Origin of the sequence: Rubellimicrobium arenae (assembly GCF_017916275.1) — a bacterium.
Classification (GTDB): domain Bacteria; phylum Pseudomonadota; class Alphaproteobacteria; order Rhodobacterales; family Rhodobacteraceae; genus Rubellimicrobium; species Rubellimicrobium arenae.
Genome location: NZ_JAFMST010000004.1, coordinates 56,306 through 433,281, shown reverse-complemented (window position 1 = coordinate 433,281; position 376,976 = coordinate 56,306). Strand labels below are relative to the sequence as shown.

Genomic DNA, 376,976 nt, shown 5'->3' with positions numbered 1-376,976 from the left:
ATGATCACCCACACCATGCCGCTCGAAGAGATCAACCACGGCTTCGACCTCATGCGCCGCGGCGAAAGCGTCCGCGGCGTCGTGGTGTACTAGGCGGCGGGACGTGGGGAGGAGGGGGACATGACGATCATGGAGATCCGGATCCCGTACCTCGTCCGGCCAAAGCGGCGCCGGTTCCAAACCGCAGGGACCGGGGCATCATGCACGGACGTGACCACCGGCTTCGCCGTGGCGGCGTCCAGGAAGAAGGAGGGCTGAGCCAGGAGCGACAACCGGATGGCACCCGCGGGACCTGACCTGAGCCCGCATGAGGTTGCAGCCGCGACGAGGAGGCGTCGCCCGTCCAAGCCGGCCGTCCATGGCGGCCGTTTCGCACCCAGGGAGGTATGAAGTGAGAAGTTCACTGCTGATGTCCGCCGCGATCCTCGCGAGCGGAGCTGCCCCTGCATTCGCCAATGACGAACTGCGGGGCATGATGGACGATCCCAAGCAATGGGTCATCCAGACTGGTGACTACGCGAATACCCGTTTCTCCGAGCTCGAGCAGATCAACCGGGAGAACGTCGGCGATCTTCAGGTGGCCTGGACATTCTCGACCGGCGTGTTGCGCGGCCACGAGGGCGGGCCGCTGGTCGTCGGGAACATGATGTACGTGACGACCCCGTTCCCCAACATCGTCTATGCGCTCGACCTCAATGAAGAGGGACGGATCGCCTGGAAGTACGTTCCCGAACAGGATCCCAACGTCATCGCGGTCATGTGCTGCGATACGGTGAACCGGGGCGTCGCCTACGCCAACAACACGATCTTCCTGCATCAGGCCGACACCACGGTCGTTGCGCTGGACGCCATGACCGGCGAGGTCAAGTGGACCGTCAAGAACGGCGACGCGGCCAACGGCCAGACCAACACCGCGACGGTGCTGCCGGTCAAGGACATGATCCTCGTCGGCATCTCGGGCGGGGAATACGGCGTCCGCGGCCATATCACCGCCTATGACATGGAAACCGGCGAACAGCGCTGGCGCGCCTACTCGACGGGGCCGGACTCCGAGATGCTCGTGGACCCGCAGGCCACGACGGTCCTGGGCAAGCCCATTGGCGAGAACTCCTCGATCGACAGCTGGGAAGGCGACCAGTGGCAGATCGGGGGCGGGACGACCTGGGGCTGGTACAGCTACGACCCCGAGCTCGACCTGATCTACTACGGGACCGGGAACCCCTCGACCTGGAACCCGTCGCAGCGGCCGGGCGACAACAAGTGGTCCATGACCATCATGGCCCGCGACCCCGACACCGGCATGGCCAAGTGGTTCTACCAGAAGACCCCGCATGACGAGTGGGACTACGACGGGGTGAACGAGAACATCCTCGTCGACCAGGAGATCGACGGGCAGATGCGGCACCTGCTCGTGAACTTCGATCGCAACGGCTTTGCCTACACCATGGACCGGGAGACCGGGGAGCTGCTCGTCGCCAAGAAGTATGACCCTGCGGTCAACTGGGCGACGGAAGTCAACATGGACCCGAGCTCCGAGCAGTACGGGCGTCCGCAGGTGGTGGCCGACTTCTCGACCCGGCAGCAGGGCGAGGACACGAACACCGAGGGCATCTGCCCGGCGGCGCTCGGCTCCAAGGACCAGCAGCCGGCGGCCTTCTCGCCGGAAACGGGGCTGTTCTACGTGCCGACGAACCACGTCTGCATGGATTACGAGCCGTTCCGCGTCAGCTACACCGCGGGCCAGCCCTATGTGGGGGCGACGCTTTCGATGTATCCGGCGCCGGAAAGCCATGGCGGCATGGGCAACTTCATTGCCTGGGACGCCCGGACCGGCGAGATGAAGTGGTCGCTGCCCGAGCAGTTCTCGGTCTGGTCGGGCGCCCTGGCCACCGCGGGCGACATCGTCTTCTACGGCACCCTCGAGGGCTACCTGAAGGCGGTGGACGCCAACACGGGCGAGGAGCTCTACCGCTTCAAGACGCCCTCGGGCATCATCGGCAACGTGACCACCTACGAGCATGACGGCAAGCAGTACATCGCCGTCCTGTCGGGCATCGGCGGCTGGGCCGGGATCGGCCTCGCGGCCGGGCTGACCAACCCGACCGAGGGCCTGGGCGCGGTGGGCGGCTATGCCGCGCTCAGCGACTACACGGCGCTGGGAGGTCAGCTCACCGTGTTCGCGCTGCCGGACTGATCGGGGGAGGTTCCATCGATCCGTCGGCCGGCGGGGGCTGTCCTCCGCCGGCTTCTTCCCGGGACAACAGGAGTCCACAATGACGCGTAACCCGCATTCGCCGGGCGCTGTCCTCGCTCTTCTCGTACTGACGGCCTCGGCGGGCTGGTCGCAGGAAACGGCCCCGTCCGGAGATCCGAACCTCGCGGTCGCCCGCGAGGAGGACGGGCGCTACTACACCGCCGACGACATTCCCACCTTCCACATCGCCGAGGATGGCACGGTCGACTGGCCGACCTATTCGGGATTCCGCCGCTACCACGCCGAATGCCATGTCTGCCATGGACCGGACGGCGAGGGGTCGAGCTATGCCCCTGCGCTCAAGGATTCGGCGATCCGGCTCGATTACTATGACTTCTACGGCATCGTCGCAGGCGGGCGGCAGAACGTCGACGCCGGGCACACCAACGTCATGCCGGCCTTCGGCACCAACCCCAACGTGATGTGCTACCTCGACGACATCTACGTCTACCTCAAGGCGCGCGGCTCGGGCGAGCTGCCGCGTGGGCGGCCCGCCAAGCGCGAGGACAAGTCCGACGTCATCGGAGAGGCCGAGAATGCCTGCCTGGGCACGTAACGGGACCCGGGTCGCGGCGCTGATCCTTTCGGTCCTGGGGGGCGCGGCCGCGGCGCAGACGTCGGACCTCGTGTCCACGACCGCGTTCCGCGTCTGCTCCGATCCGGCGGCCTATCCGGTCTCGATGCAGGACGGCTCGGGCTACGAGAACAAGATCGCCGAACTGCTGGCCGCCGAGCTGGGGCGGCCGGTGGAATACACATGGTATCCCATGTCCACCGGCTTCATCCGGAACACCCTGGCCTCGGCCGAATGCGACGTGGTGATCGGCTACGCCCAGGGGGACGAGCTTGTCCTCAACACCAACCATTACCTGACCTCGGCCTATGTCCTCGTGGTGCCGGCCGGGGGCAGCCTGGCCGACGTCGCGGAGCTGTCGGACCCGAAGCTCCGTGAGGCGCGACTCGGCATCGTGGCGGGCAGCCCGCCCGTGACGCATCTGGCCCGGCTGGGCCTTCTCACCCGGATCCACTCCTATGACCTGTTCGCCGACCGGAGGTACAACTCGCCGCCCGACCGGATGATCGCGGACCTGGAGGCCGGGGAGATCGACGCCGCGATCATGTGGGGGCCGATCGCCGGGCCGATGGTGAAGGACGCGCATCCCGACCTGAAGGTGACCCCGCTGCTGCGCGAGCCGGGGATGCCGCATCTGTTCTACCGGATCACCATGGGGGTGCGGCAGGGCGAGGACACCTGGAAGCGGGAGCTGAACTCGCTCATCCGGCGCAACCAGGATCGGATCGATGCCATCCTCCGCGAGGCCGGGGTGCCGCTGCTCAACGACATGGGCACCGAACTCAAGCCCGAAGGCTAGGGCGGTGCTGCGCGCCCTGATCCTCCTGGCCCTCCTGCCCCAGGCGGCGATCGGCCAGGCCGTCGCCGAGCCCGACGGATACCGGGACGCGCCTTACCGGGGCCAGGTGCCCGCCGGGCTGGCCGGGGCGACGACCGTGGACCCCGAGGAGGCCCACCGGCTGTGGGAGGAGGGCAGGGTGGTGTTCATCGACGCCCTGCCCCGGGACAGGCGGCCCGCCAACCTGCCCGAGGGCACGATCTGGCGCGACCGGCCCCGCGACAGCATCCCCGGCGCGCTCTGGCTGCCCAATGTGGGCTATGCCGAACTGCCGCCCGAGGATCAGGCCTATCTGGAGGACGGCCTCGCCACGGCGACCGGCGGGGACCCGTCGCGGCCGATCCTGTTCTTCTGCATGGAGAACTGCTGGATGTCCTGGAACGCCGCCAAGCGGGCGCTGGGCCTGGGCTACCGGGAGGTCTACTGGTTTCCGGGCGGCACGGACGGGTGGGCCGCCGCGGGATTTCCGCTGGAGCGGGTCGAGCCGCTGGACCCGTCATGACCGGGGCTGTCACCTTCCTCATCCGCGAAGAAGTGGTGCTCGAGGATGTAGCGCCCGCCGCGCAGCCAGGAGTCGTCGGTGTTCGACCGGATGTCGACCGCCAGCATCCGCACCAGCCGGTCCGTCTCGACCTCGCGCAGGGCCAGGTTCATCGACAGGATCAGGTTCGACACCTTCTGCACCTCGCCCACGAGCGAGTAGTCCGCGCCAAGGCGGGCGGCCATGCGGACATCGCAGCCGTTGCAGTCGGCGGGGCTCCAGGTCCGGTCGAGTTCCTCGGCCACGGGGGCGAGGTCGACCATCTCGAAGCCTTCGGCGACGAAGCGGTCGCGGATCGCATCCTCCAGAAGGGCGAGCCGGGCCACCTCGTCCTCCCGCACGCCGTTGTAGGCGCCCTCGGCCGAGGTATCGAGGAACTTGATCCCGAAGAAGGCGACCGAGGCGCCGCGCTCCAGCGGCTCGAGCGCGAGGGCCGCGCCGGGAAGGGCCAGCAGGACGGCAGCAAGGAACGGAAAGGGGGATCTCATTGCGGCACTCTCCAGGGGGATCGCGGACAGGTAGGACAGAACGGCGCCACCGCCAGGAGGGGCGGCCGATGCTGAGGCCGCTCGTGGCGCTGGGCCTCCTCGGGATGCTGGCCGCGCTGCCTGCGGCGGCGCAGCAGGTGGCGACGGCGGTCCTTCGCGTGGATTATCCCGCCCTGCTGCCGATCTCGCGGCTTGATCTGCCGACCGACGACCTGGGCTTTGCCGGCGCCGAGCTGGCGACCGAGGACAACCGCACGACCGGCAGCTTCATGGGGCAGACCTACGAAACCCGCAGCCTCGCCACCACGCCGGAGGAGGCGCAGGCCGCGTTCGACCAGCTGACCGCCGACGGTTATCGCATCATCGTGGTGCTGGCGCGCCACGACGAGCTCCTGGGCTTCGCGGACTCGGCCCCGGCTGGCACGCTGATCTTCAACGCCCGTGCCACCGACGGGAGCCTGCGCGGCGAGGACTGCCGCGCCGACGTGCTCCATGTCGCGCCAAGCGACCAGATGCTGACCGACGCGCTCGCCCAGTTCCTGGTCTGGAAGCGATGGGACAGGTGGTTCCTCATCCATGGCTCCCACCCCGAGGATCAGGCGCTGGCGGCGGCCTATGAGGCTTCGGCAGCCAAGTTCGGCGCCCGGATCGTCGACACGCGCGAGTTCGTGGACACCGGAGGGGCGCGTGCGACGGATTCGGGCCATGTGCTGGTGCAGCAGCAGATCCCCGTCTTCACGCAGGATGCGGCGGACCACGACGTGGTGATCGCAGCGGACGCAAGCGATGTCTTCGCGCCCTACCTGCCGTACCAGACCTGGGACGCGGCGCCGGTGGCGGGATCGTCCGGCCTTCGCCCGGTGACCTGGCACGCCGCCCACGAGGCCTGGGGCGCCACCCAGATGCAGCGCAGGTTCGAGGATCTGGCCGGGCGCCCGATGCGGGAGGAGGACTACCAGGCCTGGCTTGCGCTCCGCGTCGTCGGCGAGGCGGTGACCCGCACCGGCTCGGCGGACCCGGCCGCGATCCGCGACTATGTCCTGAGCCCCGACTTCGAGCTGGCCGCCTTCAAGGGTCAGAAAGTCACGTTCCGCGACTGGGACGGCCAGCTTCGTCAGCCGATCCTGCTGACCGAAGGACGGGTCACGGTCAGCGTCTCGCCGCAGGAGGGCTTCCTGCACCAGGTCTCGCCGCTCGACACCTTGGGGACCGACCGGCCCGAATCGACATGCACCGCCTTCGGGGGAGGACAGGAATGATCAGGACCACAGTGGCTGCGGGGCTTTTCCTCGGCATGGCCCTTCCGGCGCAGGCCTACAAGGTCTTCATCAGCAACGAACGTGGCAACACGGTCACCGTGCTGGACAGCGAGACCTGGGAGGTGCTGGCCGAGTTTCCGGCCGGAAACCGTCCGCGCGGCATCGCCATCGCGCCCGACGGGTCGGAGCTGTATGTCTGCTCCTCGGACGACGACACCGTGCGCGTCTTCGATCCCGAAACCTACGAGGAGCTCCATACCTTGCCATCCGGCCCCGATCCGGAGCTCTTCGTCCTGCACCCGTCCGGCAACCCGCTCTACATCGCCAACGAGGACGACAACCTCGTCACCGTGACGGACGTCAAGACCAGGCAGGTCGTGGCCGAGATCCCGGTGGGCGTCGAGCCCGAGGGCATGGGCATCTCGCCTGACGGCTCGATCGTCGTGAACACCTCCGAGACGACGAACATGGCGCATTTCATCGACACACGGACCTACGAGATCACGCAGAACACGCTCGTGGACCAGCGCCCGCGCTTTGCCCAGTTCAGCGACGACGGATCGCGCCTTTACGTCAGCGCCGAGATCGGCGGCACCGTCAGCGTCATCGACCCCTCGAACGGAGAGGTCATCCACAAGATCACCTTCGAGGTGCCGGGTATCCTGCCCGAGCTGCTCCAGCCGGTCGGGGTCCGGATCAGCCGCGACGGCAGCCGCATCTATGTCGCCCTGGGTCCGTCCAACCGGGTCGCCGTCGTCGACGGCCAGAGCTGGGAGGTTCTGGACTACCTCCTGGTCGGCCAGCGGGTCTGGCAACTCGCCTTCACGCCGGACGAGCGGTTCCTGATCGCCACGAACGGCAACTCGAACGACGTGTCGATCATCGACGTGGCGGCGGGCGAGGTGATCCGCTCCGTTCCGGTCGGCCAGCAGCCCTGGGGCGTCGTCGTCTCGCCCGAATGAGTGACCGTGACCCCGCCGGGGCCCGATCCCGGCCGGGGCACGGCGGCGCCGCGCATGTCCTGCGGCCGCAGGGGACCCGTTCGGTCCCTGACAGGCCGGCCGCGCGGGCGCAGCCGCGGCGAGCGGGCTGCGGCCCTGGAGTCGGGCTGCGCGGGACGGCTTTCCAACCGATGGTCGGTTCGGGCATCATCCGGGTGCCCTCCTGGCCGGCCGGCCTTGCGACGGCGGGCAGCCCGAAGGAACGGCGCAGGCTTGGACGCGACAGGGGATGTGATCGGATGAACCTGAGGCGCCTGGCCCTCGGCGGGAGATGGACGGCAGGGGGCTCCCGGCCAAAGGCGGGCGGGATGCGACCCGGGTTCCGCCCCGCCTGCCGTCCTGGCTCGGCTGTCCATCCATGACCTCCCTTGCCGACCCGGGTCGTTTTCTCCGCAGGCTCTTTGATCGCGCCGTCGAGGTGGCCGACCCGATGCGGTCGCTTGCGGGCCACCTGCCGCCCCGGCCCGCCGGGCGGGTGATCGTGGTCGGGGCCGGCAAGGCCTCCGCGCGGATGGCTGAGGCGGTGGAAGCGGTCTGGGGCCCCTGCGAGGGACTGGTGATCACCCGTTACGGCCATGGCCGTCCCCTGGCCGGCATCGGAGTGGTCGAGGCGGCCCACCCCGTGCCCGATGCGGCCGGAGAGGCGGGCACGGCCCGGATGCTGTCGCTCCTCCGTGGGCTCGGTGAGGGGGACACGGTGCTGGCCCTCATCTCGGGTGGGGCTTCGGCGCTCCTGGTGGCCCCGGCCCGAGGGCTGAGCCTGGCGGACAAGCAGGGCGTCAACGCGGCTCTGCTGGCCTCCGGGGCGCCGATCTCGGCCATGAACGTCGTCCGCAAGCACCTGAGCCGGGTCAAGGGCGGACAGCTCGCGGCGGCGGCCCATCCCGCGCGTATGCTGGCCCTGATGATCTCGGACGTGCCCGGCGACGATCCGGCCACGATCGGATCGGGCCCGACGGTGGGCGAGCCGTCCACGCCTGCCGAGGCACGGGCGATCCTCGCGCGCTGGCGGGTGACCGTGCCGGCCAGCGTCATGGCGGTTCTGGAGGGCCGGACGGGCGTGGTCCCGCCTGGCGACCCGCGCCTGTCCCGGACCGAGAACCGGGTGATTGCCGCCCCCGCGCAGTCCCTTGCCGCGGCGGCCGATCTCGCGAGGGCGGAGGGCTGCGAGGTGCACATCCTGGGCGACGCCCTGGAGGGCGAGGCCCGCGAGGTGGCCGCCCGTCTGGGGGCAGAGGCCCTGGCGCGGCAGGCCCAGATGCGGGCCGGGGATCGGCCCGTCCTTCTCCTGTCGGGCGGTGAGCTGACGGTGACCCGCCGGGGCGACGGCGTCGGCGGTCCCAACGCCGAGTTCATTCTGTCTCTCGCCCTGGCGCTGGAGGGCGCACCCCGCATCCACGGCTTGGCCTGCGACACCGATGGGGTGGACGGCGCGGCCGAAGTGGCAGGGGCCGTGATCGGCCCGGACACGCTGGACCGCGCCCGAAGGCTGGGCCTGGATGCGCGGTCGGCGCTTGACCGGAACGACGCACACAGCTTCTTCGGGGCCTTGGGCGATCAGGTGCTGACCGGACCCACGCTGACCAACGTGAACGACTTCCGGGCCATTCTGATCCAGGCCGCCTGACCCGGATTGCATCTCCGCGTCGGCCAGGCGACCCTCCTGGATGGGATGAGCTGCCTCGCAACATGCGCAGCCGGGGACAGGCCGCGACCCCCCGAACCGTGTCCAATCTTGTGGAGCGCGATCGGCGGCCCCCTGGCGACGGCCGAGTGTGGTGCTTTGGCCCGTCATGGACCGAAGCCAGATCCAGCGGCTCGCCTCGATTAGGGATCAGCTTTGGTCGGGGGGGGCGCCGATTTGCCCTGCCACCTGGTTGGCCGCCCATCGCGCGCAGGAACGGGTCCAGCTCGCTCCCGCTCCGGACGGGCCTCCTGCCCGAGGTCGAGATGATCCGCATGATCAGATCATTGGTGCCTTCGAGCGCATGGAGCGGTCGGACGCGCGCTACCCTTAGGTCATCGACATGGCTACGGTTGGCGCAGACGCCGCGGCCCGACAGGTCGGCCACATCCCCCGCATGATCCGCCGCCGCTTTGAAGCGGTGGCGCTGTCCCAAGGAGAAACCCAATGAAGATCCAGCGCGCAGGCTCCCTCCCTTCCGGCCAGGGCCCGTCCGAGTGGTTCACGGGCCGCGTCCGCATCGATCCGCTGTTCCCGGCCGAGCCGCCCTCCCGCATGGCAGGCAACCTTGTCACCTTCGAGCCGGGCGCTCGGACGGCCTGGCATACCCACCCGCTCGGGCAGACCCTCATCGTCACGCAAGGGCTGGGCTGGGTGCAGCGCGAGGGCGGCCCCCGCGAGGAGGTCCGCCCCGGCGACGTGGTGCGCTTTGAGCCCGGCGAGAAGCACTGGCACGGCGCCAGCGCGACCACGGCCATGAGCCATATCGCGATCCAGGAGGCCGAGAACGGGTCTCCCGTGACCTGGATGGAACAGGTCGGCGAGGGAGATTACGGGGCCTGAGCCCGCGATGGTTCCCCGCCTTCGCTGAGCGGAGCGAGCGCCTGTCTGGGTATCCGCGGCATCACCGGCAGGGCGATCATGGGGGAGGAGTTGCCGCAGCCTGAGCAAAGGCGGGGATGTTGAACCGGGTGAACACGCCGAAGTCGAGCAGCACGCTGTCACGCCCTCGTCCTTCCGGCTCCGCGACCGCTCGCTGAAGGGCGTCGGACAGAAGAGCCGCCGGATTCTGCGCGATGGCGAAGTCCATGTGCCCCTCGCGCAGCAGGGGCAGGGTGATCGAGTTGGTCTCGTGACCCACCAGCAGCAGATCGTGGGCCCGACCGGCGCTCATCAGAGCTTCCACGAGGCCCTGATTGCCCCCGCCGACGTTGTAGATCGCGCCCAATGCGGGCTGCTCCTTCAGCAGGCGGGTCACCGCATCCCGCGTCAGGCCTGGATTGTCCTCGCCCAAGGCTTCGCCGGACAGAACCACCTTGGGGAAATGGGCCCGCAACGCTGTGCGGAAGCCGATCTCGCGATCCTCGTGACACCGGAAGGCCGGGTCGCCCAGAACGACTCCCACCGGGGTCGGGCGATCCCCGAGAGCACGTCCGATGAGAAATGCCGCCGTCTGGCCGGCCGCCCTGTTGTCGATGCCCACGAAGACATCCCGAGCCTCCGGCGCCAGATCCGAGATGAAGGCCACCACCCGCTTGCCTCTGGCGCGGGCCTCGCGGAGGCGCGCCACCAGCCGGTCGGTGTTCTTGACCGCCATGATGAGCGGCCGGTCGGGATTCTGGCAGAGCTCCTGGATGACGGGCAGAAGGTCGGCTTCCTGAGCCTGGTACATATCGCGGAACTGGCCCACGGCACCGATCCGGTCCCAGGTGGTGCGGAGTTGCTCGGTCATGCCGCGTCCCAGCCGCAGGACCATGTCGACCGCAGGCGCCTTCTCGTCCGGTGAGGAGGCGAGCTCTGGCGTCGAGAGGCGGCGGATCGTCTCCTCGACGACGGTCCGCGTCCGAGGATGCACATTGCCGCGGTTGTTCAGCACGCGATCGACGGTCGCCCGCGACAGGCCCGATTCGCGCATGATCTCGGCGATGCTGACACGGCGCAATGCGGCACTCCCCCTTAAAGGCCGATGGTCCCGGAACAGGGCGCACCTTGGGGCTGGAAGCGGCAGCTCCACCCGCGGATGCATATGCGGACGCCCATTGATGCGATATGGGCAAGATATGGCAGGTCCTGAGGCATAGGGACACATCCCTCCTGGAGTTGGATGCCATCTTTCAGCGATCCAGTCACCAAGGCGCCTCTTGCGGGGCGCCTGCGAGGATCACGGGAGGCCGGGTGTTTCCACTGCTCAGTGCCGGGTTCAATCTGTTCCGATCGGACAAGGAGACTGGTCGGCCGACCCGGACATGAAGGCCGTCCGTTTGGCATCAGGGCCACACGAGCCGATCCGTCGGCAGGGCTCAGAGACTGCCGGACCGACCGGTGGCCTCATCCAGGGCCAGCGCAGCAGGTGCACACTCTGCCTCGAAGGATGCGCCGGCGCCCCTGCTGGTTCTCGTGCCTCGCCGCTTGGCGGTCAGGCGCCCAGCTTCATCCTCAGCTTGCCCTCGCATTCAAGACCTGGATGAAAGCAGCGTAGGAAGACATCCCCCAGGCAGGTCACTCGGGTGCAGTTCCGGGAACTTGCGGCTCCCTCTCAGTCCGATCGAACGAAGCAAGAGAGCGAACTGCCGGAGTTCCTGCGAAACCCTTGGAGGCGAGTACCGGAATCGAACCGGTCTACACGGATTTGCAATCCGCTGCGTAACCTCTCCGCCAACTCGCCGGGATCCATGAGGAACGGGGTGGGGATACATGACCTGGACGCCACGCGCAAGCCGCCGCGACGCGAGGAGACGCGCAGGCCCAATTGTGCCCGGGGCGGGCCTGTGCCAAGACTCCCTCGAGCCGAGACACCGGAGCGTCCAACCCTTGTCCGATTTCCAGACCCGCCGCACGATGATGGTGGACACCCAGGTCCGTCCGTCCGAGGTGACCCGATTCCCGATCATCGAAGCCATGTTGCACGTCCCCCGCGAGGCGTTCGTTCCCGAAGCCCGCCGTGAAACCGCTTACCTGGGCGAGAACCTCTTCCTTGCTCCGGGCCGGGTGATCCTCGAGCCGCGGACGCTGGGCAAGTTCCTGGAAGGCCTCGACATCAAGCCCGGCGATCGTGTGCTCGACCTGGCTACGGGGCTGGGCTACGGCGCGGCGGTGATGGAACGGATGGGCGCGCAGGTGACCGCCGTCGAGGAGGACCCCACGCTGGCGTCGGCCGCCGCCTCGATCCTGGCTGCCCAAGGTGCCGCGAATGCGCGCGTTCACCAGGGTTCCTTGGCAGAAGGTGCGCCGGCCGCCGGGCCGTTCGATGTCATCGTGATCGAAGGCGCGGTGGAGGTCATCCCTGACGCCATCCTCGCCCAACTGGCCGAGGATGGCCGCATCGCCGCGCTCTTTGTCGAGGAAACGGTGGGGATCGCCCGGATCGGCCGCAAGGAAGGTGGCGTGCTGAACTGGAAGTACGCCTTCAACGCCGGGGCGCCCGTGCTCCCCGGCTTCGGACGCGCCACAGCTTTCGTCCTCTGACGGCGCGCAGGATAAATGGGGACGAGCGGAGGCAGCGACATGCGACAGATCATCCGCGGGACCCTGACCGCGCTTTTCGTCTGGACGGGCGCGGCCCAGGCTGAAACCTTGGCCGACGCCTTGGCCACGGGCTATGAGTCGTCCGGCCTGATCGAACAGAACCGGGCTGCACTTCGTGCGGCGGACGAAGACGTGGCCCAGGCCGTCGCCACGTTGCGTCCCGTAATCAACTGGCAGACCGAGATCCAGCGACAGTTCTTCTACGGCAAGACCCAGAGCCTGTTCGGCGGCAACTCGGGCCCGGACCTCAGCGTGACCGACTCGCTCACGCTCGGTCTTGTGTCGAGCCTCACCCTGTTCGACGCCGGGGCGCGGCAGTTCCGGCTCGAGGCTCAGAAAGAGACGGTCCTCGCCACGCGCGAGAGCCTCCGCGACGTCGAGCGTCAGGTTCTTCTCCGGATCGTGAGCGCCTATCAGGAGGTCCAGCGGTCCCGCTCGTTCGTGGAACTGCGTCAGAACAACGTCCGCGTCATCGGCGAAGAGCTTCGGGCCGCACAGGACCGTTTCGAGGTGGGCGAGGTCACGCGCACCGACGTCGCGCTGGCCGAAGCCCAGCTCGCCTCCGCGCGAAGCGAGTTGGTGGCCGAGCAGGGAAACCTCGCCACCGCCATCGAGGAGTTCCGCGCCGCCGTCGGCCGTGCGCCCGGCACGCTCTCGCCGGCCCCGGCGGCCACGATCCCGGGCTCGGTGGACGAAGCGCGGGCCATCGCCCAGCGGACGCATCCCGCGTTGCTCCAGGCGCAGCATCAGGTCGCCGCCTTCGAGATCGCGATCTCCGCGACCCGGGCCGCGACCCGTCCGACCGTCTCGCTCAGCGCCGGCGCGCAGGTCAGCAGCGACCTCGACAGTCCCGACGCGGATCTGGGCGCCAATGTCGGCATCTCGGCCTCCGGGCCGATCTATCAGGGCGGCGCCCTCGCGTCGCAGGTCCGCCAATCGCGGGCTCAGCGCGACTCGGCACGGGGCCAACTGATCGAGACCGCACGGACCATCTCGCAGAACGTGGGCAGCGCCTATGCCACGCTTGATGTCGCCCGGGCCAGCCTGACCGCCTTCCGGGAGCAGGTGCGCGCCGCCGAGATCGCCTTCGAAGGCGTTCGCGAGGAGGCGACCCTGGGCGCGCGCACGACTCTCGACGTGCTCGACGCCGAGCAGGACCTGCTCGACGCCCGCGCCAACCTGGTCAACGCCCAGATCAACGAAACGCTGGCCACCTACCAGATCCTGTCGGCGATCGGGCTCCTGAACGTCCAGAACCTCGGCCTCAACGTTCAGACCTACGACCCGAGCGCCTATTACAACCTCGTGGACGATGCGCCCTCGGCCAGCTCCGAGCAGGGGCGGGCGCTGGACCGCGTGCTCGAGGCCATCGGCGCTGGTAACTAGCCAACAAGGGGTGTCCCAGGCAGGCGCGGCGCCGTGCCCGCCGGGGACACCGGCGATCCTGACCGTAGGGCCAGCGTCAAGAGAACAGTGATGTCCAACATATCCAACGACGCCTCGGGCCAGACCCTCACGCCGATCCAGCGCCTCATGGAGCAGCGTCGCTCGACCCCGAGCACCGCGCCTTCTCCGCTGGAGCGGCTGGTCCTGACCTCGGCCCAGCGCATCGGAGAGCCGGTTGCGCAGCCTGAGGCCCCGGCTCCGCTGGAACTGCTGGTCCTGAGCCCTGCCATGTCGGTGCAGGGCGGCGGCCCTGTCGGGGAGCCTGCGCCCGCCGCCATTGGCTCGCCCGCGGCGTTGCAGGTCGACGACGCGACCTTGCGCAAACTGGTCGACCAGGCTCTCCGGGCCGAGCTGCAAGGCGAACTCGGGGAGCGCATCACCCGGAACCTGCGCAAGATCGTCCGGCGCGAGGTGCGTCTCGCCCTGGCCCTCCGGGACGACGCCTGACGATCAGGTCGCCGCGGCCAGGGCAAGGACCCGGTCGAGGTCCAGATGCCGCTCCAGATGGGCGGCCAGCCGGTCCAGCGTGACCTCCACGGCGCTGTCCCAGTCGAACGAGGCGGCGGGTGCGCCCATCTCGTCCAACATGGCCGCCCGGAACGCATCGGCCGCGAACAACCCATGCAGGTACGTCCCGCGAACCCGGCCATCGGCGCTGGTCGCGCCTTCGGGCCGCCCCTCGATCTCCAGCCAGGGTCGGGCAAGGTCCGGCCCTTCGGTGCGGCCGAGGTGGATCTCGTAGCCTGTGACGGGCGTGCCGGTCGCGAGATGACGCCCGGCGACCCGGGCCAGCCGCTTGTCCTGCCCCATTACGGTGATGACATCCAGAAGGCCCAGTCCGTCGACTCCGCCGGGCGGGCCTTCCAGCCCCTCCGGATCCTCGATCCGCCGCCCCAGCATCTGGAAGCCGCCGCACAGCCCCAGCACCTGCCCGCCCCGACGCCGATGCGCCAGGAGGTCCACGTCCCAACCCTGCGCCCGGAAGTCGGCAAGGTCCGCGATGGTCGTCTTGGACCCGGGCAGGAGCACGAGGTCGGCGTTCCCGGGCAGGGGGCGCCCCGGCGGCACAATCTCGACCGACACGCCCGGCGTGGCGGAAAGCGGGTCCAGATCATCGAAGTTCGCGATCCGGCGCAGACGCGGCACGGCAATCCTCAGATCTCCGCCATTCACGCGCCCGCCCAGGTCCAGAACGTCCTCGGCCGGAAGGCGCCAGGCCTCCTCGAACCAGGGTACGACGCCCAGGCCGTCCCAGCCGGTGCGCTGGGCGATCAGATGGAAGCCATCGGTGAACAGCGACGGGTCGCCACGGAACTTGTTGACGGCAAAGGCGCGGATCATGGCGCGGTCCTCTGGGTCCAGCACGGCATGTGTCCCGACCAGCTGGGCGATGACCCCGCCCCGGTCGATGTCGCCCACCAGCACGACCGGAACTCCGGCCGCCTGGGCAAAGCCCATGTTGGCGATGTCGCCCGCTCTCAGGTTCACCTCGGCCGGGCTGCCCGCGCCTTCCACAAGGACAAGGTCGCGCCCGGTCCCCAACCGGCGGAAGCTGTCCAGCACAGGGGCCATGAGGCTCGGCTTCAGGGCGGCGTAGTCCCGCGCCCGCACGCTCGCGAGACGGCGGCCCTGCACGACCACCTGCGCGCCGGTATCGGTCTCGGGCTTGAGCAGCACCGGGTTCATATCCACCAGCGGCTCCAGCCCCGCGGCACGGGCCTGCAGGGCCTGAGCCCGCCCGATCTCGCCGCCGTCCGCCGTCACCGCGGCGTTGTTCGACATATTCTGCGGCTTGAAAGGGGCCACCGACAGGCCGCGCGCCCGAAAGGCGCGGGCCATCCCGGCCACGAGCATCGACTTGCCCACGTTCGATCCCGCGCCCTGGATCATCACCGCCTTGGGCATTGTGTCCTCGCAGTCCGGCCGTCCGTCACGCCGGCCTTTCCTCCCGGACCGGGCAACAAAAAACGCGGACCCGAAGGTCCGCGCCAGATCAGTTATCCCGTTCGCGTCAGGCGGCCCTGGCCTCTTCCTCGGCGGCGTGGCGGCGCTCGCTCTCCTCGCGGGAAAGGGCGACCGAGGTGCGGACACCCTTGGCCACGAAATCCATGAGGCCCTGCACGACGCGTTCGTTCGGGTCGATCCCAGCGCAGGTGAGGACTTCGCGACCATCCTTCGACCGCGCCCAGCGAGCAATCTGCTCGGGCCCGTTGCCGAACTTCTTGTCGTCCGCGATCGCGTCGTCCAGCGCCGCCAACACCACAGCGGCAAAGAGCTTGCGTGCCCGGTTGCCCTGTTCGTTGTTGTAGGCGGTGCCGTCGATGAAATCCTTCATTTCGCTTCCTTTTTTCTTTTTTGCTCGTGGGGTCCCGAAGCCCGGCGGAAACTACCTAGATCGGTCAAGCTGAGGGGTGCTCTTTCGACATGGCAGCCATGCTAAACCGGCATGGCTTAATGTTGCGTTAACCCGCGGTCGGTCAGCTTGTGTTACGGGCACACGGGCGATATGGGAGCGGTGGGCCTTTTATCAACGGTCTTCGCGTATTTTTCTCCGGAGCGGGCATGCCCAAGATCAACGGCAACGAGATCAAGCCCGGCTTGATTCTGGACCATGAGGGCGGCCTATGGGCGGCGGTCAAGGTCGACCACGTCAAGCCCGGCAAGGGGGGCGCCTTCGCGCAGGTGGAGCTCAAGAACCTTCGCGACGGCCGCAAGCTCAACGAACGCTTCCGCTCCGCCGACAAGGTCGAGACCGTCGAACTGGAGAAGAAGGACCAGCAGTTCCTCTATGAGACGGACGGAATGCTGACCTTCATGGACGCCCTGACCTTCGAGCAGATCGAGCTGCCCTCCGACCTCCTGGGCGACCGGCGCCCCTTCCTTCAGGATGGCATGACCGTCCGCGTCGAGTATGTCGGGGACGAGGCGCTGAACGTGGCGCTGCCGCCCAAGGTGACCTGCACGATCGCCTCGACCGACCCCGTGCAGCGGGGCCAGACCGCCGCCAACAGCTTCAAGCCCGCGATGCTCGACAACGGCCTGCGCATCCTGGTCCCGCCCTTCATCGGCGAGGGCGAGAGGGTCATCGTCAACACCGAGTCGATGGAATATTCCGAGCGTGCCTGATCCGATCCTGCCCGCGCAGCGCGACCTCCTCCTTGCCGCCGTGCGGGAGGCCGCGCGCGACAGGATCATGCCCCGCTTCCGGGCGCTCGAAGCCGCCGACATCTCCACCAAGTCCGGTCCCGCCGACCTCGTGACCCTCGCCGACACCGAGGCCGAGGCCCAGATCTCCGCCGCCGTCCGGGCCGCCTGGTCCGACGCCGTCGTCCTCGGCGAAGAGAGCGTGAGCGCCGACCCGTCCCTGCGCGACCGCATGGGCGCGGCCGAGACCTGCGTGGTGATCGATCCCGTGGATGGCACCTGGAACTTCGCCAAGGGGCTCGCTGTGTTCGGGGTGCTGGTTGCGGTCCTGCGCCGGGGCGAGCCGGTCTGGGGCCTGCTCTACGACCCGGTCATGGACGACTGGATCGAGGCCGCCCCCGGTCAGGGCACGCGCTTCGAGACCGCCGCAGGCCGGGTGAGCCCCCTGGCCACCTCGCGGGAGGCCAATGCCGAACGGCTGACCGGCTACATGCCCCTCGGGCTTTTCGACCGCGTATCGCGCGAGCGGATCGTGCGGGAATTCCCCGACTTCCTCCGCATCACGGGCCTGCGCTGCGCGGCGCACGAATATCGGATGGTGGCTCAGGGCCATGCGGAGTTCTGCCTGTCCGGGCCGATCCCGCATCCCTGGGATCACGCCGCAGGCGTCCTTGCGGTCGAATCGGCCGGCGGCGTGGCGCGTTTCCTCGACGGGGAGCCCTATCAGGCCCGCCGCACACAGGGCGTCATCCTCAGCGCCGGCTCCGAGGCCGCATGGGATGAACTGGCCCGGCGCTTCGCGTTCCTGGCCTAGTCCGACCCGCCAGGCCTTCCCAAGGTCGCGGAAGGCTTACTGCCCCGGTTCCGCCAGCCGCAGCCGCGCCTGTCCCGCCGTCATGACCCCGTTCGCCCGGTCGAGCCGCAGATGCGCGATGCCACGGCCGCCCGACTGGGTGAAGATCGTCCCGGCCTCGCGCCCGTCCTCGGTCAGGATGGGGGTGCCCACGGGGGCCACCCCGTCCACCTCCACGCCCACAAGCCCCTTTCGCAGGTCCGTCTTGTGCTTCATCCGGGCCGTCACCTCCTGGCCGACATAGCAGCCCTTGCGGAAGTCCACGCCGTGCAGCCTCTCGAACCCGGCCTCGAGGATGTAGGTCTCCGGCGTCAGCTCGATCCCGGTCTCGGGCACGAGGTGGGCGACCCGGATCGCATCCCAGTCGGTCCCGTCGTCGGTCCCGGCCTCGCCGTAGAGCCGCCAGCCCAGCGCCGGATCGCGCGGATCGGGCAGGGCGCCCTCGGGCGCGGGTCCCGTCCCGCGCGACACCTTCAGGTCCGTCACGGCCAACCGCACGTCGGCCCGGAGCCTGTACATCGACAGACGCTGGAGGAGCCCGGGCGCAAGCCGTTCGTCCACGTCGATCAGGATGCGTCCGTCATCGCCCTTCATGATGAAGTCCGCGAGGTACTTGCCTTGAGGCGTGAGAAGGGCCGCATAGACGAGCCCGTCCTTCAGCCGCCGCAGGTCGTTGGTCACGAGCCCCTGGAGAAAGCTCTCCCGGTCCTCACCCGTCACCTCGATGACCGCCCGACCGTTCATCCCTCTTCCCCTTCGTTGACCATGGCCATGCCCGGCGGAACCCCGGCCGCTGGATGGGCCGCCGTTCCGTCCGCGCCCTCGGAGTCCTTGAACTGGAGCCGATGAAGCTCGGCGTAAAGGCCGCCCCGGGCCAGAAGCTCGGCATGGGTGCCCTGGTCCACGACTCGCCCGCGATCCAGGACGACGATCTTGTCGGCGGCGCGCACGGTCGAAAGCCGGTGTGCGATCACCAGCGTCGTCCGCCCGGCCGAAAGCCGGTCCAGCGCGTCTTGGACGATCGCCTCGGACCTCGTGTCGAGCGCCGAGGTCGCCTCGTCCAGCAGCAGGACCGGCGTGTCGCGCAGGAGAGCCCGTGCGATCGCCACCCGCTGGCGCTGTCCGCCCGACAGGGCAGACCCCCTCGGGCCGGCGGCGCTGTCGAGCCCCTGCGGCAGCGACCCGACGAAGTCCGCGACATGCGCGGCCTCCACGGCCCGGGCGAGCCGCTCCTCGCTGACGTCGCTGCGACCCAGCAGGATGTTCTCCCTTACGGTCTCATCGAACAGCAGGGCGTCCTGCGACACCACGCTGAACAGTTGCCGCAGCCCGGCCAGGTCCATGGCCCGCACCGGGACGCCGCCGACCAGGACATCGCCCTCCTGCGGGTCCACCAGCCGGGTGAGAAGGTTGAACACGGTGCTCTTGCCGGCCCCCGAGGCGCCGACCAGCGCGGTGGTCCGGCCCGCCTCGGCGACGAAGCTCAGGCCGCGCAGCACGGGCTGATGCCCATAGGCCAGATGCACGTCCCGCAACTCCACCGCCGGGGCGCCCTGGGGTGGAGCCACGGGTCGCGCGGGCGAGACCAGCGCAGGCCGTGCGTCGAGGATCGCCCGCATCCGCTCCACGCTGGCGCCGGCCTGGCTCCAGGTCCCGGACAGGCCGGCCAGCCGGCGGAGGGGCTCGAAGGCGAGCGACATGGCGGTGAAGAAGGCCATGAACTCGCCCACCGTCTTGTCGCCGGCGATGATCTGCGATCCGCCCAGCGCCAGCACCGCGAGGAAGCCCAGCCCCGACATCACGTCCACCAGCGCCGGGATCGCCGCGCGGCCGGCCGCGCCCCGCACCTCGGCCCGGACCCGCTGGCGCAGCAGCGCATCGTAGCGGTCGCCCTGGTACCGCTCCAGGCCGTTGAGCTTGATCGCGTTGAGCCCGTGGAACACCTCGTCGAGCCGCGTCGCCATGCGTCCGGCGACCTCGCGCGCGGCCCGGGCGCGGCGGCGTACGAACCCCTGCACGAGAAATGCGGGCAGCACGAGCAGCGGCACGCCCACCAGCGCCACGAGCGTCCAGCGCCAGTCCACCGCCAGCGCCACGCCCAGGAGCGACAGGAGCCCCACCGCGTCCCGTCCCAGGCCCGTCACGAGCGAGCTCCAGATCGAATTGATCGCCTGAACGTCGCCTTGCACCCGTTCGATCAGGGTGCCGGGCGGGTGGCTCTGGTGAAAGGCGCCGTCCAGGGTCATCAGATGCCGCAACAGGTCGCTCCGCAGCGCGGCCGCGGCCTTTTCGTTCACGCGGGTCAGGATGACCTTCTGCCCCGCCGAGGCGCCGGCCCGCAGCGTGAAGATGGCGGCGATGGCAAGGCCCACGGTCCAGACGGCTCCGGGCTCGCGCGCCACGAAGACCCGGTCGAACATCGGCTGCACGCCCCTGGCGAAAAGGCCCAGCGTCCCGCCCTCGACCGCCATGAGGATCACGGCAAGCAGCAGCCAGGGCCAGTGCGGCCGCAGGTAGCTCCGCCATAGCCACCCGAAATCGCCGCGGGCGGACCGGTCCTTCACCGCCTGTAGCTCGCCCGGACGGCGGACGGGTCGTACTCGGTCGCGAACCAGTCCTCGATGCCGATGGGACCCTTGGCCAGCCGCGCCTCGTAGAGGTCCAGCACATGCCCCAGCACCCCCGCGCGCGAGGCGCTGACGTGAAGGTAGCGGAAGGACAGGTGCCGACGCGCCTGCGCGACCGTTGCGCCCTGCGCCAGCAGGTAAAGCGCACTGGCAAAGCCGGCGCGGTCCGCGCCCGACTTGCAGTGCATGAGGAACGGCCGCTCCAGCGTGCGGAAGGCCTCGAAGAGCTTGAGCACCTGGTCCTTTGCCGGCGGCTTGCGGGCATGGAGCATGACGCTCACCAGCGTCAGGCCCAGCGCCTCGCAGCTTTCCTTCTCGAACAGGAACCGCGGCTGCTCGGCCGTGCCGCGCAGGTTCAGGACCGACCGGATGCCCATGGCCTTGATCTCGATGAACCGTGCATGCGTGGGCTGGTTCGAACGCCAGACGCCGGGGGCGATCTCGTCCATGTTGGTCCAGTGGTGCCGCAGGATGGCGTGGTCGAGAAGGTTGTAGTGCAGCATCGCCCGTCGCCGCGCGGCGGGATCGCTGATGTCCAGCGCGCTCTTTTCGGGCGTCCCCCGCAGCAGTCGTGCAAGAAGGCTCACGGCATCCTCGGTCCATTGGTCACTGGGGCGCATCTATGCCCCCACGTCCCGCGCAGCAAGCGGCGCTGGCGCCCGCGCCGAAGCCGCCCTAGGTTCCCCCGGCCGATCCTACGGAGATCCCATGCTCGCCCACGGTCGTTCCTATCTCGCCATTCCCGGTCCTTCGGTGGTCCCCGACCGCGTCCTGCGCGCCATGCATCGCGCCTCGCCCGACATCTACGAAGGCGAGATCGTGGACCTGACCGAGACGCTGATCCCGTCGCTCCGCGCGCTGGCGGGGACGCGCCACCAGGCCGCGATCTACATCGGCAACGGCCACGCCTCCTGGGAGGCGTCGCTCGTCAACGTGCTCTCGCGCGGGGACAAGGTGCTGGTGCCGATCTGCGGCCATTTCGGGCGCGGCTGGGCGGGCGTCGCCAGTGATCTCGGGGCCGAGGTGGAGGTGATCGACTTCGGTCCCACCAGCCCCATCGATCCCGCCCGCGTCGAGGACGCCCTGCGCGCCGACCGCGACCACCGGATCAAGGCGGTGCTGGCCGTCCATGTGGACACCTCCACCTCGGTCCGCAGCGACATCGCGGCGCTGCGGCGGGCGCTCGACGCCGTGGGGCATCCCGCGCTGCTGATGGCCGACTGCGTAGCCTCGCTGGGCTGCGACCGCTTCGAGATGGACGCCTGGGGCGCCGACGTGATGATCGCCGCCTCGCAGAAGGGGCTGATGTGCCCTCCAGGCCTGTGCTTCGTCTGGTTCAACGACCGCGCCGCGCAGGCGCGCAAGGCGGCGGGCCTCGTCACGCCCTACTGGGACTGGACGGGCCGCGCGAACCCGGACGCCTTCTGGCGGTACTGGTTCGGCACCGCCCCGGCCCAGGCGCTCTACGGCCTGCGCGAGGCGCTCGACATGATCGAGGAGGAGGGCCCCGAACGGGTCTGGGCGCGCCATGCGACGCTGGCCCGAGCTGTCTGGGCCGCCTGCGAGGCCTGGGGGCAGGGCGGCCCCCTCCGCTTCAACGTCCCCGACCCGCAGGCCCGCTCCCATGCGATCACCGCGCTGTCGCTCGACCCCGGTCAGGCGGACGCGTTGCGCCGCTGGACCAAGGACAACACCGGCGTCACGCTCGGCATCGGGCTGGGGCGCGAGCCGGCGGACGCCTTCTTCCGCATCGGACACATGGGCCATGTCAACGCCCATATGGTGCTGGGCGTCCTGGCCACCATCGAGGCCGGGCTCCAGGCGCTGAAGATTCCGCACGGCACCGGCGCGCTGGCCGCCGCCGCCGGCGTGGTGGCCGCGGCCTGACCGATTGCCATGCGGGCGAGGGGCTCTACTGGGCCGGAGCCCCGTGCCCCATCCGCTCCAGCATCTCCTGCATCTGGGCGATCTCGGCCTCCTGGGCGTCGATGACCTTCTGCGCCATCGCGCGGGTTTCCTCGTCGTCGCCCTGTTCCAACTCCATGCGGGCCATGTCGATGGCGCTCTGGTGATGGGGGATCATCATGAGGAGGAAGTCGGCATCCATGTCGCCGGTCGATTCCATCGGCATCGACGACATCATCCGGTTCATCGGCCCCATGAGGCCGCTCATCGAATCATCGGGCATCACCATCATGTCCCCGTGATCCATGTGCCCCATGGCATCCCCGGTCCCTTCGGACTCGGATTGGGCCAAGGCGATCCCGCCCGTCAGGGCGATCAGGGCGGCCAGCGGCGTGGCAAAGCGGATCATCGACTCCTCCTTGGGTCAGCTTCCGGGAGAAGGATATTCCCTTGGGCCCCGAAGACCAATCACGCCTGCGCCTCCGCCAGCGCGTCGGGCAGCGCCTCGGCAAGGGCGGCGAGCGCCTCGCCGGGCCCGACCGTCACCCGGATGCAGCGGTCGAGCGGCGCGACCCCCGGCATCCGGACGAAGACCCCGCGTCGCAGCAGCCCTTCCAGCACCGACTTCGCAAAGGCTCCGTCCCGCCCGCAGTCGATGGCCACGAAGTTCGTGCAGGAGGGCAGGGGCCGCAGCCCCGCCGCCCGCGCGATGCGCGCCACCTCGTCCCGCGCCGCCGCGACCCGGCCGGCGACCTCGCGCGGCCATTCCTCGTCCCGGATCGCCGCCAGGGCCCCCGCCTGCGCCACCCGCCCCAGGCCGAAGTGGTTCCGCACCCGGTCGAAGGCCGAGATCAGGTCGCGGGGTCCGATTCCGTAGCCGACCCGCAGCCCGGCCAGTCCATGCGCCTTGGAGAAGGTCCGGAACCGGATCACCCGTGGATCGGCCGGGTCGACGCGGGGCAGGGACCCCTCGGGCGCGAGCTCCGCATAGGCCTCGTCCAGCACGAGGAGCGCCCCTTCCGGGACCGCCTCGATCATCTGCCCGATCACGTCGGGCCCATGCATCCCGCCCATGGGGTTGTCGGGGTTGGACAGGTAGATCAGCCGCGCCCCGACCTCCCGCGCCAACCCTGTCAGCGCCTCCGGATCCTGCCGGTCCTCGCGATAGGGCACCGTTCGCAGCCGTCCCCCGAACCCCGCGACATGGAAGTTGAACGTCGGATAGGCCCCAAGCGAGGTCACGACCTCCGTCCCGCCCGTCACGACCAGACGCACCAGCAGCCCAAGGAGCCCGTCGATCCCTTCGCCCACGATCACATGGGCCGGGTCGCAGCCGTGATGCGCGGCAATGGCATGGCGCAGCTCGTGCACCTCCGGGTCGCCGTACATCCAGGCGTCGCGCGCCGCTCGCGCCATGGCCTCCACCGCGCGGGGCGACGGGCCAAAGCCGCTCTCGTTGGCCCCGAGCCGTGCCCGGAACGCCACGCCCAGGCGCCGCTCGAGCGTCTCGGGGCCGGTGAAGGGGACGGTCGCGGGGAGCGACGCGGCAAGCGGGGTAAGGCGCGGATCGGTCATGCCCCCCAACGTGACCGCCTCGGTGGTTGGCTGCAAGCGCCTCGACCCTTTCCCCCGCGCCCCGCTTTCGCTAATCCCCTGGCCCGAGCGGATGATGGGGGATGCGATGGACAAGAACTTCGGAGCGGCCGAGGCCGAGGCGCGCATCGCCCGGCTCTGGGAGGAGTCCGGCGCCTTCAAGGCCGGCGCGAACGCCAAACCCGGCGGCCAGCCCTTCTCCATCGTGATCCCGCCGCCCAACGTGACGGGTTCGCTCCACATGGGGCACGCCTTCAACAACACGCTCCAGGACATCCTGACGCGCTGGCACCGCATGAGGGGCGACGACGTCCTCTGGCAGCCGGGCCTCGACCACGCCGGCATCGCCACGCAGATGGTGGTGGAACGCGAGCTCGCGAAGGCCGGCAACGAAGGCCGCCGCGAGATGGGGCGCGAGGCGTTCCTCGAAAAGGTCTGGGAGTGGAAGGCCAAGTCCGGCGGCACCATCATCGGCCAGCTCAAGCGGCTCGGCGCCTCCGCCGACTTCTCGCGCGAGGCGTTCACGATGGACCCGCACTTCCAGCGCGCGGTCCTGCAGGTCTTCGTCCGCATGTACGAGGACGGCCTGATCTACCGCGGCAAGCGCCTCGTGAACTGGGACCCCCACTTCGAGACCGCGATCTCCGACCTCGAGGTCGAGAACCGCGAGGTGCAGGGCCACATGTGGCACTTCAGGTACCCGCTCGCGAACGGCGCCACCTACGAATACCTGGAGCGTGACGCCGACGGCCAGATCACCCGGCGCGAGGTCCGCGACTACATCTCCATCGCCACGACGCGCCCCGAAACCATGCTGGGCGACGGCGCGGTGGCGGTCCACCCGTCGGACCTCCGCTACGCCCCCCTCATCAGCCAGCTTTGCGAGATCCCGGTCGGCCCCAAGGCGCACCGCCGCCTGATCCCGATCATCGCCGACGAATACCCCGATCCCGCCTTCGGCTCGGGCGCGGTCAAGATCACCGGCGCGCACGACTTCAACGACTACGCCGTGGCGATGCGCAACGGCATCCCGCTCTATGCGCTGATGGACACCAAGGCGCGGATGCGCTCGGACGGCCTGTCCTACGAGGAATCGGCCACCCTCGCCGGACAGATCGCGCGCGGCGAACGCGAGGCGAGCGACGTCTCGCAGATCAACCTCGTGCCTGAGGACATGCGCGGCCTCGACCGCCTGGAGGCGCGCCGCCTCGTCATCTCGCAGATCGAGTCCGAAGGCCTGTCGGTCATGGTCGACAGCGCCGACGGCCCGGTGCCCTTCGTCGAGAACAAGGTCATCATGCAGCCCTTCGGCGACCGCTCGGGCGTGGTCATCGAACCCATGCTGACCGACCAGTGGTTCGTGGACACCGCCCGCATCGTCGGCCCCGCCATCGAGGCCGTCCGCACCGGCCGCACCCAGATCCTCCCCGAGCGGGACGCCAAGGTCTACTTCCACTGGCTCGAGAACATCGAGCCCTGGTGCATCTCCCGCCAGCTCTGGTGGGGCCACCAGATCCCGGTCTGGTACGGGCTCGACCTCCATCGCGGCCTGTTCGCCGACGAACAGGGCGACGACGCCCTCGACGAGCTGGAGATCATGGACCTCCTCCTCAGCCGCGACTTCGTCGGAGAGGAGCCGCGCCACCACTGCGCCATCGACTACGCGGGCGTCCGCGACGCCTTCGCGAATGACCTGGCCGAGCTTCCGGCCCCCCTCAACCACGCCCGCGTCATCGAGGTGGAGGACGCCCGCGCCGCCGCCCACGCCTTCGCGGCGGGCCTCGCCGATTACAACGTGACGCAGGACCCGACGCGGCTCGTCTATCCGGTCTGGCGCGACCCGGACGTGCTCGACACCTGGTTCTCCTCCGGCCTCTGGCCGCTGGGCACGCTCGGCTGGCCCGAGGACACGCCGGAACTCGCCCGGTACTTCCCGACCTCGGTCCTCGTGACCGGCTTCGACATCATCTTCTTCTGGGTCGCCCGGATGATGATGATGCAGCTCGCCCTCGTGAACGAGGTGCCGTTCAAGACGGTCTACGTCCACGCCCTCGTCCGCGACGAGAAGGGCAAGAAGATGTCCAAGTCCCTGGGCAACGTCCTCGACCCCCTCGACCTCATCGACGAGTTCGGGGCCGACGCCGTGCGCTTCACGCTGGCCGCGATGGCCGCCATGGGCCGCGACCTCAAGCTCTCCACCAGCCGCATCGCGGGCTACCGCAACTTCGGCACCAAGCTCTGGAACGCCCACCGCTTCGCGGAGATGAACGGCGTGTTCCAGGCCCCGCGCGCGCCCGGCCTCCCCGCCGCCACTGCCCCAGTGAACCGCTGGATCATCGGCGAGACCGCCCGCATCCGCGAGGAGGTGGACACAGCCCTCGACGCCTTCCGCTTCGACGGGGCGGCGCAGGCGCTCCACGCCTTCGTCTGGGGCGTGGTCTGCGACTGGTACGTGGAGTTCTCCAAGCCCCTCCTCCAGGGCGATGACCCCGCGCTCAAGGCGGAAACCCAGGCGGTCATGGCCTGGGTCCTCGACCAGTGCCTGATCCTCATGCACCCCTTCATGCCCTTCATCACCGAGGATCTCTGGGGCTCCACCGCCCAGCGGGCCAAGCTGCTCGTCCACGCCGACTGGCCGACCTACGCGGCCCGCGACCTCGTGGACCCCGCCGCCGAGGCCGAGATGCGCTGGACCATCGCCCTGATCGAGGGGATCCGCTCCGCCCGCGCCCAGCTCAACGTCCCCGCGGGCCTCACCGTCCCCGTCGTGATGACCGAGGCCGAGCCCGCCGCCCACGTGGCGCTCGCCCGCAACGAGACGCTGATCCGCCGCCTCGCCCGGATCGAGCCGCCGACCGAAGGCCCGGCGCCGCGCGGCTCCATCACGGTGGCGACCCCCGGAGCCACCTTCGCCCTGCCGCTCGAAGGCCTGATCGACATCCAGGCCGAGATCGCGCGCATGACCAAGGGCGCCGACAAGGCCGCCAAGGAGGCCGCCTCCCTGCGCGGCCGCCTGTCCAACCCGCGCTTCGTCCAGTCCGCCGCCGAGGAGGTGGTGGAGGAAGCCCGCGAGAACCTCGCCGCCCGCGAAGCCGAAGAGGCGCAGCTCCGCGCCGCCCTGGCCCGCCTGAGCGAGCTGGCCTGACGATCTCCGCCGCCGTTGGGCGGCGGACCTGGTCTCCTTCCGATCGGCGGGTTCTGGCCGAGATCACTACGGTTCGCCCGAACAAAGGGCGGACTGACGTGTTCGAGGTGCAGTGCCGCGCAGTGCGGCATCATGGGAGGAGAACCATGAGACTTCTGATCGGATGTGTCGCGACGGCCATGACCGTCGCGCTGCCGGCTCTTGCTCAGGATGCAGGAACCGACACCAGCACGATGACCTGTGCCGACTTTACCGCCCTGGATACGGCGGGCCAGCAAAGCGCGATCCAGTCGCTCCAGTCCGCAGGCGGAGCCGGCGGCATGGGGGCCACGACCGGAACGGACGCGGCTGGCACCGCCGCGACCGGAACCGACACGGCCAGCGGCGCCGATGCCTCGGCGGGGACGACCGGAGCCACCGGGACGGACACGGCAACTGCGGGCAGCGCAGGGGGGGCGGGTGATATGACGTCGGCCCTTCTCGCGGCATGCGCCAGCGATCCGACCATGCTGGTCAGCGATGCCATGACTCAGGCGGGCGGCATGGGTGGCAGCACGGGTGGCGCTGCGACCGGCGGGGCCGCCGGCGACATGGGAAGCACGACCGGCGGCGACGCCAGCGGCGCGGGTGGGGCCACGGGCAGCGATGCCGGTGGCGCGAGCAGCACCACCGGCGGGGATGCGGGCGCCACGGGCGGGGCCAGCGGCGAAGGCGGTAGCGCCAGCGGTTCCGGGGGCAGCGGCAGCGGAGGCTGACGCCAACCCTGCGGGGGCGTCCTCCAGCGCCCTCGTACCCTTCTGGGCCGGGCGGCAGGTTCCGCCCGGCTGAGGCCCCGGGCGATCTTCGGTCATTTGGCCTGATCCATCGCCTGGCCAGCCGATCGACGTCAGCCCGTCCTCAAGGAGGCCCGGCCGACCTTTGCCGTATCAGGCCACGGCCTGGAGCCGCGCCTTGGGCGTGATCCCCAGCGCCAGGCAGACGTCCCGCGTCAGCGCGGGCTTATTGAGCGTGTAGAAGTGCAGGTGCTCCACGCCGCCCTGGATCAGCCGGTCGCACAGCGAGGTCGCCGTCGCCACGGCCAGCAGCTCGGTCGTGCCGTCGCGCTGGGCGTTCTCGAAGGCGTGGGCGGTCGTCTCCGGGATATGCGTCCCGCAGCGCGCCGAAAGACGCTGCACGCCCGCCCAGCTTTCGACCGGAAGGATGCCCGGCAGGATCGGCGCGGTGATCCCCGCCTTCACGCAGGCGTCGCGGAACCGGAAGAACGTCTCGGGCTGAAAGAAGAACTGCGTGATGGCCGAGGACGCGCCCGCATCGATCTTGCGCTTGAGGAACTCGATGTCCGCCCGGGCGTCCGCCGCCTCGGGGTGCTTCTCGGGATAGGCGCCCACGCGGATCGTGAACTTGCCGGTCCGCGCCAGCGCCTCGACCAGCTCCACCGAGGAGGCAAAGCCGTTGTCATGCGCCCGGAAGCCGTCGGAGCCCTTGGGCGGGTCGCCCCGCAGCGCCACGATCTCGGTCACGCCCACGTCGGCATAGCTGTCGGCGATGGCGAGGGTCTCCTCCCGCGTGGCCTCCACGCAGGTCAGGTGCGCCGCCACCGTCAGGCCGTAATGCTTGTGGATGGTGGCCACCGCGTCATGCGTCAGCGTCCGCGTGGTGCCGCCTGCCCCATAGGTCACCGACACGAACTCCGGCGCCAGCGGCCCCAGCACGTTGCAGCAATCCCAGAGCCGGAACGACCCTTCGAGGTTCTTGGGCGGGAAGAATTCGAAGCTGACGGCGGTCATGGCGGCTCCCTGGTCTGACAGGACTCGTTGTAGGTTGCCCCACAGTGTGAGACAAATTCATAATCTTCACGATCAACATGAGTTCCGTTTGCACATAGAGTTCCGCCACCTCCGCACGATCCAGGCGATCCACGAGACGGGCAGCCTCGCCAGCGCGGCAGAGCTCCTCGGCCTCACGCAGTCGGCCCTGAGCCACCAGATCCGCGGGATCGAGGAGCAGGCGGGCGTGGAGCTGTTCGTGCGCGCGACCCGTCCCCTCCGGCTCTCGCCCGCGGGCCAGCGCCTCCTTGCCGCCGCGCAGGCGATCCTGCCGCAGGTCGCGGCCCTTGAGGCCGAGTTCGCCAACCTCGAAGCGGGCCGCGCGGGCCGGATGCACGTCGCCATCGAATGCCACGCCTGCTTCGAATGGCTGCTGCCGGTGATGAACCAGTTCCGCAAGGCCTGGCCCGAGGTGGACATCGACATTCGCCCCGGCCTCGCCTTCGACGCCCTGCCGGCGCTCCGGCGCGAGGAGGTGGACCTCGTCGTGTCCTCCGACCCGGAGGAGCTGCCCGGCGTGACCTTCACCCCGCTCTTCGACTACGAGCCCGTCCTTGTCGTCGCGGCCGGCCACCCGCTGGCTGGCAAGCCGGTGATCGAGGCCGGGGACTTCGCCGGCCAGACACTCATCACCTATCCGGTGGAGCGTGCGCGTCTCGACGTCTTCACCGAACTCCTGACACCCGAGGGCGTGGAGCCCGCCGCCCAGCGGCAGGTGGAGCTGACCGCCATGATCCTCCTGCTGGTGGCCTCGGGGCGCGGCATCGCGGTGCTGCCCGACTGGGTGGTCCGGTCCACGGCGCGGGCCGACATGGACATCGTGACCCGAAGCCTGGCGCGGCGTGGCACGCCCATCCTCAAGCGGCTTTATGCGGCGACGCGCGCGGCCGAGGCGACCCGCCCCTTCGTCGCCCACCTCATCCGCCTGGCACGGCAGGAGGCCGTGAAGCTCCAGAGAGGGTGACATGCCCTTGTGACCGGCGCGATCCCCGGTCTATATGCGCGGCTTGACCTGTCAGGGAGCACGGAATGGCCAGCAGCGCGAACATGAACGTCATGATCAAGGCCGCGCGCAAGGCAGGTCGCGGGCTGCTCAAGGACTTCGCGGAGGTCGAGCAGCTCCAGGTCTCGATGAAGGGCCCGGGCGACTTCGTGTCCCGCGCCGACCGCACGGCCGAACAGACCGTCCGCGAGATGCTGATGGAAGCCCGCCCGACCTACGGCTTCCTGGGCGAGGAAGGCGGCGCCGTCGCCGGCGAGGACCCGACCCGGCGCTGGATCGTCGACCCGCTCGATGGGACGACCAACTACCTCCACGGCCTGCCGCACTGGGCCGTGTCGATCGCGCTGGAGCACAAGGGCCAGATCGTCGCCGGCGTCGTCCACGACCCGGTGAAGGACGAAACCTTCTGGGCCGAGCGGGGCGAGGGCGCATGGCTCAACGACACGCGGCTGCGTGTGTCGGGCCGTTCGCGGCTCATCGACTGCATCTTCGCGACCGGCGTTCCCTTCGGGGCCAAGAAGACCCTTCCCGCGACGCTGGCCGACCTTGCGCGGCTGATGCCCGAATGCGCGGGCGTCCGGCGCTTCGGGTCGGCGGCGCTCGACCTCGCCTATGTGGCGGCGGGGCGCTACGACGGCTACTGGGAGCGTGAGATCCACGCCTGGGATCTCGCCGCCGGGATGCTGATCGTGACCGAGGCCGGGGGTTTCGTGGGTCCGATCCGGGAGGGCCACAAGCCCCTGGAGCACGGCGATATCGTCGCCGCGAACGCCAGTATCTTCGAGAAGTTCGCCGAGATCGTCCGCGCCCGGCCCTGAGGGCGCGGACGCCGACCGGCATGACCTCTACTTGCGCCGGCGCACGGCGGGCACGCGCGACGGCGTGAGCGGGCCCCAGCTCCCATCCGGATGGGGTGGCCTGCCGTCCGTGCGGTTCCACCATCCGGCGCCGCCCCGACGGACCCAGGTGGGGACCATCATCACGAAGCCGATGAGGAAGCCGCCCGCGTGGGCCCAGTAGGCGACGCCTCCGGTCAGGGGGTCGGCCCCGAACCCGCCGAAGACCTGCAGTCCCAGCCACAGGAGCAGCATGATCCAGGCCGGGACCGGGATCACGCGGATGATGATGACGATGAAGATCAGGACGTCGACCTTGGCCTTGGGGAAGAGCAGAAGGTAGCCCCCCATCACCGCTGCGATGGCGCCCGACGCCCCGACCGTCGGGATCGGCGACATCGGCGCCGAGGCCCACTGGCAGAGGCCGGCGCCCACGCCGCCCAGCAGGTAGAAGACCAGGAACCCGAAGTGCCCCAGGGCGTCCTCGAGGTTGTCGCCGAAGATGTAGAGGAACAGCATGTTGCCGATCAGGTGCAGCCATCCGCCGTGCAGGAAGGTCGATGTCACCAGGGTCAGCAGGTCCTGTCCGGAACTGATCTCGGCCGGGATGAGCGCGTAGGCATCGTACAGGTAGTAGAGCTGCACGTCGGTCTGGACGGTCGCCACCTGCCATAGGTGGACCGCCACGTTGACCAGGATGAGGAGCCAGGTCACGACCGGAGTGGTGTTCGAGGGGTTGTGGTCGCGGATCGGAAACATGCCCGGAGGATGGCTTGCCCCCGGCGGCGGTCAAGCCGTCCCGAGCCGGCGGCCAGGATTCCGTTTCAACGGCTGGTGGTTCATGCCATCCTCGATCCCGGCGCAGGGCGCCAGCGACCTGGAGGATGTGATCGTGCCGAAGTTCGTGACCATCGGCTATGGCGACGAGGAGGGCTATGCACGGACCGAGGCCGCCGTCCGGGAGGCGGCCCATGCCCATGATGCGGAGCTGCAGGGGCAGGGCGTTGTGATGGGGCGCGCGGGCAGGCCCGTGCAGGTCCGCAATCCGGATGCGGCCCGGGTCGGGACGGCCGAGGGGTCCTTCATGACCTCTGCCCTGCCGCTCATGGGCTTTGCGATCATCGAGGCGGCCAGCCTGTCCGACGCCATCGCGTTGGTGGCCCAAAGCCCCTGCGCGGTGGCCCATGGCGTGGTCGAGGTCTGGCCCCTGGACGACGCGGCCGGCGGCGCTCCGTCCGGAGCCTGAAGGCCGTCCCCGGCCCAGGTTGGGCCGGGCCGTCGTCAAGCCGTTCCGGGCGCACGCCCCCCCCCCCCGTTTCCCAGCGCCGAACCGGCAGGCAGGAAGGAATGTCCGAGCCGATCGACCTGTATTGCGAAAGGCTGTGCCCTGGCTTCTGGGCCGAGCCCGTCAATGCCCTGACCAACCTCGCGTTCCTGGGCGCCGCCCTGATCCTGTGGCGGCGCTGGCCATCGGACCCGCTGTGCCGGACCCTGTCCGCCGTGGTTGCGGGGATCGGGGTGGGCAGCTTCCTGTTCCATACCTTTGCGACCTCCTGGGCCGCGGCGGCCGATATGTTGCCGATCCTCGCCTTCATCCTGCTCTATGTCTGGGCCGTGCATCGCCGCGTCTGGGGGCAGGGCCGATGGACGGCGCTGGCCTTGTCCACCGCCACGCTGCCCTGGATCACCGTTCTGACGCCGGTGTTCCGCGCGCTCCCCGGCTTCGCCGTCTCGGCCGTCTACTGGCCCGTCCCCATGTTGATCCTGCTCCACGCCGTCCTGCTCCGGACGCGGGCGCCGAAGGTCTCGTTCGGGCTCCTGATCGGGGCCTGCGTCCTGATCCTGTCCCTGATCCTCCGTTCGCTGGACGGGGCGGCCTGCACCGCCGTCCCGGTCGGAACGCATCCCCTGTGGCATATCCTCAACGCCGTCATGCTGGGTTGGATGATCGAGGTGCTGGGCCGGCACGGTCGCGCCCTTGCGACGGCGACGCTCCGGCGCTAACACCCCGCAAACCCGAGGGGACCCTCATGGCCATCGATACCGAAACCGCCCGGAAAGTGGCACGCCTCGCCCGCATCCGCGTCGAGGAGGAGCGCCTGCCCGCGCTCGCGCGCGAGTTCGACGCGATCCTGGGCTTCATCGAGCAGCTCAACGAAGTCGACGTGGAGGGCGTGGAGCCCATGACCTCCGTCACCCCGATGCGCCTCAAGCGCCGCCAGGATGTCGTGACCGACGGCAACCGGCAGGCCGAGGTGCTTCTCAATGCCCCCGACGCGCGCGAGGGCTTCTTTGCCGTTCCCAAGGTGGTCGAATGACGGACCTGACCAAGCTGACCCTGGCCCAGGCCCGCGATGGCCTGCGCGCCAAGGACTTTACCGCGCCCGAGCTGACCGAGGCCTACCTTGCGGCCATCGACGCGGCCGATGCGCTGAACGCCTATGTCCACAAGACGCCCGAGATCGCGCGGCAGCAGGCCGAGTTCGCGCAAACCCGCATCCGCGCGGGCATGTCGCCGGATCTCTGCGGCGTGCCCCTCGGCATCAAGGACCTGTTCTGCACCAACGGCGTGCCCTCGCAGGCCGCCTCGCGCATCCTCGACGGCTTCAAGCCGCCCTACGACTCCACCGTGACCGAGCAGCTTCACAAGCAGGGCGCGGTCATGCTGGGCAAGCTCAACATGGACGAGTTCGCGATGGGCTCCTCCAACGAGACGTCCTGCTACGGCAACGCCGTGAATCCCTGGCGGCGCGGCAACGAAGCGACCGCGCTCACGCCCGGCGGCTCCTCGGGCGGCTCGGCGGCGGCTGTGGCGGCGGACCTTTGCGCGGCGGCGACCGGCACGGACACCGGCGGGTCGATCCGCCAGCCGGCGGCCTTCACCGGCATCGTCGGCATCAAGCCGACCTACGGGCGCGTGTCCCGCTGGGGCATCATCGCCTTCGCCTCCTCGCTCGATCAGGCCGGTCCGATGACCAAGGACGTGCGCGACGCGGCGATCATGCTGCGCGCCATGTCGGGCCACGATCCCAAGGATTCGACCTCGGCCGACCTGCCCGTGCCCGACTTCGAGGCGATGCTGACCGGCGACATCCGCGGGAAGGTCATCGGCCTCCCGCGCGAATACCGCATGGACGGCATGCCCGGGGAGATCGAGGCGCTCTGGCACCGCGGGGCCGAGATGCTGCGCGACGCAGGGGCCGAGATCCGCGACATCTCGCTGCCGCACACCAAATACGCCCTGCCTGCCTATTACGTGATCGCACCGGCCGAGGCGTCCTCGAACCTCGCCCGCTATGACGGCGTCCGCTTCGGGCGCCGGGCCAAGCTCTCGCAGGGCGACGGCATCACCGACATGTACGAGAAGACCCGCGCCGAAGGGTTCGGCCCCGAGGTGCAGCGCCGCGTGATGGTCGGGACCTACGTGCTGTCGGCCGGCTTCTACGACGCCTACTACAACCGCGCCCGCAAGGTCCGCGCCCTGATCAAGCGCGACTTCGATCTGGCGTTCGCCGACGGGATCGACGCGATCCTCACGCCCGCTACGCCGTCCTCGGCCTTCGGCCTGGGCGAGATGGCCAACGCCGACCCGGTGCAGATGTACCTGAACGACGTCTTCACGGTGACGGTGAACCTCGCTGGGCTTCCGGGCGTCTCGGTTCCGGCCGGGCTCGACACCAAGGGGCTGCCGCTGGGGTTGCAGCTCATCGGGCGGCCATGGGACGAGGGCGACCTCCTCAATGTGGCCTATTCACTGGAACGTGCGGCCGGGTTCATGGCGAAACCGGCCAAGTGGTGGTAAGGCCGCCCGCGGCCTTGGAGGGATTTATGCGCGCATTGATGGCACTCGGACCAGTGGCCCTGCTCTTGGCGGCCTGCGCATCACCGAGCCCCTACGCCGACCCGCAACGCGAGGCCGCCCTGACCGGGCAGCCGACGGGCGGGTTTTCGGCGTCCAACGGCATCAACACCTCGCCCTATGGCCTCGCGGCTCCTGCCGCGACACCGGCGGGCGGGATCGCGACTTCGGAACTGGCGGCGGCGGGGATCGGCGGGGCTCCTGCCACGACCCCCGGCGGCCTAGTGAGCGTGACGTCGGGCGGCGCGGTGGGCGAAGTCAACATGCTGCGCTCCTCCGGCATCGAGGCCTCGCCCAGCAACGCCGCGCCGACCCTGGTCGGGGCCGTTCCGGTCGGGAACCCCTCGGTTCCGGCGTCGACCGGCGGCATCTCGGACGAGCAGGACTTCAACGCCGTCTCCTCGCGGGAAAGCATCCAGTCCGACGCGGCCCGCCGGGCGCAGCAGGCGGCCCAGTATCAGGTGGTGCAGCCCCAGGCCCTGCCGCCGCCGCCTGCCACGACCGGCCCGAACCTCGTCGAGTATGCGCTGAACGCCCCGAACGAGAAGGGGCAGCCCTGGTATTCGCGCTTCGTCCTGTTCGCCCGGGAGAATCGCATGCTGCGCAATTGCGCCGACTATCGCACGCCGGACGAAGCGCAGCGCGATTTCCTCGCCCGTGGCGGGCCGGAGCGGGACGCGCGCGGGCTTGATCCCGATGGGGACGGCTTTGCCTGCGCCTGGGACCCCGCGCCGTTCCGCGCCGCGGTCGGGCGGAACTGAGGGAATCACCGAACCACGGTGAACGTCGGGGCGGCGCACGCCCCGACCTCGTGGTGATCCACTACACCGCGATGCGGACCACCCAGGAGGCACTGGAGCGGCTCTGTGACCCCGCCTACGAGGTCTCGGCGCACTACCTTCTTGCCGAGGATGGGACGGTTCTGCCGCTCGTGCCCGAGGAGCGGCGCGCCTGGCATGCCGGCGCTGGCCGCTGGGGCGAGGTGTCCGACATCAATTCCCGCTCCATCGGGATCGAGCTGGCCAACCGGGGCACGCATCCCTTCGCGCATCGGCAGATCGCCGCGCTGGAACGCCTCCTGGACGAGATCCTGGCCCGCTGGACCATCCCGCCCGAACGTGTCCTGGGCCATTCCGACATGGCGCCCGCCCGCAAGGTCGATCCCGGGCCGCGCTTCGACTGGCGGCGGCTGGCGCGGAGCGGACTGTCGGTCTGGCCCGAAGACGCGGAGGCCGAGAAAGCCACCTTCCTGACCTCGCTGGCCGCCTTCGGCTATGACCCGGCGCTCCCGCCGGACCTGCTCCTCCAGGCCTTCCGATTGCGCTTCAGGCCTTGGGCCAGCGGACCCTTGTCCAGGTGCGACGCCGGCGCGGCAGCGGATCTGGCTGCCCGGTTTCCCGTTGACCGCCGGGCAGGGGCAGCCTAAGGCAACCGCGCGCGGATGGCCGGATGACCGCGGGGGCCGCAAGGTCCACGAGGAAAGTCCGGACTCCGGAAAGCACGGTGCCGGGTAACGCCCGGCCGGGGTAACCCGAGGGAAAGCGCCACAGAGAACGAGACCGCCCGTCGGACCGGAGGTTCGCCGAAGGATCAATCCGCCGGGCAAGGGTGAAACGGTGGGGTAAGAGCCCACCGCGGGACGGGCAACCGGACCGGCACGGCAAGCCCCACCGGGAGCAATGCCAAATAGGGGCCCCGCGTCCGCGAGGACAGGGATGCTTCAACCCGAGGGGCCCGGGTTGGCAGCTTGAGGCCCGTCGGTAACGGCGGGTCCAGAGGAATGGTCATCCGACGGGGGCAACCCCTGGACAGAATCCGGCTTACAGGCCATCCGCGCACCGATCTGCCTGTTTCGGGTTGACACACCCCGCCCCGTAGCTAAAAGGCGGGCTTCATCCGACATTCACGCGGGCCCACCTCCCGCGACGGGAGAGACGACATGGCCAAGCCGACGACCATCAAGATCCGCCTGAACTCTTCGGCGGGCACGGGGCACTTCTACGTCACGAAGAAGAACGCCCGTACCATGACCGAGAAGATGACCGTGCGGAAGTACGACCCTGTCGTGCGCAAGCACGTCGAATACAAGGAAGGCAAGATCAAGTAATCTGCCCTCCGGCGTTTGACTTGACGGGGCCGCGTGGGACACACGCGGCCCTTTTCCGTTGCGAGGTTCCGTGTTCACGATACGCCGCGCCACCCTTGCGGACATCGGGGCCGTGGACGCGCTGCTGGGCCGGTCCTACGGGCCGCTGCTGCGGAGCCACTACCCTCCGTCCACCCTCGTGCTCGCCCTGCCACGCATGGCCCGCGCGCAGCCCGGGCTGCTGGCCTCGGGGCGCTACTACCTGGCCGAGGAGGAGGGTGTGCTGCTGGGGGCAGGGGGCTGGTCGCAGGACGCCCCCGGGGGCGGTGTGACGCCCGGTATGGGCCATGTCCGCCATGTGGCGACGGACGCTCGTGCGGTGCGGCGCGGGATCGGTCGGGCGATCCTGGATCGCGTGGCCATGGACGCACGATCGGCGGGCCTGGTCCGCCTGTCGTGCCTGTCGACGCTCACGGCCGTGCCATTCTATGCGGCGCTGGGCTTCCAGGAGGTCGGGCCCAGGACGCTTCAGTTCGGGGGCGTCCCTTTCGCCGTGGTCGAGATGGAGCGACGGCTCTGACGCCACGAAAAAGGGCCGGCGTTGCGGCCGGCCCCCTGCGATTCCGTGTCGATCCGCGCGTCAGTCGCGCTGGTTGCCCATGAACTGGAGCAGGAACATGAAGATGTTGATGAAGTTCATGTACAGGTTGAGCGCGCCCAGGATCGCCGACTTGCCAAGCCATTCGGCGTCGCCGTAGTTGGCGTGCTGGACGTAGTCGACCTTGATCCGCTGGGTGTCATAGGCCGTCAGCGCCGCGAAGATCAGCAGGCCGATGATCGACACCGCGAAGGCGATCGCGGGCGAGCCGAGGAAGATGTTGATGACCGAGGCCGCGATGAGGCCGATCAGGCCCATCATCAGGAAGGAGCCCCACCCGGTGATGTCACGCTTGGTCGTGTAGCCGTACAGCGACAGGCCCGCGAAGGCGATCGCCGTCACGAGGAAGGTCTGGGCGATGGACACGCCCGTGAACACGGCGAAGATCCAGGCCAGCGAAAGGCCCATCAGCGCCGAGAACACATAGAACATCGTCTGCAGCGCAGCGGCCGACACGCGGTTGACCGCGCCACCGATGACGAAGACGAAGATCAGCGGCGCGAACATCGCGATCCAGCCCAGGATGTTCGGCTGCATCGTCACCGGGTCACGGAAGGCGGACAGCAGCGCCGGCGAGGAGCCGACAGCCCAGGCCACGGCGCCCGTGACCAGCATGCCCACGGACATCGTGCCGTAGACCTTGTTCATATGGGCGCGAAGCCCTTCATCGATCCGCGCGGCCCGGGCGCCGGCCGTCGTCGCGCGGATCGTGGAATAGTCAGCCATGGTACCCCCTCTGCATGTCTCTAAGGGCGCCGCCAGTAAGCGACGCCTTCGAAGGAGCATATTGGAAAGGGGCGTTTGCTTTTCAAGACGCCCCCATTGTCGCATCCGTCAGCGCAGCCAGTGGCCGGGGGCATCCCAGACCGGCTTCTCCGCCTCATGCCGCGCCTCGGTGCGGGTCAGCCCGACATCCCTGAGAAGATGATCTTCCAGATCAGCAAGTTGCCGGCGCGACCGCGCCAGCGCGGCCAGCCGGAGAAGGTGCGACAAGGACAGGGTCGAGCGGCGGCTGAAATGGCCGGCGAGGGATGAAAGTCGTTCCATGACAGGGCTCCTGATCGAAATGCGTTATGCCATAAATCGTGATGCGTGATCGCTCATGCATTCCGATGCTTGATAATTGCCCCGGAATCGCCTATGCGGAAAACGAATATTTGAAACAGTTGACATCAGGGAATGTGATATGCCGCGGAACCTCGACCTGACCGCCCTTCGTTCCCTGGTAGCGGTGGCCGACACGGGTGGGGTGACCCGCGCGGCGGCCTTGCTGAACCTGACCCAATCGGCCGTATCCATGCAGCTCAAGCGCCTGGAGGAATCGACCGGCCTCGACCTGATCGACCGATCCGGGCGCGGAGTCGGCCTGACCGCCACGGGGGAGCAACTGCTCAGCTACGCCCGTCGGATGCTGGCCCTCAACGATGAAGCCTGGGGACGCCTCACGCGTTGCGACCTGGAAGGGGAGATCGTGCTGGGGGTTCCGCACGACATCGTCTACCCGTCCATCCCCAACGTGCTTCATCGCTTTTCCAAGGATTACCCGCGGATCAAGGTCAACCTGGTTTCCTCCTTCACGTTGAAGCTGAAGGAGGATTTTGCCCGGGGCGAGATGGACGTGATCCTGACGACGGAGGACACGCCCGACCCCGGGGCCGAGACCCTGGCCGAACGGTCATTGGCCTGGATCGGTGCGCCGGGCGGGCAGGCCTGGCGCGCCAAGCCTCTGCGTCTCGCCTTCGAAACCCACTGCATCTTCCGCAAGGGCGTTCAGCGCCGCCTGGATCGCGCCGGCATCCCCTGGGAGATGGCGGTGGAAAGCTCCTCCACCCGCACGAACGAAGCCATCGTGAGCGCCGACCTTGCGGTCTATGTCCAGATCGACGGGGCGGAGCCGCCGCACCTCGAGCGGGTCGTCCATGTCGGCCATCTGCCGGAGCTATGGTCGGTTCACATCAACATGTACGCCCGTGATCCCGCCCGGGCGCCTGCGCAGGAGGACCTGCTTGAACTTCTGCGGCGGGAGTACAGGTCAGCGGCAACCCAGAGGCCCAGAATCCTGGCTGACGTCGGGCAACATACCGCTGCCTGAGAGCGGATTGCCGCCCGCACCCCACCTGTCCAAAAAGCCAAGGTGACTATTTCAACCTATCCGTGTTTGTTTCAGGCTACGGCGAAATCGGAACGCGAAGCAACCGCTTCTGCTTGGGACGACCTGCTCCCCCTTTGAGCGGGGCGTTTTCCCGATGCGAAACGAAACGACACAAGGAAGCACGACATGAAGCATCCCGTCGATGTGCATGTGGGCAAGCGCATCCGCCACCGCAGGTGGACGCTTGGGACCACGCAGCAACAACTTGCCGACCGGGTGGGAATCAAGTTTCAACAAATCCAGAAGTACGAGACCGGTGCGAACCGCGTCAGCGCGTCCCGCCTGTGGGACATCGCCGCTGCGCTAAGCGTGCCCGTGTCGTTCTTCTTCGAGGGTATGGACAGCCAGGTGCAACCGGACCTTGCCGTGGGACCGGACATGCCGAACGACATCCTCTCGGACCGCGAGGCGCTGGAGCTGCTCCGCTCCTACTACGCCATTCCCGAGGCGCAGCGGCGTCGTTTGTTCGATCTGGCCCGCGTGCTCAGCGACGCAGCCTGACTTGACCGTGCCGACAGGGCCGCGCTACCGCCTTTCCGACCCCGGAAGCGGAGCGGCCCTATGCACGACCCCCTGACATCCGACCTCCAGGCCGAGCTGATCCGCACGGCGCATGCCTTGGCCGACGCAGCCCGGCCCGAGACCCTGAAGCATTTCCGGACCGGCATCCTTTCGGATGACAAGGGTCCGGGGCCGGGGGGACGCTTCGATCCCGTGACCGAGGCCGACCGGGCGGCCGAACGGGCGATGCGCGACCTGCTGGCCCAGCTGCGGCCCGACGACGCCATCCTGGGCGAGGAATACGGCCGCAAGGCCGGGACGACTGGGCTGACCTGGGTTCTCGATCCCATCGACGGCACCCGGGGCTACATCAGCGGAACGCCGACCTGGGGGGTCCTCATCTCGGTGGCGGACGATGCGGGACCGATCTTCGGCATCATCGACCAGCCTTACATCGGAGAGCGATTCGAGGGCGGGTTCGGCCGGGCCCTCGTGACTGGTCCGCGGGGCGCCGCTCCGCTCCGGGTGGGCCGCGATCGTCCCCTGTCCGAAGCCACGATCCTGACCACCTTTCCCGAGATCGGGACGGCGGCGGAATATTCGGCCTTCCGGCGCGTCGCCGATCGGGCCCGGCTCGTCCGGTATGGCATGGATTGCTACGGCTACGCGCTGGTGGCCGCCGGCCAGGTCGATCTCGTGATCGAGGCTGGCCTGCAGCCCTACGATGTCCAGGCCCCGATCGCGGTGGTCACTGCCGCCGGCGGCATCGCCACCGACTGGGAAGGTCGTCCGGCACATGAGGGTGGACGGCTTCTGGCCGCAGTCAGCCCGGCCATCCACGCCGCCGCCATGGAGCTGCTGGCTGGCATTTCCTGAGAGACCGGCCATGCGGGGCTGGGTCCGGTTCCTGCGCTCATCACGGCCCCGCGGCGTGGCGCCCGCCTTCCACGGGAAGGTTCGCGCCGGAGCAGGGACGAACCGTCACGAAAGGACCTGACGATGCCCGACCTCCTGATCCGCAACGCCGACCTCTGCCTGACCATGGACGATGCCGGACGGGAGATCGCGAACTGCGATGTGCTGGTGCGGGATGGCGTCGTGGCCGCGGTGGGGCAGGGGCTCGTGGCTCAGGGGGTCGTGGCGCCGGGGGCCGAGGTGGTCGACGCCTCGGGGGCGCTTCTCACCCCCGGCCTCGTGAACACGCACCACCATCTCTACCAGACGCTGACGCGCGCCGTCCCGGGGGCGCAGGATGCGCTTCTGTTCGGGTGGCTCAAGACGCTCTATCCGATCTGGTCCCGCTTCGGGCCCGAGGAGATGTTCGTGTCCGCCCTGGTGGGCTTGGCCGAGTTGGCCCTCTCGGGCTGCACGCTCAGCTCGGACCACCTGTACCTGTTCCCCAACGGGGCGCGGCTCGACGACACCATCGCCGCGGCCCGGGAAATCGGGCTCCGCTTCCATCCGACCCGCGGCGCGATGAGCATTGGCGAAAGCCAGGGCGGTCTGCCGCCCGACGCTCTGGTCGAGAGCGAGGCCGCAATCCTCGAGGACTGCATTCGCGTGATCGACGCGTTCCACGACCCGTCCGATGGGGCGATGGTGCGGGTCGGCGTGGCGCCATGCTCGCCGTTCTCGGTCAGTCGCGACCTCATGCGCGAGGCCGCGCTGCTTGCGCGCGACAAGAAGGTCATGCTCCACACCCACCTCGCCGAGAACGACGAGGACGTGGCCTACTCGCTCGAACGGTTCGGATGCCGCCCCGGCCAGTATGCGGAGGACCTGGGCTGGACCGGGCCGGATGTCTGGCACGCGCACTGCGTGAAGCTCGACCCGCAGGAGATCGGCCTCTTTGCCCGGACCGGAACCGGCGTGGCGCATTGCCCATGCTCGAACTGCCGCCTGGGGTCCGGGATCGCGCCGCTGCGGGCCATGCGGGGCGCTGGCGTCAAGGTGGGCCTGGGCGTCGATGGTTCCGCCAGCAACGACACCGGAAACCTCGTTGCCGAAGCGCGGCAGGCGATGCTGCTTCAGCGGGTGTCGCTCGGGGCCGACGCCATGAGCGCGCGCGAGGCGCTCTGGATCGCGACGCGGGGTGGGGCCGAGGTGCTGGGCCGACCCGATTGCGGGCGCATCGCCGTCGGTGCGCGGGGGGATCTTGCCCTATGGGACATGCGTGGAGTGGAGGCTGCCGGAAGCTGGGACCGGGCCGCGCTGCTCTTGGCCGGTCCGACCCGGGTGCGCGATCTTTGGGTGGAAGGCCGCCGAGTGGTGGCGGATAGCCGCCTGACCACCATCGATCTCCCGGCTGTCGTGGCCCGACAGGCCGCTTTGGCGCGGAATCTCGCTTAGACGGACGGACTGTTTAGGCCAAAGGGCGCTCCTGCCCAACATCGCCCCGCTTGCGCCAATAGATCGCCAGAATCCCTCTTAGTAATCGTCTCAGGCGTCCTTTGCTGCGAGACGACGAATGCGATCGAAACTGCTATCCCTGCTGGTGGCGCCGCTGCTTCTGTCCGGCGGCCTCGTTTTGGCTTCGGCCACGTCCTCCTCCGCCCAGACCGCCGCCAGCCTGGATGCATCCCACTCCCGCGTCTCGACCTCGACCGCGTCGGAAGTGTCCTTCGAGACGGCGCTGAACCAGATGCGCTCGCAGAGCGGCTTGGGCGGGCTGCGGGCGGATCGGCACCTCATGTTGGCCGCTCAGGCCTATGCCGAGGATATGGCGCGCCACGGCTATCATTCGCATTACGGGCGCGACGGGTCGACCGTGGTGGATCGCGCTCGGGCGGCCGGATGCGCCGGGCGCGGCTACTTCGCCGAGAACATCGCCTGGGGCCAGAAGACGGCGCAGGCGACCTTTGCAGGCTGGTCGGCCTCCCCGGGCCACAGGGCCAACATGCTGGGCCGGAACTACGGGGTCTATGGCCTCGGGTGGTCCGGGGGCATGTGGGTGCTCATCTTCGCCGACGCCTGCTGAGACGAGATCAGCCGGGTCGCGCGACGGGCTGGCCGCCGACCCATGTCGCGCGAACCGCCCGGTCGTCCCCCATCATCAGGGTGGGGAACACCAACTCCCACAGGTCGCGCGCCCGCTCTGCGCGTTGCGCGATCACCGGCGTCGAGGCGAGGTCGAGGACCACCATGTCCGCCTCGGCTCCGGCTTCGAGACGGCCCACCGTCCCGTCCAGATGCAGGGCCCTGGCCGAACCCTCGGTGGCGAGCCAGAGGAGCTGGGACGGGTGGACCGCATGCCCCCGGATCTGCGCGATCTCGTAGGCGGTGGCCATCGTCCGCAGCATGGAGAAGGATGAGCCGCCTCCGGTGTCCGTCGCCAGGCCCGTCACCACGCCGCGTCCCTTCAGGCCCACGAGGTCGAACAGGCCCGAGCCGATGAAGGTATTCGACGTGGGGCAATGGATCGCCGCCGCCCCGACCTCGGCCAGCCGGTCCACCTCGCGTGGTTCCAGATGGATGACATGGCCGTAGACCCCGCGCGGGCCAAGCAGGCCATGCGCCTCATAGGTATCGAGATAGTCCCGCGCCCCTGGATAGATCCCGCGCACCCACTCCACCTCGTCCGTCTGCTCGCTAAGGTGGGTCTGCATGAGGCAGGTCGGGTTCGCGGCCCAGAGCGCGCCCAGGGCCTCCAGCTGCTCGGCCGTGGAGGTCGGCGAGAAGCGCGGGGTGATCGCATAGCCCGCCCGGCCACGTCCATGCCAGCGGGCGATCAGGCGGGCGCTCTCGTCGTGGGCGGATTGCGCGGTGTCCCTCAGGCCCTCGGGCGCGGTGTCCCGGTCCATGCAGGTCCGCCCCGCCACGACCCGCATCCCCCGCGCCGCGGCGGCCTCGAAGAAGGCGTCCACCGAGCCTTCGTGGATCGTGCAGTAGGAGCAGAGCGTGGTCGTCCCATGGGCGAGCGCGAGGTCCAGGGTCCGGTCCGCCACCTCCCGCGCATAGGCCGGGTCGGCGAATCGCATCTCTTCCGGGAAGGTGTAGGTGTTCAGCCAGTCGATGAGCCGTTTGCCCCAGGAGGCGATGATGCCCGTCTGCGGGTAGTGCATATGGGCGTCCACGAAGCCCGGCAGGATCAGGTCGCGGCCGTAGTCCCGGACCTGGGCCTGCGGATGCGCCGACCTCAGGGCCTGGCCGTCGCCCACGGCCCGGATATGCCCGCCTTCGACCAGCACCCCGCCATGCGCATGATGGAGGACGCACTCCTCCCAGGGCTGGAGAAAGGGATCTCCGGTGAAGGACAGGGTCTGGCCCAGGAGGAGCGTGGTCATCATGCCGCCACCCTAGGTGCGAGCCGGGCCGACTGCAAACCGCCCGCGCCCCGTTGCCCCCGCCGCGCAAATCTGTAGGGTCCGCCGCGTCGGCAGCAGGGGACAGGGGGACACGGATGGACGATCGATCCGCCACCACCCGCGCCCCGGACAACGACGAGGACGACGAGTTCGGCCTTCCGTCCCGCCTGGTGGACGAGGTTCTGGACGCCGTCGAGGCCGGGGATGTGGCCCGGCTCGGGGGGCTGTTGGAGCCGCTCCACGCGGCCGACATCGCCGACCTTCTCGAACAGATCGGACCGAACCAGCGCCGCGACCTGCTCTCCCTGTGGAAGGGGGGCGTGGATGGGGACATCCTGTCCGAGCTGGACGAGTCGCTCCGCGAGGAGGTGATCGAGGGGCTCGAACCCGGCGAGCTGGCCGAGGCTGTCCGCGATCTCGAGACCGACGACGTCGTGGACCTCGTCGAGGATCTCGATCCCGCCGCGCAGGAAGCGGTCCTGGACGCCCTCCCGGCCGCCGACCGGATCGCGGTCGAGAAGGCCCTGACCTACCCCGAATATTCCGCTGGACGCCTGATGCAGTCCGAGGTGGTGCGCGCGCCGCATCACTGGACCGTGGGCGAGGCCATCGACTTCCTCCGGAGCGGGGTGATCCTGCCCGACCAGTTCTATCACGTCGTCCTGATCGACCCTCGGCTGAAGCCGGTCGGCTATGTGACCCTGGGCCGGATCCTCAGCTCGCGCCGCGACATGAAGCTCCGCGACATCACCGAGGACAGCTTCCGCACCTTCCACGTCGAGGACGAGCAGGGGGACGTGGCCCAGGCCTTCAACAAGTACCACCTGATCTCGGCCCCTGTGGTGGACGACGATGACCGGCTCGTGGGCGTCATCACCATCGACGACGCGATGAACGTCCTGGACGAGGAGCATGAGGAGGACATCCTCCGCCTCGCCGGGGTGGGGGACGGGGCGCTCTCGGACAGCGTGATCGACACGATCCGCGGCCGGTTGCCCTGGCTTCTCGTGAATCTCGGGACAGCGGGGCTGGCGGCTTTGGTCATCTCCCGGTTCGAGGGCACGATCCAGGCGCTCGTGGCCCTGGCGACGCTGATGCCCATCGTCGCTTCCATGGGCGGGAACGCGGGCACGCAGTCCCTGACGGTCGCCGTGCGGGCGCTGGCCACGCGGGACCTCACCCGGTCGAACGCCTGGCGCGTGATCCGCCGCGAGGCGGCGGTGGGACTTCTCAACGGCCTGGTCCTGGCGCTGGTGCTGGGCGGCATGACCGTGCTGCTGTTCGGATCGCCCGCCCTGGGTGCGGTCATCGCGTCGGCGCTGATCGTGAACCTGATCGCAGCCGCCCTGGCCGGGGTATTCGTGCCCCTCCTGCTCGAAAGGATCGGCGTGGACCCCGCGCTGGCCTCGGGGACGTTCGTGACGACGGTCACGGACGTGGTGGGCTTCTTCTCCTTCCTGGGGCTTGCGACGATGGTGCTGCTGTGAATGACCTTTCCCACATCAAGGCCGAGGCGCGGGCCCGCGCCTTCGCCCGCCGTCAGGTCGCCTGGGAGCAGGGGCATCCCCACCCGTCGGCGCTGCTGTCCCAGGTGCTGGCGGCGCATCGCGGGCGGCCTCTCGCAGGCTATCTCCCGATGCGGAGCGAGATCGATCCCCTCCCGGCCATGGCCGAGATGGCCGCCCACGGTCCCGTCGGGGTGCCCGTGACGCCGCGGCGAGGGTTCCCGCTCACCTTCCGGATCTGGACGCCGGGATGCGCCATGGTCGATGGCGGGTTCGGCACCCAGGTTCCCGCCTCCGGGGCGGACGTGACGCCCGAGGTGCTGATCGTGCCGCTTGTCGCCTTCGACCGAAAGGGCGGGCGGCTGGGATATGGCGGCGGCTTCTATGACCGGACGCTGGCCGCCCTGCGCGCGCTGGGTCCTGTCACCGCCATCGGCTTTGCCTGGGCCGCGCAGGAGGACGATCTGCTTCCGCTGGAGGAGACGGACGCGCCGCTCGACCTGGTGGTCACGGAATCCGAGATCATCACGCCCTGACGGCGCGACCTTCCTTGCCCTGGCGGCCGGCGGCACCTACACCCAGCACATGAAACTCTTGTTCCTCGGCGATGTGATGGGGCGGGCCGGCCGGGCGGCCGTGTCCGAGCGGCTTCCCAAGATCCGGAGCGAGTGGAAGCTCGACTTCGTCGTGGTCAACGGCGAGAACGCCTCGGGCGGCATGGGCCTCACACCCGAGCATGCGCGCGTCCTTCTGGCGGCAGGCGCCGATGTCGTGACGCTGGGCGACCATGCCTTCGACCAGAAGGACATGGCCTCCTTCATCGAATCCGAGCCGCGGATCATCCGGCCGCTGAACTTCGCCAAGAGCGCGCCGGGCCGGGGCCATCGCGTCTATGACGCGCCAGGCGGACGCAAGATCCTCGTGGCCCAGGTGCTGGGCCAGGTGTTCATGAAGCGGCCCTTCGACGACCCGTTCTCGGCGGTCGATGCGGTCCTGCGCGCCCATCCGCGCGGCGGCCTCGTGCAGGCGAGCCTTATCGACATGCACGCCGAGGCCACCTCCGAGAAGATGGCCATGGGTCACTACTGCGACGGCCGGGCCAGCGTCGTCGTGGGCACCCACACCCATGTTCCCACGGCGGATGTGGTCATCCATTCGAACGGAACCGCCTATCAGTCCGATGCCGGAATGTGCGGGGACTACGATTCGATCATCGGGATGCAGAAGGAAGAGCCCATGCGACGGTTCATCACCGGCATGGGACGCGACCGCTTCACCCCGGCCCTGGGCGAGGCGACGCTGTCCGGCCTTTACGTCGAGACGGAGGATCGCACCGGGCGCGCGACGAGAGCCGTTCCGGTGCGCCTAGGCGGGCGGCTGGCTGAGTCACGACCCTGATCGGGTGCGACGCAGCGGTCGATCCGCAGTTCAGACACCATGATAGCAGGAACTGTCGCCATTCCTGAAACGGTGGCGAACCTGTTGCGCGTTGCCGGTCCTACGGAACGGGCTCGCTCAATCCGCCAATTTCCGGAGAGCCTTGCAGGAAATCAAACTACTCGCGCTATTGGAGTGTGCGTAGAAAAATCGTCCTAATTTGTGCTGCTTTCGAACAAACTGTTTCTCTTCTATCCTCAATTCTGTTCTATATCGTAAGATGATAGAGCGGAGTCGATTGCATCGGTTCCGGCGCGGCAACAAGTTGAACGGAAACGGCCAGCCCATGCGTCTCTTTTATAACGCAACGACGACCAACTTCGGCGATCACATTAATTCGTGGCTCTGGCCGCGCCTGATCCCCGAGCTGATTGATCGGGAGGAGGGGGATGTCCTTGTCGGCATCGGGTCGCTCCTCAAGGCCGACCTCGATCGCATGCCGGGCCGCAAGGTGATCTTCGGGACCGGCTCGGGTTACGGCAATCCGCCACCGCCCAGAGCCGCGCAGAAATGGCAGGTGTACGGCGTCCGCGGGCCGCTGACGGCGCGGATGTTCGGCCTGCCGGATTCGGCGGCCATCACCGACGGGGCGTGGCTGGTCGACCACCTGCCGGAGTTCAACACGCCCAAGGCCAAGGGACAGGACGTCGTCTTCGTGCCGCACTGGACCTCGGCGGCCTATGGCAACTGGAAGCCCGCCGTCGAGATGGCGGGGATGAAATACATCGATCCGCTCGATGACGGCCCCTCGGTCCTGTCGCGCATCGCCACGGCTCGGCTGGCCGTCGTGGAGTCGCTGCATGGCGCGATCTTCGCCGACTACTTCCGCACGCCCTGGATCGCGGTGTCGTCGCCCGGCCGCGTCCTGCACTTCAAATGGCTCGATTGGGCCATGTCGCTGGGTCTGGATTATCGAAGCTACCAGCTGCCCGCCTCGGACATGATCGACTTCCTGACACAGGGCCAGACGCCCAGCCACGAGATGCCCCGCATCGCCGCCCGCAGCTTCACGCCCGACCAGTTCCGCTACGAGGTGGTCGCCCAGCGCCACAATGCGAGCCTGGCCTACCGCAGCAAGATCAAGGCCAAGGGCGTGCTTCGCGCGGGCCGGGCCCGGGTGCTGGCCGAACTCAGGAAGCATCGGGACGGAATCGGAATGGGCCGGTGGAACGAGGCGCATCGCGATGCGCTGGCTGAGTATCTGACCCGCCTCGCCATGGTCGAGGGCACGCTGAGCCACGACGCCGTCCGCGCGAACCGGCTGGCCCGCCTGGCCGAGGCTCTGCACAACCTGCGCCGGGACCAGGGAGTGGCAACCACGCCGGTGCCGGACCGGCCTCATCTCCAACTGGTCAGATCGATGTCGACCCCGCTTGCAGCCGCAGAGGCCGCTCGCCTATAGAGGCGCGCATCTTTTCGGCAAGAAGGTTAGACCTATGGCCGGCCATTCCAAATGGGCCAACATCCAGCACCGCAAAGGCAAGCAGGATGCGATCCGCTCCAAGCTCTTCTCCAAGCTCGCCAAGGAGATCACCGTCGCGGCAAAGATGGGGGACCCGGACCCCGAGAAGAACCCGCGCCTGCGCCTCGCGGTCAAGGAAGCCCGCTCCAATTCCATGCCGCGCGACGTCATCGACCGCGCCATCAAGAAGTCGCAGGGCGGCGACGCCGACACCTATGAGAACATCCGCTACGAAGGCTACGGCCCGGGCGGCATCGCCGTCATCGTCGAGGCGCTGACGGACAACCGCAACCGCACGGCGTCGAACGTCCGCTCCACCTTCTCGAAGAACGGCGGCAACCTGGGCGAGACCAACTCGGTGGCCTTCCAGTTCGAGCGCAAGGGCGAGATCTTCTACAAGCCCGAGGTCGGTGACGCCGACAGCGTGATGATGGCGGCCCTCGAGGCCGGCGCGGAGGACGTGGAGTCCGACGAGGAGGGCCACTGGATCACCACGGGCGAGGATGACCTCGGCACCGTGTCCTCGGCCCTTGAAGCCTCCCTCGGCGAGAGCGAGACGGCCAAGTTCGTCTGGCGTCCCAAGGTGACCACGCCGGCGGACGGCGACACCTTCGAGAAGCTCATGAGGCTCGTCGAGGTGCTCGAGGATGACGATGACGTGCAGAACGTCACGACCAACGTCGAGGCGTCCGAGGACGTGATGGCGGCCTACGCGGCCTCCTGACGATGGCGCAGTCCCGGCCCGTTGTCGGCATCCTGTGGATGCTGGTGACGGGCCTTCTCTTCGTCGGCATGACCGCCGTCGTGAAGCATGTCGGGAGCGACGTACCCGCGGCCCAGTCGGCGTTCCTCCGCTTTGCCCTGGGACTGCCCTTCGCGCTGCCCATGCTCTGGCCGCTCGTCCGCTCCGGGCTCACGCGACGGCAGGCGGGCCTGTTCGCCGCACGCGGCGCGGTGCATACCGTCGGTGTCATCTGCTGGTTCTTCGCCATGACCCGCATCCCTCTCGCGGAGGTGACGGCGATGAACTACCTCAATCCGATCTACGTGACGTTGGGGGCCTCGCTCTTCCTGGGGGAGCGGTTCGAGGCGCGGCGCCTGATCGCGGTGGCGGCGGCGCTGGTCGGCGCCCTGGTCATCCTGCGGCCTGGCCTTCGGGTGGTGGAGGCCGGCCATTTGGCGATGCTCGTGACCGCGCTGTTCTTCGCCGTGGGTTACCTGATCGCCAAGCGTCTGTCGGGACAGGTCAGCGCCAGCGCCGTCGTCGGCATGTTGTCGGTGACGGTCACGCTGGGGCTCCTGCCCTTTGCGGTGGCGGTCTGGACCCCGGTCGGCCTTGCGGAGGTCGGATGGTTCCTGCTGACGGCGATCCTCGCCACCCTGGCGCATTATGCCATGACACGGGCCTTTGCGGCGGCACCCGTGAGCGCCACGCAGCCCGCGACATTCCTCCAGCTGGTCTGGTCGGTCCTGATGGGCGCCACGTTCTTCGCAGAACCGGTCGACGGCTGGGTGATCCTGGGCGGGGCCATCATCATGGCCGCCGTCACCTTCATCACCTGGCGCGAGGCGCTGGCCCGCCGCGTGACGGCCGATGCCTCGGGCTAGGATCTCGGGTCGAGGAGCCGCGCCAGCACGCCGTCCGCCGTGACATGGCCCACCAGGCTCCCGTTCTCGCGTACGGCGAGTGGCCCGTTCCGAAGCTGCTGCATGACGCTGCGGATGTCGGCATCGGGACCGATCTCGGCCTGGGGCGGCTGGCCGTCGGGCCGGCCCATCACGTCACGCGCGCGCAGCACGCCCAGCGGGTTCATATGCGCCACGAAATCGGCGACATAGGGGGTGGCCGGCTCGCGGAAGATGTCGCGCGGCGTCCCGCATTGCACGATCCGCCCGCCTTCCATGATGGCGATCCGGTTGCCCAGCTTGAACGCTTCGTCGAGATCGTGGCTCACGAAGATGATCGTGCGGTTCCTGCGGGCCTGAAGCTCCAGCAGCTCGTCCTGGAGCCGCGTCCGGATCAGCGGGTCGAGCGCGGAGAACGGCTCGTCCATCAGCAGGACGGGCGCGTCGGTCGCAAAGGCGCGGGCCAAGCCCACCCGCTGCTGCATCCCGCCCGAAAGCTGCCCCACCAGGGCGTCGGCGCGGTCGTGGAGGTTGACGAGCCGCAGCTCCTCCTCGACCCGGGCGGCGCGCGTGGCGCGGGACTGGCCCCGCAGTTCCAGCCCGAGGCCCACGTTGTCGCGCACGGTGCGCCAGGGCAGCAGGCCGAACTGCTGGAACACCATCGCGACCGTGCGTTGGCGGATGCCCCGCAGCGTGACGGCGTCCGACTTGGTCACGGACACCATGTCGCCGTCGGTGCGGACCCGCACCTCGCCCCGGCAGACCGGGTTGAGACCGTTCACGGCCCGCAGCAGGGTCGACTTGCCCGATCCCGACAGGCCCATCAGCACGAGGATCTCGCCCTCGGCCACCTCCAGCGAGCAGTCGTGGACACCGAGGACCTGCCCGGTCCGGCTGTGGATCTCGGGCCGGCTGAGACCCTGGTCCATGAGGGGCAGGGCCTGTTCGGGCCGGTCGCCGAAGACGATGTTCACGTGATCGAAGACAACGGCGGTCATTGCGGGCGCCCCACGCGCAGCATGCGATCCAGGATGATGGCCACGACCACGATGATGAACCCCGATTCGAAGCCCAGCGCCGTGTTGACGGAGTTGAGGGCCCGGACCACGGGCACCCCCAGGCCGTTCGCCCCCACGAGCGCGGCGATCACGACCATGGACAGGGACAGCATGATGGACTGGTTCAGCCCAGCCATGATCTGCGGCAGGGCATAGGGAAGCTCCACCTTCCAGAGCTTCTGGCGCGGGGTGGCGCCGAAGGCCTCGGCCGCCTCGAGCAGGGCCTGGGGCGTGGAGGAGATCCCCAGATGCGCCAGCCGGATCGGAGCCGGGAGCACGAAGATCACCGTCGCGATGAGGCCGGGCACCATGCCTAGCCCAAAGAAGACGATGGCCGGGATCAGATACACGAAGGTCGGCAGGGTCTGCATCAGGTCGAGCACCGGGGCCATGACGGCATAGGTTCGGGGCCGGTGCGCCGCCGCGATTCCAATGGGGACGCCGATGCCCATGCACACTGCGCAGGCCGTGAGCACAAGGGTGAGGCTTTCGGTTGTTTCCTCCCAGTAGCCCTGGTTCAGGATGAACAGGAAGCCCAAGAGCACGAGGAGGCAGGTCTTCCAGGACCGCTGCAGCACCCAGGTCAGCGCGACGAAGATCGCGATGATGACGAGGGGGTGGGGCGCCTGGAGCACCCAAAGGAGGCCGTCGATGATCGCGCCGATGACGCTGGCCAAACCATCGAAGAAGGCCTGCCCATGGCTCTGAAGCCAGTCGAACACGTCGGCGGCGGTGCGCCCTACCGGAATCTTGTGTGTCAGCCAGTCCATGGGCCCCTCGCGTTTGCAGGTGCTGGCCGGTGCTCTAGAATCATTCGTCGAGGAAGGCCAAGATGCGGGAGCCCACGTCTTCGGGCATCTCCCAAAACATGTTATGCCCGTGCCCTGCGTAGATCACGTACTGCGCGTCGGGCAGGGTCTGGTGAAGGCGGTCCTGGGTTCCCGCGTCGAACAGCCCATCCTGGTCGCCCCAGAGCACCAGCGTGGGCGCCTTGATGCGCCCGGCGTACCAGGACCAGTCGGTCAGGGTCAGCGCCCGCAGCACCCCGGTCCAGACATGAAGCGGGACGGCCGCGCTCTCGGCCCGTTCGCGGGACAGGAAATCCTCGTCCACGGGCGTCGGGTTCGCGTACCAGTCCAGCATGAACTGGCTGTCGGGATCGATCGGCGCGCTCAGCCCCGGCACGTTGTCCCAGAGCCAGTCCGTCGCCCCCTGGGGCGGTGCGAGAGCCGTGCTGATGAGAACGAGGTCGTCGACGCGCTCCGGATGCTCGGCCGCGAAGACCCCCGCGGTCATGGAGCCCAGCGAATGGCCGACGATGTCCGCCCGTTCGATCTGCAGGGCATCCATGAACCCGAGCAGGTCGCCGGACAGGGCGTCGATGCCATAGCAGCAGGCCGGCGCGTCCGAGCCGCCATGCCCCCTGAGGTCCACCGCGTAGATGTGGCGGCCGCCCAGATGGGGCGCCAGCAGCGACCAGCTCCGGCTGTTGTCGGTGTAGCCGTGCAGCAGGATGAGCGGATCGCCCCCGGCCTCTGCCGTTCCGTCGATCTCCACATAGGCGAGCGTCTGGCCGGAGGCCGTGGTGACCGTCTGCCGGGCTCCGGCCCAGTCGGCCTGCGACGGCAGGGGACCGGCCAGGGCGGGGCCTGCCGACACGATCAGCGTCGCGAGGAGGACCCGCCCCACCACGGTCAGAGACCCATCGCCGACTTGACCGCCGCCAAGCCGTCGCTGCCGTCCACCGTCGTCACGCCAGCGAGCCAGCCGTCGAAGGTGTCGGGATGCTCGGTCAGCCACTGCTTGACGGCTTCGTCCGGGTCCATGCCGTCATCGAGGATGAGGCCCATCATCTCGTTCTCCATGGGCAGGGAGAACTGCATGTTCTGGAGGAGCTTGGCCACGTTCGGGCACTCGGCCGCAAAGCCCTTGCGCGTCACGGTGTAGACGTTGCCTTGGCCGCCGAAGAAGTCCTCGCCGCCTTCGACATACTTGAGGTCGAAGTTCGAGTTCATCGGATGCGGCTCCCAGCCCAGGAAGACGACCGGCTCCTCGGCGTCGACGGCGCGGCGCACCTGGGCGAGCATCCCCTGCTCGGAGGACTCGACCACCTCGAAGCCTTCGAGCGTCTTGCCCGCCTCGGTCAGGCCGATCAGGTAGGTGTTGGCCTCATTGCCCGGCTCGATGCCGTAGATCTTGCCGTCGAGCGCGTCCTTGAACTTGGCCAGGTCTTCGTAGGTGTGCAGGCCCTGGTCGTAGAGGTAGGTCGGCACCGCGAGGTTGTACTTGGTACCCTCGAGGTTGATGCCGAGCGTCTCGATCGAGGCATCGTCGAGATAGGGCTGGATGGCGCTTTGCTGCGACGGCATCCAGTTGCCCAGGAACACGTCGATGTCGCCCTTGGACAGCGCCTCGAAGGTCACGGGCACGGACAGCACCTGCACGTCCACGTCATAGCCCAGCGCATCGAGCACCTGCTTGGCCGCCGAGGTGGTGGACGTGATGTCGGTCCAGCCGACATCCGACAGGCTGACCGACGTGCAGGCATCCTGCGCGAAGGCCGGAGCGGCCGCCGCAAGGAGCGTGATCGCGCCCAGGGTGGTGCGCAGGGTCATGGAAGGTCTCCCTCTTGGATGGCGGTGTTGCCCCGCCGTTTCTTGATTGACTAGTCAATCAACCACTCGATATTGCGGATGCGCAAGCATTTTTTGAGACGACCATGCCGCGCAATTCAGCCGAGCCTATCCGACGGGCCGCGATCGTCAAGGCAACGATTCAGGAGGTCGCCCGGGCGGGGACCCTGGAGGTGACGGTGGCGCAGATCGCGGGCCGGGCCGGCGTGTCCTCGGCGCTGGCGCACCACTACTTCGGCTCCAAGGAGGCGATCTTCGTGGCGGCCATGCGCCATGTCCTGACCGTCTTCGGCGCGGAGGTGCGCGGCGCGCTCGCGACCGCCGACACCCCGCGCGAGCGGCTCGAGGCCATCGTGCGTGCGAACTTCTCGTCCGGGTCCTTCCGCAAGGAGGTGATCTCGGCCTGGCTCAACTTCTATGTACTGGCTCAGACCATGCCCGAAGCCCGACGGCTCCTGTCGCTGTATCGCCGGCGACTCCACTCCAATCTCGTCCATGCGCTGCGGCCGCTGGTCGGGGCGCGCGCGGGGGAGGTGGCCGAAGGATTGGGCGCTCTGATCGACGGCGTCTACCTGCGGCAGGCGCTGGCGGGGACGTCGCCGGACCGGCAGGCGGCCGCGGCGCTGGTGCTGAACCATCTCGCCCGCGAGGTGGCGGCATGAGCCGGCCCAACATCCTGATCCTCATGGTGGACCAGCTGACCGGAACGCTCTGGCGCGATGGGCCTGCCCCGTTCCTGCACGCGCCCAACCTGCGGAAGCTGGCCGAACGGTCGGTTCGGTTCTCGAACGCCTACACCGGATCGCCGCTCTGCGCGCCGGCCCGCGCCTCGTTCATGTCGGGGCAACTGCCGCGGCGGACGCGGGTCTACGACAACGCCGCGGAGTTCACGTCGTCGGTGCCGACCTTTGCCCACCATCTGCGGCGCGCGGGCTACCAGACGGCGCTGTCGGGCAAGATGCATTTCGTCGGGCCGGACCAGATGCATGGTCTGGAGCAGCGGCTGACCACGGACATCTACCCCGCCGACTTCGGCTGGACGCCCGACTACCGCAAGCCCGGCGAGCGGATCGACTGGTGGTACCACAACCTCGGCTCGGTCAGCGGGGCGGGCGTGGCCGAGATCACCAACCAGTACGAGTACGACGACGAGGTCGCGCATTTCGCCGTCCAGAAGCTCTATGATCTCGGGCGCGGGCACGACGCTCGGCCCTGGTGCCTGACCGTCAGCTTCACGCACCCGCACGACCCTTATGTCGCGCGTCGGAAGTACTGGGACCTCTACGAGGGCTGCGAGCAGCTCGAACCCGAGGTGGCTCCCATCCCCTACGAGGACATGGACCCGCATTCCCGGCGGATCATGGACTCCTGCGATTGGCGCGCGTCCGAGATCACGCCCGAGATGGTGCGCCGCGCGCGGCAGGGCTACTTCGCCAACATCACCTATGTGGACGACAAGATCGGCGAGATCCTGGCCGTGCTGGAGGCCACGCGGCAGGAGGCGATCGTCGTCTTCCTGTCGGATCACGGCGACATGCTGGGCGAGCGTGGCCTGTGGTTCAAGATGAACTTCTTCGAGGGCGCGGCCGCCGTGCCCCTCATGATCGCGGCTCCGGGGCTCGAGCCCGGACGCATCGACACGCCGGTCTCGACCATCGACCTTTGCCCGACGCTCTGCGACCTGGCCGGGGTGTCGATGGACGAGGTGATGCCCTGGACCGACGGCGTGTCGCTTGTGCCCGTGGCCCAGGGCGCGGCGCGGGGACCCGTGCCCATGGAGTATGCGGCCGAGGCGTCCGAGGCCCCCATCGTCGCGATCCGCGACGGGCGGTGGAAGTATGTCCGTTGCGCCCTCGACCCCGAGATGCTGTTCGACCTGGATGCCGACCCGCAGGAGCTGACCAATCTCGCGGCCGATCCGATGCAGGCCGACGTCCTCGCGCGGCTGCGGTCCATGACCGAGGCACGCTGGGACCTCGGGGCCTTCGACGCCGAGGTGCGCGAAAGCCAGGCCCGGCGCTGGGTCGTCTATGAGGCGCTGCGGAACGGCGCGTATTTCCCCTGGGATTTCCAGCCGCTCCAGAAGGCGTCCGAGCGGTACATGCGCAACCACATGGACCTTAACGTGCTGGAAGAGAACCAGCGTTTCCCGCGGGGTGAGTGAGATGACCCAGGTTCAGCCCCAAGCCAGCCACTTCGTGAACGGCGCCTACCGCGAGGACGTGGCGGGCGAGGCGATCCCCGTCATCTACCCCGCGACCGGCGAGGTCATCGCCACCGTCCACGCCGCCACTCCGGCAGTGATCGAGGAGGCGCTGGCCTCGGCCGCCCGCGCCCAGAAGGAGTGGGCCGCCCTGCGCGGCGTGCAGCGGGGGCGCGTCCTGCGCCGGGCCGCCGACCTCATCCGCGAGCGCAACCGCGACCTGTCGGTGCTGGAAACCTACGACACCGGCAAGCCGCTGTCGGAAACGCTGGTCGCAGACGCCTGGTCGGCGGCGGATGCGCTCGAGTATTTCGGCGGCCTCGCGGCGACGCTCTCGGGCGAACATATCCAGCTGGGCTCCGACTTCGTCTACACCCGGCGCGAGCCGCTGGGGGTCTGCGTCGGCATCGGGGCCTGGAACTACCCGACCCAGATCGCCGCCTGGAAGGGCGCCCCGGCGCTGGCCTGCGGCAACGCCATGGTCTTCAAGCCGAGCGAGACGACGCCACTGGGCGCGCTGAAACTCGCCGAGATCCTGATGGAGGCGGGGGCTCCGGCCGGGCTATACAACGTCGTGCAGGGGATGGGGGCCGTGGGTGCGCAGCTCATCGCCGACCCGCGCGTGGCCAAGGTGTCGATCACCGGCTCGGTGCCGACCGGAACCAAGGTCTACGAGGCCGCCGCGCGCGCCATGAAGCACGTGACGCTGGAGCTTGGCGGCAAGTCGCCCCTGATCGTGTTCGAGGACGCCGACCTGGAAAGCGCGGTGTCGGGCGCGATCCTCGGCAACTTCTATTCCACCGGGCAGGTCTGCTCCAACGGCACGCGGGTCTTCGTGCAGCGCGGCCTCAAGGACGCCTTCCTGTCCCGCGTGGCGGAGCGTCTGCAGGGCGTCGTCATGGGCGACCCGCAGGACGAGAGCACGAACTTCGGCCCCATGGTCAGCCAGCGGCAGCGCGACATCGTCGAGGGCTTCATCCAGAAGGGGATCGAGGAGGGCGCGCGTCTGGTCGCAGGCGGGCGGCGGCTGAACCGGCCCGGCTTCTGGATCGAGCCCACGGTCTTTGCCGACGTGACCGACGACATGACCATCGCCCGGGACGAGATCTTCGGGCCCGTCATGTCCGTCCTCGACTTCGACACCGAGGAGGAGGTGCTGGCCCGCGCCAACGCCACCGAGTTCGGCTTGGCCGCCGGGGTCTTCACCCGCGACCTTGCCCGCGGGCACCGGGTCGCGGCGGGCTTCGAGGCGGGCACCTGCTTCATCAACGCCTACAACCTGACCCCGGTCGAGGCCCCCTTCGGCGGCATGAAGCGGTCGGGGATCGGCCGCGAGAATGGCCAGGCCGCCATCGAGCACTATTCGCAACTCAAGTCCGTCTATGTCGGCATGAACCGCGTGGAGGCGCCCTTCTGATGATGGAAGCGGATTACGTCGTCGTCGGCGCCGGAAGCGCCGGTTGCGCCATCGCCTACCGGCTGTCCGAAGCCGGGCGATCGGTGCTGGTCATCGAGGCGGGCGGCTCGGACTGGGGGCCGTTCATCCGGATGCCCGCGGCCTTGTCCTATCCCATGAACATGGCGCGCTACGACTGGGGCTTCCGCACCGAGCCCGAACCCTACCTGGGCGGGCGCGTCCTGGCGACGCCGCGCGGCAAGGTCATCGGCGGATCGTCCTCGATCAACGGAATGGTCTATGTGCGCGGCCATGCCAAGGATTACGACCATTGGGCCGAAGCCGGGGCCAAGGGCTGGTCCTATGCCGACGTGCTCCCGTATTTCCGGCGGATGGAGCATTGGCACGGGCGGACCGGCGACGCCTCGTGGCGGGGCCATGACGGACCGCTTCACGTGACGCGCGGGCCGGCGGACAACCCGCTGGCGCAGGCCTTCATGAAGGCGGGGCACGAGGCGGGCTATCCGCTGACCGACGACCCGAACGGCTTTCAGCAGGAAGGGTTCGGGCCGATGGAGGCGACGATCTGGGCCGGGCGCCGGTGGTCGGCCGCCTTTGCCTATCTGCGCCCGGCGCTGCGGCGGGTGAACTGCGATCTCGTGAACGGCATCGCGCGCCGCATCGTCATCGAGAACGGCCGGGCGACCGGCGTCGAGATCGACAGCTTCAACGGCATCCAGGTCATCAAGGCGCGGCGGGAGGTGATCGTCTCCTCCTCCTCGATCAACTCGCCCAAGCTGCTGCTGCTGTCCGGGATCGGCCCGGGCGAGGAGCTGCGGCAGCTGGGCCTCCCGGTCGTGGCCGACCGGCCCGGCGTGGGGCGCAACCTCCAGGACCACCTGGAGATCTACGTCCAGCAGCAGGCGATCAAACCGGTGTCGCTGTTCCGCTACTGGAACCTGCAGGGCAAGGCCTGGGTCGGCGCGCGCTGGCTGTTCACGGGGCGGGGGCTCGGCGCTTCGAACCAGTTCGAGATGGGGGCCTTCATCCGGTCGCGGGCCGGCGTCGATTACCCGGACATCCAGTTCCACTTCCTGCCGATCGCCGTGCGCTACGACGGGCAGGCGGCGGCCGGCGGTCACGGCTTCCAGGCCCATGTGGGCCCGATGAGGTCGCCGTCCCGGGGGGCCGTCACCCTGCGGTCGCCGGACCCGGTGGACACGCCCCGGATCCTCTTCAACTACATGTCCCGCGAGGAGGACTGGCGCGACTTCCGGGCCTGCATCCGCCTGACGCGCGAGATATTCGGCCAGGAGGCGTTCCGGCCCTACGCCGGCAAGGAGATCAGCCCCGGCCCCGAGGTGCAGACGGACGAGCAGCTCGACGAGGCCATCCGGCAGCACGTCGAGAGCGCCTATCACCCCTGCGGCACCTGCAGGATGGGCGACCGCGCCGACCCCTTGGCGGTGGTGGATCCGGAATGCCGGGTCATCGGCGTGGAGGGCCTGCGCGTGGCCGACAGCTCCATCTTCCCGCGCGTCACGAACGGCAACCTGAACGCGCCCTCGATCATGACGGGCGAAAAGGCGGCGGACCACATCCTGGGCCGCCAGGCGCTGCCGCGCGACGATCGGGGTCCCTGGATCGATCCCGACTGGCCGGTTGCGCAGCGTCCGATCCCGCGCCTGCGCGCGGCTGCCGAGTAGGGGCCGCAGTCAGGCCGTCAGGAGGGTGGCCAGACGGCGCAGGGCCAGCTGGTAGCCCTGCGTGCCGCAGCCCACGATGATCCCGTCCGCGCGCAGCGACACGTAGCTGTGGTGGCGGAAGCTTTCGCGCTTGTGGACGTTGGAGATGTGGACCTCGATCACCGGACCCTCGAAGGCGTGGAGCGCGTCGAGGATCGCGACCGAGGTGTGGGTCAGGGCGCCGGGGTTGATGACGATGCCCTGCGCCGTTTCGCGCGCCTCGTGGATCCAGTCGACGATCTGCCCTTCGTGGTTCGACTGAAGGAGCCGGGTCTGGAGGCCCAGGTCCTGGCCCAGCGCGGCGCAGTCCCGCTCCACGTCGGCGAGGGTCTCGCGTCCGTAGATCTCGGGCTGGCGCTTGCCGAGGAGGTTCAGGTTCGGGCCGTTCAGGATCAGGACGAGGGGCATCGCGGGCCTTCCGTTGCGAGTCGGGCTGTTGTGCCCCGCGCCGCGGAGGACGGGAAGGGGGCCCTGTCGACGGGGGCCGCGATGAGCGCCGGGGATCGATGCCGTTGAAGGGCGCCGTCGACGGGTGCCGGCGATGGATGCCGTTGAAGGGCGCCTACGATGGCTGCCGTCGATGGGTACTGACGATAGGTATCGACGATGCAGGGAGCGTTTCCCGGGCGCGTCGGGACAGGCCCGCGCAGGGGGACGAACTCCCAGGCCGCCGAGCCGGACGCCACTCCGGTCGGCGGGGGGCGTGTGCGCGACACGCGGCGGCAGGGAAAAGGTCCCGCCGACGCCAAGGGCGGCCGGCGGAACGGTCCCGGTCGGGGATGAGGGCCCTTTTCCATCCCCAGCAAAAAGCAGACGGGGGAGCCCTCCGAACGCGCGAGAGTTATGGTCGCGCAAGCGGCCCCGGGTCTTGGGGCCCGTTGTCGCGCATTCCGGTTAATCAAAGGTTGGCGCACCGGACGGGGCACGGCCCGGCGCGCAACAGGGCGGGCGGAGACAGGCCACGGGATCGGTCCCAGGCCGCCGGTCAGGACCTCGGCCCACGCCGCGGGAGGCCGCCCCCAACAGGCGGGAGCGGCCCGGATCAGGCGTGGATCGCGCCGTCGCCGCAGGCCAGGGCCGCCTCGCGCACGGCCTCGCTGAAGGTGGGGTGCGCGTGGCAGGTCCGGGCAAGATCCTCGGCCGCGGCGCCGAACTCCATGGCGACGGCAACCTCGTGGATCAGGTCGCCGGCCATCGGGCCGATGATATGCGCGCCCAGGATGCGGTCCGTGGCCTTGTCGGACAGGATCTTGACGAAGCCGTCGCCCTGGAAGACCGCCTTGGCGCGGCCGTTGCCCAGGAAGGGGAACTTGCCGACCTTGTAGGCGGTGCCCGCGGCCTTGAGCTGTTCCTCGGTAAGGCCGACAGAGGCCACCTCGGGCGTGGTGTAGATGACCGAGGGGATGACGCCGTAGTTCACATGCCCGTGCTGCCCGGCCAGGATCTCGGCCACGGCGGTGCCCTCATCCTCGGCCTTGTGGGCGAGCATGGGACCTTCGCGGACATCGCCGATGGCGTAGACACCGGGGACGCTGGTGGCAAAGCGGTCGTCGGTGGCGATCTGGCCGCGGGGCGTCATCTGCACGCCGAGCGCGTCGAGGCCCAGCCCATCGACATAGGGCTTGCGGCCGGTGGCCACGAGGACGACGTCCGCCTCGATCCGGGCTTCTTCCTCGGTCTTGCGGGACCTGTGGACCACGGTCGCGCCGGTGGCCGTGCGCTCCACCCCCTGGACGGCGGTGCCAAGGACGAAGGTCAGGCCCTGCTTTTGCAGGAGGCGCTGGAACTGCTTGGACACTTCGCCGTCCATGCCGGGGGTGATGGCGTCGAGGTATTCGACCACCGTCACCTTGGTCCCGAGGCGCGAATAGACCGACCCCATCTCGAGCCCGATGACGCCCGCACCGATCACCACCATGGATCCGGGGATGGACTTGAGCGCGAGGGCGCCGGTGGAGGTGACGACCACCTCCTCATCGACGGTGACGCCGGGCAGGGTGGAGGACTGGGAGCCGGAGGCGATGACGATGGCCTTGGCCTCGTGGGTGTCGTCGCCGACCTTGACCTGGCCGGGAGCCGGGATGCTGGCGAAGCCCTTGATCCAGTCGATCTTGTTCTTCTTGAACAGGAACTCGATCCCGCCGGTGTTCTGGCCGATCACGTCGTCCTTGTAGGACAGCATCCGCGACCAGTCGACCTGCGGCTCGCCCACCATCAGGCCCATCCTGGCGAAGTTGGTGTGCGCCTCGTGCAGCTCATGGGTGGCGTGGAGCAGCGCCTTGGACGGGATGCAGCCGACGTTGAGGCAGGTGCCCCCCAGCGTCGCGCGCCCCTCGGCCACGCCGACCTTGAGCCCGAGCTGCGCCGCGCGGATCGCGCAGACGTAGCCGCCGGGGCCCGCGCCGATCACGATGAGGTCGTAGGTGGCCATCTTGGTCTCCAGTCAGTCAGAACAGGGCGGCCAGGAGCAGGAGCGCCGTCGCCGCAAAGCCTACCATCCAGATGATCGACCGGAGCGGCGACCAGCCCTGGACATAGGCGGGAATGTAGAGGAGCCGCGCCGCGATGTAGATCCAGGCCAGCGTCGCGGTCCAGCCGGTGAACTGGTTCGTGACGGCCAGGGTCAGGATCGCGGTCGCGAACAGCAGGAGCGCGGTCTGGTGGTTGTCGGCCGCGCGCAGGGCCCGGCCGCCCTTGATGCCGGGGTCGCGGGGCGTGTCGCGCGGGGACATGTTCCAGGCCTTCCCCTCGGGCGTCCGGTTCATGAAGTAGCCGGACACGCCGATGTGGAGGACCTGAATGAAGGCCGCGATGACGAGGGCGGTGAGTTCGGAGGTCATGCCGTCTCCAGGAATGTCGCGGTCATCGGTCCGCCGAAACCCTGCTCCTTGCGGAGCCATTGTTCCGCCTGCGGGCGGTGGCCGACCTGGAACAGGAGGAAGACCCGCGACCGCGAGTCGGCGTCGCGCCACATCTGGAGCAGGGTGAGCCCCGCCTCCATCCGTTCGCCGGATTCGGTGTCGAAGTCGCGCTTCCAGCCGGGGAAGTCGTTGGTGTCGAGCTGGCAGAGGAGCTGCATCATGGCCTTGGGTCCTTGGACGGGAGGGGTCGCGCAAGGTAAGTAGCCCGCGCGGCCCCAGGCTCCATCAGAGGTCCATGAGCAGGCGGCGCGGATCCTCGAGCGCCTCCTTGACGCGGACGAGGAAGGTCACCGCGCCCTTGCCGTCGACTATGCGGTGGTCGTAGCTGAGCGCGAGATACATCATCGGGCGGATGACGATCTGGCCGCCGACCACCACGGGCCGGTCCTGGATCTTGTGCATGCCCAGGATGCCCGACTGCGGCGGGTTCAGGATGGGCGAGGACATCAGCGACCCGTAGACGCCGCCGTTCGAGATGGTGAAGCTGCCGCCCTGCATGTCGGCCATCGACAGCTTGCCGTCGCGGGCGCGCAGGCCGAGCTCGGCGATCTCCTTCTCGATCTGGGCGAAGGACTTCTGGTCGGCGTCGCGGACGACAGGGACCACGAGGCCGGTGGGCGTGCCCACGGCGACGCCCATGTGGACGTAGCGCTTGTACACCACCTCGTCGCCGTCGATCTCGGCGTTGACCTCGGGCACCTCCTGGAGCGCGTGGACGCAGGCCTTCACGAAGAAGGACATGAAGCCGAGCTTGGTCTTGTGCTTCTTCTCGAAGGCGTTCTTGTACTCGTTCCGGAGGCCCATGATGGCCGACATGTCGGCCTCGTTGTAGGTCGTCAGCATCGCCGCGGTGTTCTGCGCCTCCTTGAGGCGGCGGGCGATGGTCTGGCGCAGGCGGGTCATCTTGACCCGCTCCTCGCGCGAGACGTCCTGGGCGGCGGTGGGCGCGCGGGGGGCGGAGGGGGCCGCAGTGGGCGCCGGGGCGGCGGCGGGCCGGGGCTCGGCCAGGGCGCGGAGGACGTCCTCCTTCATGACGCGGCCGTCGCGGCCCGTGCCGGACACGGCGTCCCGCGACAGGTCGTTGTCGGCCATGAGCTTCTTGGCCGAGGGCGCATCCTCGGGCGCGCGGGGGCTGCCGGAGCTGGCCGGGGTCGTGGGCTCGGGTCCGTAGTTGGCCGGGCCGGAGGGCGCGCCGACCGGAGCCGCGTGCGTCGCGGGCGAGTCCTGGGGCGCGGTGGCCACGCCGGCCGGGGCCGCAGCCTTGGCGGGGGCGGCGGCCGCCCCCTCGGAGATCGTCGCGAGCAGCGCGTTGGGGCCGACGGTCGACCCTTCGGCGGCGACGATGTCGCCCAGCGTGCCGGCGGCGGGCGCCGGAACCTCGACCGTCACCTTGTCGGTCTCGAGCTCGCAGAGCATCTCGTCGGCGGCGACCGTGTCGCCCGGCTTCTTGAACCAGGTGGCGACGGTCGCCTCGGTGACGCTTTCACCCAGCGCGGGCACGCGGACTTCGATGGCCATGGTTCCTTACTTTCCTTCGATGGTCAGCGCTTCGTCCACGAGCGCCTGTTGCTGGGCCTTGTGGCTGGAGGCGAGGCCGGTGGCCGGGCTCGCCGAGGCGGGACGGCCGACATAGACGGGCCGCGTGCGCTTGGCTTCGATGCGCTGGAGAACCCATTCGATGTTGGGCTCGATGAAGGTCCAGGCGCCCTGGTTCTTGGGCTCCTCCTGGCACCAGATCATCTCGGCGTTCTTGAAGCGCGACAGCTCCTTGACGAGGGAATGGGCCGGGAAGGGGTAGAACTGCTCGACCCGCAGGAGGTAGACGTCGTCGAGGCCGCGGGCGTCCCGTTCCTCGAGAAGGTCGTAGTAGACCTTGCCCGAGCAGAGCACGACGCGCCGGATCTGGTCGTCGGCCTTGAGCGTGATCGACGAGTTCCCCTTTTCCGCGTCGTCCCACAGGATCCGGTGGAAGGAGGAGCCGGTCGTGAAATCCTCGGACCGGGACACCGCCAGCTTGTGGCGCAGCAGCGACTTGGGCGTCATAAGGACCAGCGGCTTGCGGAAGCCGCGATGCACCTGCCGCCGCAGGATGTGGAAGTAGTTCGCCGGCGTCGTGCAGTTGGCCACGATCCAGTTGTCCTGGCCGCACATCTGCAGGAACCGTTCGAGCCGGGCCGAGGAGTGCTCGGGTCCCTGGCCCTCGAAGCCGTGGGGCAGGAGCATCACGAGCCCCGACATCCGCAGCCACTTGGATTCGCCGCTGCTGATGAACTGGTCGAACATGATCTGCGCGCCGTTGGCGAAGTCGCCGAACTGCGCCTCCCAGAGCGCGAGCGCGTTGGGCTCGGACAGGGAATAGCCGTATTCGAAGCCCAGAACCGCGTATTCCGAGAGCATCGAGTCGATGACCTCGTAGCGGGCCTGGCCTTCGCGGATGCCGTTGAGCGGGTAGTAACGCTCCTCGGTCTCCTGGTTGATGAAGGCCGAGTGGCGCTGCGAGAAGGTGCCGCGCGTGGAATCCTGGCCCGACAGGCGGACCGGGAAGCCTTCGGTCAGGAGCGAGCCGAAGGCCAGCGCCTCGCCGGTGGCCCAGTCGAAGCCCTCGCCCGAGGCGAACATCTGGCGCTTGCCCTCGAGCTGGCGCTCCACGGTCTTGTGGATCGCGAACCCCTCGGGCACGCGGGTCAGGGCCGCGCCGACCTGGGCCAGAGTTTCGGGCGTGACCGCGGTGTCGCCCCGCTCGTATTCCTTGTCGTTCTGGCGCTCGATGTGCGACCAGCGGCCATCGAGCCAGTCCGCCTTGTTCGGGCGGAACTGCTTGCCGGCCTCGAACTCCTCGTTGAGGCGGGCCTGGAACTGGGCCTTCATCTCCTCGACCTCGCCCTCGGGGATGAGGCCGTCCTTGACCAGCCGCTCGGTGTAGAGCGTGAGGGTCGTCTTCTGCTTCTTGATCCGGTTGTACATCGCCGGATTGGTGAACATGGGCTCATCGCCCTCGTTGTGGCCGAAGCGCCGGTAGCAGAACATGTCGATGACGACGTCCTTGTGGAACTTCTGCCGGAACTCGACCGCCACCTTGGCGGCGTGGACCACGGCCTCGGGGTCGTCGCCGTTGACGTGGAAGATCGGCGCCTCGACCATCAGGGCGATGTCGGTCGGGTAGGGGGACGACCGCGAGAAGTGCGGCGCGGTGGTGAAGCCGATCTGGTTGTTCACCACGATATGGATGGTGCCGCCGGTGCGATGGCCGCGCAGGCCCGACAGGCCGAAGCATTCCGCCACGACGCCCTGGCCGGCGAAGGCCGCGTCGCCGTGCAGCAGGATCGGCAGCACCTTGATGCGGTCGGCGTCGTGGAGCTGGTCCTGCTTGGCGCGGACCTTGCCCAGGACGACGGGGTTCACCGCCTCGAGGTGGGACGGGTTGGCCGTCAGCGACAGGTGGACCTTGTTGCCGTCGAACTCCCGGTCGCTGGACGCGCCGAGATGGTACTTCACGTCGCCCGAGCCATCCACGTCGTCGGGCTTGTAGGAGCCGCCCTGGAATTCGTGGAAGATGGCGCGGAAGGGCTTGCTCATCACGTTGGCGAGGATGTTCAGGCGGCCCCGGTGGGGCATCCCGATGACGATTTCCTGGACGCCCAGGGCGCCGCCGCGCTTGATGATCTGCTCCATGGCGGGGATCAGCGCCTCGGCGCCGTCGAGGCCGAAGCGCTTGGTGCCCGTGTACTTGACGTGGAGGAACTTCTCGAAGCCCTCGGACTCCACGAGCTTGTTCAGGATCGCCTTGCGCCCGTTCTGGGTGAAGGTGATCTCCTTGCCGTAGCCCTCGATCCGCTCCTTGAGCCAGGCGGCCTCGGCGGGGTTCGAGATATGCATGTACTGCATGGCGAAGGTGCCGCAGTAGGTCCGCCGCACGATGTCGAGGATCTGCGACATGGTCGCGATCTCGAGCCCCAGCACGTTGTCGATGAAGATCGGCCGGTTCATGTCCGCGCCCGTGAACCCGTAGGAGGCGGGGTCCAGCTCCGGATGGGGGGTGCCGTCGCGCATCCCGAGCGGGTCGAGGTCGGCGATCAGGTGGCCCCGGATCCGGTAGGCGCGGATCAGCATGAGCGCGCGGATCGAATCCAGCACGGCCTGGCGCACCTGCGCGTCGGACAGGGTCACGCCCTTTTCGGCGGCCTTGGCCTTGACCTTGTCGCCGGCGGCCTTGGACTCGGGCGCGGCGGGCCACTGGCCGGTCAGGGCGGCGGTCAGGTCGTCCGTGGGCATCGGCGGCCAGTCCGACCGCGCCCAGGACGGGGCGGCGGCGGCCGGCTCGGCCAGGGCGGCGAAGAAGTCGCGCCAGCTCTGGTCCACCGAACCGGGGTCGCGCTGGTAGGATTCGTGCAGCCCCTCGATGTAGGCGGCGTTTCCGCCCTGCAGGAACGAGGAGGCGCGGAACTGGTCGTTGGACGGCTGGTCGGTCATGGGGTCACCTCGAAGGGCTTCCGGGAAAGGGGCGGCAGGGGTCGAAACTCCTGCCGGGAGATAAAGGTTGCAGGTCCGTCGAACGACCCGGGGCCGCTCACGTTCGCGCGCGTCAGCCGATCGCCTTGAGGACGGCCTCGCCCAGGCCGGCGGGGCTGTCGGCCACGACGATCCCGGCCGACTTCATGGCCTCGATCTTGGATTCCGCGTCGCCCTTGCCGCCCGAGACGATGGCGCCGGCATGGCCCATCCGGCGGCCCTTGGGCGCGGTGCGGCCCGCGATGAAGCCCGCGGTCGGCTTCCAGCGGCCGCGCTTCTTCTCGTCGGCGAGGAATTGGGCCGCCTCCTCCTCGGCCGAGCCGCCGATCTCGCCGATCATGATGATCGACTGGGTCTCGGGGTCGGCGAGGAACATCTCGAGGACGTCGATATGCTCGGTCCCCTTGATGGGGTCGCCGCCGATGCCCACGGCGGTGGACTGGCCCAGGCCCACGTCGGAGGTCTGCTTGACCGCCTCGTAGGTGAGGGTGCCCGAGCGGGACACGACGCCCACGGAGCCGCGCCGGAAGATGGAGCCCGGCATGATGCCGATCTTGCAGGCGTCGGGGGTCATGACGCCCGGGCAGTTCGGCCCGATGAGCCGCGTGCGCGAGCCGAGGAGGGCGCGCTTGACCTTCATCATGTCGAGGACGGGGATGCCCTCGGTGATGCAGACGACGAGCGGGATCTCGGCATCGATGGCCTCGAGGATCGAGTCGGCGGCAAAGGGCGGCGGGACGTAGATCACGCTCGCGTCGGCGCCGGTCCGGTCCACCGCCTCGCGGACGGTGTCGAAGACGGGGAGGTCCAGGTGCGTGGAGCCGCCCTTGCCGGGCGTGACGCCGCCGACCATCCTGGTGCCGTAGGCGATGGCCTGTTCGGAGTGGAAGGTCCCCTGCGAGCCGGTGAAGCCCTGGCAGATGACCTTGGTGTTTTCGTTGACGAGGATGGACATCCGCTTAGCCCCTGACTGCCTTGACGACCTTCTCGGCCGCATCCGATAGATCGTCCGCCGGGATCACGTTGAGCCCCGAGTCCCGGATGATCTGCTTGCCCAGGTCGACGTTGGTCCCTTCGAGACGGACCACGAGCGGCACCTGGAGGCCGACCTCCTTGACCGCGGCGATGATGCCTTCCGCGATGATGTCGCAGCGCATGATGCCGCCGAAGATGTTGACCAGGATCCCCTTCACGTTGGGGTCCGAGGTGATGATCTTGAAGGCCTCGGTCACCTTTTCCTTGGTGGCGCCGCCGCCCACGTCGAGGAAGTTCGCCGGTTCCGCGCCGTAAAGCTTGATGATGTCCATGGTCGCCATGGCGAGACCGGCGCCGTTCACCATGCAGCCGATGTCGCCGTCGAGCGCGATGTAGTTCAGGTCGAACTTCTGCGCGGCCAGTTCCTTGGGGTCGACCTCGGTGTCGTCGGCCAGCGCCGCGATGTCGGCGTGGCGGAAGAGCGCGTTGTTGTCGAAGCCCACCTTGGCGTCGAGGCAGTGAAGGTTGCCCGCCTGCGTCACGATCAGGGGGTTGATCTCGAGCATCTCCATGTCCTTGGACACGAAGAGGTCGTACAGCTTGCCCATCAGGGCGACGCATTGCTTGACCTGGCCGCCGGTGAGGCCCAGCGCGTAGGCGATGCGGCGGCCGTGATAGGCCTGGTAGCCGGTCGCCGGATCGACGGTGAGGGTCAGGATGCGGTCGGGCGTGGAGGCCGCGACCTCCTCGATGTCCATGCCGCCTTCCTGGGAGCAGACGAAGGCGATCCGCGACGTGGCGCGATCCACGAGCAGCGCGAGATACAGCTCGCGGGCGATGTCGGCCCCATCCTCGATGTAGACGCGGTTGACCTGCTTGCCGGCCTCGCCCGTCTGCTTGGTGACGAGCGTCCGGCCCAGCATCCGCTGCGCCTCCATCTCGGCTTCCTCGGTGGACTTGGCGATGCGGACGCCGCCCTTCTCGCCGGCGTCGGCTTCCTTGAACTTGCCCTTGCCGCGGCCGCCCGCGTGGATCTGCGCCTTCACGACCCAGATGGGGCCGTCGATCTGGCCGGCGGCGGTCTTGGCCTCTTCGGCGCGCAGCACGACGCGGCCGTCGCCCACAGGGGCCCCCGCAGCGCGGAGCAGCTCCTTGGCCTGATACTCGTGGATGTTCATGGCAGGGTCCCGTGTTGGTCGTCGCGGGGTCCTTCAACCACAAGACTCTGAACGCCGACATAACGAAATGCAGCCATCCGTGGAAAAACCGCCCGTTGTGATCACACCCTTTTTGGCTGTGATCGCGGAAGTTGCCAGCCGCTAGTTCAACATCACGGCGTAGAGCGGCGAATCACCTTGGAACAGCGCGTCGAAGAGCTGGAGACTCCGGCCGTCCACGACAGGTCCCTCGCGCAGGTAGGGCACCAGGGACGCCCCCTGCACGACGCCCGCCACGTCGATCTCGGGCGGGTTCTCCAGCAGGGCGGCGAGGTCGAGCCCCGCCCGCGGCCCGACGCGCCAGTAGGGCAGGAGGCGCTCGCCCCGGAGGACGCGGTCCGCGTCGGCCAGAACGGCCAGCCAGCGCGCGCCCGTGCCGGGCGGGAAGAGGAGCCCGGTGGCCGAGGTCTGGTTCTTGTTGGGGATCCATTCGCGGTCGTTGTCCGGTTCGCGCGGGACGAGGTTCCAGAAGCGGCGGTTCTGCTCGACCACGGCAAGGAGGTGCTGGCGGGCCGCGCGGGTGCGCGCGGCGTCGGGCGGCCCCTCGATTGCCATGACGAACATCGCGGCGAGGTCGACGAACTGGCCGGACTGGCTTTCGAAGGAAAAGGCGTCGGTGTCCTTGGGACGTCCCAGCCGGTCGAAGGCGGCGCGGGAGTCCAGGACGCGGGCGATGCCGTCGCTGGGACCGACCGCCAGGATCAGGTTGCCGAGCCCCGACAGGAGATGCGCGTAGGCCGACAGCCACGCGGCGTCGGCGGTGTCGAAGCGGATCGTGGTGGACGGCATCTCGGTCCCGAAGCCGCCGGACAACGCCCAGCCCGCGATCTCGAGCACGCCTTCCCCTGGGCTGCGGGCGCCGTTCGCGTCGATGTCGAACCACAGGTCGGCGGTGTCGATCTCGACCCCGACCTCGTCGCCGTCCGCGATGGGCGCCAAGGCGTCGATGGCCCCGGCCATGTCCTGCTCGATCCCCTCGAACAGCGCGTCGATCATGCGCGGCTCGAACGGCTCGGGCCGGGGATTCTCGTCGAGGGGGAGCCGCAGCACGGGAAGGCCGGACGCGACGCTCATGCCCTCGGAGAGGCCCACGCGGTAACGAAGCTGGAGCGCGCGTTCGAGGCCCGCGAGGAAGCGGACGCCGCCCAGGGCGAAACGGTCCGAGGGCGTCGGGGCGGGCAGGGCGGCCAGCGCGGCCTCGGTGGCGCGGAGGCCCTGCGTGGCGATCTGGTCGGAGATGCCGTCCGCCCGCGCCAGGCTGGCGGTCGCGGCGAGGAGGGCGGACAGGAGGGCGCGGCGCATGACAAAGGCTCCGGAACTGATGTCCCGGAGCCTAGCCGCGCCGCTGGGACGCGGGGTAGTCAGGAAAACCGTTCCGTCAGGCGGCGAGCGAGGTTTCGATGCCCTTGCAGGCCTCGACCAGGCCCTTCACGGCGTCCACGGACTTCTGGAACATCGCCTGTTCCGCGTCGTCCATGGAAATCTCGATCACGCGTTCCACGCCGCCGGCGCCGATCACGGTCGGGACGCCCACATACATCCCGTCGAGGCCGTAGGCCCCCGAGACATGCGCGGCGCAGGGCAGGACGCGCTTCTGGTCCTTGAGGAAAGCCTCGGCCATCTCGATCGCCGACTGGGCGGGGGCGTAGAAGGCGGAGCCGGTCTTGAGAAGGCCCACGATCTCGGCGCCGCCGTCGCGGGTGCGCTGAACGATGCCGTCGAGCTTGTCCTGCGAGGTCCAGCCCATCTTGACGAGGTCGGGGAGCGGGATGCCGGCGACGGTCGAGTAGCGCACGAGCGGGACCATGGTGTCGCCGTGGCCGCCCAGCACGAAGGCGGTCACGTCCTTCATGGACACGCCGAACTCGACCGACAGGAAGTGCCGGAAGCGCGCGGAGTCGAGGACGCCCGCCATGCCGCAGACCATGTTGTGCGGCAGGCCCGAGAATTCGCGCAGCGCCCAGACCATCGCGTCGAGCGGGTTGGTGATGCAGATGACGAAGGCGTTGGGGGCATGAGCCTTGATGCCTTCGCCTACCGACTTCATGACCTTGAGGTTGATGCCCAGGAGGTCGTCGCGGCTCATGCCCGGCTTGCGGGGGACGCCGGCGGTGACGATGCAGACATCGGCGCCCGCGATCTCCTCGTAGGAGTTGGCGCCCTTGAGCGACGCGTCGAAGCCCGCCGAGGGGCCGGACTGGGCGATGTCGAGCGCCTTGCCCTGGGGCGTGCCCTCGGCGATGTCGAAGAGGATGACGTCGCCCAGCTCCTTGAGCGCGACGAGATGCGCGAGGGTGCCGCCGATCTGTCCGGCACCGATAAGGGCGATCTTGGGTCTGGCCATGTCAGGAAGTTCCTTCGCGCGAATGGGTCGGGCGAAGGCGTAGCCAAGCCGTCCCGGCCGCGCAAGGGCGCGGAGGCCCGCCGAACGGCCACCGCGGGATGATTGCGCTAACCTGCGCGGGAGGGGGTCAGCTTTCGATGCCGTCGAGGGCGGGCTCGGCGCCGCGCGCGCTCAGGTCCACGACCAGACGGGTTTCCCCGCCCTGCGCCCGCACGAGGTGGATGCGGTTCATGCCCAGCTCCACGTCCTGCGCGCCGAAGCCCCAGATGCCGCCGACCGAGACCACGAGCCCCTGCGGCTCGCCCGTCGGGCCGGTGACGACGTCCGCGACCTGCCCCAGGTCCTCGAGCGCGAGGTCCTCGGCCCGGATGGGCGCGCCCCAGCGGGCGATCGGGTCCTCGGTGGCGTAAAGATGCTCACCCACGAGCGCCGCCGCGCCTTCGGCCTTGCTCTGGAGCTTGGCCCGGTCCATACCGTCGGCCATCGTGAAAACCGCGAGCCCGATCGTCGCCGCCGTGATGATGGGAAGATCCATCCTGTTCCCCTGCCTCAGGGCGGCCCGCCAGCCGCCTCACCGTCCCTGGTCCTGATTCGGCCAAGGCGCTTCGTGAGAGGAACACCGGAAGGCCCGGTCCGGTTCCCTGGCCACTGTCAAGCCGTCTCAGGCTCCTTCGTCGAGAACCGGAAGCTCGTCGGGCGTCATCTCGAAGGCGTGGCCCGAGGCGATCATGCAGGTGGGCCCGCCGGGGCTGGTCACCGTCAGCGTCCAGGTCCCCGTCTCCTCGGAGGCATAAAGCTCGACCACGGAGTCGGCGGCGTCCAGCGCGATGGACTTGCGGCTTTCGCCCCAGTTTTCCGCGAGATGGCGGGCCATCACCTCGTGGTCCGAGCATTGCGCGTCCTGGGCTTGGGCCGCCCCCGCCACGAGGGCGAGCGCCAGCACGGGGATCGTCGTTCGAAGCATCATCGTCACCTCTTGTCTGGGGCGGTCCGGCAGGACCGGCGTGGGCTGCGTCGCGGTGGGGGCGCCACGGGATCGGAAAAAAGAGTTGACGCGCCATGCCGTGCTGTTCTCGCAACGCGGAGCCGCGCGAATCGTTGCAAGGCGCCGTGTTCCACGCGAGGTTTTCCGCAGATTTCGAGGACGCCGCCGTGATCCAGCTTTCCCTGGGCCTTCTGGCCTTCAGCCTGCCGCATCTGTGGAAACGGCTCTGGCCGGAGACGCGCCTGCGGCTGGGCGACCCGGGCAAGGGGATCGTCGCGATCCTGTCCGTGGCGGGGATCTGGCTGATCGCGCGGGGCTACGGCGCCTGGGACGACGCGCCGCAGGTCTGGAATCCGGCCCCCGTCACGCGGCACATCAACAACCTGCTGGTGGTGGTGGGCTTCTACTTTTTCGTCGCCTCGGGGATGGGGGTCTGGGGCGCGCGCGTGAACCGGCACCCGCAGCTGACCGGGGTGATCCTGTGGGCGGTGGCGCATCTGCTGGTGAACGGCGACCTGGCCTCGATCCTGCTGTTCGGCGGGCTGCTTGTCTGGGCGGTGCTGGAGATCGTGCTGATCAACCGCGCGGTTCCCGGATGGACGCCGCCCCCGCGCCCGCCCCTGGGCAAGGAGGCGACGGCGGTGGTCCTCGCGCTGGTCCTCGTCGCCGTGGTCGGCTACATCCACGGCTGGATCGGCCCCTGGCCCTTTGGATGATGCGATGCGCCTTTACCGCTTCCTGTCGGAGGACGACACCTCCGCCTTCTGCCACAAGGTGTCCGAAGCCCTGTCGAAGGGCTGGGACCTTTACGGCGAGCCCAGCTACGCCTTCGACGCCCATCGGGGCGTGATGCGGTGCGGCCAGGCCGTCACCAAGGAGGTCGAGGGGACCTACTCCTCGGACCTCAAGCTCGGCCAGCTTTGATCATTCCTCCGCCTCGCCGGCGAGGGCGAGGGTCCCGGGCGCCTGCTGCCTGAGGTCGTCGGTGCCCAGCGGCTCCTTGGGCCGCGCGAGGCGGTTGGCCACGACCCAGCGCAGCTCCTGGCTCGCGCGGGTGATCGCCACATAGGCGAGGCGCTTCCAGAGCTGCTGCCCGGCCTCGACCCGGCCCATGCGGGCGGCCACGAAGATGTCGGGGGCGAAGACCTGCACGACGTCCCATTGCGACCCCTGCGCCTTGTGGATCGTCACCGCCGCGCCGTGCAGGAAGGTCGCGCCCATCTGCGCGGCGTAGGGGATGAAGGGCTCCTCCTCGCCTTCCTTCTCGATCTTGACGATGGAGGCGGCGGACACCTGGGGCTCCTCGGCGCCGATGACGTGGAGGCGGGAAAAGCCGGGCTTGCGGCCCGGTCCCAGGTAGATGACCTGCGCCCCCTTGATGAGGCCCCGCGCCTCGAGGTCGAGCCGCTTCTTGCGATGCTTCATCGGCAGCTCGATCCCGTCGCAGATCAGCGGCTCGCCGGGCAGCAGTTCCGTCTCGGGGGCGCCGTGGGCGCTGCGGAAGGCGTGGATCAGCTTGATCCGGGTGGCGTTGCGCCAGACGAGGACGGGGGAGCGGGCCATGAGGTCGCTGTCCACCCGGCCCGTCACATGGACGCGCGGGTCGCGGCGGGCCGCCTCCTGCACCATGTCCTCGAAGGTCTCGAATTCGAGGTTGGGGTCGGCCAGCGCATGGGCGAGGTCGAGGATGGGGGAGTCGGCCTCCTGCCGGTGGATGCGGGTCAGCGACTTGACCTTGTCCTGGGGCAGGCGGTCGAAGACCATGCCGCCGCCCTGGCCCTGCACGGGGGGCAGCTGCGCCGGGTCGCCGAACAGGACCAGGGTCGGGAAGATCTCCTTGAGATCCTCGAACTGGCGTTCGTCGAGCATGGAGGATTCGTCGATGAAGCCCACGTCCAGCGGCTCCTCGCGGCGCTTCCAGCCGGTGATGAAGTCCGAGCCGCGCAGCCCCGCCGCGGCCAGCGCGGCGGGCACGGAGCCGTGGAGGCCATAGGCCTCCTTGGCGCGGTCGAGCTGGGCGTCGGTGAGCTGGCCCGTGGTCGGACGGTCGCCCTGGCCCGCCAGCCATTCGGCGACCTTCTCGAACTCCGGGTCGTAGACGGGGGTGTAAAGGATGCGGTGGATCGTGGTCGCCGGCACGCCCTTGGTCCGCAGCACCGAGGCCGCCTTGTTGGTGGGCGCGAGGATGGCGAGGGTGCGGCGATCCTTCTTGCGCTTGGATTCCCAGTCCGGGGACACGATCTCGACCCCCGCCCGGCGAAGCGCCTGGGTCAGGGAGGCGAGGAGCATGGTCTTGCCGGACCCCGCCTTGCCGGTGATGGCCAGGACGGAGGGCGCGCGGTCGGGGTTCGCGGGGGCGAGGTCGCCGTCGTCGAGCCCGACCCCGGCCTGGGCCAGGACGGTCGAAACGGCCGACCACGCAGCGGACTGGTCGGAGGACAGGGCGGGAAGGTCGGCCATGGCCGCCTACCTAGCCGCCCGGACCCGCCGCGGCCAGAGGGGAGCGGTCCCCCGCGCCCCCGGGGCACCCGGCCGTCAGCCCCGAAGCGCCCGGAAGCCGGCCGAGGCGCCCCAGCCGGCGGCGATGGCGATGGCAAGGGCCATGAGGCCGTACAGGAAGGGCTGCTCCTGGGCGAGGGCGAAGAGCCACCGTTCGAGCCCGACCTTGCGGACGTAGATGCTGGCTTCGTAGCTGTCGACGATCCGGCCGTCGCGGGTCAGGAAGATGCGGGTGACGTAGTCGCCTTCGGTCAGGTTGGCGGGCAGGCCGATCTCGGTGCGGAAAAGGGTCTCCTGCTCGAAGTCGACGCCGCCTTCGAGGATCTGGTAGCTGCCCTCCTGCTCGCGGATGCGGATCAGGGCGTCGAGGAAATCCTCTCGGTTGCCGACGTCGTTGCCGATGGCCCGGATGGCGCGCGGGATCGAGATGGAATGGCGCAGATCCTCGGTGTCGCGAAGGATCCGGTCCAGGGGGCCGGTGGTCGCGACGGCGTAGAAGGTCGGCGCGGCGTCCACCCGGACGGCGCGGCTGTTGACCCAGATGCCGAGCCGGCGCTCGGCCTCGCGCACGGTGAGGGGCTCCTGGGGGCCGGAGACCGTGATGATCACTTGGAGCGGCGCGGGCTGGGGCGCGGGCGCGGCCCGCTTCACCGCCCCGAAGATCAGGATGTCCGAGCCGTCGAAGGTGGCGGTGATGGCGACCTCGTCGCTGGACAGGCCGAGGACGATCTCCTCGGCCCGGGCGGGGGCCACCACCGCCAGCAGGAGGGCGAGGAGGGCGGCCCAGGTCCGGATCATTCGACCGGCTCGACGGAAAAGATCTCCTCCGGCTGGAGGAGGAGGGTCAGGGCGAGCTGGAGGCAGACCGCGAGGACGAGGATGGCCAGCATGATGCGCAGATGCTCGGGCTTGAGGCGGGTCCCGATCTGCGCGCCGACCTGCGCGCCGATGACGCCGCCCAGGATCAGCAGGACCGCCAGGACCACGTCCACCGTCTGGTTGGTCGTGGCGTGGAGCAGGGTGGTGAAGGCGGTCAGGAAGATGATCTGGAAGGTGGACGTCCCGATCACGACCTTGGTCGGCATCCCGAGCAGGTAGATCATCGCGGGGACGAGGATAAAGCCGCCGCCCACGCCCATGATCGCCGACAGCAGGCCCACGAAGAGCCCCACCAGGATCGGCGGGATGACCGAGATGTAGAGGCCCGAGACGCGGAACCGCGTCTTGAAGGGCAGCGCATGGACCCAGTTGTGGCGCCGCCGCTGCGGGGCCACGCCCGACCGGGTCCGCAGGATCGCGCGGAGCGATTCCCAGAACATGAGGCCGCCCACGGTCCCGAGGAAGGCGACGTAGCAAAGGCGAACCAGCAGGTCGACCTGGCCCAGGGCCTTGAGGAGGTTGAACACCATCACGCCCAGCGCCGAGCCGAGGAGCCCGCCGATCAGCAGGACGGTGCCCATCCACATGTCCACCGTGCGCCGCTGGAGATGCGTGAGCAGCGCCGAGAAGGACGAGGCGACGATCTGGTTGGCCGAGGTGGCTACGGCCACCGCCGGCGGGATGCCGACCAGGAACAGGAGCGGCGTGATCAGGAAGCCCCCGCCCACCCCGAACATGCCGGACAGCAGCCCCACCAGCCCCCCGAGGCCCAGGAGGAGGAAGGCGTTGACCGAAACCTCGGCGATGGGAAGGTAGAGCTGCATGGCGTTCCCGCGACCGTGCCGCCAGTCAATAGCGGAAAGGGTTGATATCCAATGACCCCCGACCGCGTGGGGCCGAAAATCCTTCGGCGAAGGATATGGGGCACAGTATGGCGCACGGGCCGGCGCGGTCAGGCCGAATCGCGGAGCATCCGCCGCAGCACCCGTTCCAGCTTGGCCGCGCCGAGGGGGGCCATGGCCTTCGTATGCTCGTGGCTGATCGATTCGGCGGACAGGCCCGCCGCCATGTTGGTCAGGACCGACACCGCCGCGACCCGAAGGCCCAGGAAGCGGGCCAGGATCACCTCGGGCACCGTGGACATGCCGACCGCGTCGGCGCCCAGGGTGCGGATGGCCCGGATCTCGGCGGGGGTCTCGAAGGACGGGCCGGAGTACCAGGCGTAGACGCCTTCGTGCAGGTGGACGCCCTCGGCCGCGGCGGCGTCGCGCAGCCCCATGCGCAGGCCCGGATCGTGGGCGTCGGTCATGGGCACGAAGCGGGCGTCCGTGGGCTCTCCGATCAGGGGATTGAGGCCGGAGAAGTTGATGTGGTCCGACAGGAGCATGACCGATCCGGTCGGCATGTCGGCGCGCAGCGATCCCGCGGCGTTGGTGAGGACCAGCGCCTCGGCGCCGAGGGCCTTCAGCACCTCGAGCGGGAGCCGCATCGCCGCCGGGTCGCCGGATTCGTAATAATGGGCGCGGCCGCCGAAGACGGCGACGCGGACCCCCTCGAGGGTGCCGATCACGAGGTTCGGGGTGTGGCCGGACACCCCGGCATGGGGAAAGCCCGAAAGGTCCGCGTAGGGGATGGCCACCCCGTCCACCTGCCCGGCGATATGGCCGAGCCCCGATCCCAGCACGAGGCCCAGGCGGACGGGGTCGTGCCCCGCCCGGTCCTTGATGATGGCGGCGAGGTCGGCGGCGCGGGTCATGGGCGGTCCATCAGGGCAGGGGCGCGAGGGGATCGGGCCGGTGGGAACGGGCGCGGCCAAACGGGGCCGGCCGGGGGCGGCAGGGTGCGGGGAGCGGGCCTACCGCTCCTTGACATAGGGCTCTCCGCCGGCGCGGGGCGGGATCGCGCGGCCGACGAAGCCCGCGAGGATGATGACCGTCAGGATGTAGGGCATCGCGTCGAGAAGCTGGCCTTGGATGCTGAAGCCGAAGCTTTGCTGGAAAAGCGCGGGCCGGAGGGCCAGGGCCTGGAGGAAGCCGAAGAGCAGGCAGGCCCCGAGCGCCGGGAAGGGGCGCCACTTGGCGAAGATCAGCGCGGCCAGCGCGATGTAGCCCCGGCCCGCCGTCATGTCCCGCACGAAGCCTGCGGCGGGTTCGGCCGTCGAGAGCTGGGCGCCGGCCAGCGCGCAAAGGACCCCCGCGATGGCCACCGCGGCAAAGCGCAGCCGCGTGACCGAGATCCCCGCGGTGTCCACGGCGGCCGGGTTTTCGCCCACGGCGCGCAGGCGCAGGCCGAAGCGGGTCCGGTACAGCACCCACCACGACAGCGGCACGGCCAGGAGCCCGGCATAGACCAGGATCGTATGCCCCGAGAGCACCTCGGAGTAGAGGGAGCCCAGGATGGGCAGGTCGCGGATCTCGGTCGCGCCGGGGAAGGTCAGCTCCTCGAAGCGCTGGCCGTCGCCCAGCTGGGGCGTGCGCCCGCCCTCGGCGAACCAGCTCTGGCCGACGACGACGGTCAGGCCCGAGGCCAGGAAGTTGATCGCCACGCCCGAGATGAGCTGGTTGCCGCGGAAGGTGATCGAGGCGAGCCCGTGAACCGCCGACAGCGCCAGCGACCCGGCGATGCCGACGAGCAGGCCGAGCCAGACCGAACCCGTCGTGGCGGCGAAGCCCGCGGCGAGAAAGGCCGCGACGAGCATCTTGCCCTCGAGGCCGATGTCGAAGATGCCCGCGCGCTCGGAGAAGAGGCCCGCGAGGCAGGCCAGGAGCAGGGGCGAGGCGAGCCGGAGCGTCGCGTCGAGAATCTGGAGAAGGGTGGCCCAGTCCATCGCTTACTCCGTCGCTGCGGTGCCGGGGGTGGACGAGGGGGCGACCCGGCCCGGCGGATGCAGGGTGGGGCCGGGCGGCGACAGCGGCGTCCGGGCCCGGCGGCGGGCGAAGATGCGCTCGATCGGCATCCGCACCATGTTGTCCAGCGCGCCCGTGAACATGATCACCAGCGCCTGGATGACCACGATCATCTCGCGCGGGATGGCGAGGGTGAGGCCCAGTTCGCTTCCGCCCTGGTAGAGGATGCCGAACAGGATCGCGGCGAGGAACACGCCCAGCGGATGCGACCGGCCCATCAGCGCCACGGCGATGCCGATGAAGCCCGCCCCCTCGACGGCGTTGAGGATCAGGCGCTCGGCCTCGCCCAGGGTGTTGTTGATCGCCATCATCCCGGCCAGCGCGCCCGAGATCAGCATGGTCACCATGATGATCTTGGTCGAGCCGATGCCAGCGTAGCGCGCCGCCCCTTCGGAGAAGCCGAAGGCGCGGATCTCGTAGCCGAGCCGCGTCTTCCAGATCAGCAGCCAGACGGCCAGGCAGGCCAGGATCGCGATGAAGAAGGTGATGTTCGCGGGCGTGCCGCGGAACAGGATCGTTTCCCCGAAGGAGAACATGTCCCGGAAGGACGGGATGTGCGTCGCCTCGGGAAAGGAGGCGGTCGCGGTTTCCATGGTCCCGGCGGGCTTCAGCGGCCCCACGAGAAGGTAGTTGAGCAGGGCGGCGGCGATGAAGTTGAACATGATCGTCGTGATGACGATGTGGCTGCCCCGCCGGGCCTGCAGGACGGCCGGGATCGCCGCCCAGGCCGCCCCGAAGGCCGCCGAGGCCACCATCGCGGCCAGCAGCGCCAGCGACCAGTGCGGCCAGGGGATGTAGAGCGCGATCAGCGCCACCCCGAGCCCGCCGATCACCGCCTGCCCCTCGCCGCCGATGTTGAACAGGCGCGCGTGGTTGGCGACGGCCACGGCCAGGCCCGTGAACATGAAGTTCGTCGCGTAATACAGGGTGTAGCCCCAGCCGTAGGTCGAGCCGACCGAGCCCGACACCATGATCTTGAGCGCCTCCCACGGGTTCTGCCCGATGGCGAGGATGACGAGGGCCGAGATGACGGCCGCCAGCAGCAGCGAGATCAGCGGGACGAGGAGGACGTCGGCCCAGCGTGGCATGCGGTCCATCAGGCGGTCCCTTCGGTGATGCCGGCCATCAGGAGGCCGAGTTCGTTGGCGTCGGTGTCGGCGGCGATCTTCTCGCCCATGATGCGGCCGTCGAACATGACGGCGATGCGGTCCGACAGGGACAGGATCTCGTCCAGCTCGACGCTGACGAGGAGGATGGCCTTGCCCTGGTCGCGCAGCGCGACGATCTGCTTGTGGATGAACTCGATGGCGCCGATGTCGACGCCCCGCGTGGGCTGGCCGATGAGCAGCAGGTCCGGGCCGGACTCGATCTCGCGGGCGACGACGATCTTCTGCTGGTTCCCGCCCGAGAAGTTCTTGGCGGCCAGCATGGGGTTCGGGGGCCGGACGTCGAAGCGCTGCATCTTGTCGGCGGTGTCGGCCTTCATGGCCGCCTGGTCCATCATCGCGCCGCGGCCGTAGGCGTCCCGGTGATGGTAGCCCAGGGCGATGTTCTCCCAGGCGGCGAAGTCCAGAATGAGCCCCGCCTGCTGGCGATCCTCGGGGACGTGGCCGATGCCCGCGTCCCGGCGGTCCCGCGCGTCCTCGTGGCCCGCGATGTCGATGGGACGGCCCTTCACCCGGACGGTCCCGGTGCCCTTCATGTAGCCGCCCAGCACCTCGAGCAGCTCGCTCTGGCCGTTGCCGGCGACCCCGGCGATGCCCAGGATCTCGCCCGCGCGGACGGCGAGGGAGACGCCCTTGAGCCGCTCGACGCCCTTGGCGTCGACCACGCGGAGGTTGTCGATCTCCAGCACCGGCGCGCCGGGCTCTGCGGGCGTCTTGTCCACGCGGAGCAGCACCTTGCGCCCCACCATCAACTCGGCGAGCTGGGCGGGGTTGGTGTCGCGCGTGGCCACGGTGGCCGTCATCTCGCCGCGGCGCATGACCGACACGGTGTCGGTGATGTCCATGATCTCGCGCAGCTTGTGGGTGATGAGGACGATGGTCTTTCCCTGCGCCTTGAGGTTGCGCAGGATGCGGAACAGGTGGTCGGCCTCGGGCGGGGTGAGCACGCCCGTGGGCTCGTCGAGGATGAGGATGTCGGCGCGGCGGTAGAGGGCCTTGAGGATCTCGACCCGCTGCTGGAAACCCACGCCGATCTCTTCGATCCGGGCGTCGGGATCGACGTCGAGCTCGTACTCCTCGGCCAGCTGCCGGAGCTGGGCGCGCGCCTTGGCCAGCGACGGCCGCAGCAGGGCGCCATCCTCGGCCCCCAGGACGACGTTCTCGAGGACGGTGAAGTTCTCGACCAGCTTGAAGTGCTGGAACACCATGCCGATCCCGGCGCGGATCGCGGCCTGGGAGTCGGGGATCAGCGTCCTGCGGCCGTTGATGAAGATCTCGCCGGAGTCGGCGTGGTAGAAGCCGTAAAGGATCGACATGAGCGTCGATTTCCCGGCCCCGTTCTCGCCGATGATGCCATGGATGGTGCCGGGCATCACCCGGATGGAGATGTCCTTGTTGGCCTGCACGGGGCCGAAGGCCTTGGAGATGCCGCGCAGCTCGATGGCGGGGGTGCCCTGCGACCCGCTCTGCGTCTGGACCTGGGGGGCGAGGCTCATGCGGCACCCTTTCTTAGTGCGGAAGGGGCCGCGGCCGGTCCCGGCCACGGCCCCCGGGGTCTGTCAGATGCCCGATGTCAGAAGTTGACCGCCGGGCAGGTCTCGTCGCTCATGTAGTCGTGAACCTCGAGTTCGCCGCTGCCGATCTTGGCGGCGGCCTCGTCGACGGCGGCCTTCATCTCGGGCGTGATGAGCGACTGGTTGTTCTCGTCCACGGCATAGCCCACGCCTTCGTTGGCGATGCCCATGACCTGCACGCCGGTCTCGACCGCCTCGCCCGCCGACATGGCCTCGAAGACGGCGTTGTCCACGCGCTTGACCATCGAGGTCAGCACCTGGCCCGGGTGGAGGTAGTTCTGGTTCGAGTCCACGCCGATGGACAGGATGTTCTCGTCCGCGGCGGTCTGGAGCACGCCGACGCCGGTCGCGCCGGCCGCGGCGAAGACCACGTCCGCGCCCTGGGAGATCTGGGCGAGCGTGAGCTCCGAGCCCTTGGCCGGGTCGTTCCAGGCGGCGGGGGTGGTGCCGGTGAAGTTGGCGAGGATGGTCGCGTCGGGCTTCACGGCCTTGACGCCCTGGGCGTAGCCGCAGCCGAACTTGCGGATGAGCGGGATGTCCATGCCGCCCACGAAGCCCACGGTGTCGGACTTGGAGGCCAGGCCCGCCAGCATCCCGACGAGGTAGGAGCCCTCATGTTCGTTGAAGACGACCGAACGGACGTTGGGCTGTTCCACCACGGCGTCGACGATCACGAACTTGGTGTCCGGGTAGTCGGGCGCGATCTCGTTGAGGGGGGTGGCGCTCATGAAGCCGACCATGATGATCGGGCTGTAGCCCTGCTCGGCGAAGCGGCGGATCGCCTGCTCCCGCTGGGGTTCGGCCGTGAGCTCGAACTCGGCGTAGGAGCCGCCGGTCTCTTCCTTCCAGCGCTCGGCGCCCTGGAACGCGCTTTCGTTGAAGGATTTGTCGAACTTGCCGCCCAGGTCGAAGATCACCGCCGGATCGGCCAGCGCGGCCCCGGCCGAGATCGCCAGGGCAGCCGCCGCGCCGAGGAAGGTGGAAAGTTTGGTCATGCGTCTCCCAGTCCTTTTGTGGGGGCCGCCCAAGGCCCCAGTGCTGGCGCGATCAAGCCGTGCCCCGAGGGGAGGGTCAACTGGAATTTCCGTGCGTTGCGCGCGACGGCACGTCAGCCGAGCGGGCGGGCGAGGACCAGGGCCGCGACGGCCGGACCCGTCCTGCGCGCATAATAGGCGGGCCGCCGTCCGATGCGGCCATAGCCCCGCCCGTCATAGAGCGCGCGGGCCGGGAGGTTGTCCTCGGCCACCTCGAGAAAGGCCTGCCGGGCCCCCCGGGCGGCCGCGTCCGATTCGAAGGTGGCCAGGATCGCCGAGGCCAGACCCTGGCGGCGATGGGCCGGGTCGGTCGCGATGGTCAGGACCTCGGCCTCGTCCAGGACCACGCGGCCCAGGAGGAAGGCCCGCCCGTCGCCCAGCAGCAGCGTGCCGGGCAGGTCCAGGAGGGCGGCGAACTCGGCCTCGGTCCAGGGCCGGTCCTCGCTGAAGGCGGCGGCATGGAGGCGGGCCAGCGCGGCGGGGGTCATCCGGGCAGGATCACGGGCGCGGGGTCGCGCGGCGGCGCGGCGTCGGCGGCCCGAAGATAGAGGGGGGCGGGGCGGGGGTTGTCCCCTTGGCGACGCCGGAGGGCGATGCGCGCGGTCGCCACCGCGAGGGGGACCAAAGGCTCGGCGGCCATCCCGCCTGTACGGGCGGCCAGATCGTCCGCGGCATGGCCCACGCAGGGCGTGCCGGGCGGCAGGACCGGGAGGGGATCCTCGGGGCCGACCGTGAGGGGGCCGAAGGCGACCGGTCCGAACGCCTGGACATGCACCTGTCCAAGGCGGGCGTCCCGCGCGGCCAGCACGGCGTCGCGGCCCCAGGCCAGGGCTTCGAAGGCCGTGACGCCGATGGCCGGGATGCGCAGGCCAAGCGCCAGCCCCCGGGCCGCCGCCACCGCGATGCGGACGCCTGTGAAGTTGCCCGGACCCGTGCCGACGCCCAGCGCGGCCAGGTCGGCCCAAGTGGCGCCTTCTTCGCGCAGGATCCCCTCGAGCAGGGGGAGGAGGCGTTCGGCCTGGCCGGTGGCCATGGCCTCCTCGCGCGCGGCCAGGACGCGGTCACCCGACAGCAAAGCGGCCGCGCAATGCGCGGCCGATGTGTCGAAGGCGAGGATCAGGGGCTCAGGCCGCAACCGGCCGAACCTCGGTCACTTCGGGGATGTAATGCCGCAGCAGGTTCTCGATCCCCATCTTGAGCGTCAGGGTCGAGGAGGGGCAGCCCGCGCAGGCCCCCTGCATGTGCAGGTAGACCACGCCGCGTTCGAAGCCGTGGAAGGTGATGTCGCCACCGTCCTGCGCCACCGCCGGACGGACGCGGGTGTCGAGCAGTTCCTTGATCTGCTCCACGATGGCGGAGTCCTCGCCGTCATGGACGGCATGGCCGGAGGCGGCGGAGGCGTTGCCCTCCATCACCGGCTGGCCGGACTGGTAATGGTCCATGATCGCGCCGAGCAGCGCCGGCTTGATGTGGTTCCAGTCCACCTCGGGCGCCTTGGTCACGGTCACGAAATCGCTGCCGAGGAACACGCCAGTCACGCCGTCGACGCCGAACAGGCGCCGGCCCAGGGGCGAGGTCTGCGCCGACGGCGCATCGGGGAAGTCGGCCGTGCCCTGGCCCAGCACGGATTCCCCGGGCAGGAACTTGAGCGTGGCGGGGTTGGGCGTGGATTCGGTCTGGATGAACATCGGGAGCCCCCTGGATCAGGGCCCCGATATGCGCCCTCGGGGCGGCTACGTCAAGGATTTGGAACCATTCTAAATCGAAGGGGCGCCGGTCGACGGCGCCCCTGGAGCATGTCGGCCGGGACGGTGTCCCGCGACGTCAGCCGCCGTTGTCGTTGTCGCTGCCGCTCGAGCTTTCGCCGCTCGGGGTGTCGCCGGAGCCGCCGCCGGCCTCGGCAGAGCCGATCTCGACCTCCTGCGCGGCGACATCCTGGCCGCCGACCACCAGCACCGCCTGCACGGCGCCGGCGTTGGGGCGCTGCAACAGCGTGATGCGGACGTTCTCATTGGCGCCGGCGGTGATCGGAGCGCTGCCCAGGACCTCGCCTTCGTTCTCGCCGGTGATGCGGCGGATCTGAACCTCGCCATCCGCGGTGGACGTCACCAGGGGCAGGACGATCAGCGCGTTGTCGGCCTGGGCCGGGATGATGCCGAAAGCGTCCGAGGTCGCCAGGGTGTCCTGGGCCGTCGCCAGGCCAGCCGTGCCGATCAGGGCGGCAGCAGCCAGAATGACAAGCTTGTTCATGTTGACTTTCCTCGTGTCGTGGTCCGCATCTCATGCGGTCGGGCAGGCAACGCAGCGCCCGGGGAATTGGTTTCCTGCCCCGCCGGCCGCGAGGGCGAATTTTTGAGATGCGGCCCGGTCGGCTGTCAGGACGGCGCTAGGCTGCGCGCGATCGTCCCGGCGAACAGGAACAGCGCCAGGCCCGCATGGGCCATGATCGCCGCGCCCAGCGTGCCGCTGGACAGGCGGGAGGCCGTCCAGACCCCTCCGAGCGCGAGGGGGCCGAAGACGGCGAGGGTGGGGGACAGGCCGGTCTCGACGTCGCGCATCCCGGTCCAGGCCAGGTGGAACGCCCAATAAAGCCCGAGGGCGAGCGCCGCCGCGCGCGGGCCGGGCCGTGGGATCAGGGCGCCGCGCCAGAACAGCTCCTCCAGGGTCGCGTGCAGCAGGGCCGCGAGGGCGGCGGCGACAAGGAGATGCGGCGGCAGCGGCGCATCCCCCAGGAGCCGCAGCGTCACCGCACCCCAGGCCAGGACGGGGAGGGCAAGCATGACCGCGATGAGCCGTCCGGGCGGTTCGGCCGGGAGCAGGGCGCGGAGCCTGTGGGGATCGGCGCGCAGCGCCAGCGCCGCCCCGAGCCCGCCCCAGTAGACCATGAGCCCGAGCCCGGCCGCCACCAGGGGCGGCGTCACGGTCCCGAGCCAGGCCAGAACGGCGTAAAGGGCAGGGCCGCCCAGGAGCACCCCAAGGGCGAGCCGGGCGTCCATGGCTCAGGTGATCGCCTCGAGCCGCTCCTTCGAGAGGTCGCCGGGCACGATGGTGATGGGCACGGGCAGCGTTCCGGCCTGCTTGGTCAGCGCGGTCACGAGCGGGCCGGGACCCTTGTTGTCGGTGCCCGCGCCCAGGACGAGGACGCCGATCTCCTCGTCGTCGCGGATCTGGGCCATGATCTCGGGCACGGCCTCGCCCTCGCGGATCACGAGCTCGGGGTCGATGCCCTGGCGGTCGCGCATCCATTTGGCGAAGACCTCGAAATGGACCTCGATCCGCTCGCGGGCTTCTTCGCGCATGATGTCGCCCACGCCGATCCAGGCCCCGAAGTCGGCGGGCGAGATGATCGACAGGACCTGCACCGCGCCGCCGGTCTTGGCGGCGCGCATGGCGGCGAAGCGCATCGCGTTGAGGCATTCGCGCGTTTCATCAAGCACGACCAGGAATTTCCGCACGCCCTGTCCCCCTTTGGCCGCGTGCGCGGACTGTGGCGGAAGGCCCGCCGGCTTGCAACGGTTGCCACCGGGCCAGCCGGATCAGCGCGCCGCGCGGGTCGGTGGAGGTCAGCCCCGGACCATCCCCACGATCTCGAGCGTCCGGTCCAGGATCGGAGCCGCGATGCCGCGCGCCCGTTCGGCCCCGCGGGCGAGGATGCGGTCGATCTCGGCGGGGTCGTTCATCATCCGCGCCATCTCGCCGGAGATGGGCGACAGCTTCTCGACGGCCAGTTCGGCGAGGGCGGGCTTGAACTGCCCCCAGCCTGCGCCGGGATGCCGGGCCAGCACCTCGGCCGGCGTGATCCCGGCCAGGGCGGCGTAGATCTCCACGAGGTTGCGCGCCTCGGGGCGGCCGTCCAGCTCCTCGACGGTCTCGGGCAGGGGGGCGGCGTCGGTGCGGGCCTTCTGGAACTTTCGGGCGATGGTGTGGGCGTCATCGGTCATGTTGATGCGCTCCATGTCCGATTCCCCGGACTTGGACATCTTCTTGGTGCCGTCGCGAAGGTTCATGACCCGCATGGCCGGCCCCTCGATGACCGGCAGGGTCATGGGGAAGAAGTCCACCTTGTAGTCGTGGTTGAACTTGGCCGCGATGTCGCGCGTCAGCTCGACGTGCTGCTTCTGGTCCTCGCCCACGGGGACGTGGGTGGCGTGGTAGAGCAGGATGTCGGCCGCCATCAGCGACGGATAGGCGTAAAGCCCGAGGCTCTGCGCCTCGGCGTTCTTGCCGGCCTTTTCCTTGAACTGGGTCATGCGGTTCATCCAGCCCAGGCGCGCCACGCAGTTGAGGATCCACGCGAGCTCCGCGTGCTGGGAGACCTGCGACTGGTTGAACAGGATCGACCTTTCCGGGTCGATGCCGGAGGCCAGGAAGCCGGCCGCGACTTCGCGGGTCGCGGCGCGCAGTTCGGCCGGGTCCTGCCAGACGGTGATCGCGTGGAGGTCCACGACGCAGTAGATCGTCTCGAACTCCTGGCCCTGCATCTCCACGAAGCGCTTGATCGCGCCGAGGTAGTTGCCGAGCGTGAGCCCGCCCGAGGGCTTGATGCCCGAGAAGACACGGGGCGTGAAACGGGCGTCTTGCATGGGAATGTCCGCTGGCCTTGAGGATCGGGCTCGATTAACGGGGGCTCCGCCAACCGTCAAGGAGACGCCCATGGCCCGATCCTTTCTCAAGCCGCTGCCGGATCCCAGCCCGGGCGAACGGCCCGTGAATCCGGTGCCCCCGGTCGTGGTGGCGCTCTTCCTCGTGATCATGGGGATCGAGGCGGCCCTGAGCCTGGGCGGCACCGGCATGGTCGGGGGACCGGCGGCGGTGGGATGGCGCGTGGCGCTGATCGACCGGTTCGCCTTTTCGCCCGCCGTGTTCGACTACGTCGTGGAGGGCGGCCGGCGCGAGGCCGGCTTCCTCATCCGCTTCGTGAGCTACGCCTTCGTGCATGGAAGCGTCACCCACGCCCTGTTCGCCGGCGCCCTGCTGCTCGCCCTGGGCAAGTTCGTGGGCGAGGGGATGGGGCAGCTCGCGGCGCTGGCCGTGTTCCTCCTGTCGACGGTCGGGGGGGCCGTGGCGTTCGGGGCGCTGCTGGACGGGCTGGTGCCGCTCTTCGGCTGCTACCCGGGGGTCTACGGGCTGATCGGGGCCTTCACCTACCTGCTCTGGCTGCGGCTCGGGCTCGCGGGGGAGAACCGGCTCCGGGCGTTCCGGCTGATCGGCACGCTGCTCGCCTTCCAGCTCCTGTTCGGGATGCTGTTCGGGGCCAACCCGATCTGGGTGGCCGATGTCGGCGGCTTTGTCGTGGGCCTGGCGGTGGCCACGATCCTGGCGCCGGGGGGATGGGCGGCGCTCCGGGCGCGGCTGCGGGCCCGCTAGCGGCGCAGCGCCCCGCGCAGGTCCGATCCCCGGATCGCGCCCAGTGCGACGGCCGCGCCGAAGTAGGTGACGATGCCCAGCCCGCAGACCAGCGCGAGCGCGAGGTAGCGCACCCCCGGCGCGTGAAGCGGCCCGTCGAGCAGGTGCGCCGCCCCCCAAAGCACGACGCCCATCAGCGCCGAGGCCGCGAGGATGCGGGGCAGTCGCCCGCGAAGCCGGTCGTCGATCCGGGCGGCGTCCCCCATGCCCCGCGCCCCGCGCCAGAGCTGCCAGACCATGGTCCAGCCCGCCACCGTCGTGCCCAGCGCCGCGGCAAGGAACCCCATCACCGGGGCAAGGCCCACCGCGACGGCGGCGTTCACCACCATGGCCCAGACGGCGTAGTTGAAGGGCCGCCGCGAATCCTCGCGGGCGTAGAACAGCGGCTGGAGCACCTTGTGGAGCGTGAAGGCGGGCAGGCCCGCGCCATAGATGGCCAGCGTCCAGGCGGTGGCGATCGTGTCCTCGCGGCCGAAGGCGCCCCGCTCGAACAGCACCGAGATCAGCGGATAGGCGATCACCACCAGCGCCACGGCGGCCGGGATGGTGAGCGCCAGGCTGATCTCGGTGGCGCGGTTGAAGGCGTTGCGGCCGCCGTCCTCGTCCCCCGCGCGCAGGCGGCGCGACAGGTCCGGCAGGAGCACCGTCCCGATCGCGATCCCGACGACGCCCAGCGGCAGCTGGTAAAGCCGGTCCGCGTAGGACAGCCAGGCCACCGCGCCCTCGAAGAAGCTCGCCACCTGGCGCCCGACCAGGAGGTTGATCTGCACCACCCCGCCGGCGAGCATGGCCGGACCCGCGATGCGCGCCAGGCGGCGGAGGTCGGGCGTCAGGCGCGGCCAGGCCAGCCTGGGCGCATAGCCCACGCGCCGCGCGGCGTCCCAGGTGAAGGCGAGCTGCGCGATCCCGGTGATCGGCACCGTCCAGGTGAGCGTGAGGCCCATGTCCCAGCCCAGCCAGTCCCCCAGCAGCATGGCGGCGATGAACATCAGGTTCATCAGCACGGGGACGAGGCTTGCCTCGGTGAAGTGGCCGAAGGCGTTCAGCACCCCCGACAGCATCGCCACGAGCGAGATGAACAGGATGTAGCAGAAGGAGATCCGCCCATAGAGCACGGCAAGGGCGAAGCGTTCGTCGCCGGCAAAGCCCGCCGCCATGGCCCAGACCAGCCAGGGCATCAGGATCGAGCCGACCAGCGAGAACACGATGAGCACCGAGGCCAGGCCGTTGAACGCGTCCCGCGCGAAGCCCCGGGGATCCTCGCCCCCCTCGAGCTTCTTGGCGAAGATCGGCACGAAGGCCATGTTGAAGGCGCCCTCGGCGAAGAACCTCCGGAACATGTTGGGGAGCGAGAAGGCCACCAGGAAGGCCTCGGCCGCCGGGCCGGTGCCCAGGTAGGCCGCCATCATCACGTCCCGCGCGAACCCGGCCACGCGGGACAGAAGCGTCCAGGCCCCAACGGTCAGAAAGCCCCTCGCGAGGCGGATCGGTGCGGCCATGTCGTCGAAAACCCCTTAGCCCCGCGCGCGCGCCGCGCCCTGCTCGATCGCCTCGCGCAGCTTCCTCTCAAGGGCGCGTTGCCGGCCCTCGGCGTGGAACTTCAGTCCGAACATGTCCTTGACATAGAAGGTGTCCACCGCCTGCTCCCCATAGGTCGCGATGACGGCGGAGGCAATGTAGACGTTGTTGGCCGCCAACGTCCTCGTGAGGTCGTAAAGGAGCCCGGGCCGGTCGCGGGTGTCCACCTCGATGATGGTGTAGATGTCGGACCCGCTGTTGTCGAAGGAGATGCGCGTCGGCACCTCGAAGGCGGCCTCGCGCTTCTTGAGCCTGTCGCGATCCTTGAGCGCCTCGCGCGCGACGACCTCGCCGCGTAGGGTGCGGCTGATCATCTGGCGCAGCCGGGGCAGGCGGGACTCCTCGAAGGGCTTCCCTTCGCCGTCCTGGATCCAGAAGATCGCCGTGGCGTAGCCGTCCTTGGACGTGTAGGTCCGGGCGTCGCGGATGTTCGCGCCCACCAGGGCCAGCGCCCCCGTCATGCGCGAGAACAGCCCCGGGTGGTCCACCATGGCAAAGGCGGCGCGGGTGGCGTCGCGGCCTTCGTCCGGCTTGATGTCGATCCGCAGCTCGTCGTCCTGGATCCCGCGGAGGAGGTGGGCGAAGACGGCGTGGAGGTCCGTGGATAGGCCCAGCCAGTAGGGTCCGTAATGCCGCTGCGCCTCGGCCTCGATCTCGGCGGGCGACCAGCCGGGCAGCGCGCGGGCGAGGGCGCGCCGCGCCTCCTCCTCGCGCGGGGAGCGGGCCGGAACGGGAACCTCGGCCGCGCGGGCCAGAAGCTCGGTCTCGGCCGCGGTGTAGAGCGCCCGCAGCAGCATGGCCTTCCAGTTGTTCCAGGTCCCGGGCCCGACGCCCCGGATGTCGCAGACCGTCAGCACCGTCAGGAGGTCGAGCCGCTCCTTGGAGACGACCCGCGTGATGAAGTCGCGCACCGTGCGCGGTTCCGCGATGTCGCGCTTCTGGGCCACGTCCGACATGAGCAGGTGGTTCCGCACGAGCCAGACGACCGTCTCGGATTCCCGCGGGGTGAGCCCGAGGCGGGGCGCCACATGGGCCGCGATCTCGGCGCCGATGATCGAATGGTCCCCGGCCCGGCCCTTGCCGATGTCGTGGAGCAGCAGCGCCACGTAGAGCACCCGCCGATTCACCCCGGTCTTGAGGATCCCCGAGGCCACGGGGAGCTCTTCGACCAGCTCGCCCCGCTCGATCCGGGCGAGGTGGCTGATGCACTGGATGATGTGCTCGTCCACCGTGAAGTGATGGTACATGTTGAACTGCATCATCGCCACGATGGGCTCGAACTCGGGGATGAAGGCGGCCAGCACGCCCAGCTCGTTCATCCGGCGCAGCGCCCGTTCGGGATTCCCGTGCTTGAGAAGCAGGTCGAGGACGATGGCGTTGGCCCGCGGGTCGGCCCGAAGGCGGTCGTCGATGAGGTGGAGGTTCGCCGACAGCAGCCGCATGGCGTCGGGGTGCAGAAGGGTCCCGGTCCGCAGCGCTTCCTCGAAGATCCGCAGGAGGTTGAGCGGGTCCGTCAGGAAGGTGCGGTCGTCCGCGACGGTCAGGCGGTTCTGCTTGATGGCATAGGGCGGCCGCGCCCGCGGCTTGCGGGTGAAGAGCCGCATCAGCCGCGGCTCGGCCTTGAGATGGCTGGCCTCTAGCGCCACGAGGAAGATCCGCGTGAGCTCGCCCACGCGGGTGGCGTGGCGGAAGTAGTCCTGCATGAACCGCTCGACGGCGCGGCGGCCGTCACCCCCCTCGTAGCCCATGCGGCCCGCCACCTCGACCTGCAGGTCGAAGGTGAGTTGGTCCACCGGCCGCCCGGTGATGAGGTGGAGATGGCAGCGCACGGCCCAGAGGAACTCCTCGGCGCGGCGGAAGGTCGCGAACTCCTCGGAGGTGAAGACGCCGCGGGCCACCAGCTCGTCGGTGGTCTCGACCCCGTTGACGTACTTGCCGATCCAGAAGAGCGAATGGAGGTCCCTGAGGCCCCCCTTGCCTTCCTTGACGTTGGGTTCGACCACGTAGCGCTGGCCGCCCTGCTTGGCGTGGCGCGCGGCCCGCTCGGCGAGCTTGCCTTCGAGGAACTCCGCCGCCGTGCCGCGCACGAGGTCGCGCCAGAACTTCTCCCGGAGGGCAGCGGTCAGGCTCTCGTCGCCGAACAGGTGCCGCGTTTCCAGCAGGGTGGTCCGGATCGTCAGGTCCTCCTTGGCGAGGGCCAGGGCTTCCTTGATCGAGCGCGTCGCGTGGCCGACCTTCAGCTTGAGGTCCCAGAGGAGATACAGGAGCCCTTCGACCAGCGCCTTCTGCCGTTCGGTGAGGGCCCCCGGCAGGAGGACCAGCAGGTCCACGTCCGACTGGGGGGCCATCTCGCCCCGCCCGTAGCCGCCCACCGCCAGCAGGGCGATCCGGCTTTCGCCTGGAGGAAGCGGATGCAGCGCGCGCGCGGTCCGGCAGGCCGAGGTCACGAGGCGATCCGTCAGCCAGGCGATGGCGTGCGTCGTCTCGCGCCCGGCGACCGGGTGGGCCGCGAAGGCGGCTCCGATCGCCTCCATCCCGTGCCGGCGCGCGTCGCCCAGGAGCCGGACGACCTCCTTCCGGGCGGCCTTGGGGTCGTCGGCAACCATCGCGAGGGCCTGGCCGAGTTCGGCGTCCATCCGGGCGGCGTCCCAAATGGACGACGCCGGACAGATCAGACTGTCCGGCGCCGGGGCCGCAAGGGAGCCTGTGTCAGGAGCCTGCGCCGGTGAAGCTGCGGGGAGCGGGGTCAAGGATCACCACTTGATTGTTGCGCACGGTGGCGACCGCGAGGCCGCGCTGGTTGGTGCCGTCGGGCAGAAGGCGGAAGATCCCGGCCGTGCCCTGGAAGCCCTGGCCCTGCGTCAGCGAGGTGCGCGACAGCGCCTGCGGGCCGCCCTGCCGCACCAGCGCGCCGATGGCGGCAATGCCGTCGTAGGCGAGCGCCGCGAGCGGGTGGGGCGCCGATCCGTAGGCGGCCTGGTAGCGCGATTCGAAGCCGGCGGTGAGCGTTTCGTCCGGGATGGCGAAGATGCCGCCCTGGAGGCCGGGCAGCGCCAAAAGCTGTGGCGCGACGTCCCAGCGGGTCAGGCCGATCATCCGGACCGCATCCGGGGACAGCCCGGCCTCGGGCAGGGCGGTGGCCAGCAGGGGCAGGTCGGCGTTGGCGCCCGCGGTGGTGAAGACGGCCTGCGCACCGCTGGCCTGGGCGGCGGCGGCGATGCGCGGCGCGGCGTCGAGGATGCCCTGCTGCGACAGGGAATAGGCCTCGGTCCCGGTCACGGTCGCCCGGTTCGCCCGCGCGGCGGTGGTGATGGCGTCCCGTCCGATGCTGCCGCCCAGGTCATCGCCATGCGCGATCAGGTAGCGGTTGATCCCGACGGTGTTGCCGTAGCGGATCAGCCGGTCGGCGGTGTTCTGGAAGGTCGGCCCGAGGATGAACACGTTCCCGCCCGCGATGGTCGGCGTGTTCGAGAAGGCGAGGACGTTGACCCCGCTCGGCGCGGCGGCGACCCCGACGGCGTTGGCCTCCTCGGCGTAGACCGGCCCCAGGATGATGGCCGCGCCCTCGGCGACGGCGGTCTGGGCGACGGCGGCGGCCTGCTGGGGATCGCCGCCGGTGGCGTAGACCCGAAGGTCCACCTGCACCCCGTTCAGGTCCGCGATGGCGAGCCGGGCGGCGTTCTCTAGGTTCTGGGCCACGAAGTTGTCGGACTCGGTCGGGGACCCCGCCGGAACGAGGAGCGCGACCGGCACCGGAGCCCCCGCCTGAAGGGCCGGCGCCTCGATCGCGCCGCCGGGCGACGTCACCGCCACCGGGGCGCAGGCGGCTGCGAGAGCGAGGCCCCCCAGCGCGGCAATCCGTCCAAGCACCTTGCGGCGGCTGAGAACCCTTGCGAACATGCGGAACACTCCCCTGGGTCGATGGCCTTGCGGGACGCGGCCCGCGCTTTTGGGCCGCATCATAGGCGAGGGGGCAGGGGGGTCCAGCCTTGAACGATGCTCGGACGCCACTTTCCGCTGGCCTTTATCTGGCCGCGACGCCGATCGGCGCGGCGCGGGACATCACGCTCCGGACGCTCGACCTGCTGGGATCGGCCGACATCATCGCCGCCGAGGACACGCGCTCCGCGCGCAAGCTCATGGACATCCACGGGGTCGCGCTGAACGGCCGCCGCCTTGTCGCCTGCCACGATCATTCGGGCGAAGGGGTGGTCGACGGCCTCGTGGACGCGATCGCCGGCGGGGCGTCCGTGGTCTACGTGTCCGAGGCAGGGACCCCTCTCGTGTCCGATCCGGGCTTTACCCTGGCGCGGGCAGCGATCGCGCGCGGCCTGCCGGTGACGGCCGCTCCGGGACCATCGGCGCTCCTGGCCGCGCTGGCCGTGGCGGGCCTTCCGGCCGACCGCTTCCTGTTCGTGGGGTTCCTGCCGAACGCCGAAACCGCCCGCCGCGCCGCGATCGCCGAACTGGCCGCCGTGCCCGCGACCCTCGTCCTCTACGAATCGCCCAAGCGTCTTCATGGATTGTTAACCGACTTGGCGGATATCCTGGGGGAGCGCGACGCCGCGGTCTGCCGGGAACTGACCAAGCGCTTCGAAGAGGTGCGGCGCGGTTCGCTGCGGGACCTGGCAACGGCCTTCGAGGGAGAGGTGAAGGGTGAGATCGTGGTGGTCATCGGCCGGGGCGGGCCGCGCGAAGTGACCGAATCCGACATCCGGGCGCGTCTGGCCGAGGCCATGGAAACCATGCGGCTCAAGGATGCCGCCACGGCAGTCGCAGGGGCCCTGGGCCTCCCGCGTCAGCAGGTCTACCGGCTGGCGCTGGGACTGAAGGACGAATGACCCGGCCCACCGAGGGGGTCGCCGATCCCAGGGAGGTCCGGCGTCTCAGAGGCATGGCCGCGAGCCTGAGCGGGGCCGCCGCCGAGGAAAGCGTCGTCCGCCATTTCGAGGGCCTGGGCTGTCGCGTGGCCGCCCGTCGCTGGCGGAGCCCTTGGGGAGAGGTCGACCTGATCCTCCGCGACGGGACCCGGCTGATCTTTGTCGAGGTCAAGAAGGCCCGCAGCTTCGACCGGGCGGCGCACCGTCTCGCCCGCCGTCAGATGGACCGCCTCTGCGCCGCCGCCCAGGACTTCGCCGACCGCGAGCCGAAGGGGTCCTTGACCGAACTGCGCTTCGACCTCGCGCTCGTGGACGGGATGGGGCGCGTCCGCGTGATCGAGAACGCCTGGGGCGAGGATTTCTGACGGCGCCGGCCCGAATCTGCCGGGGTGCGCGCGCGGCCAGCCGCCGGGGCGCGGCAGATGGGCCAACGCCGTGCGGTCAGGCGTCGGGACGGGACCTGCAACCGGGGGGCACGATGGCGCGGGCCCGGCCCCGGGGCTCGGATCGCCATCGCGGACCCGACGGCGCACCTTGCCTTGACCCTCGGGCCTGCGTCATGAAGCGGGAGCCATAGCAGGAGGGGATCGTATGGGTCTCAAGGTCGCGTTCCAGATGGACCCGATCGGAGCGGTGAACATCAACGCCGACTCCACCTTCCGGATCGCGCTCGAAGCGCAGGGGCGGGGGCACGAGCTGTTCTATTACACGCCCGACCGGCTGTCCTATCAGGAGGGCCGTGTCATGGCGCGCGGCTGGCCGTTGACGGTGCAGCGCGTGCAGGGGGACCACTTCGCCCTGGGGGCCGAGCAGGAGGTCGACCTTGCCACCTTCGACGTGGTCTGGCTCCGGCAGGACCCGCCCTTCGACATGCACTACATCACCACGACCCACCTTCTGGACATGATCCATCCGCGGACGCTGGTGGTGAACGACCCGACCTGGGTGCGGAACTCACCCGAGAAGCTGCTGGTGCTGCGGTTCCCGGACCTGACCCCGCCGACGGCCATCGCCCGCGACCTCCAGACCCTGCGCGACTTCCGCGCCCGGCATGGCGACATCATCCTCAAGCCGCTTTATGGGAACGGCGGGGCGGGGGTGTTCAAGCTCGGCATGGACGACGGCAACCTCGCCTCGCTCTTCGAGCTGTTCACCGGCTTCTCGCGCGAGCCGCTGATCGTGCAGAAGTACCTGCCCGACGTGGTCAAGGGCGACAAGCGCGTGATCCTCGTGGATGGGGAGTGCGTGGGCGCGATCAACCGTGTGCCCGCCCAGGGGGAGACGCGGTCGAACATGCATGTGGGGGGACGCCCCGAAAAGGTGGCCGTCACCGACCGCGACCGCGAGATCTGCGCCCGCATCGGGCCGACGCTGCGCGACAAGGGCCTGATCTTTGTCGGCATCGACGTGATCGGCGACTGGCTGACCGAGATCAACGTGACCTCGCCCACCGGCCTCCAGGAGCTGGAACGCTTCGACGGCACCAACGCGGCCGGGCTGATCTGGGACGCCGTGGAGCGCCGCCGCGCCGCCTAGACCTCCTTGGCGAAGGCCAGGCGGTAGCTCACCGCCTCGGCCACATGGGGGCGGCGCAGGCGGTCCGACCCGTCGAGGTCCGCGATGGTGCGGGCGACCCGCAGCACCCGATGGTAGCCCCGGGCCGACAGCCCGAACCGCGCCGCCACCTTGCCCAGGAGATCCCGGCCTTCGGCGCAGGGCTCGGCGATCTCCTCCAGCAGGCGGCCCTCGGCGTCGGCATTGAGCTGGACGGTGTCATGGCCGGCAAAGCGGCGGGCCTGGGTGGCGCGGGCGCCTGCGACGCGCGCGGCGACGTCGCGGGACGATTCGCCCGAAGGGGGCAGGTCGAGGTCCTGGAACGACACGGGCGGCACCTCGACCCGCAGGTCGAAGCGGTCCATCAAGGGGCCGGAGATGCGGCCCAGGTAATCCTCGCCGCAGGCCGGAGCCTTGGCGCAGGCGCGCCCCGCATCCGTGAGGTGGCCGCACCGGCACGGGTTCGCCGCCGCCACCAGCATGAAACGGCAGGGATACCGGACATGGGCGTTGGCGCGGGAGACCGTGACCGCGCCCGTCTCGATGGGCTGGCGCAGCGTTTCGAGCACGGTCCTGGGAAACTCCGGAAACTCGTCCATGAACAGGACGCCGTTATGGGCCAAGCTGATCTCGCCCGGCTTGGCGCCCCGCCCGCCCCCCACGATGGCCGCCATGGAAGCGGTGTGATGCGGCTCCCGGAACGGACGGCTGCGACGGATGCCACCCTCGGTCAGGAGACCCGCGAGGGAGTGGATCATCGAGGTTTCCAGCGCCTCGACCGGGGACAGCGGAGGCAGGATCCCAGGCAGGCGGGCCGCCAGCATGGACTTGCCCGACCCGGGCGAGCCCACGAGGATCAGGTGGTGCCGTCCCGCGGCCGCGATCTCCAGGGCGCGCTTGGCCCGTTCCTGCCCTTTGACGTCGCGCAGGTCGCGCGAGGCGGGCGGATCCACGACCTCGCCGGGCCGGGCGGGGGACAGGGGGGCGGCCCCGGTGTAGTGGCGGATGACCTCGGCCAGCGTCCCGGCCCCGATTACCTCCGCCGCGCCGACCCAGGCCGCCTCGGCGCCCGAGGCACGGGGGCAGAGAAGCGTCCGCCCCTCTTCGGCGGCCGTCATCGCGGCGGGCAGGGCCCCCAGGACCGGAACGAGCGCGCCGCCGAGCGACAGTTCGCCCAGGGCGACCGTCCTGGCCACCTCGTCGCGCGGGAGGATGTCGAGCGCGGCCAGAAGGGCGAGCGCGATGGGAAGGTCGAAATGCGATCCCTCCTTGGGCAGGTCCGCCGGCGACAGGTTCACGGTGATGCGCTTGGAGGGGAGCGCGATCGACATCTCGTTCAGGGCGGCGCGCACGCGTTCCCGCGCTTCGGAGACGGCCTTGTCGGGCAGGCCGACGATGGCGAACGCCGGCAGGCCCGGGGATACGGTGCATTGCACCTCCACGAGGCGGGCGTCCACGCCTTCGAAGGCCACCGTATAGGCCAGCGCGACCATAATACCCGCTCCCTGCTCCGCGGGGCAGGATGCGGGAAAATGGTTAACGGAAGGTTATTGATGCCCCCAGGCCGTGGCGAAGGCGGGCCAGGCCAGCGGATCGGCCACGGTCTTGTCGCGGCAGAAGGCATTGCAGAACCCGAAGATGCGGCCACCCGCCTCCAGGAGGTGCGTGACAGGCCGACCCGAGTAAAGGCAGGCCGCGTTCTCGGGCGTGCCCTCGTCCACGGCATGGGCGGGCAAGGGGGCCGGGCCGGGCCAGGGCCGCAGGGGCCAGCCGCGCCGGTAGACCTCCTGGTCCGGGCCGTCCACGGCCGCCATGGCCTTCCACCGCCGGAAGGATGGATGGGCCAGTTGGGCGGCGACATAGGAGCGTGCCGCATCGGACACCGGGAGGTTGTAGGTCGCAATGCGCGCGGCCACTGGCGCAAAGAAGGCGTCGGCGGCGGAATAGTCGCCCAGGAGCCAGGGCCCGTCGCCGACCGCCGCGTCGCGGGCCCAGGCCCAGATCGTCTCGAGGCGGTCCAGATCGGCGCGGAGCGCGTCGTCCACGGGCGTGTCGGCATAGCTGGCCCGCAGGTTCATGGGGCACTGTCCCCGCAGGGACTGGAAGCCGGCATGCATCTCGGCGCTGATCGACCGGGCCACGGATCGGGCGCGGGCCTCGGCGGGCCAGAGCCCGGCGTCCGGGTGGCGCGTCGCCAGCTCCTCCGCGATCGCGAGGCTTTCGAGGACCACGGTCCCATCCGCCAGCCTGGCAGCCGGGACCGTGCGGGCCGGGGCGAAGTCGCGCAGGATCCGGGGCAGATCGTCGCTGTAAAGCCGGGCCAGATGCGTGCGGACCGAAAGGCCGAAGGCGTCGAACAGCAGCCAGCCCCGCAGGCTCCAGCTCGAATAGGCGCGGTCGCCGATGGCGAGGTCATGGATCATGGACGTTCCCCTTTGGTCGCCCGGAAGCTAGTCAGCCCGGATCGTTCAGGATAACGATGTTTGTTGCGGCCCGGGATCACGGACGGTGATCGACCGCCTCCACGGTCCAGGCGCCGTTCTCCCGCGATAGGACCGTCAGCGACAGGGGCTCGATCCGCTGACCGAGCACCTCCAGCGCCGTGATCCCCCGTGCCCTCTGGAGCGCGGCAAGGATCGGGCCGAAGTGGCAGACCACGATCAGTTCGGGGTGCTCTGCCGCAAGCCGGTCGAGGGCGCCTTCGACCCGGGTCCGCAGCCCGTTCCAGCTTTCCCCGCCGGGCGGTGCGGGATCCCCGGGTTCCGCCCAGAGCGCACGGGACAGGACAGGGGCCTCCACCTCCACCTCGGCATGGGTCCGCATCTCCCAGTCCCCGAAATGCATCTCCCGCAGGGCGGGCTCGTGCGGCAACCGGGGACGATCCTCGGCCAGCGCGTCGGCCGTGGTGACGGCACGCCGGAGGTCCGAGGACACGACCGGAACCCAGGGCAGCGCCAGCGACAGGCGGTTGAGCGCGGCGATGTCCGACAGGTCGGCGGGAAGGTCGGTCCAGCCGCACATCCCCTTGGCCCCGGTCGGCCCATGCCGCACGAGCCAGAGCCGCGTCATGGCAGGGTTCCCTTGAGCACGAGCGGCAGCCCCGCCGCCACGAACACCACGAGATCCGCCTGCGCCGCGAGACGCTGGTTCAGCGCGCCCTGGGCGTTCCGGAAGCGCCGGCCCAGCGGCGTGTCGGGGACGAGCCCCAGCCCCACCTCGTTGGACACCACGACGACCGGAGCGGGGCAGCTGGCCAGCGCCTCGGCCAGTTCCGCCTCGGCGGCCCCGAGGTCCGCGTCGGCCAGCATCTGGTTGGTCAGCCACAAAGTTGCACAATCCAGCAGCACCGCCTCGGTCGGCGATATTTCGCCCAAGGCCCCGGCCGTGGCCCGCGGCTCTTCGACCGTGCGCCACGACGGCCCGCGCATGTCGCGGTGCCGCGCGATTTTCTCCTGCATTTCCAAGTCCCAAGCTTCGGCTGTGGCCAGATAGACCTTGGGGCGGCCGCTTGCGACCACCAGCCGTTCGGCGAAGGCAGACTTCCCCGAGCTGGCGCCTCCTAGAACCAGGGACAGTTTTTGCAAGGGCAAGGCGGGAACTTCCTCGTTCCGGGTTCGTTTTGGCTCCGTATCGGCAATGGGCGACGGGGAGAAGCCCCGAGGGCCAGGAATAGGGGACCCGAGGCACAATGGCATTGGACGGCTACGCGGATCAGCACCTTTCCCGCACGGCGATGAAGGCTGAACTTCTGGATGCGGAAACGGAGCTGAAGCTCGCCTATGCGTGGCGGGATCATCGGGACGAGCGGGCGCTGCACCGGTTGATCACGGCGTACATGCGGCTGGCGATCTCCATGGCGGGCAAGTTCCGCCGCTATGGTGCGCCGATGAACGACCTCATCCAGGAGGCATCGCTCGGCCTGATGAAGGCCGCCGACAAGTTCGACCCCGACCGGGGCGTGCGCTTCTCGACCTATGCGGTCTGGTGGATCAAGGCGTCGATCCAGGACTACGTGATGCGCAACTGGTCGATGGTGCGCACGGGCTCGACCTCGTCGCAGAAGTCGCTCTTCTTCAACATGCGCCGGGTCCAGGCCCGGATCGAGCGAGAGGCCCAGGCCCAGGGGATCATCCTGGCCCCGCATCAGGTCCGCGCCATGATCGCCAAGGAGGTGGGCGTGCCGCTCTCCGACGTGGAGATGATGGAAGGCCGCCTGTCCGGCTCGGACTATTCGCTCAACGCGACGCAGTCCGCCGAGGAGGAAGGGCGCGAGTGGATCGAGGCGCTCGAGGACGACGGCGTGCAGGCGGCCGAGCGGGTGGAGATCACCCACGACACCGACACGCTCCGCCAGTGGCTGCTGACCGCGCTCTCGGCGCTCAACGACCGGGAGCGGTTCATCGTGCGGGAGCGCAAGCTGCGCGACGAGCCCCGCACGCTCGAATCGCTGGGGGACGAACTCGGCCTGTCCAAGGAGCGGGTGCGGCAGCTCGAGGCGGCGGCCTTCGGCAAGATGCGCCGGAGCCTCGAGACGCAGTCGCGCGAGGTGATGCACTTCTTCAACTGATCGGGCGACGGCGGCCGCGCGCCGTCCGGTCCGCCGCCGACAGGATCGAGGGGCCGCGCCATCATGGTGCGGCCCCTCCGTTGACACCACCCGACAACCCGCCAAATGTCCGCGCATGCTTGCGGGTCGTCACATCCTTCTCGTCATCGGCGGCGGCATCGCCGCCTACAAGGCCCTGGACCTCATCCGGCGGCTCAAGGAACGGGGCGTCAAGGTCACGCCGGTCCTGACCACCTCGGGGGCGGAGTTCGTGACGCCGCTGTCCGTCTCGGCGCTGGCGGGGGAGGAGGTGCACCGCACGCTCTTCGACCTGACCTCCGAGGCCAAGATGGGCCATATCGAGCTGTCCCGCGCCGCCGACCTGATCGTGGTCGCGCCGGCAACCGCCGATCTCATGGCCCGCGCAGCGAACGGCTTTGCGCCGGACCTCGCCTCGACGCTCCTGCTCGCGACCGACAAGCGGGTCCTGATGGCGCCGGCGATGAACGTCCGCATGTGGGAGCATCCGGCCACCCGGCGCAACCTGGAGCAGCTCAGGCGCGACGGCATCCTTTTCGTCGGGCCCAACCAGGGGCCGATGGCCTGCGGGGAATTCGGCTACGGCCGGATGGCCGAGCCGCTGGAGATCGTGGCCGCCGTGGAGGCCGCTCTCGCCCCAGCGTCACGGCCCCTGGCCGGGCGACATGCCATTGTCACCTCGGGGCCGACCCACGAGCCCATCGATCCGGTGCGCTACATCGCCAACCGATCCTCCGGCGCCCAGGGCGCGGCGATCGGCGCGGCGCTGGCTGCCCTGGGCGCGCGCGTGACGTTCGTCACCGGTCCCGCCTCGGTCCCGCCCCCTGACGGTGTGGACGTCGTCCGGGTCGAGACCGCCGCCCAGATGCTGGCGGCGGTGGAAGAGGCCTTGCCCGCCGACGTCGCGGTCATGGCGGCGGCCGTGGCGGACTGGCGGGTGGTGGCGGCTTCGGACCAGAAGCTCAAGAAGGGCGAAGGCGGCCCTCCCACCCTGACGCTGGCGCAGAACCCGGACATCCTGGCGACCATCGCAACCCTGTCAAAAGGGCGGCCACGGCTCGTCGTGGGCTTCGCGGCCGAAACCGAGCATGTCCTGGAGCACGCGCGGGCGAAACGGCTCCGGAAAGGTTGCGACTGGATCGTCGCGAACGACGTCTCGCCCGAGACCGGCATCATGGGCGGGGCCGAGAATGCCGTGACGCTCATCACCGCGCAGGCAGAAGAGTTCTGGGAGCGTATGGGCAAGGACGCCGTGGCCCAAAGGCTGGCCGGACGCATCGCGGAGGCGCTGGCATGAGCCTCCCGCGCGTCCGCCTTGCCTGGGCCGAGGGCGCGGATCGCTCGCTCCCCTTGCCCGCCTACCAGACGGCCGGAGCGGCCGGGGCCGACCTGCGGGCAAACCTCCCCCCCGAGATGCGGGAGCAGGGTATCAGCCTGCCGCCGGGCGGACGCGCGGCCGTGCCCACGGGGCTGCGCCTCGCCATCCCGGACGGCTACGAGGGGCAGGTGCGCGCGCGATCGAGCCTCGCCCGGCGTGGCCTCCTCCTCCCGAATGCGCCCGGCACCATCGACGCGGATTACCGGGGCGAGGTGCTGGTCCTGCTCCTGAACGCGGGCGACGAGGCGATCACCCTCTCTCATGGGGAGCGGATCGCGCAGATCGTGATCGCGCCGGTCGTCCAGGCCGCCTTCGACCTGGCGGACGACCTCGACCCGACGCCCCGGGGCGCAGGCGGCTTCGGCTCGACGGGGCGCGGCGCATGATCCTCGTCGGGGCCATGGCTGCCGCGATCTGGATCGCCGGCGTGGTCATGGGGGTGCCACGGCAGGCGCGGCTCATGATGGTGGGGCTCCTGCTCACGGGCGTGCTGGCGCTCCATGTCGTGCTTCCCGATGGCCATCCCCTGCGGGAGGCCACCGGGCGCGAACCGGGGTTCTGGCTCCTGCTCGTGGCGGCGGTCGCGGTGGCCTGGGGCTATTCGCAGGTGCTAGGGCGCGTCCGGGCCGAGGCAAAGCGCCGGCAGGCTCCGGCCGCCGTTCCAGCCGCGTCGCCGGGTCAGGCCCGAGGGCCGTTCTCCGAGGCCGAGTTGGGGCGCTATGCCCGGCATATCACGCTCCGCGAGATCGGGGGCATGGGGCAACGGGCGCTTGGCGACGCTAGGGTCCTCGTGGTCGGGGCCGGGGGACTGGGAAGCCCGGCCCTCCTTTACCTTGGCGCAGCCGGGGTGGGGACCCTTGGCATCATCGACGGCGATGCGGTCGAGGCGTCGAACCTCCAGCGGCAGGTGATCCATGGCGAGGCGGACCTGGGCCGCCCCAAGGCGCAGTCGGCGGCGGATGCGGTCGCATCGCTGAACCCCCATGTGTCGGTCCGCACCTACTCCCGCCGGCTGACCCCCGAGATCGCGGGCGAGCTGTTGGGTGGCTACGACCTGATCCTTGATGGATCCGACACCTTCGAGACCCGCAGCCTGGTCAACCGGGAGGCGGTGCGCGCCGGCAAGCCTCTCATCGCCGCCGCCCTGACGCAGTGGGAAGGGCAGATCAGCCTTTACGATCCGGCGCGTGGCGGCCCCTGCTATGCCTGCCTGTTCCCCGAGGCCCCGGCGCCCGGGCTCGCGCCCTCCTGCGCGGAGGCGGGCGTGGCCGGTCCCCTTCCGGGCATCATGGGCGCCATGATGGCGCTCGAGGCCGTCAAGCACCTGGCCGGGGCGGGGGAGACGCTGCGCGGGCGCATGTTCCTGTTCGATGGGCTCCATGCCGAGGCGCGGGTCGTGACGCTCGAGGCGCGGCCCGGCTGTCCCGTCTGCGGCGGGCGTGGCGGGCCGCGGCGCACTTGAAGGGGGATGGCGGGCCGCTATCTGGGCCGCCATGGCTGATACATCCTCCCCCCGCTCCTCCCTCGGCGACAGCCTGACGCAGTCGGGCGCCGAGGCGCGCCACCGCGAGCTTGCCACCGAGCACATGCTGTTCCAGACCCTGGTGTACATCGAACGGCAGTTCCCCGGGCTGTTCGACCACCTGGAGCAGAGCATCGACCGGCTGGGCGACCACGCCAGCGACGAGACCAAGGACGACGACGCCGTCAAGGAGATCGCGCGGCTGTTCGTCCAAAGCCTGAGGCGCACCGCGGGCTGACCGGCCCGCCTTGTCACCGCGCTCCCGCGGGGCCAAAGTGCCCCGCAACCGACCGAACAGGGAGCCTTCCGATGACCGCCCGCCTTCTTGCCTCCGCCGCGCTCGCGCTTGTGGCGACCTCGGCCCTGGCCCAGGACCTGCCCGACATGGGCGGGCGCGAGATCACGGTGGTCACCGAGAACGCCTATCCGCCGCTCCAGTTCGTGGACGCGGACGGCAACGCGGTGGGCTGGGAATACGACGCCGTGGCCGAGATCGCGCAGCGGCTGAACCTGTCCGTCGCCTACGAGAACACCTCCTGGGACGCCATGATCCCCGCCGTGTCCGAAGGCCAGTACGACATGGGCATGACCGGCATCACCATCCGCGACGACCGCAGGGAGGTCGTGGACTTCTCCGAGCCCTACCTGCGGTCCGAGATGATGATGATGGTCCGCGGCGACGAGGACCGCTTTGCCGACGCCGCGGGCTTTGCCGCGAACCCGGACCTGCTCATGGCCGCGCAGCCGGGCACCACGCCCTTCTATGTCGGCGTCTACGAGGTGCTCGACGGCGACGAGGCGAACCCCCGCATCATCAAGTTCGAAACCTTCGGGGCCGGGCTCGAGGCGCTCAGGAGCGGGGACGTGGACATGGTCCTGTCGGATTCGACCGGGGCGAACGGCTATGTCGCGGCGTCGGACGGGGCTCTCAAGATCGTGGGCGAGCCCCTGGGGGCCGAGGACTTCGGCTTCATCTTCCCCAAGGGCTCGGACCTCGTGGCGCCGATCAACGCCGCTATCGCGGCGATGAAGGCCGACGGGACCATGGACGCGCTGAACCAGAAGTGGTTCGTCGACTACGCCATGGGCCAGTAAGCCCGGCCCTTGACCCATCCGCCCGAGAAGGACTTTCCCTGGTGGCTCGTCGTGGTCGTCGCGGCGGGCCTGCTGCTGTTCTGGCAGGTGCTGTCCAGCCCGGTCTACCTCGAGGTGCTCCGCAAGCTGTCGGCGGGGATCGGCATCACGATCCTGGTCGCGGTGGTGGCCTATGGCTCGGCCTGCCTGCTGGGGCTGGGGCTCGCTCTCATGGGGCTGTCGCGGAGCGCGGTGCTGCGGCAGGTCGCGCGGACCTATGTCGAGGTCATGCGCGGCGTGCCGATCATCGTGCTGCTGCTGTACGTGGCCTTCGTCCTGGCGCCGGCCCTGGTCGAGGGATGGAACGCCGTGACGGGGCTCCTGGGGCTCGATCCGGTGCGGCCGCGTGACTTTTCCCTGCTGTGGCGGGCGGTGATCGCGCTGACGCTCGCCTATTCGGCGTTCCTGGCGGAGATCTTCCGGGCGGGCCTCCTGTCCGTCGAGCGCGGGCAGGTCGAGGCGGCGATGGCGCTGGGCATGTCGGGCTGGCAGCGGTTCCGGCTCGTGACCTTTCCGCAGGCCTTCCGGGTGATCTTTCCGGCGCTGGGCAACGACTTCGTGGCCATGGTCAAGGATTCCTCGCTGGTGTCCGTCCTGGGGGTCACGGACGTCACGCAGCTGGGCAAGGTCACGGCGGCCGGGAACTTCCGCTACTTCGAGACCTACAACGTCGTGGCGCTGATCTACCTGACCATGACCATCGGGCTGTCGCTCGTGCTTCGTCGCCTGGAAGTGAGCCTGCGCCAGCGGGCCTGAGGCTGGCGGTCGGCCCCCCGGCGGTCTAGCCTGATCCCGAACCATCGGGAGAGCGCCATGAACCCCCTTCTGAGCGACTGGACCACGCCCTTCGGCCTGCCGCCCTTCGACCTGATCCGCGACGCGGACTACGGGCCCGCCGTGGACGAGGCGCTGGCCGAGGCGCGGGCCGGCATCCAGGCCATCGCCGCGAACCCGGACGCGCCCAGCTTTGCCAACACCGTCGCCGCGCTCGAGACCGCCGACAAGCGGCTGAGCCAGGTGCTGTCGGCCTTCTGGGCGGTGGCCGGGGCGGACAGCAACGACGCCCGGCAGGCGCTCGAGCGGGAGTTCGCGCCCAAGCTGTCGGCCTACGGGTCCGAGATCACGGCCAACACGGCGCTGTTCGCGCGCATCGACGACCTCTGGGAGCGGCGCGACAGCCTGGGGCTGAGCCCCGAGGAGATGCGGGTGCTGTCCCTCACCCACCGGGGCTTTGTCCGGTCGGGGGCGCGGCTCGGGGGCGAGGCGGCCGAGCGGATGAAGCAGGTCAAGGCGCGGCTCGCGGTGCTGGGGACGCAGTTCACCCAGAACGTCCTGGCCGACGAGAAGGACTGGTTCATGCCCCTGGCCGAGGGCGACCTGGAGGGGCTGCCCGGCTTCGTGGTGGCGGCCGCGCGGGCGGCGGGCGAGGCCAAGGGGCAGGGCGGGCCGGTGGTGACGCTGTCGCGCTCGCTCATCGTGCCGTTCCTCCAGTTCTCGCCCAGGCGCGACCTGCGCCGGAAGGCCTACGAGGCCTGGACGGCGCGGGGCGCGAACGGCGGGGCCACCGACAACCGGGCCATCGCCGCCGAGATGCTGGCCCTGCGCGAGGAGCGGGCGCGGCTCCTGGGGTTCCCGTCCTTCGCGGACTGGAAGCTCGAGACCGAGATGGCGCGGACGCCCGCCCATGTGAAGGACCTTCTGATGGAGGTCTGGACCCCCGCCCGCGCCGCGGCGGAGCGCGACGCCGTGGTGCTGGAGCTGATGCTGCACGCCGACGGCTTTGCCGGCCCGCTGGAGGCCTGGGACTGGCGCTACTACGCGGAAAAGCGGCGGGCGGCGGAGCACGACCTCGACGAGGCGGCGATCAAGCCGTACCTGTCGCTGGACCGGATGATCGAGGCGGCCTTTGCCGTGTCCTCGCGGCTGTTCGGGCTGGAGTTCCGGGAGATCCCGGACGCGCCCCGCTACCACCCGGACGTCCGCATCTGGGAGGTGACGCGCGGCGGCGCGCATGTGGCGGTGTTCCTGGGCGACTACTTCGCCCGCGACGGCAAGCGGTCGGGGGCCTGGTGCAGCGCCATGCGGCCGCAGTCGCGGCTGGACGGCGAGGTGCGGCCGCTGGTCGTGAACGTCTGCAACTTCGCCAAGGCGGAGGAGGGGCCCACGCTGCTGTCCTGGGACGACGCGCGGACGCTGTTCCACGAATTCGGGCACGCGCTGCACCAGATGCTGTCGGACGTGACCTTCGAGAGCATCTCGGGGACCAGCGTGGCGCGGGACTTCGTCGAGCTGCCGTCGCAGCTTTATGAGCACTGGCTGGAGGTCCCGGAGGTCCTTGAGGACTTTGCCCGCCATGCCGCGACCGGCGCGCCGATGCCCGCCGACCTGCGGGACCGGCTGCTGGGCGCCTCGACCTTCGACATGGGGTTCCAGACGGTCGAGTACATCGCGAGCGCGCTGGTGGACATGGCCTTCCACGACGGCCCGGCCCCGGCGGACCCGATGCAGCGGCAGGCCGAGGTGCTGGAATCGATCGGGATGCCGCGCGCCATCCGGATGCGGCACGCCACGCCGCATTTCCAGCACGTCTTTGCCGGGGACGGCTACAGCGCCGGCTACTACAGCTACATGTGGTCCGAGGTCATGGACGCCGACGCCTTTGCCGCCTTCGAGGAGCGGGGCGACCCCTTCGACCCGGAGTTGGCGCGGAAGCTGGAGGAGAACATCCTGTCGGCCGGGGGATCGGAGGAGGCGGACGTCCTTTACACCCGGTTCCGGGGCCGGATGCCCGGCGTCGAGGCGCTGCTGCGCGGGCGCGGGCTGCTGCCCGAGGCCGCCTGAGGGGGCATCCCAGTCGAGAGACAGCCAGCCGTCGAGGAAGCGGCGCATGATCTGCGAGGCGCCGCTGTCCACGGCGGCGTCCCGGGCGGGGGAGGCGACGATCTCGCTCAGGTCGCGGAGGGCGGCGCGGGCCAGGGCCTGCGCCTCGGGCCGTCCGCGCGTGAAGGTCGCGAGGCGGTCGCGGAAGGCCTGGAGCCGCGCCAGCCGGGGCGAGGTCCCGGGCGGGAGGGTCAGGCAGAGGGCAGGGTCCATGGGCGCGGGCTCCGGGGTTCGGGACGGAGCCAGGGTCGCAGGAACGGGTTAACGGCGGGCTGGGGCACCGTGCGCCGGTGCGGGCGGTCGCGCAACGGGCGCGCGGGGGCCTGGCGCCGGGAACGCCGGAGCGGGGCGCGGGCCCGGGCGCGATGGCCCGGCCCCGCGCCGGGGGATCATTCGGCGACGGCGCGCCGGGTCGCGGCCTCGGGGGTGCCGAAGCCCTGGCGACCCACCGAGTCGTAGCCCGCGAAGCCGGCGGCGCGCGCCTCTTCGGGGCCGTAGACGTTGCGGAGGTCCGCCATGCGCGGATCCGCCATGGCGCCCGCCAGCCGTTTCAGGTCGAGGGCGCGGAACTGGTTCCATTCGGTCAGGATGGCGACGAGATGCGCCCCCTCGGCGGCGGCGTAGGGATCGTCCACCCAGTCCACCCCCGGAAGGAGATGCTCGCCTTCGCGGCGGCCCTGCGGGTCCACGGCGCGGACGGTGGCCCCGGCCTTCTGGAGGGCGGGGATGATGGTCAGGGAGGGCGCCTCGCGCATGTCGTCGGTGTTGGGCTTGAAGGTCACGCCCAGCACGGTGACGGTCTTGCCCTGGAGGTCGCCCCCCGCGAGCGCGGCGATCTTGTCCACCATGCGCTCCTTGACGGCCTCGTTGACGTCGATGGTCGATTCCACGAGGCGGAGGTTGACGCCGAAGTCCTGCCCGGTCTGGGCGAAGGCGTTGGTGTCCTTGGGGAAGCAGGAGCCGCCGTAGCCGGGGCCGGCGTGCAGGAACTTGGAGCCGATGCGGCCGTCGAGGCCCATGCCCTTGGAGACGGCCTTGATGTCGGCGCCCACGCGTTCGCAAAGGGCCGCGACCTCGTTGATGAAGGTGATCTTGACGGCCAGGAAGGCGTTGGCCGCGTATTTGATCATCTCGGCGGATTCGAGGTCGGTGTAGACGATCGGGAATTCGCGCAGGAACAGCGGCTTGTAGATGTCCGCCATCACGGTGCGGGCGAGGTCCGAGGAGCCGTCGAGGCCCACGACCACGCGGTCGGGCTTCATGAAGTCCTCGATCGCGGCGCCTTCGCGCAGGAATTCGGGGTTGGAGGCGACGCCGAAGGCGATCTCGGGCCGGGTCTCGCGCAGGATGCGGGCGACCTCGCGGTTGGTGCCGACGGGGACGGTGGACTTGGTGACGACCACGGTCGGCGCGGTCGCGGCCTCGGCGATCTCCTTGGCGGCGGCGTAGACGTAGCTCAGGTCGGCGTGGCCGTCGCCCCGGCGGGACGGCGTGCCCACGGCGATGAACACCGCCTCGGCGCCGACGACGGCCTCGCGCAGGTCGGTGGTGAAGCTGAGCCGGCCTTCGGCCACGTTGCGCGCCAGAAGGGCGTCGAGCCCGGGTTCGTAGATCGGGATCTCGCCGCGCTGGAGCGCCGCGATCTTGCCCTCGTGCTTGTCGACGCAGACGACCTCGTGGCCGAAGTCGGAAAAGCACACCCCCGAAACCAGGCCTACATAGCCCGTGCCGATCATCGCGATCTTCATGTCCAGCCCCTTCCGTTGCCCAGGTTTCCCCTGACCCATAGGACGACTCGGGTCAAGTCACGCTTGCAGTCGCAGCATCGGCCCTGTCTCATGCGGGCCATGTCCTTTACCCTTCGCCAGCTGCGGGCCTTTGTCGCGGTCGCCGAGAACGGCTCGGTCAGCCAGGCGGCCCAGGTCCTCGCCATCTCGCAGTCGGCCGTGTCGGAGTCGGTCAAGGACCTGGAGGCGGACCTGGGCGTGCGGCTGTTCGACCGGCACGCGCGCGGGCTGTCCGTGACCCAGCGCGGCCACCTGTTCCTGCGGCACGCGCGCACGATCCTGGCGCAGGTGTCGGCGTCGCGGCGGGCGCTGACGGCCGAGCGGGCGGCCCTGACGGGGACGCTGCAACTGGGCGTCACCTCGCTGATGGCGGGCTACGTGATGTCGGACCTGCTCGCGCGGTTCCGGCGGGCGAACCCGGAGGTCACGGTCACCGCCATCGAGGATTCGGGCGACTACCTGGAGCACCTGCTGATCGGGGGCGAGCTGGACGCCGCCGTCATGGTCACGGGTGCCCTGAAAAACCGCGCCGCGCTGATGGTCGAGATCCTGGAGGTGTCGCCGTTCCGGCTGTGGCTGCCCTCGGGGCACCGGCTGGCGGGGCAGGACGCCATCGCGCTGTCGGACCTCGCCCCCGAAGCGCTGATCATGCTGATGGTGGACGAGATGGAGGAAGAGACCGGGAACCTCCTGTCGGCGCTGAACCCGCGGCCGCGCGTGGCCTTCCGCACGCGGAGCGTGGAGGCGGTGCGGAGCCTCGTGGCCACGGGGGCGGGGGTCGCGCTGCTGCCGGACCTGATCTACCGGCCCTGGTCGCTGGAAGGCGACCGCATCGAGAGCCGCGACGTGTCGGGCGCGCTGCCGGTGGTGCAGGTGGGCATCGTCTGGCGGCGGGGCGCGCCGCTGTCCCCGGCCGCGCATGACTTCATCGCGCTGAGCCAGGCCGCCGGGCCGGCGGGGCGCGGGCGCTGAGCTTTCGGAAAAACTGAATGCCCCATTCTGCCAATTGCATTTGCGAAACGTGACGGGCCGGGCCAGTCTTCCGCAAAACCGGGGCCGGGCCTGTCCGGGGCGGCCCCCATAACAGGGAGACCAAGATGACCGTCCTTTCACGAGGCGCTTCCGCCTTTGCCATCCTGTCCCTGCTGGCCGCCACGGCGGCGCAGGCCCAGATGACCGAGGTGGGGGACGGCGAGGGCGCGCTCTCGATCGTCGCCTGGGCCGGCTACATCGAGCGGGGCGAGACCGACCCGGCCTACGACTGGGTCACCAAGTTCGAGGAATCCACCGGCTGCATGGTGGACGTGAAGACGGCCAACACCTCGGACGAGATGGTCGCCCTGATGAACGAGGGCGGGTTCGACCTGGTGACCGCCTCGGGCGATGCGTCGCTGCGGCTGATCGCGGGCGGCAAGGTGCAGCCGGTCAACACGGACCTGATCCCGTCCTGGAGCAAGGTGGACGACCGGCTGAAGGACGCGCCCTGGTTCACCGTGGACGGCCAGCATTACGGCGTGCCCTACCAGTGGGGCCCGAACGTGCTGATGTACAACACCGAGGTCTTCAAGGAGCCGCCGACCTCGTGGAACGTCGTCTTCGAGGCGCAGGACCTGCCCGACGGCCAGGCCAACGCGGGCCGCGTGCAGGCCTATGACGGGCCGATCTACATCGCGGACGCGGCGCTCTACCTCATGAAGCACAAGCCCGAGCTGGGCATCACCTCGCCCTATGAACTGAACGAGGAGCAATACGCCGCCGCGCTGGACCTGCTGCGCGGCCAGCGCGAGCTGGTGAGCCGCTACTGGCACGACGCCTACATCCAGATGGACGACTTCAAGAACGAGGGCATGGTCGCCTCGGGCTCCTGGCCGTTCATGGTGAACCTCCTCCAGAGCGAGGGCGCGCCGGTCGCCTCGACCATCCCCGAGGAGGGGGCCACGGGCTGGGCCGACACCCTGATGCTGCATGTCGACGCCGAGCATCCGAACTGCGCCTACAAGTGGATGGAGCATTCGCTGAGCTCGAACCTCCAGTCGGACCTGTCGGTCTGGTTCGGGTCGGTGCCCGCGGTGCCCGCCGCCTGCACGGACGGGTCGGGGATGCAGACGCAGGAAGGCTGCCACGCCAACGGCTTCGACGACTTCGACCGCATCCAGTTCTGGCGGACGCCGGTGGCCGACTGCTCGCAGGGGGACGACGCCTGCGTGCCCTACTACCGCTGGGTCAGCGACTACATCGGCGTGATCGGCGGACGCTGACCGAGCCCGGCGGGGCGCGCGCAGGCCGCGCGTGCCCCGTCCCTTCCAGACGAACGCGGCGCGCGGCCCGCGCCGCCGAGAGGATCCGATGACTGCTGCCGTCTCATTCCGGGGCGTGTCCCGCCATTTCGGCCCCGTCCGTGCCGTGGATGGCGTGGACCTCGACATCGCCGAGGGCGAGTTCTTCGCCATGCTGGGGCCGTCGGGGTCCGGCAAGACCACCTGCCTCCGGCTGATCGCGGGCTTTGAGCGGCCCACGGCGGGCGACATCCGCCTGTTCGGCCAAAGCGTCGCGGGCCTGCCGCCCTACAAGCGGGCGGTGAACACGGTCTTTCAGGACTACGCGCTGTTCCCGCACCTGAACGTGCTCGACAACGTGGCCTATGGGCTGATGATCGCGGGGGTGGGAAAGGCCGAGCGGCACCGGCGGGCCGAGGAGGCGCTCGGGCTCATGGCGCTGCCGGGCTATGGCGCGCGCAAGCCGTCCGAGCTGTCGGGCGGGCAGCGGCAGCGGGTGGCGCTGGCGCGGGCGCTGGTGAACCGGCCGCGGGTGCTGCTGCTGGATGAGCCGCTGGGGGCGCTGGACCTCAAGCTGCGCGAGCAGATGCAGGACGAGCTGAAGACGCTCCAGCGCCGGGTGGGGATCACCTTCGTCTTCGTGACCCACGACCAGGGCGAGGCGCTGTCGATGGCCGACCGGGTGGCGGTGTTCAGCGACGGGCGCATCCAGCAGGTGGGCAACCCCGACGAGGTGTACCGGAGGCCCCGGACGCGGTTCGTGGCGGATTTCGTGGGGTCGAGCAACGTCCTGCCGCCCGAGGTCACGCGCGGGCTGGGCGGGCCGGCGGCCTGGGCGTCGCTGCGGCCCGAGTCGGTGGTCCTCACGCCGGTCAAGGACGTCGTGCCGGTCGGGGTCGTCACCTCGGCCCGCTACCTGGGGTCGGCGACGCGGCTGGTGGTCCGCATGGAGGGCGGGGGCGCCCATGGCGTCCCGCCCGGCACCGAGATCGCCGTCCTGGTCGGGGCCGAGCGCGCCCTGCCGGAGGTCGGCGGGCGCGTGGGCCTGGCCTGGAACCCCGAGGCCCTGCACGTCCTGGAGGCGGCATGACGGCCGTCGCCGAGGGCGCGCCCGTCCGCGAGGCGGGCGGGGGGCTGTCGGACACGCTCTGGCGGCGGCCGAGGCTTCTGCTGCTGCTGCTGCTGGCGCCGCCTCTCCTGTGGCTGGGCATCATTTACCTGGGGTCGCTGTTCGCGCTTCTGGCGCAGAGCTTCTTCTCGATCGACGAGTTCTCGGGCGTGATCGACCGGACGCCCACGCTCAAGACCTATGGGGAGCTGCTGCGGCCCGCGAACCTGGACATCATCTGGCGGACGCTGGCGATGTCAGCGGCGGTGACGGTGGCGAGCGTGGGCGTCGCGTTCCCCATCGCCTATTACGCGGCCCGCTACGCCCGGGGGCGGTGGAAGGCGCTGTTCTACCTGGGCGTCATGCTGCCCCTGTGGTCGAGCTACCTGGTCAAGGTCTATGCCTGGAAGCTGATCCTGGCCAAGGAGGGCATCCTGGGCTGGGCCTTCGAGGGGGTCGGGCTGGGCTGGCTGCTGGACGCCTTTCTGTCCGTGCCGGGGATCGGGGGCAACTCCCTGTCGGTCTCGCCCACGGGGACCTTCATCGTCTTCGTCTATGTCTGGCTGCCCTACATGATCCTGCCGATCCAGGCGGCGCTGGAGCGGGTGCCGGGGTCGCTGGTCGAGGCCTCGGGCGACCTGGGGGCGAGCCCGGCGCAGACCTTCCGGCACGTGCTGTGGCCGCTGGCGTTGCCGGGGGTGGTGGCGGGGTCGATCTTCACCTTCAGCCTGACGCTGGGCGACTACATCATCCCGCAGATCGTCGGCACCTCGGCGCGGTTCATCGGGCTGGCGGTCTACCAGTACCAGGGGACGGCGGGGAACGTGCCGCTGGCGGCGGCCTTTGCGGTGGTGCCGATCGTCGTCATGGGGATCTACCTGTGGATCGCCAAGCGGATGGGGGCCTTCGATGCGCTCTGAGCGGGCCCCGCTGTGGCTGAAGGTGCTGGCGGGCGGGGGCCTTTTGTTCCTGCACGGGCCGATCCTGATCGTGTTCCTGTACGCCTTCTCGACCGAGTCCAAGAGCTTCGTCTGGCCGCCGCCGGGGCTGACGCTGCACTGGTTCGCGCGGGCCTGGGCGCGGCCCGACATCTGGGAGGCTCTGGGCCTGTCGCTGCGCGTGGCGCTGATGGCGACGGCGGTGGCGCTGGTGCTGGGGACGCTGTGCGCGGCGGCGGTGGCGCGGACGCGGTTCTTCGGCCGGGAGGCGGTGTCGCTGCTGGTGGTGCTGCCCATCGCGCTGCCGGGGATCATCACCGGGATCGCGCTGCGTTCGGCCTTCAGCCTGGGCGACATCCCCTACAGCTTCTGGACCATCGTGCTGGGGCACGCGACCTTTTGCATCGTGGTCGTCTACAACAACGCGGTGGCGCGGTTCCGGCGGGTGTCGGGGAACCTCATCGAGGCCTCGATGGACCTGGGGGCGACCTACTGGCAGACGCTGCGGTTCGTGATCCTGCCCAACATCGCCACGGCGCTGCTGGCGGGCGGGATGCTGGCCTTCGCGCTGTCGTTCGACGAGGTGATCGTCACCACCTTCACGGCCGGGCAGCAGGCGACGCTGCCGATCTGGATGCTGGAGGAGCTGGTGCGCCCGCGCGAACGGCCCGTGACCAACGTGGTCGCCCTGGTCGTCGTGCTGGTGACGCTGCTGCCCATCCTGGGCGCCTATCGATTGACCCGCGGGACGGACACCGTCGCGGGGAGCGGGAAGTAAGGGAGATTCCCCCATGACTGTTCAATTCGACACGCAGATGCTGATCGGCCATGCCTTCGAGGCGGGCACGGAAGGGGAGGAGACGATCCTCAACCCCCGGACGGGCGAGACCATCCTGAAGCTGCCCGAGGCGGGGGCCGCGCAGATCGACCGGGCGGTGCAGGCGGCGCGCACGGCCTTTGGCACCTGGTCGCGCACCACGCCGGGGCAGCGGTCGAACCTGCTCCTCAAGATCGCGGACCGGATCGAGGCCGAGGCCGAGGAGTTCGCGCGGCTCGAGGCGATGAACACCGGCAAGCCGATCAACGCGATGCTGAACGACGAGATCCCGGCCATCGTGGACTGCTACCGGTTCTTTGCAGGGGCGGCGCGCAACATGCACGGGGCGCTGGCGGGCGAATACCTGCCCGGCCACACCAGCATGATCCGGCGCGACCCGATCGGGGTCGTGGCCTCGATCGCGCCCTGGAACTACCCGCTGATGATGATGGCCTGGAAGCTGGCCCCGGCGCTGGCGGGCGGCAACTGCGTGGTGATGAAGCCCAGCGAGCAGACGCCGCTGACCGCGCTGAAGCTGGCGAGGATCCTGGCCGAGATCCTGCCCGAGGGGGTGGTGAACATCGTCGTGGGGCAGGGCGGGTCGGTGGGCAACACGCTCATCAACCATCCGGGCATCGACATGGTGTCGATCACCGGCGACGTGGCCACGGGCAAGAAGGTGCTCCAGGCGGCCAGCAAGGGCGTGAAGCGCACGCATCTGGAGCTGGGCGGCAAGGCCCCGGTCATCGTCTTCGACGACGCCGACCTGGAGCGGGTGGTGAACGGGCTCAGGGCCTTCAGCTTCTACAACGCCGGGCAGGACTGCACGGCCGCCTGCCGGGTCTATGCGGGCCACGGCATCCACGACAGGCTGGTGGCCGAGCTGGCGGCGGCCGCGGCCTCGATCACCTTCGCCGAGCCGGACGACAGCGTGAACGAGATGCCGCCGCTGATCTCGCTGCGGCAGCGCGACCGGGTGGCGAGCTTCGTGAGCCGCGCCAGCGAGCAGAAGCACATGGAGGTGGTCACGGGGGGCGGGATGCCCGAAGGGCCGGGCTTCTACTACAAGCCCACCGTGATCGCGGGCGCCCGGCAGGAGGACGAGATCGTCCAGCGCGAGGTCTTTGGCCCCGTCGTGTCGGTCACGCGCTTCGACGACGCGGAGCAGGCGATCCAATGGGCGAACGACAGCCAGTACGGGCTCGCCTCCTCGGTCTGGACGCAGGACGTGGGCAAGGCCATGCAGGTGGCGAGCCGCCTGCAATACGGCTGCACCTGGGTGAACACCCACTTCGTGCTGGTCAACGAGATGCCCCATGGCGGCCTCAAGCAGTCCGGCTACGGCAAGGACATGTCGGTCTACGCCCTGGAGGACTACACCGCCGTCCGCCACGTGATGATCGCCCACTGAGCCTGTGTTGACACTCGGTCCGCCCAGGCGAACAGTCGGGCGGACCACAGGGAATGGAAGACCGACAATGCCCGCCAATCTGACGCTCGACTCCCTCCGCGCGGCCGTGGAGGCCGGGGAGATCGACACCGTCCTTTGCTGCGTCTGCGACATGCAGGGGCGCCTGATGGGAAAGCGATTCCATGCGCGCCATTTCCTGGACGGCGGGTACGAGGAAACGCACGGCTGCAACTACCTCCTCGCGCTTGACGTGGAGATGGCGACGGTGCCGGGCTACAAGTCGGCCTCCTGGGAGAAGGGCTACGGCGACTTCGTCCACAAGCCGGACCTGGCCACGCTGCGCCGCGCCCCCTGGCTGCCGGGCACGGCGATGGTGATGGCGGACTTCCTCGACCACCACGGGGAGCCGGTCGCCCACGCGCCGCGCAACGTCCTGAAGCGCCAGGTCGAGCGGGCGCGCGCCCTGGGCCTGGAGCCGATGATGGCGACGGAGCTGGAGTTCTTCCTGTTCGAGGAAAGCTTCGAGCAGCTCTGGGACACGGGCTACCGGACGATGACGCCGGTCGTGCGCTACAACAACGATTACGGGATCTTCGCCTCCTCGCGCGAGGAGGCGGTGATGCGGCCGCTGCGGAACACGCTGTTCGCGGCGGGCATCCCCGTCGAGAACAGCAAGGGCGAGGCCGAGGCCGGGCAGGAGGAGATCAACATCCGGTATTCGGATGCTCTCGATACCGCCGACATGCATTCCATCGTCAAGACCGCGACCAAGGAGATCGCGCACAGCCAGGGGCGGTCGGTGACCTTCATGGCCAAGTACGCGACCGACCGGGCGGGGTCGTCCTCGCACATCCACCAGTCGCTGTGGCGGAACGGGGAGAACGCCTTCCGCGACCCGGAGGCGGAGCACGGGATGTCGGCGCTGATGCGGAGCTACCTGGCCGGCCTTCTGGCCCATGCGGGGGAGTGCACGTATTTCCTGGCCCCCAACGTCAACAGCTACAAGCGGTTCACCGTGGGGATGTTCGCGCCGACCAAGGCGGTCTGGTCCACCGACAACCGCACGGCGGGCTACCGCGTCTGCGGCGAGGGCACCAAGGGCGTCCGGGTCGAGTGCCGGGTCGGCGGGGCGGACCTGAACCCCTACCTCGCGCTGGCGGCGCAGCTCGCGGCCGGGCTGTCGGGCATCGAGCAGGGGCTGGAGCTGGAGCCCGAGCTGTCGGGCGACATGTACCACGCCGAAGCCGCGCGGGAGATCCCCCGGACCCTGCGCGACGCCGCCGTGGCGCTGAACGCGTCCGAGATGCTGCGGACGGCGATGGGCGACGACGTGGTGGACCATTACGTCCACGCCGCCCGCTGGGAGATCGCCGAGTCCGACCGGCTCGTCACCGACATCGAGCTCAGGCGCGGGTTCGAGCGGCTGTGACATGATCCGGGGCCTCGACCACGTGGTCCTGACGGTGCGCGACCCCGAGCGCGCGGCGGCCTTCTACGCCCGGGTCCTTGGCCTGGATCATGTGCGGTTCGGCGACGGGCGGCACGCGCTGCGGTTCGGCGCGCAGAAGATCAACCTGCACCGGCTGGGGCAGGAAACGCGCAACCACGCCTGCATCGGCTCGGGCGACCTGTGCCTGGTCACCGACTGGCCGGTCGATGCGACTTTAGACCATCTGGCCCGTCACGGCGTGGACGTCGTAGAGGGGCCGGCAACGAAGGACGGGGCTCTCGGTCCGGTCACCTCGGTCTATTTCCGGGACGAGGACGGCAACCTGATCGAGATCGCCCGCTACGACGAGGGACTGGAATGACCGTGATCCGATGCGTCTCGCCCGTGAACGGCGAGGTTTACGCGGAACGTGAGGCGCTGACGCCCGAGCAGGCGACGGCTGGCGTGGAGCGGGCGCGCGCGGCGCAGGGGGCCTGGGCGGCCCGGCCCCTGGAGGAGCGCATCGCCCTGGTGCAGGAGGGCGTGAAGCGCCTGAACGGCCTCAAGGACCGCGTGGTCGAGGAGCTGGCCTGGCAGATGGGCCGCCCGGTCCGCTACGGCGGCGAGTTCGGCGGCCTGAACGAGCGGGCGGCCTACATGGGCGGCATCGCCGCCGAGGCGCTGGCCCCGATGGTGGCCGAGGACTCCGACCGCTTCGAGCGGCGGATCGAGCGGGCGCCGGTGGGCGTGGTCTTCGTCATCGCGCCCTGGAACTACCCCTACCTGACCTCGTGCAACACCATCATCCCGGCGCTGATCGCGGGGAACAGCGTGATCCACAAGTCGGCGTCCCAGACCCTGCTGGTGGGCGAGCGCTGGGCCGAGGCCTTTGACGGGCTGCTGCCCCCGGGCGTGTTCCAGAACGTCGTGCTGGACCACGAGGGGACCGAAGGGCTGATCCGGGCCCGGAGCTTCGGCTTCGTCAACTTCACCGGCAGCGTGGCGGGCGGCGCGGCCATCGAGCGGGCGGCGGCGGGGACCTTCACGCCGCTGGGGCTGGAGCTGGGCGGCAAGGACCCGGGCTACGTCATGGAGGACGCCGACCTCGACTGGGCGGTGGACGTGCTGATGGACGGCGCGATGTTCAACGCCGGCCAGTGCTGCTGCGGCATCGAGCGGATCTACGTGCACCGCAGCCTGTACGACGGCTTCCTCGACCGGGCGGTGGCCTGGACCAAGCAGCTGAAGCTGGGCAATCCGCTGGAGGTGTCGACCTCCATCGGGCCGATGGCGAACCGGCGCTTTGCCGACACCGTGCGGGCGCAGACCGCCGAGGCGGTGGCCGCGGGCGCGACCCCGCTGATCGGCCGGGAGGTGTTCCCGGAGGACGACGGCGGCACCTACCTTTCGCCGCAGATCCTGGTGAACGTGGACCATTCCATGCGCGTGATGCGCGAGGAAAGCTTTGGCCCCGTGGTCGGCGTCATGCCGGTCGACGGCGACGAGCAGGCGCTGCAGCTGATGAACGATTCGCCCTATGGGCTCACGGCCTCGCTCTGGACGCAGGACGCCGAACGCGCGGCGCGGCTGGGGCGGCGGATCGACACCGGGTCGGTCTACATGAACCGGGCCGACTACCTGGACCCCGCGCTCTGCTGGACGGGCACCAAGGACACGGGCCGCGGGGCGGCGCTGTCGGTGCTGGGCTATCACAGCGTGACGCGGCCCCGGTCCTATCATTTCCGCAAGGCGAAGGGCTGAGATGGCCCGCGCAGACTTCAAGGTGACGGCATGACCCTGACGGCCAACTGGTCCTATCCCACCCGCGTCCTGTTCGGCGCGGGCCGCATCTCCGAGCTGGGGGCGGCCTGCGCCGAAGCCGGCATCACGCGGCCCCTGCTGGTCACCGACCGGGGGCTGCGGGACATGGACATCACGCGCCGCGCGCTGGACCTGCTGGACCAGGCGGGGCTGGGGCGGGCGATCTTCGCCGAGGTGGACCCCAACCCGACCGACCGCAACCTGGCGGACGGGCTGCGCGCCTACCGCGAGGGCGGGCACGACGGCGTGGTCGCCTTTGGTGGCGGCTCGGGGCTCGACCTCGGCAAGATGGTGGCCTTCATGTCCGGGCAGACGCGGCCCGTCTGGGACTTCGAGGACATCGGCGACTGGTGGACGCGGGCCGACGCCAATGGCATCGCGCCCATCGTGGCGGTGCCGACGACCGCCGGGACGGGGTCCGAGGTGGGCCGGGCGAGCGTCATCACCAATTCGCAGACCCATGTGAAGAAGATCATCTTCCACCCCAAGGTGCTGCCGCGCGTCACCATCTGCGACCCCGAGCTGACGCTGGGCCTGCCGCCCGCCGTCACCGCCGGGACGGGCATGGACGCCTTCGCGCATTGCCTGGAGGCCTACTGCTCGCCGTTCTTCCACCCCATGAGCGCGGGCATCGCGCTGGAAGGGATGCGGCTCGTGAACGAATACCTGCCGCGCGCCTTCCGGGACGGCAGCGACCTCGAGGCGCGGGCGAACATGATGGCGGCGGGGTCGATGGGCGCGGTGGCGTTCCAGAAGGGCCTGGGCGCCGTGCACGCCCTGAGCCATCCGGTCGGCGCGAACTACAACACCCACCACGGCACCACGAACGCGGTGGTCATGCCCGCCGTGCTGCGCTTCAACCGCGCGGCAGTCGAGGACAAGCTGGCGCGTGCGGCGGCCTACCTGGGCATCGCGGGCGGGTTCGACGGGTTCCTGGCGCGCGTCGAGGAGCTGAACGGACTTCTGGGCATCCCCAAGGGGCTGGAGGCCCTGGGCGTCGAGGCGGCGCGCATCCCGGAGCTGGCCGCGCAGGCGATCCAGGACCCCAGCGCCGGCGGCAACCCCGTCGCGCTCACCCAGGAGAACACCGAGGCGCTGTTCGCCGACGCCATGTGAGCCGAGGCCGGGCCTGAGGTCCGAGCTCTGGGGGGCCTGCCGGGACACCGCGGCAGGCCCCTTCACGCCCGGGGCGCGCGACCTAGCGGACGATGTAGACGATCTGCCGGTTCGACGGGTCCACCACGACCGGCAGCCCGTTGACGTAAAGATAGCCGTAATTCGTGCCGGGGATGGGAACGACCTCGACCTCGGCGGGGATGCCGGCGCCCAGGACGACCTCGCCGTTCAGGTAGACGGGGTCGAGGGGGTTGTCGCGGACATAGGTCACGGCCGCGTCGTCGGCGGCGATGGCCGAGCCCGTCGCCGCCCCGAGGATCGCCCCCGCCGCCAGCGCCGCCGGCCCCCCGACCAGCGCCGCGCCGAGCGCCGCGCCCCCCACGGCGCCCGCGCCCGTGGCCTCGCCCTCGGCGCTCAGGGATTCGATCTGGAGCTGCTCCCGGTAGTCGTAGAGCACGACGGGCTGCGCCTCGAGCGTGGCGGTGAGATATTCCCCGGCGGCCCAGCCCAGCGTGCCGCCGTAGTCCACCCGGCACCAGGTCGCGTCATCCAGGCAGCCGATGACCGCCACCTCACCGTTGGCGGGGATCAGGCCAACGATCTGCTGTTCGGGCCCGGGGCCGGAGCGGAGGTTCAGGTCGGTGGCGGCGACGGCGGGGATGTCCGCGAGGGCAGGGGTGGCGGCCACGAGGGCGGCCGCCAGCGCGAGCAGGGGGCGCGAGGTCATTCGGTCTCTCCTTGGAGGCGACGGGCGCGGGGGCCCGCCAGACCGGGGACAACGTCCACCTTACGGTTCGGTTCAGGGCGGCCGGGTCGAAGACCGGTCGGTCAGGAGGCGTCGGCGGCGCGGGCCGGGCGGGTCGGGGCGCCGGAGAGGCGGGCCGCGTCGCGCCGTTCCTTGAAGGCCAGCACGTCGGCCTGCATCACCCGGCGCTGCCGCCCCACCGACACCCAGGGGATGTCCCCGTCGTCCAGAAGGCGGGTCGCCTGCATCCGCGAGATGCCGAGGATGTCCGCCGCCTGCTGGACCGACAGGAGCGCCCCCGTCGGGATCAGCGTCACGCGGTTGCCGTCCGCCACCTGGGCCAGGAGTTCGACCACGAGTTCGGCAATGGCCGGTTCCAGTCGGACCAGCGTCCCGTTCGAGGTGCGCAGCAGCACGGAGCCGTTTTCGGTCCGGGACGCGGCGAGGGTCGTCGCCACGCCGGTCGCATTGGCCATCTCCGCCTGCGTGGGGAGACGGCGAGACAGTTCCAGCACCTTACCCCTCAGGGTCATTCCGACCTCCGGCCATCAGGACCATGGACGGAAGGTAGACAGGGGGGACGATCCGATAAAGCGAGGGGCCGGAAACAGTCCAGAACCATCCACGAACAAATCACGCCAGGAAGGCCCCTGCGTGACCGCGGGAGCCTTCTGGCGCCTCAGGGCTTGGGAGCCTTGGGTGCCGGCACCCCCCTTGGGACGAGGGTGCGGCGGGATCTGCTTCGGCCCGGCGAGGCCGAACGGCGCAGGTCCATTGGGGCGGGAAGAGGCGCCACGGGTCAAGCCGGGCCGGGATGCGGGCCGCTGGCTGCGCTGAATGGCGCTGACCGGGCCGCAGGGGCGGCGGCTTCTTGCCCAGGGCGCCCGCCGCGCCGCGCCGGATCAGAGCAGGACGTTGCCGGCGCCGATCTCGTCCGCGCCCTGGATGAAGACCTCGAAGTCGGCCCTGGCGTCGCCCGTCACGTCGGCCCGGACCAGGACGCCGTTCGCCGTGGCCTTCCACCAGACCGCGTGATCCCCGGGCGTGGTGTCGCCCCAGTGGAACCGGTCGTTGGCCGAGGTTTCGGGGCGGGCGTCGATGTCCCTCAGGTCGATGTCGTCCGTGGCCCGGGTGAAGTTGAGGATCACGTCATGGCGCGCGCCCACGGCGCTCTCGCTGGTGGCATGAAAGATGAAATCGTCGCCCTTGCCGTCCGTTCCGCCGATCAGCCGGTCCCGGCCCGCGCCGCCGTCCAAGATGTCGTGCCCGGTGCCCGCGATCAGGCGGTCCGACCCGTCCCCGCCCAGCAGCCGGTCGTTCCCGGCGTTCCCCCGGAGCGTGTCGTTCCCCTTGTAGCCCTTGATGACCTCGCTGAAGTGGTTCCCGATCACCGTGTCGTCCTTGGACAGGATGCCCTTCAGGCCGCGGTCGAGCTGGTCCAGGGTCGTGCGCGCGCCCGAAAGCTGCAGGACCATGGTGCCGCCCTCGAAGAAGTCGACCCGTTCGGTGATCATCTGGCCGCCGGCGTCGTCGGCGAAGACCGTGAAGGTGAAGTCGTCGTCCGGCGATGCGAACATGATCTTGTAGCGATCGTTCCCGAGGTAGACCTGGTCGACGACCTCGGGATCGGCGTCGTCATCGTCCGGGAGCGGCGAATCGCTGATCATGTTCATGCCGTAGCCGGCGGTGTCGAAGATCTTCAGTAGCGCCATGGGGGCGGGTGTCCTTGATGCCGTGCGTCAGTCCAGCGGCCCGAAGCCGGTCCGCCGCCCGCATCTTGGCGCAGGATTTCGGGCGATTCTAAGGCGATGCGAGCCGGAGGGGGCAGGATCGCCCGGGCGGCGCCATGGTCCCTCGGGTGGGGGGCTCAGGACATGGGGATGGGGTAAAGGGCGATGACGCCGTCCGCGTCCTCGTTCACCTCGATCTCGGCGGGCTCGGCGTAGAAGCCGGGCGGGGCGGTGACGGCCACGCGTTCGGGCGACGCGCCGGTGCCGTCGGTGATGGTCACCCCGACCGACAGGCCGTCGAGGTCCAGGGTGAACTGCCGGGTCCAGGCGTCGCCGCGCAGGAAGCGGTTCACGTAGGTGACCTGGGCGAAGCAGCCCGCGGCGCAATGGGCGAGGTGAAGCTCGCTCGCGTCGTGGCGTCCGTCGAGGGCGACGCCGTAGCTGAGATCGGGACCGGCCAGGGCGAGGCTGGGCCAGAGCGCGAGGGCGGCGATGAGGCGGCGGGGCATGAGGTCTCTCCGGAGCGGGCAGGACGTCCGGAGCCGGAGAGAGGAGGCCGCCCCCCGGCGCGTGACGCGGGGGCCGGTTAGACGCGCAAAGGGGCGGAAGTTCGGTGCGAAGGCGGCAGGTCGCGGGCGGCGGCGGCTGGCGGGCCTACGCCTGCCGGGACCGGGGCGACCTGCACAGGGGCGATGCTGCGGAAGGGGAAGCCTGGCAGCCCGTAGGGGAGTCGAACCCCTCTTCCCAGGTTGAAAACCTGGTGTCCTAACCGATAGACGAACGGGCCGCGGCAGGTGGGCGCTGATTAGACAATGCCGCGGGGGAGGGCAAGGGGCCTTGCGAGCCGCCGTCGCCCGTCCGGACGGGCCATGTGGCATGGGCGCAGCAGGCCAGGGTCTGGCAATCTGCACGGCGCGACGCTGGGGTCTGGTGGGGAAGCCTGGCAGCCCGTAGGGGAGTCGAACCCCTCTTCCCAGGTTGAAAACCTGGTGTCCTAACCGATAGACGAACGGGCCGCGGCAGGTGGGCGCTGATTAGACAATGCCGCGGGGGAGGGCAAGGGGCCTTGCGCGGTTTCCCGAAGGAAACTCAGCGTCGCAGGGCCGGGGCCGCATCCTCGAGCTGGAGCTGCACCGTGCGGCGGCCCTGCCAAGTGTTGATCTCGAGCCGCCCGGCGATGTGGAACCGCCCGCTGCCCGGCAGGAGACGGGCCAGGGGACCCTCGGCCGCGCCGAAGGCGATGGCGTCGAGCCGCCCGCCCATGCCGTCGTTAAAGGCGATCTTGAGATGCCCGTTCCCGACGATCCGCTGCATCGCCACGGTAAGGTCGCTGAACGCGAATCGCGGCGAGGGGGCGGCAGCGCCGAACGGCCCCGCCTTTTCGATGGATTCCACGAGGTCGGTGCGCGCGGCCTTGGGCATCAGCAGCCCGTCGAGCGGCAGGTCCCGGGGCCCGGTCGCCCCCGCGCCCTGGCGGGCCAGCAGATCGGACAGGCGCTCCATGGCGGCGGGGAGCCGGTCCCGTTCCACCGTGAGGCCCGCGGCCATCCTGTGGCCGCCGCCGCGCAGCAGCAGCCCTTCGCCCGCGAGCCGGTGGATGGCCGCGCCGATGTCCACGCCCGGGACCGAACGGGCCGAACCCTTGCCGATGTCGCCGTCCAGCGCGATCACCACGGCGGGGCGCTGGGTGGCTTCCTTGAGGCGGGCGGCGACGATGCCGACCACGCCGGGGTGCCAGCCGTCCCCCGCCGCCCAGGCCAGAGGGCCGTCGCCGCGCCCTTCGGCCTGGGCCATGGCGGCGGCCTGGACGCCGGCCTCGATCTCGCGGCGCTCGATGTTGTGGGCGTTCAGGCGTTCGGCCAGGGCCTGCGCCTCGTGCGGGTCGTCGGTGGCCAGGAGTCGCGCGCCCAGGTCGGCCTGCCCGACCCGCCCCCCGGCGTTGACGCGCGGCCCGAGGACATAGCCCAGGTGGTAGGCGCTGGGCGCGGTGTTGAGCGCGGCGATGTCGGCCAGCGCGGCAAGGCCCGGACGCTGCCGCTTGGCCATGATGACGAGCCCCTGCCGCACCAGCGCGCGGTTGACCCCCGTCAGCGGGGCCACGTCGGCCACGGTGGCCAGCGCCACGAGGTCGAGCATGGCCATGAGGTCGGGGCCGGCTTGGCCCTGGGCCTTGAGCCGCCGGTTCGCCTCCACGAGCAGGAGGAAGACCACGCCCGCCGCGCAGAGATGGCCGAGGTCGCCCGATTCGTCCTGGCGGTTGGGGTTCACCACGGCCACGCAGTCGGGGAGGGTCTCGCCGCCCATGTGGTGGTCGAGGACGATCACGTCCGCCCCGGCCGCCGCCGCGATGGGCCCGTGGGACAGGGTGCCGCAGTCCACGCAGACGATCAGGTCATGCGCGGCGGCGAGGCGGGCCATCGCGGGTTCGTTGGGGCCGTAGCCTTCCTCGATGCGGTCGGGGATATAAAGCGTGGCGTTCCGCCCCATGCGGCGCAGCCAGGTCAGCAGCAGCGCGGCCGAGGCCCCGCCGTCCACGTCGTAGTCGGCGAAGACGGCGATCCGTTCCCCCCGCTGCACCGCCTGGAGGAAGCGGTCGGCGGCAGGCCCCATGTCGCGGAGCGTCAGCGGGTCGGGAAGGAGGTCGCGCAGGCGCGGATCGAGGAAGCCCGGCGCCTGGTCGATGCCGATCCCGCGCCGCACCAGGGTCAGGGCCAGCGCCCGATCGAGCCGGGCGTCGCGGGCCATCGCCTCGGCCAGGCGATCCTCTTCGAGGCTGGGGCCGATCCAGCGCCGGCCGGTGAGCGATTCGGAGACGTCGAGGAAGGCACCCATGGCCCGAGGTGTCGCCCGGAGGCGCCATTGATGGCAAGCCCCCGGGTCCGGCCATTCCGGCTACGTCAACGGATGGGGTTCGTGTAGCTCATCCGGCGGACCGAGCCGGTCTTGGAGCGCATGAGCACCGTTTCCACGGTGATCGAGTCGGGCGTCCGCTTGATGCCGGTGAGGAGGCTGCCGTCCGTCACGCCGGTCGCGGCGAAGATCACGTCGCCGGTCACCATGTCGTCGCGGGTGTAGACGCGGTCGAAGTTGGTGATGCCGGCCTTCTGGGCGCGGCCGCGTTCGTCGTCGTTGCGGAACAGGAGCTTGCCGTAGATCTGCCCGCCCATGCACTTGAGCGCGGCGGCCGCCAGCACCCCCTCGGGCGCGCCGCCCGAGCCCATGTACATGTCGATGCCGGTCTTGGGCTCGGCGCAGTGCATGACGCCCGCGACGTCGCCGTCGGTGATGAGCCGCACCTTGGCGCCCGTCGAGCGGACCTCGGCGATCATCTCGGCGTGGCGGTCGCGGTCGAGGATGCAGACGGTGATGTCGCGGGTGGACACGCCCTTGGAGGAGGCGAGCGCCGAGACACGCTCGGAGGGGGTCATCGACAGCGTGACCACGCCGCGCTTGTAGCCCGGGCCCACGGCCAGCTTCTCCATATAGACGTCGGGGGCGTGCAGCAGCGTGCCGCGCGGCGCCATGGCGACCACGGCCAGCGCGTTGGGCATGTCGCGGGCGGTGAGCGTGGTGCCTTCGAGCGGGTCGAGCGCGATGTCCACGGCGGGGCCCTGGCCGGTGCCGACCTCCTCGCCGATGTAGAGCATCGGGGCCTCGTCGCGCTCGCCTTCGCCGATCACCACGACGCCCTTGATGTCGAGCATGTTGAGCTGGCGGCGCATCCCGTCCACGGCGGCCTGGTCGGCGGCCTTCTCGTTGCCGCGGCCGATATGGTCCGCGCAGGCGATGGCGGCGGCCTCCGACACCCGGGCGAGGCCCAGGGAAAGCATGCGGTCGTGGAATTCGGGCTGGTCGGCCATGGGGCGGTCCTTTTGGCTGCGTCGCAGCAAGGGTTAGCCCGGGCTCGCGGGAGCGTGAAGGGCTGGGAGCGCTAACGGCCGGCCTGAAATCGCCGCCGGCCCCGGGCGACGCCCCGTCAGGTGCGCCGGAGCCCGGGGACAGAAGGGGCCGGGACGACCGGGGTCCGGCCCCAGGGGCGGGGGATCAGACCGCCTCGATGCGGATCGCCACGGGGCTGCCCGCGACGACGCCGGTGTCGGGGAAGGCGGCCATGGCCTCGTCGAGGGCGATGCGCGTCGTCCGGTGCGTGACGATGAGGACGGGAGCGGTGCCCTCCTCGTGGCCGTATTGGCGCATCCGGTCGATCGAGATGCCCGAATCGCCCAGGACCCGCGCGACCTTGGCCAGCGCGCCGGGTTTGTCGACGAGCTGGAGCCGCAGGTAGTAGGGGGCGGGCACCGCCGCCTTGGCGGGACGGGCCTTGGCCAGCGTCGCGGCGGGCTGGCCGAAGGTCGGCAGGCGGTTGCCGCGCGCGATGTCCACGAGATCCGACAGCACGGCGCTGGCCGTGGGGCCCGCCCCCGCGCCGGGGCCGCGCAGGACGATCTGGCCCACGGCGTCGCCTTCCAGCACCACCATGTTGGTGCCGCCCTGGAGCTGCCCCAGCGGCGAGGTCGCGGGCACGAGGCAGGGCTGCATCCGCTGTTCGAGCCCGCGCCCGGTCATCTGCGCCACGCCCAGGAGCTTGATCCTGAAGCCCATGTCATCGGCGCGGCGGATGTCCTCGATGGTGACGGAGCCGATGCCCTCGAGCTCCACGTGGTCGAAGTCGACCTGCGTGCCGAAGGCGATGGCCGACAGCAGCGACAGCTTGTGGCCCGCGTCGATGCCGTCCACGTCGAGCCGGGGATCGGCCTCGAGGTAGCCGAGCTGGCGGGCTTCCTCGAAGACCTCGGCGTAGGGGAGGCCCGCGCTTTCCATCCGGGTCAGGATGTAGTTGCAGGTGCCGTTCATGACGCCCATGACGCGGGTCATCTGGTTCCCCGCGAGTCCCTCGGTCAGGGCCTTGATGACGGGGATGCCGCCCGCCACGGCGGCCTCGAAGCGGATCAAGCGGCCGGCGGATTCGGCCAGGAGGGCCAGCGCCTGCCCATGATGGGCGAGCATCGCCTTGTTGGCGGTCACCACGTCATGGCCCGCGGCGATGGCGGCCTCGGTCGCCTCCTTGGCGGCGCCCTCGTGGCCGCCCATCAGCTCGACGAAGACGTCGATGTCGGAGCGGCGGGCGAGGGCGACCGGATCGTCCTCCCAGGCGTAGCCGGACAGCGGCACGCCCCGGTCGCGCGACCGGTCCCGCGCCGAGACGGCGACGATCTCGATGGGGCGGCCGGCGCGCGCGGCGACGAGCGGGCCATGGGTCTGGAGGATGCGCAGGACACCCGCCCCCACGGTGCCGAGTCCGGCGATGCCGATGCGGAGCGGTGCGGTCATGATGGCGAAACCCTCGGTCTGATTGAAGCGCGGGGGACCGTTACCCCGTCCGCCCGGTCATGGCAACGAAGCGCCCGACGGGTCGGCCCCCGGCGTCCCGCTGGCCGGATCGCGGGTCCGCAACGCTTCGGCCCGGGCCTGGAGCGCGGCGAGGCGGGCCGGGTCGGGAGGAGGCCCCGCGGCGGTCAGGGCGCCTGCGCGCGCGGCCAGCGCGTCGGCCCGGTCCGGCCGGCCCGGCCCGGGACCGGGCGGCAGGGCCCGGGCCTCGGCCACGAGCCCGGCGAGGGGGATCAGCGCGGGCGGCCGCGCCGTCCGCTCGGCCGGGTCGAGGCGGGCGTCGAGGGCCGGAAACTCCGCGCAGGCGGCGAGCGGCAGGAGAAGGGCGAGCAGGGTCGGGCGGCGCATGGCGCGATCCTAGCCCGTCCCGATGCCGCGCGGAACCCGGGCGGAGGGTCAGCAGGTCTGGCCGTCCGAGGCCCAGGGCCCGTCGTTGCCGAAGCTCCAGCAGAGGCGGGGCGCGAATCGCGGCTGGAACACCATCATGTCCGTGATTTCGAAGGCGGGGAGGCCCACCCGGAAGGCGGGGGTGTAGCGGCTCTGGGTTTCCACGAGGAGGCCGACCTCGCCGTTGAACATGGCGGGCAGGGACTGGTCGCGGATGGCGGCGAGGGTGGCGTCGGTGCGGGCGGCGCCGCTGCCCCGCACCTGCGACCAGATCACGTGGTAGCGGTTGTCGCTGCTGGTGAAGCGGAAGACCGTGACGCGCAGCATGGCCGGGCGGGCGTGGGGGGTCAGCAGGCGGTAGAGCACGTAAAGGCTGTCGAGGTATTCGGGGGTGATCGGGGCGTTCACCTCGCGGCTGAGGGCGTCGCCGATGGTGTAGGCGGCCTTTACGTCCAGGGATTCGGCGCGGAAGGCGTCGAAGAACACGAAGACCGCCATCTGGCACCAGAACAGCAGCGGCAGGATGAGCAGCATCTCGATGCTGATGCTGCCCGACTCCTCGCGCAGGAAGCGGGACAGCAGGCGGCGGGGCGTCGGGAGGCGGGACAGCGGGGGGCAGGGCGTCATGGGCGGGCTCAGCTCGGCTCGACCACGAAGGCCGCGGTGGACACGAGGGCGAAGCCGCCCCCGCCTTGCCGCAGGAGCGCGGCGCCGAGGCCGGTCGTGGGGAAGTAAGGGTCCACCAGGACGCAGGCCCGCAGCAGCATCAGGCTGTTGGACGCCCCCGGGGTGAAGGTGCGGACCGGGGCCGCCGCGTTGCCGCGGTCCAGGCAGTCCGCCGTGTCGGGCAGCATGGGCCAGGCGCGCGGGTCGATCGGGCGCATCTCCAGCCGGATCTGGCCGGCGCAATCCGGGATGATCGCGGCGCCCCGGCAGATCCGCGCCTTGAGGGCGTCGTGGGTGACGGGGCCGAGCCGTCCGAGCCGCACCTCGCGCACCGCCATGTCGAGCGCGCGGTCCAGCATCACCTGTTGCGTCAGGACCGTCCCGAGCTCGAAGGTGGACAGGAACAGCCCGAAGACGAAAGGGAAAAGGATCACGAACTCGATGGCGAGGGCGCCCTCCTCCTCGGCGAGGAAGCGTCGGAGCCAGCCGGTCATCGCATCAGCCTGAGCGCGTTGATCTGGGCGGCGATGGTGCGGAACACGGTGTCGATCTGGAGCCCGCTGGCGTCGAAGTAGTTGCTGGAGGCCAGCTGCCCGTCGTCCGAGACGCAGCGGCGGATGGCGGCCTGCCCGTTCTGGGGCGCCTCGAAGGCGATGCCGTAGACGACGATGCCCAGCCCGACGGCGCGATGGCACATCGCCTGGAGCTGGGCGTCCATGGTGGCCACCGGGACCAGGCTCCGGAAGGCGTCCATCTGCGCCTTGTAGGCCGACAGGCGCGATGCGGCGTCCCCGCCCAGCGCGCGGGCGTAGAGCTGCCAGGCGACCCACGAGGCGCGGACGCCCGGCCAGGCCGAGGTGTTGTTGCCGCCCCAAAGCTCGGCCCAGGTGAGCTGGCTGACCCCGCCGCCGGCGTTCCAGGGGCCGGTGCGCCATTCCCCCGCCCCGTAGGAGCGATGCGGCACCCAGTAGTCGTAGTTGGTCGACGGGCGGTCGATGCGGATGGACAGCGCCCCGTCCAGCGCCGAGCGGTAGACCGGCGACTGGCCGGCGCGATAGCCGGTGTTCATCTGCTCGGCCTCGAAATGCTCGCCGTCGGTCATCAGGACGACGACCTTGAGGGTGCCGGTCCCGAAGGCCAGCGGCCGACCCGCCACCGCGGCCGAGCCGAAGGCGTTGCGGAACACCGGTTCGGAGGTCGGGTCGAGGAAGGTCAGGCCCCAGCGCATCCCCGCGTTGATGGAGGTCGCGCCCACCCCCACGAGACCGTTGATCCGGCTGTGGAGGGTCGCGGCGGCGCGCGTGGGCGGCAGGACGACGTTGCCGGGCTCGTCGGGGCACCAGCGGTTGGTGGCGCGGGGGGCGTTGTCGACCGGCGCCACGTAGCCGTTGGGCATGCTGTCGGGGACGCGGTCGCCGTTGGCGTCGCCCAGACCCTCGGCGAAGGAGAAGGTGTCCACCCAGGCCGTGGCCGGCATGGACAGGTTGCGGTCGATGCTCTGCTGGCCGTAGACCGACGCCGGCAGGTCCACGCAGTTCGAGCCGGTCACGAAGCCGGGCACGCCGGCGGTGTCGGTCACGGCGTACCTGGCCCGCAGCGCCGCGCCGAGATTGACCTGCCCGTTGAACGGGACGATGGCGATGGAGATCCGGTTCTCGCTGTCGCTGGCCAGGACGGTGTCGACGAAGTTGTTCGCGGCGGTCTTGAGGTTGGCCAGCTTCTGGACGGGGTTGCCCTGGCCGTCCCGCGCCATGGAGCCCGACACGTCGAGCACCAGGACGATCTCGATGTCCTGCACGCTTTCGATCGCGGCGGCCGAGGCCGCGATGTCCAGGGTCCGCACGCCCACGAGCCGCATGAAGTCGGTGCGCAGGCTGGCCGTGGCGCTGGCCCCCACCTGCCGGCTGTTGGTGGCGATCGCCGTGGTGACGGTCCCGAGCTGCCCGCCGATGCCCGCCTTGCGGAAGTAGTCCTGGACGATGGTCCGCGTCGCCGCGGCGTCCGCCGTCTGGTCGAGCGACGAGGCGGCGAGAACGGCGCGGTCCAGGGTCGTCTGGAGCAGGGCCCGGCTGCGTTCGTGCCGCGCGATGTCCACGGCCATGCCGCCGACGATCAGCATGGCCACGAACAGGAACAGCCCCAGCACGAGCATCGACCCGTCCTCCTCGGCGGCGAAGCGGGCCAGGGCGCGGAGCGGGCGCGTGCGAGGCTGGCGCAAGGGGTCACCCTTCGGCGTGAGGGTCCGGGGCCGGGGGCCTTCGCCGGATCGAAGCGCCGCGTCAGCCATCCGGGGGACTGGTTTCGCGCCAGGATCAGCCGATAATCTCTAGGGATCCGTTAATGCCGGGCGCCGGGGCGGGAAAACCCCGGCGGTTCCCCTGGGGACGCCACCCGATCCCGGCCGGACAGGACAGGAGACGACCATGAAGGATGCCGCGATGCCCCCGCAGGAGCCGTCGTTCCGCGAATCGGTGGACCTGATGTTCACCCGCGCGGTGCGCTTCATGGACCTGCCGCCGGGGCTCGAGGAGAAGATCCGGGTCTGCAACGCCACCTACACCGTGCGGTTCGGCGTGCGGCTGCGGGGGGCGATCCACACCTTCACCGGCTACCGCAGCGTCCATTCCGAGCACCTGGAGCCGGTCAAGGGCGGCATCCGCTACGCCATGGCGGTGGACCAGGACGAGGTCGAGGCGCTGGCCGCGCTGATGACCTACAAATGCGCCCTGGTCGAGGTGCCCTTCGGCGGCTCCAAGGGGGGCCTGCGGATCGACCCGCGCGCCTGGGACGAGCACGAGCTGGAGCGGATCACCCGCCGCTTCACCTACGAGCTGGCCAAGCGCGACCTGATCCATCCCGCGCAGAACGTCCCCGCGCCCGACATGGGCACGGGCGAGCGCGAGATGGCCTGGATCGCCGACGCCTACCGCCGGATGAACACCACCGACATCAACGCCAACGCCTGCGTCACCGGCAAGCCGCTGAGCGCCGGGGGCATCCACGGGCGGGTCGAGGCGACGGGGCGGGGGCTCCAGTACGCGCTGCGCGAGTTCTTCCGCCATCCCGAGGACGTGGAGCGGGCGCGGCTCGCGGGGGGGCTCGAAGGCAAGCGGATCGTAGTGCAGGGCCTGGGCAACGTCGGCTACCACGCCGCCAAGTTCCTGAGCGAGGAGGACGGCGCCCTCATCGTCGGCATCGTCGAGCGGGACGGCGCGATCTGGTCCGACGAGGGGATCCGGGTCGAGGAGGCCAAGCAGTGGCTGATGCGCACCGGGAGCCTGCGCGACTGCCCCGGCACCAAGTTCCACGAGGAGGGCGCGGCGGTGCTGGAGGCCGAGTGCGACATCCTCCTGCCTGCCGCCCTGGAGGGCGTGGTCCACCGGGACAACGCCGCCCGCATCCGCGCGCCCCTGATCATCGAAGGGGCGAACGGCCCCGTCACCGCCGGCGCGGACGAGATCCTGCGCGACAAGGGCACCGTGGTCATCCCCGACATGTACGCCAACGCGGGCGGCGTGACGGTCAGCTACTTCGAATGGGTCAAGAACCTGAGCCATATCCGCTTCGGCCGGATGCAGCGGCGGGCCGAGGAGGCCGAGCACCTCCTGCTCGTGCGCGAGCTGGAGCGGTTGTCCGAGGACCGGGGCCTGGGCTGGACCCTGTCGCCGGGCTTCAAGGACCAGTACCTGCGCGGCGCGGGGGAGCTGGAGCTCGTGCGGTCGGGGCTCGATGACACGATGCGGACCGCCTACCAGTCCATGCGCGAGGTCTGGCACGACAAGCCCGAGGTCGGGGACCTGCGCACCGCGGCCTACCTGGTCGCGATCGGGCGGGTGGCCGAAAGCTACCGGGCCAAGGGGCTCTAGCCGGGCGGGCGCGACCCTGGGGCGATGCGGCCGGGTGACTCCCGGGGGGCCTTGGTCCCGCCGCGTCGCGCGATCTCTGGCGGGCGGCGGCGGTCTGTGGAACAAGCCCGGGCGATTCCTTTGCCTGGCTTCGAGGTTCCCGGATGAACGCGGCGCTCGCTTCCTTGTTCAAGACCCTGTTCCCCGTGCTGATCGGGGCCATCGCCATCGGCGTGCTGGCGCTGGCCGGGGCGGTGACGGTGCAGGGCGGCGGCCCGGTGCTGGGCGGCGCGGTGGCGCTGGCGGGCTTCCTCGCCATCGTGGCGGCCTTCGGGATCGTCGCGCTGCAGATCGAGAACAACCTGCTGCTCCACCGCATCGCCGAGGCCGTCGAAGGGGCCGAGCCCGCCGCCCGCCGCGGCTCCGACGCCGCCCGGCCCGCCCCCGCCCTCAAGGCGGCGCGGCCCAGTGGCCGGGTCGAGCCCGTGCTGCGGTCCGTGCGCACCCCGCCGCCCGTCACCGCCCCCGTCACCGCTCCAGTCACCGCCCCGCGCGCCGCGGACGAGAGCAGCGCCGCCTGACCCCGGCTCCCGGGGCGGTCCCCGGGCCACCCCGCGGCGCGGGACCCCCAGGGCTGCCCGCGCGTCAGGGCACGCTTGCCTTTGCGGCAGGGCCGGGGCAAACGAGCCGGAAAGGGGGCAGGGACCATGCGCTATTCGGGCTTTCGCCTGATCCGGGAAGGGTTCAGGGGCAACACGGGCTGGACACGGGCCTGGCGGGACCCGAGCCCCCGTCCCGACTATGACGCCATCATCATCGGCGGGGGCGGGCACGGCCTGTCCACGGCCTACTACCTGGCCCGGAACCACGGGATCACGAATGTCGCCGTGCTCGAGAAAGGGTATCTCGGCGGCGGCAACGTCGGGCGCAACACCACCATCGTCCGCGCCAACTACTTCCTGCCCGGCAACAGCGAGTTCTATTCGCATTCCCTCAAGCTCTGGGAAGGGCTGGAGCGGGAGCTGAACTACAACGTCATGCACTCGCAGCGCGGCCACATGATCCTGTTCCATTCGGACGGGCAGCGCGACGCGGCGGCGCGGCGCGGCAACGCCATGGCGGCGCAGGGCGACGACGCCATCCTGTACGACCGCGAGGGGGTGCGCGCCATGCTGCCCTTCCTCGACTACGAGCAGGCGCGGTTCCCGATCCATGGCGGGCTGTTCCATCCGCGCGGCGGCACGGCGCGGCACGACGCGGTCGCCTGGGGCTATGCGCGCGGCGCCGACCGGAGGGGCGTGGACCTGATCCAGAACTGCGAGGTCACGGGCATCGACATCGAGAACGGCGTGGTCCGCGGCGTCCAGACCACGCGGGGTCCGATCCGGGCCCGCAAGGTGGGGATCGTCGTCGCCGGCCGGTCGAGCCAGGTCGCCGCCATGGCCGGGATGCGCCTGCCCATCGAAAGCCACGTCCTTCAGGCCTTCGTCACCGAAGGGCTGAAGCCGGTGATCGACCACGTCATCAGCTTTGGCATGGGGCATTTCTACATCTCGCAGTCCGACAAGGGCGGGCTGGTGTTCGGCGGCGACCTCGACTTCTACGCGAGCTACGCCCAGCGGGGGAACCTGCCCATGGTCGAGCATGTGATGGAGGCCGGCATGACGCTGATGCCGATGATCGGGCGGGCGCGGGTGCTGCGGTCCTGGGGCGGCATCATGGACATGAGCCCCGACGGGTCGCCCATCATCGACCGGACCCATGTCGAGGGGCTCTTCCTCAACTGCGGCTGGAACTACGGGGGCTTCAAGGCGGTCCCGGCCTCGGGCTGGTGCATGGCGCACCTGATGGCGACGGGCCAGCCGCACGAGGTCGCGGCGCGGTACCGGCTGGACCGGTTCGCGACGGGCCGGGGATTGATGGACGAGGAAGGGACCGGGGCGCAGCATTCGCTGCACTGACCGGAGCAGGGGACAAGAATGCGCGTGACCTGTCCATACTGCGGCGAACGGGACCGCCGCGAGTTCACCATCCAGGGGGACGACACCAGCCTGCGCCGGCCCGGCCGCGACGCGGGGGCGGAGGCCTGGCACGCCCATGTCCACCTGCGCGACAACCCGGCGGGGCGCCTGCGCGAGATGTGGTACCACGACCCCTGCGGCGCCTGGATCGTGGTCGAGCGGGACACCGTGACCCATGCCGTCCACGGCTCGGTCCCCGCGCGGGAGGCGGCGCGATGAGGGTCGCGAACAAGGGGCTGACGCAGGGCGCGCGGGTGATCCCCTTCACCTTCGACGGGCGCGGCTATTCCGGGCTGGAGGGGGACACGCTGGCCTCGGCCCTGCTGGGCGAGGGGGTGCGGCTGGTCGGGCGCTCCTTCAAGTACCACCGCCCCCGCGGCGTCCTGAGCGCGGGAAGCGAGGAGCCCAACGCGCTGGTCACGGTGGAGGGCGTGCCCAACACCCGCGCCACCGTGCAGGAGATCTGGGACGGGATGGCGGCGCGCAGCCAGAACGCCTGGCCCCGGCTGGAGCTGGACGCGCTGGGCGTGAACGACCTCCTGGCCCCGTTCCTGGGCGCGGGGTTCTATTACAAGACCTTCATGTGGCCGCGCCCCTTCTGGGAGCGGGTCTACGAGCCGTTCATCCGCCGGGCCGCTGGCCTGGGCCACCTGTCGGGCAAGGCCGACGGCGCCCCGTTCGAAAAGGCCTGGGCCTTCTGCGATCTCCTCGTGATCGGGGCCGGGCCGGCGGGGCTGATGGCGGCGCTGGCGGCGGGCCGGGCCGGGGCGGACGTGATCCTGGCCGACGAGGGGTCGCGCATGGGCGGGCGGCTCCTGGCCGAGACGGACCCGGTGGACGGGCGCGCCCCGCATCTCTGGGCCGAATCCGTGCTGGCGGAGCTGGCGGCGATGCCGAACGTCCGGCTCATGCCCCGGACGGCCGTGACGGGGGTCTATGACGGCGGCACCTACGGCGCTCTTGAGCGGGTGGGGCTGCATGGCCGCGCGCGGGCGGACCTGCCGCAGGAGTGCTTCTGGCGCATCGTGGCGCGGCGGGCGGTGCTGGCGGCGGGCGCCATCGAGCGTCCCCTGGCCTTTCCGGACAATGACCGGCCCGGGATCATGCTGGCGGGCGCGGTGCGGGCCTATCTCAACCGCTGGGGCGTGGTCGCGGGGCCGCGCGTGGCGGTCTACGGCAACAACGACGACGCGCACCGGACGGCGCGGGACCTCGCGCAGGCGGGGCTCAAGGTCGCGGCGCTGATCGACATGCGGGGCGAGGCCCGGGTCGAGGGCGCCGCTTATCCGGTGCTGACCGGCGCGCGCGTGACCGGGACCTCCGGCCGGCTCGGGCTCCGGTCGATCCGGGTGGACGGCCTGGGCGGCCCGCGCGAGCTCGAGGTGGACTGCCTGGCCGTCTCGGGCGGGTGGACGCCTTCGGTGCACCTGACCTGCCACCTGGGCGCGAAGCCCGTCTGGGACGACCGGCTCCAGGCCTTCCGGCCCCGCGACGGGGCGGTGCCCGGGATGGTGGTCGCGGGCAGCGCGGCCGGCCGCCTGACCACCGCCGCCTGCCTGGCGGACGGGCTTCGGGCCGCGGCCGAGGTCCTGGGCGACCTGGGGCGGACGGTCCCGCCGATGGAGCTGCCCGCGGCCGAGGACGCCCCCCACGCCGTCGCGCCCTTCACGGTCGGCGAGGGCAGCCGCCAGTTCGTGGACTTCCAGAACGACGTCACCGTCAAGGACATCCGCCTGTCGGCCCAGGAAGGCTTCCAGAGCGTCGAGCACATGAAGCGCTACACGACGCTGGGCATGGCGACGGACCAGGGCAAGACCGCGAACCTTCCCGCCATGGCGGTGCTGGCGGAGGCGCTGGGCAGCCCCGTCGCGGCGACCGGGACGACCACCTTCCGGCCGCCCTTCGTGCCCGTGCCCATCGCGGCGCTGGGGGCCGGCGGGCAGGGCGCGGGCTTTGCGCCGCAGCGCTTCACCACCTCCCACGAGGCGAGCGTCCAGCGCGGCGCGGCGATGACCGAGGCGGGGCTGTGGTATCGTCCCTCGTATTTCCCCCGCCCGGGCGAGGCCACCTGGCGGCAGGCCTGCGACCGCGAGGTGGACATGGTGCGCCATGCGGTGGGCGTCTGCGACGTGTCCACGCTGGGCAAGATCGACATCCAGGGGCCGGACGCGGCGGCGTTCCTGGACTTCGTTTACGCCAACACCTTCTCCACGCTGCCCCGGGGCAAGGTGCGCTACGGGCTGATGCTGCGCGAGGACGGCTTCGTCATGGACGACGGCACCACCGCGCGGCTGGGCGACCGGCATTACCTGATGACCACCACCACGGCCGCGGCGGCGCAGGTCATGCGGCATCTCGACTTCGTGGCCCAGGTGCTGCGGCCCGACCTGGACGTGCAGGTCCTGTCGGTGACCGAGCAATGGGCCCAGTTCTCGGTCGCCGGCCCCTGGTCGCGCGAGCTGCTCCAGAGCGTCGTGGACGCCGACCTGTCGGACGCCGCGCTGCCCTACATGGGCTGCGCCGAGGTCGAGGTCATGGGGGTGAGGGGGCGGGTGTTCCGCATCTCCTTCTCGGGCGAGCGGGCCTTCGAGGTCGCGGTGCCGGCGCGGCACGGCGCGGCGCTCTGGCGGCTGCTGGTGGCGCAGGCCGAGTCGCTGGGCGGCGGCCCCTATGGCCTCGAGGCGCTGAACGTCCTGCGGATCGAGAAGGGCTTCATCACCCACGCCGAGATCCACGGCCGCACCACCGCCTTCGACATCGGGATGGAACGCATGGTCTCCAAGGCCAAGGACTGCGTGGGCTGGGCGGCGTCGCGCCGTCCGGGGCTGCTGGAGGAGGACCGCGAGCAGCTCGTGGGGCTGCGGCCGGTCGCGCGGAGCGGGCAGCTCACCGCCGGGGCGCACCTGTACGGGCGGGACGCGGCGGCGACGCGCGTGAACGGGCAGGGCTACGTCACCTCGGTCTGCTGGTCGCCGTCCTTCGACACCTCGCTGGGGCTGGGCTTCCTGAAGGGAGGCCGGGCGCGGCACGGCGAGGTCGTGCGGCTCGTGGACGCGATGCGGTCGGTCGAGACGCTGTGCGAGGTCACCGATCCGGTGTTCCTCGACCCCGAGGGAGGGCGGATGCGTGGTTAAGCTTCTGGCGATATCGCCCGCGCAGGGCCTGGGCCTGCCGCTGGCCATCGGCGCGGCCCATCTGTCCGAGGTCGATCCCGGTCCCGTCACCTCGATCGCGCCGTTCCGGGGGCAGGAGGCGGCGTTGTCCCGCGCGCTGGGCGGCGCGGCGCTGCCATCGCCCGGACGGGTGCAGCGGATGAACGAGGGGCGGCTGGTCTGGTCCGGGCCGGGACGGGCGATCCTTGTCGGAGTGCCCGTGCCGGAGGGCCTGTCGGAGCTGGCGGCGGTGGTGGAGCAGGGCGACGGCCTGGCCTGCCTGCGGCTCGAGGGCCTGGCCGCCCGCGAGGTGCTGGCCCGGCTCGTGCCCATCGACCTGCGCGACGGGGCCTTTCCCGAGGGCGCGACGGCGCGGACGCTCCTCAACCATCTGGCGGTGACGCTGATCCGCATCGAACCCCGGGCCTACGAGATCTTCGCGATGCGGAGCATGGCGCGCACGCTGGTCCATGAGCTGGACGAGGCGATGCGGCGCGTCGCGGCCCGCCAGGGGGCCGTCTAGGCCTGACGCCAGGCAGGGGTCGGACGGCGGGGGCCGGAGCCCCCGCCCGAAGGGTCAGACCCCCGATCCGGTCGCGGTCCCGGCCAGCAGGCTCGCGTTCCCGCCGGCGGCGGTCGTGTCGATGCAGACATGCCGCTCGGCCAGGACCTGGCCCGCCTCGGGCTGCCCGGTGACCAGCGGCAGGATCGCGCCGTCGCGGGCGGCGAGGGCCTGCTCGTAGGCGCGGGCGGTGTCCGCGTCGCCCCACCAGACTGCCCCGCCCAGCCGGACGAGCGAGGTCAGCGTGTCCGGCGTGACCCGGCCCTGCGCGGCGACGGCGCGGCCGCCCAGCGCACGGATGGCGTCGGCCTGCGTTCCGGCGGCGACCGGACCCGGCCCGAGGCAAAGGAAGGGGGCGCGCGGCCGCAGGGACAGGCGGTTCGATTCGCCGGTCGGGCCCGGCATGTTCCGGGGCGGCAGAGGCTGGATCGCTTCGCCGTCGGCCTCGCGGAGGCGGGCGACGAGGGTGATCTCATCCTCGGGACCGGTCCAGGACCCGGCCTCCCCGGCGGCGGGCGGCGTGCCGAAGCGGGGCAGGTAGTTCGGCCCGCCCGCCTTGGGTCCCGTGCCCGACAGGCCTTCGCCGCCGAAGGGCTGGGAGCCCACAACCGCGCCGATCTGGTTGCGGTTGATGTACAGGTTCCCGGCATGGACCCGGTCCACGATCCGCTGCACGCGGTCGTCGATCCGCGAATGGAAGCCGAAGGTCAGCCCCATGCCGGTGCCGTTCACCGCGTCGAGCACCCGGTCGAGATCCGCCGCCCGGTAGGTCGCCACATGGAGGACGGGGCCGAAGACCTCGCGCTCGATGTCGCCGATGCCGGCCACGCGGATCACCGTGGGGGCGATGAAGGTGCCGCTCGTGGGCACCGTGCGCTCGGCGATGACGCGGTTCTCGGACCGGGCCTTGGCGATGTGGGCTAGGATGCCGTCGCGGGCCTGCGCGTCGATGACGGGGCCCAGGTCGGTCGACAGGTCCCAGGGATCGCCGGGCCGCAGCTCCTCCATCGCGCCCCGGAGCATGTGGAGCACGGGCTCGGCCACCTCCTCCTGCACGTAAAGGCAGCGGAGCGCCGAGCAGCGCTGCCCGGCCGAGCGGAAGGCCGAGGCCACGATGTCGCGCACCGCCTGTTCGGGCAGCGCCGTGGAATCCACCACCATGGCGTTGATGCCGCCGGTTTCCGCGATCAGCGGACGGCCCGCCGGGCCCTGGGCCATCGCTTGCCGGATGCGCAGGGCCGTCGCGGTCGAGCCGGTGAAGGCCGCGCCCGAAAGCCGCGGGTCGGCGGTCAGCGCGCCCCCCGTTTCCGCCCCGCCGGGGAGGAGTTGCAGCGCCTCGGGCGGGACGCCGGCCTCGTGGAGCCACTGGACGGCGCGGAAGGCGATCAGCGGCGTCTGCGGCGCGGGCTTGGCCAGCACGGCGTTGCCCATGACCAGGGCAGCGGCGATCTGCCCTGTGAAGATGGCGAGCGGGAAGTTCCAGGGGCTGATGCAGGCCCAGATGCCCTGGCCCTCGGCGCCGTCGGCCTGGGCGGCGTAGTAGCGGAGGAAGTCCACGGCCTCGCGCAGTTCGCCCACGCAGTCCGGGACGGTCTTGCCGGCCTCGCGGGCCAGAAGGGCCAGGACCTCGCCCTCGTTCGCCTCGTACAGGTCGGCGGCGCGGTTCAGGATCGCGGCGCGTTCGGCCAGGGGCGCGGTCCAGGGACGCGCGGCCCCGATCGCGGCCGAGACGGTGGCGGCGTCGGCCTCCTGCACGCGGCCGACAGGACGGCCGGTCGCGGGCTCGCGCAGATCGCGCATGGCACCGGTCGGCTGACCGGCGGCGAGGATCGGCGCGGCGTCCCAGGCCGTGTCGCGGAAGCGGCCGCGGTCGGCCTCCATCCCCGCCAGCGTCGGACGGTCGGACAGGTCCCGCCCGCGCGAATTGCGGCGCTGCGGCTGGAACAGCTCGGCCCCGGTCGGGATCGTGCGGGTTGGGCGGGCCTCAAAGGGGTCCGGCACGACCTCCTCGGGCGGGATCGATTCATCCACGATGCGGTTCACGAAGGACGAGTTGGCCCCGTTCTCCAGCAGCCGCCGGACGAGGTAGGCGAGCAGATCGCGGTGCGCGCCCACCGGGGCATAGATCCGCAGGCCCGTGCCCTCGGTGGCGCGGTTGATCTCGTGCAGCGCCTCGCCCATGCCGTGCAGGCGCTGGAACTCGAAGGCGGTCGCGGGCACGCCCATCTCGCGCGCCATGTGCAGGATGGCGGCCACGGTGTGGGCGTTGTGGGTCGCGAACTGCGGATAGATCCGGTCGGTCAGCGACAGCAGCTTGCGGGCATTGGCGACGTAGCTCACGTCCGTAGAGGTCTTGGAGGTGAAGACCGGAAAATCCTCCAGCCCCTCGATCTGTGCCCGTTTGATTTCCGAATCCCAGTAGGCGCCCTTGACCAGTCGCAGCATGATGCGGCGGTCCAGGCGTTCGGCCAGGGCATGCAGCCAGTCGATCATCGCGCCCGCGCGGCGGCCATAGGCCTGCACCACCACGCCAAAGCCGTCCCAGCCCCGAAGGCCGGGATCGCGCAGCACCGCCTCGATCACGTCGGCGGAGAGCGACAGGCGCTCGGCCTCCTCGGCGTCGATGTTGAGACCCATGCCCGCCGCCTTGGCGAGGTGGCAGAGCGAGCCCAGGCGCGGCACCAGCTCGGCCATGACGCGGTCGCGCTGCGCCTCCTCGTAGCGGGGGTGCAGGGCGGACAGCTTGACCGAGATGCCGGGGTTGGCCGCGACCGACCCGCGCGTGCAGTCCTGCGCGATGGCGCTGATCGCGCGGGAATAGGACAGGTGATAGGCGCGGGCGTCGGCCTCGGTGCGCGCGGCCTCGCCCAGCATGTCGTAGCTGTAGGTGACGCCCTTGTTCTCCTGCGTCTTGGCGCGGGCGCGGGCGGCGTCGATGGTCTCGCCCAAAACGAACTGGCGGCCCATCTCCTTCATGGCCCGGCCCACGGCGGCGCGGATCACCGGCTCGCCCAGGCGGCGGATCGCGCCGCGCAGGCGGCCCGCCACGCCCGGAGGCGCGTCGTCCAGCACCTTGCCCGTCAGCATCAGCGCCCAGGTCGAGGCGTTCACCAGCGAGGAGGCCGACTGCCCCAGATGCCGGCCCCAGTCCGACGGCGTGATCTTGTCCTCGATCAGGGCGTCGATGGTATCGGCGTCGGGCACGCGCAGCAGCGCCTCGGCCAGGCACATGAGCGCCACGCCTTCGTCGGTGGACAGGCCGTACTCGGCCAGGAACACCTCCATGAGGCCAGGGCGCGTGGCCTCGCGGATCCGGCGCACGAGGTCGGCGGCGTGGCGGCCCACGGCGGCGCGCGCCTCGGGCGAAAGGGCGGCCTGACGGACCAGACGGTCAAGGAGCGGACCCTCGGGGGCGAGGGTGCCGTCATCCACGACGGCGCGGAGCGCGGCGAGATCGGAGGTGGTGGCGAGCGGGGCGTGATGGGTCATCGGGGTCGAATCCGGCAAGGGAGATGACCTCTATATAGGAGATCCTGAACGGGCCTTGCGCCTTGTCTGGGGCGGGTTATCAGGCGATCGGACCGCAAGAGGAGCCCGACGATGTCCGAACGTCCTGCGCTGGACGGCTTTGACCGGAAGATACTGGAGATCGTCGCCGCCGAGGGGCGGATCAGCATCGCCGACCTGGCGGGCCGCGTCGGCCTGTCCAAGTCGCCGGTGCAGGCGCGGCTGCGCCGGCTCGAGGCGCGGGGCGCGATCCGGGGCTACCGCGCCCTGGTCGATCCCGGGGTCCTGGGGCGGGACCATGTGGCCTTCGTGGAGGTGCGCCTGTCGGACACCCGCGAAAGCGCCCTGGCCGCCTTCAACGCCGCCGTGCTCCGCATCCCCGAGATCGAGGCCTGCCACATGATCGCGGGAAGCTTCGACTACCTGCTCAAGGTCCGCACGGGCGGGATGGCCACCTACCGCGCTGCCCTGGCCGAGCACATCTCGACGCTGCCGCATGTGGCCTCGACCTCGACCTACGTGGCGATGCAGACGGTCAAGGAGGAAGGGTTTCCCTCCGGCTGACCCTTTCGCCCGGAGGTCGCGGCGGATAGGGTGCCCGGGCCGGCCCGCGTGGTGGAATGGTAGACATCAGCGACTTAAAATCGCTTGGCCTCTGGCCGTGCGGGTTCGAGTCCCGCCGCGGGCACCACCAGCCTTGTCCGTGATGCCGCCCTCCGGCGGCGATGGACCCTTCACACGCCTGTCACACGGGACGGGCAGGCTCGCGGGACCGTTCTGACTTCGGAGTCTCCCGTGCCCATCAAGCTGACCTGCCTCACCTCCCTTCTCGCGCTCATGGCGGCCGGAGCCGGGGCCGAGACCGCCTTCAACCGCGTGGCCAGCTTTGCCACGCCGGACAACATGGCGGATGGCGAGGACCGCAGCCGCGAGACGTCGGCCGAGATCATCGCGGCAAGCGGGGATGGCCGGACTCTGATCTACACCGACAGCCCGCTGGGCGTGGTGGGGATGGTGGACATCGCCGACCCCGCCCATCCCCGGCCCCGGGGCAACGTCGCCATGGACGGGGAGCCGACCTCGGTCGCGGTGCTGGACGCCACCGCCTATGTCGCGGTGAACACCTCGGACAGCTACGTGCAGCCGTCGGGCGTCCTGGCCAGCCTGGACATGGCCACGGGCGAGGTCCGGGCGCGCTGCGACCTGGGCGGCCAGCCCGACAGCGTGGCCCTGGCGCGGGACGGCAGCTTCCTGGCCGTGGCCATCGAGAACGAGCGCGACGAGGATGCGGGCGACGGGCGCGTCCCGCAGATGCCGGCGGGCTTCGTGGCGATCCTGCCGCTGGAGGCGGGCGAGGTGGACTGCGCCGGGCTGGTCCGCGCCGACCTGACCGGCCTGGCCGAGATCGCCCCCGAGGACCCCGAGCCCGAGTACCTGGACATCAACGCGGCGGGTGAGATCGTCGTCACCCTCCAGGAGAACAACCACATCGTCGTGCTGGACCGCGACGGCCAGGTCCTGTCGGACATCCCGGCCGGGCTCGTGGATCTGGAGGGCATCGACACGGCCGAGGATGGCGCGATCCGCTTCGACGGCACGGCGCAAGGCATCCCGCGCGAGCCCGATGGCGTCAAGTGGATCGACGACACCCATTTCGCCACCGCGAACGAAGGCGACATGGACGGCGGCAGCCGCGGCTGGACGATCTGGACGCGCGACGGCCAGGTCGTCTGGGACAGCGGCGCGAGCTTCGACCAGGCCGTCGCCCGCATCGGCCACTACCCCGAGGGCCGCTCGGACGCCAAGGGGGCCGAGCCCGAATCCATCGGCTTCGCCACCTTCGACGGCACGCCGCTCGTGTTCGTGGAATCCGAGCGCGCCTCGGTGGTGGCGGTCTACGACGTGTCCGACCCGGCCCGCCCCGTGCTGCTCCAGATGCTGCCGTCGGGCATCGGGCCCGAGGGCCTGGTGGCCCTCCCCGAGCGCGGCCTCATCGCCACCGCCAACGAGACGGACCTGGGCGGCGACGGCCTGGGCCGGGCGCATGTCATGATCTTCGCGCGCGAAGAGGGGGCGCCCGCCTACCCGACGATCACCTCGGAGGGCGCGTCCGAGGTGGCCGGCTGGGGGGCCCTGTCGGGGCTGGCGGCGGACCCGGACGCGCCCGGCCGCCTGTTCGCGGTCAGCGACAGCGCCTATGCCATGCAGCCGCGCATCTACACGATCGACGCGACCCAGGTTCCCGCCCGCATCACCGGCGCGGTCACCGTCACCCGGAACGGCGCCCCGGCGCAGAAGCTCGACCTCGAGGGCATCGCGCCCGACGGCGAAGGCGGCTTCTGGCTGGCCAGCGAGGGCCGCAGCGACAGGCTCGTGCCGCACGCTCTCCTCCATGTGGACGCGGAGGGCGAGATCCAGGAGGAGGTGGCCTTCCCGCCCGAGCTCCTCGCCCACGAGACCCGCTTCGGCGCCGAAGGCATCGCCGTGATCGACGGCACGCTCTGGCTCGCCATGCAGCGCGAATGGGCCGACGACCCGGAGAATACGGTGAAGCTGGTCGCCTACGATCCCGAGCGCGAGGACTGGGGCGCGGTCCACTACCGGAAGGCCGAGCCCACGGGCGAGGGCTGGGTCGGCCTGTCCGAGATCGCGGTGCATGGCGACTGGGCCTATCTCATCGAGCGCGACAACCACATGGGCCCCGAGGCCGTGACCAAGCTCGTGACCCGGGTGCCGCTGGCCGACCTGGCGCCCGCCCCGCTGGGCGGCGACCTGCCCGAGGTCCGGCGCGAGGTCGTGCGCGACCTGCTGCCCGACCTCGGGCAGGGCGGCGGCCCGGTGCCGGAGAAGGTCGAGGGCCTGACCATCGGCCCGGACGGAACGATCTGGCTCGTGACCGACAACGACGGCGTCGACGACAGCCCGGGCGAGACGATGTTCTGGTCCGCGGGCCGCGCGGACTGACCTGGGCCCAGGGGCGTCCGGGCCGGAATCGTCACCCGGCCCGGATCGTCATCGAAACGTCAGCGTCCCGTGATGTTCCCGAAACCTGGGCCCTGCATCCTGCGGGCGTCCGGCAGGACGACCAACGTCCAGGAGGGTGCGCCCATGTCCCCGACCACGTTCCGAGTTCCCGACGACCCGAGCCCCGACGCGGCTCCCGACGCCCCCGTCGTGGACGGGGGTCCCGACCGGGCGCCCGTCTCCCGTCTGCGGCGATGGACCGACCGGATGACCCGGGGGCGCGCGCGGCGGGTCGCCACCGAGGTGCCCTCCTACCTGCTCGACGACATCGGGCTGATCCCCTCGGTGCGCCTGGGGTCCCGCCGCGCCTGACGCCCTGACGCCCTGTCGCCGGGCGTCCAAAGGACCGCACCCCCCACGGCGCGGCGCCCCACGGGCCGTCCTGCCGTGGATCGTTTCTGTAAACGCAACAATCCCGTCTTTGGGCCGTGACCTTCGCGTGACTGTCACAAAGCCCCGCCAAGCTGCGGCCCATCCCAGTCGATCGGAGTCATCATGAGAACGTCCGCCCTCGCCATCGCCGCGGCCACGCTGGCCTCGGCCGCCGCCGCCCAGGACATCGCGCAGACCCGGAACCAGTGGTTCGTCGCGGGGCAGGGCGCCATCGAGCAGATGCTCGCGCTGCAGCCCAACACCGGCACGGCGCGCAACGTCATCCTTTTCGTCGCGGACGGCAACGGCGTCGGCACCAACTACGCCACCCGCGTCTTCATGGGCCAGGAGGCCGGCGGCATGGGCGAGGACTTCGTCCTGCCCTACGAGACCTTCCCGAACGTGGCGCTGATCAAGACCTATTCGACCAACGGCCAGACGCCGGACTCCGCCCCGACGGCCAGCGCGATGAACACGGGGATCAAGACCCGCAACGACGTCATCAACGTGCCCTCCGAGGTGGCCGTGGACGACTGCGCGGCGGGGCTCGCCTCCTCGGTGACGACGCTGGCGGACATCGCCTCGGGCATGGGCAAGTCGGTCGGGATCATCTCGACGGCGCGGATCACCCACGCCACCCCCGCCGCCGTCTACGCCCGCACCGTGAACCGGGACTGGGAGGACGACACCGCCATCCCCGAGGGCTGCGACCAGCCCGACATCGCGGCGCAGCTCGTCACCGCCATGGAATCCGGCGTGGTCGACCTTGCCCTGGGCGGCGGGCGCCAGCATTTCCTGCCGGCCGAGGCCACGGACGAGGAGGGCAACCCCGGCGCCCGCGCCGACGGCCGCAACCTCGTGGAGGAGATCACCGGCGAGGGCGGCCAGTACGCCTGGAACACCGAGACCTTCAACGCCCTGGCGGCCCCGGGCAACGGCCCCGTGCTGGGCCTCTTCGAGTCGAGCCACATGCAGTACGAGCACGACCGCACCGACGAACCCTCGCTGGCCGAGATGACCCGGATGGCCATCGGTGCGCTCGACGGGAACGAGGCGGGCTACTACCTCGAGGTCGAGGGCGGGCGCGTGGACCACGCCAACCATGCGGGCAACCTGTACCGCGCGGTGACCGACGGGGTCGCCTTCGCCCAGGCCGTGCAGGCCGCCATGGACCTGACCGACCCCGCCGAGACTCTGATCATCGTCACCGCCGACCACGAGCACGCCATCGCCTTCAACGGCTACTGCGGCCGGGGCACGCCCATCGTCGGGCTGTGCCTGGACGTCGACCCGGCGGGCGAGATGCACCTCGATACCCCCGTGCTGGGCGACGACGGCAAGCCCTACACGGTCGCGGGTTACCTGAACGGCGCGGGCTCGGTCCTGATCGAGCAGATCCCCGAAGGCGAAACGACCACCACCGGCGCGGGCTCGGCGGCCACCGCCGCCGGCGGCGCAGCGGCCGAGGAGACGGTCCACGTCTATTCGGGCAGCCGCCCCGACCTCACGCAGGAGCAGGTGACCGACCCCGACTACCTCCAGCAGGCGCTGATCCCGCTGTCCTCCGAGACGCATTCGGGCGAGGACGTCGCCGCCTATGCGCGCGGCCCCTGGGCGCACCTGCTCCGCGGATCGATGGAGCAGAACGTGCTGTTCCACGTCATGCTGACCGCGATGAACGGGGGGCAGGTCCTGCCCGCCGCGGCCCAGCCCGGCGCGGCCCAGCCCGCCGCGACGGGGGCCGCCGCCACCGGCGAGGGCACCTCGGGCGACGACACGCAGGGCAACGCCCAGGATGCCGCCCCCTCGGGGAACTGAGCCCGCTGGCCCATCATCCCACGGACCCTGCCCGCGCAGGGTCCGTTCCCGTTTCCGGACGCGCCACGCGCGCGCCCCTTCGACGTCGGAGATCCCATGGAGCGCCGCAGCGTCCTGGCCCTTGCCCCCGCCATCCTCCTTCTCCGCCCCGGTCGGGCCCGCGCGCAGGACGCCGGCCCGATCCGGCTCCGCGACCTTTACAACCGGGACCTGACCTTCTCGGACCTCGCGCTCGCCAACGAGGGGCGGCGCATCGAGGTGGACGGCTACATGGCCCCGCCGCTCAGGGCGGAGTCGACCTTCTTCGTCCTGACCAAGATGCCGATGGCCGTCTGCCCCTTCTGCGAGCCCGGCCAGACCTGGCCCGACGACATCCTGGCCGTCTACGCCCGCCGCGTGGTCGAGGTCGTGCCGTTCAACGTCCCGCTGCGCGCGTCGGGCGTCCTTGAACTCGGCGACCATGTCGACCCCGAGCTCGGATTCTATTCCAAGGTCCGGCTGGCGGATGCGACCTATGACCGGACCTGAGCCGCCGGACCTGCTGGTCGAGGACCTCGTGCTGACGGGCGCGGGCGGGCGGCGGCTTCTCGAGATCCCGCGCCTGGCCGTTCCGGCGGGCGGGACCCTGGCGCTGCAGGGGCCGTCCGGGGCGGGCAAGTCCTCGCTGCTCCATGTGCTCGCGGGGCTGATCCGTCCGGACCGGGGGCGCGTGGCCTGGGGCGGCACCGACCTCGCCGCGCTGTCGGACGAACGGCGGACCCGGTTCCGGGGCGACCGCATCGGCCTCGTGTTCCAGGACTTCCTGCTCTTCGAGGAGCTGGGCTCGCTCGACAACGCCGCCCTGGCCGAAAGCTTCGCCCCCCGGGCGGCCCGGGCCACGATCCGCGCGGGCGCGAAGGGCTGGCTCGGGCGCCTGGGCCTGGGGGCCGATCCCGAGAGGCCCGTCGCCAGCCGGTCCGGGGGGGAACGCCAGCGCGTCGCCGTGGCCCGCGCCCTCGCGCGGGGGGCGCCGGTCCTCCTGGCCGACGAGCCCACGGCGAGCCTCGACCGCGCTAACGCCGACCGCCTGGCCGAGGATCTCGTGCGGCTCGGGGCCGGGGGAGGGCGCACGCTGGTCGTGGCCACGCACGACCCCGCGCTCGCCCGTCGCATGGGGCGGGTGCTGACCCTCGCCGGTGGCCGGGTCGTGGAGGATACCGATGCCTGACCTCTGGGCCGGACTGCCGCCGGTGGCGCAGGACGTGGCGGTGGCCGCGCTCCTGGCGCTGCCGGGTCTTCTCGTGGGGTTCGCGGTCCTGCGCGGCTTCGCCCCATGGCGGCTGGTGCGCGCGATGCTGTGGCGCTTTCGCTGGGCGAACCTCGTCTTCGTGCTCCTGATCGCCGTCTCGGTGGCGGTGGGCGTGGGGCTCACCGCCCAGGAGCGCGGCCTCCGGCAAGGGAGCGCGCGGGCCGCCGAACGGTTCGACCTCGTGCTCGGGGCGCCGGGGAGCGAGCTCACCCTGACGCTGGCGGCGGTGTTCCTCCAGCCGACCGACGTGCCGCTCCTGACCGGGGCGCAATACGCCGAGGTGGCCGCGGACCCGGACGTGGCGCTCGCCACGCCCATCGCCTTCGGGGACAGCTTCGAGGGCGCGCCGGTGATCGGCACGACCGCCCCGTTCGTCGAGCATCTCGCCGGACGGCTCGCCGAGGGGCGGCTCTTCGCGACCCCGTCCGAGGCCGTGGCCGGCGCCTTTGCCCCCGTCGGCCCCGGCGACCGCTTCAGCCCGGCGCATGGCCAGGGCGAGGGCGCCGGGGAGCACGCCCATCACGGATCGGACTACGCGGTCGTGGGCCGGATGCGCCCGACCGGCAGCCCTTGGGACCGGGCCATCCTGGTTCCGGTCGAGGGGGTCTGGCGCGTCCATGGCCTGGCCGACGGTCACGCCCCCGAGGCCCACGACGACCAGGACCACGCGCACGACGACGAATCCACCCGGATCGGCCCGCCGTTCGATCCCGCCCACTTCCCCGGCACGCCCGCGATCCTGGTCCGGGCCGACGAGGTCTGGGCGAACTACGCGCTCCGGTCGCGCTACACGCGGGCCGACATGATGGCCGTCTTTCCCGGCACCGTGCTGGCGCAGCTTCACGGCCTCCTGCGCGACGTGCGCGAGGCGATGTCGCTCCTCGCCGTCGTGACGCAGGGCCTCGTGGCGGTGGCCGTCCTGGCGGGGCTCGTGCTCCTCGCGCGGCTCCTGGCGCGCAGCCTCGCCCTGCTCCGGGCCATCGGAGCGCCGCGCCGCTTCGTTCTGGCCGTGGTCTGGAGCTATTCCGCCGCCCTGATCCTGACCGGCGCGGCGCTGGGTCTTCTCCTGGGCTGGTTCGCGGCCGCGGCGCTGTCGCGGATCATCACCCAGCGCACCGAGGTCCTGGTCACCGCCGGCCTCGGCTGGGGCGAGATCCAGCAGGTCTGCGTCTTCGCCAGCCTCGCCCTCGCGCTGGCGCTGGTCCCCGCCGCCCTGGCGGGCCTGCGTTCCCCCCTGCGGGACCTGCGGAGCTGAGGCGGGCCGCCTCCGGGTCCGTCAGGACACGGGCTTGGCGGTTCCGCTTTCCATCGGCACCTGCTCGCCGCTGTAGACCACGAGGAAGGCGTGCAGTTCCAGCCGCATGAGGCCCTCGGAGACCGCCGGATCGCTGGTCGCGATCCGGTTCGCATGGGCCTGGTCGTCGGCCTCGATCAGGACGAAGCCGTAGTCGCCGTTCTCGGCCCGCCCGACGAACCGGACCGCGCCTTCCTCCTTGAGGCGGCGCAGGTGTTCGAGGTGGCGCACCATGAGCGCCACCTCGCCGGGTTCGATGGTGGCCCAGAAGGCGGCCCGGGGGGGCAGCAGGCGATAGGCGAAGGTGGGCATCTCTTGGATCCTGACGCTGCGGCATCGCGCTTCGCCCGGCGAACTGGCCCGGCGGGGCCCGGATTCCACCCCGTCCGGCAGCCCGAGGGCTTTGGGCCGTAACGACCGGAGCCCCGACAAGGTTCTAAGTCACCGCCGCGATCCCGGCAGACCCGCGACAAACCCGGCCAGCCCCCGTCGGCCACGCCCCGACCCGGCGCCCCCGGCAAGGCTGCCCCTACGGAAAGAGGCGTCCGAGCCCGGCCGTAACCTCACATTAAGCTGTTTCTGCCAATGCTGCAGCCGGACGGTTTACCAGCAAGGGTTCTGAGAATTGGCTGACGGCATCGAAACTCCGATCGAAAACACCAACGAGTCGACTCAGGCCGATTCCGGGGCCTCGACCACCCAGCCGGGTGGGGAGACGGCGGGCAACGACGGCGGCGCGGGCGAGGGGGCACCCTCCAGCGACGGTGCCACCGGGGGCGAGACGCCGTCCAGCGACGGTGCCACCGGGGGCGAGACGCCGTCCAACCAGGTCGATTCCGGTAACGAACCCTCCTCCAGCGAAGGCGGCGCGGGCAGCGAGACCCCGTCCAACGAAGGCGGCGAGACCCCCTCCAGCGAAGGTGGCGCGGGCAGCGAGTCCTCCAGCAACGACACCGGCACAGGCGGCGAGACGCCCAGCAGCGAAGGCGGCGAGACCCTGCCCGATCAGGACGGCGGCAGCGAGGCGCCCGCGAGCGACACCACCGGCGAGACCCCGTCGAACGACACCACCACCGGCGAGGCGCCCACGAACGACACCACCACCGGCGAGACCCCGTCGAACGACGGCGGCTCCGGCGGCGAAGCGCCCGCGGGCGAGAACAACTCCGGAGGTGAGGCGCCATCTGGCGAAATCGATGCGGGTGACGTGACGCAGTCCAACGAGACCCCCTCCAGCGAAGGTGGCGCGGGCAGCGAGTCCTCCAGCAACGACACCGGCGCGGACAGCGAGACGCCCAGCAGCGAAGGCGGCGAGACCCTGCCCGATCAGGACGGCGGCAGCGAGGCGCCCGCGAGCGACACCACCGGCGAGGCACCCACGAACGACACCACCACCGGCGAGACCCCGTCGAACGACGCCGGCTCCGGCGGCGAAGCGCCTGCGGGCGAGAACAACTCCGGGGGTGAGGCGCCCACGAACGAAGGTGGCGAGACTCCGTCCGACGAAGGTGGAGCGGACACCGATCAGACGACCGAAACCGGAAGCTCGGACGACGCTCCAGCCGGCAGCGACGAAGGCAGTGACGGCGGCTCCGACGACGTTTCCGGCCAGGATGACAGCGCGACGGGCGACGACTCCTCCGGCGATAACGGCGCGACGGCCGACGATGACACCGGCTTGGACGACAGTGCCATCCAGGACGACGACTCGGCTCAGGATGACGGCTCCGCTCAGGATGGCGGTGCGCCCGCCGATGATGGTGAGGGCAATGCGCCCAGCGACGACAATGCTGGCTCGGACGACGCTGCCGGCCATGCGGACGACGGCGGCGATGCCGGCAGCAACGACTCGAGCAACGACGGCTCCGTTCAGGACGGCGGCGTGATCGACACGGGGGGCACCGAAGGCGAGGGCTCCGGGTCCAATGAAGAAGCTTCGGACCCCGGCGCGACCGACGGCGATCAGGGCGAGGGCGGCGCCTCGGGCAGCGACGACGCGGGCAGCGGCGACTCCGCTCAGGACGATGCGACCAACGGCGACAGCAGTGGCGGCGACGGCGCGACCACGGACGACGACGTGGATGCCGACGACGGTGCCACCACGGATGATGACGTGGATGCTGGCGACGGTGCGATCGGTGACGATGGCGCCGACGGGGACAGCCACGATGGCGACACGACGACGGATGGCGGCTCTGACGACGATGCCACGACGGACAGTGGCGACGGATCGGACGACTCCGGCCAGAACGACGTGACCGAGGACGACAACTCCAGTTCGGACGATGCGACGGGTGACGGCGAGGCTGGCGGCGACGCCGGGCCGGGCGACGACTCCGACCAGGATGGCGCTGTCGACGGCGATGACGCCTCATCCGGCGATGACGCCGGCTCCGACGCCCCTGCGACGGACGACGGCGACGCCGGTCAGGACGACGACGCAACCGACGAGGACAACTCCGGATCCGACCAGGGCTCCGGCTCGAACGACGATCAGGCCGGGGATGACGGCACGGTTGGCGGCGGCGACCCCATCGACGGCAATGATCCTACCGATGGCGACGATTCCATGGGTGGCGAAGATCCCGTCGATGGCGACGACCCCGCCGATGGCGAGAACTCGGGCCAGGATGGGGATGGCGTCGAGGATGGCAACTCGGACGGCAACTCTGGCCCGGACGACGGATCGACCGATGAAGCTCCAGGTCAGGACGACAGCTCCGGTGGCGATGATGCTACCGACGGCGGCGATGGCACGGACGACTCTTCAGGTGGGAACTCCGGCGCGGATGATGGGGCCAGCGACGGGAACGACTCCGGTCAGGATGGCAACGGCATCGGCGGCGAAGACTCGGGCGAAGGAACGACCGAGGAGGGGGGTTCGGGTCAGGACGATGGGGCGACCGGCGGTTCCGAAAACGACGGTTCTGGCACCGACGATGGCTCGGATGATGCCGATCAGGGCGGTGGCTCCGATGGGGATGACGCGACCGGCGGGGACGACTCCACCGATGAGGGTGGTTCGGACGAGGGCGGCAACCCCGACGAGCCTCCACACGCTGTCACGCTGAACGGCACCTCCGGCAACGATAGCCTGGTCGGGGGGATTCTTGCAGACCAGCTGTTCGGTGGGGCCGGGAACGACCATCTCTTCGGAGATGCCGGCGACGACGTTCTGAAAGGCGGCGCAGGGGACGATGATCTGTCCGGCGGCGCTGGTGCGGACCAGCTCCAAGGCAACGATGGGCACGACAGCCTCTTCGGCGATGCCGGAGCCGACCTCCTTCGGGGAGGCCAGGGACGCGATCTACTCGACGGCGGAACCGGCGACGACAGCCTCTTCGGCGAGGATGGGAACGACATCCTGAATGGCGGCGATGGAGAGGACGCCCTCTCCGGCGGTGCCGGGGCCGACAAGCTTCAGGGTGGCCAGGGCGGCGACGTGCTCGATGGGGGGGCAGGGCGCGACCAGCTCTTCGGTGAGGACGGGAACGACGTGCTGAAGGGCGGTGCTGGCGACGACGATCTGTCCGGCGGCATCGGCGCCGACACTCTGCAGGGCGGCCAAGGGCACGACGAACTGGATGGTGGTGCCGGGAACGACCAGCTGTTCGGCGATGAAGGCAACGACATACTGAGCGGGGGCGACGGAGCGGATCGACTCTTCGGCGGTGATGGGGCCGACACCCTGTCCGGGGATGACGGAGCCGATGACCTGTCAGGCGGCAAAGGCGCTGACCTGATCCATGGTGGCCAGCAGGGCGATGTCCTGGACGGCGGGGCCGGCAAGGATCACCTCTTCGGTGACGAAGGCAACGACGTCCTGAAGGGCGGCGACGGGAACGACGAACTGTCTGGCGGGACCGGGTCCGATTCGCTCCGCGGTGGGGAGAGGAACGACCTCCTCAAAGGCGGCGCAGGTGCGGATGATCTTTACGGCGGTCGTGGAAAGGACGTACTGATCGGCGGCGAAGGAGCGGACCATTTCATCTTCGCCAGCCCGGCCGAGATCGGTCGTGGGGCAAACCATGACGTGATCCAGGACTTCGACCGTGGTGTGGACAGGATCGACCTTTCCGATATCGATGCCAACCTCGGCAGGGGCGGCGATCAGGACTTCCACTTCATCGGATCGGTCGGGTTCTCCAAGGTTGCGGGCGAACTCAGGTTCGACCACGGGACCCTGTCGGGCGACGTGAATGGAGATGGGAAGGCGGACTTCGCTCTGGAGTTGCAGCATATCGACACCATGGCGAAGTCTGATTTGCTGCTCTGAGACCCAACTCGGACGGTCAGGCCCGGCGGTTCTTCCGTCGGGCCTGGCACCTTGAGGCCAGGCGTCCGGGCTTGCGAGCCGCATGCCCAGCGACCGGTTCTAGCGCCTCGTCAGTCCGACCCTCCCGGTGGCCAGGCCGGGCGAGTTGAGGTCGAGGAAGGTGCGGCCGTGGTGTGGTTCAGCCAAGTGTGATCAGGCCCGGGCGACCTGCGGCCCATGTTAGGACAGTTGGGTCGATGCGCTGGGACCATCACTAAAGACGACGGATGTCGGGTCGGTCTACGGTCCGGAGTTCAGTCGCAGTGCCTTGATGCACGAGAAGGGCATCCGGTGAAGGCATGAAAGCCGGCTTGATCACCAGTGGTCCTGGCGTCCTGAGCCAGCCTCGGTCCACGCAAGGCGACCAAGCTAGCAGCGCAAGGGACAACCGACGGAGGTCCGCCGCAAGAGCCACCAGAGTCGAACTTCGCTGCCATTTCGGAGCCTCGCCGGGGTTGGCAGCTCCGGTGAAGCGATCCCAAGTCGTCCACGCATGTGCTCGGTGGGAGGACGGTCCCCGATCAGGACCTTGTGGGGTCGCGGTCCAATCTGGTGGAGAACCTGCGCCCCGTGCAACAGGCGCGTGACCGGGCGAACCTTGGCGCCAAGAGGACGATGGCTCCGGCGGGCGGAGCCTGCGACTCCGATTCGAATTGCCCTTTGGGTTCATGGACGACATGGCCCGGAGGACAGCGTTAGTTCCGAGCAGTCCGGCCAGAAGCGGGAGGTCCGGCCATCGTCGCGCCGGGCCGCCGTGGCGCAAGGATCGGCCGGCTCGCGGCTGGCCGATCCCGGGTCGCGGTCGATCAGGTTGGGCCGCGGCCCAGATCACCGGTCGGGGCGTTTCCCGTCGAGCCGCCGCCTGTTCCAAGGCTGCCCACCGTCGCCCCCGGCCCACCCCCGGGGACGATGCCGCCGGGTTGCAGTCCTGATGCAAGACCCCCGCCCCCCGGGGCGATGGAGGTCTCTGCAGATCCCGAGGACCCCGTGTGCTGGCCGACGTCCTCGGACGCCTGCCTCCAGTGTTCGTCGTGGCGTCCGTCCGGCCGCCCTTCGCGCTCCCATATGGCGTGGGCCCGTTCGCGGATCCGCCGTTCGAGATCGTCGTCCATGATTCCCCTCCTTTGACCCGGACGAAACCTGTCCGGTTGCTGCGGAACACCCTTGGGGGGCACTTGTTCCGGATGGGCGCAGCACCGGACTTCGGTCACCCGACGGCCCGCAGGACGCGGCGGGAGCCGGCTGGTCCGGCCCCGCGATCGCGATGGATTCGCGTCGGGGTCGTACAATGGTCGGCCCCGGGCCGCAGTTTGGCCGCGGTTGTCCGCATGATGCCGCCGGAGCCCACCTTGGGGACGAGCGCGCCTCGCCCCTCGGCGGGTCTCCCCCCAAGCGGCACGGCGGGCGCAGAGCGCCCAGGACGTAATCGAGGTATCATGGCTTCCATCCAGGGAACTCCCGGCAACGACACCCTTCTTCGGATGGGCGGTCAGAACACCTTCTTCGGGGACGCTGGAAACGACCTCATGTACCAGGTCGCCGGCTCGGCCGAGTTTCACGGCGGCGCCGGAGACGACATCTATCACGCGGTCAACGGCACGGATCCGTCGCAATACGGCTGGTTTTTCAGCAGCCCCGGCGACGATACCGCGTATGGGGGAACCGGCGATGACGTGTTCACCTACGATGACACCCTGGGCGCCGACCGGGAGGTGTTCTTCGGAGGCAGCGGCACGGACCGGCTCGAGGTGAGCGTGGCCAACCTGTCGGGGATCCAGATCGACGCGCGGCCCGACAAGGAAGGGTTCGGGTCGAGCAGCTTCGGGCTGTGGTTCAAAAGCGTCGAGGTGTTCCTCATCCGTGGCACGGCGGGCCAGGATGTCATTTACACGCTGGACGGGGACGACCTGCTTGAGCTCGACCAAGGGGCAGGGTTGGGCGCCACGGACGGGGATGTCGTGGACGCGGGCGGCGGGCGGGACCTGATCCGGCTGGGGGCCGGGCCGGACACCGCCTATGGCGGCGCCGGGGACGACACGATCCACGGCAACGCGGGGGCGGATCTCCTGTACGGGGACGATCCCGCAGGGGGCCTCGGCGGGTCCGACATCCTGTATGGCGGCGCGGACGAGGATGCGCTTTACGGGGGCGATGGCGCCGACTTCCTGTATGGGGGCGATGGCGCGGACTCCCTGTACGGCGGCGAGGGGGCGGATGTCCTTGGGGGAGCGCTGCAAGGTGCGGCGATGCCCCGCGTGGCGGGCGATCTTCTCGACGGCGGCGCGGGCGACGACGTCTATTTCGTCGAGAACCCGGATGACGTCGTGGTCGAGCGTCCCGGTGGCGGTGCGGACGAGGTTCGGGCCGCGGTGGACTTCACGCTCCCGGAGCATGTGGAACGTCTGGTGCTGGTCGGCGGCGGGCCGATGCTTCGGGGCGGCGTGGGCCTGCGGGGCACCGGCAATGCCGACGGCAATCTCATCCTGGGCGGTCTGGCGGGGGACACCCTGCTGGGGCTGGACGGGAACGACACCCTCGATGGGGGAGCAGGGGCCGACACCCTCGAGGGCGGAGCGGGCGACGACGTGCTGATCGTCGACAACCTGGGCGATGTCGTGGTCGAGGCCGCGGGCGGCGGCCTGGACCGGGTGGAGGCCTCCGTCGATGCCACGCTCGCCGCGGGGGTGGAGAACCTGACTCTCGTCGGCACGGCCGATCTGTCCGGAACGGGCAACCTGCTGGGCAACCGCCTGATCGGCAATGACGGGGACAACCGGCTGTTCGGGCAGAAGGGCAACGACCGGCTGCATGGCGGCGGAGGCGACGACTGGCTGGACGGCGGGGCCGGCAGCGATTTCCTCAGTGGCGGAGCCGGCGATGACGTCTACGTCCTGTCCTCTCCCGACGAGGTGGTCCGGGAGGAGCAGAACTCGGGCGAGGACGTGGTCCGCGCCGGTTTCAGCCTGACGCTGGCCCGGAACGTCGAAGGACTGGTCCTGACCGGATCGGGGGCGGTGAACGGCACCGGGAACGAACTGGACAACCGGATCACGGGCACCAAGCGCGCCAACATCCTGTCGGGCGGTTCGGGCGAGGACGTGCTCGACGGGCGTGGCGGGCACGACACGCTCAGCGGCGGCGCAGGGGTGGACCACCTGACCGGCGGGGCCGGCAACGACTCCTTCGTCTTCGCCGCGCGATCGGAGTGCGGCGACCACCTGTCCGATTTCCACGCGCTGCCCGGAGATTACGACCGGATCGTCATCGACGCGGAGGGCTTTGGGGGCGGGCTTGCCGGAGGGATGCTGCGGGCGTCGGAGTTCCAGTGCCGGGCCGATAATCTGGCGCAGGACGCCGGCGACCGGTTCATCTTCCGCACGACGGACCGGACGCTCTGGTTCGACGGCAACGGCAGCGCTCGGGGCGGCCTGACGCTGGTGGCGGACCTGCAGGACGGGGCCATGCTGACCCATGCAGACATCCTTCTGGTCTAGGCCATCCGCCGGATCGGCTGCCCCCGGTCCGGACCGCCTGGGCCGGCAAAGTTGGTGAACAGGTAGTACATCTTAAGTTGCGCATTTATTGCAGGGGCCGCGTTAAGGCCCCTGAAATGGCCTGACCCCTCCGATGGGCTCGCCCGGGCATCCGGGCCTGTCTGCAAGGCATGGGGGGCCAAGCATGACCAACAGAACGATAACCGTCGGCACCGCCAAGGAACTTCAGGCGGCGCTGGCCGCCTCGACCGGGGGCGAGACCATCCTGCTCAGGGCTGGCGACTATGGAACGCTGAATATCGGCGAACGGACTCCGATCACGCGGAACTACGCATCCACGGTGACCATCAGGTCCGCCGATCCGGCCCACAAGGCCAGCTTTTCCGGCCTGGCGCTGAGCAACGTGCAGAAACTGGCCTTCGACGGCGTGGTGTTCGACTACCATTTCAAGTCCGGCGACCACGTCTTTGCGCGGCCCTTCAGCCTGTTCGGCTCAAGGGACGTGGCGATCCGGAACTCGATCTTCGACGGCGACGTCGCGACCGGCGTGTCCGCCGGAGCGGAGGGGCATGCGACCGGCATCGGCCTGAGCGTCCGTGGCAGCACCGGGATCACGATCGAGACCAGCGAATTCTCCGGATTTCACCGGGCCGTGGTGGTCAGCCGCAGCGGCGGCGTGCTCGTCCGCGGCAACGACGTCCACGACATCCGCAGCGATGGGATGGACTTCGCTGAGGTCCATGATGTCACCATCGAGGGAAACCGCCTCCACGACTTTCGCGCGGCGCCGGGGGTCGGCGATCACCGCGACATGATCCAGTTCTGGACCAGCGGCACCACGTCGGGCAGCAGGGACGTCGTGATCCGGGACAACCTGCTGGATGTCGGGGACGGCGCGCCCACGCAGTCGATCTTCATGCGCAACGAGAGGGTGGATCGTGGCCAGGCCGGGGAGGAGATGTTCTACCGGAACATCCTGATCGAGAACAACACGATCACCAACGGTCACGCGCACGGCATCCTGGTCGGGGAGGCGGCGAACCTGACGATCCGGAACAACTCGGTCCTGCACGCGGACGGGGGCGCCGCGGATGGCCCGGACCCCCTGGTCGAGATCCCGCGCATCGTCGTGGCCGAGCGGTCGACCGGCGTCCTGATCGAGGGGAATCTCACGGGCAGCCTCCCGGCCGGGACCGGCCATGCCGACTGGATCCTGCGGAACAACCTGATCGTGCAGGACCAGGACGCGAAGGGCGCAGGATACTACGGACAGCTTTTCGTGGCCTCGACCCTGGAGAATGACGCAAGCCATCACTTCGTCGCCCTGCCCGAAGGGTTGATCCCTCTGCTCCATGTGGGTTCGTCGGCGACCGCGGCGCCCGCCGGCGGCCTGAACGCCATGTTCCACATCACGGCCCCGGAGATGGCCACGAGGGTCTTTGACGCATCCTATGCCCTGGCCTCGGGCGGGGCGATGCCGGCCGGGACCCATTACGTCTGGAGCTTCGGGGATGGCACGGTCGCCGAGGGCCGGAAGGTCAGCCATTCCTTCGCCCAGAGCGGCGATCACCAGGTCACGCTGATGACCATTCTGCCGGACGGGAGCGTCGCGACTGCGGAAGCCGGCGTCACGATCCATGATCCCCAGGTGCTTCGCCTGGGTTCCTCCGGCTTTGTCGCCCTGGACGGCGGGCATGACCTGGACCTGGGTCCCCTGGCAGCGATGACGCCCGACGGACTTCAGCTTGGCGGACCCGGAGTCGCTGCGCGGGTGGGGCGTGCCCATGTGGTCGATGTGGTGGGGGCCGACGCGATGAGCGTCGGTTTTTCGCTGGATGCCGACAGGGTGGGGGCGTCAGGCGAGCTGTTCCGTCTCCATGGCAGCCTGATCGCCTCGGTGACCGGCGCGGGAGAGCTCAGCCTTCAGGTCTTCCGCGAGGGCTTGCCGTCCGTCGTTCTCGTGACGGCCGGGGCGGGGCTCAACTCGGTCGTCGATCAGGACCACGACGTCGCCATCCGTCTGGAGGCCGGTCAGCTGCGCGTCTGGGTCGATGATGCCCTTCGGGCTCAGGCCAGCCTTCCCGGCGTGCTGGGAGGGGCGTCCGGGTTCAATTCGCAGGATCTGCTGTTCGGCAACCCTTGGGGACGGGCGAACTTCCAGGGCGACCTGGATGCGTTCCTCCTTGGGGTGGATGACGGCAGCTTCCACGCGAGCCCGACGACCGAGGTGCTGGACCTCGGCTTTCCCGAAGCCGCGCGGGAGCATGGCCTGCACCAAGGAGCGCTGCAAGACCTGGGCAGTGCCTGTGCGGACCTTGTTGCGGACCTCTGGGCGCATCCGAATGGCCCGGCCGGGCTTCTGTCCGTCCCGGGGCCGGATTACGCGTTCCTTTAGGCCCGTGGCAGGAGGGGATGTTCGGACTGCTGCATCCGTTCCGTTCGGCCGCTGGGAGGGCGCTGGCCTTTCCCGGTCGCAAGGGCGAGAAGGGTCGCCTGGCCCCGTCGGGCCGTCGGCGCCCAGGGAGGGATCTGTCATGCTCGCGCAATATGCCATTCCCCTGACCCTTCTGATGGTTGCGCCGTTCCTGCTGCGGGTGGCGCTTGCGGCCCTGTTTCCGTGGCGCCGGCTCCTGCGGCTTTATCTCGCCACCGGTGGGATTGCCGCGTTCGCACATTGGATCGGGCCGTATCTGACCTGAGTTCCTCCACCGTCGGCCCGGTCGACGGCCTTGTTCTCGGAGCCGCGCAGCAAAGAGAAAACCTTTCTCTTGAAAATCACGACAAGGGCGCTCGTATTTCCTTGCGGCCGCTTGGGCTGGCAGCCTGCAGGGAAGCGCGGGCTGGGCCGGTGCGGCCGGCAGGAGGCGGACGGACAGGAAACCGGAAAGGGATATGCCGATGGTCATGATTGCCTGGGATTCCGACACGGAGTGGAGCCCCAATGCCGTCAGGGTCGCCGAGACCCGCGAAGGCCGGCGGCGCAGCGTTCTCGCCCCGGCGCTTCGCCATCTTTACCGGATACGCCGCCTCCGCCGCCTGTGCCGCCGCCTGTGCGAACGGCTCGAAGGCGGACCCATGTATTCCGCGACCTGGCGCGACATCCTGAAGGAACGTCACGGCGTCGTGGTGGGGCGCTACAGCTATGGGGCGATCCTGTCGCCGGGCGTGCTGCCGCGCGGCACGGTCGTCGGGGATTACTGCTCGGTCGGGGACCAGCTGATCGTTCGCCGGCGGGATCATCCGACCGATCGCCCGGTGCTGCATCCGTTCTTCTACAACAGCGCCCTCGGCCTGCTGGCGCGCGATACGATTCCGCAGAACGAACACAACCCGCTCCGGATCGGGCATGACGTGTGGATCGGGGATCGGGTCACGGTCCTGAGCGGATGCCGGACGATCGGGAACGGCGCCGTCATCGCCGCCGGAGCGGTCGTGACCAAGGACGTGCCGCCCTACACGATCGTGGCCGGCGTTCCGGCCCGGCCTATCCGGAAGCGGCTGGACGACGGCACGATCCGTTCGCTCGAGGCCAGCAGGTGGTGGGAGCAGGACATCGCCGCCCTGATCGAGGCTCCGCCGGTCGAGGGGCTTCTGGGCTAGGGATGCGGGTGGACCGCCCAAGCATTCGAGGCCAGGCCGACGGCCCATGTGCGGCAGGGCAGGCCTCAATTTGCGTCAGCGCAACGGTCTGTAAGGACTGTCGCTGATCTGAGAACGGTCCTGTAATGGATTCGTTAATCAACTTTCATTATGACCCGGGGGACCAACGCCCTGCGCCGTATTTGATGCGGGCGGGGCCGGTCCCTTTCCGCTGTGCAGGGTCGAAGCGTGCAATTTCTCGGCTACGCCTTGGTGGGCGTACTCAATACGGCCCTCCATTGGTCGGTCTTCCTGGCACTTGTTAGCCTGGGCGGGGCAGGGCAGGGCCTGGCGAACCTGCTCGCCTTCGTCTGCGCCGCGACCTTCAGCTTCTTCGTGAATGCGAAGTTCACCTTCCAGAGCGAACCCGACCTGATCCGGTACCTGGGCTATGTCGGCGTCTTGGGCGCATTGGCCTACCTGCTGGGCACGGCGGCGCAGAAGGTGGTCCTGCCGCCGCTCGTCACGCTCGCGGCCTTCTCGGCCATGAGCCTCGTGATCGGCTTCCTTTACTCCCGCTTCATCATCTTCCGGGAAGCTCGGCGATGACGATGATTTCCCTGGTGGTTCCGGTCTTCGACGAAGAGGACGCGATCCCGATCTTCCACAACGTGGTGCGACGCACGGAGGGCCTGCGCGCCTTCGACGTCGAGATCGTCTTCGTCAACGACGGGAGCCGTGACGGCACCGCCGAGGCGATCCGGCGCATCGGGCTGGCCGATCCGTTGGTGCGGCTGGTGGATCTCACCCGCAACTTCGGCAAGGAAGCCGCTCTCCTCGCCGGGCTCGAACGGGCGCGGGGCGAAGCCGTCATCCCGATCGACGTCGATCTGCAGGACCCCATCGATGTGATCCCCTCGATGATCGACAAATGGCGCGCGGGGGCCGACGTGGTCCTGGCCAAGCGGATCGATCGCAGTTCGGATTCCCGGCTGAAACGGGACACGGCCGCGCTCTTCTACCGCCTTCACAACCGGATCAGCACCATCCGCATCGAGGAGAACGTCGGCGACTTCCGCCTGATTGCGCGCGCGGCCCTCAACGACATCCTGCGCCTGCCCGAGCGGAACCTTTTCATGAAGGGAATGCTGGCCTGGGTCGGCGGCCGCACGGAGGTCGTGGAATATGTGCGCCCGCCCCGCGTGGCGGGACAGTCCAAGTTCAACGGCTGGAAGCTCTGGAACTTCGCCATCGAGGGGATCACGAGCTTCTCGACGGTTCCGTTGCGGATCTGGACCTATCTGGGCCTGGTCATCTCGTCCCTGGCCTTTCTGCATGGCCTGTGGATGATGGTTCAGAAGCTGGTCTTCGGCAATCCCGTGCCCGGCTATCCGTCGCTGATCATCGCGATCATGTTCCTAGGAGGCGTGCAGATCGTCGGCATCGGCGTCATCGGAGAGTATATCGGCCGCATCTACATCGAGACCAAGCAGCGCCCGCGCTATCTCGTGCGCGAGGAGTGGCCGCCCACCCCGGTGGCGCGGCTGAAGCCGGCCAGCCCCGAGAAGCGGCAGGCCTGACGTTCCCGTCCGGCCCGATCGGGCGCAGAACCCGGTGCGGCTCGTCCGAGGGGTCGTGATGGCCGTGCCAGCCCGATCGCATTGTCGGAGCATAATTCCCTGCTGCCCAGGCGCGCGCCCTTTGGCGTGAGCAGACCTTGGCCGAGGGGACGATCCCGACCGGGCGGGCAGGGCGCCCCTTGGCTGCCGTGGTCCCCAGGGTTCCCGGCCCCCCTAATCGCCCCTGACCACCTGCCATCACCCCAAGTCTGCGGGGAACGCGTCGGCGCGCCGTGCAGGAGGGCCGTTCCAAGAGCCTCGCGCAGATGGGGGCAGGCGTTCTGACCGCCGCGTCGCCGGTCATGGTTTGCCATCCCGACGAAGGAGAAAACTCTTCTCTTGAAAATCACGACAAAAGAACTCGTATTTCCAGCATGACCCTAATCAGGTGCGATGCCATGATTCCGCAGCCCTCCTTCTCCTCCGCCAGCCCCGCTCAGGCGGGCTTCGGTGCCACTGGCCGGAGGCTCCGCATGGACCGGATCGACCGGAAGATCATCGTCGAACTTCAGCGCGACGCGACCCTGTCGCTGGCGCGTCTTGCCGACCGGGTGGGGCTGTCGCAGACGCCGTGCTGGAAACGTGTCCAGAAGCTCGAGCAGACGGGCGTGATCACGCGCCGCGTCGCGCTCGTCGATCCGCAGATGGTGAGCCTGGGGCTGACGGCCTTCGTTGCCATCTCGGCCAACGACCACAGCCCGAGCTGGCGCGAGGCCTTTGCCCGGGGGATCGCCGGCATGGCCGAGATCACCGAGGTCTGGCGCATGGCGGGCGAGGCCGACTACCTGCTCAAGGTCGTGACCCGCGACATGGCCTCCTTCGATGCCTTCTATCGCCGCCTGACTGAAACGCTCGAACTGAAATCCGTGACCTCCAGCTTTGCGATGGAACGCGTGGCCTACACGACCGCCCTCCCCATCGCGATCGACGAGCCCTGAGTCCCCGAAGGGAGGATCCCTCATGTTTTCGATGCACGATCCCCACCTCGCGAGCCTGCTCGCGGGGACCGGTGCGGCCTTGCCCGCGGAGGAGGACCGCCTGATGTGGGCGGGCCTGATCGCCATGCAGGCCGGCCTGCTCGCCCTTTGGCTGCTGTTGCCATGGGCATGATGCGGACAGGGCTGCCCCGCCCGGGGTCAGGGAGCCGCCGCATCCTGGTCGTCGGCGGCGGGGCCAGCGGCGTGCTGCTGGCGGCCCAGCTCCTGCGGCGGGACGAAGATCGGGTGGCGGTGACCATCGTGGAGAAGGGGGCGATGCTGGGCTGCGGGGTGGCCTATTCCACGACCGACCCCACGCATCTCCTGAACACGCGCGTGGCCAACATGTCCGCCTACCCGAGCGAGCCGCACCATTTCCTCGACTGGCTCAAGCGGCAGGGCGATGCCGATGCCGACCCGGATGGCTTCGTTTCGCGCCCCACCTACGGGCGCTACATGGGGGCGCTTCTCGATCCATGGTCCGGGGGCGAGCGCCTGGACTGCCGTCGGGCCGAATGTGTCGGCCTGGACATCCGGTCGGACGGGGTGACCGCCCACCTGTCGGACGGCGGACGGATCGAGGCCGATCTGGCGGTTCTGGCGACCGGTCACGCCCTGCCGGACCGGCGAAAGGACCCGGAGCTGAGCCAGCCCTGGGCCGGGGCCGAGGGCCCGTGCCACGGCCCCGTCCTGATCGTGGGCTCAGGCCTGACCATGGTGGACCAGGTGCTGTCGCTGCTGGCCGCCGGGCACCGGGGTCCGATCACGGTCATGTCGCGCCATGGTCTTCTGCCGCAGGTTCACCGCCAGGTGGCACCCGGCGGCTGGACGCCGGAAGGTCCGCCGCCCGTGGGCCGGGTTTCGGATCTCATGAGGTGGCTGCGGGCCGAGGTGCGGCGCCGCGAGGATCAGGGCGGCGATTGGCGGGAGGTGGTGGACGGCCTGCGTCCTCAGATCCAGGCGATCTGGCGCGACATGCCCCTTGCGGCGCGGCGCAGCTTCCTGCGCCATGCCAGCCCGTGGTGGGAGGTGCATCGTCACAGGATGCCGCCCTCATCCCATGAAAAGCTGGACCTGGCCCGCGCGTCGGGTCAGTTGCGGCTGGTCCGGGGGCGGTTCGAACGGGCGTCGCAGGACACCGGCGGGGGGCTTGTGGCGCATGTTCGTGGCCCGGACCACCGACCCGCCGACATCCGGGTGGCCCGGATCATCGACTGTCGCGGCATCCGGCGCGACCCCGAGGCGCATGCATCGCCCCTCATCGCCAGCCTTCTGGCCTCGGGCGAGGCCTTCATCGATCCCCTGCGACTCGGCCTGGACGTAGGGCCGGACTGCGACGTGCTGCGGCCGGATGGGAGCCGCAGCGAACGACTGTTCGCGATGGGACCGGTGTCCCGTGCGGCCTTCTGGGAGATCACGGCGATCCCGGACATTCGGCTCCAGGCCGAACGGCTGGCCCGGCGGCTGCTCGATGCCGTCCTGACCTAGTCCGACCGCCCGGCCACCTCGCGTCCGGTCCCGGGAGCGAGCCGCAGGAAGCCCAGGGCCGAGGCCAGCCCGATGACGCCCATGCCGGCGAAGGCGATGCGGATCTGGGGCAGGCTGGCGTCGGAGCCGCCATGCCAGGCCTGCCCGGTCCGGATCAGCGCGACGGCCAACGCGACGCCCAGCACTTGCGCGACCTGCTGCGTCATCGCCGACAGCGTCGTGGAGGCGGCCCGCTGGTCGGGGCCGATCTCGGCGAATGCTAGGGTGTTGAGGGCGGTGAACTGGAGCGATCTGGCCGCTCCGGCCACGAAGAGCAGGGTCCAGAGCCCCAGGAGCGGAATGTCCGCCGGCACCGCGGCGAAGACTCCGACGCCCAGAGCCGCCAGGAGCCCGTTGACCACGACCACCGGGCGGAAGCCGAAGCGGCGCAGGACGGGCGTGGTGAGGCTCTTCATCAGGAGGTTTCCCAGGAAGTAGACGAGCAGCGCCTGGCCGGCCTCGAGGGCCGAAAGGCCGAAGCCGACCTGGAACAGCAAGGGCAGCAGGAACGGGGCCGAGTTGATCGCGGTGCGCCCCAGCGTGCCCGCCGTCATGGTGGCCAGGCGGAAGGACGGCACCGCCAGCACCGAAAGGTCGAGAAGCGGCGTCCGCGCGCGACGGAGATGCCGTGCGGCCAGGATCAGAAGCATGAGACCCGCCAGGAGTCCCCCCGCCGCAAGCCCGCGTCGTGACCCGTTCACGAACAGTTCGAGCCCGCCCAGAAGACCCAGGAGACCCAGCGAGCAGAAGGCGAAGCCCCGTCCATCGAACGGGGCAGGCGTCCCTGTGGGCTGGTCCGGCACCAGGCGGAGCACGAGCGCCATGGCGCCCAGGCCCAGAGGAAGGTTCACGAGGAAGTTCCACTCCCAGCCCGCGTGCTCCGTGATCACGGCCCCGACGACCGGTCCTGCGACCGGAGCCAGGAGGGCGGGCCAGGTGATCGTGGCGATGGCACCCATCAGCTCGGATCGGGGCACATGGGCCAGCACGAGCAGCCGCCCGACAGGCGCCATCAGGGCCGCCGCGGCGCCCTGGAGAACCCGCGCGGCGACGAAGGCGCCAAGGTTCGGCGCCAGGGCGCAGGCCAGGGAGGACAGGGTGAAGATCGCGATCGACCCCACCAGGATCGTCCGGGCGCCCCATCGGCCGCCCAGCCATCCCGCCGCCGGCACCACCGCCGCCAGGGCGAGCAGATAGGCGGTGACCCCCACGCCCATGCCGACCGGATCCGTCCCGAAGTCCCTCGCGATGGCCGGAAGGGAGGTCGCGATGATCGTCCCGTCCAGGAACTGCATGAACAGCACCAGCGCGACGAGCCTGGGCACGAGGTGGTGACCCCGCAGGGTCGGGGAGGGCGCGGGGCGGGCGGTCAAGGGCAGCTCCCGGAACGATCATGGGGAAGGCCGGGCGACCGGCCTTCCCCTGAGGGGCGACGGCGTTGGCTCAGTTGGTGCGGGCCTGGAGGAGCGCCAGGGCCGCCTCGTAGTAGCTCCGGTCGATCCAGCTGTCGTAGTTCACCTCCCCTTCGAGCAGGCCGTTCCCGGCCATGAAGGCCTCCTCCTCGCGCAGGGATGCGATGGCGGCCTCCGTGATCTCGGGGGACTGGTGGAACCGGTTCTCGGGGTAGGTCTCCTGCACGGCCTCGATGGGCCGCCCCGTCTCCTCGGCAAAGATGCGGATCGTTTCCTCGGGATGCGCGTCGGCCCAGGCGGCGGTCTGGATGTCCACGGCCAGGATGCGCGCCAGCACCTCGGGGTAGGTGCGGGCGAACTCGCCGTTGGCGGTGATCGGGTAGGGGCTGACCCATTCAGGATGCGCCGAGGCGTCGAAGATCACCTTGGCCAGGCCCTGGTCGATCAGGGTCTGGACGGTGGACTTGCTGTCCACCACGGCGTCCACGTCGCCGCGGGACAGCGCCGGTCCGGCGGTCTCGATGGGGAAGTTGAAGCTTTCCACGTCGTCGGTGGTCAGGCCAACCGTCTCGAGCGCCTTGGCGAAGTTGGAATGGCGGACGGTGCCCGCCAGGTAGGCCACGTTCCGCCCCTTGAGGTCGTCGATCGAGTCGATGTCCGAATCCGCCCGGGCGATCACCACCGTGTCGTTCTGCGGGTTCCAGGAGGACAGCCCCACCGCGACCACGTCGGCGCCCGAGGCGGCCAGCCGCAGCGCTGGGTTGTTGCCGGTGTACATGAGGTCGAGTTCGCCCGAGCCCAAGGCGACCGAAGCCGCCGAGCCGCCGTCGAAGGTCACCAGCTCCACCGGGATGCCGTCGGCCTCGAACTCCTTCTCGAGAAGCTGGAGGTTGCGGAACAGGATGAACTTGAGATGCCCGGGCGCGGTCGATCCGATCCGGATCGCCTCCGGGAGGCTGGCCTCCTGGGCGGTGGCGGGAAGGGCCGTCGTTCCCAGGAGGGCGGCGAGGGCAAGGCCCAGGTGGCGGCGCGTGATGGTCATGATCGTCTCCGTTGGCATGAGAGGGCCGGGCCGCGGCGGGAAGGGCCGCGGATCCTCGGCGGACTGGGGAAGGGGAAGGGTCAGTGGGGCTGGTCGCCGTCGCCCTGGCGCCAGTGGGTCGCGCGACGCTCGATCCAGACCAGGGCGTAGTTGAGCAGGAGCCCGACGACGGTCAGGACGATGATCCCGGCGTACATGTCGGCGGCCTTGAGCATGAGCTGCGAGTTCTGGATCAGGAACCCGAGCCCCGACCGCGCGGCCAGCATCTCGGCGGCGATGACGGAAAACAGGGAAGCCTTCACCCCAAGCCGCATCCCGGCCACGATGGCGGGAATGGCCGACGGGAAGATCACCTTGCGGAACAGGTCCCAGTCCGAGGTGCCCATCGACCGCGCCGCCTTGAGCAGCAGGGGATCCACCGACTTCACCCCGACGATGGTGTTCACCAGAAGGAAGAACACGGCGGCGTAGAAGGTGATGGCGATCTTCGACGCCTCGCCGATGCCCAGCAGCAGGACGAACACCGGCAGCAGCGCGAACTGCGACGTGTTCCTGAGCGTCTGCACCAGAAGGTCGGTCGCCTTCTCGAACAGGGGGTAGCGACCCATCAGGAAGCCCAGCGGTATGGCGACGACGACGGCGAGGGCAAAGCCCAAGCCCGCCCGCTGGAAGCTGATGCCGACGTGCCGGCCCATCTCGCCCGAGGCCAGCAGGTCCCCGAGCGCCGCCAGCACCGCCGACAGCGGGGGGAAGAAGATGGCGTTGATCCAGCCCAGCCGGGGCGCGATCTCCCACAGGAGGCAGAGCGCGAGGAGGAGCGGCAGGCCCGCGACCACCGAGTTGGTGGCGCGCAGCCGCGCGAGCGCGCTGAGCGCGGGCCGGTGGAAGTCGGTCTTGCCCGCGACCGGCGCGGATCGTCCCAGGACGTAGGTCATGATCGCCTCCTCAGTGGCTCGCGGTGGACAGCGCCCAGTCCTTCTGGGCGGCGCGGACCTCGTCGCGGAGGACCTCCCAGACATGGCCCTTGAGCCGCCCGAACTCGGGCGTGTTGCGGATGTCGAGGTCGCGGGGGCGCGGCAGGTCCACGTCGATGATCTTCTTCACCCGCCCCGGCCGCGCGGTGATCGCCACCACCCGGTCCGCCAGGTAGACCGCCTCGTCGATGGAGTGGGTGACGAAGACCACGGTGGTTTCCAGCCGTTCCCAGATCCGCAGGAGCTCGGACTGGAGGATGTCGCGCGTCTGCGCGTCCAGCGCGGCGAAGGGCTCGTCCATCAGCAGGACCTCGGGTTCGACCGACAGGGCCCTTGCGATGGCGACGCGCTGCTGCATCCCCCCCGAAAGCTGCGAAGGGTAGCGGTCCTCGAAGCTGCCAAGCCCGAAGAGCGACAGGAAGTGCCGGGCGCGTTGCCGCCGTTCGGCCCGGGCGACGCCGCGCACCTCGAGGGCGTATTCGACGTTCTGCAGCGCGGTGAGCCATGGGAACAGCGCGTATTGCTGGAAGACATAGGCCATGCGCGGATCAGGCCGGGTGATGAGCTCGCCGTCGATGCTGGCCCTGCCGGCGCTGGCCTCGGTCAGGCCGGCGATGATGTCGAGGAGGACGGATTTTCCCGACCCGGACGGACCGACGAGGGTGATGAACTCCCCCTTGCGGATGGTCAGGTCGAGGCCCGAGAGCACGGTGATCGCGTTCGACTCGCGGCCGTCCACGGTCACGAACTGGCCGGGCTTGAGCGTGAACGTCTTGGCGATGTCGGTGACGGTGATGCGGTCCATGGATGGATCCCCTGGTCAGACCTGCGCCACGCGCAGGTGTTGGGTCGTATCGAATTGCGAGCCGCCGGCCCGGCCCTTGGACCAGCCGAGGCCCCGGGCGTAGACGCCGAACAGGTCGCGGGCCTCGACCTCGGACTCGGTGATGCCGATGGGGCCATCGGCGGCCTCGGCGACGTAAAGGGCGTCGGTCGGGCAGTAGATCTCGCACAGGAAGCAGGTCTGGCAGTCGTCCTGATGGGCGATCACCGGCAATCCCGCCGCATCCTTGCGGAAGACGTCGGCGGGGCAGACCCGCACGCAGATGTCGCAGCGGATGCAGCGCGCGGAGGACACGACCTCGATCACGACGCGGCCTCCTGCGAGACGGCCTCGGCGCCCAGCACCTCGACCTCGATGCGGTGCACTCCCAGGAGGCTGTAGCGGCGCACCGGTCCCGGTTGCGGGTCCGGATGGTCCACCCGGCGGTGCATCCCGCGGCTTTCGGTTCGGGCCAGCGCGCCGGCCAGCATCCAGCGCGCCGCCGCAAGGCCGCCCGCCGCCTCACGCGGGCGCAGGCGGCCCCGGCCTTCGCCTCCCAGATGCTGGATCGCGCGGGCCCAGATGCCGTCGAGGCGGGAGATGCTTTCGGCGAGGCCAGCGCCAGAGCGGATGTAGTTGCGGTCCAGCGGGGCCACCTCGGCCCGCACGGCCGCCATCACGTCGCGGGGATCGAGGCTGTGGGAATCGCTGGGCCGCAGTCCGACGGCGCCCAGCGGAGCGACATGGGTGCGGAACCGCCGGGGCGCGCCGCGGCGGCGGGCGTGGCTCGCGGCGCCTTGGCCCGCCCACCAGCCCGATGCGATGGCCCAGGAGGAATTGACCGCCCCCCCGCCTGAAACGGCGCCCGCGACGTCCTCGCGGCTCGCGGCGTCGCCCGCGACATACAGGCCCGGCACGCCGGTTCCGCAGTCATGGGTGGCGATCCGCAGGCCGCCGGTGCCGCGCACGGTGCCCTCCGGTTTCAGCTCCACCCGGAACAGGTCGGCGAAGGGGTCGATGCCCCGCCGTTCGTAGGGCTGCATGACGTTCGGCTGGCCCCGGCGGAGCCAATCCTGCAGGGCCCCCAGCGCGAGGTCGAGCCGGGCATAGACCGGTCCTTCCAGCAGCGCCCGAACGATGTCCTTTTCCGAGGTTCCTCCGATGCCGTTGACCAGCGGCTCGCCCGTGCCGTCCAGGATCGGCGTGCCGTCCTGGCGGTGGAACGAGGCCCATCGGAACGGCAGCCCCTTGTTGAGCGTGGTGCCATGCGGGGCCAGCGTGTACTTGCCGGTGAACTCCATGCCGGACAGGGCGGCACCGGCCTCGGCGGCCATCAGCAGCCCGTCGCCGGTCAGGCCCGAGGCGCCCATGGTCCGCTCGAAGAAGGCGCAGCCGCCGGTGGCGAGGATCACGGCGCCAGCCTCGACGCGCCAATCCGCGCCGGAACGTCGGTCGATCCCGGCCGCGCCGGTGACCGCATCCCCATCCGACAGAAGCTCCAGCGCGGGGTGGTGGTCGAGGACCGTCACCCCGGCCTTGAGCACCCGGCCACGCATGAAGCGCATGTAGTCGGGGCCGCGAAGGTTCGCGATGTAAAGGTTGCCCTGGTCGTCGCGGGGAAAGGGGTAGCCCCATTCCGCCAGCCGCAGGAGCCCGCGATAGGACTGGTCCACCGTCCGCAGCATCCAGGTCCGGTCGGCGACGCCGCCCGTGCGCTGCCAGCGCCGCTCCACGGCGTCCCTGCGGTCCTCGCCCGGGGGCACGCACCAGGTGCCGGTGTTGGACGGGGCGGTCGCGCCCGACGTGCCGAACCAGCCCTTGTCGGCCAGGACCACGCGTGCGCCTGCCTCGGAGGCGGCGATGGCCGCCCAGGCGCCGGCGGGACCGCCGCCGATCACCAGCACGTCGGCCTTCAGGTCGAGCGGCGCCGCCGCCGGAGTCGTGGGACTCGTCGTCATGGAAACTCATCCGATCAGAAGGAGGGGAGTGGCCGGTCAGGCCGTGCTCCTGGGATGGTCCGCGCGCCTATTCCGCCGCAACGGCCTGGCCCTCGGGCCGCCACTTGATGTTGCACCCGATCGAGGGGACCTGAAGGTCGAGCGGTGGCTCGCCCGCCAGGAGCGCATCCAGCGCAGCCTGGAGGCTGTCCCCGGTGGGGCTGATGCCGTTGCCCGGGCGGAAGCCGTCGAACTGCCCATGGTACACGAGCCGCTGGTCGCCATCGAACAGGAACAGGTCCGGCGTGCAGGCGGCCCCATAGGCGCGGGCGACCTCCTGGGCCTCGTCCTTCACATAGGGGAAGCCGTAGCCGAAGGTCGCGGCCTCCTGGCCCACGCGCTCCAGCGTTTCCTCGGGATGCGCCTCGGAGTCGTTCGAATTGACCGCGATCACGCGAAGCCCATGGGCGGCGTTCCGGCGCGCGAACTCCGCAAGGCTTTCGCGGATGCCGACCACGAAGGGGCAACGGTTCGAGATGAAGGCCACGAGGAGGGCCGGAGCGCCGGAAAACTCGGATGGCCCGTGCAGCCCGCCGGCGGCGTCCGGCAGGCGGAAATCGGGGGCTCGGAAGCCAAGGGCGATGTCGTTCGATTCGGTCTTGGGCATCTGATCCTTACTCCTGACCTGGTGCCGGCCATGCGACGCCGGCGTGCGGTTCTAATCACGACCAAGTTGGTAGAGATTATGGAGAAGGAGTTCGCCCTGTAAAGGAAAGGTGTGGGTCGATTTCGACGCCGTCGGGAGAATATCCTTCTAGCTGGCCGCGCTGGTGTCGTCGGCCTGCTCCGACGTCCGGAGTTGGTCCAGCGCCTCCCGGAGGTTCGATTTGGCAACCCGCACGGCATTCTCGGCTTCGGCGCGAAGCGTCGAGTCTCCGACCGAGGCCGCACGCTCGAGCCGGTCATGCGCATGGCACAGCGCCTCGGCGGCGCTGGCCGCCACCAAGGCGGTGCGATGGCGCGCCTTGGCGTCCAGGATGACGTCGCGCGCCTCCTGCCATGCGGCCAGGGCGACGGGCGGCATGTCGGGCCCGTGCAGCTGCTGAAGCGCCACCAGGGCGCGCGTCAGGGATTCCGGCATCTCATGGCCCCCCAGCCAACCATCCGGCGCAGGCTAGCGGTTCAGCCGGTCCGGGTCATGTTCTGCATCGCAGAAAGCGGCGGACGGCGGAAGCTCGCCAATGGCAGGGCCCGGGGCGGTTCGGAGGGGATCCCGCGCGTTACGTCAGGCCAACGTCACGGCGCGCCCGGACGCCTCCAAGCGAAAGGGAACGCGCGGGGCGTGCCTTCCGAGGGGGCAGGGTCCCGGGCGGTTGCCAGCCGAACGCACGGACCAGCGAAATCCGCGCCGCCTGCCGCGCTTGGCGTCAGGCACCCGCGCCCTGGGGCGGGCGTTCCGCGCGGACCGTGCCGTCGGCATCCTCGCCATCCTTGCCGCGACCGAGCATTTCAAGGATGCGATCCGACAGGTCGGCCTCCGTGAACGGCTTGCGCAGGACGACCTCCCCCGCGAGGGCGCGGGTTCCGGCATGGGCGGTCATGAACAGGATCGGGAGATCGGGCCGCTCGGCCCGCAGCCGGACGGCCAAAGCCACTCCGTCCATTCCGGGCATCACCACATCCGTGACGACGAGGTCGGGGGCGGGGCCCCCACGGCCAAGGTCGAGGGCGGCCTGGCCGCCGGGCGCCTCGAGCACATGGTAGCCCAGGTCGCGCAGATGCGCGGCCGTGACGGCACGAAGATCCTCGTCGTCATCCACGAGCATCAGCACCGCATTCCCATGTTGCCCGCCCGAGCGCCGCGCCACGGGACGGCCGGCCGTCGCCGCATGCGCCCGGGGCAACCGGATCGTCACCGTGGTCCCCTGCCCGGGGCGGCTGTCGATCCGCAGGGTCCCGCCGGACTGCTCGGCAAAGCCATGCACCATCGCAAGGCCAAGTCCCGTGCCCTTGCCGGGCTCCTTGGTCGTGAAGAACGGATCCACCGCCCGCGCAAGGACCTCGGGTGGCATGCCGGCCCCGGTGTCCTGGACCGCGAACTCCACGTAGCTGTCGGAGGCGCCTTCCCACCCCGCGGGCCCGGGACGGTTGCGCACCATGAGGCGGAGCCGGCCACCCTCCGGCATCGCGTCGCGGGCATTGGCCGCAAGGTTGACCAGGGCGACCTCGAGCTGGTGCGGGTCCACGCGGATCGGCCCCGTCCCGTCCTCGATCTCCACCTCGACCATGATCCCGGACCCGGTGGCGTGGCCGATCAGCGACTCGATCTGCGGCAACAGGCGGGCGGGCTCCACGAGGGTCGGCGCCAACTGCTCCCGGCGGGCGAAGGCCATGAGCTGCCGCACGAGCGAGCTTCCCCGTTCGGCGGCCGCCTCGCCATGGCGGAGCAGGTCCAGGATGCCTTCGTCCCGGGTGCGCCGCGCAATGAGCCGGTAGGTCCCCAGAACGGCGGCGAGGACGTTGTTGAAGTCGTGCGCGATTCCGCCGGTCAGCTGCCCCAGCGCCTCAAGCTTCTGGGCCTGCAGGAGTTCGGTCTGGACCTTCTCCCGGCGCTTCATCTCGGCGGCGAGTTCCTCGGCCGTGGCGGACAGCGCGCGCGTCCGCTCGGCGATGCGCGCTTCCAGCATCTCGTTGGACCGCGCCAGGGCCGACTCGGCGGCCTTGCGCGCCGACAGGTCCACGATCACCGCGACATGCTCGTCGTCCTGGCCGGCCTGGGTCATGGCGACCAGCACCGGGATCCGCCGCCCATCCTCCAGCAGGTATTCCTTCTCGTAGGGCGCGGCCGAGCCGTTCCGGCGCAACTCGTGCTGCTTGGCGTCGTCGACGTCCCGGTACTCGGGCGGGGTGAGGTCGCGCCAGTTGATCCGCCCGCTCAGGAAGGCCTCGCGGTCCTGGTCCACCAGCCCCAGGAAGGCGTCGTTGACATAGGAGATGCCGCCGTCCGCCGTTCCGATCCCGAAGGGAAGGATGTTGGTGTCGATCACCCGGCGGAACCGCTCCTCGCTCAGGCGGAGCGCGGCCTCGGCCTGCTTCTGCTCGGTGATGTCCTCGACGATGGCGATCTCGAAGGACGGCGCTCCATTCGCCGCGCGGACGAGCGAGACCGCAAGGCGCGCCCAGACGAGGCGCCCGTCCTTGTGGATGTAGCGTTTCTCGACCGTGTAGCGGTCGATCTCGCCCCGGGCCATGCGCTGGAACCGCTGCAGGTCGGGCTCGACGTCGTCCGGATGGGTGATGTCGGGCCAGGGCAGCCCCATCAACTCCTCCCGCGTGTAGCCCAGCATCGTGCAGAGGGCGTCGTTGACATCTAGGCACTGCATCGTGAACAGGTCCACGCAGCCCACCCCCACGCCCGCATTCTCGAACACGGCCCGGAACCGGCTTTCGCTTTCCCGGAGGGCTGCCTCGGCCTGCTTGCGCGCGGTGATGTCGATCGTGCTCCCGATGGCGCGCACCGGGCCGTCTGGTCCGTAGACGACCAGGGTGCGGTCCGAGAGGTGGATCCAGTGCCCGTCATGGTGGCGCAGCCGGTAGTCCGCCTCGATCCGCTCCTGCCTCGCGTCGATGGCGGCGCGGGCTTCCTGCTGGAGCCGGGGCAGGTCGTCGGGATGGAGCCGGGCGTCCCACCAGGCCGGATCGGGCGGAATGTCCGCGATGTCGTAGCCGGTGATCTGCCGGACCTGCCCGCCGCGGGAAACCTGCCCGGTCCTGAGGTCCCAGTCGTAGATGATGCCGTTCACCGCCTCGAGGGCGAGCCGCACCCGCTCCTCGTTCTCGCGCAGGCGCTCCTCGGCCAGCTTGCGTTCGGTGATGTCCGTGTGGGTCCCGAAGAGCCGCAGGGGCCGGCCCTCGGCATCGCGCTCGATCTCGGCCAGCACCGAGATCCACCGAAGCGCGCCGTCGCTGGGGCGGATGATGCGGTAATCGATGGCGTATTCCGTCTGGGCCGTGGCGATGGCCTGGAGGAACGCCTTCTCCGTACGCTCGCGGTCCTCCGGGTGGATGCGGCGCACCCAATCGTCATGCGTTTCGCCGGCGGCCTCGGGCGGAAGGCCGTGGATGGCCAGATATTCCGGCGATCGGCGGTTGGTGAACTCGCCGTCGCGAAGATGCACCACATGGCCCCCCGATCGTCCGAGCCGGTGCGCCCGGGCCAGTTCCGCCTCGCGGCGGCGCAGCCGGTCCTCGCTCTCGCGCAGCGCCGCCAGGGCCTCCTGGCGCGACCGCAGCAGGGCGAAACGGTCCGTGGCCACCCGGATGGAGCGGACCAGCGCCTCCCGGTCGGTGCGGTTCCGGTCGATGTAGTCCTGCGCGCCTTCCTTCATCGCGGCGACGGCCCGAGCCTCGCCGCCGGCCTCGGTCAGCAGGACCACGGGCACCTGCGGATCGCCCGAGGCGTCGTGCAAGGCCCGCAGCACCTCGAGCCCGTCCATATCCGGGAGCGTTTCACCCAGGAGAACGCAGTCCGGGCGCAGCCGCCGCGCCGCAGCGATGCCCTCGGCCCCGGTCGCCGCCTCGTGGACCACAGGGGCGGGGTCGCCGCCGGTTCCGGACAGGCGGATGGCCAGCGCCCGGCGGGTCTCCGGGCTGCCATCGACGATCAGCACCGATAGCGGAGTCATGGCCGTCGGGCGTCCCGCATCCCAAGGCGGCCCCTGGGCGGATCCCTGCGGGCGGCATCCCCGTCCCGCCCGAGAGGGCCAGACCCGGCCATCATCTTGCGCGTCCCCTCGCGTGGTTGGCTTTCGTCAACGATAGGGTAGAGCCGATCCGCGTCGAGAAGTCGACGGCCGGGATGACGCGGGCCAACCCCGGCAGGGGAGCCCGGCCAATCGCCTGGTCCGTAAAGTTCAAGATATCTGCCCGTCCGACGGAAAGATTCCATTCACCTCGATCCCCGAGATTGCCTCCGTAGCCTGTTGCAGCCGGTGGGGACCAGACCGATGGACCTTTGCGTGATCGACGACCACCGCGTGAACCTGGGTGTCCTGAAGGGGGTCATCGGTTCCGTTCCCGGCTGGGAGGCGGAGGCTTTCCAGGACCCCGCCGAAGCCCTGGGCCGCTGCGCGCGCAAGGTGTTCGACCTCGTCATCGTCGATTACCAGATGCCCGGGATGAACGGCATCGACGTGATCCGGCACCTGCGGGCGGACCCCCGCTTCGAGCATGTGCCCATCGTCATGATCACCGCCGACGCCGACCGTGGCCTGCGGATCGAGGCCATTCGCGCGGGCGCCACCGACTTCCTGAACAAGCCCGTCGACCCCGAGGAACTGCGCGTGCGCGCGGCCAACCTCCTGGCGCTCCGCCGCGCGCAGACGGCCCTGGCCGACCGTGCGGTCCATCTCGCCGACGAGGTGGCCGCCGCCACCCGGCGCATCGCCCAGCGCGAGGAGGAGGTGATCCAGCGGCTCGCCCGGGCCATCGAATACCGGGACGACCAGACGGGGGAGCATATCCTCCGCGTGGCCCGGATCTCCGGCATGGTGGCCGGGGAGCTCGGCCTGCCGCAGCAGTTCTGCGCCAACATCTTTTTGGCCGCGCAACTGCATGACACCGGCAAGATCGGTCTGCCCGACTCCATCCTGCTCAAGCCCGGCCGGCTGACCGACGACGAGATCCAGGTCATGCGCCTGCATACGGTCATGGGCGGGGAGGTGCTGCGCGACGGCACGAGCGATCTCATCCGCATGGCGCATGACATCGCGCTCTGCCACCACGAGCGGTGGGACGGGCGCGGTTATCCGCACGGCCGCATGCAGGAGGACATTCCCCTGTCGGCCCGCATCGTCTCGGTGGCCGACGTGCTGGACGCGCTTCGCACGGCGCGACCTTACAAGCCGGCCTGGGATGCCGAGGCCGCCCGTTCCGAGATCGAGAAACTCTCGGGCGCGGCCTTCGACCCGGCCTGCGTGGCGGCCCTGATGCGCATCTGGCCCGCCGTGACGGCCCTCTACCCCGACACTTCGCTTCCCAAACAGGAGAATGCTGCATGACCCTGCCCGTTCAACTTGGCCTCTCGCGACGCCACGTGCTGAGAGGAGCCCTCGCGGCCATGGTGGCCGCCGGCCTCGACGCGCCGCGGAAGGCCATGGCCGCTCTGGCGGCTCCTGCGGGACAGGTCGTCCTGACGCTTTCGGGCCAGGTTGCCGACACGAACTCGGACGGCGTCGCGGAGTTCGACCTCGCGATGCTCGACGCCCTTCCCCAGCGGGAGACGGTGACCGCCACGCCCTGGCACGAGGGGCGGCCCACCTTTAGCGGCCCGACGATCGCCTCGGTCCTGCGGGCCGTCGGCGCCCAGGGCTCCAAGCTGCGGATCGTCGCGCTCAACGACTATTCCGCCGAGATGCCGGTCGAGGATGCCCAGACCATTCCGGTGATCCTGGCCACCCGCATCGACGGAAAGACGATCTCGATCCGCGACAAGGGTCCGCTGTTCGTGATCTATCCCTTCGACGAACAGCCCGAGCTGTTCAACGAGGTCTATTTCGGCCGTTCGGTCTGGCAGGTCGCCAGGATCGAGGTCATCGCGTGAAGCGCTGGCGCCGCCGGTCCGACTGGACGGGGTCCCGCCGCCTGCGGTGGGGCCTCGCGGTGCTGAGCGGCATCAGCCTCGTCCTGCTCCTCAGCGTCGTCTACCTTTTCAGCCTCCTGAGGGAGAGCCGCCAGGCCATGGAGGACAGCGTCCGCGAGGACGCGATGTGGGCGGTCTACCAGACGGACCGCCAGACCAACTCGATGATCGCCGCCATCGACACCACGCTGTTCGACGAGCTGTCCGGAGGACCGGCCCCGGTCTCGGAGGCCTATGACATCCTCTACAGCCGCGCCCAACTGCTCGAGGATGGCTCCTTCGGCGTGAAGTTCGAGGACACGCCCGAACTCTTTGCGCAGGCCAACCGCGTCCGGGACAGGATCCTCGCGCTCGCGCAGTCGATCGATGCCTTGGCCGCCGAACCTTCCATGGCCGCCCTCAGAAGCGTGCGGGACAAGGTCGCGGCCATCCATGACGACACCGCCGAACTGGTCATGCAGACCAACAGCGTCCTCAACGCCACGCGCGTCGCGCAGCGGGCCGAGGTGTGGCGCCTCCAGACCGCGCTGGGCATCAACGTGGCGCTCCTGGTGGTGGGCTTCGTGGGCATCGCCACGCTCATGGCGGCCCAGATGCAGCAGATCGCGACCGCCGGTCGCAAGCTGGCGCTGCTGGGCGAACGGAACCGTGCCATCGCCCAACGGGCGCGAGCCGCGAGCCGCGCAAAATCCACGTTCCTCGCCACCATGAGCCACGAGATCCGGACCCCCCTCAACGGCATCATCGGCACCGCCGAGCTTCTGGCGCATTCGACGCTGTCGCCCGACCAGATGCGCCAGCTGTCGATGATCCGGGAATCCGGCTACCACCTCCTCGAGGTGATCAGCGACGTCCTCGACTTCTCCAAGCTCGAGTCCGGCAAGGTGGAGTTCGAGCATCAGCGCGTTCGCCTGCCCGACGTGGCCGAAACCCTGCTCACGATGCTGGTGCCCCGGGCGGATCTCAAGGGCCTGCGGCTGAACGTGGACCTTCCCAGGATCGAGTTGGGCACCGACCCGGCGCGGCTGAGGCAGGTCATGGTCAACCTGATCGGCAACGCCATCAAGTTCACCGCAGCGGGCTCGATCACGGCGCATGGCCGACTGATCGCGCCCGATCGCCTGCGGGTCGAGATCCTCGACACCGGGATCGGCATTCCCGCCGAGGCGATGCCCCTGCTGTTCCGGGACTTCAGCCAGGTGGACGGTTCGGCCTCCCGCAGCTTTGGGGGCACCGGACTGGGCCTCGCCATCTGCAAGCGGATCGTGGAAGGGCTGGGGGGGCGGATCGGCGTGTCCAGCGCCCCCCGCGCGGGCAGCACCTTCTGGTTCGAGATCCCCGTCCTTGATCCGGCGGTCTGCGACGACGTCCCGGCGCCCGTCGCGGCGCCTGACACCTGCGGCCAGGGGACCTTCCGCGGCCGCGTCCTCGTGGTCGAGGACAATCCGGTGAACCGGGCGGTGGCCAAGGGCCTGCTGGAGTGGCTCGGCCTGACGGTCGAAATGGCCCATGATGGCGCCGAAGCTGTGGAGCGGCTGTCCTCCGAATGCTTCGACCTGGTGCTGATGGACGTCCAGATGCCGGTGATGAGCGGCCTGGAGGCCACTCAGGAACTGCGGCGCAGGGGCAATCGCGTCCGCATCGTCGGCCTGACGGGCAATGCCTTCGTCAGCGACCGGGCCGATTGCCTTCGTGTCGGGATGGACGACTTCGTGCCCAAGCCGGTGACCCAGCAGAAGCTGGTTCAGGCCCTGACGGAGTCCGGCCTGCGACGGCCTGACTGCGACGAAGCGGCCCCCGCCGGGCCGGAGCCCACGTCCCAAGGTGGCCAGGCGGTCGAAACGCCTGCGACCGCCAGTGTCGCCGAAACCGCCAGCCCGGAGGTGGCCCATCTTGATGCCGGACTCGTCGAGGCGTTGACCGCGGCGCTGGGGGCGGACACGGTCGACGTGCTTCTCGGGGACATCCTCGTGGAGGCCGAGGCGCTTCCCGCCGTGTTGGGGGACCCGGGCCTGACGCCCCAGCGCATGGACACGGTGCTTCACAGCTTCAAAGGGGCCGCCGCGACGCTGGGGCTGGTCGATGCCGCGACCCGGGCGCAGGCGCTCCGACAGGCAGCCGACTGGACCGAGGCGGATGTCGAGGCGATCCTGGCCAGCACCCGGATCGGCGTTCGGATGGCCAAGGATCTGGTCGGCGCGTCACCGGGCGCACAGGCCGCCGCCTGACGGCGCCCCTCCCGATCGATCGGGAGCCCGCGATCAGCGTGCGTCGATCCGGAGGGTTTGCCGAAGCCGCCCGGTCAGGCGGTCATAGATCAGGATGCGGTCATCGCCTGTGACGATGGCAAGCCAGTCCCCACCCTGGGTGAACGCGGTGGCCCTGGCCCCTTCGGGAAGCTGCAGGCTGTCGGGCAGGGGCGGGCCATCCGCATTCAGGCGCATGACAAGGGCACCGATCAGGACTAGGAAGCCCACGATCATCACCACGATCAGCGTCACGACCAGGCGCTGGAGAGCCCGCAGCCCGGGCGGAAGAGGGGCCTCGGGGGCCGTATCCATATGTCCGATCGCCTCAGCTTCGATATCGCGGCCAATCCGCCGCGCCGCCTTGATAAGGCGCTCGCGCGTGACGTGCCAGATGAGAGCCTCAGCCGCTCGCGCCTCGCGCGGCTGATCGCGGAGGGTGCGGTCCGCGTCGGGGGCGAGGTGCGGACCGACCCCTCGGGGCCTGTCGCGGAGGGCGACCGCGTCGAGATCGAGATCGGTCCCCCCGAGGAAAGCCATATCGGCCCGGAGCCGATCCCCCTCGACATCGTCTGGGAGGATGCGGACCTGATCGTGGTGAACAAGCCGCCCGGCATGGTCGTCCACCCCGCACCCGGAGCGACCTCCGGCACGCTGGTGAATGCGCTGATCCACCATTGCGGCCCTTCGCTGTCGGGGGTGGGGGGAATGCTCCGCCCGGGGATCGTTCATCGGATCGACAAGGACACCTCGGGGCTCCTGGTGTCGGCCAAGTCCGACCGGGCGCACCAGGGCCTGGCCGCGCAGTTCGAGGCACACGAGGTCGAGCGGCACTACCTCGCGGTCTGCCATGGACGGCCGGAGTCGTCCGATCCGCGTCTGGCGGGTCTTCGCGGTGTCAGTTGGGAGCCAGGAGGCGTGCTGCGGATCGCGACGCGGCTCGACCGTCACCGCACCGATCGGCAACGGCAGGCGGTGACCTGGGAAGGGGGGCGGCACGCCGTCACCCGCGCCCGGGTGGTCGAGCCCTTCGGGAGCCCTCCGTCTGCCGCGCTGATCGACTGCTGGCTGGAAACCGGGCGCACGCACCAGATCCGGGTCCACATGGCCTATGCCGGCCATGGTCTGGTGGGCGATCCGGTCTATGGCGGGCATCGCAAGGCCTCGATCCGCGCCCTGGGACCGGAGGGCGCCGCGGCGATCGAGGGGTTCCCGCGTCAGGCGCTTCATGCGGCGACCCTGGGCTTCGTCCACCCCGTCACGGGGCAGCGGCTCCGCTTCGAAGCCCCATTGCCGGCCGATATGTCGGAACTCCTTCGCGCGCTGGGCGGTTGAGCCCTCGTCACCTGATGTCACGCTGTGGAATAACGCACAGCGATTGTTCATCTTTTCTCAGGAAAAGATGAGATATGACCCGATTTCCCTTGCGTCCAGCGCATGTAAATGTTAAAGGGATGAACTTTTCCGAAAGGGGGCCCTCATGGCGACCTACGCGAACCTTCCAGCACCGTCCCCCGAACAGGGACTGAACCGCTACCTTCAAGAGATCCGCAAGTTCCCGATGCTCGAGCCTGAGCAGGAATACATGCTCGCCAAGCGTTGGGTGGATCATCAGGACGCGTCGGCGGCGCACAAGCTTGTGACCTCGCACCTCCGTCTCGCGGCGAAGATCGCGATGGGCTACCGCGGCTACGGCCTGCCGCAGGCCGAGGTGATCTCGGAGGCGAACGTGGGCCTCATGCAGGCCGTGAAGCGGTTCGACCCCGAGAAGGGCTTCCGCCTCGCGACCTATGCGATGTGGTGGATCCGCGCCTCGATCCAGGAGTATATCCTGCGGTCCTGGAGCCTCGTGAAGCTTGGCACCACCTCGGCGCAGAAGAAGCTGTTCTTCAACCTCCGCAAGGCCAAGGCCCGCATCGGCGCCCTGGAGGAGGGGGACCTGCGGCCCGAGAACGTCAAGAAGATCGCCGAGGACCTCGGGGTGAGCGAGGAGGAGGTGATCTCCATGAACCGCCGGCTGTCCGGTGGAGACGCCTCGCTCAACGCGCAGGTCGGCGCCTCCGAGGACAGCGCCACGCAATGGCAGGACTGGCTCGAGGATGAGGATGCCGACCAGGCGACCGCCTTTGCCGAGCGTGACGAGCTGGAAGCCCGGCGGGAGCTTCTGACCGCCGCGATGAGCAACCTGACCGACCGGGAACGCGACGTGCTCATGCAGCGCCGCCTGCAGGACAACGTCGTCACCCTGGAGGAGCTGTCCGAGCGTTATGGCGTCTCGCGCGAGCGGATCCGCCAGATCGAGGTGCGTGCCTTCGAGAAGCTGCAGAAGCGCATGACCGAGCTCGCCCGCGAGCGGGGGATGCTGGAGACCGCCTGACGGATTGCGCCCGCGCCTCGGCCTGCTAGCGTCGCCGCGCAATCCGAAGGGGGAGTCGATCCATGCAGAAACCGGTCCGGTGGGGCGTCCTGGGGGCGGCCCGCTTCGCGCGCGAGCACATGGCCCGCGCCATCCATGCCGCCGAAGGGGCGGAGTTCTACGCCCTCGCGACCTCGGACGCCGCCAAGGCCGAGCCGTTCCAGGCCTTTGCGCCCGGCCTGAAGGTGCACTCCTCCTACGAGGCGCTCCTGGCTGATCCGGAGGTCGAGGCGGTCTACATCCCGCTGCCCAACAGCCTTCATCTCGAATGGTCGCTCAAGGCCATCGCGGCCGGCAAGCATGTGCTTTGCGAAAAGCCGATGACGATGAAGGCCTCCGAATTCGACCAGCTCATCGAGGCGCGGGACCGGTCCGGCCTGCTGGTCGCCGAAGCCTACATGATCGTCCACCACCCGCAGTGGATCCGGGCCCGCGAGCTGGTGCAGGGCGGCGCCATCGGGCAGCTTCGCCATGTGTCGGCCGAGTTCTCGTTCAACCTCACCGACATGACCAACATCCGCAATCGGCCCGACACCGGCGGCGGCGCGCTGGGCGATATCGGCGTCTACATCTTCGGCTCGGCCCGCTTCGTCTCGGGCGAGGAGCCGACGCGCATCCGCGCGGCCAACGTCCAGCGCGAGAACGGGGTGGACGTCCATGTCCAGCTCATGGCCGACTTTTCGTCCTTCAGCTACTCCGGCATGGTCTCCATGCGCCTCCATAATCGTCAGGAGGTCATCTTCCACGGGACCGAGGGGGTCCTGCGGGTCGCCTATGCGCCCTTCAACTCGAACATCCACGATCTGGCGCAGATCCTGCTCGAGACCGGTCCGAACCTGCGCCAGCAGGAGCGGTTCCCCGGCGTCAACCAGTACGTGCTTCAGGTCCAGAACTTCGGCCGCTCGCTGCGCGAGGGCGTGGCCTATCCGTGCCCTCTCGAATTCAGCAGGGGCACGCAGCACATGATCGACATGGTGCTCGAGGCGGAGACGGCCGGCGGCTGATCGCTCGGAACCCCAGCACGCCCCTGTCGTTCCCCCGCCGTGACAGCGGACAGGGGAACGACGATGGATCAGCGCCACATTCTCGTATTCGGAGCCGAAGGCGTCACGGGCCGGGAGGTGGTGCGCCAGGCGATCGCGCGGGGCCATCAGGTCCGTGCCTCGGATCGATCCTTCAACGCCCCCGAACGCCTGCCCGAGGGTGTCGAGGCCGTCCCCGCCGATATCCTCCATGGCGACCTTCGGCCCCTGATGTCGGGCGTCGATGCCGTGATCTCCTGCCTCGGGGTGGGGAACGACCCCAAGACCCTTCTCGATCCGCCGCCGCTCTACCTGGAAGGCACCACCCGCATGGTGGAGGCCATGAAGGCCGAGGGGGTGCGGCGGATCGTCGTGATCTCGGCGGCCTTCCTTGTCGTGAAGGATCGCGGACCGCTCCTGTTCCGGACGGCGGTCATCCCGTCGCTGACCCGGGTGCTGGACCAGATGCGGGGCATGGAGGCGGTGCTCCGCGTCTCGGGCCTGGACTGGACGGCGGTGCGGCCGGGCTGGCTTCTGGACGGCGAGCCCACGGGCGACGCCTGGATCGGAACCGATCCCTTCCCGGAGGGCCTGATCCGCGCCCGCACCGGCGATGTGGCGACGCTGCTGCTCGACTGTGCGGACCAGGGCGCCTGGGTGGGCCAGGCCCCCTTCATCGCCCGCGACGAGCCCGACGCGATGGAGTCGAACAGCCGGGTCGCCCTCGAGATGCTGGCCTGAGCCGTCCGGCTCGGGCCGTCGCGGGGGCCGTCCAGCGCAGGGCGGGACGGCCCGGAGGCGTCACGCCTCCATCTTCTCCAGCTCCTCGATGAAGCCTTCGATCATGGACAGGCCCTTGTCCCAGAACGTCGGGTCGCTCGCGTCCAGGCCGAAGGGGGCGAGAAGCTCCTTGTGATGCTTGGACCCGCCGGCCTTGAGCATGTCGAAGTACTTGTCCCGGAAGGCGGGATCCCCCTCCTCGTAGACGGCGTAGAGCGCATTCACGAGGCCGTCGCCGAACGCGTAGGCGTAGACGTAGAAGGGCGAGTGGATGAAGTGCGGGATGTAGGCCCAGAAGCTCTCGTATCCCGGCGCGAAGTCGAAGGCGTCGCCCAGCGACTGGGCCTGCACCGACATCCAGAGCGCGTTGATGTCGTCCGGCGTCAGCTCGCCATGGCGGCGCGCCTCGTGGAGCTTCGACTCGAAGTCGTAGAAGGCGATCTGGCGGACGACCGTGTTGATCATGTCCTCGACCTTGCCGGCCAGCAGCGCCTTCCGGGCCCGGGTGTCCGGGGCTTCGGCCAGGAGCTTGCGGAAGGTCAGCATCTCGCCGAACACCGAGGCCGTCTCGGCCAGGGTGAGCGGCGTGGACGACAGGAGCTCCCCCTGGCCCGCGGCGAGGACCTGGTGGACGCCGTGCCCCAGTTCATGGGCAAGGGTCATGACGTCGCGCGGCTTGCCCAGGTAGTTCAGCATCACATAGGGGTGCGCGTCCGTCACCGTGGGGTGCGCGAAGGCGCCGGGGGCCTTGCCGGGCTTCACCGCGGCGTCGATCCAGCCCTGGGAGAAGAACGGCGCGGCAAGCTCGGCCATGCGGGGATCGAAGGCGGCGTAGGCTTCGGTCACGGTGCGCTCGGCCTCGTCCCAGCTCACCAGCCGGTCATCCTCGGTCGGCAGCGGCGCGTTGCGGTCCCAGACCTGAAGCCGGTCGAGGCCCAGCCACTTGGCCTTGAGGCGGTAGTAGCGGTGCGACAGGCGCGGGTAGGCTGCCACGACCGCGTTCCGCAGCGCCTCGACCACCTCGGGCTCGACATGGTTGGCGAGGTGCCGGCCCATCTGCGGCGTGGGCAGCCCGCGCCAGCGGTCCTCGATCTCCTTTTCCTTGGCCAGCGTGTTGTGGATGCGGGCGAAGGTGCGGGTGTTCTGCCCGAACACCTTGGCGAGCGCATGGAACGCGGCCTCGCGCTTGGCGCGGTCCTGTTCGGTCAGGAGGTTGAGCGTGCCCTCGATGTTCAGCGTCTCGCCGTCCACCTCGAACTCCAGGCCGGCGATGGTCTCGTCGAAGAGCTTGTTCCAGGCCGAGGCGCCGACCGACGACTGGTCGTGCAGGAACTTCTCCAGTTCGTCCGAAAGCTGGTAGGGCTTCATGGCCCGCATCCGGTCGAAGACCGGCTTGTAGCGGTGCAGCTCCTGGCTCTGGCCAAGGAGGGAGGTCAGGTGCTCCTCGTCCAGGCGGTTGAACTCCAGCCCCCAGAACACGAGCGGCGTGGTGAAGGCGGTGATCCGGTCCTGGCAGTCGGACATGAACTTGGCCCGCTCGCCGTCCGTGGTGATCTGGTAATAGCGCAGGCCCGCATAGGACATGATGCGTCCCGCCACCTGTTCGATGCGTTCGTAGCGCAGCACCGCGTCCAGCAGCCCGTGGGCGTCGAGCCCCGCCAGCTTGCCTTCGAAGTCGCGGGCAAAGGACGCGCAGGCGTCCTCGACCCAGTCCATGTCGCGCTTGAGCTCGGGCGCGTCCGGCGAGGCATACAGGTCCGACAGGTTCCAGTCGGGAAGCCGCCCGAATTCGTTGTGGCCCGCGAGGCTGCCGCTGTCGGCGTCGTAAACGGGTGTAGGCATGGGCGGTCCCTTCCAATCTGGTCTGGGGCCCTAGATAGTCGCCGCCTCGTCGCGGGGGAAGTGCGGCCCCCTCAGCCGTGAGCGGCGAGGATCTCCCGCAGGGTGTCGAGGGTGTCGATCTCGTTCACCGGCTTGTCGTGCCGCCAGCGGAGCATCCGGGGAAAGCGCAAGGCCACGCCGGACTTGTGGCGCGGCGACGCCTGGATGCCCTCGAAGCCGATCTCGAAGACCTGAACCGGTTCGACCTGCCGGACGGGGCCGAACTTCTGGACGGTGTGCTTGTTCACCCAAGCGGTGATCTGGCGGAACTCGGCGTCGGTCAGGCCGGAATAGGCCTTGGTGAAGGGCACGAGCTCGTTGCCGTTCCGGACGGCGAAGGTGAAGTCGGTGAACAGGTTGGCGCGGCGGCCCGAGCCCGCCTGGGCGTAGACCATCACCGCATCGATGGTCAGCGGATCCACCTTCCATTTCCACCAGTCCCCCTTCTTGCGGCCCGTGCCGTAGGGGGACGACCGCCGCTTGAGCATGAGGCCCTCGGCCCCTTCCTCGCGGGCGCGGAGCCGTTCCTCCCGCAGGTCGTCCACGGTGGCGAAGGGCACGGGAGGCGAAAGGCGGAGCGGCGCCTCGGGCGGGAGGCCGGTGAGAAGCGCCTCGAGGCGCTGGCGCCGGTCCTGGAACGGGACGGGGCGGATGTCGTGGCCGTCCTGCTCCAGGAGGTCGTAGGTCATCAGCACCACGGGGGCGGTCGTCAGGAGCGACTTGGGCACGGTCTTGCGCCCGATCCGGGGCTGGAGCGCGTTGAAGGTCATCGGATGGTCGCCGTCCCAGGCCAGGATCTCGCCATCGAGGACGGTGCCGTGGGGCAGCCAGTCGATGGCGCGGGCGAGCTCGGGGAAGCGGTCGGTGATGAGATCCTCGCCCCGGCTCCAGAGGTGGTGCTTCCCCTCGCGCAGGATCAGCTGGCCCCGGATGCCGTCCCACTTGCGCTCGGCGAACCAGTCGGCGGGGTCGCCGAGGTCGGCCGGGTCCTCGAGCTGGTAGGCGAGGTAGAAGGGGTAGGGGCGGGCGCTGTCGTCCCGCGCCTCGCCCTCGTGGAGGAGCCGCGCCCAGGTCGTCGTCTCGGGCGTCCAGTCCCCCATGAGGCGGTGCGCCACCTCGGTCTCGGGCTGGTCGGTGGCCTGGGCCAGCGCCTTGGTCATCAGGGTCTGGCTGACGCCCACGCGGAAGCTGCCGGTCAGGAGCTTGGTGAACAGGAACCGTTCGGACCCCGGCAGCGAATCCCAGGCGTCGAGGATCCCGGCCTTGCGTTCGGGCTCGGGCAGGGCGGACAGCTCGCGCAGGCGGGCGATCCAGTAGGACAGGGGCTGGTCGCTGTCCTTCGACGGCGGCGGCAGGATGAGGGCGATCGTCTCGCTCAGGTCGCCGACGATCCCGTAGGACTCCTCGAAGAGCCAGAGCGGCAGGCCCGCCCGTTCGGCGGCCCAGTCGCGCAGCGAGGTCGCGGTGATCGTCCGGCGCGGACGGCGGCCGGAAAAGAGCGCCACCGTCCAGAGCTTGTCGGCATCCGGGGCGGTCCGGAAGTAGTCGGCCAGCGCCGCGACCTTGGCGTTGGTGCGGGTCGTCTGGTCGAGCCGGCCGTACAGGGCGGCGAAGTCCTTCATGCGACGGCTCCGCCCGGCGCATCCTCGTCGATGATGTCCTTGGGCGCCTCGTCATGCGCGAGGACCTCCTCGCCCGCGTAGTCGGTGGACACGATGCCGGCGTCGTAGCCCTGCTCCTCGAGCCAGCGGCGGAAGGCGGCGGTGTAGCCGTGGGTCACGAAGACCTTCTCGGCGCCGGTCGCGCGGATGGCCTCGTTCAGGCCGGGCCAGTCGGCGTGGTCGGACATGACGAAGCCCCGGTCGGTGCCGCGCCGGCGACGGATGCCCCGGAGCGCCATCCAGCCCGAGGCGACGGCGGTCGAGGCGTTGCCGAACTTGCGGGCCCAGGTGGAGTTGAGCGCCGAGGGCGTGGCGATGACCATGGCCCCCGCATGCGCCTTGAGGTCGAGGTCGGGGGTCACGCGGGTCGTGGGCGGCAGCGGCATGCCCTGGTCCCGAAGGACCTGCGTCACCGCCTCGACCGCGCCATGCGTCAGGATCGGTCCGATGGACGGGTCGAGGAGGTGCATGACCCGTTGCGCCTTGCCCAGGCTGTAGGCGCCCAGAAGGGAGAAGCGTCCCTCGCTGGCGTTCTGCGCCCACCAGCCGTTGACCTGGTCGCGCAGTTCCTCCTGCGGGGTCCAGCGGAAGACGGGGAGGCCGAAGGTGCATTCGGAGATGAAGGCGTGGCAGCGGACGGGCTCCCAGGGGGTGGACAGGCCGTCGTCCACGACCTTGTAGTCGCCCGACACCACCCAGACCTCGCCCCCGACCTCGACCCGGATCTGCGCGGAGCCGGGCACATGGCCGGCCGGATGGAACGATACCTTGGCCCCGCCGATCTGGCGCGGCTCGCCGTAGCGGATCGTGTCGAGGCGGATGGGCCCCAGGCGGTGCCGGATCACCGGCGCGGCCAGGTCGGTGGACAGGTAGGTGTCCATCCCTCCGCGGGCGTGGTCGGAGTGGCCGTGCGTGAGGAGGGCGCGGGGAACGGGCCGCCAGGGGTCGATGTGGAAATCCCCCGCAGGGCAGTAGATGCCCCTGTCCGTGAAGGTGAGAACGTTCATGCCCCAAGGGTAGCACGGCCGCCAGCGAGGTGTAGGGCGGCGGGCGGGCCAGCCCCCGGACATGATCGAGATCCCGCGGGGCCTCTGGGTTGCCTCATCGAGCCCGCGCGGGGGTCGTGGCCTGTCCAGACCGTCCGGGTTCACGGCGCGGGCTTGAGTCTACAGGGGGTGCGGGACCCCGGGTATGTGGGCGGCTCAACGTTGCGCGCCGAAAGGGCGGGGGCGGTGCAGCCCGGCGCCAAGCCTGGTGAGTGTCTCCGTTCCCGGGGGCCCGGTCAGGGGGGCCTGCGTCACGCGCAGGATCCCGACCCGATTCAGGCCGACCCGTCTCTCTGGTGTCGATGCGGAGGAGAGTGGAGGAACAGGGTTACCAAGCCGTTACCGCACCGGGCGGAGGGGGTGGGCGCGCGCAACGGGCCGGATTTCCAGTGGTCCACGTGACGTGATGCCTGGACCGGACATGACAAGGGCCGCACCCGGCGGGATGCGGCCCTGAATCGGATCGATCGGAGGCGATCAGGCGGCGCGGCCGACCAGAACCTCGTCGATCTCCTTGGCGGCGGCCTTTTCGTCGTTCCCGCTGACGGCCGCGATCTCGCGAGTCAGGCGTTCAAGGGCGGCTTCGTAAAGCTGACGCTCGGAATAGGATTGCTCGCGCTGGTCATCAGCCCGGTGCAGGTCGCGGACCACCTCGGCGATGGCGATGAGATCGCCCGAATTGATCTTCTGTTCGTATTCCTGGGCGCGACGGGACCACATCGCCTTCTTGACCTTGGCCTTGCCCTTGAGCGTCTTGAGCGCATGGGCCACCGTGTCGGCGGAGGACAGGGCGCGCAGGCCCGCCTCGGTCGCCTTGTTGGTGGGCACGCGCAACGTCATCTTGTCCTTCTCGAAGGAGATGACGAACAGCTCGAGCTTGAAGCCGGCGACTTCCTGCTCCTCGATCGAGACGATCTTGCCCACGCCATGAGCGGGGTAGACAACGAAATCGTCGGGGCGGAACTCGCTCTTCTTGGTCTTGGTCATGGGGGTCCTTCCAAACCTGGCGCCTGCGCCGAACCGAACGGGGTCTGCGGCAACAAGAAACCCGACGGAAACGAAGTCCCCGTCAGGTGTGTTGCCGAGTCGGTCGATTCAAGTGCGTTGGGTGATCATTTGGGAGGACCCATAGCACAAATGCGCGAGCCGTGGAAGTGCGGCGCGCGTGCCTGCAGGGCTGGCCGGCGTCCGGCCGCGTGGGGGCGTGTCAGCTGCCTTCGCCCGCCGCCTCGCTGAAGAGGTCCATCTTGCCGGGCTTGCCGTCCATCTCCTCGGCGGTGGGGAGGGGATCCTTCTTGACGGTGATGACGGGCCAGCGTTCGGCGTATTTGCGGTTGAACTCCACCCATTTGGCCATGTCGGGCTCGGTGTCGGGGCGGATGGCGTCGGCGGGGCACTCGGGCTCGCAGACGCCGCAGTCGATGCATTCGTCGGGGTGGATCACCAGAAAGTTCTCGCCCTCGTAGAAGCAGTCGACGGGGCACACCTCCACGCAATCCGTGTATTTGCAGGCGATGCAGTTTTCGGTGACGACGTAGGTCATGGGGATTCAAGTCTCCTGGTCGGGCCGTGACCTAACCCGGCCCCCCGGATCATTCAAGCGGAGCGGATGGCGTGGCGGGGGCGAGATCCTCGTAAAGCCCCTGCGCCTCCGGAGCGGGGCCGCGCCGCTCGCCCAGGTCGAGGATGCGGACGACCCGCACCCGGCCATGGAGCGCGAAGGTCAGGACGTCCCCGGCCCCCACGGCGCGGGCCGGCTTGTCGGTCGGCTGGCCGTTCACGCGGAGCCGTCCTTCGGAGACGAGATCGGCGGCGAGGCTGCGCGATTTCAGGAACCGCGCCTGCCAGAGCCACTTGTCGAGGCGGATGGTCGGCCGAGACCCCCCCGACGCGTCGGTCACTTGGTCTTGAACCCCGCCAGGGCAGCCGCGAAGGGATTGTCCGGATCGATGCGGCGCTTGTCCTCGCGCGGGGGGTGGGCCTCGAAGTTCTGGGCGCGGCTGCGCTCGGGCCGGTCGGGGCGGGGGCCGCGCTCGGGACGGCCCTCGCGGTCCGGACGGTCGCCGCGCGGCTTGCCCTTGGCGAACTCCCGGCGGTCGGGGCGGGACGAATCACGCTCGGGCCGGGCGTCGCGGCGGGCCGGTTCGGCGGGCTGCGGCGCGCCCGCTTCGGCCGGCGCGGCCGTCCGGTCCTGGCGGGGGCGGCGATCCCCCTGCGGACGGTCCTGCCGGTTGCCCGCACCCTGGTCGCGCCGGGGGCCACGACCCTCCTGGCGCGGCCCGCCACGCTCTCCCTGGTTGCGGCGCTGCGCGCGTCCGCCCCAGGTGAAGGTGTAGTAGGCCTCGGTCTCGACGGGCTGGGCCGAGGCGTAGGGGCTGCCCGGCATCTCCATGGGCGAGTCGTAGGGCATCTCCATGGGGATGTCGCTGCCCGGCATCTCGCTGGGCGAGATGTCGGGGATGTCCGAGGGCTCGTCGCCCGGCAGCTCGGTCGGGGGAAGGTCCGGGGCCTCGGTCGGCTCCTCGACGGGAACCTCGCTGGGCGTGTCGGGGGGCGTATCGCCGGGAAGGCCCGGATCGGGAAGATCGGGCTGGGGCACCTCGGCGGGTTCGCCGGGCTGGATGTCGGGCGTGGGCGAGGGATCCTCGGCCGGCGTCTCGGAGGGGGTGGGCGTCACGTCCGGAGTCGGGGTGACGGGCGGCTCCTCGATGGGGGCGGGGGACGGAGTCTCGGCCGGGGTGGGGGCAACGGCCGCCTTGGGCGCGCGCACCTTGGGGCGTTCCGCCCGCTCGGCCCGGTAGCCCAGGCCTTCCATCAGCTTGGCGAAGGTCTCGAGCGACAGGCCGGTGATGGACAGCATCTCGGGCGCGGCCTCGAAGCCCTGCCGCGAGTCCTTGTCACGGAGCATGTCGGCCAGCCGTTCGAGCATGTCGATGCGGATCGCCCGCTCGCCCGCGGCGCGGTAGCCGGCCATCGCCCAGAAGCCCTGCGGCAGCCCCTGCGGGGCCGGCACGGTGACATGGCCCGGAGGCGGCGCGGAGGGAAACTCGTCGAGGCCCTTGGACAGGGACCAGAGAACCAGCCGCAGCCGCGTCGGCGCGGGCTTGAGGAGGGCGGGCAGGAACACGGTGAACTGGCCGAGCCGGACGCCGTGCTTGCGCAGCGCGGTCCGCGCCTCGGGGTCGAGCTGCTTGACCTCGTCGGCCACGTCGCCGCGCGGGATGATGCCCAGGCTTTCCACGAGCCGGTAGGCGAAGCCCTTGGCGAGGCCGGTCAGGGTCTCGTCGCGCTGGAGGTTCAGCAGGGGCTCCATGGCGGCGGCGATCTTGCGGTCCATGAAGTGCTGGAGGCGGCGCTGCACCTTGGCGGCCACGTCGGGGCCCGCTTCCTCGTCCACGAAGGCCACGACCTCGGGCTTGAGCGGGTCCGCGCCCTTGGCGAGGCGGCCCACCGCATGTTCGCCCCACATGAGGCCGCCCTGCTCGGTGAAGTCGATCTCGGTGTCGGGGGCATTGTAGAAGCGGTCGGCGCGCAGATGGAACTGCGGCGCGAGAGCCTGCGCGGCGGCCTGGCGCAGCGTCTTGGCCTCGTCCGGGTTGGCGGCGCGCTCCGCCCGGAAGCGGAACCCTTCGAGCCGTCCGACGGCGTGCCCCTCGACCGTCACGGCGCCCTTGTCATCGACTTCGGCCACGAGGACCTCCTTTTGCCTGAGCCGCCGGGCGAGGGTGCTCGTCCGCCGGTCCACGAAACGTTCCGTCAGAGCCTGGTGCAGCGCGTCCGACAAGCGATCTTCTACCCTGCGCGTCTCTTCGCGCCAATAACCCTCGTCGCCGACCCAGCCCTTGCGTTGGGCCACATAGGTCCAGGTGCGGATATAGGCCAACCGCTTGGACAGCGTGTCGATGTCGCCGTCGGTGCGGTCGATGCGGCGGACGGCCTCGCCCAGCCATTCGGCGGGGACGCGGCCCTTCTCGTGCAGGAAGTTGAAGATCTGGCCCAGGAGCTGCGCATGCTCGCCCTTGGAGATGCCGCGGAAGTCGGGCACGCGGCAGACGTCCCAAAGGAGGCGCACCGAGGGGCCGTCAGTGGCCCGCGCCATGACCTCGGTGTCGCCCGACAGCGCGCGGAGCGCGCCCAGGTCGTCGCTTTCGCGCACGCGGCCCAGCCAGGGGTTGTCCGTCCGCTCCTCCAGGGTCTGGATCAGGCGCTTCACGCTGCCGAACTGGAGGCGGGAGTTGCGCCACATCAGCCGCGTGACGGGGCGGAACTGGTGGTTCTCGATGGCTTCGACCACCTCCGGGTCGAGGTCATGCGCCTCGCCGGTGACGCCGAAGGTGCCGTTCTGCGTGTGCCGCCCGGCGCGCCCGGCGATCTGTGCCAGCTCGTCGGGGGCCAGCTCGCGCATGCGGTGGCCGTCGAACTTGAGGAGCCCCGAGAAGGCGACGTGGTCGATGTCGAGGTTGAGCCCCATGCCGATGGCGTCGGTGGCCACCAGGAAGTCCACGTCGCCGTTCTGGTAGAGCGCCACCTGCGCGTTGCGGGTCCGGGGCGAGAGCGCGCCCATCACGACCGCCGCGCCGCCGCGCGTGCGGCGGATGAACTCGGCGATGGCGTAGACGTTCTCGACCGAGAAGCCGACGATGGCGGCCCGCTCGGGCATCCGGCTGATCTTCTTGGGGCCGGTATAGGTCAGCGTCGAGAAACGGTCGCGGGTCAGGAACTGCACCCCGGGCACGAGGCCCGCGATGGCGTTCCGCATGGTGAGCGAGCCCAGGAACAGCGTCTCGTGCAGGCCGCGCGCGTGGAGCAGGCGGTCGGTGAAGACGTGGCCGCGTTCGGGATCGGCGCAAAGCTGGATCTCGTCGACGGCGAGGAAGTCGGCGCCCATGCCGTCGGGCATCGCCTCGACGGTGCAGACCCAGTACTGGGCGCGGTCGGGGACGATCCGCTCCTCGCCGGTCACGAGGGCCACCACCGACGGGCCGCGCAGCGCGACGATGCGGTCGTAGACCTCGCGGGCCAAGAGGCGGAGCGGCAGGCCGATGACGCCCGTGCGGTGGGCCAGCATCCGCTCGATGGCGTAGTGGGTCTTGCCGGTGTTCGTCGGGCCCAGGACGGCCGTGACGCGGGAACTGGACATGAACGTCGCGCCTTCCGCGCTTGGGGTCAGAGGGCCTCGCCCTCGAGCTGCGTCTGGAGGCGGGTCACCGCGGCGGCGGCCTCGGGGTTCTGCGGGTTCAGATCGTGCACGCGGCGCCACACTTCAAGGGCATCCGCCGGGCGATCCACCTCCTCGAGGATGGTCGCGAAGCCCTGGAGGGCCTCCCAGTCGCTGGGGTTGAGCACGAGCGCCTGCCGCAGGTCGTCGATGGCGGGGCCGGCGTGGCTGGTCAGGTAATAGGCCGAGGCCCGGCCCACATAGGCCGCCGCGAAGTCGGGATCGTGGTCGATGGCGGCGGTGAAATGCTCGATGGCGATGTCGGGCTGGCCCGCGGCAAGGGCGTCCTGCCCGCGCTGGAACAGGAGGTCGATCGCGGCCGAGCCGCTGCGCGACCACAGGCCCTTGAGCTCGCCCTCGATGAGGTGGGCGGCGTCCGGGGTCTCGGCCTCGGACAGCTGCCGGAGGAGGTCGGCCTCCCGCTCCCCGCCGGAGGTCTGGGCGGCCAGGGGTGCCGAAAACCACACGGCCGCCAGCAATGCCGTCACGGTAGATTTGATCAGGAAGGGTCGCGATCCCATAACTGCTTGTGTAGCCCTTCCCCAGGCAATTGCCAGAGGCCGGGCATCACATGGCGGAAAGGGAGCCCAATGAGCGCGATCGTGGACCAGGCGGTGGACGAGCTGAACAGGCGGATGGGCGGGCGGAGCTTCGACGGCACCGCGATGTTCGTCCTGACGGGCGAAGGCAGCATCTTCGTGGACCAGGGCACGGCCCGCAAGGGCGAGGGGCCGGCGGACGTGACGCTGACCGCGACCCCGCAGACCTTCATGGACATCCTCCAGGGCAACCTCGACCCGACCAGCGCCTTCATGACCGGCAAGCTGGCGCTGGACGGGGACATGGGCGCGGCCATGAAGCTCGCCTCCGTCCTTGCTTGACGCGTCGGAGGCCGGGATGGCCCCCCTGCACGCCGTCCTGGCCCAGGGGCCCCGGGACGGCGCGGCGCGCTGGATCCTGACCGGGGACGGCCTGCGCCTGCGCGCCGTCCACTGGAACCGGACGGGCCCGCGGGGGACGGTGCTGCTGTTCTCGGGCCGGACCGAATACGCCGAAAAGTACGGCCGCATCGCCGCCGACCTGGCCCGGCTGGGGTTCGCCTCGCTGGTCGTGGACTGGCGGGGGCAGGGGCTGTCGGACCGGCTCAGGGCCGACCGCGCCCTGGGGCATGTGGAGCACTTCTCGGACTACCAGCGCGACGTGGCCGCCATGGTCGCGCATGGCCGCGAGATCGGCCTCCCCGAGCCGTGGTTCCTCCTGGCGCATTCGATGGGGGGCGCGATCGGCCTGCGGTCCCTCCTCGAGGGGCTGCCGGTGCGCGCGGCGGTGTTCTCGGCCCCGATGTGGGGCATCCAGATGACCGGCGCCCTCAAGCCGGTGGCCTGGTCGGTGTCGGAGGTGGGGCGGCAGCTCGGGCTCGGGCACCTGCTGACGCCCGGGCAGGAGCCCATGTGCTACATCACGCGCTGCGACTTTGCCGGGAACACGCTGACCTCGGACCGCGAGACCTTCGAATGGATCAAGGGGCAGGTCGTCGCCGAGCCGGAGCTGGGCCTGGGCGGGCCGTCGCTCCATTGGCTGAACGAGGCGCTGCGCGAGATGCGCCGCCTGATGTCCGCCCGCGCGCCCGAGACGCCGACCCTGGCCTTCATCGGCACGGACGAGATCATCGTGGACCCCGGGCGCGTCCACCGCCGGATCGCCACCTGGCCGGGCGCGCGGCTGGTCACGATCCCGACCGCCCGGCACGAGGTGCTGATGGAAACCCCGGCGATCCGCGCCCGCGTGCTGCGCGAGATCGACGCGCATTTCCGGGAGAACGGGGCGGGCTGACCCGTCAGCAGTTCGGCACGTTGACGGCCAGGCCGCCGAGCGACGTTTCCTTGTACTTCTCGTGCATGTCGCGGCCGGTCTGGCGCATCGTCTCGATGGCGGCATCAAGCGGCACGAGGTGGGTGCCGTCGCCCCGCAAGCTGAGGGACGCCGCCGAGACGGCCTTGATGGCGCCCAGGCCGTTCCGTTCGATGCAGGGCACCTGCACGAGGCCGCGCACGGGGTCGCAGGTCATGCCGAGGTGATGCTCGAGCGCGATCTCGGCGGCGTTCTCGACCTGCATGGGGGTGCCGCCCAGCACGGCGCAGAGGCCGGCGGCGGCCATGGCGGAGGCGGAGCCCACCTCGGCCTGGCAGCCGCATTCCGCGCCCGAGATCGAGGCGTTGTACTTGATGAGGCCCCCGATGGCGGCGGCGGTGAGGAGGAACTCGGAGACCTGGCGCGCGCTCGCGCCCGGGACATGGTCGAGCCAGTAGCGGATGGTCGCGGGGACGACGCCGGCCGCGCCGTTGGTGGGGGCGGTGACGACCTGCCCGCCGGCGGCGTTCTCCTCGTTCACGGCCATGGCGTAGGCGGACATCCAGTCGTTGATGGTGTGCGGCGCGGTGAGGTTGAGGCCGCGCTCGGCCAGCAGGGACTGGTGGATGCCCATGGCGCGGCGCTTGACCCTGAGGCCGCCGGGAAGGATGCCCTCGGAGGCGAGGCCCCGGTCGATGCAGGCGTTCATCACGTCCCAGATCCGCGCGAGCCCCTGGTCGAGCCGGCCCGCCTCCATGCGGGTCAGTTCGTTGGCCCGCTTCATCCGGGCGATGGACAGGCCCGATTCGGCTGCCATCCGCAGCATCGATTCGGCGGTGTCGAAGGGGTAGGGGACCGGAGGGCCGTCCTCGGTGGCCTTGCCGGCGGCGAGCTCCGCGCCCGTCAGGACGAAGCCGCCGCCGATGGAGTAGTAGGTTTCCTCGACGATCACGTCGCCCTGCGCGTCGGTGCCCCGCAGGATCATCCCGTTCGCATGGCCGGGCAGGGGCGGGCCGTAGTCGAACACGAGGTCGCGGGCCGGGTCGAAGCGGAGCGGCGCCAGCCCTTCGGGATGGACCATGTGCTCGGACTTGATGCGGGCGAGCGCGGCCTCGGCCTTTTCGGCGTCGTAATCCGAGGGGACGAACCCGGCGAGGCCCAGGATCGTGGCGCGGTCGGTCGCGTGGCCCACGCCCGTGAAGGCCAGGGAGCCGTGGAGCGAGGCCCGGAGCCCCGCCACCCGGAAGGGCTGCGCGCGCAGCAGGTCGAGGAACCGCGCCCCCGCCACCATGGGTCCCATGGTGTGCGAGGAGGACGGGCCGATGCCGACCTTGAACATGTCGAAGACGGACAGGAACATCGTGTTGGCCTTGTCAGGTGGCGCTGCCCTCGGGCGGGGCGGGAAGGGTGGGGGCGCTGAACGGCATGGGGCCGAGCCCCTCGGCCCGCACCGCCTCCCACGTTTCGGGGCGGTCGTCCATGCGGCGGGCGACCTCATGGAGCGCGGGCCAGCGGGACAGGTCGAACCAGTCCGTCGCGCCCTGGGGCCCGCCCTGGGGATAGAGCGCCAGCCAGCGCAGCATCGGCGCGAGATAGCAGTCCAGCACCGAGGCGCGGTCCCCGCCCAGCCAGGGGCCGAGGCGCGATTTCCCGTCCTCGAGGATGTCGAGCATGGCGGCGATCCTGTCCCGGGTGCGCGCAAGGAGCGGGCCGGTGTCGCCCGCGACATGCGTCTCGGGGTAGAAAAGGATCCGCAGCGCCGGATGCAAGGTGTTGGACAGCCAGAAGAGCCAGGCCAGCACCGCGCCCCGGTCGGGGTGATCCGGCGCGGGGGCGAGGCCCGTGCCGAATCGGTCGGCGATCCAGAGGAGGATCGCCCCGGTCTCGAAGATGGCGCCGTCCGGGGTTTCGAGCGCCGGGATCTGCCCGTTGGGGTTCAGCGCGAGGTGGGCCGGCGCCTTCTGCCCCCGGCTGCGGCGGTCCACGAGGACCGTTTCGAACGGCACGCCGGCCCGGAGGAGCGCGAGCCGCACGCAGAGCGAGGCGTTGTCGGGGGCGTAGTGGAGGCGGAGGGCGGCCATGGAGCGACCCTGGCCGGATCGGCCGGCGCTGCGCCGTCGAAAGCGACGCTTCCGCGCCCGCCCGCGCCCGCCCGCGCCCGACCCGATCTGTCTGGCCCGGCCCGGCCCGCGCCCGGGGACTCGCCGCTGGCGGCCAGGCGGCCTATGCTTGCGGGGACCAGAAACCCCCGAGGCTCCCATGACCGATGCCCTGTCCCCTTCCGATGCCGCCAAGAGGGCCAGCGCCTGGCGCGCGGCCGAGTTCGTGGCGGACGGGATGCGCGTCGGCCTGGGCACGGGCTCCACGGCGGCCTTCCTCGTGAAGCGGCTGGGCGAACGGGTGCGCGACGAGGGCCTGCGGATCCGCGGGGTGCCCACCTCGGCCCGCACGGCCGAGCTGGCCCGCGCGGAGGGCATCGAGGTCGTGACGCTCGAGGATGTCGGGCGGCTGGATATCGCCATCGACGGCGCGGACGAGGCCGACGGGGAGCTGTCGCTCATCAAGGGCGGGGGCGGCGCGCTCCTCTGGGAGAAGGTGGTGGCGACCGCGGCCGAGCGGGTCGTCATCATCGCCGACCCGGGCAAGCGGGTGGCGACCCTGGGGGCGTTCCCCCTGCCGGTCGAGGTCATCCCCTTCGGGCTGTCCTCGACGCAGAGGCTGATCGAGGAGCTGCTGGAGGGCCAGGACCTGGACGGGCGACGGGTCGAGCTGCGGCTTCGGGACGGCCAGCCCTTTGCCACCGACGAAGGGAACCGCATCCTCGACCTGCATCTCGGGCGGATCGGCGATCCGCGGCGGCTCGCTCTGCTCCTGAACCAGATCCCGGGCGTCGTGGAGAACGGCCTGTTCATCGACATCGCCGACACGCTGGTCATCGGGCATCCGGACGGGCGGGCCGAGGTGGTGGAGCTGGACGACGCCGACCCCCGCGCGCCTTTGGCCGGACGGGACAACATCTTCACGGAGGTCCTGGGCTGATGGCCTTCGATGTCGACCTGTTCGTGATCGGCGGCGGCTCGGGCGGGGTCCGGGCGGCGCGCATGGCGGCCTCGACCGGGGCGCGGGTGGCGCTGGCCGAGGAGAGCCGCATGGGCGGCACCTGCGTGATCCGGGGCTGCGTGCCCAAGAAGCTGATGGTCTTTGCCAGCCAGTTCAGCGAGGTCCATGAAACGTCGCTCCGCTACGGTTGGACCTTCGGGGAGGGCACCTTCGACTGGCGGTCCTTCCGCGGCCATCTCCACGCCGAGCTGGACCGGCTGGAGGGCATCTACCGCAAGCTGCTCGATGGCGCGGGCGTGCGGATCCACGACGCCCGCGCGACCGTCGAGGACCCGCACACGGTGCGGCTGTCCACCGGCGAGGCGGTCACGGCGGCGCATATCCTGATCGCGACCGGCGGGCGGCCCAACCGGCCCGAGATCCCCTGCGCCGGCATGGCCATGGTGTCCGACGACGTGTTCCTCATGGAGGAGCTGCCCAAGACCATCCTGATCGTCGGGGGCGGCTACATCGCCTGCGAGATGGCGGGCATCCTGAACGGGCTGGGCGTGCAGGTGACGCAGATCTACCGGGGCGCGCAGATCCTGCGGGGCTTCGACGAGGAGGCGCGGGGTCTGGTCGCGGAGTCCATGCGCGAGAAGGGCATCGACCTGCACACCGGCACGGACGTCAAGATGATGGGCCCGCCCGAGACCGACTTCGACATGCCGGCGGGCGAGCCCCTGGTCATGCAGGACGAGGTGCGCCGCCGGGGTCCCGTGAAGGTCAAGACCACCCTGGGCGGCGAGAAGGTCTACGACGCCGTCCTTTTCGCCACCGGGCGCGATCCCAACAGCGCGGGGCTGGGCCTGGAGGCCCTGGGGCTCGAGCTCGGGCGCGGGGGGCACATCCCCGTGGACGAATATTCGCAGACGAAGGTCCCCTCGATCTACGCGATCGGCGACGTGACGGGGCGGCCGGCGCTGACCCCGGTGGCGATCCGCGACGCCATGGCCTTTGCGCGCACCGTCTTCGAAGGCCAGCCGACGCCCGTGGACCACGCGATGATCCCGTCGGCCATCTTCACCCAGCCGGAATACGGCGCCGTGGGCCTGACCGAGGAGCAGGCCCGCCACCAGGAGCCCATCGAGGTCTACGCCACGTCGTTCCGGCCCATGCGGACCGCCTTCGCCGGGCGGCCCGACCGGGTGCTGATGAAGCTGATCGTGAGCCAGGCGACCCGCCGGGTCCTGGGGTGCCATATCGTCGCGCCCGAGGCGGGCGAGATGATCCAGCTGGCCGGGGTGGCCCTGAAGATGGGGGCCACCAAGGAGGATTTCGACCGCACGGTCGCCGTCCACCCGACCATGGCCGAGGAGATCGTCACGCTGCGGACGCCGGTCCGCCGGGGCTGAAGGGTTGCAAAGGCAGGGGTTTCGGGGGCGCGCGCCCCATGGGCGGCGAAGCCTTGCCGCCGGATGGCGTCATCGTGAACGGGTCGGCGCGTGACGCGTTCATCCAGGGATCACGGTGCGGATCGGCCTGCCCCTCGGGCGGCCCGCCCTCCGCCGGGCCGGGTTTCCGGCCCTCGACCCGGCCCGCTTTGGTGGCGGACGCGGGTTCGCCGGCCTTGTCTTTTCGGCCTTTCGTGACCAGCTAGAGCAAGAGCAAGAAGGGGAACACGGACAATGGCGAATGGAGGCCCGTGGGGCGGCAATCGTGGCGGCGGCAATGGCGGAGGCGACGACGACCGACGCCCCGATGACAGGCGACCGCCCCGCCGGCCCGGCGAAGGCCCCCAGATCCCGGAGATCGACCAGATCGTGAACCGGGGACGCGAGCAGCTTCGCGTGCTGATGGGCGGACGCGGCGGCATGCCCCCGCCCAACCGGGGCGACGACGGCCCCCGCGTGACGCGCGGAACGCTCCTGCTGGGGGCGGGCGCGCTCGCGCTGCTGTGGGCCTTCATGTCCTTCTACACCGTGCAGCCGCAGGAACGCTCGGTCGAGCTGTTCCTCGGGAGCTATTCCTCGACCGGGGAGCCCGGGCTGAACTTCGCCCCCTGGCCGCTGGTCACCTATGACGTGATCTCGACCACCACCGAGCGGACCGAGAACATCGGCTCGGTCGCGGGGGCGGGCAGCTCCTCGGCGGGGCAGTCCGACGAAGGGCTGATGCTGACCACGGACGCCAACATCGTGGACATCGGGTTCCAGGTCGTCTGGAACGTGAACGATCCGGCCAAGCTGCTGTTCAACATCGCCGACCCCGAGGAGACCGTCCGCGCGGTGTCCGAATCGGTCATGCGCGAGATCATCGCGGCCTCGAACCTGGCCCCGATCCTGAACCGCGATCGGGCCGAGATCGCGCAAAGCGCGCGCGAGAACATCCAGGCCTCGCTCGACGCCTATGACAGCGGCATCACCGTGGTCCGCGTCACGCTGGGCCGGGCCGACCCGCCGGCCGAGGTCATCGACGCCTTCCGCGCCGTCCAGGCCGCCGAGCAGGAGCGCGACCGCCTGCAGCGCCAGGCCGACGCCTACGCCAACCGGGCGCTGGCCGAATCGCGCGGGCAAGCCGCCCAGATCATCGAGCAGGCCGAAGCCTATCGCGCCCAGACGATCAACAACTCGGTCGGTGAGGCCTCGCGCTTCGAGGCGGTCCTGGCCGAGTACGAGAACGCGCGCGACGTCACGCGCGAGCGGATCTACATCGAGACGATGGAGCGCGTCCTGGGCGACGTCAGCAAGATCATCCTCGACCCGACCGTCGCCGGGTCCGACGGAAGCCAGGGCGTCGTGCCCTTCCTGCCGCTGGACCAGCTGATGCGGCCACCCGCGGCCACGTCGGCCCCGGCCGCCGCGCCATCGGCCGGCAACGCCGCCGCGGCTCCGGCCGCCACCGCCACCACCACGACCGTCACGGGGAACTGACCATGCGCCGCTCCGCAACCGCCATCCTGGTCGCGCTGGGCGTGGTCCTGGTGCTCCTGCTGTCCTCCATCTTCGTCGTCGACGAGCGCGAGAAGGCCCTGGTGCTCCAGTTCGGCCAGATCCGCCAGGTCCGCGAGGAACCGGGCCTCGGCCTCAAGATCCCGTTCATCCAGGACGTCGTGAAGTACGACGACCGCATCCTGAGCCTCGACACCGAGACCATCGAGGTCACGCCGTCGGATGACCGCCGGCTCGTGGTCGACGCCTTCACGCGCTACCGGATCGCCGATGTGGTGCGGTTCCGGCAGGCCGTCGGCGCCGGGGGGATCACGACGGCCGAGAACCTCCTGAACAACATCCTGAACGCGCAGATCCGCGCGGTGCTGGGCAGCGATCAGGTCACCTCGGACACGATCCTGTCGACGGACCGGCGCGCTCTCATGAACCGCATCCGGGAAGGCGCCCAGAACGAGGCGCAGGCTCTTGGGCTCAACGTCGTCGACGTGCGGCTCAAGGCGACCAACCTGCCGGCGCAGAACCTCGAGGCGACCTTCGCCCGGATGCGGGCCGAGCGGGAGCGCGAGGCCGCCGACGAGATCGCGCGCGGCAACGAAGCGGCGCAGCGCATCCGCGCCACCGCCGACCGGACGGTCACCGAGACCATCTCGGAGGCCGAGCGCGACGCGCAGATCACCCGAGGCGAGGCCGACGCCGAAGCCAACCGCGTGTTCGCCGACGCCTATGGCCGCGACCCGGAGTTCTTCCAGTTCTATCGGTCGATGCAGGCCTACACGTCCGCTCTGCGGGGAAGCAACTCGACCATGGTGCTGACGCCCAACAACGAGTTCTTCGATTACTTCTACCAGGGCGGGCGCGGCGGCGACGCGGGCGCCGTTCCGGGCGCGTCATCGGCCGGGGCGCCCGAGGCCTCGGCTGCGCCGGCGACCCCGGATGCGACCGGAGGCGTGACGGTCACCGTCGATGAGCCGGCCTCCGAAGCTTCGGCCGCGGACGAGGCCGCGCAGCCCGCGACGCCCTGATGGCCTGGGCGCTGCTCGGGGTTGGTCTCACGCTCGTGGTCGAGGGCCTGTTCTGGGTCCTCGCCCCCGGACTGCTGGAACGGATGCAGGAGGTGCTCCGCACCCTGAGCCACGACGAGCGGCGGCTGGCCGGGCTGGCCGCCGTCGCCCTGGGGCTTGCGCTGGTCTGGTGCGGTCGCCTTGTGGGCGGTTTTCCGTCATAATTCCTCACACCGTCTTGACGCTGCGCGATAGGAGTTTGCGTTGCGAAACGGTGCTCCTAGGTCGATGTTCACCAGCAACGATCCCCCGGGCCGACCCGGCGATCGCGACCATTCCGGCGGCGTCAGGCCGCCTTTCAAGGAGCCGCTCGTGACACTCAAGACCCTTGCGAAATCGCTCGCACTCCGCCCGACCGGGGCGGCCGCGTTGCTGCTCGGCACCGCTCTGACGCTGGGGCAGGTGCTCCCCTCGATCGCCCAGGACACGGCCACCACCCAGGACGAGACCGCGCTCCCGGGGACCCAGTCCCCGGACGCCGCCCTCACGCCGGACCAGCCGGCGATGGACCCCAGCGACGACCGTCCGCTGACCTTCGCCGACCTCGCCGACCAGGTGAGCCCGGCCGTCGTGAACATCACCACCACGAGCATCGTCGAGGCGCAGTCCGGTCCGCAGGGCATCGTTCCCGAAGGCTCGCCCTTCGAGGACTTCTTCAACGACCTCCAGGGGCCGAACGGCGCGCCGCAGCGCAGCCAGGCGCTGGGCTCGGGCTACGTGATCTCCTCGGACGGCTACATCGTGACGAACAACCACGTCATCGAGGGCGCCGACGAGATCCAGATCGAGTTCTTCTCGGGCGAGACCCGGGACGCAACCCTGGTCGGAACCGATCCCAGCACGGACGTGGCGCTCCTCAAGGTCGAGGCGACCGACCTTCCCTTTGTGGAGTTCGGCGATTCGGACGGCTCGGGCGCCCGGGTGGGCGACTGGGTGATGGCCATGGGCAACCCGCTGGGCCAGGGCTTCTCGGTGTCGGCGGGGATCATCTCGGCCCGCAACCGCGAGCTGTCGGGCACCTATGACGACTACATCCAGACCGACGCCGCCATCAACCGCGGCAACTCGGGCGGCCCGCTCTTCAACATGGAGGGCAAGGTCATCGGGATGAACACCGCGATCCTGTCGCCCACAGGCGGCTCGATCGGGATCGGCTTCGCCATGTCCTCGAACGTCATCAAGGACGTGGTGGCGCAGCTCAAGGAGTTCGGCGAAACCCGCCGCGGCTGGCTGGGCGTCCGCATCCAGGACGTGACGCCGGACATGGTGGACGCCATCGAGGGCCTGTCCTCGACGGCGGGCGCGCTGGTCACCGACGTTCCGGAAGGCCCGGCCCTGGACGCCGGCATGCAGTCCGGCGACGTCATCCTGACCTTCAACGGCGAGCCGGTCGAGAACACCCGCGAGCTCGTCCGCAAGGTCGGCGCCGCCCCCGTGGGCGATACTGTCACTCTCGAGGTGCTGCGCGCCGGCCAGACCGTGCCGCTGGAGGTCAAGCTGGGCCGTCGCGAAGAGGCCGAGGCCTCGGCGCAACCCGCCTCGGCGGATGGCGGCACCGATGCCGTGCCGCAAAGCTCGGAGGTGCTGGGCCTGACGCTGTCCGAGCCCTCGCCCGAGCTGATGGGCCAGTTCAACCTCGAGGACGGGACCGAAGGGCTGATCGTGACCGAGGTCGATCCGTCCTCGGACGCCGCCGGCAAGGGGATCGAGCCCGGTGACGTCATCACCGAGGCCGGCCAGAAGCCGGTCACCTCGGCCGAGGACTTCACCGCCGCGGTCGAGGCGGCGGAAGGCGCGGGCCGCAAGTCGGTCCTGCTGCTCGTGCGCCGTGGGGGCGAGCCCCGCTTCGTGGCGCTGTCCATCGAGGACGCGCAGGGCGGCAACGACCAGCAGTGACGGCTCAGGCCGGTTCATCCGGAAGGGCGCCCCTCGGGGCGCCCTTTCGCGTTGGGAGCCGGGCCCAGCGATAGACCCAGCCGTCGTGCGACGGCATCGAAGGTGGGTCCCCCACGTCCCGCACCGCATGCCGCGACAGGCGCTCCAGCCGGTGGCGCGGCAGGTAACTGCGGCCGATGTCCCCCACCAGAACGGTCACCGAACCGGGCTGCGCGTCGAAGCAGGCCGTGGCCCGGGCCGCGACCTTGGCGTCGTAGAACACGTCCCCGGCCAGGAGGAGGGCCGGTCGGCCGTCGGGCACGACCGGGGTCGTCGGGAACCCTGCCAGCCGGGTCTGGATCGTCAGGCCGTTGGCCTCGGCGTTGAGCTGCAGCGCCACCAAGGCCAGGGGGTCGGAGTCGAGGGCCACGACGCTCAGCCCCGCCCGGGCCGCCGCCAGCCCGGCAAGTCCCGAGCCCGCGCCGACGTCCCAGGTCTCGGGCCGGGCGTCTTCGAGCGGTCCAGCCAGATTTCCCTGGGCGATATGTTGGGCGAGCGCGAGTCCCCCGGGCCAGACATGGGCCCAGTACGGCGACCGTCCCGGCGGCACGAGCCGACGCAGGCCGCTGCCGGGGGCGGCGAGGTGAAGGCGGAGCCCGGTGCCCGGCACCTCCCGCAGGGGCAGGTTCGCCTGGATGAAGGTCCGGGCCTGCCGCTCCTGGGCGGGGCTGAGGGGAGGAGGGGTCATGCCGACCCGATCTAGCGGCCCCTCGGCGCCCGGGACAGGGCCCATCCTCGCCCCCTCTGGAAGCTGGCGCGGCATCGGCCTAGATTGGCGCGTCAACTTCAGGAAGGTCGCAGCATGGCCCGGATCACCTATGTCGAGCACTCCGGCAAGGAGCATGTGGTGGAGGTGCCCAACGGCCTCACCGTCATGGAGGGCGCGCGCGACAACGGCATCCCGGGCATCGAGGCCGACTGCGGCGGGGCCTGCGCCTGCTCGACCTGTCACGTCTACGTGGACGCGGCCTGGGTCGAGAAGCTGCCCCCCAAGGACCCCATGGAGGAGGATATGCTCGACTTCGCCTACGAGCCCGATCCCGTGCGGTCGCGCCTGACCTGCCAGCTCAAGGTGAGCCCGGCGCTGGACGGGCTGCGGGTGCAGATGCCCGCCCGGCAGATCTGAGGCAGCCGGCCCGAGGGCAGGGACCCTGAGGCCGGTCGGGACTCAGTGCGGCCAGGCGGCAAGCGCCAGGAGCGCGGCCATCTCGGTGAGTTGTTGCGCGGCCCCGCAGGTGTCGCCGGTCTGACCGCCGAGCCGCGCCTCGACCAGTCGCCACCAGAGCGCGGCGAGAGCCAGGACAGCCGCTGCGGCCAGGAAGGCCGAGGTTCCGGCCCCGGCCAGGGCCAGGCCGAGGGCGACCAGTCCGGCCAGCACGAGCGTCGGCGTCCCGGGCCGCCCGACCAGCCGCGAAAGCCCGCCGTCGCGCGCCGGGGGAAGGGCCCAGAGCACGGCCAGCATCGGCCAGCGGCTGAGCGCGCCGACGGCCACCAGCGGACCCCAGGCGTGGCCTCCGGCCAGGAGGCCGGACAGCGCGCTCCAGCGAATCAGGATCCCCAGCATCAGGGCAAGCGCGCCGTAGCTGCCGATTCGGCTGTCGGACATGATGGCGAGCCGCCGGTCCGGGGTGCCGCCCCCCCAGAGGCCGTCCGCGCTGTCCGCCAGCCCGTCCTCGTGAAGCCCGCCGGTTGCCATCGCCTGCGTGGCAAGCGCGAGGGCGGCGGCCACGCCCGGGCTCAGCCCGGCAAGGAGCGCGACGGTTGCGACGCTTGCGGCCACGAGACCGACGCAGGCCCCCGCGATCGGCCAGGCCCAGCCCGCGCGCGCCCCCCGGGGGGTGGCGGGCCAGGGGGCCGGGATGCGGGTCAGGAGAAGGAACGCCTCGCCCGGGTCCGACCGGCGAACAAGTTCCGAGTAAGGCATCCCGTAATTTCCTTTTCGTTTCCGAAGCACTAGGCAGTCGCCGAACCGAACGCAACGAGGATGCCCATGGCCCCTTTCACCAGCCTCGCCCAATTCCGCGAGGTCCTTGCCGCCGCCCCCGGCTGCGACCAGACGGCCCGCGAGACCGCCGAAGCGCGCAATGACCGCCTGACCAAGCCGCTCCGTTCGCTCGGGCGGCTCGAGGACCTGGGGATCTGGGTCGCGGGATGGCAGGGCACGGCCAGGCCGCGCATCGACCGCCCGCAGATCGCCGTCTTTGCGGGGAACCACGGGGTGACCCGCCGCGCCGTGTCGGCCTTCCCCGCCGAGGTGACGGCGCAGATGGTGGCCAACTTCCAGTCCGGCGGCGCGGCCATCAACCAGATCGCGCGAAGCGTGGGGGCGCACCTGACCGTCCACGCGATCGAGCTGGACCGGCCGACGGCGGATTTCACCGAAGGTCCCGCCATGACCGAGCAGGACTGCGTCGCGGCCCTGGCGACAGGCTGGGATGCGGTCGAGGCGGGGACCGACCTCCTGGTGGCGGGCGAGATGGGCATCGGCAACACCACCGCCGCAGCGGCCATTGCGACCGCGCTGTTCGGCGGCTCGGCCCGCGACTGGGTCGGGCGCGGCACGGGCGTCGATGAATCGGGGCTTCTCCGCAAGGTCGAGGCGATCGAGGCCGGTCTCGCCGCCAACCCCTCGGCCCGGCAGGACCCGCTGGACGCATTGCGCTGCCTGGGCGGGCGCGAGATCGCGGCCATGGCGGGCGCGATCGCGCGCGCCCGGGTGGACCATATCCCCGTGATCCTGGACGGCTTCATCTGCACCGCTGCGGCGGCGGTCCTGGCGCGCGCCGTGCCGGGGGCGCTGGATCATGCCGTGGCCGGGCACCAGAGCGCCGAAGCCGCGCACCGCAACATGCTCCTGCAACTCGAGCTGGACCCGATCCTGATGCTCGGGATGCGGCTGGGCGAAGCCTCGGGCGGGGCGGTCGCCATTGGCATCGTTCGCGCAGCGGTGGAGTGCCTGTCCGGCATGGCGAGCTTTGACGAAGCCGGGGTGACCGGCTGAGGACCCGGGGGCCGGGAGGGCAATGCCGCCCCGGCCCGCCGGTCCCGAGGTCAGCCGCCCGGAATCACCAGCACCTGCGTCTGCCCGCGGCGGACATAGTTCAGGACGTTGTCCCCGATGGCGGTGACCTGTCCGCCATCGAGGGAATCGCCGACGCCCACCCGGAGGTAACGGCCGTTGCCCATCCGCACGAGCGCGCGTCGGGCGTCGGGCTGGCCATAGACGCCGATCAGGTTGATGTCGCGCAGGGCCATGGCGTCAGCAAAGGTCGCAGCCTGCGCCACCGACGAGGCCGTCGGTCCGGAGGGCACGGCGGCGGCGGCGCTCGCCACCTCGGCCTCGCTCGACTCGGCGGCTTCGTTGGGCTGGAGACGGCCCGTGCCGACCCCGCCGGCGCCGCCCTGCCGGGCCGTGGCCTGCTGCTGTTGCCGCGGCTGCTCCTGCGCGGCGCGGGAGGTCCGCGACATCTGGTCCTGGACGACGCGGCCAAAGCCGTTCGGGCGCGTGTCGGGCACCCGGGCGCTGGCCACGGCCCGCGCGGTCGCGCCGGCCAGCGGATCGGGCGCGCCCTGCACGATGTTGGCCAGCGTCGATTGCAGATCGGGCGCGGCCGGAGCGGCGGGCGGCGGCGGCGCTTCGGCGACCTGCTCCTGCGAGGCGGGCTCGGACAGGGCCTGGGCGATCGCATCGGTCACGTCGGGACCGACCGGGGGCTCGGGCGCGTCGCGCCGCTCGGGGGCGAGTCCCTCGGGCCTCTGGGCCGGACGGGGGCCGTCGAAGGCGACCACCTCCTCCGGAGTCTCGGGCGCTGCAACCTCGGGTGCGAGATCCTGAGGACGGGATTCGGGGCGCAGCCCGGCGAGGGCCACGCCGCCGGGCGGAACGGGCACGTCCGCCCCGGCGGGAGCAGTCTCTTCGGCCGTCGCTTCAGCGGCTGCGGCGTCGGCGGGCGCGTCCTCGGGCACGAGGCCTTCGGGCCGCAGGTGCGGGACCTTGCCCGGCGGAGCGGCCATCGCGTTCACCCAGCCGGAGTTGTCCTCGGCCGAACTCTCGGAGCCTACCGGCGCTTCGGAGTCGGCCGGAGCCTCGGACTCGACAGGGGCCGGCACCGGAGCGCGGCTTCCCGGCCGGGTGGGGGGCACGATCTCCGGCGAGCCGGCCACGACGCGCACGCCGGCTGGCGTCAGCACCCCATCCGGGCTGGCGAGCACGCGGCCGCGGGCGTCGAGCGGGGTGCGGGTGCCGGGAGGGGGCGGGTTGACCGGTGCGGCGATCGGGGCATCCGGCTGCAAGGACACGAGCACGGGCGTATCGCCCTGCGGCGCCTTGTCGGCCGAAACCGCGAGGCCGGGCGTCGCGCTGCCTTCGGGGGAGGGCATCACGGGGAGGCGGGGAGCGCGCAGCCACACGCCCGTGGCGGCATAGACCCGGTCGGCCTCGTCGGCGCTGACCGGGGCGCCGGAGGCCGGGGCCTCGGGCTTGGGCAGGGCGGCGATCGCCTGGGCGACCGCTGCTGCGGCAGCGGCGCTGGCGTCCGGGCGCGGAGCCTCGGCGCTGGCATCCGCTGGGTCGGCGGCAGCGGCGGGCTCGGGCGGGACCGCTTCAGCTGGGGCCGGGGTCACGGGCTCTGCGACGGCCTTTGGCGTCGTGGGGTCCACGTCGGCCGAGGGCGGGGCCGCGACGCTGGCCACGGCGACCTCGGTCGCCGGGGTCGCATCGAAGCCCAGAAGCTCCGCCACGCTCCGGTCCGTCACCGACGCCATCAGAGCGACGGCTCCCATGAGGATCAGGAGGATGGCAGTCAGGATCAGCGCGAGAAACCTGGGCTTGCCGCCGACCCGGCCCGACTCTGTGGCGGGACGCGCGCCGAAGACGGTCATGCGCGCGGCCTCGGTCGTGGGGTCGGGACGGGGCTGCGTCTCGCGCCGCGCGGCCGGAGCCGAGGTCGCGCGGATCGCCCGCGCCGGTTCGGGGGCGGGGGCGGTGGCGGGGGCCGGAGCCGGAGCGACCACGGCGGCGCCTGCGAGCACGGGCGCGGCCGCCGGCATGACCGGGGTTGCGGGCGCGGCAGGCAGGACCGCGGCCACGCTCGGTTCCCTGCGGAGCTGCGGAGAGGGGGGCGTGACCTTGGGCGGGACACGGACCTCCGTGCGGGACGCGGCCAGGACAGGCGCCTGGCCGGCAGTCTGACGGGGGGCGGCGGCCAGCTTGGGCTCGCGTCGCGCGGTGTCCGCCTGCCGGGCCGCGATGGGGCGCGGCTCGACCGTCACGCCGTCGCGCGTCGGCCCGCGAAGGGGGCGGGCGCGGGATGCGAAGATGGGCTCGGGGACACCGGTGGCGGAGAGGGGCGCCGCCGGGACGGACATCTCGACCGCAGGTTCCGCGACGGGCGGCGGGACATCGTCCGGCGCGGCGTCGACGCTGAGCGATTCTGGCGCCGGAGAAGGGTCCGGTGCGGCGGACGCGATAACCTCGGGGACCTTGGGCTCGGAGGCCTCGGGTTCCGGTGCCACAGGCGCGGGGGCTGGCTCGACGGGGCGGACCTCGGGGTCGGGCTCGGACGCGGCAACCTCTTCGGCGCGAGCCGGTTCGGCCACCGGGCTCTCCGACGCTGGCTCTTGGGCCGTGGCGGGAGGCACCGGAGGCGTCGGTTCCGCAACCGGGGGGGCTGGGGTCTCGGGCTCTGACTCAGCCACGGCGGCCGCCGCCTGGGGCTCGGCCTGCTCCTGGCTGGTCTGGTCGCGGGGCGGCACGGCCTCTGCACCCGTGATCGACGCGGCCAGCGTGGTGGGTCCGAAGGACGCCTCGCCCTTGTAGAGCGCGCCGGGCGGTTCGGCGGCGAAGCTGATCGGCTGGAAGCCATGCTCGGCGGCGAAGGCTTCGGCCTCGTCCAGGGTCTCGCGGGCGACCGCGGCGACGTAGGTCCGGGCGCCGTCGCTCACATGGTCGATCACGAGGGCCTCGACCGGATAGGGGGTCACCCCGTCAAGGGCCGCCCGCACCTCGGCCGGACCCGCATCGGGGTCGTCGAGGGTCAGGTAGCGGACCTGCTCGTTGGGCAGGACGATCTTGGTGCCTGTCCAGGGCCTCCCGAGGTCGAGCCCGGCGCGGCGCAGCCCTGCCATGGCCCCGGCGAGGTCGGGGGAATCGAGCGGCACCTCGCCCACCGGCGACCAGCCGTCGGGGGTGCGATGCGATAGGCGGATCCCGTCAAAGGACAGGGAGAGGGCGAAATCGGGGGTCATGGGCGGGGCTTAGCATCCGCTGAAAGAGGGCGGAACAGAGGAGGAGTGCAGGAGTCCCCTACAGCAGCTTCCCGCGCATATCGAGCCGAAAGTCCGGATCTCCTGACCAAGGATCGCCTTGCGGCCTGCGTCATAGGGTCGGATGCATGGCGCAAACGAAAAGGAGTTCCGCATGCCCTCGATCCTCAAGGCCGCCCTTCCGGTCCTCTTGCTGGCGGTCGCGCCGCTCGCTTTGGCCGCGCAGGAGGCAGGAAACGCTCTGCCCCGCGTCATCCAGGTGGTGGGTGAGGGGCGGGCCACCTCCGTTCCCGACATGGCGCGCGTGTCGCTGGGCGTCGCCCACCAGGCCCAGACCGCGCGCGAGGCGATGGACGCCATGTCGCAGGGGGCCGGTGCCATCCTGGGCCGCCTGGGCACCGAAGGCATCGCGCAGAACGACATCCAGACCGGTCAGCTGATGCTCGAGCCCGCCTACGACTACAACACGCCCGACGGCACGCCCAAGATGATCGGCTTCACCGCGACGCAGATGCTCGATGTCACCGTGCGCGACCTGGGCAAGCTGGGCGAGGTGCTGGACGCGGTCGTCACCGATGGGGCGAACCGGGTGAACGGGGTGAGCTTCGACCTGTCCGATCCCGAGGCCGCCGCCGACGAGGCGCGCCGCGACGCCGTCGCCGATGCGCGCGACCGGGCCGACCTGTATGCCCAGGCCGCCGGGGTCGGCCTGGGCGAGATCGTCTCGATCAGCGAAGCCAGCGTCTACGCGCCGCCGATGCCGATGTACGACGCCCGGGGCGTGGCGGGCGGTGCGGCGGCCTCGGTGCCGGTCGCGCCGGGGTCCCTGAGCGTGACCGCCAGCGTCACGGTCACCTTCGCCATCGCCGACTGACCGGGGGAAGGGCGGCGCGAGTAGATCCCGCCGCCCCGCCGCTCAGATCCCGCAGAGCGGATAGCCCGGCGTCAGCGGGTCGCAGCGGACCCCGCGGGAGTCCACGCAGCCCGCCAGCAGCCCGAGAAGGCCGAGCAGGACGATCCGCGTCATGCCGACAGAGCCTGGTCGAGATCGGCGATCAGGTCCCGCGAGTCCTCGATCCCGATCGACAGCCGCACGGAGTCCGGCGCGACCCCGGCGGCGCGCTGCTGCTCCTCGGTGAGCTGGCGGTGCGTGGTCGAGGCCGAGTGGATCACGAGGCTTCGCGCGTCGCCCAGGTTGGCGACATGGGAAAACAGCTTGAGCGCGTTCACGAAGCGGACGCAGCCCTCGTAGCCCGCCTTGAGCTGGACCGTGAAGATCGCCCCCGCGCCCCGGGGGCAGATCCGGGCCGCCCGCGCGAAGTAGGGCGACGATTCGAGGCCCGCATAGGTCACCCCCGCCACGCGCGGGTCGGCTTCGAGCCAGCGCGCCACGGCCATGGCGTTCTTGACGTGCTTGTCCATCCGCAGCGACAGCGTCTCGATCCCCAGGAGGGTGTAATGCGCGCCCTGCGGGTTCATGGTCATCCCGAGGTCCCGCAGCCCGACCGCGATGCCATGGAAGGTGAAGGCCATGGGGCCGAAGGTCTCGTGGAACTTGAGCCCATGGTAGGCGGGCTCGGGCGCGGAAAGGGAGGGGAACCTGTCCGAGGCGGACCAGTCGAACTCGCCCGAATCGACGATGCATCCCCCGGTCACGGTGCCGTTGCCGGTCAGGTACTTGGTGGTCGAATGGACGACGATGGTCGCGCCGTGCTCGATGGGGCGGCAGAGATAGGGGCTGGCCGAGGTGTTGTCGACAATGAGCGGCACGCCCGCCCCCTTGGCCACGCGGGCCACCATCGGCAGGTCGGTGATGTGCCCGCCCGGGTTGGTGATCGATTCGCAGTAGACGGCGCGGGTCTTGTCGTCGATGGCGGCGCGGATGGCGGCTTCGTCGTCGATGTCGACGAACTTCGCCTCCCAGCCGAAGCGGCGGAACACCTGCGTGAGCTGCGTGACGGTCCCGCCGTAAAGCCGGGTGGAGGCCACCACGTTGCAGCCGGGCTGCATCAGCGGGAAGAAGGCCATGATCTGCGCCGCATGCCCCGAGGAGCAGCAGACCGCGCCCGCGCCCCCCTCAAGCGCCGCGATGCGGTTTGCGAGCGCCATCACCGTCGGATTGGTGAGGCGCGAGTAGATGTAGCCCACCTCCTGCAGGTTGAAGAGCCGCGCCGCGTGGTCCGCGTCTTTGAAGACGAAGGCGGTGCTTTGGTAGATCGGCACCTGCCGCGCGCCGGTGGCGGGGTCGGGCGCGGTCCCGGCATGAACCTGCAGCGTGTCGAAGTGGAGCGGTTTGTCGGCCATCTTGGTCCTCCCTTGGCAGGGGAACCTTAGACGAGCCGGCAGGTCGCATGAAAGAGAAGGCGTTTTCCCGCAAACCTGTCGCGGGAGAAGATCACCAGCCCGAGGGGGGATGGTGGGCGACCCTGGAATCGAACCAGGCATGGGTCTCCCCGGCGGAGTTACAGTCCGCTGCCGCACCTTGCAGCTCGTCGCCCGACGCGAGGCGGGAGATAGCCGCCCCGCGCGAGGGGGTCAACACGAAACCTGGGGATGGATCGCGCGACGGCGCCGCGGTTCCCGGTTAGGGGGTCTCGACGGCCGGAGGCTGGTCTCCGGGCCGGCCCGTGCCCTCGGCTTCGCGCCAGCCGGCCTGCCAGGTGCGGAACTGCTCGGTGCCGGCAGGGTAGGGGTTGGACAGCAGCGCCTGCCGCTTCACGCCCGCCTCGTAGCCCGCCCGCCAGGCGGCTTCGCTCGTATCCTCGGCCATCGCGCCCTCCGCATCCGCACCCGAGAGATAGGCGATCGCGGCCCGCCGGCGAGGTCCGGCTTGCGCCCCGGCCTCATGCGGGGCAATGACGGCCCAGCCCGGCCAGCGGAGGCGCGCCATGAAGAAACCCCAGTGGGTCATCGAGAAGGAGCGCGCCCGTCGCGTTTCTGCGCAGGAAACGATCTGGCTGTTCGGCCTTCATGCGGTGCGGGACGCGCTGCTGAACCCCCGGCGCAAGCGGCTGCGGCTCGTGGTCACGGCGAACGCGGCCGAGAAGCTGGCCGACGCCATCCCCGCGGGCGGCCTCGAACCCGAGATCAGCGATCCGCGCAAGTTCGCGGCCCCGCTGGATCCCGAATCGGTGCACCAGGGCGCCGCTCTGGAGGTCAAGCCGCTCGACTGGGGCAGCCTGCGCGACGCGGCCCTGTCCGAGGGGCCGGGACCGGCGCGGCTCGTCCTCCTGGACCGGGTGACGGACCCCCACAATGTCGGCGCCATCCTGCGCTCCTCCGAAGTGTTCGGCGCCCGTGCCGTGGTGGGGGTGGAACGCCACGCCGCTCCGGAGACGGGCTCTCTTGCCAAGGCGGCGTCGGGGGCGCTGGAGCGTCAGCCCTATATCCGCGTTCGGAACCTGTCGGACGCCATGGAGGAGCTGCGGGATATGGGGTTCCTGCTCCTGGGCCTGGCGGGGGAGGCCGAGCTGACCATCGGGGAAGCTCTGGAGGGACGGCGGGATCGCCCCGTCGCCTTCGTCCTTGGGGCCGAGGGGCCGGGGCTGCGCGACAAGACCCGCGCAACCTGCGATCAGCTGGTCCGGATCGGAGCGGCGGGAAGCTTTGGTTCGCTCAACGTGTCGAACGCTGCGGCTGTCGCGCTCTACGCCGCATCGCCGGAGTCAGTCGGTTCCAAGGCTTCCAGCTGATCACGGAACCGTGATCGCAATTTTTTTCGAAGCCTTGGAACCTATGGCGTCGTCGCGCGTCTTATAACTGACGCACACATGGAACCTGTGCGTTTCGCTTCACTGTCCCTCGTTCCACACCTTGCGCCCGGGCCTTTGCCTGGGCGTTTTTTTTGAAGGGCCCTGTCCATGACCCCTGACGATGACCTAGTGCGCGACGTGTTGCAGCGCGTTCGAACCATCGCCGTTGTTGGCTTCTCCGCTAATCCCGGGCGACCCAGTCACGGAGTTGCGAGGTATCTCCAGACCAGAGGCTATCGCGTGATCCTGGTCAATCCAGGGTTGGCTGGACAAACGTTCTTGGGCGAAAAGGTGCGTGCCTCACTGGCGGAAATCGGCGAACCCGTGGACATGGTCGACGTTTTCCGCCGAAGCGAGGAGGTGGCGGGGGTGACGGAGCAGGCGCTCGCACTAGATCCTCTGCCCTTTGCCATCTGGACGCAGTTGGGCGTGCAAGATGACGCCGCTGCCGAGCAGGCGCGGGCGCGCGGCGTGAAGGTCGTGCAGAATCGGTGTCCCGCGATCGAGATCCCACGCCTGGGCATCGCGACGCCGTAACGGGCCCCGCGCAGGGATCTTGTGCCGATGCAGTATGGCCGAAAGATGGCGGCGGGCCGTCAGCCCCGCGCCGCTTTCTCCTCAAGACCGGAACGGCCTTCCCGCCGTTCGAGTTCCGCTTCGATGTCGGCCAGGGTCACGTCCCGCGCCGCGCACATGACGAGAAGGTGGTAGAGCGTGTCCGCCGCCTCGGCCACGAGCTTGGCCCGGTCGCCCTTGACGGCCTCGACGATGGCTTCGACCGCCTCCTCGCCGAACTTCTGGGCCGCCTTCTCGGGTCCCTTGGCGAGCAGCTTGGCCGTCCAGGAGCTGTCCGGGTCGGCGCCTTTGCGGGACTCGATGGTTGCGGCAAGGCGGTGAAGGCTCATGACAGGCGCACCGGGATGCCGGCCGCGGCCATGTGGGCCTTGGCCTCGGGCACCGAGAAGGTGCCGAAGTGGAAGATCGAGGCCGCGAGCACCGCGCTCGCGTGGCCCTCGGTGACGCCCTCGACCAGATGCTCGAGCATTCCCACGCCGCCCGAGGCGATCACGGGAACCTCCACCGCGTCGGCCACCGCGCGGGTGAGCGGGATGTTGAACCCCGCCTTGGTCCCGTCCCGGTCCATGGAGGTGAGCAGGATCTCCCCGGCGCCCCTGGCGGCGACGGTGCGCGCGAAATCCACGGCGTCGATGCCGGTGGGCTTGCGGCCGCCATGCGTGAAGATCTCCCAGCGGCCGGGCTCCACGGTCTTGGCGTCGATGGCAACCACGATGCACTGCGACCCGAACCGGTCGGCCGACCGCGCCACCACGTCCGGGTCCGCGACGGCGGCGCTGTTGAAGCTGACCTTGTCCGCGCCGGCCAGCAGCAGCGCCCGGACATCCTCGGGCGTCCGGACGCCGCCCCCGACCGTCAGCGGCATGAAGCAGCTTTCGGCCGTGCGGGTCACCAGGTCGAACATCGTGCCCCGGTTCTCGTGGGTGGCGTGGATGTCGAGGAAGCAGAGCTCGTCCGCCCCCGCCGCGTCATAGGCCTTGGCGGCCTCCACGGGATCGCCGGCGTCCCGCAGCTCGACGAAGTTGACGCCCTTCACGACGCGCCCGTCGGCCACGTCCAGGCAGGGGATGATGCGGGTCTTGAGCATGGCGCCGCCATAGCGCGGAAGCGGGCCCGGGGCCAGCCTAGACCACGGCCCAGCCGCGAATCTCCTGCAGGCGCGGGTCCTTGACGTGAATGGCGTCCAGCATCGCGAACAGCACGTCGCCCAGGGGGTGGCCGATGGCCTCGGCGCGCCGGATGTAATGCGGCCGCCACGGCTTGAGCGCCTTGAGAAGCTGCGCCGCATCGTCCCGCAGATAGAAGCCGTGATTCTCTCCGCCCCGGTAGTCGGCCACGGCGACGGCGGGACCGTCATCCATGCCGCCCTTGCGGTTCCAGTCGCCGAGATAGAGCACATGGCGCGCCGGGTGGTCCGGGTCGCCCGGGCGCCAGCGGACGGAAAAGCGGGCCAGTGGCTCCTCCCGGTGGACGAGGCGGCCCTCGGCGCTTTGGGCGGGCTGGCCGCAGCAGTCGCAGAGGACACCCTCCTCGACCTCCGGGATGACCACGATTTCCTGCCAGCGCAGCGCCATCAGTCCGCCAGGAGATCCAGCGCCGCGCGTAGGTCCACCGCCCCGTCGTAGAGCGCGCGGCCGGTGATGGCGCCCGACACGACGCCGGTCGCCTTGAGCCGTTGCAGGTCGTCGAGCGAGGAGACCCCGCCGCTCGCGATGATGGGGATGGACACGGCGCGGGCGAGCGCGGCCGTGGCCTCGACGTTGGGGCCCTGCATCGCACCGTCGCGGGCGATGTCGGTGTAGATGATCGCGGCGATGCCCGCGTCCTCGTAGGCGCGGGCGAGATCGGTCACCGTCGCGTCCGTTTCGGAGGCCCAGCCGCGCGTCGCGACCTTGGCGCCGCGCGCGTCGATGCCCACGGCGACCTGCCCCGGATAGGCGCGGGCGACCTCGCGGACGAAGTCCGGATCCTCGACGGCGGCGGTGCCCAGGATCACGCGGCGCAGCCCGGCCCCGAGCCACCGTTCGACCGTCGCGCGGTCGCGGATGCCGCCGCCAAGCTGGGCGGGCACGGGGCAGGCGGCCAGGATGGATTCCACGGCCCGGGCGTTGCGCGGCTCGCCCGCGAAGGCCCCGTCGAGGTCCACGAGGTGAAGCCATTGCGCCCCCGCCTCGACGAAGGCCCGCGCTTGCGCGGCCGGGTCGTCGTTGAACACGGTCGCGGCGGACATCTCCCCCCGGAGGAGGCGCACGGCCTGGCCGTCCTTGAGGTCGATGGCAGGGAACAGGATCATCTCGGACTCGGGCTCTGTGGGGGGCGCCTCCCTCTCGCACGAGGGGGGGCGGAATTCAATCCGGCCGGGCGGCTGTGCGCCAGTGCGCGGAACGGCTCGCTTGGGTCGGCGTTACCGGGCGTCAGGATGAGGAGAATCGACATGCCCCGCATCGAGGCCGGCGACGGCACCGCGCTCTACGTCAAGGACTGGGGGCAGGGCCGCCCCGTGGTGCTGATCCACGGCTGGCCGCTCAATGCCGATTCCTGGGAGCATCAGGCCTACCATCTGGCCAAGGCCGGCCACCGCGTCATCGCCTACGACCGCCGCGGCTTCGGCCGGAGCGAGCAGCCCTGGGATGGCTACACCTACGACACGCTGGCGGATGACCTTGCCGCCGTGATCGACGGGCTCGGCCTGCAGGACGCGGCCATCGTCGGCTTCTCGATGGGCGGGGGCGAGGTCAGCCGCTACATGAGCCGCCATCAGGGCAAGGGCGTCCGCAAGGCCGCGCTCCTGGGCTCGATCGCGCCCTGCCTCGTGCAGGCGGCTGACAATCCCGACGGCGTTCCCAAGGACACCCTGCAGGGGATGCAGGAGCAGATCCTCAAGGACCGGCCCGAGTTCCTAAAGGGCTTCTTCAAAAACTTCTATGGCCAGGGGCTGATCTCGGGCGTGAGCGAGGGCGTCCTGCACTGGTCGCTGCACATGGCGCTGCTGGCCAGCCCCAAGGCCACGGTGGCCTGCATCGACGCCTGGCAGGAGGATTTCCGGCCGGACATGGCGGCCTTCGACGTGCCGACCCTGGTGATCCACGGCACCTCGGACGCCATCGTGCCGATCGATCCGACCGGCCGGACCGCGGCCAAGATGATCCCGCGCGCGCAGTTCAAGGAGTACGACGGCGCGCCCCATGGCTTCCTCGCCACCCATGCGGAACGCGCGACGCAGGACCTCCTCGACTTCCTGGCCTGACGGGCGCCTAAGGCCTCCAGCCCAGGAAGTTCCGGATGATCCGGAGGCCGGTGGCCTGGCTCTTCTCCGGGTGGAACTGGGTCGCGATCACGTTGTCGCGGCCCACGATGGCAGTGACCTCTCCGCCATAGTCCACATGGGCCAGCCGGTGGGCCGGATCCGCGACCCGCATCTGCCAGGAGTGGACGAAGTAGGCGTGGTCGCCCGTTGCCACGCCGTCCAGCACCGGGTGGGAGCCCGTCACCACCAGGTCGTTCCAGCCCATGTGCGGCACCTTGAGCGCCGGGTCGGCGGGCGCGATCCGCACCACCTCGCCGGGGATCAGACCCAGGCCGGCAACCGTCTCGAACTCGTGGCCGACGCTGGCCAGGAGCTGCATCCCCACGCAGATGCCGAACAGCGGCTTGCCCGCGCGCACCGCCTCGAGGATCGCCTCCTCCAGCCCCGGCGCGGCGGCCAAGGCCCGGCGGCAATGCGGAAAGGCCCCGTCGCCCGGCAGCACGATGCGCTCGGCCCTCCGCACCACCTCGGGGTCCGAGGTCACCTGGATCGCTCTCCCCTCGGCCATTCGCACGAAGGCCTTCTCGGCCGAGTGGAGGTTGCCCACCCCGATGTCGATCAGCGCGACGGTCACAGCGCGCCCTTGGTCGAAGGGAGCGCGTCGCCTGCGCGCGGGTCGGCCTCCACCGCCATGCGGAGCGCCTTGGCCACGGCCTTGAAGGTCGCCTCGGCGATGTGGTGGCTGTTGAGCCCCCGCACCTTGTCGACATGCAGCGTGATCCCGCCATGCGTGCTCAGCGCCTGGAAGAACTCGCGCACCAGCTCGGTGTCGAAGGTGCCGATCTTGGAGGTGGGGAACTCCACGGCAAAGGCCAGCCAGGGCCGGGCGGACAGGTCCAGCGCGGCCTCGACCTTGGCGTCGTCCATCACCAGGGCAAAGTGCCCGTAGCGCCGGATGCCGCGCTTGTCGCCCACCGCCCGGGTCAGCGCCTGCCCGATGGCGATGCCCACATCCTCGACCGTGTGGTGGTCGTCGATGTGAAGGTCGCCCTTGGCCGTGACCCGCAGGTCGATCAGCGCGTGCTTGGACAGCTGGTCGAGCATGTGGTCGAAGAACCCCACCCCGGTCCGGCAGTCCGAGACCCCGGTCCCGTCGAGGTCCAGCGTCACGGTGATGTCGGTCTCGCGGGTGGTCCGCGTGATGGTGGCCTGCCTCATGGCGTCCTCCCCGGCTGTCGCCCCGTCCGCATGGCCCGCATGGGGAACGCCGTCAAGGCCACGACGATTCAGGAATCCTTAAAGGGCCGGGGCTAGACTCGGCCCAACGCCTTCAGAAGGGAGAGCGGGATGCGAGCGATGATCCTTGAAGGGGATGCGGCCCTGCGCGACCGCCTTGCCCTCACGCTGGCCGGCGCGGGCTTCGAGGTCCTGCCGCTGGGCGCGATCGGACCCGCCAAGGAGGCGGCCCGTCGCTCTGCCGTGGATGTGCTGGTTCTGGGGGAGATGGTCGCCGGGCGGCTCGCGCATGATGTGGCTCTGCTGGCGGAATGGCGCAATCCGGGTCTGGCGGTCATCCTCATCTCGGACCGCACGGGGGAGGCTGTGGCCGAGCTCTTCGATCTCATCCCATCGCTTCAGGCCGTCATGGGACGGCGGATCGACTGGGAGATGCTGGCGCGGATCGCGCGCGGCGCCGTTCGAACCAGGGGCGTGGGAAGGCCTGGACCGGCGCAGACGCCGGGGCCGGAGGGTCGAACCGTCACCAGCCGCAGCGCGGCGCCGACCAGGATGCCGATGCCTCGATCCGTCCGCGCGGCAGCGGCTCCGGGTTTCCCTGTCGATGGGGGCCGTATGCCGCCCGTCGCCCGCCGCCTGCACCTGGCCTGACACCGTGGCGCCAACCCTCGCCGGCCGGGATTGCCCCTCGCCATCCCACCGTGCGACGGTCGCGCCGATCCGACCATCCAGGGACCCTGCCATGTCGCCGTGCGTCTTCGTCCAAATCCGCTGCCGTCCCGGCTCGACCTACCGCGTCGCCGAAGCCATCGCTCTCAAGGAGATCCACTCCGAGCTTTATTCGACCAGCGGGGACTGGGACCTGCTGATGAAGCTTTACGTCCCCGAAGGCGCGGACATCGGCCACTTCATCAACGAACAGCTTCTGGACATCCCGGACATCGAACGGTCGTTGACCACGCTGACCTTCAAGGCGTTCTGAGGGCAGCCCGGTCCCTTGCTGGGCCCCTGGCTTCCGTGGACCAACTCGTTCGTGGCGGTCAGGGCTGGCGTGATTGTTGGCTCCTTGGGCGACATGCATGAACCGACGTGGCCGCGCCGACTGGTCTCGTCCGGCTCGCGGCGCCTCCAGAGGCCATGGCCCTCGGGCCAGCCCGACCGCTGTCGTGCCCACCCACCTCGCGGTGTGACATCCCCGACGGCAGCCTGCGAAACAGGAACGACGGTACAGGACCCCGACCGGACTTGGCGCCGGTGCCGCGGCCCAACCCCGACCGGGCCCGGCGCTCACTTCACCGCGCCCGCGGCCATGCCCTTGATGATGAACCGCTCCAGCAGGATGCCAACCAGCACCAGCGGCAGGATCGCGGCCGAGGACAGCGCCGCCATCGACCACCAGTTGATGCCCTGCGATCCCGTCTGCGACGCCACCATCACCGGCAGCGTATTGGCGTGGGTCGAGGTCAGCAGGGCGGCGAAGAAGTACTCGTTCCAGGTGAGCACGAGGCTGAGGATGAAGGCCGCGACCATGCCGGGCAGGGCGATGGGGAGGATGATGGTCAGGAACGCCCCCCAGATGGACAGCCCATCCACCAGCGCGGCCTCCTCCAGCTCGGTCGGGATGCCCGCGAACTGGTCGCGCATGATCCAGATGACGATGGGAAGGACGGTCAGCGTGTAAAGGAGGATCAGCCCGATCCGCGTGTCGAGCAGCCCCAGGGCCTTGTAGAGCACCAGGAACGGCAGGGCGAGCACGACGGGCGGCAGGATGAGCTGGCTGAGGAAGAAGAACGAGATGTCCGAGTTCCGCATCCACGCCCACCTGTAGGAGAACCGCGACAGCCCATAGGCCGCGAGGCTTCCCAGCGCGACCGCGAGGGCCGAGGAGCTGAGCGACACCACGACGCTGTTCATGAACCGCTTCATGAACTCGGCCCGGGGGGTGGACTCGGCGGCGAAGGTGTCGGGCGACAGGCCCAGCGACCGGAACCCCAGCCAGGACGGCTGGTAGTCCACGAAGGGGATTAGGTGGCCCTGCATGACGTTCGGGGCCATCTTGAAGCTCGTGGTCAAGGTCCAGTAGATCGGGAACAGGCAGATCAGGGACCACAGGATGAGCGCGCCATAGATCGCGATGCGGCCCGTCCACCACCGCGCGCGATGGCGCAGGTCGGTCTCGCTGTCGCGGAAGATCGGGGCTTCGACGGTTTCGGTGGTCATGCTCGCCCCTTCAGGTCTGCGGCCGGGTGAAGCGGTCGGCGATCTTCATCAGGATCGTCATCACGATCACGATGACGACCAGGTACACCATGGCAAGCAGCGTGCCGTAGCCCACGTTCGACCGGTCGCGGTATTCGCGGAAGATGAAGCTGGTCACCGTGTCGGTGGCGCCCCCTGGCCCGCCCGAGGTCACGTTGATGACGATGTCGGCCAGCTTCAGCTTGAAGATGATCCGGATCAGGATCGCCGTCACCGAGACCGGCAGCATCAGGGGGAACGTCACCTCCCAGAAGCCGCGCCACCCCGAGGCGCCGTCCACGCGCGCGGCCTCCTGCACCTCCCGCGGGATGGCCTGCAGACCGGCGAGCAGCATGATCATCATGAACGGGATGTAGGTCCAGGCGTCCATCGCCATGATCGTCAGCTTGGCGATGACCGGGTCGCCGAAGAACGACGGCGTGTCCCAGCCCAGGGCGCGGCCCAGGCGGGCGAGGGGGCCGAAGCGCGGCTCCAGCATCGACTTGCCGATCATCCAGGACACGGCGACGGGCGACAGCATGAGCGGCAGCAGGAAGGCCACGCGGAAGAACTTGCGCGCCCGGATCTCGGCGTTCAGCAGCAGCGCCAAGCCGAAGGCGATCGTGTACTCGACCACGATGGCGAGGCAGTACCAGGCCATGTTGCCCAGGGCGTTCCAGTAGAAGGGGTCGTGCCACATCTGCACGATATTGGCGACGCCGTTGAACTGCCGTCCGGTGGGCGAGCTCAGGTTCCAGTCGGACAGGGCGATCAGGATCCCGAACAGCAGCGGGAACACGGTCAGGGACACCACGAAGAGCACGGCGGGCAGCACGAACAGCACGCGCTTGCCCTGCTCCCCCCGCATGAGCACCTGTCCCCAGCAGAGGCAGGCCGCCCAGGTCAGGTAGGCATAGAGCGTGGGCCGCCAGGTTTCGAACCAGGGGGTCATCCAGCCCATCGACTGGGCCATCTGGAGCAGGAAGAGCGCCACGAGAAGGACGCCCGATCCCCAAATCAGGGCGCGCCCCAGCGCCACGCGGGCGGGTGGAAGGTCGTCGGCTGTGACGACGTGGAGAAGATCGCCGGTGGTGTTCAACTCGGGCCCCGGTTCAGGAGGGACGGGAGGCGCCGGCACGACGCCCCCCGTCGGGTCGATCAGGTCGGGCGCCCCGGCCAGCCGGAGCCCCCGTCGGGCAGGCGGATGGCGCCAGCCCTCAGTTCATGCCCAGCGACGCCTTGTAGAGCGCGACCTGGCTGTCCCGGCCGATCTGGTCGGTGATCCGCTCCCAGGCGGCGGCGATGGCGTCCGCGGTCTCCTGCGCGCTGGCGTACTGGCCGGACAGGCCCTTCACCAGTTCGTCCTCGGCGACCGAGTAGTACTGGAAGATGCCGGGGATGCGCGGCTCGATGGCGGCGTTGGGGTGGTTGTAGCTGTCGAGGTTCGAGCCCAGATAATCCTCGACGAAGGCGCGGTCGTAGCCCGCCGCTTCCCACTCCGCATAGTCGAAGTGCGAGTTGCGGTAAGGCTGGAAGCCCGACGGATAGGCCGCCATCCAGAGCGACAGGTCCTTGCCGCCCAGGTGCGCCGCCGCCGACCAGGCTGCCTTGCGCTTGGTCTCGTCGCCCGAGACGCGGTTCGTGACGTAGATGCCCCAGCCCAGGTAGGCCATGTTCGGGGCGACGTTCGGCCCGTCGGGCAGCGTCTCCCATTGGCCGGTGGCGGCGTTGTAGACGTCATCCGACCCCGGGTTGACCGAAAAGCCCGCCACGTCGCCCACCACCGAGGTGTCCGAGGTGCGCGCGTTCGAGCCCACGTCGCCCCACCAGGTCAGCATCGCGCCGGTCCCGCCCAGGAACTGCGAGAAGGCCGTCGCGTTCGGGTCGGCGTTCACCTGGTCGGGCGGGTAGGCGCCTTCGGTGCCCACGAGGTCCATCACGTCCTGGATCGCGCGCACCCAGGCCGGGTTGTTCACGCGCGGCTTCATCGTGTCGGGATCGAAGAGCCAGGCCGCATCGCTCGGATGCTTGGCGTAGGGGGCCGCGCGATCCTCGAGGAAGTAGAAGCCGAAGCCGCCCCACTGGTACTTGAGCGGGTCCAGGAAGCCATAGGCCGGCAGCCCGGTCAGCGGATCCGTCTGCCCGACGATCTTCTTGGAGAATTCGTTGACCTGCTGCCAGGTGGCGGGCGGCTCGGTCATGCCGGTCGCGGCCGAGATGGTGGGGTCGGTGAAGTAGTCCTTGCGGTAGGCGAAGGTGTGGCAGTCGCCGTCGATGGTGACGCGATAGGTCTTGCCGTCCCAGGTGCCGACCGGGGGCTGGAGGTAGCCCACGTAGTCGCCCATGTCGATCTGCTCCTTCACCCAGTCGGGCATCTCGTCAAGCAGGCCACGTCCGGCGGTGTCGCCCTCGAAGGGGGCGCCCATCTCCAGGATGTCGAAGTCGACGGTCCCGGTGGCGATCGCCTGCTGGAGCCGCGGGTTGTAGTCGGCCTGGGCGAGGTCGATCCAGTTGATCTTGGCGCCGGTGTAGGCCTCCCAGGGCTTGAGGAAGCCGCGGAACAGGAAGTTGTGCAGGTTCTGGTTGTTGAGCCCCATGAAGGTGAGCTCGACGCCCGCGAACTCGCCTTCGGCGACGCTGGCCCTGGTGGGGCCCAGGCACAGCTCGCCCACCTGCTGCCAGTGCGCGTCCGTCGGGCTGCCCGCGCCCACGCCCGGGATCTGCAGGATCTGCGCGCGCAGCGCCGCCGAGTCCTCCTGCGCCATGGCCCCGCGCGGCAGGCCCATCGCCGCCATCGCGCCCAGGCCCGCCGCGCCCTTCAGCAGGCTCCGCCGCGACAGGGCCGACCGGACGGCCAGCTCGAACAGATGTGTCTTCATTCGTCCTCTCCCCTTGGTCTCGGAAGGCCATCGAACGGACCGCCTGCACTTCATCCCGCGGGTGCCCCTTGGGGGGTCTTTCGCCGCAGGTCCGGGCCGTCCGGGCTCTGCCGGATGAGGGAACCCTTCCCGCGATCCGTCCTTAAGTCAAGCGACCTGACATGTTAGTATGTCCAGCCCGGTGGACAGGTCCGGCCGGCTCGGCTACCAGATTGGAAAACAGGCGCCGGGGAGGGAACATGGCCGACGTCGCGATCCGTGATCTACGAAAGGCTTACGGGGCCCAGGATGTCCTGCATGGCGTCAGCCTCGACATTCCGGACGGGCAGTTCGTCGTGCTCGTCGGCCCGTCGGGCTGCGGGAAGTCCACGCTCCTGCGGATGATCGCGGGGCTTGAAAGCATCACCTCGGGCCAGATCCGGATCGGCGAGCGGGTGGTGAACAACCTTCCCCCGTCCGAACGGGACATCGCCATGGTGTTCCAGAACTACGCGCTTTATCCGCACAAGACCGTGGCGGCGAACATGGGGTTCGCCCTCAGGATGGCCGGCATGCCCAAGGCCGAGATCGAGGAGCGGGTCAACCGCGCCGCCGACATCCTGAGCCTCAGGCCCTACCTGGGCCGCTATCCCCGCGCCCTTTCCGGGGGGCAGCGGCAGCGCGTGGCGATGGGGCGGGCCATCGTGCGCAATCCGCAGGTGTTCCTGTTCGACGAGCCGCTCTCCAACCTCGACGCCAAGCTGCGCGTCCAGATGCGGACCGAGATCCGGGCCCTCCATCTCCGGCTCAAGACGACGACCGTCTATGTCACGCACGACCAGATCGAGGCCATGACCATGGCCGACCGCATCGTGGTGATGAACGGCGGACGCATCGCGCAGGCGGGGGCGCCTCTCGACCTGTACGATCGGCCTGCGAACACCTTCGTCGCGGGCTTCATCGGATCGCCCTCCATGAACCTGATCGAGGGCGTGGGGCAGGGGGAGGCGGTCGCCGCCGGGCCGCTGCGCCTGCCCGCGCGCGGCGCCGCGGAAGGCCGTCGGATCATCTACGGCATCCGGCCCGAGCATTTCGAGTTGGGCGGCAGCAGCGAGGCGCCGGGCCTCGACGCCGTGGTCAAGGTCGTGGAGCCGACCGGCTCCGAGACCCATCTCGTGGCCGACGTGGCAGGAAGCGAGGTCGTCGCCGTGTCGCGCGACCGGCTGGCCGTCAAGCCGGGCGACCGCATCCGGCTCCAGGCCAACCCGGCCCGGGCGCATCTCTTCGACGCCGGCACCGGCGAACGGATCAACTAAGGGGACAGACATGCTCAAGGGGCTCGACAACCGGCTGAACGCCGACGTGCTTTATGCGCTTCGCGCCATGGGACACGGGGACCTGCTGGTCATCTGCGACACCAACTTCCCGGCGGACAGCATCGCCCGCGAGACCGTCCTGGGCGAACTGCTCCACATGGAGAACCTCAAGGCGAGCGAGGCGATCGAGGCGGTCCTGTCCGTCCTGCCGCTCGACACCTTCGTGGACGACTTCGCGGGCCGGATGGAGGTCGTGGGCGAGCCCTCGACGGTGCCGCAGGTCCAGATCGAGGTGCAGAACGTCATCGACCGGTTCGACGGCCGCGAAGCCCGCATGATCGGCATCGAGCGCTTCGCCTTCTACGACAAGGCGCGCACCGCCTATGCCGTCATCCAGACCGGGGAGCGCCGGTTCTACGGCTGCTTCATGTTCCGCAAGGGCGTGATCCCGCCGGAATCGTGACGCCGGAGGCTTGACCCCATGTCCGGTCCCATCGTCATCCTTGGCGTCTTTGTCGCCGACACCGCCTACCGCGCGCCCCGCCAGCCCCGGATGGGCGAAACCATCCTGGGCGAGGGGTTTGCCCTTGGTCCCGGGGGCAAGGGTTCGAACCAGGCGGTCGCCGCCGCGCGCGCCGGGGGCCAGGTCCATTTCATCTCCCGCCTGGCGCGCGACGCCTTCGGCGACCTCGCGCTCGGGACCTGGGCCGAGGCGGGCGTGACCCCGGCCGTGACGCAGACCGATACCGGCTACACCGGCGCCGCCTACATCTTCGTGGAGTCCGGGACCGGCAACAACGCGATCATCGTCGCGCCGGGGGTCGCGGGCGACATCTCGGAGGAGGACATCGACGCGCGGGCCGACCTGATCCGGTCGGCCTCGGTGTTCGTCACCCAGCTCGAACAGCCGCTTCCCGCCGCGATCCGGGCGCTCCAGATCGCCCGCGAATCCGGCGTGACCACGGTCCTCAATCCCGCGCCGGCGGCGGCGCTGCCGGACGGGATGCTGGCGCTCTGCGATTGGGTGACGCCCAACGAAAGCGAGGCCGAGGCGCTGACCGGCCTGCCCGTCACGGACCCCGCCTCGGCCGAGGCGGCGGCGCGGAAGCTGCTCCTTATGGGGGCGGGCGGGGTGGTCGTGACGCTCGGGGCGCAGGGCGCGCTTCTCGTGCAGGGGGACCGGGCGCTGCACCTGCCGGCCCTGAGCGCGGGCGAGGTGGTGGAAACGACCGGGGCGGGCGACGCCTTCAACGGCGGCTTCGCGGTCGCCCTCTCCGAGGGCCGGAGCCCCGAGGAGGCGGTCCGCTTCGGCATCGCCACGGCGGGCATCTCGGTCACGCGGCCCGGCACCGCCCCTTCGATGCCGACCCGGTCGGAGGTCGAGGCCCTGCTCGCCCGCTAGGGTTGACAGGGGTTGAGGATTTTTCCCGCGGGTGGCCCTTGCGCTTGGGCGCGAGGGCTCCCCAATTCAGGAAAGCCCCCTCGCACGCACCGGAGATCCGATGGACCAGGGTCACAGCCTGATCAGCTTGCTCGTGGCCGCCTTCGTCCTCGCCTTCCTGCTCGGACTGGTCGCCAACCGCCTCCGGCTCGCGCCGCTCATCGGCTACATCATCGCGGGCATCATCGTCGGCCCCTACACGCCGGGCTTCGTGGCCGACATCCACCTCGCGCCGCAGCTGGCCGAGATCGGGGTAATCCTCCTGATGTTCGGGGTGGGCCTCCACTTTTCCCCACGGGACCTGATGGCCGTCCGCACGGTGGCCCTGCCCGGGGCGCTGGCCCAGATCGCCGCCGCAACGGGGCTGGGCTGGCTGCTGGGCGAGATTTACGGCCTCGGCCATGCCGAAGCGGTGCTGATGGGCTTCTCGGTTTCGGTCGCCTCCACGGTGGTCCTGGTCCGCGCCCTCGAGGAACGGCAGCAGATCCGCACGCCCACCGGGCGCCTCGCGGTGGGCTGGCTCATCGTCGAGGATCTGGTGATGGTGCTGGCGCTGGTCCTCCTGCCCCTGATGTCCATGACCGGCGACGGCCTAGGCCTGGGGGGAGTCGCCGCCTCGGTGGGCCTCGTGCTCCTCAAGGTCGCGGGTTTCGTGATCCTGATGGGGCTTTTCGGGACACGGCTCCTGCCGGGGGCGCTGATCCTGATCGCGCACGAACGCTCGCGCGAGCTGTTCACGCTGGGGGTCCTGGCCATCGCCATGGGCATCGCCTGGCTGGCCTATGCCGTCTTCGACGCGTCCTTCGCCCTGGGCGCCTTCGTCGCGGGACTGGTGCTGGCGGCCTCGCCGCTGGGCCATAGCGCGGCCGAGCGGTCCCTGCCGCTGCGGGACGCCTTCTCCGTCCTGTTCTTCGTCTCGGTGGGCATGATCTTCGACCCCCTGATCCTGGTCGAGCGTCCCGTCGCGGTCCTGAGCCTCCTTGGGATCGTGATCCTCGGCAAGGCGCTGGCCGCCCTGATCATCACCGGAGCCTTCGGGCAGGACCGCCGCACGGGCCTGACCGTCGCGGCCAGCCTCGCCCAGGCGGGGGAATTTACCTTCATCCTGGCCGGGCTGGGGGTGACCCTCGGGGTGCTCGCGCCGGACACGCACGACCTCGTGCTCGCTGCCGCGCTGCTGTCGATCACGCTCAACCCGTTCATGTTCAAGCTGGCCGACCTCCTGATGCCGGGCCAGCCGGAGCGGCCCGCCGCGTGACGTTGCCGGAGCCGTGAGCCCCCGGCTTGGCCTTCCGGCCCCGGGGGCCTAAGTCTTGCCGCGGACAGGAAGGGCAGGGACGTGGCGGACGGCACCGGCATCATCGCGGACGCGGACATCGAAGGGCTGATCGCCTGCCCGGAATGCGATGCGCTCTACCGCGCGGCCGACGTCGCCCCCGGCAGCCGCGCGACCTGCGCCCGCTGCCATTCGGTCCTGATCTCGCCCCGCCGCCACGCCGGGATGGCCATCATCGCGCTGGCCATGACCGCGGTGGTGCTGGTGGCGGGCTCGCTCTGGTTCCCTTTCCTGCGGATCGAGGCGCGGGGCCTCTGGCAGGAGGCGACCCTGTGGGAGGTCGCGACGAGCTTCATCGGCGGGCCGCTCCTGCTCGTGTCGCTGGCCGTGACGGCCGCCATCGTGGTGCTCCCGCTCGCGCGCGCCATGCTGATCCTTTACACGCTGGTCCCCATCGTCTTCGACCGCCCGCCGCGTCCCCTGGCCGCCCGCGCCTTCCGCCTGGCCGAGGAGATGCGTCCCTGGTCGATGGCCGAGATCTTTGCCATCGGCTGCGCGGTGAGCCTCGTGAAGATCGCGGACCTCGCGCAGGTTTCGCTCGGGCCCGCCTTCTGGATGTTCGCAGGGCTGGTCGTGGTGACGGTCGCGCAGGACCAGATCGTCTGCCGGTGGTCGGTGTGGCACTCGATCAGCCCGAACTGACCCATGTGACCGCGCGCGACGCCGGCCTGGTGGCCTGCCGTCGCTGCACGCGCGTCTGGCCCATGGGGACCGAGCGGTGCGGCCGCTGCGGCAGCCGCCTCGTGTCGCGCGACCCGCGCAGCATCAGCCGCGTCTGGGCCTGGTGGGCGGCGGGGCTCATGGCCTACCTGCCCGCGAACCTGTATCCGATGCTGGAAACGCGCACCCTGTTCACGACGCAGAACTCGACCATCGTCGGGGGGGCGCTGGAACTCCTGTCCCATGGCTCGGCCGGCATCGCGCTGGTGATCCTGGTCGCGAGCGTGGGCATCCCCATCGCCAAGTTCATCTGCATCGCCTTTCTCGCCATGTCGGTGCGGAGGGGATCCCGCATGTCGCCCGAGCTTCGGATGCGGCTCTACGAGATCGTCGAATACATCGGGCGCTGGTCGATGATCGATGTGTTCGTGGTTGCGATCCTCGCTTCGCTCGTGCAACTCAACGTCGTGGCCTCGATCGCTCCGGGCCCCGCTTCCCTCGCCTTCGCGCTATCGGTGATCTTCACGATGCTTTCGGCCCAAGCCTTCGACCCGCGCATGATCTGGGACGGCATCGACGCCGAGGCCCGTCAGCGCGCATGACCGACTCGGTTCCCCCGATCCCCGTCACCTCCGCCCGGAGGAGCTTCTGGCAGCGCGTCTCGGTGATCTGGCTGGTCCCGCTCGCCGCGCTGGCGATCGCGCTGGGCGTGGCCTGGGAAAACTTCCGCGACAAGGGTCCCCTCATCCAGATCGAGTTCGCGGACGCCGCCGGCGTCGTCGCCCGCGAGACCGAGCTGCGCTACCGCAACGTCGCGGTGGGCCTCGTGGAGAAGGTCCAGTTCACCTCTGACCTCGCGCGCGTGCTGGTCTCGGTCCGGCTCGATCCCGACGTAGCCCCCTATGTGGACGCCGACGCCAAGTTCTGGGTCGTCCGGCCCGAGATCACCACCCAGCGCATCACCGGCCTCGAGACGGTGCTGTCCGGCGTCTTCATCGAGGGCACCTGGGACAACGTGCCGGCCGAGCCGGTGGACCACTTCGAGGGGCAGGCCACCGCGCCCCTGCTGGGCGTCGGCCAGGAGGGGCTCGAGTTCACGCTCCGCTCGACCGACGGCACCCTCACCTCGGCCGTGCCGATCATCTACCAGGGCGTGACGGTGGGGCAGGTGGGCGAGCCCGTGGTGGGCGAGGACGGCATCTCGGTGACCGCGCCGGCCGTGATCTACGCCCCCTATGACCGGCTCGTGACCGAGGCCACGGTCTTCTGGGATGCTTCGGGCTTCTCCCTGTCCGTGGGCTCCGGCGGGGCCGAGGTCGACTTCGACTCCCTGTCGTCGCTGATCGTGGGGGGGCTTGCCTTCGACACCTTCGTGTCCGGGGCGCAGCCGGCCAAGGACGGTGACCTGTTCGAGGCCTATCTTTACGAAGCGAACGCCCGCGATTCCATCTACACGGACCCGAACTCGCCGGTCCTGGACCTGATCGCCGTCTTTTCGGGCAACATCGCGGGCCTGTCCGTCGGCGCGCCGGTCGAACTGGACGGCATCCGCATCGGCGAGGTCACCGACGTCAACGGCCTGCTCGACCCCGAGCGCTTCGGCGACGAGGAGGTGCATCTCCAGACCGTCCTCGCCCTCCAGCCGTCCCGGCTCGGGCTCGAGGGCGACCAGGGACGGAGCGACATCCTTGCCGCCTTGCAAAGCCGCGTCGGCCGAGGGCTGCGCGCGCAACTGGCGAGCGCCGGGCTGCTAGGCGGGCTCAAGGTCCAGCTCATCGAGATTCCGGATGCCCCTCCGGCCGAGATCGACCTGGCCACGCTGCCATTCCCCTCGGTTCCCACGGCCGAGGCCGACATCGCCGACGTGGCGGGGCAGGCCCAGGACGTCCTGACCCGCGTGAGCAACCTTCCCATCGAAGAGCTGCTCGATTCCGCCGTGGCCTTCCTCGACAACGCCTCCCGCCTCGTGGGCTCGCCCGAGACGCAGGCCGTGCCGGGGCAGGTCAGCGCGCTCCTGGGCGACATCCGCAGCGTCACCGGGTCGCCCGAGGTGCAGGGCCTGCCAGGCCAGCTGGCCACCTCGCTCGACGAGGTCAACGGCACCTTGGCCGAGGTCCGCGCCCGCCTGACCGAACTGCGCGAGCAGAACGCCCTGGGGCGCATCCTCACGGCTGTGGACACGGCCAACGCTGCCGTCCAGCGGATCGGCGAGGCGACCGCCGGCGTGCCCGATCTCGTGGATCGCCTGAACGCCGTGGCGGTGAAGGCCGAGGCCCTGGAGGTCGAGCCTCTGCTGGCCGAGGTGACGGGCCTGTCCTCGGACGCCCGCGCGCTGCTGGCGCAGCCGGGCCTGCAGCAGCTTCCGGCCCAGATCGGCCAGCTGACCGATGAGGCCTCTGCCACGCTGGGCCAGACCCGCGCGATCCTGCAGGATCTCGACGACGGGGAGCTGGCGACGCGCCTGTCCTCCGCCATCGCCGCGGCCGAGGATGCGGCGCGCTCGCTCCAGAGCTCGGCCGAAGGGTTGCCCGACCTCGTGGCCCGCATCGACACGCTCGTGGCCAAGGCCAACGAGCTGCCGGTGGACCAGCTCGTGACCGAGCTGACCGACCTGGCCGCGAGCGCCAATACCCTGGTGTCGTCCGAAGGGACCCAGGCGCTGCCGGGCGACCTGTCCGCGGCCCTGGGCGAGGTCGAGGCGATCCTTCGCGAAGCACGGGAGGGCGGGGTCGTGACCAACGCCAACGCCACTCTCGATGCGGCACGCCGCGCGGCCGACAGCCTTCCCGGCCTGGTGGAGCGCGCGAGCGGTCTCCTCGACCAGGCGGCGGTGACGCTCCAGGGCTTCGACTCGTCCTCCGGCATCGTCCGGGAGGCGCAGCGGGCCATCCGTGAGGTGACGGACGCTGCCAATGCCGTCGCGGCCCTGGCCCGCACCATCGAGCGCAACCCCAACTCCCTCATATTCGGAGACTGACATGACGCTCCGTCCGCTGAGCATCGCCGCCCTCGTGCTCCTGGCCGCCTGCGGGCCACAGTCCCTGCGGCTGGCCGTGCCCCCTGCCGAGCCGCCGGCCCGGGTCGGCTCCTCCTTCGGCACGGTGGAGCTGCTCGACGTGTCGCTGCCCGAATACGCGGCGGCAGACGATGTCTACGTGCAGGTTCCCGGCAACTCGCTGACCCAGCTTCGCCGGGTGCGCTGGGCCGACGATCCCGCGCGGGCCGAAACGCTGGACCTGGCCCGCGCCCTGGGTGGCGTGACCGGCGCCCGCGTCGTGCCGGAACCCTGGCCCTTCGAGGAACCTGCCGAGGCGCAGGTCGACGTGCGCGTGGCCGAGATGGTGGCCGACAGCTCGGGCGCCTTCCTCATGCGCGGCCAGTATTATGTGGCGTCCCAGGACGGATCGGGCCGGGACCGTGCGCGGGAGTTCCGCATCCGCATCCCGTTGCCCGCCGATCCGGGACCTGGCGCCATCGCGGCGGCCCGCGGACAGGCGACCCTGGCGCTCGCGCAGGATATCGCCGCCAACGGCCTGCGCTGAGGCCTTCTGCTGGCCCCGGGGGGGCGTTCCGCTGCCGCCGGGCGCCCAAGTCCCCCGCCCGTGCGCTGAACCACGAGGCGTCCTCGGCGGCGGAGCGACGCTGACCAGATCCATCAAAGGTGTCACATGCCCCAAGTCTTTCCCGCGCGTTCCCTGCCCGAACTGCCGGTCGCGGCGGCGGACCTGACCTACCCGGTCGCCCGGATCTTCTGTGTGGGCCGCAACTACGCCGCCCATGCGCGGGAGATGGGAAATCCGGTGGAAACCGACGCCCCGTTCTGGTTCACCAAGTCGCCCTTCGGGCTGATCCCCGACGACTCTGTCCTGCCATATCCTCCGGGGACGCGGGACCTGCACCACGAGGTCGAACTGGTCCTGGCGCTGGGGGAAGGGGGCGAGGTCTGGGGCTGGGGCGTGGGCCTCGACATGACCCGCCGCGACCTGCAGGCGGTGGCCAAGGCGGCGGGCAAGCCGTGGGACACCGCGAAGGATTTCGAAGGCTCTGCGGTGATCGGGGCCCTGGTTCAGGGGCGGCCCGCTCCGGAGGCCGTGATGCGCCTGACCGTGAACGGCGAGGTGCGGCAGCAGGCCCCGCTGACCGAGATGATCCACGGCATCGACGCGCTGCTGGCGCATCTGCGGACGCTCTATGCGCCCGGGCCGGGCGATCTCATCATGACCGGGACCCCCGCCGGGGTGGGGCCGGTCGAGCCCGGCGACCGGCTGGAGGGCACGCTGGACGGCGCACCCTCGGTCCGTCTGCGCATCGCCTGAGCCGTCAGGCGTTCGCGGCCAGCCACTCGCGGAACTGGGCCACGACCTCGTCCTTGGCGTTCACGACATAGGCCTCTGCCGGGTAGGCCCCGTTGTGGACGTCGTCGGCAAAGGCGCGCATGGCCTCGACCCGCATCTGCTGCAGGCGCGCGAACTCGGCCTTGAAGTCGGCATAGACCTTGGCGTGCCGCGGGATTCGGCCCGTGTTCTGGCCCAGCACATCATCCGTGAAGAGATACTGCGCGTGGCCTTTGGCCCCGCCGCCCATCGACAGCAGGAACAGGTTCGTCCGTTCGGCGATCAGCTCTGTGATCTGCTGGGGAACGACCTCGATCTCGACGGCGAAGGCGCCGGCCTCCTCGTAGGCCTTGCACTGATCCCAAAGGTACTTGGCGCTGTCGAGCGTCTTGCCCACGGCCTTGAATCCGCCGGTCCAGGTGCACTTGGATGGCACAAGGCCCACATGGCCGCAGACGGGGATGCCGTTGTCGGTGAGCGCGCGCACGGTCTGGAGCGAGCCGGAGCAATAGACGGCGTCCGCCCCATGCTTCCAGAGCGGAAAGGCCCATTTCAGGAAGTCGGCGGTGTCGCCGATGTCGTAGAAGTTCATGCCCGGGAAGGCGAAGGCGTTGGGCGCGACCTGACGGAACCGGGGGTCCATCAGCATCTCGGGCGGAACCGAGAACAGCTCCACGCCCGCGGCCTCGGCGGCGGCGGCCTCGTCGAGGGTCTCGACGCGCAGCATGGCGAACTGGTGGGTGCCGCGGTTGGCCAGAAGGTCGGCGACGGTCCAGCGCTTGGAGGAGGGACGCATGTTCAGCCCACCTGCACGAGGACGCGGCCGCCTTCGGCCTTGGCGGGGTAGGTGGCGAGGTTCACGCAAACGGGGGCGCGCTTGGCCTGGCCGGTGCGGTAGTCGAACTGGCCGTTGTGCTTGGGGCACTCGATCACGTAGTCCATCACGAGCCCGCCCGCGAGGTGGACGTTCTCGTGGGTGCACATGCCATCCGTGCAGAAGAACTCGCCGTCCGGGCTGTGGTAGATGGCGTAGGTCCGCCCGCCGTGGTCCCAGCGCATCACGTCCTCCTCGTCGATCTCGTCCACCGCGCAGGCGTCCACCCATTGGGGCATGTTAGGCTCCTCTTCCCTTGTCCTGTTTGTTGTCGGCGGGCCGGGAGCGAGCCCGGCCCTGGTTCGTCATTCGGCCGCCACGACGCCGCCAAGCGCGGAGACGTGGAAGTCCTCGCGGTAGGGCTTGGCGGTGGAGGGCAGCTCGCGCCTGAGGAAGTAGTCCTCGTACTGAAGCTGGCGCTTGAGCGCGGGCCACATCTCGCCAAAGGCTTCGGCGATCGAATTGTTCGGCGTCGGCAGGTCGTGCTTGATGATCTCGTGCAGCCGGGGCAGCGCGTGGTAGGGCACCATGGGGAACATGTGATGCTCCACGTGGTAGTTCATGTTCCAGTAGATGAACCGCGAGATCGGATTCATGTACACGGTGCGCGAATTCAGCCGGTGGTCGATGACGTTGTCGGCCAGGCCGCCGTGTTGCAGCAGGCCCGTCATGATATGGTGCCACGCGCCATAGAGCCGGGGCCCTCCGATCAGCAGGAGCGGCACGACCGACTGGAGGTAGAGGGCCGCGATGATCGTGACGGCGTAGATGGCCGTCCAGATCCGGGCGACGCGGATGACCTTGGACCATTCGGTCTCGGGGATGAAGGTCGCCTCTTCGGGATGGATCCTGCCGGCGGCATTGTAGAGCATCCGGGTCCAGCCGTTCCAGGCGTCGATGATCCCGAAGAAGTTCAGGAACAGCCGGAACAGCTCGGGCGGGCGCATGATCGCGATCTCGGGGTCGCGGCCGACGATGTAGGTGTCCGTGTGGTGCCGCGCATGGCTCCAGCGCCAGGTGTGCGGGTTCCGGACGATCATGAAGCAGGCGATCTGGTAGACGACGTTGTTCATCCACGGCGTCTTGAAGGCGGTGCCATGCGAGGATTCGTGCCAGCGGGAGTCCGAGGCCGATCCGTACAGCACGCCATAGGCGATCCAGAAGGGGATCGACAGCCACGGATGCCCATTCACCCAGAGCGCCACGGCGATCCCGGCCAGAAGGGCCATCGCACCCAGCCAGATGATCGTGTCGCGGATGGCGGGACCATCCTTGCGCTGCATGAGTTCCTTCATGACCTTGCGCGGCACCTCGGTGTGGTACCACTCGGCCGCGGCAAGGCCCGTTTCGACGGCGCGCTGGCCATCAGGACCCAAAAGGCTGTAGTTCCGCGTCCCCATGGGGCTCCTCCTGTTGTTCAGCGGTTCGGGGCTGTTGGCGGGCTGCATATCGTGACTTTCCTTGGCCGCCCAACATCTTTGCTGGACAATTCGTCACGAAGCCTCAGAGATGCGGTCCTAACATGAGGTGAAATCGTCAGGACTGTCGAATTATGGCACGCCGCCCCACCATCCAGGATGTCGCCAAGGCCGCCGGCGTGAGCCAGGCCACCGTTGACCGCGTGCTCAATGGCCGCGAGCAGGTGCGCGAGGACACGGCCCAGAAGGTCTACGAGGCGGCCCGCCGCATCGGCTACCACGCGGCCCCGCTGATCGCGCAGCGGCTCCAGACGGATCTTCCGGTCCTGCGGATGGGCGTGGTGCTCCATAAGGAGCGGCAGGCCTTCTACCAGAACTTCGCCGCCGAGATCGAGGCGGCGGCGCGGCGCGCGACGGGCCTGCGCGTCAAGGCCGTGGTCGAGTTCGCGGCCTCGCAGGCGCCCTCGGACTTCGCGAACCTCATGCTGGGCATGAAGGGCCGGGTCGATGCCGTGGCGGCCAGCGCGGTCACCCATCCATCCGTCACCGACGCGGTCACGGCGCTGAAGGCGGAGGGGGTGCCGACCTTTGCGCTGCTCAACGACTTTGCCCAGGGAATCCGGCAGAACTACCTCGGCCTCAACAACCTGAAGGTGGGCCGCATCGCGGCTTCGGTCATCGGGATGGCCGCGCATCGGCCCGGAAAGGTGGCCGTCTTCGTCGGGGGTTATCGCTGGCACGGCCATGAGCTGCGCGAGGCCGGGTTCCGCGGGTGGTTCCGGGAATATGCCCCGCAGTTCCAGATCCTGGACACGTTGGTGAACCTGGAAACCCGGCAGCTCACCTACGAGGCGATGCTCGATCTCCTCGACCGTCATCCGGAACTGCGCGGCGTCTATGTGGCCGGCGGCGGCATGGAGGGAGCCATCGCCGCCATGCGGGAGGCGCGCAAGCCCGGCGACGTATGCCTCGTGGTGAACGAGGTGACGCCGGAGTCGCGGGCGGCCCTGGTGGACGGCTACCTGACGATGGTGATCGCCACGCCCCTGGCGCAGCTCTGCGACGATCTGGTGCGGCTCATGGCGGACGCTGCCCGCAGCGGCCCCTCGGAGGTCGCGGGTCAGCACTTCCTTCGGCCCGAGCTCGTGCTTCCCGAATCCGTCTGACGGAATTTCGTCATTGCGGTGATTGCCAAGGCATCACGGCTGATAGAATTCCAGCGGGCCCGCGTTGACTCGGGGCGGTGCTGGGCGGCAAGGGTGCATCGGGAAAAGCGCGGCTTCTTGAGCGTCGATCAACGGCGACGGCCCCGCGGGAGGAAGGATCCGAATGCTGCCATTCGCCATCAACCACATGACCGTCGCCCGCATGTCCTTCGTCGAGCTTCTCGATGCCGCGCAGGAGCTGGGCTGCGTGGGTGTGGAGGTCCGCAACGACCTGCCCCAGCCGCTCTTCGACGAGATGGCCCCGGAGAAGGCCGGGGAGCTGGCCCGCGAGAAGGGCCTGCGGATCCTGGCGCTGGCCGAGGTCAAGCGCTTCAACGACTGGTCCGACGCCAAGCGCGAGGAAGCCCTCGCCCTCATGAAGATCGCGGTGGCCTGCGGTGCCGAGGCGGTGAGCCTCATTCCCCGCAACGACAACGGCGGCATGGGCAACGGCGAGCGTCAGGCGAACCTGCGGGTGGCGCTCAAGGAACTGAAGCCGATGCTCGAGGATCACGGCCTCGTCGGCATGGTCGAGCCCCTGGGCTTTGAGATCTGCGCGCTGCGCTACAAGGCCGAGGCCGTGGAGGCGATCGAGGCGCTGGGCGCCACAGGCCGCTTCAAGCTCGTGCACGACACCTTCCACCACCATCTCGCGCATGGCGGGCCGCTGTTCCCGGCCCATACCGGCATCATCCACATCTCGGGCGTCGTCGACCCCGCGCTGGCGGTGGGCGAGATGGGCGACCAGCACCGCGTGCTGGTGGACGGCGCCGACCGGCTCGGCAACGTCGAGCAGATCCGCGCCCTGGAAGCGGCGGGCTACCGTGGCGCCATCAGCTTCGAGGCCTTCGCGCCCGAAACCCACGCGTCCAAGGACCCGATCGGCGACCTGCGCCGCTCGATGGACTTCATCGCCGCGCAGCTCGCGGCGAAGGCGGCCTGAGGAGAGCCGCCCGAGGTTTGGGGTGCCCCGGGGAGGGGACCCTTCCGGCCTAGAACGAAACGCGGCGAGCCGGACGCCGCATTGGGAGGACTACATGAAGAAGACCCTGATCCTGGCCGGGTTCGCTGGCCTCATGTCGACCAGCGCCATGGCCGAGACGGTGGGCGTCTCGATGGCGCTGTTCGATGACAACTTCCTGACCGTGCTGCGCAACGGCCTGCAGGACTACGCCGGCACGCTCGACGGCGTCGAGGTCCAGGTCGAGGACGCGCAGAACGACGTGGCCAAGCAGCTCGACCAGATCAACAACTTCATCGCCTCGGGCGTCGACGCGATCATCGTGAACCCGGTCGACACCTCGGCCACGCAGGCGATGTCGGATGCCGCCGCCGCCGCCGGCGTGCCGCTCGTGTACGTCAACCGCCAGCCGATCAACGTCGACACGCTGCCCGACAACCAGGCCTTCGTCGCTTCGAACGAGGTCGAGTCCGGCACCCTCGAGACGATGGAAGTCTGCCGCATCCTCAAGGAAGCGGGCAAGGACAGCGCCGACATCTACGTCATGCAGGGCGAGCTGTCGAACCAGGCCGCCGTCCAGCGGACCCAGGACATCCACGACGTGATGGAATCGGGCAACTGCGGCGTGACGCTCAACATCATCGACCAGCAGACCGCGAACTGGTCGCGTGACCAGGCCCAGAACCTGATGACCAACTGGCTGTCGACCGGCACGCCGTTCGACGCCCTCGTCGCCAACAACGACGAAATGGCCATCGGCGCGATCCAGGCGATGAAGGCCTCGGGCATCGCCATGGAAGACGTGATCGTGGCCGGCATCGACGCCACGCAGGACGCCCTGTCCGCCATGCAGTCCGGCGATCTCGACGCGACCGTGTTCCAGGACGCGGCCGGCCAGGGCAAGGGCGCGCTGGATGCCGCCCTTTCGCTCGCCCGCGGGGAGAGCGTGGAGCAGAAGGTCTACATCCCCTTCCAGCTCGTGACGCCCGCCAACATCGACCAGTTCCTTCAGAAGAACTGATCCGGACCGTCGTGGTCCGACGCGAGGCGGCGCAAGGGCGCCGCCTCCACGTTCCGGGAATCGCGGGGACGAGGGGGACCCGCGGCCCGCGCTAGGCTAGGAGGCAGCGACGTGGCGCAGACGACATTCGGGGTGGGGGGGCTGACCTACGACCACTCCAAGCGGCACATGCCGCAGGAACTCAACGTATTGATTGCCCTGGTGCTGATCATCGCCGCCTTCGAGCTGTTGGGGCGCATCCTGATCGGCGACAGCTTCCTGCTCAATACGCGGGACAACGTCGACACGATCTTCAACCAGGCGCGGCTGCAGATCATCATCCTGCAGGTGTCGATCGTCGGCATCATCGCCATCGGCATCACGCAGGTCATCATCTCGGGCGGCATCGACCTGAGCGCGGGCTCCGTCGTGGGCGCGACCGCCATGATCGCCATGAGCTTCGCGCAGGTCGCGATGGTGAACGGCAACCCGAACCCCAAGGCCGTGTTCCTGGAACAGGGCTGGGTGGACCTGCCGGTGATCGTGCCGGTGATCGTGGGTCTGGGGTGCGGTCTCCTGGCCGGCCTGATCAACGGGTCGCTGATCGCCTACACTAAGATCCCGCCCTTCATCGCCACCCTGGGCATGATGGTGACCGCCCGCGGCGTGGCCAAGTGGTGGACCAAGGGCGAGCCGATCTCCTTCCCGACCGAGTCCTTCGCCGGGATCGGCAAGGGCCTGATGCCGGTGGTGATCTTCCTTGCGCTCGCCGTCCTGTTCCACCTGATGCTCAAGTACACGCTTTATGGAAAGCGCTGCTACGCCATCGGCTCCAACGAGGAAGCCGCGCGGATGTCGGGCATCAACGTCGAGCGCCACAAGGTCCTGGTCTACAGCATCGCCGGGCTCCTGGCTGCGGTGGCCGCCATCGTCCTGTCGTCCAAGAACCTGACCGCGCAGGCCGGCATGGGCGTGATGTACGAACTCGATGCCATCGCCATGGCCGTGATCGGCGGCGTGTCGCTCTCGGGCGGGCGCGGCTCGATCATCGGGACGGTGCTCGGCTCGCTGATCTTCGGGGTGATCATCTCCGGCTTCACCTTCCTCAAGCTCGACGCCTACTACCAGGAGATGGTGAAGGGCGCGATCATCGTGGGCGCCGTGGTGCTCGACGTCTGGCGGCAGCGCCGCCGCAGCAGCCGCGGCTAAGGAGGACCCCATGTCCGACATCGTTCTCAAGACCGAAGGCCTGACCAAGCATTACGGCGGCGTGCACGCCCTGGTCGACGCCAACTTCGAGCTGCGCCGCGGCGAGCATGTGGCCATCATGGGCGATAACGGCGCCGGCAAGTCCACCTTCGTGCGCCAGATCACCGGCGTGGAGCGGCGGACCTCGGGCAAGGTGTGGTTCGACGGGCAGGAGGTGGACTTCGCGGGCCCCCTCCACGCCCGCGAGGCCGGCATCGAGGCCGTGTTCCAGAACCTGGCGCTTGCCGACGACCTCGACGTGCCCTCGAACCTGTTCCTGGGGCGCGAGAAGATCCTGTTCAACCTCGGGCCCTTCTCGATCCTCGACCGCAAGGGGATGCGCCAGGCGACCGAGGCCGCGCTGAAGCGGACGGCGGTGAAGATCCCGAACCTCGGCAGCACCATCCGCAACATGTCGGGCGGCCAGCGCCAGTGCGTCGCCATCGCCCGGACCGCCACCTTCGCCTCCAAGCTCATCATCATGGACGAGCCCACGGCGGCGCTGGGCGTGCAGGAGACCGCGCAGGTCGAGAACATCGTCCGCACGCTCAAGGACAACGGTGAGCCGCTGATCCTGATCTCGCACAACATGCGGCAGGTCTTCGACCTCGTGGACCGGATCGTGGTCTTCCGCCGGGGCCGCATTGTCGCCAACCTCCGCAAGGAGGAGACCGACGGCCAGGACGTGGTAGCCTACATCACCGGCGCCAAGACCCAGAACATGGCGGCGGCCGCCCTCTAGGCGCGGCCCCCGGCTCAGCAATAACCGGCAGGCCCCCGCGCAGGCGGGGGTCGATCCATAAGCAAGGACCTATCATGACTGTGAAATTCGGGCTTCTTGGCGCGGGTCGCATCGGCAAGGTGCACGCGCGGGCCATCCGCTCCGACGCCAATGCCGAACTCGTGGCCGTCGCGGACGCCATTCCCGCCGCCGCCGAGGCGCTGGCCCAGGAATATGGCTGCGACATCCGCACGATCGATGCCATCGAAGCCTCGTCCGACATCGACGCGGTGGTGATCTGCACGCCGACCGACACCCACGCCGACCTGATCGAGCGGTTCGCGCGCGCCGGCAAGGCCGTGTTCTGCGAAAAGCCGGTGGACCTGTCCGTCCAGCGCGTCCAGGACTGCCTCAAGGTGGTCGAGGAGACCGGGGCGACCCTGATGGTCGGCTTCAACCGCCGCTTCGATCCCGACTTCATGGCCGTGAAGGCCGCGATCGACGCCGGCACGGTTGGTGACGTCGAGATGGTCACCATCTCCTCCCGCGACCCGGGCGCGCCGCCCGCGGACTACATCAAGCGGTCGGGCGGCATTTTCCGCGACATGACCATCCACGACTTCGACATGGCCCGCTGGCTCCTGGGCGAAGAGCCCGAGACCGTGGTGGCGCAGGCCTCGGTCCTGACCGACCCGGCGATCGGCGAACTCGGCGACTATGATTCGGTGAACGTCATCCTGCGCACCGCCTCGGGCAAGCAGGCGATCATCACCAACTCGCGCCGGGCCACATACGGCTACGACCAGCGGATCGAGATCCTGGGCTCCAAGGGCTCCGTCAGCGCCGAGAACATGCGCGAAGCGAACATCGAGGTCGCGACCGCCAACGGCTTCACGCGGCCGCCGCTCCTCAACTTCTTCATGTCGCGCTACGTGGCGGCCTACGCGAACGAGATCGCGGGCTTCATCCGGGCCGTGAACACCAAGGGCGCGACGCCCACGACGGGCGAGGACGGGCTCAAGGCCCTCGCGCTGGCCGACGCGGCGCTCAAGTCGGCCCAGGAAGGCCGCGCCGTGAAGGTTTCCGAAGTTCTCGGCTGATAGGGAGGCACCCCATGTCCAAGACTCTCGACGTCATCACCATTGGGCGTTCGTCCGTGGACCTTTACGGCGCGCAGGTGGGCGGCCGGCTCGAGGACATGGGGTCCTTCCAGAAGTATGTGGGGGGCTCGCCCACCAACATGGCGACCGGGACGGCTCGGCTCGGGCTCAAGTCCGCTCTCATCACGCGGGTGGGCGACGAGCACATGGGCCGCTTCATCCGCGAGGAGCTGGCGCGCGAGGGTGTGGACGTGCGGGGCGTGGTGACCGACCCCGAGCGGCTGACCGCGCTCGTGATCCTCGGCATCCGCGACCAGGAGCAGTTCCCGCTCATCTTCTACCGCGCCGACTGCGCCGACATGGCGCTCTGCGAGGATGACATCGACCCGGCGTTCATCGCCGAGGCCCGCTCGGTCGTTGCCACCGGCACGCACCTGAGCCACCCGCGCACGGAGGCTGCCGTCCTGAAGGCGCTGCGGCTGGCGCGGGAGAACGGCGCGCAGACCGCGCTCGACATCGACTACCGCCCGAACCTCTGGGGCCTCGCCGGCCACGGCGACGGCGAGAGCCGCTACATCGAAAGCGCCGCCGTTACGGCCAAGCTGCAGGCGCACCTCCACCTCTTCGACCTGATCGTGGGCACCGAGGAGGAGTTCCACATCGCGGGCGGCTCCACGAACACCGTCGAGGCCCTGCGCGCCGTTCGCGCCGTTTCGGGCGCGACGCTGGTGTGCAAGCGGGGCGCCCGGGGGGCGGTCGCCTTCACCGGCGCGGTGCCTGACTCCTTGGACGACGGCGAGGCCGGGCCGGGCTTCCCCATCGAGGTGTTCAACGTGCTGGGTGCGGGCGACGGCTTCATGTCGGGCCTCCTGAAGGGCTGGCTCGACGGCGAGCCCTGGCCGGTGGCGCTCAAGTATGCCAACGCCTGCGGCGCGTTCGCCGTCTCGCGCCACGGCTGCACGCCCGCCTATCCGTCGTTGACCGAGTTGCAGTGGTTCCTCGATCGCGGCGTGAGGACGCCGGCGCTTCGCAAGGACGCCGACCTCGAGCAGCTGCACTGGTCCACGAACCGCCACGGCACCTGGGACCAGATGCGGGTCTTCGCCTTCGACCATCGCAAGCAGCTGGAGGAGATGGAGGGCGCGACAGCGGAGAAGATCGGCGCCTTCAAGCTCCTGTGCCTGGAGGCCGCGCAGGCGGTCGCGGGCGGGCAGCCCGGCTACGGCATCCTGTGCGATGGGCGGCTGGGGCGGGACGCGCTCTACAAGGCGGCCGGCACCGGGCTCTGGATCGGCCGTCCCGTCGAGTGGCCCGGCTCGCGCCCGCTGCGGCTCGAGCCCGAGATCGGCCCGGACTTCGGCGGGCTGTCGGAGTGGCCGCTCGAGAACGTGGTCAAGGTGCTCTGCTTCTGCCACCCCGATGACGACGCCCAAATGTGGGCCGACCAGGAGGACACGCTGGTCCGCCTGTTCGCGAGCGCCCGCCGCAACCGGCTCGAGGTGCTCCTTGAGGTCATACCGTCCAAGGTGGCGCCCGTCGATGACGACACCACGGCCCGGATCATCGAGCGCATCTATGGCCTGGGTCTTTATCCCGACTGGTGGAAGCTCGAGCCCTTCAAGACCGAGGCCGCCTGGACCAACGCCTGTGACGCGATCACCCGCCACGACCCGCATGTGCGCGGCATCGTGGTGCTGGGCCTCGACGCGCCCGCCGCCGAGCTGGCGCAGAGCTTCGCGCTGGCCACCCGGCAGCCGCTGGTCAAGGGCTTTGCCGTGGGCCGCACGATCTTTGCCGACGCCGCCCGCGCCTGGCTTGGTGGCCGGATGACCGATGCCGAGGCCGTGGCGCAGATGGCCGAACGCTTCCGCGCGCTGGCCCAGACCTGGGATCAGGCCCGTGCGGGGCGGGGGGCCGTGGGGGCCGCCGCTTGACCCGCACGCTGTCCATGCGTTTTCACAACCTGCCCGGTAGTCGGGCGGGGGTGGGGCGCAGCGGGCCGCGCACGCTGATCGCCGACCGGCCCGAGGGGGTCGCGGGCGGGCAGGGGCTGGGCTTCAACGGCGGCGAGCTTCTGGCCGCAGCCCTGGGCGGCTGCTTCTGGAACGATCTCCATTACGCCGCCGAGGCGCGCGGGGTCGTGCTGGGCGCCGTCGAGGTGGAGGTCGAGACGACCCTGTCGGGCGTGCCGCTGCGGGTGATCGCCGCCACCATCCGCGCCCGCGTCGAGGCCGCCGATCCTTCGGCCGCGCGCGCCTGCTTCGAGGCCGCCTGCGCGGACTCCACCATCGCCAATTCCGTCATGGCGGCCTTTCCGGTCGCCTTCGTCTTCGAGGACTCCTGAGATGACCACGATCCGCCTCACCGCCGCGCAGGCCATGGTGCGCTGGCTTTCCGTGCAACTGGCCGAGGACGGCCAGCCCTTCATCTCGGGCTGCTGGGCCATCTTCGGCCATGGCAACGTGGCCGGGATGGGCGAGGCGCTGCACGGGGTGCGTGACAGCTTCCCGACCTATCGCGGCCACAACGAGCAGGGCATGGCCCACGCCGCCATTGCCTACGCCAAGCAGTTGGGCCGCAGCCACGCCATGATGGTCACCTCCTCCATCGGGCCGGGCGCGCTCAATATGGTGACCGCGGCGGGGCTGGCGCATGTGAACCGCCTGCCGGTGCTGTTCGTGCCGGGCGACGTCTTCGCCAACCGCGGCCCCGACCCGGTGCTCCAGCAGGTCGAGGACTTCGGCGACGGCACGATGACGGCCAACGACTGCTTCCGCCCCGTGTCGCGCTACTTCGACCGGATCGAGCGGCCCGAGCAGCTGCTGACCGCGCTGCCGCGCGCCCTGCGGACCATGACCGACCCTGCCGACTGCGGGCCTGTGACCTTGGCCTTCTGCCAGGACGTCCAGTCCGAGGCCTACGAGTGGCCGGAGTCGTTCTTCACGCCCAAGACCTGGCGCCGCCGCCGCCCGCAGCCCGACCCGGTCGAGGTGCAGTCGGTCGCGGACCTGATCCGGGCCGCCGAGTCCCCCGTCATCGTCGCGGGCGGCGGCGTCCACTACGGCCACGCCACCGACAGCTTGCGCCGCTTTGCGGAAGCGACCGGCATCCCTGTGGTCGAGACGCAGGCCGGCAAGTCGGTGCTGCCCTGGGACCATCCGCTGAACCTCGGGCCGGTGGGCGTGACGGGGGCCTCCTCGGCCAACGCCGCCTGCGCGGGCGCGGATCTCGTGATCGGGGTCGGCACGCGCTTCCAGGACTTCACGACCGGCTCCTGGGCGCTGTTCTCGCGCCCGAACCGCAAGCTCGTGAGCCTCAACGTCGCCGCCTATGACGCCATGAAGCACGGGGCCGAGCCGCTCTGCTGCGACGCGGAGGCGGGGCTTGCCGCGCTCCTCGGCCAGCTCTCGGGCTACAAGGCCCGGCCGATCAGCGACCGGCTCAAGGCCGACTGGTTCGCCGACGTGGACCCGCTCACCGCCGCGCCCGAGGGCAATGCGGGCCTGCCGACCGACCAGCAGGTCATCGGCGCCGTGCAGCGCGCCTCGGGCCCCGACACCGTGGTCATGTGCGCCGCCGGCACCATGCCGGGCGAGCTGCACAAGCTCTGGAAGGGCACGCGGCCGATGTCCTACCACATGGAGTACGGCTTCAGCTGCATGGGCTACGAGGTGGCGGGCGCGCTCGGCATCAAGATGGCTGAACCCGCGCGCGACGTCATCTGCATGGTGGGCGACGGCAGCTACATGATGATGAACAGCGAACTCGCCACCGCCGCGATGATGGGCCAGAAGATCACGGTCGTGATCACCGACAACCGGGGCTACGGCTGCATCAACCGCCTCCAGATGTCCACGGGGCAGGTGGAGTTCAACAACCTGCTCAAGGACGCCCATGGCGGCCCGAACAGCAACATCGACTTCGCGGCCCATACCGCCGCCATGGGCGCGACCTCCGTCAAGGCCGGGAGCATCGCCGAGCTCGAGGCCGCGCTGGCGCGGCGGCACGAGGTGCAGGGGCCGCTGGTCGTCGTCATCGACACCGACCCCTATCCCTCCACCCCCTTTGGCGGCTACTGGTGGGATGTGGCCGTGCCCGAGGTCTCCGAGCGCAAGGAGGTCCGCGCCAAGCGGACCGCCTACGAGGAGAAGCTGAAGGACCAGGCCCGCACCTGATCCGCCACGCGCGGCCCCACGACCCGGGGGCCGCCGCCCATCCCTGCGAGGTCCGATGAACCGGCTGTTCGACTTCAACCATCCCTTCTTCCGGCCGCTCTGGATCCGGGTCGTCATCGTGGTCCTGTGCTTCGGTTGGGCGGTGGTCGAGTTCACCACGGGCGGGCCCATGTGGGGCATCCTGTTTGGAGCCATCGGAGCCGCCGCGTTCTATGGCTTCTTCCTCGACTTCAACCCCCGACCCCCCGAGGGCAAATGAGCCACCTCCTGATCCATCCCGACGGAACCTCCGGCAAGGTCCACGACGTGACGCCCGCCAGCGCAGGCTGGGGCTACGTGGGCTTCGGCCTCTACCGGCTCAGGGCCGGGGAACGCGCGGCCGAGCCGACGGGCGACACCGAGGTGATCCTCGTCCTCGTGGAAGGGAAGGCCCGCATCCAGGGGGCCGGCCAGGACTGGGGCGAGATGGGCGACCGCATGGACGTCTTCGAGAAAAGCCCGCCCCATTGCCTTTACCTGCCTAACGGCACGGACTGGGAGGCCGTGGCCACCACTGACTGCACGCTCGCGGTCTGCACCGCGCCCGGGAAGGGCAACTACCCGGCCCAGCGCCTCGGGCCCGAGGGGATCGAGCTCACGCCGCGCGGCAAGGGCACCAACACCCGCTACGTCAACAACATCGCCATGGAGATGCGGGACGTCGCGGACAGCCTGCTGGTCACCGAGGTCTACACGCCCGCAGGCAACTGGTCGTCCTATCCCTCGCATCGCCACGACGAGGACGACTTCCCGCGGATGACCTACCTGGAAGAGACGTATTACATGCGCCTCAATCCGGGGCAGGGGTTCGGCATCCAGCGGGTCTACACCGAGGATGGCTCGCTGGACGAGACGATGACCGTCAAGAACCACGACGTGACGCTGGTGCCCAAGGGCCACCATCCCTGCGGCGCGCCCTATGGCTACGAACTCTATTACCTCAACGTCATGGCCGGGCCGATCCGCAAGTGGCGGTTCAAGAACGACCCCGACCACGACTGGATCGCCCAGCGCGATGCGTGAATGAAAAAAGGGGGCCACTTGGCCCCCTTCGCATGTCCGACGCGCGGCGGCGCGTTCAGGTGATGACGTCCGGCGCCTGACGGCCCGTATGGGCCTTGATGCCCGCGATCTCGTCGGCGGCCCGGGCGATATCGGACAGCGCCTCGCCCGCGTTGCGGTCCAGCCGGGACGGATCGGTCTCCAGCGCCTCGAGGTAGACGCGCAGCGTCGCGCCGACCGTGCCGGTGCCCGACAGGCGGAAGACCACGCGCCCGCCGTCAGCGAAGCCGATCCGCAGGCCCTGCCGTTCGGACCGCGAGCCGTCCACCGGGTCGTCGTAGGCGAACTCGTCGGCGGTCGCGACGGTCAGTCCCGCGAAACTCTGGCCGGGCAGGGACCCCAGCTTGGCCCGAAGGCCGTCGTAGAGGGCGTTGGCCTTCTCGGTTTCCACGTCCTCGTAGTCGTGGCGCGAGTAGTAGTTGCGGCCATAGGTGCGCCAATGGTCCTCGAGCAGGGCCTTCACCGGCTGCCTGGTGTCGGCCAGGATGTTGAGCCAGAGGAGCACGGCCCAGAGGCCGTCCTTTTCGCGCACGTGGTCCGAACCGGTGCCGAAGGACTCCTCGCCGCAGAGCGTCGCGCGGCCGGCGTCGAGGAGGTTGCCGAAGAACTTCCAGCCGGTCGGCGTCTCGTAGCAGGCGATGCCCAGGGCGGCCGCCACCCGGTCCACGGCGGCCGAGGTCGGCATGGAGCGGGCCACGCCCTTGAGCCCTTCGCGGTAGCCGGGCGCGCGGTGTGCGTGGGCGGTCAACAGCGCGAGGCTGTCCGAAGGGGTGACGTAGGCATGGCGCCCCAGGACCATGTTGCGGTCGCCGTCGCCGTCCGAGGCCGCGCCGAAGTCGGGGCCGTCGTCGCTCATCAGGAGGTCGAACAACTCCTTGGCCCAGGTCGGGTTCGGGTCGGGGTGGCCGCCGCCGAAATCGGGCGAGGGGGTCGCATTGACGACCGTGCCCGCAGGGGCGCCAAGGCGGTTCTCGAGGATCTCCCGCGCATAGGGACCGGTGACCGCGTGCATCGCGTCGAAGCGCATGGTGAAGCCAGATGCAAAAAGCGCACGGATCGCGTCGAAGTCGAAAAGCTGCTCCATCAGCACGGCGTAGTCCGCGACGGGATCGACGACCTCGACCTCCAGCTCGCCCAGCCGGGTCGTGCCAAGCGTGGATAGGTCCACATCCTGCGCCACGGCGATGCGATACTCGGAGAGGGCCTTGGTGGCCTCGAAGATGCGGTCGGTGACGCCCTCGGGCGCGGGGCCGCCGTTCGGGGTGTTGTACTTGAGGCCGAAGTCCGCGTCCTCGCCGCCCGGGTTGTGCGAGGCCGACAGGATCAGCCCGCCGTCGGTGCCGCGGCTCCGGATCAGGTGGGAGGCGGCGGGCGTGGACAGGATCGCGTTCTGGCCGACGATCACCTTGGCCGCGCCGTTGGCCGCCGCCATCCGCAGGATCACCTGCGAGGCGCGGTCGTTGAAGTAGCGGCCGTCGCCGCCCAGGACGAGCGTCTTGCCCTGAACGCCGCCGATGCCGTCGAAGATGCTCTGGACGTAGTTCTCCAGGTAGTGCGGCTCCATGAAGACGCGGGTCTTCTTCCGCAGGCCGCTCGTGCCGGGCTTCTGGCCGGCGATGGGGGCGGTCGGGACGGTCCGGATCTCCATGACGTTCTCCTCAGGGTCTTGAAAGGGGCGTGGGCTCGAGGACGAGCACGACGACCGAGTCGGCTGCGACCTTGAGGGCCCGATGAATGCGGGTGGGTGGCGCGCATGGGTCGGCGGTGTCCACATGGAGCACCCAGACCCGGTCGAGCGGATGTTCGGGCAGGAAGACCAGCTGCTCCTCGCCCGCGTTGAAGACGGCAAAGATCGCGTCCTCGCGGGTCGTGCGCACGATGTAGTCGGGCGTGCCCGAGGCCACGCGCATCTCGACGGCGATCAGCCTCTGCCCGAGGTTGTTCCAGTCCACCTCGGTCATCGGCATCCCGTCGGCGCGCCGCCAGAACAGGTCCACCTGGCCGTCGATGGTGCGCGACCGCGAATGCAGGAACCGCTTCTGCCGCAGGATGGCGTGCCGCTTGCGGAAGGCGATCATGGTCCGGCAGAAGTCCAGGAACTCCTGGTCGGCGTGGTCCCAGTCGACCCACCCCGTCTCGTTGTCCTGGCAATAGGCGTTGTTGTTGCCGGACTGGGAGTTGCCCAGCTCGTCCCCGGCCAGGATCATCGGCGTTCCCTGGGCAAGCAGCAGGGTCGCCAGCATGTTCCGGCGCCGGCGCGCGCGCCGGGCGAGGATGGCGGGCTCCTCGGTCGGACCTTCGATCCCCAGGTTGTCGCTGTGGTTGTCCGAATGGCCGTCGCGGTTGTCCTCGCCGTTCGACGCGTTCTGCTTTTGCCGGTAGGAGACCACGTCCATGAGCGTGAAGCCGTCATGGGCCGTCACGAAGTTGACCGAGGAGGTCGCGGGCCGTCCGTCATGGTCGAACTTCAGCGCCGAGCCCGACAGGCGCATCGCCAGCTTGCGCACCATGTCCGGGTCTCCGCGCCAGTAGCGGCGCACCTGGTCGCGGAACTTGTCGTTCCATTCCAGGAACGGCGGTGGGAAGGCCCCCAGCTGGTAGCCCCCCGGTCCGACGTCCCATGGCTCGGCGATCAGCTTGACGCGGCCCAGCACGGGATCCTGCCGCAGCGCTTGGAGGAAGGGATGGTTCCGGTCGAAGCCACGCGCCGTGCGTCCCAAGGTCGTCGCCAGGTCGAAGCGGAAGCCGTCCACATGCATGTGTTCGACCCAGTAGCGCAGGCTGTCGAGGACCATCCGCATCACGAACGGATGGTCCATGTTGAGCATGTTGCCCGTGCCGGTGTCGTTCAGGTAGTAGCGCGGGCTTTCGGCAAGGCGATAGTAGCTCGCGTTGTCGAGGCCCCGGAAGCTGAGCGTGGGGCCCATGTGGTTCCCCTCGCAGGTGTGGTTGTAGACCACGTCGAGGATGACCTCGATCCCGGCGGAGTGGAATCGCCGCACCATGGACTGGAAGTCCGACAGCTGGCCCGTCGACATGTAGCGTGGCTCGGGCGCGAAGAACCCGAGCGTCATGTAGCCCCAGTAGTTCCGCAGGCCCTTGTCCAGCAGGAACTTGTCGTCCACGAAGGCGTGCACCGGCAGGAGCTCGATGGCGCTCACCCCCAGGCGGGTCAGGTGATCGAGCACCGGCTCGGAGGCCAGCCCTGCGAAGGTCCCCCGATGCGGCACGTCGCGCCGCCCCATGGTCAGGCCGCGGACATGGGCTTCGTAGATCACCGTCTCGGTCAGGGGATGGTCGGGCGGCAGGTCGCCCCGCCAGTCGAAGCTCGGATCGGTGACGACCGCGCGGGGCATGAAGTTCGACGAGTCCCGGGTGTCGAAGGTCAGGTCGCCGTGCTTGGAGGAGGTGTCGTAGCCGAACAGGGCGGCGTCCCATTCCAGCTGTCCCGCGATGCGCTTGGCATAGGGGTCGAGCAGGAGCTTGTGCGGATTGAACCGGTGCCCTTCGTCGGGGCGGTAGGGGCCATGCGCGCGGAATCCGTAGGCCTGCCCGGGCAGCAGGCCGGGGACATACCCGTGCCAGACATGGCCATCCCGTTCGGGCAGGTCGAGCCATTCGGCCTCCCATCGGCCATTCGGCGAGAAGAGGCAGAGCGTCATCTTGGTGGCGTGCTGCGAGAACACGGCGAAGTTCACGCCTTCCCCGTCCCAGGTGGCTCCCAGGGGGTAAGGGCGTCCGGACGTGATGGCGCCGTGTGGGGCGATACCGCTGGCGATCAGGTGGCCTTCTGGCTTCATTCGTGGGGTGCGAGGTCTCGGTACAACTTGGCATAGGCTTTGGCGGAGGTCTGCCAGCCTACCGGTTGCGCCATCGCATTCGCCTGCATCCGCGTCCAGACGTCACGATCGGCGTAAAGGTCACACAGTTGCACCAGAGCACCCCGAAGCGCGTCGGCCGTCACCGGATGGAACTGAAGCCCGGTCGCCACTCCGGCCGCCAGCGCCGCCGGCGAGGCGTTGATCACCGTATCCGCCAGTCCGCCAGTCAGGGCTACGACGGGAATGGTGCCATAGCGAAGGCCATACATCTGGGTGAGGCCGCAGGGCTCGAAGCGGGACGGCACGAGGATGGCGTCGCCGCCCGCCATCATGCGGTGGGACAGCGCCTCGTCATAGCCGATCCGCACGCCAACCGGACCGCCCTGGGAGGCGTTGCGGAACGCTTCCTCCATCCAGCCCTCGCCCGATCCCAGCACCGCGAGCTGCCCGCCATGGGCCAGCAGGGTCGGAAGCGCCTCGATCAGGAGGTCCAGCCCCTTCTGCTCGGTGAGGCGGGAGACGACGACGCAGAGCGGCCCGTCGGAATCGGGCAGGCCAAACTCCCGCCGCAGGGCCTCCTTGTTGGCATCCTTGCCCGAGGCGTCGGCGTAAGGCGTCACAGCCGGGTCGGTCATGGGGTTCCAGACCCCTTCGTCGATGCCGTTGAGGATGCCGCAAAGCACGTCGCGGCGCGCGCGCATCACTCCGTCGAGGCCCATGCCGAACTCGGGCTGGAGCAGCTCGGCCGCGTAGGTCGGCGACACCGTGGTCAAGCGGTCCGCCCCCACGAGCCCGGCCTTGAGCGCCGAGATCCTGCCCCAGAACTCGAATCCTTCGGGGTTGAACCGCTCCGGATCGAGCCGGAGGGAGCCGATCCGTCCATAGGAGGCGAGGCCGTGGAAGGCCATGTTGTGGACGGTGAGGACGGTTCCCGTGCGATCCCTGGCGTCGAAGGTCCGAAGGTATTCCGGAACGAGCCCGGCCTGCCAGTCGTGGCAGTGGATCACATGCGGCCGCCAGCCCGCAACCCCGTCGGCGGCGATGCGGGCGGCCATCCAGCACAGTCCGGCAAAGCGTTCCGGGTTGTCGGGCCAGTCATGTCCGTCCGCCCCGAGGTAGATCGATCCCAGCCGGTCGTAGAGATGCGGCGCATCGATGACGAGGAGGTTCAGCCCCGCCGCCGTCGCGGCGATGAGGTTGGCATGGCCCCCGAAGAGGTCCCACTCCTCCATGACCACGGCGTCGCGGGCCAGGGCCTTCATCACCTGCGGATAGCCCGGCAGGAGGATGCGCATATCCACCCCTTCGGGCGCGAGCGCGCCGGGAAGGGCCCCCACCACATCCGCGAGACCGCCGGTCTTGACCAGCGGCGCGCATTCCGACGCGACCGACAGGACCTGGATCATCGGCTCGCCGCTCTGCGGTCCAGCATGTCCTGGGTGATCAGGGTGATGCCCTTCTCGCTCACCCGGAACCACTTCGCGTCCTCCTCCGGGTCCTCGCCGACCACGAGGCCCTCGGGGATCACCACCCCGCGGTCGATCACGACGCGCCGGAGCCGGGCGTGGCGGTTCACGACGGCATAGGGAAGCACGACCGCATGGTCGAGCGTCGCGAAGGAGTTGGTGTGCACCTGCGTGAAGAGGAGCGAGTTGCGCACCTCGGTCCCCGAGATGATGCAGCCGCCGGACACCATCGACGACACGGCGCTGCCCCGGCGCCCCTCCTCGTCATGGATGAACTTGGCCGGCGGAGTCATCTCCGAATAGGTCCAGATCGGCCAGTCGTGGTCCCAGAGGTTCAGTTCGGGGATGAAGTTGGTCAGGTCGATGTTGGCCTGCCAGTAGGCGTCCACCGTTCCCACGTCGCGCCAGTAGGCGGGCGCTCCGGGCGCGCGCACGCAGGAATCGTCGAAGCGGTGCGCCCGCGCCGCGCCGCGCGCCACGATGCCCGGGATCAGGTCGTGGCCGAAGTCATGGCTCGAATTGGGGTCGTTCGCATCCTTCAGGAGCAGGTCGCGCAGGAAGGGCCACGAGAAGACGTAGATCCCCATGGAGGCCAGGGCGAGGTTCGGGTCCTCGGGCGTGGAGGGAGGGTCCTTCGGCTTCTCGAGAAAGCTCGTGATCTTGCCGGATGCATCCACGGCCATCACCCCGAAGGCCGAGGCTTCCTCGCGCGGGACGGTCAGGCATCCCACGGTCACGTCCGCGCCGCTTTCGGCGTGCTCGCGGATCATGATCTCGTAGTCCATCTTGTAGATGTGGTCGCCGGCCAGGATGATGATGAAATCGACGTCGTAGCTGTCGACGATGTCGATGTTCTGCGTCACCGCGTCGGCCGTGCCCCGGTACCAGCTTTCCTCGTCCATGCGCTGCGAGGCGGGGAGGATGTCGAGGAACTCGTTCCGCTCGGCGCGGAAGAAGTTCCAGCCGCGCTGGACATGGCGGATCAGCGAATGCGCCTTGTACTGGGTCGCGATGGCCATCTTGCGGATGCCCGAGTTCATCGCGTTTGACAGGGCGAAGTCGATGATCCGGGACTTGCCCCCGAAGTAGACGGCGGGCTTGACCCGCCGGTCGGTGAGTTCGCGCAGGCGCGAGCCGCGGCCGCCGGCAAGGACGAAGGCCATGGACTTTGTGGTCAGTCTGCGAGTCTGCGGCATGCGTCGGGCCTCCCCACCCGTCAGCGTTCCAGCTTGAAGATCAGGGTCGAGAGCGGCGGCAGCGTCATGGTGGCCGAGAAGGGCTGGCCCATCCAGCCCGTGGCCTCGGCGGTGACGCCACCCATGTTGCCGCGGCCCCCGCCGTCATAGATGATCGCATCGGTGTTCAGGACCTCGCGCCAGCGGCCGCCCTCGGGCAGGCCGATCCGGTGGTCGCGGCGCTCGACGGGCGTGAAGTTGCAGACCACCACGCAGGGCTCATCGGCCTCGAAGCCGCGCCGGACCCAGGCGAAGATCGAGTTTTCGGCGTCGTTGCCCTCGATCCACTGGAACCCCTCGGGGTCGGAATCCCGGGCGTGAAGGGACGGCGTGCCGCGGTAGAGCGTGTTGAGGTCGCGCACCAGCCGCTGGATGCCGCGGTGCTCGGGCCCGTGGGCCGGGGCGGCCCAGTCGATCTCGCCCTGGTGGTTCCACTCGGCGCGCTGGGCGAACTCGCAGCCCATGAACAGCAGCTTCTTGCCCGGATGCGCCCACATGAAGCCGTAGTAGGCGCGGAGGTTGGCGCATTTCTCCCACCAGTTGCCGGGCATCTTGGCGACCATCGAGCCCTTGCCGTGCACGACCTCGTCGTGGCTGATCGGCAGGATGAAGTTCTCGGAAAAGGCGTAATGCAGCCCGAAGGTCATCTGGTGGTGGTGATCCTTCCGGTGGATGGGGTCGAGGTGCATGTAACGGAGGGTGTCGTTCATCCACCCCATGTTCCACTTGTAGCCAAAGCCCAGGCCGCCCACGTCGGTCGGCGCCGACACCTTGGGGAAGGACGTGGACTCCTCGGCGACGGTCATGATGCCGGGATGACGGGCGTAGGCGGCCTCGTTCATCCGCCGCAGGAAGGCGATGGCCTCGAGGTTCTCGCGGCCGCCGTGGACGTTGGGAATCCACTCGCCCTCCTTGCGGGAGTAGTCGCGGTAAAGCATCGAGGCCACCGCATCCACGCGGAGACCGTCGATGTGGTACTCCTCGAGCCAGTAGAGAGCGTTCGCGACCAGGAAGTTGGCGACCTCGGTCCGGCCGTAGTTGTAGATCAGGGTGTTCCAGTCCTGGTGGAACCCCTCGCGCGGGTCCTGATGCTCGTAGAGCGCGGTGCCGTCGAAGCGGGCGAGCCCGTGCGCGTCGGTCGGGAAATGACCCGGCACCCAGTCCAGCAGCACGCCCAGGCCCGCCCCATGCGCGGCCTCGACGAGGTCACGGAATTCGTGCGGGGGGCCGAAGCGAATCGTGGGCGCATAAAGCCCGACCGGCTGGTAACCCCATGAGCCGTCGAAGGGGTATTCGGAGACCGGCAGGAACTCGAGGTGGGTGAAGCCCATGTCCTTGGCATAGTCCACCAGCTGGGTCGCGGCCTCGCGATAGGACAGGGGGCGACCGCCTTCCTTCCAGACGCGCTTCCAGGAGCCGAGGTGCACCTCGTAGATGGAGATCGGCGCGTCGCGGCGGTTGCGGTTCGCGCGCGCCTCCATCCAGCTCTCGTCCTGCCAGCCGTAGCCATGGATGTCGCGCACGACACTGGCCGTCTGAGGGGGATGCTGCGAGCCGAAGCCGACCGGGTCCGCCTTGAGCGGCAGCAGCTCGCCGTGGGGGCCGATGATCTCGTACTTGTAGCAGGCGCGTTCCTGGACGCCGGGGACGAAGATCTCCCATACGCCGGTGCCGCCGCGGCGACGCATCGGATGGCGCCGCCCGTCCCAGGCGTTGAAGTCGCCCACCACCGAGACGCGCCGGGCATTGGGAGCCCAGACCGCGAAGTGGGTGCCGGGCACGCCCTCGTGCGTCAGGACGTGGGCGCCCAGAACCTCCCAGAGCCGCTGGTGGGAGCCTTCGCCCAGAAGGTACTCATCCAGATCGGACATGACAGGGCCGAAGCGGTAGGCGTCCTCATAGTCCCAGCTGCCGCCAAAGCCCCGGCCGCGCAGATGGTAGGTGGCGCCGTCGGGGACCTCCCCGCAGAAGAGCGCCCCCGACACGCGGGGCAGGGGATATTCGGTGCCGTCGACCACGGCGGCCATCTCCTCGGCCCCGGGGTCCATGGCGGCCACCCAGGTCGCCGTGCCGTGATGGTGCGGGCCAAGGACCGAGAACGGGTCGTCATGCCTCCCGTCGAGGAGACGCGAGACCGTCGCGGCGTCAAGCGGGTGGGGCGCGGTGGTATCCATCTTTCAGGATCATAGGTCCTGACCGCTCTCCCGCAAGGGACCGATCACGACGCTCAGGCGGACTGTGCCGGTGGCGCCGGCCGTTCCCCGGGCCGGGTCGCGAGCAGGAGGTGGGCCGGCAGCTCGTTCCGGAGGATTCGCTCGGCGTTGGGCACGTCGTTGATCTCGGCCCGGCGGGTCGCGGCGGCCCGCGAAAGACCATGGTCGAGCCACCGCTGGATGAGCCGGGCGCGAAGCTCGCGCAGCGGCACGTCGAGTCGCGCCGACAGGTCCCAGAGCGGCACAAGGTCTCGCCACGGGGCTTCGTCGAAGAGAAGGTAGTTGCCTTCGCAGATGACGATCTGGCAGTCGGCGGGGACCACCTGGGCCCCGGCGACGGCCAGGTCCCGCGCGCGATCGAAGATCGGGGCGACCACCTCGCCGCCGGCCTTGAGCCGATGGACGAGGTGCAGGAAGCCCTGGATGTCGAAGGTTTCAGGGGCGCCCTTGCGCTGGCGGAGGCCACGGCCCTCCAGCACGGCGCTGTCCAGCAGGAAGCCGTCCAGCGGGACGACCTCGGCCCGGTATCGCTGGGCGGTCAGACGGCGGTGGAGCGCGGAGGCCATGGTGGACTTGCCGGCTCCGGGCGCCCCCGCGAGCGCCACGAGGACGCGGGGGCGCGTCTCGGTCAGGACGGCCGCCCGCTCGGCGAGGGCCGTCACCTGCGCCGAGGTGTCGAGCACCTCAGGCGGTCTCGAACTCGGTGTCGGGCACGCGCGCCCCGGTCATGTAGGCCACCGCATCCGACATGGTGTGGTTCTGCGGCCGGATCACGCAAAGCCTGCGCCCGAGCCGGTGGACGTGGATGCGGTCCGCGACCTCGAAGACATGGGGCATGTTGTGCGAGATCAGGATGATGGGGATGCCCCGCGACTTCACGTCGAGGATCAGCTCCAGCACGCGGCGGGATTCCTTGACGCCCAGCGCGGCGGTGGGCTCATCCAGGATGATGACCTTGGAGCCGAAGGCCGCCGCCCGGGCCACCGCCACCCCCTGCCGCTGGCCGCCCGAGAGCGTCTCGACGGCCTGGTTGATGTTCTGGATGGTCATCAGCCCCAGCTCGGTCAGCTTTTCCCGGGCGAACTTCTCCATCCGCGGGCGGTCGAGCTGGCGGAACACGCTGCCCAGAACGCCGGGTTTCCGGAGTTCGCGGCCCATGAACATGTTGTCGGCGATCGACAGGGCAGGGGACATCGCGAGGGTCTGGTAAACCGTCTCGATGCCGGCCGCGCGCGCCTCGGTCGGCTTGGTGAACTGGACCTTGCGCCCTTCGAGGAAGATCTCGCCTTCGTCCGGCACCACCGCGCCCGAGATGGCCTTGATCAGCGTGGACTTGCCCGCGCCGTTGTCGCCGATGACGGCCAGGATCTCGCCCGGGTAGAGGTCGAAGTCGCAGTTGTCGAGCGCGACGACCTTGCCGTAGCGCTTCACCAGCCCACGGCCCTTGAGAATGGGTTCCACGGCCATCACGCAGCCACCTTTCTGATCCACTGGTCCACGGCGACGGCCACGATGATCAGCACGCCGATGAAGAAGAAGGTCCACTGGGCGTCGGCCCCGAGAAGCCGCAGGCCCAGCGAGAACACGCCCACGATCAGCGCCCCGAACAGCGCGCCCACGATGGATCCGCGCCCGCCGAAGAGCGAGATGCCCCCGATCACCACGGCGGTGATCGACTGGATGTTGAGCTCGGCCCCCGAGGTCGGCGAGACCGATCCGATCCGGCCGATCAGGGCCCAGCCCGCGAAGGCGCAGATCAGGCCCGACAGCGCATAGACCGAGATCAGCGTGCCCCGCACGTTCACGCCCGACAGCTGCGCCGCGTCAGGATCGTCGCCCACGGCATAGACGTGCCGGCCCCAGGCGGTCTGCCGCAGCGCATAGGCCAGCACGATCACCAGCAGGATCATGAAGATCACGCCATAGGTGAAGGTGGCGCCGCCGCGTCCGTTCTCGTCGGCGCCGATCTTGAACGTGTTCGCGAAGAACTGCAGGAGCGGGGCCTCGGCCTGGATCTCCTGCGATCGGATCGTCTCGTTGGCCGAATAAAGGAAGTTGGTGGCCAGGATGATCTGCCAGGTCCCCAGCGTCACGATGAAGGGCGGCAGCTTCATCACCGCCACGAGCCAGCCGTTGAGGCTCCCCAGGATGCCGCCCACGCCCAGGCCGCAGAGGATGGCCAGCGGCACGGGGAGGCCGTAGCGGAACACGAACTGCCCCATGATGACCGAGCTGAGCACGGTGATCGCGCCCACCGAAAGGTCGATGCCGGCGGTGAGGATGACCAGCGTCTGCGCCGCCGCGACGATCCCCACGAGCTGGACCTGCTGCAGGATCAGCGTCAGCGAGCCTGCCGAGAAGAAGCGGTTCCCGATCAGCAGGCCGAACAGGATGATCGACACGATCAGGACGATCATCGGCACCAGCGCCGGGGTCGTGTGGAGCGCGTGCTGGAACCGCTTGATCAGGGTTTTGTCTTCGTGGAACTCGGCCACCGCCTCGGTGCGGCGCTCCTTGACCACGGATTCGAAGTTGTCGGTGCCGCTCATGCGAGGCGTTCTCCTCCGGGGGAGGGGTTTGTTCCCCTCATGTGGCTGGGGCGGACCGAAGCCCGCCCCAGTTTGGGTTCAGTGTGGGACGAGACCGCCCCACCGATCAAGCCTGATGCCGGGCCTCAGCCCCAGCAGAGGCCCAGGCCTTCGTCCGAGGTGATCGACTCGACGCCGTCGACCGGCTTGTCGGTGATCAGCTTCACGCCGGTGTCGAAGAAGTCCTTGCCCTCGGTCGGCTGGGGCAGGGTGCCGTCCTTGGCGTACTGGGCGATCGCCTCGATGCCGAGGGCGGCCATCTGCAGCGGGTACTGCTGCGAGGTGGCGCCGATCACGCCTTCCTTCACGTTCTGCACGCCGGGGCAGCCGCCATCCACCGAGACGATCAGCACGTCCGATTCGCGGCCCACGGCCTTGAGGGCCTCGTAGGCGCCTGCGGCGGCCGGTTCGTTGATCGTGTAGACGACGTTCACGTCCGGGTTGACGGTGAGGAGGTTCTCCATGGCGGTGCGGCCGCCTTCCTCGTTGCCCTGGGTCACGTCGTGGCCGACGATCCGGGCATCATCCTCGTCGCCGATGACGTTGGCGTCCTTGGTGTCGATCCCGAAGCCGGTCATGAAGCCCTGGTCGCGGAGCACGTCGACGGACGGCTGGCTCACGTTCAGGTCGAGGAAGGCGATCTTGGCGTCGGCGGCGGCGTCGCCCAGCTGGGCGGCGGCCCACTGGCCGATGAGCAGGCCGGCCTGGAAGTTGTCGGTCGCGAAGGTCGCGTCGGCGGCGTCGATCGGGTTCAGCGGCGTGTCGAGGGCGATCACGAGCAGGCCGGCGTCACGGGCCGCCTTGACCGAATCGACGATCGCGGAGGTGTCGGAGGCCGCGATCAGGATGCCCGAGGCGCCGGAGGCGATGCAGGTCTCGATGGCCTGGACCTGCGATTCATGGTCGCCGTCCACCTTCCCCGCGTAGGAGCTCAGCGAGATGCCCAGCTCGGCGGCCTTGGCTTCGGCGCCTTCGCGCATCTTCACGAAGAACGGGTTGGTGTCCGTCTTGGTGATGAGGCAGGCCGACGTGCCTTCTTGCGCGAACGCGGCGCCGGACATGGCGATGACGGCCAGCGCGGAGCCGGCGAGAAGCTTCTTCATGTGTCGTGTCCTCCCAGACATTCGGCGCGAACCTCCTGGTCCGCGACCGTCCCCTGCCTCCCTGGCAGCGGGAACAGAGCAAGGAAATACCCGAGCCTACCGAAGCGTCAATATGTAATTCTTCTTGATTTATAAATTGCGCTGATCATCTGTTGCCGGGGGGAGGACGCGCGATGACCACTGGCGCGGTCCGCAGCCTGAGTGCTGGGGTCAACCAGCAGGGGCTGCGGGATCACAATGAACGTCTGATTCTGTCCACGTTGCAGAGGCATGGTCCCCTGCCCGGAAGCGATCTCGCGCGGATCGCGGGGCTGTCGGCCCAGACCGTGTCGGTGATTCTGCGGGCCCTTGAACGGGAGGGGCTGATTCGCCGGGGGCCGCCGCAGCGGGGTCGCGTCGGCAAGCCGCGCATTCCCATGGGCCTCGCGCCCGAGGGGGCCTTCTCGGTCGGGCTCAAGATCGGTCGGCGCAGCGCCGACCTTCTTCTGTCCGACTTCGTGGGCCAGGTGCGGGCCCAACTTCACACGACCTACCGCTGGCCCGTCCCATCCGAAGTCTTCGCCTTCCTGCGCCAGGGCCTCACGGCCTTCCACGATGCGCTTTCGACCAGGGAAGCGGCGCGGATCGCCGGGATCGGTATCGCCAAGCCCTATGAGATCTGGGACTGGGACGAGGCGATCGGCGCTCCGACCGGAGCGCTCGACGCGTGGCGGACGGTCGACTACGCTGCCGAGATCGCAGCCTTTTCCCCTCTTCCCGTGTTCCTCGAGAACGATGGCACGGCGGCCTGCCGGGCCGAGCAGGTCTATGGCCGCGGACGGGAGTTCCGGGACTTCGCCTACTTCTTCATCGGCAGCTTCATCGGCGGAGGGGTCGTCCTGAACCATTCGGTCTTCGAGGGGGCCTTCGGCAACGCCGGGGCGTTCGGTTCGCTCCCGGTGCGCGGCCAGGACGGGCGGGACCGGCAGCTCATCGATACGGCGTCGCTGTTCGTCCTCGAGGACGCGCTCGACCGCGCGGCGATGCCCACCGGGCGGCTCTGGGACCAGCCGCAGGACTGGGCGGGGTTCGCCGGCCCCCTCGACGCCTGGATCGGCGACACCGCCCGGCAATTGGCCCGGGCGGCCGTCACGGTCTGCGCGGTCATCGACTTCGAGGCCGTGCTGGTGGACGGCGCCTTTCCGGCCGATGTCCGAGCGCGGCTGGTCGAGGGCATCCGTGCCGAGGTCCCCAGGCTGGACGTCCGCGGCCTTTCGCCCATCCGGATCGAGGAAGGGCAGGTTGGCGGCAATGCGAGAGCCCTGGGCGCGGCGTCAGGTCCGTTCTTTTCGCGCTACCTCCTCAACACCCATGGGGCGCTGACGGGAAGCTAGACCGGGAGCAGCCGCGCGGCCTCCTTGCGGGCGAACGGCTTGAGCCCGTCACCATGGTCCGCCAGCCAGGCCCGCACCCGGTCGGGGTCCCGCTTGGACAGGTCACGGAGCCACCAGGCGATGGCCTTCTGGATGAACCAGTCCCGGTCCGGCGCCAGCCGCTCGCACCAGCCCAGCACCCGTTCGCGCGCCGCGAGGTCGGCGGGCTTGGGGAAGCGGTCCTTGGTCCAGGGCAGCGTGATCACCAGCGCCGCGCGCCGGGTCCACATATGGTCCGAGCCGACCCAGTGCTCGACCTCGTCGAGGCGACGGGGGTCGGCGACCAGCCGGCGGCTTCCGGCGTTGCAGGCGTGATCCGCGATGGCCCAGGCATCGAAGGTCTGGACCCAGGAGGCGATCAGCCGCCAGACCGGTTCGTCGTCAGGCCTGATGCGGGCCTGGGTGAGGAGCTTGGCGGCCGCGATCCGGGCCTCGTGGACGTCGGTGCCCCAAAGCTCGTCCGCGAGGGCGACCCGTTCCTCGACCGTCGCCCCTTCGCGCCATTCGTCGGCCAGCTCGCCGATCCGGGGTACGGACAGGCCCAGGTAGCGGCGGGCTGCCTTGTGATAGGCCGCCATTTCGGCGGCCCGTGCGGGATCTCCTTCGGCTTCGAGCGCCGAAAGGGCCTCAGCCCCGGTCATCTGGCATTCCGGTGGGGAAACCGTCGATGCTGAGGCGGTTTTTCTCCTGCCAGTAGCGTTCGATCCCGTCCTCGCCCTTGTCCTCGGACCACCGGAGCAGGGTGTCCCGCTCGGCCCGGAAGTCCATGAAGGGCACGGCGTAGCCGCAGGAGGTCTGCACGAGCTCGACGGTCATGTCGAAGACCTGCCGGGCGCCCGGATCGGGCGGGAACTGGCTGTCGAGCGTCGCCCAGCCGGGCTCCCCGTGATGGGTAACGGACGCCGTGCCATAGGCCCGCAGGATCAGCGGCCGGGTGGTGAACGAACACCACATCACCGTCATGCGGTTGACCCGGAGCAGATGCGCCGCCGATTCGTTGCCGCTGCCGGTCAGGTTGCGCCAGATCAGCCGGTTCGGCCCCAGCACGCGCAGCGAGTCACGTCCCTTGGGCGAGACGTTCACATGGCCGTCCGCCGCAGCGGTCGCCACGAAGTAGATCGCCTGATCCGCAATGAACGCCTGGTGCGCGGGCTCGAACCCGTCGAACTGCTTGGCCATTCACTCCACCGTGACGCTCTTGGCGAGGTTGCGGGGCTGGTCCACGTCGGTCCCCTTGGCAATGGCCGTGTGGTAGGCCAGCAGCTGGGCCGGGACCGCATACAGGATCGGAGCCCAGAGCGGCGCCACGTCGGGCAGAACGAGAGTCTCCCACACCCCGTGGCCGGCCGCCTTGGCCCCGTCGCGGTCCGTGATCAGCAGGACCGGCCCGCCCCGGGCCATGACCTCCTGCATGTTGGACACCGTCTTGTCGAAGAGTTCGTCGTGCGGCGCCATGACGATCACCGGGACTGCCTTGTCCACGAGGGCGATCGGGCCGTGCTTGAGCTCCCCCGAGGCATAGGCCTCCGCGTGGATGTAGCTGATCTCCTTGAGCTTCAGGGCACCCTCAAGGGCGAGGGGGAACATCCGGCCGCGCCCCAGGAACAGGATGTCCCGCGCCTCGGCGAGCTGGGCAGCGATGCGGCCCGCGTCCTCGGTCAGGGACAGCGTATGGTTGATCAGCCCCGGGAGCGCGCGCAGCGCCTCGACCTTCTCGGCGAAGCCCGCGCCATCGAGCCGCCCGCGCTGGCGCCCGGCCTCGAGCGCCAGGAGCCCCAGGACGAGAAGCTGGCAGGAGAAGGCCTTGGTGGAGGCGACGCCGATCTCGGGACCCGCCAGGATCGGAAGGGCCAGGTCGGATTCGCGGGCGATGGAGCTTTCGGCCACGTTGACGACCGAGACGATCCGCTCGGCCTTGTCGCGACAGTAGCGCAGCGCGGCGAGGGTGTCCGCCGTCTCGCCGGACTGGCTCACGAACAGGGCGGTGGTGCGCGGCGGGATGGGCGGCTCGCGGTAGCGGAACTCCGAGGCGACGTCGATGTCCACGGGCAGGCCCGCCAGCTGCTCGAACCAGTACTTGGCGACGTAGCAGGCGTAGGAGGCCGTGCCGCAGGCCACCATGGTCAGGCGGTCCATGGTGGAAAAGTCGATCCCCGGCCCGGGCAGGCGGATCGCGCCGTCCTCGCCCACGTAATGGTCCAGCGCGCCGGTGAGCCGGGAGGGCTGCTCGGCGATCTCCTTGGCCATGAAATGGCGGTGCCCGGCCTTGTCCACCTGCGCCGAATCGATCTGGATCGTCTTGGCGGGGCGGTTGGCAAGCCGTCCGGCGCTGTCCTTGATGCTGGCCCCGGCTCGGGTCACGACGGCCCAGTCGCCTTCCTCGAGATAGGTGATCCTGGACGTCAGCGGCGCGAGCGCGATGGCATCCGAACCCACGTACATCTCGCCGTCGCCGTGCCCGATGGCGAGGGGCGAGCCCTTGCGCGCGGCGATCATCAGATCCTCCTGGCCCTCGAAGAGGAACAGGAGCGCATAAGCCCCGTGCAAGCGGGCGAGGGTCAGCTCGACGGCCTCCTCGGGCGTGGCGCCCTCGGCAAGGAAGTGGTTGGCGAGGATGGCGACCGTCTCGGTATCGGTGTCGGATTCGTGCGACAGCCCCTGCTCGGCCAGCCAGGCGCGCAGCTCGCGGAAGTTCTCGATGATCCCGTTGTGGACCACCGAGACCCGCCCCGACCGGTGCGGGTGGGCGTTCCGGACGGCAGGCGCGCCATGCGTGGCCCAGCGGGTGTGGCCGATGCCGGCCTTGCCGGCCAGCGGCTCGTGGACCAGCAGGTCGGACAGGTTGACGAGCTTGCCCACCGCGCGGCGACGGTCGAGGTGGCCGTCATTGACGGTGGCGATGCCCGCGCTGTCGTAGCCGCGGTATTCGAGCCGCTTCAGCGACTCGACCAGGAGGGGGGCGACCTCGTGCGTGCCGAGGATTCCGACGATGCCGCACATGGCGTCAGCCTTTCGACGTGGCGGCCTTGAGGGCGCGCAGTTTCTCGAAGAACTTGGTGGCGAAGCCCGCGAACTCGACCTGCCGCGCCCGTCCGAGCGCCAGCGCGCCGGGCGCCACGTCCTGGGTGATGACCGAGCCCGAGCCGGTGATGGCGCCGTCGCCCACCGTGACCGGGGCCACCAGCATGGTGTCCGACCCGATGAAGGCGTTCTTGCCGATCACCGTGCGATGCTTGAACACGCCGTCGTAGTTGCAGGTCACGGTGCCCGCGCCGACGTTGGTCCGTTCGCCGATCTCGGCGTCGCCGATGTAGGTCAGGTGATTGATCTTGGCGCCTTCGCCGACCTGCGCGGCCTTGATCTCGACGAAGTTGCCGACGTGCACGTCCTCGGCGAGCTCCGCGCCCGGACGCAGGCGGGCAAAGGGGCCGACGATCGCCCCGCGCGAGACATGGCAGCCCTCCAGGTGGGAAAAGGCGCGGATGCGGGCCTCGCTCTCGACCGTCACGCCGGGCCCGAAGACCACGTTGGGCTCGATGACCGTGTCGCGGCCGATGAAGGTGTCGTACGAGAAGAACACCGTGTCCGGGGCCTGCATGGAGACCCCGTTCTCCAGGGCGTCGGCGCGCGCGCGGGCCTGGAACGCGACCTCGGCGGCCAGCAGCTCCGTCCGGGAGTTGATGCCCAGAGTCTCGGCCTCGTCGCAGCGGACGACGGTGGCGTTCATGCCCCGGCGCCCGGCGATCTCGATGATGTCCGTCAGGTAGTATTCCTGGGCCGCGTTGTCGTTGCCGACCTCGCGCAGGAGGTCGAAGAGGAAGGTCCCTTCGGCGCAGACTACGCCGGAGTTGCAAAGCCGGATGGCGCGGGTCGCGGCGTCGGCATCCTTCCATTCCACGATCCGCTCGAGCCGGTCGCCCTGCGTCACCAGCCTCCCGTAACGCGCTTCGGGGTCGGCGGTCTCGAAGCCCAGCACGACGACGTCGGCCTTGGCGCGCGCCTCGAGCATCCGCTCCAGGGTTTCGGAGGTGACGAAGGGCGTATCGCCATAAAGCACGATCACGTCGCCGTCGTGGCTCCCGAGGAGCTCCCGGGCCTGGAGCACCGCATGGGCGGTCCCGAGCCGTTCGGCCTGATGGACCGTGACCACCTCGGGGTCGAAGGCGCGGGCGGCCTTCTCGACCTCGTGCGCCCCGACGCCGGTCACGACGACCATCTGCTCGGGGGCCAGCGCGGCGGCCGAGCGCATCGCGTGATGAAGAAGCGGCGCCCCTGCCAGTTCATGCAGCACCTTGGGGCGTTCGGAATTCATCCGCGTGCCCGCGCCTGCTGCGAGGATGACGATTCCCACGCCTCCGGTCCCGCCCATGACTGCCCCTGTTCCCGTTCTGGTTGACGGTCCTTCTATGCAACAGGCCCTGCCTTTCCAAGCCTTGCGGCGAGGGCGGGGGTTCACATCCTCCTACCGTCGGTTACAGCGGCGCCCGGAGGTGGCCGATGGACCAGGACGCGCGCACGGTGATCTTCGACCTGGACGGCACGCTCGCCGATACGAGCGGCGATCTCCTGGCCGCCGCGAACGGCTGCTTCCGCGATCTCGGCCTGGGCGATCTTCTCGACGCCCGGGATGCGGGGGTGGCCCTGCGGGGCGGACGCGCGATGCTGGCGCTCGGCTTCTCACGATCCGGCTCCCATGGCACCCTGGAGGTGGAGCGCCAGTATCCCAATCTCCTCCGGCGTTACGAGGAGGCGATCTGCGACCTCACCACCCTCTACCCCGGCGCTGTCGAGGCCGTGGAACGGCTGCGTTCGGCCGGATATCGCACCGGGATCTGCACCAACAAGCCCGAGGCGCTGGCCGAGGCCCTGCTCGGCAAGCTGGGCGTGAGGGCTCTCTTCGACAGCCTCGTGGGGGCCGATACCCTTGCGGTGCGCAAGCCAGATCCCCTTCCGTTCACGACGGCGGTGGAGCGGGCAGGGGGAGTGCCGTCGCGTGCTTGCCTCGTCGGGGACAGCGACACCGACCACAGGACGGCGCGGGCGGCTGGCGTCCCCTCGATCCTGGTCTCCTTCGGTCCCTCTGGCGAGGACATGGCGGCCCTTGGCCCGGAGGTGGTCCTGGGGTCCTTCGATGACCTTCCCCAGGCGGTGGACGGACTGTTTCTCTAGGAGGCTCCGGCCCCGTCGCGATTCAGGCGCCCTGGCCGCATAGCCAGGCTCAGGGACGGAAAGGGTGGTGTCCGGCTGGTGCGTCGCGTCGGCCCTACTGGCTGCCCGCGTTCCAGAGCGGAACCGTCGAGATCGACATCTTGGCCGACCCCTGGCTCACCTCGTTGGCGTGCACGAGATAGATGAGGACCTGGTTCTCCTCATCGAAGATGCGCGTGATGCGAAGAGACTTGAAGATGATCGATTGCCGTTCGGAGAAGATCTCCTCTCCTTCCGGGCTCCGGTCGATGTCCCCGACGCGGAGCGGGCCGGTCTGGCGGCAGGCGATCGAGGAGTTCGACGGGTCCTCGAACCAGTTCCCCTGCGAGACCCGGTCAAGGAAAGACCGTTCGAAATAGGCGACATGGCAGGTGACTCCCTCCACCCCGGGATCGGGCAGGGCTTCGATGATGATGTCGTTGCCGACCCAGTCGACGCCGACCCGGCCGACTTCCTGTGCGGCGACGGGCGAGGAAAGTAGGATCACGGAAAGGAGAAGTCGTTTCATGAGGCGGGAACGCGAGGGGCACGGTGCGGTTCCTCCTTTCAAGGAACGGAACCGACCTGTCGAGCGCAGGCATGCGCGGCAGGCACGAGCCGCCTGTCGCAACATCGGGTCCCCTCATGACCGCCGGTTTCTTGGGCAGATTCAGCTTGGGCCAACAATATCGCTGCAATGCAGCGAACTGCGCCCGGATTTGCCCGCGTTCCAGGCATGGACCCGTCACCCCTGGAGCACGATCATGAACCTTCCTTTTCCGGCGCGCAAGGCCGCTGCCCTAGCCGCCGTCGCATTCACCCTCGGCTCGGCCACCTCCGGTCGGGCGGGCGAGGGTTACGCGCTGGGCGCCCGCGATTGCTGGTCCTGGGGCACGACCACCTCGGCCTTTGTCGCGCTTCGCCCGGCCCAGGGCCATCCGGCGGATGTCGTGTTCATCAACCGGCTGACGCATGGCAACTCGATCGACATGATATTCGTGCTCGAGATCGACGGACTGAGCGTCGACGTCGAGGTGAACAACGGCGTCGGGGAGCAGCCCGACATCATCACCGTGACCGCGCCGCCCGGCTTCATCGCGGTTCCCTCGACGATCGAGGTCCGCGAGGGCGAGACGGGCCGCATCCAGATCCATCAGGCGCTGCTGAGCTGACGGCCTGTCCCTTGACCGCAGGCCGGCGCGGGGCATCCTGTGGACGGCGCTCTTGTCTGCGGAACCGCCATGTCGCAGCCGCCCACCCTGATCCTGGAAACCGCGGTCTACGCGTCTGACCTTAATGCGGCCGAAGCGTTCTACGGCGGCCTTCTCGGGCTCGAAAGGATCGTCCGCTCGGGCGAGCGGCATGTGTTCTACCGCTGCGGCTCCGGCATCCTCCTGATCTTCAATCCCGACGCCACCGAGGTGGCGGACACCCGATCGCCCTGGCCGGTTCCGCCGCATGGCGCCAGAGGCCCCGGACATCTCTGCTTCGCGGCCGAGCCCATCGGCCTTGAGGCTTGGAAGGACAGGCTTGTGGCCGCCGGCATCGCCATCGAGGCCGAGCTGCGCTGGCCGTCGGGCGGCCGCTCCTTTTACTTCCGCGACCCGGCCGGAAACTCCCTCGAGATCGCAGAGGCGCGGATCTGGGGGAGCCCATCCTGATAGCCAACCCAGGAGCGACCGAGCGGGGTCGCCCGGGTGGGTCGGGGCGGGCTTCGCCGTCCGAGGCACATGATCGCCATGTCATGCCCTGGCAAAGCCGGTTCCAGAGCTGGCCCGCGTGACCAAGCAGGGCAGGGCTCGCCCGCGTGGTCCTGCTGGTCCGGGCGGCGATCATCGGCCCGGCATCTTGCCCGGGCCCGTTCCCTCGGGGCATGGATCCGAAGGCAGGTCTCGGGGTGGCGAAATGGGCAAGGCAAGCATGGCGAGGCTGGCGGCACTGGCCTATGCGGCCCTGGCCGGGGTCGTGATCCTGTTCCACGCCGCGGTGATCGCGGGCCTGCCCCTCGGCCGCCTGACCATGGGCGGGCGCTGGCCCGGCGTCCTGCCATGGCCCGCCCGTCTGCTTCCGCTGCTGTCGGCCCTGCTGATGGCCGCCGCCGCAACGACGATCTTGGCGCGGGCCCAGGTCCTGCGGCTGCGCACCCCCCGATGGGCCATGCACGGCGTGCTCGCTCTGGGCGCCCTCGCGGTGCTGGCCAACGCGGCCACGCCCTCCGTTCCAGAGCGCCTGCTTTGGCTGCCGGTGACTCTGGCCATGATGATCGCCGCCGGGGTGGTCTCCAAGGCGTGATGGCGTTCGGTTGACCCCGCCCGGGGGGAGCGCTAAGCCCCTGAACGGGCGCGCGGGCGCCCCCTGTTCCGGAGGCGCGCATGGAAGACGGCTTTCTGAGGGAATACCTCCCCATCATCATCTTCCTGGGGCTCGCCGTTGCCCTGGGCATCATCCTGATCCTCGCCGCCGTCGTGCTGGCCGTGCGCAACCCGGATCCGGAAAAGGTGTCGGCCTATGAATGCGGCTTCAACGCCTTCGACGACGCCCGGATGAAATTCGACGTGAGGTTCTACCTCGTGTCTATCCTGTTCATTATCTTCGACCTTGAAGTCGCCTTCCTGTTCCCCTGGGCCACGGCCTTCGGCGAGCTTTCCATGGCGGCGTTCTGGTCGATGATGATCTTCCTCGCGGTGCTGACGATCGGATTCGCCTACGAGTGGAAGAAGGGGGCCCTCGAATGGCAGTGAAGGACGATACCACGACCAAGCCGCAGTTCATCCTCCCGACCGAGGATGAGCTCAAGGGCGGCAGCCTGGTCCAGGGCGGGCCCCAGACCGGCGGCCTGCCGGTCCAGGGTGTCCAGACGGGGCTCTACACCGCCGGCGCCGACCGTGAGGTGACGGTCCGGGAGATGAACAAGGATCTCCAGGACCAAGGCTTCCTGGTCACCTCGACCGCGGACATCATCAACTGGGCGCGGACCGGATCGCTGCACTGGATGACCTTCGGGCTCGCCTGCTGCGCCGTGGAGATGATGCACACCTCCATGCCGCGCTATGACCTCGAACGCTTTGGAACCGCGCCCCGCGCGTCCCCGCGCCAGTCGGACCTGATCATCGTGGCGGGGACGCTGACGAACAAGATGGCGCCGGCGTTCCGCAAGATCTACGACCAGATGCCCGAGCCGCGCTACGTGATCTCCATGGGATCCTGCGCGAACGGCGGCGGCTACTACCACTTCGGCTATTCCGTGGTGCGGGGCTGCGACCGCATCGTCCCGGTGGACGTCTATGTTCCCGGCTGCCCCCCCACGGCCGAGGCGCTGCTGTACGGCATCCTCCAGCTCCAGCGGAAGATCCGCCGGACTGGCACCATCGTTCGCTGAAGGGACCCGACATGGCCGAGAATCCGATCCCCGAGGCAGCGATCCCCGCGCAGGTTCCCGAGGTTCCCGTCGATCCGCTGGACGCCCTCGGCGCCCTGATCGTCGAGCGCAGCAAGGGCGCCGTCCTCCGCCACTACGTCGCCAACGGGGAGCTGACCGTCGAGGCGGCGATCGGCTCCATCGTCGAGGTCGTGGCTTTCCTCCGGGCTGATTCGGCCTGCCAGTTCTCCTGCCTGATCGACATCACGGCGGTGGACTGGCCTGGACGCGCCAAGCGCTTCGACATGGTCTACCACTTCCTCTCGATGTATCAGAACCGCCGCATCCGGGTGAAGGCGCAGGTGTCCGAGGACGAGATGGTCCCTTCGGTGACCTCGGTCTACCCGGGCGCCAACTGGTTCGAGCGTGAAGTCTTCGACATGTACGGGATCGTGTTCTCGGGGCATCCGGACCTGCGGCGAATCCTGACCGACTACGGCTTCCGCGGGCACCCGCTCCGCAAGGACTTCCCGCTGACCGGCCACAACGAGGTGCGCTACGACGAAGTGCAGAAGCGCGTCGTCTACGAGCCCGTGCGCCTGACGCAGGAATGGCGTGCCTTCGACTTCCTGAGCCCCTGGGAGGGCGGTGCCTACCGGCTTCCCGGCGACGAGAAGGCGGGTGGCCGGGACCTTGGCGCAGCGCCGACCACCACCCAGACCCGCTCCCCCTCCTGAGGCGCGGACGACCGAGGAAAGGACGCAACATGGACGGCGATCTCAAGGGCGACCTGCGGCCGAACCTGCGGGGCACGGATCTGGAGCACGGCGGCGAAGTCCAGGACCGCGGCTTCGAGGATGTGCTGACGGGCGAGCAGAAGATCCGGAACTTCAACATCAACTTCGGCCCGCAGCACCCGGCGGCCCACGGGGTCCTTCGCCTGATCCTTGAGCTCGACGGCGAGATCGTGGAGCGGTGCGACCCGCATATCGGGCTGCTGCACCGCGGCACCGAGAAGTTCCTGGAGCACAAGACCTACCTCCAGGGGCTGCCCTACTGGGACCGGCTCGACTACTGTTCGCCCATGTCGATGGAGCACGTCTGGTGCCTTGCCATCGAGAAGCTGACCGGTGTGGCGGTCCCGCGCCGCGCTTCGCTGATCCGGGTCCTTTATTCCGAGATCACGCGGGTGCTGAACCACCTGCTGAACGTGACCACCTGGGCCATGGACGTGGGGGCGCTGACGCCGCCGCTCTGGGGCTTCGAGGAGCGCGAGAAGCTCTTCATGTTCTACGAGCGGGCCTCCGGCGCGCGGATGCACGCGGCCTACTTCCGGCCCGGCGGGGTCCACCAGGACCTGCCGCCCCAGCTTCTGGACGACATCGATGCCTGGGCGGACCATTTCCCACAGGTCCTCGATGACATCGACGAACTGCTGACCGAGAACCGCATCTTCAAGCAGCGCAACGTCGACATCGCCATCATCACGGAAAAGGACGTGCAGGACTGGGGCCTGTCGGGTCCGATCGCGCGTTCGGCGGGCTTGCCCTGGGATCTTCGTCGGTCGCAGCCCTACGAGTGCTACGACGAATTCGACTTCCAGATCCCGGTCGGCAAGAACGGCGACAATTACGACCGCTACCTGATCCGCATGTCCGAGATGCGCGAATCGACCAAGATCATCCGCCAGGCCATTGCCAAGCTCCGGGTGGAGACAGGCGACGTCCTGGCCCGCGGGAAGCTCACGCCGCCCAAGCGCGGCGAGATGAAGACCTCGATGGAGGCCCTCATCCATCACTTCAAGATGTACACCGAGGGGTTCCACGTCCCCGCCGGTGAGACCTACACGGCCATCGAGGCGCCGAAGGGTGAGTTCGGGGTCTATCTGGTCGCGGACGGCACCAACAAGCCCTACCGCGCCAAGATCCGGGCGGCGGACTATGCGCACCTTCAGGCCATGGATCATCTGGTCAAAGGGCACATGCTGGCCGACGTATCGGCGGTGATCGCCACCTTGGACATCGTGTTCGGAAGCATCGACCGCTGAGCGGCCGGGGTGGGGGGCACCAGGGGACGGCACGCCGTTCCCCGTGCGTCCCCGGCCCGGCGCCGGCCATCACGGGTGAAGCCACGGCGCTGCGGCCTCTTGTTCACCCGGAGGTGTCGAGCCGAGCCGCGCCCGGGACCAGGGCAGAGCTCGGCGGGGAAGCGAGATTATCGGCCTCGGGCTCGTGACAAACCGGGTGAACGGTATCAGATCGGTAGAGCCGCGGAAATCCAGCGACAACGGACGGACGTGGTGACCGGTGAAGCGAAAGGAGTGAGGATGACCGCCAGGACGTTGACGCTTCTCGTATTGGGGGCTGCGGCTCTCACGGCCTGTTCGCAACCTGCGCCACGGCCCCCTCAGCCCGTCGGCGTTCCGGCGACCGTGGCGCCCGCGGACCGTTTCGTCGCCGCTATCGAGTCGGAGGGATGCGTTCTCACCTCTTCGAACGTGGGAGCGGTCCTGCTCCGGTCGAACCTGACCCAGGCGGAACTGCCCGCGCTCACGACCCAGCTCGAGGCGCAGGGGCGCATCGAGCCCAGCACGGACAATTCCATCCGCGTCCTCTCGGACAACTGCATCTGAACTTGATCGGCCCGGGGCCTGTTCCGGGCCGGTTTCGCCATGTATAGGGCGGGCACAGACACCTGCCGCTGACCTGATCGGACCCCCATGCTCCGTCGCCTGCACCACGAACAGCCCGCCGCCTTCGCCTTCACGCCCGCGAACCTCGCCTGGGCCGAAGCCCAGATCCAGAAGTACCCCGAGGGGCGGCAGGCCAGCGCGGTGATCCCGCTCCTTTTCAGGGCGCAAGAGCAGGAAGGCTGGGTCTCCAAGCCCGCCATCGAGGCTATCGCGGGAATGCTGGGCATGGCCTATATCCGCGTGCTCGAGGTCGCCACCTTCTACTTCATGTTCCAGCTGAGCCCGGTCGGGTCAGTCGCGCATATCCAGATCTGCGGCACGACCCCTTGCATGCTGCGTGGAAGCGAGGCCCTGCTGGAGCTGTGCCAGCGGCGGATCAACGCCGAGCCGCACCACCCGTCGGCCGACGGGAAGCTGTCCTGGGAAGAGGTCGAATGCCTGGGCGCCTGCGCCAACGCGCCGATGGCCCAGATCGGCAAGGACTACTACGAGGATCTCTCGGTCGAGAGCCTGACCCGCATCATCGACGAGCTCTCGGCCGGCCGCGTGCCGCAGCCGGGCTCGCAGATCGGGCGCTACGCCTCCGAGCCCGAGGGTGGCGTCACCTCGCTGGTGCAGTGGGTCGAGGGGCGGAACGCCCATAACGCCAGCGTGGACCTGGCGCTCACGATCGGCGACACCGTCAAGCGCATCGACGGGACCGAGGTGCCGCTGCGGGCACCCTGGCTCAAGACTCCGCAGCAGGACGAGGTTCCTCCTGTCCCGGTCGAGGAGGCGCAGGCCGTCACTCCCTCGGACGGCGAGCCGGGCGAGGCGCCCCAGCAGGCCGACATGGAACATTCCGCCCGTCCAGCCGGCGTTCGTCACCCGCTGCCGAGCGGCGAAACGGTCGCACCCGAGCCGCAGGGCCACCCGTCGGGCGTGACCCCGGCGCATGGCGTCGCCGGACCCGATGCCACCGGGGCCGAGGCCGCCGCCGCGCCGCTCGTGCCCGAGCAGATGCCTCCCACGCTGACCGCGCCGCGCGGCACTGCAGACGACCTGACCCGCATCGAGGGTGTCACGACCGAACTGGCTTCCAAGCTCAACGAGCTTGGCATCTGGCACTTCGGTCAGATCGCGAGTTGGAGCGCGGGAGAGATCGACTGGATGAACTCCCGTCTCGGCGGTGATCGCGGCGTCATCGAGCGCAACAATTGGGTGGACCGGGCGCGCGCCCTGGCGAACGAAGGGGGACGGTCGTGGCAGAACGCCGAGACGCCGGCGCCCTGAACGGCCACCAGCGCCTCGTGCCACGACGGGATCGCCCCGCCGCGCGCCCTGTGCCACTGGCCGATCCCCGGAAGGTCGTCGCCCCGCGCGTCGTGGATCCCAGGATTGCCGCGGCTGGTCGCCGGGCGTCGCTCGTCCTGGTCGTGGTGGGTCTGTTCTGGATCGCCTCGACCTGGGTTGGCGGACGGCTGGGCTGGTCAGCCCGGGTCCAGGGCCTCTTCGATCTTTTCGCTCTCGCGGGCTTCGGCTTCGCGCTCTATCTGACATGGCAGGTCTGGCGCCTGCGCCGGACGCATAAAGGGTAAGCCCATGCTTGAGGACAAGGACCGCATCTTCACCAACATCTACGGGATGCACGACCGTTCCCTGGCCGGGGCGCGGGCGCGCGGCCACTGGGACGGGACCAAGGACATCCTGGCCAAGGGCCGCGACTGGATCGTGAACGAGATGAAGGCGTCCGGCCTGCGCGGACGCGGGGGCGCGGGCTTCCCGACGGGCCTCAAGTGGTCCTTCATGCCCAAGGAATCGGACGGCCGGCCCGCCTACCTCGTGGTCAATGCCGACGAATCCGAGCCCGGGACCTGCAAGGACCGGGAGATCATGCGCCACGACCCGCACACGCTGGTCGAGGGCTGCCTGATCGCCTCCTTCGCCATGGGGGCGCACGCCGCCTACATCTACATCCGCGGCGAATACATCCGCGAGAAGGAGTCGCTCCAGCGCGCCGTGGACGAGGCCTATGACGCCGGCCTGATCGGGCGGAACGCCTGCGGCTCGGGCTGGGACTTCGACCTTTATGTCCACCACGGCGCCGGCGCCTACATTTGCGGCGAGGAGACGGCCCTTCTCGAATCGCTCGAGGGCAAGAAGGGCATGCCCCGCATGAAGCCGCCGTTCCCGGCGGGCGCGGGTCTCTATGGCTGCCCAACCACGGTCAACAACGTCGAGTCGATCGCGGTCGCACCCACGATCCTGCGGCGCGGCGCCTCCTGGTTCTCTTCCTTCGGGCGGCCCAACAACTCGGGCACCAAGCTCTTCGCGATCTCGGGACACGTGAACCGGCCCTGCGTCGTCGAAGAGGCGATGTCGATCCCCTTCGTCGAGCTGATCGAGAAGCACTGCGGAGGCATCCGTGGCGGCTGGGACAACCTCAAGGCCGTCATTCCCGGCGGCTCCTCGGTCCCGAACATCAAGGCCGACGTCATGAAGGACGCCATCATGGACTTCGACTGGCTGCGCGAGCAGAAGTCGGGCCTGGGCACCGCCGCCGTGATCGTCATGGACCAGAGCACGGACATGGTGAAGGCGATCTGGCGGCTCGCCAAGTTCTACAAGCATGAATCCTGCGGCCAGTGCACGCCGTGCCGCGAAGGCACCGGCTGGATGATGCGCGTCATGGAACGCCTCGTGAGGGGCGAGGCCGAGGTCGAGGAGATCGACATGCTGCTCGATGTCACCAAGCAGGTCGAAGGTCACACGATCTGCGCCCTGGGTGACGCCGCGGCTTGGCCGATCCAGGGCCTGATCCGCAACTTCCGCGACGAGATCGAGGATCGGATCCGGGCCAAGCGGACCGGGCGCATCACGGCGGTCGCCGCCGAATGAAGCCTTGGGCCGCGGTCCTTCTTCCAGGAGCGCTCGCGGCCTGCTCGGCTTTCGGTCCGACCCCTGACCAGACGACGATCTCCTACCTGGGTCAGGACTATGGGGTGCGGCGCATCGAGAATGAGCCGCGCCCTCACATCTTTCCAGAAGCACTGACGCGAACCCCCGACGGCGGGCTGATCTTGCCCGAAGACGCGGCCTTCGTGACCGAGGGGCCGGCCGTGCGGGTCTCGGGCGCCGTGGACCGGCAGACGGCCAGCGATGTGCTTGCGCTGTTCTGCGCCCGTCGGGGCAGGGATGTCGCGCCCGGTTGGCGCGGCGCCCCGGTGCGCTTCGATCCGACGAACGCCGACCACGTCTTCTACACCGACTGCTGAACACCCCGGGACTGGCTTCGCGCAGGGCCGTGCCGACCCGCCGTTTCATCCTATCTCCGCGAGGACGAACAACGGAAAAGGTGGGCCATGCGACGACTGACAGCCGCGATCCTCGCTCTCCTGCTGGCCGGGACGACCGGTTCAGCGGCGCAGGGCATCTCTCCGCAACTGGAGCAGGTGCGCCACATCGGCCCGATGATGGGCACCCGGGTGCTGGCGATCGTCGCCGGGCGATCGGTCGAGACCATCGAATGGCATAGTGAGGTCGAGGTTCGCGCCCGCACCGCCACGGGCCTGCCGCTGGCGGACGCCGACCGACGCGGCGTCCTTTCGCAGGCCTATTCATGCCGACACGGGGTTCCCCGAGGTCTGGTGGAACGGATCGAGTCCAACGGCACCTATGTCGCGCAGTTCGACTGCGCGTGGATCCAGTAGCGCCGACCGTCAGTAACTGCCGGGCGGATCGCTCGCCGGGAAGCTTTCATCCACCGTCTCATCCACGCGATCCCAGTGGCGGGGCGGAATGCTCATCTCCTCGCGGCCCGCGTTGCGAACCGGCTGATACGGGGACTTGGTGCCGCTGCCCTGACCCGGGCGGGGACGCAGGGCATAAGCGACGCCTGCAAGCCCCACGGCGAGCAGGGCGAGGGCTGGTCGGCTGAAGGTCATGGAACGGTCTCCCGGATGTGGAACGGTCGCGGGAGCAACGGAGATGGGCCGGGGATGTTCCCATGCGCCTGACGGGAGCCCGGACAGAGCGCCGGCTCACATCTCGGCCGGGAGGCGTCGCCCGAGCACAGGGAGTTGATATGGCATATCAGGTCGCCGGGCCCACATCCTACCGAGAGCAGCGGCCAGACCGGGACACCCGCAACTGGCCTTGGACAGGAGCCCACCCATGGCAAGCTTTCCCACGACCGTCGCGATGCTGATCCTGGGAGCGATGCCATCGATCCTGCCGGCCCAGGGCCGCCCCGCTCTGGGGCAGGTCGAGTCGATCACCGAGGGATTGATCGACACGGCGATCGCCTATGAGATCGGCGAGCGTTGCGACGGGATCGACGGCAAGAAGCTCCAGGGACTCGCGTTCCTCCTGTCCCTGCGGGCCGAGGCGCGCCGCCTGGGCTACTCCGCACGGGAGATCGACGCCTTCATCGACGACGATGCCGAGAAGGACCGGCTGGAGGCGATCGCCCGGCAGCGGTTGCGGGACATGGGCGCGGTCGAGGGCGAATGGGAGACCTACTGCGACGTGGGTCGCACGGAGATCGCCAAGGCCAGCCGGATCGGCCGACTGCTGCAGGACTAGACACCCCCGCCTGCCTGGGAACGGGCTCGTGACAAGGACGCGTGAAGCGTCTGGCCCTCCTTCGGCCACCACGCTAGAACGCCGGGCAAACCGGGGCGCCGTCGCGCCCCTGCGACCGGAGGTTTGCCCGCATGTCCGACCTGAAGCCCATCATGATCGACGGCACGGTCTACGAAGTCCCGGGCGCCATGACGATCCTGCAGGCCTGTGACCTCGCCGGGATCGAGGTCCCGCGCTTCTGCTACCATGAGCGACTCTCGATCGCCGGGAACTGCCGCATGTGCCTCGTGGAGGTGGTGGGCGGCCCGCCCAAGCCCACCGCCTCCTGCGCGCAGCAGGTCAAGGATCTGCGGCCCGGCAAGAACGGTGAACCGCCCGAGGTCAAGACGAACTCGCCCATGGTCCGCAAGGCCCGCCAAGGGGTGATGGAGTTCCTTCTCATCAACCATCCGCTCGACTGCCCGATCTGCGACCAGGGCGGCGAATGCGACTTGCAGGATCAGGCGCTGGCCTATGGCCTGTCCTATTCCCGCTACCGCGAACCCAAGCGCGCGACCGAGGATCTGGAACTCGGCCCCCTGGTCGAGACGCACATGAACCGCTGCATCTCGTGCACGCGCTGCGTCCGTTTCACCACCGAGATCGCCGGCATCACCCAGATGGGCCAGACGGGACGGGGCGAGGACAGCGAGATCACGTCCTACCTCAACCAGACCCTGTCGTCGAACCTCCAGGGCAACATCATCGACCTCTGCCCGGTGGGCGCGCTCGTCTCCAAGCCCTACGCCTACAAGGGCCGTCCCTGGGAATTGGTCAAGACCGACTCCGTCGATGTCATGGACGCGCTCGGCTCCAGCATCCGCGTCGATTCGAAAGGGCGGGAGGTCATGCGGATCCTGCCCCGCAACCATGACGGCGTGAACGAGGAGTGGTTGAGCGACAAGGCCCGCTTCGTGTGGGACGGCCTGCGCCGGCAGCGTCTCGACACCCCCTACATCCGTGAGAGCGGGTGGCTTCGCAAGGCGACCTGGGGCGAGGCCCTGTCGGTCGCGGCGAACGTGATGAAGGGTCGTCGCGTGGCGGGACTCGTGGGCGATCTGGCTTCGGTCGAGGCAGCCTTCGCGCTCAAGGATCTCATGGCACGGGTCGGCGGCACCGTTGAGTGCCGGGTCGACGGCGCCCGGCTGTCGACCACCGGACCCCGGGGCGGATACGTCGGGAACGCGCGAATCGAGGATCTGGCCACGGCCAAGTCGATCGTGATCGTCGGGTCCAACCCCCGCACCGAGGCGCCGGTCCTCAACGCCCGCATCCGTGGGGCCTGGCTCAAGGGCGCGAATGTCACCGTGATCGGCGAAGCGGCCGACCTCACCTACGACTACGACCACGCGGGAGCCGATCGCGCTGCGCTCGACGCCTTCCGGCAAAAGGCGCAGCCCGCCGACAACGCCGTCGTCATCCTGGGCCAAGGGGCGCTGCGCGAGGCCGATGGCGAGGCGGTTCTGAGCCATGTCCTCGGCATCGTCGAAGCCATGGGCGCCAAGCTCCTCATCCTGCACACCGCGGCATCTCGCGTCGGCGCCCTGGACCTGGGCTGCGTCACCGAAGGCGGGCTGCAGGCCGCCGTGGAAGGGGCCGAGGTCATCTGGAACCTCGGCGCTGACGAGATCGAGATCGCCCCCGGTCCCTTCGTCATCTACCAGGGCAGCCATGGCGATCGCGGCGCGCACCGCGCGGACCTGATCCTGCCCGCCGCCGCCTACACCGAGGAGAACGGCCTCTTCGTGAACACCGAGGGGCGGCCGCAACTCGCCCTGCGCGCCGGCTTCGCGCCCGGCGAGGCCAAGGAGAACTGGGCGATCCTGCGGGCCGTTTCGGGGGCGCTCGGGTCCGCGCAGCCGTGGGACAGCTTGGCCCAGCTCCGTCAGGCCCTCGTAGCGGCCCATCCGCATCTGGCGCAGATCGACGAGGTTCAGGACAACCGCCTGCCGCACATCCCGCCCCGGACCCTGGGACACGCCACGTTCCGGAACGTGATCCGCGACTACTACCTGTCCAATCCGATCGCACGGGCCAGCAAGGTCATGGCCGACCTGGCCGCCCTTGAGGCGGGCCGCAACCAACCGCGCCTGGCGGCGGAATGATGCGGTCCTGTCCGGGCCAGGCCGGTGACCGTCCATCGGCTGCGATGATCGAAACGGCTGGCAACCGGCGGGAAGTTGCTGTTTACAGCGTCTCGCCGGAGCCGCCCCGTAGGCGAGAGATCGACACCGCCGCCGTCATGGCCGGGCGCGGTCTGAACGGCAAACCGACGGTCTAGAGGAACGCGATGGCTGACTTCTTCACGAACAACTGGCTTGGCATCGTGCTCCTCACCCTGGGGCAGTGCCTGCTGATCCTTGTCCCGCTCCTCGTGGCGCTGGCATTCCTGCTGTATGCCGACCGCAAGATCTGGGCGGCCGTGCAGCTTCGGCGGGGGCCGAACGTCGTGGGTCCGTTCGGGCTCATGCAAAGCTTCGCCGACTTCCTCAAGTACATCGTCAAGGAAGTGGTCATTCCCGCCGGCGCCGACAAGGCGGTGTTCCTGATCGCGCCGCTCATTTCCTTCGTGGTGTCGGTGATCGCCTGGGCGGTGATCCCCTTCAACAACACCTGGGTCCTCGCCGACGTGAACGTAGCGATCCTTTACGTCCTCGCGATCTCCTCGCTGGGCGTCTACGGGATCATCATGGGCGGCTGGGCGTCGAACTCCAAGTACCCGTTCCTGGGCTCCCTCCGCTCGGCCGCGCAGATGATCTCCTACGAGGTCTCGCTGGGCCTCATCATCATCGGCGTGATCATCTCGACCGGGTCGATGAACTTCGGTGACATCGTGCGGGCGCAGGACGGCAACTGGGGCATCTTCAACTGGTACTGGGTCGTCCACTTCCCGATGGTGTTCCTGTTCTTCATCTCGGCCCTGGCCGAGACGAACCGGCCGCCCTTCGACCTGCCCGAAGCTGAGTCCGAGCTCGTGGCCGGCTACCAGGTGGAATACTCCTCGACGCCGTTCCTGCTGTTCATGATCGGCGAATACATGGCCGCCGTGCTGATGTGCACGCTGACCTCGCTCCTGTTCTTCGGGGGCTGGCTGTCGCCGATCCCGGGGCTGCCCGACGGCGTGCTCTGGCTGATCCTCAAGATCCTGTTCTTCTTCTTCATCTTCTCGATGGTGAAGGCGATCACCCCCCGCTACCGCTACGACCAGCTGATGCGCCTGGGCTGGAAGGTGTTCCTGCCGTTCTCGCTCGTGTGGGTCGTGCTGGTGGCGTTCCTGGCGAAATTCGAAGTTCTGGGCGGCGCCTGGGCGCGCTGGACCTGGGGAGGCTGACCTATGACCCAGATGGATTACGGACGGGCCGCGAAGTACTGGCTGCTCCAGGACTTCTTCAAGGGCATGGCGATTGGCCTGAAGTACTTCTTCAAGCCCAAGACCACGCTCAACTACCCGCACGAACGCTCGCCGCTCTCGCCCCGCTTCCGGGGGGAACATGCGCTCCGCCGCTATCCGAACGGCGAGGAACGCTGCATTGCCTGCAAGCTCTGCGAGGCGGTCTGCCCGGCGAACTGCATCGTCATCGACGCCGAACCGCGCGAGGACGGCTCGCGTCGGACCACGCGCTACGACATCGACATGACCAAGTGCATCTACTGCGGCTTCTGCCAGGAAGCCTGCCCGGTGGACGCGATCGTCGAGACGCCGAACCTCGAGTTCTCCACCGAAACGCGCGAGGAGCTGTTCTACGACAAGCAGAAGCTGCTCGACAACGGCGACAGGTGGGAGGTCGTGATCGCCCGCAACCTCGAACTTGATGCGCCGTATCGGTGACCCGCTCATGACCGACCCCGCCAACCCCTTCGCGTCGATGATGAAGATGGGCCAGGACTGGGCCCGCGCCATCAATCCCGCGCTTGAGAGCTTCACGCCCAAGGGCTTCGAAGCCCTGCTCCCGACCATGCCCAAGAACGTCCTCGAGATGTTCATGGGCAAGACGCTGAACCCCGATGGGCTCGACGCCAGGACGCGCCTTCTCATCACCTTGGCCGGCCTGACGATCCAGGGCGCCCAGGCCGAGCCGCAGGTGCGGCTGACCGTGCGGCATGCACGCGAGGCCGGGGCCAGCAAGCAGGAGATCGCCGAAACCATCGCGCTGGCCGGCCTGTTCGGCGGCGTTCCGGCGATGACCAAGGCCATGGAACTCGCCACCGAGGCGATGAAGGAGGACAAGACCTGAGATGACCGCAGCTGCCCTTGCCTTCTACGCCTTCGCGATCACGACTGTCGCTGGCGGCCTCATGACCGTGGTGAGCCGCAATCCGGTTCATTCGGTCCTTTGGCTCATCCTGTCCTTCCTGTCCTCGGCCGGGCTCTTCGTGCTGCTCGGGGCCGAGTTCGTGGCCATGCTCCTGGTCATCGTCTATGTCGGCGCCGTTGCGGTGCTGTTCCTCTTCGTCGTCATGATGCTGGACGTCGACTTCGCCGAACTGAAGGCCGAGATGGCGAAGTACATGCCGCTCGCGCTCCTGATCGGCCTCATCATCATCATGCAGCTGACGATCGCCTTCGGCGTCTGGCAGGTGGACCCCGGTGCGACCGGTCGCATCGCCGCGCCCATCGGCAACGTCGAGAATACGCGCGCCATCGGCCTGCTGCTCTATGACCGCTACTTCCTGCTGTTCCAGTTGGCTGGCCTGATCCTGCTGGTCGCGATGATCGGCGCCATCGTCCTGACGCTCCGCCATCGGCAGGACGTCAAACGCCAGGATGCGCTGGCCCAGATGTTCCGTGATCCCGCAAAGACGCTCGAGCTGCTGGACGTGAAGCCGGGGCAGGGGATCGCCGCCCCCATCCAAGGAGCCCGTCGATGATCGGTCTTGAACATTACCTCACCGTTTCGGCGGCGCTGTTCGTGGTGGGCATCTTCGGCCTCTTCCTCAACCGGAAGAACATCATCATCCTGCTGATGTCGCTCGAGCTCATCCTGCTCGCCGTGAACATCAACTTCGTGGCCTTCTCGTCCTACTCGGGCGATCTCGTGGGCCAGATCTTCACCCTCTTCGTGCTGACGGTCGCCGCGGCCGAGGCGGCCATCGGGCTCGCCATCCTGGTTTGCTTCTTCCGCAACCGGGGCACGATCGAGGTCGAAGACGTCAACGTCATGAAGGGCTGACCCGGTGACAACGATCATCCTCTTTGCGCCATTGGTCGGCGCCCTGGTCTGCGGCTTTGGCTGGCGGCTTCTCGGCGAAAGCGCAGCCTGCCTTTTCGCCACGGCTCTCCTCTTCCTGGCGGCGCTTCTGTCCTGGGCCGTCTTCCTCAGCGTTGATGGACCCGCCCAGCACATCGAGATCCTCCGCTGGATCCAGTCCGGCACGCTCGACGCGTCCTGGGCCATTCGCCTGGACCGCCTGACGGCGATCATGCTGGTCGTGATCTGCTCGGTGTCGGCGCTCGTGCACCTCTACTCGCTGGGCTACATGGCTCACGACGAGAATTTCCGGGACGGCGAAAGCTACCGGCCCAGGTTCTTCGCCTATCTGTCGCTCTTCACCTTCGCGATGCTGATGCTGGTGACGGCGGACAACCTCCTCCAGCTCTTCTTCGGCTGGGAGGGCGTGGGCCTGGCGTCGTACCTCCTGATCGGCTTCTACTTCCGAAAGCCGTCCGCCAACGCTGCCTCGATCAAGGCCTTCGTCGTCAACCGCGTGGGCGACTTCGCCTTCCTCCTTGGCATCTTCACGCTCTACTTCCTCACGGACTCGATCCGGCTGGACGACATCTTCGCCGCGACGCCGGAGATCGCCACTCAGCAGGTCAACTTCGCCTGGAGCACCTTCAACGCCGCCGAACTCGCGGCCTTCCTGCTGTTCTTCGGCGCCATGGGCAAATCCGCCCAGTTGTTCCTGCACACCTGGCTGCCGGATGCGATGGAAGGTCCCACGCCGGTGTCGGCACTCATCCATGCCGCCACGATGGTGACGGCCGGCGTCTTCCTGCTCTGCCGGATGTCGCCGCTCTTCGAAGTCGCGCCTTATGCGAAGAACTTCATCATCGTCGTCGGCGCGGCGACCGCCTTCTTCGCCGCCACGGTCGGCCTGGTGCAGAACGACATCAAGCGCGTGATCGCCTACTCGACCTGCTCGCAGCTCGGATACATGTTCGTGGCCGCAGGCTCGGGCATCTATGGCGCCGCGATGTTCCACCTGTTCACGCACGCCTTCTTCAAGGCCATGCTGTTCCTTGGCGCGGGTTCGGTCATCCATGCGACGCACCATGAACAGGACATGCGCAACTACGGCGGGCTCCGGTCCTACATCCCCTATACCTTCTGGGCGATGGTCATTGGAACGCTGGCGATCACCGGTGTCGGCATTCCGCTGACCTACATCGGCTTCGCCGGCTTCCTGTCCAAAGACGCCATCATCGAGACGGCCTGGGCCTCGGGCAATTCCTTCGCCTTCTGGGCTCTCGTTCTCGCGGCGGCGATGACGGCGTTCTATTCTTGGCGCCTGATCTTTCTGACATTCTTCGGGACCCCGCGCTGGGGTCACGCGTCCCATGACCACGACGCGCACGCCTATGTTCCGGCCGACGGAACGGGTTCCGCGCCCCTGGTCGGGACCGAGCATGGGCCGAACGACCACGGCGACCACCATCATGTCCCGCACGAAAGCCCTGCGGTCATGCTGGCCCCGCTTGGCGTCCTGGCCGTGGGCGCTGTCTTTGCCGGAATGATCTGGCACAACAGCTTCTTCGGCGACCATGAACGCATGGTGTCGTTCTTCGACATGCCCGAGAGTGGAGAGCACAGCAGCGACGCGCGCGCTGGCGATGCCGAGGCCGAACCGATCGCAGAGGCTGGGGAGAGCCCGTCCGAAGCCGCCGCCGAGTCCGGTGCGGCCTCGGAGGTCGCGCCCGAAGAGACTGCCGCCGCACCGGGGGAGGGGGCCGAGGTCCTGGCCGCCCCGCTCGGCGGCGCGATCGCGATGAACGAGGCGAGCGAGCACGTGCTCGAGGCGGCACACGCGTCTCCGGTCTGGGTCAAGCTGTCCCCCTTCCTGGCGATGCTGATCGGGACGGCGCTGGCCTATGTCATGTACATCCGCCGGCCCGACCTCCCGAGGCGGATCGCTGCCGCCAACCGGCCGCTTTATGAGTTCCTTCTCAACAAGTGGTACTTCGACGAGATCTATGACTTCGTCTTCGTCCGGCCCGCAGTCTGGCTCGGCCGGTTCCTGTGGCAGCGTGGCGATGGGACCGTGATCGACGGCACCATCAACGGCGTCGCGATGGGGATCGTCCCGACCTTCACCCGTGCCGTGAACCGGGCGCAGTCCGGCTACGTCTTCCACTATGCCTTCGCCATGGTCATCGGGATCGCAATCCTCCTGACCTGGTTCACGATCACCGGAGGAGCCGAGTGATGCTTCTTTCGCTCGTCACCTTCCTGCCGTCCCTCGGGGCGCTCGCCCTGCTTCTCCTGCGCGGCGACGATGCCGCGTCGCGCCGGAACGCCAAGTGGATCGCGCTCGCCACGACCACGATCACCTTCGTCGCGTCCCTGTTCATCCTGGCCCGCTTCGATTCGACGAACCCGGGGTTCCAGCTCGTGGAACAGCGGGCCTGGCTGCTTGGCCTGCAGTACAAGCTTGGCGTGGACGGCATCTCGGTGCTGTTCGTGCTCCTGACCACCTTCCTGATGCCGCTGGTCATCGCCTCGGCCTGGGACGTGGAGCATCGACTCAAGGAGTACATGATCGCGTTCCTGCTCCTCGAGACGCTGATGATCGGCGTGTTCGTGGCGCTCGATCTCGTGCTGTTCTACCTGTTCTTCGAGGGCAGCCTGATCCCCATGTTCCTGATCATCGGGATCTGGGGCGGACAGAACCGCATCTACGCGGCGTTCAAGTTCTTCCTCTACACCTTCCTGGGCTCGGTCTTCATGCTGGTCGCCATGGTGGTCATGTTCGGTCAGACCGGCACGACCGACATCCCGACCCTCCTGACCTACCAGTTCCCGTCCGAAAGCATCCGCATCCTCAACATCACCGTCCTGGGTGGGATGCAGACTCTGCTCTTCCTGGCCTTCTTTGCCTCGTTCGCGGTGAAGATGCCGATGTGGCCGGTGCACACCTGGCTGCCGGATGCGCACGTACAGGCCCCGACGGCCGGGTCCGTCGTCCTGGCCGCGATCCTGCTCAAGATGGGGGGCTACGGCTTCCTGCGGTTCTCGCTGCCGATGTTCCCGGTCGGCTCCGAGGTACTCGGCCCGCTGGTCCTGTGGATTTCGGCCATCGCGATCGTCTACGCCTCGCTCGTGGCCCTGGTGCAGTCCGACATGAAGAAGCTGGTGGCCTACTCCTCGGTCGCGCACATGGGATTCGTCACCATGGGGATCTTCGCAGCGAACCAGCAGGGCGTGGACGGGGCGGTCTTCCAGATGCTGAGCCACGGCTTCATCTCCGGCGCGCTCTTCCTCATCGTGGGCGTAATCTACGACCGGATCCACACGCGGGAGATCGCGGCCTATGGTGGCCTGGTGAACCGGATGCCGGTCTACGCCTTCGTGTTCCTCCTGTTCACGATGGGGAACGTCGGGCTTCCCGGCACCTCCGGCTTCGTCGGAGAGTTCCTGACCCTCGCCGGCGCCTACCAGGCCAACACCTGGGTCGCCGTGGTCGCGACCACGGGCGTCATCCTGTCGGCGTCCTATGCGCTCTGGCTCTACCGCCGCGTCGTGCTGGGCGACCTCGTCAAGGATACGCTCCGGACGATCCAGGACATGACCGGGCGCGAGAAGCTGATCTTCGCCCCGCTCGTGGCCATGACGATCCTGCTCGGCGTGTATCCGTCTCTTGTTACCGACATCGTCGGCCCCGCGACGCAAGCGATGCTGGGGCCGGTTCAGGACGCGCAGGCCGCCTTTGAGGCGCAGACCCAAGTTGCGCAAGTTGAGGAAGGGGCCGGGGAATGAGCGGCGACTTTGACGTAATCCGGCCCGAGACTTACCTCGCGCTTTATGGGATCCTTGCCCTGCTGGCCGGGGTCTTCACGATCAAGGATCGGGCGACGCCCATCCTTCTCTGGCTAACGGCCTTGGTGATGGCTCTGATGGCATGGTGGATCGGTGCGCGCTCCGGCACCGATGTCGCCTTCGCCGGCAGTTTCGTGGACGACGGCTTCTCGCGTTTCGCGAAGGTGCTGATCCTTGGCGCCGCCGCGGTCGTCCTGCTCCTAAGCCAGGACTACCTGACGCGGCAGAACACGCTGCGCTTCGAGTACCCGATCCTGATCACGTTCTGCGCGCTCGGGATGATGATCATGGTGTCCGCCGGGGATCTGCTGACCCTCTACATGGGACTCGAGCTGCAGGCGCTCTCGGCCTATGTGCTGACCTCGATCCGCCGCGACAGCGTCCGCTCCACCGAGGCCGGCTTGAAGTTCTTCGTGCTTGGCGCCCTGTCCTCGGGGCTCCTGCTTTACGGTGCCTCGCTGACCTATGGGTATGCGGGCTCGATCGACTTCGCTGGCATCTTGGCAGCCACGGCAGACGGCTTCTCGCTCGGACTCCTGTTCGGTCTGGTCTTCGTCATGTCCGGCATTGCTTTCAAGATCTCGGCGGCGCCGTTCCACATGTGGACGCCGGACGTCTACGAAGGGGCGCCGACTCCGGTCACCGCATTCCTGGCCACGGGCTCCAAGGTCGCCGCTATCGGGCTTCTGGCCCGCGTGGTGCACGACGCCTATGGCATGGTTGCGGGCGACTGGCAGCAGATCGTTGCCTTCCTGTCGCTCGTCTCGATGTTCCTGGGCAGCATTGCCGCCATCGGACAGACCAACATCAAGCGGCTGATGGCCTATTCGTCGATCTCCCACATGGGGTTCGCGCTGATGGGGCTTGCGTCGGCGGATGCCTTCGGCGTCCAGGCCATGCTGATCTACATGGCGATCTACGTGGCCATGAACCTCGGCACCTTCGCGTTCATCCTGTCCATGGAGCGGAATGGGCAGCCGGTGACGGACATCCGGATGCTCAACATGTATTCCCGCCGGGAGCCGCTCCGCGCCCTGGCGCTCCTCGTGCTCATGTTCAGCATGGCTGGGGTCCCTCCGATGATCGGGTTCTTCGCCAAGTTCTACGTCCTGCGCGCCGCCTACGAGGGTGGCCTGACCTGGCTGGCCCTCGCAGGGATGGTAGCCTCGGCGATCTCGGCCTTCTTCTATCTCCGGATCGTCTACTTCATGTACTTCGGCGAGGAGCGTGAGGTGCTTGACCGCAGGATGACCGGTGTGAACTGGACCGTGCTGATGGTCTCCGCGGCGGTGATGCTGCTCGGTGTCGTCAATCTGTTCGGGATCGAGCCCCTGGCGGCGGCGGCCGCAGCGACCCTTGTCAACTGAGACGATGCCCCTGGGGCCCTGGCCCGAAGGTTACTCCCTCGTCGTCCTGGACGAGGTGGACAGCACCATGGCCGAGGCCCGGCGTCGCGCGCCGGGCCTCGACAGGCCGACATGGATCATGGCCCGCCAGCAGACCAACGCCAAAGGTCGCCGGGGCCGAACATGGCTCGGCGGGGACGGCAACCTGGCGGCCACACTCGTGTACCGGCCCTGGTGCACGCCGTCCGAAGCAGCGGCGCGGTCCTTCATGGCCGCCAACGCGCTGTTCGAGTCGCTGGCGCTTTATGTCGACCGCAGTTTGCTGGCTTTGAAGTGGCCGAACGACGTGCTCCTCAACGGGGGCAAGATTGCGGGCATCCTCCTGGAAAGCGCCTCAAGCGGCGGTCCGCTCGTGGACTGGCTGTCCATCGGGCTGGGCGTGAATCTGGCCAAGGCGCCTCATGACGTCCGGACGGAGTTTCCTCCGGTATCCCTGACCGGCGAGGGGGGCGAGCCCGTCGCGCCCGAACAGTTCCTGACGGTTCTCGCGGGGCATTTCGCCACCCAGGAGATGAAGCTCGCGGCCATGGGCTTCCCCCGGATCCGGGAGGATTGGCTCGCGAACGCCGCCCGCCTGGGCGAGATCGTGACAGCCCGGACGACGACCCGCGAGATCACCGGCGTCTTCGAGACGGTCGACCAGGCCGGGAACCTCATCCTGCGGGTCGAGGGCCGCGAGGTCCTGATCCCTGCAGCGGACGTGTACTTCTGATGCTCCTCGCCATCGATTGCGGGAACACCAACACCGTTTTCGCCATCTGGGACGGGACCCGCTTCCACGGCACGTGGCGGATTGCCACCGACTGGCGGCGCACCGCGGACGAGTATTTCGTCTGGCTCAGTTCGATCATGCAGCTCCGCACGGTCGAGGCGGCGATTGACGAGGTCATCATCTCCTCGACGGTGCCGAGGGTCGTGTTCAACCTGCGCGTCCTGTCGGACCGATACTTTGGCTGCCGCCCCCTGGTCGTGGGCAAACCCGAATGCCGTCTGCCCCAGCCACCCCGGGTGGATGAAGGGACGCAGGTTGGCCCGGACCGCCTCGTGAACACCGCCGGGGCCTATGACCGGCACGGTGGCAACCTGGTCGTCGTCGATTTCGGGACCGCGACCACGTTCGACGTCGTGGACGACGACGGGGCCTATGTCGGCGGCGTGATCGCGCCCGGGGTGAACCTCAGCCTGGAGGCGCTCCACATGGCCGCTGCGGCCCTGCCGCATGTCGATGTGACCAAGCCGCAGCGGGTGATCGGGACCAACACGGTCGCCTGCATGCAGTCGGGGATCTTCTGGGGCTACGTCGGCCTGGTGCGCGGGATCTGCGACCGGATCAAGGGCGAACGGGGCCGACCGATGCGGATCATCGGAACCGGGGGCCTTGCCCCCCTGTTCGGGCAGGGAGACGTGCTATTTGACCGGGTCGAGGACGACCTGACGATGCACGGCCTCACTGTGATACACGCCTTTAATAAGGAGACGGCATGACCGTCGCAGCCACAAACCTCACCGGGGCCCGAGCATGAGTGGGGAACGCCTGGTCTATCTGCCCCTGGGCGGCGCCGGCGAGATCGGCATGAACGCCTATGTCTATGGATACGGACGTCCCGACCAGGAGCGGCTCATCGTCGTGGACCTGGGCGTGACCTTCGGGGATATGGACGGCACGCCCGGCATCGACCTGATCCTGCCCGACATCGCCTGGCTCGCCGAGCGGCGGGACCGCATCGAAGGCATCATCATCACGCACGCGCACGAGGACCACGTCGGGGCCCTGGGGCTGGTCTGGGACCAGCTCCGCGCCCCGATCTATGCGCGAACCTTTACCGCGGCCATCGCGCGTCTCAAGCTCGACGAACGCGGCGGAGTGCCCGATTCGGCGCTCAACGTCGTCGGACCCTGGCCCGAGACGATCCAGTTGGGTCCGTTCAGTGTCGGGCTCGTGCCGATCAGCCATTCGATCCCCGAAAGCGCCGGACTGGTCATCGACAGCCCTCAGGGGCGGATCGTCCATTCGGGCGACTTCAAGATCGACCCGACGCCCGTGGTCGGCGAGCCCTTCGACCCGGCGGTCTGGCAGGAGATCGGCAAGAGCGGCGTCCGGGCGCTGATGTGCGACTCCACCAACGTGTTCTCGCCGCTGCCGGGACGGTCCGAGGCGTCCCTGGTCGAGAATCTCGAGGCGCTCCTGCGGGAGTCCAAGGGCATGGTGGTGGCCACGACCTTCGCCTCGAACGTCGCGCGCCTGCAGACGCTGGCCAATGCCGCCGAAGCGTCGGGCCGGTCCGTGTGCCTCTTGGGCCGGGCCATGCGCCGGATGGTCGAGACCGCGATCGAGACCGGGCTGCTGACCCAGTTTCCCAAGACGATCGCGCCCGAGGATGCGTCCCAGATCCCGCGCGAGAACCTCCTTCTGCTCGTGACCGGGTCCCAAGGCGAACGGCGCGCGGCGGCGGCGCAGCTGGCGTCCCAGGGCTACATGGGCATTTCCCTCAAGGCCGGGGACACCTTCCTGTTCTCGTCCCGCACGATCCCCGGGAACGAACGGCCGGTGTCGCGGATCATGAACCAGCTGTCCGAGAAGGGCGTCGACGTGCTCGACGATGCGGGCGGGCGCTACCATGTCTCGGGCCATGCCAATCGCCCGGATCTGGAGACCTTCCACGACCTGATCAAGCCGCAGTTCCTGATTCCGATGCACGGCGAGCACCGGCATCTCCGGGAGCATTCCAAGCTGGGCGAGGCCAAGGGCCTGCGCGGAATCATTGCCACGAACGGCATGATGATCGACCTGAGCGGCAATGCCCCCAAGGTGGCGGAGCATGTCGAGACCGGACGGACCTACCTCGATGGATCGGTGCTGATCGGTGGGCTCGATGGCATCGTCCGGGACCGGATGCGGCTGGCGCTGAACGGCCATGTCACCGTGACGGTGATCGTGGACGAGGAGGACGAACCCCTCGGCGAGCCCTGGTGCGAACTGATGGGCCTTCCGGCCCGGGGGCGCAGCAAGTCCGACCTGGTCGAAATCCTGGAAGCCGAACTGAGCCAGTTCATCGGCCGCGCGGATCGTCGCACCATCAAGGATGACGAAAAGCTCGAAAAGGAAATGATCCGCATCGTGCGCCAGACCGCCCAGGCCGAGATCGGGAAGAAGCCCGAAGTGACGGTGGTGGTGTCCCGCCTCGCTTGACGGGTCCGCCTCGGGCCGGGGGTGTCAGGCTGCGCCGGTCGGTTCCGCCAGGACGCGGAACCGGCCGCGCGCGGGCCTGATCGGCCGAGGGCTGCACGTTCCAGGGACCCTGCGGCCCACGGGCTAAGCAGCCGTCAGGAGCAGAAGTAGAAAGCGCCGCCGACGCCGATGACCGTCACGGCGGCGGCCCCGGCCGCGGCTGGCACTGTCAAGGCCGTCCCCAACGCGGCGGCGGACTGGCCCAACGACGCGGCGACCGCGGGCGCCTGACCGGAGACCAGAACGGCCCCTGTGCCATGCGCGACGGCGGTCACGGCGTCGGAGTCGGTCTGGACGCGCCGTCCGGCAGCCAGGCTCATCATCGTCGTGCCCAGGGCTTCGGTGGCGCCGGCGACGACGTTCACGCGGTCGCAGACGGTCTTGGTGCAGCGCCCCCGGTAATTGCGCGCGCCGGGCACCAGGAGCCAGCCATTCTCGTCATCCTGCGCAAGGCAATAGCCTTCGGTCTCATCGATCCGCATGGTCGTGCCGAGGAAGTGGATGATCGCGGCGCTGTCGCACTGGACACGATCACCCCAGGCCCGGTCCCAGGTCCGGGACGGCCACATCCGCAGCCGTTCCCGCAGTCCAGCCGAGGGGGCCCCCATAGCGTCGGGCACGATGATCAGTTCCTGCGCATTCACGCGCGCCACGCAGCTTTGGGCCTGCGCCGCGCTGGCGATCACCGCGAGCAGAAGACCGAGAAGCAGCTTCACCCGGCGCGACGCTCCGCGAAGCTCATGCGGATGAACGACGGAACATCGTCGCCCATCCCGACCACGAGTTCGTCCCGAGCCTCCTGACGGGGGCGACGGTCGCGCTCGCTTCGCTCCCGCTCCGGCCGGGGCGCACGCTCGGCCCTGGGCTCGCGTTCGGGCCTCGGTTCGCGCTCGGCCCTGGCCTCGCGGTCGGGCCGTGGTTCCCGGGCGTCGTCGATGGGCGTGATCTCGGTGGCGGCTACAGGTTCGGCGGCAGGGGCCTCGCGGCGTTCCTCCCGGCGGTTGCGGCCGCGACGCTCGCCGCGTTCCTCGCGACGGGGACGATCCTCGCGCAGTTCGCGGGGCGGAGCGTCCTTCAGCGGGTTCTCGACGCGGGGGATCTCCTTCTGGACCAGCCCTTCGATCGCGGCCAAGTACTTCTCGTCCTTGGGCGCGCAGATCGTCAGGGCCTTGCCCGAGCGTCCGGCGCGTCCCGTGCGGCCGATCCGGTGGACGTAATCCTCGCTGTGGGAGGGCACGTCGAAGTTGAAGACATGGCTGACCGCCGGGATGTCCAGGCCGCGCGCGGCCACGTCGGAGGCCACGAGCAGCCGGAGCTTGCCGTCCCGGAACGCGTCCAGGGTCCGCATGCGCTGTGCCTGTTCCAGGTCGCCGTGGATCGCCTCGGCGTTGTAGCCGTACTTCTTCAGGGACTTGGCGACGATATCGACGTCCATCTTCCGGTTGCAGAAGATGATGGCGTTGGTGCAGGCCTCGCCCTCGGCGTCGATCAGCGCGCGCAGGACGGCGCGCTTCTCGCTCGCCTCCGTTTCGCGCCGCGTGGGTTTGAACATGACCAACCCTTGGGTGATGTTCTCGCCCGTGGTGGCGGCGCGGGCCACCTCGACCTTGGCGGGGTTCGACAGGAAGGTCTTGGTGATCCGCTCGATCTCGGGCGCCATCGTGGCCGAGAAGAACAGCGTCTGGCGCGTGAAGGGCGTCAGGCCGAAGATCCGCTCGATGTCGGGGATGAAGCCCATGTCGAGCATGCGGTCCGCCTCGTCCACCACCATGATCTGGACGCCGGTGAGGAGGAGCTTGCCACGCTCGAAATGGTCGAGGAGGCGGCCGGGGGTGGCGATCAGCACGTCCACGCCACGGTCGATCAGCGCGTCCTGGTCCTTGAAGCTGACGCCGCCGATGAGGAGCGCCTTGGTGAGCTTCAGGTGCTTGCTGTACTTGTCGAAGTTCTCGGCCACCTGGGCGGCGAGTTCGCGCGTGGGGCAAAGCACGAGGGAGCGTGGCATCCGGGCGCGGGCGCGGCCCTGGGCCAGCCGGGTGATCATGGGGAGCACGAAGCTCGCCGTCTTGCCGGTGCCCGTCTGGGCGATGCCCAGGACGTCCTTGCCTTCCAGGGCCGCGGGAATCGCGCCGGCCTGGATCGGGGTGGGGGTCTGGTAGCCCGCGTCGGCAAGCGCCTGGAGAACGCGGGGGTCGAGGTTCAGGTCAGAGAACTGGGTCACACAGTGTCCTAGCGAGGGAGAGGTTACGGCATGTCGGCCGCATCCATCGCACGCGCGGCCTGTCCGGCCGGATTGCCGGACTCGTGAAACGCCTTGGCGTTAGAGGATATATGGGGAAGCGTCAAGCCGATGGAAGCCTTGCGGGTGCGGCATGGTGACCTAGCTGACCCAGCGGACACAGGAGGGCGAGATGATCCAGAAACACGGCAGCGCGCGGTGGCAGGGGGGCCTGCGGGACGGCAAGGGTCAGGTCTCGACCGAGACGGGCGTGCTGTCCAACGAGGATTACAGCTTTGCCAAGCGATTCGGGGACCAGCCCGGCACCAACCCCGAGGAGCTGATCGGGGCGGCGCACGCGTCGTGCTTTTCCATGGCCCTGGCGGCCGCCTTGGAAAAGGCGGGGGTTACGGCGGAGAACATCGAGTCGACCAGCACCGTGTCGCTGGAGCAGAAGGGGCCCGGGTTCGAGATCACGCGCGTGCACCTGGATGTGGTGGCGACCATCCCCGGAGCCTCGGCCGACCAGTTCCGCGAGATCGCGGAGGACGCCAAGGCGAACTGCCCGGTGAGCAAGGTGCTTGCGGGGGCCGACATCACGATGAGCGCCCGCCTCGCCGAATGAGGAGCCGGGCCCGGTCCCCGCGACCGGGGACGGCGGGAGCGTTCCCCGGTCGCCGCCAAGAGCGACCGGACGGGCCTCCCTGGCCGCGCCGGGAGGCCAAGCCACGGCGCGGGGGGCGTGTCCCGACACGCGGCGGCTGGGTCTTTGCGGGGGCGGGGCGCCCCCTCCCAGTGGGACGCGGCACCCGTGTGTCCCCCAAAGAGCATCCCCGGCGGGACCGAAGGGCGGGCGCGGATCCACAAGATGCCTGCGCCGCCCGGGCCGGGGCGATGGGCGGCAGGATGGCGCGGAATGGTTAACGGGGCCTGAGACCACCGCGCGCCCCACGCAACGGGGGGCGGGCCGCTCCTGGCCCCTGACTTCGCCCGGCGCAGATGTGGCGCCCTGGCCTCGACCTTGGGCTGTGGCCCCGACCCCAGAGCTTCCGGCTCGCGCCGGGGCTTGCTTGAACGCCGGAACCGTTTGCGTCATGACTTGGCGGCCCCGGACCGGGACGATGGGCAGGGAGACAGCAGTGCCGGCGCGACTTTCCGTTTCAAGGGTTTGGCCATGACCGGCAATTCGAAGCTGAACGTGCTTTATATCGCCCCCTACATCGGCGTGAGCTCGATCGGCGAGGCGCGCTGCGCCTGCGACATCCTCACCTCCATGTCCGGCAAGGTGAACGCAACCCTTCTCAAGAAGGTGGACAAGCACACCCCCGACCTGCGGGCGGCCCTGCCGGGCGTCCGCATCGTCGAGGTGCGCGCGGACCCGATCAAGGCGCTGGGGGACCGCTTCAACGCCATCGCCAAGCCGGAATACATCAAGTTCGACCGTCAGGCGCGCAAGGCCATCACGGCGCTGCTGGGCGAGACCAGGTTCGACCTGATCCACCAGCTCACGCCCATGTCGATGCGATACCCGTCGCCGGCCCGGCATTTCGACGTGCCCTACGTGGTCGGGCCGATGAACGGCAGCCTCGAGACGCCCGAGGTGCTGAAGTCCGAGATGACGAGCCAGCCCTCCTACATGAACCTCCGGTCGGTCGACTCGCTGCGGCTCAGGTTCAGCCCGTCGCTGCGCCGCTCCTTCCGGCGGGCGAGCTTGGTGCTGGGCGGCACCGCCTATGTGCAGGACAAGCTGCGACCGCTGGTCGGCGACCGCTTCGACGTGTTCAGCGAGCATGGCGTCCACGGGATCGGCGGGCCGGTGCGGCGGGCCGCGGACAGCGCGGGACGGCCGCTCCGGCTGCTGTTCGTGGGGCGGATGGTGCGCACCAAGGGCGCGCGCGAGATCGTCCGGGCCATGTCTCTTGTCCCCCGGGATCTGGACATCGTCTGCCGTATCGTCGGGTCCGGGCCGGATTTCGACGCCACCGTGGCGGAGGTCGCGCAGCACGGGCTGGCCGACCGGGTCGAGATGGTGGGCCGCCTCGCGCGCGAGGAGGTCCAGCAGGAGTACCTCAAGGCCGACGTGCTCGTGTTCCCGAGCTTCCGCGAGGCGGCGGGCGGCGTGGTCGTGGAGGCCATGGCGACCGGGCTGCCGGTGGTCGCGGTCGATTACGGCGGACCGGCGGAGCTGGTGGACGACCGATCGGCCATCCTGCTGCCCGTGACCGGAAGCTGGGACATGGCGCGCAACCTCGCCCAGGTGATCTCGGACCTTCACGGGGACCGGGGCCGCATCGAGTCCATGTCCGAAGGGGCGCTGGACCGGATCCGCTCGACCTTCCTGTGGGACACCAAGGCCGAGGCGCTGCTGGCCAAGTACGGCCGGGTGCTCGGGCGCTGAGCCCGCGGGCCGGGCGCGGGCCAAGGCCAGGGCGCCCGTGCCGCACGGCTCAGGCCTCGGCGGCGGCCATCATCTCCTTGGTGGCGGTGAGGCGCACCTGCGGGTGATCGCGGACGACGCGGTCGATGTCCCATTGCAGGCGCGTCAGGAACACCACGTCGCCGTCGTTGTCATGGGCGATGTGCTGCTTGTTCTTGGAGACAAGGTCCTCGACCGCGTCCTTGGGGCCGTTCACCCAGCGGGCGGAGTTGAACTGCGTGGATTCGAAGCGGACGGGCAGGCCGTATTCGAGCTCGATCCGGGAGGCCAGCACCTCGAACTGGAGCTGACCCACGACGCCCACGATGAAGCCCGAGCCGATCATCGGCTTGAAGACCTTGGCGGCGCCTTCCTCGGCGAACTGCATGAGGGCCTTTTCGAGGTGCTTGGCCTTCAGAGGGTCGCCGGCGCGGACGGTCTGCAGGAGCTCGGGCGCGAAGGAGGGGATGCCGGTGGCGCGCAGGGGCTCGCCCTCGGTCAGCGTGTCGCCGATGCGGAGCTGGCCGTGGTTGGGGATGCCGATGATGTCGCCGGCCCAGGCCTCCTCGGCCAGCTCGCGGTCGGCGGCGAGGAAGAGGACGGGGTTCGTGACCGACATGGGCTTGCCGGCGCGGACGTGGTGCAGCTTCATCCCACGCTCGAAATGCCCGGAGGCGAGGCGCACGAAGGCCACGCGGTCGCGGTGCTTGGGGTCCATGTTGGCCTGCACCTTGAAGACGAAGCCCGCGACCGAGGATTCGTCGGGCGCGATCTGCCGCGGCTCGGCGCGCTGGGGCTGGGGCTCGGGCCCGTAGGCGCCGATGCCGTCCATCAGCTCCTTGACGCCGAAGCTGTTGATGGCGGAGCCGAACCAGATGGGCGTCATGTGCCCTTCGAGGATCGACTGGCGGTCGAAGGTGGGGAGGAGGCCGCGCGCCATCTCCACCTCCTCGCGCAAGCGGGCGAGGAGGTCGGCGGGGACGTGCTGCTCGATCCTGGGGTCGTCGAGGCCGTCGATCTGGATGGACTCGGCGACGCGGTTGCGGTCGGCCCGGTCCATGATCTCGAGCCGGTCGTTCAGCATGTCGTAGGCGCCCACGAAGTCGCGGCCCATGCCGATGGGCCAGGAGGCGGGCGTCACGTCAATGGCAAGGTTCTCCTGGATCTCCGAGACGATCTCGAAGGTGTCGCGGGATTCGCGGTCCATCTTGTTGCAGAAGGTCAGGATCGGCAGGTCGCGGAGGCGGCAGACCTCGAAGAGCTTGCGGGTCTGCGATTCCACGCCCTTGGCTCCGTCGATGACCATGACGGCGGCGTCCACGGCGGTCAGCGTGCGGTAGGTGTCCTCGGAGAAGTCCGAGTGGCCGGGCGTGTCCACGAGGTTGAATCGGAACTTGCCATAGTCGAAGGACATGGCCGAGGCCGAGACGGAGATGCCGCGCTCCTTCTCCATCTGCATGAAGTCCGAGCGGGTGCGGCGCGCCTCGCCCTTGGCGCGCACCTGTCCGGCCATCTGGATGGCGCCCCCGAACAGGAGGAACTTCTCGGTCAGCGTGGTCTTGCCGGCGTCGGGGTGCGAGATGATCGCAAAGGTCCGGCGGCGGGCAATCTCGGGCGGGAGGGGGGCGCGGTTCGACATGGCGCGTTCCACATAGGCGAGGGCTTGCCTTCCCACAACCGGGCGCGCTGTTCTGGCGGCGCGTCGATTCCGCGCAAGAGGGGGCAGAAGGCATGGATCTTGGGATCCGGGGGCGGCGGGCTCTGGTGACGGGGGCCTCGAGGGGACTCGGGCGCGGCTGCGCCGAGGCGCTGGCGGCGGCGGGCGTGGAGCTCGTGCTCAATGCGCGCGGGGCGGAGGCGCTGGAGGCGACGGCCGAGGCGATTTGGGCGGCGCATGGGGTCCAGGTCGCGACGATCGCGGCCGACATGGTGACGGAAGCAGGCCAGGCGCAGGTGATCGCGGCGGCAGGGGCGGTGGACATCCTCGTCACCAACGTGGGCGGGCCGCCGCCCGGGACATGGCGCGACTGGGGGCGGGCGGATTTCCAGGGGGCGCTGGACGCCAACATGCTGGCGCCCATCGCGCTGATGCAGGCGCTTCTGCCGGGGATGTGCAACCGCGGCTGGGGCCGGGTGGTGAACATCACCTCGACCAGCGTCAAGGCGCCGATCGGCACGCTCGGGCTGTCGAACGCGGCACGGGCGGGGCTGACCGGCTATGTCGCGGGCACGGCGCGGCAGGTGGCGCGCTTCGGGGTCACGATCAACAACCTGCTTCCGGGGAGTCACGACACCGACCGCATCCGGTCCCTGGACGAGGCCGCCATGGCGCGGGACGGCGTCTCGAAGGAGGAGCTGACGGCGCGCCGGCTGGCGATGATCCCGGCCGGGCGGATGGGGACTCCGCAGGAGTTCGGGGCGATGTGCGCGTTCCTCTGCTCGGTCCATGCGGGCTATGTCGTGGGGCAGAACATCGCGCTCGATGGCGGGTCGACGAACCTGACCCTGTGATCGGCTTGCTCCTGCGGATGCGCGGGCTTAGATGCCCGAAGATTTCCGTCGGGATTGGACTGCCATGGAGCCGCGGCTCGAGATCCAGGGGCTGACGCGCCGGTTCGGCGCGCGCGAGGTCGTGAGGGACGTGTCGCTGACCATCGCGGCGGGCCAGGTGAGCTGCCTGCTCGGACCCTCGGGCTGCGGCAAGTCCACGACCTTGCGCCTGATCGCCGGGGTGGACATGCCGGACGAGGGGACCATCCGCGTCGATGGCAGGCCCCTGGTCGAGGGACGCGTCCGCATCCCGGCCGAACAGCGCGGCATCGGGCTCATGTTCCAGGACTTTGCCCTGTTCCCGCACCTGACGGTGTCGCAGAACGTGGCCTTCGGGCTGCCCCGGCACGCGCCCGGCCGCCAGGAGCGCGTCGCGGAGCTGCTGGGCCGCGTGGGCATGATGCGCCATGCCGACAAGCACCCGCACGAGCTGTCGGGCGGGGAGCAGCAGCGCGTGGCGCTGGCCCGCGCCCTCGCGCCCCGGCCGCGGATCATGCTGATGGACGAGCCGTTCTCGGGTCTGGACGACCGGCTGCGGGACGACATCCGGGACGAGACGCTGGCCGTGCTCAAGGCCGAGGGGACGGCGGTGCTGCTGGTCACGCACGAGCCGACCGAGGCCATGCGCATGGCGGACGAGATCCTGCTGATGCGGGACGGACGGATCGTGCAGGCGGGCGCGCCCTACACGATCTACAACAACCCGGTGGACCTGAAGGCGGCGGCCTTCTTCAGCGACCTGAACGTGATCCGGGGGCAGGTGAAGGGCGCGCTGACCGAGACGCCCTTCGGGCCGTTCCTCGTGCCCGGCGTGCCGGACGGGTCCGAGGTCGACATCGCCATCCGGCCGCAGCACCTGCGGATCGATTTCGACCGGGCGGGAAAGGGGCCGCTGTCCACCCCGACCCATGGCGAGGCGGCGCGCGGCGTGGTCGAGCGGGCGCGGTTCATGGGATCGGAAAGCCTCGTGGAGTTCCGGATGGACTTCGACGGATCGATCCTTAAGGCGCATGTGCCCTGGGTGTTCCTGCCCAAGCCGGGAACGCCGCTTTGGCTGATGTTCCGGCGGGACCGCTGCTTTGTCTTTCCGCACGCGCCGGCGGCTCAGCCCAGGGTGGCCTGATAGTCGGCCAGCGTCCTGCCGGGCTCGTCGACAAAGAGCTGGGGCAGGGCGGCCACATCCTCGATCAGGTCGACGCGGAGCAGGGCGAAGTCGCCCGCGGTTTCGTCCCAGCAGGTGACGGTCCAGACCCGGCCCCAGTAGTCGAGCCGCAGCGGGCGGACGATGCGGCGCGGCGGCACCTGGCCGGGGATCTGGAGGCGCAGCTTCTGGCGCGCCCGGATCGCCGTCCGGATCGTCGGCATATGGCGGAATCCGCGCGACGCCTCGGCAAAGGCATGGGTCGCGAAGCCGAAGGACGCGAGCGGCGCGGACCGGTCTTCGGGCAGCACGGCATCCACCTTGGCCGACAGCGTGCGGGCGGCCTCCTTCAGTTCCTCGTCGCCCGCCTCGCCGACCACGGCGAGGCCCAGATGCAGCGCCTCGAGCTCGGGCAGGGACAGGTTCAGCGGGGGGAGCGTGATGGCCGCGGTGGCGGCGTAGCCCAGGCCCCGCTCCCCTGCGATGGGGACGCCACTGGCGACCAGGGTGTCCATGTCGCGGTAGATCGTCCGCTGGGACACGCCCAGGCGGCGGGCGAGGTCCTCGGCCCGATGCAGGCGGCCGTCGCTGAGGAGCCGGACGAGATCAAGAAGGCGGTCGTTGCGTGGCATGGGCCTACTGACAGGTTTGTGTCACAAATTACGACGGCCGAGCCGGGAATTCGAGGGGGGCCGGGTTCCGCCGCGAGTCGGCCGAGGCTAGAACAAGGGCCTGCAACAGATGTCCGTTGGAGGGACTGATGCTCAACAATATCGGCCCGATGGGCTTTCTCATCATCGCTCTTGTCGTCCTCGTGCTGTTCGGGCGCGGCAAGATTTCCGGCGTCATGGGCGAAGTGGGTCGCGGCATCACCGCGTTCCGCAAGGGCATGGACGACGGCCGCCGCGAGATCGAGGAAACCAATTCCGCTGCCGCCCGTGACGTGACCCCCGCCGAGGAACGCGACCGGGTCTGATCCCGGTCCGTTCGGCCCCCTTCGAAAGGATCTGGCCATGTTCGACCTGGGCTGGAGCGAGATGATGCTCGTGGGCGTCGTCGCGCTGATCGTCGTGGGCCCCAAGGAGCTTCCCAACCTGTTCCGGTCCGTCGGCCAGGCGGTCGGCAAGGCCCGTGGCATGGCGCGGGAGTTCACGCGCGCGATGGAAGCGGCCGCCGACGAAGCGGGCGTGAAGGAGATCAACCGCACGATCAACGCGGCGACGCGTCCCGTGCAGTTCGGGGCCAACTCGCTGCGTCAGGCGGCGCTGGGCCAGACCTCGACGGCGGCGAAGCCGGCCGCCCCGGCGACCCCGCTGAACCCTGGAGCCCCGGTCAAGCCGGGCGGCGCCACCGAAGCCCTGGCCGCGCAGCGCGCCGAGGAGCGGACGCGCATTCAGGAGGAGGCCCAACAGCGGGCCGAGATCCGGGAGGCGGCACCCACCACCCCTGACCACGTGCCTTCGGACGGGACCACATGACCGCCAAACCCAACATGCGAGCCGACACCCTCGATGAGGTCGAGGCGTCCTCGGCCCCACTGATCGAGCATCTGGCCGAACTGCGGAACCGGATCATCTGGTCGCTCGTCGCGTTCACCGTGGCGATGCTGGCCTGCTTTCCGCTATGGCGGCCGATCTACGACTTCCTGTCGGTGCCCCTTTGCACCGCGCTCAACGCCGAGGGGCAGGCCTGCCAGCTCGTGTTCCTGAGCGTGCAGGAAGGGTTCTTCCTGGCCCTGTCGATCTCGATGGTGGGCGGGCTGGTGCTGTCCTTCCCGATCATCAGCTACCAGTTGTGGCGGTTCGTGGCGCCGGGGCTCTACAAGAACGAAAAGCAGGCCTTCCTGCCGTTCCTGGTGGCCTCGCCCGTCATGTTCATCCTGGGCGGCGCCTTCGCCTACTACGTCATCACGCCGATGGCGTTCAGCTTCTTCCTGAGCTTCCAGACCGGTGGCATCCTGGAAGGGCAGGCCCCGACCCAGGGCGGCGCGGCGTCGATGGTCTTCCAAGGCTCGGCCAAGGCTTACCTGTCGCTGACGATGGCCTTCATCGTGTCCTTCGGGCTCTGCTTCCAGCTGCCCGTCCTGCTGACGTTGCTGGGCCGGGTGGGGATCGTGACCTCGGCCGGTCTGGCGAGCGTGCGGAAATATGCCCTGGTCGGCATCCTCATCCTGGCGGCGATCGCGACCCCCGGGCCGGACGTGACCTCGCAGGTCATCCTTTTCGCGGTCGTGTACCCGCTTTACGAGATCTCGATCTGGCTGGTGCGGCGGCACGAGCGGAACGTCGAGGCCCGGATGCGCGCGGAAGGGATCCTTGGCGCCGACGAGTCGATCTACGGCCGCGACGAATCGGAGACCTGAGACGATGCTCGATGGACTGGCGGCGGACCCCCTCCGCCGTATCGCCGAGGCGCTCGAGCGCCTCGCCCCGCCTCCGCCGCCGGTCCCGGATTTCCGGGGCGCGGCCTTTGCCTGGCACGCCGAGCCCGACCGGCTCGTGCCCGTGGACAAGGTCAGCCGGGTCGACCTGACGCTGCTCCTGGGCGTGGATCGGGCGCGCGACACGCTCCTGGCCAACACGCGGGCCTTTGCCAGGGGCTTCCCGGCCAACAACGCGCTGCTTTGGGGCGCGCGGGGGATGGGCAAGTCCAGCCTGGTCAAGGCCGTCCATGCCGCCGTGCGCGCCGAGGAGTCGAGCCTCAAGATCGTCGAGGTGAGCCGCGAGGACCTGCCCAGCATCGGCCGCTGCCTCACGTTGCTACGTGGCGCGCCGGGGCGGTTCATCCTGTTCTGCGACGACCTGTCCTTCAGCCACGACGACGCGCATTACAAGTCGCTCAAGGCGGTGCTGGACGGCGGGATCGAGGGGCGGCCCGAGAACGTGGTCCTGTACGCCACGTCGAATCGGCGTCACCTGATGCCCCGCGACATGATCGAGAACGAGCGATCCTCGGCCATCAGCCCGTCGGAGGCCGTGGAGGAGAAGGTCTCGCTCTCCGACCGGTTCGGGCTCTGGCTCGGGTTCCACCCCTGCACGCAGGACGAATACCTGTCGATGATCCGCGGCTACTGCGACGCCTTCGGGATCGAGATCGACGACCAGACGCTGTGGGCCGAGGCCATCGAATGGCAGGCCACGCGCGGATCTCGGTCGGGGCGGGTCGCGTGGCAGTACGTGACCGACCTGGCCGGGCGACGTGGCGTGAAACTGGGCTGACCACAGCCCCCTGAGATGCAGAAGGGCGGGCCTTGGCCCGCCCTTCTGCATTCCGGCGCCTGCCGTCCGTCAGGGCAGGAAGTCGGTCGGGTCCTGGCTCTGCATGCCGCGCCGCACCTCGAAGTGCACGAAGGATGGGTCGCCGGCCCGGACCTTGCCGATCGCCTGCCCGCGCGACACGCGATCGTCCTTGGACACCGTCAGGCTGTCCAGGTGCGTGTAGACGGTGAGAAGATCGTTGGCGTGCTTGATCACCACGATCTGAATGCCTTCCGTGTTCGTGGTGATGGCGGCCACGGTGCCGGCATCGGCGGCGCGAACCTCGGAGCCGGCGGGGGCGCCGATGTCGATCCCTTCGTTCCGGCCCGGGGTATAGTCGCGGATGATCGAGCCGGACGCCGGCATGACCATCTGCGCGTTCGACCCCTGCGTCTGCTGCGAGCCCAGGTCCTGCGTGGGTGCGGCGGGGGCAGGCTCGGCGGCGGCGGTCGGCTCGTCGTTGGGGAGGGGCTCGGCGGCGCTGGGCGGGGTCGGCGTCGGGCTGCCCTGACCGGGCTGGGCGACCGGCGTGGGCGCCGTCGGCGCGCCAGTGCGGGGCGGCACCATGAGCTGCTGGCCTTCGCGCACCGTGAGGTCTGGCCCGAGGCCGTTCCATTCGGCGATGGTGCGGACCGGCACGTCGTAGAGCCGGGCGATCGAATAGGCCGTCTCGCCGCGGGCGACCTGGTGGCGAATCGGCTCGCCCCCGGCCGGGGACGCAGTCGGCGAGGCCGAAGGAGCCGCCGGGGCGACCGGTGCGAGGGTCGTGGTCGTCACGGGGCCGGCGCGGTCGATGGCGGCCGAGGCTGCGCTCACCAGCTGGGTCGTGGAACCGCCGGGCGCCGGGGTGGCCGGGAACGCGGCCCCGGGCTCCGGGGCGCGGCCGGGCAGGGCCACGACCTCCTCGGCGCGGAGCTGCGCGTCAGGGGTCAGGCCGTTGTAGGCGGCCAGGTCCTGCGCGCTGATGCCGAGCCGCCCCGCGAGGGTGCCCACCGTGTCGCCCTGCCGGGCCACGGCCACCTGATAGTTCGGGTAGGAGATCACCCCCCGGCTGTCCGGGGTGGGCCGCTCCACGGCGCTCAGCGCGGCGTCGGTCGTCGAGAAGCCGCTGCCGAGGTTGCGAAGGTCCATGTCGACGGGCCGCTGGCAGGCCGAAAGCGCGCCGAGCGCGAGGACGGCACAGGCCGTGCGCCGCAAGCCGCTATGTCCGATGATCATTGCCACTGCCCTCATCCGTCCGCCCGTCGCCGGCGTGTTGGCACCTCATTCCGGACCGATTCCCGGAAGCAGGGGAACGAAACGGACCGGGCGCAGTTCGTCATAGTCAAAGCCTTTCTCGGCGGTCCGGGTGACTCGGATAAGGCTCTGAACCGTGTCGGATTGTCCGACCGGCAGCACCATGATGCCACCGATACGCAACTGGGCCAAGAGGGGGCCGGGCGGGTCCTCGGCGGCTGCGGTCACAAGGATGCGGTCGAAGGGAGCCTGTTCCGGCAGGCCGTGGCTGCCGTCGGCGGTGAGCGCGGTGATGTTGTGGAGCCCCAGCGCCTCGAAGACCTCGCGCGCCTGGAGCACGAGGCTCCGGAAACGGTCCACCGTGTAGACGCGGCGCGCCAGCTGGCTGAGGATCGCGGCCTGGTAGCCCGAGCCGGTCCCGATCTCGAGAATCTTGTCGCGCGGGCTCACGGACAGCGCCTGCGTCATCAGGCCCACGACGGATGGCTGGCTGATTGTCTGGCCGCAGGGAATGGGAAGGGGCACGTCCTCGTGCGCGCGCTCCGCGAAGATGCCGCGGAGAAAATGCGAGCGGTCGATCCGTTCCATGGCGGTCAGGACCCGGGGGTCGGTGACGCCCGCGCTCCGCAGCGCGTAGAGCAGTTGCATGGTGCGTTCGGCCTCTCGGCTCATCCGTCGCCCAAGGCGCGCGCGAGCGCATCCAGCGCGTCGTGCGCCGTCAGGTCGGCGCGGCAGGGCTGCACCGAGATCAGGCCGTCGACATTGGCCTCCACATCCGTGCCGGGACCCGTCCGCTCGTCCTGCGGCCCGCCCCGGACCCAGAGGAATCGCCGCCCCGACGGGGAGATGTGCGGCTCGACCGCATGGACGGCGCCGCGCCGGAAGCCCTGGCGCGTGACGGCCACGCCCTTGCAGTCCTCCCCCGACACCGGCGGGAAGTTGACGTTGTAGAAGAGCCGGTAGGGGCCCTGGTCCCAGATCGCCTTTTCGAGCAGGAGCCGGACGACGCGGGTGCCATGACGCGCGGCGCAGTCGAAGGGATTGTCCAGGGCGGATGTGCGCGGCCCCATGAACTGGGACAGCGCGATCGCCGGGAGGCCTTGGAGCGCGGCCTCCATGGCCCCGCCCAGCGTACCCGAGTACATCGCGTTCTCGCCGGCGTTGTTGCCCCGGTTGACGCCCGACAGCACCAGATCGGGCCGCGCGTCCACCAGCACGTCGTGAAGTCCCGCCAGCACGCAATCGGCGGGCGAGCCTTCGGCGGCGAACCGTCTCTCGCCCAGTTGCACGATCATGGTCGGGTGTGTGTAGCTGATGCAGTGCGCCACGCCCGACTGTTCGAACGCCGGCGCGACGGTCCAGACCTCGCCCGCGTCGCCCGCGATCTCGGTCGCGATGGCGTGCAGGATCTCGAGCCCGGGCGCGTTGATCCCGTCGTCGTTGGTGATGAGGATGCGCATGGAGCCCCCGGCCTGTGCCCGCCCTTCCTAGGGCAGGCATACGGGCCCGGCAAGCCGCGGTCAGCCGAGGATCAGGGGAAGGAGGCGCTGCGCCTCCTGCGCCGGGGTGGCGAGCAGGCTGCGGTCCTCGCCGGGGAAGAAGCGGCCCCGAAGGGCGGTCGCCATGGGCCGGGGCTGCAGGATCGAGACACGCGGGCCGATCCGTTCCCCTTCGACCGCCCAGGAGCGGGCCAGCGCGATCTGCGCCGCCTTGGTCGGGCCGTAGTGCCCGAAGAACTTCTCGCCCCCGCGCGGGTCGTCGAAGAAGACGGCGTGCCCGGCCTCGCCGATCAGCGGGGTCAGGACGCCGATCAGGTCGGCGGTGGCGCGGAAGTTGATGGCGATGGACCTGTCCAGGTCCTTGGCCGCAAGGTGGCCAGCCGGCGCCAGCGGACCCGCATGGATCGCCGTGTGGACCCACAGATCCAGCGTGCCCCAGCGGTCGTAGATGGACCGGGCCAGCTGGCGCATCGCCTCGGGCACGGTGATGTCCATGGGAGCGAGCGTGGCCTGTCCGCCCAGCGCCTGGATACGGTCGTCGAGCTCCTCGAGGCCGCCGACCGTCCGACCCACCGCGATCACGTGGTGCGTGGGCGCGAGAGCCAGGGCGAGGGCATGGCCGAGCCCCCGCGAGGCGCCGGTGACGAGAGCGGTGGGCATCGGAAAGGCTCCAGGCAGGGGTCCAGACAGGTGGCGGCCTTCTGCCCCGTTCGGCGCAGGCCCGCAAGCCGCCCGAGCGCCGTCGTCAGCTGGGCATGGTGAGGAGGACCACCTCGCCCCCGCGCTGAAGGCGGAGGCCCCGTTCGTCGATGGCCATCACCCGCCCGCCGTCCACGGATTCACCCGGCTGGACCTTGACCACCGCGCCCGAGGCGAGGCGCAGCAGGGCGTGGTTGCCCTTGGGCCCCCGCAGCAGGCCGATCAGCGAGGTCCGGTCGAGGGCAAGCGCCCCGCGCTGCGTGGCGTCGTCCGCGACGGCCTCGGGGACATGGGCGACCGGCTGCGCGCCGAGCTGGGCGGGCCGGAGATGAGGACGCGGGGGTTCGGGGACGAGACCTTCCGGGCGCAGGTGCGGGCGAAGGGGGTCGTCGATGTCCCAGGTGTCTGCCATGCTCGGGTCCGCCTTTGATCGGGTCGCGGTCGTGCCGCCGCGTGTCGAGCAGCGGGGCTTTCCACGGCCAACGCCGGAACGGAACCCCAGACCGCCGCCGGTCCCAACATGGGCAGAGGCTTGCGTGAATCCACCGAGCCACCCGGCAGGAACTAGCCCACGCGCGCAGACGTGATCGGCCGTCCATGGATCCGAAGGGCGGTCGGATCGGAGATTTGCCAGCCGCTTGCCGTGGTCGGAGCAGCGTCGCCGGCGGACCGGCGCGACCTGACCAGGAGCCAGGAGGCGATGGGTTCGCGGATTATTCGGCGGCGGTCTTCATCTCGAAGCCCTGATCCAGCATGTCCGCCGGAGCCACGGGATACTCGCCCGAGAAGCACGCATCGCAATAGCGCGGGCTGAGCGGGTCGCGGCCGCCCGCCTCGCCCACGGCGCGGTACAGGCCGTCGAGCGAGATGAACTTGAGCGAGTCGACGCCGAGGTGGCTGCGCATCTCCTCCTCGGACATGTTGGCGGCCAGGAGCTTTTCGCGGTTCGGCGTGTCCACGCCGTAGAAGCAGGGCCAGGCGGTGGGCGGAGAGGCGATGCGGAAGTGAACCTCCTTCGCGCCGGCGTCGAGGATCATCTCCTTGATCTTCCGGCTCGTGGTGCCGCGGACCACCGAGTCGTCCACCAGGATCACCCGCTTGCCGCGGATCAACGCCCGGTTCACGTTCAGCTTGAGCCGGACCCCCATGTTGCGGATCTGCTCGGTCGGCTCGATGAAGGTGCGGCCCATGTACTGGTTGCGGATGATCCCCATGCCGAAGGGGATGCCGCTTTCGTGGGCGTAGCCGATCGCGGCGGGCGTGCCCGAATCGGGCACGGGGCAGACCAGGTCGGCGTCCACCGGGGCTTCGCGGGCCAGTTCGCGGCCGATCGCCTCGCGCGTTTCGTAGACCGAACGACCGCCGATCAGAGAATCGGGGCGGCTGAAGTAGACATGCTCGAAGATGCAGAAGCGGCTCTTGCGGGGGCGGAAGGGGAAGAAGCTTTCCAGGCCCTTTTCGGTGGAGATCACCACCATCTCGCCGGGCTCGATCTCGCGCAGGAACTCGGCCCCGACGATGTCGAGCGCGCAAGTCTCGGAGGCGAGGACCCAGCCCGCGCCCAGGCGACCGACGACGAGCGGGCGGATCCCCAGCGGGTCACGGCAGCCCACGAGCTTGGTCCGCGTCATGGCCACCACCGAGAACGCCCCCTCGACCTTGCGGAGCGCATCCTCGACCCGGTCCACGAGCGTCCGGCCCATGGAGCGGGCCATCAGGTGGATGATGCACTCCGTGTCCGAGGAGGACTGGAAGATCGACCCGCGCTCGATGAGTTCGCGCCGGAGCGCGACGGCGTTGGTGAGATTGCCGTTATGGGCGATCGCCGCGCCGCCGATGGCGAATTCGCCGAAGAACGGCTGGACGTTGCGGATGACCGCCGGACCCTTGTCGCCGGACGTGGAGTAGCGGACGTGCCCGATCCCGAGCGAGCCGGGCAGCATGTCCATGACCTCGCGCGAGGTGAAGTTGTCCCGGACGTAGCCCATGCGGCGCGCCTGGTGGAAGCCGCCCTCGGGGTCGTAGGTGACGATGCCCCCGGCCTCCTGGCCGCGATGCTGGAGCGCGTGAAGGCCCAGCGCGACGAAGCTGGCCGCGTCGGCGACGCCGATCACGCCGAAGACGCCGCACTCCTCGCGCAGCTTGTCGTCGTCGAAGGGGTGGGCGTAGTGGACCTGATCGGCCATGGGTCGGGCTCCGTGGCGGCGGCGGGGGCGCACGGCGCCCTGATAGCGATGCAATCGGGGGGTGTCACGCACCCGTAACAAAGGTGGCGGCGGCACGCACGCGGACGTGACGCCGCAGCCGGCCGGTCAGGCCGCGCCGCCCGCGGGCGCGGCGCAGACGCCCACGAGTTCCTCGTACTGCTGGGTCACCCAGCCCAGGGCCGCCTGCGGGTCTTGCGCGGCGATCTGGCCCGTGATGCGCGAAAAGACGGCGCTGGCGCGGCTGTCCTCGACCATGGGGATGCGCTGGGCCGACAGGACCGTCTGGTAGACGAAGAACGCCACCGCCACGAGCAGCACGCCCCGGACGACGCCGAACAGGAAGCCGAGCCCCTGGTCGAGCCCGCCCAGCGCCGACCGCTGCACCGCGCCCGAGAACAGCGGCGTGAAGATTGAGAACAGGATCAGCGCCACCGCGAAGACCGCTGCGAAGGCCGCGATGACGGACAATTCGCAGGAATCGGCGATGAAGTCGCCCAGGACCGGGATTTGCCGGACAAGGGGCTGGGCCTGGTCCGCAAAGATGAAGGCCAGGATGGTGGCCGCGACCCAGCCGGCGATGGCCAGCATCTCGCGGACGAAGCCGCGGCTGTAGGCCAGGAGAGCCGAGACGACGATCACGATCGCCACGACGCCGTCGATGATGGTGAAGCCTTCCATACGTCCCCGTTCCTGCCGTCAGGTCCCGCTCATCTGGTCGGTCACGGCGGTCGCCAGATCGGGCTTTTCACGCAAGGCAAGGCCCGACCCGGCCGCACGCTTGGCCAGCGTCGGCAGGATGGCGGTGGTGAAACCAAGTTTTTGCGCCTCCTTCAACCGGTTTTCGGTCTGGGAGACGGGACGGAGCGCCCCGGAAAGGCTGATCTCGCCGAACACGACGGTCTGCGGGTCGAGCGGCTGCTGCGACTGAGCCGACACCAGCGCCATCGCGACGGCAAGGTCGGCGGCGGGCTCGGTGATCTTCAGCCCGCCCGCGACGTTCAGATAAACATCGAGTCCCGCGAAGCTGAGGCCGGCGCGGGCGTCCAGCACGGCCAGGATCATGGCCAGCCGCCCGCCGTCCCAGCCCACCACGCTCCGGCGCGTCTGTCCGGGCGCGGCCGGCGCCACGAGGGCCTGGATCTCGCACAGGATCGGGCGCGACCCCTCGATGCCGGCGAAGACGACCGAGCCGGGGGCCGGGGTGCCGCGCTCGCTCAGGAACAGGGCGGACGGGTTGCGGACCTCGGTCAGGCCCTTTCCGGTCATCTCGAAGACGCCGATCTCGTCCGCGGGACCGAATCGGTTCTTGACCGCGCGCAGGATGCGGAACTGATGGCCGCGGTCGCCTTCGAAATAGAGCACCGTATCGACCATGTGCTCCACGACGCGGGGGCCGGCGATGGCGCCCTCCTTGGTGACGTGGCCCACCATGACGATGGCGATGCCGCGCCGCTTGGCGAAGGAGGTCAGCTCGTGCGCCGCCGCCCGGACCTGCGACACCGAGCCTGGCGCCGATTCCACGGTGTCCAGCCACATGGTCTGGATCGAGTCGATGATGGCAAGCTGCGGCGCCTCGCTGTCCAGGGTCGCAAGGATGTCCCGGAGGTTGGTGTGCGCGGCCAGCTTCACGGGGCTTTCCGTCAGGCCGAGCCGCTGGGCGCGCATCTGCACCTGTCCGGCCGACTCCTCGCCGGTGACATAGACGACCTTGAGGCCGTTCCGGGCGAAGCGCGCCGCCGCCTGGAGGAGGAGGGTCGATTTCCCGATCCCGGGATCGCCCCCCACGAGGATCGCCGAGGCTGCCACGAGCCCGCCCCCCAGCACGCGGTCCAGCTCGGCGACGCCCGCCTCGGTGCGGGGCGGAGGGGCCTCGGCGGTGGCGAGATCGGTGAGCGTCAGGCTGTTGCCGCGCTTGAGGGCCTTGCCGGGCCCGACGGCCAGCGGCACCTCCTCGACGATGGTGTTCCAGGCCCCGCAGGCGTCGCAGCGGCCGGACCACTTGGACTGGGTCGCGCCGCAGACCGTGCAGGTGAAGACTTGCTCGCGTCCCATGATGGCCCCGATGTGGGCCATCGCGGCGGCATGTGCAAGGCGGGGCGGATCACGCCCGCGCGGGCCTCCTCATTCGGCGGCGGGACGTTGCCCCATCGGGAAGATGTTGTCGGGGCGCGCCATCGGGTGGTCGTGCGCCGGGACTGCCGGATCCGTCCGGTCGAGCCTGTAGCCCAGCCCCGGCAGCGCCGCCTGGAGCTGCTCGTCGAGCTGCTGGAGCTGGCTGGCCACCATGGCCTCGTCGAGCTCGACCTGGGAGTTCCAGCGCATGATCTCGCGGCTGACCCGGAGCGCCTCGCCGATGCGCTGCTGCTGGTCCGCCACCTCCTGCTGCCGCTGGGCCAGGAAGGCCCGCGCGCGGGACACGCGTTCGTCGCTGTAGATCTCGGCCAGCCGATGCGACTGCTGCGACATCTGGGCGGCGAGCGTCAGGATGTCGGCCTCGAGCAGGCGGAGGTCCGGGTGATCGCGGAGGTATTCGATCCGCTCGCGCACCGCGTCGAATTCGGAGGACAGGCTGAACGCGCCGCCGCGGTCGGCGCTGTGGGCCATGTGGTAGGCGTTGGCCACGTCCTGCATCCGGATGCGGAAGTCGCGGTGGCTGGTTTCCAGCGCGAGGACGCGGCTGCTGGACGGGACGAGCGCCGCGAGCAGCACCAGGAGCACCGTCAGGCCGACCTGCGCGACCGGTCCCGCCGCCGGATGCCAAACGCCGCCGAACCCGGCCTGGAGCGAGAGCCAGGGCAGGACGCCCAGGGCCGACAGAAGAGTGATGGCGAACATGGCCGCGGCCGCGAGGCTCAGCACGAACAGGGCGACCGTCTGAAGGATTCGGGCGAACTGCTGCATCGTGGCACGGAACTCCATCGGCGCTCTTTCTCCTGTCGGGAGCCCGGCCCCATGGTCCGGGCGACTGTCCCGAAACCAATGGCCTGGACCGGGGAAGGTTCCCCGGGGTCAGGTCCCAAAAGGGCACGTTGGCCAAAAGGTTAGGAGCTGCCTTCGGATATCGCCGCGGTCAGCGCAGCGTGGCGATCGGACCGTCGGGGCGGCCGTGGATGAACTGCTCCACGAAAGGGTCGCCGCTGTGGTCGAGATCGGCCGTCGGCCCCATCCAGCGCAGCTTGCCCCCGTGGAGGAGCGCCACGCGATCGGCGACCGTATGCACGGTGGTCATGTCATGGGTGATGGTCACCGCGGTCGCGCCCAGGTCCGTCACCGCCTCGCGGATCAGGCGGTTGATGACGCCCGCCATGATGGGGTCGAGCCCGGCCGTGGGCTCGTCGAAGAAGACGACCTCGGGGCTTGCCGCGATGGCGCGGGCCAGCGCGGCGCGCTTCTGCATCCCGCCCGAAAGCTCGGCGGGGTAAAGGTCGGCGGTCCGTTCCGGCAGGCCCACGCGGGCCAGGGCGTCGATGGCGCGGGCGCGCGCCTCGGCGCGGGGCATCCTGGCCTTGAGATGCCGGAAGGCCACGTTCTGCCACACCGGCAGCGAATCGAACAGCGCCCCGCCCTGGAACAGCATCCCGAAGCGGCTGAGGAAGGCGTCGCGGGGCAGGCGGGTCACGTCCTGCCCGCCGAGCCGGATGGTGCCCGCGTCCGGAGCGACGAGGCCCAGGATGCACTTGAGCAGCACGGACTTGCCCGTGCCCGACCCCCCGATCACGACAAGGCTTTTGCCGCGGGCGACGTCGAGGTCGATGCCGTCCAGGACGGTGTTCGGGCCGAAGGACTTCCGGAGGCCGCGCAGCTCGATCATGCGGAGAAGAACGCTTCGGTCAGGACGAGGTTGGCGGCCAGGATCGCGACCGAGGCCGCGACGACCGCGCCCTTGGTCGCGCGTCCGACGCCCATGGCGCCCCGGCCCGAGTTGAGGCCGAACCAGCAGCCCATGAGCGCGGCCAGGAACCCGAAGACCGCGCCCTTGGCCAGCGACGAGATGATGTCCAGCGGCTCGAGGAAGTTGATGGTGTTGTGAAGGTAGGACGTCGAGACGAAGCCCAGCCGTTCCGTCGCCACGAGCCAGCCGCCCATGACGCCGATGATGTCGCCGATCCCCACGAGAACCGGAACCGAGACCAGGCCGGCGAGGACACGCGGCAGGACGAGGTATTTCATCGGATGGGTGGACAGGGTCACGAGCGCGTCGATCTGCTCGGTCACCTTCATGGTGGCGATCTCGGCGGCGACCGAGGAGGTCACGCGGGCGGCGATCATCAGGCCCACGAGCACGGGGCCGAGCTCGCGCACCATGCCGATGGCGACGATCTGGGGGACCACCGCCTCGGCGCCGAACCGGTTGCCGCCGGCGTAGATCTGGAGAGCGAGCGCGCCGCCGGTGAAGAGCGCCGTGAGGCCCACGACGGGCAAGGACAGCCATCCCATCTGGAGCAGCGCCAGCGCGATCTCGCGCCCGTGGAAGGGCGGGCGGACGGCATGGCTCAGGGTCTCGAGGGTGAAGGCCGCGAACCGGCCGATCCCCGCGAGGAGGGCGAGGGTCCAGGCGCCGAGACGTCCGATCGCCGACAGGAGGATCATTCGCGCAGGGAGCGGGCGTAGCGGGAGCCCAGCGAGGTCAGCACCTCGTAGCCGATGGTCCCCGCCGCCTCGGCAAGCTGGTCGATGCTCTGGTTCGGGCCGATGACGGTGAGCGCCTCGGGGTCCTCGGGAAGGTCGGTGACGTCCACGATGATGAGGTCCATGGACACGCGTCCCACGGCGGGGCAGGGCGTGTCCCCGTGCCAGAGCGTGACCCGGTGGCTCAGGCTCCGCAGGAGGCCGTCGGCGTAGCCCGCCGAGACCGTCGCCAGCCGCGAGGGGCGCTGCGCCTGCCAGGTGTTGCCGTAGCCCGCGACCTCGCCCTCCTGGAGGTCGCGCACCTGGATGACCGGAAGGTCGAGGGTGACGACGGGCTGGGCGTGTTCGAACGGCAGCCCGCCGTAAAGGCCGATTCCGGGGCGCACGAGGTCGAAATGGTAGTCGGGGCCGAGCAGGATGCCCCCCGTGGCCGACAGCGATCGCGGCACGTTCAGCCCGTCGGTCATCTGCTGGAAGAGATCGAGCTGGTAGGGGTTCATCGGGTGGTCGGGCTCGTCCGCGCAGGCGAGATGGCTCATCAGCAGGACGGGGTTCTGCGACAGCGCGATCTCGGCCACGGCGGCCCATTCGGCCCATTCCATGCCCAGCCGGTTCATCCCGGTGTCGAGCTGGATCCCGAAGGGATGGCCGGGCAGCGATTCGAGGTGGCGCGTCAACTGCTCGACCGAGTTGACCATCGGCGTCAGGCCGCATTCCGCGAGCGCCCGGGCGTCTCCGGCCATGTGGCCCGACAGGACCATGATCTCGGGCCCCGGCCCGACGGCGCGGCGGAGGGTGAAGCCCTCCTCGGCGTAGGCCACGAAGAACCTGCGGGCGCCCGCGTTGGCGAGGGCGCGTCCCACGGGGCCGATCCCCAGGCCGTAGGCGTCCGCCTTGACGACTGGCGCGGCGTCCACGCGTGCGAGTGAGGCCAGCGCCTTCCAGTTGGAGACGATGGCGGAAAGGTCGATGGAAAGCCGTCCGGTGCCCATGCCGCGCCTCATGGCAGGAGAGGCGCGGGGCGGCAAGAGGCGGCGGTGACGCGGCAGGCAGGTGCCCGCGGGGCATCCGCCCGGAGGAGGCCCAAGCGGGCCGCGGCGTCCCGGCAGCGACGGGCGGGCTTAGTGCTCCTCGCCCTGCCAGGGCTTGGCGAGGTTGCCGAAGCGGGTGAAGCGGCCTTCGAAGCTGAGGTCCACGGTGCCGATGGGGCCGTGGCGCTGCTTGCCGATGATGACCTCGGCGCGGCCGTGGAGGCGCTCCATCTCGGCCTGCCAGGTCGCCATCTTGTCGAGCTCGTGCTCGCCGGGCTTTTCGCGTTCCTTGTAGTACTCCTCGCGGAACACGAACATCACGACGTCGGCGTCCTGCTCGATCGAGCCCGATTCGCGAAGGTCCGAGAGCTGGGGCCGCTTGTCCTCGCGGTTCTCGACCTGACGGGAGAGCTGCGAGAGCGCGATCACCGGGATGTCGAGCTCCTTGGCGATGGCCTTGAGCCCTTGGGTGATCTCGGACACCTCGTTGACGCGGCTGTCCTTGGCGGTCGCCGGGCGCACGAGCTGGAGGTAGTCGATCATCAGCACGTCGAGCCCGTGGGTCCGCTTCAGCCGCCGCGCGCGGGCGGCGAGCTGGTTGATCGGGATGGCGGCCGTGTCGTCGATGAAGAGCGGGCAGGCCTCGAGGTCCTTGGCGGCCTCGACGAAGCGGCGGAACTCGGCCTCGGTCATGTCGCCGCGGCGGATCTGCTCGGACGGGACCTCGGAGGCCTCGGAGAGGACGCGGGCGGCCAGCTGCTCGGCGCTCATTTCCAGGGAGTAGAAGCCGACGATGCCGCCGTTGACCGTGCCCTCGGTGCCGTCGGGACGGCGGCCGCGCTTGTAGGCCTTGGCGATGTTGAAGGCGATGTTCGTCGCAAGCGAGGTCTTCCCCATGGAGGGGCGGCCCGCGAGGATCAGGAGGTCGGAGGGATGCAGGCCCCCCAGCTTCTTGTCGAGGTCGATGAGCCCGGTCGAGATCCCGGCAAGGCCGCCGTCCCGCTGGTAGGCGGCATTGGCGGACTGCACGGCGTCGGTGACGGCGCGCAGGAAGCTCTGGAAGCCGGTCTCGGACTTGCCCTGCTCGGCCATCTTGTAGAGCGCGGATTCGGCCTGGATGATCTGCTCGGCCGGGGGGCTCTCGACCTCGACGGTTGCGGCGCGGTCGGCGATCTCCTTGCCGAGCTTGATGAGCTCGCGCCGGATGGCGAGGTCGTAGATGAGCTGGGCGTAGTCCTTGGCCGCGAAGGCCGAGATCGCCGCGCCGGCGAGGCGCGCGAGGTAGGCGGGGCCGCCCAGCTCCTTGAGCCCCTCGTCGCCTTCGAGGAAGGCCTTGAGCGTGACGGGCGAGGCCAGCGCGTTCTTGAGGATGCGGGACTTGGCGACCTCGAAGATGCGGGCATGAACCGGATCGTAGAAGTGCTCGGGCCCGATGATGGCCGAGATCCGGTCGAAGATGTCGTTGTTGGTCAGGATCGCGCCAAGGATCTGCTGCTCGGCTTCGATGCTGTGGGGCATCGCCTCCTGGACGGGCGGCTCGGCAGGCTGGCGCGGCCGGAACGGCGCGATCTCGGTCATGACTCGGGCCTCGTGTTCGTCTTCTGTTTTCTAGTTCCTACGCTGGCCGGGTCATCGGCACAAACGATGAATCCTGTGGGTGATCCTGTGGATGAATCGCAGAGGTGAGTTGACAACAGCGGAGGGGATCGGGCGGTCGCCGGGACGCGGGGTCGCCGGACCTGCCCGATGGCCGCGCCCGGGTGCCAGGCCGGGGGCGGGGGGCGCGTCCTCGACGCGCGGCGGCTGGCATGGCACCAGCGGACCCCGCCCATGTGGTCCCCAAAGAGCTATGGCCCGGCGGGGCGGTTCACATCGGCACGGGGGCCGGCCTCCGGGGGCGCGGGCGGGAGCATGTGGTCCCGGGCCGTCGCAGGGGGAAGCATCGCGCGTCTTGGTTAACCGGACCCTGCGGCACCGTGCGCCGGGCGCAACGCCCCGAGGCACGGCAAGGATCAGGCGGGGAGCCAGCCCTCCGGATCGCGGAGATAGGCCTCGACGGCGGCCAGCGTCTCGGCGTCGAAGGCCCCTTGGCGGCGGGCCTCGGCCAGGACGTCCCACCAGGTGCAGAGGCTGTGGAGCGTCACGCCCTCCGCCGCGAGGCGGTCGTGCATCTCGGGGAAGATGCCGTAGGCGAAGATGACCGCCGTGTGCGCGCAGGTGGCGCCGGTGTCGCGGATGGCCTGCACGAAGGACAGTTTGGAGCCGCCGTCAGTGGCGAGATCCTCGACCAGGAGGACGCGGGCGCCCTCGGGCATGACGCCCTCGATCCGGGCGTTGCGGCCGTAGCCCTTGGGCTTCTTGCGGACATAGGTCATGGGCAGCGCGAGGCGGTCCGCGACCAGGGCCGCGAAGGGGATGCCCGCCGTCTCGCCCCCGGCGATGTTTTCGAAGGCCTCGACGCCCGCGTCGCGCATCACGGTGACGCAAAGGAAGTCCATCAGCGCCGCACGGATGCGGGGGAAGGAGATCAGGCGGCGGCAGTCGATGTAGGTCGGCGCCTTGCGCCCCGAGGCGTGGGTGAAGGGCTCGCGCGCGTTGAAGTGGACGGCCTTCGCCTCGATCAGCATGGAGGCGGACAGGCGGGCGATTTCCTCGCGCGCGGGGAAGCTCGTGGGGATCATCGGCGGCTCCGGGGCTTTGGGTCGCCGCGACATAGCGGGGACGGACGGGGCAGGGAAGGCCCGCGCGTCAGCAGATCGAATAGGTCCGGGCCCAGAAGCCGCGGTTCGGGATGGGATCGGCCGCATGGACCTGCCGGAGGTAGATCCCGCCCAGCGTGTAGGCCTCCTGTTCCCCGAACTGGGGACAGGGCCAGGTCTCGGCGGCGCCGGTCTGCCACTGGACGTGATGCACGAGCTCGTGGAGCACGATCTCGCGGAAGAGCGGGTTGTCGGTCGGGTCGTCCCAGCGCCCGGCGTCGGGAACATGGCGGGGCGCGAGGAGGTAGAGCGTGCCGTCCGGCCCGTCCTCGGCCGAGTAGAGCGCGAGCAGGCGGTCGTCCACGCCATCCTCGGGGAGGAGCTGCGGGGCGGCGGCGTAGTATTCGCGCGTCAGGTCCCCGGGCGCGAGCAGCACCACGGCAGGACGGGGCAGGCCGGCGACATCATAGGCGGAGTTCTCGCCGATCCAGGCGAGCAGGGCGTCGATGATCGGGTCCATGGCAGCCTCGGACGATGTCGGGCGGGGACTGCGACCAATGTAGGGCTTGCGCGGCCCGGGGCCGGGAAAATCGTCCGCCGGCCCGGGCGGCTCGGCCAGCGATGGCCGACGCCCCGGCCGGGCGGGGGCGCCGGTCCGGCGTCGGTCAGGCGGCGGCCTGATCCTCCAGCCGCCAATGCAGGGGGAAGCCCGGGTCGAACACCGTCACGGGCCCGTCGTCGGTCAGGATGGCGGGGGGCGCGGTCCAGGCCTCGCCCCGGACGAGCGTGACCCGGTCGTCGTTGGGGGGCAGGCCGTAATAGCGCGGGCCGTTGAGCGACACGAAGGATTCGAGCTTGTCCAGCGCCTCGGCGGCCTCGAAGACCTCGGCCAGGATGGGCAGGGTGACGGGCGCGGTGAAGCAGCCCGCGCAGCCGCAGGGCTGGAGCTTGGCCTGGTCGAGGTGGGGCGCGGAATCGGTTCCGAGGAAGAAGCGTTCGTCGCCCGACACGGCGGCCTGCACGAGCGCGATGCGGTGCGCCTCGCGCTTGGCGACGGGCAGGCAGTAGTAGTGGGGCCGGATCCCCCCCGCGAGGATGGCGTTGCGGTTGATGACGAGGTGGTGGGTGGTGATCGTCGCGGCCACGTTCCGGGGCTGGTCGCGCACGAAGTCCACGCCGTCCTGGGTGGTCACATGTTCGAGCACGATGCGGAGGTCGGGGACCCGGCGACGGAGCGGCTTGAGCACCCGGTCGATGAACACGGCCTCGCGGTCGAAGATGTCCACGTCGGGATCGACCACCTCGCCGTGGATGCAAAGGGTCATGCCGATCTCGGCCATGCGTTCGAGGACGGGGCGCACCTTGCCCAGGTCGCGGACGCCGGCGTGGGAGTTGGTCGTGGCCCCGGCGGGGTAGAGCTTCACCGCCTGCGCGGTGCCCGACAGGTAGGCGCGCGCGACGTCGTCCGGGTCCGTGGCCTCGGTCAGGTAAAGGGTCATCAGCGGTTCGAACCGGCTGCCCGGGGGAAGCGCCTCGCGGATGCGGTCGCGGTAGGCGGCGGCCTGCGCCATGGTGACCACGGGCGGCACGAGGTTCGGCATGATGATGGCGCGGCCGAAGTCGCGGGCCGAATGGGGCGCCACGGCCCGGAGCATGGCCCCGTCCCGCAGGTGGAGGTGCCAGTCGTCGGGGCGGCGGAGGGTGAGGCGGGTCCAGGCTCGGTTCGGCATGGCATCCGACCTAGCACGGGCTCGGCAGGCAGGCCAGACCGGGGACCGTCCGCGGCCGTGCCCATGGGGTCCGCTTCTTGGGCCGCGTTGACGGCGGGTCATGAGGGGCGCCTCTCTGGGCAGGAGGCGGAGGCTGGGGCATAGGACCGGCCAAGTTGCCGAAGGGTTTTCGATGCGCCTGCCTGCCGTCCTTTGTGCCGCCCCGATCCTGGCCCTGGCCGCCACCGGACCCGCCCGGGCCGCCTGCCCGGCGGCGGCGGATCTCGCCGCCGGGGTGGTCGTGAGCTTCGCCAACGGCGACACGACGCTGCTGCGCCGCCGGGGCGACGGGGCGGTCGAGATCGAGGAGCGGCACGCGAACGGGGAGGCGCCGATCCGGTTCCGCGCGGCCCATGGGGTCTATGTCTTCGAGGAGGTGGCGCTGGACAGCCTGGGGTCGCCCATGCCGATGACGCGGATGGACGTGGTCTTTCCGCAGCCGCCGCTGACCCTGCCGCCGCCCGCGCCGGGGGCGCACTGGTCGGGGCGGACGACGGTCCGGCAGGCCGACGGCACCATGCACGCCGAGATCGCGGACGTCGCCTTTGCGCGGGGGGAGCCCCTGGACCTGGGCGGGTGCCGCTACGGGACGATCGACGTCGAGGTGCATTACGACTGGGGCAAGACGGGCGGGCTGACGCTGCGCCTCGATTACCTGCCGGAGCTGGGCGCGGCCGTGCTCCGCTCGAGCCGGACGGACGGCGGGCCGGAGCGCCGCGCGGTGCCGACCGGGCTGGCCGTGGCGGCCCGCTAGGACCGCCGCCCGCGCCTTACTGGAAGGCCTGGAGCCCCGTCTGCGCGCGCCCCAGGATCAGGGCGTGGACGTCGTGGGTGCCTTCGTAGGTGTTCACGGTTTCCAGGTTGATCATGTGGCGCATGACCGGGAAGGCGTCCGAGATGCCGTTGCCCCCCAGCATGTCCCGCGACGCCCGCGCCACGTCGAGCGCCTTGCCGCAGTTGTTGCGCTTCATCAGCGAGATGGCCTCGGGCGAGGCGCGGCCCGCCTCCATCATGCGGCCGAGCGCGAGCGCGCCCTGGAGGCCCAGCGCGATCTCGGTCTGCATGTCGGCGAGCTTTTTCTGGAAAAGCTGGTTCTGGGCCAGCGGCTTGCCGAACTGCCTGCGGTCGAGCCCGTACTGGCGCGCGGTGTGCCAGCAGGCCTCGGCGGCGCCCATGACGCCCCAGGAGATGCCGTAGCGCGCGCGGTTGAGGCAGCCGAAGGGTCCCTTGAGCCCCTCGACGCCCGGCAGGAGCGCGTCCTCGGGGACCTCCACGTCCTCCATGATGATCTGGCCGGTGACGGAGGCGCGGAGCGACAGCTTGCCGCCGATCTTGGGGGCGGACAGGCCGGGGGTGCCCTTGTCGAGGACGAAGCCCCGGATCTTGCCGCCATGCGCCTCGGACTTGGCCCAGACCACGAAGACATCGGCGAGGGGGGCGTTCGAGATCCAGGTCTTGGTGCCGTTGAGGAGGTAGCCGCCGGAGGTTTTACGGGCGGTCGTCCGCATCCCGCCGGGGTCCGAGCCGGCGTCGGGCTCGGTCAGGCCGAAGCAGCCGATCAGCTCGCCCGCGGCGAGGCCGGGGAGGTACTTCGCCTGCTGCGCGTCCGAGCCGTAGGCGTGGATCGGGTACATCACGAGGGAGGACTGGACCGACATCATCGAGCGGTAGCCCGAATCCACGCGCTCCACCTCGCGGGCGACGAGCCCGTAGGCGACGTAGCCGGCGCCCAGGCCGCCATGCTCCTCGGGGATGGTGACGCCGAGGAGCCCGGCCTCGCCCATCTCGCGGAAGATCGACGGGTCGGCGGTCTCCTCGTGGTAGGCCTGCTGGACGCGCGGGGCGAGGCGTCCTTCCGCGAACTGCCGGGCGGCGTCGCGAAGCATCCGCTCGTCCTCGGACAGCTGGTCCTCGAGCCGCAGGGGGTCGGCCCAGTCGAAGGAGGACAGGCCGGGGCCATGGCCGGAGGCGTCGGCCGGAGGGGCGATCCGCGTGGTCTCGTTCATGGCGCTCAACTCCCTTGCAGTCGGGGCGAAGGGTAGGGTGTCGCGCAGGTCCCCGCAATGGCCGCCGGTCCGGTCGGGTTTTCCTGACCAGCCCGCTTCCGCCGTTGACAGGAGAGGGGGGCGGGAGGGACATTGCAGGCATTGAACGGACGCGGCGATCTGCCCGATTTGACTGGAGATTCCCATGAAGCGCCTTTCCCTGGCCGCCCTGGCGGCGGCTGTCCTTGGCCTGGCCTCGCCCGCCCTGGCCTGCCCCGACTGGACCGGAGCGCCCCATTTCGGGCAGATCGAGCTGTGGGCCGGGTTCACGCCCGATCCCTATGTCCGCAACATCACCGCGGGCGGCACGCACAACCTGGCCACCTGCGGGATCAATGCGGCCGGGTTCGTGACCACGCGCCCGGACTTCGACCTGTACTGGAACGGGCAGTCGGCGCAGCTGACCTTTGCGGTCGAATCCTATGCCGATGCCGTGCTGCTCATCAGCGGGCCGAACGGCGAGGTCTGGTACCAGGACGACGTCTACGGGTCGAACCCGGTCATCTCGATCGCGAACCCGCCCCAGGGGCTTTATGACATCTGGATCGGCAGCTACGACGGATCGCGCCGCAACCCCGGGCGCCTGATCATCACCGAGATGGGCTACTGAGGCGGCGCGGGCACGGCGGCCGGAGCCGTCCGCCCCGAGCCGTCCGCCCCGAGCCGTCCGCCCTGGGCGCAATCCATGGGTTATGGGCTTCGGGGCGGCTGTTATTGCCTATCTTCCGGTGGGAAACCAACTCCGCAGGCATGCGTTGAACGCGGACCGCGCCCTGTTCCATCGGATCGGGCGCGCCCGCCCGGAGGAAGCACTACATGAACTCACGTCCCATCCGCGCGACCACGGCGCTGGTCGCGACGCTGTCGCTCCTGCTGCCGCAGGTGACCTCGGTGCCCGAGGCCCAGGCGCAGGAGCGGGTGCGGCTGTGCCGCGACCTGTCCGAGCCCCCGTGCCCGCAGGGCGAGCCCCGTCGCGGCACGCCCCATGTCGTGAACCCCGACGGCAGCGTGGACCGCGCCGGCCGGGGGAACGGCAACGGCAACGGCGAGGGCCGAGAGGAGGGCAACGGCCGCCGGGCCGAGCGCGAGGCCCAACGCGAGGCGGAACGGGACGCGCAGCGCGATGCCGAGCGGGAAGCTCAGCGCGAGGCGGAACGGGAGGCGGAGCGCGAGGCCCAGAGGCAAGCCGAGCGCGAGGCTCAGCGCGACGCTGAACGTCAGGCCCAGCGCGAGGCCGAACGGGACGCCGAGCGTCAGGCCCAACGGGAGGCCGAGCGTCAGGCGCAGCAGGACGCCGAACGGGAGGCGCAGCGGGACGCGGAGCGCGAGGCCCAGCAGCAGGCGGAGCGTGAAGCCGAGCGCGAGGCCCGACGCGAGGCGGAGCGGGACGCGCAGCGCGACGCCGAACGCCAGGCCCAGCGCGAGGCGGAGCGGGAAACCGAGCGTCAGGCCGAGCGCGAAGCCCAGCGGGATGCCGAGCGCCAGGCCGAGCGGGAAGCGCGGCGCGAGGCCGAGCAGCAGGCGCAGGAAGAGGCCCAGCGCGACTCCGAACGCGAAGCCCAGCAGGAGGCCGAGCAGGATCAGGCCGAGCAGGATCGGGGCGAGCGCGCCGCCGAGCGGGAGGCCCGGAGAGAGGCCGAGCGGGAGGTGCGGCGCGAGGCCGAAGCCGAGGCCCGCGCCCGGGAGGAGGTCGAGGGCGAAGGTAATCGGAATCGCAACCGCGACCGGGGCGAATCCGAGGCCGACCGCCGGGCCGTGAGGGAAGCCGAGGCCCGCGCCCGGGCCGAAGCCCAGGAGGCCGCCGAGGAGGATGCCGACGCCCAGGCCCGTGCCGAGGAGCGTGCGCGATCGCGCGCCGACCGGCGTGCCGCCGAGGAGCTTCGCCGCGCCTCCCGGGCCGAGGCCGAGGCCGAGGTCGCCCGCGACGCGGCCCAGGAGGAGGCCGACCGGGAGCTTGCCGCGGCGCGGGCCGCGGCCGAAGCCTCGGAAGGGGAAGCCGAGATCGACGTCCGCACCATCGACGACGATGATGTCCGTCGGGCCACGGAAGACTTCGAGACCGAGGTCGACGGGGACGGCCGCGTCGTCCGGAACGACGACGATGACGACGACAGCGGCCTGAGCAACTTCGAGAAGGCGCTGCTCCTGGGGCTTGGGGCGGCGGCGGTGGGCACCCTGCTGAACAACGGCCAGGAGGTCGTGACCAACTCGGGTGACCGGGTGGTGACGCGCAACCGGACGGGCGGCTACGAGGTGTATCGCGACGACGACGCCATCCTGCGCCAGCCCGGGTCGCAGGTGCGGACCGAAACCTTCGCGGACGGCTCGACCCGGACCTTCCTGACCCGCGAGGACGGCACCCAGGTCGTCACGATCCGGGATGCCAACGGCCGCGTGCTGCGCCGGGCCCGCATCCTGCCGGACGGCACGCAGGTCCAGCTTTTCGACGACACGGAGGAGGTGCAGCCCGTCGACGTGACCCGGCTTCTGGACGAGGCGCCGCCGCCGGTCGTGGTGGCCTCGCAGGACCTCGACACCTCGGAGCTGCGGGCGCTCCTCGAGCAGGGGCCGGACTTCGACCCCGGCCGGACCTTCTCGCTGCGCCAGATCCGCGAGATCTCGGCGGTGCGGAACCTCGTCCCGGCGATCGACCTCCAGGTGAGCTTCCCGACCGGATCGGCGGCGATCCCGGGCAACGAGCTGTCGAACCTCGTGCAGATGGGCATCCTGATCGAGGACGCCCTCGACGAGAACCCGGGCGAGGTGTTCCTGGTCGAGGGGCACACCGACGCGGTGGGCTCGGAGGCGACGAACCTGGCGCTGTCGGACCGGCGCGCCGAGTCGGTGGCGCTGGCGCTGACCGAGAACTTCGACATCCCGCCCGAGAACCTCGTGGTGCAGGGCTACGGCGAGGAGTTCCTCAAGGTTGCGACCACCGAGTCGAACCAGCAGAACCGCCGCGCCACGCTCCGGCGGATCACGCCCCTCCTGGGCGAGACCTTCGCCTCGCGCTGAGGTTCGGCGCAGGGACCACGACACCCGGAGGGGGCCGTTCGCGCGGCCCCCTTTTCACAGGGGCGCGGGGGCCTTATCTGTAGGGCTCGGACCAGGAGGCCCCTTCGATGTTCTCGATCCCCGGAAAGCAGGCCGTGACCATGACCCCCGCCGCCGCGAAGCAGATCGCGCGGATGATGGCGCGCGACGGACGGCAGGGCCTTCGCATCGGCGTCCGGAAGGGCGGCTGCGCGGGCATGGAATACACCATGGACTGGGCCGACAGCGTCAATCCCCTGGACGAGATCGTCGAACAGGACGGCGCCCGCGTGATGATCGCGCCCATGGCGCAGATGTTCCTGATCGGCACCGAGATCGACTACGAGACGACGCTCCTCGAATCCGCGTTCCGCTTCCGCAACCCGAACGTCGTGGACGCCTGCGGCTGCGGCGAGTCCGTGAAGTTCGCGGAAGCCACGGCCCGCTGACCCTTTCCGCCGTCCGGCCCCGCTGCTAATCCCGTCCCGCCAACACGGAGGGATGAGGAATGCGCCGCAGGCTTGCCGCCGGGAACTGGAAGATGAACGGGACGGCCGCGAGCCTGTCCGAGGTCGAGAAGCTCCTCGAGGCGCATCTGTCGCCCAATGTGGAGATCCTCCTGTGCCCGCCCGCCACCCTGATCGCGCAACTGGCCGCGAAGAAGGGCCAGCACCCGCTGATGGTCGGAGGCCAGGACTGCCATGCGGCGGCGTCGGGCGCGCATACCGGCGACATCTCGGCCGAGCAGCTGAAGGACGCGGGGGCCACCTACGTCATCGTCGGCCACTCCGAGCGGCGGACCAACCACGGCGAAACCGATGAGCAGGTCGCGGCCAAGGCCCGGGCCGCCCATGCCGCGGGGCTGACGGCGGTCATCTGCATCGGCGAGACCCTGGCCGAGCGCGAGGCCGGGCAGACCCTGGACGTGGTGGGCCGGCAGCTGGACGCCAGCGTGCCCGACGCGGCGACGGGGCAGACCACCGTCATCGCCTACGAGCCCGTCTGGGCCATCGGCACCGGCCTGACGCCCACCAACGAGCAGATCGGCGAGGTCCACGACTTCATGCGGTCGCGCCTGTCGGCCCGGTTCGGCGCGGACGCGGCCTTCTTCCGGCTGCTCTACGGCGGCAGCGTGAAGGCCTCGAACGCCGTCGAGATCTTTGCGATCCCCGATGTGGACGGCGCCCTGGTGGGCGGGGCCAGCCTCAAGGCCGCCGACTTCTCGCCCATCGTGCAGGCCCTGGAGCAGGCGGCGGAGTCCGAGCTGCCCTGATGCTCCATCTTTCGCAGTCCGCGACCGACCCCGCCTTCGTGCAGGACCCTTATCCGTTCTACGACCGGGCGCGGGCGGGGGGCGACCTGTTCGCCTGGGACGATTACGGCCTGGTGTGCGCGACCTCGCACCGGGCCGTGTCGGCGCTGCTGCGCGACCGGCGGCTGGGCCGCGAGGCCCCGCCCGAGATGGCCCCCGAGATCGCGCCCCACACCCGGCCCTTCTACGACATCGAGGCCCATTCGATGCTGGAGCTGGAGCCGCCCCGGCACACGCGGCTGAGGGGGCTGGTCCTGCGGGCCTTCACCTCGCGCCGGATCGCGGCCATGGGGCCGGAGATCGAGGCGCTCTGCCACCGGCTGATCGACGGCTTTCCGGCGGGGCCGTTCGACCTCCTGGACGCCTACGGGCGGGTCATCCCGGTGGTGGTCATCGCGCGGCTGCTGGGCGTGCCGGAGGAGCGGGCCGACGACCTCCTGCGCTGGTCGAACGCCATGGTCGCCATGTACCAGGCGCGGCGCACCCGCGAGATCGAGGACGCGGCGGTCGAGGCCGCGCTGGCCTTCCGCGGCTTTGTCGAGGACACCGTCGCGGTGCGGCGCAGGGCTCCGGGGGACGATCTCCTGACCCAGCTCATCGCCGCCGAGGAGGCGGGCGAGCGGCTTTCGACCGACGAGCTGGTGACGACCTGCATCCTGCTTTTGAACGCCGGGCACGAGGCGACCGTCCACACGCTGGGCAACGGCGCCAAGACCCTGCTGGAGCAGGGGGTCCGCGAGGTGGATGAGGCGGTGGTGGAGGAGATCCTGCGCCATGACCCGCCGCTCCACATGTTCACGCGCTGGGTCTACGAGGAGGCGGAGCTGTTCGGCCACCGTTTCCGGCGGGGCGACCAGGTGGCTCTGCTGCTGGGCGCCGCGAACCGCGATCCGCTGGCCTATGCCGACCCGCACCGCTTCGACCCCGCGCGGCAGGGTCCGCCGAACGTCGCCTTCGGCGGGGGCATCCACTTCTGCGTGGGCGCGCCGCTGGCCCGGCTGGAGCTGGTCATCGGGCTCCGCGCGCTCTTTGAGAGGTGCTTGTCGCTCCGGCTGGCCGAGCCGCCGCGCTACGGCGACGTGTACCACTTCCACGGCCTCGAACGCCTCATGGTCGAGGCCTAGAGCGGCAGCGCCACCGTGCTCTTGATCTCCTCCATGGAAAGGAGCGCGGTGACGTTGTAGATCCGGACCTCGGAGATCAGCGCCTGGTAGAACTGGTCGTAGGCGCGGGCGTTCCGGACCCGGACCTTGAGGATGTAGTCGATGTCCCCGGCCAGGCGGTGCGCCTCCTGCACCTCGGGGCGGGCGCGCAGGGTCGCCAGGAACTTGCGCTGCCAGTCGGCCTCGTGCTCGCTCGTGCGGATCAGGACGAAGAAGGTGGCCTCGAAGCCCAGCGCCTCGGCGTCGAGGATCACGGTCTGCTGGCCGATGATCCCGGCCGCGCGCATCCTCTTGATCCGGTTCCAGACCGGCGTCTTGGAGGAGCCCACCGCGCGGGCGATCTCGTCCAGCGACCGGCTGGCGTCGGCCTGCAGCTCGATCAGGATTTTCCGGTCGGTGTCGTCGGGATGGAACGTCATTCTCACCTCTCGGTTATAGGAGGAGAAGCGTCCTGAAACCCGCCCCAGCGTGGACGCCTGTCCTTATCTTAGCCGCCAGATAGCAAATTTCCGGGACAAAGTTCTATATTGCGCAGGCGAGCAGGGGGTTCGCGGCGGAGCAGGGTCGATGCAGCATTTTCCGGTGTTCATGGCGGTCAAGGGCCGTCGGATCGTCGTGTCGGGCGGCGGGGACGCTGCGCTGGCCAAGCTGCGCCTGCTGCTCAAGACCGAGGCCCGGATCGAGGTCTATGCGCCCGAGGCCGAGCCCGAGATCGTGCAATGGGCCAACGAGGGCAGGATCACGCTGTACCGCCGCGCCATCGGGGCCGCTGACCTGATGGGCGCCGTGCTGGCCTACGGGGCCGATGAGGACGACCTGCTGGATGCGCGGTTCGCCGCCTTTGCCGCCGAGACCCGGGTGCCGCACAACATCGTCGACAACCTCGAGGATTCGGGCTTCATCACGCCCGCCATCGTGGACCGCGACCCCGTCGTGGTGGCCATCGGCACGGAAGGGGCCGCCCCGGTGCTCGCCCGGGCGATCAAGGCCGACCTCGAGGCGCGCCTGCCTTCGTCGCTGGGCTTCCTGACGCGGGTCGGCCGGTCCTTCCGGCAGGCGGCCGAGCAGCTCCCCTTCGGGCGCCGGCGCCGGGACTTCTGGGCCGACTACTACGGCCAGGTCGGGCCGCAGGCCATGTCCCGGGGCGGGGAAGGGGCCGTGGCGCCCGCGCTGGCCCGGCTTCTGGCCGATCACCTGACAGACGCGCCCCGGAAGGGCCATGTGGACTTCGTGGGCGCGGGGCCGGGCGACCCGGACCTCCTAACCGTCCGGGCCCGCCGGGCGCTGGACGCGGCCGACGTGGTGATCCACGACCGGCTGGTCACGCCCGCGATCCTCGACCTCGCGCGGCGCGAGGCCGTCATCATCGACGCCGGCAAGGAGGGCTTCGGTCCGTCCACCCCGCAGGCCGAGATCGACGCGCTGATCGTCAAGCACGCGGGGAAGGGGCGGCACGTGGTGCGGCTCAAGGGCGGCGATCCGACCGTGTTCGGCCGCCTGGACGAGGAGGTCGAGGCCGTGGAGGCCGCCGGGATCTCCTTTGCGATCATCCCGGGCATCACCGCCGCCTCGGCCGCCGTCGCCGCCATCGGGCAGAGCCTGACCCGGCGGGGGCGCAACTCCTCGGTCCGGCTGCTCACCGGGCATGACGTGAAGGGCTTTGCCGACCACGACTGGAAGGCGCTGGCCCGCCCCGGCGAGGTCGCGGCGATCTACATGGGCAAGTCCTCGGCCCGATTCGTGCAGGGGCGCCTCCTGATGCACGGCTGCGACCCGCAGACCCCGGTGACGGTCGTCGAGAACGCCTCGCGCGCCGATCAGCGGATCCTTTCGACCACCGTGGCCGAAATGGAACCCGCCATGTCGGAAGCGCGGCTTGACGGCCCCGCCCTGACCTTTATTGGCTTGGCGCCTCGCGCCGCCCAGGCCGATATCCGCAACCTTGTCCAGGAGGCCGTGTCATGAGCCGCCGCTTCTCGCCGAAAGTCGTCTCCGCCAATGACCTCATCGAGGGCGATGCCGTCTGGCTGACCGAGGACGATCGCTGGACCCGCGACATGGCCGAAGCCGAGCTGATCGAGGACGAGGCCCATGCGGCCATCCGGCTGCTCTTTGCCAAGGGCCAGCCGAACGTCGTGGTCGGGGCGGAGCTGGTGGATGCCGCGCCGGGGCCGGACGGCCCGGTTCCCACCCACTTCCGCGAGGCGTTCCGCACGCACGGTCCCACCAACTACAACCTGGGCAAGCGCGCCGAGGGCTTTGCCCCGCGCGGCCACATCCCGGGCAACGAGGCACTCTGATGTACACGTACAACGAATTCGACGAAGCCTTCGTCCGCTCGCGCGTGGCCCAGTTCCGCAGCCAGGTGGAGCGTCGGATCGACGGCTCCCTGACCGAGGACGAGTTCCGGCCCCTGCGCCTGATGAACGGCCTGTACCTGCAGCTCCATGCCTACATGCTGCGGGTCGCGATCCCCTACGGCACGCTGAACCCGTCGCAGATGCGGCAGCTGGCCCATATCGCCGAGCGGTGGGACAAGGGCTACGGCCACTTCACCACCCGGCAGAACATCCAGTTCAACTGGCCGCGCCTCAAGGACGTGCCGGACATCCTCGACGCGCTCGCGGATGTGGGGATGCATGCCATCCAGACCTCGGGCAACTGCGTGCGGAACGTGACCGCCGACCACTTCGCCGCCGCCGCCGCCGACGAGATCGCGGACCCGCGTCCGATCGCCGAGCTGCTGCGGGAATGGTCCACCGACCACCCCGAGTTCCAGTTCCTCCCCCGCAAGTTCAAGATCGCCATCACCGGCGCGCCCAACGACCGCGCCGTGACCCGCGCGCATGACATCGGCCTGCGGATGGTCCGCAACGAGGCCGGCGAGCCCGGGTTCGAGGTGCTGGTGGGCGGCGGCCTGGGCCGGACGCCGATGCTGGCGCAGGTCATCCGGGACTTCCTGCCGCAGGCGGACCTGCTGCCCTACATTGAGGCCATCCTGGGGGCCTACAACCTCAAGGGCCGCCGCGACAACAAGTACAAGGCCCGCATCAAGATCACCGTGTTCGAGAACGGGCTCGACGCCTTCAAGGCCGACGTCGAGGAGCGCTTCGCGCGCCTGCGGTCGCAGTGGTCGGGCGTGGACCAGGAGATCCTGAAGGACATCGAGGCGCAGTTCGCGCCGCCCGCCTTCCGCAATGCGCCCACGGACGACTACGAGGCCTTCCGGGCCCAGAACGGCGTGTTCCGGGCCTGGACGGACGTGAACCTCCATCCGCACAAGGTGGACGGCTACACCATCGTCTCGATCTCGCTCAAGAAGCATGGCGCCACGCCGGGCGACGCCACGGCCCATCAGATGCGCGTGATGGCCGACCTGGCCGAGCGTTACGGCCACGGCGAGCTGCGCGTCTCGCACGAGCAGAACATCATCCTGCCGCATGTCCACAAGTCGGACCTGCCGGCGGTCTGGGCGGCGCTGCGCGAGGCCGACCTCGCCACGGCGAACATCGGGCTGGTCAGCGACATCATCGCCTGCCCGGGGATGGACTACTGCGCGCTGGCGACCGCCCGGTCGATCCCCATCGCCCAGCAGATCGCGACCCGCTTCGAGGAGCTTCAGGTCGAGCACGACGTCGGGCCTCTCAAGATCAAGATCTCGGGCTGCATCAACGCCTGCGGGCACCACCATGTGGGCCATATCGGCATCCTGGGGCTCGATCGCGCGGGCGTGGAGAACTACCAAGTGACGCTGGGCGGCGACGGCACCGAAACCGCCGCCATCGGCGAGAAGATGGGCCCCGGCTTCCCGGCCGAGGAGATCGTCGGCGCCATCGAGCGGCTGGTCCTGGGCTACCTGGAGATCCGGCGCGACGCTGAGGAGACCTTCCTCGAGACGTTCCGCCGCGCCGGCCCCGAGCCCTTCAAGGGCTTCCTGTATGGAACGGAGGAAACGGCGGATGCGGCCTGACCCGATCAAGGCGGTCGACGCCACGCCGGTGAGCGGATCGGGGCTGAGCCCCGTGTCCGAGCGCGTGGCCGAGCTGAACGCCCGCTACCGCCACCACTCCGCCGCCGACGTCATGCAGCATGCCATGACCGATCCGCAGGTCGGGCGGCTCGGGCTCGTGTCGTCCTTCGGGGCGGAGTCGGTCGTGCTCCTGCACATGGCGGCGGTGAAGAACCGGCATATCCCGGTGCTGTTCATCGACACCGAGATGCTGTTTGCCGAAACGCTGGCCTACCAGCTCGAGCTGACGGAGCGGCTGCGGCTGACCAACGTGCAGGTCATCAAGGCTGATCCGGTGGCGGTGGCCGCGCAGGACCCGTATGGCCTGCTGCACCAGGGCAACCCGGACGCCTGCTGCAACCTCCGCAAGACCGAGCCGCTGCAGCGCGCTCTTCTGGGCTACGACGCCTGGATCACGGGCCGCAAGCGCTACCAGGGCAAGACGCGGGCCGCTCTCGACTTCTTCGAGAACGAGGGCGACATCCGCATCAAGGTCAACCCGCTGGCCCATTGGACCAGCGAGGACCTGCGCGACTACATGGCCGAGAACCGCCTGCCGCGTCACCCGCTGGTGGCCAAGGGTTATCCGTCCATCGGCTGCGCGCCCTGCACCACGCCCGTCAAGGAGGGCGAGGACCCCCGCGCCGGCCGGTGGCGGAACACCCAGAAGGAAGAGTGCGGCATCCACTTCGTGAACGGGAAGCTCGTGCGCGGCCCGATCGCCGCCAGCTGAGGACGAACCCCATGACCATCATCGTGACCGATACCGGCTTTAGGGTGGACGACTTCCCCGGCGTGATCCGGCCCCTGGCCGAGATCGAGCAGATCCAGGAAGGCGACGGGGTCGAGATCGGCCCCGCCGACGATCCCCGCGCGCTCGTGGGCGTGCTGGGGCAGGTGGCGCTGATCCGCGTCCGGTTTCCGGCCTTCAACGACGGGCGCGGCTTTTCCCACGCGCGCGACCTGCGGAGCTTCGGCTTCCACGGGCGGCTGCGGGCGGCGGGGCACGTGCTTGCCGACCAGTACGCGATGGTGCGGCGCGTGGGCTTCGACGAGGTCGAGATCGACGAGGCGCTGGCCGCCCGCCAGCCCGAGGACCAGTGGCTCGCGCGGGCCAACTGGCGCGACAACTACTACCAGGGCCGCCTGCGCGCCTGAGCCGCATTCCCTTACGTCGCCCATCCATTACATGAGGCGCTCGACCGCGAGCGCATGCGAGGACCGATGACCGAGCAGACCCCCGTCAAGGACAAGGCCGCCACCCCCGTGACCCTGCCGGACGCGCAGACCGTCACGAGCGTGACCCACTACACCGACCGCCTGTTCGCCTTCCGCGTGACGCGGCCCAAGTCCCTGCGCTTCCGCTCGGGCGAGTTCGTGATGATCGGCCTGATGGGGGACAACGGACGGCCGCTGCTGCGCGCCTACTCCATCGCCTCGCCGTCCTGGGACGAGGAGCTGGAGTTCTATTCGATCAAGGTGCCGGACGGGCCGCTGACCTCCCGGCTCCAGCACATCCAGCCGGGGGACGAGATCATCCTGCGGCCCAAGCCCGTGGGGACGCTGGTGCATGACGCGCTGCTGCCCGGCACGCGGCTGTGGATGTTCGCGACCGGCACGGGCTTCGCGCCCTTCGCCTCGCTGCTCCGCGACCCGGAGACCTGGGAGAAGTACGACGAGGTCGTCATCACCCACACCTGCCGCGAGGTCGGTGAGCTGACCTATGGCCGTGAGATCGTCGAATCGCTCAAGGACGACGAGCTGATCGGCGAGCTGGTCGGCGACAAGCTCAAGTACTACCCGACCACCACCCGCGAGGAATCGCCCAAGATGGGGCGGATCACCACGCTGATCGAGAGCGGGGAGGTCTTCAAGGACCTCGGCATCCCGCCGCTCGACCCGGCGGTGGACCGGGCGATGGTCTGCGGGAGCCTGGCCTTCAACCTCGACATCAAGGCGCTGCTGGAAAAGGCGGGCCTGCGCGAGGGGGCGAACAGCGACCCCGCCGAGTTCGTGATCGAGAAGGCCTTCGTGGGCGACGGCGTCTGATCCCGACATCCGGCTGAGACTGGCAGGGGCGCGTGACCTGGTCACGCGCCCTTTGTCGTTTTCGGGTGCGCCCCTGTTCCGCGTGCACGGGCAGGGGGAGCCGGGCGGTCCCCAAACGGAAACGCCGCGCGAGGGGCGCGGCGTTCAGGGTCCCACAGGGGATGGTCGGGGGGCCTTACTGTTCGGTCAGGGCGGCGCGGATGCGGTCGAGCACCGACGGCAGCAGCGACGGGTAGCCCTGGGCGTTCGTCAGCGCGAGCTTGAGCTGCGTCTTGAGCGACTGGTCCACGGCGGACGCGTCGATGGCCTGGTTGACCGCATCGACATTCAGGTTCTCGGGGTCGAGCAGAGTGTCGAGATCGGCGGCCTGCGCCGGAGCGGCGGCGGTCCCGGTGGCCGTGGCCGTCCCGGCAGCGGCATCGGACCCCGTGGCGTCGGCGGCCGGGGCCGTGCCCTGGGCCGAAGCGTCCCCGGTGGCTGCGGTGTCGGCAGCGGGCGCATCCGTGGCCGCCCCGGTGCCTGCCGTCCCCGCCGTGGTGGCTGCCGCGCCGGTGTCGTTCGTGGTGCCGGTGGTCGCGGCACCCGCACCGGTCGTGGCCCCCGCCGCGCCAGCGGCCGGATCGGCGGTCGCGCTGCCCGTCGCGGCGTCGCCGGTCGTGTCATTGGCGGGCGCAGCGGCCGCGTTCCCGGACGCCGTGGAATCGGCCCCAGCGGCCGCCGTTGCGCCGTCGTCCGTCCCGGTGGCGGCCGTTCCAGCCGTTCCCGTCGCCGCCGCGCCCTGGTCGTCGGCCGCGGCGCCCTGCGTCGCGCCGGCATCGGCCGGGTCCACCGCGTCGGCGGCCTGCGGCGCGTTCTCGTTGGTGGTCTCGAGGCCCGGCGGGGTCTGGGACGCGTCCGCGCCCTCCTCGGTGGTCGAACCGGCGGGAGCGGCACCGTCCCCTCCGGTGGCCGCGCCGTCCCCGCCGGTCGCTGCGCCTTCATCGACGCTCGTGTCCGCATCGTCCGCCGTGGCCGCATCGCCGCCGGTCGTCGAGGTCGGCTCGCCGGTGTCGGCGGTCGTGCCCTGGACGCCCGCGCCGTCGGTCTCCTCTTCGGTGGAGGTCGCGCCGACTCCGGCGTCAGGCTCCTCGTCCGCGGGGCCTTCCTCGCCGGATTCGGGCTCGGAGGTGTCCGCCGCGCCGGCTTCCTCACCGCCCGTCGCGGCCGTCGGTTCCTCGCCCGGGGTGGACGGCTCGGCGGCGTTCTCCTGGGCCGGGTTGGTCACGGCGGGCTCGACCTCGCCGGTGTCGGGCGTGGTCGCCTCGCCCGAGCCGGCAGGCTCGCCAGAGGTCGCGACGGGCTGCTCTCCGACGACCACATCGTCGCTGCGGCTGTACATGTAGGCGACCACCGCGGCGACTACGACCACGACGATGGCAATGATGCGTGTCATGACACCTGTTCCTTCAAAGGCTTGCGCCGGAGCGAGTGGCGCCCGGCCTCGGGGTTCATATGTCACGATCCCGTGTTCCGGCAACGCTGAACGCGCCGGCGGGAGGGAGGCGTGTCGGGCTTGAAGAACGAGTGTTCCGCGCTTATGTTCCGTGCCGCTATTCCCCGACACTGCCGAAGGACAAGAGCCATAGGACGCAGACCCCATAACGCACCCCCGGTGCGCGAAACCGGCCCCCGAATCAATGAGCGCCTCCTGCGCGGCGGCGACATCCGCCTGATCGGGGCCAACGGCGAGAACCTCGGCGTCATGTCGCCCGAACGGGCGCTGTCGCTGGCCGAGGACGCGGGGCTGGACCTCGTGGAAATCTCGCCCACGGCGAATCCGCCGGTCTGCAAGATCATGGACTTCGGCAAGTTCAAGTACGAGACCCAGAAGAAGGAAGCTGAGGCTCGGAAGAACCAGAAGGTCATCGAGATCAAGGAAGTGAAGTTCCGTCCCGGTACGGACACGCACGACTACGACGTGAAGATGCGATCGGTGTTCAAGTTCCTGGACGAAGGCGACAAGGTGAAGGTCACCCTGCGCTTCCGCGGCCGCGAGATGGCCCACCAGGAACTGGGCAAGGCGCTGCTCGACCGTGTGGCCGAGGACGTGAAGGCCCAGGGCAAGATCGAATCCATGCCGCGCCTCGAAGGCCGGCAGATGGTGATGATGATCGCTCCGGCAAAGTAGGGCCGGCCTCATCCCCGCACGAACAAGGCCCGGGCATCGTCCGGGCCTTTGTCATTCCGGACGGTTCGGGCTGGCGGTCCGGCCAGGGCCTGTGGCACCTAGCCGTGGTCGGGTGCCCCTGGGGGCGCCGCAATGCGGGTGAGGCGGACGCGTGAGCCGAATTCAGCTTTACATGATCCTGGCGGCGGCCATCCTGGCCGAGGTCATGGCCACCACGGCCCTTGCACGGTCGGCCAGTTTCACCAGGCTGCTGCCGAGCGTCATCGCCGTGCTGGGCTATGCGGTGGCGTTCTGGCTCCTGTCCTATCCGCTCAGGACCATTCCGACGGGAATCGTCTACGCGATCTGGTCGGGGCTCGGCATCGTGCTGATCGCCACGGTGGCCTGGCTCTGGCACGGGCAGACGCTCGACCTGCCGGCGATCCTGGGGCTTGGGCTCATCATCGCGGGCGTGATCGTGGTGAACGTCTTTTCCAAGACGGTGTCCCACTGACGCCCCCCAGGCCGGCCAGCGCCGGCCGGGCTCACATGAAGCCGAGTTCCAGCCGAGCCTCGTCGGACATCATCTCCATGCCCCACTGGGGCTCGAAGGTCATCTGGACGTCCACCTGCTTGACGCCCGGGATCGCGCCCACGGCATCGGCGACCCAGCCCGGCATCTCGCCCGCGACGGGGCAGCCGGGGGCGGTGAGGGTCATCACGATGTCGACCGCGCCCTCGGCGTCGATCTGGACCGTGTAGACGAGCCCCAGGTCGAAGATGTTCACCGGAATCTCGGGGTCGAACACGGTCCGGCACGCCTCGACCACGCTGTCGTAGAGAGGGTGGTCGATGGTGGACGGCGCGATGAGGGGAGTCCCCTCGATCCTGGCTTCGCTGAACGACATGCGAGGTCCCCGGCTGAAATCCTGAGCGATCATATAAGGATTGGGGGTCCCGGGGTAAAGGGTCCGGGTCGGGCAACTAGTCGCAGGCCCGCGCCTCGCCGCGGGCGATCAGGCGGGCGGCGGGAATGCGGACCAGATGGTCGCTGTAGCGCCAGTCCTCGAGGAACCGCTTGGCGATGCGGGGCGGATAATAGGACGCCATGGTCCGGCTGATCGCCTCGAACTGCATGGCGGACATCCGGAGCCCGAAGGCCAGCCGCGGCCCGTGGAAGCCCAGGACCGCGTCCGGGTCGAAGCAGGCCGTCGAAAGCCCGAGATACATCGTGCAGGCCGACAGGCATTCGCCACGCACGCGCTTTTCCTGCTGACGGGCCTCGAGGGCACCGATCTCGATGACGCGCAGCGCGACCGAGCCACCAGGGTCCCGGGGCGGGCGCGGCTCTGCCGAGGCGCCGGTGACGGCGAGGCAAAGGATCAGGGCGGCACGGCGGATCATGGACGCGCTCCGGTTCGGGTCGCCCGACGGGGGCAGGGCCGGGGGCATCAACGCACGGCGGCGCGAGGCTGTCCACCGGCACGGGTTCCGTCCCGCGCCAAGCCTGTGTAGGGAGGCCCGTCAGGAGGCGCGCAGCATGGCCACAGGCATTTCCTTCACCCTTCATGCCACCGACGGGCGCGCCCGGACGGGGGTCATCGCCACCCCCCGCGGCGAGATCCGCACCCCCGCCTTCATGCCGGTGGGCACCGCCGGCACCGTCAAGGCGATGATGCCGGACAGCGTGCGCGCGACGGGGGCCGACATCCTCCTGGGCAACACCTACCACCTGATGCTGCGGCCGGGGGCCGAGAGGGTCGCGCGCCTGGGCGGGCTCCACGGCTTCATGAACTGGGAGCGGCCGATCCTGACGGACTCGGGCGGGTTCCAGGTGATGAGCCTGTCGTCCCTGCGCAAGATGACCGAGGAGGGCGTGACCTTCTCGTCCCATGTGGACGGCTCCAAGCACGTCCTGACGCCCGAGCGGAGCATGGAGATCCAGAGGCTCCTGGGATCCGACATCGTGATGGCCTTCGACGAGTGCACGCCCTTCCCGGCCACCGAGGCGGTGTCGGTCGAATCCATGCGCCGGTCCATGCGCTGGGCGCAGCGGTCGCGGGACGCCTTCGGCGACCGTCCGGGGCACGCGCTGTTCGGCATCCAGCAGGGCAGCGTCTTCCGCGACCAGCGCGAGGAATCGGCAGAGGCGCTGAAGGGCGTCGGCTTCGACGGCTATGCCGTGGGCGGCCTCGCGGTGGGCGAAGGGCAGGCCATGATGTTCGAGGTGCTGGACTACGCGCCCGGGATGCTCCCCGAGGACCGGCCCCGCTACCTCATGGGGGTCGGCAAGCCCGATGACATCGTGGGGGCGGTGAAGCGCGGCATCGACATGATGGACTGCGTGCTCCCGTCCCGGTCGGGGCGGACGGGGCAGGCCTGGACGCGGCGGGGGCAGGTGAACCTCCGCAACGCCCGGCACGCCGACGATCCGCGCCCGCTGGACGAGCAGTGCGGCTGCCCCGCCTGCCGCAACTATTCGCGCGCCTACCTCCACCATGTCGTCCGCGCGAACGAGATGATCGCCGGGATGCTGCTGACCTGGCACAACCTCCACTATTTCCAGGAGATCATGGCGGGGATGCGGGGCGCGATCGCCGAAGGACGCTTCGAGGGCTGGGAAGCGGACTTCCATGCCTTTCGCGCGCAGGGCGACATCGAGCCGCTCTAGGCTGGCCCGAACAGCATCAGGTCGCCCCGCGCCTGCGCCGTCAGGAGCCGGACGAAGGGTCCGTTCACGGGCCATCCGCCGGACAGGGCCTCGGTCGGGGCCCGGAGCGACAGGACGGCCACGAAGGGGCCGTCGCCCAGGACCTGCGTCTCGGCCTCGGTTTCCGTGATCTCGCGCAGGCTGCGGCCGGCGGCCATCGGCTCCGTGGCCCAGCCTGCCTCGAGCCGGGCCGCCGCCGCCTCGGCCGAGGCACGGTCGGCGTAGCTGAACAGCACCAGGGTCCGCGTCTCGAGCCCCGTGGCGAGGTCCGCCATCAGCGCGGTCCGCCAGGGCGGGAGGCCGCCATGCCCCCCGCGCGAGAGGGCGGCCTGCTCGGGCCAGAGCACGGCCTGGATCAGCGCGGCGTCGCCCCAGTCGGGCCGGTCGAGGACGGCGGCCAGGGCCGCAAGGTCGGGCTGGCTCCGTCCCGAGACCCCTCCCGGACCCTGCGCCATGGCCAGAAGGTCCGGCCAGTTGTTGGCCTGCAGGAGCAGCGAGCCGTCCAGGAGCACGCGGGAGGCCGCGCCGAGGGCGCCTCCGAACGGATCCGCGATGTGCCGGTCCCCGAGGCTGATCCCGAAGTCCTCGGGGTTGCGGACCAGTGCGTCGACGCCGTCCCGGACGCCCGGCTCGTAGCCTGCGGCGAGCAGGGCCGGCGCGATGCCTTCGGCGGACCCGTCCGCGAGCCGCAGGAGCATCGCCTGATGGGGCGGCGCGGCCACCACGAGGCTTGCCCGGATGTCGAGGGGGCCGAAGCCCACCCGAGGCTCCCAGCCGCCTTCGAGCCCCGGCGCGACCTGAACGGCCAGGGGTGTCTGCAGCCGCGCGTAGGGGCCGTAGGACTGGACCGGGTCGGGGCTGGCCCTCGGGGGAAGCGTCGCGACCAGGGCCGCGGCGGCGGCGTGGTCGGCGAAGTGGACCTGCGGGAAGCGCGGTTCGGAGCCGGGTGCGACCAGTTCGGAGGGGACCCGTCCGACGAGGTCCAGGAAGGCGTCGGAGCGGCCTTCGGCCAGCGCCGGAAGCCCCAGGAGCAGGGGCAGAACAAATGCGGAAAAGCGAACGATCATTGAGAAAATTCCTGATTGTCGTGCGCTGATCCTAGAGGCTGCCCAGATGGGCAGGATAGTCGGGGATACCCGCCCCCGAAGGTTGACACCCCCCCATGGAATCCCCAACTATACCTCACCGACCGGGGAAGGCCGAGTGCCGCCGAATAACCGGGGCCAGAGCCTTCCTGCTAAGAGGAACCCCATATGTCCGAACCTCTCGCGACCAGCTATCCCGTCCTGCCGCTGCGCGACATCGTGGTCTTCCCGCACATGATCGTGCCCCTCTTCGTGGGCCGCGAGAAGTCCGTGCGCGCGCTGGAGGAGGTGATGGCCGACGACAAGCAGATCCTGCTGTCGTCGCAAGTCGATCCGGGTGTCGATGATCCCGGCACCGACGGCATCTACAAGTCCGGCGTCCTCGCGAACGTCCTCCAGCTGCTCAAGCTGCCCGACGGCACCGTCAAGGTCCTCGTGGAAGGCAAGAGCCGCGTCCGCATCACCGAATTCCTCAAGAACGAGCGCTTCTTCGAGGCTCGCATCCGGCCGCTCGACGAGGCCGAGGGCGATCCGGAGGTCGTGCAGGCCCTGACCCGCTCGGTGGGCCAGGAGTTCGAGAAGTACGCCAAGATCAAGAAGAACATTCCCGAGGAGGCCATCGCCGCCGTCCTCGAGGCGTCCGACCCGGCCAAGCTCAGCGACCTCATCGCCGGGCATCTCGGCATCGACGTCAAGCAGAAGCAGGACCTTCTGGAGACGCTCACCATCGCGGAGCGCCTGGAGAAGGTCTACGGCCTGATGCAGGGCGAGATGTCGGTCCTCCAGGTCGAGAAGAAGATCAAGACCCGCGTGAAGTCCCAGATGGAGCGGACCCAGCGCGAGTACTACCTCAATGAGCAGATGAAGGCAATCCAGCGCGAGCTGGGTGACGGCGACGAAGGCCAGAACGAGATCAACGAGCTCGAGAAGCGCATCAAGGAGACCAAGTTCTCCAAGGAAGCGCGCGAGAAGGCCGAGGCCGAGCTGAAGAAGCTCAAGTCCATGTCGCCGATGTCCGCCGAGGCCACCGTCGTGCGCAACTACCTCGACTGGCTCCTGGGCGTGCCGTGGGGCACCCGCTCGAAGGTGTCCAAGGACATCACCAAGGCCGAGGACGTGCTGAACGCCGACCACTACGGCCTGGAGAAGGTCAAGGAGCGGATCGTCGAGTACCTCGCCGTGCAGGCGCGGTCGCAGAAGCTCAAGGGCCCGATCCTCTGCCTCGTCGGTCCTCCCGGCGTGGGCAAGACCTCGCTCGGCAAGTCCGTCGCCAAGGCGACCGGGCGCGAGTTCATCCGCATCTCGCTCGGCGGCGTCCGGGACGAGTCGGAGATCCGCGGCCACCGCCGGACCTACATCGGCTCCATGCCCGGCAAGATCATCCAGGCGCTGAAGAAGGCCAAGACCACGAATCCGCTCATCCTGCTCGACGAGATCGACAAGATGGGCCAGGACTTCCGTGGCGACCCGGCCTCCGCGATGCTCGAGGTGCTCGACCCCGAACAGAACGGCACCTTCGTCGACCACTACCTCGAGGTGGAGTACGACCTGTCCAACGTGATGTTCATCACGACGGCCAACTCGTACAACATGCCGGGGCCGCTCCTCGACCGGATGGAGATCATCTCCCTCGCCGGCTACACCGAGGACGAGAAGCGTGAGATCGCCAAGCAGCACCTGCTGCCCAAGGTCATGAAGAACCACGGCCTCAAGGTCGGCGAGTTCGAGATGACCGACGGCGCGCTGAACGAGATGGTGCGGACCTACACCCGCGAGGCGGGCGTGCGGAACCTGGAGCGCGAGATCGCCAAGGTGGCGCGGAAGGCCACGACCAAGCTCGTCAAGCGCGAGGTCACCAAGGTCGTCGTGACCGAGGAGAACCTCGACGACTTCCTGGGCGTGAAGAAGTTCCGCTACGGCCTCGCGGAGAAGGAGGATCAGATCGGCGTGGTCACGGGCCTGGCCTGGACCTCGGTCGGTGGGGACCTCCTGTCCATCGAAGCGCTTCGCCTGCCCGGCAAGGGCCGGATGAAGACGACCGGCAAGCTCGGCGACGTGATGAAGGAGTCGATCGAGGCGGCGGCCTCCTATGTGCGGTCCATCGGCCCGCAGATCGGGGTGAAGCCTCCGAAGTTCGACAAGATCGACATTCACGTCCACGTTCCGGATGGCGCGACGCCCAAGGACGGCCCCTCGGCGGGTCTGGCCATGGTCACGTCCATCGTGTCGGTGCTGACGCAGATCCCCGTCCGCAAGGACATCGCCATGACCGGCGAGGTCAGCCTGCGGGGCAACGCGATGGCGATCGGCGGCCTCAAGGAGAAGCTGCTCGCCGCGCTGCGGGGCGGCATCAAGACGGTGCTGATCCCTGTCGAGAACGAGCGTGACCTGCCGGAAATCCCGGAGAACGTGAAGCAGGGGCTGCAGATCATCCCCGTGTCGCACGTGTCCGAGGTTCTCAAGCACGCGCTGGTCCGCCAGCCCGAGCCGGTGGAATGGGACGAAGAGGCCGAGGAGGCGGCGGCTCTGGCCAAGGCCAAGGCGGTCGATGAGGCTTCGGGCGCCGTCGCGCACTAAGTCCCACGGTCCGGAATGCCATAAGGGGGCGCGGCGATGGCCGCGCCCTTTTTCGTTCAGTCGGGCAGGGCGGCCAGGAAGGCCGTCACCACGGCGGCCGAGTTCCCGGCGGCAAGGCCCATGAAGGTCGCCATCTGGTTAGCGCCCTCGCCGCCGCCCGCCAGGTCCGACAGGCTGCGGAAGGCGATGAAGGGCACGTCGTTCGCGTAGGCTACATGGGCGACGGCGGCGCTCTCCATGTCGAGCACCTGCGCGTCGAAGGTGGCGAAGACCCATTCCCGGAACTCGGCGTTGTCCACGAAGGCCTGGCCCGACACGCCGCGCCCGCCGACGACCAGCCGCGGCGGCGTCTCGAGGCAGGCTCCGTCCGGGCCGCAATCCTCGAGCGGGGTGGTCGAGGCCATGGTCCGGGCGATCTCCAGCCAAGCGGGGTCGACCTCGAACCAGGTCTTCTGCTCCACGCCGGTCCCACCTTGGCGGGTCACGCCGACGGGCTGCGGGAAGATCATGCCGTAATTCGGGATGCCGCTCGTCTCCATCCACGGGGGCAGGGCAAAGTCATCGCCGTCGGCGCGGGCGAAGACCGACTCGAGGTATTCGCTCCATTCGGCCGCCACGACCACGTCCCCGATGCTGAGCGACGGGTCCACGCCCCCCGCGATCCCCGAGAAGACGACCCCGGCGATGTCGAAATGGTCGAGCACAAGCTGGGTGTTCATCGCGGCGTTCACCATCGAGACGCCGGTCAGGAAGAGCACCACCGGCCTGCCGGACAGCTCGCCGGTCACGAACCGGACGCCGTTGATCTCGTGGTCCTGCGTGCCGGTCATCGTGGACAGGAGCGTGGTCCATTCCGGCTCGAAGGCCGACATGACCGCGATGCGCGGCGTCGGATCAAGGGGCTGGGCGAGTCCCGTTCCGGGCCCGAGGGCGAGCAGCGGCACGAGGAGGGAGGGGGAAAGTCGCATCGGTCGGATCCTTTGATGGCGTCTTGGCCGAGGGTTCCGGCTTGGCCGGGGGCCGTCAAGAAATTCGGCTCCGCGACCGCTTGCACCCGGCGAGAAAGCCCGCTAGATGGCCTCCACCGCGGGCGATTAACTCAGTGGTAGAGTGCTTCCTTCACACGGAAGAAGTCGGGGGTTCGAATCCCTCATCGCCCACCATTTACCCTCCCGAAGATGACCGATCTGCCCGAGCTTCTGCTCCTGCGCCATGGCGAGACCGAGTGGAACCTTCAGGGCCGCTTCCAGGGCGCCTTGGATTCGACCCTGACCGCTCGCGGGCGCGCCCAGGCCGAGGCCATGGGCGGCGTGCTCCGATCCCTGGGGGCCGGGCCTCTGACCCATGCGGCGCTGACCAGCCCGCAGGGACGCGCGCGCGAGACCGCGCGGATCACGCTGGAGCCGCTGGGTCTGGTCGCCCGGGACGATCCACGCCTCGTGGAGATCGGCATGGGCCTTTGGACAGGCCTGTGCCGTCAGGACATCGAGGATCGCTGGCCCGGACCTGCCGCGGAGCCCCTGTTCGACTTCTACGCGCGATGCCCCGGCGGTGAGACCTTGGCCGAGGTCGGACATCGGGCCCGCGCCGTTCTGGCCGAGCTCTCCGGCCCGACGATCATCGTGACCCATGGAATGACGCTTCGGGTTCTGTGCGCGCTGGCGCTGGGCCGTCCCCTGGAGGAGGGCGGGGCCTTTGCCATGCGGCAGGGCTCCCTGGTTCGCGTCGCCGGGGGTCGCATGGAGATCATCGCGCCCGAGCCGATGGGCTTGCCAGCCCTGGCCACTAGGGGTAACCCCTCCGCGACGGGTGGTTAGCTCAGTTGGTAGAGCGTCTCGTTTACACCGAGAATGTCGGGGGTTCGAGTCCCTCACCACCCACCATCCATCGCCCGCCGGGTTGCCGCAGGGAGGGCTTGGGCGCTCCGGGCGCCCTGGCGCGCCTCAACCTCAGGGCCGCTTCCGTGGGGCGGACCAGGACCATGCCGCATGGACGCGCCGCTCTTTTCGGTCATCATCCCGTTCCGCAACGCCGGGCAGACCTTGCCGCAGACCCTGGCCTCCCTCCGGGCGCAGTCCTTCGGGGACTGGGAGGCGATCCTGGTGAACGATGCCTCGTCCGATGACGGGATGGCCGTCGCACAGGGGCAGGCCCGGGCCGAGCCGCGCCTGAGGATCGTCGATGAGGGGCTGGACCGGCCCCGCGGGGCGGCTGCGACGCGCAACCTGGGCATCCGGCTGTCGCGGGGGCGCATCGTGGCGTTCCTGGACGCGGACGACCTATGGCGGCCGGACAAGCTCGAACGGCAGGCCCGCGCCTTTGCCGAGGGGGCGCCGATCGTCTTTTCCTCCTACCAGCGGATCGACGCCTCCGGGCAGCCCCTGGGCGTGGTTGCCGCGCCGCCTCGGGTCGGCTGGGCGGACGCCCTGGCCGGCAATCCCATCGGCTGCCTGACGGCGGCCTTCGACACCGCCCGGTTCGGACGCGCCGAGATGCCGCTCCTCCCCATGCACGAGGATTATGCCTTCTGGCTCGGGCTGCTGCGGGGGGGCGCCGTCGCGCAGGGCCTGCCCGAGGTGCTGGCGGATTATCGGGTCTCGCCCGGATCGGCGTCGTCCAACAAGGCGCGGGCCGCTGCGGCGGTGTGGCGGATCCTGGGCGACGAGGGGCTCGGCCCGGTCCGACGCTCGGTGAGCTTCGCGCGCTATGCGCTGACCGGCCTGCGGCGAAGGCTCTAGCGCCGCTCGGGCGCGACCCGGAAGATCAGGAGGCGCGCGACCTCGGCCAGTTCCACCCGCCAGAGCATCAGGCGCACCCCGCTGGCCACGAGACGCCAGCGCCAGGGTTGCGGCGCGACGGCATAGGCCGCGATCTCGCGCAAGGGCGGGGCCAGGCTGCGGAGCGTCCAGAACACCCGACGGCGCAGCGGCCCGACCGCGACCTGGCCGCCCTTGATGCGACGGGCCTTGGTGACCAGCTCCTCGCGGCTCGCACGGGCCGGATGGCCGACGACGGCCCCGGGCACATAGCGAAGCGGATAGCCCCGCGCCCGGGCGCGCCGACAGAATTCGGCGTCGCCGCCGGACAGTCGGGTCGGGTCGAAGCCGCCCAGCGCCTCGAACGCCGTCCGGGGCAGGAACAGGTTGGCCGTCGCCGCATAGCCATGGCGGATGAAGGTCTTCTGCGGGATGCCACGGACCGTGTCGAAGATCGCCCAGCGGGATGGCGCGGGGCCGGGCCGGATCTCGACGGGCCCGGCCAGAAGCTCCGGTCTGGAGGTCCGGGCGGCGAGGAGGCCGGCCAGCCAGCCCGGCTCGGGCAGGCAATCCGCGTCCGTGAAAGCCAGCCACTCGCCCTGCGCCACCGCCGCACCGGCATTCCGCGCGGCGTAGGAGCCGGGCCGGGGGGCATGCACGATCCGGGCCCGCGGGACAGGCAGGGCGGGCAGGTCCGTCGCGGGCCGCGGGACGGGCGAGTTGTCCACGAGGATCAGCTCGAAGTCACGGACGGTCTGCGCCGCGAGCCGGTCCAGGAGCAAAGGCAGGCGGTCCCAGTCGGCGAACACCGGGACGATCACGGACAGGAGCGGCGCGGGGGGCGTGGTCCGATCAGTCATCGAGCCGCGCCGCGTTCAGGTAGTCCTGGGCCACGCGGTCGGCGCCGAAGCGGAGGGCGGCCTCCTCCCGAAGGCGTGCGTCGCCGGGCTCGTCCAGGGCCGCCCGCATGGCGGCGGCCAGCGCGTCGGGCTCTCCGGGGGGCACGAGCGGAGCGACGCGGCCGCCATCCAGGATCTCGGACGGGCCCGACGGGCAGTCGGTGGACACCACGGGGCAGCCGCAGCCCAGGGCCTCCACCAGCGCTAGCGAGAACCCTTCCCAGAGCGAGGACAGCACGAACAGGTCGCAGCGGGCCAGGTAGGGCAGGGTGTCCGGCACATGGCCGGGCAGATCGACCGCCCCGTGAAGGCCGAGGTCCCGCACGAGCGCCTCGAGGGCTGCGCGCTCCTCGCCCTCGCCCAGGATCAGGAGGCGCGCGCCAGGCTTGGATCGGGTCAGGCCCGCAAAGGCCCGCAATAGCGTGGGAAAGTCCTTTTGCGCGGTGAGCCGCCCGATGCCGACGATCACCGGCTGGCCGGCGTCGCGGGCGCCGGGTGCGCGGCCCGCGAGCCAGGGATGAGGGCAGGGGGCTTGGCGGGCCTCCAGCCGCGACGCGGTCCAGACGGGATTGTCGATGACGCCGACCCGCCCTTTGGAAAGGCCGAGACGCTCCTCGAGGTCCCGGGCCACCCCGTTCGAGACCGCGATCCGGGCATCCGGCTGGCCGATGAGCCGGTCCGCGAGCCACCCGGCGACCCGATCCGCCCGGCTGGGCACCAGGGCGCGCTGGGTGGAGGTGTGGGTGTGATAGGTCCAGATCAGCCGCGTGCTGCGCCGCAGGCCCGAGCGCCAGAGGCCGACCAGCATCAGGAGGTTGACGTAGTCGCGCGCCGAGATCACGGCGGCGGGCCGGGCCTCCTGCAGGTAGGCCTGCAGCGCCGGCAGGGCGGCGCGGGCCCGTGCGCCCAGTCGGACCGGCCTCAGGCCGGGCGGCACCGCCCGCGCGCTGGATTCGTCGAGGAGCAGCAGGTCGACCGCATGCCCCCGGTTCCGCAGCGCCTCGCCCAGGTTGAGCATCACGACACCGATGCCGCCGCCGCCGATGCTGCCGGGGGCGAGGCAGATCAGCTTGCGGGAGGGATCCGGCAGCACCCTAGACGGCGCCTTGCCGGCTCATGTCGCGCAGCTCGGGCGCATGATCGCCGAAGATGATCTGCTCCCATCCGTCGATGATGATCGGCGGAGCGTAGACCGACATGCTCGCTGGCCCTTGTGCGCCGAGGCGGGCGCGGAGGGCTCCATCCCTCATCAGGCTCGCGAGCGCCGACGCGTAATTGGCGACCCGGTCACCCTCGCCCGGCACGAGCAGGCCGTTGATCTGGTCCTGCACGAGCGTGTTGACGCCGGAGCAGTCCGCAAAGCCGACGACGGGCAATCCGGCGGCCAGAGCCTCGGCCGGGGCGAGCCCGAAGCCTTCGAATTCGGCCGGATGGGCCAGGATAGCGGATCTCAGGTAGCGATCCTTGATGTCCGGCACATGGCCCATGAGGTGGGCGCTCTGGAGTTCTGAGGCTTCGATCCGGGCCGCCAGCTGGTCCTGCAGGGGACCGACCCCGAAGATCTGAAGCGACCAGTCGGGGAACTCCGGCGCCAGGCGCGACCAGGCCTCGAGAAGAAGCTCGTTGCGCTTGACCGTCGCCAGGCGGCCCACGGCCATCACGACGTTCTCGCGCGCGGCCGCCGCGATCCGTTCGGGGGGCACCGGCTCGATCGCATTCGGGATGACGCTGATGGCAGGCCGCAGATCCGGGGCGAACCAGTCGCGGTGCTCGGGCAGGAGCACGGTGATCCGGTCGAAACGGGAAAGCAGCTCCAGGCGGCGGCGGCGGTCCAGACGGCTGGAGTCCCACCGCTCGGGGTTCATGAACTCCTGTTCGGGCACGTTGTGGATCGACGCGACCCGGCGGACCGAGGGCGGGATCTTGGCCAGCGCCAGCGCCGAGATGGCGGGTGGCATGAAGGCCACCGCCACGTCCGGCTGCATGACCTGGAGATGTGCGCTGAGTTGGCGCCAGAACGAGCCGTGACGGCTGAACCAGACGAGCCGATCCAGCCCAGGCACGTCGGGCGCCCGTTCCAGCAGACTCCGCGCCCCGTCGATGCGCCGCTTGAGCCGCGACCGGTGCAGGTTCCGCAGATTGGAAAGCATGACCCCCGGAGCCAGCGGATAGAAGGGGGGCGCTCCGCGATATTCGTGGGTGATGATCTCGACCGAGTGGCCGCGGGCGGCCAGGGCGTTCGCGGTCTCGATCAGGACGCGTTCGGCGCCGCCGCTGCGTTGCGCCAGCTTCTCGACGATGAAGGCGATCCGCCGGCCCTGGCGGCTCCTGGACGTGAATGCTCGGGAGTCCATTTCAGCCGGCTTTCTTGATCGGCTCGGAACACTCCTCGTCCGTGGCGTTCAGGACCGGCCGTTCGTCGGTCATCCGGGCGTAGTCCGATTTCATGATCGCGCCGGCGATCCGCCGGGCCAGGTCGTTCCTGACCCCGTCCGGCATCGACGCGTGTCGCTGGTCGACGTGAGAGTCGAGGGACGGCGGAACCAGACCGGACGTCACGGCCTGGGCGACCATCCTTTCGGCCATGTCGTTCAGGAGGAAGTTGCGGCTCACGACCTGCTCGAGGGTGGATCCGGGCTCGACGCTCACGACCGGGGTGGCCGAAAGCTCCGCATCGGCCCCGCGACTGCGCAGGTGGCCCTGGAGCTCCCGCAGGGAGAAGATGGGATTGGCGCCCGCCGACGCGGTCAGGGCGTGCAGGATCAGGCGCGCGGGACGGCCAAGCGCCTCCATCAGGCTCGAGAGCCGGACAAGCATCTCGATCGCGGCCGCACGGTGCTCGGCGGACATCAGGCTGGGAAGGACGAGGCAGGGCGAACGGTCGTTGCCGAAATCCCGCAGAAGCGTGAGCGCCATGACCTCGAGGCGCCGGTCGCCATCGCCGGCCAGAAGGAAGTCGTGGTCGTGGTCTGCGATGCCCTTGGCCAGCCAGTTCGCGGACGGGCTGCAGGCCTGCACCCCCAGCGTGCCGACGATGGCAGAGGACGACGAGCGGATCGGGCCGAAGAACGAGGCCTCACCCGTCAGGATGTAAAGATCGAGGCTCTTGGAATGCAAAGCTATTTTCCGCCGTGAAAACGTTTCGAGATGATCCACCTGAGCGTATGGATGGCTTCGCGGGGGCTGTCGATCGCCGCCTGCACCAGATAGGCGGCCGCAACCCTCTTGTGGCCATTGGCCCGTGCGAAGCGCGCTCCGAGCCAGTTGGCCTTGAAGTGCAGCTTCGAAGCCAGCTCCGGCGGGTAGCGTCGCAGGACCGGTCGGTTCTTGGCCAGGATCAGCTTGTAGCTGTCACGCACGTCCGAGGCGGCGCGGCCGACGTCGGACTTGTAATAGCGGCAGAGCGGGCCGGCGCCCGGCGGCGTCGAAAGACGTCCGCCCGCCCTGACGAAGCTGATGAAGTAGTCGAGGTCCTGAAGGCGCGGCAGACGCTCGTCGAACCGGCCGGCGATGCGGAAGGATTCGGCGGTGCCCAGCAGAGTCCAGAGATAGGCCCGCAGCTTTGCGCCAAGCAGGATCTCTCTCAGCTGGTCGCCCGAGGTGATCTGCGCGACGCGGGTGGTCCGGCCGTACTGCCGCCAGTGGTAGTTGCAGGTGACCCACATGCGGTTGATGTCGACGCCCTGGTATTCGAGGCGGGCCAGATGCTCGAACTGCAGGGCCAGCTTCTCGGGATACCAGACGTCCTCCGCGTCGAGCCAGGCGACATGCGTCGCCTCGACGGCGTCGAGGAGCCGGTTCCGGGTCTTCGGCCGTCCGAGATTGGTTTCGTTGCGGAGCAGGAGGAGGTCGAAACCGCTGGTCCTGCGGAACTCGTCGCAGTGCTCCTTGGCCAGATTGAAATCGGCCTCCGGCGACCCATCATCCACCACGATGACGCGCAGCCGGCCCCTCCAGGTCTGGCGGGCCACCGAATCGAGCGACTGCTTGAGGCCGAGCGGGTGGCAGTAGTGCGGCATGAGCACATCGAGCGCGTAGGTCATCGGCGGGGCGCGCCTTCGGTCCGGGCGGGCTCGATCTGGATGTGTGACTGCACGAACAGGATGAGCCTCGTGAGTAGATAGGAAAGCGCAACGCCCGACATCCCGCGTCCTGTCCCCAGACGTCCGCGAAGTCCAGAGCGGTTCTTACAGCCCTCCCGGCAACGACGCAACGGGAGGCGCTTTCCCGCTCGCTCCGCCACGGCTCGGAAACCGGGCCGCCGGGCGTCCGCGCCGCGCCGGGCCAGCGCCCCGGTGAGCCGGACTGCCTCCTGGATGAGCGTGATCGCACAACGCGTAGGCAGGCCGGGACACGGGGCTGGTGAAGCCGGCCGCCTCGCCTGATCGGGTGGCTTCGGCCGGCATCCCAAGCCTGCGGCCCGGACGTGACCTCAGCGGCTCCGGTGTCCTCCGCACCCAACGAGGGCGTGAGGTCATTCCGCGAAGCGAAGAGTTGGTTTCCGGGCCAACCGTCGATATGAGGGCCGTGATTTTCGGTTCGACCCGGGGCGTGACGCAGGTGGCATTCCTGACGAAGATGGAGACCTCTCTGCCGCGCCTTCCCGGCGGCTCGGTGCTGGACCGGGTGGCCGACTGGACCATGGCGCAGCGGAGCCCGATGTTCCGCTGGGGATTTGTCGCGGTGGCGTTCGTGCTGTCGACGGCGGCGCGCTTCGCGCTGGACCCCTACCTGCCGCCGGGGTTCCCCTACCTGACGTTCTTTCCGGTCATCGCGCTGACCGCCTTCCTGACGGGCTCGCTGGCGGGGGGCGTGCTGACCGTGCTCTGCGGGTTGGTCGCATGGTATTACTTCATCCCGCCCTACAACTCGTTCGGGCTGACCTCGGCGACGGCGCTGGCGCTGCTGCTCTATGTCGTGGTGACGGCGACCGAGCTCGGGCTCATCTACCTGATGCGGCGTGCGCTGGAACGGCTGGCCTTGGCCGAATCCGCCGCGCGGGAGATGGCGCTGAGCCGCAGCCTGATGTTCGCGGAACTGCAGCACCGCGTCTCGAACAACCTGGCCGTGGTCGGGTCGCTGCTGTCCCTGCAGCGGCGCGAGGTCCGGGACCCCGGCGCGGCCCGGGCGCTGGACGAGGCTGCGGCGCGGGTCAACGTGGTGTCGCGGCTGAGCCGCCTCCTCCACGACCCGCAGGCCCAGCAGATCGACTTCGGCGCCTTCCTCCGCAGCCTGGTCCCGGACGCCGTCGCGGCGGGCGGGATCGGGGACCGCGTCAAGGTGAGCGTCCTGGCCGAGCCGGTCATCGTATCGGCCGAGATCGCAGTGCCGCTCGGGCTCGTGGCGACCGAGCTCCTGTCGAATGCGATCGAGCATGGGTTTCCGGAAGGTCGTCCGGGCACGATCCAGGTGCAGCTCCAGGCCGATCCGGACGGGCGGGCGGCGCGGCTCACGATCCGCGACGATGGGCCGGGCCTGCCGCCCGGCTTCGATCTCGACCGCCCGAGGAGCCTGGGGCTCATGATCGCGCGGCAGTTCGCGGGGCAGCTCGGCGCGGAGCTGACCATGGCGGACGAGGGCGGCGTCGTATCGCGGGTGGAGCTTCCGCTGGACGCGGCGCCGGCGGCCTGAGCCCGGACGCACGGGCCCTGTGCGGGGCCGTGGGATGGCGCGGGGCCGGACCTCCCTTATCTGAGGGACGTTCCCTGACGCGCGAGGCATTCCCATGAGCTGGAACCCGTCCCTGGATCCCGTCCTTCCCGAAGGCGCGGCGATCGACGCCATCGAGACCCTGATCATCCCGCGCGCCCGCGACCTGGGCGGCTTCGAGGTGCGTCGGGCTCTGCCGTCCGCCAAGCGGCAGATGGTCGGCCCCTTCATCTTCTTCGACGAGATGGGGCCGGCCGAGTTCCTGACCGGCAAGGGGCTGGATGTCCGCCCGCATCCCCATATCGGGCTCGCCACCGTCACCTACCTGTTCCGCGGGCGCATCCATCACCGCGATTCGCTGGGCACCAACCAGTGGATCGAGGCCGGGGCGGTCAACCTCATGACGGCGGGGCAGGGGATTACCCACTCCGAGCGCATGGACGAGGGGGCGGTGCCGCAGAGCCTTTGGGGCCTTCAGACCTGGCTGGCGCTACCTCTCGACCAGGAGGACAGGGGGCCGGCCTTCGGGCACACGGCCGCGCAGGATCTTCCGGTGCTCGAATCGGAGGGCAAGAGGGTCAGGCTGATCCTGGGCCGGGCCTGGGGCGCCGCCTCGCCGGTCGAGACCGCCTCCGAGACCTTCTACGCGGACGTGGCCCTCGAGGCGGGGGCGGCGATCCCCCTGCCGGCCGAGCAGGAGGACCGGGGCGCCTATGTCCTGGACGGCGAGCTGATCGTCGCCGGCGAATCCTTTGGCCCGGGGCGAATGCTGGTCTTCCGTCCGGGCGACGAGATCGCGTTGCGCGCCGGTCCGCAGGGCGCTCGATTCGTCATGCTGGGCGGGGCGACGATGGAGGGACCCCGGCACATCTGGTGGAATTTCGTGGCCTCCTCCAAGGAGCGGATCGAGGCCGCCAAGGAATCCTGGCGCAAGGGGGACTGGCAGAACGGGCGTTTCCAGCTTCCGCCGGGGGATGACGCAGAGTTCATTCCGCTCCCCGACAAATAGCTTCGGATATCTGCTTGACGCCGTCCGACACCCCCCTTAGAAGCCCCCTTGTCCGACGCAGACAAGACAGCGTCGGCGGCAGACGCGCGGTTGTAGCTCAGTCGGTTAGAGTACCGGCCTGTCACGCCGGGGGTCGCGGGTTCGAGCCCCGTCAACCGCGCCACTGCTGCCCTTCGGGGATCAGAAGAAGCGCCCCTTCGGGGGCGCTTTTTTCGTTTCCGGAGATCGATCACCCGGATGCTCGCCTCATGGATCGACCGTTCCAGTCATGCCATGACGTGCCGGCCTGCGTCGCTCTCGCCATGGGACCGGGCGTCGGGTCCCTTGCCCCTCAGCGTCCGGGGTCCACTCGACGGAACAGCCCCGGGTAGTCGACGACCAGACCGTCCTCGTCGACCGGCAGGTCGGCCGCGAAGGTCCCGTCGACGGCCTCGAAGCGATAAAGCCGGGAGGGTTCGATGCAGCGGTAGCGCTGGAGGTCGAGCACCGGTTCGAAGTCGTCGAAGGGCACGAACAGGACCTTCAGCTCGACGGGGCCGTCCTCGGGGGCGAGCGCCAGTCGGCGGATCGGAAGCGTGTTGGTGAAGGGAGAGCCGGCCAAGTCGATGTCGAGGCAGCCCTCGAAGGCCGGAAGCGGGTGGCCGTCCCCATCCGTCCAGGACCCTTGCTCGTCCGAGCGCAGGCGGAGCAGTCGGCCATCCGTCGTCCAGAGGTCGAGCGACACCACCTGCCATGCAGCGTCGCAGGCGATGGCATAATGAACCCCGTAAGGGGGGCCGCCCCGGGCCCCGACGACAACGCCCCGGGCCATCACGGCGTCCGGCCCGGGGCGCAGGCTCAGGTGTTCGAGCCCTTCGCCCTCCTCGGGACGCCAGCGGACGTCGCGGGGGACGGGGGCCCGAAAGGTCATGCCAGGGCCGCGAGGATGCGAGCCCAGCTCCGGATGCCCTTGTGGAAGCTGCGGACGTCGTACTTCTCGTTGGGCGAATGGATCAGGTCGTCATCCATCGCGTAGCCGATCAGCATCGAGTCCATGCCAAGGATGGTCTTGAAATAGCCCGCGATCGGGATCGAGCCGCCGGACCCCGTGAAGGCGGCGGGGCGTGGCCATTCCTCGGACAGCGCGGCGCGCGCCTTTTCGAAGGCCGGGTCGGCGGTGGACATCACGCTGGCCGGAGAGGCGCCGTGGCCATGGAACTCGACCTGGCAGTCCGCGGGGACCATGGCGCGGACCATCTCGCGGAACGATTCGCGGATCCTGAGCGGGTCCTGCTGGCCCACGAGCCGGAAGCTGACCTTGGCCGTCGCCTTCGAGGGCAGCACCGTCTTGAAGCCATCGCCGGCATAGCCGCCCGAGATGCCGTTGAACTCGCAGGTGGGCCGCGCCCAGATCGATTCGAGCACGCCGCGCCCCGCCTCGCCGGCCGGAACCGACAGGCCCACGTCGCGCAGGAAGCCGGCCTCGTCGAAGCCCAGGCCGTCCCACTGGGCGCGAAGCCCGGGCGTGATCTCCGGCACGCCGTCGTAGAAGCCGGGGACGGTCACCCGGCCGTTCCCGTCGTGGAGGCTCGACAGGATGCGGGTGAGGACCCGGATCGGGTTGATCGCCGCCCCGCCATACATGCCCGAGTGGAGGTCCATGCGCGGCCCGGTGATCGTCACCTCCTCGCCCAGCAGGCCCCGGAGCATCGTCGTGATCGCGGGCGTGTCCCGGTCGAAGAGGTCGGTGTCGCAGATGAGCGCGAGGTCCGCCGTCAGGAGGTCGCGGTTGGCCTCCATGAAGGGGCGCAGCGAGGGCGAGCCCGACTCCTCCTCGCCTTCGAAGAACAGCGTGATGCGCGCGGGAAGCCTGTGGTGGACGGCGATCCAGGCGCGGCAGGCCTCGACGAAGGTCATGAGCTGCCCCTTGTCGTCCGAGGCGCCGCGCCCCCGGATCACCGGGCCGTTCGAGGTTTCCTCCACCTCGGGCAGGAAGGGCGGGCGGTTCCAGAGGTGCAGAGGATCGACCGGCTGCACGTCGTAGTGCCCGTAGAACAGGAGATGCCGCTCGCCGTCGCCGCCCTTGCCGACGACCATCGGACGTCCCTCGGTCGGGTGCTTGGCGGCCTGGAACCCCATGTCGGTCAGGTCCTGCACGAGCCAGTCCGCCGCGGCCTCGCAGTCCGGCGCGTGCACGCGGTCCGTGGAGATCGACGGGATGCGCAGCAGCGCAAGGAGCCGCTGGATCGCCTGGGGCATGTCGGCGTCGATGCGGGCGAGGACGGGGTCGAGCATGAAGGAACTCCGGTCAGGATGCCCGGCAAAGGCTAGGACGCGGCCGGTCCGGCGGCAACGGCCCCGCAGGAGGGTCCGGTTTTCCGACCTTTGGAGGGGCGACGAATTGTGCCATGGCTCTCTGGGACTATTTGATCTAGAGCAAGGACCCGGCGAAAGGGATGTCCTACATCCCGGCCGGCAAGCTTACGGCAAGGATCTGATCCGTGGATTACGACGCCCAACTCGACGCAGCGCTCGACCGTCTTCACCAGGAAGGGCGCTACCGCACGTTCATCGACATCGCGCGCGACAAGGGCCAGTTTCCCCACGCTGTCTGGCACCGTCCCGACGGGACGGAGCAGAAGATCACCGTCTGGTGCGGCAACGACTACATGGGCATGGGCCAGCACCCCGTCGTCCTCGAAGCCATGCACGAGGCGCTGGACGCCGTGGGCGCGGGCTCGGGCGGCACGCGCAACATCTCGGGCACCACGGTCTACCACAAGCGCCTCGAGGCCGAGCTGGCCGACCTGCACGGCAAGGACGCGGCGCTGCTGTTCACCTCGGCCTATATCGCCAACGACGCGACGCTGAGCACGCTCAAGGTCCTGTTTCCGGGCCTCATCATCTATTCCGACGCGCTGAACCATGCCTCGATGATCGAGGGGATCCGGCGCGGCGGCGGCCTGAAGCGGATCTTCCGGCACAACGACGTGGCGCACCTGCGCGAGCTCCTGGAAGCCGACGATCCGAAGGCGCCCAAGCTGATCGCCTTCGAGTCGGTGTATTCGATGGACGGCGACTTCGGCCCGATCCGCGAGATCGTCGAGCTGGCCGAGGAGTTCGGCGCGCTCACCTACCTCGATGAGGTTCATGCCGTCGGCATGTACGGCAAGCGGGGCGGCGGCGTGGCCGAGCAGCTGGGCCTGATGCATCGGATCGACATCATCAACGGCACGCTGGGCAAGGCGTTCGGGGTGATGGGCGGCTACATCGCGGCCAGCGCCAAGATGTGCGACGCGATCCGCTCCTACGCGCCGGGCTTCATCTTCACGACCTCGCTGCCGCCGGTGATCGCGGCCGGCGCCGCGGCTTCGGTCGCGCATCTCAAGACCGACCAGGCGCTGCGCGAAAAGCATCAGACCCAGGCCAGGATCCTCAAGACCCGGCTCAAGGGCCTGGGGCTTCCGATCATCGACCATGGCTCGCACATCGTCCCGCTGATCGTGGGCGACCCGGTGCACACCAAGATGATCTCGGACATGCTGCTGTCCGATTTCGGGATCTATGTCCAGCCCATCAACTTTCCGACCGTGCCGCGCGGAACCGAGCGTCTGCGCTTCACGCCCTCGCCGGTGCACGGATCGAAAGAAATGGACGCGCTGGTGCGTGCATTGGACTCGCTCTGGAGCCATTGTGCGCTAAATCGCGCCGAAATGGCGGGCTGACATCACGATCCCATGATGCAGGCCCGCAACGGGCGTGATACTCTCGCCACAAATGGCCCCCGTGGTTCTCGAATCATGAATGGGGTCTTTGGGGCGGGACGGGACGTGGGGCAAGTTCATGATCGGGCGAGGCTATCTGCGCGGCAAGGTGGCTGAGGAGCCGGACTCGAAAGGGTTCGACGCCTTTGAACTCCGTTTGGGCGACCTCATGCGCGGGGAACGCGCAACGATGGGCAAGTCGCTCCTGGATGTTCAGCGCGAGTTGAAGATCAAGGCCGCCTACATCGCCGCCATCGAGAATGCCGATCCCTCGGCGTTCGACACGCCGGGCTTCATCGCCGGCTACGTGCGCTCCTATGCGCGCTACCTCAACATGGACCCGGACTGGGCCTTCGAGACCTTCTGCCGGGAATCGGGCTTCTCGACGGCGCACGGCATGTCCGGTGCGGCGTCGACCCTGCGCCCCGTGCGCGAGGAGAAGCTGCCGGTGGCGGGCTTGGGCAAGGACATCTTCGCGGGGCAGGGCGGGCCGTTCCTGCCGGGCTCCACGGGCGCCCTCGCCAATGTGGAGCCGCGGGCGGTCGGTTCGGTCCTCGTGCTCGTGGCCCTGCTGTCGGGGCTCAGCTACGGTGGCTGGGTGGTCCTGCGCGAGATCCAGAAGGTCACGCTGGCCCCGGTGGAACAGCCCCCCACGGTGATTGCGGACGTGGACCCCCTGGCTGGCGGCTCGCGGTCGGAGGCCGAGGATCAGGCCAGGTTCGCCTCGATCGAGGTCCCGTCGGCCGAGGCGCTGGACCGCCTCTACCGGCCCGAGGCCCTGGACGTCCCGGTGCTGGTCCCGCGCGACGGCCCCATCGCGGAGCTCGACCCGGCGACCGTCGGCACGATGGGTCCCGGCACCCCGAACGTGACGGTCAGCGTGTCCCCTGCCGATTTGACGGCGGTGGCCCAGGCTGCCGTGCCCTATGGCCCGCCGCCCCCGCCCGGGACGGACACGACCGGGGTGGAACAGGTGCTCGCCGGGGTGCTGGGCGCCACGCCGGCCGATCCGAACGCCGTGCAGGTCACGACAGGACCCGCCCCCAAGGTCGAACTCGTTGCCGTGCGCGACGCTTGGGTCCGGGTGAACGCGCCGGATGGCTCGGTCCTCTTCGAGGGAATCCTCGGGCCGGGCGACACCTTCGAGGTGCCGGCCACCGAGGATCCCGCCAAGCTGCGGGTCGGGGAATCCGGCGCGCTCTACATGGCGGTGAATGGCGTGCCCTACGGTCCGGTCGGCCCGGCCGGGCAGGTCACCTCCAACGTGCCGCTGGGGGTCGGGGACATCACGTCGACCTATGCCCAGGCGGACCTGACCCAGGACGAGGAGCTGGCCCAGTACGTGGCGGTCGCCTCGGCCGCCCAGACCGCGCCGGGCGCGCTTCCTGCCGGAGCCGTCCTGCCGGGGTCCGACCTGACCGAGTGAGGCAACGCGCCCCGTTGCGGGCGCGAGCCGCGGCGATTACCTGTCGGCCGTCCCCGACAAGGAGCCCCGAGATGTCGCACAACCCTGTCCGTCCCTGGCGCAGCATCGACCGGCGCCCGTCGCGCCGGATCATGGTGGGCTCGGTTCCCGTGGGGGGCGGCGCGCCGATCTCGGTGCAGACGATGACGAACACCCTGACCACCGACGTCGCGGGCACCGTGGCGCAGGTGCTGGCCGCCGCCGAGGCCGGGGCCGACATCGTCCGGGTGTCCACGCCGGACGAGGAATCGACAAGGGCGCTGCGGGACATCGTGCGGGAAAGCCCCGTTCCCATCGTGGCGGACATTCACTTCCACTATCGCCGGGCCATCGAGGCGGCCGAGGCAGGCGCGGCCTGCCTGCGGATCAACCCCGGAAACATCGGCTCGGCGGAGCGGGTGCGCGAGGTCGTCAAGGCCGCGCGGGATCATGGCTGCTCCATGCGGATCGGGGTCAACGCGGGCTCGCTCGAACGACATCTGCTGGAGCGCTACGGCGAGCCCTGCCCGGAGGCGATGGTGCAGTCGGGCCTCGATCACATCAAGATGCTGCAGGACGAGGATTTCCACGAGTTCAAGATCAGCGTGAAGGCCTCGGACGTGTTCCTCGCCGCGGCCGCCTACCAGCAGCTGGCCGACGTCACCGACGCGCCCATTCACCTCGGGATCACCGAGGCCGGCGGGTTGATGTCCGGCACGGTCAAGAGCGCGATCGGGCTGGGCAACCTTCTGTGGATGGGGATCGGCGACACGATCCGCGTGTCGCTCTCCGCCGATCCGGTCGAGGAGGTGAAGGTCGGCTTCGAGATCCTGAAAGCCCTCGGCCTGCGGCATCGGGGCGTCAACATCATCTCCTGCCCGTCCTGCGCGCGGCAGGGCTTTGACGTGATCAAGACGGTGGAGGCGCTCGAGAAGCGGCTGTCCCACATCAAGACGCCCATGTCGCTGTCGATCATCGGCTGCGTGGTGAACGGCCCCGGCGAGGCGCTGATGACGGATGTCGGCTTCACCGGCGGCGGGGCAGGGCACGGCATGGTCTACCTAGCCGGGAAGCAGAGCCACCGCATGGACAACGACCGGATGATCGACCACATCGTCGAGCAGGTCGAGGCCAAGGCCGCCGAGATCGAGTCCGCCCGCGCGATGAGCGCCCAAGCCGCCGAATGAGGCGCAGATCCGGCCGGTCAGTCGGCCGGAAGGCCCATCTGGTTCCATGGCATCCGGCGCAGGCCGTTCGCGAGCCCGCAACGGCCGGTCAGCCCTGACCGGATCAGGGCGAGGCCCGCCAGGGCCGACAAGGCCAGGCATCCCGGGTGCACCAGTTCGCCCAGGGCCAGCCCGAGCAGGGACAGGGCACCCAGGGCCAGTTCGACCTGCCGCGCGAGGCCGATCGCCGGACCGCCATCGACGGCGACCGGCAGGCCGGCCCTGCGCCAGGCCTGGATCCCGCCTTCGAGCCGGAAGGCCGCCGCCGTCGTCAGGCCCCTGAGCCGCCGTGCGTGATCGAGGGTCTCGACGCCACAATCGCAGAGAAAGATGACGGCCGGCACGCCCCGTGCGCCGATCCGTCGCGGCAGTTGGCTGATCGGGGCATGAAGCGAACCCGGAACATAGAAGCGCCGCCGTTCGTCCTCCTCGCGGATGTCCACGAGAAGGGCCCCGCGGTCGAGAAGGCGTCTGGCGTCGGCGCCATCGATCGGAGCGAGGGTCATGGGACAGCAATCCTGGTTGGCCGCGAACCGTCCGGGTCCGAGGCAAGATAGTCACGTCGCCGGCGGGTTCGGGACCCACGCCCGGCCCCCGCGGGCCGATGCACGTTTAGGTAGAGCCAGGAGGGCCCGCAACTATCTTTTAGGGCAGGTGATCAGCCGGCGCGTTCATCGGCGACCAGCGCCTGCATGCTCGGAAGCGGGACATAGCCGCGGACCATCTGGTCCCCCATGACGAAGGTCGGCGTCCCGGAGATGTTGAGCTTCTGGGCAAGGTCATGGTTCTGGGCGATGACCTCGGTCACCTCGGCCGCATCCATCCGGTCAAGGATCGGCGCCGGGTCGAGCGCGAGGCTTTCGGCCAGGCGGCTCAGCGAGTCGGGGGTGACGTCGGTCTGCATGAGCATCAGCGCGTCGTGCACGTCCTTGTAGGCGTCGTCGCCATGGATCTGCTGGACCGCGATCGCGAACCGAGAGGCGAGTTCGCTCTGGGGGCCGAGAATCGGGAACTCCTTGAGGACGAAGCGGATGTTCCCATCGCCTGAAACGAGGTCCTCCACCTCTTGGAAGGCCCGGCGGCAGTAGCCGCAGCGGTAGTCCATGAACTCCACCACGGTCACGTCGCCGTCGGGATTGCCGCCCACCCAGGAATGTCCGTCCGAGGTGATGGCCTCGATATGCTCCTGCACGAGTGACTGATCCGCGGCGACCTGCCGGTCCGCTTCCCGCTGCTCCAGCACGGAGATCGCCTCGGTCAGCACCTCCGGATGCTCCAGCAGGTAGTCGCGCACCTCCCCCCGAAAGGCCTCGCGCTCTTCGGGCGTCATGGCGCCAAGATCGAGGGCGGCAACCGGCAGGGCCGTGACGGCGAGGGTGGCGGCAAGGGCAAGACGGCGGATCGGCATGGGGCGGCTCCCTTCAGGATTCCACGATCCTGCGCACAACGGGCCGGGATTTCCAAGTGGCAGGCCGGCCCTCACGGAGGCTTGAGCCAGGACGCCGGCCGGGTCTGGCATTGACGGAGCCGATGATCGAGGGGACAGACCAGGGCAGGGGACGCGGAGGGGCGAATGGGATTCGGGCTTGGAACGCTTTGCCGCGCGGCCGTGCTGGCTGCCCTGGCGGGTCCGGTCGCGGCCGAGGGCCTGGGCGGGCTGGCCCATGTCGACCTGGGCGGGAGCCGGGTGGAGGATTGGGGCCGCGGGATCGAGGTCACGCTGTCGCTGTCGCAGGCCGTGCCATGGAAGGTGTTCACGCTGGATGCGCCACGCCGCCTGGTGATCGACTTCCGCACCATTGACTGGACGGGTGTGGATCCCGCCGAACTGCTCGAGCCGGGGAATGCCACGGCCTTGCGCGTCGGAGTGCCGCGAGCTGGCTGGTCGCGGCTCGTCGTGGACCTGGACCGTCCGCTCGCGGTGGCGGAAGCGGGCATGACCGTGAACGCCGGCGATGGAACGGCCCAGCTCCACTTGACGATGGAGGTGACGGACGAGGCGACCTTTACGGCTTCGGCCGAGACATCGCCGGAGGCGGTCGCGGCGCGGTCCGGAACGGCCGCCGTGCCCGCCGCGCCGGACGACCGGTTCGTCGTCGCCATCGATCCCGGCCATGGGGGCATCGATCCGGGCGCCGAACGGGAGAACCTGCGCGAGGCCCAGCTGATGCTGTCTCTCGCCCGCGAGCTGGCCGATGCGGTGGCACGGGCCGGCATGGTCCCCGTCCTGACCCGTGAGGACGATGTGTTCGTTCCCTTGCAGGCCCGCATGACCATCGCCCGGCAGGCGGGTGCGGACGTGCTCCTGTCCCTCCATGCCGACGCGCTCGAGCAGGATGACGCGTCGGGCGCGTCGATCTACACCCTGACCGAGGAAGCCGTCGGCCAGGCCTCGGAGCGCATGGTGGAGCGGCACGAGGGCGGCGACCTGCTTTCGGGGCTGGACCTCAAGGGGCAGGACGACACCGTGGCGACCGCGCTGATGGATCTGGCGCGGCTCGACACCACCCCACGCTCCCGCAACCTTGCGGCCGCGCTGGCCGCCGCGCTTCCCAAGGCGGGGGCGCCCGTCAACGACCATGTCCTGCGCCAGGCCCCCCTGGCGGTGCTGAACGCCGCCGACTTTCCGAGCGTGCTGATCGAGACCGGCTTCCTGTCCGATCCGTCGGACCGCGCCCGGCTGTCCACGGCGCAGGGACGGGCGCCGCTCGTGGCCGGGATCGTCGCCGCGCTGCGGTCCTGGTCGGATGCCGAGGAGGCGCGGGCCCCGCTCCTCCGCCGATGAGGGCCGATCGGGTCAGCTGGCCCGGCGCAGCTGCACCGGCTGCGGTCGCCGGCGCGGCGGGGGGGCCGGGGCCTCATCCTCGAAGGCGCTGCGGCTCATCCGGTCGAGCCGCTGCATCACCTGGTTGATCTGGTCGGAGCTGTCCGTCTGCTCCCGGCAGGCCGCCGAGATTTCCGCCACCAGGGACGAGGTGAGCTGCATCTGGGGGACCACCTCGGCCACGCGGGTCAGGCTTTCCTCGGAGATGGCGACGGCCTCGGAGGCGAGCGTGCTCATCTCGGAGGCGGCGACGGCCGCCCGCTCGGCCAGTCGCCGCACCTCGGACGCGACGACCGCGAAACCACGTCCGTTGTCGCCCGCGCGGGCGGCCTCGACGGCCGCATTGAGCGCGAGGAGGTCGGTCTGACGGGCGATGTCCTGAACGATCCGGATCTTCTCGGCGATGAGGCGCATGGCCCCGGCGGAGCGGTCGACGGCCTGGCCGTTCTCCTCGGCCCCGGCGGAGGTGGATTTGGCGAGCTGCTCGGCCCGGTTGGCGCATTCGGCGGTCTGGCGGACGCTGGCGGTCATCTGCTCCATGGCGGAGGACACCGTCTCGATGGCGCGGGCCTGTTCGGTGGCCAGGGCGCAGCGCGCGGCGTCGGCCCGGTCGCGTTCCGCTTCGATGGCGGCGATGTAGGACGAGATCGCCAGATCCATGTCGAGCATCACGAGCCGGATGACGAGACCCAGGGTGGCCGTCGCGTCCGCCTCCCGCCGTTGGCGGCGCAGCCGGCCGCCGCGGGTCAGGGCGGGCAGCATCGCGCCGACCATCCGGCTGAGCACCAGGGCGTAGCCGCCGAGATACCATTGCGGCTCCAGGCCGATGCGGGCGTGGGCGAGGCCGACCTGCCGGGCGCGTTCGAGGTAGTCGGCGTCAATGCGGGCCGTCATGAGCCGGTCCCAATGCGAGGCCTGGGCGGCCTTGGTCCGGGACATGTGGTCGGGCGAGGAGAAATGGCGCGCCATCGCGGGCACGCGGCCCAGGTGATCGTAGAAGGCGCCGACCGCCGACCGGACGGCCGCCTTGAGCAGCGGTGCCCGCCGTTGCGCCAGGGCGACGTCATCGGGGCCGAGTTCAAGAAAGGCGAGTCGGTCCGCGAGCGTCGTGTCGTCCATGGTTTCGGCTACTTTCCTCTTGGGGTCGCACGAGGTTGATAGCCCATCAAGGTTAACGCCCGATTGACCACGATCGGGAATTCAGGCCTGCTACAGGCGGCGGGCCATCCAGATCGTGTGACCGGCGCAGGAGGGCTCCTCGGGCCAGTAGCCCAGCTCCTCGAAGCCATGCTCGGCGAAGAGGGCGCGATACTCCTCGGGGGCGAGGCTCGCGTGGTAGAGGGGCGACTCGCCGATCCGGCCGATCGGCTCGCCCGCGGCGGGGCCGGTGGTCACGAGCAGGACGCCCCCCGGCGCCAGATGGCTGGCCAGAACCGCGAAGGTGGCCCGCTGGTCGTCGGGCGACAGATGGAAGAAGCTGTCCCAGGCGATCAGCAGGTCGAACGTCTCGGTAAGGCGCAGGGTCCGCATATCGGCATGGAGCGCCACCGCGCGCGGCACCACGCGGGCAAACAGCTCGATCATTGGGCGCGACGCGTCCACCCCGGTCACCATGCACCCCCGATCGAGGAGATACTCGGCGATGGGGCGCCCGGCGCCGCAGCCCAGGTCGAGAACCCTGCGCCGTCCCCGCGCGTGCGGCGCGATGGAGAGCGCCCGGTCGATCCAGGGCCGCTCGACCAGCCGGCGGTCCCGCGTCGCGGCCCAGGCCGGACCCTCGCGGTCGTAGGTGGCGATCACGTCCTCGGGCTTCATGCCCCCTCGCTTGTCCAGGGCGGGCGCGCACGCCCTCGTGACGACCCATCGGGCGCAACGGCGCCGAATGCAAGGCATCGGCTTTTGACCCTTGGCCGGGCGCCGCCTATAAGCATCCCATTCCGCGGGCTTGAAGGACCGGACCCTTGCTGCGATTCGTCATGTCCTTTTTCGGGGGCATCTTCTCGATGCTGACCCTGGGGCTCGCCATGGGCGCCATCACCATGGGCGCGATCTTCTTCATCTATGGCCGGGACCTCCCCTCAATCGAGGTGCTGTCGCAGTATACGCCTCGAACGATCAGCCGAGTCTACAGCGCCGAAGGTCAGATCATCGACGAGTTCGCCACCGAACGGCGGCTCTTCACCCCGGCCGAGGAGATCCCGGACCTCGTGAAGCACGCCTTCGTCGCGGCCGAGGACCAGAACTTCTACACGCATCCGGGCTTCGACGTGCGCGGCATGGCCGCCGCCGTGGTCGAGGCGGTGCGGTCGCGCGGCCACGATCTGCGCGGCGCCTCGACGATCACGCAGCAGGTCATGAAGAACTTCCTGCTCGATGGTTCGCGGTCGGCGGAACGCAAGATCAAGGAGCTCATCCTCGCCACCCGGATCGAGAAGGCGATGAGCAAGGACGAGATCCTGGAGCTTTACCTCAACGAGATCTTCCTGGGCGAGAACTCCTACGGGGTGACCGCCGCGGCGCTGACCTACTTCAACAAGCCGCTGACGGCCCTGTCTGCCGGGGAGGTCGCCTACCTCGCCGCGCTGCCCAAGGAACCTTCGCACCTTCATCCGGTCCGCGAATACGACGACGCGGTCGAGCGGCGGAATTACGTGCTCCGGCGGATGTTCGAGGACGGCTACATCGACGAGCCCACGCTGAAGTCCGAGCAGGCGGCGCCGCTCCGGACGGTGCAGTCCGGCGACTATCCGAGCTTCCGGTCGTCGCTGCCGCCCCGCGACTACTTCACCGACGAGATCCGGCGGCAGCTGTCCGCCAACTTCGGGGAGGAGGAGTTCTTCTCGGGCGGGCTGTCCATCCGGGCGACCATGGACCCCGATCTGCAGGTCGATGCGGCCCATGCCCTCCAGCGCGCGCTGGAGAACTTCGACCGCGGCCTGGGCAAGTGGCACGGCGTGGTGGCCAGCCTTCCGGCCGATGTCCTGGGCGACGAGGCCGAATGGCGCCAGGCCCTGGCCGCGACCGAGGCCCCGCGGGACATCACGCTCGACGGTCGCTGGTATCCGGCGGTCGTGCTCGAGGTCGGCGACCAGGAGCTGAGGCTCGGGATCGAGGGCGACCACGACGAGCCGCCGGTCGTCCCGCGCGCCGACATCGACTGGTTCCCCGGCAGCTTTGCCGACAACTTCACGCCCGGCGACGTGGTCCTGGTCCGCAAGATGACGGGGGACGGCGGAGCCTTCCTGCGCTGGACGCTCCGGCAGGTGCCGGAGGTCGAGGGCGGCTTCATGGCGATGGACGTCAACACCGGGCGCGTGCTGGCGATGCAGGGCGGCTTCTCGTACCAGTCCTCGGTCTTCAACCGGGCCACGCAGGCGCGCCGGCAACCGGGATCGAGCTTCAAGCCCTTCGTCTATGCCGCCGCGCTGGATTCGGGATACACGCCCGCGACCATCGTCGTGGACGCCCCGATCGAGATCAACACGCCCCAGGGGCTGTGGGTGCCGCAGAACGCCTCGAACCAGTACTACGGGCCGACGCCGCTGCGGACGGGCATCGAGCAGTCGCGGAACCTGATGACCATCCGCCTGGCCCAGGAGGTCGGGATGGATACGGTCGCCCAGTACGCGGAACGGTTCGGCGTCTACGACGACATGCAGCCGTTCCTCTCCAACGCGCTGGGGGCGCAGGAGACCACCCTGTTCCGCATGGTGGCCGCCTACGCCATGTTCGCCAACGGCGGCGAGAGGGTGGAGCCCACGCTCGTGGACCGGGTGCAGGACCGCTATGGCCAGACCATCTACCGCCACGACCAGCGGATCTGCATCGACTGCGGCCAGCCCACGCTGCCGGCCGGGCAGGCCCCCCACATCCAGAGCGACCGCCAGCGGATCATGAACGCGGTCACGGCCTACGAGCTCACCTCCATGATGGAGGGCGTCGTCCAGCGCGGGACCGCTGCCAAGGCCATCAACCTGCCCGTTCCGATCGCCGGCAAGACCGGCACCACGAACGAGGCCAAGGACGTGTGGTTCATCGGCTTCTCCTCGAACCTGGTGGCGGGCTGCTACATCGGCTACGACACGCCCCGGTCGATGGGTGGCGCCTCGGGTGGCGGCGTCTGCGCGCCGGTGTTCCAGGAGTTCATGGAGCAGGCCGTCCAGCGCTACGGCGGTGGCCCCTTTGCCGTCCCGCCGGAATGCACGTTCATCAACATCGACCGGTTCTCGGGCGCGCGGTTGCCCGACGACGCGACCGGCGACAATGTCGTGTCCGAGTGCTTCCGCGCCGGCGAGGAGCCGATCTTCGGCGTCACCTTCGACGGCGGCTTCGAGATGGCGGGGGACCTTCCTCTGGTCGACGCGGTGCGGGCCTCGTCGCGCAACGTGACGACCTCGACCGGCGACACGGCCACGGTCGGCCCCAAGGCCAGCTTCGGCACCCTGACCTCCGGCGGGCTTTACTAGGCCCGCCTTGCCCGGCCCGGTGGGTCGGGCTATGACCCCGCGATCATCCCGGGAGACCATTCCATGCGCACCGAGACGCAGAACACCGTCGACGCGATCCGCACCTCGATCGACCTCGTGAGCCGCCGCATGGACCGCGAGACGGCGACGCACCGCCTCGAGGAGTTCAATGCCCGCGTCGAGGATCCCACGCTCTGGAACGATCCCGAGGCGGCCCAGAAGCTGATGCGCGAGCGTCAGGTTCTCGTGGACAAGATCGGGACCGTGGACGCGCTGGAACGCGAGCTCAACGACAACATCGAGCTGATCGAGATGGGCGAGGCCGAGGGCGACGAGGAGATCGTCGCCGAGGCCGAGGCCGCCCTACGCGCTCTCAGGGACCGGGCCGCCGCCAAGGAGATCGAGGCCCTTCTCGACGGCGAGGCCGATGCCAACGACACCTTCCTCGAGATCAACGCCGGGGCGGGCGGCACCGAAAGCTGCGACTGGGCCTCGATGCTGGCGCGGATGTATGTCCGCTGGGCCGAGCAGCACGGCTACAAGGTCGAGCTCCAGGCCGAGACGCCCGGCGAAGAGGCGGGCATCCGGTCGGCCACCTACAAGATCATGGGCCACAACGCCTATGGCTGGCTCAAGTCCGAGTCCGGCGTGCACCGGCTCGTGCGGATCTCGCCCTACGACAGCGCGGCCCGGCGGCACACCTCTTTCTGCGCGGTCTGGGTTTATCCGGTCGTCGACGACAACATCGAGATCGAGGTGCAGGACAAGGACATCCGGATCGACACCTACCGGTCGTCCGGGGCCGGCGGGCAGCACGTCAACAAGACGGATTCGGCGGTCCGGATCACCCACTTCCCGACCGGGATCGTCGTGACCTCGTCCCTCAAGTCCCAGCACCAGAACCGCGACATCGCCATGCAGGCGCTGAAGTCCCGGCTCTATCAGCAGGAGCTCGAGAAGCGGAACGCGGCCATCAACGCCGCCCACGAGGCCAAGGGCGACGCCGGATGGGGCAACCAGATCCGCTCCTACGTCCTCCAGCCGTACCAGATGGTGAAGGACCTGCGGACCGGCTTCGAGACCTCGGACACGCAGGGCGTGCTCGACGGCGATCTGGACGGCTTCATGGCGGCCACGCTCGCGCAGGACGTCGCCGGCAAGAGCCGGGCCGAGGCGCTCGCGGAAGATTGACGGCGGGTCAGCGCAGGCTAGCTCTGGCTTGAACATCAAGGAGTTCGCCATGAAGCTTCGTCTCTCTCTCCTGCTTGCCGCTGGCGTTGTGGCTTTGGCCGGATGCCAGCCGCCGCCGGCCACCACCGTGACGGTCGACCCGAACACCAACGCGGCCTCGGTCACGACCACCCCCGGCTCGCCGCCGGTCGCGGTCGTGCCGAATGCGGCCGGGACCGGCACCACCGCCGTCGGCGTCGTGGGCAGCGGGTCCTAAGCGACCAATCGAACGCGGGACGCCGGGGGTTGGGCCCCCGGCGTCAACTGATGCAAGAGGGAAACAGCTTAGATCGCGAAAGATTGACCTAAAGGTAAATAGGTCTAGCTCGTGGCCAGCAAGCCAAGGAGGCCACAACATGATTTCCAGACTTACCGTCCTCGCCATTCCCGCCCTGTTCCTGGTTTCGGCCTGCGAAGAGGGTGGCGTGCTTGGGACCGGGTCCAACACCCAGATCGGTGCCACGGACGGGCAAGCTTACGGCACCACCCCCGAGGGGATCGTCCAGTCCCAGCTGAATGCGCCCCAGAACGCCGGCAGCTGCGAGAACCTCGCGCTCCGGATCGAGAACTCGGAAGTCAACGAGGTCGAGCGCCAGGCGGCGATCGAGGAACGCGAGCGGCTGGGCTGCTGATCGGGCAGGGGCCTGGGACGCACGGCCGTCCAAGGCCCCTCCACCTTCCTGCTTCCGGCATCCGTCAGAAAAGGGCTTTCCAGTCGTCCTTCGGCAGGCAAAGACTTGCCCGTGGGAAGGAGGAGCCCGCCATGACGTTCGAGACCGCCACCGTCGGGTCCGAGGCGACCCCGGCTGCGTCACCCCTGCCGGAGATCAACCGGCTCAGCCTTGCCGACCTGTCCTACGCCTTGCGCGCCGGTCTTCGGGACTTCCGCGCGGCGCCGCGATTCGGCCTTTTCTTCAGCTCCGTCTACGTCCTCGGCGGATTTCTCATGATCTGGCTGGGGGCTGGCACCGTGACGTGGACGCTGGCCACCTCGCTGGGGTTTCCGCTGATCGTCCCCTTTGCGGCCGCCGGTCTCTACGAGGTCAGCCGGAGGCTGGAGTCCGGAATCCCCCTGACCTGGAGCGACGTCCTGGGCGTCGTCTGGCGCGAACGGACGCGGCAGCTGCCCTGGGCGGGCGCGATCATCGTCATCTATTTCCTGTTCTGGACCTTCTTGGCCCACATGATCTTTGCGCTGTTCATGGGCCTGTCGACGATGACCAACATCAGCACGAGCTGGGACCCGCTGCTGACCCGCGAGGGACTGCTCATGATCGCGACCGAGTTCGCAGTGGGCGGCATCCTGGCCTTCGTGCTTTATGCTCTGACGGTCCTGAGCCTGCCGCTGCTCCTGGCGCGCGAGGTGGACTTCGTGAGCGCGATGATCCTGAGCTTCGGCTGCGTGACGGCCAATCCCGGCGTGATGCTGGCCTGGGCCTTCCTGATCGCCGCGGCGACCCTGCTGGCTCTGGTGCCGTGGTTCCTGGGGCTTGTCGTGGTGCTGCCGGTGCTGGGGCATGCGACCTGGCACCTGTATCGCCGGGCGCTGAGCGACCCCTAGATGCGGAAAGGGCGCCGACGGCTGATCCGTGGCGCCCTTCGTCCCTGCGGGAGGCGTCGCGCTTATTGCGCGTCGGACGACATCGAGGGCTTGGGGAGCACCTTCGTCGCCGCGTTCAGCGGGTCGTCCTGACGCTGCACCGATCCTTCGAAATGGGCGCCCGATTCGATGGCGATGGTCTTGTGAATGATGTCGCCTTCGACGCGCGCCGTGGAGGTGAGGCGGACCTTGAGCCCGCGCACCCGACCGATGATGCGGCCGTTGATCACCACGTCGTCGGCCACCAGCTCACCCTTGACGGTCGCGCCTTCGCCGACCGTCAGGAGATGGGCGCGGATGTCGCCTTCGACCTGGCCTTCGATCTGGATGTCGCCCGTCGTCCGGATGTTGCCCTTGATGTGCAGGTCCGACGACAGGATCGAAGCGGGAGGCTTGGCCTTCGGAGCCTGGGGCCGATAGTCCGCGGCCTGACCGACGGCCGTGCCTGGCGCGGGCGCAGGCTGCGGCTGCGCGGCGGCGCCGGGACCCGGCTCGTTGATCTTGGACTTAGAGAACATCGTTACCTGCTCCGATGTAGATCATGGGGTTGATGGGCTCGCCCCCAACCCGGATCTCGTAGTGGAGATGGGGCCCGGTGGAGCGTCCGGAGTTGCCCATATCACCGATCCTGTCCCCGCGCGAGACCCTTTGCCCCACCTCGACCCGGATCTGGTTCAGGTGGCCGTAGCGCGTCTCGATGCCGAATTCATGCTGGATCTTGATCAGCCGTCCGTAGCCCGACGCCCAGCCGGCGAAGATCACGACGCCGTCGGCGGTCGAGTAGACCGGCGTGCCGATGGGCCCGGCCATGTCGATGCCTTCATGCATCCGGCCCCAGCGCATGGCGAAGCCCGAGGTGTAGCGGAAGGTGTCCCTCAGCGGGAGGACGAACGGCACGCGCTGGACGGCGATGCGATACAGGTTCAGGCGGTCGAGCTCGTCCAGAATGCCGTTGGCGCGCAGGGTGCCGTCGTCGTCGGACGCCTTGCCCATCGTGGACATCTGGATCGGCACCAGCGGGCCACCCTGACCGGAATAGCCGCGGCGCACCTCGTCGATCAGGTGGTCGGGATCGAGGCCGGCGGTCCGGAACAGGTTGTTGAGCGGCTCGACCGAGATCTGGAGCGCATCCTCGAGCTGCTCGAAGATCTCGTCGTTGCGTTCCTTGGTGAGTCGCAGCTCCAGGTCGAGATCGCCGGCGAGCTTGATGGCGTCCTGCGCGTCGGACTGGATGCCGTCCCGTTCGGCCGCCGTGTCGGCGAGGGCCTGGGTCACGAAGTCGATGGTGCGTTCCATCTCTTCCGGGTTCGCGCCTGGGGCGGACTGTTCGCTCTGGAGCGTGGCAAGCTGCTCGCGGGCCTGCTCGCGCTGGGTCATCGTGCGCTGCAGGGTGGTCCGGACGACATCGAGCCCGGTCTCGAGCTCGCGCCGCGCCTCCTCAGAGGTCAGGAGTTCGGTCTGCATCGAGGACACCTGACGCAGGGCGGCGGCGAATCGCTCCTGGGCGGCGACGGCCTCCTGCGCCCTCAGGTCCCGCTCGGCCGAGAGCGCGTTGAGCCGGTCCTCGTAGATCATCTTGTCGCGCTGGGCCTGGTCCCGGTAGTTGCCGGAGCCGATCGAGTCCATCAGCAGGATCGCCGTGGCGACGATCGTCCAGGCCACCAGGGCGCCGCTGCCGGTCCAGGCCAGAAGCTGGGTGCCGGGCCCGAGACGGATGAAGCGGGTGTGATCCTCGGACTTCAGGAAGAGCCGCCGCTCCGGGAACCTGCGCTCAAGGATCGCGTGCACGCGCTGCATCAACAATGAGGTCAATGGTTTCGCCCCGTTTTGCCGGACCGGTTCTGGTCCGCTGTCCCGGGGCAAGGGCTAGCGGCGACCCCTCATGGCCGCAACGCCCTATAGTAGGGCGCACGAGGCCACAGGGGCCGAGCAGAGCCCAAACGGCAGAAATCTGCCGACTGTAAATAGCTCAGGAACCGATTCCTGCCGAATTGCGGCAGAACTGTGGCGAATCGGATGTCCAGGTTGACAACTATTTCGGGTGTCGCCGCCGAGTCGCCGACTCAGGCCTCGGCGTTCAGGCGTTCGACGGCTTGGACGACCTGCTCGGCGTGGCCTTTCACGCGGGCCACGGTCCAGACCTGGGCGACCTTGCCATCGCGGCCGATCAGGACGGTGGTGCGGATGATGCCCTCATAAGTCTTGCCATACATCGATTTCTCGCCCCAGGCGCCATAGGCCCGGATCACCTCCTTGGTCTCGTCGGCGAGAAGAGGCAGCCCCAGGCCCGCCTTCTTCACGAACTTGTCCTTTGCGGCGACATCGCCGCCGGAGATGCCGAGGACCGTGGCGCCCGCCGCCTCGAGCCGGGGCACCAGGGCGGTGAAGTCCTGCGCCTCGGTCGTGCAGCCGGGCGTGTCGTCGGCCGGATAGAAGAAGAGGACGACCGCGCGCCCGCGCAGGTCCGCGAGGGCGACGGTGCCGCCGCCGTCGCGGGGCAGGGTGAAATCGGGGGCGGCCTGGCCGGATTCGAGGGTCATGAGCTTTTCTTCGCGCAGCCGTGAGCGTTGCGGAAGAGTTTGAGCGATGCGGCCGCTTCCGTTCGCGGCGGCGTGGCGCGATGATGACAGCGATGCGTGCATGGACGGCCCCCAGCCCCGAGACCCAGGACGTGACGGAGGCCGAGGCTCCTGTCGCGGCGCCCGTCCCGTCGCCGTCGCCAGGTCCAGGGCGGCCCCGCGTGACGCGGCGCGTGATCCGATTCCTGCTGGGCAGCCTGGTGCTGTGCCTCGTCCTCCTGCTGACCACGCCTCTGATGCTGATCGGGCGGGAGATCACCGCGCCGGCCTGGCTCCGCGAACGGGTCGAAGCCACGGCCGAGCAGGCCATGGGCGGAGGGACGCTCCGGTTCGGGGCCATCACCCTGCGGATGCCGACCGACCTCCACCCGCAGGTGCGCCTGCTGGACGTGACGCTGGCGGACCGGGACGGGCGGCAACTGGCCCGCGTGCCCGAGGTGACGATCCAGGTCTCGCCGCGGGGCCTCCTGTTCGCGCGCAGCCTCCTGGTCCAGGAGATCGCGCTGTCCGGGGCCGAGCTGTCGCTGGCCCGGGCCGCGGACGGGAGCGTGGAGCTCGCCTTTGGATCGGGCGGGGAAAGCCGCAACGTCGGGCGGGCCCGGGGGCTCGCCTCGCTGCCCGACCAGTTCGAGCAGTTCTTCGAGCGTCCGGCGCTGGCGGCGCTGCGAACGGTGCGAGTCACGGGGCTCGTGGTGAACTACGAGGATGCGCGCGCAGGGCGGAGCTGGACGCTGGACGGGGGGAACCTGTCGCTCGACCTCAATGGCGGGATGACGCGCCTCCTGGGCGAGGTGTCGGTGCTGTCGGGGCGGTCCTATGTCACGCGCGCCCGGATCGACTATCAGAGCCCGCGCCTGAGCCCCTCGGCGCGAATCGCCCTGACGCTGACGGACGTGGCCGCCTCTGACGTCGCGAGCCAAAGCCCGGCCCTGACATGGCTGCGGGTGGTGGACGCGCCGATTTCCATGGCGCTCCGGGTCGAGCTCGACGACACCGGCGCCCTGGGGCCGACGAGCGTGGCGCTCAAGATCGCCGGAGGGGAGCTGCGGCCAAATCCCCGCGCCAAGGGCGTGCCGTTCGACCTCGCCCGCGCCTACCTGTCCTACGACCCCGCGACCCAAGCGGTCCGCTTCGACACGGTCGAGGTCCGGAGCGACTGGGGCGGTGTCGAGGGCGAGGGGCGCGCCTACCTGCGCGAGATCCAGGCCGGCCTGCCGCGCGCCCTGCTGGGACAGTTCACGCTGCGCCGGATCGTCGCCTCGCCCCCCGGGCTCTATGCCGAGCCGGTGGAGCTGCCCGAGGCCACCGCCCAGTTCCGGCTGCGGCTCGATCCCTTCACCATCGACGTGGCCGAAGCCAGCCTGGGCCTTCCCGGCGATGACGACAGCCGCATCGACGTGAGCGGGCAGGTCGCCGCCTCGCCCGAGGGGTGGCGGGTCGCGCTGGACGGCCACCTGGCCGAGGTCACGCGCGACCGGATCATGGAGCTTTGGCCCGAGCGCCTGCGCCCCGGCCTGCGGTCTTGGCTCAACCAGAACCTGACTGCGGGCGTCCTGCGCGACCTGTCAGCCGCCCTGCGGATCGTGCCGGGCGCGGCGCCGGTCGTCGCCCTGACCAGCGACTTCAGCGACGCCACCGTGCGCCCTCTCGCCAACGAGCCGCCGATCACTGTCGGGGCCGGGCGCCTGACCTGGGAGGGCGGGACGTTCTCCGTGGGCCTGGACCGGGGGCTCGTGACCGCGCCCGAGGGTGGGGTGGTGAACATGGCCGGGACCGGCTTCGTCATCCATCCGGGCGACGCCGTCCGATCCCCGGCCACCGTTCATCTCGATGCGCGCGGGCCGATCACGGCCGTCCTGTCGCTCCTCGACCAGCCGCCCTGGCGATTCCTGAGCTCGGCCCAGCTCCCGGTCGGGCTCGCACAGGGCCGGGCAGCGGCCACGGGCACCATCGATCTCTACCTCGGACCGATGACGCAGGACGAATTGCGCTACGACATCGCCGCCCGCCTGAGCGATGTCACCAGCGACGTGCTGGTTCCCGGCCGGACCCTGACGGCCGAGGCGCTCGACGCGACCGTGACCCCTGCCGGAATCGACATCGGCGGGGACATGCGGGTCGGCTCGGCCCAGGTGGTCGGCGGCTGGCACCAGGCGTTCGGCCCCGAGGCCAAGGGCCGGTCCTCGGTGCGGGCCGAGGTCGAGATCTCGCCCGCCACGCTGCAGGAGTTCGGCATCCTCCTTCCGGACGGAAGCGTGGCCGGACAGGGCCGCGGCGACCTGACCCTCGACCTCGCACCCGGCGAGCCTGTGGCCTTCGCCCTCCGCTCGGACCTGCAGGGGCTCGCGCTGTCCCTGCCGCAGCTCGGCTGGTCCAAGGGCGCGGGGCGGTCCGGCGCTTTGGTGGTGGAAGGCCGCCTGGGCACACCCGTCCGCGTCGACCGCCTGAGCCTGTCGGCGCCGGGCCTGACCGCCGAAGGCAGCGTCCGTCTGACCCAGGCCGGCGCCTTCGACCGGCTGAGGCTCACGCAGCTCGAGGTGGGCGACTGGCTCGACATGCCGGTGACCCTGACAGCCCGGCCGGGGCACGATACGCCCGGGATCGAAGTGACGGGAGGGACGCTCGACCTGTCCAAGGCCACCTTCGGGAGCGGCGGTAGCGGCGAGGGCGGCCCCATCAGCGCCAACCTCGACCGGGTGCAGGTCACCGAAGGCATCGCGCTCACCAACTTTGCCGGCGAGTTCAGCACCGTCTCGGGGCTGGAGGGCGTGTTCTCCGGCCAGGTGAACGACGGGCCGACGGTGACCGGGCGCGTGGCCCCGCAGGGGGGGCGCGTGGGCGCGCGCATCCAGGGGGCCGACGCCGGCGCGGTCATGACGGCCGCCAACATCTTCACCCGGGCCGAGGGCGGCGCGCTGGACATGCTGCTCCTGCCGGTGGATGCGGCCAGCTACACGGGCGAGCTCTGGATCAACGGGCTCAAGGTGCGGGACGCGCCGGTCCTGGCCTCCCTGCTGAACGCCGCCTCCGTGATCGGGCTGCTGCAGCAGCTTGGGGGGCAGGGCATCCTGTTCGACGAGGTGAGCGCCGAGTTCCGCATCGATCCCACGAAGATCACCGTGCAGCGGTCGAGCGCGATGGGCGCGGGGCTGGGGCTGTCGATGGACGGCGTCTTCGACACGGCGAACTACCGCATGGACTTCAAGGGCGTGCTGTCGCCGCTCTATATCCTGAACGGCGTGGGCTCGATCCTGACGCGCCCGGGCGAGGGGCTCCTGGGCGTCAACTTCACCCTGAGCGGCGATCCGGACGATCCCAGCGTCGGCGTCAATCCCCTGTCCCTCTTTGCGCCGGGCAACCTTCGGGAGCTGTTCCGGCGCCATGCCGCCCCCTCCACGCCGTAGCGCGGCGTTGCCTCGCGCGCGGCCCAAGGATAGCGAAGACGGCATGAAGCTGTCCGATTTCGACTTCGACCTGCCCGAGGGGCTGATCGCCACGCGACCGGCGCGGCCCCGGTCCTCGGCCCGCCTGCTGGTGGCCGGGCCCGACCGCCTGGACGACCTGCGCGTGTCGGACCTGCCCGAGGTCCTCCGGCCCGGCGACCGGCTGGTGCTCAACGACACCCGGGTCATCCCGGCCCGTCTCGAGGGCGTCCGACGGCGGGGCGACGCCGTGGCCCGGATCGAGGCCACGCTGCTCACCGACCGGGGCGAGGGGCTCTGGACGGCTCTTCTCAAGCCCCTGCGGAAGGTGAAGGAGGGCGAGGTCATCGATTTCGGCGGAGGGCTTTCGGCGTCCTTCGAAGGCGCGGAGGAGGGGCAGGGGCTCCTGCGGTTCGCCCTCTCGCCGCAGGCCTTTGCCGAGGCGCTGGCACGCGCGGGGCGCATGCCCCTGCCGCCCTACATCGAGGCGCTCCGCCCCGCTGACGATCAGGACCACGAGGATTACCAGACGGTCTGGGCGGCGCGGCCGGGCGCCGTGGCCGCCCCGACCGCGTCCCTGCACTTCGACGAGCCGCTCCTCGCGGCGCTCCGGACCAAGGGGATCGCCTTCACCCATGTGACGCTGCACGTGGGGGCGGGCACGTTCCTGCCGGTCAAGGTGGACGACATCTCGGAGCACCGGATGCACGCCGAATGGGGCGAGGTGTCCGAGACCGCGGCGCGCGAGATCGCGGCCACCCGCGCCGAGGGCGGACGGATCATCCCGGTCGGCACGACCGCGCTGCGGCTCATCGAATCCGCCGCGCGCGGGGGCGGGATCGGGCCCTGGCGGGGGGAGACGGACATCTTCATCACGCCCGGGTTCCGGCTCCAGGTCGCGGACGGGCTGATGACCAACTTCCACCTGCCCAGGTCCACGCTGATGATGCTCGTGTCTGCCGTCATGGGGCTTGACCGCATCCGGGCGATCTACGCCCATGCGATCGGGGAAGGATACCGCTTCTTCTCCTACGGCGACGCCTCGCTGCTGTTGCCGAAAGGACGCTGACGGCCGGCTTCTGTCGCCCGCAGGCCAGCGCCGCGCGGGAAATCGATTATCTCCCGGCGCGAGGCAAGTGCAGGACGGCCACCATGCTGCAAGTACTGGGGAGCGCCTGGGCGCTGCTTCTCGGCATCTATCTCCTCATGATCGGCAACGGGCTCCAGGGCACGCTGCTGGGCCTGCGGGGCGAACTCGAGAGGTTCACGACTCTCGAGATCTCGGTGGTGATGTCGGCCTACTTCGTGGGCTTCCTGTTCGCGTCGCGGTTGGCGCCGGTCCTGATCCGCCGGGTGGGCCATGTGCGGGTCTTCTCGGCGCTTGGCTCGGCCATCTCGGCCATCCTGATCCTTTACCCGATCCTGCCCGAACCCTGGGTCTGGGCGCTGGCCCGCGTGGCCATCGGCTTCTGCTACTGCGGTGTCTACATCACCGCCGAATCATGGCTGAACAGCGCCGCCAGCAACGAGAACCGCGGCAAGGCGCTGTCGCTCTACATGGTCGTCCAGATGGCCGGGATCGTCACGGCCCAGTGGCTGATCGCTCGCAACGACGTCGGGGGCTTTGCGGTCTTCATCATCCCGTCGATCCTCGTGTCGCTCAGCTTTGCGCCCGCGCTGCTGTCGGCCACGCAGACCACGCCCGAGTTCGCGGCCACCAAGCGGCTGAAGATGAGCCGCCTGGTCTCGGCCTCGCCGCTCGCCTGCGCGGGGATGTTCCTGCTGGGATCGGTCTTCGCGGCGCAGTTCGGGATGTCGGCCGTCTACGGCACCCGGGCGGGCCTCGCGGAAGGGCAGATCACCTGGATGGTGTCGGTGACCTATCTCGCCGCACTCGCGTCGCAGTACCCGATCGGCTGGCTGTCGGACCGGATGGACCGGCGGCTGCTGATCCTGGGGCTATCGATGCTGGGGGGCGGCATGGCCCTGGTGGCGCTGCTCTGGCCGGGGCCGCTCTGGCTCGTCCTCCTGACCTCGGCCGTGGTGGGGGGAACCTCCAACCCCCTCTATGCGCTTCTGATCGCCTACGCCAACGACTACCTGGAACGCGAGGACATGGCGGCTGCCTCTGGCGGACTTCTGTTCATCAACGGACTCGGCGCGATTGCCGGGCCTCTCGTGGTGGGCTGGTCGATGGACTGGATGGGGGCCGAAGGTTTCTGGGCCATCATCGCGGCCGTCATGCTGGCGCTGGGCTTCTACGCCGCGTGGCGGATGCGCGCCGCGCCCGACAAGCCCATCGTGGACGGCAAGACGACCTTTGCCCCGATCCCCGCCGCCGCCACGCCCGTCGCCGCCGGAAGCGAAAGGAATGTCGCATGATCCTGCCCAGCGCCAAGGACGTCCTCGAGTTCTGGTTCCAGGAGATCGGCGAGGCACGCTGGTTCAACGGCGGGGACGAGCTCGACGGCATGATCCGGGACCGGTTCCTGCCGCTGTGGGAACGGGCCATGGAAGGCCGGCTGGGTCTTTGGCTCACGACGCCGCCCGAGGCGCTGGCCTATGTCATCCTGCTCGACCAGTTTCCGCGCAACATGTTCCGCGGCGACGCGCTGTCCTTCGCCTCGGACGCGCACGCGCGCGCCGCGGCCAAGACCGTGATCTCGCGCGACTGGGATCTCAAGCTCGCCGAGCGGGAGCGAATCTTCCTTTATCTGCCGCTGGAGCATTCCGAGAACCTGGTGGACCAGGACCGCTGCGTCCGGCTGGTCAAGGCGCGGATGCCCGAGCTTGGGGCCGACTACCTGCTCCATGCCCGCGCCCACCGCGAGCAGATCCGACGGTTCGGCCGCTTTCCGACCCGGAATGCCAGCCTGCGTCGGACGACCACCCCGGACGAGCAGGCTTTCCTCGATCGAGGGGGCTATCCCGCGCTGGTCGAAGAGTTGAAGGCCGGCGCCGACTGAGGCGCCGCTCTGGCGGCTCGCAGGTCCATGCACTAACATCCCCTGACTTCGGCCAAGGGAGATGATCGTTATGGCGACCCGGACCTTCGACGTGATCGTGATCGGGGCAGGCCCCGGCGGCTACGTGGCCGCCATCCGGGCCGCGCAGCTGGGCAAGAAGGTCGTGATCGTCGAGCGGGAGCACCTGGGCGGGATCTGCCTCAACTGGGGCTGCATCCCGACCAAGGCCCTGCT

At 69.8% G+C, this 376,976-nt stretch carries 361 protein-coding genes, 8 tRNA genes, 1 other RNA gene and 1 pseudogene (1 of these 371 cut by a window edge); 207 read left to right on the top strand and 164 right to left on the bottom strand.

The features are described from left to right. Nucleotides 1–120: 120 nt before the first annotated feature. From J3P31_RS08945 to J3P31_RS08925, 5 genes are all read left to right on the top strand, one after another. Nucleotides 121–258 carry a hypothetical protein gene (locus tag J3P31_RS08945; protein ID WP_210528065.1) on the top strand — a complete coding sequence of 46 codons (138 nt, stop codon included), beginning with the start codon at nt 121–123 and terminating at the stop codon, nt 256–258. A gap of 151 nt (nt 259–409) precedes the next feature. Then, nucleotides 410–2,194 carry a methanol/ethanol family PQQ-dependent dehydrogenase gene (locus J3P31_RS08940; RefSeq protein ID WP_210528096.1) on the top strand — a complete coding sequence of 595 codons (1,785 nt, stop codon included), beginning with the start codon at nt 410–412 and terminating at the stop codon, nt 2,192–2,194. Between the two features lie 79 nt (nt 2,195–2,273). Beyond that, a complete protein-coding gene (locus J3P31_RS08935) occupies nt 2,274–2,810 on the top strand; it encodes a c-type cytochrome, methanol metabolism-related (RefSeq protein ID WP_210528064.1) in 537 nt (178 codons plus the stop codon). Further along, nucleotides 2,791–3,627, top strand: coding sequence for a substrate-binding domain-containing protein (locus J3P31_RS08930; protein WP_210528063.1), 837 nt, complete (start codon nt 2,791–2,793; stop codon nt 3,625–3,627). The genes J3P31_RS08935 and J3P31_RS08930 overlap by 20 nt, the downstream gene beginning before the upstream one ends. A 4-nt stretch (nt 3,628–3,631) precedes the next feature. Then, nucleotides 3,632–4,168, top strand: coding sequence for a PQQ-dependent catabolism-associated CXXCW motif protein (locus tag J3P31_RS08925; RefSeq protein WP_368373041.1), 537 nt, complete (start codon nt 3,632–3,634; stop codon nt 4,166–4,168). Between the two features lie 26 nt (nt 4,169–4,194). Here J3P31_RS08925 and J3P31_RS08920 read toward each other — a convergent pair. Beyond that, a pseudogene (locus J3P31_RS08920) lies at nt 4,195–4,695 on the bottom strand (DUF3280 domain-containing protein); the annotation flags it as partial. Between the two features lie 68 nt (nt 4,696–4,763). Between J3P31_RS08920 and J3P31_RS08915 the strand changes: the two are divergent. The 4 genes from J3P31_RS08915 (at nt 4,764) to J3P31_RS08900 (ending at nt 9,482) form a co-directional block, all read left to right on the top strand. Further along, the gene (locus tag J3P31_RS08915) at nt 4,764–5,954 is read left to right on the top strand and encodes an ABC transporter substrate-binding protein (RefSeq protein WP_210528060.1); all 1,191 of its coding nucleotides are present in this window, start codon (nt 4,764–4,766) and stop codon (nt 5,952–5,954) included. Further along, on the top strand, nt 5,951–6,916 hold the full coding sequence (locus J3P31_RS08910) for a YVTN family beta-propeller repeat protein (protein WP_210528059.1): 966 nt from the start codon (nt 5,951–5,953) through the stop codon (nt 6,914–6,916). Before J3P31_RS08915 ends, J3P31_RS08910 begins: the two co-directional genes overlap by 4 nt. Nucleotides 6,917–7,313: 397 nt before the next feature. Beyond that, nucleotides 7,314–8,582: a glycerate kinase type-2 family protein gene (locus tag J3P31_RS08905; RefSeq protein WP_210528058.1), complete on the top strand. Its 1,269-nt coding sequence runs from the start codon at nt 7,314–7,316 to the stop codon at nt 8,580–8,582. 504 nt (nt 8,583–9,086) lie between these two features. Next, nucleotides 9,087–9,482 (top strand): (R)-mandelonitrile lyase, encoded by a 396-nt coding sequence (locus J3P31_RS08900; RefSeq protein ID WP_210528057.1) that lies wholly within the window; start codon nt 9,087–9,089, stop codon nt 9,480–9,482. A gap of 76 nt (nt 9,483–9,558) precedes the next feature. On the opposite strand, the gene J3P31_RS08895 is transcribed toward J3P31_RS08900, so the two are convergent. Both J3P31_RS08895 and J3P31_RS08890 read right to left on the bottom strand, forming a co-directional pair. After that, nucleotides 9,559–10,581 (bottom strand): LacI family DNA-binding transcriptional regulator, encoded by a 1,023-nt coding sequence (locus tag J3P31_RS08895; RefSeq protein ID WP_210528056.1) that lies wholly within the window; start codon nt 10,579–10,581, stop codon nt 9,559–9,561. Between the two features lie 649 nt (nt 10,582–11,230). Beyond that, a tRNA-Cys gene (locus J3P31_RS08890) sits at nt 11,231–11,304 on the bottom strand. A gap of 146 nt (nt 11,305–11,450) precedes the next feature. Here J3P31_RS08890 and J3P31_RS08885 point away from each other — a divergent pair. From J3P31_RS08885 to J3P31_RS08875, 3 genes are all read left to right on the top strand, one after another. Next, nucleotides 11,451–12,104, top strand: coding sequence for a protein-L-isoaspartate O-methyltransferase family protein (locus tag J3P31_RS08885; RefSeq protein WP_210528055.1), 654 nt, complete (start codon nt 11,451–11,453; stop codon nt 12,102–12,104). A gap of 39 nt (nt 12,105–12,143) precedes the next feature. After that, nucleotides 12,144–13,550: a TolC family outer membrane protein gene (locus J3P31_RS08880; RefSeq protein WP_210528054.1), complete on the top strand. Its 1,407-nt coding sequence runs from the start codon at nt 12,144–12,146 to the stop codon at nt 13,548–13,550. A 90-nt stretch (nt 13,551–13,640) separates the two neighbouring features. Further along, nucleotides 13,641–14,057, top strand: a complete 417-nt coding sequence (locus tag J3P31_RS08875; protein ID WP_210528053.1) for a hypothetical protein — start codon at nt 13,641–13,643, stop codon at nt 14,055–14,057. Nucleotides 14,058–14,060: 3 nt separating this feature from the next. Here J3P31_RS08875 and J3P31_RS08870 read toward each other — a convergent pair whose 3' ends face one another. Beyond that, a complete protein-coding gene (locus J3P31_RS08870) occupies nt 14,061–15,515 on the bottom strand; it encodes a cobyric acid synthase (protein ID WP_210528052.1) in 1,455 nt (484 codons plus the stop codon). Nucleotides 15,516–15,621: 106 nt separating this feature from the next. Further along, nucleotides 15,622–15,945, bottom strand: a complete 324-nt coding sequence (locus J3P31_RS08865) for a DUF6280 family protein (RefSeq protein WP_210528051.1) — start codon at nt 15,943–15,945, stop codon at nt 15,622–15,624. A gap of 227 nt (nt 15,946–16,172) precedes the next feature. Here J3P31_RS08865 and efp point away from each other — a divergent pair, with 227 nt between their 5' ends. After that, a complete protein-coding gene (gene efp / locus J3P31_RS08860) occupies nt 16,173–16,736 on the top strand; it encodes an elongation factor P (RefSeq protein WP_210528050.1) in 564 nt (187 codons plus the stop codon). Next, on the top strand, nt 16,729–17,568 hold the full coding sequence (locus J3P31_RS08855) for an inositol monophosphatase family protein (protein ID WP_368373040.1): 840 nt from the start codon (nt 16,729–16,731) through the stop codon (nt 17,566–17,568). Before efp ends, J3P31_RS08855 begins: the two co-directional genes overlap by 8 nt. Before the next feature lie 36 nt (nt 17,569–17,604). On the opposite strand, the gene ygfZ is transcribed toward J3P31_RS08855, so the two are convergent. From ygfZ to J3P31_RS08840, 3 genes are read right to left on the bottom strand one after another with little or no spacing between them, the layout of a single operon-like run. Continuing rightward, nucleotides 17,605–18,351 carry a CAF17-like 4Fe-4S cluster assembly/insertion protein YgfZ gene (gene ygfZ, locus J3P31_RS08850; RefSeq protein WP_210528049.1) on the bottom strand — a complete coding sequence of 249 codons (747 nt, stop codon included), beginning with the start codon at nt 18,349–18,351 and terminating at the stop codon, nt 17,605–17,607. Then, on the bottom strand, nt 18,348–20,171 hold the full coding sequence (locus tag J3P31_RS08845; RefSeq protein ID WP_368373039.1) for an ABC transporter ATP-binding protein: 1,824 nt from the start codon (nt 20,169–20,171) through the stop codon (nt 18,348–18,350). The genes ygfZ and J3P31_RS08845 overlap by 4 nt, the downstream gene beginning before the upstream one ends. Continuing rightward, entirely contained in the window at nt 20,168–20,854 is a 687-nt protein-coding gene (locus tag J3P31_RS08840; RefSeq protein WP_210528048.1) for a tyrosine-protein phosphatase, read from the bottom strand. The genes J3P31_RS08845 and J3P31_RS08840 overlap by 4 nt, the downstream gene beginning before the upstream one ends. An 88-nt stretch (nt 20,855–20,942) precedes the next feature. On the opposite strand from J3P31_RS08840, the gene J3P31_RS08835 reads away from it, so the two are divergent. Then, a complete protein-coding gene (locus J3P31_RS08835) occupies nt 20,943–22,121 on the top strand; it encodes a pyridoxal-phosphate-dependent aminotransferase family protein (protein WP_210528047.1) in 1,179 nt (392 codons plus the stop codon). A gap of 25 nt (nt 22,122–22,146) precedes the next feature. Here J3P31_RS08835 and J3P31_RS08830 read toward each other — a convergent pair whose 3' ends face one another. Next, nucleotides 22,147–22,548 (bottom strand): DUF305 domain-containing protein, encoded by a 402-nt coding sequence (locus J3P31_RS08830; RefSeq protein ID WP_246849350.1) that lies wholly within the window; start codon nt 22,546–22,548, stop codon nt 22,147–22,149. A 59-nt stretch (nt 22,549–22,607) separates the two neighbouring features. Beyond that, nucleotides 22,608–23,714: a pyridoxal phosphate-dependent aminotransferase gene (locus J3P31_RS08825; protein ID WP_210528046.1), complete on the bottom strand. Its 1,107-nt coding sequence runs from the start codon at nt 23,712–23,714 to the stop codon at nt 22,608–22,610. Between the two features lie 94 nt (nt 23,715–23,808). Here J3P31_RS08825 and J3P31_RS08820 point away from each other — a divergent pair, with 94 nt between their 5' ends. Together J3P31_RS08820 and J3P31_RS08815 are read left to right on the top strand one after the other, a co-directional pair. Continuing rightward, nucleotides 23,809–26,877 (top strand): valine--tRNA ligase, encoded by a 3,069-nt coding sequence (locus J3P31_RS08820; RefSeq protein ID WP_210528092.1) that lies wholly within the window; start codon nt 23,809–23,811, stop codon nt 26,875–26,877. Between the two features lie 146 nt (nt 26,878–27,023). Beyond that, nucleotides 27,024–27,632 (top strand): hypothetical protein, encoded by a 609-nt coding sequence (locus J3P31_RS08815; RefSeq protein ID WP_210528045.1) that lies wholly within the window; start codon nt 27,024–27,026, stop codon nt 27,630–27,632. 171 nt (nt 27,633–27,803) lie between these two features. Here the strand turns inward: J3P31_RS08815 and metF are convergent, their stop codons facing one another. Then, on the bottom strand, nt 27,804–28,664 hold the full coding sequence (gene metF, locus J3P31_RS08810) for a methylenetetrahydrofolate reductase [NAD(P)H] (RefSeq protein ID WP_210528044.1): 861 nt from the start codon (nt 28,662–28,664) through the stop codon (nt 27,804–27,806). Between the two features lie 88 nt (nt 28,665–28,752). Between metF and J3P31_RS08805 the strand changes: the two genes are divergently transcribed. Both J3P31_RS08805 and J3P31_RS08800 read left to right on the top strand, forming a co-directional pair. Beyond that, complete coding sequence (locus J3P31_RS08805) at nt 28,753–29,667, top strand: LysR family transcriptional regulator (RefSeq protein ID WP_210528043.1); 915 nt, start codon at nt 28,753–28,755, stop codon at nt 29,665–29,667. 65 nt (nt 29,668–29,732) lie between these two features. After that, nucleotides 29,733–30,524 carry an inositol monophosphatase family protein gene (locus J3P31_RS08800; RefSeq protein ID WP_210528042.1) on the top strand — a complete coding sequence of 264 codons (792 nt, stop codon included), beginning with the start codon at nt 29,733–29,735 and terminating at the stop codon, nt 30,522–30,524. Nucleotides 30,525–30,551: 27 nt separating this feature from the next. Here J3P31_RS08800 and J3P31_RS08795 read toward each other — a convergent pair whose 3' ends face one another. Continuing rightward, entirely contained in the window at nt 30,552–31,301 is a 750-nt protein-coding gene (locus J3P31_RS08795; protein WP_210528041.1) for a rhomboid family intramembrane serine protease, read from the bottom strand. 82 nt (nt 31,302–31,383) lie between these two features. Here J3P31_RS08795 and J3P31_RS08790 point away from each other — a divergent pair, with 82 nt between their 5' ends. The 9 genes from J3P31_RS08790 (at nt 31,384) to J3P31_RS08750 (ending at nt 37,067) form a co-directional block, all read left to right on the top strand. Next, nucleotides 31,384–31,788: a YciI family protein gene (locus J3P31_RS08790; RefSeq protein ID WP_210528040.1), complete on the top strand. Its 405-nt coding sequence runs from the start codon at nt 31,384–31,386 to the stop codon at nt 31,786–31,788. A gap of 101 nt (nt 31,789–31,889) precedes the next feature. Further along, nucleotides 31,890–32,546 carry a ceramidase domain-containing protein gene (locus J3P31_RS08785; RefSeq protein WP_210528039.1) on the top strand — a complete coding sequence of 219 codons (657 nt, stop codon included), beginning with the start codon at nt 31,890–31,892 and terminating at the stop codon, nt 32,544–32,546. Between the two features lie 26 nt (nt 32,547–32,572). After that, a complete protein-coding gene (gene gatC / locus J3P31_RS08780; RefSeq protein ID WP_210528038.1) occupies nt 32,573–32,860 on the top strand; it encodes an Asp-tRNA(Asn)/Glu-tRNA(Gln) amidotransferase subunit GatC in 288 nt (95 codons plus the stop codon). After that, the gene (gene gatA, locus J3P31_RS08775; RefSeq protein WP_210528037.1) at nt 32,857–34,344 is read left to right on the top strand and encodes an Asp-tRNA(Asn)/Glu-tRNA(Gln) amidotransferase subunit GatA; all 1,488 of its coding nucleotides are present in this window, start codon (nt 32,857–32,859) and stop codon (nt 34,342–34,344) included. Before gatC ends, gatA begins: the two co-directional genes overlap by 4 nt. A gap of 26 nt (nt 34,345–34,370) precedes the next feature. After that, on the top strand, nt 34,371–35,162 hold the full coding sequence (locus tag J3P31_RS08770; protein WP_210528036.1) for a hypothetical protein: 792 nt from the start codon (nt 34,371–34,373) through the stop codon (nt 35,160–35,162). After that, nucleotides 35,159–35,827 (top strand): N-acetylmuramoyl-L-alanine amidase, encoded by a 669-nt coding sequence (locus tag J3P31_RS08765; protein WP_210528091.1) that lies wholly within the window; start codon nt 35,159–35,161, stop codon nt 35,825–35,827. The genes J3P31_RS08770 and J3P31_RS08765 overlap by 4 nt, the downstream gene beginning before the upstream one ends. Before the next feature lie 11 nt (nt 35,828–35,838). Beyond that, nucleotides 35,839–36,240, top strand: an RNA gene (gene rnpB / locus J3P31_RS08760) — RNase P RNA component class A. A gap of 100 nt (nt 36,241–36,340) precedes the next feature. Then, nucleotides 36,341–36,508: a 50S ribosomal protein L33 gene (gene rpmG / locus J3P31_RS08755; RefSeq protein WP_021098674.1), complete on the top strand. Its 168-nt coding sequence runs from the start codon at nt 36,341–36,343 to the stop codon at nt 36,506–36,508. A gap of 70 nt (nt 36,509–36,578) precedes the next feature. Next, complete coding sequence (locus tag J3P31_RS08750; protein WP_210528035.1) at nt 36,579–37,067, top strand: GNAT family N-acetyltransferase; 489 nt, start codon at nt 36,579–36,581, stop codon at nt 37,065–37,067. 60 nt (nt 37,068–37,127) lie between these two features. Here the strand turns inward: J3P31_RS08750 and J3P31_RS08745 are convergent, their stop codons facing one another. After that, nucleotides 37,128–37,871, bottom strand: a complete 744-nt coding sequence (locus J3P31_RS08745; protein ID WP_210528034.1) for a Bax inhibitor-1/YccA family protein — start codon at nt 37,869–37,871, stop codon at nt 37,128–37,130. A gap of 108 nt (nt 37,872–37,979) precedes the next feature. After that, on the bottom strand, nt 37,980–38,192 hold the full coding sequence (locus J3P31_RS08740; protein WP_210528033.1) for a DUF1127 domain-containing protein: 213 nt from the start codon (nt 38,190–38,192) through the stop codon (nt 37,980–37,982). Nucleotides 38,193–38,331: 139 nt separating this feature from the next. On the opposite strand from J3P31_RS08740, the gene J3P31_RS08735 reads away from it, so the two are divergent. The 5 genes from J3P31_RS08735 to J3P31_RS08715 all read left to right on the top strand — a co-directional run bounded on the left by J3P31_RS08735 (nt 38,332) and on the right by J3P31_RS08715 (nt 42,775). Then, nucleotides 38,332–39,237: a LysR family transcriptional regulator gene (locus J3P31_RS08735; protein ID WP_210528032.1), complete on the top strand. Its 906-nt coding sequence runs from the start codon at nt 38,332–38,334 to the stop codon at nt 39,235–39,237. Between the two features lie 186 nt (nt 39,238–39,423). Further along, on the top strand, nt 39,424–39,798 hold the full coding sequence (locus J3P31_RS08730) for a helix-turn-helix domain-containing protein (RefSeq protein WP_210528031.1): 375 nt from the start codon (nt 39,424–39,426) through the stop codon (nt 39,796–39,798). 60 nt (nt 39,799–39,858) lie between these two features. Further along, nucleotides 39,859–40,674 (top strand): inositol monophosphatase family protein, encoded by an 816-nt coding sequence (locus J3P31_RS08725; RefSeq protein ID WP_210528030.1) that lies wholly within the window; start codon nt 39,859–39,861, stop codon nt 40,672–40,674. Between the two features lie 123 nt (nt 40,675–40,797). Next, nucleotides 40,798–42,147 carry an 8-oxoguanine deaminase gene (locus J3P31_RS08720; protein ID WP_210528029.1) on the top strand — a complete coding sequence of 450 codons (1,350 nt, stop codon included), beginning with the start codon at nt 40,798–40,800 and terminating at the stop codon, nt 42,145–42,147. Nucleotides 42,148–42,265: 118 nt separating this feature from the next. Next, the gene (locus J3P31_RS08715; RefSeq protein ID WP_210528028.1) at nt 42,266–42,775 is read left to right on the top strand and encodes a CAP domain-containing protein; all 510 of its coding nucleotides are present in this window, start codon (nt 42,266–42,268) and stop codon (nt 42,773–42,775) included. 7 nt (nt 42,776–42,782) lie between these two features. Here the strand turns inward: J3P31_RS08715 and guaD are convergent, their stop codons facing one another. Then, the gene (gene guaD / locus J3P31_RS08710) at nt 42,783–44,084 is read right to left on the bottom strand and encodes a guanine deaminase (RefSeq protein ID WP_210528027.1); all 1,302 of its coding nucleotides are present in this window, start codon (nt 44,082–44,084) and stop codon (nt 42,783–42,785) included. Nucleotides 44,085–44,197: 113 nt separating this feature from the next. Here guaD and mgtE point away from each other — a divergent pair, with 113 nt between their 5' ends. The 6 genes from mgtE (at nt 44,198) to J3P31_RS08680 (ending at nt 50,114) form a co-directional block, all read left to right on the top strand. After that, nucleotides 44,198–45,589: a magnesium transporter gene (gene mgtE, locus J3P31_RS08705; RefSeq protein WP_210528026.1), complete on the top strand. Its 1,392-nt coding sequence runs from the start codon at nt 44,198–44,200 to the stop codon at nt 45,587–45,589. Then, on the top strand, nt 45,586–46,143 hold the full coding sequence (locus J3P31_RS08700; RefSeq protein ID WP_210528025.1) for a 5-formyltetrahydrofolate cyclo-ligase: 558 nt from the start codon (nt 45,586–45,588) through the stop codon (nt 46,141–46,143). The genes mgtE and J3P31_RS08700 overlap by 4 nt, the downstream gene beginning before the upstream one ends. A gap of 49 nt (nt 46,144–46,192) precedes the next feature. Further along, nucleotides 46,193–47,005, top strand: a complete 813-nt coding sequence (locus J3P31_RS08695) for a TIGR00282 family metallophosphoesterase (RefSeq protein WP_210528024.1) — start codon at nt 46,193–46,195, stop codon at nt 47,003–47,005. A 325-nt stretch (nt 47,006–47,330) separates the two neighbouring features. After that, nucleotides 47,331–48,446, top strand: a complete 1,116-nt coding sequence (locus J3P31_RS08690; protein WP_210528023.1) for a glycosyltransferase family protein — start codon at nt 47,331–47,333, stop codon at nt 48,444–48,446. Nucleotides 48,447–48,480: 34 nt separating this feature from the next. Next, nucleotides 48,481–49,230, top strand: coding sequence for a YebC/PmpR family DNA-binding transcriptional regulator (locus J3P31_RS08685; protein ID WP_210528022.1), 750 nt, complete (start codon nt 48,481–48,483; stop codon nt 49,228–49,230). Between the two features lie 2 nt (nt 49,231–49,232). Then, nucleotides 49,233–50,114, top strand: coding sequence for a DMT family transporter (locus J3P31_RS08680; RefSeq protein WP_246849352.1), 882 nt, complete (start codon nt 49,233–49,235; stop codon nt 50,112–50,114). On the opposite strand, the gene choV is transcribed toward J3P31_RS08680, so the two are convergent. From choV to choX, 4 genes are read right to left on the bottom strand one after another with little or no spacing between them, the layout of a single operon-like run. Beyond that, nucleotides 50,111–51,130, bottom strand: coding sequence for a choline ABC transporter ATP-binding protein (gene choV, locus J3P31_RS08675; RefSeq protein ID WP_210528021.1), 1,020 nt, complete (start codon nt 51,128–51,130; stop codon nt 50,111–50,113). The genes J3P31_RS08680 and choV overlap by 4 nt on opposite strands. Continuing rightward, nucleotides 51,127–51,960 (bottom strand): choline ABC transporter permease subunit, encoded by an 834-nt coding sequence (gene choW, locus J3P31_RS08670; protein WP_210528020.1) that lies wholly within the window; start codon nt 51,958–51,960, stop codon nt 51,127–51,129. Before choW ends, choV begins: the two co-directional genes overlap by 4 nt. A gap of 40 nt (nt 51,961–52,000) precedes the next feature. Continuing rightward, the gene (locus tag J3P31_RS08665; RefSeq protein WP_210528019.1) at nt 52,001–52,882 is read right to left on the bottom strand and encodes an alpha/beta fold hydrolase; all 882 of its coding nucleotides are present in this window, start codon (nt 52,880–52,882) and stop codon (nt 52,001–52,003) included. Between the two features lie 2 nt (nt 52,883–52,884). Further along, nucleotides 52,885–53,805: a choline ABC transporter substrate-binding protein gene (choX, locus tag J3P31_RS08660; protein ID WP_210528018.1), complete on the bottom strand. Its 921-nt coding sequence runs from the start codon at nt 53,803–53,805 to the stop codon at nt 52,885–52,887. Between the two features lie 104 nt (nt 53,806–53,909). On the opposite strand from choX, the gene betI reads away from it, so the two are divergent. Genes betI through betA form a run of 4 tightly spaced genes read left to right on the top strand, consistent with a single transcriptional unit; the run spans nt 53,910 to nt 59,128 of the window. Next, nucleotides 53,910–54,485, top strand: coding sequence for a choline-binding transcriptional repressor BetI (gene betI / locus J3P31_RS08655; RefSeq protein ID WP_210528017.1), 576 nt, complete (start codon nt 53,910–53,912; stop codon nt 54,483–54,485). Beyond that, on the top strand, nt 54,482–55,987 hold the full coding sequence (gene betC / locus J3P31_RS08650) for a choline-sulfatase (RefSeq protein WP_210528016.1): 1,506 nt from the start codon (nt 54,482–54,484) through the stop codon (nt 55,985–55,987). Before betI ends, betC begins: the two co-directional genes overlap by 4 nt. 1 nt (nt 55,988) lies before the next feature. Further along, nucleotides 55,989–57,443, top strand: a complete 1,455-nt coding sequence (gene betB / locus J3P31_RS08645) for a betaine-aldehyde dehydrogenase (protein ID WP_210528015.1) — start codon at nt 55,989–55,991, stop codon at nt 57,441–57,443. Between the two features lie 2 nt (nt 57,444–57,445). After that, on the top strand, nt 57,446–59,128 hold the full coding sequence (gene betA, locus J3P31_RS08640) for a choline dehydrogenase (protein ID WP_210528089.1): 1,683 nt from the start codon (nt 57,446–57,448) through the stop codon (nt 59,126–59,128). A gap of 9 nt (nt 59,129–59,137) precedes the next feature. Here betA and aroQ read toward each other — a convergent pair whose 3' ends face one another. The 12 genes from aroQ to J3P31_RS08580 all read right to left on the bottom strand — a co-directional run bounded on the left by aroQ (nt 59,138) and on the right by J3P31_RS08580 (nt 72,100). Continuing rightward, nucleotides 59,138–59,575 carry a type II 3-dehydroquinate dehydratase gene (gene aroQ / locus J3P31_RS08635; protein ID WP_210528014.1) on the bottom strand — a complete coding sequence of 146 codons (438 nt, stop codon included), beginning with the start codon at nt 59,573–59,575 and terminating at the stop codon, nt 59,138–59,140. 634 nt (nt 59,576–60,209) lie between these two features. After that, on the bottom strand, nt 60,210–61,598 hold the full coding sequence (lpdA, locus tag J3P31_RS08630; protein WP_210528013.1) for a dihydrolipoyl dehydrogenase: 1,389 nt from the start codon (nt 61,596–61,598) through the stop codon (nt 60,210–60,212). A 16-nt stretch (nt 61,599–61,614) separates the two neighbouring features. Beyond that, nucleotides 61,615–62,007 (bottom strand): MAPEG family protein, encoded by a 393-nt coding sequence (locus tag J3P31_RS08625; protein ID WP_210528012.1) that lies wholly within the window; start codon nt 62,005–62,007, stop codon nt 61,615–61,617. Next, on the bottom strand, nt 62,004–62,249 hold the full coding sequence (locus J3P31_RS08620; protein WP_246849353.1) for a hypothetical protein: 246 nt from the start codon (nt 62,247–62,249) through the stop codon (nt 62,004–62,006). The genes J3P31_RS08625 and J3P31_RS08620 overlap by 4 nt, the downstream gene beginning before the upstream one ends. Before the next feature lie 64 nt (nt 62,250–62,313). After that, entirely contained in the window at nt 62,314–63,606 is a 1,293-nt protein-coding gene (odhB, locus tag J3P31_RS08615) for a 2-oxoglutarate dehydrogenase complex dihydrolipoyllysine-residue succinyltransferase (protein ID WP_210528011.1), read from the bottom strand. A 6-nt stretch (nt 63,607–63,612) separates the two neighbouring features. After that, complete coding sequence (locus J3P31_RS08610) at nt 63,613–66,558, bottom strand: 2-oxoglutarate dehydrogenase E1 component (protein WP_210528010.1); 2,946 nt, start codon at nt 66,556–66,558, stop codon at nt 63,613–63,615. A gap of 112 nt (nt 66,559–66,670) precedes the next feature. Further along, the gene (gene sucD, locus J3P31_RS08605; protein WP_210528009.1) at nt 66,671–67,552 is read right to left on the bottom strand and encodes a succinate--CoA ligase subunit alpha; all 882 of its coding nucleotides are present in this window, start codon (nt 67,550–67,552) and stop codon (nt 66,671–66,673) included. A gap of 4 nt (nt 67,553–67,556) precedes the next feature. Next, nucleotides 67,557–68,750, bottom strand: coding sequence for an ADP-forming succinate--CoA ligase subunit beta (gene sucC / locus J3P31_RS08600; protein WP_210528008.1), 1,194 nt, complete (start codon nt 68,748–68,750; stop codon nt 67,557–67,559). 141 nt (nt 68,751–68,891) lie between these two features. Further along, nucleotides 68,892–70,091 carry a hypothetical protein gene (locus tag J3P31_RS08595; protein WP_210528007.1) on the bottom strand — a complete coding sequence of 400 codons (1,200 nt, stop codon included), beginning with the start codon at nt 70,089–70,091 and terminating at the stop codon, nt 68,892–68,894. A 76-nt stretch (nt 70,092–70,167) separates the two neighbouring features. After that, the gene (mdh, locus tag J3P31_RS08590) at nt 70,168–71,133 is read right to left on the bottom strand and encodes a malate dehydrogenase (protein WP_210528006.1); all 966 of its coding nucleotides are present in this window, start codon (nt 71,131–71,133) and stop codon (nt 70,168–70,170) included. A 127-nt stretch (nt 71,134–71,260) separates the two neighbouring features. Further along, the gene (locus tag J3P31_RS08585) at nt 71,261–71,668 is read right to left on the bottom strand and encodes a PRC-barrel domain-containing protein (RefSeq protein ID WP_210528005.1); all 408 of its coding nucleotides are present in this window, start codon (nt 71,666–71,668) and stop codon (nt 71,261–71,263) included. A 126-nt stretch (nt 71,669–71,794) separates the two neighbouring features. Then, nucleotides 71,795–72,100 carry a hypothetical protein gene (locus J3P31_RS08580; protein ID WP_210528004.1) on the bottom strand — a complete coding sequence of 102 codons (306 nt, stop codon included), beginning with the start codon at nt 72,098–72,100 and terminating at the stop codon, nt 71,795–71,797. A 185-nt stretch (nt 72,101–72,285) separates the two neighbouring features. Here J3P31_RS08580 and J3P31_RS08575 point away from each other — a divergent pair, with 185 nt between their 5' ends. Both J3P31_RS08575 and J3P31_RS08570 read left to right on the top strand, forming a co-directional pair. Then, nucleotides 72,286–72,834 carry an NnrU family protein gene (locus J3P31_RS08575; RefSeq protein ID WP_210528003.1) on the top strand — a complete coding sequence of 183 codons (549 nt, stop codon included), beginning with the start codon at nt 72,286–72,288 and terminating at the stop codon, nt 72,832–72,834. A 4-nt stretch (nt 72,835–72,838) separates the two neighbouring features. Next, nucleotides 72,839–73,042, top strand: a complete 204-nt coding sequence (locus tag J3P31_RS08570) for a DUF1737 domain-containing protein (RefSeq protein WP_210528002.1) — start codon at nt 72,839–72,841, stop codon at nt 73,040–73,042. Here the strand turns inward: J3P31_RS08570 and J3P31_RS08565 are convergent, their stop codons facing one another. The 15 genes from J3P31_RS08565 to trpS all read right to left on the bottom strand — a co-directional run bounded on the left by J3P31_RS08565 (nt 73,043) and on the right by trpS (nt 86,759). Continuing rightward, nucleotides 73,043–74,578 (bottom strand): ATP-dependent DNA helicase, encoded by a 1,536-nt coding sequence (locus J3P31_RS08565; protein WP_210528001.1) that lies wholly within the window; start codon nt 74,576–74,578, stop codon nt 73,043–73,045. A gap of 75 nt (nt 74,579–74,653) precedes the next feature. Further along, entirely contained in the window at nt 74,654–75,415 is a 762-nt protein-coding gene (locus J3P31_RS08560) for a TIGR02186 family protein (protein WP_210528000.1), read from the bottom strand. Then, nucleotides 75,412–76,320, bottom strand: a complete 909-nt coding sequence (locus J3P31_RS08555; protein WP_210527999.1) for a sulfite exporter TauE/SafE family protein — start codon at nt 76,318–76,320, stop codon at nt 75,412–75,414. Before J3P31_RS08555 ends, J3P31_RS08560 begins: the two co-directional genes overlap by 4 nt. A 128-nt stretch (nt 76,321–76,448) precedes the next feature. Beyond that, nucleotides 76,449–77,252, bottom strand: a complete 804-nt coding sequence (locus J3P31_RS08550; RefSeq protein ID WP_210527998.1) for a purine-nucleoside phosphorylase — start codon at nt 77,250–77,252, stop codon at nt 76,449–76,451. 99 nt (nt 77,253–77,351) lie between these two features. After that, entirely contained in the window at nt 77,352–78,323 is a 972-nt protein-coding gene (locus tag J3P31_RS08545; RefSeq protein ID WP_210527997.1) for an ABC transporter permease, read from the bottom strand. 3 nt (nt 78,324–78,326) lie between these two features. Next, a complete protein-coding gene (locus tag J3P31_RS08540) occupies nt 78,327–79,499 on the bottom strand; it encodes an ABC transporter permease (RefSeq protein ID WP_210527996.1) in 1,173 nt (390 codons plus the stop codon). Further along, nucleotides 79,499–81,064 (bottom strand): ABC transporter ATP-binding protein, encoded by a 1,566-nt coding sequence (locus tag J3P31_RS08535; protein ID WP_210527995.1) that lies wholly within the window; start codon nt 81,062–81,064, stop codon nt 79,499–79,501. Before J3P31_RS08535 ends, J3P31_RS08540 begins: the two co-directional genes overlap by 1 nt. Before the next feature lie 77 nt (nt 81,065–81,141). After that, a complete protein-coding gene (locus J3P31_RS08530; RefSeq protein WP_210527994.1) occupies nt 81,142–82,137 on the bottom strand; it encodes a BMP family lipoprotein in 996 nt (331 codons plus the stop codon). 113 nt (nt 82,138–82,250) lie between these two features. Then, nucleotides 82,251–82,664, bottom strand: coding sequence for a GNAT family N-acetyltransferase (locus tag J3P31_RS08525; protein ID WP_210527993.1), 414 nt, complete (start codon nt 82,662–82,664; stop codon nt 82,251–82,253). After that, nucleotides 82,661–83,311 (bottom strand): tRNA (adenosine(37)-N6)-threonylcarbamoyltransferase complex dimerization subunit type 1 TsaB, encoded by a 651-nt coding sequence (tsaB, locus tag J3P31_RS08520; RefSeq protein WP_210527992.1) that lies wholly within the window; start codon nt 83,309–83,311, stop codon nt 82,661–82,663. Before tsaB ends, J3P31_RS08525 begins: the two co-directional genes overlap by 4 nt. Then, on the bottom strand, nt 83,301–83,864 hold the full coding sequence (locus tag J3P31_RS08515; RefSeq protein WP_210527991.1) for a NifU family protein: 564 nt from the start codon (nt 83,862–83,864) through the stop codon (nt 83,301–83,303). The genes tsaB and J3P31_RS08515 overlap by 11 nt, the downstream gene beginning before the upstream one ends. Before the next feature lie 136 nt (nt 83,865–84,000). Further along, entirely contained in the window at nt 84,001–84,426 is a 426-nt protein-coding gene (locus tag J3P31_RS08510) for a hypothetical protein (protein WP_210527990.1), read from the bottom strand. A gap of 125 nt (nt 84,427–84,551) precedes the next feature. Next, nucleotides 84,552–85,172, bottom strand: coding sequence for a CPBP family glutamic-type intramembrane protease (locus J3P31_RS08505; protein WP_210527989.1), 621 nt, complete (start codon nt 85,170–85,172; stop codon nt 84,552–84,554). Nucleotides 85,173–85,175: 3 nt separating this feature from the next. After that, nucleotides 85,176–85,631, bottom strand: coding sequence for a universal stress protein (locus J3P31_RS08500; protein WP_210527988.1), 456 nt, complete (start codon nt 85,629–85,631; stop codon nt 85,176–85,178). Between the two features lie 108 nt (nt 85,632–85,739). Continuing rightward, nucleotides 85,740–86,759 carry a tryptophan--tRNA ligase gene (gene trpS, locus J3P31_RS08495; protein WP_210527987.1) on the bottom strand — a complete coding sequence of 340 codons (1,020 nt, stop codon included), beginning with the start codon at nt 86,757–86,759 and terminating at the stop codon, nt 85,740–85,742. Nucleotides 86,760–86,829: 70 nt separating this feature from the next. On the opposite strand from trpS, the gene J3P31_RS08490 reads away from it, so the two are divergent. Continuing rightward, nucleotides 86,830–87,543, top strand: a complete 714-nt coding sequence (locus J3P31_RS08490; protein WP_246849354.1) for a rhomboid family intramembrane serine protease — start codon at nt 86,830–86,832, stop codon at nt 87,541–87,543. Here J3P31_RS08490 and murJ read toward each other — a convergent pair. Genes murJ through J3P31_RS08475 form a run of 3 tightly spaced genes read right to left on the bottom strand, consistent with a single transcriptional unit; the run spans nt 87,540 to nt 93,060 of the window. Beyond that, nucleotides 87,540–89,081, bottom strand: coding sequence for a murein biosynthesis integral membrane protein MurJ (murJ, locus tag J3P31_RS08485; protein WP_210527985.1), 1,542 nt, complete (start codon nt 89,079–89,081; stop codon nt 87,540–87,542). The genes J3P31_RS08490 and murJ overlap by 4 nt on opposite strands. A 15-nt stretch (nt 89,082–89,096) precedes the next feature. Then, nucleotides 89,097–91,910 (bottom strand): [protein-PII] uridylyltransferase, encoded by a 2,814-nt coding sequence (locus tag J3P31_RS08480; RefSeq protein WP_210527984.1) that lies wholly within the window; start codon nt 91,908–91,910, stop codon nt 89,097–89,099. Beyond that, nucleotides 91,870–93,060: a penicillin-binding protein activator gene (locus J3P31_RS08475; protein ID WP_210527983.1), complete on the bottom strand. Its 1,191-nt coding sequence runs from the start codon at nt 93,058–93,060 to the stop codon at nt 91,870–91,872. The genes J3P31_RS08480 and J3P31_RS08475 overlap by 41 nt, the downstream gene beginning before the upstream one ends. 89 nt (nt 93,061–93,149) lie before the next feature. Between J3P31_RS08475 and rsmI the strand changes: the two genes are divergently transcribed. From rsmI to gshB, 3 genes are all read left to right on the top strand, one after another. Continuing rightward, a complete protein-coding gene (gene rsmI / locus J3P31_RS08470) occupies nt 93,150–94,001 on the top strand; it encodes a 16S rRNA (cytidine(1402)-2'-O)-methyltransferase (protein ID WP_210527982.1) in 852 nt (283 codons plus the stop codon). Then, on the top strand, nt 93,998–94,405 hold the full coding sequence (locus J3P31_RS08465) for a YraN family protein (protein ID WP_210527981.1): 408 nt from the start codon (nt 93,998–94,000) through the stop codon (nt 94,403–94,405). The genes rsmI and J3P31_RS08465 overlap by 4 nt, the downstream gene beginning before the upstream one ends. Before the next feature lie 226 nt (nt 94,406–94,631). After that, complete coding sequence (gene gshB / locus J3P31_RS08460) at nt 94,632–95,576, top strand: glutathione synthase (RefSeq protein ID WP_210527980.1); 945 nt, start codon at nt 94,632–94,634, stop codon at nt 95,574–95,576. Here gshB and J3P31_RS08455 read toward each other — a convergent pair. The 4 genes from J3P31_RS08455 to cobU form a co-directional block, all read right to left on the bottom strand. Beyond that, a complete protein-coding gene (locus J3P31_RS08455; RefSeq protein WP_210527979.1) occupies nt 95,573–97,087 on the bottom strand; it encodes a YifB family Mg chelatase-like AAA ATPase in 1,515 nt (504 codons plus the stop codon). The genes gshB and J3P31_RS08455 overlap by 4 nt on opposite strands. Nucleotides 97,088–97,141: 54 nt before the next feature. After that, a complete protein-coding gene (locus J3P31_RS08450) occupies nt 97,142–98,017 on the bottom strand; it encodes a glutathione S-transferase (RefSeq protein ID WP_210527978.1) in 876 nt (291 codons plus the stop codon). Between the two features lie 76 nt (nt 98,018–98,093). Next, nucleotides 98,094–98,663, bottom strand: a complete 570-nt coding sequence (locus tag J3P31_RS08445; protein ID WP_210527977.1) for a histidine phosphatase family protein — start codon at nt 98,661–98,663, stop codon at nt 98,094–98,096. Continuing rightward, nucleotides 98,660–99,184 carry a bifunctional adenosylcobinamide kinase/adenosylcobinamide-phosphate guanylyltransferase gene (gene cobU / locus J3P31_RS08440; RefSeq protein WP_246849356.1) on the bottom strand — a complete coding sequence of 175 codons (525 nt, stop codon included), beginning with the start codon at nt 99,182–99,184 and terminating at the stop codon, nt 98,660–98,662. Before cobU ends, J3P31_RS08445 begins: the two co-directional genes overlap by 4 nt. 98 nt (nt 99,185–99,282) lie before the next feature. Here cobU and J3P31_RS08435 point away from each other — a divergent pair, with 98 nt between their 5' ends. The 8 genes from J3P31_RS08435 to J3P31_RS08400 all read left to right on the top strand — a co-directional run bounded on the left by J3P31_RS08435 (nt 99,283) and on the right by J3P31_RS08400 (nt 107,054). Continuing rightward, a complete protein-coding gene (locus J3P31_RS08435) occupies nt 99,283–100,161 on the top strand; it encodes an RNA polymerase factor sigma-32 (RefSeq protein ID WP_210527975.1) in 879 nt (292 codons plus the stop codon). A gap of 115 nt (nt 100,162–100,276) precedes the next feature. Continuing rightward, nucleotides 100,277–101,476: a bifunctional phosphopantothenoylcysteine decarboxylase/phosphopantothenate--cysteine ligase CoaBC gene (gene coaBC / locus J3P31_RS08430; RefSeq protein ID WP_210527974.1), complete on the top strand. Its 1,200-nt coding sequence runs from the start codon at nt 100,277–100,279 to the stop codon at nt 101,474–101,476. Beyond that, a complete protein-coding gene (gene dut / locus J3P31_RS08425) occupies nt 101,473–101,943 on the top strand; it encodes a dUTP diphosphatase (protein WP_210527973.1) in 471 nt (156 codons plus the stop codon). Before coaBC ends, dut begins: the two co-directional genes overlap by 4 nt. After that, a complete protein-coding gene (locus tag J3P31_RS08420) occupies nt 101,940–103,019 on the top strand; it encodes a HesA/MoeB/ThiF family protein (protein ID WP_210527972.1) in 1,080 nt (359 codons plus the stop codon). The genes dut and J3P31_RS08420 overlap by 4 nt, the downstream gene beginning before the upstream one ends. 31 nt (nt 103,020–103,050) lie before the next feature. Beyond that, nucleotides 103,051–103,317, top strand: a complete 267-nt coding sequence (locus J3P31_RS08415; RefSeq protein ID WP_210527971.1) for a hypothetical protein — start codon at nt 103,051–103,053, stop codon at nt 103,315–103,317. Nucleotides 103,318–103,388: 71 nt separating this feature from the next. Continuing rightward, nucleotides 103,389–104,174, top strand: coding sequence for a transporter substrate-binding domain-containing protein (locus J3P31_RS08410; protein ID WP_210527970.1), 786 nt, complete (start codon nt 103,389–103,391; stop codon nt 104,172–104,174). A gap of 9 nt (nt 104,175–104,183) precedes the next feature. Further along, nucleotides 104,184–104,969, top strand: a complete 786-nt coding sequence (locus J3P31_RS08405) for an amino acid ABC transporter permease (protein ID WP_210527969.1) — start codon at nt 104,184–104,186, stop codon at nt 104,967–104,969. Between the two features lie 57 nt (nt 104,970–105,026). Then, nucleotides 105,027–107,054: a M3 family metallopeptidase gene (locus J3P31_RS08400; protein WP_210527968.1), complete on the top strand. Its 2,028-nt coding sequence runs from the start codon at nt 105,027–105,029 to the stop codon at nt 107,052–107,054. 428 nt (nt 107,055–107,482) lie between these two features. On the opposite strand, the gene J3P31_RS08395 is transcribed toward J3P31_RS08400, so the two are convergent. Beyond that, nucleotides 107,483–108,841 carry a UDP-glucose dehydrogenase family protein gene (locus J3P31_RS08395; protein ID WP_210527967.1) on the bottom strand — a complete coding sequence of 453 codons (1,359 nt, stop codon included), beginning with the start codon at nt 108,839–108,841 and terminating at the stop codon, nt 107,483–107,485. A 99-nt stretch (nt 108,842–108,940) separates the two neighbouring features. Between J3P31_RS08395 and J3P31_RS08390 the strand changes: the two genes are divergently transcribed. The 10 genes from J3P31_RS08390 to J3P31_RS08345 all read left to right on the top strand — a co-directional run bounded on the left by J3P31_RS08390 (nt 108,941) and on the right by J3P31_RS08345 (nt 119,796). Further along, nucleotides 108,941–109,852: a LysR substrate-binding domain-containing protein gene (locus tag J3P31_RS08390; RefSeq protein WP_210527966.1), complete on the top strand. Its 912-nt coding sequence runs from the start codon at nt 108,941–108,943 to the stop codon at nt 109,850–109,852. A 125-nt stretch (nt 109,853–109,977) separates the two neighbouring features. Further along, the gene (locus J3P31_RS08385; protein WP_210527965.1) at nt 109,978–111,138 is read left to right on the top strand and encodes an ABC transporter substrate-binding protein; all 1,161 of its coding nucleotides are present in this window, start codon (nt 109,978–109,980) and stop codon (nt 111,136–111,138) included. An 88-nt stretch (nt 111,139–111,226) separates the two neighbouring features. Then, nucleotides 111,227–112,246, top strand: a complete 1,020-nt coding sequence (locus J3P31_RS08380) for an ABC transporter ATP-binding protein (RefSeq protein ID WP_210527964.1) — start codon at nt 111,227–111,229, stop codon at nt 112,244–112,246. Then, entirely contained in the window at nt 112,243–113,184 is a 942-nt protein-coding gene (locus J3P31_RS08375) for an ABC transporter permease (RefSeq protein WP_210527963.1), read from the top strand. The genes J3P31_RS08380 and J3P31_RS08375 overlap by 4 nt, the downstream gene beginning before the upstream one ends. Beyond that, nucleotides 113,174–113,980: an ABC transporter permease gene (locus J3P31_RS08370; protein ID WP_210527962.1), complete on the top strand. Its 807-nt coding sequence runs from the start codon at nt 113,174–113,176 to the stop codon at nt 113,978–113,980. The genes J3P31_RS08375 and J3P31_RS08370 overlap by 11 nt, the downstream gene beginning before the upstream one ends. Before the next feature lie 13 nt (nt 113,981–113,993). After that, a complete protein-coding gene (locus J3P31_RS08365) occupies nt 113,994–115,430 on the top strand; it encodes a gamma-aminobutyraldehyde dehydrogenase (protein ID WP_210527961.1) in 1,437 nt (478 codons plus the stop codon). A gap of 67 nt (nt 115,431–115,497) precedes the next feature. Further along, nucleotides 115,498–116,859 carry a glutamine synthetase family protein gene (locus tag J3P31_RS08360; RefSeq protein ID WP_210527960.1) on the top strand — a complete coding sequence of 454 codons (1,362 nt, stop codon included), beginning with the start codon at nt 115,498–115,500 and terminating at the stop codon, nt 116,857–116,859. 1 nt (nt 116,860) lies between these two features. Beyond that, on the top strand, nt 116,861–117,241 hold the full coding sequence (locus tag J3P31_RS08355; protein ID WP_210527959.1) for a VOC family protein: 381 nt from the start codon (nt 116,861–116,863) through the stop codon (nt 117,239–117,241). Further along, on the top strand, nt 117,238–118,620 hold the full coding sequence (locus tag J3P31_RS08350) for an aldehyde dehydrogenase family protein (protein WP_210527958.1): 1,383 nt from the start codon (nt 117,238–117,240) through the stop codon (nt 118,618–118,620). Before J3P31_RS08355 ends, J3P31_RS08350 begins: the two co-directional genes overlap by 4 nt. A 30-nt stretch (nt 118,621–118,650) precedes the next feature. Next, nucleotides 118,651–119,796: an iron-containing alcohol dehydrogenase gene (locus tag J3P31_RS08345; RefSeq protein ID WP_210527957.1), complete on the top strand. Its 1,146-nt coding sequence runs from the start codon at nt 118,651–118,653 to the stop codon at nt 119,794–119,796. A gap of 82 nt (nt 119,797–119,878) precedes the next feature. Here J3P31_RS08345 and J3P31_RS08340 read toward each other — a convergent pair whose 3' ends face one another. The 13 genes from J3P31_RS08340 to J3P31_RS08280 all read right to left on the bottom strand — a co-directional run bounded on the left by J3P31_RS08340 (nt 119,879) and on the right by J3P31_RS08280 (nt 130,930). Beyond that, nucleotides 119,879–120,523: a DUF1236 domain-containing protein gene (locus J3P31_RS08340; protein WP_210527956.1), complete on the bottom strand. Its 645-nt coding sequence runs from the start codon at nt 120,521–120,523 to the stop codon at nt 119,879–119,881. Between the two features lie 101 nt (nt 120,524–120,624). Further along, nucleotides 120,625–121,074 (bottom strand): helix-turn-helix domain-containing protein, encoded by a 450-nt coding sequence (locus J3P31_RS08335; protein WP_246849357.1) that lies wholly within the window; start codon nt 121,072–121,074, stop codon nt 120,625–120,627. Nucleotides 121,075–121,443: 369 nt separating this feature from the next. Continuing rightward, nucleotides 121,444–122,253: a calcium-binding protein gene (locus tag J3P31_RS08330; RefSeq protein ID WP_210527955.1), complete on the bottom strand. Its 810-nt coding sequence runs from the start codon at nt 122,251–122,253 to the stop codon at nt 121,444–121,446. A gap of 155 nt (nt 122,254–122,408) precedes the next feature. Then, the gene (locus J3P31_RS08325; RefSeq protein WP_210527954.1) at nt 122,409–122,780 is read right to left on the bottom strand and encodes a hypothetical protein; all 372 of its coding nucleotides are present in this window, start codon (nt 122,778–122,780) and stop codon (nt 122,409–122,411) included. Between the two features lie 203 nt (nt 122,781–122,983). Continuing rightward, nucleotides 122,984–123,058, bottom strand: a tRNA-Glu gene (locus tag J3P31_RS08320). Nucleotides 123,059–123,212: 154 nt separating this feature from the next. Beyond that, nucleotides 123,213–123,287: transfer RNA gene (locus J3P31_RS08315), tRNA-Glu, on the bottom strand. Nucleotides 123,288–123,360: 73 nt separating this feature from the next. Then, nucleotides 123,361–125,103: a single-stranded-DNA-specific exonuclease RecJ gene (gene recJ, locus J3P31_RS08310; protein ID WP_210527953.1), complete on the bottom strand. Its 1,743-nt coding sequence runs from the start codon at nt 125,101–125,103 to the stop codon at nt 123,361–123,363. 65 nt (nt 125,104–125,168) lie between these two features. Beyond that, on the bottom strand, nt 125,169–126,131 hold the full coding sequence (gene glpX, locus J3P31_RS08305) for a class II fructose-bisphosphatase (RefSeq protein WP_210527952.1): 963 nt from the start codon (nt 126,129–126,131) through the stop codon (nt 125,169–125,171). 184 nt (nt 126,132–126,315) lie between these two features. Then, nucleotides 126,316–127,602, bottom strand: coding sequence for a homoserine dehydrogenase (locus J3P31_RS08300; protein ID WP_210527951.1), 1,287 nt, complete (start codon nt 127,600–127,602; stop codon nt 126,316–126,318). 57 nt (nt 127,603–127,659) lie between these two features. Next, the gene (locus J3P31_RS08295; protein ID WP_210527950.1) at nt 127,660–128,007 is read right to left on the bottom strand and encodes a hypothetical protein; all 348 of its coding nucleotides are present in this window, start codon (nt 128,005–128,007) and stop codon (nt 127,660–127,662) included. A gap of 48 nt (nt 128,008–128,055) precedes the next feature. Beyond that, nucleotides 128,056–128,673, bottom strand: a complete 618-nt coding sequence (locus tag J3P31_RS08290) for a TadE/TadG family type IV pilus assembly protein (protein ID WP_210527949.1) — start codon at nt 128,671–128,673, stop codon at nt 128,056–128,058. Between the two features lie 8 nt (nt 128,674–128,681). After that, a complete protein-coding gene (locus J3P31_RS08285) occupies nt 128,682–129,206 on the bottom strand; it encodes a TadE/TadG family type IV pilus assembly protein (RefSeq protein WP_210527948.1) in 525 nt (174 codons plus the stop codon). After that, nucleotides 129,203–130,930 (bottom strand): Tad domain-containing protein, encoded by a 1,728-nt coding sequence (locus tag J3P31_RS08280; RefSeq protein WP_210527947.1) that lies wholly within the window; start codon nt 130,928–130,930, stop codon nt 129,203–129,205. The genes J3P31_RS08285 and J3P31_RS08280 overlap by 4 nt, the downstream gene beginning before the upstream one ends. 205 nt (nt 130,931–131,135) lie before the next feature. Here J3P31_RS08280 and J3P31_RS08275 point away from each other — a divergent pair, with 205 nt between their 5' ends. The 6 genes from J3P31_RS08275 to J3P31_RS08250 all read left to right on the top strand — a co-directional run bounded on the left by J3P31_RS08275 (nt 131,136) and on the right by J3P31_RS08250 (nt 138,253). Further along, nucleotides 131,136–132,578, top strand: coding sequence for a Glu/Leu/Phe/Val family dehydrogenase (locus J3P31_RS08275; RefSeq protein ID WP_210527946.1), 1,443 nt, complete (start codon nt 131,136–131,138; stop codon nt 132,576–132,578). 143 nt (nt 132,579–132,721) lie between these two features. Further along, on the top strand, nt 132,722–133,138 hold the full coding sequence (locus J3P31_RS08270; protein WP_210527945.1) for a hypothetical protein: 417 nt from the start codon (nt 132,722–132,724) through the stop codon (nt 133,136–133,138). Nucleotides 133,139–133,264: 126 nt separating this feature from the next. Then, nucleotides 133,265–134,518: a sarcosine oxidase subunit beta family protein gene (locus J3P31_RS08265; RefSeq protein WP_210527944.1), complete on the top strand. Its 1,254-nt coding sequence runs from the start codon at nt 133,265–133,267 to the stop codon at nt 134,516–134,518. Between the two features lie 18 nt (nt 134,519–134,536). Beyond that, entirely contained in the window at nt 134,537–134,797 is a 261-nt protein-coding gene (locus J3P31_RS08260) for a sarcosine oxidase subunit delta (protein WP_210527943.1), read from the top strand. Next, nucleotides 134,794–137,712: a sarcosine oxidase subunit alpha family protein gene (locus J3P31_RS08255; RefSeq protein ID WP_210527942.1), complete on the top strand. Its 2,919-nt coding sequence runs from the start codon at nt 134,794–134,796 to the stop codon at nt 137,710–137,712. Before J3P31_RS08260 ends, J3P31_RS08255 begins: the two co-directional genes overlap by 4 nt. Continuing rightward, a complete protein-coding gene (locus tag J3P31_RS08250) occupies nt 137,705–138,253 on the top strand; it encodes a sarcosine oxidase subunit gamma (RefSeq protein ID WP_368373038.1) in 549 nt (182 codons plus the stop codon). The genes J3P31_RS08255 and J3P31_RS08250 overlap by 8 nt, the downstream gene beginning before the upstream one ends. Before the next feature lie 54 nt (nt 138,254–138,307). Here the strand turns inward: J3P31_RS08250 and putA are convergent, their stop codons facing one another. After that, nucleotides 138,308–141,781, bottom strand: a complete 3,474-nt coding sequence (gene putA / locus J3P31_RS08245) for a bifunctional proline dehydrogenase/L-glutamate gamma-semialdehyde dehydrogenase PutA (protein ID WP_210527941.1) — start codon at nt 141,779–141,781, stop codon at nt 138,308–138,310. A gap of 111 nt (nt 141,782–141,892) precedes the next feature. Here putA and J3P31_RS08240 point away from each other — a divergent pair, with 111 nt between their 5' ends. The 8 genes from J3P31_RS08240 (at nt 141,893) to J3P31_RS08205 (ending at nt 149,556) form a co-directional block, all read left to right on the top strand. After that, a complete protein-coding gene (locus tag J3P31_RS08240; protein WP_210527940.1) occupies nt 141,893–142,363 on the top strand; it encodes an Lrp/AsnC family transcriptional regulator in 471 nt (156 codons plus the stop codon). Between the two features lie 42 nt (nt 142,364–142,405). Next, a tRNA-Leu gene (locus J3P31_RS08235) sits at nt 142,406–142,490 on the top strand. A gap of 104 nt (nt 142,491–142,594) precedes the next feature. Further along, nucleotides 142,595–144,763, top strand: coding sequence for an esterase-like activity of phytase family protein (locus J3P31_RS08230; RefSeq protein WP_210527939.1), 2,169 nt, complete (start codon nt 142,595–142,597; stop codon nt 144,761–144,763). A gap of 144 nt (nt 144,764–144,907) precedes the next feature. Then, nucleotides 144,908–145,135: a hypothetical protein gene (locus J3P31_RS08225; protein WP_210527938.1), complete on the top strand. Its 228-nt coding sequence runs from the start codon at nt 144,908–144,910 to the stop codon at nt 145,133–145,135. Between the two features lie 183 nt (nt 145,136–145,318). Continuing rightward, complete coding sequence (locus tag J3P31_RS08220; RefSeq protein ID WP_210527937.1) at nt 145,319–147,013, top strand: alkaline phosphatase; 1,695 nt, start codon at nt 145,319–145,321, stop codon at nt 147,011–147,013. Between the two features lie 96 nt (nt 147,014–147,109). Continuing rightward, nucleotides 147,110–147,541: a hypothetical protein gene (locus tag J3P31_RS08215; RefSeq protein ID WP_210527936.1), complete on the top strand. Its 432-nt coding sequence runs from the start codon at nt 147,110–147,112 to the stop codon at nt 147,539–147,541. After that, nucleotides 147,528–148,220 carry an ABC transporter ATP-binding protein gene (locus tag J3P31_RS08210; protein WP_210527935.1) on the top strand — a complete coding sequence of 231 codons (693 nt, stop codon included), beginning with the start codon at nt 147,528–147,530 and terminating at the stop codon, nt 148,218–148,220. The genes J3P31_RS08215 and J3P31_RS08210 overlap by 14 nt, the downstream gene beginning before the upstream one ends. Continuing rightward, nucleotides 148,213–149,556: an FtsX-like permease family protein gene (locus J3P31_RS08205; protein WP_210527934.1), complete on the top strand. Its 1,344-nt coding sequence runs from the start codon at nt 148,213–148,215 to the stop codon at nt 149,554–149,556. The genes J3P31_RS08210 and J3P31_RS08205 overlap by 8 nt, the downstream gene beginning before the upstream one ends. A 21-nt stretch (nt 149,557–149,577) precedes the next feature. Here J3P31_RS08205 and J3P31_RS08200 read toward each other — a convergent pair whose 3' ends face one another. Next, the gene (locus J3P31_RS08200) at nt 149,578–149,907 is read right to left on the bottom strand and encodes a YciI family protein (protein WP_210527933.1); all 330 of its coding nucleotides are present in this window, start codon (nt 149,905–149,907) and stop codon (nt 149,578–149,580) included. A gap of 313 nt (nt 149,908–150,220) precedes the next feature. Here J3P31_RS08200 and J3P31_RS08195 point away from each other — a divergent pair, with 313 nt between their 5' ends. Then, nucleotides 150,221–153,871, top strand: a complete 3,651-nt coding sequence (locus J3P31_RS08195; protein WP_210527932.1) for a hypothetical protein — start codon at nt 150,221–150,223, stop codon at nt 153,869–153,871. 845 nt (nt 153,872–154,716) lie between these two features. On the opposite strand, the gene J3P31_RS08190 is transcribed toward J3P31_RS08195, so the two are convergent. After that, entirely contained in the window at nt 154,717–155,022 is a 306-nt protein-coding gene (locus tag J3P31_RS08190; RefSeq protein WP_210527931.1) for a DUF2934 domain-containing protein, read from the bottom strand. 324 nt (nt 155,023–155,346) lie between these two features. Between J3P31_RS08190 and J3P31_RS08185 the strand changes: the two genes are divergently transcribed. The 9 genes from J3P31_RS08185 to J3P31_RS08145 all read left to right on the top strand — a co-directional run bounded on the left by J3P31_RS08185 (nt 155,347) and on the right by J3P31_RS08145 (nt 165,067). Beyond that, nucleotides 155,347–157,404, top strand: a complete 2,058-nt coding sequence (locus tag J3P31_RS08185; RefSeq protein WP_210527930.1) for a calcium-binding protein — start codon at nt 155,347–155,349, stop codon at nt 157,402–157,404. Nucleotides 157,405–157,588: 184 nt separating this feature from the next. Then, the gene (locus tag J3P31_RS08180) at nt 157,589–159,799 is read left to right on the top strand and encodes a right-handed parallel beta-helix repeat-containing protein (RefSeq protein WP_210527929.1); all 2,211 of its coding nucleotides are present in this window, start codon (nt 157,589–157,591) and stop codon (nt 159,797–159,799) included. A gap of 139 nt (nt 159,800–159,938) precedes the next feature. Then, a complete protein-coding gene (locus J3P31_RS08175) occupies nt 159,939–160,103 on the top strand; it encodes a hypothetical protein (protein WP_210527928.1) in 165 nt (54 codons plus the stop codon). A gap of 199 nt (nt 160,104–160,302) precedes the next feature. Beyond that, complete coding sequence (locus tag J3P31_RS08170) at nt 160,303–161,004, top strand: CatB-related O-acetyltransferase (protein WP_246849358.1); 702 nt, start codon at nt 160,303–160,305, stop codon at nt 161,002–161,004. A gap of 228 nt (nt 161,005–161,232) precedes the next feature. Next, entirely contained in the window at nt 161,233–161,592 is a 360-nt protein-coding gene (locus J3P31_RS08165; protein WP_210527927.1) for a GtrA family protein, read from the top strand. After that, nucleotides 161,589–162,563, top strand: coding sequence for a glycosyltransferase family 2 protein (locus tag J3P31_RS08160; RefSeq protein ID WP_210527926.1), 975 nt, complete (start codon nt 161,589–161,591; stop codon nt 162,561–162,563). The genes J3P31_RS08165 and J3P31_RS08160 overlap by 4 nt, the downstream gene beginning before the upstream one ends. A gap of 512 nt (nt 162,564–163,075) precedes the next feature. Next, entirely contained in the window at nt 163,076–163,540 is a 465-nt protein-coding gene (locus J3P31_RS08155) for an Lrp/AsnC family transcriptional regulator (RefSeq protein WP_210527925.1), read from the top strand. A gap of 22 nt (nt 163,541–163,562) precedes the next feature. Continuing rightward, nucleotides 163,563–163,712, top strand: coding sequence for a hypothetical protein (locus tag J3P31_RS08150; protein ID WP_210527924.1), 150 nt, complete (start codon nt 163,563–163,565; stop codon nt 163,710–163,712). Further along, the gene (locus J3P31_RS08145; protein WP_246849359.1) at nt 163,709–165,067 is read left to right on the top strand and encodes an FAD/NAD(P)-binding protein; all 1,359 of its coding nucleotides are present in this window, start codon (nt 163,709–163,711) and stop codon (nt 165,065–165,067) included. The genes J3P31_RS08150 and J3P31_RS08145 overlap by 4 nt, the downstream gene beginning before the upstream one ends. On the opposite strand, the gene J3P31_RS08140 is transcribed toward J3P31_RS08145, so the two are convergent. The 9 genes from J3P31_RS08140 to J3P31_RS08100 form a co-directional block, all read right to left on the bottom strand. After that, the gene (locus tag J3P31_RS08140; protein ID WP_210527923.1) at nt 165,064–166,479 is read right to left on the bottom strand and encodes an MFS transporter; all 1,416 of its coding nucleotides are present in this window, start codon (nt 166,477–166,479) and stop codon (nt 165,064–165,066) included. The genes J3P31_RS08145 and J3P31_RS08140 overlap by 4 nt on opposite strands. Before the next feature lie 70 nt (nt 166,480–166,549). Further along, nucleotides 166,550–167,560, bottom strand: a complete 1,011-nt coding sequence (locus J3P31_RS08135; RefSeq protein WP_210527922.1) for an aliphatic sulfonate ABC transporter substrate-binding protein — start codon at nt 167,558–167,560, stop codon at nt 166,550–166,552. Between the two features lie 80 nt (nt 167,561–167,640). Continuing rightward, nucleotides 167,641–168,495: an ABC transporter permease gene (locus tag J3P31_RS08130; RefSeq protein WP_210527921.1), complete on the bottom strand. Its 855-nt coding sequence runs from the start codon at nt 168,493–168,495 to the stop codon at nt 167,641–167,643. 10 nt (nt 168,496–168,505) lie between these two features. Continuing rightward, complete coding sequence (locus tag J3P31_RS08125) at nt 168,506–169,339, bottom strand: ABC transporter ATP-binding protein (RefSeq protein ID WP_210527920.1); 834 nt, start codon at nt 169,337–169,339, stop codon at nt 168,506–168,508. Between the two features lie 15 nt (nt 169,340–169,354). Continuing rightward, the gene (locus J3P31_RS08120; RefSeq protein ID WP_210527919.1) at nt 169,355–169,684 is read right to left on the bottom strand and encodes a 4Fe-4S binding protein; all 330 of its coding nucleotides are present in this window, start codon (nt 169,682–169,684) and stop codon (nt 169,355–169,357) included. Then, nucleotides 169,681–171,315 carry an FAD-dependent oxidoreductase gene (locus tag J3P31_RS08115; RefSeq protein ID WP_210527918.1) on the bottom strand — a complete coding sequence of 545 codons (1,635 nt, stop codon included), beginning with the start codon at nt 171,313–171,315 and terminating at the stop codon, nt 169,681–169,683. Before J3P31_RS08115 ends, J3P31_RS08120 begins: the two co-directional genes overlap by 4 nt. Before the next feature lie 67 nt (nt 171,316–171,382). Then, the gene (locus J3P31_RS08110) at nt 171,383–171,961 is read right to left on the bottom strand and encodes a thioredoxin family protein (RefSeq protein ID WP_210527917.1); all 579 of its coding nucleotides are present in this window, start codon (nt 171,959–171,961) and stop codon (nt 171,383–171,385) included. 147 nt (nt 171,962–172,108) lie between these two features. Next, nucleotides 172,109–172,435, bottom strand: a complete 327-nt coding sequence (locus tag J3P31_RS08105) for a hypothetical protein (protein WP_210527916.1) — start codon at nt 172,433–172,435, stop codon at nt 172,109–172,111. A gap of 286 nt (nt 172,436–172,721) precedes the next feature. Beyond that, the gene (locus J3P31_RS08100; protein ID WP_210527915.1) at nt 172,722–175,979 is read right to left on the bottom strand and encodes a PAS domain S-box protein; all 3,258 of its coding nucleotides are present in this window, start codon (nt 175,977–175,979) and stop codon (nt 172,722–172,724) included. 321 nt (nt 175,980–176,300) lie between these two features. On the opposite strand from J3P31_RS08100, the gene J3P31_RS08095 reads away from it, so the two are divergent. From J3P31_RS08095 to J3P31_RS08085, 3 genes are read left to right on the top strand one after another with little or no spacing between them, the layout of a single operon-like run. Next, nucleotides 176,301–177,353 (top strand): HD-GYP domain-containing protein, encoded by a 1,053-nt coding sequence (locus J3P31_RS08095; protein ID WP_210527914.1) that lies wholly within the window; start codon nt 176,301–176,303, stop codon nt 177,351–177,353. Next, nucleotides 177,350–177,895 (top strand): putative pterin-binding protein, encoded by a 546-nt coding sequence (locus J3P31_RS08090; RefSeq protein WP_210527913.1) that lies wholly within the window; start codon nt 177,350–177,352, stop codon nt 177,893–177,895. The genes J3P31_RS08095 and J3P31_RS08090 overlap by 4 nt, the downstream gene beginning before the upstream one ends. Beyond that, nucleotides 177,892–180,162: a hybrid sensor histidine kinase/response regulator gene (locus J3P31_RS08085; RefSeq protein WP_210527912.1), complete on the top strand. Its 2,271-nt coding sequence runs from the start codon at nt 177,892–177,894 to the stop codon at nt 180,160–180,162. The genes J3P31_RS08090 and J3P31_RS08085 overlap by 4 nt, the downstream gene beginning before the upstream one ends. Nucleotides 180,163–180,195: 33 nt before the next feature. Here the strand turns inward: J3P31_RS08085 and J3P31_RS08080 are convergent, their stop codons facing one another. Continuing rightward, nucleotides 180,196–180,495: a DUF6476 family protein gene (locus J3P31_RS08080; RefSeq protein ID WP_210527911.1), complete on the bottom strand. Its 300-nt coding sequence runs from the start codon at nt 180,493–180,495 to the stop codon at nt 180,196–180,198. Between J3P31_RS08080 and J3P31_RS08075 the strand changes: the two genes are divergently transcribed. The 4 genes from J3P31_RS08075 (at nt 180,496) to J3P31_RS08060 (ending at nt 184,359) form a co-directional block, all read left to right on the top strand. Continuing rightward, complete coding sequence (locus tag J3P31_RS08075; RefSeq protein ID WP_210527910.1) at nt 180,496–181,515, top strand: RluA family pseudouridine synthase; 1,020 nt, start codon at nt 180,496–180,498, stop codon at nt 181,513–181,515. A 145-nt stretch (nt 181,516–181,660) separates the two neighbouring features. Next, complete coding sequence (gene rpoH, locus J3P31_RS08070) at nt 181,661–182,557, top strand: RNA polymerase sigma factor RpoH (protein WP_210527909.1); 897 nt, start codon at nt 181,661–181,663, stop codon at nt 182,555–182,557. 62 nt (nt 182,558–182,619) lie between these two features. After that, nucleotides 182,620–183,600, top strand: a complete 981-nt coding sequence (locus J3P31_RS08065) for a Gfo/Idh/MocA family protein (protein WP_210527908.1) — start codon at nt 182,620–182,622, stop codon at nt 183,598–183,600. A 63-nt stretch (nt 183,601–183,663) separates the two neighbouring features. After that, nucleotides 183,664–184,359, top strand: a complete 696-nt coding sequence (locus J3P31_RS08060; RefSeq protein WP_210527907.1) for an NAD(P)-dependent oxidoreductase — start codon at nt 183,664–183,666, stop codon at nt 184,357–184,359. A gap of 60 nt (nt 184,360–184,419) precedes the next feature. Here J3P31_RS08060 and J3P31_RS08055 read toward each other — a convergent pair whose 3' ends face one another. The 8 genes from J3P31_RS08055 to J3P31_RS08020 all read right to left on the bottom strand — a co-directional run bounded on the left by J3P31_RS08055 (nt 184,420) and on the right by J3P31_RS08020 (nt 194,725). Further along, complete coding sequence (locus J3P31_RS08055) at nt 184,420–186,240, bottom strand: M3 family oligoendopeptidase (RefSeq protein WP_210527906.1); 1,821 nt, start codon at nt 186,238–186,240, stop codon at nt 184,420–184,422. A 71-nt stretch (nt 186,241–186,311) separates the two neighbouring features. Next, on the bottom strand, nt 186,312–187,901 hold the full coding sequence (locus J3P31_RS08050) for an ATP-dependent DNA ligase (RefSeq protein WP_210527905.1): 1,590 nt from the start codon (nt 187,899–187,901) through the stop codon (nt 186,312–186,314). Further along, nucleotides 187,898–188,947: a ligase-associated DNA damage response exonuclease gene (locus tag J3P31_RS08045; protein WP_210527904.1), complete on the bottom strand. Its 1,050-nt coding sequence runs from the start codon at nt 188,945–188,947 to the stop codon at nt 187,898–187,900. The genes J3P31_RS08050 and J3P31_RS08045 overlap by 4 nt, the downstream gene beginning before the upstream one ends. Nucleotides 188,948–189,463: 516 nt before the next feature. Further along, nucleotides 189,464–189,973 carry a CarD family transcriptional regulator gene (locus J3P31_RS08040; RefSeq protein WP_210527903.1) on the bottom strand — a complete coding sequence of 170 codons (510 nt, stop codon included), beginning with the start codon at nt 189,971–189,973 and terminating at the stop codon, nt 189,464–189,466. Nucleotides 189,974–190,193: 220 nt separating this feature from the next. Then, a complete protein-coding gene (fdxA, locus tag J3P31_RS08035; RefSeq protein ID WP_210527902.1) occupies nt 190,194–190,529 on the bottom strand; it encodes a ferredoxin FdxA in 336 nt (111 codons plus the stop codon). Nucleotides 190,530–190,578: 49 nt separating this feature from the next. After that, a complete protein-coding gene (locus tag J3P31_RS08030; RefSeq protein WP_210527901.1) occupies nt 190,579–190,887 on the bottom strand; it encodes an RNA-binding S4 domain-containing protein in 309 nt (102 codons plus the stop codon). Continuing rightward, nucleotides 190,884–194,126: a helicase-related protein gene (locus tag J3P31_RS08025; protein ID WP_210527900.1), complete on the bottom strand. Its 3,243-nt coding sequence runs from the start codon at nt 194,124–194,126 to the stop codon at nt 190,884–190,886. The genes J3P31_RS08030 and J3P31_RS08025 overlap by 4 nt, the downstream gene beginning before the upstream one ends. Before the next feature lie 26 nt (nt 194,127–194,152). Further along, nucleotides 194,153–194,725, bottom strand: a complete 573-nt coding sequence (locus tag J3P31_RS08020; protein ID WP_210527899.1) for a tetratricopeptide repeat protein — start codon at nt 194,723–194,725, stop codon at nt 194,153–194,155. Between the two features lie 69 nt (nt 194,726–194,794). On the opposite strand from J3P31_RS08020, the gene J3P31_RS08015 reads away from it, so the two are divergent. Beyond that, entirely contained in the window at nt 194,795–195,085 is a 291-nt protein-coding gene (locus J3P31_RS08015; protein ID WP_210527898.1) for an SCP2 sterol-binding domain-containing protein, read from the top strand. Between the two features lie 16 nt (nt 195,086–195,101). Then, the gene (locus tag J3P31_RS08010) at nt 195,102–196,037 is read left to right on the top strand and encodes an alpha/beta fold hydrolase (RefSeq protein ID WP_210527897.1); all 936 of its coding nucleotides are present in this window, start codon (nt 195,102–195,104) and stop codon (nt 196,035–196,037) included. Nucleotides 196,038–196,041: 4 nt separating this feature from the next. Here the strand turns inward: J3P31_RS08010 and J3P31_RS08005 are convergent, their stop codons facing one another. Together J3P31_RS08005 and J3P31_RS08000 are read right to left on the bottom strand one after the other, a co-directional pair. Continuing rightward, on the bottom strand, nt 196,042–197,415 hold the full coding sequence (locus tag J3P31_RS08005) for an L-serine ammonia-lyase (RefSeq protein ID WP_210527896.1): 1,374 nt from the start codon (nt 197,413–197,415) through the stop codon (nt 196,042–196,044). Between the two features lie 13 nt (nt 197,416–197,428). After that, nucleotides 197,429–198,136: a glutathione S-transferase family protein gene (locus J3P31_RS08000; protein WP_210527895.1), complete on the bottom strand. Its 708-nt coding sequence runs from the start codon at nt 198,134–198,136 to the stop codon at nt 197,429–197,431. Between the two features lie 178 nt (nt 198,137–198,314). Between J3P31_RS08000 and rpiA the strand changes: the two genes are divergently transcribed. The 6 genes from rpiA to J3P31_RS07970 all read left to right on the top strand — a co-directional run bounded on the left by rpiA (nt 198,315) and on the right by J3P31_RS07970 (nt 205,002). Further along, nucleotides 198,315–199,094 carry a ribose-5-phosphate isomerase RpiA gene (gene rpiA / locus J3P31_RS07995; protein ID WP_210527894.1) on the top strand — a complete coding sequence of 260 codons (780 nt, stop codon included), beginning with the start codon at nt 198,315–198,317 and terminating at the stop codon, nt 199,092–199,094. Continuing rightward, entirely contained in the window at nt 199,094–200,509 is a 1,416-nt protein-coding gene (gene gorA / locus J3P31_RS07990) for a glutathione-disulfide reductase (protein WP_210527893.1), read from the top strand. Before rpiA ends, gorA begins: the two co-directional genes overlap by 1 nt. A gap of 273 nt (nt 200,510–200,782) precedes the next feature. Beyond that, the gene (gene hflK, locus J3P31_RS07985) at nt 200,783–202,027 is read left to right on the top strand and encodes an FtsH protease activity modulator HflK (RefSeq protein WP_210527892.1); all 1,245 of its coding nucleotides are present in this window, start codon (nt 200,783–200,785) and stop codon (nt 202,025–202,027) included. 2 nt (nt 202,028–202,029) lie between these two features. Then, the gene (gene hflC, locus J3P31_RS07980) at nt 202,030–203,067 is read left to right on the top strand and encodes a protease modulator HflC (RefSeq protein WP_210527891.1); all 1,038 of its coding nucleotides are present in this window, start codon (nt 202,030–202,032) and stop codon (nt 203,065–203,067) included. Continuing rightward, nucleotides 203,067–203,270, top strand: coding sequence for a DUF2065 family protein (locus J3P31_RS07975; RefSeq protein WP_210527890.1), 204 nt, complete (start codon nt 203,067–203,069; stop codon nt 203,268–203,270). The genes hflC and J3P31_RS07975 overlap by 1 nt, the downstream gene beginning before the upstream one ends. A 64-nt stretch (nt 203,271–203,334) precedes the next feature. Then, nucleotides 203,335–205,002: a Do family serine endopeptidase gene (locus J3P31_RS07970; RefSeq protein WP_210527889.1), complete on the top strand. Its 1,668-nt coding sequence runs from the start codon at nt 203,335–203,337 to the stop codon at nt 205,000–205,002. A 4-nt stretch (nt 205,003–205,006) separates the two neighbouring features. On the opposite strand, the gene J3P31_RS07965 is transcribed toward J3P31_RS07970, so the two are convergent. After that, entirely contained in the window at nt 205,007–205,729 is a 723-nt protein-coding gene (locus tag J3P31_RS07965; RefSeq protein WP_210527888.1) for a class I SAM-dependent methyltransferase, read from the bottom strand. A 114-nt stretch (nt 205,730–205,843) separates the two neighbouring features. Here J3P31_RS07965 and J3P31_RS07960 point away from each other — a divergent pair, with 114 nt between their 5' ends. Continuing rightward, complete coding sequence (locus J3P31_RS07960; RefSeq protein WP_210527887.1) at nt 205,844–206,167, top strand: 2Fe-2S iron-sulfur cluster-binding protein; 324 nt, start codon at nt 205,844–205,846, stop codon at nt 206,165–206,167. A 42-nt stretch (nt 206,168–206,209) separates the two neighbouring features. Here the strand turns inward: J3P31_RS07960 and J3P31_RS07955 are convergent, their stop codons facing one another. Further along, complete coding sequence (locus tag J3P31_RS07955) at nt 206,210–206,965, bottom strand: adenosylcobinamide-GDP ribazoletransferase (protein WP_210527886.1); 756 nt, start codon at nt 206,963–206,965, stop codon at nt 206,210–206,212. 66 nt (nt 206,966–207,031) lie between these two features. Between J3P31_RS07955 and cobT the strand changes: the two genes are divergently transcribed. Then, a complete protein-coding gene (gene cobT / locus J3P31_RS07950; protein ID WP_210527885.1) occupies nt 207,032–208,042 on the top strand; it encodes a nicotinate-nucleotide--dimethylbenzimidazole phosphoribosyltransferase in 1,011 nt (336 codons plus the stop codon). Between the two features lie 50 nt (nt 208,043–208,092). Here cobT and J3P31_RS07945 read toward each other — a convergent pair whose 3' ends face one another. Further along, nucleotides 208,093–211,287: a hypothetical protein gene (locus J3P31_RS07945; protein WP_210527884.1), complete on the bottom strand. Its 3,195-nt coding sequence runs from the start codon at nt 211,285–211,287 to the stop codon at nt 208,093–208,095. Nucleotides 211,288–211,459: 172 nt separating this feature from the next. Here J3P31_RS07945 and J3P31_RS07940 point away from each other — a divergent pair, with 172 nt between their 5' ends. After that, nucleotides 211,460–212,179, top strand: a complete 720-nt coding sequence (locus tag J3P31_RS07940; protein WP_210527883.1) for an SIMPL domain-containing protein — start codon at nt 211,460–211,462, stop codon at nt 212,177–212,179. Between the two features lie 149 nt (nt 212,180–212,328). Here J3P31_RS07940 and J3P31_RS07935 read toward each other — a convergent pair whose 3' ends face one another. The 3 genes from J3P31_RS07935 to J3P31_RS07925 all read right to left on the bottom strand — a co-directional run bounded on the left by J3P31_RS07935 (nt 212,329) and on the right by J3P31_RS07925 (nt 214,195). Then, complete coding sequence (locus tag J3P31_RS07935; protein ID WP_210527882.1) at nt 212,329–213,609, bottom strand: O-acetylhomoserine aminocarboxypropyltransferase/cysteine synthase family protein; 1,281 nt, start codon at nt 213,607–213,609, stop codon at nt 212,329–212,331. Nucleotides 213,610–213,719: 110 nt separating this feature from the next. Beyond that, a tRNA-Tyr gene (locus tag J3P31_RS07930) sits at nt 213,720–213,803 on the bottom strand. 86 nt (nt 213,804–213,889) lie between these two features. Further along, a complete protein-coding gene (locus tag J3P31_RS07925; RefSeq protein WP_210527881.1) occupies nt 213,890–214,195 on the bottom strand; it encodes a ribosome modulation factor in 306 nt (101 codons plus the stop codon). Here J3P31_RS07925 and J3P31_RS07920 point away from each other — a divergent pair. Together J3P31_RS07920 and J3P31_RS07915 are read left to right on the top strand one after the other, a co-directional pair. Beyond that, nucleotides 214,194–214,997 (top strand): TrmH family RNA methyltransferase, encoded by an 804-nt coding sequence (locus tag J3P31_RS07920; RefSeq protein ID WP_210527880.1) that lies wholly within the window; start codon nt 214,194–214,196, stop codon nt 214,995–214,997. The two genes, J3P31_RS07925 and J3P31_RS07920, sit on opposite strands and share 2 nt — an antisense overlap. 168 nt (nt 214,998–215,165) lie before the next feature. Next, nucleotides 215,166–215,594 carry a CoA-binding protein gene (locus J3P31_RS07915; protein WP_210527879.1) on the top strand — a complete coding sequence of 143 codons (429 nt, stop codon included), beginning with the start codon at nt 215,166–215,168 and terminating at the stop codon, nt 215,592–215,594. 59 nt (nt 215,595–215,653) lie between these two features. Here J3P31_RS07915 and J3P31_RS07910 read toward each other — a convergent pair whose 3' ends face one another. From J3P31_RS07910 to hisA, 4 genes are read right to left on the bottom strand one after another with little or no spacing between them, the layout of a single operon-like run. Further along, a complete protein-coding gene (locus tag J3P31_RS07910; protein ID WP_210527878.1) occupies nt 215,654–215,962 on the bottom strand; it encodes a phosphoribosyl-ATP diphosphatase in 309 nt (102 codons plus the stop codon). Beyond that, nucleotides 215,959–216,720 carry an imidazole glycerol phosphate synthase subunit HisF gene (hisF, locus tag J3P31_RS07905; RefSeq protein WP_210527877.1) on the bottom strand — a complete coding sequence of 254 codons (762 nt, stop codon included), beginning with the start codon at nt 216,718–216,720 and terminating at the stop codon, nt 215,959–215,961. The genes J3P31_RS07910 and hisF overlap by 4 nt, the downstream gene beginning before the upstream one ends. Before the next feature lie 37 nt (nt 216,721–216,757). Then, a complete protein-coding gene (locus tag J3P31_RS07900) occupies nt 216,758–217,207 on the bottom strand; it encodes a hypothetical protein (RefSeq protein WP_210527876.1) in 450 nt (149 codons plus the stop codon). Beyond that, on the bottom strand, nt 217,207–217,926 hold the full coding sequence (gene hisA / locus J3P31_RS07895) for a 1-(5-phosphoribosyl)-5-[(5-phosphoribosylamino)methylideneamino]imidazole-4-carboxamide isomerase (protein WP_210527875.1): 720 nt from the start codon (nt 217,924–217,926) through the stop codon (nt 217,207–217,209). The genes J3P31_RS07900 and hisA overlap by 1 nt, the downstream gene beginning before the upstream one ends. Nucleotides 217,927–218,067: 141 nt before the next feature. Here hisA and J3P31_RS07890 point away from each other — a divergent pair, with 141 nt between their 5' ends. Next, nucleotides 218,068–218,880: an alpha/beta fold hydrolase gene (locus tag J3P31_RS07890; RefSeq protein WP_210527874.1), complete on the top strand. Its 813-nt coding sequence runs from the start codon at nt 218,068–218,070 to the stop codon at nt 218,878–218,880. 7 nt (nt 218,881–218,887) lie between these two features. Here J3P31_RS07890 and hisH read toward each other — a convergent pair whose 3' ends face one another. Both hisH and hisB read right to left on the bottom strand, forming a co-directional pair. Then, nucleotides 218,888–219,514 (bottom strand): imidazole glycerol phosphate synthase subunit HisH, encoded by a 627-nt coding sequence (gene hisH, locus J3P31_RS07885; protein WP_210527873.1) that lies wholly within the window; start codon nt 219,512–219,514, stop codon nt 218,888–218,890. Further along, complete coding sequence (gene hisB / locus J3P31_RS07880) at nt 219,511–220,098, bottom strand: imidazoleglycerol-phosphate dehydratase HisB (RefSeq protein WP_210527872.1); 588 nt, start codon at nt 220,096–220,098, stop codon at nt 219,511–219,513. Before hisB ends, hisH begins: the two co-directional genes overlap by 4 nt. Nucleotides 220,099–220,227: 129 nt before the next feature. Here hisB and J3P31_RS07875 point away from each other — a divergent pair, with 129 nt between their 5' ends. Further along, a complete protein-coding gene (locus tag J3P31_RS07875; protein WP_210527871.1) occupies nt 220,228–220,767 on the top strand; it encodes a response regulator transcription factor in 540 nt (179 codons plus the stop codon). Between the two features lie 91 nt (nt 220,768–220,858). After that, on the top strand, nt 220,859–221,098 hold the full coding sequence (locus J3P31_RS07870; protein ID WP_210527870.1) for an Lrp/AsnC ligand binding domain-containing protein: 240 nt from the start codon (nt 220,859–220,861) through the stop codon (nt 221,096–221,098). Between the two features lie 305 nt (nt 221,099–221,403). Here J3P31_RS07870 and J3P31_RS07865 read toward each other — a convergent pair whose 3' ends face one another. The 3 genes from J3P31_RS07865 to J3P31_RS07855 all read right to left on the bottom strand — a co-directional run bounded on the left by J3P31_RS07865 (nt 221,404) and on the right by J3P31_RS07855 (nt 225,233). Then, nucleotides 221,404–222,336, bottom strand: coding sequence for a carbohydrate ABC transporter permease (locus J3P31_RS07865; protein WP_210527869.1), 933 nt, complete (start codon nt 222,334–222,336; stop codon nt 221,404–221,406). 10 nt (nt 222,337–222,346) lie between these two features. Next, nucleotides 222,347–223,453: a carbohydrate ABC transporter permease gene (locus tag J3P31_RS07860; RefSeq protein ID WP_210527868.1), complete on the bottom strand. Its 1,107-nt coding sequence runs from the start codon at nt 223,451–223,453 to the stop codon at nt 222,347–222,349. Nucleotides 223,454–223,571: 118 nt separating this feature from the next. Continuing rightward, a complete protein-coding gene (locus J3P31_RS07855) occupies nt 223,572–225,233 on the bottom strand; it encodes an extracellular solute-binding protein (RefSeq protein WP_210527867.1) in 1,662 nt (553 codons plus the stop codon). 239 nt (nt 225,234–225,472) lie between these two features. Here J3P31_RS07855 and J3P31_RS07850 point away from each other — a divergent pair, with 239 nt between their 5' ends. From J3P31_RS07850 to J3P31_RS07810, 9 genes are all read left to right on the top strand, one after another. Then, complete coding sequence (locus tag J3P31_RS07850) at nt 225,473–226,528, top strand: ABC transporter ATP-binding protein (RefSeq protein WP_210527866.1); 1,056 nt, start codon at nt 225,473–225,475, stop codon at nt 226,526–226,528. Between the two features lie 10 nt (nt 226,529–226,538). After that, nucleotides 226,539–226,991 carry an RbsD/FucU family protein gene (locus tag J3P31_RS07845; RefSeq protein ID WP_210527865.1) on the top strand — a complete coding sequence of 151 codons (453 nt, stop codon included), beginning with the start codon at nt 226,539–226,541 and terminating at the stop codon, nt 226,989–226,991. 18 nt (nt 226,992–227,009) lie between these two features. Then, nucleotides 227,010–227,930 carry a ribokinase gene (rbsK, locus tag J3P31_RS07840; RefSeq protein WP_210527864.1) on the top strand — a complete coding sequence of 307 codons (921 nt, stop codon included), beginning with the start codon at nt 227,010–227,012 and terminating at the stop codon, nt 227,928–227,930. 100 nt (nt 227,931–228,030) lie between these two features. After that, entirely contained in the window at nt 228,031–229,227 is a 1,197-nt protein-coding gene (locus tag J3P31_RS07835; protein ID WP_210527863.1) for a cation:proton antiporter domain-containing protein, read from the top strand. An 81-nt stretch (nt 229,228–229,308) separates the two neighbouring features. Then, the gene (locus J3P31_RS07830) at nt 229,309–229,947 is read left to right on the top strand and encodes a paraquat-inducible protein A (protein ID WP_368373036.1); all 639 of its coding nucleotides are present in this window, start codon (nt 229,309–229,311) and stop codon (nt 229,945–229,947) included. 62 nt (nt 229,948–230,009) lie between these two features. Beyond that, entirely contained in the window at nt 230,010–230,567 is a 558-nt protein-coding gene (locus J3P31_RS07825) for a paraquat-inducible protein A (RefSeq protein WP_210528082.1), read from the top strand. Then, nucleotides 230,564–232,942, top strand: coding sequence for an MlaD family protein (locus J3P31_RS07820; protein ID WP_210527862.1), 2,379 nt, complete (start codon nt 230,564–230,566; stop codon nt 232,940–232,942). The genes J3P31_RS07825 and J3P31_RS07820 overlap by 4 nt, the downstream gene beginning before the upstream one ends. A 1-nt stretch (nt 232,943) precedes the next feature. Further along, nucleotides 232,944–233,507 (top strand): PqiC family protein, encoded by a 564-nt coding sequence (locus tag J3P31_RS07815; protein WP_210527861.1) that lies wholly within the window; start codon nt 232,944–232,946, stop codon nt 233,505–233,507. A gap of 126 nt (nt 233,508–233,633) precedes the next feature. Further along, nucleotides 233,634–234,281, top strand: a complete 648-nt coding sequence (locus tag J3P31_RS07810) for a fumarylacetoacetate hydrolase family protein (protein ID WP_210527860.1) — start codon at nt 233,634–233,636, stop codon at nt 234,279–234,281. A 4-nt stretch (nt 234,282–234,285) separates the two neighbouring features. On the opposite strand, the gene J3P31_RS07805 is transcribed toward J3P31_RS07810, so the two are convergent. From J3P31_RS07805 to J3P31_RS07795, 3 genes are all read right to left on the bottom strand, one after another. Further along, nucleotides 234,286–235,095, bottom strand: coding sequence for a 3-methyl-2-oxobutanoate hydroxymethyltransferase (locus tag J3P31_RS07805; protein WP_210527859.1), 810 nt, complete (start codon nt 235,093–235,095; stop codon nt 234,286–234,288). A gap of 2 nt (nt 235,096–235,097) precedes the next feature. Continuing rightward, entirely contained in the window at nt 235,098–235,412 is a 315-nt protein-coding gene (locus tag J3P31_RS07800; RefSeq protein ID WP_210527331.1) for a MocE family 2Fe-2S type ferredoxin, read from the bottom strand. A gap of 66 nt (nt 235,413–235,478) precedes the next feature. Continuing rightward, nucleotides 235,479–236,573: a fatty acid desaturase family protein gene (locus J3P31_RS07795; protein ID WP_210527858.1), complete on the bottom strand. Its 1,095-nt coding sequence runs from the start codon at nt 236,571–236,573 to the stop codon at nt 235,479–235,481. A gap of 152 nt (nt 236,574–236,725) precedes the next feature. Here J3P31_RS07795 and J3P31_RS07790 point away from each other — a divergent pair, with 152 nt between their 5' ends. The 11 genes from J3P31_RS07790 (at nt 236,726) to iolB (ending at nt 248,063) form a co-directional block, all read left to right on the top strand. Then, on the top strand, nt 236,726–237,757 hold the full coding sequence (locus J3P31_RS07790) for a LacI family DNA-binding transcriptional regulator (protein ID WP_210527857.1): 1,032 nt from the start codon (nt 236,726–236,728) through the stop codon (nt 237,755–237,757). Nucleotides 237,758–237,920: 163 nt separating this feature from the next. Continuing rightward, nucleotides 237,921–238,739: a TIM barrel protein gene (locus J3P31_RS07785; protein WP_210527856.1), complete on the top strand. Its 819-nt coding sequence runs from the start codon at nt 237,921–237,923 to the stop codon at nt 238,737–238,739. Nucleotides 238,740–238,833: 94 nt separating this feature from the next. After that, entirely contained in the window at nt 238,834–239,778 is a 945-nt protein-coding gene (locus tag J3P31_RS07780; protein WP_210527855.1) for a sugar ABC transporter substrate-binding protein, read from the top strand. A 111-nt stretch (nt 239,779–239,889) separates the two neighbouring features. Beyond that, on the top strand, nt 239,890–240,966 hold the full coding sequence (locus J3P31_RS07775; protein ID WP_368373035.1) for an ABC transporter permease: 1,077 nt from the start codon (nt 239,890–239,892) through the stop codon (nt 240,964–240,966). 10 nt (nt 240,967–240,976) lie between these two features. Further along, nucleotides 240,977–241,747 carry an ATP-binding cassette domain-containing protein gene (locus J3P31_RS07770; RefSeq protein WP_210527854.1) on the top strand — a complete coding sequence of 257 codons (771 nt, stop codon included), beginning with the start codon at nt 240,977–240,979 and terminating at the stop codon, nt 241,745–241,747. 74 nt (nt 241,748–241,821) lie between these two features. Next, complete coding sequence (iolG, locus tag J3P31_RS07765) at nt 241,822–242,826, top strand: inositol 2-dehydrogenase (RefSeq protein WP_210527853.1); 1,005 nt, start codon at nt 241,822–241,824, stop codon at nt 242,824–242,826. Nucleotides 242,827–242,840: 14 nt separating this feature from the next. Then, on the top strand, nt 242,841–244,760 hold the full coding sequence (locus J3P31_RS07760) for a bifunctional 5-dehydro-2-deoxygluconokinase/5-dehydro-2-deoxyphosphogluconate aldolase (protein WP_210527852.1): 1,920 nt from the start codon (nt 242,841–242,843) through the stop codon (nt 244,758–244,760). Beyond that, complete coding sequence (locus J3P31_RS07755) at nt 244,757–245,170, top strand: OsmC family protein (RefSeq protein ID WP_210527851.1); 414 nt, start codon at nt 244,757–244,759, stop codon at nt 245,168–245,170. The genes J3P31_RS07760 and J3P31_RS07755 overlap by 4 nt, the downstream gene beginning before the upstream one ends. A 1-nt stretch (nt 245,171) precedes the next feature. Beyond that, nucleotides 245,172–247,001 (top strand): 3D-(3,5/4)-trihydroxycyclohexane-1,2-dione acylhydrolase (decyclizing), encoded by a 1,830-nt coding sequence (iolD, locus tag J3P31_RS07750; protein WP_210527850.1) that lies wholly within the window; start codon nt 245,172–245,174, stop codon nt 246,999–247,001. 55 nt (nt 247,002–247,056) lie between these two features. Next, a complete protein-coding gene (locus J3P31_RS07745; protein WP_210527849.1) occupies nt 247,057–247,260 on the top strand; it encodes a hypothetical protein in 204 nt (67 codons plus the stop codon). Beyond that, nucleotides 247,257–248,063, top strand: a complete 807-nt coding sequence (gene iolB, locus J3P31_RS07740; RefSeq protein ID WP_210527848.1) for a 5-deoxy-glucuronate isomerase — start codon at nt 247,257–247,259, stop codon at nt 248,061–248,063. Before J3P31_RS07745 ends, iolB begins: the two co-directional genes overlap by 4 nt. A gap of 55 nt (nt 248,064–248,118) precedes the next feature. On the opposite strand, the gene J3P31_RS07735 is transcribed toward iolB, so the two are convergent. The 9 genes from J3P31_RS07735 to J3P31_RS07695 all read right to left on the bottom strand — a co-directional run bounded on the left by J3P31_RS07735 (nt 248,119) and on the right by J3P31_RS07695 (nt 260,528). Next, nucleotides 248,119–249,750 (bottom strand): alpha-D-glucose phosphate-specific phosphoglucomutase, encoded by a 1,632-nt coding sequence (locus J3P31_RS07735; protein WP_210527847.1) that lies wholly within the window; start codon nt 249,748–249,750, stop codon nt 248,119–248,121. 10 nt (nt 249,751–249,760) lie between these two features. Continuing rightward, a complete protein-coding gene (glgX, locus tag J3P31_RS07730; protein WP_210527846.1) occupies nt 249,761–251,902 on the bottom strand; it encodes a glycogen debranching protein GlgX in 2,142 nt (713 codons plus the stop codon). Continuing rightward, nucleotides 251,899–253,329, bottom strand: coding sequence for a glycogen synthase GlgA (gene glgA / locus J3P31_RS07725; RefSeq protein WP_210527845.1), 1,431 nt, complete (start codon nt 253,327–253,329; stop codon nt 251,899–251,901). The genes glgX and glgA overlap by 4 nt, the downstream gene beginning before the upstream one ends. Then, entirely contained in the window at nt 253,326–254,585 is a 1,260-nt protein-coding gene (gene glgC / locus J3P31_RS07720; protein ID WP_210527844.1) for a glucose-1-phosphate adenylyltransferase, read from the bottom strand. Before glgC ends, glgA begins: the two co-directional genes overlap by 4 nt. 20 nt (nt 254,586–254,605) lie before the next feature. Continuing rightward, nucleotides 254,606–256,798: a 1,4-alpha-glucan branching protein GlgB gene (gene glgB / locus J3P31_RS07715; protein WP_210527843.1), complete on the bottom strand. Its 2,193-nt coding sequence runs from the start codon at nt 256,796–256,798 to the stop codon at nt 254,606–254,608. A gap of 53 nt (nt 256,799–256,851) precedes the next feature. Beyond that, the gene (locus J3P31_RS07710) at nt 256,852–257,520 is read right to left on the bottom strand and encodes a nucleoside/nucleotide kinase family protein (protein WP_210527842.1); all 669 of its coding nucleotides are present in this window, start codon (nt 257,518–257,520) and stop codon (nt 256,852–256,854) included. A gap of 1 nt (nt 257,521) precedes the next feature. After that, nucleotides 257,522–258,304, bottom strand: coding sequence for an ATP-binding cassette domain-containing protein (locus J3P31_RS07705; RefSeq protein ID WP_210527841.1), 783 nt, complete (start codon nt 258,302–258,304; stop codon nt 257,522–257,524). Beyond that, a complete protein-coding gene (locus J3P31_RS07700) occupies nt 258,304–259,386 on the bottom strand; it encodes an ABC transporter permease (protein WP_210527840.1) in 1,083 nt (360 codons plus the stop codon). Before J3P31_RS07700 ends, J3P31_RS07705 begins: the two co-directional genes overlap by 1 nt. 125 nt (nt 259,387–259,511) lie before the next feature. After that, complete coding sequence (locus J3P31_RS07695; RefSeq protein WP_210527839.1) at nt 259,512–260,528, bottom strand: sugar ABC transporter substrate-binding protein; 1,017 nt, start codon at nt 260,526–260,528, stop codon at nt 259,512–259,514. A gap of 173 nt (nt 260,529–260,701) precedes the next feature. Here J3P31_RS07695 and J3P31_RS07690 point away from each other — a divergent pair, with 173 nt between their 5' ends. Then, on the top strand, nt 260,702–261,901 hold the full coding sequence (locus J3P31_RS07690; RefSeq protein WP_210527838.1) for an ROK family transcriptional regulator: 1,200 nt from the start codon (nt 260,702–260,704) through the stop codon (nt 261,899–261,901). On the opposite strand, the gene J3P31_RS07685 is transcribed toward J3P31_RS07690, so the two are convergent. The 4 genes from J3P31_RS07685 to glmU are packed head-to-tail and all read right to left on the bottom strand — an operon-like array spanning nt 261,898 to nt 266,309. Next, complete coding sequence (locus tag J3P31_RS07685) at nt 261,898–262,581, bottom strand: DNA alkylation repair protein (RefSeq protein ID WP_210527837.1); 684 nt, start codon at nt 262,579–262,581, stop codon at nt 261,898–261,900. The two genes, J3P31_RS07690 and J3P31_RS07685, sit on opposite strands and share 4 nt — an antisense overlap. Then, entirely contained in the window at nt 262,568–263,119 is a 552-nt protein-coding gene (locus tag J3P31_RS07680; protein ID WP_210527836.1) for a pyridoxamine 5'-phosphate oxidase family protein, read from the bottom strand. Before J3P31_RS07680 ends, J3P31_RS07685 begins: the two co-directional genes overlap by 14 nt. Next, a complete protein-coding gene (glmS, locus tag J3P31_RS07675) occupies nt 263,120–264,940 on the bottom strand; it encodes a glutamine--fructose-6-phosphate transaminase (isomerizing) (RefSeq protein ID WP_210527835.1) in 1,821 nt (606 codons plus the stop codon). Between the two features lie 4 nt (nt 264,941–264,944). Continuing rightward, a complete protein-coding gene (gene glmU / locus J3P31_RS07670; RefSeq protein WP_210527834.1) occupies nt 264,945–266,309 on the bottom strand; it encodes a bifunctional UDP-N-acetylglucosamine diphosphorylase/glucosamine-1-phosphate N-acetyltransferase GlmU in 1,365 nt (454 codons plus the stop codon). A gap of 128 nt (nt 266,310–266,437) precedes the next feature. Here glmU and J3P31_RS07665 point away from each other — a divergent pair, with 128 nt between their 5' ends. After that, the gene (locus J3P31_RS07665; protein ID WP_210527833.1) at nt 266,438–267,109 is read left to right on the top strand and encodes an HAD-IA family hydrolase; all 672 of its coding nucleotides are present in this window, start codon (nt 266,438–266,440) and stop codon (nt 267,107–267,109) included. A gap of 94 nt (nt 267,110–267,203) precedes the next feature. Here the strand turns inward: J3P31_RS07665 and J3P31_RS07660 are convergent, their stop codons facing one another. Then, entirely contained in the window at nt 267,204–267,656 is a 453-nt protein-coding gene (locus J3P31_RS07660) for a CreA family protein (protein WP_210527832.1), read from the bottom strand. A gap of 235 nt (nt 267,657–267,891) precedes the next feature. Here J3P31_RS07660 and J3P31_RS07655 point away from each other — a divergent pair, with 235 nt between their 5' ends. From J3P31_RS07655 to J3P31_RS07595, 13 genes are all read left to right on the top strand, one after another. Then, a complete protein-coding gene (locus tag J3P31_RS07655; protein WP_210527831.1) occupies nt 267,892–268,299 on the top strand; it encodes a hypothetical protein in 408 nt (135 codons plus the stop codon). A 69-nt stretch (nt 268,300–268,368) separates the two neighbouring features. Further along, entirely contained in the window at nt 268,369–268,788 is a 420-nt protein-coding gene (locus J3P31_RS07650) for a VOC family protein (RefSeq protein WP_210527830.1), read from the top strand. A gap of 244 nt (nt 268,789–269,032) precedes the next feature. Beyond that, nucleotides 269,033–269,419, top strand: a complete 387-nt coding sequence (locus tag J3P31_RS07645; protein ID WP_246849360.1) for a hypothetical protein — start codon at nt 269,033–269,035, stop codon at nt 269,417–269,419. Between the two features lie 80 nt (nt 269,420–269,499). After that, nucleotides 269,500–269,868: an NADH-quinone oxidoreductase subunit A gene (locus J3P31_RS07640; protein WP_210527829.1), complete on the top strand. Its 369-nt coding sequence runs from the start codon at nt 269,500–269,502 to the stop codon at nt 269,866–269,868. A gap of 164 nt (nt 269,869–270,032) precedes the next feature. Beyond that, nucleotides 270,033–270,506: a NuoB/complex I 20 kDa subunit family protein gene (locus tag J3P31_RS07635; protein ID WP_139076183.1), complete on the top strand. Its 474-nt coding sequence runs from the start codon at nt 270,033–270,035 to the stop codon at nt 270,504–270,506. 11 nt (nt 270,507–270,517) lie between these two features. Beyond that, nucleotides 270,518–271,222 carry an NADH-quinone oxidoreductase subunit C gene (locus tag J3P31_RS07630; RefSeq protein WP_210527828.1) on the top strand — a complete coding sequence of 235 codons (705 nt, stop codon included), beginning with the start codon at nt 270,518–270,520 and terminating at the stop codon, nt 271,220–271,222. A gap of 29 nt (nt 271,223–271,251) precedes the next feature. Continuing rightward, on the top strand, nt 271,252–272,532 hold the full coding sequence (locus J3P31_RS07625) for an NADH-quinone oxidoreductase subunit D (protein WP_210527827.1): 1,281 nt from the start codon (nt 271,252–271,254) through the stop codon (nt 272,530–272,532). Between the two features lie 279 nt (nt 272,533–272,811). Next, complete coding sequence (locus tag J3P31_RS07620) at nt 272,812–273,117, top strand: hypothetical protein (RefSeq protein WP_210527826.1); 306 nt, start codon at nt 272,812–272,814, stop codon at nt 273,115–273,117. Nucleotides 273,118–273,204: 87 nt separating this feature from the next. After that, nucleotides 273,205–274,449: an NADH-quinone oxidoreductase subunit E gene (locus J3P31_RS07615; protein ID WP_210527825.1), complete on the top strand. Its 1,245-nt coding sequence runs from the start codon at nt 273,205–273,207 to the stop codon at nt 274,447–274,449. After that, nucleotides 274,419–274,754, top strand: coding sequence for a DUF5337 domain-containing protein (locus J3P31_RS07610; protein WP_368373034.1), 336 nt, complete (start codon nt 274,419–274,421; stop codon nt 274,752–274,754). The genes J3P31_RS07615 and J3P31_RS07610 overlap by 31 nt, the downstream gene beginning before the upstream one ends. Nucleotides 274,755–274,758: 4 nt before the next feature. Continuing rightward, nucleotides 274,759–276,054 (top strand): NADH-quinone oxidoreductase subunit NuoF, encoded by a 1,296-nt coding sequence (nuoF, locus tag J3P31_RS07605; RefSeq protein ID WP_210527824.1) that lies wholly within the window; start codon nt 274,759–274,761, stop codon nt 276,052–276,054. Beyond that, the gene (locus J3P31_RS07600) at nt 276,051–276,431 is read left to right on the top strand and encodes a hypothetical protein (protein ID WP_210527823.1); all 381 of its coding nucleotides are present in this window, start codon (nt 276,051–276,053) and stop codon (nt 276,429–276,431) included. Before nuoF ends, J3P31_RS07600 begins: the two co-directional genes overlap by 4 nt. Before the next feature lie 87 nt (nt 276,432–276,518). Next, nucleotides 276,519–276,866, top strand: coding sequence for a hypothetical protein (locus tag J3P31_RS07595; protein ID WP_210527822.1), 348 nt, complete (start codon nt 276,519–276,521; stop codon nt 276,864–276,866). Between the two features lie 9 nt (nt 276,867–276,875). On the opposite strand, the gene J3P31_RS07590 is transcribed toward J3P31_RS07595, so the two are convergent. Next, nucleotides 276,876–277,100 (bottom strand): hypothetical protein, encoded by a 225-nt coding sequence (locus tag J3P31_RS07590; RefSeq protein WP_210527821.1) that lies wholly within the window; start codon nt 277,098–277,100, stop codon nt 276,876–276,878. A gap of 229 nt (nt 277,101–277,329) precedes the next feature. Here J3P31_RS07590 and J3P31_RS07585 point away from each other — a divergent pair, with 229 nt between their 5' ends. The 13 genes from J3P31_RS07585 (at nt 277,330) to J3P31_RS07525 (ending at nt 291,410) form a co-directional block, all read left to right on the top strand. Further along, nucleotides 277,330–277,740 carry a DUF5333 domain-containing protein gene (locus J3P31_RS07585; protein WP_246849361.1) on the top strand — a complete coding sequence of 137 codons (411 nt, stop codon included), beginning with the start codon at nt 277,330–277,332 and terminating at the stop codon, nt 277,738–277,740. Nucleotides 277,741–277,871: 131 nt separating this feature from the next. Continuing rightward, nucleotides 277,872–279,884, top strand: coding sequence for an NADH-quinone oxidoreductase subunit NuoG (gene nuoG / locus J3P31_RS07580; RefSeq protein WP_210527820.1), 2,013 nt, complete (start codon nt 277,872–277,874; stop codon nt 279,882–279,884). Between the two features lie 185 nt (nt 279,885–280,069). Next, nucleotides 280,070–281,110, top strand: a complete 1,041-nt coding sequence (gene nuoH / locus J3P31_RS07575) for an NADH-quinone oxidoreductase subunit NuoH (protein ID WP_210527819.1) — start codon at nt 280,070–280,072, stop codon at nt 281,108–281,110. Between the two features lie 3 nt (nt 281,111–281,113). Beyond that, the gene (nuoI, locus tag J3P31_RS07570) at nt 281,114–281,608 is read left to right on the top strand and encodes an NADH-quinone oxidoreductase subunit NuoI (protein WP_210527818.1); all 495 of its coding nucleotides are present in this window, start codon (nt 281,114–281,116) and stop codon (nt 281,606–281,608) included. Nucleotides 281,609–281,615: 7 nt separating this feature from the next. After that, on the top strand, nt 281,616–282,014 hold the full coding sequence (locus tag J3P31_RS07565) for a carboxymuconolactone decarboxylase family protein (RefSeq protein ID WP_210527817.1): 399 nt from the start codon (nt 281,616–281,618) through the stop codon (nt 282,012–282,014). 1 nt (nt 282,015) lies between these two features. After that, on the top strand, nt 282,016–282,648 hold the full coding sequence (locus J3P31_RS07560; protein WP_210527816.1) for an NADH-quinone oxidoreductase subunit J: 633 nt from the start codon (nt 282,016–282,018) through the stop codon (nt 282,646–282,648). Continuing rightward, nucleotides 282,645–282,950: an NADH-quinone oxidoreductase subunit NuoK gene (nuoK, locus tag J3P31_RS07555; protein WP_209839910.1), complete on the top strand. Its 306-nt coding sequence runs from the start codon at nt 282,645–282,647 to the stop codon at nt 282,948–282,950. The genes J3P31_RS07560 and nuoK overlap by 4 nt, the downstream gene beginning before the upstream one ends. Before the next feature lie 4 nt (nt 282,951–282,954). Then, nucleotides 282,955–285,204 (top strand): NADH-quinone oxidoreductase subunit L, encoded by a 2,250-nt coding sequence (gene nuoL, locus J3P31_RS07550; RefSeq protein WP_210527815.1) that lies wholly within the window; start codon nt 282,955–282,957, stop codon nt 285,202–285,204. Continuing rightward, nucleotides 285,204–286,754 carry an NADH-quinone oxidoreductase subunit M gene (locus J3P31_RS07545; protein WP_210527814.1) on the top strand — a complete coding sequence of 517 codons (1,551 nt, stop codon included), beginning with the start codon at nt 285,204–285,206 and terminating at the stop codon, nt 286,752–286,754. The genes nuoL and J3P31_RS07545 overlap by 1 nt, the downstream gene beginning before the upstream one ends. Continuing rightward, complete coding sequence (nuoN, locus tag J3P31_RS07540; RefSeq protein ID WP_210527813.1) at nt 286,751–288,181, top strand: NADH-quinone oxidoreductase subunit NuoN; 1,431 nt, start codon at nt 286,751–286,753, stop codon at nt 288,179–288,181. Before J3P31_RS07545 ends, nuoN begins: the two co-directional genes overlap by 4 nt. Nucleotides 288,182–288,185: 4 nt before the next feature. Continuing rightward, on the top strand, nt 288,186–288,932 hold the full coding sequence (locus J3P31_RS07535; protein WP_210527812.1) for a biotin--[acetyl-CoA-carboxylase] ligase: 747 nt from the start codon (nt 288,186–288,188) through the stop codon (nt 288,930–288,932). After that, nucleotides 288,932–289,705 carry a type III pantothenate kinase gene (locus J3P31_RS07530; RefSeq protein ID WP_210527811.1) on the top strand — a complete coding sequence of 258 codons (774 nt, stop codon included), beginning with the start codon at nt 288,932–288,934 and terminating at the stop codon, nt 289,703–289,705. Before J3P31_RS07535 ends, J3P31_RS07530 begins: the two co-directional genes overlap by 1 nt. A 34-nt stretch (nt 289,706–289,739) precedes the next feature. After that, nucleotides 289,740–291,410, top strand: coding sequence for a ribonuclease J (locus J3P31_RS07525; protein ID WP_210527810.1), 1,671 nt, complete (start codon nt 289,740–289,742; stop codon nt 291,408–291,410). Nucleotides 291,411–291,544: 134 nt separating this feature from the next. On the opposite strand, the gene J3P31_RS07520 is transcribed toward J3P31_RS07525, so the two are convergent. Then, nucleotides 291,545–292,165 (bottom strand): hypothetical protein, encoded by a 621-nt coding sequence (locus J3P31_RS07520; protein ID WP_210527809.1) that lies wholly within the window; start codon nt 292,163–292,165, stop codon nt 291,545–291,547. Next, on the bottom strand, nt 292,162–293,670 hold the full coding sequence (locus J3P31_RS07515; RefSeq protein WP_210527808.1) for a DEAD/DEAH box helicase: 1,509 nt from the start codon (nt 293,668–293,670) through the stop codon (nt 292,162–292,164). The genes J3P31_RS07520 and J3P31_RS07515 overlap by 4 nt, the downstream gene beginning before the upstream one ends. Nucleotides 293,671–293,860: 190 nt before the next feature. On the opposite strand from J3P31_RS07515, the gene J3P31_RS07510 reads away from it, so the two are divergent. Together J3P31_RS07510 and J3P31_RS07505 are read left to right on the top strand one after the other, a co-directional pair. Continuing rightward, a complete protein-coding gene (locus tag J3P31_RS07510) occupies nt 293,861–294,292 on the top strand; it encodes an OsmC family protein (RefSeq protein WP_210527807.1) in 432 nt (143 codons plus the stop codon). Nucleotides 294,293–294,841: 549 nt separating this feature from the next. Next, entirely contained in the window at nt 294,842–296,065 is a 1,224-nt protein-coding gene (locus J3P31_RS07505) for a glycosyltransferase (RefSeq protein ID WP_210527806.1), read from the top strand. 49 nt (nt 296,066–296,114) lie between these two features. Here the strand turns inward: J3P31_RS07505 and J3P31_RS07500 are convergent, their stop codons facing one another. Beyond that, nucleotides 296,115–297,722 (bottom strand): peptide chain release factor 3, encoded by a 1,608-nt coding sequence (locus J3P31_RS07500; protein ID WP_210527805.1) that lies wholly within the window; start codon nt 297,720–297,722, stop codon nt 296,115–296,117. A gap of 92 nt (nt 297,723–297,814) precedes the next feature. On the opposite strand from J3P31_RS07500, the gene J3P31_RS07495 reads away from it, so the two are divergent. Then, a complete protein-coding gene (locus J3P31_RS07495; RefSeq protein WP_210527804.1) occupies nt 297,815–298,594 on the top strand; it encodes an SDR family oxidoreductase in 780 nt (259 codons plus the stop codon). A 64-nt stretch (nt 298,595–298,658) separates the two neighbouring features. After that, nucleotides 298,659–299,756, top strand: a complete 1,098-nt coding sequence (locus J3P31_RS07490) for an ABC transporter ATP-binding protein (protein WP_210527803.1) — start codon at nt 298,659–298,661, stop codon at nt 299,754–299,756. On the opposite strand, the gene J3P31_RS07485 is transcribed toward J3P31_RS07490, so the two are convergent. Next, nucleotides 299,738–300,406, bottom strand: coding sequence for a helix-turn-helix transcriptional regulator (locus tag J3P31_RS07485; RefSeq protein WP_210527802.1), 669 nt, complete (start codon nt 300,404–300,406; stop codon nt 299,738–299,740). The genes J3P31_RS07490 and J3P31_RS07485 overlap by 19 nt on opposite strands. Nucleotides 300,407–300,534: 128 nt before the next feature. On the opposite strand from J3P31_RS07485, the gene J3P31_RS07480 reads away from it, so the two are divergent. From J3P31_RS07480 to J3P31_RS07465, 4 genes are read left to right on the top strand one after another with little or no spacing between them, the layout of a single operon-like run. Continuing rightward, a complete protein-coding gene (locus J3P31_RS07480) occupies nt 300,535–300,750 on the top strand; it encodes a twin-arginine translocase TatA/TatE family subunit (RefSeq protein ID WP_210527801.1) in 216 nt (71 codons plus the stop codon). A 37-nt stretch (nt 300,751–300,787) separates the two neighbouring features. Further along, on the top strand, nt 300,788–301,252 hold the full coding sequence (gene tatB, locus J3P31_RS07475; protein ID WP_210527800.1) for a Sec-independent protein translocase protein TatB: 465 nt from the start codon (nt 300,788–300,790) through the stop codon (nt 301,250–301,252). A gap of 14 nt (nt 301,253–301,266) precedes the next feature. Continuing rightward, nucleotides 301,267–302,136, top strand: coding sequence for a twin-arginine translocase subunit TatC (tatC, locus tag J3P31_RS07470; RefSeq protein ID WP_210528077.1), 870 nt, complete (start codon nt 301,267–301,269; stop codon nt 302,134–302,136). Nucleotides 302,137–302,140: 4 nt separating this feature from the next. Next, complete coding sequence (locus J3P31_RS07465; RefSeq protein WP_246849362.1) at nt 302,141–302,992, top strand: ATP-binding protein; 852 nt, start codon at nt 302,141–302,143, stop codon at nt 302,990–302,992. 69 nt (nt 302,993–303,061) lie between these two features. On the opposite strand, the gene J3P31_RS07460 is transcribed toward J3P31_RS07465, so the two are convergent. The 16 genes from J3P31_RS07460 to pyrC form a co-directional block, all read right to left on the bottom strand. Continuing rightward, the gene (locus J3P31_RS07460) at nt 303,062–304,249 is read right to left on the bottom strand and encodes a peptidoglycan DD-metalloendopeptidase family protein (protein ID WP_246849363.1); all 1,188 of its coding nucleotides are present in this window, start codon (nt 304,247–304,249) and stop codon (nt 303,062–303,064) included. A gap of 45 nt (nt 304,250–304,294) precedes the next feature. Beyond that, complete coding sequence (locus tag J3P31_RS07455) at nt 304,295–304,939, bottom strand: protein-L-isoaspartate(D-aspartate) O-methyltransferase (protein WP_210527798.1); 645 nt, start codon at nt 304,937–304,939, stop codon at nt 304,295–304,297. Further along, nucleotides 304,936–305,727: a 5'/3'-nucleotidase SurE gene (gene surE / locus J3P31_RS07450; protein WP_210527797.1), complete on the bottom strand. Its 792-nt coding sequence runs from the start codon at nt 305,725–305,727 to the stop codon at nt 304,936–304,938. Before surE ends, J3P31_RS07455 begins: the two co-directional genes overlap by 4 nt. Before the next feature lie 60 nt (nt 305,728–305,787). Beyond that, a complete protein-coding gene (locus J3P31_RS07445; RefSeq protein ID WP_210527796.1) occupies nt 305,788–306,426 on the bottom strand; it encodes an SDR family NAD(P)-dependent oxidoreductase in 639 nt (212 codons plus the stop codon). Nucleotides 306,427–306,511: 85 nt separating this feature from the next. After that, nucleotides 306,512–306,877, bottom strand: coding sequence for a hypothetical protein (locus tag J3P31_RS07440; protein ID WP_210527795.1), 366 nt, complete (start codon nt 306,875–306,877; stop codon nt 306,512–306,514). 301 nt (nt 306,878–307,178) lie between these two features. After that, nucleotides 307,179–308,651 carry an amidophosphoribosyltransferase gene (gene purF / locus J3P31_RS07435; RefSeq protein WP_210527794.1) on the bottom strand — a complete coding sequence of 491 codons (1,473 nt, stop codon included), beginning with the start codon at nt 308,649–308,651 and terminating at the stop codon, nt 307,179–307,181. Between the two features lie 126 nt (nt 308,652–308,777). Continuing rightward, the gene (locus J3P31_RS07430) at nt 308,778–309,350 is read right to left on the bottom strand and encodes a CvpA family protein (RefSeq protein WP_210527793.1); all 573 of its coding nucleotides are present in this window, start codon (nt 309,348–309,350) and stop codon (nt 308,778–308,780) included. An 18-nt stretch (nt 309,351–309,368) separates the two neighbouring features. Further along, entirely contained in the window at nt 309,369–310,724 is a 1,356-nt protein-coding gene (gene radA, locus J3P31_RS07425; RefSeq protein ID WP_210527792.1) for a DNA repair protein RadA, read from the bottom strand. 69 nt (nt 310,725–310,793) lie between these two features. Beyond that, nucleotides 310,794–311,591 carry a DNA repair protein gene (locus tag J3P31_RS07420; protein WP_210527791.1) on the bottom strand — a complete coding sequence of 266 codons (798 nt, stop codon included), beginning with the start codon at nt 311,589–311,591 and terminating at the stop codon, nt 310,794–310,796. Nucleotides 311,592–311,742: 151 nt separating this feature from the next. Continuing rightward, nucleotides 311,743–312,483: an ABC transporter ATP-binding protein gene (locus J3P31_RS07415; RefSeq protein WP_210527790.1), complete on the bottom strand. Its 741-nt coding sequence runs from the start codon at nt 312,481–312,483 to the stop codon at nt 311,743–311,745. After that, nucleotides 312,480–313,262 (bottom strand): MlaE family ABC transporter permease, encoded by a 783-nt coding sequence (locus tag J3P31_RS07410; protein ID WP_210527789.1) that lies wholly within the window; start codon nt 313,260–313,262, stop codon nt 312,480–312,482. The genes J3P31_RS07415 and J3P31_RS07410 overlap by 4 nt, the downstream gene beginning before the upstream one ends. After that, nucleotides 313,259–314,293, bottom strand: coding sequence for an alanine racemase (gene alr / locus J3P31_RS07405; protein WP_210527788.1), 1,035 nt, complete (start codon nt 314,291–314,293; stop codon nt 313,259–313,261). The genes J3P31_RS07410 and alr overlap by 4 nt, the downstream gene beginning before the upstream one ends. 129 nt (nt 314,294–314,422) lie before the next feature. Continuing rightward, a complete protein-coding gene (locus J3P31_RS07400; RefSeq protein ID WP_210527787.1) occupies nt 314,423–315,910 on the bottom strand; it encodes a replicative DNA helicase in 1,488 nt (495 codons plus the stop codon). A gap of 434 nt (nt 315,911–316,344) precedes the next feature. Further along, nucleotides 316,345–317,013: an orotate phosphoribosyltransferase gene (locus tag J3P31_RS07395; RefSeq protein ID WP_210527786.1), complete on the bottom strand. Its 669-nt coding sequence runs from the start codon at nt 317,011–317,013 to the stop codon at nt 316,345–316,347. A 67-nt stretch (nt 317,014–317,080) separates the two neighbouring features. Beyond that, entirely contained in the window at nt 317,081–317,551 is a 471-nt protein-coding gene (locus tag J3P31_RS07390; RefSeq protein WP_210527785.1) for a DUF6647 family protein, read from the bottom strand. A 145-nt stretch (nt 317,552–317,696) separates the two neighbouring features. After that, entirely contained in the window at nt 317,697–318,761 is a 1,065-nt protein-coding gene (gene pyrC, locus J3P31_RS07385; protein ID WP_210527784.1) for a dihydroorotase, read from the bottom strand. Nucleotides 318,762–318,933: 172 nt separating this feature from the next. Between pyrC and J3P31_RS07380 the strand changes: the two genes are divergently transcribed. Next, nucleotides 318,934–319,554 carry a hypothetical protein gene (locus J3P31_RS07380; RefSeq protein ID WP_210527783.1) on the top strand — a complete coding sequence of 207 codons (621 nt, stop codon included), beginning with the start codon at nt 318,934–318,936 and terminating at the stop codon, nt 319,552–319,554. Nucleotides 319,555–319,570: 16 nt separating this feature from the next. On the opposite strand, the gene J3P31_RS07375 is transcribed toward J3P31_RS07380, so the two are convergent. Then, entirely contained in the window at nt 319,571–320,806 is a 1,236-nt protein-coding gene (locus J3P31_RS07375) for an acyl-CoA dehydrogenase (RefSeq protein WP_210527782.1), read from the bottom strand. A 184-nt stretch (nt 320,807–320,990) separates the two neighbouring features. On the opposite strand from J3P31_RS07375, the gene J3P31_RS07370 reads away from it, so the two are divergent. The 5 genes from J3P31_RS07370 (at nt 320,991) to J3P31_RS07350 (ending at nt 326,314) form a co-directional block, all read left to right on the top strand. Further along, complete coding sequence (locus J3P31_RS07370; RefSeq protein WP_210527781.1) at nt 320,991–321,455, top strand: peptidase S1; 465 nt, start codon at nt 320,991–320,993, stop codon at nt 321,453–321,455. Between the two features lie 206 nt (nt 321,456–321,661). After that, entirely contained in the window at nt 321,662–323,860 is a 2,199-nt protein-coding gene (locus J3P31_RS07365) for an OmpA family protein (RefSeq protein WP_210527780.1), read from the top strand. Nucleotides 323,861–323,967: 107 nt separating this feature from the next. After that, on the top strand, nt 323,968–324,327 hold the full coding sequence (locus J3P31_RS07360; protein ID WP_210527779.1) for a HesB/IscA family protein: 360 nt from the start codon (nt 323,968–323,970) through the stop codon (nt 324,325–324,327). Nucleotides 324,328–324,386: 59 nt separating this feature from the next. After that, on the top strand, nt 324,387–325,151 hold the full coding sequence (tpiA, locus tag J3P31_RS07355; protein ID WP_210527778.1) for a triose-phosphate isomerase: 765 nt from the start codon (nt 324,387–324,389) through the stop codon (nt 325,149–325,151). After that, nucleotides 325,151–326,314 (top strand): cytochrome P450, encoded by a 1,164-nt coding sequence (locus tag J3P31_RS07350; protein ID WP_210527777.1) that lies wholly within the window; start codon nt 325,151–325,153, stop codon nt 326,312–326,314. The genes tpiA and J3P31_RS07350 overlap by 1 nt, the downstream gene beginning before the upstream one ends. Here J3P31_RS07350 and J3P31_RS07345 read toward each other — a convergent pair. Continuing rightward, nucleotides 326,311–326,772, bottom strand: a complete 462-nt coding sequence (locus tag J3P31_RS07345) for an Lrp/AsnC family transcriptional regulator (RefSeq protein ID WP_210527776.1) — start codon at nt 326,770–326,772, stop codon at nt 326,311–326,313. The two genes, J3P31_RS07350 and J3P31_RS07345, sit on opposite strands and share 4 nt — an antisense overlap. A gap of 148 nt (nt 326,773–326,920) precedes the next feature. Here J3P31_RS07345 and cysG point away from each other — a divergent pair, with 148 nt between their 5' ends. The 6 genes from cysG to J3P31_RS07315 all read left to right on the top strand — a co-directional run bounded on the left by cysG (nt 326,921) and on the right by J3P31_RS07315 (nt 332,411). Beyond that, nucleotides 326,921–328,318 carry a siroheme synthase CysG gene (gene cysG, locus J3P31_RS07340; protein WP_210527775.1) on the top strand — a complete coding sequence of 466 codons (1,398 nt, stop codon included), beginning with the start codon at nt 326,921–326,923 and terminating at the stop codon, nt 328,316–328,318. Continuing rightward, entirely contained in the window at nt 328,315–328,653 is a 339-nt protein-coding gene (locus J3P31_RS07335; RefSeq protein ID WP_210527774.1) for a DUF2849 domain-containing protein, read from the top strand. Before cysG ends, J3P31_RS07335 begins: the two co-directional genes overlap by 4 nt. Further along, nucleotides 328,653–330,323: a nitrite/sulfite reductase gene (locus J3P31_RS07330; RefSeq protein WP_210527773.1), complete on the top strand. Its 1,671-nt coding sequence runs from the start codon at nt 328,653–328,655 to the stop codon at nt 330,321–330,323. The genes J3P31_RS07335 and J3P31_RS07330 overlap by 1 nt, the downstream gene beginning before the upstream one ends. Next, on the top strand, nt 330,313–331,095 hold the full coding sequence (locus tag J3P31_RS07325; RefSeq protein WP_210527772.1) for a phosphoadenylyl-sulfate reductase: 783 nt from the start codon (nt 330,313–330,315) through the stop codon (nt 331,093–331,095). Before J3P31_RS07330 ends, J3P31_RS07325 begins: the two co-directional genes overlap by 11 nt. An 11-nt stretch (nt 331,096–331,106) precedes the next feature. After that, the gene (locus J3P31_RS07320) at nt 331,107–331,520 is read left to right on the top strand and encodes a DUF934 domain-containing protein (protein ID WP_210527771.1); all 414 of its coding nucleotides are present in this window, start codon (nt 331,107–331,109) and stop codon (nt 331,518–331,520) included. A gap of 66 nt (nt 331,521–331,586) precedes the next feature. After that, entirely contained in the window at nt 331,587–332,411 is an 825-nt protein-coding gene (locus J3P31_RS07315) for a ferredoxin--NADP reductase (protein ID WP_210527770.1), read from the top strand. Nucleotides 332,412–332,586: 175 nt separating this feature from the next. Here J3P31_RS07315 and J3P31_RS07310 read toward each other — a convergent pair whose 3' ends face one another. Then, nucleotides 332,587–333,843 (bottom strand): hypothetical protein, encoded by a 1,257-nt coding sequence (locus tag J3P31_RS07310; RefSeq protein WP_210527769.1) that lies wholly within the window; start codon nt 333,841–333,843, stop codon nt 332,587–332,589. Between the two features lie 219 nt (nt 333,844–334,062). Here J3P31_RS07310 and infC point away from each other — a divergent pair, with 219 nt between their 5' ends. Next, on the top strand, nt 334,063–334,578 hold the full coding sequence (infC, locus tag J3P31_RS07305; protein WP_438270291.1) for a translation initiation factor IF-3: 516 nt from the start codon (nt 334,063–334,065) through the stop codon (nt 334,576–334,578). Between the two features lie 172 nt (nt 334,579–334,750). Further along, entirely contained in the window at nt 334,751–335,071 is a 321-nt protein-coding gene (locus J3P31_RS07300; RefSeq protein ID WP_246849385.1) for an SMR family transporter, read from the top strand. 31 nt (nt 335,072–335,102) lie between these two features. On the opposite strand, the gene J3P31_RS07295 is transcribed toward J3P31_RS07300, so the two are convergent. Then, nucleotides 335,103–335,465: an SUF system Fe-S cluster assembly protein gene (locus J3P31_RS07295; RefSeq protein WP_210527768.1), complete on the bottom strand. Its 363-nt coding sequence runs from the start codon at nt 335,463–335,465 to the stop codon at nt 335,103–335,105. A gap of 76 nt (nt 335,466–335,541) precedes the next feature. Beyond that, nucleotides 335,542–335,961, bottom strand: a complete 420-nt coding sequence (locus tag J3P31_RS07290; protein ID WP_210527767.1) for a hypothetical protein — start codon at nt 335,959–335,961, stop codon at nt 335,542–335,544. A gap of 136 nt (nt 335,962–336,097) precedes the next feature. On the opposite strand from J3P31_RS07290, the gene tgt reads away from it, so the two are divergent. Next, nucleotides 336,098–337,228, top strand: a complete 1,131-nt coding sequence (gene tgt, locus J3P31_RS07285; protein WP_210527766.1) for a tRNA guanosine(34) transglycosylase Tgt — start codon at nt 336,098–336,100, stop codon at nt 337,226–337,228. On the opposite strand, the gene J3P31_RS07280 is transcribed toward tgt, so the two are convergent. Further along, nucleotides 337,225–338,334, bottom strand: coding sequence for a hypothetical protein (locus tag J3P31_RS07280; RefSeq protein ID WP_210527765.1), 1,110 nt, complete (start codon nt 338,332–338,334; stop codon nt 337,225–337,227). The two genes, tgt and J3P31_RS07280, sit on opposite strands and share 4 nt — an antisense overlap. 186 nt (nt 338,335–338,520) lie before the next feature. Here J3P31_RS07280 and lon point away from each other — a divergent pair, with 186 nt between their 5' ends. After that, entirely contained in the window at nt 338,521–340,929 is a 2,409-nt protein-coding gene (gene lon / locus J3P31_RS07275) for an endopeptidase La (protein WP_210527764.1), read from the top strand. Between the two features lie 56 nt (nt 340,930–340,985). On the opposite strand, the gene J3P31_RS07270 is transcribed toward lon, so the two are convergent. Beyond that, nucleotides 340,986–341,897: a 5'-methylthioadenosine/S-adenosylhomocysteine nucleosidase gene (locus J3P31_RS07270; protein WP_210527763.1), complete on the bottom strand. Its 912-nt coding sequence runs from the start codon at nt 341,895–341,897 to the stop codon at nt 340,986–340,988. 120 nt (nt 341,898–342,017) lie between these two features. Here J3P31_RS07270 and J3P31_RS07265 point away from each other — a divergent pair. The 4 genes from J3P31_RS07265 to J3P31_RS07250 all read left to right on the top strand — a co-directional run bounded on the left by J3P31_RS07265 (nt 342,018) and on the right by J3P31_RS07250 (nt 343,667). Next, nucleotides 342,018–342,092 (top strand) — tRNA-Val (locus J3P31_RS07265). A gap of 15 nt (nt 342,093–342,107) precedes the next feature. Next, a complete protein-coding gene (locus J3P31_RS07260; protein WP_210527762.1) occupies nt 342,108–342,746 on the top strand; it encodes a histidine phosphatase family protein in 639 nt (212 codons plus the stop codon). Continuing rightward, nucleotides 342,737–342,812: transfer RNA gene (locus J3P31_RS07255), tRNA-Val, on the top strand. Before J3P31_RS07260 ends, J3P31_RS07255 begins: the two co-directional genes overlap by 10 nt. A gap of 105 nt (nt 342,813–342,917) precedes the next feature. Beyond that, nucleotides 342,918–343,667, top strand: coding sequence for a glycosyltransferase family 2 protein (locus J3P31_RS07250; RefSeq protein ID WP_210527761.1), 750 nt, complete (start codon nt 342,918–342,920; stop codon nt 343,665–343,667). On the opposite strand, the gene J3P31_RS07245 is transcribed toward J3P31_RS07250, so the two are convergent. From J3P31_RS07245 to J3P31_RS07225, 5 genes are read right to left on the bottom strand one after another with little or no spacing between them, the layout of a single operon-like run. Beyond that, nucleotides 343,664–344,545, bottom strand: coding sequence for a glycosyltransferase family 2 protein (locus J3P31_RS07245; protein ID WP_210527760.1), 882 nt, complete (start codon nt 344,543–344,545; stop codon nt 343,664–343,666). The genes J3P31_RS07250 and J3P31_RS07245 overlap by 4 nt on opposite strands. Next, nucleotides 344,538–345,677, bottom strand: coding sequence for a glycosyltransferase (locus tag J3P31_RS07240; RefSeq protein WP_210527759.1), 1,140 nt, complete (start codon nt 345,675–345,677; stop codon nt 344,538–344,540). Before J3P31_RS07240 ends, J3P31_RS07245 begins: the two co-directional genes overlap by 8 nt. Nucleotide 345,678: 1 nt before the next feature. Further along, nucleotides 345,679–346,938 (bottom strand): glycosyltransferase, encoded by a 1,260-nt coding sequence (locus J3P31_RS07235; protein ID WP_210527758.1) that lies wholly within the window; start codon nt 346,936–346,938, stop codon nt 345,679–345,681. 1 nt (nt 346,939) lies between these two features. Beyond that, a complete protein-coding gene (locus tag J3P31_RS07230; protein WP_210527757.1) occupies nt 346,940–347,701 on the bottom strand; it encodes a hypothetical protein in 762 nt (253 codons plus the stop codon). Nucleotides 347,702–347,703: 2 nt separating this feature from the next. Next, nucleotides 347,704–348,627, bottom strand: a complete 924-nt coding sequence (locus J3P31_RS07225; protein ID WP_210527756.1) for a glycosyltransferase family 2 protein — start codon at nt 348,625–348,627, stop codon at nt 347,704–347,706. A gap of 484 nt (nt 348,628–349,111) precedes the next feature. On the opposite strand from J3P31_RS07225, the gene J3P31_RS07220 reads away from it, so the two are divergent. From J3P31_RS07220 to J3P31_RS07210, 3 genes are all read left to right on the top strand, one after another. Beyond that, nucleotides 349,112–350,215, top strand: a complete 1,104-nt coding sequence (locus J3P31_RS07220; protein ID WP_210527755.1) for a sensor histidine kinase — start codon at nt 349,112–349,114, stop codon at nt 350,213–350,215. 94 nt (nt 350,216–350,309) lie between these two features. Next, entirely contained in the window at nt 350,310–351,242 is a 933-nt protein-coding gene (locus J3P31_RS07215) for a pirin family protein (RefSeq protein ID WP_210527754.1), read from the top strand. A gap of 86 nt (nt 351,243–351,328) precedes the next feature. Next, nucleotides 351,329–351,405, top strand: a tRNA-Asp gene (locus J3P31_RS07210). 168 nt (nt 351,406–351,573) lie between these two features. Here the strand turns inward: J3P31_RS07210 and J3P31_RS07205 are convergent. Further along, the gene (locus J3P31_RS07205) at nt 351,574–352,152 is read right to left on the bottom strand and encodes a putative glycolipid-binding domain-containing protein (protein ID WP_210527753.1); all 579 of its coding nucleotides are present in this window, start codon (nt 352,150–352,152) and stop codon (nt 351,574–351,576) included. Then, nucleotides 352,149–353,516 (bottom strand): M20/M25/M40 family metallo-hydrolase, encoded by a 1,368-nt coding sequence (locus tag J3P31_RS07200; protein ID WP_210527752.1) that lies wholly within the window; start codon nt 353,514–353,516, stop codon nt 352,149–352,151. The genes J3P31_RS07205 and J3P31_RS07200 overlap by 4 nt, the downstream gene beginning before the upstream one ends. Nucleotides 353,517–353,722: 206 nt before the next feature. Between J3P31_RS07200 and hemA the strand changes: the two genes are divergently transcribed. The 3 genes from hemA to ispG all read left to right on the top strand — a co-directional run bounded on the left by hemA (nt 353,723) and on the right by ispG (nt 357,616). Beyond that, nucleotides 353,723–354,946 (top strand): 5-aminolevulinate synthase, encoded by a 1,224-nt coding sequence (gene hemA / locus J3P31_RS07195; protein WP_210527751.1) that lies wholly within the window; start codon nt 353,723–353,725, stop codon nt 354,944–354,946. A gap of 118 nt (nt 354,947–355,064) precedes the next feature. Continuing rightward, nucleotides 355,065–356,411: a helix-turn-helix domain-containing protein gene (locus J3P31_RS07190; RefSeq protein ID WP_210527750.1), complete on the top strand. Its 1,347-nt coding sequence runs from the start codon at nt 355,065–355,067 to the stop codon at nt 356,409–356,411. Nucleotides 356,412–356,482: 71 nt separating this feature from the next. Next, a complete protein-coding gene (ispG, locus tag J3P31_RS07185) occupies nt 356,483–357,616 on the top strand; it encodes a flavodoxin-dependent (E)-4-hydroxy-3-methylbut-2-enyl-diphosphate synthase (protein WP_210527749.1) in 1,134 nt (377 codons plus the stop codon). Between the two features lie 17 nt (nt 357,617–357,633). Here ispG and J3P31_RS07180 read toward each other — a convergent pair whose 3' ends face one another. Next, complete coding sequence (locus tag J3P31_RS07180) at nt 357,634–358,161, bottom strand: rhodanese-like domain-containing protein (RefSeq protein WP_210527748.1); 528 nt, start codon at nt 358,159–358,161, stop codon at nt 357,634–357,636. A gap of 152 nt (nt 358,162–358,313) precedes the next feature. Further along, the gene (locus tag J3P31_RS07175) at nt 358,314–359,063 is read right to left on the bottom strand and encodes a DsbA family protein (RefSeq protein ID WP_210527747.1); all 750 of its coding nucleotides are present in this window, start codon (nt 359,061–359,063) and stop codon (nt 358,314–358,316) included. Nucleotides 359,064–359,228: 165 nt separating this feature from the next. Here J3P31_RS07175 and J3P31_RS07170 point away from each other — a divergent pair, with 165 nt between their 5' ends. Continuing rightward, the gene (locus J3P31_RS07170; protein ID WP_210527746.1) at nt 359,229–360,440 is read left to right on the top strand and encodes an N-acetylmuramoyl-L-alanine amidase; all 1,212 of its coding nucleotides are present in this window, start codon (nt 359,229–359,231) and stop codon (nt 360,438–360,440) included. Between the two features lie 12 nt (nt 360,441–360,452). Here J3P31_RS07170 and J3P31_RS07165 read toward each other — a convergent pair whose 3' ends face one another. Then, complete coding sequence (locus tag J3P31_RS07165) at nt 360,453–361,598, bottom strand: globin-coupled sensor protein (protein ID WP_210527745.1); 1,146 nt, start codon at nt 361,596–361,598, stop codon at nt 360,453–360,455. A gap of 90 nt (nt 361,599–361,688) precedes the next feature. Further along, a complete protein-coding gene (locus J3P31_RS07160) occupies nt 361,689–362,294 on the bottom strand; it encodes a class I SAM-dependent methyltransferase (RefSeq protein WP_210527744.1) in 606 nt (201 codons plus the stop codon). 146 nt (nt 362,295–362,440) lie between these two features. On the opposite strand from J3P31_RS07160, the gene J3P31_RS07155 reads away from it, so the two are divergent. The 5 genes from J3P31_RS07155 to J3P31_RS07135 all read left to right on the top strand — a co-directional run bounded on the left by J3P31_RS07155 (nt 362,441) and on the right by J3P31_RS07135 (nt 367,736). Next, the gene (locus tag J3P31_RS07155; protein WP_368373033.1) at nt 362,441–364,945 is read left to right on the top strand and encodes a penicillin-binding protein 1A; all 2,505 of its coding nucleotides are present in this window, start codon (nt 362,441–362,443) and stop codon (nt 364,943–364,945) included. A 63-nt stretch (nt 364,946–365,008) separates the two neighbouring features. Beyond that, complete coding sequence (prfB, locus tag J3P31_RS07150; protein WP_210527743.1) at nt 365,009–366,136, top strand: peptide chain release factor 2; 1,128 nt, start codon at nt 365,009–365,011, stop codon at nt 366,134–366,136. Nucleotides 366,137–366,185: 49 nt separating this feature from the next. Beyond that, nucleotides 366,186–366,392 carry a hypothetical protein gene (locus J3P31_RS07145; protein WP_210527742.1) on the top strand — a complete coding sequence of 69 codons (207 nt, stop codon included), beginning with the start codon at nt 366,186–366,188 and terminating at the stop codon, nt 366,390–366,392. 139 nt (nt 366,393–366,531) lie between these two features. Next, the gene (locus J3P31_RS07140) at nt 366,532–366,807 is read left to right on the top strand and encodes a hypothetical protein (RefSeq protein ID WP_210527741.1); all 276 of its coding nucleotides are present in this window, start codon (nt 366,532–366,534) and stop codon (nt 366,805–366,807) included. 131 nt (nt 366,808–366,938) lie between these two features. Further along, a complete protein-coding gene (locus tag J3P31_RS07135; protein ID WP_210527740.1) occupies nt 366,939–367,736 on the top strand; it encodes a DUF2189 domain-containing protein in 798 nt (265 codons plus the stop codon). A gap of 62 nt (nt 367,737–367,798) precedes the next feature. Here J3P31_RS07135 and J3P31_RS07130 read toward each other — a convergent pair whose 3' ends face one another. From J3P31_RS07130 to J3P31_RS07120, 3 genes are all read right to left on the bottom strand, one after another. Next, a complete protein-coding gene (locus J3P31_RS07130; protein WP_210527739.1) occupies nt 367,799–368,293 on the bottom strand; it encodes a bactofilin family protein in 495 nt (164 codons plus the stop codon). Continuing rightward, nucleotides 368,283–369,572 carry a M23 family metallopeptidase gene (locus tag J3P31_RS07125; protein ID WP_210528072.1) on the bottom strand — a complete coding sequence of 430 codons (1,290 nt, stop codon included), beginning with the start codon at nt 369,570–369,572 and terminating at the stop codon, nt 368,283–368,285. Before J3P31_RS07125 ends, J3P31_RS07130 begins: the two co-directional genes overlap by 11 nt. A gap of 266 nt (nt 369,573–369,838) precedes the next feature. Next, nucleotides 369,839–370,315, bottom strand: a complete 477-nt coding sequence (locus J3P31_RS07120; RefSeq protein WP_210527738.1) for a peroxiredoxin — start codon at nt 370,313–370,315, stop codon at nt 369,839–369,841. Nucleotides 370,316–370,407: 92 nt separating this feature from the next. Between J3P31_RS07120 and J3P31_RS07115 the strand changes: the two genes are divergently transcribed. The 5 genes from J3P31_RS07115 to lpdA (J3P31_RS07095) form a co-directional block, all read left to right on the top strand. Next, nucleotides 370,408–373,758, top strand: coding sequence for a DUF3971 domain-containing protein (locus tag J3P31_RS07115; protein ID WP_210527737.1), 3,351 nt, complete (start codon nt 370,408–370,410; stop codon nt 373,756–373,758). A gap of 43 nt (nt 373,759–373,801) precedes the next feature. Then, nucleotides 373,802–374,845 (top strand): tRNA preQ1(34) S-adenosylmethionine ribosyltransferase-isomerase QueA, encoded by a 1,044-nt coding sequence (gene queA, locus J3P31_RS07110; RefSeq protein ID WP_210527736.1) that lies wholly within the window; start codon nt 373,802–373,804, stop codon nt 374,843–374,845. Between the two features lie 83 nt (nt 374,846–374,928). After that, nucleotides 374,929–376,158 carry an MFS transporter gene (locus J3P31_RS07105; protein ID WP_210527735.1) on the top strand — a complete coding sequence of 410 codons (1,230 nt, stop codon included), beginning with the start codon at nt 374,929–374,931 and terminating at the stop codon, nt 376,156–376,158. After that, entirely contained in the window at nt 376,155–376,742 is a 588-nt protein-coding gene (locus J3P31_RS07100) for a DUF924 family protein (protein ID WP_210527734.1), read from the top strand. Before J3P31_RS07105 ends, J3P31_RS07100 begins: the two co-directional genes overlap by 4 nt. Nucleotides 376,743–376,812: 70 nt before the next feature. Beyond that, a protein-coding gene (gene lpdA, locus J3P31_RS07095; protein WP_210527733.1) for a dihydrolipoyl dehydrogenase crosses the window boundary here: on the top strand, nt 376,813–376,976 show its start. The gene runs 1,228 nt beyond the window's last position; the window shows 164 of its 1,392 coding nt (coding positions 1–164); the start codon lies at nt 376,813–376,815; the stop codon falls past the right edge of the window.

What these genes read in the sequence shown, in the direction of transcription:
- J3P31_RS08945 (WP_210528065.1), top strand. Translation starts at nt 121, where the DNA reads ATGACGATCATGGAGATCCGGATCCCGTACCTCGTCCGGCCAAAGCGG.
- J3P31_RS08940 (WP_210528096.1), top strand. Translation starts at nt 410, where the DNA reads ATGTCCGCCGCGATCCTCGCGAGCGGAGCTGCCCCTGCATTCGCCAAT.
- J3P31_RS08935 (WP_210528064.1), top strand. Translation starts at nt 2,274, where the DNA reads ATGACGCGTAACCCGCATTCGCCGGGCGCTGTCCTCGCTCTTCTCGTA.
- J3P31_RS08930 (WP_210528063.1), top strand. Translation starts at nt 2,791, where the DNA reads ATGCCTGCCTGGGCACGTAACGGGACCCGGGTCGCGGCGCTGATCCTT.
- J3P31_RS08915 (WP_210528060.1), top strand. Translation starts at nt 4,764, where the DNA reads ATGCTGAGGCCGCTCGTGGCGCTGGGCCTCCTCGGGATGCTGGCCGCG.
- J3P31_RS08910 (WP_210528059.1), top strand. Translation starts at nt 5,951, where the DNA reads ATGATCAGGACCACAGTGGCTGCGGGGCTTTTCCTCGGCATGGCCCTT.
- J3P31_RS08905 (WP_210528058.1), top strand. Translation starts at nt 7,314, where the DNA reads ATGACCTCCCTTGCCGACCCGGGTCGTTTTCTCCGCAGGCTCTTTGAT.
- J3P31_RS08900 (WP_210528057.1), top strand. Translation starts at nt 9,087, where the DNA reads ATGAAGATCCAGCGCGCAGGCTCCCTCCCTTCCGGCCAGGGCCCGTCC.
- J3P31_RS08880 (WP_210528054.1), top strand. Translation starts at nt 12,144, where the DNA reads ATGCGACAGATCATCCGCGGGACCCTGACCGCGCTTTTCGTCTGGACG.
- J3P31_RS08875 (WP_210528053.1), top strand. Translation starts at nt 13,641, where the DNA reads ATGTCCAACATATCCAACGACGCCTCGGGCCAGACCCTCACGCCGATC.
- J3P31_RS08870 (WP_210528052.1), bottom strand. Translation starts at nt 15,515, where the DNA reads ATGCCCAAGGCGGTGATGATCCAGGGCGCGGGATCGAACGTGGGCAAG.
- J3P31_RS08865 (WP_210528051.1), bottom strand. Translation starts at nt 15,945, where the DNA reads ATGAAGGATTTCATCGACGGCACCGCCTACAACAACGAACAGGGCAAC.
- efp (WP_210528050.1), top strand. Translation starts at nt 16,173, where the DNA reads ATGCCCAAGATCAACGGCAACGAGATCAAGCCCGGCTTGATTCTGGAC.
- ygfZ (WP_210528049.1), bottom strand. Translation starts at nt 18,351, where the DNA reads ATGAACGGTCGGGCGGTCATCGAGGTGACGGGTGAGGACCGGGAGAGC.
- J3P31_RS08840 (WP_210528048.1), bottom strand. Translation starts at nt 20,854, where the DNA reads ATGCGCCCCAGTGACCAATGGACCGAGGATGCCGTGAGCCTTCTTGCA.
- J3P31_RS08835 (WP_210528047.1), top strand. Translation starts at nt 20,943, where the DNA reads ATGCTCGCCCACGGTCGTTCCTATCTCGCCATTCCCGGTCCTTCGGTG.
- J3P31_RS08830 (WP_246849350.1), bottom strand. Translation starts at nt 22,548, where the DNA reads ATGATCCGCTTTGCCACGCCGCTGGCCGCCCTGATCGCCCTGACGGGC.
- J3P31_RS08825 (WP_210528046.1), bottom strand. Translation starts at nt 23,714, where the DNA reads ATGACCGATCCGCGCCTTACCCCGCTTGCCGCGTCGCTCCCCGCGACC.
- J3P31_RS08820 (WP_210528092.1), top strand. Translation starts at nt 23,809, where the DNA reads ATGGGGGATGCGATGGACAAGAACTTCGGAGCGGCCGAGGCCGAGGCG.
- J3P31_RS08815 (WP_210528045.1), top strand. Translation starts at nt 27,024, where the DNA reads ATGAGACTTCTGATCGGATGTGTCGCGACGGCCATGACCGTCGCGCTG.
- metF (WP_210528044.1), bottom strand. Translation starts at nt 28,664, where the DNA reads ATGACCGCCGTCAGCTTCGAATTCTTCCCGCCCAAGAACCTCGAAGGG.
- J3P31_RS08800 (WP_210528042.1), top strand. Translation starts at nt 29,733, where the DNA reads ATGGCCAGCAGCGCGAACATGAACGTCATGATCAAGGCCGCGCGCAAG.
- J3P31_RS08795 (WP_210528041.1), bottom strand. Translation starts at nt 31,301, where the DNA reads ATGTTTCCGATCCGCGACCACAACCCCTCGAACACCACTCCGGTCGTG.
- J3P31_RS08790 (WP_210528040.1), top strand. Translation starts at nt 31,384, where the DNA reads ATGCCATCCTCGATCCCGGCGCAGGGCGCCAGCGACCTGGAGGATGTG.
- J3P31_RS08785 (WP_210528039.1), top strand. Translation starts at nt 31,890, where the DNA reads ATGTCCGAGCCGATCGACCTGTATTGCGAAAGGCTGTGCCCTGGCTTC.
- gatC (WP_210528038.1), top strand. Translation starts at nt 32,573, where the DNA reads ATGGCCATCGATACCGAAACCGCCCGGAAAGTGGCACGCCTCGCCCGC.
- gatA (WP_210528037.1), top strand. Translation starts at nt 32,857, where the DNA reads ATGACGGACCTGACCAAGCTGACCCTGGCCCAGGCCCGCGATGGCCTG.
- J3P31_RS08770 (WP_210528036.1), top strand. Translation starts at nt 34,371, where the DNA reads ATGCGCGCATTGATGGCACTCGGACCAGTGGCCCTGCTCTTGGCGGCC.
- rpmG (WP_021098674.1), top strand. Translation starts at nt 36,341, where the DNA reads ATGGCCAAGCCGACGACCATCAAGATCCGCCTGAACTCTTCGGCGGGC.
- J3P31_RS08745 (WP_210528034.1), bottom strand. Translation starts at nt 37,871, where the DNA reads ATGGCTGACTATTCCACGATCCGCGCGACGACGGCCGGCGCCCGGGCC.
- J3P31_RS08740 (WP_210528033.1), bottom strand. Translation starts at nt 38,192, where the DNA reads ATGGAACGACTTTCATCCCTCGCCGGCCATTTCAGCCGCCGCTCGACC.
- J3P31_RS08735 (WP_210528032.1), top strand. Translation starts at nt 38,332, where the DNA reads ATGCCGCGGAACCTCGACCTGACCGCCCTTCGTTCCCTGGTAGCGGTG.
- J3P31_RS08730 (WP_210528031.1), top strand. Translation starts at nt 39,424, where the DNA reads ATGAAGCATCCCGTCGATGTGCATGTGGGCAAGCGCATCCGCCACCGC.
- J3P31_RS08725 (WP_210528030.1), top strand. Translation starts at nt 39,859, where the DNA reads ATGCACGACCCCCTGACATCCGACCTCCAGGCCGAGCTGATCCGCACG.
- J3P31_RS08720 (WP_210528029.1), top strand. Translation starts at nt 40,798, where the DNA reads ATGCCCGACCTCCTGATCCGCAACGCCGACCTCTGCCTGACCATGGAC.
- J3P31_RS08715 (WP_210528028.1), top strand. Translation starts at nt 42,266, where the DNA reads ATGCGATCGAAACTGCTATCCCTGCTGGTGGCGCCGCTGCTTCTGTCC.
- guaD (WP_210528027.1), bottom strand. Translation starts at nt 44,084, where the DNA reads ATGATGACCACGCTCCTCCTGGGCCAGACCCTGTCCTTCACCGGAGAT.
- mgtE (WP_210528026.1), top strand. Translation starts at nt 44,198, where the DNA reads ATGGACGATCGATCCGCCACCACCCGCGCCCCGGACAACGACGAGGAC.
- J3P31_RS08695 (WP_210528024.1), top strand. Translation starts at nt 46,193, where the DNA reads ATGAAACTCTTGTTCCTCGGCGATGTGATGGGGCGGGCCGGCCGGGCG.
- J3P31_RS08690 (WP_210528023.1), top strand. Translation starts at nt 47,331, where the DNA reads ATGCGTCTCTTTTATAACGCAACGACGACCAACTTCGGCGATCACATT.
- J3P31_RS08685 (WP_210528022.1), top strand. Translation starts at nt 48,481, where the DNA reads ATGGCCGGCCATTCCAAATGGGCCAACATCCAGCACCGCAAAGGCAAG.
- J3P31_RS08680 (WP_246849352.1), top strand. Translation starts at nt 49,233, where the DNA reads ATGGCGCAGTCCCGGCCCGTTGTCGGCATCCTGTGGATGCTGGTGACG.
- choV (WP_210528021.1), bottom strand. Translation starts at nt 51,130, where the DNA reads ATGACCGCCGTTGTCTTCGATCACGTGAACATCGTCTTCGGCGACCGG.
- choW (WP_210528020.1), bottom strand. Translation starts at nt 51,960, where the DNA reads ATGGACTGGCTGACACACAAGATTCCGGTAGGGCGCACCGCCGCCGAC.
- choX (WP_210528018.1), bottom strand. Translation starts at nt 53,805, where the DNA reads ATGACCCTGCGCACCACCCTGGGCGCGATCACGCTCCTTGCGGCGGCC.
- betI (WP_210528017.1), top strand. Translation starts at nt 53,910, where the DNA reads ATGCCGCGCAATTCAGCCGAGCCTATCCGACGGGCCGCGATCGTCAAG.
- betC (WP_210528016.1), top strand. Translation starts at nt 54,482, where the DNA reads ATGAGCCGGCCCAACATCCTGATCCTCATGGTGGACCAGCTGACCGGA.
- betB (WP_210528015.1), top strand. Translation starts at nt 55,989, where the DNA reads ATGACCCAGGTTCAGCCCCAAGCCAGCCACTTCGTGAACGGCGCCTAC.
- betA (WP_210528089.1), top strand. Translation starts at nt 57,446, where the DNA reads ATGGAAGCGGATTACGTCGTCGTCGGCGCCGGAAGCGCCGGTTGCGCC.
- aroQ (WP_210528014.1), bottom strand. Translation starts at nt 59,575, where the DNA reads ATGCCCCTCGTCCTGATCCTGAACGGCCCGAACCTGAACCTCCTCGGC.
- lpdA (WP_210528013.1), bottom strand. Translation starts at nt 61,598, where the DNA reads ATGGCCACCTACGACCTCATCGTGATCGGCGCGGGCCCCGGCGGCTAC.
- J3P31_RS08625 (WP_210528012.1), bottom strand. Translation starts at nt 62,007, where the DNA reads ATGACCTCCGAACTCACCGCCCTCGTCATCGCGGCCTTCATTCAGGTC.
- J3P31_RS08620 (WP_246849353.1), bottom strand. Translation starts at nt 62,249, where the DNA reads ATGATGCAGCTCCTCTGCCAGCTCGACACCAACGACTTCCCCGGCTGG.
- odhB (WP_210528011.1), bottom strand. Translation starts at nt 63,606, where the DNA reads ATGGCCATCGAAGTCCGCGTGCCCGCGCTGGGTGAAAGCGTCACCGAG.
- J3P31_RS08610 (WP_210528010.1), bottom strand. Translation starts at nt 66,558, where the DNA reads ATGACCGACCAGCCGTCCAACGACCAGTTCCGCGCCTCCTCGTTCCTG.
- sucD (WP_210528009.1), bottom strand. Translation starts at nt 67,552, where the DNA reads ATGTCCATCCTCGTCAACGAAAACACCAAGGTCATCTGCCAGGGCTTC.
- sucC (WP_210528008.1), bottom strand. Translation starts at nt 68,750, where the DNA reads ATGAACATCCACGAGTATCAGGCCAAGGAGCTGCTCCGCGCTGCGGGG.
- J3P31_RS08595 (WP_210528007.1), bottom strand. Translation starts at nt 70,091, where the DNA reads ATGCGCCGCGCCCTCCTGTCCGCCCTCCTCGCCGCGACCGCCAGCCTG.
- mdh (WP_210528006.1), bottom strand. Translation starts at nt 71,133, where the DNA reads ATGGCCAGACCCAAGATCGCCCTTATCGGTGCCGGACAGATCGGCGGC.
- J3P31_RS08585 (WP_210528005.1), bottom strand. Translation starts at nt 71,668, where the DNA reads ATGGATCTTCCCATCATCACGGCGGCGACGATCGGGCTCGCGGTTTTC.
- J3P31_RS08580 (WP_210528004.1), bottom strand. Translation starts at nt 72,100, where the DNA reads ATGATGCTTCGAACGACGATCCCCGTGCTGGCGCTCGCCCTCGTGGCG.
- J3P31_RS08570 (WP_210528002.1), top strand. Translation starts at nt 72,839, where the DNA reads ATGCGCCTTTACCGCTTCCTGTCGGAGGACGACACCTCCGCCTTCTGC.
- J3P31_RS08565 (WP_210528001.1), bottom strand. Translation starts at nt 74,578, where the DNA reads ATGGCCGACCTTCCCGCCCTGTCCTCCGACCAGTCCGCTGCGTGGTCG.
- J3P31_RS08560 (WP_210528000.1), bottom strand. Translation starts at nt 75,415, where the DNA reads ATGATCCGGACCTGGGCCGCCCTCCTCGCCCTCCTGCTGGCGGTGGTG.
- J3P31_RS08555 (WP_210527999.1), bottom strand. Translation starts at nt 76,320, where the DNA reads ATGCAGCTCTACCTTCCCATCGCCGAGGTTTCGGTCAACGCCTTCCTC.
- J3P31_RS08550 (WP_210527998.1), bottom strand. Translation starts at nt 77,252, where the DNA reads ATGACCCGCGCCGCCGACCTCGCCGCCATCATCAAGGACCGGGCGGGG.
- J3P31_RS08545 (WP_210527997.1), bottom strand. Translation starts at nt 78,323, where the DNA reads ATGGACTGGGCCACCCTTCTCCAGATTCTCGACGCGACGCTCCGGCTC.
- J3P31_RS08540 (WP_210527996.1), bottom strand. Translation starts at nt 79,499, where the DNA reads ATGGACCGCATGCCACGCTGGGCCGACGTCCTCCTCGTCCCGCTGATC.
- J3P31_RS08535 (WP_210527995.1), bottom strand. Translation starts at nt 81,064, where the DNA reads ATGAGCCTCGCCCCCCAGGTCCAGACGCAGAGCGGGTCGCAGGGCACC.
- J3P31_RS08530 (WP_210527994.1), bottom strand. Translation starts at nt 82,137, where the DNA reads ATGACCAAACTTTCCACCTTCCTCGGCGCGGCGGCTGCCCTGGCGATC.
- J3P31_RS08525 (WP_210527993.1), bottom strand. Translation starts at nt 82,664, where the DNA reads ATGACCCCCGCCGCGCTGGCCCGCCTCCATGCCGCCGCCTTCAGCGAG.
- J3P31_RS08515 (WP_210527991.1), bottom strand. Translation starts at nt 83,864, where the DNA reads ATGTTCATCCAGACCGAATCCACGCCCAACCCCGCCACGCTCAAGTTC.
- J3P31_RS08510 (WP_210527990.1), bottom strand. Translation starts at nt 84,426, where the DNA reads ATGAACAAGCTTGTCATTCTGGCTGCTGCCGCCCTGATCGGCACGGCT.
- J3P31_RS08505 (WP_210527989.1), bottom strand. Translation starts at nt 85,172, where the DNA reads ATGGACGCCCGGCTCGCCCTTGGGGTGCTCCTGGGCGGCCCTGCCCTT.
- trpS (WP_210527987.1), bottom strand. Translation starts at nt 86,759, where the DNA reads ATGCAAGACGCCCGTTTCACGCCCCGTGTCTTCTCGGGCATCAAGCCC.
- J3P31_RS08490 (WP_246849354.1), top strand. Translation starts at nt 86,830, where the DNA reads ATGGCCCGATCCTTTCTCAAGCCGCTGCCGGATCCCAGCCCGGGCGAA.
- murJ (WP_210527985.1), bottom strand. Translation starts at nt 89,081, where the DNA reads ATGGCCGCACCGATCCGCCTCGCGAGGGGCTTTCTGACCGTTGGGGCC.
- J3P31_RS08475 (WP_210527983.1), bottom strand. Translation starts at nt 93,060, where the DNA reads ATGTTCGCAAGGGTTCTCAGCCGCCGCAAGGTGCTTGGACGGATTGCC.
- J3P31_RS08465 (WP_210527981.1), top strand. Translation starts at nt 93,998, where the DNA reads ATGACCCGGCCCACCGAGGGGGTCGCCGATCCCAGGGAGGTCCGGCGT.
- gshB (WP_210527980.1), top strand. Translation starts at nt 94,632, where the DNA reads ATGGGTCTCAAGGTCGCGTTCCAGATGGACCCGATCGGAGCGGTGAAC.
- J3P31_RS08455 (WP_210527979.1), bottom strand. Translation starts at nt 97,087, where the DNA reads ATGGTCGCGCTGGCCTATACGGTGGCCTTCGAAGGCGTGGACGCCCGC.
- J3P31_RS08450 (WP_210527978.1), bottom strand. Translation starts at nt 98,017, where the DNA reads ATGATCCATGACCTCGCCATCGGCGACCGCGCCTATTCGAGCTGGAGC.
- J3P31_RS08445 (WP_210527977.1), bottom strand. Translation starts at nt 98,663, where the DNA reads ATGACGCGGCTCTGGCTCGTGCGGCATGGGCCGACCGGGGCCAAGGGG.
- J3P31_RS08435 (WP_210527975.1), top strand. Translation starts at nt 99,283, where the DNA reads ATGGCATTGGACGGCTACGCGGATCAGCACCTTTCCCGCACGGCGATG.
- coaBC (WP_210527974.1), top strand. Translation starts at nt 100,277, where the DNA reads ATGCTTGCGGGTCGTCACATCCTTCTCGTCATCGGCGGCGGCATCGCC.
- dut (WP_210527973.1), top strand. Translation starts at nt 101,473, where the DNA reads ATGAGCCTCCCGCGCGTCCGCCTTGCCTGGGCCGAGGGCGCGGATCGC.
- J3P31_RS08420 (WP_210527972.1), top strand. Translation starts at nt 101,940, where the DNA reads ATGATCCTCGTCGGGGCCATGGCTGCCGCGATCTGGATCGCCGGCGTG.
- J3P31_RS08415 (WP_210527971.1), top strand. Translation starts at nt 103,051, where the DNA reads ATGGCTGATACATCCTCCCCCCGCTCCTCCCTCGGCGACAGCCTGACG.
- J3P31_RS08410 (WP_210527970.1), top strand. Translation starts at nt 103,389, where the DNA reads ATGACCGCCCGCCTTCTTGCCTCCGCCGCGCTCGCGCTTGTGGCGACC.
- J3P31_RS08400 (WP_210527968.1), top strand. Translation starts at nt 105,027, where the DNA reads ATGAACCCCCTTCTGAGCGACTGGACCACGCCCTTCGGCCTGCCGCCC.
- J3P31_RS08395 (WP_210527967.1), bottom strand. Translation starts at nt 108,841, where the DNA reads ATGAAGATCGCGATGATCGGCACGGGCTATGTAGGCCTGGTTTCGGGG.
- J3P31_RS08390 (WP_210527966.1), top strand. Translation starts at nt 108,941, where the DNA reads ATGTCCTTTACCCTTCGCCAGCTGCGGGCCTTTGTCGCGGTCGCCGAG.
- J3P31_RS08385 (WP_210527965.1), top strand. Translation starts at nt 109,978, where the DNA reads ATGACCGTCCTTTCACGAGGCGCTTCCGCCTTTGCCATCCTGTCCCTG.
- J3P31_RS08380 (WP_210527964.1), top strand. Translation starts at nt 111,227, where the DNA reads ATGACTGCTGCCGTCTCATTCCGGGGCGTGTCCCGCCATTTCGGCCCC.
- J3P31_RS08375 (WP_210527963.1), top strand. Translation starts at nt 112,243, where the DNA reads ATGACGGCCGTCGCCGAGGGCGCGCCCGTCCGCGAGGCGGGCGGGGGG.
- J3P31_RS08370 (WP_210527962.1), top strand. Translation starts at nt 113,174, where the DNA reads ATGCGCTCTGAGCGGGCCCCGCTGTGGCTGAAGGTGCTGGCGGGCGGG.
- J3P31_RS08365 (WP_210527961.1), top strand. Translation starts at nt 113,994, where the DNA reads ATGACTGTTCAATTCGACACGCAGATGCTGATCGGCCATGCCTTCGAG.
- J3P31_RS08360 (WP_210527960.1), top strand. Translation starts at nt 115,498, where the DNA reads ATGCCCGCCAATCTGACGCTCGACTCCCTCCGCGCGGCCGTGGAGGCC.
- J3P31_RS08355 (WP_210527959.1), top strand. Translation starts at nt 116,861, where the DNA reads ATGATCCGGGGCCTCGACCACGTGGTCCTGACGGTGCGCGACCCCGAG.
- J3P31_RS08350 (WP_210527958.1), top strand. Translation starts at nt 117,238, where the DNA reads ATGACCGTGATCCGATGCGTCTCGCCCGTGAACGGCGAGGTTTACGCG.
- J3P31_RS08345 (WP_210527957.1), top strand. Translation starts at nt 118,651, where the DNA reads ATGACCCTGACGGCCAACTGGTCCTATCCCACCCGCGTCCTGTTCGGC.
- J3P31_RS08340 (WP_210527956.1), bottom strand. Translation starts at nt 120,523, where the DNA reads ATGACCTCGCGCCCCCTGCTCGCGCTGGCGGCCGCCCTCGTGGCCGCC.
- J3P31_RS08335 (WP_246849357.1), bottom strand. Translation starts at nt 121,074, where the DNA reads ATGACCCTGAGGGGTAAGGTGCTGGAACTGTCTCGCCGTCTCCCCACG.
- J3P31_RS08330 (WP_210527955.1), bottom strand. Translation starts at nt 122,253, where the DNA reads ATGGCGCTACTGAAGATCTTCGACACCGCCGGCTACGGCATGAACATG.
- J3P31_RS08325 (WP_210527954.1), bottom strand. Translation starts at nt 122,780, where the DNA reads ATGCCCCGCCGCCTCATCGCCGCCCTCGCGCTCTGGCCCAGCCTCGCC.
- recJ (WP_210527953.1), bottom strand. Translation starts at nt 125,103, where the DNA reads ATGGGTGCCTTCCTCGACGTCTCCGAATCGCTCACCGGCCGGCGCTGG.
- glpX (WP_210527952.1), bottom strand. Translation starts at nt 126,131, where the DNA reads ATGGCCGACCAGCCCGAATTCCACGACCGCATGCTTTCCCTGGGCCTC.
- J3P31_RS08300 (WP_210527951.1), bottom strand. Translation starts at nt 127,602, where the DNA reads ATGACCGCACCGCTCCGCATCGGCATCGCCGGACTCGGCACCGTGGGG.
- J3P31_RS08295 (WP_210527950.1), bottom strand. Translation starts at nt 128,007, where the DNA reads ATGCGCCGCCCGACCCTGCTCGCCCTTCTCCTGCCGCTCGCCGCCTGC.
- J3P31_RS08290 (WP_210527949.1), bottom strand. Translation starts at nt 128,673, where the DNA reads ATGACGCCCTGCCCCCCGCTGTCCCGCCTCCCGACGCCCCGCCGCCTG.
- J3P31_RS08285 (WP_210527948.1), bottom strand. Translation starts at nt 129,206, where the DNA reads ATGACCGGCTGGCTCCGACGCTTCCTCGCCGAGGAGGAGGGCGCCCTC.
- J3P31_RS08275 (WP_210527946.1), top strand. Translation starts at nt 131,136, where the DNA reads ATGAAGGATGCCGCGATGCCCCCGCAGGAGCCGTCGTTCCGCGAATCG.
- J3P31_RS08270 (WP_210527945.1), top strand. Translation starts at nt 132,722, where the DNA reads ATGAACGCGGCGCTCGCTTCCTTGTTCAAGACCCTGTTCCCCGTGCTG.
- J3P31_RS08265 (WP_210527944.1), top strand. Translation starts at nt 133,265, where the DNA reads ATGCGCTATTCGGGCTTTCGCCTGATCCGGGAAGGGTTCAGGGGCAAC.
- J3P31_RS08260 (WP_210527943.1), top strand. Translation starts at nt 134,537, where the DNA reads ATGCGCGTGACCTGTCCATACTGCGGCGAACGGGACCGCCGCGAGTTC.
- J3P31_RS08255 (WP_210527942.1), top strand. Translation starts at nt 134,794, where the DNA reads ATGAGGGTCGCGAACAAGGGGCTGACGCAGGGCGCGCGGGTGATCCCC.
- putA (WP_210527941.1), bottom strand. Translation starts at nt 141,781, where the DNA reads ATGACCCATCACGCCCCGCTCGCCACCACCTCCGATCTCGCCGCGCTC.
- J3P31_RS08240 (WP_210527940.1), top strand. Translation starts at nt 141,893, where the DNA reads ATGTCCGAACGTCCTGCGCTGGACGGCTTTGACCGGAAGATACTGGAG.
- J3P31_RS08225 (WP_210527938.1), top strand. Translation starts at nt 144,908, where the DNA reads ATGTCCCCGACCACGTTCCGAGTTCCCGACGACCCGAGCCCCGACGCG.
- J3P31_RS08220 (WP_210527937.1), top strand. Translation starts at nt 145,319, where the DNA reads ATGAGAACGTCCGCCCTCGCCATCGCCGCGGCCACGCTGGCCTCGGCC.
- J3P31_RS08215 (WP_210527936.1), top strand. Translation starts at nt 147,110, where the DNA reads ATGGAGCGCCGCAGCGTCCTGGCCCTTGCCCCCGCCATCCTCCTTCTC.
- J3P31_RS08210 (WP_210527935.1), top strand. Translation starts at nt 147,528, where the DNA reads ATGACCGGACCTGAGCCGCCGGACCTGCTGGTCGAGGACCTCGTGCTG.
- J3P31_RS08205 (WP_210527934.1), top strand. Translation starts at nt 148,213, where the DNA reads ATGCCTGACCTCTGGGCCGGACTGCCGCCGGTGGCGCAGGACGTGGCG.
- J3P31_RS08200 (WP_210527933.1), bottom strand. Translation starts at nt 149,907, where the DNA reads ATGCCCACCTTCGCCTATCGCCTGCTGCCCCCCCGGGCCGCCTTCTGG.
- J3P31_RS08190 (WP_210527931.1), bottom strand. Translation starts at nt 155,022, where the DNA reads ATGGACGACGATCTCGAACGGCGGATCCGCGAACGGGCCCACGCCATA.
- J3P31_RS08185 (WP_210527930.1), top strand. Translation starts at nt 155,347, where the DNA reads ATGGCTTCCATCCAGGGAACTCCCGGCAACGACACCCTTCTTCGGATG.
- J3P31_RS08180 (WP_210527929.1), top strand. Translation starts at nt 157,589, where the DNA reads ATGACCAACAGAACGATAACCGTCGGCACCGCCAAGGAACTTCAGGCG.
- J3P31_RS08175 (WP_210527928.1), top strand. Translation starts at nt 159,939, where the DNA reads ATGCTCGCGCAATATGCCATTCCCCTGACCCTTCTGATGGTTGCGCCG.
- J3P31_RS08170 (WP_246849358.1), top strand. Translation starts at nt 160,303, where the DNA reads ATGGTCATGATTGCCTGGGATTCCGACACGGAGTGGAGCCCCAATGCC.
- J3P31_RS08160 (WP_210527926.1), top strand. Translation starts at nt 161,589, where the DNA reads ATGACGATGATTTCCCTGGTGGTTCCGGTCTTCGACGAAGAGGACGCG.
- J3P31_RS08155 (WP_210527925.1), top strand. Translation starts at nt 163,076, where the DNA reads ATGGACCGGATCGACCGGAAGATCATCGTCGAACTTCAGCGCGACGCG.
- J3P31_RS08150 (WP_210527924.1), top strand. Translation starts at nt 163,563, where the DNA reads ATGTTTTCGATGCACGATCCCCACCTCGCGAGCCTGCTCGCGGGGACC.
- J3P31_RS08145 (WP_246849359.1), top strand. Translation starts at nt 163,709, where the DNA reads ATGATGCGGACAGGGCTGCCCCGCCCGGGGTCAGGGAGCCGCCGCATC.
- J3P31_RS08135 (WP_210527922.1), bottom strand. Translation starts at nt 167,560, where the DNA reads ATGACCATCACGCGCCGCCACCTGGGCCTTGCCCTCGCCGCCCTCCTG.
- J3P31_RS08130 (WP_210527921.1), bottom strand. Translation starts at nt 168,495, where the DNA reads ATGACCTACGTCCTGGGACGATCCGCGCCGGTCGCGGGCAAGACCGAC.
- J3P31_RS08125 (WP_210527920.1), bottom strand. Translation starts at nt 169,339, where the DNA reads ATGGACCGCATCACCGTCACCGACATCGCCAAGACGTTCACGCTCAAG.
- J3P31_RS08115 (WP_210527918.1), bottom strand. Translation starts at nt 171,315, where the DNA reads ATGACGACGAGTCCCACGACTCCGGCGGCGGCGCCGCTCGACCTGAAG.
- J3P31_RS08110 (WP_210527917.1), bottom strand. Translation starts at nt 171,961, where the DNA reads ATGCCCAAGACCGAATCGAACGACATCGCCCTTGGCTTCCGAGCCCCC.
- J3P31_RS08105 (WP_210527916.1), bottom strand. Translation starts at nt 172,435, where the DNA reads ATGCCGGAATCCCTGACGCGCGCCCTGGTGGCGCTTCAGCAGCTGCAC.
- J3P31_RS08100 (WP_210527915.1), bottom strand. Translation starts at nt 175,979, where the DNA reads ATGACTCCGCTATCGGTGCTGATCGTCGATGGCAGCCCGGAGACCCGC.
- J3P31_RS08095 (WP_210527914.1), top strand. Translation starts at nt 176,301, where the DNA reads ATGGACCTTTGCGTGATCGACGACCACCGCGTGAACCTGGGTGTCCTG.
- J3P31_RS08090 (WP_210527913.1), top strand. Translation starts at nt 177,350, where the DNA reads ATGACCCTGCCCGTTCAACTTGGCCTCTCGCGACGCCACGTGCTGAGA.
- J3P31_RS08080 (WP_210527911.1), bottom strand. Translation starts at nt 180,495, where the DNA reads ATGGATACGGCCCCCGAGGCCCCTCTTCCGCCCGGGCTGCGGGCTCTC.
- J3P31_RS08075 (WP_210527910.1), top strand. Translation starts at nt 180,496, where the DNA reads ATGTCCGATCGCCTCAGCTTCGATATCGCGGCCAATCCGCCGCGCCGC.
- rpoH (WP_210527909.1), top strand. Translation starts at nt 181,661, where the DNA reads ATGGCGACCTACGCGAACCTTCCAGCACCGTCCCCCGAACAGGGACTG.
- J3P31_RS08065 (WP_210527908.1), top strand. Translation starts at nt 182,620, where the DNA reads ATGCAGAAACCGGTCCGGTGGGGCGTCCTGGGGGCGGCCCGCTTCGCG.
- J3P31_RS08060 (WP_210527907.1), top strand. Translation starts at nt 183,664, where the DNA reads ATGGATCAGCGCCACATTCTCGTATTCGGAGCCGAAGGCGTCACGGGC.
- J3P31_RS08055 (WP_210527906.1), bottom strand. Translation starts at nt 186,240, where the DNA reads ATGCCTACACCCGTTTACGACGCCGACAGCGGCAGCCTCGCGGGCCAC.
- J3P31_RS08050 (WP_210527905.1), bottom strand. Translation starts at nt 187,901, where the DNA reads ATGAAGGACTTCGCCGCCCTGTACGGCCGGCTCGACCAGACGACCCGC.
- J3P31_RS08045 (WP_210527904.1), bottom strand. Translation starts at nt 188,947, where the DNA reads ATGAACGTTCTCACCTTCACGGACAGGGGCATCTACTGCCCTGCGGGG.
- J3P31_RS08040 (WP_210527903.1), bottom strand. Translation starts at nt 189,973, where the DNA reads ATGACCAAGACCAAGAAGAGCGAGTTCCGCCCCGACGATTTCGTTGTC.
- fdxA (WP_210527902.1), bottom strand. Translation starts at nt 190,529, where the DNA reads ATGACCTACGTCGTCACCGAAAACTGCATCGCCTGCAAATACACGGAT.
- J3P31_RS08025 (WP_210527900.1), bottom strand. Translation starts at nt 194,126, where the DNA reads ATGTCCAGTTCCCGCGTCACGGCCGTCCTGGGCCCGACGAACACCGGC.
- J3P31_RS08020 (WP_210527899.1), bottom strand. Translation starts at nt 194,725, where the DNA reads ATGGGATCGCGACCCTTCCTGATCAAATCTACCGTGACGGCATTGCTG.
- J3P31_RS08015 (WP_210527898.1), top strand. Translation starts at nt 194,795, where the DNA reads ATGAGCGCGATCGTGGACCAGGCGGTGGACGAGCTGAACAGGCGGATG.
- J3P31_RS08010 (WP_210527897.1), top strand. Translation starts at nt 195,102, where the DNA reads ATGGCCCCCCTGCACGCCGTCCTGGCCCAGGGGCCCCGGGACGGCGCG.
- J3P31_RS08005 (WP_210527896.1), bottom strand. Translation starts at nt 197,415, where the DNA reads ATGTTCCTGTCCGTCTTCGACATGTTCAAGGTCGGCATCGGCCCGTCC.
- J3P31_RS08000 (WP_210527895.1), bottom strand. Translation starts at nt 198,136, where the DNA reads ATGGCCGCCCTCCGCCTCCACTACGCCCCCGACAACGCCTCGCTCTGC.
- rpiA (WP_210527894.1), top strand. Translation starts at nt 198,315, where the DNA reads ATGACCGATGCCCTGTCCCCTTCCGATGCCGCCAAGAGGGCCAGCGCC.
- gorA (WP_210527893.1), top strand. Translation starts at nt 199,094, where the DNA reads ATGGCCTTCGATGTCGACCTGTTCGTGATCGGCGGCGGCTCGGGCGGG.
- hflK (WP_210527892.1), top strand. Translation starts at nt 200,783, where the DNA reads ATGGCGAATGGAGGCCCGTGGGGCGGCAATCGTGGCGGCGGCAATGGC.
- hflC (WP_210527891.1), top strand. Translation starts at nt 202,030, where the DNA reads ATGCGCCGCTCCGCAACCGCCATCCTGGTCGCGCTGGGCGTGGTCCTG.
- J3P31_RS07975 (WP_210527890.1), top strand. Translation starts at nt 203,067, where the DNA reads ATGGCCTGGGCGCTGCTCGGGGTTGGTCTCACGCTCGTGGTCGAGGGC.
- J3P31_RS07970 (WP_210527889.1), top strand. Translation starts at nt 203,335, where the DNA reads ATGTTCACCAGCAACGATCCCCCGGGCCGACCCGGCGATCGCGACCAT.
- J3P31_RS07965 (WP_210527888.1), bottom strand. Translation starts at nt 205,729, where the DNA reads ATGACCCCTCCTCCCCTCAGCCCCGCCCAGGAGCGGCAGGCCCGGACC.
- J3P31_RS07960 (WP_210527887.1), top strand. Translation starts at nt 205,844, where the DNA reads ATGGCCCGGATCACCTATGTCGAGCACTCCGGCAAGGAGCATGTGGTG.
- J3P31_RS07955 (WP_210527886.1), bottom strand. Translation starts at nt 206,965, where the DNA reads ATGCCTTACTCGGAACTTGTTCGCCGGTCGGACCCGGGCGAGGCGTTC.
- cobT (WP_210527885.1), top strand. Translation starts at nt 207,032, where the DNA reads ATGGCCCCTTTCACCAGCCTCGCCCAATTCCGCGAGGTCCTTGCCGCC.
- J3P31_RS07945 (WP_210527884.1), bottom strand. Translation starts at nt 211,287, where the DNA reads ATGACCCCCGATTTCGCCCTCTCCCTGTCCTTTGACGGGATCCGCCTA.
- J3P31_RS07940 (WP_210527883.1), top strand. Translation starts at nt 211,460, where the DNA reads ATGCCCTCGATCCTCAAGGCCGCCCTTCCGGTCCTCTTGCTGGCGGTC.
- J3P31_RS07935 (WP_210527882.1), bottom strand. Translation starts at nt 213,609, where the DNA reads ATGGCCGACAAACCGCTCCACTTCGACACGCTGCAGGTTCATGCCGGG.
- J3P31_RS07920 (WP_210527880.1), top strand. Translation starts at nt 214,194, where the DNA reads ATGAAGAAACCCCAGTGGGTCATCGAGAAGGAGCGCGCCCGTCGCGTT.
- J3P31_RS07925 (WP_210527881.1), bottom strand. Translation starts at nt 214,195, where the DNA reads ATGGCGCGCCTCCGCTGGCCGGGCTGGGCCGTCATTGCCCCGCATGAG.
- J3P31_RS07915 (WP_210527879.1), top strand. Translation starts at nt 215,166, where the DNA reads ATGACCCCTGACGATGACCTAGTGCGCGACGTGTTGCAGCGCGTTCGA.
- J3P31_RS07910 (WP_210527878.1), bottom strand. Translation starts at nt 215,962, where the DNA reads ATGAGCCTTCACCGCCTTGCCGCAACCATCGAGTCCCGCAAAGGCGCC.
- hisF (WP_210527877.1), bottom strand. Translation starts at nt 216,720, where the DNA reads ATGCTCAAGACCCGCATCATCCCCTGCCTGGACGTGGCCGACGGGCGC.
- J3P31_RS07900 (WP_210527876.1), bottom strand. Translation starts at nt 217,207, where the DNA reads ATGGCGCTGCGCTGGCAGGAAATCGTGGTCATCCCGGAGGTCGAGGAG.
- hisA (WP_210527875.1), bottom strand. Translation starts at nt 217,926, where the DNA reads ATGATCCTGTTCCCTGCCATCGACCTCAAGGACGGCCAGGCCGTGCGC.
- J3P31_RS07890 (WP_210527874.1), top strand. Translation starts at nt 218,068, where the DNA reads ATGCCCCGCATCGAGGCCGGCGACGGCACCGCGCTCTACGTCAAGGAC.
- hisB (WP_210527872.1), bottom strand. Translation starts at nt 220,098, where the DNA reads ATGAGGCAGGCCACCATCACGCGGACCACCCGCGAGACCGACATCACC.
- J3P31_RS07875 (WP_210527871.1), top strand. Translation starts at nt 220,228, where the DNA reads ATGCGAGCGATGATCCTTGAAGGGGATGCGGCCCTGCGCGACCGCCTT.
- J3P31_RS07870 (WP_210527870.1), top strand. Translation starts at nt 220,859, where the DNA reads ATGTCGCCGTGCGTCTTCGTCCAAATCCGCTGCCGTCCCGGCTCGACC.
- J3P31_RS07865 (WP_210527869.1), bottom strand. Translation starts at nt 222,336, where the DNA reads ATGACCACCGAAACCGTCGAAGCCCCGATCTTCCGCGACAGCGAGACC.
- J3P31_RS07855 (WP_210527867.1), bottom strand. Translation starts at nt 225,233, where the DNA reads ATGAAGACACATCTGTTCGAGCTGGCCGTCCGGTCGGCCCTGTCGCGG.
- J3P31_RS07850 (WP_210527866.1), top strand. Translation starts at nt 225,473, where the DNA reads ATGGCCGACGTCGCGATCCGTGATCTACGAAAGGCTTACGGGGCCCAG.
- J3P31_RS07845 (WP_210527865.1), top strand. Translation starts at nt 226,539, where the DNA reads ATGCTCAAGGGGCTCGACAACCGGCTGAACGCCGACGTGCTTTATGCG.
- rbsK (WP_210527864.1), top strand. Translation starts at nt 227,010, where the DNA reads ATGTCCGGTCCCATCGTCATCCTTGGCGTCTTTGTCGCCGACACCGCC.
- J3P31_RS07835 (WP_210527863.1), top strand. Translation starts at nt 228,031, where the DNA reads ATGGACCAGGGTCACAGCCTGATCAGCTTGCTCGTGGCCGCCTTCGTC.
- J3P31_RS07825 (WP_210528082.1), top strand. Translation starts at nt 230,010, where the DNA reads ATGGGGACCGAGCGGTGCGGCCGCTGCGGCAGCCGCCTCGTGTCGCGC.
- J3P31_RS07820 (WP_210527862.1), top strand. Translation starts at nt 230,564, where the DNA reads ATGACCGACTCGGTTCCCCCGATCCCCGTCACCTCCGCCCGGAGGAGC.
- J3P31_RS07815 (WP_210527861.1), top strand. Translation starts at nt 232,944, where the DNA reads ATGACGCTCCGTCCGCTGAGCATCGCCGCCCTCGTGCTCCTGGCCGCC.
- J3P31_RS07810 (WP_210527860.1), top strand. Translation starts at nt 233,634, where the DNA reads ATGCCCCAAGTCTTTCCCGCGCGTTCCCTGCCCGAACTGCCGGTCGCG.
- J3P31_RS07805 (WP_210527859.1), bottom strand. Translation starts at nt 235,095, where the DNA reads ATGCGTCCCTCCTCCAAGCGCTGGACCGTCGCCGACCTTCTGGCCAAC.
- J3P31_RS07800 (WP_210527331.1), bottom strand. Translation starts at nt 235,412, where the DNA reads ATGCCCCAATGGGTGGACGCCTGCGCGGTGGACGAGATCGACGAGGAG.
- J3P31_RS07795 (WP_210527858.1), bottom strand. Translation starts at nt 236,573, where the DNA reads ATGGGGACGCGGAACTACAGCCTTTTGGGTCCTGATGGCCAGCGCGCC.
- J3P31_RS07790 (WP_210527857.1), top strand. Translation starts at nt 236,726, where the DNA reads ATGGCACGCCGCCCCACCATCCAGGATGTCGCCAAGGCCGCCGGCGTG.
- J3P31_RS07785 (WP_210527856.1), top strand. Translation starts at nt 237,921, where the DNA reads ATGCTGCCATTCGCCATCAACCACATGACCGTCGCCCGCATGTCCTTC.
- J3P31_RS07780 (WP_210527855.1), top strand. Translation starts at nt 238,834, where the DNA reads ATGAAGAAGACCCTGATCCTGGCCGGGTTCGCTGGCCTCATGTCGACC.
- J3P31_RS07770 (WP_210527854.1), top strand. Translation starts at nt 240,977, where the DNA reads ATGTCCGACATCGTTCTCAAGACCGAAGGCCTGACCAAGCATTACGGC.
- iolG (WP_210527853.1), top strand. Translation starts at nt 241,822, where the DNA reads ATGACTGTGAAATTCGGGCTTCTTGGCGCGGGTCGCATCGGCAAGGTG.
- J3P31_RS07760 (WP_210527852.1), top strand. Translation starts at nt 242,841, where the DNA reads ATGTCCAAGACTCTCGACGTCATCACCATTGGGCGTTCGTCCGTGGAC.
- iolD (WP_210527850.1), top strand. Translation starts at nt 245,172, where the DNA reads ATGACCACGATCCGCCTCACCGCCGCGCAGGCCATGGTGCGCTGGCTT.
- J3P31_RS07745 (WP_210527849.1), top strand. Translation starts at nt 247,057, where the DNA reads ATGAACCGGCTGTTCGACTTCAACCATCCCTTCTTCCGGCCGCTCTGG.
- iolB (WP_210527848.1), top strand. Translation starts at nt 247,257, where the DNA reads ATGAGCCACCTCCTGATCCATCCCGACGGAACCTCCGGCAAGGTCCAC.
- J3P31_RS07735 (WP_210527847.1), bottom strand. Translation starts at nt 249,750, where the DNA reads ATGGAGATCCGGACCGTCCCGACCGCCCCCATCGCCGGCCAGAAGCCC.
- glgX (WP_210527846.1), bottom strand. Translation starts at nt 251,902, where the DNA reads ATGAAGCCAGAAGGCCACCTGATCGCCAGCGGTATCGCCCCACACGGC.
- glgA (WP_210527845.1), bottom strand. Translation starts at nt 253,329, where the DNA reads ATGATCCAGGTCCTGTCGGTCGCGTCGGAATGCGCGCCGCTGGTCAAG.
- glgC (WP_210527844.1), bottom strand. Translation starts at nt 254,585, where the DNA reads ATGCCGCAGACTCGCAGACTGACCACAAAGTCCATGGCCTTCGTCCTT.
- glgB (WP_210527843.1), bottom strand. Translation starts at nt 256,798, where the DNA reads ATGGATACCACCGCGCCCCACCCGCTTGACGCCGCGACGGTCTCGCGT.
- J3P31_RS07705 (WP_210527841.1), bottom strand. Translation starts at nt 258,304, where the DNA reads ATGGCCGTGGAACCCATTCTCAAGGGCCGTGGGCTGGTGAAGCGCTAC.
- J3P31_RS07700 (WP_210527840.1), bottom strand. Translation starts at nt 259,386, where the DNA reads ATGAGCGGCACCGACAACTTCGAATCCGTGGTCAAGGAGCGCCGCACC.
- J3P31_RS07695 (WP_210527839.1), bottom strand. Translation starts at nt 260,528, where the DNA reads ATGAAGAAGCTTCTCGCCGGCTCCGCGCTGGCCGTCATCGCCATGTCC.
- J3P31_RS07690 (WP_210527838.1), top strand. Translation starts at nt 260,702, where the DNA reads ATGACCACTGGCGCGGTCCGCAGCCTGAGTGCTGGGGTCAACCAGCAG.
- J3P31_RS07685 (WP_210527837.1), bottom strand. Translation starts at nt 262,581, where the DNA reads ATGACCGGGGCTGAGGCCCTTTCGGCGCTCGAAGCCGAAGGAGATCCC.
- J3P31_RS07680 (WP_210527836.1), bottom strand. Translation starts at nt 263,119, where the DNA reads ATGGCCAAGCAGTTCGACGGGTTCGAGCCCGCGCACCAGGCGTTCATT.
- glmS (WP_210527835.1), bottom strand. Translation starts at nt 264,940, where the DNA reads ATGTGCGGCATCGTCGGAATCCTCGGCACGCACGAGGTCGCCCCCCTC.
- glmU (WP_210527834.1), bottom strand. Translation starts at nt 266,309, where the DNA reads ATGGGCGGGACCGGAGGCGTGGGAATCGTCATCCTCGCAGCAGGCGCG.
- J3P31_RS07665 (WP_210527833.1), top strand. Translation starts at nt 266,438, where the DNA reads ATGGACCAGGACGCGCGCACGGTGATCTTCGACCTGGACGGCACGCTC.
- J3P31_RS07660 (WP_210527832.1), bottom strand. Translation starts at nt 267,656, where the DNA reads ATGAAACGACTTCTCCTTTCCGTGATCCTACTTTCCTCGCCCGTCGCC.
- J3P31_RS07655 (WP_210527831.1), top strand. Translation starts at nt 267,892, where the DNA reads ATGAACCTTCCTTTTCCGGCGCGCAAGGCCGCTGCCCTAGCCGCCGTC.
- J3P31_RS07650 (WP_210527830.1), top strand. Translation starts at nt 268,369, where the DNA reads ATGTCGCAGCCGCCCACCCTGATCCTGGAAACCGCGGTCTACGCGTCT.
- J3P31_RS07645 (WP_246849360.1), top strand. Translation starts at nt 269,033, where the DNA reads ATGGGCAAGGCAAGCATGGCGAGGCTGGCGGCACTGGCCTATGCGGCC.
- J3P31_RS07640 (WP_210527829.1), top strand. Translation starts at nt 269,500, where the DNA reads ATGGAAGACGGCTTTCTGAGGGAATACCTCCCCATCATCATCTTCCTG.
- J3P31_RS07635 (WP_139076183.1), top strand. Translation starts at nt 270,033, where the DNA reads ATGAACAAGGATCTCCAGGACCAAGGCTTCCTGGTCACCTCGACCGCG.
- J3P31_RS07630 (WP_210527828.1), top strand. Translation starts at nt 270,518, where the DNA reads ATGGCCGAGAATCCGATCCCCGAGGCAGCGATCCCCGCGCAGGTTCCC.
- J3P31_RS07625 (WP_210527827.1), top strand. Translation starts at nt 271,252, where the DNA reads ATGGACGGCGATCTCAAGGGCGACCTGCGGCCGAACCTGCGGGGCACG.
- J3P31_RS07620 (WP_210527826.1), top strand. Translation starts at nt 272,812, where the DNA reads ATGACCGCCAGGACGTTGACGCTTCTCGTATTGGGGGCTGCGGCTCTC.
- J3P31_RS07615 (WP_210527825.1), top strand. Translation starts at nt 273,205, where the DNA reads ATGCTCCGTCGCCTGCACCACGAACAGCCCGCCGCCTTCGCCTTCACG.
- nuoF (WP_210527824.1), top strand. Translation starts at nt 274,759, where the DNA reads ATGCTTGAGGACAAGGACCGCATCTTCACCAACATCTACGGGATGCAC.
- J3P31_RS07600 (WP_210527823.1), top strand. Translation starts at nt 276,051, where the DNA reads ATGAAGCCTTGGGCCGCGGTCCTTCTTCCAGGAGCGCTCGCGGCCTGC.
- J3P31_RS07595 (WP_210527822.1), top strand. Translation starts at nt 276,519, where the DNA reads ATGCGACGACTGACAGCCGCGATCCTCGCTCTCCTGCTGGCCGGGACG.
- J3P31_RS07590 (WP_210527821.1), bottom strand. Translation starts at nt 277,100, where the DNA reads ATGACCTTCAGCCGACCAGCCCTCGCCCTGCTCGCCGTGGGGCTTGCA.
- J3P31_RS07585 (WP_246849361.1), top strand. Translation starts at nt 277,330, where the DNA reads ATGGCAAGCTTTCCCACGACCGTCGCGATGCTGATCCTGGGAGCGATG.
- nuoG (WP_210527820.1), top strand. Translation starts at nt 277,872, where the DNA reads ATGTCCGACCTGAAGCCCATCATGATCGACGGCACGGTCTACGAAGTC.
- nuoH (WP_210527819.1), top strand. Translation starts at nt 280,070, where the DNA reads ATGGCTGACTTCTTCACGAACAACTGGCTTGGCATCGTGCTCCTCACC.
- nuoI (WP_210527818.1), top strand. Translation starts at nt 281,114, where the DNA reads ATGACCCAGATGGATTACGGACGGGCCGCGAAGTACTGGCTGCTCCAG.
- J3P31_RS07565 (WP_210527817.1), top strand. Translation starts at nt 281,616, where the DNA reads ATGACCGACCCCGCCAACCCCTTCGCGTCGATGATGAAGATGGGCCAG.
- J3P31_RS07560 (WP_210527816.1), top strand. Translation starts at nt 282,016, where the DNA reads ATGACCGCAGCTGCCCTTGCCTTCTACGCCTTCGCGATCACGACTGTC.
- nuoK (WP_209839910.1), top strand. Translation starts at nt 282,645, where the DNA reads ATGATCGGTCTTGAACATTACCTCACCGTTTCGGCGGCGCTGTTCGTG.
- J3P31_RS07545 (WP_210527814.1), top strand. Translation starts at nt 285,204, where the DNA reads ATGCTTCTTTCGCTCGTCACCTTCCTGCCGTCCCTCGGGGCGCTCGCC.
- nuoN (WP_210527813.1), top strand. Translation starts at nt 286,751, where the DNA reads ATGAGCGGCGACTTTGACGTAATCCGGCCCGAGACTTACCTCGCGCTT.
- J3P31_RS07535 (WP_210527812.1), top strand. Translation starts at nt 288,186, where the DNA reads ATGCCCCTGGGGCCCTGGCCCGAAGGTTACTCCCTCGTCGTCCTGGAC.
- J3P31_RS07530 (WP_210527811.1), top strand. Translation starts at nt 288,932, where the DNA reads ATGCTCCTCGCCATCGATTGCGGGAACACCAACACCGTTTTCGCCATC.
- J3P31_RS07525 (WP_210527810.1), top strand. Translation starts at nt 289,740, where the DNA reads ATGAGTGGGGAACGCCTGGTCTATCTGCCCCTGGGCGGCGCCGGCGAG.
- J3P31_RS07510 (WP_210527807.1), top strand. Translation starts at nt 293,861, where the DNA reads ATGATCCAGAAACACGGCAGCGCGCGGTGGCAGGGGGGCCTGCGGGAC.
- J3P31_RS07505 (WP_210527806.1), top strand. Translation starts at nt 294,842, where the DNA reads ATGACCGGCAATTCGAAGCTGAACGTGCTTTATATCGCCCCCTACATC.
- J3P31_RS07500 (WP_210527805.1), bottom strand. Translation starts at nt 297,722, where the DNA reads ATGTCGAACCGCGCCCCCCTCCCGCCCGAGATTGCCCGCCGCCGGACC.
- J3P31_RS07495 (WP_210527804.1), top strand. Translation starts at nt 297,815, where the DNA reads ATGGATCTTGGGATCCGGGGGCGGCGGGCTCTGGTGACGGGGGCCTCG.
- J3P31_RS07490 (WP_210527803.1), top strand. Translation starts at nt 298,659, where the DNA reads ATGGAGCCGCGGCTCGAGATCCAGGGGCTGACGCGCCGGTTCGGCGCG.
- J3P31_RS07485 (WP_210527802.1), bottom strand. Translation starts at nt 300,406, where the DNA reads ATGCCACGCAACGACCGCCTTCTTGATCTCGTCCGGCTCCTCAGCGAC.
- J3P31_RS07480 (WP_210527801.1), top strand. Translation starts at nt 300,535, where the DNA reads ATGCTCAACAATATCGGCCCGATGGGCTTTCTCATCATCGCTCTTGTC.
- tatB (WP_210527800.1), top strand. Translation starts at nt 300,788, where the DNA reads ATGTTCGACCTGGGCTGGAGCGAGATGATGCTCGTGGGCGTCGTCGCG.
- tatC (WP_210528077.1), top strand. Translation starts at nt 301,267, where the DNA reads ATGCGAGCCGACACCCTCGATGAGGTCGAGGCGTCCTCGGCCCCACTG.
- J3P31_RS07465 (WP_246849362.1), top strand. Translation starts at nt 302,141, where the DNA reads ATGCTCGATGGACTGGCGGCGGACCCCCTCCGCCGTATCGCCGAGGCG.
- J3P31_RS07460 (WP_246849363.1), bottom strand. Translation starts at nt 304,249, where the DNA reads ATGATCATCGGACATAGCGGCTTGCGGCGCACGGCCTGTGCCGTCCTC.
- J3P31_RS07455 (WP_210527798.1), bottom strand. Translation starts at nt 304,939, where the DNA reads ATGAGCCGAGAGGCCGAACGCACCATGCAACTGCTCTACGCGCTGCGG.
- surE (WP_210527797.1), bottom strand. Translation starts at nt 305,727, where the DNA reads ATGCGCATCCTCATCACCAACGACGACGGGATCAACGCGCCCGGGCTC.
- J3P31_RS07445 (WP_210527796.1), bottom strand. Translation starts at nt 306,426, where the DNA reads ATGCCCACCGCTCTCGTCACCGGCGCCTCGCGGGGGCTCGGCCATGCC.
- J3P31_RS07440 (WP_210527795.1), bottom strand. Translation starts at nt 306,877, where the DNA reads ATGGCAGACACCTGGGACATCGACGACCCCCTTCGCCCGCACCTGCGC.
- purF (WP_210527794.1), bottom strand. Translation starts at nt 308,651, where the DNA reads ATGGCCGATCAGGTCCACTACGCCCACCCCTTCGACGACGACAAGCTG.
- J3P31_RS07430 (WP_210527793.1), bottom strand. Translation starts at nt 309,350, where the DNA reads ATGGAAGGCTTCACCATCATCGACGGCGTCGTGGCGATCGTGATCGTC.
- radA (WP_210527792.1), bottom strand. Translation starts at nt 310,724, where the DNA reads ATGGGACGCGAGCAAGTCTTCACCTGCACGGTCTGCGGCGCGACCCAG.
- J3P31_RS07420 (WP_210527791.1), bottom strand. Translation starts at nt 311,591, where the DNA reads ATGGAGTTCCGTGCCACGATGCAGCAGTTCGCCCGAATCCTTCAGACG.
- J3P31_RS07415 (WP_210527790.1), bottom strand. Translation starts at nt 312,483, where the DNA reads ATGATCGAGCTGCGCGGCCTCCGGAAGTCCTTCGGCCCGAACACCGTC.
- J3P31_RS07410 (WP_210527789.1), bottom strand. Translation starts at nt 313,262, where the DNA reads ATGATCCTCCTGTCGGCGATCGGACGTCTCGGCGCCTGGACCCTCGCC.
- alr (WP_210527788.1), bottom strand. Translation starts at nt 314,293, where the DNA reads ATGGGCACCGGACGGCTTTCCATCGACCTTTCCGCCATCGTCTCCAAC.
- J3P31_RS07400 (WP_210527787.1), bottom strand. Translation starts at nt 315,910, where the DNA reads ATGACCGAGATCGCGCCGTTCCGGCCGCGCCAGCCTGCCGAGCCGCCC.
- J3P31_RS07395 (WP_210527786.1), bottom strand. Translation starts at nt 317,013, where the DNA reads ATGATCCCCACGAGCTTCCCCGCGCGCGAGGAAATCGCCCGCCTGTCC.
- J3P31_RS07390 (WP_210527785.1), bottom strand. Translation starts at nt 317,551, where the DNA reads ATGGACCCGATCATCGACGCCCTGCTCGCCTGGATCGGCGAGAACTCC.
- pyrC (WP_210527784.1), bottom strand. Translation starts at nt 318,761, where the DNA reads ATGCCGAACCGAGCCTGGACCCGCCTCACCCTCCGCCGCCCCGACGAC.
- J3P31_RS07380 (WP_210527783.1), top strand. Translation starts at nt 318,934, where the DNA reads ATGCGCCTGCCTGCCGTCCTTTGTGCCGCCCCGATCCTGGCCCTGGCC.
- J3P31_RS07375 (WP_210527782.1), bottom strand. Translation starts at nt 320,806, where the DNA reads ATGAACGAGACCACGCGGATCGCCCCTCCGGCCGACGCCTCCGGCCAT.
- J3P31_RS07370 (WP_210527781.1), top strand. Translation starts at nt 320,991, where the DNA reads ATGAAGCGCCTTTCCCTGGCCGCCCTGGCGGCGGCTGTCCTTGGCCTG.
- J3P31_RS07365 (WP_210527780.1), top strand. Translation starts at nt 321,662, where the DNA reads ATGAACTCACGTCCCATCCGCGCGACCACGGCGCTGGTCGCGACGCTG.
- J3P31_RS07360 (WP_210527779.1), top strand. Translation starts at nt 323,968, where the DNA reads ATGTTCTCGATCCCCGGAAAGCAGGCCGTGACCATGACCCCCGCCGCC.
- tpiA (WP_210527778.1), top strand. Translation starts at nt 324,387, where the DNA reads ATGCGCCGCAGGCTTGCCGCCGGGAACTGGAAGATGAACGGGACGGCC.
- J3P31_RS07350 (WP_210527777.1), top strand. Translation starts at nt 325,151, where the DNA reads ATGCTCCATCTTTCGCAGTCCGCGACCGACCCCGCCTTCGTGCAGGAC.
- J3P31_RS07345 (WP_210527776.1), bottom strand. Translation starts at nt 326,772, where the DNA reads ATGACGTTCCATCCCGACGACACCGACCGGAAAATCCTGATCGAGCTG.
- cysG (WP_210527775.1), top strand. Translation starts at nt 326,921, where the DNA reads ATGCAGCATTTTCCGGTGTTCATGGCGGTCAAGGGCCGTCGGATCGTC.
- J3P31_RS07335 (WP_210527774.1), top strand. Translation starts at nt 328,315, where the DNA reads ATGAGCCGCCGCTTCTCGCCGAAAGTCGTCTCCGCCAATGACCTCATC.
- J3P31_RS07330 (WP_210527773.1), top strand. Translation starts at nt 328,653, where the DNA reads ATGTACACGTACAACGAATTCGACGAAGCCTTCGTCCGCTCGCGCGTG.
- J3P31_RS07325 (WP_210527772.1), top strand. Translation starts at nt 330,313, where the DNA reads ATGCGGCCTGACCCGATCAAGGCGGTCGACGCCACGCCGGTGAGCGGA.
- J3P31_RS07320 (WP_210527771.1), top strand. Translation starts at nt 331,107, where the DNA reads ATGACCATCATCGTGACCGATACCGGCTTTAGGGTGGACGACTTCCCC.
- J3P31_RS07315 (WP_210527770.1), top strand. Translation starts at nt 331,587, where the DNA reads ATGACCGAGCAGACCCCCGTCAAGGACAAGGCCGCCACCCCCGTGACC.
- J3P31_RS07310 (WP_210527769.1), bottom strand. Translation starts at nt 333,843, where the DNA reads ATGACACGCATCATTGCCATCGTCGTGGTCGTAGTCGCCGCGGTGGTC.
- J3P31_RS07300 (WP_246849385.1), top strand. Translation starts at nt 334,751, where the DNA reads ATGATCCTGGCGGCGGCCATCCTGGCCGAGGTCATGGCCACCACGGCC.
- J3P31_RS07295 (WP_210527768.1), bottom strand. Translation starts at nt 335,465, where the DNA reads ATGTCGTTCAGCGAAGCCAGGATCGAGGGGACTCCCCTCATCGCGCCG.
- J3P31_RS07290 (WP_210527767.1), bottom strand. Translation starts at nt 335,961, where the DNA reads ATGATCCGCCGTGCCGCCCTGATCCTTTGCCTCGCCGTCACCGGCGCC.
- tgt (WP_210527766.1), top strand. Translation starts at nt 336,098, where the DNA reads ATGGCCACAGGCATTTCCTTCACCCTTCATGCCACCGACGGGCGCGCC.
- J3P31_RS07280 (WP_210527765.1), bottom strand. Translation starts at nt 338,334, where the DNA reads ATGATCGTTCGCTTTTCCGCATTTGTTCTGCCCCTGCTCCTGGGGCTT.
- lon (WP_210527764.1), top strand. Translation starts at nt 338,521, where the DNA reads ATGTCCGAACCTCTCGCGACCAGCTATCCCGTCCTGCCGCTGCGCGAC.
- J3P31_RS07270 (WP_210527763.1), bottom strand. Translation starts at nt 341,897, where the DNA reads ATGCGACTTTCCCCCTCCCTCCTCGTGCCGCTGCTCGCCCTCGGGCCC.
- J3P31_RS07260 (WP_210527762.1), top strand. Translation starts at nt 342,108, where the DNA reads ATGACCGATCTGCCCGAGCTTCTGCTCCTGCGCCATGGCGAGACCGAG.
- J3P31_RS07250 (WP_210527761.1), top strand. Translation starts at nt 342,918, where the DNA reads ATGGACGCGCCGCTCTTTTCGGTCATCATCCCGTTCCGCAACGCCGGG.
- J3P31_RS07245 (WP_210527760.1), bottom strand. Translation starts at nt 344,545, where the DNA reads ATGACTGATCGGACCACGCCCCCCGCGCCGCTCCTGTCCGTGATCGTC.
- J3P31_RS07235 (WP_210527758.1), bottom strand. Translation starts at nt 346,938, where the DNA reads ATGGACTCCCGAGCATTCACGTCCAGGAGCCGCCAGGGCCGGCGGATC.
- J3P31_RS07225 (WP_210527756.1), bottom strand. Translation starts at nt 348,627, where the DNA reads ATGACCTACGCGCTCGATGTGCTCATGCCGCACTACTGCCACCCGCTC.
- J3P31_RS07215 (WP_210527754.1), top strand. Translation starts at nt 350,310, where the DNA reads ATGAGCTGGAACCCGTCCCTGGATCCCGTCCTTCCCGAAGGCGCGGCG.
- J3P31_RS07205 (WP_210527753.1), bottom strand. Translation starts at nt 352,152, where the DNA reads ATGACCTTTCGGGCCCCCGTCCCCCGCGACGTCCGCTGGCGTCCCGAG.
- J3P31_RS07200 (WP_210527752.1), bottom strand. Translation starts at nt 353,516, where the DNA reads ATGCTCGACCCCGTCCTCGCCCGCATCGACGCCGACATGCCCCAGGCG.
- J3P31_RS07190 (WP_210527750.1), top strand. Translation starts at nt 355,065, where the DNA reads ATGATCGGGCGAGGCTATCTGCGCGGCAAGGTGGCTGAGGAGCCGGAC.
- ispG (WP_210527749.1), top strand. Translation starts at nt 356,483, where the DNA reads ATGTCGCACAACCCTGTCCGTCCCTGGCGCAGCATCGACCGGCGCCCG.
- J3P31_RS07180 (WP_210527748.1), bottom strand. Translation starts at nt 358,161, where the DNA reads ATGACCCTCGCTCCGATCGATGGCGCCGACGCCAGACGCCTTCTCGAC.
- J3P31_RS07175 (WP_210527747.1), bottom strand. Translation starts at nt 359,063, where the DNA reads ATGCCGATCCGCCGTCTTGCCCTTGCCGCCACCCTCGCCGTCACGGCC.
- J3P31_RS07170 (WP_210527746.1), top strand. Translation starts at nt 359,229, where the DNA reads ATGGGATTCGGGCTTGGAACGCTTTGCCGCGCGGCCGTGCTGGCTGCC.
- J3P31_RS07165 (WP_210527745.1), bottom strand. Translation starts at nt 361,598, where the DNA reads ATGGACGACACGACGCTCGCGGACCGACTCGCCTTTCTTGAACTCGGC.
- J3P31_RS07160 (WP_210527744.1), bottom strand. Translation starts at nt 362,294, where the DNA reads ATGAAGCCCGAGGACGTGATCGCCACCTACGACCGCGAGGGTCCGGCC.
- prfB (WP_210527743.1), top strand. Translation starts at nt 365,009, where the DNA reads ATGCGCACCGAGACGCAGAACACCGTCGACGCGATCCGCACCTCGATC.
- J3P31_RS07145 (WP_210527742.1), top strand. Translation starts at nt 366,186, where the DNA reads ATGAAGCTTCGTCTCTCTCTCCTGCTTGCCGCTGGCGTTGTGGCTTTG.
- J3P31_RS07140 (WP_210527741.1), top strand. Translation starts at nt 366,532, where the DNA reads ATGATTTCCAGACTTACCGTCCTCGCCATTCCCGCCCTGTTCCTGGTT.
- J3P31_RS07135 (WP_210527740.1), top strand. Translation starts at nt 366,939, where the DNA reads ATGACGTTCGAGACCGCCACCGTCGGGTCCGAGGCGACCCCGGCTGCG.
- J3P31_RS07130 (WP_210527739.1), bottom strand. Translation starts at nt 368,293, where the DNA reads ATGTTCTCTAAGTCCAAGATCAACGAGCCGGGTCCCGGCGCCGCCGCG.
- J3P31_RS07125 (WP_210528072.1), bottom strand. Translation starts at nt 369,572, where the DNA reads ATGCAGCGCGTGCACGCGATCCTTGAGCGCAGGTTCCCGGAGCGGCGG.
- J3P31_RS07120 (WP_210527738.1), bottom strand. Translation starts at nt 370,315, where the DNA reads ATGACCCTCGAATCCGGCCAGGCCGCCCCCGATTTCACCCTGCCCCGC.
- J3P31_RS07115 (WP_210527737.1), top strand. Translation starts at nt 370,408, where the DNA reads ATGCGTGCATGGACGGCCCCCAGCCCCGAGACCCAGGACGTGACGGAG.
- queA (WP_210527736.1), top strand. Translation starts at nt 373,802, where the DNA reads ATGAAGCTGTCCGATTTCGACTTCGACCTGCCCGAGGGGCTGATCGCC.
- J3P31_RS07105 (WP_210527735.1), top strand. Translation starts at nt 374,929, where the DNA reads ATGCTGCAAGTACTGGGGAGCGCCTGGGCGCTGCTTCTCGGCATCTAT.
- J3P31_RS07100 (WP_210527734.1), top strand. Translation starts at nt 376,155, where the DNA reads ATGATCCTGCCCAGCGCCAAGGACGTCCTCGAGTTCTGGTTCCAGGAG.